The sequence below is a fragment of the Winkia sp. UMB3158 genome, from assembly GCF_030217145.1.
In the GTDB taxonomy this organism is placed as follows: domain Bacteria; phylum Actinomycetota; class Actinomycetes; order Actinomycetales; family Actinomycetaceae; genus Winkia; species Winkia anitrata.
Window position 1 is genome coordinate 1 of record NZ_JASONH010000002.1, and the last position, 370,136, is coordinate 370,136.

General features: G+C 57.7%; 323 protein-coding genes, 4 tRNA genes, 2 pseudogenes and 1 riboswitch. Of the genes and pseudogenes, 162 read left to right on the forward strand and 167 right to left on the reverse strand.

From position 1 onward, the window contains the following. Window positions 1–102 precede the first annotated feature (102 nt). From QP400_RS01900 to dnaA, 9 genes are all read right to left on the reverse strand, one after another. Window positions 103–175 (reverse strand) — tRNA-Ala (locus QP400_RS01900). A 28-nt stretch (window positions 176–203) separates the two neighbouring features. Continuing rightward, window positions 204–277: transfer RNA gene (locus tag QP400_RS01905), tRNA-Ile, on the reverse strand. Between the two features lie 165 nt (window positions 278–442). After that, the gene (locus QP400_RS01910) at window positions 443–838 is read right to left on the reverse strand and encodes a DUF3566 domain-containing protein (RefSeq protein ID WP_285445127.1); all 396 of its coding nucleotides are present in this window, start codon (window positions 836–838) and stop codon (window positions 443–445) included. Beyond that, window positions 835–3,471, reverse strand: a complete 2,637-nt coding sequence (gene gyrA / locus QP400_RS01915) for a DNA gyrase subunit A (protein WP_486389517.1) — start codon at window positions 3,469–3,471, stop codon at window positions 835–837. The genes QP400_RS01910 and gyrA overlap by 4 nt, the downstream gene beginning before the upstream one ends. 75 nt (window positions 3,472–3,546) lie before the next feature. Beyond that, window positions 3,547–5,574, reverse strand: coding sequence for a DNA topoisomerase (ATP-hydrolyzing) subunit B (gyrB, locus tag QP400_RS01920; protein WP_004807817.1), 2,028 nt, complete (start codon window positions 5,572–5,574; stop codon window positions 3,547–3,549). A gap of 195 nt (window positions 5,575–5,769) precedes the next feature. Further along, window positions 5,770–6,357 (reverse strand): DciA family protein, encoded by a 588-nt coding sequence (locus tag QP400_RS01925; RefSeq protein WP_160309210.1) that lies wholly within the window; start codon window positions 6,355–6,357, stop codon window positions 5,770–5,772. Beyond that, window positions 6,338–7,498 (reverse strand): DNA replication/repair protein RecF, encoded by a 1,161-nt coding sequence (gene recF / locus QP400_RS01930; protein WP_285462472.1) that lies wholly within the window; start codon window positions 7,496–7,498, stop codon window positions 6,338–6,340. Before recF ends, QP400_RS01925 begins: the two co-directional genes overlap by 20 nt. A gap of 8 nt (window positions 7,499–7,506) precedes the next feature. Then, window positions 7,507–8,637, reverse strand: coding sequence for a DNA polymerase III subunit beta (gene dnaN, locus QP400_RS01935; RefSeq protein ID WP_285462474.1), 1,131 nt, complete (start codon window positions 8,635–8,637; stop codon window positions 7,507–7,509). 572 nt (window positions 8,638–9,209) lie between these two features. After that, window positions 9,210–10,658, reverse strand: a complete 1,449-nt coding sequence (dnaA, locus tag QP400_RS01940) for a chromosomal replication initiator protein DnaA (RefSeq protein WP_285462534.1) — start codon at window positions 10,656–10,658, stop codon at window positions 9,210–9,212. 387 nt (window positions 10,659–11,045) lie between these two features. Between dnaA and rpmH the strand changes: the two genes are divergently transcribed. The 8 genes from rpmH (at window position 11,046) to QP400_RS01980 (ending at window position 16,733) form a co-directional block, all read left to right on the forward strand. Further along, on the forward strand, window positions 11,046–11,186 hold the full coding sequence (gene rpmH / locus QP400_RS01945; RefSeq protein ID WP_004807827.1) for a 50S ribosomal protein L34: 141 nt from the start codon (window positions 11,046–11,048) through the stop codon (window positions 11,184–11,186). 1 nt (window position 11,187) lies between these two features. Next, window positions 11,188–11,532, forward strand: a complete 345-nt coding sequence (gene rnpA / locus QP400_RS01950; protein WP_285445134.1) for a ribonuclease P protein component — start codon at window positions 11,188–11,190, stop codon at window positions 11,530–11,532. Further along, window positions 11,529–11,912 (forward strand): membrane protein insertion efficiency factor YidD, encoded by a 384-nt coding sequence (gene yidD, locus QP400_RS01955; protein ID WP_285445129.1) that lies wholly within the window; start codon window positions 11,529–11,531, stop codon window positions 11,910–11,912. Before rnpA ends, yidD begins: the two co-directional genes overlap by 4 nt. Window positions 11,913–11,920: 8 nt before the next feature. After that, window positions 11,921–13,327, forward strand: coding sequence for a membrane protein insertase YidC (yidC, locus tag QP400_RS01960; protein ID WP_285445130.1), 1,407 nt, complete (start codon window positions 11,921–11,923; stop codon window positions 13,325–13,327). Between the two features lie 11 nt (window positions 13,328–13,338). Beyond that, the gene (locus QP400_RS01965) at window positions 13,339–13,920 is read left to right on the forward strand and encodes a Jag family protein (protein ID WP_285445131.1); all 582 of its coding nucleotides are present in this window, start codon (window positions 13,339–13,341) and stop codon (window positions 13,918–13,920) included. Then, window positions 13,917–14,591, forward strand: coding sequence for a 16S rRNA (guanine(527)-N(7))-methyltransferase RsmG (gene rsmG, locus QP400_RS01970; protein WP_048706430.1), 675 nt, complete (start codon window positions 13,917–13,919; stop codon window positions 14,589–14,591). Before QP400_RS01965 ends, rsmG begins: the two co-directional genes overlap by 4 nt. Window positions 14,592–14,745: 154 nt before the next feature. Continuing rightward, window positions 14,746–15,651 carry a ParA family protein gene (locus QP400_RS01975; RefSeq protein ID WP_048706434.1) on the forward strand — a complete coding sequence of 302 codons (906 nt, stop codon included), beginning with the start codon at window positions 14,746–14,748 and terminating at the stop codon, window positions 15,649–15,651. Continuing rightward, window positions 15,648–16,733, forward strand: coding sequence for a ParB/RepB/Spo0J family partition protein (locus QP400_RS01980; RefSeq protein ID WP_048706438.1), 1,086 nt, complete (start codon window positions 15,648–15,650; stop codon window positions 16,731–16,733). The genes QP400_RS01975 and QP400_RS01980 overlap by 4 nt, the downstream gene beginning before the upstream one ends. 102 nt (window positions 16,734–16,835) lie before the next feature. Here the strand turns inward: QP400_RS01980 and QP400_RS01985 are convergent, their stop codons facing one another. Both QP400_RS01985 and QP400_RS01990 read right to left on the reverse strand, forming a co-directional pair. Continuing rightward, on the reverse strand, window positions 16,836–17,846 hold the full coding sequence (locus QP400_RS01985; protein ID WP_048706441.1) for a D-alanine--D-alanine ligase family protein: 1,011 nt from the start codon (window positions 17,844–17,846) through the stop codon (window positions 16,836–16,838). A 2-nt stretch (window positions 17,847–17,848) separates the two neighbouring features. Continuing rightward, entirely contained in the window at window positions 17,849–19,126 is a 1,278-nt protein-coding gene (locus QP400_RS01990) for an aminotransferase-like domain-containing protein (RefSeq protein ID WP_101485856.1), read from the reverse strand. A gap of 120 nt (window positions 19,127–19,246) precedes the next feature. On the opposite strand from QP400_RS01990, the gene QP400_RS01995 reads away from it, so the two are divergent. Beyond that, window positions 19,247–20,812 carry an ATP-binding cassette domain-containing protein gene (locus QP400_RS01995; RefSeq protein ID WP_285445035.1) on the forward strand — a complete coding sequence of 522 codons (1,566 nt, stop codon included), beginning with the start codon at window positions 19,247–19,249 and terminating at the stop codon, window positions 20,810–20,812. Beyond that, window positions 20,809–22,425, forward strand: coding sequence for an amino acid ABC transporter ATP-binding/permease protein (locus tag QP400_RS02000; protein WP_285445036.1), 1,617 nt, complete (start codon window positions 20,809–20,811; stop codon window positions 22,423–22,425). Before QP400_RS01995 ends, QP400_RS02000 begins: the two co-directional genes overlap by 4 nt. Before the next feature lie 44 nt (window positions 22,426–22,469). Here QP400_RS02000 and trxA (QP400_RS02005) read toward each other — a convergent pair whose 3' ends face one another. Genes trxA (QP400_RS02005) through QP400_RS02025 form a run of 5 tightly spaced genes read right to left on the reverse strand, consistent with a single transcriptional unit; the run spans window position 22,470 to window position 29,666 of the window. Further along, entirely contained in the window at window positions 22,470–22,790 is a 321-nt protein-coding gene (trxA, locus tag QP400_RS02005) for a thioredoxin (RefSeq protein WP_285445037.1), read from the reverse strand. Between the two features lie 9 nt (window positions 22,791–22,799). Then, window positions 22,800–23,729, reverse strand: a complete 930-nt coding sequence (gene trxB, locus QP400_RS02010) for a thioredoxin-disulfide reductase (RefSeq protein ID WP_285445038.1) — start codon at window positions 23,727–23,729, stop codon at window positions 22,800–22,802. A gap of 56 nt (window positions 23,730–23,785) precedes the next feature. Continuing rightward, window positions 23,786–27,124, reverse strand: coding sequence for a lipid II flippase MurJ (locus QP400_RS02015; protein ID WP_285462476.1), 3,339 nt, complete (start codon window positions 27,122–27,124; stop codon window positions 23,786–23,788). Next, on the reverse strand, window positions 27,121–29,157 hold the full coding sequence (locus QP400_RS02020; protein ID WP_101485854.1) for a DUF6049 family protein: 2,037 nt from the start codon (window positions 29,155–29,157) through the stop codon (window positions 27,121–27,123). The genes QP400_RS02015 and QP400_RS02020 overlap by 4 nt, the downstream gene beginning before the upstream one ends. 2 nt (window positions 29,158–29,159) lie before the next feature. Then, window positions 29,160–29,666: an NUDIX hydrolase gene (locus QP400_RS02025; RefSeq protein WP_101485853.1), complete on the reverse strand. Its 507-nt coding sequence runs from the start codon at window positions 29,664–29,666 to the stop codon at window positions 29,160–29,162. Between the two features lie 209 nt (window positions 29,667–29,875). On the opposite strand from QP400_RS02025, the gene QP400_RS02030 reads away from it, so the two are divergent. Next, window positions 29,876–30,535: a DedA family protein gene (locus QP400_RS02030; protein ID WP_004807864.1), complete on the forward strand. Its 660-nt coding sequence runs from the start codon at window positions 29,876–29,878 to the stop codon at window positions 30,533–30,535. Here the strand turns inward: QP400_RS02030 and QP400_RS02035 are convergent. The 4 genes from QP400_RS02035 to purB form a co-directional block, all read right to left on the reverse strand. After that, a complete protein-coding gene (locus QP400_RS02035; protein ID WP_004807866.1) occupies window positions 30,529–32,508 on the reverse strand; it encodes a DUF6541 family protein in 1,980 nt (659 codons plus the stop codon). The genes QP400_RS02030 and QP400_RS02035 overlap by 7 nt on opposite strands. A 30-nt stretch (window positions 32,509–32,538) precedes the next feature. Then, window positions 32,539–34,935, reverse strand: coding sequence for a heavy metal translocating P-type ATPase (locus QP400_RS02040; RefSeq protein ID WP_004807868.1), 2,397 nt, complete (start codon window positions 34,933–34,935; stop codon window positions 32,539–32,541). Between the two features lie 66 nt (window positions 34,936–35,001). Then, complete coding sequence (locus QP400_RS02045; protein WP_004807870.1) at window positions 35,002–35,232, reverse strand: heavy-metal-associated domain-containing protein; 231 nt, start codon at window positions 35,230–35,232, stop codon at window positions 35,002–35,004. Between the two features lie 17 nt (window positions 35,233–35,249). Beyond that, on the reverse strand, window positions 35,250–36,710 hold the full coding sequence (gene purB / locus QP400_RS02050) for an adenylosuccinate lyase (protein ID WP_004807871.1): 1,461 nt from the start codon (window positions 36,708–36,710) through the stop codon (window positions 35,250–35,252). Between the two features lie 17 nt (window positions 36,711–36,727). On the opposite strand from purB, the gene QP400_RS02055 reads away from it, so the two are divergent. Further along, a complete protein-coding gene (locus QP400_RS02055; RefSeq protein WP_004807873.1) occupies window positions 36,728–37,405 on the forward strand; it encodes a hypothetical protein in 678 nt (225 codons plus the stop codon). A gap of 427 nt (window positions 37,406–37,832) precedes the next feature. Here QP400_RS02055 and QP400_RS02060 read toward each other — a convergent pair whose 3' ends face one another. From QP400_RS02060 to hemE, 18 genes are all read right to left on the reverse strand, one after another. Beyond that, the gene (locus QP400_RS02060; protein ID WP_004807876.1) at window positions 37,833–38,036 is read right to left on the reverse strand and encodes a hypothetical protein; all 204 of its coding nucleotides are present in this window, start codon (window positions 38,034–38,036) and stop codon (window positions 37,833–37,835) included. 15 nt (window positions 38,037–38,051) lie between these two features. Beyond that, window positions 38,052–38,252, reverse strand: a complete 201-nt coding sequence (locus QP400_RS02065; RefSeq protein ID WP_051004237.1) for a hypothetical protein — start codon at window positions 38,250–38,252, stop codon at window positions 38,052–38,054. Window positions 38,253–38,425: 173 nt separating this feature from the next. Next, on the reverse strand, window positions 38,426–39,247 hold the full coding sequence (locus QP400_RS02070; protein ID WP_004807880.1) for a hypothetical protein: 822 nt from the start codon (window positions 39,245–39,247) through the stop codon (window positions 38,426–38,428). Next, the gene (locus tag QP400_RS02075; protein ID WP_004807882.1) at window positions 39,240–40,076 is read right to left on the reverse strand and encodes an ABC transporter ATP-binding protein; all 837 of its coding nucleotides are present in this window, start codon (window positions 40,074–40,076) and stop codon (window positions 39,240–39,242) included. Before QP400_RS02075 ends, QP400_RS02070 begins: the two co-directional genes overlap by 8 nt. Before the next feature lie 99 nt (window positions 40,077–40,175). Further along, a complete protein-coding gene (locus tag QP400_RS02080; RefSeq protein ID WP_101485852.1) occupies window positions 40,176–40,427 on the reverse strand; it encodes a PLDc N-terminal domain-containing protein in 252 nt (83 codons plus the stop codon). Then, the gene (locus tag QP400_RS02085; protein ID WP_004807886.1) at window positions 40,427–41,077 is read right to left on the reverse strand and encodes a DUF5808 domain-containing protein; all 651 of its coding nucleotides are present in this window, start codon (window positions 41,075–41,077) and stop codon (window positions 40,427–40,429) included. The genes QP400_RS02080 and QP400_RS02085 overlap by 1 nt, the downstream gene beginning before the upstream one ends. Continuing rightward, complete coding sequence (locus QP400_RS02090; RefSeq protein WP_004807888.1) at window positions 41,074–41,397, reverse strand: PadR family transcriptional regulator; 324 nt, start codon at window positions 41,395–41,397, stop codon at window positions 41,074–41,076. Before QP400_RS02090 ends, QP400_RS02085 begins: the two co-directional genes overlap by 4 nt. A gap of 162 nt (window positions 41,398–41,559) precedes the next feature. Beyond that, a complete protein-coding gene (gene hemL, locus QP400_RS02095; RefSeq protein ID WP_004807890.1) occupies window positions 41,560–42,954 on the reverse strand; it encodes a glutamate-1-semialdehyde 2,1-aminomutase in 1,395 nt (464 codons plus the stop codon). A 79-nt stretch (window positions 42,955–43,033) separates the two neighbouring features. Beyond that, window positions 43,034–43,351, reverse strand: coding sequence for a PspC domain-containing protein (locus QP400_RS02100; RefSeq protein WP_004807891.1), 318 nt, complete (start codon window positions 43,349–43,351; stop codon window positions 43,034–43,036). Between the two features lie 82 nt (window positions 43,352–43,433). Next, window positions 43,434–45,761: a sensor histidine kinase gene (locus QP400_RS02105; protein ID WP_004807893.1), complete on the reverse strand. Its 2,328-nt coding sequence runs from the start codon at window positions 45,759–45,761 to the stop codon at window positions 43,434–43,436. A 36-nt stretch (window positions 45,762–45,797) separates the two neighbouring features. Next, window positions 45,798–46,403 carry a response regulator transcription factor gene (locus QP400_RS02110; protein WP_004807895.1) on the reverse strand — a complete coding sequence of 202 codons (606 nt, stop codon included), beginning with the start codon at window positions 46,401–46,403 and terminating at the stop codon, window positions 45,798–45,800. Between the two features lie 58 nt (window positions 46,404–46,461). Further along, window positions 46,462–47,208 (reverse strand): class I SAM-dependent methyltransferase, encoded by a 747-nt coding sequence (locus QP400_RS02115; RefSeq protein ID WP_004807896.1) that lies wholly within the window; start codon window positions 47,206–47,208, stop codon window positions 46,462–46,464. Continuing rightward, window positions 47,205–48,182 carry a porphobilinogen synthase gene (gene hemB, locus QP400_RS02120; RefSeq protein ID WP_285462478.1) on the reverse strand — a complete coding sequence of 326 codons (978 nt, stop codon included), beginning with the start codon at window positions 48,180–48,182 and terminating at the stop codon, window positions 47,205–47,207. The genes QP400_RS02115 and hemB overlap by 4 nt, the downstream gene beginning before the upstream one ends. Further along, entirely contained in the window at window positions 48,183–48,602 is a 420-nt protein-coding gene (locus QP400_RS02125; protein ID WP_239181460.1) for a hypothetical protein, read from the reverse strand. It abuts the gene before it with no gap. Between the two features lie 244 nt (window positions 48,603–48,846). Next, window positions 48,847–49,533 (reverse strand): uroporphyrinogen-III synthase, encoded by a 687-nt coding sequence (locus QP400_RS02130; RefSeq protein ID WP_070424917.1) that lies wholly within the window; start codon window positions 49,531–49,533, stop codon window positions 48,847–48,849. 1 nt (window position 49,534) lies between these two features. Further along, window positions 49,535–50,584, reverse strand: a complete 1,050-nt coding sequence (gene hemC, locus QP400_RS02135; RefSeq protein ID WP_285462480.1) for a hydroxymethylbilane synthase — start codon at window positions 50,582–50,584, stop codon at window positions 49,535–49,537. Further along, the gene (locus tag QP400_RS02140) at window positions 50,581–51,993 is read right to left on the reverse strand and encodes a protoporphyrinogen/coproporphyrinogen oxidase (RefSeq protein ID WP_070424919.1); all 1,413 of its coding nucleotides are present in this window, start codon (window positions 51,991–51,993) and stop codon (window positions 50,581–50,583) included. Before QP400_RS02140 ends, hemC begins: the two co-directional genes overlap by 4 nt. Before the next feature lie 17 nt (window positions 51,994–52,010). Continuing rightward, window positions 52,011–53,039, reverse strand: coding sequence for a uroporphyrinogen decarboxylase (hemE, locus tag QP400_RS02145; RefSeq protein WP_048706687.1), 1,029 nt, complete (start codon window positions 53,037–53,039; stop codon window positions 52,011–52,013). 205 nt (window positions 53,040–53,244) lie between these two features. Between hemE and QP400_RS02150 the strand changes: the two genes are divergently transcribed. From QP400_RS02150 to QP400_RS02170, 5 genes are all read left to right on the forward strand, one after another. Then, window positions 53,245–54,567 (forward strand): glutamyl-tRNA reductase, encoded by a 1,323-nt coding sequence (locus QP400_RS02150; RefSeq protein ID WP_083285955.1) that lies wholly within the window; start codon window positions 53,245–53,247, stop codon window positions 54,565–54,567. Continuing rightward, window positions 54,564–55,625 (forward strand): ferrochelatase, encoded by a 1,062-nt coding sequence (locus QP400_RS02155; RefSeq protein ID WP_048706683.1) that lies wholly within the window; start codon window positions 54,564–54,566, stop codon window positions 55,623–55,625. The genes QP400_RS02150 and QP400_RS02155 overlap by 4 nt, the downstream gene beginning before the upstream one ends. A gap of 13 nt (window positions 55,626–55,638) precedes the next feature. Then, window positions 55,639–56,496, forward strand: a complete 858-nt coding sequence (gene hemQ, locus QP400_RS02160; RefSeq protein WP_048706682.1) for a hydrogen peroxide-dependent heme synthase — start codon at window positions 55,639–55,641, stop codon at window positions 56,494–56,496. 219 nt (window positions 56,497–56,715) lie between these two features. Further along, window positions 56,716–56,925, forward strand: a complete 210-nt coding sequence (locus QP400_RS02165) for a hypothetical protein (RefSeq protein WP_048706680.1) — start codon at window positions 56,716–56,718, stop codon at window positions 56,923–56,925. Next, complete coding sequence (locus QP400_RS02170; protein ID WP_048706678.1) at window positions 56,925–58,511, forward strand: alpha/beta hydrolase; 1,587 nt, start codon at window positions 56,925–56,927, stop codon at window positions 58,509–58,511. Before QP400_RS02165 ends, QP400_RS02170 begins: the two co-directional genes overlap by 1 nt. A gap of 4 nt (window positions 58,512–58,515) precedes the next feature. On the opposite strand, the gene QP400_RS02175 is transcribed toward QP400_RS02170, so the two are convergent. After that, on the reverse strand, window positions 58,516–59,691 hold the full coding sequence (locus QP400_RS02175) for a YwiC-like family protein (RefSeq protein ID WP_083285958.1): 1,176 nt from the start codon (window positions 59,689–59,691) through the stop codon (window positions 58,516–58,518). Between the two features lie 137 nt (window positions 59,692–59,828). Here QP400_RS02175 and QP400_RS02180 point away from each other — a divergent pair, with 137 nt between their 5' ends. The 3 genes from QP400_RS02180 to QP400_RS02190 all read left to right on the forward strand — a co-directional run bounded on the left by QP400_RS02180 (window position 59,829) and on the right by QP400_RS02190 (window position 60,976). Next, window positions 59,829–60,515, forward strand: a complete 687-nt coding sequence (locus tag QP400_RS02180; protein WP_048706675.1) for an AzlC family ABC transporter permease — start codon at window positions 59,829–59,831, stop codon at window positions 60,513–60,515. After that, on the forward strand, window positions 60,512–60,835 hold the full coding sequence (locus QP400_RS02185) for a branched-chain amino acid transporter permease (protein WP_048706674.1): 324 nt from the start codon (window positions 60,512–60,514) through the stop codon (window positions 60,833–60,835). Before QP400_RS02180 ends, QP400_RS02185 begins: the two co-directional genes overlap by 4 nt. Before the next feature lie 67 nt (window positions 60,836–60,902). Beyond that, window positions 60,903–60,976: transfer RNA gene (locus tag QP400_RS02190), tRNA-Pro, on the forward strand. Window positions 60,977–61,340: 364 nt separating this feature from the next. Here QP400_RS02190 and QP400_RS02195 read toward each other — a convergent pair. Beyond that, complete coding sequence (locus tag QP400_RS02195) at window positions 61,341–64,967, reverse strand: FIVAR domain-containing protein (RefSeq protein WP_070424924.1); 3,627 nt, start codon at window positions 64,965–64,967, stop codon at window positions 61,341–61,343. Between the two features lie 995 nt (window positions 64,968–65,962). On the opposite strand from QP400_RS02195, the gene QP400_RS02200 reads away from it, so the two are divergent. Then, window positions 65,963–67,228: a hypothetical protein gene (locus QP400_RS02200; protein WP_070424925.1), complete on the forward strand. Its 1,266-nt coding sequence runs from the start codon at window positions 65,963–65,965 to the stop codon at window positions 67,226–67,228. Between the two features lie 119 nt (window positions 67,229–67,347). On the opposite strand, the gene QP400_RS02205 is transcribed toward QP400_RS02200, so the two are convergent. Both QP400_RS02205 and QP400_RS02210 read right to left on the reverse strand, forming a co-directional pair. Then, window positions 67,348–68,268, reverse strand: a complete 921-nt coding sequence (locus QP400_RS02205) for a metallophosphoesterase (protein WP_070424926.1) — start codon at window positions 68,266–68,268, stop codon at window positions 67,348–67,350. After that, window positions 68,265–70,532: a transglycosylase domain-containing protein gene (locus tag QP400_RS02210; protein ID WP_070424927.1), complete on the reverse strand. Its 2,268-nt coding sequence runs from the start codon at window positions 70,530–70,532 to the stop codon at window positions 68,265–68,267. Before QP400_RS02210 ends, QP400_RS02205 begins: the two co-directional genes overlap by 4 nt. A gap of 184 nt (window positions 70,533–70,716) precedes the next feature. Between QP400_RS02210 and QP400_RS02215 the strand changes: the two genes are divergently transcribed. The 3 genes from QP400_RS02215 to QP400_RS02225 all read left to right on the forward strand — a co-directional run bounded on the left by QP400_RS02215 (window position 70,717) and on the right by QP400_RS02225 (window position 71,741). Further along, complete coding sequence (locus QP400_RS02215) at window positions 70,717–71,049, forward strand: WhiB family transcriptional regulator (RefSeq protein ID WP_048706668.1); 333 nt, start codon at window positions 70,717–70,719, stop codon at window positions 71,047–71,049. 72 nt (window positions 71,050–71,121) lie between these two features. Beyond that, window positions 71,122–71,280 (forward strand): Sp36 family protein, encoded by a 159-nt coding sequence (sp36, locus tag QP400_RS02220; protein WP_004807936.1) that lies wholly within the window; start codon window positions 71,122–71,124, stop codon window positions 71,278–71,280. Then, window positions 71,277–71,741 (forward strand): RidA family protein, encoded by a 465-nt coding sequence (locus tag QP400_RS02225; RefSeq protein WP_048706667.1) that lies wholly within the window; start codon window positions 71,277–71,279, stop codon window positions 71,739–71,741. Before sp36 ends, QP400_RS02225 begins: the two co-directional genes overlap by 4 nt. Window positions 71,742–71,853: 112 nt before the next feature. On the opposite strand, the gene QP400_RS02230 is transcribed toward QP400_RS02225, so the two are convergent. Further along, a complete protein-coding gene (locus QP400_RS02230; protein ID WP_004807942.1) occupies window positions 71,854–72,531 on the reverse strand; it encodes a Crp/Fnr family transcriptional regulator in 678 nt (225 codons plus the stop codon). Between the two features lie 111 nt (window positions 72,532–72,642). Here QP400_RS02230 and nth point away from each other — a divergent pair, with 111 nt between their 5' ends. Further along, entirely contained in the window at window positions 72,643–73,299 is a 657-nt protein-coding gene (gene nth / locus QP400_RS02235; protein WP_070424928.1) for an endonuclease III, read from the forward strand. Here the strand turns inward: nth and QP400_RS02240 are convergent. The 3 genes from QP400_RS02240 to QP400_RS02250 form a co-directional block, all read right to left on the reverse strand. Beyond that, window positions 73,241–74,179 (reverse strand): alpha/beta fold hydrolase, encoded by a 939-nt coding sequence (locus QP400_RS02240; RefSeq protein ID WP_239659968.1) that lies wholly within the window; start codon window positions 74,177–74,179, stop codon window positions 73,241–73,243. The two genes, nth and QP400_RS02240, sit on opposite strands and share 59 nt — an antisense overlap. Continuing rightward, a complete protein-coding gene (locus tag QP400_RS02245) occupies window positions 74,176–75,471 on the reverse strand; it encodes an MFS transporter (RefSeq protein ID WP_070424929.1) in 1,296 nt (431 codons plus the stop codon). The genes QP400_RS02240 and QP400_RS02245 overlap by 4 nt, the downstream gene beginning before the upstream one ends. A gap of 77 nt (window positions 75,472–75,548) precedes the next feature. Then, a complete protein-coding gene (locus QP400_RS02250; protein WP_048708174.1) occupies window positions 75,549–76,502 on the reverse strand; it encodes a hypothetical protein in 954 nt (317 codons plus the stop codon). A gap of 63 nt (window positions 76,503–76,565) precedes the next feature. On the opposite strand from QP400_RS02250, the gene QP400_RS02255 reads away from it, so the two are divergent. The 7 genes from QP400_RS02255 (at window position 76,566) to QP400_RS02285 (ending at window position 81,298) form a co-directional block, all read left to right on the forward strand. After that, window positions 76,566–77,414: a hypothetical protein gene (locus QP400_RS02255; RefSeq protein WP_004807952.1), complete on the forward strand. Its 849-nt coding sequence runs from the start codon at window positions 76,566–76,568 to the stop codon at window positions 77,412–77,414. A 100-nt stretch (window positions 77,415–77,514) separates the two neighbouring features. Then, complete coding sequence (locus QP400_RS02260) at window positions 77,515–78,264, forward strand: CpaE/TadZ family protein (protein WP_040315406.1); 750 nt, start codon at window positions 77,515–77,517, stop codon at window positions 78,262–78,264. Beyond that, a complete protein-coding gene (locus QP400_RS02265; RefSeq protein ID WP_004807956.1) occupies window positions 78,251–79,372 on the forward strand; it encodes a TadA family conjugal transfer-associated ATPase in 1,122 nt (373 codons plus the stop codon). The genes QP400_RS02260 and QP400_RS02265 overlap by 14 nt, the downstream gene beginning before the upstream one ends. After that, window positions 79,345–80,262: a type II secretion system F family protein gene (locus QP400_RS02270; RefSeq protein WP_004807957.1), complete on the forward strand. Its 918-nt coding sequence runs from the start codon at window positions 79,345–79,347 to the stop codon at window positions 80,260–80,262. The genes QP400_RS02265 and QP400_RS02270 overlap by 28 nt, the downstream gene beginning before the upstream one ends. Window positions 80,263–80,391: 129 nt before the next feature. Then, window positions 80,392–80,616: a DUF4244 domain-containing protein gene (locus QP400_RS02275; RefSeq protein WP_004807959.1), complete on the forward strand. Its 225-nt coding sequence runs from the start codon at window positions 80,392–80,394 to the stop codon at window positions 80,614–80,616. Continuing rightward, a complete protein-coding gene (locus tag QP400_RS02280) occupies window positions 80,613–80,945 on the forward strand; it encodes a hypothetical protein (protein WP_004807960.1) in 333 nt (110 codons plus the stop codon). Before QP400_RS02275 ends, QP400_RS02280 begins: the two co-directional genes overlap by 4 nt. Next, window positions 80,909–81,298 (forward strand): Rv3654c family TadE-like protein, encoded by a 390-nt coding sequence (locus QP400_RS02285; protein ID WP_004807962.1) that lies wholly within the window; start codon window positions 80,909–80,911, stop codon window positions 81,296–81,298. The genes QP400_RS02280 and QP400_RS02285 overlap by 37 nt, the downstream gene beginning before the upstream one ends. Here QP400_RS02285 and QP400_RS02290 read toward each other — a convergent pair. Next, window positions 81,266–83,728, reverse strand: coding sequence for a DEAD/DEAH box helicase (locus QP400_RS02290; RefSeq protein WP_004807965.1), 2,463 nt, complete (start codon window positions 83,726–83,728; stop codon window positions 81,266–81,268). The two genes, QP400_RS02285 and QP400_RS02290, sit on opposite strands and share 33 nt — an antisense overlap. A 55-nt stretch (window positions 83,729–83,783) precedes the next feature. Here QP400_RS02290 and QP400_RS02295 point away from each other — a divergent pair, with 55 nt between their 5' ends. The 7 genes from QP400_RS02295 to QP400_RS02320 all read left to right on the forward strand — a co-directional run bounded on the left by QP400_RS02295 (window position 83,784) and on the right by QP400_RS02320 (window position 93,530). Beyond that, a complete protein-coding gene (locus QP400_RS02295; RefSeq protein ID WP_048708170.1) occupies window positions 83,784–84,686 on the forward strand; it encodes a phosphatase PAP2 family protein in 903 nt (300 codons plus the stop codon). Between the two features lie 90 nt (window positions 84,687–84,776). After that, the gene (locus QP400_RS02300) at window positions 84,777–86,015 is read left to right on the forward strand and encodes an AI-2E family transporter (protein ID WP_285462482.1); all 1,239 of its coding nucleotides are present in this window, start codon (window positions 84,777–84,779) and stop codon (window positions 86,013–86,015) included. A gap of 393 nt (window positions 86,016–86,408) precedes the next feature. After that, entirely contained in the window at window positions 86,409–86,480 is a 72-nt protein-coding gene (locus QP400_RS10525; RefSeq protein WP_331270800.1) for a hypothetical protein, read from the forward strand. Between the two features lie 137 nt (window positions 86,481–86,617). Beyond that, window positions 86,618–88,186, forward strand: coding sequence for a class I SAM-dependent DNA methyltransferase (locus QP400_RS02305; protein WP_004807971.1), 1,569 nt, complete (start codon window positions 86,618–86,620; stop codon window positions 88,184–88,186). After that, window positions 88,174–89,391 carry a restriction endonuclease subunit S gene (locus QP400_RS02310; RefSeq protein WP_004807973.1) on the forward strand — a complete coding sequence of 406 codons (1,218 nt, stop codon included), beginning with the start codon at window positions 88,174–88,176 and terminating at the stop codon, window positions 89,389–89,391. Before QP400_RS02305 ends, QP400_RS02310 begins: the two co-directional genes overlap by 13 nt. Further along, on the forward strand, window positions 89,384–90,418 hold the full coding sequence (locus QP400_RS02315; protein WP_004807974.1) for a virulence RhuM family protein: 1,035 nt from the start codon (window positions 89,384–89,386) through the stop codon (window positions 90,416–90,418). The genes QP400_RS02310 and QP400_RS02315 overlap by 8 nt, the downstream gene beginning before the upstream one ends. Beyond that, window positions 90,405–93,530 (forward strand): type I restriction endonuclease subunit R, encoded by a 3,126-nt coding sequence (locus QP400_RS02320; RefSeq protein WP_004807976.1) that lies wholly within the window; start codon window positions 90,405–90,407, stop codon window positions 93,528–93,530. The genes QP400_RS02315 and QP400_RS02320 overlap by 14 nt, the downstream gene beginning before the upstream one ends. A 540-nt stretch (window positions 93,531–94,070) precedes the next feature. Here QP400_RS02320 and QP400_RS02325 read toward each other — a convergent pair. The 3 genes from QP400_RS02325 to rlmB form a co-directional block, all read right to left on the reverse strand. Then, a complete protein-coding gene (locus QP400_RS02325) occupies window positions 94,071–94,604 on the reverse strand; it encodes a hypothetical protein (protein WP_004807980.1) in 534 nt (177 codons plus the stop codon). Between the two features lie 334 nt (window positions 94,605–94,938). Beyond that, the gene (locus QP400_RS02330) at window positions 94,939–96,222 is read right to left on the reverse strand and encodes an adenylosuccinate synthase (RefSeq protein ID WP_004807982.1); all 1,284 of its coding nucleotides are present in this window, start codon (window positions 96,220–96,222) and stop codon (window positions 94,939–94,941) included. Between the two features lie 158 nt (window positions 96,223–96,380). Then, entirely contained in the window at window positions 96,381–97,367 is a 987-nt protein-coding gene (gene rlmB, locus QP400_RS02335; RefSeq protein ID WP_004807984.1) for a 23S rRNA (guanosine(2251)-2'-O)-methyltransferase RlmB, read from the reverse strand. A 62-nt stretch (window positions 97,368–97,429) separates the two neighbouring features. Between rlmB and QP400_RS02340 the strand changes: the two genes are divergently transcribed. After that, window positions 97,430–97,918, forward strand: coding sequence for a CYTH domain-containing protein (locus QP400_RS02340; protein WP_004807985.1), 489 nt, complete (start codon window positions 97,430–97,432; stop codon window positions 97,916–97,918). 3 nt (window positions 97,919–97,921) lie between these two features. On the opposite strand, the gene QP400_RS02345 is transcribed toward QP400_RS02340, so the two are convergent. The 8 genes from QP400_RS02345 to QP400_RS02380 form a co-directional block, all read right to left on the reverse strand. Then, entirely contained in the window at window positions 97,922–98,662 is a 741-nt protein-coding gene (locus QP400_RS02345) for a hypothetical protein (RefSeq protein WP_004807986.1), read from the reverse strand. Continuing rightward, complete coding sequence (locus tag QP400_RS02350) at window positions 98,659–99,348, reverse strand: ATP-binding cassette domain-containing protein (protein WP_004807989.1); 690 nt, start codon at window positions 99,346–99,348, stop codon at window positions 98,659–98,661. Before QP400_RS02350 ends, QP400_RS02345 begins: the two co-directional genes overlap by 4 nt. 389 nt (window positions 99,349–99,737) lie before the next feature. Then, window positions 99,738–100,571, reverse strand: a complete 834-nt coding sequence (locus tag QP400_RS02355; RefSeq protein WP_004807993.1) for a class II glutamine amidotransferase — start codon at window positions 100,569–100,571, stop codon at window positions 99,738–99,740. A gap of 23 nt (window positions 100,572–100,594) precedes the next feature. Continuing rightward, complete coding sequence (locus QP400_RS02360; RefSeq protein ID WP_048708163.1) at window positions 100,595–101,404, reverse strand: amino acid ABC transporter permease; 810 nt, start codon at window positions 101,402–101,404, stop codon at window positions 100,595–100,597. Beyond that, window positions 101,401–102,111, reverse strand: coding sequence for an amino acid ABC transporter permease (locus QP400_RS02365; RefSeq protein ID WP_004807997.1), 711 nt, complete (start codon window positions 102,109–102,111; stop codon window positions 101,401–101,403). The genes QP400_RS02360 and QP400_RS02365 overlap by 4 nt, the downstream gene beginning before the upstream one ends. 3 nt (window positions 102,112–102,114) lie before the next feature. Next, window positions 102,115–103,122 carry a glutamate ABC transporter substrate-binding protein gene (locus tag QP400_RS02370; RefSeq protein ID WP_048708160.1) on the reverse strand — a complete coding sequence of 336 codons (1,008 nt, stop codon included), beginning with the start codon at window positions 103,120–103,122 and terminating at the stop codon, window positions 102,115–102,117. A gap of 24 nt (window positions 103,123–103,146) precedes the next feature. Then, window positions 103,147–103,902 (reverse strand): amino acid ABC transporter ATP-binding protein, encoded by a 756-nt coding sequence (locus tag QP400_RS02375; RefSeq protein WP_004808002.1) that lies wholly within the window; start codon window positions 103,900–103,902, stop codon window positions 103,147–103,149. A 494-nt stretch (window positions 103,903–104,396) separates the two neighbouring features. Beyond that, on the reverse strand, window positions 104,397–104,663 hold the full coding sequence (locus QP400_RS02380) for a hypothetical protein (protein ID WP_004808005.1): 267 nt from the start codon (window positions 104,661–104,663) through the stop codon (window positions 104,397–104,399). 283 nt (window positions 104,664–104,946) lie between these two features. On the opposite strand from QP400_RS02380, the gene QP400_RS02385 reads away from it, so the two are divergent. The 3 genes from QP400_RS02385 (at window position 104,947) to QP400_RS02395 (ending at window position 109,386) form a co-directional block, all read left to right on the forward strand. Then, a complete protein-coding gene (locus QP400_RS02385; RefSeq protein ID WP_141740495.1) occupies window positions 104,947–105,249 on the forward strand; it encodes a hypothetical protein in 303 nt (100 codons plus the stop codon). 58 nt (window positions 105,250–105,307) lie between these two features. Continuing rightward, window positions 105,308–107,650, forward strand: a complete 2,343-nt coding sequence (locus QP400_RS02390) for a glycoside hydrolase family 31 protein (protein WP_004808010.1) — start codon at window positions 105,308–105,310, stop codon at window positions 107,648–107,650. Window positions 107,651–107,826: 176 nt separating this feature from the next. Next, window positions 107,827–109,386: a sodium-dependent transporter gene (locus QP400_RS02395; RefSeq protein WP_004808012.1), complete on the forward strand. Its 1,560-nt coding sequence runs from the start codon at window positions 107,827–107,829 to the stop codon at window positions 109,384–109,386. 160 nt (window positions 109,387–109,546) lie between these two features. On the opposite strand, the gene QP400_RS02405 is transcribed toward QP400_RS02395, so the two are convergent. Next, complete coding sequence (locus QP400_RS02405) at window positions 109,547–109,846, reverse strand: hypothetical protein (RefSeq protein WP_004808016.1); 300 nt, start codon at window positions 109,844–109,846, stop codon at window positions 109,547–109,549. Window positions 109,847–110,008: 162 nt separating this feature from the next. Here QP400_RS02405 and QP400_RS02410 point away from each other — a divergent pair, with 162 nt between their 5' ends. Then, window positions 110,009–110,224 (forward strand): hypothetical protein, encoded by a 216-nt coding sequence (locus tag QP400_RS02410; RefSeq protein ID WP_004808017.1) that lies wholly within the window; start codon window positions 110,009–110,011, stop codon window positions 110,222–110,224. On the opposite strand, the gene QP400_RS02415 is transcribed toward QP400_RS02410, so the two are convergent. The 9 genes and pseudogenes from QP400_RS02415 to QP400_RS02455 form a co-directional block, all read right to left on the reverse strand. After that, the gene (locus tag QP400_RS02415; protein ID WP_004808018.1) at window positions 110,225–112,042 is read right to left on the reverse strand and encodes a helicase HerA-like domain-containing protein; all 1,818 of its coding nucleotides are present in this window, start codon (window positions 112,040–112,042) and stop codon (window positions 110,225–110,227) included. 82 nt (window positions 112,043–112,124) lie between these two features. Then, the gene (locus QP400_RS02420) at window positions 112,125–112,664 is read right to left on the reverse strand and encodes a YagU family protein (RefSeq protein ID WP_004808020.1); all 540 of its coding nucleotides are present in this window, start codon (window positions 112,662–112,664) and stop codon (window positions 112,125–112,127) included. Window positions 112,665–112,791: 127 nt separating this feature from the next. After that, a complete protein-coding gene (locus QP400_RS02425) occupies window positions 112,792–114,012 on the reverse strand; it encodes an MFS transporter (RefSeq protein WP_070424931.1) in 1,221 nt (406 codons plus the stop codon). Next, on the reverse strand, window positions 114,003–115,025 hold the full coding sequence (locus tag QP400_RS02430) for a LacI family DNA-binding transcriptional regulator (RefSeq protein ID WP_070424932.1): 1,023 nt from the start codon (window positions 115,023–115,025) through the stop codon (window positions 114,003–114,005). The genes QP400_RS02425 and QP400_RS02430 overlap by 10 nt, the downstream gene beginning before the upstream one ends. A 20-nt stretch (window positions 115,026–115,045) precedes the next feature. Beyond that, on the reverse strand, window positions 115,046–116,710 hold the full coding sequence (locus QP400_RS02435; protein ID WP_053086217.1) for a glycoside hydrolase family 13 protein: 1,665 nt from the start codon (window positions 116,708–116,710) through the stop codon (window positions 115,046–115,048). 18 nt (window positions 116,711–116,728) lie between these two features. After that, complete coding sequence (locus tag QP400_RS02440; RefSeq protein WP_070424934.1) at window positions 116,729–117,574, reverse strand: carbohydrate ABC transporter permease; 846 nt, start codon at window positions 117,572–117,574, stop codon at window positions 116,729–116,731. Then, a complete protein-coding gene (locus QP400_RS02445; protein ID WP_070424935.1) occupies window positions 117,571–118,635 on the reverse strand; it encodes a carbohydrate ABC transporter permease in 1,065 nt (354 codons plus the stop codon). The genes QP400_RS02440 and QP400_RS02445 overlap by 4 nt, the downstream gene beginning before the upstream one ends. Window positions 118,636–118,646: 11 nt before the next feature. Further along, a pseudogene (locus QP400_RS02450) lies at window positions 118,647–119,942 on the reverse strand (ABC transporter substrate-binding protein). Window positions 119,943–120,078: 136 nt separating this feature from the next. Beyond that, the gene (locus QP400_RS02455; RefSeq protein WP_141740496.1) at window positions 120,079–120,987 is read right to left on the reverse strand and encodes an LppM family (lipo)protein; all 909 of its coding nucleotides are present in this window, start codon (window positions 120,985–120,987) and stop codon (window positions 120,079–120,081) included. Between the two features lie 210 nt (window positions 120,988–121,197). On the opposite strand from QP400_RS02455, the gene deoD reads away from it, so the two are divergent. From deoD to QP400_RS02480, 5 genes are all read left to right on the forward strand, one after another. Next, on the forward strand, window positions 121,198–121,917 hold the full coding sequence (deoD, locus tag QP400_RS02460; RefSeq protein ID WP_070424964.1) for a purine-nucleoside phosphorylase: 720 nt from the start codon (window positions 121,198–121,200) through the stop codon (window positions 121,915–121,917). After that, window positions 121,914–123,326 carry an MFS transporter gene (locus QP400_RS02465; protein WP_070424938.1) on the forward strand — a complete coding sequence of 471 codons (1,413 nt, stop codon included), beginning with the start codon at window positions 121,914–121,916 and terminating at the stop codon, window positions 123,324–123,326. The genes deoD and QP400_RS02465 overlap by 4 nt, the downstream gene beginning before the upstream one ends. Further along, entirely contained in the window at window positions 123,323–123,973 is a 651-nt protein-coding gene (gene deoC, locus QP400_RS02470; RefSeq protein ID WP_083285962.1) for a deoxyribose-phosphate aldolase, read from the forward strand. The genes QP400_RS02465 and deoC overlap by 4 nt, the downstream gene beginning before the upstream one ends. After that, window positions 123,973–125,613 carry a phospho-sugar mutase gene (locus QP400_RS02475; RefSeq protein WP_285462484.1) on the forward strand — a complete coding sequence of 547 codons (1,641 nt, stop codon included), beginning with the start codon at window positions 123,973–123,975 and terminating at the stop codon, window positions 125,611–125,613. Before deoC ends, QP400_RS02475 begins: the two co-directional genes overlap by 1 nt. Window positions 125,614–125,767: 154 nt before the next feature. After that, window positions 125,768–127,261, forward strand: a complete 1,494-nt coding sequence (locus tag QP400_RS02480) for a peptide MFS transporter (protein WP_070424940.1) — start codon at window positions 125,768–125,770, stop codon at window positions 127,259–127,261. Between the two features lie 103 nt (window positions 127,262–127,364). On the opposite strand, the gene QP400_RS02485 is transcribed toward QP400_RS02480, so the two are convergent. Then, a complete protein-coding gene (locus tag QP400_RS02485; RefSeq protein WP_053086216.1) occupies window positions 127,365–128,066 on the reverse strand; it encodes a MarR family winged helix-turn-helix transcriptional regulator in 702 nt (233 codons plus the stop codon). A gap of 248 nt (window positions 128,067–128,314) precedes the next feature. After that, window positions 128,315–129,784 carry a catalase gene (locus QP400_RS02490; RefSeq protein ID WP_239659979.1) on the reverse strand — a complete coding sequence of 490 codons (1,470 nt, stop codon included), beginning with the start codon at window positions 129,782–129,784 and terminating at the stop codon, window positions 128,315–128,317. Window positions 129,785–130,090: 306 nt separating this feature from the next. Between QP400_RS02490 and QP400_RS02495 the strand changes: the two genes are divergently transcribed. The 3 genes from QP400_RS02495 (at window position 130,091) to QP400_RS02505 (ending at window position 133,943) form a co-directional block, all read left to right on the forward strand. After that, complete coding sequence (locus QP400_RS02495) at window positions 130,091–131,944, forward strand: phosphoenolpyruvate carboxykinase (GTP) (protein WP_070424941.1); 1,854 nt, start codon at window positions 130,091–130,093, stop codon at window positions 131,942–131,944. Between the two features lie 235 nt (window positions 131,945–132,179). Next, window positions 132,180–132,896: a hypothetical protein gene (locus tag QP400_RS02500; protein ID WP_048708123.1), complete on the forward strand. Its 717-nt coding sequence runs from the start codon at window positions 132,180–132,182 to the stop codon at window positions 132,894–132,896. 60 nt (window positions 132,897–132,956) lie between these two features. After that, the gene (locus tag QP400_RS02505) at window positions 132,957–133,943 is read left to right on the forward strand and encodes a ribonuclease HI (RefSeq protein WP_004808059.1); all 987 of its coding nucleotides are present in this window, start codon (window positions 132,957–132,959) and stop codon (window positions 133,941–133,943) included. Here QP400_RS02505 and QP400_RS02510 read toward each other — a convergent pair. Together QP400_RS02510 and QP400_RS02515 are read right to left on the reverse strand one after the other, a co-directional pair. Continuing rightward, on the reverse strand, window positions 133,940–134,470 hold the full coding sequence (locus QP400_RS02510; protein WP_004808061.1) for a phosphoribosyltransferase: 531 nt from the start codon (window positions 134,468–134,470) through the stop codon (window positions 133,940–133,942). The genes QP400_RS02505 and QP400_RS02510 overlap by 4 nt on opposite strands. 45 nt (window positions 134,471–134,515) lie before the next feature. Continuing rightward, on the reverse strand, window positions 134,516–135,181 hold the full coding sequence (locus QP400_RS02515; protein ID WP_285462486.1) for a TetR/AcrR family transcriptional regulator: 666 nt from the start codon (window positions 135,179–135,181) through the stop codon (window positions 134,516–134,518). A gap of 206 nt (window positions 135,182–135,387) precedes the next feature. Between QP400_RS02515 and QP400_RS02520 the strand changes: the two genes are divergently transcribed. Beyond that, window positions 135,388–136,233 carry a hypothetical protein gene (locus tag QP400_RS02520; protein ID WP_004808064.1) on the forward strand — a complete coding sequence of 282 codons (846 nt, stop codon included), beginning with the start codon at window positions 135,388–135,390 and terminating at the stop codon, window positions 136,231–136,233. Here the strand turns inward: QP400_RS02520 and QP400_RS02525 are convergent. The 5 genes from QP400_RS02525 to QP400_RS02545 are packed head-to-tail and all read right to left on the reverse strand — an operon-like array spanning window position 136,214 to window position 143,247. Continuing rightward, window positions 136,214–136,729, reverse strand: coding sequence for a SprT-like domain-containing protein (locus QP400_RS02525; protein ID WP_004808066.1), 516 nt, complete (start codon window positions 136,727–136,729; stop codon window positions 136,214–136,216). The genes QP400_RS02520 and QP400_RS02525 overlap by 20 nt on opposite strands. After that, window positions 136,719–137,645 carry a DUF1963 domain-containing protein gene (locus QP400_RS02530; RefSeq protein ID WP_004808067.1) on the reverse strand — a complete coding sequence of 309 codons (927 nt, stop codon included), beginning with the start codon at window positions 137,643–137,645 and terminating at the stop codon, window positions 136,719–136,721. The genes QP400_RS02525 and QP400_RS02530 overlap by 11 nt, the downstream gene beginning before the upstream one ends. Window positions 137,646–137,693: 48 nt before the next feature. Then, entirely contained in the window at window positions 137,694–142,106 is a 4,413-nt protein-coding gene (hrpA, locus tag QP400_RS02535) for an ATP-dependent RNA helicase HrpA (RefSeq protein WP_285462488.1), read from the reverse strand. 15 nt (window positions 142,107–142,121) lie between these two features. Continuing rightward, window positions 142,122–142,451 carry an antibiotic biosynthesis monooxygenase family protein gene (locus tag QP400_RS02540; protein WP_048708112.1) on the reverse strand — a complete coding sequence of 110 codons (330 nt, stop codon included), beginning with the start codon at window positions 142,449–142,451 and terminating at the stop codon, window positions 142,122–142,124. Window positions 142,452–142,467: 16 nt separating this feature from the next. Beyond that, window positions 142,468–143,247 (reverse strand): alpha/beta hydrolase, encoded by a 780-nt coding sequence (locus QP400_RS02545; protein WP_040315471.1) that lies wholly within the window; start codon window positions 143,245–143,247, stop codon window positions 142,468–142,470. Window positions 143,248–143,481: 234 nt separating this feature from the next. Beyond that, a riboswitch (SAM riboswitch) is annotated at window positions 143,482–143,565 on the forward strand. Window positions 143,566–143,571: 6 nt separating this feature from the next. On the opposite strand from QP400_RS02545, the gene QP400_RS02550 reads away from it, so the two are divergent. The 3 genes from QP400_RS02550 to QP400_RS02560 all read left to right on the forward strand — a co-directional run bounded on the left by QP400_RS02550 (window position 143,572) and on the right by QP400_RS02560 (window position 148,624). Continuing rightward, a complete protein-coding gene (locus QP400_RS02550; RefSeq protein ID WP_070424943.1) occupies window positions 143,572–144,621 on the forward strand; it encodes a methylenetetrahydrofolate reductase in 1,050 nt (349 codons plus the stop codon). Window positions 144,622–144,718: 97 nt separating this feature from the next. Continuing rightward, on the forward strand, window positions 144,719–147,082 hold the full coding sequence (gene metE, locus QP400_RS02555; RefSeq protein ID WP_004808079.1) for a 5-methyltetrahydropteroyltriglutamate--homocysteine S-methyltransferase: 2,364 nt from the start codon (window positions 144,719–144,721) through the stop codon (window positions 147,080–147,082). A gap of 174 nt (window positions 147,083–147,256) precedes the next feature. Further along, a complete protein-coding gene (locus tag QP400_RS02560) occupies window positions 147,257–148,624 on the forward strand; it encodes a YibE/F family protein (protein WP_196793473.1) in 1,368 nt (455 codons plus the stop codon). On the opposite strand, the gene QP400_RS02565 is transcribed toward QP400_RS02560, so the two are convergent. Beyond that, entirely contained in the window at window positions 148,545–149,453 is a 909-nt protein-coding gene (locus QP400_RS02565) for a LysR substrate-binding domain-containing protein (protein ID WP_040315410.1), read from the reverse strand. The genes QP400_RS02560 and QP400_RS02565 overlap by 80 nt on opposite strands. Before the next feature lie 71 nt (window positions 149,454–149,524). On the opposite strand from QP400_RS02565, the gene QP400_RS02570 reads away from it, so the two are divergent. From QP400_RS02570 to QP400_RS02580, 3 genes are all read left to right on the forward strand, one after another. Beyond that, window positions 149,525–150,547 (forward strand): YeiH family protein, encoded by a 1,023-nt coding sequence (locus QP400_RS02570; protein WP_004808085.1) that lies wholly within the window; start codon window positions 149,525–149,527, stop codon window positions 150,545–150,547. Between the two features lie 220 nt (window positions 150,548–150,767). Further along, window positions 150,768–151,079 (forward strand): hypothetical protein, encoded by a 312-nt coding sequence (locus QP400_RS02575; RefSeq protein WP_004808086.1) that lies wholly within the window; start codon window positions 150,768–150,770, stop codon window positions 151,077–151,079. Between the two features lie 6 nt (window positions 151,080–151,085). Then, window positions 151,086–152,138, forward strand: a complete 1,053-nt coding sequence (locus QP400_RS02580; RefSeq protein WP_004808088.1) for a VIT1/CCC1 transporter family protein — start codon at window positions 151,086–151,088, stop codon at window positions 152,136–152,138. Window positions 152,139–152,222: 84 nt separating this feature from the next. Here the strand turns inward: QP400_RS02580 and QP400_RS02585 are convergent, their stop codons facing one another. Beyond that, window positions 152,223–152,978, reverse strand: a complete 756-nt coding sequence (locus QP400_RS02585) for a rhomboid family intramembrane serine protease (RefSeq protein ID WP_004808091.1) — start codon at window positions 152,976–152,978, stop codon at window positions 152,223–152,225. An 84-nt stretch (window positions 152,979–153,062) separates the two neighbouring features. Here QP400_RS02585 and QP400_RS02590 point away from each other — a divergent pair, with 84 nt between their 5' ends. After that, the gene (locus tag QP400_RS02590) at window positions 153,063–153,641 is read left to right on the forward strand and encodes a pyroglutamyl-peptidase I family protein (protein WP_004808093.1); all 579 of its coding nucleotides are present in this window, start codon (window positions 153,063–153,065) and stop codon (window positions 153,639–153,641) included. Between the two features lie 246 nt (window positions 153,642–153,887). On the opposite strand, the pseudogene QP400_RS02595 reads toward QP400_RS02590, so the two are convergent. Continuing rightward, a pseudogene (locus QP400_RS02595) lies at window positions 153,888–154,662 on the reverse strand (dihydrodipicolinate synthase family protein). 242 nt (window positions 154,663–154,904) lie between these two features. On the opposite strand from QP400_RS02595, the gene QP400_RS02600 reads away from it, so the two are divergent. Then, on the forward strand, window positions 154,905–155,510 hold the full coding sequence (locus tag QP400_RS02600) for a FadR/GntR family transcriptional regulator (protein ID WP_004808100.1): 606 nt from the start codon (window positions 154,905–154,907) through the stop codon (window positions 155,508–155,510). Between the two features lie 176 nt (window positions 155,511–155,686). Here QP400_RS02600 and QP400_RS02605 read toward each other — a convergent pair whose 3' ends face one another. The 7 genes from QP400_RS02605 to QP400_RS02635 all read right to left on the reverse strand — a co-directional run bounded on the left by QP400_RS02605 (window position 155,687) and on the right by QP400_RS02635 (window position 162,805). Next, entirely contained in the window at window positions 155,687–157,051 is a 1,365-nt protein-coding gene (locus tag QP400_RS02605; RefSeq protein WP_004808102.1) for an MFS transporter, read from the reverse strand. A 75-nt stretch (window positions 157,052–157,126) separates the two neighbouring features. Then, window positions 157,127–157,900 (reverse strand): glucosamine-6-phosphate deaminase, encoded by a 774-nt coding sequence (locus tag QP400_RS02610; protein ID WP_004808104.1) that lies wholly within the window; start codon window positions 157,898–157,900, stop codon window positions 157,127–157,129. A 9-nt stretch (window positions 157,901–157,909) separates the two neighbouring features. Next, entirely contained in the window at window positions 157,910–158,590 is a 681-nt protein-coding gene (locus QP400_RS02615; protein WP_004808106.1) for an N-acetylmannosamine-6-phosphate 2-epimerase, read from the reverse strand. After that, window positions 158,574–159,515, reverse strand: a complete 942-nt coding sequence (locus QP400_RS02620) for an ROK family protein (protein ID WP_004808108.1) — start codon at window positions 159,513–159,515, stop codon at window positions 158,574–158,576. Before QP400_RS02620 ends, QP400_RS02615 begins: the two co-directional genes overlap by 17 nt. Beyond that, window positions 159,508–160,428: a dihydrodipicolinate synthase family protein gene (locus QP400_RS02625; protein ID WP_004808109.1), complete on the reverse strand. Its 921-nt coding sequence runs from the start codon at window positions 160,426–160,428 to the stop codon at window positions 159,508–159,510. Before QP400_RS02625 ends, QP400_RS02620 begins: the two co-directional genes overlap by 8 nt. Further along, on the reverse strand, window positions 160,425–161,324 hold the full coding sequence (locus QP400_RS02630; protein WP_004808111.1) for a DUF4862 family protein: 900 nt from the start codon (window positions 161,322–161,324) through the stop codon (window positions 160,425–160,427). The genes QP400_RS02625 and QP400_RS02630 overlap by 4 nt, the downstream gene beginning before the upstream one ends. Beyond that, window positions 161,324–162,805, reverse strand: a complete 1,482-nt coding sequence (locus QP400_RS02635) for an MFS transporter (RefSeq protein ID WP_004808113.1) — start codon at window positions 162,803–162,805, stop codon at window positions 161,324–161,326. Before QP400_RS02635 ends, QP400_RS02630 begins: the two co-directional genes overlap by 1 nt. Window positions 162,806–163,133: 328 nt before the next feature. Here QP400_RS02635 and QP400_RS02640 point away from each other — a divergent pair, with 328 nt between their 5' ends. The 7 genes from QP400_RS02640 to QP400_RS02670 all read left to right on the forward strand — a co-directional run bounded on the left by QP400_RS02640 (window position 163,134) and on the right by QP400_RS02670 (window position 172,309). Then, window positions 163,134–165,482, forward strand: coding sequence for a sialidase family protein (locus tag QP400_RS02640; protein WP_004808115.1), 2,349 nt, complete (start codon window positions 163,134–163,136; stop codon window positions 165,480–165,482). 31 nt (window positions 165,483–165,513) lie between these two features. Continuing rightward, window positions 165,514–167,748 carry a sialidase family protein gene (locus QP400_RS02645; RefSeq protein WP_004808117.1) on the forward strand — a complete coding sequence of 745 codons (2,235 nt, stop codon included), beginning with the start codon at window positions 165,514–165,516 and terminating at the stop codon, window positions 167,746–167,748. A gap of 99 nt (window positions 167,749–167,847) precedes the next feature. Then, window positions 167,848–168,621: a FadR/GntR family transcriptional regulator gene (locus QP400_RS02650; protein WP_004808119.1), complete on the forward strand. Its 774-nt coding sequence runs from the start codon at window positions 167,848–167,850 to the stop codon at window positions 168,619–168,621. Window positions 168,622–168,666: 45 nt separating this feature from the next. Next, the gene (locus tag QP400_RS02655) at window positions 168,667–169,461 is read left to right on the forward strand and encodes a trimeric intracellular cation channel family protein (RefSeq protein ID WP_004808120.1); all 795 of its coding nucleotides are present in this window, start codon (window positions 168,667–168,669) and stop codon (window positions 169,459–169,461) included. Then, window positions 169,462–170,145, forward strand: a complete 684-nt coding sequence (locus tag QP400_RS02660) for an SOS response-associated peptidase (RefSeq protein WP_004808122.1) — start codon at window positions 169,462–169,464, stop codon at window positions 170,143–170,145. 123 nt (window positions 170,146–170,268) lie between these two features. Further along, a complete protein-coding gene (locus QP400_RS02665) occupies window positions 170,269–171,057 on the forward strand; it encodes an HNH endonuclease family protein (RefSeq protein ID WP_004808124.1) in 789 nt (262 codons plus the stop codon). A 49-nt stretch (window positions 171,058–171,106) separates the two neighbouring features. Beyond that, window positions 171,107–172,309, forward strand: a complete 1,203-nt coding sequence (locus tag QP400_RS02670) for an amidohydrolase (RefSeq protein ID WP_004808128.1) — start codon at window positions 171,107–171,109, stop codon at window positions 172,307–172,309. Between the two features lie 62 nt (window positions 172,310–172,371). Here the strand turns inward: QP400_RS02670 and QP400_RS02675 are convergent, their stop codons facing one another. Continuing rightward, window positions 172,372–173,208, reverse strand: coding sequence for an undecaprenyl-diphosphate phosphatase (locus tag QP400_RS02675; RefSeq protein WP_040315484.1), 837 nt, complete (start codon window positions 173,206–173,208; stop codon window positions 172,372–172,374). A gap of 239 nt (window positions 173,209–173,447) precedes the next feature. Here QP400_RS02675 and ald point away from each other — a divergent pair, with 239 nt between their 5' ends. The 3 genes from ald to QP400_RS02690 all read left to right on the forward strand — a co-directional run bounded on the left by ald (window position 173,448) and on the right by QP400_RS02690 (window position 179,923). Further along, on the forward strand, window positions 173,448–174,566 hold the full coding sequence (gene ald / locus QP400_RS02680) for an alanine dehydrogenase (protein WP_004808134.1): 1,119 nt from the start codon (window positions 173,448–173,450) through the stop codon (window positions 174,564–174,566). A 233-nt stretch (window positions 174,567–174,799) separates the two neighbouring features. Next, window positions 174,800–176,374 (forward strand): sodium/proline symporter PutP, encoded by a 1,575-nt coding sequence (gene putP, locus QP400_RS02685; RefSeq protein WP_004808136.1) that lies wholly within the window; start codon window positions 174,800–174,802, stop codon window positions 176,372–176,374. Between the two features lie 66 nt (window positions 176,375–176,440). Beyond that, window positions 176,441–179,923 (forward strand): bifunctional proline dehydrogenase/L-glutamate gamma-semialdehyde dehydrogenase, encoded by a 3,483-nt coding sequence (locus QP400_RS02690; RefSeq protein ID WP_004808138.1) that lies wholly within the window; start codon window positions 176,441–176,443, stop codon window positions 179,921–179,923. Between the two features lie 170 nt (window positions 179,924–180,093). Here the strand turns inward: QP400_RS02690 and QP400_RS02695 are convergent, their stop codons facing one another. The 8 genes from QP400_RS02695 to QP400_RS02730 are packed head-to-tail and all read right to left on the reverse strand — an operon-like array spanning window position 180,094 to window position 187,983. After that, window positions 180,094–180,876 (reverse strand): IclR family transcriptional regulator, encoded by a 783-nt coding sequence (locus tag QP400_RS02695; RefSeq protein WP_004808139.1) that lies wholly within the window; start codon window positions 180,874–180,876, stop codon window positions 180,094–180,096. Window positions 180,877–180,925: 49 nt separating this feature from the next. Next, complete coding sequence (locus QP400_RS02700; RefSeq protein WP_004808142.1) at window positions 180,926–181,222, reverse strand: ferredoxin family protein; 297 nt, start codon at window positions 181,220–181,222, stop codon at window positions 180,926–180,928. A gap of 2 nt (window positions 181,223–181,224) precedes the next feature. Further along, window positions 181,225–182,517, reverse strand: coding sequence for an FAD-dependent oxidoreductase (locus QP400_RS02705; RefSeq protein ID WP_004808144.1), 1,293 nt, complete (start codon window positions 182,515–182,517; stop codon window positions 181,225–181,227). 15 nt (window positions 182,518–182,532) lie between these two features. Further along, a complete protein-coding gene (locus tag QP400_RS02710) occupies window positions 182,533–183,408 on the reverse strand; it encodes an electron transfer flavoprotein subunit alpha/FixB family protein (RefSeq protein ID WP_004808145.1) in 876 nt (291 codons plus the stop codon). 12 nt (window positions 183,409–183,420) lie between these two features. Further along, entirely contained in the window at window positions 183,421–184,182 is a 762-nt protein-coding gene (locus QP400_RS02715; protein ID WP_004808147.1) for an electron transfer flavoprotein subunit beta/FixA family protein, read from the reverse strand. A gap of 15 nt (window positions 184,183–184,197) precedes the next feature. After that, window positions 184,198–185,355, reverse strand: a complete 1,158-nt coding sequence (locus QP400_RS02720) for a CaiB/BaiF CoA transferase family protein (protein WP_004808149.1) — start codon at window positions 185,353–185,355, stop codon at window positions 184,198–184,200. Then, window positions 185,352–186,821, reverse strand: a complete 1,470-nt coding sequence (locus QP400_RS02725) for a purine-cytosine permease family protein (RefSeq protein WP_070424945.1) — start codon at window positions 186,819–186,821, stop codon at window positions 185,352–185,354. Before QP400_RS02725 ends, QP400_RS02720 begins: the two co-directional genes overlap by 4 nt. Window positions 186,822–186,837: 16 nt before the next feature. Further along, entirely contained in the window at window positions 186,838–187,983 is a 1,146-nt protein-coding gene (locus QP400_RS02730; RefSeq protein WP_070424946.1) for an acyl-CoA dehydrogenase family protein, read from the reverse strand. A 579-nt stretch (window positions 187,984–188,562) separates the two neighbouring features. On the opposite strand from QP400_RS02730, the gene QP400_RS02735 reads away from it, so the two are divergent. The 3 genes from QP400_RS02735 to QP400_RS02745 all read left to right on the forward strand — a co-directional run bounded on the left by QP400_RS02735 (window position 188,563) and on the right by QP400_RS02745 (window position 190,259). Continuing rightward, window positions 188,563–189,321 (forward strand): hypothetical protein, encoded by a 759-nt coding sequence (locus QP400_RS02735; RefSeq protein ID WP_070424947.1) that lies wholly within the window; start codon window positions 188,563–188,565, stop codon window positions 189,319–189,321. Between the two features lie 3 nt (window positions 189,322–189,324). Further along, window positions 189,325–189,588, forward strand: coding sequence for a hypothetical protein (locus tag QP400_RS02740; protein ID WP_070424948.1), 264 nt, complete (start codon window positions 189,325–189,327; stop codon window positions 189,586–189,588). 359 nt (window positions 189,589–189,947) lie between these two features. Next, window positions 189,948–190,259, forward strand: a complete 312-nt coding sequence (locus QP400_RS02745) for a hypothetical protein (protein WP_070424949.1) — start codon at window positions 189,948–189,950, stop codon at window positions 190,257–190,259. A gap of 95 nt (window positions 190,260–190,354) precedes the next feature. On the opposite strand, the gene QP400_RS02750 is transcribed toward QP400_RS02745, so the two are convergent. Next, window positions 190,355–190,897 (reverse strand): type II toxin-antitoxin system PemK/MazF family toxin, encoded by a 543-nt coding sequence (locus QP400_RS02750; RefSeq protein ID WP_070424950.1) that lies wholly within the window; start codon window positions 190,895–190,897, stop codon window positions 190,355–190,357. 128 nt (window positions 190,898–191,025) lie between these two features. Between QP400_RS02750 and QP400_RS02755 the strand changes: the two genes are divergently transcribed. The 5 genes from QP400_RS02755 (at window position 191,026) to QP400_RS02775 (ending at window position 196,959) form a co-directional block, all read left to right on the forward strand. Beyond that, a complete protein-coding gene (locus QP400_RS02755; RefSeq protein ID WP_285462491.1) occupies window positions 191,026–191,805 on the forward strand; it encodes a DeoR/GlpR family DNA-binding transcription regulator in 780 nt (259 codons plus the stop codon). 281 nt (window positions 191,806–192,086) lie between these two features. Then, window positions 192,087–193,403 (forward strand): RbtT/DalT/CsbX family MFS transporter, encoded by a 1,317-nt coding sequence (locus tag QP400_RS02760; RefSeq protein WP_256172920.1) that lies wholly within the window; start codon window positions 192,087–192,089, stop codon window positions 193,401–193,403. 29 nt (window positions 193,404–193,432) lie between these two features. Beyond that, window positions 193,433–194,875 carry a mannitol dehydrogenase family protein gene (locus QP400_RS02765; RefSeq protein ID WP_070424952.1) on the forward strand — a complete coding sequence of 481 codons (1,443 nt, stop codon included), beginning with the start codon at window positions 193,433–193,435 and terminating at the stop codon, window positions 194,873–194,875. Window positions 194,876–194,999: 124 nt separating this feature from the next. Further along, window positions 195,000–195,971, forward strand: a complete 972-nt coding sequence (locus tag QP400_RS02770) for an amidohydrolase family protein (RefSeq protein ID WP_101485826.1) — start codon at window positions 195,000–195,002, stop codon at window positions 195,969–195,971. Between the two features lie 46 nt (window positions 195,972–196,017). Beyond that, entirely contained in the window at window positions 196,018–196,959 is a 942-nt protein-coding gene (locus QP400_RS02775; protein WP_070424954.1) for a 2-hydroxyacid dehydrogenase, read from the forward strand. Here QP400_RS02775 and fdhD read toward each other — a convergent pair whose 3' ends face one another. From fdhD to xylA, 6 genes are all read right to left on the reverse strand, one after another. Continuing rightward, entirely contained in the window at window positions 196,960–197,877 is a 918-nt protein-coding gene (gene fdhD / locus QP400_RS02780; protein ID WP_285462493.1) for a formate dehydrogenase accessory sulfurtransferase FdhD, read from the reverse strand. Next, on the reverse strand, window positions 197,877–200,174 hold the full coding sequence (locus QP400_RS02785; RefSeq protein ID WP_083285964.1) for an FdhF/YdeP family oxidoreductase: 2,298 nt from the start codon (window positions 200,172–200,174) through the stop codon (window positions 197,877–197,879). The genes fdhD and QP400_RS02785 overlap by 1 nt, the downstream gene beginning before the upstream one ends. Window positions 200,175–200,436: 262 nt before the next feature. Further along, window positions 200,437–201,885 (reverse strand): amidohydrolase family protein, encoded by a 1,449-nt coding sequence (locus tag QP400_RS02790; RefSeq protein ID WP_070424956.1) that lies wholly within the window; start codon window positions 201,883–201,885, stop codon window positions 200,437–200,439. A gap of 88 nt (window positions 201,886–201,973) precedes the next feature. Then, entirely contained in the window at window positions 201,974–203,167 is a 1,194-nt protein-coding gene (locus QP400_RS02795) for an ROK family transcriptional regulator (RefSeq protein WP_070424957.1), read from the reverse strand. 85 nt (window positions 203,168–203,252) lie between these two features. Continuing rightward, on the reverse strand, window positions 203,253–204,605 hold the full coding sequence (locus QP400_RS02800) for a sugar porter family MFS transporter (RefSeq protein WP_048708068.1): 1,353 nt from the start codon (window positions 204,603–204,605) through the stop codon (window positions 203,253–203,255). A gap of 78 nt (window positions 204,606–204,683) precedes the next feature. Beyond that, entirely contained in the window at window positions 204,684–206,030 is a 1,347-nt protein-coding gene (gene xylA / locus QP400_RS02805; RefSeq protein WP_048708065.1) for a xylose isomerase, read from the reverse strand. A 241-nt stretch (window positions 206,031–206,271) separates the two neighbouring features. Between xylA and xylB the strand changes: the two genes are divergently transcribed. Next, entirely contained in the window at window positions 206,272–207,678 is a 1,407-nt protein-coding gene (gene xylB / locus QP400_RS02810) for a xylulokinase (protein ID WP_004808187.1), read from the forward strand. 42 nt (window positions 207,679–207,720) lie between these two features. Here the strand turns inward: xylB and QP400_RS02815 are convergent, their stop codons facing one another. From QP400_RS02815 to QP400_RS02835, 5 genes are all read right to left on the reverse strand, one after another. Continuing rightward, window positions 207,721–207,981: a hypothetical protein gene (locus QP400_RS02815; protein WP_004808190.1), complete on the reverse strand. Its 261-nt coding sequence runs from the start codon at window positions 207,979–207,981 to the stop codon at window positions 207,721–207,723. A gap of 187 nt (window positions 207,982–208,168) precedes the next feature. Next, window positions 208,169–210,484, reverse strand: a complete 2,316-nt coding sequence (locus tag QP400_RS02820; protein WP_004808195.1) for a YhgE/Pip domain-containing protein — start codon at window positions 210,482–210,484, stop codon at window positions 208,169–208,171. Continuing rightward, window positions 210,474–211,079: a TetR/AcrR family transcriptional regulator gene (locus tag QP400_RS02825; protein WP_285444556.1), complete on the reverse strand. Its 606-nt coding sequence runs from the start codon at window positions 211,077–211,079 to the stop codon at window positions 210,474–210,476. Before QP400_RS02825 ends, QP400_RS02820 begins: the two co-directional genes overlap by 11 nt. 189 nt (window positions 211,080–211,268) lie before the next feature. Next, window positions 211,269–213,260 carry a thioester-forming surface-anchored protein gene (locus QP400_RS02830; RefSeq protein WP_167568212.1) on the reverse strand — a complete coding sequence of 664 codons (1,992 nt, stop codon included), beginning with the start codon at window positions 213,258–213,260 and terminating at the stop codon, window positions 211,269–211,271. Window positions 213,261–213,603: 343 nt separating this feature from the next. Then, on the reverse strand, window positions 213,604–213,981 hold the full coding sequence (locus tag QP400_RS02835) for a hypothetical protein (protein WP_004808203.1): 378 nt from the start codon (window positions 213,979–213,981) through the stop codon (window positions 213,604–213,606). On the opposite strand from QP400_RS02835, the gene QP400_RS02840 reads away from it, so the two are divergent. The 7 genes from QP400_RS02840 to QP400_RS02870 all read left to right on the forward strand — a co-directional run bounded on the left by QP400_RS02840 (window position 213,980) and on the right by QP400_RS02870 (window position 218,003). Beyond that, window positions 213,980–214,135, forward strand: a complete 156-nt coding sequence (locus tag QP400_RS02840; RefSeq protein ID WP_155855909.1) for a hypothetical protein — start codon at window positions 213,980–213,982, stop codon at window positions 214,133–214,135. The two genes, QP400_RS02835 and QP400_RS02840, sit on opposite strands and share 2 nt — an antisense overlap. Window positions 214,136–214,150: 15 nt before the next feature. Beyond that, complete coding sequence (locus QP400_RS02845) at window positions 214,151–214,948, forward strand: class I SAM-dependent methyltransferase (RefSeq protein ID WP_040315416.1); 798 nt, start codon at window positions 214,151–214,153, stop codon at window positions 214,946–214,948. After that, window positions 214,945–215,280, forward strand: a complete 336-nt coding sequence (locus QP400_RS02850) for a cupin domain-containing protein (RefSeq protein WP_004808206.1) — start codon at window positions 214,945–214,947, stop codon at window positions 215,278–215,280. Before QP400_RS02845 ends, QP400_RS02850 begins: the two co-directional genes overlap by 4 nt. 526 nt (window positions 215,281–215,806) lie before the next feature. After that, a complete protein-coding gene (locus QP400_RS02855) occupies window positions 215,807–216,067 on the forward strand; it encodes a hypothetical protein (RefSeq protein ID WP_004808208.1) in 261 nt (86 codons plus the stop codon). A gap of 80 nt (window positions 216,068–216,147) precedes the next feature. Continuing rightward, window positions 216,148–216,384: a hypothetical protein gene (locus QP400_RS02860; protein WP_004808212.1), complete on the forward strand. Its 237-nt coding sequence runs from the start codon at window positions 216,148–216,150 to the stop codon at window positions 216,382–216,384. A 167-nt stretch (window positions 216,385–216,551) separates the two neighbouring features. Then, the gene (locus QP400_RS02865) at window positions 216,552–216,989 is read left to right on the forward strand and encodes an immunoglobulin-like domain-containing protein (protein ID WP_176744636.1); all 438 of its coding nucleotides are present in this window, start codon (window positions 216,552–216,554) and stop codon (window positions 216,987–216,989) included. 408 nt (window positions 216,990–217,397) lie between these two features. Beyond that, the gene (locus tag QP400_RS02870) at window positions 217,398–218,003 is read left to right on the forward strand and encodes a DUF4232 domain-containing protein (protein WP_004808215.1); all 606 of its coding nucleotides are present in this window, start codon (window positions 217,398–217,400) and stop codon (window positions 218,001–218,003) included. 24 nt (window positions 218,004–218,027) lie between these two features. On the opposite strand, the gene QP400_RS02875 is transcribed toward QP400_RS02870, so the two are convergent. From QP400_RS02875 to QP400_RS02905, 7 genes are all read right to left on the reverse strand, one after another. After that, window positions 218,028–219,068: an NAD(P)-dependent alcohol dehydrogenase gene (locus tag QP400_RS02875; protein WP_004808218.1), complete on the reverse strand. Its 1,041-nt coding sequence runs from the start codon at window positions 219,066–219,068 to the stop codon at window positions 218,028–218,030. A 439-nt stretch (window positions 219,069–219,507) separates the two neighbouring features. Continuing rightward, window positions 219,508–222,147: a DEAD/DEAH box helicase gene (locus QP400_RS02880; protein WP_231723461.1), complete on the reverse strand. Its 2,640-nt coding sequence runs from the start codon at window positions 222,145–222,147 to the stop codon at window positions 219,508–219,510. Further along, on the reverse strand, window positions 222,140–223,189 hold the full coding sequence (locus QP400_RS02885) for a HamA C-terminal domain-containing protein (protein WP_285462496.1): 1,050 nt from the start codon (window positions 223,187–223,189) through the stop codon (window positions 222,140–222,142). Before QP400_RS02885 ends, QP400_RS02880 begins: the two co-directional genes overlap by 8 nt. Continuing rightward, on the reverse strand, window positions 223,092–225,734 hold the full coding sequence (locus tag QP400_RS02890; protein WP_285462498.1) for a DEAD/DEAH box helicase: 2,643 nt from the start codon (window positions 225,732–225,734) through the stop codon (window positions 223,092–223,094). Before QP400_RS02890 ends, QP400_RS02885 begins: the two co-directional genes overlap by 98 nt. A gap of 12 nt (window positions 225,735–225,746) precedes the next feature. After that, the gene (locus QP400_RS02895; protein WP_285462500.1) at window positions 225,747–227,399 is read right to left on the reverse strand and encodes a site-specific DNA-methyltransferase; all 1,653 of its coding nucleotides are present in this window, start codon (window positions 227,397–227,399) and stop codon (window positions 225,747–225,749) included. Then, window positions 227,399–227,629, reverse strand: coding sequence for a helix-turn-helix domain-containing protein (locus QP400_RS02900; protein WP_058237393.1), 231 nt, complete (start codon window positions 227,627–227,629; stop codon window positions 227,399–227,401). The genes QP400_RS02895 and QP400_RS02900 overlap by 1 nt, the downstream gene beginning before the upstream one ends. Next, entirely contained in the window at window positions 227,626–228,477 is an 852-nt protein-coding gene (locus QP400_RS02905; protein ID WP_486389516.1) for an NBR1-Ig-like domain-containing protein, read from the reverse strand. Before QP400_RS02905 ends, QP400_RS02900 begins: the two co-directional genes overlap by 4 nt. A 111-nt stretch (window positions 228,478–228,588) precedes the next feature. On the opposite strand from QP400_RS02905, the gene QP400_RS02910 reads away from it, so the two are divergent. The 7 genes from QP400_RS02910 to QP400_RS02940 all read left to right on the forward strand — a co-directional run bounded on the left by QP400_RS02910 (window position 228,589) and on the right by QP400_RS02940 (window position 234,295). Then, window positions 228,589–228,861, forward strand: coding sequence for a hypothetical protein (locus tag QP400_RS02910; protein ID WP_274734509.1), 273 nt, complete (start codon window positions 228,589–228,591; stop codon window positions 228,859–228,861). A gap of 351 nt (window positions 228,862–229,212) precedes the next feature. Next, complete coding sequence (locus tag QP400_RS02915; RefSeq protein ID WP_285462506.1) at window positions 229,213–229,902, forward strand: sigma factor-like helix-turn-helix DNA-binding protein; 690 nt, start codon at window positions 229,213–229,215, stop codon at window positions 229,900–229,902. Window positions 229,903–229,907: 5 nt separating this feature from the next. Next, window positions 229,908–230,144: a hypothetical protein gene (locus QP400_RS02920; RefSeq protein WP_058237396.1), complete on the forward strand. Its 237-nt coding sequence runs from the start codon at window positions 229,908–229,910 to the stop codon at window positions 230,142–230,144. Further along, on the forward strand, window positions 230,141–230,554 hold the full coding sequence (locus tag QP400_RS02925) for a hypothetical protein (RefSeq protein ID WP_058237397.1): 414 nt from the start codon (window positions 230,141–230,143) through the stop codon (window positions 230,552–230,554). Before QP400_RS02920 ends, QP400_RS02925 begins: the two co-directional genes overlap by 4 nt. Then, window positions 230,541–231,677: a DUF2800 domain-containing protein gene (locus QP400_RS02930; RefSeq protein WP_007000765.1), complete on the forward strand. Its 1,137-nt coding sequence runs from the start codon at window positions 230,541–230,543 to the stop codon at window positions 231,675–231,677. The genes QP400_RS02925 and QP400_RS02930 overlap by 14 nt, the downstream gene beginning before the upstream one ends. Window positions 231,678–231,692: 15 nt before the next feature. Next, window positions 231,693–232,250 carry a DUF2815 family protein gene (locus tag QP400_RS02935; RefSeq protein WP_486389515.1) on the forward strand — a complete coding sequence of 186 codons (558 nt, stop codon included), beginning with the start codon at window positions 231,693–231,695 and terminating at the stop codon, window positions 232,248–232,250. A gap of 77 nt (window positions 232,251–232,327) precedes the next feature. Continuing rightward, complete coding sequence (locus QP400_RS02940; protein WP_274734504.1) at window positions 232,328–234,295, forward strand: DNA polymerase; 1,968 nt, start codon at window positions 232,328–232,330, stop codon at window positions 234,293–234,295. Window positions 234,296–234,298: 3 nt separating this feature from the next. Here the strand turns inward: QP400_RS02940 and QP400_RS02945 are convergent, their stop codons facing one another. Further along, a complete protein-coding gene (locus QP400_RS02945) occupies window positions 234,299–234,481 on the reverse strand; it encodes a hypothetical protein (RefSeq protein WP_048708039.1) in 183 nt (60 codons plus the stop codon). A gap of 156 nt (window positions 234,482–234,637) precedes the next feature. Between QP400_RS02945 and QP400_RS02950 the strand changes: the two genes are divergently transcribed. The 8 genes from QP400_RS02950 (at window position 234,638) to QP400_RS02985 (ending at window position 241,660) form a co-directional block, all read left to right on the forward strand. Continuing rightward, window positions 234,638–235,411 (forward strand): phage antirepressor, encoded by a 774-nt coding sequence (locus QP400_RS02950; protein ID WP_048708034.1) that lies wholly within the window; start codon window positions 234,638–234,640, stop codon window positions 235,409–235,411. Further along, window positions 235,408–235,845: a DUF7768 domain-containing protein gene (locus tag QP400_RS02955; protein WP_048708031.1), complete on the forward strand. Its 438-nt coding sequence runs from the start codon at window positions 235,408–235,410 to the stop codon at window positions 235,843–235,845. Before QP400_RS02950 ends, QP400_RS02955 begins: the two co-directional genes overlap by 4 nt. Further along, window positions 235,842–238,103 (forward strand): phage/plasmid primase, P4 family, encoded by a 2,262-nt coding sequence (locus tag QP400_RS02960; protein ID WP_048708028.1) that lies wholly within the window; start codon window positions 235,842–235,844, stop codon window positions 238,101–238,103. Before QP400_RS02955 ends, QP400_RS02960 begins: the two co-directional genes overlap by 4 nt. Before the next feature lie 140 nt (window positions 238,104–238,243). Next, on the forward strand, window positions 238,244–238,522 hold the full coding sequence (locus QP400_RS02965; RefSeq protein ID WP_048708027.1) for a VRR-NUC domain-containing protein: 279 nt from the start codon (window positions 238,244–238,246) through the stop codon (window positions 238,520–238,522). Then, complete coding sequence (locus tag QP400_RS02970; RefSeq protein WP_285462510.1) at window positions 238,503–239,876, forward strand: SNF2-related protein; 1,374 nt, start codon at window positions 238,503–238,505, stop codon at window positions 239,874–239,876. The genes QP400_RS02965 and QP400_RS02970 overlap by 20 nt, the downstream gene beginning before the upstream one ends. Continuing rightward, window positions 239,867–240,325: an ArpU family phage packaging/lysis transcriptional regulator gene (locus QP400_RS02975; protein ID WP_285462512.1), complete on the forward strand. Its 459-nt coding sequence runs from the start codon at window positions 239,867–239,869 to the stop codon at window positions 240,323–240,325. The genes QP400_RS02970 and QP400_RS02975 overlap by 10 nt, the downstream gene beginning before the upstream one ends. 139 nt (window positions 240,326–240,464) lie before the next feature. After that, window positions 240,465–240,842 (forward strand): HNH endonuclease, encoded by a 378-nt coding sequence (locus tag QP400_RS02980; RefSeq protein ID WP_048708017.1) that lies wholly within the window; start codon window positions 240,465–240,467, stop codon window positions 240,840–240,842. A 245-nt stretch (window positions 240,843–241,087) separates the two neighbouring features. Further along, window positions 241,088–241,660 carry a P27 family phage terminase small subunit gene (locus tag QP400_RS02985; protein WP_048708014.1) on the forward strand — a complete coding sequence of 191 codons (573 nt, stop codon included), beginning with the start codon at window positions 241,088–241,090 and terminating at the stop codon, window positions 241,658–241,660. A 24-nt stretch (window positions 241,661–241,684) separates the two neighbouring features. Here QP400_RS02985 and QP400_RS02990 read toward each other — a convergent pair whose 3' ends face one another. Further along, complete coding sequence (locus tag QP400_RS02990) at window positions 241,685–241,894, reverse strand: hypothetical protein (RefSeq protein WP_227469290.1); 210 nt, start codon at window positions 241,892–241,894, stop codon at window positions 241,685–241,687. A 117-nt stretch (window positions 241,895–242,011) separates the two neighbouring features. On the opposite strand from QP400_RS02990, the gene metK reads away from it, so the two are divergent. From metK to QP400_RS03025, 7 genes are all read left to right on the forward strand, one after another. Beyond that, window positions 242,012–243,202 carry a methionine adenosyltransferase gene (metK, locus tag QP400_RS02995; RefSeq protein WP_048708007.1) on the forward strand — a complete coding sequence of 397 codons (1,191 nt, stop codon included), beginning with the start codon at window positions 242,012–242,014 and terminating at the stop codon, window positions 243,200–243,202. Next, window positions 243,174–244,430 (forward strand): site-specific DNA-methyltransferase, encoded by a 1,257-nt coding sequence (locus QP400_RS03000; RefSeq protein WP_048708005.1) that lies wholly within the window; start codon window positions 243,174–243,176, stop codon window positions 244,428–244,430. Before metK ends, QP400_RS03000 begins: the two co-directional genes overlap by 29 nt. Window positions 244,431–244,433: 3 nt before the next feature. Then, on the forward strand, window positions 244,434–245,954 hold the full coding sequence (locus tag QP400_RS03005; protein ID WP_048708004.1) for a DNA cytosine methyltransferase: 1,521 nt from the start codon (window positions 244,434–244,436) through the stop codon (window positions 245,952–245,954). An 88-nt stretch (window positions 245,955–246,042) separates the two neighbouring features. After that, the gene (locus tag QP400_RS03010; RefSeq protein WP_048708001.1) at window positions 246,043–246,258 is read left to right on the forward strand and encodes a hypothetical protein; all 216 of its coding nucleotides are present in this window, start codon (window positions 246,043–246,045) and stop codon (window positions 246,256–246,258) included. Then, complete coding sequence (locus QP400_RS03015; RefSeq protein WP_048707999.1) at window positions 246,252–246,701, forward strand: hypothetical protein; 450 nt, start codon at window positions 246,252–246,254, stop codon at window positions 246,699–246,701. The genes QP400_RS03010 and QP400_RS03015 overlap by 7 nt, the downstream gene beginning before the upstream one ends. Before the next feature lie 106 nt (window positions 246,702–246,807). Beyond that, window positions 246,808–247,092: an Nmad4 family putative nucleotide modification protein gene (locus QP400_RS03020; protein ID WP_048707996.1), complete on the forward strand. Its 285-nt coding sequence runs from the start codon at window positions 246,808–246,810 to the stop codon at window positions 247,090–247,092. A 75-nt stretch (window positions 247,093–247,167) separates the two neighbouring features. Beyond that, entirely contained in the window at window positions 247,168–248,772 is a 1,605-nt protein-coding gene (locus QP400_RS03025) for a terminase large subunit (RefSeq protein WP_048707993.1), read from the forward strand. 3 nt (window positions 248,773–248,775) lie between these two features. On the opposite strand, the gene QP400_RS03030 is transcribed toward QP400_RS03025, so the two are convergent. Beyond that, a complete protein-coding gene (locus QP400_RS03030; RefSeq protein WP_285462514.1) occupies window positions 248,776–249,450 on the reverse strand; it encodes a hypothetical protein in 675 nt (224 codons plus the stop codon). A 30-nt stretch (window positions 249,451–249,480) separates the two neighbouring features. Between QP400_RS03030 and QP400_RS03035 the strand changes: the two genes are divergently transcribed. From QP400_RS03035 to QP400_RS03065, 7 genes are read left to right on the forward strand one after another with little or no spacing between them, the layout of a single operon-like run. Then, window positions 249,481–250,794, forward strand: coding sequence for a phage portal protein (locus tag QP400_RS03035; RefSeq protein ID WP_048707984.1), 1,314 nt, complete (start codon window positions 249,481–249,483; stop codon window positions 250,792–250,794). Further along, window positions 250,791–251,675 carry a head maturation protease, ClpP-related gene (locus tag QP400_RS03040; protein WP_048707979.1) on the forward strand — a complete coding sequence of 295 codons (885 nt, stop codon included), beginning with the start codon at window positions 250,791–250,793 and terminating at the stop codon, window positions 251,673–251,675. Before QP400_RS03035 ends, QP400_RS03040 begins: the two co-directional genes overlap by 4 nt. A 25-nt stretch (window positions 251,676–251,700) precedes the next feature. Further along, window positions 251,701–252,921, forward strand: coding sequence for a phage major capsid protein (locus tag QP400_RS03045; protein WP_285462515.1), 1,221 nt, complete (start codon window positions 251,701–251,703; stop codon window positions 252,919–252,921). Between the two features lie 29 nt (window positions 252,922–252,950). Continuing rightward, complete coding sequence (locus QP400_RS03050; protein WP_048707971.1) at window positions 252,951–253,268, forward strand: head-tail connector protein; 318 nt, start codon at window positions 252,951–252,953, stop codon at window positions 253,266–253,268. A 15-nt stretch (window positions 253,269–253,283) separates the two neighbouring features. Beyond that, on the forward strand, window positions 253,284–253,616 hold the full coding sequence (locus QP400_RS03055) for a phage head completion protein (RefSeq protein WP_048707969.1): 333 nt from the start codon (window positions 253,284–253,286) through the stop codon (window positions 253,614–253,616). Continuing rightward, the gene (locus QP400_RS03060) at window positions 253,616–254,053 is read left to right on the forward strand and encodes an HK97-gp10 family putative phage morphogenesis protein (RefSeq protein WP_285462517.1); all 438 of its coding nucleotides are present in this window, start codon (window positions 253,616–253,618) and stop codon (window positions 254,051–254,053) included. Before QP400_RS03055 ends, QP400_RS03060 begins: the two co-directional genes overlap by 1 nt. Next, window positions 254,050–254,397: a hypothetical protein gene (locus QP400_RS03065; RefSeq protein WP_048707966.1), complete on the forward strand. Its 348-nt coding sequence runs from the start codon at window positions 254,050–254,052 to the stop codon at window positions 254,395–254,397. The genes QP400_RS03060 and QP400_RS03065 overlap by 4 nt, the downstream gene beginning before the upstream one ends. Here the strand turns inward: QP400_RS03065 and QP400_RS03070 are convergent. Together QP400_RS03070 and QP400_RS03075 are read right to left on the reverse strand one after the other, a co-directional pair. Further along, on the reverse strand, window positions 254,394–255,146 hold the full coding sequence (locus tag QP400_RS03070; RefSeq protein ID WP_053086214.1) for a GIY-YIG nuclease family protein: 753 nt from the start codon (window positions 255,144–255,146) through the stop codon (window positions 254,394–254,396). The two genes, QP400_RS03065 and QP400_RS03070, sit on opposite strands and share 4 nt — an antisense overlap. Before the next feature lie 161 nt (window positions 255,147–255,307). Further along, window positions 255,308–256,531 carry an MFS transporter gene (locus QP400_RS03075; RefSeq protein ID WP_048707963.1) on the reverse strand — a complete coding sequence of 408 codons (1,224 nt, stop codon included), beginning with the start codon at window positions 256,529–256,531 and terminating at the stop codon, window positions 255,308–255,310. Window positions 256,532–256,624: 93 nt separating this feature from the next. Between QP400_RS03075 and QP400_RS03080 the strand changes: the two genes are divergently transcribed. Then, window positions 256,625–257,326, forward strand: coding sequence for a TetR/AcrR family transcriptional regulator (locus QP400_RS03080; RefSeq protein ID WP_048707960.1), 702 nt, complete (start codon window positions 256,625–256,627; stop codon window positions 257,324–257,326). A gap of 312 nt (window positions 257,327–257,638) precedes the next feature. Here QP400_RS03080 and QP400_RS03085 read toward each other — a convergent pair whose 3' ends face one another. Next, window positions 257,639–258,151: a VanZ family protein gene (locus QP400_RS03085; RefSeq protein WP_048707958.1), complete on the reverse strand. Its 513-nt coding sequence runs from the start codon at window positions 258,149–258,151 to the stop codon at window positions 257,639–257,641. Between the two features lie 60 nt (window positions 258,152–258,211). Between QP400_RS03085 and QP400_RS03090 the strand changes: the two genes are divergently transcribed. The 3 genes from QP400_RS03090 (at window position 258,212) to QP400_RS03100 (ending at window position 259,455) form a co-directional block, all read left to right on the forward strand. Next, the gene (locus QP400_RS03090) at window positions 258,212–258,820 is read left to right on the forward strand and encodes a major tail protein (RefSeq protein WP_048707955.1); all 609 of its coding nucleotides are present in this window, start codon (window positions 258,212–258,214) and stop codon (window positions 258,818–258,820) included. Window positions 258,821–259,006: 186 nt separating this feature from the next. Next, complete coding sequence (locus QP400_RS10530; RefSeq protein WP_486389523.1) at window positions 259,007–259,261, forward strand: polysaccharide deacetylase family protein; 255 nt, start codon at window positions 259,007–259,009, stop codon at window positions 259,259–259,261. 68 nt (window positions 259,262–259,329) lie between these two features. After that, window positions 259,330–259,455, forward strand: coding sequence for a hypothetical protein (locus QP400_RS03100; protein WP_024058998.1), 126 nt, complete (start codon window positions 259,330–259,332; stop codon window positions 259,453–259,455). On the opposite strand, the gene QP400_RS03105 is transcribed toward QP400_RS03100, so the two are convergent. After that, complete coding sequence (locus tag QP400_RS03105; protein ID WP_048707946.1) at window positions 259,452–260,075, reverse strand: alpha/beta fold hydrolase; 624 nt, start codon at window positions 260,073–260,075, stop codon at window positions 259,452–259,454. The two genes, QP400_RS03100 and QP400_RS03105, sit on opposite strands and share 4 nt — an antisense overlap. After that, the gene (locus QP400_RS03110) at window positions 260,072–260,257 is read right to left on the reverse strand and encodes a hypothetical protein (protein WP_048707943.1); all 186 of its coding nucleotides are present in this window, start codon (window positions 260,255–260,257) and stop codon (window positions 260,072–260,074) included. Before QP400_RS03110 ends, QP400_RS03105 begins: the two co-directional genes overlap by 4 nt. A 77-nt stretch (window positions 260,258–260,334) precedes the next feature. Here QP400_RS03110 and QP400_RS03115 point away from each other — a divergent pair, with 77 nt between their 5' ends. From QP400_RS03115 to QP400_RS03185, 15 genes are all read left to right on the forward strand, one after another. Continuing rightward, window positions 260,335–263,013 (forward strand): phage tail protein, encoded by a 2,679-nt coding sequence (locus QP400_RS03115; protein ID WP_285462519.1) that lies wholly within the window; start codon window positions 260,335–260,337, stop codon window positions 263,011–263,013. After that, entirely contained in the window at window positions 263,013–263,705 is a 693-nt protein-coding gene (locus QP400_RS03120) for a hypothetical protein (protein WP_048707938.1), read from the forward strand. Before QP400_RS03115 ends, QP400_RS03120 begins: the two co-directional genes overlap by 1 nt. A 71-nt stretch (window positions 263,706–263,776) precedes the next feature. Then, window positions 263,777–266,458 (forward strand): phage tail spike protein, encoded by a 2,682-nt coding sequence (locus QP400_RS03125; RefSeq protein WP_070726511.1) that lies wholly within the window; start codon window positions 263,777–263,779, stop codon window positions 266,456–266,458. A gap of 16 nt (window positions 266,459–266,474) precedes the next feature. Beyond that, a complete protein-coding gene (locus QP400_RS03130) occupies window positions 266,475–266,897 on the forward strand; it encodes a DUF1617 family protein (RefSeq protein ID WP_070726513.1) in 423 nt (140 codons plus the stop codon). A 26-nt stretch (window positions 266,898–266,923) separates the two neighbouring features. Beyond that, window positions 266,924–267,115, forward strand: a complete 192-nt coding sequence (locus QP400_RS03135; RefSeq protein ID WP_227469296.1) for an acetyl-CoA carboxylase — start codon at window positions 266,924–266,926, stop codon at window positions 267,113–267,115. An 80-nt stretch (window positions 267,116–267,195) separates the two neighbouring features. After that, entirely contained in the window at window positions 267,196–267,657 is a 462-nt protein-coding gene (locus tag QP400_RS03140; protein ID WP_048707927.1) for a phage holin family protein, read from the forward strand. After that, window positions 267,654–268,469 carry an N-acetylmuramoyl-L-alanine amidase gene (locus QP400_RS03145; protein WP_048707924.1) on the forward strand — a complete coding sequence of 272 codons (816 nt, stop codon included), beginning with the start codon at window positions 267,654–267,656 and terminating at the stop codon, window positions 268,467–268,469. The genes QP400_RS03140 and QP400_RS03145 overlap by 4 nt, the downstream gene beginning before the upstream one ends. 512 nt (window positions 268,470–268,981) lie before the next feature. After that, complete coding sequence (locus QP400_RS03150) at window positions 268,982–269,191, forward strand: hypothetical protein (RefSeq protein WP_048707921.1); 210 nt, start codon at window positions 268,982–268,984, stop codon at window positions 269,189–269,191. A 46-nt stretch (window positions 269,192–269,237) separates the two neighbouring features. Beyond that, window positions 269,238–270,488 carry a recombinase family protein gene (locus tag QP400_RS03155; RefSeq protein WP_285462522.1) on the forward strand — a complete coding sequence of 417 codons (1,251 nt, stop codon included), beginning with the start codon at window positions 269,238–269,240 and terminating at the stop codon, window positions 270,486–270,488. Next, window positions 270,485–272,062, forward strand: a complete 1,578-nt coding sequence (locus QP400_RS03160; RefSeq protein WP_285462524.1) for a recombinase family protein — start codon at window positions 270,485–270,487, stop codon at window positions 272,060–272,062. Before QP400_RS03155 ends, QP400_RS03160 begins: the two co-directional genes overlap by 4 nt. A gap of 85 nt (window positions 272,063–272,147) precedes the next feature. Further along, window positions 272,148–273,935: an ABC transporter ATP-binding protein gene (locus QP400_RS03165; RefSeq protein ID WP_048707912.1), complete on the forward strand. Its 1,788-nt coding sequence runs from the start codon at window positions 272,148–272,150 to the stop codon at window positions 273,933–273,935. Then, window positions 273,932–275,680 (forward strand): ABC transporter ATP-binding protein, encoded by a 1,749-nt coding sequence (locus QP400_RS03170; RefSeq protein WP_048707911.1) that lies wholly within the window; start codon window positions 273,932–273,934, stop codon window positions 275,678–275,680. Before QP400_RS03165 ends, QP400_RS03170 begins: the two co-directional genes overlap by 4 nt. A 36-nt stretch (window positions 275,681–275,716) precedes the next feature. Next, complete coding sequence (locus QP400_RS03175) at window positions 275,717–276,313, forward strand: MptD family putative ECF transporter S component (protein WP_048707908.1); 597 nt, start codon at window positions 275,717–275,719, stop codon at window positions 276,311–276,313. Continuing rightward, window positions 276,252–276,992, forward strand: a complete 741-nt coding sequence (locus tag QP400_RS03180; RefSeq protein WP_239659977.1) for an energy-coupling factor transporter transmembrane component T family protein — start codon at window positions 276,252–276,254, stop codon at window positions 276,990–276,992. Before QP400_RS03175 ends, QP400_RS03180 begins: the two co-directional genes overlap by 62 nt. Beyond that, on the forward strand, window positions 276,989–278,380 hold the full coding sequence (locus QP400_RS03185; RefSeq protein ID WP_048707901.1) for an ABC transporter ATP-binding protein: 1,392 nt from the start codon (window positions 276,989–276,991) through the stop codon (window positions 278,378–278,380). Before QP400_RS03180 ends, QP400_RS03185 begins: the two co-directional genes overlap by 4 nt. 149 nt (window positions 278,381–278,529) lie before the next feature. On the opposite strand, the gene QP400_RS03190 is transcribed toward QP400_RS03185, so the two are convergent. Then, window positions 278,530–278,603: transfer RNA gene (locus QP400_RS03190), tRNA-Gly, on the reverse strand. A gap of 62 nt (window positions 278,604–278,665) precedes the next feature. On the opposite strand from QP400_RS03190, the gene QP400_RS03195 reads away from it, so the two are divergent. The 3 genes from QP400_RS03195 (at window position 278,666) to QP400_RS03205 (ending at window position 280,999) form a co-directional block, all read left to right on the forward strand. Beyond that, a complete protein-coding gene (locus QP400_RS03195) occupies window positions 278,666–279,160 on the forward strand; it encodes a (deoxy)nucleoside triphosphate pyrophosphohydrolase (protein WP_004808314.1) in 495 nt (164 codons plus the stop codon). Between the two features lie 40 nt (window positions 279,161–279,200). Continuing rightward, window positions 279,201–279,902 carry a TetR/AcrR family transcriptional regulator gene (locus tag QP400_RS03200; protein ID WP_004808317.1) on the forward strand — a complete coding sequence of 234 codons (702 nt, stop codon included), beginning with the start codon at window positions 279,201–279,203 and terminating at the stop codon, window positions 279,900–279,902. Between the two features lie 101 nt (window positions 279,903–280,003). Beyond that, window positions 280,004–280,999, forward strand: a complete 996-nt coding sequence (locus tag QP400_RS03205; protein ID WP_004808320.1) for a hypothetical protein — start codon at window positions 280,004–280,006, stop codon at window positions 280,997–280,999. A 118-nt stretch (window positions 281,000–281,117) separates the two neighbouring features. Here QP400_RS03205 and trxA (QP400_RS03210) read toward each other — a convergent pair whose 3' ends face one another. From trxA (QP400_RS03210) to QP400_RS03220, 3 genes are all read right to left on the reverse strand, one after another. Then, entirely contained in the window at window positions 281,118–281,483 is a 366-nt protein-coding gene (trxA, locus tag QP400_RS03210) for a thioredoxin (RefSeq protein WP_285462525.1), read from the reverse strand. 50 nt (window positions 281,484–281,533) lie between these two features. Continuing rightward, entirely contained in the window at window positions 281,534–283,207 is a 1,674-nt protein-coding gene (pgm, locus tag QP400_RS03215; protein ID WP_040315507.1) for a phosphoglucomutase (alpha-D-glucose-1,6-bisphosphate-dependent), read from the reverse strand. A gap of 129 nt (window positions 283,208–283,336) precedes the next feature. Beyond that, window positions 283,337–284,254 (reverse strand): DUF5926 family protein, encoded by a 918-nt coding sequence (locus tag QP400_RS03220; RefSeq protein ID WP_004808326.1) that lies wholly within the window; start codon window positions 284,252–284,254, stop codon window positions 283,337–283,339. A gap of 180 nt (window positions 284,255–284,434) precedes the next feature. On the opposite strand from QP400_RS03220, the gene QP400_RS03225 reads away from it, so the two are divergent. Beyond that, window positions 284,435–285,223, forward strand: a complete 789-nt coding sequence (locus QP400_RS03225) for a glycosyltransferase family 2 protein (protein WP_004808328.1) — start codon at window positions 284,435–284,437, stop codon at window positions 285,221–285,223. On the opposite strand, the gene QP400_RS03230 is transcribed toward QP400_RS03225, so the two are convergent. Next, complete coding sequence (locus QP400_RS03230; protein WP_048707894.1) at window positions 285,205–289,863, reverse strand: hypothetical protein; 4,659 nt, start codon at window positions 289,861–289,863, stop codon at window positions 285,205–285,207. The genes QP400_RS03225 and QP400_RS03230 overlap by 19 nt on opposite strands. A 54-nt stretch (window positions 289,864–289,917) precedes the next feature. Here QP400_RS03230 and pheA point away from each other — a divergent pair, with 54 nt between their 5' ends. From pheA to QP400_RS03250, 4 genes are read left to right on the forward strand one after another with little or no spacing between them, the layout of a single operon-like run. Continuing rightward, window positions 289,918–290,868 carry a prephenate dehydratase gene (gene pheA, locus QP400_RS03235; protein ID WP_004808332.1) on the forward strand — a complete coding sequence of 317 codons (951 nt, stop codon included), beginning with the start codon at window positions 289,918–289,920 and terminating at the stop codon, window positions 290,866–290,868. A 41-nt stretch (window positions 290,869–290,909) separates the two neighbouring features. Beyond that, window positions 290,910–292,400, forward strand: coding sequence for a MurT ligase domain-containing protein (locus QP400_RS03240; protein WP_004808334.1), 1,491 nt, complete (start codon window positions 290,910–290,912; stop codon window positions 292,398–292,400). Further along, a complete protein-coding gene (locus QP400_RS03245) occupies window positions 292,397–293,239 on the forward strand; it encodes a type 1 glutamine amidotransferase (RefSeq protein ID WP_004808336.1) in 843 nt (280 codons plus the stop codon). Before QP400_RS03240 ends, QP400_RS03245 begins: the two co-directional genes overlap by 4 nt. Window positions 293,240–293,263: 24 nt before the next feature. Continuing rightward, the gene (locus QP400_RS03250) at window positions 293,264–294,463 is read left to right on the forward strand and encodes a diacylglycerol/lipid kinase family protein (protein WP_004808337.1); all 1,200 of its coding nucleotides are present in this window, start codon (window positions 293,264–293,266) and stop codon (window positions 294,461–294,463) included. Between the two features lie 3 nt (window positions 294,464–294,466). Here QP400_RS03250 and QP400_RS03255 read toward each other — a convergent pair whose 3' ends face one another. Together QP400_RS03255 and QP400_RS03260 are read right to left on the reverse strand one after the other, a co-directional pair. Next, a complete protein-coding gene (locus tag QP400_RS03255) occupies window positions 294,467–294,886 on the reverse strand; it encodes a sterol carrier family protein (protein ID WP_004808339.1) in 420 nt (139 codons plus the stop codon). Next, on the reverse strand, window positions 294,870–296,594 hold the full coding sequence (locus tag QP400_RS03260) for a phosphoenolpyruvate--protein phosphotransferase (protein ID WP_004808341.1): 1,725 nt from the start codon (window positions 296,592–296,594) through the stop codon (window positions 294,870–294,872). Before QP400_RS03260 ends, QP400_RS03255 begins: the two co-directional genes overlap by 17 nt. A gap of 248 nt (window positions 296,595–296,842) precedes the next feature. Between QP400_RS03260 and QP400_RS03265 the strand changes: the two genes are divergently transcribed. Continuing rightward, window positions 296,843–297,100, forward strand: coding sequence for an HPr family phosphocarrier protein (locus QP400_RS03265; RefSeq protein WP_004808343.1), 258 nt, complete (start codon window positions 296,843–296,845; stop codon window positions 297,098–297,100). 92 nt (window positions 297,101–297,192) lie between these two features. After that, a complete protein-coding gene (locus QP400_RS03270; protein ID WP_004808346.1) occupies window positions 297,193–298,923 on the forward strand; it encodes an RNB domain-containing ribonuclease in 1,731 nt (576 codons plus the stop codon). A 60-nt stretch (window positions 298,924–298,983) separates the two neighbouring features. Here QP400_RS03270 and QP400_RS03275 read toward each other — a convergent pair whose 3' ends face one another. Then, a complete protein-coding gene (locus tag QP400_RS03275) occupies window positions 298,984–299,430 on the reverse strand; it encodes a Dps family protein (RefSeq protein ID WP_004808348.1) in 447 nt (148 codons plus the stop codon). Window positions 299,431–299,647: 217 nt separating this feature from the next. On the opposite strand from QP400_RS03275, the gene QP400_RS03280 reads away from it, so the two are divergent. The 3 genes from QP400_RS03280 to purM are packed head-to-tail and all read left to right on the forward strand — an operon-like array spanning window position 299,648 to window position 303,695. Next, window positions 299,648–301,003, forward strand: a complete 1,356-nt coding sequence (locus tag QP400_RS03280) for an alpha-amylase family glycosyl hydrolase (protein WP_004808350.1) — start codon at window positions 299,648–299,650, stop codon at window positions 301,001–301,003. After that, on the forward strand, window positions 301,000–302,571 hold the full coding sequence (purF, locus tag QP400_RS03285) for an amidophosphoribosyltransferase (RefSeq protein ID WP_004808351.1): 1,572 nt from the start codon (window positions 301,000–301,002) through the stop codon (window positions 302,569–302,571). Before QP400_RS03280 ends, purF begins: the two co-directional genes overlap by 4 nt. Before the next feature lie 17 nt (window positions 302,572–302,588). Next, the gene (gene purM, locus QP400_RS03290; RefSeq protein WP_004808353.1) at window positions 302,589–303,695 is read left to right on the forward strand and encodes a phosphoribosylformylglycinamidine cyclo-ligase; all 1,107 of its coding nucleotides are present in this window, start codon (window positions 302,589–302,591) and stop codon (window positions 303,693–303,695) included. Between the two features lie 121 nt (window positions 303,696–303,816). Here the strand turns inward: purM and QP400_RS03295 are convergent, their stop codons facing one another. The 5 genes from QP400_RS03295 to QP400_RS03315 form a co-directional block, all read right to left on the reverse strand. Beyond that, window positions 303,817–304,062 carry a DUF3073 domain-containing protein gene (locus tag QP400_RS03295; protein ID WP_004808355.1) on the reverse strand — a complete coding sequence of 82 codons (246 nt, stop codon included), beginning with the start codon at window positions 304,060–304,062 and terminating at the stop codon, window positions 303,817–303,819. Window positions 304,063–304,215: 153 nt separating this feature from the next. Next, window positions 304,216–304,533: a DUF3618 domain-containing protein gene (locus QP400_RS03300; protein WP_004808357.1), complete on the reverse strand. Its 318-nt coding sequence runs from the start codon at window positions 304,531–304,533 to the stop codon at window positions 304,216–304,218. Then, window positions 304,530–305,006: a phage holin family protein gene (locus QP400_RS03305; protein WP_004808358.1), complete on the reverse strand. Its 477-nt coding sequence runs from the start codon at window positions 305,004–305,006 to the stop codon at window positions 304,530–304,532. Before QP400_RS03305 ends, QP400_RS03300 begins: the two co-directional genes overlap by 4 nt. Window positions 305,007–305,115: 109 nt before the next feature. After that, entirely contained in the window at window positions 305,116–307,671 is a 2,556-nt protein-coding gene (locus QP400_RS03310) for an ABC transporter permease (protein WP_102201744.1), read from the reverse strand. Continuing rightward, window positions 307,671–308,750, reverse strand: coding sequence for an ABC transporter ATP-binding protein (locus QP400_RS03315; protein WP_004808361.1), 1,080 nt, complete (start codon window positions 308,748–308,750; stop codon window positions 307,671–307,673). Before QP400_RS03315 ends, QP400_RS03310 begins: the two co-directional genes overlap by 1 nt. Window positions 308,751–309,065: 315 nt before the next feature. Between QP400_RS03315 and QP400_RS03320 the strand changes: the two genes are divergently transcribed. The 3 genes from QP400_RS03320 to QP400_RS03330 are packed head-to-tail and all read left to right on the forward strand — an operon-like array spanning window position 309,066 to window position 312,177. Beyond that, on the forward strand, window positions 309,066–310,295 hold the full coding sequence (locus QP400_RS03320; RefSeq protein WP_004808363.1) for an esterase/lipase family protein: 1,230 nt from the start codon (window positions 309,066–309,068) through the stop codon (window positions 310,293–310,295). Then, on the forward strand, window positions 310,285–310,857 hold the full coding sequence (locus tag QP400_RS03325) for a hypothetical protein (RefSeq protein WP_004808365.1): 573 nt from the start codon (window positions 310,285–310,287) through the stop codon (window positions 310,855–310,857). Before QP400_RS03320 ends, QP400_RS03325 begins: the two co-directional genes overlap by 11 nt. Window positions 310,858–310,911: 54 nt before the next feature. Beyond that, entirely contained in the window at window positions 310,912–312,177 is a 1,266-nt protein-coding gene (locus QP400_RS03330) for an esterase/lipase family protein (protein ID WP_040315508.1), read from the forward strand. A gap of 15 nt (window positions 312,178–312,192) precedes the next feature. Here QP400_RS03330 and QP400_RS03335 read toward each other — a convergent pair whose 3' ends face one another. From QP400_RS03335 to QP400_RS03365, 7 genes are all read right to left on the reverse strand, one after another. Next, window positions 312,193–312,669 (reverse strand): glutathione peroxidase, encoded by a 477-nt coding sequence (locus tag QP400_RS03335; protein ID WP_004808369.1) that lies wholly within the window; start codon window positions 312,667–312,669, stop codon window positions 312,193–312,195. A gap of 348 nt (window positions 312,670–313,017) precedes the next feature. Then, on the reverse strand, window positions 313,018–313,311 hold the full coding sequence (locus tag QP400_RS03340; protein WP_004808371.1) for an Rv1322 family protein: 294 nt from the start codon (window positions 313,309–313,311) through the stop codon (window positions 313,018–313,020). Next, window positions 313,289–314,533 carry a glycoside hydrolase family 32 protein gene (locus QP400_RS03345; protein ID WP_004808373.1) on the reverse strand — a complete coding sequence of 415 codons (1,245 nt, stop codon included), beginning with the start codon at window positions 314,531–314,533 and terminating at the stop codon, window positions 313,289–313,291. The genes QP400_RS03340 and QP400_RS03345 overlap by 23 nt, the downstream gene beginning before the upstream one ends. Before the next feature lie 218 nt (window positions 314,534–314,751). Next, window positions 314,752–316,122: an ABC transporter substrate-binding protein gene (locus tag QP400_RS03350; protein ID WP_082149295.1), complete on the reverse strand. Its 1,371-nt coding sequence runs from the start codon at window positions 316,120–316,122 to the stop codon at window positions 314,752–314,754. Window positions 316,123–316,135: 13 nt separating this feature from the next. Continuing rightward, window positions 316,136–317,068 (reverse strand): carbohydrate ABC transporter permease, encoded by a 933-nt coding sequence (locus tag QP400_RS03355; RefSeq protein ID WP_285462528.1) that lies wholly within the window; start codon window positions 317,066–317,068, stop codon window positions 316,136–316,138. An 8-nt stretch (window positions 317,069–317,076) separates the two neighbouring features. Beyond that, window positions 317,077–317,985 (reverse strand): carbohydrate ABC transporter permease, encoded by a 909-nt coding sequence (locus QP400_RS03360; RefSeq protein WP_004808377.1) that lies wholly within the window; start codon window positions 317,983–317,985, stop codon window positions 317,077–317,079. A 10-nt stretch (window positions 317,986–317,995) separates the two neighbouring features. Beyond that, window positions 317,996–320,122, reverse strand: coding sequence for an alpha-galactosidase (locus QP400_RS03365; RefSeq protein WP_004808379.1), 2,127 nt, complete (start codon window positions 320,120–320,122; stop codon window positions 317,996–317,998). 111 nt (window positions 320,123–320,233) lie between these two features. On the opposite strand from QP400_RS03365, the gene QP400_RS03370 reads away from it, so the two are divergent. Then, complete coding sequence (locus tag QP400_RS03370) at window positions 320,234–321,367, forward strand: ROK family protein (RefSeq protein ID WP_004808381.1); 1,134 nt, start codon at window positions 320,234–320,236, stop codon at window positions 321,365–321,367. A 28-nt stretch (window positions 321,368–321,395) separates the two neighbouring features. Here the strand turns inward: QP400_RS03370 and QP400_RS03375 are convergent, their stop codons facing one another. The 5 genes from QP400_RS03375 to QP400_RS03395 form a co-directional block, all read right to left on the reverse strand. Beyond that, window positions 321,396–322,016 (reverse strand): sugar O-acetyltransferase, encoded by a 621-nt coding sequence (locus QP400_RS03375; protein WP_004808383.1) that lies wholly within the window; start codon window positions 322,014–322,016, stop codon window positions 321,396–321,398. A gap of 179 nt (window positions 322,017–322,195) precedes the next feature. Further along, window positions 322,196–323,443, reverse strand: a complete 1,248-nt coding sequence (locus QP400_RS03380; RefSeq protein WP_004808384.1) for a DUF308 domain-containing protein — start codon at window positions 323,441–323,443, stop codon at window positions 322,196–322,198. A 136-nt stretch (window positions 323,444–323,579) separates the two neighbouring features. Next, the gene (locus QP400_RS03385; RefSeq protein WP_004808386.1) at window positions 323,580–324,293 is read right to left on the reverse strand and encodes a DUF308 domain-containing protein; all 714 of its coding nucleotides are present in this window, start codon (window positions 324,291–324,293) and stop codon (window positions 323,580–323,582) included. 106 nt (window positions 324,294–324,399) lie between these two features. Further along, window positions 324,400–325,986 (reverse strand): amidohydrolase, encoded by a 1,587-nt coding sequence (locus QP400_RS03390; RefSeq protein WP_004808389.1) that lies wholly within the window; start codon window positions 325,984–325,986, stop codon window positions 324,400–324,402. 23 nt (window positions 325,987–326,009) lie between these two features. Continuing rightward, a complete protein-coding gene (locus QP400_RS03395) occupies window positions 326,010–327,374 on the reverse strand; it encodes an APC family permease (RefSeq protein WP_004808391.1) in 1,365 nt (454 codons plus the stop codon). Between the two features lie 178 nt (window positions 327,375–327,552). Here QP400_RS03395 and QP400_RS03400 point away from each other — a divergent pair, with 178 nt between their 5' ends. Continuing rightward, the gene (locus QP400_RS03400; protein ID WP_004808394.1) at window positions 327,553–327,795 is read left to right on the forward strand and encodes a hypothetical protein; all 243 of its coding nucleotides are present in this window, start codon (window positions 327,553–327,555) and stop codon (window positions 327,793–327,795) included. A 75-nt stretch (window positions 327,796–327,870) separates the two neighbouring features. On the opposite strand, the gene QP400_RS03405 is transcribed toward QP400_RS03400, so the two are convergent. From QP400_RS03405 to QP400_RS03435, 7 genes are all read right to left on the reverse strand, one after another. Then, complete coding sequence (locus tag QP400_RS03405; RefSeq protein WP_004808396.1) at window positions 327,871–328,965, reverse strand: cytochrome d ubiquinol oxidase subunit II; 1,095 nt, start codon at window positions 328,963–328,965, stop codon at window positions 327,871–327,873. Next, on the reverse strand, window positions 328,962–330,572 hold the full coding sequence (locus tag QP400_RS03410; RefSeq protein WP_004808398.1) for a cytochrome ubiquinol oxidase subunit I: 1,611 nt from the start codon (window positions 330,570–330,572) through the stop codon (window positions 328,962–328,964). Before QP400_RS03410 ends, QP400_RS03405 begins: the two co-directional genes overlap by 4 nt. A 2-nt stretch (window positions 330,573–330,574) precedes the next feature. Next, the gene (locus QP400_RS03415; RefSeq protein WP_285444889.1) at window positions 330,575–332,110 is read right to left on the reverse strand and encodes a DUF3152 domain-containing protein; all 1,536 of its coding nucleotides are present in this window, start codon (window positions 332,108–332,110) and stop codon (window positions 330,575–330,577) included. Window positions 332,111–332,367: 257 nt separating this feature from the next. After that, window positions 332,368–333,240: a carbohydrate ABC transporter permease gene (locus QP400_RS03420; RefSeq protein ID WP_285462530.1), complete on the reverse strand. Its 873-nt coding sequence runs from the start codon at window positions 333,238–333,240 to the stop codon at window positions 332,368–332,370. Beyond that, window positions 333,241–334,338: a carbohydrate ABC transporter permease gene (locus QP400_RS03425; protein ID WP_004808408.1), complete on the reverse strand. Its 1,098-nt coding sequence runs from the start codon at window positions 334,336–334,338 to the stop codon at window positions 333,241–333,243. It abuts the gene before it with no gap. Between the two features lie 54 nt (window positions 334,339–334,392). Further along, complete coding sequence (locus QP400_RS03430; RefSeq protein WP_004808410.1) at window positions 334,393–335,625, reverse strand: sugar ABC transporter substrate-binding protein; 1,233 nt, start codon at window positions 335,623–335,625, stop codon at window positions 334,393–334,395. Between the two features lie 5 nt (window positions 335,626–335,630). Further along, on the reverse strand, window positions 335,631–336,611 hold the full coding sequence (locus tag QP400_RS03435; RefSeq protein ID WP_004808412.1) for a substrate-binding domain-containing protein: 981 nt from the start codon (window positions 336,609–336,611) through the stop codon (window positions 335,631–335,633). 67 nt (window positions 336,612–336,678) lie between these two features. Between QP400_RS03435 and QP400_RS03440 the strand changes: the two genes are divergently transcribed. The 4 genes from QP400_RS03440 to QP400_RS03455 all read left to right on the forward strand — a co-directional run bounded on the left by QP400_RS03440 (window position 336,679) and on the right by QP400_RS03455 (window position 344,221). Beyond that, the gene (locus QP400_RS03440) at window positions 336,679–338,610 is read left to right on the forward strand and encodes a glycogen debranching N-terminal domain-containing protein (RefSeq protein ID WP_040315513.1); all 1,932 of its coding nucleotides are present in this window, start codon (window positions 336,679–336,681) and stop codon (window positions 338,608–338,610) included. A gap of 401 nt (window positions 338,611–339,011) precedes the next feature. Beyond that, the gene (locus QP400_RS03445; RefSeq protein ID WP_040315515.1) at window positions 339,012–341,723 is read left to right on the forward strand and encodes an LPXTG cell wall anchor domain-containing protein; all 2,712 of its coding nucleotides are present in this window, start codon (window positions 339,012–339,014) and stop codon (window positions 341,721–341,723) included. 48 nt (window positions 341,724–341,771) lie between these two features. Continuing rightward, entirely contained in the window at window positions 341,772–343,205 is a 1,434-nt protein-coding gene (locus QP400_RS03450; protein ID WP_004808418.1) for a SpaH/EbpB family LPXTG-anchored major pilin, read from the forward strand. Window positions 343,206–343,369: 164 nt separating this feature from the next. After that, a complete protein-coding gene (locus QP400_RS03455; RefSeq protein ID WP_004808420.1) occupies window positions 343,370–344,221 on the forward strand; it encodes a class C sortase in 852 nt (283 codons plus the stop codon). 40 nt (window positions 344,222–344,261) lie between these two features. Here QP400_RS03455 and QP400_RS03460 read toward each other — a convergent pair whose 3' ends face one another. Continuing rightward, the gene (locus QP400_RS03460) at window positions 344,262–344,396 is read right to left on the reverse strand and encodes a DUF8730 family Cys-rich protein (RefSeq protein ID WP_004808421.1); all 135 of its coding nucleotides are present in this window, start codon (window positions 344,394–344,396) and stop codon (window positions 344,262–344,264) included. Between the two features lie 198 nt (window positions 344,397–344,594). Here QP400_RS03460 and QP400_RS03465 point away from each other — a divergent pair, with 198 nt between their 5' ends. The 5 genes from QP400_RS03465 (at window position 344,595) to QP400_RS03485 (ending at window position 351,180) form a co-directional block, all read left to right on the forward strand. Then, complete coding sequence (locus tag QP400_RS03465) at window positions 344,595–346,649, forward strand: hypothetical protein (RefSeq protein WP_004808424.1); 2,055 nt, start codon at window positions 344,595–344,597, stop codon at window positions 346,647–346,649. 1,063 nt (window positions 346,650–347,712) lie between these two features. Further along, window positions 347,713–348,990: a Fic family protein gene (locus QP400_RS03470; RefSeq protein WP_004808427.1), complete on the forward strand. Its 1,278-nt coding sequence runs from the start codon at window positions 347,713–347,715 to the stop codon at window positions 348,988–348,990. A 146-nt stretch (window positions 348,991–349,136) separates the two neighbouring features. Next, entirely contained in the window at window positions 349,137–350,498 is a 1,362-nt protein-coding gene (locus QP400_RS03475) for an alpha/beta hydrolase-fold protein (RefSeq protein ID WP_004808429.1), read from the forward strand. 153 nt (window positions 350,499–350,651) lie between these two features. Further along, window positions 350,652–350,927, forward strand: a complete 276-nt coding sequence (locus QP400_RS03480; RefSeq protein ID WP_141740498.1) for a hypothetical protein — start codon at window positions 350,652–350,654, stop codon at window positions 350,925–350,927. Between the two features lie 52 nt (window positions 350,928–350,979). Beyond that, window positions 350,980–351,180, forward strand: coding sequence for a hypothetical protein (locus QP400_RS03485; RefSeq protein ID WP_040315538.1), 201 nt, complete (start codon window positions 350,980–350,982; stop codon window positions 351,178–351,180). A 31-nt stretch (window positions 351,181–351,211) separates the two neighbouring features. On the opposite strand, the gene brxL is transcribed toward QP400_RS03485, so the two are convergent. From brxL to QP400_RS03540, 11 genes are all read right to left on the reverse strand, one after another. Beyond that, complete coding sequence (brxL, locus tag QP400_RS03490) at window positions 351,212–353,392, reverse strand: BREX system Lon protease-like protein BrxL (RefSeq protein WP_004808432.1); 2,181 nt, start codon at window positions 353,390–353,392, stop codon at window positions 351,212–351,214. Further along, complete coding sequence (pglZ, locus tag QP400_RS03495; RefSeq protein WP_004808438.1) at window positions 353,389–355,926, reverse strand: BREX-1 system phosphatase PglZ type A; 2,538 nt, start codon at window positions 355,924–355,926, stop codon at window positions 353,389–353,391. The genes brxL and pglZ overlap by 4 nt, the downstream gene beginning before the upstream one ends. 2 nt (window positions 355,927–355,928) lie before the next feature. After that, entirely contained in the window at window positions 355,929–357,884 is a 1,956-nt protein-coding gene (gene pglX, locus QP400_RS03500) for a BREX-1 system adenine-specific DNA-methyltransferase PglX (protein ID WP_269208211.1), read from the reverse strand. Further along, window positions 357,776–359,551: a BREX-1 system adenine-specific DNA-methyltransferase PglX gene (gene pglX, locus QP400_RS03505; protein WP_004808445.1), complete on the reverse strand. Its 1,776-nt coding sequence runs from the start codon at window positions 359,549–359,551 to the stop codon at window positions 357,776–357,778. Before pglX (QP400_RS03505) ends, pglX (QP400_RS03500) begins: the two co-directional genes overlap by 109 nt. Further along, window positions 359,548–363,102, reverse strand: coding sequence for a BREX system P-loop protein BrxC (gene brxC / locus QP400_RS03510; RefSeq protein WP_004808447.1), 3,555 nt, complete (start codon window positions 363,100–363,102; stop codon window positions 359,548–359,550). Before brxC ends, pglX (QP400_RS03505) begins: the two co-directional genes overlap by 4 nt. Beyond that, entirely contained in the window at window positions 363,099–363,767 is a 669-nt protein-coding gene (locus tag QP400_RS03515) for a DUF1788 domain-containing protein (protein ID WP_004808450.1), read from the reverse strand. The genes brxC and QP400_RS03515 overlap by 4 nt, the downstream gene beginning before the upstream one ends. After that, the gene (locus QP400_RS03520) at window positions 363,767–364,405 is read right to left on the reverse strand and encodes a BrxA family protein (RefSeq protein ID WP_004808452.1); all 639 of its coding nucleotides are present in this window, start codon (window positions 364,403–364,405) and stop codon (window positions 363,767–363,769) included. Before QP400_RS03520 ends, QP400_RS03515 begins: the two co-directional genes overlap by 1 nt. Before the next feature lie 118 nt (window positions 364,406–364,523). Beyond that, a complete protein-coding gene (locus tag QP400_RS03525; protein ID WP_004808453.1) occupies window positions 364,524–365,474 on the reverse strand; it encodes a restriction endonuclease in 951 nt (316 codons plus the stop codon). Between the two features lie 32 nt (window positions 365,475–365,506). Continuing rightward, the gene (locus QP400_RS03530) at window positions 365,507–367,165 is read right to left on the reverse strand and encodes a BCCT family transporter (RefSeq protein ID WP_004808456.1); all 1,659 of its coding nucleotides are present in this window, start codon (window positions 367,163–367,165) and stop codon (window positions 365,507–365,509) included. 283 nt (window positions 367,166–367,448) lie between these two features. Then, window positions 367,449–368,093 carry an endonuclease III domain-containing protein gene (locus QP400_RS03535; RefSeq protein WP_004808458.1) on the reverse strand — a complete coding sequence of 215 codons (645 nt, stop codon included), beginning with the start codon at window positions 368,091–368,093 and terminating at the stop codon, window positions 367,449–367,451. Between the two features lie 117 nt (window positions 368,094–368,210). Further along, a partial coding sequence (locus tag QP400_RS03540; protein WP_285462533.1) for a Rib/alpha-like domain-containing protein occupies window positions 368,211–370,136 on the reverse strand: 1,926 nt, incomplete at its 5' end.

A 370,136-nucleotide genomic window follows, 5' to 3' on the forward strand; every position in this document is an offset into this window, starting at 1 on the left:
ACTCAATCGGCATTCAAAAAGGCCAAATCTAACCCCCGCGACACGCCGAGCCAGACACACATTTTGACCCTTAACCCACAACAGTAGCGACCAACATTTCTGTGGAGCTAGCGGGACTCGAACCCGCGACCCTCTGCTTGCAAAGCAGATGCGCTACCAGCTGCGCCATAGCCCCTTACAAGAAAAGCCGCTCACGCGGCCTGTGGGCTTAGCTGGACTCGAACCAGCGACCTCTTCCTTATCAGGGAAGCGCTCTAACCAACTGAGCTATAAGCCCGCCGTCGCAACTGCGACACCGTTAGACTATAAACCACTAAAGGCACCAAAGACAAACTGATTTCGCATTCAGTTGTGGGTATCACACAGCGCCGCCTACTTCGTGACGCCCACCACGCAAAAGACCCGCACAGTTACCTGAGCGGGTCCCTTGCTTTTTAGCAGCTTATTCGTCCATCAACGTCAGCTTCACGCCACCGACCAAAGTAGCCGCAATATTGTAAAGGAACGCAGAAATGGTAGCCAACGCGGTTAGCAATACCGCGTTACAAACTGCAAACACAGTAGTGAGGCCCAAAACGCGCGGCAACTTCATCATTTCAATCAAAGATCCCAAAGTATTCTCGGAATCTATCGACTCGACAAAATTGCGCACTGAGCTAAACACCTGCAACCCATTCAGCAATAGCCAAACAACTAGGGCGGCCAAAATCATGGCCACACCAAATGCCACCGACAGCAAAAATGTCAGTTTCATAATGGTCCACGGATCAATGCGCGATACGACCAGGTCTACCTGACGGGGCCCGTCGGAAGCTGGCTGTTCCACGTCGGTGCTCATTTGTTCTCCTCACCTTCGGATTCGTTTTCCGATTCTGCCAGGTTTTCGCCTGCTTCGCCCCGGGCAGGGCCGGTTTGTGCCGAATCAGTTTCTGTTTTGTTATCAGTTGCTTCGGCTTCGGCCTCGTGCTCTTCCTCGATAGTTTCGGAGTTGAGCGTCATACCGATCACGTAATCGCGCTTGTCAGGCCTAGAGAAGATCACGCCCTGCGTGTTACGGCCAGTGCGCGAAACCTCGTCAACTCTAGAGCGAACCACCTTGCCGCCGTGCATCATGACCATCACTTCGTCGCCTTCGCCAACAACTAGGGCGCCCACCAGGTCACCGCGTGCTTCAACAAGGTTTGCCACCTTAATACCAAGGCCGCCACGGCCCTGTACGCGATATTCGCTTAGCGAGGTGCGCTTGCCGTAGCCGCCCTCGGTGAGGACGAACAAGTCCGCGTCATCTTCCACGCGGCGCATAGCCAGCAGCTCATCGTCGTCGCGGAAGCGCATGCCGGTTACTCCCGAAGTGGCACGCCCAGTAGGACGCAGCGCCTCATCCGACGCGGTAAAGCGCAGCGACTGGCCCTTTCGCGACACCATAATCAGGTCGTCTTGCGCGTTTGCCAGCACTGCCGACACTAGTTGATCAGACACGCCCTCGGCGTCCTCGCGAAGATTGATCGCAATGATGCCGCCAGAACGATTCGAATCGTATTCGCTCAGCCGCGTCTTCTTCACGAGGCCACGCTTAGTGGCAAGCACCAGGTAGTCCGCCTGCTCATAATCCTTGATCTGCAGTACCTGCGAAATATGTTCGTCCGGCTGGAAGGCCAACAGGTTAGCAACGTGCTGCCCCTTGGCGTCGCGACCGCCCTCGGGCAATTCGTACCCCTTCACGCGGTAGACGCGTCCAAAGTTGGTGAAGAAGAGCAGCCAATCGTGCGTGGTTGTGGTGAAGAAGTGTTCCACCACGTCATCCGAACGCAGGTGAGCCCCGCGCACGCCCTTGCCGCCGCGCCGCTGAGACCGGTACTGGTCCATGCGCGTACGCTTGGCGTAACCCGAACGAGTAATGGTGACCACCACGTCCTCTTCAGGAATCAGGTCTTCCATGCTCATCTCGCCATTGAAGGGCAAGATCTGGGTACGACGCTCGTCGCCATACTTTTCGACAATCTGGCCCAATTCCTCGCCGACAATGGAACGCTGGCGTGCATCCGAAGCCAAAATGTCGCGGTAGTCATCACAGCGAGCCTTCAGTTCGCTGTGCTCGTCGATGATCTTCTGCCTTTCGAGGGCGGCCAGTCGCCGCAGCTGCAAGGCCAAGATCGCATCGGCCTGAATCTGATCGACATCTAGCAGGTCCATCAAACCTTCGCGAGCCTCATCGACAGTGGGCGAGCGGCGGATCAACGCAATCACTTCGTCCAACATGTCGAGGGCCTTCAGGTAGCCCTCCAAGATGTGCAGGCGTTCCAAAGCCTTGTTCAACCGGAACTGGGTGCGCCTGCGAATTACTTCGATCTGATGATCCACCCAGTGCTTGATGAAGCCGTCCAAAGACAGCGTGCGGGGCACGCCATCTACCAGAGCCAGCATGTTAGCCGGAAAAGAATCCTGCAGCTGAGTGCGCTTGTACAGGTTGTTCAGCACAACCTTCGCAACGGCGTCCCGCTTCAAAATGATGACCAGGCGCTGGCCCGACCTACCGGAAGTCTCGTCGCGAATGTCAGCAATGCCGTTGATCTGCCCATCCTTTACCAGCTGGGCGATCTTTTCTGCCAAGTTGTCCGGGTTTACCTGGTAGGGCAGTTCGGTAACCACCAGGCACTGCCGACCATGGATTTCCTCGACATTGACCACCGCGCGCTGCACGATGGAACCGCGCCCAGTACGGTACGCCTTCTCGATTCCCGAGCGGCCCAGAATCGTTGCCCCGGTGGGGAAGTCCGGACCCTTGATGCGCGCCATCAGGCCTTCCAGCAATTCCTCGCGAGAAACCTCCGGGTTCTGCAAGTACCACTGAATACCATCATTTAGTTCACGCAGATTGTGCGGCGGAATGCGGGTGGCCATGCCCACCGCAATGCCTTCAGAACCGTTAGCCAACAGGGCGGGGAAGCGCGACGGCAACACGACGGGCTCGCGGGAGCGACCATCGTAGTTGTCCATGAAGTCGACGGTGTCCTCGTCAATGTCGCGCACCATCTCCATGGCCATCGGAGCCATCTTGCACTCTGTGTAACGCGGTGCCGCCGGCCCCAAGTTGCCGGGGGAGCCGAAGTTACCCTGCCCGGCTACCAGCGGGTAGCGCATCGACCACGGCTGCACCAGGCGGGCCAAGGCGTCATACACTGCAGCGTCACCGTGCGGGTGGAAGTTACCCATGACGTCGCCAACGACGCGCATACACTTCGAAAAACCAGCATTAGGCCGGTAGCCGCCGTCATACATCGTGTACAAAATGCGACGGTGCACCGGCTTAAAACCATCGCGCACGTCAGGCAACGCACGCCCAACAATGACCGACATTGCATAGTCCAAATAGGACTTCTGCATTTCGTTTTCGAGGTCGACCTGCATCAGTCGGCCGCCGGCCTCGGTCTGGATCAACTCCGCTGAAGCAACATCGTCACCCGTAGACATGCCGAAAGCATCAGTGGCATCCTCCGGGGCATAGCGTTTTGGATCGTTCTTTTCGTCAGACACTTATTTTCCCCTTTAGATATCCAGGAAGCGTACGTCAGAAGCGTTGCGCTGAATGAAAGCACGACGGGACTCTACGTCCTCGCCCATGAGCATTGAGAAGACCTCGTCGGCACGAGCGGCCTCCTGCATCTCGACTTTCTTCAGGATTCGCCCTGCCGGGTCCATGGTGGTTTCCCATAGTTCTTGGTCACTCATCTCGCCTAGACCCTTGTAGCGCTGAATGCCGCCCTCCTTGGGAAGACGGTGGCCACCAGCCAGGCCAGCCCTAACCTTTTCGTCGCGTTCCTTGTCCGAATACACAAAATCGTGTGCAGCATTCGACCACTTGATGCGATACAGCGGCGGGGTAGCCAAGTACACGTGCCCCTGCTCGATCAGAGGACGCATGTAGCGGTACAGGAACGTGAGCAGCAGGGTAGTAATGTGCTGGCCGTCAACATCCGCATCTGCCATCAGCACGATCGTGTGGTAGCGCAACTTCTCGATGTCAAAATCTTCGCTAACCCCAGTGCCCAAGGCAGTGATCAAGCTTTGGATCGTCTCGGAAGACATGGCTCGATCCACACGCGCCTTTTCCACATTCAAAATCTTGCCGCGCAACGGCAAAATTGCCTGCGTTTCCGGGTTACGCCCCATCACCGCACTGCCGCCTGCCGAGTCGCCCTCGACTATGAAAATCTCTGAAATCGAGGCGTCCCTAGAGGAACAATCGCGCAACTTGCCCGGCATCGAGGCGCCCTCAAGCACACCCTTGCGACGAGTTGCCTCACGGGCCTTGCGGGCCGCCACCCGCGCGTTAGCCGCCGACTGGGCCTTATGCACAATCGCCTTTGCCTCCGACGGATGCTCATCGAGCCAATCGCCAAGACGCTGGTACATGTTCGAGTACACGAACGTGCGCGCAGCCGTATTACCCAACTTGGTCTTGGTCTGCCCCTCGAACTGCGGCTCAGTAAGCTTGATAGAGATGACCGCAGTGAGGCCTTCCCGCACGTCATCGCCAGTAAGATTCGAATCCTTTTCCTTCAGCAGCCCCTTGTCGCGGGCATACTTATTCAGGATCGTAGTAAGCGAAGTACGGAAGCCCTCTTCGTGAGTGCCACCCTCGGTCGTATTGATCGTGTTCGCAAAAGTATGGATCGACACGTTGTAGGCCGTAGTCCACTGCAGCGCAATCTCGACACTCATGCCCGCCTGCGCGTCTTCGGCCTCGAAATCGATAATCTGCGAATTGATCACGTCAGTCTTCTTACGCGTGTTCAAGAACTCCACGTAGTCTCGCAACCCATTCTGGTAGCAGTAGCTGACGCGCTTGACCTTCGGCTGTTCAGCATCGTCAACACCGTCGCCGTCAGCGTCCTGGCCCGCAATCTCGTCGCCCTCGACCGTTACGCCCTCGCGCAAATCAGTAAGGGTAATACGCAGCCCCTTGTTCAAGAACGCCATCTGCTGGAAACGCATGCGCAAAGTTTCGAAATCAAAACGCACCGTCTCGAAAATATCCGGATCGGGGTAGAAAGTTTGCGAAGTACCCGTCTGATCAGTAGGTTCGCCCTTCTCCAAGCTACCTACCGGGTGCCCGCCGTTAGCGAACTTCTGCCGCCACACAAAACCCTGCCTACGTACTTCCGTGTCCACGCGCTTAGACAGCGCGTTAACTACCGAAATACCCACGCCGTGCAGACCGCCAGAAACAGCGTACCCGCCGCCACCGAACTTGCCGCCAGCGTGCAAGATAGTCATTACTACTTCAACCGTGGGCCGCTTCTCGGTTGGGTGCATATCGACCGGAATACCACGGCCATTGTCATCAACCCGAATGCCCCCATCCTTCTGGATGGTTACTTCAATGTGGTCGCAGTAGCCAGCCAAAGCTTCGTCTACAGCGTTGTCCACCACTTCGTATACCAGGTGATGCAACCCGCGTTCGCCGGTTGAACCGATGTACATGCCCGGACGCTTTCGGACCGCTTCGAGTCCTTCAAGAACAGTAATATCCGAGGCGCCATATTCGCCCTGGTTGTGTTGTGGTTCGCTCACCTACAACCCCTCTTTTTCTTTAAAACAGCTAGGAAGTGCGTCAAATCCTTAAACTATTCTATCGCGCTTTTGCGCGGTTGCCGAACTTGATAGGGCCAGGGGTACAGAAGTGGCCCCTCAAACGCTTCTAGGGCCCATATTTGAAAGCAAGCGTGACTTTGCTTGGTTTCCCGCTAAGTAGGTCGGCAAAAAATACTACCCGTAAGTGTCGCGCGGGCCCCTTCCTTTCACTCGCAACCGGCCGTGCGTCCACTTCGGTGCTGCGGGCGCCAAAATCGTAACCTCGGTGATAAAGCCGGCACCGATTTTCTGGTCAATACGGTTAAGCAGGGTAGGGATCTGCATTCGCAGCGCATTAGCCCAGGGGGTAGAAGAAGCCCGAATCACCAGTTTCGGGGCCTGAATCGTTTCAATCTGAGCATGCTCAAGCAGTTTTGGCCCCAAAATCTCGGGCCACTTAGCCTCAATGGAAGCCGAGCGTAGCTGCTTGTTCCACCCGTTCTTGCGGGTAAGAAACGACGCAACAACAGAAACTTTCTTCGGATCGCGCCGCGACGGCCTCGGCCCGGTACCCCCACGCGCAATGCCCGGGGGAGCCTGCCACACCTGTTCAGAACTGGGCACTTCGAGGGCGGGTTCGTCCTCACTGCGTTCTTTCGGGGAACGCACATGCGCCAGTTGCTTCGCGCTTAGCCGCGCCTGCCCCTTCTCCCACGCATCCTGCTGCGCCTTCCGCAATGCAGCGCGAGCATACCGCAGCTTTTCATCCATCGCGTCGCTCAATCTGGGTTCCCTCATCCGAATCAAAAGTGACATCAAAATATGTCGCTTCTGCAATCTCGGGCAAGTCCTCGCCCACAGCTGCTGTCACAATCACCTGTTCAGAAGCTTGCATGACCTTTGCCAAAGAGGCCCGCCTGTGCGCATCGAGTTCCGCAAAAACATCGTCCAATATGAGTATTGGCTCAGTTCCATCGTCCTTGAGCAGCGCAAACGCCGCCAGCCGCAGTGCTAGTGCGGTAGACCATGTTTCCCCGTGCGAGGCGTACCCCTTGATCGGCATCTGCTCAAGCGCCAAGAAAATGTCGTCGCGGTGCGCCCCCACCAGGTTGACGCCTCGCTCCAATTCGCGTGGCCGCAACAGTGCTAGCGCCTGACCCATCTTTTCTTCCATTATTTCTGGATCCAACAAGTCCGCCTCGGCAAAAGCGATCTTGCCCGCCAACGAACTTTGGTAGGAAATGTTCAGATCGCGCGCGTCCTCGGCAATGGCCGCGTGGGCGCCCACCAATAACGGTGCCAAAGACTGCACCACTCGGGCCCGAGCGGCAATAATCTTGGCCGCTACCTGCGCCAAATGAGCGTCCCACACATCTAAAGTCGAAAGCGAAGCTGGGTTCTTCCCAGCGGTTCGCAACAGGGCAGAACGCTGCCGCAAAATCTTGTCATGCTCCGTGTACACGGGCGCCATCATGGGCTGTAGTTGCACCACCAAGTCATCCACAAACCGGCGTCTACCTGCAGGGTCACCGCGAACAATCTGCAGATCCTCGGGGGCAAATACCACCGTGCGCACAATACCCAACAGCTCTTTAGGCCTGATAGAACCCCTATTCAGCCGAGCCCTATTGGCCTTACCGCGCACAATTTCCACTTCCAGGAGCTTCTCGTGGCCATCTTCCACAGCGCGGGCCCGGATCACCCCTGCCGAGGGCGTCGGCTCACCCGCGCTGGCAATGCGAACCAGCGCCGTATCGGCTGCCACCCGGTGGGACGAAAACGTAGAAAGGTAGGCTACGGCCTCGACCAAGTTAGTTTTGCCCTGCCCATTCTTGCCCAAAAAGACGTTGATCCCACCGGAAAGGCGTGTAACAACATGCCGGTAGGATCGAAAATCGTCTAACGCAAGGTCGGTTAGGTGCACCCTGGTCCTTATATGCCGTAGCGAATAGGCATCAGCAGGTAGCGATAGGAAGTATCTTCACCGGCGCCCGGCTCTTCCTGTCCCGTTAGTACAGCAGGCTTGGACGGGTGATTGAAGGACATCTTCACGTACGGATCGTCAATGGCGTTTAGCCCATCCAACAGGTAGTGGGGGTTGAAAGCCGTAACGATCGGTTCGCCATCTAGGTGAAGCGGCACATCTTCACGAGCCTGTGCATCTTCGCCCTGACCTGCCTCTAGAGTGAGTTGGCCAGGTTCCAAAGTTAGTCGCACCGCAGTATTGCGTTCAGCCACAAGCGACACACGCTTGAGGGCGGATTGCAATTCAACCCGGTCGACTACAGCATGAATAGAAGTATTTTCGGGAAAGAGGCGGCGCACTTGCGGGTAGTCGCCATCAGTGAGCTGACTGGTCATGCGCCGGCCACCCTGCTCCATAGCCAAAATTGCAGCAGAACCGGATTCGGTAGATAGCGAGATCTTTACTTCACCGCCACCCGAGAGCGACTTGGTCATATCGGTCAGCATCTTCGACCGCACCAGAGCGCCTACCTGCAGCGAACCTTCGGAAGGATTCCACTTGATGTCGCGCTGGGCCAACCGGTAACGGTCAGTGGCAAGCATGGTCAAAGTGTCGCCATTAATTTCGCAGTTGATAGTGGTTAGCAACGGCAAAGTGTCGTCGCGCGATGCGGCAACTGCCACCTGAGAAACAGCCTGCGAAAAATCTGCCGAATCGATAGTACCGACAACCGGGGGGACCGCAGGCAGTGCTGGATAATCATCCAAAGGCATGGTGAGCAGCGAAAACTTTGAAGAACCACACTGGATGCGAACCTTCGGCCCATCCAGAACTACGTCCACAGGCTTAGCGGGCAAAGCCTTGCAGATGTCAGCAAGGAGCCTGCCGGAAACGAGTACCTCTCCGTCCTCGTCAACTTGCGCTTCGATAGTAGAGCGAGCAGAAGTTTCGTAGTCGAAGGAAGAAAGAACAACAATCGAACCCTCGGTAGTGAGGCGAACGCCAGCCAATACAGGAACCGCGGGTCGCTGCGGCAAAGTTCGGGCCGTCCAAGTTACGGCATCGGCCAGTACATCGCAGTCTACACGGAACTTCACGCCGCTTTCCCTTCTCTAGAAAACTTCGAGCAAATTGTAATTTGCCCGCGCGTCTACTTGACGCAAGCTACTCACACTTTAGTGCAGTGCAAGCGAGTCTGACAAAACATCTGCGTAGCCGCCAGTGAGCGGTAGCGACTATTGCAAGGAAACTTCGGGTTAACTGTCCGAGCGGACCAAAAATCGCCCCAAAACGTGAATCATTCGGAAGATTTTTCTACTTGCCGGGCCACCGTGATCGTCCGCGTCAGCCCTTTGGTATCGATCCACAGAAAAATCCCATTAACTTAGTTTCATAGTCGTCATAGGTACTGTGGATTTCGTGGAAAAACTACTCTTTCGTTGCTAACGCAGGGAAAACACTTGGGACAAAAAAGTGGAGAAGGCTGTGAGAAAACTGGGAGTGTTGTGGAATTCTTGTAATTCGCCCTCTGCTTCGTCCCCAGAATGAGCAAACTTGTGAACAGATAAGACTTGTAATTCCACAGTCATCCACAGACTTATCCACAGATGGGGATAAAATCCCGGAATAGTGCGTTAAAATTCGGTTCCGCACCCAATTAACCTGCCGGTTACCCGCGCGCCTTCTGCTTGATGCGGTTAGTTAGCTCCGTAACATGGTTAAAAGTCTGCGGTTTCTTCGCCATCTGCTCGGTTATCTTGCGCTGGGCGTGCATCACCGTGGTGTGGTCGCGTCCGCCAAATTCCTGGCCAATCTTTGGCAAAGATAAAGTAGTCAGCTCGCGGCACAGGTACATGGCGATCTGGCGAGCCTCCGACAGCGCGCGCGAACGATCGGCCGAGCACAGCTGATCCAAAGTGACTCCGAAATACTCTGCGGTCTGCACCTTTATCAGCGCCGGCGTGACCTCAGGATCCTCGGGATCAGAGACAATATCCTTCAACACCATCTCGGCCAGCGAGCGCGAAACCTTCGTGTCCGACAGTGAGGCAAAAGCGGTGACACGCAACAGCGCGCCCTCGAGTTCGCGAATATTCGTGGCGAACCTAGAGGCAATGTAAGAGAGAGTGTCGTCATCAACCTCTAGGCCTTCCGCCTGCGCTTTCTTTCGCAAAATAGCGATACGGGTTTCCAGATCCGGCGGCTGCACGTCCGTCATCAAGCCCATCTCGAAACGAGAACGCATGCGCTCTTCGAAGCCGCCCAGCTCCTTGGGGGCCACATCCGAAGTAATCACTACCTGCTTGTCCGCGTTGTAGAGCGTATTAAAAGTGTGGAAAAACTCTTCCACTGTCTGCTCTTTACCCTGCAAGAACTGGATGTCGTCAATCAGAAGGATGTCGATATCGCGGTAACGCCGCTGGAAATCTTCGGCTCTACCAGCGGAAATAGAGTTAATAAAGTCGTTGGTGAACTCTTCCGAGTTGACGTAAAGGACCTTGATAGCCGGATAAAGGTTCAGTGCGTAGTGCCCGATCGCGTGCAACAAGTGGGTTTTGCCCAGGCCGGAGCCGCCATAAATAAACAGCGGGTTGTAGGCGCGAGCGGGAGTTTCTGCGGCGGCATTCGCAGCGGCGTGCGCAAACCGGTTCGACGAACCAATAACGAAGGTCTCGAAGGTGTACTTGGCGTTTAGGTGGGTGTCGAAGTCGGCGTTGGGATTGGGGACAAGGCCCAATTTTGGCGGCTCCGAGGGATCCGGGGCCGGTTTTTGCCCACTATCCTGCGCGGAATCAGACTTTTCCACAGCAGGGGTAGGGGGCTGTGGGTTTTCCACCGGCTTCGAACCGATAGTTGTCTCTATAGGTTTAACTGAAATAGCGATGGAAAGAGGGCGCCCAAAAGCATGCGAAAGAGCCTCTTCGACGGTGCCCGCGAGCCCGCCCTCGATGACCCCTTTGGTGTACTCGTTAGGTACGGAAAGTAGAACTGTATCGGACAAAATGCCTAATGGTTCGGTCATATCCAAGAAGCCGACTTGTGCTTTGCCGAGCGTGGGATCATTGGCAAAAGACTCCACGATCTGCTTCCACGCCGTAACGAGGGCATCTTGGTCCATTACTTCTCCGTTCAGTTGAGACACGTAGATACGAGATTACCCTTAATAAATCATATTCCACAGGTTTTTCCACAGCTGGGGATAAACTACGTCGATGTAATACTCCGCTAATTACAAACGTGTGATTTCGAAGTGATCTGTGCAAACACCCCCACTTGTTATCCACACCTGGGGAAAACATTGTGGATAACTACATCGTTGTTGTTCACAACTACTCACAGCCTGTGTAAAAATGGGCTCCAGCAAGCAAAGTTCGCTAAATGCGTCACACCTGGCCATGGCTTGTTGAAATAGGTTCGCGGGGTACGTACCCTTGATGTTTGTTTGTGCCCTCTTTAGGGCCACCACGAGACTTGAGGGGAATCCCCCTAAACAACAGGAGAAGTTATGAGTACAAAGCGCACTTACCAGCCCAGCAACCGTCGCCGCTCTAACAAGCACGGCTTCCGCGCTCGCATGCGTACCCGTTCCGGCCGCGCAATCATCGCAAGGCGTCGCTCCAAGGGCCGCAAGTCCCTGAGTGCCTAAGGTGCTTCCCCGGGAGCACCGGATGGTAAATCCCGCGGATTTCACCACCGCAATAAAAGGGGTGCGCGGGGGATCCAAATACTTGGTGGTACACATGAGCGACCAGAGTGACAGTGGCACTCTGGTCGGCTTCATTGTGCCCAAAAAAGTGCTCCCACACGCCGTAGACCGCAACCTCGTACGCCGTAGGCTGCGGCACCTAATGGCAACTCGGCTAGAGCGAATTCAGGGAAGAAAAATAGCAATCCGGGTACTGCCTGGCGTGCGCGAAGCCAACTTTCAACAGCTAGGGCAGGCGCTAGATACCGCCCTCGGGAAAGCCGCCAAAAAGGCGGAGGCTAAATGAATCCCGCCAAAGCTGTACTAAAAGGCCTGATCAGGGGATACCAACGATGGATCTCGCCCCTATCAGGACCGCGCTGTAAGTATTACCCCACATGTTCGACCTACGCTCTTAGCGCGATAAACATACACGGGGCAATAAAAGGCAGCATACTAGCTGCGTGGCGCCTAGCGCGCTGCAACCCCTGGAGCAAAGGTGGACTCGACTACGTTCCTCTAAAAGGACAGTGGAAACCGGGCCCATCTGAACGGCTCACAGAACAAGAACTAACCGCCTACTGGCAGGCACTTGACGCCGGCCGAAGCGGTAAAGCAATGCACATCGTGGAAACAGCGCTGGCAAAACGGAAGGCAGAAGCCGGCGCTAGCCCGCAACACAGTTAGGACACCTAATGGGTTGGTACGACACAATTCTCTTCCCCATCAAGTGGTTAATCGCCTGGATCATGTATGGGGTTCACGAAGGTTTGACCTTCTTAGGCTTTAGTAACGGTGCGGGCCCCGCATGGGTTTTGGCAATCGTTGGCCTGACCATCATCATCCGAGGCGCCATCTGGCCGCTGTACCTAAAACAGATCAAGTCCTCGCGCTCCATGCAGGTGGTACAGCCCGAGATGATGAAGATCCGCGAAAAGTACAAAGGCCGCAAGGACCAGGTCTCGCAGCAGCAGATGAGCCAGGAAACCATGGCGCTGTACAAGAAATACGGCGTATCGCCCATGGCCTCCTGCTGGCCGATGCTGGTGCAGCTACCCATCTTCGCGGCACTGTTCCGCCTGCTGTGGGCACTGGGTGCAGTAGCTAACGGCACCTACGCAAAGCCCGCCATCGGGCCGATTGACGCCACGCTAGCAAACCAGATTCAGCACTCCACCTTCATTGGGGCACCGCTGTCCACGTCCATGGTCAACTCCAACGACTGGGGCACCAAGATTGTCGCCCTCGCGCTGATCATCTTCATGATGGTCACCCAGTTCCTGACCATGCGCCAGCTGACCATGAAGAACATGCCGGCCTCCGCACTGTCCGGGGACAACCCGATGGCACGCATGAACAAGTCCATGATGTACACGATGCCGCTGATCATGGCCTTCTCGGGCTGGGCACTACCCATCGGCGTGCTGATTTACTGGGGGACCACCAACCTGTTTACTACCTTCCAGCAGGCCTTCGTCCTCTGGCGCATGCCTACGCCCGGTTCGCCGGCACACGACCGCCTGATCGAGAAGAACAAGGGCAAATACGCCACCTACCGCAGCGAGCGCGAAGGTCAATACCAGAACCACCTTGCGGGCCTCGGTGTTACCGACGACGAAGTAAAGTCCGCCGCCACGAAGATTTCGAAGGCCGCCGCAAAGGGCGACGAGGACGCCGCTACCGCCCTCGAAGGCCACCCCAACGCGGATGCGCTTCGCAAGGGTGTGGAAGCTCGGGCGCAGATGCAGGAAGAACTGCGCCAGCGCCGCGTGAAGCTGCAGCTTGAAAACGAAAAGCCCAAGCCGCGCACCAAAGAAACCTTCATGGAAAAGGTCATGAAGAAGGCCGAGGAACAGAACCAGCTGGCCCAACAGGCGCAGCGTGTTTCCGGTACCCAGCGCGGCCAGCAGCGCTACCAGCCCTCTCGGAACATGTCGAAGGCCGAGCGCGCAGCTGAAGCAAAGCGTCGTCGCAACGCGGCAAAGAACACTACTGAGCCGGGTAAAGGTAAACTAAGCGACGAGGAAATCCAAAAGCGCCGTGTCGAAAGGCAGCGCGCTGCAAGGGCAAAACGTAAGAAGAAGAACCAGAAACGGAAGTAAGGGCCAAAAAAATGCCGAAGAGCCTAACTGACAACGGTCTGGTGACCGATGACAACGCCATCGAAGTAATTGGCGAGGACGAAGAGACAACTCCTGGCGCAGACGAGCGGCTGGAACAGCTCGAGGAAGAAGGCGACATTGCCGCCGACTATCTAGAAGAACTGCTCGACATTGCCGACCTCGGTGGCGACATCGACATTGACGTGGAGAATGACCGCGCCAGCGTCGAAATTATTGCCGAGGGCGAGGACCTGCGCGACCTGAAGCGCCTTGCCGGCAAGGATGGGCACGTGCTGGAATCGTTGCAGGAACTGACCAGACTCGCCGTACAGGCGCGTACGGGGCAGCGGTCCAGGCTGATGCTGGATGTGGCCGGCTACCGCGCAGACCGCAAGGCCGCGCTGCGGAAGATTACCGAGAAAGCCATTGCCGAGGTACGCGAAAGCGGCGATGACGTAGAGCTAAAGCCCATGAACCCGTTCGAGCGGAAGGTTTGCCACGACGTGGTTGCCGAGGCCGGACTAACCTCGGAATCCGAGGGTAGCGAGCCGAAGCGCTACGTGGTTGTGCTTGCCCCCGAAGGTGACGAATGAGCGGCGAACTGGAAGTTCCCTCGCAGGCTGTAAAGGATTACCTGGGGTATTCCTTCGGCCCGCTGGAGCACTTTTCCTTCATGCTGCGCGACGAGGGCGAACTGCGCGGACTAATTGGGCCGCGCGAGTTGCCCCGGTTGTGGACTAGGCACATCGTCAATTCTGCGCAGGTAGCGGAGTTCCTGCCCCCCGAGGATTTGGACACTGAGTCGCCCCTGAGGTTGGCTGACATCGGTTCGGGAGCTGGTTTTCCGGGTATCGTCTTGGCGGCTATGCGCCCGGACATCGACGTTACGTTGATCGAGCCGATGGAGCGCCGCATTGAATGGCTTGACGATGTAATCAACGAAATGGGTTTGGATAACGTCACGCTGATTCACGGGCGGGCCCAAGAAGCCATGCAGCGCAAGAGTGCCAAGAAATTCCACTTCGTTACCGCCAGGGCAGTGGCGAACATGAAGAAGCTTGCCCCGATGGTTTCTCCTTTGCTTTACGTGGAGGGCAAGCTGCTTGCCCTGAAGGGGCGCAAGGCAAAGGAAGAGGTCGAAGAAGCCAGGCATGTGCTTCGCAAGGCGAAGCTGATCAAGGTCAAGGTACACGAGATGCCTTCGCCTGCAGCGCCTGACGATCCAGAAGAGATCACGCGGGTTGTCGAGGCTTTGCGGATTTAGCTTGTGACCCTGCTTTGGGTCGAGGACGGGGAGTGTTTCACGTGAAACACTCCCTTTCTTTATGCCCTGATGTGGCGGGGTGGAGGAAATGCTGTGTGATGTTTCTATAGCTTGCAACCGTAAAACGATGCGTCATTAGCCAGAGCTGGCATCTATGATAGATAGGTACAAGATTAATGGAGGATTGCACGTGAGCCCACGCACCAAGTCTTTTGCAGACAAGCTGACAGCCAGGAACGAAAAGGCTCGCCAGCTAAAGAAGTTGAAGTTTAAAAAGCCTCAGGGTACGCGCATCATCGCAGTTGCTAACCAGAAGGGCGGCGTAGGTAAAACCACCTCCGTCGTGAACCTAGCAGCCGCGTTAGCCGACAATGGTCTAGAGGTGCTGGTTATCGACTCTGACCCCCAGGGGAATGCCTCCACGGCCCTGGGTGCACCCCACGGCATTGGTACCGCCGACACTTACACGGTACTGCTAGGTGAAACCAGCATTGAAGAGGCAGTAGTTACGAACCCCGAATTCCCATCGCTGAAGGTGGTTCCGGCAACGATCGATCTTGCCGGTGCGGAAATGGAACTGCCCGATGCCGAGCGCAGAGAATTCCTGCTACGGGATGCGCTGGAGGTGTACGTCGAAAAGTACCATCCACACTACGTATTTATTGACTGCCCGCCCTCGCTCGGACTACTTACCTTGAATGCCTGCGTAGCGGCAGAGGAAGTATTGATCCCTATGCAGGCGGAGTACTACGCCCTCGAAGGCCTATCCCAGCTACAGCGTTCTATCAACGGTATTAGTGAAGCGTTTAACGAGAAGCTTCACATTTCGACCATCTTGATGACGATGCTGGATCGCCGCACTCGTCTGGGTAAGGACGTGGAAAGGGAAGTGCGCGAGCACTTTGCTGATCAGGTGCTGCAGACTTCAATCCCAAGGAACGTTACGGTTTCGGAGGCGCCCAGCTATTCGCAGACAGTTATTAGCTACGACCGTAAGGGCATGGGGGCGTTGGCCTACAAGGAAGCCGCTTACGAACTTAACAAGAGGAGCTTCGAGTGAACGCACGTCGTGCAGGCGGGCTCGGCCGAGGGTTGGGTGCCCTAATCCCGTCGGAGCAGCGCGAACCTGCTACCAAAAAGGGGAAGCCTGTTGATATTTTCTTCCCAGATTCCGGAAGTCACCCAAGCGGTGGGTCGGCCTCGGATCTGCTGACACCTCGCAAGCGGGAAAAGAAAAGCGGGAAAAAGGCCCATGCTGCGCGCAAGGTAGAAACCAAGGTAACTGAGCCGCAGAAGAATGTTTCACGTGAAACAAATCTGGTGAAGGTACCGGGTGCTTCCTTTGGCGAGGTAGCTATTGCCGACATTATTCCGAATACGAAGCAGCCCAGGCAGAACTTCGATCAGCAGGAGCTTGAAGAGTTAGCGGCGTCCATCGGCGAGGTAGGAGTACTGCAACCGATCGTGGTGCGACCGTTGCACCAGCTTGGCCCCAAGGGGGAACACTACGAGCTGATCATGGGCGAGCGCCGGTGGCGGGCCTCGAAACAGGCGGGGAAAGTAACTATTCCGGCCATTGTGCGCAAGACCGAAGAGCAAGACCTGCTGCGCGATGCGTTGCTGGAAAACTTACACAGGTCTAATTTGAATCCGCTGGAAGAGGCTGCGGCCTACCAGCAGCTAATGGACGATTTCAAGTGCACGCAGTCCGAGCTGGCGGTGAGGATCAAGCGCTCCCGTCCGCAGATTGCAAACACTGTTCGATTGCTGAAGCTTCCGGCTCCCGTACAACGACGCGTTGCAGCCGGCGTACTGTCCGCCGGGCACGCTCGTGCCCTTCTGAGTCTTTCCGAACCGGAGGACATGGAGCGCTTCGCGACACGTATTGTGGCCGAAGGTTGGTCGGTGCGATCGACAGAGGAACAGATCGCGCTATTCCTCAGCTCGGAGCCAACGACCCCAAGCAGGAAGGTTGCCAGGAGCACGACTGCTATCAGTGCGGCGGAACAGTCCTTCCAAGATAACCTTGGCAACAAGCTGGATACCCGGGTTATCGTCAAGCCGGGTAAGAAAAAGGGAAAGATCGTCATCGAATATGCCGATGCGGAGGACTTCCAGCGCATTGCTGGATTGCTGAAGTAATCGCGCTAGATATGCGGTTGCTCTTCCGCAGCAATTGTTTCACGTGAAACAAAGTGGCGGCTACCTGATTGGTAGCCGCCACTCTTGGTTAACTATGCAGTTCTAATCTGCTACGTCGGTAACTTCGCGAGAGCCCTGCTGGTAGGCCCTATTAACTAGGTCCTGCAGAATCTGCTGGAAACTGGATCCCTCTGCTGCTTCTGCTGCCTGGGGGAAGAGGGAAGTGTCCGTCATGCCGGGTGCAACGTTAGCATCGATAAACCAGGGGGTGCCTTGTTCGTTCAGGATGACGTCGATGCGGCTCAGGTGGGACAGTTCCAATACGCGATGGCAGCCAAGTGCTAGATCGCGGACAGCTTCCAGCGCTTCCTGGTCCAGCTCTGCGGGAACAGTGAAGGCGGAGCGGCCGACCTCGTATCGAGCATCGTAATCGTACCGCCCCTCTTCTGGCATGATCTCGACAACTGGAAGAGCCACCGGGCCGTCCTCGGAATCGATTATCGAGACTGCCAGCTCCCGACCTGAAACGTATTGCTCTACCAGCACCTCTTCGTCGTAGGAGAAAGCTGAAATCATAGCGCGCGCTAGATCCGCCCGATCGTTCACGTAGGTTACCCCGAGGGCGGATCCGCCGGAAGCGGGCTTTACCATCATGGGCAGACCGAGCTTGTTTTCTAGCAGATCCAGGATCTGATCGGAGTCGAGCTGCCTAAAAACTTCCTGCGGCAGCGACACAGCCGGGGGAGTAGTAAGGCCGTTCTTGGCCACGACGGATTTGGCTACCGGTTTAGCCGAAGAGAGCTTGCAGGCCTGTGGGCCGGATCCAACAAAGGGGAAACCAGCTAGCTTCAGCAGCGCCTGCAGTGTTCCGTCCTCGCCGAAAGAGCCGTGTACCAGCGGAAATACTACATCGGGCTGCAACTTATTTAGGTTCTCTAAAAGGTGGGGACCAAATTCCACCAGGTGGGCGTCATAGCCGGCTCGAACTAGCCGATTGGTTACGCGGGTGCCCGACGCAAGGGAAACTTCCCGCTCTTGAGTGATTCCGCCGGCAACCACGGCGACGGACTTAGGGAGCTCCTGAGGCGTAGGAGCCTGTTCTTCATTAACCATTGTTAGTCCTCCTTAGCCTTTGGGCCACCGAACAACTTCAGTAGCTCCAGTTCGTGATCCATTACAACGGAAAGCCTCCGTACGCCCTCGCGAATTTGTTCGGGCTCGGGGTAGCAGTACGAAAGTCGAATATTGCGGCGCCCAGAGCCGTTGGCAAAGAACGCGGTGCCGGGAGTGTAAGCGACCAGTTCAGTCACGGCGCGAGGCAGCATGTCCTTGGTATCGATGCCCTCGGGCACAGTTAGCCAGGTGTAGAAACCGCCCTGCGGCTTTGTCCATGTGCAGTAAGGCAGGAATTCTTCGAGCGCCGAAAGCATTGCGTTGCAACGTTCCTCGTACATGGCTCGGAAGACCTTGACCTGGGAATACCAGTCGTAATCGCGCAGGTAGCCGCTGATTGCCATCTGCCCAACCATCGAAGGCGAGAGCACTGCCGATTCAGAGGCAAGAACCAGCTTCTGTCGGATAGCCGGAGGAGCAGTGGCCCAGCCAATTCGGAAGCCGGGGGCAAACATCTTCGAGAAGGAACCTAGATAGACCACCGAATCGGGATCGTAGGAATGTAGCGAAGGGATCGGGTCAGAATGGAACCCGAGCAGACCATATGGATTATCTTCCAAGATGAGCACGTGATGCTTGCGGCAAATCTCTGCTACCCGAGGGCGTCGCTCAGCTGAGAGGGTCACCCCGGCCGGGTTGTGATAATTCGGGACCGTATAAAACATCTTCGCAGGTGTGCCGGCCTTTTCTAGCTGCGTAAGGATTTCGTCCAGCGCCTCGGGGATAACACCGTCGTCATCGAGTGGGACGTGTCGCACGTCGGCTCTGTAGGCCTCGAATACACCTAGCGCACCAACGTAAGAGGGAGACTCGGCCACAATTACGTCGCCTGGATCAATAAAGATCTGAGTGACGTAGTCCAGGGCCTGTTGAGAGCCCGTAGTAATAACGATGTTGTCGGGGTTCGGGGCGTAACCGTCGTAAGTCATAACCTGGCTTATTTGTTCGCGCAGTTCCGGGTACCCTTGACCGCCGCCATACTGCATAGCCTGGGCGCCGTGCCTAGCAATTAGTTGCTTGGCCGATTCAGCCAGTCGGTCGAGCGGAAGATCCTTGATATTGGGCATTCCGCCGGCAAGGGAAACTACCTCGGGACGTGACACAACCGAAAATAGTGCCCTAATCTCGCTTTGGCGAAGATTGCGAGCCTTTTCGGAATAGATATCGTCCCATTGGTCCAGGTTAGACGCTTTAGAACCGTGCGCCTTCTTAGCGGTCACATGTGCCTCCTCTATTGGCAACTATGCAATCTATAGTGCCACTATTTTCTAAAAGTTTGCCATACAGAGGATCAACATTACCGAATGTTTATGTAGGGTTGGGTCGACTAGGCTTGTGTTGTGCGAACTTTGTCGAAACCACCTCTGCTACCTAATGTGCTAGCGGCAGTGTTAGTGCCGTTGCTGCTCACGGACGCTGTCCTGGGAGCTGCTCCTTACCTGCAGGCTGTCCTGTCAGGGCAGGCTGCACCAAGGCGGACTTTGCTGCTACCGCTAGTGCTTGTAGCCGTAGCCGCACTTTGCTCCTTGGCGTCTCGACTTGGGGGAGGCAAAGCAGCCGGGCGGCTCGAGGGCGACTTGCGATCGCGCATATTAAATAAGGTATATGCAGTCGGTCCGGTAGGAGCGCCCTCGGCAGGGCGGATTACTGCCATTGCTACCGGAATCGTAGAGCGGGTAGCCGGCGCCAAAACTAAAGTCTTGCCGGAACTGTTGGCCATGCTCTACTCCCCGTTCTGTGTAAGCGTCGTTTGGGCGCTATGGGGGATGTGGAAGTCAGCTCTGACGCTGAGCGCCACCTCGGGGCTGGCTTACGTTCTGGTTCGCTTTTTTCTGAAGAAGATTCGCAAGTCCTCGGTGGCGAATAGACGCGCCGAAGCCCGTCTCAGCGAATCATACCTGCAGTCGCTGCGAGCTCTTGGAGCGGCTTCCTATTTGAATGGGCAGGACTTCCTGACTGAGCGTGTTGAGGAATCAGCAGAAGTGCAAAGACGGCGAACCATGTCCCTCTTAGCAGTGAACCAGTCGGTGTTGTTCGTGATCCATATGGCCGCCTTTGCGGTTGCCTTCACCGCTTCTGCTCTTGTCTTGAGCGTAGAAGCACCCTACTCCGGGATGGCCGTGGCAGCGTGCGCCAGTTTGGTAATCGCGTTGCGTCCAGTAGACCGCGCAGGACTCTACTTTGTTTCGGCAATGGGAGGGCGGGGTGCCCAGAGGGCGCTGAGCGGATTTGAGCATTCGCTGAAGAGGCTAAAACCGGCCGCGTATGGGCAGCCCGACTCTCTGAATCTAGTTGACTTAATTGACGTCACGGCGGGATGTGAGCAGGACAAGCCGGTTTTACAGAATTTCTCCTTGAGCATTCGAAAAGGGGAGCATGTTGCTCTAGTTGGGGCAACCGGGGTAGGGAAAAGCACTGTAGCTGGAGTGTTGGAAGGTTTCGTTCCGGTGTCTTCCGGACAGGTGGCAGTTGACGGAGTTGACTTAGAAGCTCTGTATCCAGCCGCTTCCGTAGTGGCGTATGTGCCCCAAAATCCCTACTTGCTGGGCGACACAGTAAGGCAGTGCTTCGGCAGTAGAACGGACACCGCAATTTGGCAGGCGCTTGAAGACGCACAAATTGGAAGCTGGCTCCGTGCAAATGGAGGTTTAGATTTACCTCTTGTAGAAGGCGGAAAGAACCTCTCTGGCGGGCAGCGGGCCAGAATCGCCATCGCGATCGCGTTGGCGAGCGACAAGGAGCTGTTACTTCTGGATGAGCCCACCGCCTCAATCGACGAGCAGAGCCAGAAACTCATCTTGAAGATGCTGACAGAGCAGACAGGGAAAAGAACGATCTTACACATAGCACATCGCGCCGAAGCGATTGCGGCAGCGCAGCGAGTAGTAAGGGTTGAGGCACGATGAAACGATCCGTAACAAGACGACTGCTTCGAGAGGCGAAAGGAACTCGCCGCCCCCTGATTGTGTCGGCGCTAGCAAGAATCGTCGGTGCGTGCGCGCGGATGGCGATCTTCGCCCTCGGCTTCGCGCTAGTCGGCTGTGCCGTTGCCGGGAAAGCCCCACGCCTACAGCTGGGAGTCGCTCTGGTTATTGCCGGCCTTGTGAGGGCGGGGTGCTCCTACCTAGAGCATTACTCGGGGCACCTGGTTGCCTTCACCATGCTGGCCGGACTGCGGGTGCGGCTGTATACGGCTCTGGTGAAGAGGGCGCCGGCGAGCATTAGCGAAATGGACGTTGCAGACGTGCTGCCCGCGGCTGTGCGAGACATCGATCGGGTCGAGGCTTTCTATGCTCACACGATCGTGCCTCGGATAGCGGCGGTAGTGGTGCCGGTGCTTGCGGGAGCAGCGGTAACGCAGTTGACGGGGTTTACTGCCGGACTGATTTTGTGTGTCGGTCTATGGGCTAGCGCCTTTGCGCTTACGGCCCTAACCGAGGGCCAGATAGCTAGGGCTAAACAGGGTGAACTTGAGGTGCGAAGTAAGCTGTCTAGGGAGCTAACCCGCAGTCGCATCGCACTGGCAGAACTGCTGTCGAATCAGAAGCAGGATGAGGCGTTAACTAGAGTCGCCAACTATGGGGAGCAGATAGGCCGAGCACTCGAGAAGGCTGAGCGGTGGAAAGGTGTGCGCGGGGCGGTAGGGCTGTGCTGGGATGCGTTTCTTCTAATTACCGTGGCCGGCATGGTTGCTTCAATGCAGCAAAGCCTGCCGCAAACTTTGGCAGCCCTGGGAGTTGTGGTTGGTTCGCTAGCTAGCGCTACCGCGTTGCGCGAAGCTGGGGAAGGCCGAGTCGCTGCGAAGGAATCCGCACGCAGACTCTTTGCGATGATCGACAATGCTGGCGAGCAGCTCGACGGAGACGACTGGCAGGTCGGGGTAGCGCCGCAGATCGTGTTCGATCAGGTCTACTTCAAGTATCCGAAGACCGAACGCGGCCTGGAAGGATTGACGCTGACGCTGCACCCTGGGCAGTACACCTGCCTGTCCGGTCCTTCGGGGTCGGGGAAATCCACTATCGGCGCATTGCTGGCCCGCGCCTGGGATCCGGATAAGGGCGGAATCATAGTTGACGGGGTTTACCTAAACCGGATATCGCCGCAGGCGGTGCGCCAACGGATTTGCGTAATCAGTCAGGACGGCAGCCTGATTGATGGCACGGTCGCCGATAACCTGAAACTTGGCAAGGAGGTGCCAGGAGACGCACTCGAAAAAGTATTGAAGGTAGTTGCGCTGGAAGAAGACGTAGCCGCCCTCGGGGGACTGCAGGCCCACCTTCGCCCAAACCAGTTGTCTGGGGGGCAGAAGCAGAGACTGCTACTGGCACGAGGGCTCCTAATGAACGCGGACGCCTACGTGCTGGACGAAGTCACTTCACACCTGGACGAAGCCACCCTGCAGACAGTCAGAGCGAATCTGCGCGACGCATTGCAGCAAAAGACGGTGCTAGAAATAACGCATCGCGTGGATACTACGGTGCGTCACGTAGAACTCGAAGAAGGAGCACTCAAGGCATAAAGAAAGGGGCAGGCACACGGCCTGCCCCTACAGAAAAAGTATTGCTACTTAGTGACCTCATCGAGGGCCGCGAGCAGATCCTTCTTCGGACGCGAACCCACCAGGGTCCGCACCAAGTCCTCGTCCTTGAAAATTGCGAACGTAGGAATCGATACGACGCCATACTTAGCTGCGGTAGCCGGGTTCTTATCAATATCCAGCTTTGCAATAACCACGTCGTCGCGTTCGGTAGCAATTTCGTCCACAACCGGACCCATCTGCCGGCACGGTCCACACCAGGTGGCCCAGAAATCAACCAGCACGGGCTTGTCAGACTTGATTACTTTGTCGATGAAATCGTGATCGGTTACTTCAACAGTTGCCATATCTACTTCCTAAAGTTGCTCCAGATAGTGTTCTACGTCCAGGGCTGCCCTACAGCCAGAACCGGCAGCAGTTACCGCCTGCTGGTAACGGGGGTCAGCAACGTCGCCGCAAGCAAAAACGCCTGGAATGTTGGTGGCCTGCGAGGGCGAAGCAACATTAATGTAGCCCTCCTGACCTAGCTCCAATTGCCCCTCGACCAGTTCGGTGCGCGGGATCTGGCCAATCGCCACGAAGATGCCTGCAGCTTCCAGCTCAGAATCTTCGCCAGTTTCGCGGTTGTGCAGCGTCACGGAGGTGGCTCCCTGCTGGCCGTTCACCTGGGTCACCACGCTGTTCCACACGAAGTTAATCTTGTCGTTGGCCTTGGCCCGATCCTGCATGGCCTGGGAGGCGCGCAGCTGATCGCGGCGGTGAACGACGGTCACTGACGAACCGAACTTCGCCAGGAAGGTTGCCTCTTCCATGGCGGAGTCGCCGCCCCCCACAACGACGATCGGCTTGTCCTTGAAGAAGAACCCGTCACAAGTAGCGCAGTAGCTAACGCCGCGGCCAGAAAATTCCTCTTCGCCGGGCACGCCCAACTTGCGGTATTCAGAGCCGGTAGAAACGATGACGGTCTTAGCCAAGTATTCGCCCTCGTTGGTGACGACTTTCTTGACGTCGCCGCTCAGCACTAGCTCCTCGGCGTCCTCAAGACGAATGTCAGCGCCGAAGCGTTCCGCCTGGACACGCATCTGCTCCATCAGATCCGGCCCAAGGATGCCATCTTGGAAACCGGGGTAGTTTTCCACATCAGTGGTCTGCATGAGGGCGCCACCAGCGGTGACGGAACCAGCGATCATGACGGGGTTCAGCCCCGCGCGAGCCGTGTAAATGGCCGCCGTGTACCCGGCCGGGCCGGAGCCCACAATGATTACGTCGTGGACAGTTTCTGCCATGCGTACTCCTTATTTAGCGTGCGTCCTTGTAACAAGCTTGGTAGGGCGCAATATTCCTATTTGACTGTGATTTCGCTAATAACTGCGCGGTTTCGCCCCTCGCCGTCACGGGACAGCTCGGAAATCCAAAGCACAAGCGAGTCAGCTTCCACCGGTTTCTTTAGCTTCAACGTGGTGGTGGGTTGGGTGAATTCGCCAGTGGCCAGCGCCTCGCCCTCGTGCGGCTTGTCAGCCGAAGTAGAGCGCAGTTCGATGGTGCCTCCGGTAGCGGGAGTGGCCACGGTGACCTCGCTGACCTTCGCCTTGTCCTTCAGCAAGATCGAGACGCCGATGCCCGACTTAAAGCCGAACTTCGGATTCTGGTAGTAGCGCGACATCCATACGGACTGCGGGTCGCCGTCCACCATCTTGTCCTGATCTTCAGGGTGTTCATTTTGGTCGCCCTCGGGATCGAGGGACGCCACTGCGGCAATCTCGGGCTTCTTCGCAGCGGGCGCTGCGGGCTTCTTGGTGGCCCCACCTTCCTGGGATTGGGAGGCGGAAGTCTTAGGCGCGGCTTCCTTTGCCGAGGGCGAGGACAGCAGCGGCGGCACCACCAGGATGAGTCCGAGCAGGAGGGCGACGCCCGCGCCGGCAGCCGCACCAATCATGGTGCGACGGACGGGATTGATGAGCGGAGAATCGTCCTCTTCGTCACGACGCTGCACCTTCGGGGCCATTCGTGGCGGCACGGGCTTCGGAGCGGCGCCAAACATGGGCAGTTGCCGGGTACTAGTGTCCGAATTGGCGGGCTCTTGGCCCATCAGGATGGCTTCGAAGGAAGCGGTATTGGCCTCAATGTCCTTCTCGGCATCAGCGGCCGGCGGAATGATTGCGTTCTTGGTGCCAACCAGGGGAACGCCGCTCACCTTGCGCGGGGAGGCGTTCTGGGTGACATGGACGGTCTCCTCGCCCTCAGTTTCGCCGCCTTCGGCTTCCTGGTCTGCTGCCTTCGAGGGCGAAGCCTCGTTGGCAGCCTCTTCGGCACCCTCGTCCTGTTGCGGCTGCGCCTGGGAGGCGGTAACCGCCGAGCTTCCATTCTGCGCCCCAGCAGTGGCAGATTCCGAATCCTGCTTTTCCGGTGCGCTAGTTAGCGCCGTTGACCCGGCCTGCGCCTTAGTGTCGCCCTCGCCCGGCGGGGGCGGAGGGAAAGAACCTTCCTGGTCCTGCTCCTGCGAAGGCGAGGCGGGAGTCTGGCTCTGAGAGGCCTTTCCGAGCAGCGCCGACTTTAGTGAATCCCAGCGCTGTGGCGACAGTGACGCCATAGCTTCGGGGGCATTGGAAGCGGGGTGAGCGTCTTCCTGGTCCGCCGCTTCTTCTGCCTCGGACTCGCCGAGTTGGTCTTGTTCCTGTGCGGCAGATTCGCCGTGTTCCTCTTGTGCTTCGGCTTCGCCCTCGCCCGGCGGGGGCGGAGGGAAAGAAGCGGCCCCGGCAGCGGCAGCGGTACTACCCTGCTGTGCAGGAGCGGGCACCGGAGGTTCGTCCTGCGTCGCGGTGGCGGCAAGGGACGTTTGTGCTTCGGGCGCCTGTTCGGCTGTTGCTGCAGGCAGAAGAACAAAGTGGGCGTCTCGGCCCGAAATGATGGGTTCTTCGTGATCTTCGGTAGCCACGGCTTCCTCCGGCTTAGATGTCATGTCTTCTAGTTTCTCACTATTTTCGGCCTTCGCGCCATTAGCAGACCGACCCAGATGCAGCCGTGCAGCAAGGGGGCCAGAAATGATCTTGATTCCTTCGCTGCGCAGCAGGAACAGGCCAGCCAGGTAGATGCCTAGCATGACGAAGCCGACGATGGCGACGCGTGCCAGTGCTCCGGCAAAACGCGCGCTCGTGGACGAATCCGCGCTGCCCGACATGGCGCCCATGAAATGCAGGATTACCCAGCCGACCAGTACGGCCGGAGCAATAGCGCCCAGGTACTTGGCGTATTCGCGAATGACTGCGCCGGGGTTAGCTCCGGGTAGGCGCCGGTCTACCACGATGCAGCCGACGACGGCGGCGAAGATCCACCCGCAGAGTTCGCCGGCGGCCGCGCCCTGCACCCAGTGGGTTGGGTTCAGTAGGAAGTAGGAGCTGCCGGCAACAACCGCAACGACGATCGCCATGGGCGCCTGTACGAAGAAGGAAGTCTTGGTGTCTTCCTGGCTCAGTAGCAGTGACTGCGAGGTCGACCAGATTGCTAGGAAGGGAATGTTGAACGCCATGACGGCCACGACGCCCGCGTATCCGCTGATGGCGGCCGCATCGAAGCGGGGCATGATTACCTGCATTACCGGTACTGCTGCCAGTGCGAGGGCGGCGGCACAGAACACGGTAACGGAACCTATGCCGATGATGGTTTGGTTGTAAGTACGTCGTGCCCCGGCTAGGTCGCCTGTGGCCATCATCTGCGACATCTTCGTGAAGAGGGCTGTAATAAGCGAGACGACAACGAGCGCGATGGGGATCTGGTAGATCATGAACGCGGTGTTGTAGGCGGTGGTGGAGGCTACGAATTCGCCGGTCTTTGCGGCAACTCCGTTGCCTGCGGCGGCCACGTTGGAGACCACCAGGTAGGATCCCTGTCCGGCCATTAGTGCGGCGAAGGCCCAGAATGCGGTCTTGGAAACCTGGCCGAGCCCGTGGCCGCGGAAGCCCCAGACGGGGCGGAGCCTAAAGCCGGTGCGGTAGAGCGGTGGCAGCAAGATCAGTGCTTGCGCCACGATGCCTAGGGTGGTGATGCCGCCTAGCAGTGCGATTGCCTGAGAAGACCAGAGGGAGGGGTCTGTTGCCCAATCCTTGTCGCCCATGACCCACAAGAACACGCCCATGCCCGAGATGCCGACAACGTTGTTGACCACGGGCGACCACATGTATGGGCCGAATTTGCCCATCGCGTTTAGTAGCTGTCCCCAGAGGGCGTACATGCCGTAGAAGAAGACTTGCGGCAGGCACCAGAAGGCGAAGGCCACGGCGATCTTGTACCAGTCGTGGGCGAACTTGTAGGCGTACAGCTTTACCAGGAAGGGTGCGGCAGCAACGGCGACTACGGTGATCAGCGCCAAGCCGACGGTGAAGAAGGTGAGGAGCCGGTTGATGTACTCTTCGGCCTCGTCCCCGCCCTTGGAGAGGGCGCGCACGATCTGCGGTACCAGCACCGCTGACAGTACCGAGGAGGCAATCAGGTTGTAGACGGTGTTTGGTAGCGTGTTCGCAGCCTGGAAGGCGTCGTTAGCGCCCACTTCACCAATGATTGCTATCAGTAGGGCAGCGCGAATGAACCCGAGCACCCTGGATACGGCTGTTCCGGCAGCCATAATCCCGGTGGCGCGGGCAACGTTAATTTTTGCTAGGCCTACTTTTCGGCTCTTGCGACTCATGGAAGTTCCTCAACTGGCATCTTGCGCCCTCGACGGAATGTTCTGATAAGGCCAAACACGAAGACAGCCACAGCTATGGCTGCTGCACCCCAGATTGCCTTGTCTTCGAGGCCCGGGCGAACCCGGATGTGGAGCGGATTGGCTTGGGAAATGACTTGTCCGGTGTTTGTGGCAATGCCTACTCGCACCTGGATGTTGCCGTTACCTACGGCTTTTAGGGGAATGTTTGCGGTTGCCGCGGAACGGGCTGGCACCTGCACGTTTTGCGGTTCGCCTACCTGTAGGCGGGGGTCGGATGTGCGGGCGCGCGCCTGCACGTTCACGGGTATGGCGAGGCCGTTTGAGATGCGCACGGGGAGCATCGCTTCCGTAGAGATCAGGTTGATCGTGGAGGAAGGCTGAGCGGCGATGGCGCTGCGCAGGGCGCGCGAATCTGCGTCCAAATTTCTAAGCGCCTGGGCGCGGAGGTTTTGCGGCAGAGTGTTGCCTGCCGCCAGCAGTAGTTGCGATTGCAGCGCGTAGGTTATCCGCTCGGGATCCTTGCCCACCAGGGATAACAGGTCGGTCGTGGTAGAGACGTGGGAGATTGTCTTGGTGGCGGACAGGCCCTGGGAGGCGTTGCTGTCTACGGGCAGGAATTCGTCTGCTCGCGCCGATTCGGAAAGGGCTTCGTCTAGGGTGATCGGGTCGGTCCAGGCGGACGTGTAGAGGGCGCGTGCCCGCTTTACCTGCGCCGCGTTGGCATTGGCGGGTAGTTCCGCACTGATGATGCGCGGGTCGAAGGGCCGCTCGTGATCCATGATGGCAACGGCCGACAGTGCCAGCTGGGAAAGGTCGAATTCGGTGACGGAGCCGGAAGCGGAAGCGGACAGGATCCTAGAAAGTACCTGTGAATTCAGGATCGTGGGGTGATTGCCCTGGGCGTATAGGGTCGTGCGCGCCGAGGGCGTGTAAGAAAGGTTCGAGGTCGTTTCCGCCGCTTTTTGCGGGGCAATTATGGGCCAGTCTTCGGGCACTTCCTCTAGTTGAGAAATGGCGGGGGCCTGGCTGAAAGCGGCAAAGTTAGACGTTGTTTGCACGCCGCGTTTTGCCAGTGCGCGGGCGGTTTCCGTAGTGCGCTTATCCGCTATGAGTGAGAGCTCCCGGGTGGCTCCTGTAGGGCGGGCCTGCGGAAATCCCCAGGGAGTCAGTAGGATCTTGCCGCCCTTTTTCGTAATCGCTTTTAGGGCTGCCAGTGCGCTCGCGGAGGGAATGGGAGCCTTTGTAGGCTGGTCCAGCCCAACTGTTTTGCCGCGGACGATTGGAGAGCCGGAATCTATGACAGCAGGGTCAATTAAGTAAACTACTCCAGGGCGGGCCTCTTTGGCCAGGACCTGCAGTTTCTTAATCGAGGGCGTGTCCGCAACGGTGACGCCCGTGGACAAGTATTCGCCCTCGGCCTGTTCGGTTTTGGCCAGTCCGGAAGCTGGCCCAATGGCCGTTTTCCCTATGGAAGCAGAGCCGGTAGCAGCCCGCACCTCGTCGCGCAGCCCCCGCACTGGCACTTGCAGTAGTAACTTGGTGTGCTCAACCTGGAACGGCGCCCCTACCAATAGAATCGAGCGATCGGATGCCTGCCCCACCGTGGCCGTAATTCCTCTTGGCCCCCACTGTTCGGTAAGAGCGGGAATCGAGTCAGATTCGAAGGTGGCATCCACGCCGACTTTGCCGTGGGCTGGAACCGTGGGCACTGCCCCGGACCACACCGCGGTCCACTTCTGATTGTCTTCGGCCCCGTGCAACCAGTCGCACAGCTCGTTGGCGTCAAGGGTGGACGCGTTAGACACGTCGATGTTGGCATTCAACCCGGTTAGAGGCTTGGCGGTAGGATTATGCACTTCCAAGTGGGCTTTTACCTGCTTGGTTTGCGGGTTCAGGGTAGAAGTGAGGGCGGTGATGGTTACCGTCGGTGCGTCCTCGGCGTGGGCCAATGGCGGAAGTGAACATACGAACAAGGCCACGGCCAACGCACACAACAAGATTTGTTTGCGCATCACTACCTAACCTGTAAAAGTTCACGTGCCTTATGCGCGACTCGGCGCTCATTTGAATAGGCCAGCAGTGTAAGGGAAGTGTCCAGTGGAATCCAAGCCGCATCCAGTGCTTCGTGATCAGGATCGCCATCGACGGTTAGTTCCCCGCCCACTGCTTCCAGCAGGAAATGGTGAACTACCTTGTGGATCCTGTTGTGCGGCGAGGTGAAGGTGTAGTCGATTGAAGCTAGGTGAGCTAGTACCCGCCCGTCGATGCCGGTTTCTTCCCATACTTCGCGCTCGGCGGTCTGGGCGGCGGTTTCGGTGCCTTCGATATGCCCTTTGGGTAGGCACCATTCGATGCGGCGGAATCTGTTTTCGCGGGCAATTAGCGCCACATATGGGCGGTGGTTAACCACGTCAACCACAACTCCGCCGGCCGAAGTCTCTTCGACCAGGGGCAGCGCGCGACGGCGCCGCCGGCGCACCCGGGCGGTGCGCGAATAAGTTCGTGAGCTGTGGGCAGACATACTCACAATGGTATTGCCTACCGAGGAAATCAGTGGAAACAAATGGGCAAATGAGCAAAAATCACACTGGTTGATTTGCGGATTTTCCCGCTTTGGCGCCCTTTGCCGGGACTTCGCCCGTGGCGCAATTGGACACTAGGTGAGCAACATCGCCGGGTAGGCTGTGTCTCAGTTGAAGGCGGCCCCATAGGATAGCGCCCGGAGGAAAAATGCTACAAACTTTTACTACCGCTGCGGCGGGACTATCAACTGGCCTGATCGATTACTTACGCGATCCGGAGGAATTGCTGCTAGCCCTAGGGCCGTACGTGCTGATCGGAGTAGCAGTTATCGTCTTTATTGAATCGGGGTTATTGTTCCCGTTCCTGCCGGGTGATTCTTTGTTGTTTACCGCCGGGCTGTTGCATTCCCAGCTGGGCCTCAACTTCTGGCTACTCATCTCCGTAGTGATCGTGGCTGCTGTCGGTGGCGACCAGGCAGGCTATTGGATTGGCCGCGAATTTGGCCGAAAGCTATTCAAACCTAATGCGCGGGTGTTGAAGACCGAGTATTTGGAAGAGGCCGAAGCATTCTTTGACAAGTGGGGCGGCCCCGCGCTGACCCTGGGTCGTTTCGTACCCATTGTGCGCACTTTTATTCCCGTTACTGCGGGGATGGCGCGGATGCACTACCCGCACTTCTTCCGGTGGAACGTTATAGGTGGCATCGCTTGGGGCGGTGGCATGTGCATTTTGGGCGTGTGGCTGGGGCAGATCCCGGCGGTGCGCAACAACATCGAGATCATGGCCGTGCTGGTCGTACTGATTTCGGTGGTGCCGATTATTATCGGTTTCTTGCGTAAGAGGGCGCAGAAGAAGTCGGCTCAGTAGCAGGCGTCAATTCGGTATAACCGGGGTCCTTCGCCCGAGGGCGCCGACGCGGCTTTCCACACTAGGGTCATCCGATTTATGGGCACCCGGTCTAGGCGGGCGCCTTTCTTGGAGTGTTTTGCTCCGTGGGTGGCGCCTGAGGCGGTGCGGTCCGTGTCCCGGTAGTAGTACTTGATGTGCCGCTCGCGCAGGAACTTGCACGATTCGGCGTCCATCTTGCGAAGGTGCCGGAACAGTTCGAATTCTGTTTGGCCAATGGAGTAGGCCTGCCGGTAGTAGGAGTTCACGTTGGCCAGGGCGTACCCGTAGCCGAGCCCGGAGTCGGGGATAGAGATGATCACGTCGTCACGGGTGATCCTCTTTATTTGCGGGAACGAGGCCATTTCGGTGCGGGTTGCGAAGGTGCCCCAGCCGATCCGCATTGGATCGTAGGAAAGTGACACGAGTTCGGCGCGGTCTCCCGCCCTCGAGAAGGGGGTGAGGGCGACGCAGAAGATAGCTAGGCTCAGCATCATCTTGCTGGCGGCACCGCGATGGCCGGCCCAGGTGGCTATGGCGTAGATTCCGATAGCGGCGGTGGCTACTAGCGCTATGGAGAAGGCTACTTGCAAGCGTTCTGGTTGCATATACCAGGGCGAGGTGAGCCGGCGAAGAGGCCCGGTGCCCTGTGAACACAGGAAGTAGAAACCGCAGGTCAGGGCTGCAGAGACAACGATCCAGTGGTTGATTCGGTTTACTACGAGCCACGTGCAGCCGATCAGGGCAAGCGCAATAGTGACGGAATAGAGGGACGCGCCTCCGATCGCCCGGCGCATCGTTGGCCAGTCAGAGACAAGCGAGAGGAGAAGCTTGGTTGCGGGGGTTGCTTCGCGGTAGTAGCTGACCACCCGGAACATGGGGCCGACGAAGGCGGCAAGGCCGGCAATTAGGATTCCAGCAAGCCCTGCCCAGATCAACCTGTACTGGCCGGGCGAGAAAACGTTCTTGCGTCTGCGTAGAAGCGGAAGCGCCTTGCCAAAGATGAGCGGTAGCGCGAGCAGGATCAGCGAAAAGCCGCCGATGGGGTGCGAGATGAACACGCCCATGCATCCAAGCACCGCCATTACGCGGAATCCCCAGTGCGTGCCGCGGGTGGCTGCAATGTTGAGCGCGCCCAGTGCTCCCGGAATGGCGGTCATGGCGGCCAGGTAGGGGAGGGTGGAAAGCACGGTGGCCAATTGGGTTAGGCATAGTGATCCGGCCGCTAGTAGCGGTGTTAGGACGATCGTTAGTTGCTTGGCGGGCGTGTGCGCCGAATAGGTGAGTAGCGAGTGAGTTAGCCCGGTCAAGGTGATCACGCCCAGCGCTACCAGCGCCGCGGCGGATGCGGAAATAGCCAGACCCAATGGGGTTGACTTGGTTGTCGCTATCGTGACGAGGGCGTGGTACAGGGTCGGGTAGAAATTGACCTTGCCGTCTAGGCTGATTGGTTTCAATCCGCCCAGCGGGGAGGCGTTGCCGTGCAGTTCTATGACCTTCAGGGCGTTCAGGTGGAACATGCCGTCCCAGAACTGCGACGGGTCGGTGGGTCTGGCTAAGCCGCGGCTGAATTGGGAGAGCACGAGGCCCACCGCCAAAACACTTGTGATTGGCAGAGCGATTTTGGCCGGCTTGGGCAAGGCTTCACTGTCGCGTGCGTGAGCCGTAGGAATTGACCTTTTGCCGTATCTGCGCACCAGCTGCCTGGCAGTGAAGAGCACTAGGAGTTGGGCAAGGATCAAGCCCAGCGCGGTAAGCGTGCCCCAGCGTATATGCAACCAGCCGGCCACCATTGAGGCGGCGCCAACCATGCCGAAAGTAAGGGAGGGCGCAGCGGCGATGGCCTGTAAGCCGTGTACGCGGAAGACCCGGGCAAGGATGTAGCCGGGTGCAAGCGCAATGAAGAAGATGAGTAGGGCGAAGAAAGCCCACCCGGCATCCGGTGCATAACTCATGCGCCTATTGTAAATGCCGGGCGGGCCTGCTTACTTCGCGCTGCGCAGGCGAAGCGAGTTAGAAACGACGATCACAGAAGAGCACGCCATTGCCGCGCCAGCAATCATGGGATTCAGCAGGCCAAAGATGGCCAGTGGGATTGCCGCGACGTTGTAAGCGAAGGCCCAGAATAGGTTCTGCTTGATGATGCGCAGGGTGGCTCGCGAGATGCGGATCGATTGAGCGGCGGCCAGCAGGTCGGAGCGCACCAGCGTGATGTCCGAGGCCGCAATGGCAGCGTCGGTGCCCGAGCCCATGGCCATCCCTAGTCCCTGCGTGGACGCTTGGGCGAGGGCGGCAGCGTCGTTGACTCCGTCGCCTACCATTGCCACCGTGCGGCCGCGGCTCTGCAACTTTTCTACGTGTGCCTGCTTGTCCTGCGGCTGCACGCCGGCGATCACCGTGGCGATGCCGACTTGCTGCGCGGCGTGGGAGGCTGCGCGTTCGTTGTCGCCTGTCAGCAGGATCGGTTCTATGCCCAGGTCGCGGATTTGCTGCAGCGCCTCTTTGGAAGAGGGCCGCATTTCGTCGCGCAGCACTATGACCCCTACGGCCTGCGCGCCCGCAACTGCCTGGGCGGATACGGTGGTTGCCGTCTTGGCGGTGGGCTGGGTGGTCTCGCCGCCGCGCCTGGAAGTCAGAGTAGCGGTGTATCCGGCTTTTTCGACCGCTGCCAGCAGGTCTTCAGTTACCACTTCGGGGGCCGCTTCGATGTGAGCTGATTCGGTAGCCAGGTTTACCGTGGCGGTGGCGCCAGGTACTTTGTTGAGCTTTTTTTGCACCCTGTTCACACAGGCCGCGCAGGACATGCCCGACACGGCTAGTTCGATCTGGGACAGATCGTCGTCTTCGGCTTTAGCCACGGATGTGTGTTCTTCGAGGGCGTCCGCGCTCCCTTCGCGGGTGGCGACCATGATGGCGGTGGCCCCGGTGGCTTCGGCGGCTGTAAAGTCTGCCTGCAGCTGGGATGGTATGCGCGCTCCTAGCTCTTGCAGCCAGGAGGGCTTGCCCGCGGCGATGATTTGGCCGTCTACCTGGCTGATTACGCCATTGCCGGCAACGGAGGTGAATCCTTCTGCTCTTCCCAGATTGTTCGGCGCGGCGGCCACAATGGCGCGGGCTACGGGGTGTTCGGATCCGGCCTCGGCGGCGGCGCCCAAAGCTAGCACTTGGTGTGGGGCGGAACCTAGCACGTCCTCTACGTGCATTTTGCCGCGCGTGATGGTGCCGGTCTTGTCGAGCACCATCGTGTCGACGGTGCGCGTGGATTCTAGAATCTCGGGGCCCTTGATCACGATGCCGAGCTTTGCGGCCCGCCCCGAACCTACTAACAGGGCGGTGGGCGTGGCCAGCCCCAACGCGCATGGGCAGGCGATCACAAGTACTGACACTGCCGCGGTGAAGGCGGCGCCCACATTGCCGGTAACCAGTAGCCACCCGATCAGGGTCAGGGCGGAAATGCCGAGTACCGTGGGTACGAATACTGAGGAAATCTTGTCTGCCAGTCGCTGTACCGGGGCTTTGCCGGCCTGCGCCTGGGTGACTAGGCGGGCGATCTGGGACAGGGTGGTGTCCTCGCCGACGCGGGTTGCCTGCACGGTCAGGGCTCCGGAGGTGTTGATGGTTGCCCCGGTAACCGCGTCTCCCGGCTCCACATCAACCGGAACGGATTCGCCGGTCAAAAGGGATGCGTCAATGGCGCTTTGCCCATCTTGGACGATGCCGTCAGTGGCCACTTTTTCGCCTGGGCGCACCAGGAACAGGTCGCCCTCGGAAAGGGTGGAGGCGGGCACCTGCTTGGTAGTGCGTGCCCCTGAATCGGAAATAGAGATCAGGGTGGCTTCTTTGGCTCCCATCGTCAGGATGGAGCGCAGCGCGTCGCCCGCGTTGTGGCGCGCCCTCGCTTCTGCCCAGCGGCCACCTAGCAGAAATGTGGTGACCATGGTGGCTGCCTCAAAGTAAAGGTGCATGGCGCCGTGGGCGTTGCGGGGTAGCAACGTCATGTCCATCTTCATGCCAATGTGGCCTGCGCCCCCAAAGAAGAGGGCGAATAGCGACCAGCCGGTGGCGGCAATGACGCCTAGGGAAACTAGGGTGTCCATTGTGGAGGCGCCGTGGCGGGCAGCTCTGAATGCTGCCTTGTGGAAGGGCCAGGCACACCAGGTAACTACGGGGGCGGCGAGTGCGGTTACGACCCACTGCCAGCCCGGAAATTGCAGGGCCGGAACCATGGAAAGCGCCATTACGGGGATGGCGAATATCAGTGCTACGAAGAAGCGGCGCTTCATCATTGCGGCTCTGCTGGCCTGTCCGTCGGCGCCCTCGGCTGAGGGGCTACTAGAGGCCGACTTTGCGAGGGATTCTGGTATATTTTCGTGCAGAGACATGTGAACTCCTAAGACTCATGGCTCGGGTCCCGGCGGGCAGGCCGGGACCATTTTTGTTTGTGGGTCTTAGTGAATGTCGTCGATGCCTTCAAGCTCGTAGCCGGCTTCGTCGATGGCTTCGCGTAGGGAATCCTCGCTTAGTACCGCGTCGGAGGTGACGGTCACGATCGAGGTGCCTTCCGGATTCAGTTCTACGTCCACGGCGTTGACACCCTGGATCTTAGTAACCTCTTCCTGCACGTGCTTTACGCAGTGTTCGCAGGTCATTCCCTTAACTTTGAGTTTGGTTGTCTGCATTGACATTCCTTCCTAAGTTATTTGCAAATGTCTTCGGCTAACTCGCGGGCGTAACCGGTGTACGTAGACGGGCTTAGCTGCAGTAGCCGCGCTTCGACTTCCTGCGGCATTCCCAGTGTTTTGATGAATGCGCGCATTTCGGATTCTGTCACCTTGTGACCGCGAGTCAACTCTTTTAACCGCTCGTAGGGGTTTTCCATTCCCGATGCGCCGGAAATTGAGGCGGCTCTCATACTTTGCTGTATGGCTTCGCCCAGTACTTCCCAGTTGTTGTCGAGGTCGGCCGCCATAGTTTCTGCGGAAACGTCTAGTCCGGCTAGGCCTCGGCTTAGGTTGTCGAGGGCGAGCAGCGAGTGGCCGAGTGCTACGCCAATGTTGCGTTGGGTGGTGGAGTCGGTCAGGTCGCGCTGCATGCGCGAGGTGACCAGGGTGGCCCCGAGCGAATCTAGGAGGGCGGCGCTGATTTCCAGATTGGCTTCGGAGTTTTCGAAGCGGATCGGGTTTACCTTGTGCGGCATGGTGGAGGAGCCGGTGGAGCCCTGGGCGGCCAGGTTCTGGTGGAAGTAGCCCATGGAAATGTAGGTCCACACGTCGGTGGCCAGGTTGTGCAGGATGCGGCCGGCGCGGGCAACGTCGGCGAATAGTTCTGCGTCCCAGTCGTGGCTTTCAATCTGGGTGGTGATTGGGTTGTAGGTGAGCCCCAGGTGCTCGACGAAGCCCTTGGCTGCTGCCGGCCAGTCCACTTCGGGCACCGAAATGCGGTGTGCCGCCCAGGTGCCCGTGGCGCCGTTGATTTTGCCCAGGTATTCCTGTTTTTCAATGCGGCTTAGCTGGCGGGAAATGCGGTGAACGAACACGGCTAGTTCCTTGCCTAGGGTTACCGGGGTGGCCGGCTGGCCGTGAGTGTGTGCCAGCATGGGCACGTCCGCTGCCTGTAGAGCCATCTGCTTTAGCTGTTCCACCAGCTTTTGCGCGGCGGGCAACCACACCCGCTGGATGGCGGCGCGAATGGTCAGGGCGTAGGAAAGGTTGTTTACGTCCTCGGAAGTGCAGAAGATGTGCACAATTTCGTGCATCTTGTCCAAGCTGGTTTCGCCCAGGACCTGCGGTGCCTTGTCCAGGCGGTCCTTCAGTAGGTATTCGACGGCTTTTACGTCATGCTTGGTAACGTTTTCGGTTTCCTTTAGCTCGGCAACGGTGTCCGAGTCGAAGTCGGTGACAACCGCGCGCAGGTAGTCGCGTTCGGCCTCGGTAAGTTTGGGGGCGCCCGGCAAGAAACCGTTGTCGGTCAGGTAGATCAGCCATTCGACCTCTACGTGTACGCGCGCCCGGTTTAGGGCTGCTTCAGAGAGGAAATTTACGAGCGGAGCCGTCGCCTTGCGATAGCGTCCGTCTAGGGGGCCGAGCGCAATCTGTGGGGTAGCGGTGGACAGGTCTTTGCCTTCGGGAAGGTCGAAAGTAGGTTCAGAGGTGTTCATAGCAAAAACTTTACGCTATGGCGGTGCCAGAATGGATTATGGCCATTTTTAAGAAGGATCCGCGCGCGGTGCGCGAAAAGGCAATGAAGAAGCTGCGCAAGGAAGCTCCGGTACCGCTTGATAGGGCGCGGTATATTGCGGTTGCGTCCGGGCAAATCGCTCCTTACCTGCGCGTTTTGGCCGAGGCGGAACTGTGGGTGGCGCCCGAATTTACCGATTTTGACGAGGCCGATTCGCTGCGTTTCGTGCGCGCGTTTTGCACGCCGTTGCGGGCGCGGGCAGTGTTTGGGCCCGGCGAGTTTGTGCGGGTTGGGGTGCGCGACTTTCCTGCAGGGGTGGGGCTGCGCACTGACCCCAGCCTGGGTACCGAACTGACGGTAGAGCCTGACCAGTTAGAGGACGTGCGGGCGCTCGCGGCCGGGCAGTTTGTGCCTGCCGCGTTGAAGGCTGTTGCCGCTGACGAGGTTGTGGAGGAGCCCGAGTTGGGGGCGCAGGTTACTGAACAGTTGGTTGAGCGCGTTCAGGCTGCGGTGGGCGAAGGCGCGCTTGTGCAGGTGACCGGGTTGCGGCTTGCCGGCGAGGGCGGTCGTGCCTGGCCTGCGATTGTGGTTAGTGGCCCTACGGGTGAAGACTTTTCTGCGGTGGCCCGTGAGGGTTGGCGTGAGGGCGTGGCGGTTATAGCTGACGGTGCCTAACCCGGCTGCTTGTTTCCATATGCCGAGGGGGCATGGAAGGGGGCGTTGCTATCTATGAAGCAGTTTAAGTTGCTGTCTGCTTATGGGGTCAATAACCCGATTCGTCTCGCGCGCATCATGGTGTTTTTGTGGGTCACTGTCCGGCCCAATTCTCATATAGCTGTTTGTCTAGTAATGAAGACATCATCGTGAGGGGATGCAGAATGGTTGTAGTGAATAAACTTGTAAAATTATGACGTGGACAGGTCGTAATTGGTCGGCAGAGAGCCGCTAGGGTGTCCCAGTGGCCGCATCATGTGACTTTACCAGCTGAAAGTGCAGGTTATGGATCAGAGCACGTCAGCATGTGGCCTTCGTTTAGGGTTGGAGTCCTTTGCCGGTAGGAGGTACTTAACGTTCCACTGTAAAGACCTCAATAAGATTGACTCTATAAGGTTCCCATGAAGCAACCAGTTTTGAGGTTATGGCCAAGTAGGCACCACGGCCAAGGCAGCCACCCCAGGACGGTCATTGCGCAGATGGTGATCAGTCCAAGGGTAAAGTAACCTTCTTCTGGCTTACTCGATTCCTTCTTGGGTTTCGGCGGTTGGCCGGGGTGCGAAGAATCGTAATACTGGCTATTTTCTACCATTTAGCACCATCCAATCTATAAGAAACATCCGCTTACTACGCTATCTAAGCTGAACAGTTCCAGCATTAGCGAGACTGCTTGTTCACCTCCACTGGCTTCAACCACCTCGCTTGCAGCCGCGATTGCGGCGCCCTTAGACTTATTTGCGGCGCGAGCAGCCTTATATGCGGCTATTGCCTTACTAGCCAGGGCTTTTGCACCTCCAGCTACTTTCAATACCTTCTTTATTTTTAGGACTCTTGAAAAGACGAAGACGTTAGACGCAACAGCTTTTGATATTCCCCAGGCACATGCTCCAATGCTCTACTTTGGTGACAAATGATCGCTTCCAAGAAAAAGATTCTTCTGTTTCCATAGTTCGAATGTTTCCGGGTCCCGCACTTTTCCGGTCAGTCCAACTCTTTGCGACAGAACCGAACAGTCCCCATGCCGATTAGCAAGAGGGCGACTACTATGCCGCTCAGAAGTGGCCAGGTGAGTGCGGCGTGGGTGCTGTGTGAAGTTACCTTTCCCGCTAAATCAGGTATTCCGAGCAGCGTATGTTTCGCTCCCCAGGGCCAGAATCCGCCCAAAGTGAGCAGTAGGTATGCTGCAAATCCACTGCCGACGCCGGCTCCCATTCCGGTACCCCCAGACCTGGACCCGCCGCCCAGATTAGCCCCAAAAAACACGGCAGCCAGCAGAATGAATGCGAACACTGCCCAAACACAGCTCCCACCTAGCAGGGCAGATACACGCGTCTGCTTCCAGATCGCCCTAGTCAATAAAACGAAAACCCCGGTAGCAAATGCAAACAAAACCGCAGCGCCAAGCAACAAGCTCACGAGTGTCCCCAAACGCAACCCGGCTCTACCTACCCGCCGCGACAAGAAAAACGGCCAGTTACCCTGCCCGGCAGAAATGAAGGCTGCAGAGGCAAGAATTAGCACGAAACTAAAAACCTGCCCCAGATTCTTCATCCATTGCGCCCCCGCCTGCTGCCAGGAAGGATCTGGCAAAGGAAGACCAGCGGCCGCGCCCTTATTAGAAGATCCCACCAGCGCATCCAGAATTTGGGGCGCATATTTGGCTGTTAGGGGTGACAGTAGTGCCATGAAAATGCCCACGCCGCAAAGTAGCCACAAACTAGGTGAATGTACGAGCCTGCCGACCTCAACTCTGGTCATGGTAAAAAATCCGGTCAACTGGGTGGTTTTAGATTGTTCACTCATTGGTAGTCCCCGTGAAATATTCGTAGGCATTCTGGAGCGCTTCTTCGCCCGCGCCTATTTGCGCGGTGGGAAAATCTTGCTGCATCCGTTGCTTGAAGCGTTCGACCTGCTCGGCTGCAATACGCACGGAAAAAGTGCGTTCCCCTTTGGCCGCGGCCTCCTCAAGCAAATCCGCTAAACGCCCCTGCGCCCGCAGCTTTCCGTCATGCAAAATCCCCACGTGCGTGCACACGCCCTGCACGTCAGAGAGCTGATGCGACGAAAACAGCACAGTGGCCCGCCCCTTCAACTGCCGCAAAATTGCCAGCACGTCGGCCCGCCCCATCGGATCGAGGGCGCTTGCGGGCTCATCCAGGATCAACAATTTCGGGGCTCCCACCAGGGCAGCCGCAATGCCGAGCCGCTGCTTCATGCCGCGCGAAAAATTGCCGATCTTGCCGCGGGCGGCTCTTAACCCAACCAGGTCCAATAGGTCATTTGCTTGCTCTGCCGCTTGCTCGCGTTCCAGGCCAGCCAGCCCTGCCAGCATGATCAGCGCATCTTTCGGGCCTAGCCACGGGCTTAGTTGGGGCACATCCGGTAGATACGAAACGCCAGCTACGGGCCGTGCGGGGAGTCGCCCTCGGGAATGTCCCAATACTTCCACCTGCCCGGAACTGGCAGAGGCGAGCCCCAACAGTATGCGGATGGTGGTTGTTTTTCCCGCGCCATTTGCGCCGATAAAGCCATAACAAGCCCCCGTAGGTACGGCCAGATTGATGCCTTTGAGGATCTGCTTGTCTTTGTAGGACTTACTCAGTTCGGTAGTTTTTATGGCTAGCTCACTCACGACTGACCCCCATACAGGTGGTCAATTGTGGTGGAGACGTTTGCCTTCCGTTGGTCGTCGGCAGGTGCCTCCTTTGTCGAGGGCGCCACTGCAGCTAGTTCATTCCTTTCTTTTTTCGCGTTGATCCCTGTTATGTAGGTAGGCAAGGGCAAGAAAGATGATGGGGCCTAGGAGTTGCCCTAGCAATATAACGACTAGCCAAACTCCGCGCGGCAAGCCCTTTACTGGCTGTTGTGTGCGCGCCAGCACTACTAGCGCTGTGATCATGAGGGCGATTTGTACCAGCAATAGAACGCCGATGGTTACCTGTGTTGCCACGGGCAGTGCCTGCAGTTTTTCGATGCCGCTCATCAGCGTTCTCCTTCTTCTTTAGCTAGGGATAGTTGCACGCGTTTTAGTCCGTGTCGGACAACGGAAACTAAAATGCTTGTGCTCACTAGCGGATAGGCTGCAAGTGCTGCGAATACTGCGGGATTGCTCTTGCCTGTCCTGGAAGTAACGGCTGCCCGAAGTAGCAGAGCCGCAGTGGTTTGGATGCCTAGTGCGCGGGCGCTCGCGGCTACGTCTGCACCCTCGTCTTTTGCGCGAAGTGTCGCTGCTGCAGCTGCGATCGCTACGACCGCATGGGGGAGGGTGGCCCGTACCCCGCGGGTGAAACCGCGTGGCCTGCCGCGCCAGTCCCATCCAGAAGCAAGGTTTCGCCCTCTGGACAGGGTGGCGGCCGCAATGCAGGTAGCTGCGGCAGCCGCGACAGGAGCGGCAGAAAGTGCCTTCGCGACTTGTGGACAAATGTATTCCCGGAGGTCGCCCAGTGAATCGTCTGGCCTGATCAAGCCTAGTTTAACCGCTACCGCACCGACGTTCAGATCCCACCCTAGCCCCACGGGTTTGCGCACAAAGAGGGCGGGATTTTCGGGTTCGAAGGTCCGCAGAAATGCCTCATCGTTTAGGGCGGTGCTGAGTGGGATGCCGAAAATTTTTGTCTGCTTCTGAAGGCTCATTGGTGTCCTTTCATAATGAGGTCGATTGCGTGGGCCAGGTCTTGCCACTCGCTATATAGATGATTCAGGCGGTCGATTCCCTTTGCCGTCAGTGAATAGATTTTGCGTGGTGGGCCGGCCGGGGATGGTTCCCATTTGGTTTTCACTAGGCCGCTTTTGTGCATGCGGGTCAGGAGCGGGTAGAGCGTCCCTTCTGAGACTTCCAGTCCAGCTTGTTCCTTCAGTAGCGTGATAAGCGCGCCGCCGTAAGCTTGGTGGTTTCTTAACGTGCCCATTACGGCTAGTTCCACGATTCCTCGACGTAGTTGCGATTCAGCCATAGCCACTTCCTTGCAGTACCAGCTACCTTGTTTAACAAGGTAGCAGATTAGCGACTCCTTGTGAACCGTAATTTTGAAAGATTATTAAAAGCCGCCAGCCCCGAAGCTGCCTTTACCTCCGTGGAGGAAGCAGTCGGGACTGGCGGGAAGAAAGGGTCTGGCCTATTTAGCCTGCGCGGCGGCGCGGGCAGCGCCAGGGATCGCGTCGAAGATGACGTTCATGGCCTCTTCGTCATGCGCAGCGGAAAGGAACCAAGCCTCAAAGCACGAGGGCGGCAACGCTACCCCGGCATCGAGCATCGAATGGAAGAAGGCGGTGTAGCGCGCTTCGTCCTGCGACTTGGACTCGTCATAGTTGCGCACTCCGCCCGCAACGTTCTGGCCCATGAACAGGCTGAACAGGTTCCCTACAGAATTCAGGGTGTAGGGCACGCCCTCGGCTTCTAAGGAGTCCCGCAACGCCTGTTGCAGCTGGGCAGAAACCTTGTCCACATGGTCGTAAACTCCCTGGTCAGCAAGCTGCAAAGTCTTGAGCCCGGCAGCTGTGGCCAACGGGTTACCCGACAGCGTACCCGCCTGGTAGACGGGACCAAGCGGAGCCAAGTAATCCATCATTTCCGCCCTCGCGCCAAGTGCGGCCAGCGGCATGCCGCCGCCGACAACCTTGCCGAAGGTGAAGATGTCGGGGCTGTAGCTTGCTCCCTTCAACTGCTCTTCCACCCACTGCCCGCGCGCATCCGCGCCCTCAAGTGCAGCCTCGGGAAGAGTTGCGGGCAGAGCAGGCTTGTAACCGGCCTCCCAACCCCAGAATCCGGCACCAGAAACGCGGAAGCCGGTAAGGACCTCGTCCATGATCATCAGCGCGCCCGCGTCCGCAGTAACTTCGCGGATCACCTGATTGAAATCGGCAACTGGCGGCACGATGCCCATGTTTGCGGGCGAAGATTCAGTGATCACACAAGCGATCTTGTCCCCGTACTTCGCGAACGCCTCACGCAGAGCATCCGCATCGTTGTAGGGCAGCACAATGGTGTCGGCTGTGGTGCCTGCAGGAACGCCGGCACTACCCGGCAACCCCTGAGTGGCCACGCCGGACCCGGCTGCTGCTAGCAGCCCATCTGAATGTCCGTGGTAACAGCCTGCGAACTTTACGATCATGTCGCGGCCCGTGTATCCGCGGGCTAAGCGGATAGCGGTCATGGTGGCTTCGGTGCCTGTAGATACCATGCGTACCTTTTCGGCAGCGGGCACGCGCGCAGTAATGGCGTTAGCCAGTGCCGTTTCAGTGTCAGTGGGAGCGCCAAAGCTGAGGCCGTTCTTCGCTGCTTCGCGCACGGCCTCGATTACTTCGGGGTGGGCGTGTCCTAGTAGTGACGGTCCCCAGGTGCACACCAGGTCGACGTATTTGTTGCCCTCGTCGTCCCACACGTAGGGGCCCTGCGCTTTCCGGATGAAACGGGGTGTTCCGCCTACGGCACCGAAAGCGCGGACGGGCGAGTTTACCCCGCCGGGGATTGCTACTTGAGCTTTAGTAAATGCGTCTTTAGAAGTAGTCATGGCCTCATTGTCTCACTTACCCCCGCGCCCGCATGTTGCGCAGAGGTTTCCCACCGGAGGCAGGCCCGCTTTTCTGTTACTACCAGTTCCGTTTGGGAAGGGCTAAACCAGCCAGGTAGAGGATGAAACCGGTGCCCCATGATAAGCACAGAACCAGGAATCCTAGGCGTATTAGTCCTGAATCCACGCCGGTCTTTTCGGCTAGACCTCCACACACCCCTCCGGCCCACTTGTCTGTAGGGCTGCGCCAAAGGAAGGGCCGCTTGCTTTGACCTGGATTCTGCTGCTGGCCGTAGTAGGGGGCGCCGGAACCGGGAAAGCTCGGGCCGTTGTTGAAGCCCTGGCCCGCACCGCCTAGATTCGGATTTGGCTGATTATTGTCGAAGTTCTCGCTCATAATGCAATGGTGTCAGAACGGGAAGGAGACTGCTATCGGGGAAAGCCCTGATTTCCCCGGTTCTTTGCCTTTGCCTAGGTGCTCAGCTGTGTCCGCCAGCCTGCATTACGTTTCCGTTTACCACGACCGTGCCGGTATAAGAGCGCCCGGCCGGCAGCGCGCGCACCGTTACCGTGTCGTCCGGGCCGGCCTTACTGATCTGGTCGTTCGCGATCTTGATCAACTCGCTAAGATCGCTTCTCCCCGCCGAATCGTCCATTAGGCGAATATGTGCCCCACGCATGCGGGCGGCTCGCACGGTTCCCACCAGTGGCGTCACCATCAGTCCGGCTGCGCGAATAGAATCGCGCAGCTGATTTTCCACTACTCGCGCCTGGTCCTGCAGTAGTGTTGGGTCTTCGCCCTCGGCGAGCCTGGAAAGGAAGCTGCCCAATTCGGCGCGTACTGCTTCAAAGCGGCGGCGACGCAACTGGATGATCTCGAGGGCGTTTGTGCCGCGTTCCTTCAACAGGGCTTGGGTTTCTTCGTGTGCCTGAATGGAAATGAATACTCCGTCAATGGAGTACTTCGTCAGTAGGAAGAACATGGACATGCCGCCGGTGTGAACCAGCGCCCACAGTAGTGCGTGCGTGAAATAGCCCAGGTAGGCGTACGGGATGATGGTGCATATGCACCCTAGGGCGGCCAGAATGCAGGCCATCAGTTTGCGGTCGCGAATTACCAACCACATGGTGGGGACGATCATCACCGTGTAGGGGTATATGCCTGCCCCCGTGTGGTGGTAGGTAGAACCCGCCAACACGGTTAGCAGCGGAGCGCCCACGTAGCAGGGGACGAACAGGGAAAGCAGCCACTTTTTGGGGAATTGGGCAGGTGAAAGCGCAATGGCTAGAAGCGGGATGATAACGCACGTAGTGGCTAGTGCCTGCAAAAACGGGTTGGTGCTGGGCTTAGAGAAGAGGTAGCCGGCTACGGCCGCCACCACGGGGATTGGAAGTAGCAGGAGGCGGGTGGTGAAGGCTCGCAGCACCTTGGTGAAGGTGGGTGTAGAGCCTTCGAGTCGCAGGGTGCGGGCGGAACCGGAAGCAGCCATATTCCCGTAAGAAAGGAATAGGTGTACCGCGGTGCCTCTGCCATGTCCCGTCTCTATTTGTACTTTGCCGCCGATCCGCTCGATGCGCGAGACTATCGAGGTGAATATGCCCATCCCCGCTTTGGCGGGATCGAATCCGGGCCCGTTGTCCTGGATGGTGATTGAGAACTGGGAATTCCGCCACGGGTGGGCGCGCAAAATCAGCTGCCGCTTGGTGGCCCGCGTGTGCTTTTCTACGTTGCGCATTGCTTCGCGCACTGCCAGGATCAGATCGGCGCTGGCGGAACCGTCGAACATGTTGGGGCGGCGAAAAATTCGTCGCGTCAGTAAGGTCAATTGCCCAGTAAAGATGGTGGGCAGTAGGGAGGCGATGTGAAAGGTGAATCCGCGCGAAATAACTTCGTTTGAAAGGATCCAGAAAAGGTGGTTCGCGTCCAACCTTTCGGGCAGGTCCAAAATGGCCCGGGAGCTGTCACTTTCTACCGTTTCTTGGTCTGCCGGGGCAATTGAGTAGATCACCTCTAAAGCGCGCTTTGCGGCCTGCGCTACCTTTTCGCCCTCGCCCTTGATGCCGCGCCCGACGGTGACCGCAACCGCGATCACATAGTCGTGCACTAGGGCGTTGATGCGGGCGTTGGTGGCGGCTAGATCTTCGTGGTGCGCTACCTTGCCGCGGCGGGCCAGGGTGTCGTCTAGCTTCTTGGTGTGCAGTGCTATTCCCCGGACCACCACCCATTCGGCCAGAAGGTAGGGGCTAGAGATTAGGGCCGCGTAGATGACGAAGATCAGCGCTAGGCTGGCCGGGGTTGCGGTATACCGTTCCAGCACGCAGAAGGCCAGGAATGCTTGCGCCCCCACCAGTGGGAGCACCCACTTGCGAAGGGTAAGCATTGTGTACATCAAGCTCAGGGCGGCCCCGTGCAGGATAAAGGGGAGGGGATTAGAGGTCTGCCTCATCGAGAACAGGTCGTTCTCCGGGTTGATCCCGTAGATGAGGGCGACCACGCACGCGATACTGGTAGAGAATGCGGAGATGCGCGCGCTGGCATCCATTATCCTCTGCCAGACGGGGATCATTTTCGACTCTGGGTGCAGCTTATCGGTGATGATGACCGCGCACGCGGCCACCAGGCACACAAGCATGGGCACGTCGATGACGGTGACGAGCAGACGCGACATAGCCCGATCGGAGCCGTCAATCTGCCCGCCCACAAGCGGTACTGAAACTAGGGTGAAGTAGAGGCCGGAGATGCCAACAATCAGCAGTAACAGGCGTTTCAGGTGGGTTTCGCTGGCGTGTGCCTCAGGATTGATCATGGTGCTGCCAAGCCGTTGCTGGCACGACCGAATCTTCTACCGCGCGCAGGTATAGGTCGACTCGCGAGTCCGCATGCCTGCCTGCTGGTATTTGATGCGAATGTTGCGCACGTACGTGTTCCCTGTGTGTAGGGAGAGAGACAGTTTGGTGGCCACCTGCTGTGAGGTAAGTCCGCAGGCGTATTCGGCTAATACATCGCGTTCAGTTTCGGTAAGCACCGAGGTGATGAAGTGTTCGTCTGAGTCTATGGCGGCGGCCCAGTCTAGTCCCGCCACTTCGGAGCCGTTAGCAAGCGCTAGGAGTGCCTGTACTAGTTCGTCTTGAGAGTCAGATTTGCGCACTACGCCCACCGCCCCGGCCTGGCATGCGGTGCGCACCAGGTAGGGATCGTCGGCCGAGGTGTAGATGAGTACCTGGCAGCCTGCGGCGCGGGCGGCAACAACATTGTCGCTAGGTGTCGAATCGTCGTTCAACCTAAGGTTTAGCAGCACTATGTCTGGTTGCACGTCGTTGAGCAGGCTAGGAAGTGTGGGGTAGCCACCAAGAAAAACAATTTCTTCGACGCTGGTTAGCATCTGTTCTACGCCAAGCCGCATGAGTGGGTGATCTTCCACCAGAGCGACGGTGCACAGTTTCTTCACATTCCCCTCCCTTTCCTTCTGGAGCCGTATATTGCCTGGTCGGAGGGGAAGTGAGTAGTTACCGGCTGGTAACCCAAACGTCTGTCAGATAGGGCAGGGTGATGGTCGCTCCCGCCGAGTGTCCCATGTGTTGATAGACATACCAGAGTAAATTTTTCTGCATCTTAGCTCGGTAGTTTTCGCTGGCATTCAGATAGGAGGCGTGGGTGCGCCCGAGGGCGATCACGTCCTCTGCGTGGACGGTGCGGTTCCATTTGATCTGGGTGCGCGTGGGAGTGGTAAAGGGGGCAGCAAGTGGGGGTGGGTCGCCGCGGCGAACATCCCCTGACCTCATTATTCGAGTCAGTCGGTACACCCACGGCACGCTCACGTCTAACTGGTTGTACAAGATGGCTAGGCGCCCCTTTGGGCGCAGTAGCCGGTCAGCTTCTGCGCAGGCGCTCTGGTGGTCAAGCCAGTGCCAGGTTTGGGCAGCGACCACTAGGTCGGCGCTCTTTTCGGGTAGCCCAGTGTGGTGCGCGTCGGTGCAGTGCACGCTAAGTGCACCAGTCGTAAAGAATTCGTCCGGAGTGTCCTGGCGTAGTTGTTTGCACATTGGTTCGGAGGCTTCAACTGCGGCAACGTGCACGCCGTGTTTTAGCAGCAACCGTGTTAGCGATCCCGAACCAGCGCCCAGTTCCACCACCTGCTGGGGGTGGTGCTGCAATAGGGCGGCCAGGGCAGTCTCCGGGTAGGTGGGGCGGGCTGCCGTGTATCCCGGCAGCACCTTTGTGAAAGGATTCGCCCCAGCCTTAGACCAGCTCACTTGCCCCTGCGGGCGTATTCCAGCGCCCAGTAGGTGAGGATTATGTTTGCGCCGGCGCGGGCAATCGAGACGATGGATTCGTCGATGGCGCGTTCGCGATCGATCCACCCGTTGGCGGCTGCGGCCTCGACCATCGCGTATTCGCCGGAAACCTGGTAGGCGGCGACGGGCACGTCGACTGCGCCGGCAACGTCGGCCAGGACGTCTAGGTAGTGGGAGGCGGGCTTGACCATTACTATGTCGGCGCCCTCGGAAATGTCTAGCAGCGCTTCGCGCAACCCTTCAATGCGGTTTGCCGGATCCTGCTGGTAGGTCTTGCGGTCACCTTTCAGGTTGCAGCTGACGGCCTCGCGGAAGGGGCCGAAGAAGGCGGAGGCGTACTTGGCGGAGTAGGCCATGATCGACACGTCCTGGTAGCCGCCTTCGTCCAGCGCCTGGCGGATGACCTCTACCTGCCCGTCCATCATGCCCGAGGGCGAAACCATGTGCGCCCCGGCCCTGGCCTGCGACAGTGCCATTTTGGCGTACAGGTCCAAAGTGGGGTCGTTGTCTACCCTGCCGTCCTCGGTAAGAACGCCGCAGTGCCCGTGCGAGGTGAATTCGTCCAGGCAGGTGTCGGCGCATACTACGAGGGCGTCGCCTACCTCTTCCCGCACTGCGGCAATGCCGCGGTTCAGGATGCCTTCTGGATCCCACGCGATGGAGCCGGTTTCGTCCTTCTGTTCATCTGCGGGCACGCCGAAGAGGTCGATTCCGCCGACGCCCGCTTCAGCTAGCTGGGCGGCCAACTTTTTGATGGAGTCTGTAGTGTGCTGGTACTGGCCAGGCATGGCCTTTATTTCGACCGGCTCGGTGATGCCTTCGCGAACAAATACGGGCATCATCAGCTGTGCTGGGGCTACCCGGGTTTCGGCAACCATTGCCCGCATGGCGGGGGTAGTGCGCAGACGGCGAGGGCGAATGAACGGTGGCATTTAGACTCCTTCAGTATGTTTCCCTGCAATCCTAGCGCGCCTGCTCCCGGCAACTAGCGGCCTGCGTTTTTCATGGCCCAGGTGGGCTAGCGGCCCGCCGCCAAGATCTTGTCCGTAGTCGGAAAAGTACCGCTCTAGCAGCGCCTTTGCCGTACCCCAATATTCATCGGATAGGTCTAGGTGCGACGGTAGGGTGGCAATTTTGGTGTGCACGGTGGTCTTTTTCACGCCGAGGGTAAATAGTAGCTCTTCGAATTGGCTGTTTTCGAATACGGCGGCGCGGTTGGTAGGGGAGGCGTTGACTTGGTACTCGGCCTGCAGGGCGCGGATTATTTCGACGAAGGTTTCTCCTGCCCGCAGCGCGCTTGCCAATGCGCGGCCGTGGGAAAAAATGGTTTTGCGGGGATTGCTGGTGCGCACCGTGTGAGTGGGGATAACGAAGGGCAGCGGGCAGCGTTAGACCGCGTGCGAGATGGATGTTCTAACGTGATCGGAGTAGACAGGCCAAGCTCAAGTGGAGGTTCCTGGCCTTCCAAGTAGATTGCAGCAAGCCCTTTCTGCCCTGCGTAACAGGTAAGTGTTCCCAATGGGGAGGGGGTAGTCGGTAGAAAGGAATCGCATACGCATGTGAACAAGTTATCCCAGGCCACGGCTTTAATGAAAGTTAATGAAACTTCTTCGAGACTCTTTCAAGACTTTGCGCGAGCCCCTCGGCTGTGGGTTCAGTGGCAGAATCTAGCACTGTCAATCCCACATCAAGTGCACCTTTTCTAGATGGTGCCCCAATGGTTACCACTGGTGGGGCCGGAACCATCAGTTCGGCTAGGGCGGATGCTGCGCTCGCGGAGGTAATTGCCACCACGTCCGCACATCCATATTCGGTTGGCAATTCGCCTACGGGTACAGTGTCGTAAACCGCGGTGCGGGTGGGGGTTAGCCCAAGATTGGAAAGCCCCGTAGCCAACGTCGGTTTCGCCTTAGCAGAGCCGGGCAACCAGGCACTCTGGCCTGGGTGGGACAGCAGCATGAGCGAAGCCACTAGTCCTGCAGCACTGTGATTTGCCGGCTCCAAATCCGCAGTCAAGCCTTCGCGGTGAAGAGCCCGCGTTGTCGCCGGTCCTACCGAGGCGATGCGGGCGGAGGAATTGCGCACAAAGGCGCGCCCGTCCTCGCCAAGGAAATAGAGGGTGCGCGCAGAGGTGAAAAATATCCAGTCGAAGTCCCGTTCGGGCAGGCGGAAAGGAAGGCCGACCTGCTCGGTTAGCGGCGCTGCTGCCACTTCGCAGGGGGCTAAGCGGGCCAGGTCCCTGGCAAGGACGCGGTCGCTGCTCGCGGTGAGTACGGCAAACATGCTAGGCGGATACGTCCGCGTTCGGATCGTCGGGACCAGAGATTCCCGGTGCCCACAGCGCCTGCGCGTCATGGCTGGGGCTACGGTGGTCTTTGCTTGCCTGCAGGTCCGTAATCTGTGCGGCCCCCTTCTGCAATAGCTCTTCCGCCACGTCGAGGCCGGCCTGGCGAGCAACCTGGTCGCGTTCGGGAACCGTCTGCAAATTCGCGCAGAAATCGCGTACCGCAGTTAGCCTGCGGGTGCCATCTAACGAAATAACGGCACCAAACAGGCTCACCCGCCCGCTTTCCAGGTCTGCAGTATGAGCGTGCGCACCCACTGGCGCCGCGCACCCAGCCTGAAGCCCCTCCAGCACTGCGCGCTCAGCAAAAGCGGCACTACGGCAAGCCCGGTCGTCAACCATTCCTAGTGCCACAGCTAGTGGGGAGGATCCAGTCCATGGGGCGTCGGCAGCACGGCATTCCACCGCTAACACTCCCTGGCTAGGCGCGGGCGTCACCTGGCGCACCGAGAATTCTTCACTGACCGCGTCTAACCTGCCCAACCTGGCCAACCCGGCCTTAGCTAAGAGAACCCCGTCCAGATCGCCGCCCTGCAACTTCCGGCGAGCAAGACGCGTCCCCACGTTGCCGCGAATATCCACTACCTGCACATCCGGGCGTAAAGCCCGGACTTGAGCTGCCCGCCGCGGCGAACCCGTACCGACTCTTGCCCCCTGCGGCAGTTCATCCAGCCTGCCCGGCCCGCAGAATACGTCAGCGGCATCCGCCCTCTTCGGAACCGCCCCAATTGTCAGCCCCGGAACAGGAGCGGTAGGAAGGTCTTTGAAAGAATGCACTGCCAGATCGCATTCGCCCTCCAGTAGTGCAGTGCGTAGGGCAGCCGCAAACACACCTACTCCGCCAAGGCGGGCTAAAGACCCGGCCATCCGGTCCCCATCAGTACGGATAATGGTTAGTTCTACATCTAAACCAACCGCGCGCAACATTTGTGCAACTGCTTCAGACTGCGTGCGAGCCAGCTGCGAGCCACGCGTTCCTAACCGAATCATGCCTCACCTTTCAATGCGTCGGGAACAACAGCGGCCAGGCCGGTACCCGCCACCCAGGCGCCAACTACCTGCAGTGAGTCCAACCCGTCTACGGCCTTCTTGAGGGCTGCTGCGCGCTCGTGATGAGCCGGAGTGTGGGGAACAATCGCCTGCCCCCAGTGGATGACCTTGCCGCCCAACACCTCGGCAGGATTGAAGCCAAGCAGAATTGCGGCATCGGCCACTGCTTCATCAATACTGTGTGAACGCGGCTGTTCCCCACGGCGGCCGTAGCTGATACGCAAAATGTGGGTGTGTGCACCAACCTTTTCAGTCAGTTCGCTACCGGCCCACTGCCACTTGCAGCTGTAATGAGTTAGCGCCTTCGCCCAGGTGATTGGATCTTCGGTGGTGGGGGCGGCCACCAGCATGCCCGATCCGCGTGGGGCCTGATCCAGACGCTCATCGCGCACACACAAGGTGACTCCGCACATGTCGGCTCCGCGCGGCACCTGCCAGTCTGCAACGACTTCTGTCAGCGGCTCAATACCTGCCAGTAACGTTAAGGCGGGAGCGGAGTCTACGGCTACCACCAGCTGCCGGGCCAAGATGGTGCGCTCATCGCCCGCATCCACGGGCCCCTTGTCGCCCGCCTTGGTGGCTACCACGGTCACCTCATAGCCGCCCTCTGCTTGCGAGATGGCCGTGGCCCTAGTGTGGGTGGCCACCTGTGCGCCTGCCTGCTCGAGGTGAGCTAGTAACGCTTCGGGAAGGCGGAACATGCCGCCCTCGACAGAGAACACCGCCGGTTTGCCCGGCTTTTCCCCCCGCAGTTTGGCGGCGGCTTTCAATAGCGATCCTGTCTCTAGCAGTGCCTCGCGCAGGCCGGGAGCAACCGTGTCCACGGCTAACTGATTCAGCGGGGCTGAATGGATGCCGCCCGCAACCGGGGCTACCAGCTTCTCTAGTGCAGCTTCACCCATGCGAGTGGCTACCAGAATGTCCAACGTCTTCGCATCCGCGCCCACTTCGGCAGGCATGGTGAGGTCTAACTCCAACCGAGCCCGTTCCTCAGCCGTCAGAGCCTGCAAAGCCGGATCCTGGAGGTTCGCGGGAATACCCAACACCCCGTGGGCGATGCGCGTAGCCTGCCCCTGTCCGTCAGGGGTGAAAATCCAAGAAGATCCAGAAGGGGCGACCTCTCTTAGACCTAATTCCTGGCATAGCTCGTGCACCTCGGTGGCCCGAGCGGCAAAGGATTCGGCACCTAGGTCCACGCGAACGCCCTCGAAATCGGCGCCTACTAGTAGCCCCCCGCAGCTTCCGCGCTGTTCGAGTACCAGTGGGCGAATCCCCTGCTTGGTTAGTGCGTATGCCGCGCTGAGGCCGGCGATGCCGCCACCTAGCACTACTGCTTCAAAAGTTTCCACGTGCCCTCCTGTATTTCCTACAGTCTATGCACCCTTTGCACTAGGCGCGTGAGTACGTGCGGATCGGTCTGCCGGGGTACCCCGTGGCCCAGGTTCAAGATGTGTGCATCTGCCGCCTTGGCTGCATCCAGGATGGTGTCCACGTGCTCATCCAGCAACCGGGATCCACAGCTCAACATGGCGGGGTCGATATTTCCCTGCACCACTAGCGGAGAGGGGGAGCCGTGCTTGCGCAGGGTAGTGATGGCCTCGCCTAGATCAGTACGGTAGTCAACGCCCACGCAGGTGGCGCCCTCGGCGAAGTCAATCAGTAATGGGCCCGTGCCTACGCCAAAGTGGATGGTAGGGATGCGAAGAGCGCGCACGCCCTCTAGAACTTTGCGCGAATAAGGGGCGCAGTAGCGCAAATAGTCCGCTCGCGACAGGGAACCGGCCCACGAATCAAACAGCTGGAAAGCCTTGGCGCCCCCTGCGATCTGGGCCTTCGCGAACTGGAGCGAGAGCTCGGCGCACCAGTTGGCCAACATCCGCCAGGATTGGGGTGCCGAATGCATCAGGGCGCGGGCGGCCAGGTGGTCGCGCGAAGGGCCGCCCTCTACTAGGTAGGCCGCCAGCGTGAAGGGCGCACCCGCAAAGGCGAGGACGGGCACGTCCACCTTTCTTGCAGCAAGGCGGACCGCTTCCGTGATTACGGTGGCGTCGCCGGGGGCGTGGCTGACCAGCTCCCAAATGTCAGAAGCGTTGCGGTAGGGCTTGTCCATTACAGGGCCGACGCCGGGCTTGATGTCCACGGGCACTCCCGCCAACTTTAGCGGCACCATGATGTCCGAGAAGAAAACGGCCGCGTCTACGCCATGTCGACGTACCGGCTGGGCCGTGATCTCGGCTGCCAGTTCCGGGTCTAGACAGCTGTCCAACATGTTTTTTCCGGCGCGAAGTCGCCGATATTCCGGCAGTGACCTGCCAGCTTGCCGCATGAACCACACAGGGGTGCGCGCGGGACGCTTTCCCTCTAAGGCTTGCAAGAAGGGGGATGCGGCAGCCATGTTGCTCCTAATTTCGATACTTAATATGTTGTTAAATTACGGTACTGATGCTTCAGGAATACATTCTGCCCCAACTCTACCCGAAGCGGCATCTGTGCAGGTAAATGGGTATTTCGGGGTGTGATGCATCCCCCTCTTTGCGACTGGAAGGAAGGATGTGTCACAAAAACTTCTTTTTTCTGGTTCAATCTAACGCGTGGGTTTGATGAGTATATCGGTGCACCACAGCGTGCACGGGCTAGATCGAGTAGGCGAAGCGGCAGGTAACTGTGAGGGGCTGGCTCAAAGACTCACAGACCGTCCAGATGTGCGCGGTGCCATGATCCTTTCCACATGCAACCGCGTAGAGGTATACCTGGATGTGGACAACAGCGCGAACCCCGGCGCCGTGGCGCTCGCGGTAGTAACCGCCCTATTCCCAAACGACACGGTCGGCTCGGACGAATGCCCCGTCAACTCGCGCGCCCAGGTGCAGGTCGACAAGGGCGCCCTCACCCACATGTTTGAAGTTGCTTCTGGCCTGGATTCCATGGTCGTAGGGGAACGCGAGATCTCTGGGCAGCTGCGTCGAGCCCACGTTGTAGCCACCCGTGAACACACCACTTCTACCGATCTGGCAAGGGCCGTTGAGGCGTCCTTGCATACTTCGCGTAACGTCGCCCGCCTAACCGGGCTGGCAGGTACGGGCCGCTCGGTGGTGGCGGTCGCCCTCACCATGGTTCAAGACGTATGGCAGGCAGACCCTGGGGCCGTGCGTGCGCTAATCATTGGAACTGGCTCGTATGCGGGGGCCACCGTGGCTCAGTTGCGCGGTCGGCAGATAGAAAATATTTCCTGCTATTCATCTTCGGGGCGGGCTAAGCGGTTCGCCCAGGGGCATGACGTTACCCCGATCGCCGCAGAGCAGTTGGTGGACGCCCTCGCACAGGCCGATCTGGTCATTTCCTGCCGCGGGCTGGGGGCGCCTGTACTGGACGCAGAGCTGGTTGGGGCGGCCATGAAAAAGCGCCAGCGCCCACAGACCATCCTAGATATGGCGCTGACAGGCGACGTTGCCCAGGATGTGCGGGACATTGCACGCGTGAGCGTGGTGTCCTTGCACGATGTGCAAGAGCAGATCCCGTCTGCTGCCACCACTCACATTGAAAAGGCGCACGCACTGGTGGAGCAGGCTGTCAATGACACGTTCACCGAGATTGAGGCGCGGCGCATGGATCCGGTGGTGGTGGCCCTTCGGGAACATATTTGGCACATTTTGGATGAAGAAATTGCGCGCCTGCCCCACCGGGAACAGATGACGCGTGAAGATGCCGCTTCTGCCTTGCACCACTTTGCTTCCCGGCTAGCGCATGTGCCGTCGGTGAATGCTCGCCTGGCTGCGGCCCGCGGATCCGACTATGAATACGTGCGTGCCCTGCATGCCGTGATGGGTATCGACTTGGCGGAGGCCGCAATAGAAGCCGACGTGAAGCCAAAGAAAATGGCTAGCTACTGCCCGCTGGCCGATCTGAGGGAGGAAACTGCGTGAGCGCAGATGCGATAATGGTCTGCAGTTATGGTGGACCAAACGGGCCGCAAGACGTGTTGCCATTCCTGCGCAATGCCACTAAGGGGCGCGGCATCCCAGATGCCCGGCTGATCCAAGTGGGTGGACACTACAAACTTTTTGGTGGAGTAAGCCCTATAAACGCCCGTAATGAAGAGATTATGCGGGAGCTCCGGCAGGAACTGACCAGGCGGGGCATCGACGTGCCGGTGGTTATAGGCAACCGCAACTGGCATCCGTTCTTTACTGAAACTATGGCCGAGTTGGAGGCGCAAGGACGCTATCGCGTCCTTTGCCTTTTTACTTCCGCGTTTGCCTCCTATTCTGGCTGCCGGCAGTACCGCGAAGATTTGGCTGCCGCTCAGGCGGAACTGGGGGTTGAATTCGCACTGGACAAGGTGCGACCCTACTACACCACCGAGGGGTTTGTGGCGGCGAACGTGGATGCGATCGTAGCTGCTATGAATGAGCTGGAACAGGCCCATTTGACGCTAGTAACCCACTCCATTCCGGTTGCTATGAATCAGAACTCGGGACTGCCGGGCGATCCTTCTCAGCCCAGCTATTTGCGCCAGCACCAAGATTTGGGGGACGAGATATGCAGGCGGGTGACGGCTGCCATAGGCCGGCAGGTAGATGTGGATTTAGCCTTCTGTTCCCGTTCTGGCCCACCGATGGCAAAATGGTTAGAGCCAGATATTAATGACAGGCTGCAGCAGCTGGCAGACGAAGGGGTCAAGAACGTGGTCGTAGCGCCTATTGGGTTTATTACCGACCATATGGAGGTCGTCTACGACCTGGATACTGAAGCCAGGCAGACTGCTGCCGACTTGGGCCTAGGTTACCGCCGTGCCGCAACCGCGGGGACGCACCCGGCTTTTATTGGCGCCCTCGCCGACGTTATTTGTGAACGGTTAGCTCCAGAAAAAGTTGAGGGAGTCGATCCGATTGGGCCTAAGTGGCCTGCCCTGGCTCACCCCGAATCATGCAAACCAGTAGCGGGCTACCAGAAATTGCCCGCGTGTCTGGAAAGTAAATAAGGAAGGAATGCCAATGGCACACCCAGATTCCATTGCTCACCCGAATGCGGACAAGCCCTCTTATGAATATGATCCGCGCGATGCTGCGCACGTCGATCCTGATGAGGTCAACGCCCGCGACAATTACTCGTTGCAGTGCGTTTTCCGTACAGCTATTGCTCTGCCCCAAGGCGCGGTCGAGGCCTTGGCGAAGGGAATGGAAGAGGCTGTAAAAGAAACCGGCGTGGAAATCCGCGGATGGTATGACGTGGGCGGGTTTCGGGCGGATGCCGACCTGATGTTGTGGGCGCTTTCGGACAGTGCAGATAAACTACAGGCCGCCTACCATGCGTTGGTGCGTTCCGATCTGGGGCAGATGCTGGAGCCGGTTTGGTCCGCAATGTCAGCCCACAAACCGGCAGAATTCAATACCCGGCACTTGCCTGCCTGTTTCGGTGGTGTGGTGCCTCGCAAGTATGTGGCGGTTTACCCGTTTGTGCGTAGCTGGGATTGGTACTACCTGCCTAAGGCTCGCCGCAGTGCGATCCTGAAGGAGCACGGTATGAACGCTCGCGACTACTTGGATGTGAAGGTGTCTACGCTGGCGGCATTCGCTCTTGGTGACTACGAGTGGACTATCGCTCTGGAGCATGACGATCTGTCGCGCATTATGGGCGTATTGCGTATTCAGCGGGATGCGGAAGCGCGCCTGTTTGTGCGTGAAGATACGCCGTTCTTTACTGGCCCGCGTGTGGAATTGGTTGAGTGGGCTGCCCGTCAACCTCACTTTAGCGAGGGCGGTTGCGCTTGCGGTGAAGGTGGTTGTGGCTGCGGCGGTCACGGACATAAGCAAGATGTAGAGATCGAAGACAAGTGTCCCGAGGTTAAATAGCGAATTTTGTTCACTTCGGTTCGCCCCCCGCTGTGCGCGGCGCTGGGAGCGGCCGAAGTGAATCTATTTAAGAGCCCGCAAGCCTTGCCTGGATAGTCTCTGTCTGACTTAGAGCGGATGCTGTTTCCACAGGGATGATTGAGCCATTTGAGTGGCTACGGTGTGTGGACAAAACATCTTGGATTTTGGCTCCTCCTATCCTGCTGGCAGGAGGCAAACATGAAAACTGGTCTAGCGGGGCTGCAACTAGCTCTACTACAAGATGAATTGGAAGCAATACTTGGTGACTACACCCCTGATTTTGGAATATGGCAGGGCGCGGCTGCCGCTGCGGCCCGCAGCCAGGCTGAGGCGATCTGTGGTCAACTTGTAGCGTTGGTAGCCTGCGCGCGCGAACTGCACGGGCAAGTGGTAGCGCTGGGGGCGTAATGGACATTTGGACAACCGGCACTGCGCGGGTCGACACTAGCCAGCTGCGATCCGTTGTAACACTTCTACGGTTACTCCTTGGCAGGCTCCTGTTGGCTCAGGGGCTAACAGTTACCGCTGAGGCCCTGTTGCGAACCGAACAAACAGTCTTTGGCATGCGGGGCGCTTATTATGTAGGGCAGCTGCGCCATCTTCGCATTCAGACGGATCACGTAAGAACCCAGGTTGCAGATTTTGCCACCAGGATTCAGGTTGCGGCACAAAAATATGACAGGGCAGAACAGAAGAACCTAGCGCGGGCGCACAGGAATCCGCTGGGGCGGCTAGTGGTCGCAGCATTGCAGCTAGTTCCGCAACCCTTCGCCGGCCCGGTAACAGCCGGGGTTGCACTGTTGCCCATCTTTGGAGTAAGTAGGCCGGTAGGGGTCGAAGGGGAATTGGCGGCCAGGGGGATGAACCTAACCTCTATCTGGATGTTTCCAACAACTGCTTATTTGGGCAGCCTTAGAGGGAAGAGCCCGGCACAGAGTGCGGCAATGCCCGCCGCAGCATTGGCGGGGTTAGTATCAAACCCAGCTTTCGGGAAAAGAAGAATCAGGATTGTCGGCCCCGATGGGCAAATCCGATACGTGGGGGCAACATCTCCAGTCCGTCAGATAGCAGTTTCACGGGTAGACTCGGCAGGTGCCCTAATTGACACCTCTCGGTCGCCGGGCCTAGTGCTGGGGGCAGCCACGCTGCTGGCTGCCGCCAACCTAATTGAACTGGGTAGCAAGGGACAAACTATTAACCATCTATTCGGGAAAAAGCCTGCACCCCCGTCACCCACCTGTGCTGTAGAAGTAAACGGGGCCTTGCCGTCAGTTCCCACTGCCTTGACCGCATCCACTATGGCTGACCGGCTCAGTAAGATCAAGAATTGTGGGCCGGACTCACCTGGGGCGCATGTCGAGGTACTAAAGCATGTGAACAAGGTCGGAAAAGTTTCGTGGACTGTGAATATTCGAGGTATGGAAACCTTCGCCTCTGGCGGAAGGAACCCCCTGGGCATGCAAACTAACCTGCAAGCTGTGGCGGGAATGGAAACTGATCAGCAGCGCATTGTCGAGTCCGCGTTGGCTCAGGCTGGCGCTCGCGGCGAACCTGTTGAGTTGGTTGGCCATTCCCAGGGCAGTGCCGTTGCGACCTCGCTCGCTGCAGACCCTGTTTTTACTCGCAAATACAATGTCAAGTCAGTCCTGGCGGTAGCGGGGCCAACCAGGGCGGATACGGCCAGAAGGGCAGCGTCTAACGGGGTGGACGTGTTGTTTGTGCGCGATACTTCCGATGCGGTGCCAGGATTGGATGGACATTCAGTGGATCCGCAGCTGCCGTCGCTCGTGGCTGACACTACGGATGCTCCGGCCCGTAATCCGCATGGGATGGATAATTACCGCAATATTTTGGTTCAAGCTCAAAAACGGGGGGTGCCCTACTTGGAGCAGTGGACGCAAAGACGTAATAATGCCCTCGGGTTAGATAGTGATACCGAAACTAGGGCCTACGAGTTTTTTGCTGAAAGGATGCCGCCGCAGGTGGGTGGCTAGGCGGTTACCACACTAGGGAGGCACCAAGTAGGGCTAATAGTGCGGTCTCTACAGAAACCACTAGCATGACTCCAGTAGGCTTGGTCAACTTCTTTAGGATTAACGGAACGCAGGCCAGGCGAATGCCGTAGGCCAAACTGATAGCCAATGTGATTAGGTTAAAGCTGCCTAAGCCCCATCCGAGCGCTGCCCCAAGAACCAGTAGGCCGTGAATTACTGCTGCGGGCACGAAGTATTTCAGGGTCAGACCTTTGCGGCCGAGCGTGCGCAGGTAGGTGATGGTCGCAAATGATGCTGCGGCCATTGTTATCGCGCACACGCCCGCCCAACCCCAGCAGGCAGTAACCTGTGGGTCAGTAGCGCCCTGGCCGGGAATGGGGCCACTAGAATGCTGCAACCAGTCTGGCACCCATTCTGGGCGGGAAAATCCGGTGCCTACGTCATAGGCCACCAATGTCATTAGCGAGGAGGCGCAAACGGTGCACAGCCTGGTAAGAGGGGTGCGCCAATTATGGGTGAAGCATTGCCATGCTGCTGTGACGGCAAAAGGAAGGAAGACTACCGTCCATTCGGTCAGGTATGGGCTGACGATCAGGTTCACTACTGCAAGTACCGCGCTTATTGCTGAGTAAGTGCGTGCGGGTGCCCAGTAGCTGTGGTCTAGGTTGGAGCGCAGCCACAGGCCGATCGCGTTGAAGCACATGAATGACACGATCCACAGCGCCAATAGGGGAATGTGTTCCCAACTGGGCTGTGCTAGCAGCATGCCCACTACGAATGGGATTAGTGCGAGCGAGAAGGCGGCGTAATGGTCAGGCAGCCATCCCGTCGGTTTTAGTCGGCTTTCGCCCAGCTGGTCCTCGGGTAGTTGGCGGGTGCTATTAGTGCGTTTTGGGGTGGCCGGAATGGGGGTGGGTTTTTGTGCTTTGGCAGGCACGGACGTGGTGGGCTTGATTGCCCGCATCATGCCGGTGGTAGCAACCCCTAATCCCTCTTTTACTTGAGGGTTCATGTGCTCGTTGGTAATTTTGGGGATCTGTCCAGTGTACGGTGTGGAGGTTACTCCTCCGCCACTGCTCCCGTTTTCTTGAGAGGCTATTCCGCGGCTGGAGTGGCTGCCCAGCTCAGCTTGCCGTTCGCTAAGTGAACGTCTCTTTGGGGCTTGCGGATTGTCTGTCATTGTGTCCACTTTAGCGGAGCATCCATAAAGTGGGGTAACAAGAAGCTGGCAAAATAGTTCCAGTTATGTAACGATTTCCTGTTGCCGAATCATGGTTTTTGCTGCGCTAGTGCATTCGGCTCGTTTAGTGTTGGCTCATGAAGGGATCTGTTGTAGAGGCCAAGAAGGCTTTACGGGACACTTATGTGGTGGGGCTCGGGTATGTGCCACTGGGGTTTGCGTTTGGCGTGTTTGCGGTTACGCAGGGATTCCCGGTGTGGCTGTCTATTGTCTCCTCGATTGTGATTTATGCCGGTTCGATGGAGTTTACTGCAGTGGGGCTAATCCTTACGGGGGTGTCGCTACCGCAGATTGCTGTTACAACTTTCTTTGTGAACTTCAGGCACCTGTTTTATGGTCTTTCGTTTCCGTTACATAGGGTTCGTTCTTTGGCGGGAAGGCTTTATGGGGTGCATGCGCTCACCGATGAGGCGTACGCGTTGCTTGCGTCGCGTCCTGCAGGCACGCTCAGTGGCGTGCAGGTGGTTACTACGGAAGCACTCTGCCAGGCGTATTGGGTGATGGGTGTGGCGGCTGGCGCCCTGGTGGGTAACCTGCTTTCTTTCGATACTAATTTTTTGGGTTTTGCTCTGACGGCCCTGTTTGTGACGTTGGCGGTAGATGCGTACAAGCAAAACCGCCAGTGGGGGATCGGGATTGCTGCGTTTGGGTGCGCCATAGCTGGGGTCCTGTTTGCGCGGGAGCAGATGCTAGTGGTTGCGCTGGGCTTATTCACGGTGCTTATTTTGGCTAATGCGTGGTTTAGGTTGCGGAGGGCGAAGTGAATTATGGGTATGTGGCCGCGGCTCTGGCGGTAATTTTCGGGGTGACCTATTCTCTGCGCGGCGTACCTTTTGTGGCGTTGCGTAGGGTGCGTGATTCGGAGCTAATGCGCATTGTTGCGCAGACTATGCCGCTGGGGGTGATGGTAATTCTGGTGACTTTCACGGTTTCGGGTGTGAAGTTTGGGGTGTTGGCATCATGGTTGCCTGCTTTGGGAGGCATTGTTGCTACTGCTTTGGTGCATTGGCGGTGGGCGAATGCGTTGGTGTCGATTGTGGTTGGGGTTGGTGCTTTCTGGGTGTTAGGGCAGGTGCTGGCATAGTGTGGCGTGTTTGACTCCGGATTAATTTTCGGCTTTGGAGTTTTGTAGGATATGCTTTTGTGAGCCACGGGGTGTGGCGCAGCTTGGTAGCGCGCTTCGTTCGGGACGAAGAGGTCGCAGGTTCAAATCCTGTCACCCCGACGAGTAAGGTCAAAAGGGCAAGGACGAAAGTTCTTGCCCTTTTTGCGCCGAGCGAGGATGGGGTCGTAGGGAGCGTAGCGACCGAATACCCCGACCCGCTGGAGTAGGGCAAGAACGAAAGTTCTTGCCCTTTTTGCGTAGTGGGTGGCGGGGTTGGGGCTGGGGGTGTTTCTTGGCTCGCGGACCTTGGTCCACAACGCCTTGGTTGGCGACTTCGACCTGGTTTCGCGGTTCAACACCATGGTTCGCGAAAGCTCCGGAAGCCCGGGCCTGATGGCCTTGGTTGTTTGCTGAAGATAGCGAAAGGCCCGCGTGGCGTCCAAAGCGTCACGCGGGCCTTCCTTATCTAGTTATCTGTACCTAACTAGTTACCCTTCTTGCGACGGATCGCAAGGGTACCTGCACCAATAAGGGCACAAGACACGATCAGGAGCAAAGCTCCTGCGCTACCGGTTACAGGTAGGTTGCCAGTATTGGTCTTGACAGTACGGACAACACGCTGCGATTCGGATGCAGCAGCGCCACCCTTACCGGAATCATTCTTGCCGGTGTCATCCTTGCCGGCAGCAGCGCCACCCTGCTTGGATGCGGCAGCATCTTCGGCCTTCTTTAGGGCCTCACCCGCAGCCTTCAACGTGGCCAGGGCCTTGTCTACATCAGCCTGAGTGGCGTTCTTGTCAGCCAGTACGGCCTTCGCATCCTTCAGGGCATTCTGGTATGCCTTGGCGGCGTCCTGGGTGGCAGCGTTCTTCAGGACAGCCTGGAAATCGGCACCCTTCTGAAGATCTGCGGCAGCATCTGCTTCCTTCTCCAGCTTGGACGGATCGGTTGGGTAGTCCTTCACGATCTTATCTTCAGCAGCCTTCAGAGCAGCCAGGGCCTTGTCTACCTCAGCCTGGGTGGCCTTCGGGTTAGACAGAGTATCCTTTGCGTCCTTCAGAGCCTTCTTATAGGCAGCGACATCAGCGTTTTCAGCATCGCCATTCTTGGCAGCCAGAGCGTTGACGAACTGCGGGGATTCCTCAAAGGAGGTGGCGGCAGCGGCTTGCGCGGCCAGCTTGGAGGCGTCAGTTGCGAAGGGTGCTAGCGCGTCGCCAGCATCTGCCAGGGCGGCAGTCGCTTCATCTACCTCAGCCTGGGTGGCCTTGGTGTTGGCGAGTACCTCAAGTGCCTTTTCTAGAGCCTTGTCGTAGGCATCCTTAGCTTCCTTAGCCTGCTTGTTCTTTTCTGCGTCAGGCTTGCCATCCTTACCCATGTACGCGGCGGCGTCAGCGTTGGCGTAGGCGGGGGAAGCCTTGATGGCCTTTTCCAGGTTAGCGGTGCTTTCAAGCGCGCGGGTGTCGGTCGCGTACGGATCGACTAGATCGCGGGCAGCCTGCAGTGCAGCCTTCGCGGCTTCGACGTCCTTCTGAGCCGGGTGCTTGTCTGCCTTGGGATCAGCGAACTGCAGCAGCACGTCCGTTGCCTTCTTCAGGGAATCGTTGTATGCAGCTAGATCCTTGGCAGCCTGGGATTCAGGCCCTTCCTTGGCAGCCTTAGCTACAAGATTCTTGTAGGCAGGCAGATCCTTCGCGGCCAGAGTGTCATTCTGGGCCTTAACCAGGTCCGTCGGGTCGGAGGAAAGCGTGTGCAGATCTTTTTCTGCAGCCTTTAGAGCCTCCAGTGCCGCATCAACCTGCTTCTGGGATGCCTTCGGGTCTGCTAGAGCTTTCTTCGCTGCTGCTAGAGCCTTGTCGTAGGCATCAGCGAAACCCTTAGCGGCCTCTTTGTCTACACCTTCGGGTGCCTGGTAGTTAGGATCCTTAGCGTTCTTGTAGAACACGCTCGGCGAATCTGCATCACTGTCCAAGCTGGTAGTGACCTGTGCGGAGAGCTTCTGCTTGTCGGTCGGGTGCTTGTCTAGTGCAGCCTTGGCATCATCCAAGGCTTTCTTAGCGTTGTTCACCTGGGTTTGGGTTGCGTTCGGATCTTTCAGTAGATCTGCCGCAGCCTGCTTGGCCTGGTCATATGCCTCCTGTTCTTCAGGAGTGGCGTTTACGTAGATGGGCTCTGTGTTGTCAACTCCGCCCTTGGTGTTCACTGAGTCTTTTAGGGGCTCCAAGTCAGTGGCGTAGTTGTCTTCAATGTCCTTGCGAGCCTTATTCAGGGCTGCTAGAGCCTTGTCAACCTCGCCCTGAGTAGCAGTCGGGTTGTCTGCAACCTTCTTAGCTTCTTCTAGGGCTTTCTTGTACGCGGCGACATGTTCTGGTGCCTTGTTGTTCTTTTCAGTGTTGGGGGTGCCATCGGCGTTCACAAAGTTGTGCTCATCTGCGTTGACGTAACGAGGAGTCTTCTGGAATGCCTCGTCGTCAGCAACCTTAGCGGTTAGAGCTTCCTTGTTAGAAACAGTAACGGCCTTGATGTTGTTAAGGTTGTCTTCCAGAGTCTTGGGAAGAGCTTCCTTTTCGGCAACAGCCTTAATAGCAGCGGTTGCCTGTTCTGCGGCAGCTTCAGCCGCTTTCTTAGCCGCTTCTTTGTCCTTATCAAGGGCGCCCGGGGCCTTGTCAATCTCGGCTAGTTTCTTTGCCTTTTCGTCCTGGATTGCCTTCAAAGCATCCTTGATGTCAATCAGGTTTTCTTTAGCCTTGTCCAGCTTGGAACCGAGCTTTTTGTACTCGTCGACTGACTTTACCTCTTTAGAGTTGACAGCGGCTTCAACTTCCTTAATTACCGCATCTAGATTTGCGATAGACGGATCCGACTTATCAGCAACATGCTTCTCACGGTTGGCCTTCAGAGCCTCGAGCTGAGCCTTTAGTAGCTCCTTCGCGGTAACGTCGGTCTTCTGGTCAACATTGAACGCGTTGAACAACGGAACCGTATAGTGCTTCACGTTACGCTGTAGGCCTACAGTTTGACCATGGTCTGAATCGAAAACACCCGTGTCATTTTCGAAGTCAGGGGTGATCTGCACCTTGTAGTCGGTCACGCCCTTGTCCAGCAGAATCGGCTTCGAAGTAAATCTACCCACCGCGCCCGACTTGACGCCGGTCAGGTCGCCATTGTTGAACTGGGTTGCGTACTTGACCGTGGTGTCTGCCCCCTGGACGTACGGTATAGCTGTTCCAGCGGCAATTTCGTCGGCAGTTGCAGGTTTGTTGCCTAGTTTGGGTTCTCCGCTACCATCTCCAATAGTGGTTACCGTATAGCCCTTTTCATTATCAACTTTCGTTTCTTTAGGGTTGAAAGTTACATCGTAAAGAACTTTTTCCGCCCCATTGGCATTGGCAACTACGCGCACCCTGTAACCAGCTGGCTTGTTAGTCTGCGCTAAGGAACCCGTGGCAAAGTCAAGGACCAAATTAGTCCCATACTTAGGCGAGTATGCCTTGAATGAGCGTTCGATGCCGTTATACCCGGACACGAACTTATTGCCGTTGGCTCCTATTGCTTTTTCGCCGGAGATTCGCGAGAAATTGTCATATCCGCGGCCAAGCGCAAGCACGTAGGGGTGGGTACCTAATGCCTGCTCGTTTGTGAAGTATTGAACATTGCGGTACAGCTGAGTTTTCGGATCGCGAGATTCGTCAGAATTGTCGACCGCCGTACCTGCTGACGAGTTTAAATACAGGCCGTCCTCGCGCGCCTTCAGGACGGTGAATTTGCCGCCGTCAATGGCGTTCCAGCCGCCTAGTTCAGAAACTTCCTTGACAGCGCCGGGCTTCATGTCCAGCTTGTCGGCGGCGGCAGGCAAGGCATCCCCGGACAGGGGATTGTTCTTTATTTCCGAGGGGAGGTCCTGGAGCGCCTTGGCTAGGTCAGCCTCGGTGTCTTTTACCTCTTCCATCACTTGTTCAGGATTAGGGCTCTGCGGGGCGGCAGCCGGTCCGTCGGCTGCCGCAGCAAAAGCAGGCGTAGCTAGCAGCGATGAGGCTAGCGCGCCGGCAACTAGGGCAGTAAGCGCATGCTTAGATTTGCCGTAGCTGCCATTTGTGAGCAGTTTATTGTTCATTTTCCCTTCCGCATTCACTATTGTCGAACAATTCCGCAGTAATGTAGGGCAGAATTGGTCCTGATGCTACCAAGAAGAAATAGTTATGCCTATCTGTATTGTTGAGCATTTTCTGGTTTCGGTTAGCGTGACAGCTGCGTATGAAAAATAAAGAAAATTACCCCTGCATTTTCGCAATCTTGGCGCTATTAATCGGAAGCGATGGAAAAATAGTTAAATCTCACAGAGTGTTCCGATTTGTACATAAGGTATCCGACTAGGTGGGGCTATGGTGATCCAGCCGTCTGGGGAGTCTTGCGCAAGCGGCCGTGGTTATTGGTGAGGTCTACCGGGTTAGAGACGTAAGGCGGGCCAAGCGCCCCCGCGGCTTTGAGCCGCGTCCCTCATTCTTCAGCGTGCAGATCGATGCCAAGAAGGCTGAAATGTCTTACGTGTTAAATGCTAGGGGTTTGCTGTAGGCGATTTATGGCTGTTTGGGAGTTTGATTCAGGGCGGCCGCCGTACCGGTAGTTGTGAGGGTGGCAATTGGGTAAATGCAACCGGTTTGCACTGCATTGTCGCGGCACTGCCGCTAGTCCTGCAGGCCTTGCTGGCACCAGTTAATGCAATCTTAGGGTTGCCTAAGTTAGATGAGTAACAGTGCGGAAACTGGCTTAGTGTATATGCGCTAGTGTATCTGCCGCAATAGGCAGTTCCTCCTCCCCCTCCTTTTTTCGTTATAGCGCGACCGGCCTTAGCGCGCAAAAAATATGTGAGTGCATGAAAATGGCAAAATTGGCAAAACAAAGAAGTGAATAGAAACTATTACAGCCCATCGATTGGAAACAGCTTATTCCGCAAGAGTCTGATAAACGGTATTTTCGTATATGCCAATACGCGGCGCGCGCCCCATCTCAGCGCCGTCGCCCCAGATGTTTCGCCGTTCCCCACGGGCTGACTGCGCACCATGCGAACATGCCGGCCTGCACATAAGGGGCGTTACAGGAGAGGAAAATATGCGAATCAGACCGGTAATTATTGCCGCCCCACTACTGGCGGCTACCCTTTTTGCTGGAATCGTTGCCCCCGCGAATGCCGAGTCAGCGCCACCGGACCTGTCGCGCTATGCCTGCACCGTGTCAGTATCCGCCCCAGCGGCGGAATCACCCATCGATACTGCTAGTGCGGAAACTGCGGCACGCGAAGCGCTAACTAGCCAGAAGCTGGGCCAGGGTATTCCCACAAACGCGGCGGGCAAGGCGCGCGTGGCGTCCGCCCTCGAAAAGGACGCGCAGAAGCTTGTAGACGAAGCTACCGCAAAGGCGCAGTCCGAAGTGAAGGCGATCTATGCGGCAGCCAACGTGCCGGGCCTGAACGAGAGCGACCTGGATGGGCTAAAGAGCGCCCAGGACATAGACGCCTACGTGGCTACTGTCTGGGGCAAGTGGAACGAGTCGCAGAAGCAGCAGGTGCAAGCAAAAATCGCGGAAACGAAAAACCAGGAAGCTGCAGACGCTACCGAACTCGCCGGAATCTCGGGCATAGTCGGGAAAAACATTGCAGCCGCTACCAAGGTGCTGCAGGATCAGCCGGCCGATGCCCACGCAGCGCTTCGCGCCGACCTAGCCACCTTGAACTCCTTCCAAGAGAGCTGCGCTAAGAGAATAGTCGGCAAACTACTACCCTCCGACTACAACTACATCAACGCGCAGATGAAGCTAGGCAAGTACGCGCCGGCTATACACGCAGCCATTGAAGAGGCGCGTAAGCTAAACATTACCCAAATCAACGACCGGGTAGTGGCCCGCACCAGCGCTGCCCGCAACGAAGCGCTGACCCTGGCGCAGCCCGCCGAATTCAAGTCAAAGACCATCGCCGCCCTATTCTCGGACTGGTTCGCCGCCCCACACCCGGCCTACCTAAATCACGCTATGGCCTACATCCTGCCCCAGCTAGATGAGCTTGCTACGGCCTACGAAAAGGACCTGGCTGCCGAGGCTCAGCCTGACACTGCCGCTCCTGCCAAGGACGATGCCAAGCCCGAACAGGCAGAAAAGGACACCCAGGCTGCCCCTGTAGAAGTCCCCTCCGAAGACGAGGCTGCAGAAATGCTCGCAGATCAGGACGAGCCCGAAACTAAGATCGCCACGTCCGCCGCGGACACCAATACCGCCAATACTCTGGTAGCAACCGGCGCTACCGCTGGATTGCTGGCAGGGCTATCAGTAGCCGGACTCTCCACCGGCGCAGGTGTGCTTGCAACCCGCCGCAAGCGCGCCTAAAAGGTTTCGCCCTCGGCACCGCGGTGTCGAGGGCACACTCTTTCCCGCAGAGGGCCAGTAAAAACCACCAACTAAACCCCGCACCTGACCGCATAGTTAGCGAAGATCCCCGCCAAGGCCTAAGGGCCGGGCGTGATGTCGATAAAAGCTACCTCGGGCCGACACCAAAACCGCAGTGGCGCCGTTTTGGAGGTGCCGAGCCCCTTTGAGACGAACAGCTTGGCCGTGCGCCCGGCAAAGTGCCAATCGTGCAGGCCGGAAGCGTATTGCAAAGGAATATCCGAATTATTAACCAGCGCCCCCACAAACGGCAGTCGTACCTGCCCGCCGTGAGTGTGCCCGCAGATGATCAGGTCCGCTCCGGCCTTGGTGAAGGCGTCCAATACCCGCCTGTAAGGGGCGTGCGCCACCCCTACGCGCAGGGCCGCTTCCTTCCACGCCGAGGGCGGCTCCGGCAGTATGTCGCGGTCAATATGGGGATCGTCCACCCCCATTACCGACACTGTAACTTCCTCAGCGGCACGGTTCTGGGAAGGCAGAGAGCGCACCCGCAAGTCCGCCGCCCGGTTGCGCACGTCAGCCCAGCCCCCCTTGGTAAAGAATGCGGCCAACTCGTCGTGGGGTAGGTCGGGAACCTCGGGCCGCGTATCACTCGAAGAAGTGCCGAAGAAATACCGGAACGGATTCTTAAAATGCGGGCCAAAATAGTCGTTGGATCCAAACGTGAAAACGCCCGGCTTGGCCAGCAGCGGCCCAAATGCCGCCCGCAGGATGCCCATCGCGTGGGGGTCGGAAAAATTGTCGCCCGTATTGACGCACAGCGAATAGGGGATGTCAGCTGCGGAAGCGATGAAGTTGGCCTCCCAGCGTTGGGAGGGCCACAGGTGTGCATCGGCCACCTGCAATACGCGCAGCCGGGGCGTGCCCGGCCGGCCTTTTATGGTCGCGCTGGTGACGGTGGGGCAACGCCGTTCAACGCTGCCCCAAACCAGCCCGGCCAGGCAGGCGAGGCCGAAGCCCGCCGCCGCTTTGCGGATCAACGTTCCTCAATAATGGTCGTCTCGGTGACCGTGGTCGACGGCTCCTCTGACGGCTTGGGGGCGGGTTCTTCCTTCTTCGGCTCAGACTGCTGTGGGGCCTGCTCCGGCTGGCGCTGCTGCTGGGGGGTCTGTTCCACCCGCCGCTGCGGTACGCCCGTGCCAATATCGTTGTAATCGAAGCCGCGTGCTGGGATGCCCTCGTGGGCCACCCGCATGTAGTTCTGCCAGGTGTTCGCGGGCAGGGTCGAACCGTACATGATGTCGTAGTAGCGGCCGCCCACAACCACGTCTGCTAGCGGGGCAATACCCTGAGCGTGCCCAACCCAAACAGAGGTCGACACATCCGGGGTAGCACCCACGATCCACGCATCGGACGGGCCGGTGGTAGTACCGGTCTTGGCTATTGCCGGGCGGCCAATCGAGGCATATCCCATGGAACCGTAGGAGTTGTAGGTGCGCTCTAGGGTCCAAGTGGTCTGCTCGGCCGGGCCCTTCTCTAAAGCCTTCTTGCAAGACTTCTGTGGCACCTTCAGCTTCTTGCCCGCCGAAGTAGTAACCGCGCTAATAGCGAGCGGCTTGCAATATTCACCCTTGTTCACAAAAGTGGCGAACGCGTTGGCCATGTTCAACGGAGGTACCGATCCCGAACCCAGAATGTCGGAGGGGCGGAAGGTGGGGTCCGAACCGTCACCCGGCACTGCGTGTACTCGCTTCGCCACGTCCTTGATGTTGCACAGGTCCAGCCTGGAAGCCATCCCCGCGTAGGTCGTGTTCAGCGACCGCTGCGTGCCCTGCAGTACCGTGGTGGCCCTGGGGGAGGAGTTCTCGTTGTTGTGCACTTCCCACCCATCGGCTGCCGCGTCACAGTCGCCAATGTTCCAGTCCGAGGCCGAATAGCTGGTTCGCCCACCCACTACCGCGTATGGGGAGTAGCCGGCCTCATACCAGGCGGCAAGGGTCATGGGCTTGAAGGAAGAACCGGTCTGGTAGCCGGCGCCGCCGCCGTGCGCTTCGTCGGCAGCAAAGACCTGCTCGGTCGCGGAGGGATCCTTCTGGGTGTTAGTGCCAAAGTTGGTGTTCTGTGCCATGGCTAAGATTTCTCCTGTGCCCGGGCGGATCGAAGTGACGGCTATACGCGCGTCCGAGGGATCGTTTACAGGGATAGAATCGGTAGCAGCCTTAGCTGCAGCATCCTGCATGCGTTTATCCAAAGTGGTGCGGATGCGCAGGCCGCCACGCATTAGCAGGTTGCGTCGTTCGGCAATGTCCTTGCCGAAAGCATTGTTCTGGTAGATCTCGTGGACCACGTAGGCACAGAAGTGGGCCGCATTACCGGCAGCCCCGCAGCCCTGCGGGGTGTTGGACGGCTTCAGCATGTCCTTCACGTTCTGGGCTTTGGCCTTCTGGTACTGCTCGTTGTTGATGGCCTTGGTTTCCAGCATGGTAAAGAGCACCTGGTTGCGCCTATCCTGCGCCTTCTCGGGGTGCTGCAGTGGGTTGAACCCGATCGGGTTCTGGGTGATGCCGGCTAGCAGGGCGGCCTCGCCAATGGTTAAGTCCTTGCCGGCCTTAGAGAAGTAGTGGCGGGAAGCCGCCTCAGAACCGTAGACGTTCGGGCCGAACGGGGCAATGTTCAGGTAGCCTTCCAGAATCTTCTTCTTAGGCATCTTCTTTTCAAGCGTGATCGCATACTTAGCTTCGCGCAGCTTGCGCGAGACCGAGTGCTCTTCTGCCTTCGCCCTGGCAAGGGGGTCGTTCTTCTGCAGTGCCGTTTCGATCAGCGTGTTCTTCACGTACTGCTGGGTGAGGGTGGATGCGCCCTCGGTGTCGCCGCCTAAGAAGTTATTTACCAGGGCGCGCGACATGCCCATCACGTCAATACCGCCGTGGTCAAAGAAGCGCCTATCTTCGATCGCTACAGCCGCTTTCTGGATCCAGGGAGACATCTTCTCTAGTGGTACGACAATGCGGTCTTCAGCATAGAAGCGGGCCAGCTCGGTGCCATCGGAGGCCTCGATAATCGACTGCTGTGATGGCGGCAGTGCCTCAAATTCGCCCGGCATTTGCGAGAACGCCTTAGTGCCTTGCGTGGTTGCCATACCGGCCATACCGATGGCGGGAATGGAAAGCCCGGCCAGGAAGATCGCGCAGAGGGCGACCATTGCGGCCATAGAAACTAGCAAGTGACGGTACTGCTTCGTGGAAACCGGCCGTGCCCCAGTGGTGAGCGCAGCAAGCTTTGAAGAACCAGAAGATTTCGACATGCTATTAGCCTAAACAATCTGGCTGGCAAATGATAAGAGACTTACCCACTTTGGGGGCATTGTTACTAGCTCGTTAGCTAGTAGCCGAACAAAAAGTGCGTTGCCGCATGGACAAAACGAACAAATGTAGGTACCGTCACACTTAGGCAAAGAAGCCAACAAGGATGTAAGGATTTAAGCCGTAATGAATCTGAACGGAGATCAAACCTGGGCTGCCAAAGCCCTGTGCGCACAAGACGAACCAGACGCCCTGTTTGTTCAAGGTGCTGCTCAACGCCAGGTTAGGACCCGTTGTTACAACTGCGAAGTGCGGTTGGAATGCCTAGCAGACGCCCTGCAATCGGAAGCCAACTTTGGTGTGTGGGGTGGGCTCACAGAACGTGAACGCCGCGCAATGCTTCGGCAAATGTCAAACATCACCGACTGGGCTGACTGGTTGGCAAATTCACCATCACCACTGGCAGAAGAAATCCGGAGTCCGCGCATCCCCCACGTGTTGGCGCGTGTGCGCAGGTAGGGTTCAATTTTCCAAACGTCCGCGTATAAAAAGGGGCTAAAAATATGCGCCCCCTCCAGTTAGGATTAGGGCATGACTAAATGGGAATACGCAACGATTCCGTTGCTAACACACGCAACAAAGCAGATACTGGATCAGTGGGGCGCTGACGGGTGGGAACTCGTTGCCGTCATCCCCGGACCTACAGGTTCGGACAACCTAGTCGCATATTTGAAGAGGCCAGTTGAATGAGTGAAGCACTCTCTGCACGTCTGAAAGAACAAGGAATCGAACTGCCCAAAGTAGTTCCCCCGGTAGCCGCATACACGCCCGCTCGCAAGATTGGCGAAGGCAAAATCCGCACGTCGGGGCAGTTGCCAATGCGCGACGGCTCGCTAGTTGCCACCGGCCATGTCGGCGAGGGCGAAGTTGCCCTGGAAGATGCTCAGGAAGCCGCGCGCGCCTGCGCCCTGAACGCTCTGGCAGCAGCCGTTGCGATTGCCGGCAGCGAAGACGCGATCACTGGCGTCGAGGCCGTAACAGCATTCGTGTCTTCCAAGCCCGATTTTACCGACCAGGCACAGGTCGCCAACGGTGCGTCCCTGTTCTTCGGTGAACTATTCGACGAGCCGCACGTACGCTCGGCTGTTGGCGTAGCCGCCCTTCCCCTTGGCGCTCCCGTCGAGGTAGAGGTCGTCTTCACCACCAAGTAACACTTGCGGTAGAAAACGAACCCCCGGCCATTTGGCCGGGGGATTTTTCTGCCCACAAGCGGGAAAAACTAAGGTGCCCGAGCTAGGCTCGGGCACCTTACGTAGCTAAAACTTAGCGGGCGCGGCGTACTAGGCGTTCCAGGTCTAGCAGCATCACGGCTCGTCCTTCCAAGCGGATCCAGCCGCGGGAGCCGAACTCTGCCAAAGACTTATTTACCGTCTCGCGTGAAGCGCCCACCAGCTGCGCCAGTTCTTCCTGGGTCAGGTCGTGGGGGACGTGCACGCCCTCGTCGGTACGGGAACCGAAACGCTCTGCCAAATCGACCAGCGCCTTAGCGACGCGGCCCGGCACGTCCGAGAAGACCATGTCCGCGAGCGCCTCATTGGTGCGGCGTAGGCGGCCCGCCAGGTCACGCAGCATCAGCTTGGCCATCTGCGGATGCGAATCTATGAATGCCATCAGGTCGGTGTGTGCCAGCGACAGCAACCTGGTGGAGGAGATTGCGGTAGCCGTGCCAGAACGGGTGCCACGATCGAATAGGGTCAATTCGCCCAGGATCTCGCCAGGGCCCAAGATTGCCAGCAGGTTCTCGCGGCCATCGGAAGTGGTGTGGCCCAGCTTCACTTTGCCTTCGGTGACAATGTAGAGCTGGTCTGCGTCGTCGTTTTCTTCAAACAGTACCTCGCCGCGGCGAAGCGTAACTTCAGACATCTTCTGGTACAGCTCGCCCAGGGTGGCCTCGTCGAGTCCTTCGAATAGCGGTACCTGACGGATAATTGTTGCGTCCACGTTTCCTCCTCGCGCCGGGACTAGCGGCATGGTGGTATGTATAGCCTAGTTTAATCATTACCAGAAGCGTTTTATATCACAACGGTTAGTGTTGTGTGAAAAGAGGTACATGTGCCCCAAGATCTGGTCGCACACCATCGGGCAGTGCAGGTCTCGCGCGCCCTGGCACGAGCCTACCCTGATGCGGGCTGCGCGCTCGATTTTTCTAACGCCTTCGAGCTATTGGTGGCCACAGTGCTAAGTGCCCAAACTACTGACGTTCGAGTGAATCAGATCAGCCCACAGCTGTTTTCCACGTGGCCTACGCCAAAGGATTTGGCGGGCGCTGACCTGGAAGAGCTACAGCAAGTAGTGCGTCCTTTAGGGATGTTTCGCAGGAGGGCGAACTCGCTCTTAGGCCTTGCCGAAGGGCTAGTAAGGGACTTTGGTGGGCAGGTGCCCGGCACTCGAAAGGAACTGATGTCCTTGCCCGGGGTCGGACGGAAAACCGCAAACGTGGTGTTGGGAAATTGGTTCGGAAAACCCGAAATTACTGTGGACACCCATGTCGGCCGCCTCAGCCGCCGCCTAGGCTTCACTAGCGAAAAAGATCCGCTGAAAGTAGAGGGCGACCTGCGGGCATTACTGCCACACGCCGACTGGACGATGCTGTGTCATCGCCTTATTTTTCATGGCCGCCAGGTGTGCACTGCCCGTGCTCCCAAGTGCACTATTTGCCCGGTTGCAAGCTACTGCCCGTCGGCCAATCCAGTTCCTGCAGAAAGCTAAGCAGCGCGGCATTCACAGCTGCGGGGGCTTCCTCAGACAGGAAGTGGCCGGCACCGACAATCGCCCGCTGGGTCAAAGGCCCGGCAACATAGTGGGCATCCCGCGCAAAGGCCTGCCCGGGCATGATCGGATCCACTTGCCCTTGCAGGGACAGCACCGGCACGCTCACCCGATGGCGGAGCAGGTCACGTTGGGCTCCGATTAACTTCCGCGTCTGCCGCAGATAGGCAAGGGCAGCGGTGGCCGCAAAAGGATTCGTAAATAAGGATGCGTACCGGTCTGCCAAGTCATTTACCAGGTCACGATTTTCCGCAGCGGCCCAGGAGCGCATCAGGGCGTGCACTAGCGAGCCGCTTCGCAATGCTCGCTCAGGTAGCCACGGTAGCTGCAAGAACAGGTATTGGGCCGCACCTCCGGTAAAGGCTCGCCCTCGTAAAGAACGGGTGGCAAGAGGATGAGGAGCCCCTAAGGTGACGATAGCCGCTACCTGGCGGGGAGCAACCGCTGGGGCTGCCCACGCAAGCGTGCCGCCAATTCCTTGCCCTACCAGTATGGCTTTAGAAATGCCGAGCGACGTCAACACCCCGATGCAGTCCTTGGTCAAGGTGGCTACGTCATAACCGCTCGGCTGCCGGTCAGAACCGCCAAAGCCGCGCAAATCCATGGCCACCGCGTTGTATCCGGCTGCCGCAAGCGCCTCAAGTTGGGCGCGCATAGCCCACCAGTATTGGGGGAAGCCGTGCAGCAGCAATACCGCGTGCGAGGAGGAAGGGCCAGCCTGCACCACGTGGAAGCGGGCGCCGTTGGCGTTGATGTTGCGGTGTATCCACGGCCCCTCCGGGCGGATCAGCCCAGAGGGAAGGGAATCTTCAATCTTCACTTGGCGCGCGAGGCTCTTTTCCTATTTTCGAGGGCGTCCTCTACCCTTTCGCGGGTACGAGTGTCTTCGCGGCCCTTGCGGCGGGCACCGTGTGAGACGAAGCCGACAGCCAGCAGCACCGCACCGGCCATTGCCAGGGTGCCGTTAGCGCAGATGAGCGCGAAAGTAGATACGAAACGGGAGGCCAGGGAGCCGCCGGTAAGATCGCGGACGATGTTGTCGCTCCACACGGATACCAGAGGCGAGATTATGATGCCGGCAACGCCAAGACCGAAGAGTAAAATGCCTGCGATGAACGAACCTAGCGAGGACCAGCGGGCCAGCAATACGGCCAGGAACACGCCCACAACCCCTAGCAGCACCAGCAGGATGCGTCCTGCATTGGTGCCCAACGCGAAGTACTGAGCGCCCTCGGGCTGGGCTACGCCGGCAATGAATAAGGCCAGGGCGAGCGGAACCAGCAAAATGGTTCCTACCAGCACGCCGAAGTGTGCTAGCCCGCGAGACTTGGTGGATGGGCGGACGGTTGCGCCCTCGAACAGTTCTTCTTCGGAAGCCTCTGCGGAAGAGGACGAAGCCTGCGCCTCACGTTTGGCCCAGGTGGGCTCTTCCTGGTTGGCGGGTGAGCTCTGGGTGGGGGCCAACAGGGACTGGCGGCGAATCAGCGTGCTTTCGGCTTCGCGTTCGGGATCGCGCGGCCCCTCGGCGGGGAAACGGTCGGCGATGGAGGTGCGTTTCGTAGTGTCAGTTATAGGAGCGCTCGGAGTGGGGAAGGCCTCGGCCGCGTCGGCATCAGTCTGCGGGGCCTGGCGGCTTTCGCCCTTGGGGTGCACGGGAGCGAAAGCTGGAGCAGCCGGCCGGGTTTCGGCCACTACGGTGGCTTCTTCGTTGGCCTGCGCTAGCGGTTCGGCCTGTGCTTCGCCCTGGTCTGCTACTTCGGCTTCTTCAGTAGTTTCTTCGTCCGTGCCCTCTCCTGTTTCTGCTTCGCTAGGCGCTTCGAGGGCGGCCGCCGGCTCTTGGACGGGCTGGGCCGGTTCGGCCTGGTCAGCTTGTTCGGCTACTTGTTCGCCCTGCTCGGGGGCATCTTTTTTCGGCTTGGCCTGGGCCGCGGACACAAAATTGTAAGAGGTGGATCCGGAGCGCCCTGCGCCTACGGGTTCACCAACAATTGCCGCAGTTTTTTGGGCGCCCTGTACGGGCAGACCCTGCGTGCCGGTCTCTGGGGCAACGTCATCAGAAATCCGCCAGATCCGACGGCCTACAATATCTTTGGGGTCGGCGTTATCGCTCATAGAAGCCTCCTACGTACACAGTTGCTTCCAACGATAGCCGAGCGAAGAGGCAAGGCATTTTTCCCGCGCGGGCGGGGCTAAATTTCCATATCTCGAAGGTATGTTTCCAGATCCAGGTCGCGTTTGCTTGCTTCTTTGGAACAGGACCGCACGCGTGCCCAATGCGCGGCGTGCACCGTTGCTACTGCTGCAGCCCCGATCGCGGACAGGGGGACGGCGGTGAGGCCGAAAGCCGTGGCAGTGGGGAAGTTAGGACCTATCCCGTACCCGGTAATGACCTGCAAAAACGATACGCCGCAGGCGGGCAGCGTAATGAAGAAGGTGCCGCAAAAGAGCGGCCCAAAAGAAGAAAACATGCCCGAAAAAGTTAGGAGGAGCGAGAAGACCACCACTCCCATCAAGGTGATGAGTTCGCACGCCCAATTCAAATAAAGGAACATGTGGGTGGGCCCGCCCGTAACATCTACCCCGTGCGCACGGATAAGCAACAGTCCCCACAACCCGGCAGAAGCAATGGCGGAAAGGTAGAACGAGCGCACGCTATCGCGTCCTCTAGAAAAAGGTAGCGGGGCACGGAATGTCTGGTCGGAGGCAACAATGCGCAACAGGTCTTCGTCCGGGCGGGAGCTGGCCCGCCGCCTAGTGATTTCGCAGGCGAGGGCGGAGCCGAACAGCACGCCCGCCAGTGACGGCAAGAATGCCGCCCACCAGGTAGGAAGCAGAATGTCCACGCCCGGAAAATCCAGGGGGAACAGGGGGCTGGCAAGTGCCCCAAGACAGGCAATGGATCCGCCCAGGGTAAGACCAACCTGCGAGCGAGTGGTGGTGAAGGAAGCGCACCCAAGCAACGCCGTGATGCCCACGACAATGGAAACTAGCGCCAGGGGTTGCGCGAAGGGCTTGCCAACCGCAGCCGTAGCCAGCTGCTGGCCCGACCCAATAACGAGCAGCACAGTGCCCACCGGCCCCAACACGGCGCACAGCAAATTCAGCGCGCGTTCGCGCCTGGCATCGGGGAAGTTCTTGGGCATGGATCCATGATACAAGTCAAACCTTGGTAGAAATACCGCATTAGGGGTGCCTAGTATTTTCCTATGCAACCCGAAGATACGTCCGCGCAGATTAGTGCCGCCGTGCAGGTGCTAGCAGCTGAAGAAGGTGTTCAACAGGCAATTCGCGCAGCCGACGAGGCCGTGGCGAAGCTTCGATTTCACGAAGGGTTGCGGCACCGATGGCCCGAAGCGCGCACTGAAGCGGCCGTTCGTCTAGCCGGCTCTTCCGCCCTCTGCGAGGGGGCGCGGGTAAACGTAGACGAACTGCGGGCGGGCGCAGCAGGGGCCGAGGGCGGACTCGCAGCACCCATTACGGATGCCACCTGGGCGGTGGGAGTGGGGGCGCTCGCGGCGCAATTGCACCTGGTTGAACTGATGGCCCCGCTGAACGTGCGCGGGGGCCGTGCTCGCCGTGCGCCCGTGCATTTTCCCTCCCTGTTGGCAGGTTTGCACCGGGATGCGTGCGTGGGATTGGTGCAGATGGGGCTTATTGAGCAAAGCCAGGTGGGTGTGCCGGCTGGCTGGGACGGCAAACAGAAGGTAGAACGAGCCCTGGCGTTGGCTGCCGCTCCCGGGTCGGCGTGGGTGCGGGCGGCGTTGGTGCACGCGGAATTGGCGGATGCTTTTGCCGGCCCGTCCGGCATAGTGGCACGTGCCGCTGCCAGGTGGGTGATGGTGTCGGCGGGCGCTGAGCCGACGGGCATCGCCCTAGTAGATGAGCGGTGCGGCAGGGACGGACTTGGCTACAGGGCGCGTTTGCGCGACTATCGCCGAGCCACCCCGCAGGGCGTAACCAAATGGTTGGGGTGGATAATTCAGGCCGCTCAGGAAGGTGCCGAGCGTGCCAGCGACATGGCGGTTGAAGTGTTAGGGCATAAATTGGCTAAATAATGCCACTTTGAAACTTTCCACAGACTAGCGAGGGCAAGTTATCCACAGCCGATGCGGGTAGGTGGTGGTCAGTAGTTAGCGCAGTGGGCACCATGGGCCCATGACGAATAAGCGGGTGGCAATATGTGGGCGGGGCAATGCAAGGGCTCAGCAGGCGTCTTCTTTGGTGCAGCTGCTGGGGATTGACTGCGAACCGACCTCGCACGGTCCACTCTGCGAGGCCGCTGCGGTGGTGATCGACACGCAGGGGTTGCATCGCGGTGGGCCGGGAGTGCTGCCGGTGGGCGAGCACGGGCTTGACCTGCCGGGGGACGAGGCCGAGTTCCTAGCCGCCTTAGATAAGGTGTTGCATCCGGAGGCCGGCAGGCTGCTCGCTGTGTTTGGGCGTGCCGGCGGCGTGGGAGCATCCACGATGGCCATGGCTATCGCCCGCATTGCAGCCCGCCGGGGCAAGGTCGCCATCTTGGATTGCGCGGATCCGCCCTCCCTGTATCGGGAGCTTACCCATAACCAGGGCGCAGCCGAAACAACAGTTGCCGGGTTGGCGGCGTTGGCCGGCGGGGCGTCCTGGCAGGGAATTTTGGTGGCCCAGGCAGGTGCGGATTGGCGCGGGCACGCCCTCGCACTTGCCCGGAAGGTGGGGCGCGGCGGTCTGGTAGTAATCGACGCCGGAAGGGTAGGCGGCAGGTGCGAGGCGGAAATCCAGGGTATTTGCGACCAGATTGTGCCGGTTGGCTCTGGCCGGTGGCCGAAGGTACGCGGCGGCCAAAAATTTCGGGCCGGCCCGCTACTTGGGTGGCGAATCCACCGCCTAGTCAGCGGCCTTGTTAGGGGCGATGGTGCAAAGTAATTTACTGCGCAAGCTTGTAGCCTCAGGCCGGCCGCTGCCCGCCGCAGTGGCAGCTGTAAGCCAGGACGCGCCGGTGGCAGACGAACTGTTGGCACGGTACCGCCAGGCGCAGGCACTCCAGGGCGGACTGACGCCGGAACTGGAAGGCCTGCTTAGCCAGGAAGACGTGACCGACGTGCTGATCAACGGGCCCGAGTCCGTGTGGGTAGACAGGGGCAGGGGGTTGCAGCGGGCGCGCATGTACTTAGGGGACGGGGCGCAACTGCGGGAATTGGCGGTGCGCATGGCAGCCGCCTGCGGGCAACGCTTAGACGATGCGGCTCCGATCCTGGACGGGGTGTTACCGTCGGGCACGCGAGTGAATGCGCTCCTGCCGCCGCTAGCAGATCAGGTCACCATTTCCTTGCGCACTTTCCGCCGGCACTCCTTCAGCCTGGCCGAGCTAGTAGATTCTGGCACCGTCAACGCCGAATTGGCATCCATCCTGGCGCAGGCGGTGCAAGCGAAAGTATCAGGGCTTATCAGTGGCGGAACGGGCACGGGCAAAACCACCTTGCTGTCCGCCCTGCTAGGGCAGGTCAACCACAGTGAACGCATAGTGTGCATTGAAGAAGTGGGCGAGCTGCGCCCTCGCCACCCGCACGTAGTGCACCTAACCGAACGCAAGCCCAACGTCGAGGGCGTAGGCGGTATCAGCCTTTCCGCATTGCTGCGAGCCAGTTTGCGCATGCGGCCCGACCGGGTAGTAGTGGGCGAATGTCGTGGCGAGGAAGTGCGCGAAATGATGTCAGCCCTGAACACGGGCCACGAGGGCGGATGGGCCACCTTGCATGCGAACGGGGTGCGCGAAGTACCCGCCCGCCTATTGGCTTTGGGGGCAATGGCCTCGATGAGCGAGGCCGCAGTGGCTGCCCAGGCCGCTGCCGCATTTGGAGCAGTGATCCACCTAAGCCGTAATCGCGGTAGCCGCTGGGTGTCCGAAATAGGAGTGCCCCACTACGACGGCGGCAGGCTGCAGGTGCAGCGAGTGCTCTACGTGCCCACTCCCGGCGCAGAACTAATCAGGGAAGGGCAGCTGCCATGGCAAGAATCCGAAACCTATATGTAAAGCTAAAAGAACGGCTAAAACCTGCCCCGCTCGAAGCGGCAGGCATCGTGGCGGAACTGGCTGCGCGCCTGGCGGCGGGACAAGACCCAAAGCGGGCATGGGAGAACTGCGTTCCAGCCAAAGGCGCCCCACTCAGCTTGCAGGTAGTCCAAGAGGTCTCCCTGTCGGTCGGCGTGCCCCTGGTCGGGCTACTGGATCGGCTCGCGGAATCGCTGCGCGCGGACGAACAGGCGCAGGCGGAACGACGCATCTCGCTGGCCGGCCCGCGCTCGTCTGCCCGGCTACTCGCCTGTCTACCCCTACTGGGAATGGTGCTGGGGTGGGCCATCGGATCGCCACCGTGGAAAGTACTGTTCGGCTCCAAAGCCGGGCTAGTGCTGCTGGCATTCGGCATCCTGTTCGAGGGCGGCGGGCTCTACTGGATTCACAAACTACTGGCAAAAGCCCAGGAAAACGGTGTTGCCAGCGCCGGGGGACTGACAGTGCCACTCTGGTGCGACCTGGCCCGCGCCTGCATAAAAGTAGGCACCTCCGTGCCCGGGGCGTTGGTCGCCCTCGGCAAGGCGGGCAAGGTAGCCGACCTACAGATGGCCGGCAGGATGCTGGTATTGGGCGCCGACATGGAACAGGTGCGGGCTAACACCTCTGCCTCATGGCTGGTGCTGTGGGATGCCCTGGAACCGAGCTGGAATGAAGGGCTTTCGCCCGTTCGGCTACTGGCACGTGCCGCGCAGGCCGCCCGGGTAAGGGCGGCCCGCGACTCCAGGGAGGCGGCGGCCGTGCTCGGGGTGCGCCTGGTACTTCCCTTAGCCCTGTGCCTACTGCCCGCCTTCGTCTGCACCGGAGTGCTGCCAATAGTGCTTTCACAAGCCAAAATGCTGCTTACTTGAGTTTCCACAGGCACTCGCCGGCCGCTTATCCACAGCAGCCAAAAAAGTCGCTTGGGTGGGCAGGGCAGATTTGGAAATCTACAAACACGCCCCTAGGGCGAAACAATCCAACAACAAGAAGGAGTCCAAATGGGACAGCTAGCAAGATGGGCGGTAGCCGCACGTAACCGCCTCTACCAGGTAAGTACACAGTTGGCCTTGCCCAGCCAAAAAGAAGAGGGCATGACCACCGCCGAATACGCCATCGGCACCATTGCCGCGGCCGGGTTCGCCGGACTACTAATCGCAGTGCTCAAATCCGGGGCCATCAAATCCGCCCTCACCGCGATCATCCAACAGGCACTGTCCATATGAGTAACGGCAACGCCAGGGTGGGCGAACAGGGAATGGTGAGCGCAGAACTCGCCCTGGCGTTGCCCACAGTAGTAGCCACCGCGCTAATAGTGCTTGCCTTCGGGGTAGCCGGAGCTAGCCAAGTGCAAGCTTGCAACGTAGCCCGTTCAGTGGCGCGCGCTGTCAGCATCGAACAAGCCCGCCCAGATACGGCCGGAATGCAGGTACACGTCAGCCGGGGAAGTAACTCGGTGCGGGCAACCGCCACCAAAGCCCTTCCTGGGCCACTGCAAGGAATGGGGGTCATGGCAAAATGCGCGGCAGAAGCACCGGTAGAACCTACCTGGTAGAAACCGAACGCGGCTCCGGCACCGTGCTCTCGCTAGCCATCGTGGCAATCATCGCCCTGTGCCTAACTCTGGTAGGGGCAGCCACAGTGGCCGCCGTAGCAAAAACCAAAGCCCAAAATGCTGCAGACTTCGGCGCGCTCGCGGCTGCCGGAGCCGCCATCAATGGGCAGGACGGTTGCGTTGCGGCAGCAGATTTTGCTGCGCAAGCCGGGGCGCGGGTGTCCTCCTGTCACATGGTCGATCAGGGTGGGGTGCAAGATGCGGTAGTGCAAACCAAGTTGGGGGTGCGCGTTATGGGGGTGGCTGTGGAAGCAACCGGGCTAGCGCGCGCCGGCCCCGCTGATGCGGGCTAGGGCAGAAACTAACAAGGTCAGCACGCTAATTGCCCCCTGCTTATGCAGCGGATCGTTGTTGTTGCCGCATTTTGGCGACACGATGCAGCGGGGGCAGCCAGATTCGCACTCGCACCCGCTAACGCGTTCCAGGGTGGCCCCTAGCCAATTACCTGCCATCGAATAGGCGTAGGAGGCGAAGCCGGCACCACCGCGTTGGGCGTCGTAGACGAACACGGTTGGCTTGCCAGACTGTTCGTGACTTACCGTAGAAAGTCCGCCCAGATCCCACCGGTCGCAATTGGCTAGCAGTGGCAAGATGCCAATCGAGGCATGCTCGGCCCCATGCAGTGCCCCTCCCAGTACCTCGGGCGGCAAGGCAAGTTCGGCCATCCCGGCCGCGCTCAGTTGCCACCAAACCGCTTGGGTAGGAAGGATTCGTTCAGGCAGCGACAAGGGGTTTTCGGAAATGAACTGTAGCCCAGGAAGACGCAGCAGGTCATAGCTGATTATCTGCGAACCCACCTCTACGTCGCCCACGAAGAAGTCCACCAGGCCGCTAGGGTCCGCGACCTGCCTGGTTTCGTTCAAGATGCGCACCCTGTGCTGCTCCCAAGGGCGCGTGCGCAACTTGGCAGGTCCCGGCTCCACCAGTGCCACGTCCTCTTCGCGGCCAAGCACCCGGTAGACCCGGCCCTGGTGCACGTAAATTGCGCCCGGGTGGGCTACCGAATCGGCCCTGGCCTCGTCCACGTCACCAACAACCGAGCCAGTATTGGCATCTATCAGCTGCAACGGCTTACCGCCGCCGCGAATGTCCACCAGATCCCATGGGCGTTCAGGCCGGGTCACATTCCACACCCACGAGTCCTCGCGCTTGTGCAGCAGCCCTATAGCTGTCAGCTGGTCTACCAACTGCTGGCTAACCCCCAACTGATCCAAGTCGGCTGCGGTTAGCGGTGCCTCCGCTGCCGCACAGGACAGGTGCGGGCCCACCACATACGGGTTCAAAGTGGGGAAAATCGACTCCTCCACCCCGGCAAATATCTGCTGCGGATTGTCGCAAAAATACTGGTCCAGCGGGTTTTCGGCGGCAATCAGGATCCCGATCCCATCGGCACCCGCCCGGCCTGCCCGCCCCAACTGCTGCTGCAGTGAGGCGCGCGTGCCCGGCCAGCCAGTAGTGATCGTAGCGTCCAAGCCCGACACGTCGATCCCCAATTCGAGGGCGGAAGTCGTAGCCAAGGCGCGCATCTGCCTCTTGCACAGCGCCGCCTCCAGCGCGCGCCGCTCCTCAGGCAGGTAGCCGCCCCGATAGGCCGCAATCGCCCTCATCAACGCGGGATCGCGGGTCGAAAGATAATCGCTAGCAACTGCCGCTACCGTTTCAGCCGCACCCCGCGAACGCACAAAAGTGAGTGTCTGTTGGCCGGCCTGCGCCAGTTCAGCAGTAAGCTCGCCCGCCTCCACCACCGTGGACCGGCGGGGAAGCGCGTCCAAATCTACGTCCTCTTCACTGTCATCAGTGTGCACCTGCTTCGGCCGCCAGAGGAGGAAAGCCTTCCGCCCCGCAGGAGCCGTATCTTCGCAGATAGAATGCACTTTTTCTGGGGCAATACCTAAGAAATGGGCGGCCGCTTGGGCAGGATCCGCCATGGTCGCAGACAAAAACGCCACAGTTGGGTTAGCGCCAAAACGGCGCGCCAGCCGCACTAGCCTGCGAACCGTCCACGCCACATGGGCCCCCATGATCCCCCGGTAGGAATGCAGTTCATCAACCACAATCAGATTTAGGGAACGCAACACCCGCCGCCATCGCTGCGCCGAAGGCAACAGCACATGGTGGACATAGTCCGGGTTAGTGGCAATAACGTCCGCGTGCTCACGCACCCAACTCTTCACGTCGGCCTCGGTATCGCCGTCAGCAGGCCCCACCCTAATGGGCAGCCGCTCGGAAGGGGCAGAGATCAGCTCATTCAGGCCCGCCACCTGATCGGCAGCCAGCGCCTTCGTGGGGGTCATATAAATAGCGCAAGGGCGGGCATGAAACTGAGAAATCCTGGAACTGGTCTTCTGGTCAGCCGCCAGCACGGCAGACAGATGCGGCAACCACACCGAAAGGGACTTTCCCGACCCAGTCCCCGTAGCCACCACGGTGGTCTGTCCACGCCAAATAGCCTCCGCCGCCTTAACCTGATGCAGCCACGGGCGCGCAATCCCCCGCCCTCGGTAGGCGTCGATCAAAGAACGTGGGACCCACTCGGGCCAATCCGCGCGCACCTCCTCCTTCGGGGCTCGCCAAAAAGCCGCCAACAGCCGGTTGTCTATCTTCCCCAAAGAAGATAAACGCTGAAGAACGGCCCCATGCGTGGGAAAATTGGTGCTCGCCTGGGCCAGCAAGTCACAAATATTCTCTTCTGGCTTTGGCTCAAAGCGTACCCAATCTGACATACAAAACACCCTACGCTAAAACGGAAACTTGTTAACTCGCGCTAGCCTTTAACTCGTGGCGACAAGTAACCCTAATCCTTCAAAGAAAGAGCAGCGCACCACTGCTACGCGCGGTCATGGCCGGCGCTTTGCAGGAGTAGTTCTGTGTGCCGCTTCGGTGGCCTTCATGTGGTGGTTCTTCGTCGGTACTCGCATCGGACAACTGGTAGACGCCATTGCCATGGAAGCCATGAGCGAACTGGTGGACACCCTCGGCGGGTACGACAAGGCAGTATTGGGAACCGTGTCGGTCCCATCCATAGCCATCATCATGGTCCTGGCAGCAGCGGTCGCCCTATGCAGGCGCCGCTACATTCTTGGACTGCGCGCGGTCATAGTAGTGGCGGGCACGGTCTTGTCAGTGCAAGGGCTGAAGCACTACCTGCTGTACCGGCCATCTTTGGGAATCACAAACTTGTTGGGGAACTCTTTCCCCTCCGGGCACACGGCTGCTGCCGCTGCCGCCACGGTTGCCCTAATCATGGTGGTGCCGCACCGGTGGCGTTCCCCCATTGCTTGGGTGGGGGCTCTCTTCACTTCCGTCATGGGCTTGTCCACGCTGGTAAACGGGTGGCATCACGGCTCCGACGTGGTTGCTTCTGTGCTGGTTGCGGGGGCGTGGGCGCTTGCGCTGAGCCCGCTAGAGACCGGGCGGCGCACCTCGGGCGCGGGCGTGCAGTGGGGGTGGGTGCTCTCGTGGGCACTATTTGGCGCGGGAGTGGCAATCCTTGGCGCGGCCACCGTTGCCGTAGCCCTCTCTAGTGCCTTCCGCGGCGGGGTTGGTTCCTCGCTATTAATAGTCCATTTCACCAGGCAAGGCTCCCTTGTAGGGGGCGGACTCGCCCTCGGCATGATGGCGTTGATCTGCGGCGTTACCTTCCTTGTTATGGAAGAGGTCGACCGTTTGGCTTCCCGCTAATGCGCATTTGCCCGCAGAGTAGATGCGCGATGGCATGGAGGGGCGGCCAACCTAGAATGGGAACTAGGTAGTTCATAAGAAGGAAATGCGATGGCTCATTCCAGCGAACAGAAAGCTCGGGTAACAACCGAAGGAGCAGGACGGAACCTCTCAGCAGTGGCCTCTTTGTGGCGCGACGATCTGGGTAGGGTGACGGTGCGTGCACTGCAAGGCATGATCCTTATTGCCGCCATCTGGCTAGTCTCGAAGATTCTTATCCAGCTGAAACTGGTCACTCTGCCCCTGCTAATTGCGCTGATTATCGCTTCGGCTATGCATCCGATTATCCGTCTCCTGCGCCGGTACATGAACCGTATTGCGGCAGCGGCAATCACGCTAGTTGGTTCTATCGCCATACTTTCCGGGGCCATCTCTTTCATTGTCACGACCGTGGTAAATGAGATGAGTGGGCTTACCCGCAAGGCGCAGCAGGGCTTTTCCGAACTGGTTGACATCCTGTCTAGCTGGGGTATTCCGCTAGCCCACTCGCACCTATCGCAGTACGCGGATTCGCTGTGGAAGCTGGCGCAGACCTCTTCGGCTAGGGCTAGTGCAATCGAGGGCGTAACTATTGTCACCTCGATCATGACCGGGGCGTTGCTGATGATCGTATTCTTGTTCTTCTTCCTGTTGGACGGGGACAAGATGTGGGATTTCATCGTTGACTTTTTGCCTCTAAGTGCCCGCGTTCGCGTAAACGCTGCAGGTGAGGCTTCGATGCACGTGTTGGGGCGCTACATCCGTGGCACGGTGCTGATCGCGGCCTTCGCTGCCGTCGTTGACCTGATTGCCATGCTGATCATGCGAGTACCGTTGGCGTTTCCGCTGGCAGCCATGATTTTCCTTGGCGCGTTCGTGCCGATCGTAGGCGCTTTGACCACTGGTCTTGCGGCGGCATTGGTGGCGTTGGTGGCGGGTGGTCCCGCGGCATCACTGGTGCTGGTGTGCGTGGTGATCGTGGTCAACCAGATAGAGCACTACGTGTTGCAGCCGAAGGTCATGGGTTCTTCCCTTAGCCTGCACGGGATCGTCATCATTATCGCCTTGGGGATTGGTGCGCAGCAGGGCGGGGTAGCCGGAGCGTTGCTGGGCGTGCCCATTACGGCGGCCGTCTGGTCTTCCTTCAAGGTTTTCCGCGACATGGCGGGCGGGGACAATGCGGCTGCGGTCGGCGAGATCGTTGACGGGGTTGGCGCCAAAGTAGATTTGAACGAGGGCGCCACTTCCGCGGGTTCTAGCCCCGCTCACCTTGGGGCGGATGCCCCTGATAGCGGCAAGGCCGGCCGTTAGTAGGCCTTCCTACTGTTGGGGTGGCGGCCGCCAACCTTCCATTCATCGGAACCGGGCGGTAGTTGTTTTCTGTCCTGCCATCCGAATCACCTCCCTAGGAACGTCGTGTACCTAGTCCTTTTCGCCGAGTTTTTCCCTTGGTTCGCCAACGCAAACTGGTAGAATTTCCCGCAGTGAGCTCTACGCTGCGGGCTAGTAGGTTGGCTTTTTCTTGAGACTAGATATTTGCCCCGGTTTGACCAGAGGTGAAAGGAGGCGAGATGGCTCGCCACATCGATGACGAAACACTCGATGTCACCGTAGCGGGGCACGAAAAGAAAATCGATGACTGAGGAAACCGCAACCCTCCAGATCAGCTTTAAACCCCTATGGAAAACGCTGATTGACAAAGGAATGCGCAAACAAGACCTGCGCGACAAGACAAGGATCTCCGCATCAACCATCGCGAAAACTCGGTCGGAATGAAAATGTAACAACTACCGTGCTCGTTCGTATCTGCGAAGCACTGGAATGGGCGCTGCCAGACATCTATGAAGTGGAATCGGCTAGCGTACCCAACAAAGAGGAAGACAGGGCAGTAACCACGAAAAAAGGAGTGTCGAATGGCCGCTAAGAAGAATGTCAAGACTCTCGAACAAACTCTCTGGGAGGCAGCTGACAAATTACGCGGCAACCAGGAACCTTCCGAATACAAGCACGTTGTTCTCGGTCTGGTTTTCCTCAAATACGTCTCCGACAGGTTCGAAGAACGCCGACTAGCCCTTCAAGAAGAACTGGCCGATGATGGCATCAGTGCAGATCAGTTCGAAGATTTCCTTGAGGACCGCGACGAATACACCGGCCACAACGTGTTTTGGGTGCCCGAAGGGGCACGTTGGAGTGAGCTTCAAGCTCAGGCTAAACAGCCCGAGATTGGGCAGCTTATTGATCGGGCAATGCAGCTGATTGAGCGCGAAAATCCGTCGCTGCGCGGCGTATTGCCACGTAATTATGGCCGGGAGGGGTTGGATAAGAAACGGCTTGGCGAGCTGGTCGATTTGATCGGCACCATTGGTTTTAGCTCCGAAACCGATCATGGTTCGGACGATGTTCTCGGGTCCGTTTATGAGTACTTCCTCGGCCAGTTTGCCGGTAAAGAAACTGGTAAAGAAGGCGGCGCTTTCTATACTCCGCGAAGCGTGGTACAAACTCTCGTTGAGATGCTGCAACCCTACGAGGGACGCGTGCTGGATCCCTGCTGCGGCAGTGGGGGTATGTTCGTGCAATCGGCAAAATTTGTGGATGCTCATGGCGGTAACCGCAATCAGCTATCGATTTACGGTCAGGAGTTCACGAACACCACCTGGAAGCTAGCAAAAATGAATCTTGCGCTGCGAGGTATCGATGCTGACTTGGGTGCAAAATCAGCGGATTCTTTCACGGAAGATCTACACCCGGATCTACGCGCGGATTATATTATCGCTAACCCGCCGTTTAATATCTCCGACTACTGGGACGAATCCTTAGCCGATGACCCACGCTGGGTTTACGGGGTACCGCGCGAAGGAAACGCCAACTACGCCTGGATTCAGCATTTCCTCTACCACCTAGCCCCTAAGGGCACAGCAGGATTTGTCATGGCTAACGGCGCAATGTCCTCGTCAGACGGAACCGACCCAGACATTCGAAAGAAACTAGTCGAGGCAGGCCTTGTGGATTGTATCGTCGCACTGCCCGACAAACTATTCCTAAACACCTGCATTCCTGCCAGCTTGTGGTTCCTCTCCAAAGACCGCCACAGTAATGGTCACCGCGAGCGTAGAGGCGAGGTGCTGTTCATTGATGCTCGAGGCTTAGGCGAAATGGTCACTCGTGCCCGGCGCGAGCTAACCACCGAAGACATTGCAAAAATAGCCGGTATCTACAACACCTGGCGATCCAACACCGATTACCAGAAATATGCCGACGAACCAGGCTTCTGCAAGGCCGCAAACGTGGAAGAAATCGCCACCAACGACTACGTGCTCACACCTGGACGCTACGTAGGCATCACCGAGGCCGAACAAGATGATGAGCCTATCGACGAAAAGATCGAACGGTTAACTGAGGAACTGTTCGCGGAGTTTGAGCGTGGGCGTGAGTTAGAAGATGAGATTAAGCAAAGGCTGGGTGAAATTGAATGGCTGTCGTAGCTCTTGGTGAAGCAGCGATATTTAACCCACAAGTTAAATTAGCAAAAGGAGTGATAGCCCCTTATGTAGCTATGGAAACACTACAGCCATTCACTAGAGACGTATATAAAACAGAGAATAAAGAATACCGAGGCGGAACAAAGTTTCTTGACGGCGATATTCTAATGGCGCGCATCACGCCCTCCCTAGAAAATGGAAAAACTTCTATTTATCGAGGTGGAGAGGATAGTTCTAAAGCCGCGTTTGGGTCTACAGAATTTATAGTTATTCGAGGTGCCAAAGGGAAATCCCTAACTGATTTTTTGTATTACCTGCTAACCTCTACAGAAATAAGAGATGTCGCAATCGCAAGCATGACTGGCAGTTCTGGACGGCAGCGGGTACAGAATGATGTTTTAAAGAATTACCGGGTTAAACTGCCTACTTTAAAAGAACAGCAGGCCATTGCAGCCACGTTGGGCGCGCTTGACGACAAAATCGAGTCGAACCAGCGTGTAATAGGCATGATCGATGCGCTCGTCCTTGCAAAATTCTCAGAATTCTCTTCCAGAGCGCATGGAAAAGTTGGACGATTAGACTCATTCTTTGATGTGACTATCGGTCGGACCCCGCCGCGAAAAGAGACTGAGTGGTTTACGAAACCAGGCCCAGAATCGTTGAGGTGGGCTTCAATCAAAGATATGGGGGCAGCCACGACTTTCCTAATGGAGACGTCTGAGTCTTTGACTTCGAAAGCTATTTTGAGCCATAGGGTTCCCGTCGCTGACCCTGGGGATGTATTAGTGAGTTTCAAGCTCACTGTTGGCCGAGTAGCGATGTGTGGCGAATCGTTGTGTACAAACGAAGCTATCGCAACTGTTCATATCGAAGATCCATCACTACGTGAATACGCCTATGCATTCTTGAAATCGTTTAATTACGGATCTTTGGGAAGTACCTCATCTATAGCTACGGCAACTAACTCTAAGATGATCAAAGCCATCGAATTCTTTTGTCCGGAAGAAGCTTGTTTGAACGAGTTTCATAACCAGATGCGCCCATTGTTCGCAGTATCTAAGCAGCGAGAATATGAGACGCGTAGTTTGCGAAAGTTGCGCGACGCTCTCCTTCCTGAGCTGATGTCTGGGCGTATTCGTGTTCCGGAGGCGCGGCAGGCGGTCGAAGATGCCACGGACGTCGAACTTTCGGAGGTGAGCGGTGTCTAGGAAATTGGTCAAGCATAGCTCTGCCCAGTTTTTGGTCTTTACTTCTGGTGAGGCCAACAGTGTCGAGGTGCGTTATGAAGAAGGCACTATTTGGCTCACACAGGCGTTGATGGCGGAGCTTTTCGATGTGGATGTGCGAACCGTCAGCGAGCACTTATCCAACATCTACGAGTCTGGTGAGTTATCCGAAGGGGCAACTATCCGGAAATTCCGGATAGTTCGCCAGGAAGGTTCTCGGCAGGTCACGCGATCAATCCAGCACTACAATCTGGATGCGATTATCTCGGTTGGCTATCGGGTGAACTCGATACGCGCCACTCAGTTCCGCCAGTGGGCTACTGGTATCCTGCGCGATTTTACTTTGCGCGGCTACGTCATAGACCGTGAGCGCATGGAGGCCGGTAAGATTCTTGGCGAGGACTATTTTGAGAAGCTGCTGCAAGAAGTCCGTGAGATCAGGCTCTCGGAGAGGCGTTTCTATCAGAAGATCACTGACATCTATTCAACGGCTGTTGATTATGACCCGCAGGCACCAACCACCCGAACTTTCTTTGCTACTGTGCAGAATAAGCTGCATTACGCCGTCCATGGGCACACCGCAGCTGAACTCATCGTCGAGCGAGCGGATGCTAGTAAACCGCATATGGGTTTAACCTCGTGGAAAAACTCTCCTGACGGGAAGGTGCTTGCGGGTGATGTGACTGTAGGCAAGAACTATCTAACCAAGAGTGAGCTTGACGATTTAGGTCGGGTGGTTGAGGCATATTTGAATCTTGCTGAGTCACGAGCCGAGCGGCACATCCCTACGACTATGGAAGAATGGGCTCAGTTTCTTGACAAGGTGCTAACCCTTGACAGTCGCGAACTGTTAGATAATGCGGGAAAGATTTCAAAGAAGATTGCTGATGCGCGCGCGTTGGAGGAATTCTCTAAATTCCGGGTCGCACAAGACCTGGCCTATGAATCGGATTTCGATAGATTTGCTGTCCAGGCAGAACAGGTAAGTGAAGAACATGACCAGGTTTAACGAATCGACGGTCGAACAAGCCGCGCTGGATTGGCTGCGCGAGATTGGCTACCGCACCGGATACGGTCCAGTAGACACTGCGGTTGGTGAGGTGCGCGAACATCCCTTTGATGTGGTGTTGTGGGATCGGTTGAAGGCTGCTCTGTTGCGGCTAAACCCCGAAGCTTCCACGCAGTTGATTGCTGATGCGTTGGGGCGTGTTCAGCGTGCGGATTCTCAAGACACAGTGCTGGAGAACCAGCGACTACATGATCTGATGGTCAAGGGTGTGCCGGTGGAGACGAAAGCCTCTGACGGGCAGACCGTCACCCAGTTGTTGCGTCTGATTGATTTTAAGAATCCAGAAAACAACGACTGGTTGGCACTCAACCAGTTCACGATCATCGAGAATGGCCATAATCGCCGCCCGGACGTGTTGGTGTTCCTTAATGGGCTGCCGGTTGGCTTAATGGAGTTGAAGAATCCTGCTGACGAGCACGCCACCATGCGCCATGCCTGGAACCAAATCCAAACCTATCGTTCTCAGATTCCCTCGGTTTTTGTTCCGAACGTGGTGACCGTTATCTCGGATGGTACAGCGGCAGCGATGAGCTCGTTCACCGGCGGGTTTGAACATTATGCGCCGTGGAAGACCATTGACGGGCGCGACGTGATTACCAACCGCCCTGCCCTTGAGGTGTTGCTCAAGGGTGTGTTTGCCCCTGAACGGTTCCTCGACATCCTGCGCAATTTCGTGGTGTTTTCTGACGAACCCATAACAGATCAAGCAACAGGGCAGCGCAGGCGGGCCTTGATCAAGCGGGTGGCGAAGTATCACCAATATTGGGCGGTGAACGCGGCTGTTGAGTCGACGGTGCACGCTTCCGGGCCAGATGGCGACCGTCGTGGTGGCGTGGTGTGGCACACCCAAGGCTCAGGCAAGAGCTTTGAGATGGTATTTTTTGCCGCGAAGCTCATGCGTGACCCGCGTATGGCTAACCCGACGCTTGTGTTCATCACAGACCGTAATGATCTTGACGATCAGCTTTTCGGCGAGGTCTTTGCCCCAGCAAAGATCCTGCCTGAAACACCGGTGCAGGCAGAGGGACGAGATGATCTGCGCCGGCTGCTGACGCGAGTCTCTGGCGGCATCGTATTTACCACGCTGCACAAGTTCGCGCCCGGTGAGGACGGGGACGTTAACCCGGTACTCACTGACCGCCGGAACGTGGTGGTGGTAGCCGACGAGGCACACCGCTCCCAGTACGGTTTCGAAGAAACCCTGGACGCGAAAGGTCACCTCAAAGCTGGGCTGGCCAAGCATCTGCGCGATGCTTTACCCAACGCTACGTTCCTGGGTTTTACGGGCACGCCTATCGAGTCCAATGACCGTTCCACCCGAGCAGTATTCGGCGAATACGTTGACATCTATGACCTGACCCGTGCAGTCGAAGATGGCGCGACAGTCAAGATCTTCTATGAGTCCAGGCTCGCGAAGATCAGTATCGCAGATGATGCCCTCGAACAGGTTGACCAACTAGTCGATGAGGCTAGCGAAGGCGACACTACGGATTCGTCCGAGCGCGCCAAGACCAAATGGTCTCAGCTTGAAGCGCTCGTCGGCGCAAATTCCCGGCTAGATAAGGTGGCTGCCGATATCGTCGCGCATTGGGAAGAACGCCGCGCCGCGATGCGTGGTAAGGCAATGATTGTGACGATGAGCCGGCGGATCGCCGTCGAATTGTATGAGAAGATCACGGCGCTTCGCCCCGAATGGCACTCAGACGATCTGGACAAGGGCAAGATCAAAGTTGTGATGACTGGCTCGGCCACAGACCCGGCGAATTTCCAGCCGCATATTCATTCCAAGGATGATCGTAGAGATCTAAAGCTTCGCGCGAAGAATCCCGACGATGAGCTTGAGATCGTGATCGTGCGGGACATGTGGCTCACCGGTTTCGATGCCCCCTCGCTTCACACCATGTACGTAGATAAGCCCATGCAAGGCGCGGGCCTCATGCAGGCTATCGCAAGGGTGAACCGCAGATTCAAAGACAAGCCTGGCGGCCTTATCGTTGACTACATCGGGCTGTTCACTTCACTGCAAAAGGCTCTTGCCGTTTATTCACCATCGGACCGCGAACAAGCCGGCGTGCCAATTGATGAGCTCATCAACGTGATGCAAGAAAAGTATGACGTCATCAAAGGCATCTTGCACCCGATCACCTACGATTCATCGCCCGATCTTACGTCCGCTGAACGCTTAGCCCAGTACGCGACGGTGCTGGACTTTGTACTTTCCGACGAGGACGTGACTAAGCGTTATAACGACCAGGTGCTAGCTCTAGCCAAGGCTTACGCACTGGTGGCAGCCCGCCCAGAAGCAGAAGCCATCCACGATGACGTGCGTCTGTTTACCGACGTGCGCACCGCTGCGTTGAAAATCCTTAACCCCGATGCGGGTGGGGCGTGGATTGGCAAGGGCAACATTGACTCGGTACTAGCGCAGCTGGTCAACGAATCAGTTACTGCAGATCAGGTTGTCGACGTTTACCAGTTTGCAGGCATGGAGACCCCGGAACTGTCCCTGCTGTCGGATGAATTCTTGGATTCCATCGGCAAGAGCGGCAAGCCTAATCTGCAACTCGGCCTGTTGCGCCGCCTACTAAACGACCAGATCCACACCTTGCAGCGAACAAACCTGGTTCAGTCACGTAAATTCTCTGAAATGCTTACCGAAGCCGTCAAACGCTACACGAATCGCTCTTTGACAACTGCTGAAATTATCGCCGAGCTTGTAGCCCTCGCCAAAGAAATGCGGGAAAATCAGAAACGCGCAGCAGACCTTGGGTTGAGCGAGGCGGAAGTCGCCCTCTATGACGCGATCATCCAAAATGACTCGGCCATCATGGAAATGGGCGACGAAACCCTCAAAACCATTGCCCGTGAACTAGTGGCGACCATTCAACGCTCAGCCACCATCGACTGGACGTTGAAAGAAACCGTGCGGGCGCGAATGCGTTCACGCATCAAACGGCTCCTAGCTAAGCACAAATATCCGCCAGACAAACAAGAAGAAGCCGTCAAACTCATAATCGAACAAGCCGAACATCTTGCAGCAGAGGAGGGCTAGATGACTGACCGTAATTCGCTCTTTCGCCGCTTGAAGCAAAACTGCGTATATCACCGTCATTCGTGGAGGCAGTGCGGCTGCGGCCCCATGCAATTGCTCGGAGACTAAATCTGGACTTCTGGGAGGTGACTCAGGTATCCAGCATTCGTGGTATGCAGGTTCCTTTGGGCGAGGAACCGCCTCTCAAAAAGTGACCTCGACCTCTACGTTGAGCTCCCCAGTTACCTCTACAAGAAATACTGTGCTTCAACCTTTCGGGCATAACGGGCCCTCAAATCTTCTTTAACGGTTCAAGAACAGCTAAAGTTTGCGCGCGGATAGCGCGGCCGGTGCCGCCAGTGCTGGTTAGGTTGCTAGTTGTCTTTTGGTTTGGCCTGTTTTGCCAGAGCAAGTAGCTGTATGAATGCGTTTAGGGTTCCAAAAATGAATATTGGGTTTCCGAAGAAGGAAAAGACGGCAGACTTTCCTATGACAATCATGAAAAAGAAGGCGGAAAGAAGCGCCGCCACGGCAGATCCGATGGCGTAAAGCGCCCGCGTCTTAGTCGAAGCAGCTTGCCGCTGCGCCTGTGAGTCCTCCACCTACAGCTCCTCCAATCAGTCCGACTGCTCCGCCACTAACGGTGCCTACTAAAGGTAGAGTAACAGTACCAACTGCCGCGCCGCCAAGACCGCCGGTGGTTCCACCTGCTATTACTCCACCTCCGACTCCAGTAAGGCACTTACCTACTCCGAAGAAAGTGTAGGCTGACACGGCGCGAATTTCGATGCCAGACTTAACTCTTGCGTAACGAATGTTTATTTCGGAGCCGTTTTTGTCTGTGCCAGTCGTTGGTAGTTTTTCCGTTTTCCCATTTTGAGTAATTGTCAGTTTTTGGAGGTCTACAGCGACACCTGTTGCAGGCTTTAATAACAGAGTCGAATCGCTGGTTTTTGATAATATACCAGCCGATTCTTCATGTTGAATTGTGGGGCTGTCTGCAGCTAGCGCGCTAGTGTCCATAAAAGTAGGGGCAGCAAATCCCATTAGGCCAATAGATAAGATAAGTGTTGCTGCTGTAGATCGTATTTTCATTTAACGTTTCCTTTTGCGTTTGTGCGAGAATCTCCTATGATTTCGCAGACTTAATACACATATGGCTTATGTGTCGAAACCACGGTATAGAAGGAATCTTATGTATGCAAACCGAGGGGTTGGAACAGAGTTAAATACATTTAATGAATTAAAGAAAATCTCTAATACATACCGGCGGAACTGCATGTACGTTGGGAACACATTTAATGTTTATTAAAATGTGAAATGGGGAATAAATGTTGGCGCGGCGGTCCGCCCCAACAGAAGCTAAGCACCCGGCCGTGGCGCCTGCGCGGGCAATTCGGTCGGGTGCTGGCACTAGTTAGAGAGCGCCTTACAGCAGTGCGGTGCGTTCGATGCTGGCTTCGCGGCCAGCGCCCACGCCCACTACCGAGATGCGGCAGGCGGACAGTTCTTCGAGCCGACGCACGTAAGCCTGCGCGTTTACGGGCAGTTCTTCGAAGCGGCGGCAGCCAGTAATGTCTTCCTCCCAGCCGGGCAGTTCCTCGTAGATGGGTTTGGCGTGGTGGAAGCTGGTCTGATCGGCCGGCATTTCATCGACGCGCCTTCCGTCCACGTCGTAGGCCACGCAAACGGGAATCTGCTTGTAGCCGGTCAACACGTCCAGCTTGGTTAGCACAATGTCGGTGAGGCCGTTTACGCGGGCTGCGTAGCGTGCTACCACGGCGTCGTACCAGCCGCAGCGACGCGGCCGCCCGGTGGTAACCCCGAACTCGCCGCCAGCCTGCCGCAGGTCTTCGCCGGTCTGATCCAGCAGTTCGGTGGGGAAGGGGCCTTCACCCACGCGGGTTACGTAAGCCTTTGCAATGCCCACCACCCGGTCGATGCGGGTGGGACCCACGCCCGACCCGGTGCAAGCCCCGCCCGCGGTAGGCGAGGACGAAGTAACGAACGGGTAGGTGCCGTGGTCAATGTCCAACATGGTGGCCTGCCCGGCCTCGAAGAGGACATTCTTGCCCGCATCCAGCGCCTTGTTTACTTCCAGCGAGCAGTCGAACACCATCGGCCTCACCCGGTCCGCGTACTGCAGCAGCGAGTCGGCCACCTGGTCCACGTCCACCGGTTCCAGGCCGAACTCCTTTTCCATAGTGAAGTTCTTCTGCTCCAGCGCGCTCTTGACCTTCTGGCGCAGGATAGATTCGTCGAACAAGTCCTGGATGCGGATGCCAATGCGGTTCATCTTGTCCGCGTAGGTGGGGCCGATGCCGCGCCCGGTGGTGCCGATCAGGCGGTCACCCAGGCTGCGTTCGGACAGCTTGTCCATGATCTTGTTGTAAGAGGGGATGATGTGCGCGTTCGAGGAGATGCGCAGGCGCGAAGTATCAATGCCTTCGGCCTCCATCTGATCAATCTCCTGGAACAGCACGTCCAGGTCAATCACCACGCCGTTGCCAATCACCGGGGTGGCCTTCGGGTTGATAATGCCAGCCGGCAGCAGGTGCAGAGCATACTTCTTGCCGTCTACTACAACGGTGTGGCCAGCGTTGTTGCCGCCATTGAATTTGACGACGTAGTCAACATCCTGACCGATCAGGTCAGTTACTTTACCTTTACCTTCGTCGCCCCACTGGGCGCCCACCACAATAATCGCAGACATCGCGTACTTGTCCTATTTGGATCGACTGTCGGGCGGCCTTAGCCTTCCCGCGTAGAACAGGTGGTTCTACCTACAAGAGTTTAGGCTAGTTTTACTTTTCAGTCGACTTCGTGCCCACGGATTGTGTTCGGGCGCCCCTACTGTCGCCCTCGATGCGGCTACTTTGCTTGGCTGCGCGCCTGGGCAATGTCGTAGATGGCGATCCCGGTGGCCACGGCCGCATTCAGAGATTCGACAGCAGCGTGGATGGGGATGGAGGCGATCACGTCGCAGGTCTCGCGCACCAGCCGCGACAGCCCGGACCCTTCCGCCCCGGTTACCAGTACTATTGGTTCGTCTGCCACGGTCAAGTTGCGCGTCGTTTCACTGCCCCCCGCATCCAGGCCCACAATGAAGTAGCCGTGCTTCTTGCATTCTTTGAGGGCGTGCACCAGGTTGGCCTCGCGCGCTACAGGAATGCGACCGAGGGCGCCAGCGGACACCTTCCACACGGTTGCGTTTACCGAGGCCGAATTGCGCGTGGGGATGAGCACGCCGCTGGCCCCGAAGGCACCGCCGGAGCGCAGTACCGCCCCAAGATTGTGCGGGTCGGTAACATGATCGAGGGCGACGATCAGCCCCGGCTTATCCGAGTCGGCCGCCTTGGCAAACAGGTCTGACAGCGTAAAGTATTCGTATTCGGGCACCTCAATGGCGACCCCCTGGTGGACGGCACCATCGGTGGCATAGTCCAAGTCCTCGCGATCGACCTGCAAAATGGGCGCGCCCGCAGCTGTGGCCACCCGGAAGGCCTGGCCCATACGGTCGTCTTTGGCGGCCCCACCCGCGATGAACATGCGGGTGATCTTGATGCCCGCGGCCACGGCCTCGGCAACCGAGTTGCGGCCTATAACCAGCTCATGGCCCTCGGATACCTTAATGACGGCCTTGCGGGCTTTGGCTGCTGCCTGAGCCTGAGCGGCCTTCTCGCGCACCTCACGGTACTGCTTACGCTTGTACGCGGCGTGATAGGGGCGGTTTTCCGCCTTCGGGGTGGGGCCCTTCCCGGCGAGGGCGCGCCTATTCTTACCGCCTGAACCCTTAGTTGGTCCCTTCTTGGATACTCGCCGCTTCGAACCTGCTGGCCGTCCATCATGTTGACTCATGTAAGCATCTTAGCTGGCGATGCGACCAGATCAGCAAGCCACCAGCCGTTAGGGTGGTTTCCATGGGTGTTGAAGTTGAACGAAAGTTTCTAGTATCCGGTGCCGGCTGGCGCGACCTGGTGGCCAGATCCGCCCCGATCAGACAGGGGTATTTGCTGGCCGAGCCACAAAAGGTCGTGCGCGTGCGCCAATTTGGTCAGCGAGCCTTCCTGACCATAAAAGGAAAACAGACGGGACTGGCCCGACCCGAATTCGAATACGTAATCCCACCCACCGACGCCCCCGGCCTGCTGCGCATGTGCAGTGGGGTCGTAGAAAAGGTGCGCTATGACCTCTCCGTCCCGGCGGCGCTGTGGACGGTAGATGTATTCGAGGGCGCAAACGCCGGCCTCGTCGTCCTCGAAATTGAAGACGAACCAGGCCAGGACCGCGTCAGCGCCCTAACCCGCGCCGACCTGCCCGCCTGGGTGGGCGAAGAGGTCAGCGAGGACTTCGCCTACACGAACGCCGCCCTCTCCAAGAAGCCTTTCAGCACCTGGGAGAGGGCGTAGCCGCTACTTGACGGGCAAGTAATTGTTCCGCCTACGCTGCAACATGTAGGCGCCCGCGAAGAAGATGATCCCGGCGGCCAGGTTTGCGCCCATGACCGCAAGTATGACCTTTACCGAGGGGGTGACTCCCACGATGCAGGTGGGAATTATTCCTGAGTAAAAGTTGAACCCCTTCGCGCCGGGGGCTGCCCCCACGAGCCAGTGCGGCTGGTCGTACATGCCGCTCAGGGATAGCACTATCCCGGCCAAACCCGCAGCCGTGACCGCCGCGTAGCTAATCCACGCGGACACTACCAGGGCAAAACGCTTGCGAACCGATTTCAGCAGGTAGCTGATGAAGAGCATTAGTGACAGCCCCGTGAAAACCGAAATGCAGTAGTTGGGAATGGGCAGAAGATAGTGCGCCATATCCGGTTTGCTCTCGCGGAAAGTCGGAATGTAGCTGGCTAGGTAGCTGACAATCAGGTAGCCGGCAAGGATCGCCATGTTCTTTGCCGCTAGGGTGATCCGACTAGTGGGTGACAGCAATGCCAACCGGTCGTCACACACGCCGGTCAGTCGCAGCACCGAATGGATGGCGTACACCGCTAATGCCACCACCAAGATTAGGCAGCCAAGCTCGTATGCCATGGCCACGGCGATGTTGTCGATGGCTGGCGCCGCAATAGTCAGTAAATATTTGAGGGCGATCAGTGGCACCAGGATGCGCCCATGTTTGATAGCTAGGAGTTTCGTATCTGTCATTGTTGCACCAGCTTCTTGTAAGCAGCCTCCAGGTCGCCCTCGCCAAATTCGCGCAGGAAGTGGATGTCCCTGTGCGCAACTAGGCGGCCCGAGTCAATCAGCACTACTTCGTTAAAAATGTGCTGCACATTGTTGATTAGGTGGGTGCTAAAAAGCACCGGGGTGTTAGGCGCCTTAAGCTGTTGGATTAGCTGCAACAGCTGGTCGCGACCAATGGGGTCAACGCCTCCGAGTGGCTCGTCTAGGACGTAGAGTTGCGGTGAACGCGACATGATCAATGCCAGGTGTAGCCGCTCGTTCATGCCTTTAGATAGTTCGCCGACTTTTAGATCTGGCTTCACTTTGGAGCCGTCCAGGAATGCGTCGAATATGTCGGCGCGAAAATCCGGGTGCCGCGAGGCGAACAGCTGCTCGCACTGTTTTACCTTCAACCACCCATACAAGAATGGGGAGTCGGGCAGGTAGGCGATCTTGGCTCGGCCAGGCCCTTCTAGAGCGCCACCATGCTTTTCAATGTCGCCGACAATGGTGCGCAACAAGGTGGTTTTGCCCGCACCGTTAGGGCCGAAGAGGCCGACCACGCCAGCCGTGTCAGTGATTTTTAGGGAATCAAGATGCAGCGCCTCATAGCTACCGTATTTGACCGATAGCTCGTGGGCGTGCAGGACGTAATTGCCGCCATGCATTGGGGATCCAATCTTTCCGTGTGGGTGAGGTGTCTTTGCCCTCAGGAAAAATTGTTTCAGCGTGAGCAGGTAAAAGATATTGGGGTTTGCCCCGGTTGTTCCCCTATTTTGCCCCTGATGTTATGCCTGTGCCACCCTGAAAATGTGGCTGTACTGGCGCGAGGGCGCATGGTCTGGCCGAGGGCGTGTCGTCCTGTCCAAAGCACATCAGATGGTTCAAAGCACATTGAAATGCGTGCCATTGGGTGTGCTTTTGACCGGAGAATGTGCTTTCGGCGCGAAAGGGGGGCCGCCCTCGCAAGCGCGTGTTGGCCAAGGCCATAATGGCGAGGGCGAAGCCCCTTATTCGTTATCAGTCTGACTTAGCTGCCGGCTCTACGTCTCGGAGCCTACGCCCCGACACCTACGCGCACCTGCTGATTAGCCACAGTGTGGGCGGGGGGCGCTGTCGAGGCTTCCCCTATTGCGGGGGTGACGTCTATGGCGTCGCCGTTGCCGGCCCTAGCAAATAGCATCTGCCCGTTGCGCATCCACTGCTGTTGACCGGGGCGGCCTAGCGAGAATCCTTGGGATCCAGCAACAAATCCGTGCCCGGTCGCGCCACCGCGCACTTGGATGCGGTAGCGGTCGGGGATCTCCTTCAGCATGGCGGTGCCTTCCTTGAACCGGTTGTACACGTACACCCCCTGGGCGGTCATCACCATGGCGTTCAGCGATAGCCACTGCCCGTCAGAAACCTCGATGGCTTTGTCGGCGGCGGCCGCTATGGCTTCGGGCAGGTCCATGCTGCGGGCATAGTAGCGGACGGCGCAAAAGTAGGCTTCTGAATCGCAAATCCCTTTGGGCATGGGGCCGTCTACAGATGCCAACCATTTGCGCAGGCGGCCGGGGCGTGCAAATACGCCGTTGTGGCAAAAGGCCATGCCGTCGGCTACGAAGGGGTGGCTGGATTCGAAGCCTTTCCCCATGCCGGTGGACGCTTGCCGCAGGTGTAGCATGACGTTTTTGCCGGGCATTCGGCTGATGCGGGCGAATTCGTTACACATGAATGCCGGCTCCAGGCAGCGACGAACCGCGAATTTCCCAGGCGCACTGTCCATGGTGGCTTCGCCCCACCCGTGGCAGTGTTCGTGGGAAAGATCTACGAGTTCAGCCAAACCATTGCCCAGTATGTCAGCCGGGGATTTTGCCCGCGGGCCAACATATACCAGCATGCGGCACATGTTTCGTCCTTCCACGACAGTAGTTAGTTTCGGCGCTCCCGCCACCTATCTGCGACGCGAGTTAAAACAATGTTAATGGCGATGTAGATTAAAGCAATTAAGAAGTAGGTTTGTATGTAGCTGTTTGCCTGCGCTGAGAACAATTGTCCTTGATGCATCAGGTCAAAATATGAAACGACGTACCCGAGTGTGGAGTCTTTCAGCAGCGACACCAGCTGGGTGAGCAAGTTTGGGGCAACTAGTCGTATCGCCTGTGGGATTATGACGAGGGCGCTCACCTGTTTTGGCAGCATCCCTAAAGATAGTGCGGCCTCGCTTTGGCCCCGGGGGACAGCTCGCAGGCCGGCACGGAATACCTCGGCGGTGGTGGCCGAGCAGGAAATGATCATGGGGATGACCAGCAGCCAGAAGGTGGAAAAGCGTATGCCGTAGCGCGGCAGGGCCAGCATGAAGGCGTAGATGACCAGCAGTAGTGGCAGGGAGCGGAATACTTCCACCCAGGCTCCGCTCACTTTGGAAACGATTCGGTTTTTTGCTTCGCGTCCCAACGCCAGCGCCAACGCCAGTGGGAAGGTGAAGAGGGCGGCCACGCCTGTTGCCAGTAGCGTGCCCACCACGCCCCGGCCGAAGAATTTTAGGGTGGCCGGTTGGGTAAATGGTAGCCATTTTTCAGGAAGTAGCTGGTAGTTCCACCACAGCTGGTAGATGCCGCCGGCTGCGGCGGCTACGAACACGAGGACCGCCAAGACCGAGATGATCCATATGCGGCGGCGCCCCTTCGGGCCTGGGACGTCAAAGAGGACGCGGGTGGGGGTTTGGGTTTTGCTGCTCATAGTCCCGCCTGCTCTACCTCGAAGCGGTCAACTGCGGCGGCGCCCTCGTCAGTACGCTTTACCATGTGACGGGCATCGACGCGGCGCTGCAGGTATCCACCAATGGCGCCGGCCCCTAAAGCTATTACCAGGTAGCAGATACCAGAGATCAGGAATAGCAGCACGGCTTCGGCGTATTTGATGTTCAACTGTTGGGTGATGTTGGTTAGCTCGGGCACGCCCACGGCTGCCGCCAAGGAGGTGCCAATTAGGGCCCCGATGAACACGTTCACTAGGGGTTGGATCATCGCCGCGAATGCTTGCGGCAGCACGACGTGTGCCAGCTGCTGGAACATGTTCATGCCTAGTGACCTGGCGGCCTCGGATTGGCCCACGGAAACTGTGTTGATACCGGAACGGATTGTTTCGCACACGAACGCGGCCGAGGACATGATAATTGCGGTGACGGCAGATCCGAAAAAGCCTATCTGCAGGCCGGTGTCGGGCAGGCCGAAAGCGGTCAGGATAAGCAGCGTCAGCAGTGGAATATTCCGGAAGAATTCCACGTAGATTGTGCCGAAAGCGCGCAGGACGGGCACCGGACACACCCTAAAAATGGCGATCACGGTACCCACAACTAGCGCGCCAGCGTAGCCGAGCACGGCCAACACCAGGGTGCGGCCGAGCCCGGCTAGTAGCAGGCCGAAATTGTCAACGATCAGCTGCAACAGTTACTTCTTCTGTGCTGCCTCGCCGAAGTCGCCAATGGTGGGCGGCTTGGGGGCGTCGGTGGTCGAGAACGGGCCGACGGTCTTGTCCCACAGCTTCTTCCAAGTGCCGTCCTCTTCGATCTTCTTCAGGAAGCCGTTTACGAATTCGACCGCGTCCTTGTGCTCCTTGGGTAGGCCGATGCCGTAAGGATCCTGGGTGATCGGCTTGCCGACTACCTTAATGTTGCCGTCGGATTTTGCCACGGTGGACAGCAGCATGGCCTCGTCTTGCACGTACGCGTCTACCTGGCCCTGCTTCACGGCAGTCACGCAGGCTTCACTGTTTTCGAACAGGGTCTGCTTTGCGTCCGGGATCTTCGCTTCGACGACCTTCAACGCCGTGGAGCCGGACTGGACGGCAATCTTCTTACCCTTCAGGTCGTCAATGGACTTCACGTCATTGTTGTCGTCCTTCACCAGGACAGAGATGCCGGAGGAGTAGTAGGGGCCGGCGAAGTTTACCTTTTCGAGGCGCTCGGGGGTTACCGAGTAGGTTGCGATTACGGTGTCCACAGACCCGTCAATTAGGCGCGGTTCGCGGGTGTCGGGTGTCATCACGGTCATTGAGGAATGCTTTGCCACGTCGGCTTCACTGCCGCCCAAGATGTAGTGGGCTAGCAGGTCAGCAATGCCAGCGTCGAAGCCGGTCACGCGATTCGACGTCACGTCGGTGAGGGCGAAGATTGGCGAAGTGCCCACGCCGCCGTACGCTAGCTTGCCCTTTTCTTTGATGGCCTTGGCCCAGGGGCTCTTCTGGATTTCGGCGTCGTCGGCTACCGGGCCGGAGGCGACCAGTTTGTCGAAGTCGGCTACGCTGATGCGCTCGCCGGAGGCCTGCTTAGAGGCTGACTTGTCGGATCCGGAGCCGGAATTGTTTGCCCCTCCCTTGTCCGGTCCAGAGCATGCTGCCAGAGCGGAAACGCTGAGTGCTGCGGCGGCCGCAATGGCGCCTAGTTTACGAAGTTTCATGGGTGACTCCTATCCCTGCGGGGATTAGTGGTTCAGAATTTTTGACAGGAACGCCCTCGCGCGCTCTGTCTTCGGGTTTGTGAAGAATTCTTCCGGGGGTGCGTCCTCGACAATGTTGCCGTCGTCAATGAAGGCGACCCGGTCGGCTACTTGGCGGGCAAATCCCATTTCGTGGGTGACGATCAGCATGGTCATGCCGCCTTTTGCTAGTTCGTCGATGACGTCCAGGACCTCGTTGATCATTTCCGGGTCGAGGGCGGAGGTCGGTTCGTCGAACAGCATCATTTTGGGTGACATAGCTAAGCAGCGCGCTATTGCAACTCGCTGCTGCTGCCCTCCTGATAGTTGCGCAGGGAATGAATCTGCTTTGTCGCCGAGCCCGACGCGCTGCAATAGCTTTCGCGCGTTTTCGCGGGCGTCGGCAGGTTTTTCGTGGCGCACTTTGATGGGAGCAAGGGTGATGTTGTCCAGCGCCGTTTTGTGTTCGAACAGGTTGAAGGATTGGAAGACCATGCCAATTTCGGCGCGCAGTGCCGCCAATTCCTTACCTTCTTGGGGGAGCGGGCGACCGTCGATTTCAATTGAGCCGCTGCTGATGGTTTCCAGCCGATTGATACACCTACACAGCGTGGATTTGCCGGAGCCGGAGGCGCCAATTAGCGCTACGACCTCGCCCGGGTAAATATCCAGGTTGACTCCGCGCAGAGCTTCGAAACTGCCGAAGCGTTTGTGCACGTCGCGGATCCGCACGAGCGGCTGAGCAGATGTAGAGCTGTCCATATAAAGATGCAATCAAACTAGAGGCTATTTTGTTCCGGAGGGCCACATATTGAGTCATAAGTCACCGCCTAGCATGAGGGCGAGCATCCACGCGGGTGCCTGCCTGCGCCCTCTAGGCGGAGCGCGTACGCAACTGCGGGCCGACCATAAGGTCAATTGTATCTTTCGCAGGCAGCGCGTGCCCGAGAGTCGTCTTTCGGGGAGGGCGAGGCGGCGGTCTAGTTTCGTGAGTCTTGGTCGAATCCGCGAACCTTGGTCGACAACACCTGGTTTCGCGGCAGAACACCAAGGTTCGCGGGGGTTCCCCTGGTTTCGCGGCGTAACGGCAACACGCCCCGGTGGTTGCCGGGAGTTTTTGCGCAGCTATTTGCGCGTCGTGTCAGGAGGATAAATCTTCGATGCCGAACTCGGCAGCTACTTCTTCGAGCGAATAGGTGCGTACCCGCCCTGCGCGTATGTGTTCAGGTTCAGTGCATACAGTGAAAGTTCAGCGCTCATAGGGAGTCTATCTTTGGGGCCTGTCTTGGGAGAGACTTCCAGATCTTTGCTAGCTCATCAACCTTGGCTTGCACAGCCCGCTTATCAGAAGGATCAACCAGCATGACCTCATCCATAAAATCTATCGATTTCTTATCCCAATAATCAGCCTCGCGCTTAGTGGCAGCATTTGCGCTCCAGTGGATATAAGCCCCATCAATAAAGTTCGCGATCTCTTTCATCACGTCGTAGATCATCGGATTTATGTACTCTGACTCACCCATTGCAGCCTCCTTAGCTTTTGCCCCCACACTTTCCGGTCCCGTAAACGATTATGCCGCCTTTTGGCACGAAAAGCGTTTTGAAACATAGCTCTGAGGTGGAAGCGCGAATGGGCTTGGTGATGTTGTCTTGAGCGAAAATTGGCTCGCGATCCTTGGTCGACAACACCTTGGTTCGCGGCGGAACACCAAGCCTCGCGGGTTGGGTTTGGCGATGCGTGTCGAGGGCGGCCCCCGGATTTGCTGTTTCGGGCTGCACCCCCCCGCAATTGTTGTACATTCGCCAGTGAATTATTCCGAAGGAGGAATCGAGGACGCTATGGGGCAGTCGACAGTGAACAAAGTAGGAATCATTCTGTCAGTCATATTCTTGTTGATCGCAATTGGGACATTTTTCGGTGCCGCCAATAACGTTTACCTCGTGGGGGCGACAGGCGCGGCCGGTGCCGAAGCGGTGCACCACTTGCAACGCGGAATGTTCTTCCTGCTGTGGAGCTTCGGATCCTTCGCGCTCTGTACAATTTGCGCCTTTGCCGCGTTGGCCTTCCGCGGACGGTCTGCCGCTGTAGCTAGCCCAGCGTACAAGTAGCAACTAATTTCAGGGTGGGCCGCTGGCGTTTCGGCTCCCAATGCGAAAGCATTGACGCATGAATCTATTCCCGCCAGCTCCCGCCCGCCCCGACGCCGTAGTAGAAGGGGACACCTACCGGTTCACGGTGCTCACCTCGCGCCTGATACGCATGGAGTATTCCCCCACGGGTACTTTCGCTGACCAGGCCTCTTTCATGGCGATCAACCGGGATTTCCCGGTCCCCGATTTCCGTGTGGTTCGCTCCGGGAAGGGCCTTGAAATCCTCACCGAGGCTTTCCACCTGCGCTACAGTGGCGGCCCCTTCTCGCCCTCGTCCCTATCCATTTCCCTACTTGGGCACACGGGGACGGGGTGGAACACGGTCTGGCACTACGGGGATGCCCAACCGACCACCCAAGGTGACTTTCTGGCCAACCTGGGCGGTACCGCCCGCACCCTGGACGAGGCCGACGGCGCCGTAACCATAGAACCCGGCCTCATATCCCCACGCGGGTACGCGGTTATTGATGACAGTGCTACCCCGCTCGTGCAGGACTGGCCTACCGCCCGCGAAAAAGGCGCCTGCGACCTGTACTATTTCGGCTACGGGCACGCCTACCAAGAAGCCCTCGATGCCTTTTTCGCCCTGTCGGGTAAAACCCCGCTGATCCCCAGGTGGGCGCTAGGGAATTGGTGGTCGCGCTACCACCGTTACACGGACACGGAATATCTGGCCTTGATGGATCGGTTTGCCGCCGAAAAACTACCGTTTTCCGTGGCCGTGCTGGACATGGATTGGCACCTGACCGACCTGGACCCCAAATACGGTAACGGCTGGACCGGCTACACCTTCAACAAGGAACTTTTCCCGGACCCGGCCGCGTTCATGCGGGCATTGCACGGCCGCAACCTGCGCGTCAGCCTCAACGAACACCCAGCCGACGGCGTGCGCGCACACGAGGACGCCTACCCGGCTTTCGCGGCCGCCCTCGGCGTTGAAGATGGAGCGCCCATCCCCTTTGACGGCGCCTCTAAAGACTACCTGCAGGCCTACTTAGACCTGTTGCTACACCCCCTGGAAGAACAGGGCGTCGACTTTTGGTGGATGGACTGGCAGCAGGGCAAACATACCTCGATCGCTGGGCTGGACCCGCTATGGATGCTCAACCACCTGACCTTCACCGACAACGCTAGGTTGCGCGCCGACGGGAAGCTACGCCGCCCCCTGGCGTTTTCGCGCTATGCGGGCCCCGGGTCGCACCGCTACCCGGTGGGATTTTCGGGGGATACGGTGGTCAGTTGGGATTCGCTGGCATTCCAACCATATTTCACCGCCACGGCCGCCAACATTGGCTACTTTTTCTGGTCGCACGACATTGGTGGGCACATGTTTGGTGTCAAGGACAACGAACTGGAGACCCGCTGGGTGCAACTGGGCGTTTTCAGCCCCATCTTGCGCTTGCATTCGACTAATGACCCGTTCAATTCGAAAGAGCCGTGGCGTTACGGCCAGGTCGGTGAACGCATCCAAGGCAACTACCTGCGGCTGCGCCACAAGCTGATCCCCTACCTGTACACAGCCGCCTGGCAGGCCCACCTGCGCGGAGTGGCGTTGGTGCGCCCCCTCTACTACGAAGAGCCCGAGGTGATGGACGCCTACCACAGCCCGGGCGCCTTCTTCTTCGGGGCCGACATGCTGGTGGCCCCCATCACCGAGCCCGCCGACCCGCACACCCACCTTGCCAAGGCCAGCACCTACCTTCCGCGCGGCGAATGGGTGGACTTTTTCTTGGGCACCCATTACCTGGGGGGAGGCCGCCGCAGCTTCTGGCGCACCTTGGAACATGTACCGGCCCTGGTGCGCGCCGGCGCGCTGATCCCCCTCTCCGAGCACCTGTTCGAGGGCGACGTCCCCGCAGACCAAGCCCACGCGCCCCGCGAGCTCACCCTTGCCTTCGCGGTTCCGCAAAGCGAGCGAGGCAGTTACCGTTCGACCTACATCGAGGACGCCCCCGGCGGTGAGGATTCGCCCTCGCCAACGCCCGTCCGGGCACAGCTGGCTGCCACCTGGAAGCGGGAAGAAGGGGCCCTTGACCTGCACCTGCAAGGCGAGGGCGAGCACCTTCCCAAGCAGGTGCGGCTACAGCTTTTGGGGGCCCGCCTGAACGGGCAAGACGAATCGGTGCTAGACCTGGGCGAGGTCGACCTGGGCAGTTTGGATTGCCACCTTACTTTGCGCCTGGCTGAACCGGATTGGCGGGCCCGCACCTTCGAACTAATCGACCAAGCCGAGATCTCCTACCCCCTAAAGTCGGACCTGGGGAAGGCTGCTGATGCGGGCGACGACTTGGCGCTAGAGGCGATCGCGGGGCCGTCCTCGCTGGTAGGGGCGCTGCGAGAGGTGCTCCGAAACCGCTAGAAGACGCCCCAGTGAAGGGGGATCGCCATCGATTTTCTGCACCTGCGTATCGCGAGGGCGAAACCCCGCAACCAGAGGTAACGCCGCACAATGGTCAAAATGCGGACAAGCTGTTCAGAAAATGGACGCGGGTCTTAGGCTAATTTCACCCAATCTAACTCGAAAAGAAGGTAGACGTGGCTGAAACTAAGTCAAAATCTAATGCCCGCGGCGCATGGTCCGGGCAACTGGGTTTCATCCTAGCTGCGGTCGGGTCGGCAATCGGCCTCGGCAACATTTGGCGATTCCCAGGAGTAGCATACGAAAACGGCGGCGGAGCGTTCATCGTTCCCTACCTGTGCGCACTACTAGCCATCGGCCTACCTATCTTGCTACTTGACTACGCGATCGGCCATCGCTTCCACGGGACCCCGCCGCTAGCATTCCGCCGCATCAACAAAAAAGCCGAATTCATCGGCTGGTGGCACGTGGGCGTATGCTTCGTCATCATGACCTACTATGCCGTAATCCTGGCCTGGTCCTTCCGCTACATCTTCTTCGCCGTCACCAACGCGTGGGGCGATGACCCGCAGAAGTTCTTCTTCACGAAGTTCCTGGAAACTTCCAGCCAGACCGCCGTTATCGGCTCCCCTGTCTGGGGCGTAATGATCCCGCTGGCACTCATGTGGGTAGTGGTAGTTGGCATCATCGCTCTTGGCGTGCAAAAGGGCGTCGAGCGCGCTAACAAAATCTTTATCCCGCTGCTGGTAATAGTCTTCGCCGCCCTGGTCGTGCGCGCGCTGCTGCTGCCCGGCGCCATGGAAGGGCTAAACTCCTTCTTCACTCCTGACTGGTCCGCAATCGCCAAGCCGAAAGTGTGGATGGCCGCGTTCGCGCAGATCTTCTTCTCCATGTCGGCGGGCTTCGGCATCATGCTGACCTACGCCTCCTACCTGCGCCGCAAATCGAATCTGACGGGCACCGCCCTAGTGGCGGGATTCGCGAACTCCTCGTTCGAAATCCTGGCCGGAATTGGCGTGTTCTCCGCACTCGGTTTCATGGCATACCAGCAGGGCGTGCAAGTGTCTGATCTGGAAGGCCTGTCTGGCATTTCCCTGGCGTTCATCACCTTCCCGAAGATCATTTCAATGATGCCTGGAGGCGCCTTCTTCGGCATCCTTTTCTTCGTTTCGTTGACGTTGGCGGGCGTAACCTCGCTGCTGTCGCTGGTACAGGTCGTCTCCGGCGCCTTTGCCGACAAGTTCGGCTGGCCCGTAAAGCGCGCGGCAATCCTGCTTGGCTCCTTAGCCGGCGTGATCTCGCTGGTGCTGTACGGCACCACCTCGGGCATGGGCGCCGTGGACACGGTGGACGCGTTCATCAATTCGGTCGGCGTCGTCTTCGCAACCATCCTCATGGCCGTTGCCGTGTCATGGGTCTGGCCCAAGCTGAAGCCGCTGCGTGACCATCTGAACGTACTATCTACCGTGCACGTGGGACGCTGGTGGACCTGGATGATCAGGCTGTTCATACCGCTCTTCCTAGGGATCATGCTGGTGCTGTCCATAAAGGACTACCTGTGTGAAGGCTACGGAGAATACCCCACCTGGTACGTGGCCGCTTTCGGGTGGGGGTGCGTGGCACTGTGCGCAGTATTTGCCGTCGTGTTCCCTCTGGTGAAGTGGAGGGATGAAGAATCGCTTGAGGGCGAACACGACCTGAGTAACGTCGACTGGATTAAGGAGGCCCAGAAGTGACCGGGGCAGCAATTATCCTTATGTTGGTTACCATCCTGATCGTGTGGGGCGGCCTGATCGGCTCCGTAGTGGCACTCCACTACATGTCTACCCCCTACGAGCGGGCAGAAAAAGTGGTAGCCAATACACCCCCGCCGGGGACATTACCAAGACTGAATAGTTACAGTAGCTCTTCGCTTTCGGGCTCGCTTCGGACATTAGTTCCGGGGCGGGCCCGAAATTCTGCGCGCGCGGCACGCACTTCGCGAATGATTAGGCCAGCCATCAAAATGGCAATGCCGTTGTAGGAAGTGAAGAACATGATCGCGCAGTTCCATAGGCCCTGTACGAAGTAGTCTAGGGGGTTGGAGTAGGCGGTCATGTGCGATGACACGTAGGTACCGAACATGTCTGTTAAGATCCACCCGATCAGGATCACGATACCCAGTCGGATGAGCCACTTATCCAGGTTCTGTTGCACGCCTACCTCTTCTGTTAGCCAGTTATATGGCAAGTGTACAGGCGAAAAAACAAAATTGAATTGTTATAGTTCCCGTTCAGGGCCTAAACATTAGGAAAATATAATGTTTTTGGCTATTCTGTGCGGCAAAGAGTGCGCTAGTCTTGTGCGCGGAGGCCCCAATTGCAATTACTTCGCCGCATCGCACTGACCCTTCTGGCGGTCACTGTTGTCGCACTAGCCGGTTACGTAGCAACTGACGTGCTGGCTGACCCGGGGAGCTTTGCCTGTAAAGTAGGCGGGCTGGCCCGCCGCTGCGCCCAATTCACCGGTTTTGCCTCACTGGTGGCGTGCGGCCTTTGGATTATTGGGCTGGCAGCGCGCAGCCAGGAACGCTAACTACTTGCGCCGGCGGGTGCCGAAGATCGACCTAGTGATTTCGCGGCCCAACGTGCGTCCAGCCGAGCGCAGCACGTTCGTTAGTACCGATTCCATGTCTTTGCTGCGTTTGGCCCGGGCTTTTTCTGCTTCCTTTTGAGCCCGTTCAGCCTCTTTTTGGGCCTCCTTGTCAGCGGCCGCCTTTTTGGCTTGAGCTTCGGTTTCCGCCTTCGCCTTCTGGGCGCGCTCGGCTAGCTCTTCGGTGGCCGAGTGCGGGTCAACTGCGGTCGCGTACTTTTGGGCCAGTGCAGAGGTCGCTAGTTCTTTCACTTTTTCTGGGCTGGCCTGCCCCATAACCGAGGCGGGCGCCCATACCGAGAATGGGGCTACCGGGGTGGGCCTGCCCTTCGGGTCGAGGACGGTCACTACGGCCTCGCCGGTACCCAGATTTGTCAGCACCTCTGCCAGGTCCAGGCTGGTTTCTGGGAAAGTCTTTACGGTCTGCTTGAGCGCCTTCTGGTCTTGTGGGGTGGCCGCCCTCAGCCCGTGCTGGATGCGGGAGCCGAGCTGCGCTAGCACGTCTGCCGGAATATCGTTGGGGGACTGAGTGACGAAAACTACCGAGACTCCTTTCGAACGGATCAACCGCACCGTGTGCACCACCTGGCGCACGAATTCTTTGGTGGCATCGGTAAATAGCAGGTGAGCCTCATCGAAAACAAAGGTCAGGTGGGGTTTGTCGACGTCGCCCACTTCGGGCAAGGTCTGGAATAGTTGCGCCAGCAGCCACATGATGAGGGCGGAGATGAGCGCGGGACGGGTGGACATGTCCCCGACCTCAAGCAACGAGATGACGCCCCGTTCGCCCTGCTTAGCTAGCAGGTCGGCCGTGTCAAAGCTGGGCTCACCAAAGAACTTGTCACCACCTTGCGATTCCAACGCGCTGAGCGTGCGCAGGATGACCCCCGCCGTAGCAGGACCAACCCCGCCAATACTGGCCAGTTCGGCCTTTCCCTCTTTAGAGGTCAGGAACGCGATTACTGAGCGTAGGTCGCCCAGGTCTACCAGGTATAACCCGTTGGAGTCGGCCCAACTGAAGATGAGCTGGAGCGCCTGCTCCTGGGTGGTATTGAGCTGCAATGCGCGGGCCAATAGGAGCGGCCCAAAATCGGTGACGCGAGTTCGCACCAGCGCGCCCGGAACGGGAGCTTTCGCACCGGAAGGGGTAAGTAGTTGGACGGGGAAAGCATCCCCCTTCCAATCTTGTCCGTTGGCGCTAGTGCGCTGCGTTAGCTTGTCTGAGGCCTGCCCGGCCTCGGCCAGGCCGGTAAGATCGCCCTTCACGTCCACCAGCACGGCGGGGCAGCCGGCCCCAGAGAGCCCCTCGGCCAGCAGCTGCAACGTGCGTGTCTTGCCCGTGCCTGTAGCACCCGCAACAAGCAGGTGACGGTTCATGATCGAAAGCGGCAGCTTGGCAGTTACGCCGGGAGTGGGGGCCCCGCCCTCAAGAAGAGTGCCCAAAGTTATGGTCTGTAGGTCATCCGTAAACGAGTAGCCGGCCTTGATGTGCTGTGCCAGTTCCGAAGGTTCATGGGACCCTTCCGCTGGTGCCTCGGCGGTGTTCGAATCGGGTTGTGCAGGCGGTGGCGTCTGGGGCTGATCCGAATCTTCCCCGGCCGTCTGGGAAGGGTCTGCTTGAGCGGCGGCTGCGCGGGCTTCGGCGGCCTCAGCTTTGAGGCGAGCTGCTTCGGCTTTTGCTTCTGCGGCTTCGGCGCGGGCGGCGGCTAGTTGGGCTTGTAGCTCCTCGGGGCTTTCATTTGCACTCACACTGGAAAGCATAGTGGATAAAACGCAGTGGCTGCGGGCTAATATCGCCGCTAGCACCGACACGCGTGGTTGGGTGCTAGCGGCGAAAGGAAAGTCATGCAGCGTGTACTTCCGGACTCGGATCAGGTTCTCCGGTGATCCGGTTGCGCAGATCGCGACGGACAATCTCTATGGACCACAACCAGACAACGTGTCCGAAGAATTCCGAGAAGTGCTCTGCGAAAGGCTGATTCCAAGGCGCGGGAACAATGCCAAGGGCGGGCATTAGTAGAACGTGAAACAGTACGTAGACCACAATGCCGAAGGCTGCACCCTGCCACAGGGTGACCTTCGTGTTCACTTCTGCTAGCAGGCAGTAGAGTACCGCGAAGAAGATCGCGAACGAAAAGTGAATTAAAAACGAGTAGATGGGCAGCGCATTGCCGTTGTAAGTGACAGAAGTATGCGACGCTTCGGGGGACATGCCCAATAATTCCAGGGTGGATTGGGGCGGGTTAGTCGCATTGCGTTCTGGAGTTCGCGGAGGGAAGGGAACCTCCCAGCCGAATTTCACGATTGCCGAGAAGAAACCGCCAATGATGCCTACGAGGGCGGCAACTTTGTAGTTGCGTTGGGCGGGATTAGTGGTGATCATTAGTCCTCACTCTATTTTGGTGAGCAAGAGCGCAGTGAGTGACTTTCAAATGCGGCGAGCGCTCGTCGCATCCCGAGCGACAGCGCTGCAGTCCTTGCGGCTCGGCGAACTGCCGGGTCGCAGGTGATCATATCCTTTGTTTGGTTTGGGCGGCTAATACAAACGAGGACGCAATTACTGCCAGTCCGGCGAAGGGAAGAGCCCACAGGCTGACTCGGACGCCGAATATGTCGACGATTTTGCCGATTAGTGGGGGAGAGACAAGGAAGGCGACGCGCATGAGCCAAGCTAATACGGCAAGTCCGGTACCTGGACGCAGGCTGGGAATATCGTCTGCCGCGTTCATTGCGATCGGCACTATTGTTGCAGATCCGAAACCTGCCAGTGCCAGTCCGGTAACCGTGGTGAAAGCAGAGGGGAAAAGCATAGACGCGAACATTCCCACGGTGATTAGCACCCCGCCTAGGCTGATTACAGTGCGTGGCCCCCAACTGTCGATCAGGCGGTCGCCAACCATGCGGCCAATCAGTTGGGCAGCGAAAGCGGCCACGTAGGCGCTCCCTGCCAAAGCAGCGGAAATGCCTAGGAAATCGCGCATGTAGAGGGTGGCCCAGGCCTGGGCGTTGTCCTCTACCAGGGCGCCTGCGATTGCTAGGAAAATCAGTGCGGCCAAGGCCAGGATGGGGGATATGCGGATGGTATGTACTGCCGCTGCGTTGGCTTCCTTCTCCGCGTTATGCCCGTCCGGTCCGGGAAGGGTGTACCTGAACGCCACCTGTCCTAGCAGCGCGAATAGGCCGCCGGCTAGCAGCATGTGACACCCGATTGGCAGCCCCACGGCAATGGCGACGGATGCCAGTAGGCCGCCCGCGACAACGCCTCCAGACCAGGCGGCATGGAAGGAATTGATTATTGAGCGGCCGTACTGTTTTTGTACTCGCAACCCGTGCGCGTTCTGGCCCACGTCCACGTTGGCGTCGCAGAAGCCGCAAGCGAAGAAGCTGGCAGCGAAGGCTGCATACCCTATGTCGATGCCCAGCCATCCGGCCTCCCTGAATGATACTAGGAACCCGGCTAAAGCGAATAGGACCCCCAAAATGGCGGTTCCGGAGGCGGCGACCCGCGCCGAGCCCCATTTGCGAATTGCCCAGGCGGTAATGGCTCCGCCGCACATGCCGCCCAGGGGAAATAGGGCGACCGTTAGCCCGTAGGTGGAACCGCTCAGCTCGAACACGTCTTTTATGGCCGGGTAGCGGGGTACCATGCCCGCCATCAGCGCTCCATTGGTAAAGAAGAGGGCGGTTACTGCCGCCCTTGCTTGTCGTGTCTGTGCTGATACTAGTTGCATTCTGCTCCTGGGCCGAGTTTGGGCTTGGTCAGGGTTCCTCGATCTATCAAAAGAGGTGGGTACATTTTTGAGCGCACCGCCTTGTGCGGGGCCAGTGCGAGCCGAATAGTGTACGCCCCCATTTCCTTCCGAGGCCCGGAGACCTCGGTAAACATGGGGGGAATATAGGGGTGGAATCGGGCCTCCCCGCCCAGAGCGATTACTGAATAATCGACCCCTAAGGCAAGTCCGCGATCCTTTAGGATGGCTACCGCAACGGCTGCTATCTCCCCATTTTCGGCAAGTAGCAGCGTGGGCGCATCTTGCTGGCATAAGCAGTCGGCCACGTCCAGGGCGTAGCTCGGGTGAGTGGGGACGCACATTTCGCGCACGCTGATCCCGCTTTCCCTGCAGGCAGCAATGGCGGAAGTAGCAATGGTGCGGCCGGTACGAGGTACCGAACCGTCGGTGGCAACGTCGCGCGTGAGTAGGAGGGCGTTGCGGTGGCCGTATTTTGCCCCTTCGGCTACGGCCATTCTTCCCACCGCCGCGAAGTCAGATTCGACGTATGGCAACCCTCCGCAGCGTCCTGTCAGCCCTAGCATTACGCCCGGGAAATGCTCTTCCAACATGACCTGTTCGCGCCAGTCATCCGTGGACACGTCCATCAGAATCATTGTGTCTACTACGCGCGAGCGCAGGAATCGCCGGAAGGCTTCACTGTCCGAGCCGGTTAGGAACGGCAGTACCAGTGAGGCACCAACCTTCTGCACCTCCGAGTGCATCCCCGCCATATATTCGGTGGCAATGGAGTCCACCCCATACACTGCCGGAATTGTGTGCAGGCCGATCGTGTGCGCAGACCGCGACGCCAGCGCACTAGCCGTCGCATTGGGGACGTACCCTAACGCCTCGACTGTGGCTAGGACGCGCTCGCGGGTGGCTGCCGAGGTGGGGCGGCGTCCGGAAAGTACGTAGGAAACGGTAGAGGGCGACACCCCGGCCGCGCGAGCCACGTCCTGCCTGGTGACCATCGGTGTCGCCCTCTTTTCTGCTATTTCAGGTGTACCCAGATGGCGCTGTCGCGTTCTAGGTGTACCTTGCCGTCTTCGGCAGTGGCGCCCTTAGTGGCTACCACTGCTTCGCCCTCGATGTTGAGGGTGGCGTCTTCGCCCAGGTTCAGTGCCACTAGCACCTGCCCGTTGGTGAAGGCTAGCACGTCCTCGGGCGAGTCGCCCCACTGGAGGTCGCCCGTGCCCATGGAGAATGCCCTGCGCTGGGACAGAAGATGACGGTAGTGCGCCAGCGGCGAGGCCGAATTCTGCTCTTGCAGGTCGGCTGCCAGCTCTGCCCACAATTCTGGCTGCGGCAACCATGGGGTGCCGGTGCCGAAACCGTAGTTCTTGGCGTCGTGTACCCAAGGTAGCGGGATGCGGCAGCCGTCGCGGCCGGGAACGCGTTTACCGGTGCGGAACCAGGTGGGATCCTGGCGGGCGTCGTCATCCAGAGTGGTGTGCTCGGGCAGTCCCAGCTCTTCGCCCTGGTATATGTAGGCGCCGCCGGGAAGCCCCATCATGAACGTGGTGGCCGCTAGCGCGCGGCGGAGGCCTAGCTCGCGATCCGGCTGCGGATCCGAGGCGCCAATGCCCGACTCGGTGTCGTGGCCGACCTCGTAGCCCAGCCTGGTCGCGTGCCGGACTACGTCGTGATTAGACAGTACCCAGGTGACGGGTGCGCCTACCTTGCCAAATTCGGTGCGAGTGGTGTCGATTACCTGCCGAAGTTCTGCTGCCTGCCACGGGGCCTTCAGGTAGGCGAAGTTGAACGCCTGACTCATTTCGTCCTCGCGCACGTATTTGGCGGTGCGCGACAGGGGATCAACCCATGCTTCGGCTACCATCATGCGGTCGCGGCCGAATTCGTCCAATACTTTGCGCCACTCGCGGTAGATCTCGTGGACCCCATCCTGGTCGTAGTAGGGTTCCACGTTCTTGCCGCTGGTTTTTTCCGGGTCCCACCGGTCCGGGCCAATAGTGTCGTCGGGCAGGCCTTCGGCCTTTACGAGGCCGTGGGCCACGTCGACGCGGAAACCGTCGGTACCCTTTTCGCACCAGAACCGGAGGTAGTTCCTAAATAGTTCGTGTACCTGCGGGTTCTTCCAGTTGAAGTCCGGCTGTTCCGGATCGAACAGGTGCAGGTACCACCAGCCGCGGTCCTCTTCCTTGCCGGTGCGCAGGTCCACCTTGGACCAGGCGGGTCCGCCAAACATGGAACCCCAGTTGTTGGGAGCCCCGTCTTCGCTGTAACGGAAGATGTAGCGGTCGCGTTCGGGCGAGTTCGGCCCGGCAGCTAGTGCCTCCTTGAACCACTTATGGTCCGAGGACGAATGGTTCGGCACCACGTCGATGATCACCTTTATGCCCAGGGCGTGGGCGCGAGAGACCAACTTGTCGTAGTCGGCCAGGGTGCCATAGTCCGGGTTGATGTCGAAGTAGTCCGCAACGTCGTAGCCAGCATCTGCCTGCGGCGAGGGGTAAAACGGCGATACCCAGATCGCATCTACCCCCAGTTTGGCCAGGTAGTCTAGCTTCGAAATGATGCCAGGCAGATCCCCCAGGCCGTCTGCCCCCGAGTCCGCGAAGGATCGTGGGTAGACCTGGTAGATTACTGCGCTGCGCCACCACTGATCCATGTCCGGGCGCATAGTGGTATCGGTCAAGATTCCCCCTCCTAGGTTCTATTGTTTGACGCCACCGGCGGCTAGGCCGGCTACGATTCGGCGTTGGAATAGCAGTACAAGGATCACTAGCGGGATAGTGACTATCACGCCTGCCGCCATCTGTGATCCGAACGGGGTCTCAAAACCGCTGACCCCGCCAAATTTAGAGATAGCCACGGGGGCTGTTTGCATCTCGGGCTTGTTGATCATCGTAACGGCGATCAGGAATTCATTCCAGGTGTTGATGAATACGATGATCGCGGTGGTGAACACGCCTGGGGCGGCAATGGGCAGGATGACTCTGCGGAATGCCTGCCCGGGGGTGCACCCGTCTACCATTGCGGCCTGCTCTAGTTCGCGTGGCATCTGCTTGAAGAAGCTGGTCAGATTCCACACTGCCAGAGGCAAAGCGAAGGATAGGTCGGGCAGGATCATAGCCTGGTAGGTGTTGATCCATCCCCATGCGGTGAACAGTTTTAGCAGCGGCACAACGATTGCCACTAGTGGGAACATCGAGGTGGCGATCACAATTGTCAAGATGATTGATTTTCCAGGAAATTCCAGTCGCGCCAGGGCGTATGCGGTGACGGTCGCGATGATTAGGGCTAGCACGGTGGTTAGACCTGCCACTAGCACCGAGTTCAGCAGCGACCTGCCGAATTGGCGCGACGGGTCGAACACCTGCGTGTAGTTTTCCATGCTTAGCGTCTTCGGCCACAGGGTCGTGTCGAAGATGTCTTTAGTGGGGCGAAGCGACGAGACGATCATCCAGTAGAAGGGCGCCAGACAGAAGATGACTATGGTGGCGATCCCTATCCACGAGGACGTGTTGGACAGTCCCACTTTTAGCTTTGAGTCCTTCATCGGGTCTGCTCCTTCCCAGAAGCGTTGGCAACTCTGGTAACGCTGCTACCCTTTTGGGCCGCGCTAATTTCGGCTGGCCTGGTTGATGTGATTGACTTTTTCGACCTCTTGAAGAATTGCGATAGTCGCAGTTTGGAACCGGAGTTTGGTTCGTCTACCAGCTCTGCGCCCAGTACCTTGACGAAGGCGAAGGCGATCATGAATACGTAGATGAACAGCACAACTGCGTAGGCCGCTGCACTGCCGTAGCGCAGGTTTGAGGCGTCGTCTTGCACCAGCATCGACAGGGTTTCTACCGAAGCTTTGCGCGGACCGATCAGAATGTAGGGAAGGTCGAACATGCGCAGCGCGTCGAGCATGCGGAACAGTACCGCTACTACGAGGGCGGGTTTCACTAGCGGCAGCGTAATGGTCATGAACCTGCGCCAGGCACTCGCACCGTCAATCTTGGCGGCCTCGTAGACGTCGTCGGGGATGACCTGAAGACCCGCAAGTGTTAGCAGCCCGATGAAGGGTGCTGTCTTCCAGGTGTCAGCGATGATGATCGCAAACTTTGCCGGCCAGTCCGAAGTTGCCCACAGGATTTGCGTGTTGAACAGGGCGTTTGCGGCGCCGTGCGCGTCAAAGATCCACTTCCACAGCACTGCGGAAACAGCGGTAGGAATGGCCCAGGGGACCAAGATTGCGGCTCGCACTAGGCCGCGTCCCTTCATGGCCTTGTGCATGATCAAGGCCATTGCCACACCCAACACGGTTTCGATCGCTACCGTGACAGTGGCGAAGAAAGTGGTGTTCCAGAAAGCGTTCCAGAAGCGGGAGCCGGTGTCGCCGCGGAAGATGTTGACATAGTTTTCCAAGCCGACGAACGGTTCGCTGTCGCGGACGAAGCCCGTGGATGGGTCAATGCCGCGAAAGCCCCACAGGGATTGGTAGAGGGCGGAAATGGTGGGGAACAAGATGACGATGGCAATGACGATGATGGTGGGGGAAACCAGCCATCCGGCTAGTTTCGCCTGCGCCTTCCCCGAATCGGTCAATGCCAGTGATTTAGATTTTGCCATGGCAGTTTCCTTTACTTCCCCGAGGTCATTTTGGTTAGCTTCTTTGCCAACCCGTCCAGGGCCGGACCCGTTTCGGTTTCACCTTTCAGCACCGGGAATACGGCGTCCTGAATGGTGGTGGAAACATCCCCGTAGTTGTAAACCTGCGGGCGGGGCACTGCGCTCTCGATGGATTTCTTCAGTGACGGCAGGTAGGGGAATTGTTTGATCAGGCTCGGGTCGTCGTAGAGCGAGGTGTAGATAGGAGCCAAAGTGGTTTCGGTTAGGAGCCGCTTCTGGATGGGCTCCGAGGTGTACCACTTGATGAAGTCCAGGGCAGTGGCCCTGTTCTTGCAGTAGGAAGAGATAGCCGCGTTGTGCCCGCCTAGAGAGGAGGTGCCGCCCTCGGGCTTGTCTGCGGTAAAGCCAGGCATGGGGGCAACGCCCATCTTGTCGCCCAGTTTTTCCTTGCTGAGGGCGTATTGGTACGGCCAGTTGCGGTAGTACAGGACGCGCTCTGATTCAAAGGCGTTGCGGCCTTCTTATTCCTTGTAAGTTAGTGATTCTTTGGGGATGAAGCCGCTCTTGAAACCGTCGGCGATAACTTTTAGCCCCTTCTTCGCTTCGGGGGAGTTGACCTTGACTTTGCCGTCCTTGTCAACCGTCTGGCCGCCGAAGGCGTGAATGGCTTCGTCCGCATTTACGGTTAGGCCTTCGTATTTGGCGAATTGGCCGGCGTAGCAGCCAATGTCTTTGTGGCCCGGAAGAGCCCGGACTGCATTGCAGCCTTTCTTCATGTCATCCCAGGTCTTGGGGGCTTTGGTAATGCCCGCCTTTTGCAGAAGGTCTTTGCGGTAGAACAAGATGCCGCCATCGGAGCCGTGCGGCATAGCGAAGAGCTGACCGCGGTACATGCCGGTCTGCCACACCGGAGGAAGGATCTTTTCCTTAGGGAATTGGTTTTCGGGTAGCGGCAGAATCCATCGGTAGGCAGCAAATTCCGCCATCCACACGTTGTCTAGAGATAGTACACAGAACGAATCGGACTTGGTCTGCGCGTTTTGCACCATCGAATTGCGTTGCTGGTCCGCTTCGGAGGATAGTTCAATCATGGTCACGCGCTCTTTGGGGTGGGCCTTATTCCAGTCCTCGAGCATCGGTGCTAGTTTGCCGGAGTTGTCTTTGCCCTGCACGTATGTGATGGGGCCTCGGCCTTCGATCTTTCCTGATTTGATGTCTTCTTCACTTACCGTATTGCCGCCGCACGCTGTAAGTGCTAGTGCAGCGCAAGCGGCCAAAGCGCCAAGTGAGAGCGCTTTTGTCTTCATCTCCGCGTAACTCCTTTGTTAATCGGGACGGGGTGTCGTACGCCTTCTCGACGCGCGTCGACCATTCCAGTGTAGCCCTTTGGGTGCGGAGGTTGTAAAGCCTAAAAAGGGATCTCCTCTTAGTTTTCCTTTGCGGCTACTTTTTCTTGTTCTTCATTGCCGAGCTAGCGCGCTCCGCCGTCTTCTTCGCGAACTTACTGGTAGAAGTGAAGGCTTTTCTAGTTGCCTTAGCGGTCGTAGAGCCCGCCCTCTTCACGCCTCTCCCCATGGAACGGCCGACCTTTGTTGCGCCCTGCCTGCCTTTAGTGCCACTTTGGCGCAATAGTTCCTTCGCTTTGTCGAGGGCGGCGATGATCTTAGGTCTGGTAGGAATCCAAAATGCGCGCCACCGCTGCTGAATATTCTTAAAGGAATCGGGCCTGCCAAGTGCTCTTGAAGTGCCTAGAGCGGAAAGTAACACAAGCGCGGTTAGGGCCCAGATGACTACCTGCGACAGCGAAAAGCCGGCATTGTCGCGCCCTTCAACAGCGAAACCGGTATTAAGTACGCGCGGGTTAGTCCAGGTCACGGTGTTGCCGTCTGCCTTGGCCCCGTAGGAACCGGAAATGTCGGTGACCGGCCCGGGGAAGGTGATCGAGAACTTGAATTGCGCGCCCTCGACAATGCTGGAGTAAGAAGGGTCCCCCGGCAAGGACACGCGGTAGCGGCCGCTGTAGTGCTTGATGGTTACGAAAGGCGAACCAGAGTTAGCGATCGGCTGCGGCTTGGTGAAGTCGATGACGCAGTTGATCTCTTGTTTGGTGGATTTGTCTTCCACGCGCGTCTGCCCTTGTCCGCCCGCTTGCAGCAGCAGGTTCTTTAGCGAAGTGCACGTCAGCTGACTACCGGCCTCGACAGGCACTGCCAGCGTGGAGTGCATCGTGTATGTCTGATCCGGATAGATATGCAGTGAAGTATCCGCTTCGCACCCACTCAGAACAACGGCACAAAGGCACAGTAATAGCGCGAGTAGGCCGAAGCGACGACGGGCGGAAGCAGTTCTCATGCTCTAAGCGTTCCACATTTTCCGCGCCTGCGGGTAATGGAATTGGCGCGCACGGGTTCGCCTGCGCCCACTTTGTGTCGGCACCAGGCAGGCAAAGAAAAGTGGCTCTACCTGGGAAAGGTGTAAAGGCAGCCGAAAGTGTTTAGTCTTCTAAGCGGACCGAAAGCCTAAGTTTTGGGCGCAATAACTCCGATTCGGAAGTACATCGTTATGCAGCAGACCCCGCACATCAACCCCACAGGACCAATAGCGAACACGGTACTAATGCCAGGAGACCCCCTGCGCGCAAAATTTATTGCCGAAACCTATTTGCGTGACGTAGTCCAATTCAACTCGGTGCGCGGGATGCTGGGCTTTACCGGCACGTATGAGGGGACTCAGGTTTCCGTGATGGGCTCTGGCATGGGGATCCCCTCCATCAGCCTATATGCCCACGAACTGATTCACTTCTTTGGGGTGCGCAATGTTATCCGGGTAGGTTCTTGTGGCGCTTTACAGCCCGACCTGGACTTATACGATGTGGTGGTGGCGTCCTCAGCTTCGACTGATTCAAATTTCATCAACCAGTTCAACCTGCCGGGAACCTATGCTCCCACCGCTTCCTGGGATTTGCTCGAGGGCGTATACCAGGAGTCGCTGCGCCAAGACACCCCGATTCACGTAGGTAATATCTTGTCCTCGGACGTGTTCTACAACTTCGACCAAACCGTGAATGAGCGGTGGGCGAAGATGGGCGTACTCGCCGTGGAAATGGAATCTGCCGGCCTGTATTCGGTAGCCGCCGAGGCCGGAGCTAACGCCCTCGGTATATTTACCGTCTCGGACAACATAGTCACGGGCGCGCACACCAGTGCCCAGGAACGCCAGGAGGCCTTCACTAAGATGATCGAACTGACCCTGCCCGTAGCAGCCAAGGAGGCCCAGAAGTGACTGCCGCAGCTAAGAGCGCAAAACTAAAGAGGTCGCCCTCACCGGAGGCTGCGGTCCCGATCATGCTGTTCACGTTCGTGTTCAGCCTGATCATTGACAATGGCTTCAAGTTCATGACTTCCTCGATGGGGCAGGCGCTGCACCTGAGTCTGAACCAGGTGTCACTGCAAGCATCCTTGGCGGGCATTCTGATCGGCATCGGGGCGGTTGTCTACGCGGCGCTGTCAGACTTCGTGCCCGTCCGCACCCTGATGTTGGCGGGCATTACGTTGGCTATCGTAGGATCCCTCCTGGGCTTCTTAGGGCAGGCTTCGTGGCCGCTCGTGCTGCTAGGACGCATCGTCCAAACTGCGGGGCTGGCTGCGGCGGAAACACTGTACGTCATTTACGTGACGAAGCAGCTGAGTGAGGCCCAGCAGAAAACCTATCTTGGTTTTTCGACGGCTGCCTTCCAGGCATCCACCCTCTTCGGGGCGTTGGCCAGCGGTTTCATGGCCACCTACGTGTCCTGGACTGCCATGTTCGCAATCCCGCTGATCCTGGTGTTCGCCATTCCAATTATTTTGCGTACCGTCCCCGCGGACGAAGAACTACAAACCGGCAAGGTGGACTGGATCGGACTGGCGCTGATCGCCATCTTCGCCTCCTCGCTGATCATGTTCATGCAGGAATTTAAGATTGTCTGGCTGGCGCCAACCCTTTTAGGCATCGTCCTATTTGCCGTGCACGTAGCCAAGTCGCCCGCGGCGCTAGTGCACCCCCGCTTCTTCCGGAACGGGCGTTATATCTGGGCGCTGGTGTTTGTGTTCATCGTCTACTCGGTACAGCTCGGCTTCATCGTGTTGTTCCCCGCCGTTGCGCAGCAGGTACACGGTTACAAGGCTGCGGGTGCGTCCCTGCTGCTAGCGCCCGGTTATGTCGGCGCCATCTTGGTTGGAGTGGCTTCCGGTAAGATCGGCCAACTGCTGTCTACCCGCAAAGCAATCTACACTGCGGCCGCCTCTATTGTGATTGCGCTGCTGCTCATGGGCTTCTTCATGAAGGCTTCCCCGGCAGTGTTCGTCGTGGCCTCGCTGCTGTTCGCGTGCGGCTACGCCCTTATGTATGCCCCGCTACTGTCGTCTGCGCTAGCAAAGATTCCCGGCGAACAATCTGGCATTGCCGTTGGTTTCTATAACTTGACTGTGAACATTGCGATTCCGTTGGGCATTGCCTACAGCGCGAAGCTGGCCGACCTGCACCTGGAGCTTCCCGGGGTGCTCGGGGGCACGGGCGGATACGCGGCGGTCATGTTTATCCTGGCTGCGATAGCCCTGGTCGGTGCCATCATCTATGTGGTTGCCGATACAAACATGGCTCGAATTGAAAAGCGGAACCGGCAGCGCCGGACCCTACAGGAGGAAAAGTGAAACGTTCGGAATTAGCTCGCATGATCGATCACACCTTGCTGAAGCCTGAAGCAACCCCCGCGGACTTTGAGGCTCTAGGCAAGGAGGCCGCCCGGCTGGGCACCTATTCCGTGTGCGTTTCGCCCTCGGCTCTACCACTTTCTGTTCCCGAGGGCGTGCACGTGGCCACCGTCTGCGGCTTCCCCTCAGGGGCTGTAAAGCCGCAGATCAAGGCTGCAGAGGCGGCACAGGCTGTCAGCGATGGTGCCGAAGAAGTTGACATGGTGATCAACGTGGGCAACGCCAAGGCAGGTAATTACGCCCAGATCGAGGACGAAATTGCGCAGGTGCGCGCTGCTATCCCCGCCGCGGTGTTGAAAGTGATCATAGAATCAGCAGCCCTAACCGACGAGCAGATTGTGGCCGTCTGTGAGGCCGCTGTAGCCGCTGGCGCTGATTTCGTAAAAACTTCTACCGGATTCCACCCAGCCGGAGGTGCTAGCGAACACGCCGTGGCGCTGATGGCAAAGACTGTGGCCGGCAAGGCCGGGGTGAAAGCATCGGGCGGCATTCGCACGGCCGAAGCGGCACAGAAAATGGTGGCTGCAGGAGCCACCCGCCTAGGTCTATCGGCGTCGGCAAAAATCCTGCAGGAAATGGCGGACTAATGCAGCTACTAGCCAGGGCAAAACAGTGGGCACAGGCAGATCCCGACCCGGCCACCAAGGAAGAACTACTCCGGCTCATAGAGGCCGCCCAGGCTGGTGACAAAGATGCGAAAGGCCAGTTGAAGGACGCATTTTCTGGGCCTTTGCAATTTGGCACGGCGGGGCTGCGCGGCGCCCTCGGCCCCGGCGAGTCGCGCATGAACGAAGCGGTAGTGGTGCGCGCTACCGCGGGGCTGATGTCCTGGCTGAACAGCAAAGTTGCAACCCCCAGGGTGGTAATTGGGTGCGATGCGCGCTACGGCTCTGCCCAACTTGCCTCAGCAGCTGCCGAGGTCGTTAGCGCGGCCGGCGGCGAAGCGCTCAAGCTGGCCCCCGCACAACCCACTCCCATCACCGCCTTCGCCGTGCGGAAGTTGGGTGCCGACGCGGGAATCATGGTGACCGCCTCCCACAATCCTGCTCGCGACAACGGCTACAAGGTCTACCTTGGTGGCCGAATCGCCACCGGTCCAGCTCAGGGGGTGCAGATCATCTCGCCCGCCGACGCTCAGATCGCGGAGGCCATCGTTGCCGCCAAGCCTGCAAACCAAGTGCCGCGCTCGCGGCAGGGGATAGTGGCCGTGGACGTGGCCGAAGAATACCTACGAGCGGTGGTGGCTCCTTCCCCGCAGCAGGATTTAAAAATCGTGCTTACCCCCATGCACGGGGTGGGCGGCCCCCTGTGCCGAAAGGCGCTGCAGCGGGCTGGCTTCGCTGACGTAACCCTGGTGGCTGCGCAGGCGGATCCCGATCCTGACTTTCCGACCGTCGCCTTCCCCAATCCGGAAGAGGTCGGGGCGCTCGACCTGGCATTCGAAACCGCAACCCAGGTTGGCGCCGACCTAGTCATAGCGGTAGATCCGGATGCGGATCGCTGCGCCGTCGCAATACCCGCTGGCCAGGGGTTTAAACAACTATCAGGGGAGGAGACTGGAGCCCTGTTGGGAAACGCCGTTGCGGCGCAAGGAGGCAGCGGTACCCTGGCAACTTCGATCGTGTCTTCGCGCCTACTCGGAGAGATAGCGCGTGCTAACGGGCTGGACTTTGTGCAGACTCTGACCGGCTTCAAATGGATAGCTTGTACCCCAAACCTGCTCTACGGTTACGAAGAAGCCATCGGCCACTGCCCGGCACCTGCCCTAGTGCGCGACAAGGACGGAATTGCCGCAGCGGTAGCCATTGCCAAGCTCGCTGCCAAACAGAAAAAAGCGGGCAATACTTTGCAAGATGCGCTCGACGAGCTGGCCCGTCGCTTCGGCCTGTACCAAACCGCACCGCTGACCTTCCGCGTAGACTCGCTCCCAGAAATTGAGCGGGCAATGGAGCGCCTCCGCCAAAATCCGCCCACCGCCCTCGCCGGAGCAGCAATAAGTAAGATCGAGGATCTTTCGAACGGTACTGACACGCTGCCGCCCGCAAATGTCCTAGTTTTGCAAACTGAAGCAAACGACCGGGTAGTGATCCGCCCCTCGGGAACCGAACCTAAGCTCAAGTGCTACCTAGAAGTAGTGTTGCCCGCAGGTGACGAAGTGCCCTATTTAGCCGCAAAACAACGGCTAGAACGGGTCCGTGCCGAGGTTAGTGCCGCGTGCGGACTGTGACAATAAATAAAGGTAAATTGTGACTAATGCTAACTAAGCTTAAAGAAAGTTTTGCATAGAAATAGCCTCTTTCAACGGAATACAAAGTACAGATATGGCCAAAATGTGGGTATAGTAAGGCAAATCTGAAATTGTTCCCAATCGCGGAGGTAACATGGCGAACGTCGCCGAGTCACAGTGGAATCCCCCAGGCAAACGATTTTTCGGGCATCCCCTAGGGCTGATGCCACTATTTACCACCGAAGCATTTGAGCGGTTCAGCTACTACTCGATGCGAGCCATACTGCTCTACTACCTGGTAGACACGCTGGCGAACGGTGGGCTGGCCCTTGACGACGCGATCGGCCAGTCGCTGGCACAGATCTATTCAGCTTCGGTGTTCCTACTGTCCGTCCTGGGCGGTTGGTTCGCAGACCGCGTGTGGGGGCCGCGACGGTCCACCCTGTACGGCGGACTAGTCATTATCGGCGGCCACATCTGCCTGGCCATCCCAATTGCCACTATGTCCTATATAGGCATCATCCTGGTGGCCCTGGGCACCGGCTTGCTAAAGCCGAACATTTCGGCAATGGTCGGAAACCTGTACCGCGACGACGATCCTAAGCGTGAGGCCGGCTTCTCGATCTTCTACATGGGCATCAACATTGGCTCTTTTATCTCCTCGTTCATTGTTGCTGCCGCCCGCAACTGGGGTGGCTACCACGCAGGCTTCTCGGTGGCCGCAGTAGGCATGGGCATAGCCCTCGTCTTCTACATTCAGGGACGCAAGTACCTGAACCCCAGCGTCGATGACGTTCCCAACCCGCTATCGCAGAGTGAACGTTCCCGCATGTGGGTACTGGTAGTAGGCATTATTGCTGGCCTGGCCCTGGTACTGATCCTGGTACACCTGGTGACCGGCAAAGACTGGTTGGTCAATGCGATAGACTCGTTAACGCTGTTGGCTCTGGCCGCACCTATCTGCTACTTCGTAGTGATGTTCCGCTCCAAGAAGGTTACTGTCGAGGAGCGCTCGCGACTGTCCGCCTTCATCCCACTGTTCGTAGCTGCAATGCTGTTCTGGATGATCTTCGAACAGGCTGCGTCCTCGATGGCCGCATTCGCCAAAGACGACACCAACCTGGCAGTAGCCGGCATCACCATCAACCCCGAGTGGTACCAGTCCATCAACCCGATGTTCATCGTGCTGCTATCGCCCCTGTTCGCAGCCCTTTGGACCAGGGTAGGTAGCCGCGTCCCCACCGCCGTGAAATTCACGATCGGTTTGGCGCTCGCCTCCTTGTCCTTCATCTGGTTGGGTGCATGGGCCAGCGTCTATTCCGGCGGAAAATCGCCCTGGTGGGTACTCGCCTTCACCTACGTAATCCAGACGGTTGGCGAGCTGTGTCTGTCGCCTGTGGGGCTAGCAGCCACCACATTGCTGGCACCTAGGGCATTCAAGAGCCAGGCGATGGCACTGTGGTTCCTATCTTCGGCCTCGGGCCAGGCAATCACCGCCCAGGTACTGCAGCATACCGGCAATCTGTCGAACACCACCGTGTTCGTTGGCACCGGCATTGTTTCCTTGGTCTTCACCCTGATCCTGGCATGCCTGACTCCGTGGATTGGGCGCCACATCAACGCTGGGATGAACGAAAACGCGGAATAGTCGGTTCCGGTAACTGAAAATATTGGCCCTCGACAGGTAAAAGCTCCTGTCGAGGGCCAATATTTATGTCTACGTCCCGACCAAACGGGGGAGCCCACTTTGTTTAGTGCCAGTGTCGCATGCGGCAGTGGTGCTTCCGAAAGCCTGGGCGGCCGAAGCCTAGCGGCCCCTCATGTGGGCCATCAAAACCGCGAGTTCCCATGTGTGGGTGGCCGAAGCGGCCGTGGCCGCGCTCGAAATCGGTGCGAGCGCACCGCACACGCTTAGCGAACTTGGGGTCTAAATCTTCTATCTTCTGCGTAATCCGTTCCAGATAGGAAACTAGGTCAGCCAGTTCCTCTTCGGTCAGCACGTCGAAGATCTGTTCTTCGCAAGAAGGCTGCTCTTTTTGTTCCTGCCTAGCTTTTGCGCCCTCTTCTGTCAACGATATGTCCATTGCGCGCCGATCAGATTCTGAGGGGGTGCGTTTTAGCAGTCCTTTCGATTCCAGCTTCGAGATTAGCTCGGCGGCACCTTGTCTGGACATTCCTAGCAGGTAGGTGAGCTCCTTCTGAGTCATTGTCTCCTTCATTGCCAGAAGGGCCAAGACGCGGCCCTGACCGTGTCTTGGATCAGCCCAAGGAGCGCGTCCGCTGCCGCGCCCGCGGCGCTTGTGCATCTGCCACATAGAAATGTAGCGGAGCTTTGCAGCTACCTGACCGCGCAGATCTTCCTCGTCCGATCCGGGGAAGGGGGGCTGGTCGTTCCTGTCGCCGTTAACGTCAGGGCAGTGACGTTCTGGCGAGCTATTGTTTTTGTTTACCATGCGAACTCCTATAAATGGCAAGCACTTGACTATCAAGTACTTGCTATAAAACATACGGACTTAAATAGTAACTGTCAAGTGCTTGCCTTTTGGGTGGCCTCGAAAACCTGAATAGCCGCATCCCGGGCATGGTTCGCTGCCCTACAAATAATCGTCGTTTAGAAGGGATTTCCCCTGGGGTGCGGCTTCTGCCGCACCCCAGGGGCAAATGTGCACTGTATCTACCCGTCCAGTGCGCAGGGAAGGAACTAGGCGCGCAAGCCCTTCTCGATGGCGGCGCCCACTTCCTGGTCAATGTTCTTCCAGTACTTGATCACGTTAGTGAGGACGGGCTCCTTGCCCTGCCCTTCGTTCAGCATGCCGACTACAGTGTCTACCAAGTCAGCGCGCTCCTGGTCGGTGTAAATGTTACGCACCAAATCGTGAGCCTGGCTGAAGTCGTCGTCCTCGGAATGCAAGGTGGCGGCGCTGCGGACCAGTTCTCCATCGCTCTGCCAAGAGGCCTCGTCTACGCCTCCAGCCTGCCCCCAGTCGCGACCGTACGAATTGGGGGCGTATACCGGAGCATCCCCGGAGTCCTCGAATGCCATCTGCCCGTCGAAAGTGTAGGCGTTCGTGTCTACCACAGGGCGGTTTACTGGCAGCTGTGCGTAGTTAGTGCCAATGCGGTTACGTTGGGCGTCCGCGTAGGCGAATGCGCGTCCCAGCAGCATCTTGTCTGGGGATAGGCCCGTGCCCGGAACAATGTTCGAGGGCGCAAATGCTGCCTGCTCGATCTGGGTGAAGAAGTTGGTCGGGTTCTGGTTCAGCGTGAACTTGCCAACCGGGATTAGTGGGTAATCCTTCTTAGAAATAGTCTTCGTCAGATCGAAGGGATTGAAGCGGTAGGTCTTCGCCTCCTCGTAAGGCATGATCTGGAAGTCCACGCGCCACGATGGGTATTCGCCCCGGTCAATGGCCTCGAATAGGTCCTGCCTGTGGAAGTCGGGGTCGGATCCGGCCAACTTTTCGGCCTCGTCGTTGGTCAAGTTCTGCACGCCCTGCTCGGTGTGGAAGTGCCAGCGCACCCAGAACAGTTCGCCCTCGGAATTGATCAGCGAGTAGGTGTGGGAAGAGTAGCCGTTCATGTGCCGGTAGGACTTCGGAATGCCGCGTGGCCCCATAAGGTAGGACACCTGATGGGCGCTCTCGGGGGACAGGGACCAGAAATCCCACTGCATGTTGTTGTCGCGCAAGCCCCTGTCGGGCAGGCGCTTTTGTGATCGGATGAAGTGAGGGAACTTCAGTGGGTCGCGCATGAAGAATGTAGGCGTATTGTTTCCCACCATGTCGAAGTTACCCTCTTGCGTGTAGAATTTAAGCGAGAATCCGCGCACGTCACGCCACGTATCTGGCGATCCCATTTCGCCAGCTACAGTAGAGAAGCGAGCAAGCATCGGAGTTTTCTTACCCTTTTGTAGAAAATCTGCGTGAGTGTACTTCGAAATGTCCTCGGTTACCTCGAAAACGCCAAACGCCCCTGACCCTTTAGCGTGAGGGCGCCGCTCCGGAACGTTCTCGCGGTTGAAGTGAGCTAGCGACTCCACCAGGTGAACGTCGTGCAACACGATTGGACCGTCCGGGCCCACGGTCAGCGAGTGCTCCTCGGACACTACTGGGGCACCAAAGTCCCCTGTAGGGTTCTTTTCTGGGTTCTTGGGCATGGCAACTCCGTTCATTTAGTGGAATATTTTTGCTACTAAAATTTCGCCTTTAGCGACAATTTTAAACTATCCAGAATGTTCCTGTGATGCAGAACAATGCCGTGGAACACATTGTGGCCTGCACCTTTGCAAACGCTGGTCGCGAACTCTCCCTTCCCTGCGCAATGAGGTTTATGCAAGGGCGTTGGCAAGTTTTTGATGCGTTAGAAAAATCAGGGACTTCTGTCCGGTGCAAAAGTTATTTTCGTCTGCAAAGATAGAACATGTCATCGGGCGTTGAGGCTGACGCCCCTTTCAAGGCTCAGGAGGCTGAACAAAGTTATGACCGTTACCGCAAAGGACATCCAGGCCGCTGCTCCGGCTAATGCACCCGAAGAAGTAGTGCAGTGGGTTGCAAAGATTGCCGAAATCACCACACCGGAATCTGTCGAGTTCTCTGACGGTTCCCAGGAAGAATGGGATCGCCTAACCTCGATGATGGTGAAGACCGGGATGCTCACCAAGCTCAATGAGGAAAAGCGCCCGAACTGTTTCCTCGCTCGTTCGCTGCCCTCCGACGTGGCTCGCGTCGAGTCGCGCACCTTTATCTGCTCCGAAAAGGAAGAGGACGCTGGCCCCACCAACCACTGGGCAGATCCGAAGGAAATGAAGGAAACCCTGATTGGTGAAAAGGGTGTCTTCCGTGGGGCTATGAAGGGCCGCACCATGTACGTGGTTCCCTTCTCGATGGGCCCGCTCGGCGGCCCAATCTCTCAGCTTGGCATCGAAATTACTGACTCGCCTTACGTAGTCTGCTCGATGCGCATCATGACCCGCATGGGCGCCAAGGCGCTGGATCTGATTGCCGAAGGCAAGCCGTGGGTTCCCGCAGTTCACTCCGTTGGTGCTCCTCTGGAAGAGGGCCAGGAAGACACTGCTTGGCCATGTAATGACGAGAAGTACATTACTCACTTCCCCGAAGCCAACGAGATTTGGTCCTACGGTTCCGGTTACGGCGGAAACGCACTGCTGGGCAAGAAGTGCTTCGCTCTGCGTATTGCGTCGACCATGGGCCGCCGAGACGGCTGGATGGCAGAGCACATGCTGGTTCTGCGCCTGACTGAAGAGGCAACTGGCAACCAGTACCACGTCACCGCCGCGTTCCCGTCGGCATGTGGCAAGACCAACCTGGCAATGCTGCAGCCCACCATCGAGGGCTACAAGGTAGAAACCGTTGGCGACGACATCGCGTGGATGCGTCCGGGCCCGGATGGCCGCCTGTACGCCATCAACCCCGAGGCCGGCTTCTTCGGTGTTGCCCCCGGTACTTCTTACAAGACCAACCCGATGGCAATGGACACCGCTCGCGCCAACTCGATCTTCACCAACGTCGCACTGACCGACGATGGCGATGTCTGGTGGGAGGGCATTGACACTGAACTGCCCGATCACCTGATCGACTGGCAGGGCAACGACTACACGCCCGAGGACGCAAAGGCTGGCAAGAAGGCCGCACACCCGAACTCCCGTTTCACCGTGCCTGCTTCGCAGTGCCCGATCATTTGCCCCGACTGGGAAGCACCTCAGGGTGTCCCAATCGACGCAATCCTGTTCGGCGGCCGCCGCGCTACCAACGTGCCGCTAGTTGCAGAGCAGTACACCCCGGCACACGGCGTCTTCATTGGCGCAAACGTGTCCTCTGAGGTCACCGCTGCGGCAACTGACGTCAAGGCTGGTTCGCTGCGTCACGACCCGTTCGCAATGCTTCCGTTCTGTGGCTACAATATGGCCGACTACTGGGGCCACTGGCTCGAGATGCAGCAGAAGCTGGGCGACAAGTTCCCGAAGGTGTACCAGGTCAACTGGTTCCGCAAGGACGAAGACGGCAACTTCATTTGGCCAGGATACGGCGACAACTCTCGCGTCCTGGACTGGATCGTCCGCCGCGCTTCCGGCCAGGTAGATGCCATCGAGGGCGTCACCGGCCTGTACCCGAAGTTCGAGGACTTCAACCTCGAGGGCACTGGCCTTGGCAAGGAAGAATGGGACAAGATGTACACCATCGATCCGGAAGCATGGGAAGCCGAGGCTGAAGATACTGCAAAGTACTTCGAGCAGTTTGGCGACAAGGTTCCGCAGCCCCTCCTCGATGAGCTGCAGGCACTGCGCGATCGCATCGCCGCCGCTAAGAAGTAGCCAGCTAGTCTCCTCCAGATAGCTAGAAGAGGGGCCGGTAGGGAAACCTACCGGCCCCTTTCTATGCCCGCTCAGGCCCCGGTAAGGAGCGCCTACTAGGAGCAATAATCGCCCGGCTGGGGCGGCGTGCTCGCCCTCGGGAAAAATAGACAAGAATTTTGCTTGAAAAGTAGAGCCATAGGGAACATGCACCTTTCAACATGCGAAAACTGTGCGTAAAGGCAACAATAAGAGCGTGAGTAATGCATTCGGTACGTCCCCCTTGGCGCAGCTGTTGCCAGTAACGGCGCCAACGGTTATGTTCCGAGAAGAGCACATGTCAAAAGGGGTGGCGCCGCTCTTTGAAATTACTCGTATTGGCAAGTACATGTCGGTGGGGCTGGCTCTGCGCAAGGCAGGCAAGCTGAATGTGCTCACCACAAGAAACAAGATGATTGGGCACCTGCTGGACCTATCCACCAGGGGTCAACTATTGGATCTTGCCTGGTCCAATTTTGAATCGTTGCGCATTAGCCCAGACGGCACCCCTGAACTGCGAATCCGTGTGATTGGGCAGAAGGAAGAACGCTACCTGCGCATAGACAATGGGACGAACCTTATTTCGGCGCTGCTGTGGCGCTTCCCGGTAAAGCACGTGCGCGATCTACTACCAAAGGTAGACATGGGCGATGGGGGTATTGTGGTAGTGCCGCAGGCAGAATCGATTGCCGTAGTCTCGGAGCAGACGGCTCACATCCAACTGGCAAAGATCCTGCAACCGTACGCAGTCAATGCCCGCCCAGCATCTACCTCAACCCCGGTGCCGCTGCGGCTAACCAACAGCGGGTGGGTAGAATACTTGCCGCCGGCCGGGTCTAAGGCTCACGAGTACGCGCAAACTATTATGGAAGTACAAGAACTGCGGAACAAGCGCGGTTACGTGGATGCCTCCTACCGAGTGCACCTGCGGTAGCTGGGCCTTCTGCGATCCGGCGCCCCGCCTGCCCTAACTTCAGAAAGGTGTTTATAGCTAATGAGCCAGCCAGCCTCTAGAGCGTCTAACAGGCTGACCCGACTAATAGCTGTACATTCGGTACAAACCTCTGTGGGCCCCGCCGAGCTGGTCATTACCGTCACTACAAAAGATGGTGCCGTCGAGGCGCGCATAGACGAGCCCGTCTCGCTGCAAGACGAACTGCCCATGATGGTGCTTCGCCGCTTTTCCGAGGTCGTAGCTTGGAAACAACCGGCAGCCGTGCGGATTTCGGCGTGCCGGGTGGCAGACGAGATCAGATCTTACGAAGATTCGTTCCCAATAATTACCCTGGTCGACGGCACCGATCCGATTGCCCGCAAACTGGGGGCTGAGGTGCGCGCGCGGGCCGCTGAGTGGGCCGGAGATAATGCGGCCCATCTGCGGGAGTTGGCGAAAGCGCAGGCTACCCGCAAAAAATTCGAGGACGCCCTCGTGAAACCGCTAGTAGTAGTGGCAACGGACGGTTCGGTAGGAAGAGGAAACCCGCAGGGAGCCTGGGCGTGGATTGATTCGCTTGGGGGAGGCAACGGTGACCTGTATACGGGCGACATCGTTGAGTGCGAGCTGTGGGCAATCATCCGGGCGATCCGCTCGCATCCGAACACTAGGATGCGGATCATTACCGACTCGCAGGTGTCCGTGGATCTGGTGGAAGCGCGACTCTCGCCGCAAGCCAGGCGCGAACGGGAGCAGGGCAAGGACCCGGTGGACATGCCAGAGATCAGCCGGGATGCTTCCGCGCTGGCAGATAAGGCTGCCCGGGCAATCGAAAAACACGTGGGCGTAGTGTCTTTGGAATGGGTGCGCTCGCACGCGGCAAAGCCCCAAAATTTGGCCGAATATATGAATGAGGGCGCCGATACCGCTGCCGTGTTAGTACGGCGACGGCTCAGCGACCCTCAGCTTGCTAATAGGGAGGACGTGCGGGCTCGCGTGCGCACTGTTGCCAGTGCGACGATCGCGAACTACAGGCGTTCCCTCTAGGCCCCAACCTTGTTGGGGTCAGTGACTGGCGGCAAGGTGGACCAGGGGAAATTGATCCACTTATCGGTTTTCTTCAGCACGTAATCTGGCTTGACGATCGAGCGAGACTTCTCGTAGATGACCGCGCTGCGAACCTCAGAGACTTCAACTACTTCTTCGTCGGCAGAAACAACGCCATGCTTGGACACCAGGTCGACAACTAGCTGCAGGGTTTTACCCGAATCTGCTACGTCGTCAACTACCAGCACCTTCTTGCCACGCAGTGCTGAAGTGTCCATGAGCGGGGGAAGAACCACCGGCTCGGGAAGGGTTTCAGCAATGTCAGTGTAGAACTCTACGTTCAGGGTGCCGATCGACTTGGTGCCGAGGGCGTAGGACAGGGCGCCTGCGGGGAGCAAGCCGCCACGGGCTACTGCCACTACCAGGTCGGGCATCCATCCCGATTCGTAGATGTGTTCGGCAAGCGTGCGCATGCCGTCGCCAAAGGCTTGCCAGGTTAGAACTTCGCGGTCGTTTTCCTTCTCCATGTCAATAGCCTAGTGCAAAAATTTTGCGACGCCTAAGCGGATTGCCTACTTGTCAGTGATCATTAGCTCGAAAATGGTGGACAGCGTCGTTGGCGTCTCGCCTACTGTTTCGCCGTAGTGGTCGGTGTAACCCTCCGGGTAGACGTCAAAGACCGTGTAGGCGGTGCGAGCTAGCAGTGCCAGATCCTTCAGGGAACCGGTGCACTTGATGTTCACGGCGTCCATGATGCGCTGGAAGTACTCTTCAATTTCGTGCTGCCATTCGAACTCGGCATACTGCAGAATTTCGTAGCAGTGCTGGTCGCGGGAGGCGTATAGGCGCATTTCCTGGGCGATTATTGCCCTATGGTTGCCGGTAATGGCATCCAGGAACGGAGTTAGGGCAGTTTCCGCACGCTTGGGCGCGGGGGCGTCCATGTCGATACCTTCGAGGACAGTCTGCAGTTCCTCCCACACCTCTACGGTGTGAACGCGCAGGTGCTGGTAGTACCAGCCGATAAGAGTGGATACGAAGTCCGACTTATCTACGAAATTGTAGTAGAAAGCGCCCCGGGTAAAACCGGCAGCTTCCGAAATAGTTCCCACGGTCATGGCGGGGATACCAGTCTTGATTACAAGCTGCAGGCCGCCTTCCAGGAGTGCCTGGCGGGTAGCTTCGCGCTTTGAGTGCTCCCATCCAGTGGGGGCCGCTAGATCAACAGACATAGACATTTTTGCCCTTTAGTTACGTATAGTAGTTTCGGTGTGTGCATGCAATACGCGTACATACGAGTATGACTTTATCGAGGTGGAGCAGCTTCAAGAAGTCCTATTTGTAGGTTTGCCACATGCGGTTATAGCGGATAACTATTGTGCGGCATGCTCGCCACCTCTTCTGATAAGCATATATATTAACGATTTCTAATGAAAGTGGCGACGTGTCCCAAAAGCAGGCAATATACAGGCGCAGGCGCATAGTTGCTGCCCTATTTGTTGTATTTATAGTTGTCTTGGTCATATACGCGCTCGCGGCTATACGTGAAGCCAATCGCCCCGAGTCGGTAGCGCCTGTTTCTGCGGCAGCAACGCCAAAGTTGGATTATTCCGGATTTGAAGCGGGAAATATTATTTCCGACGAAGATTTTGGGAACTGGCTTTCCATGGATGAACGCTCAATCGCACGTTTTATTGAGTCAGCGGGGCAGAGGTGCACGCCCGGAGGAAAAATAGAGTGTCTAAAGTCTGCACGATTTTCCTTAGAAGGCCAGGGATGGACGGAGTATTGTCGGCCCGTTGAGGGCGGCAAGAACCTTCCGGCGGCCACGATCATTGCTCGAGTCGCCGAGGCGTGCCGCCTGAACCCGCAGGTAATACTCGTTACTCTGCAAAAAGAACAGGGCCTTATTACGGCTTCGGAGAAGAATCTGAAACCTACCTCTTATGATTCGGCAATGGGATTCGCGTGCCCGGATGGGGCAAAATGCGACCCGCGCTTTAAAGGGTTTTCGAAACAGATCTACTGGGCGGCCAGCCAGTTCAATCGGTATCGGGCTAATCCGGCCGAATATGCCTTCCAAAGCGGACGCGAACAAGACATTCCGTTTTCAGTGAATAAAAAGTGCGGGGCCGCTCCGGTGTATCTGCGAAATTCTGCCACTGCCGCCCTCTACAATTACACGCCGTACCAGCCGAACGACAACGCGTTAGCGCACAACTATTCAGATAAGTGTGCCCAGGCGGGCAACGCCAATTTTTACGCCTATTTCAAGTATTGGTTTTCCTGAGGGTGCGCATCTGCTTTAGGTAGTTTCTCCCCAACTGTTCCGGGGGCACTTTTTCGCCGTGAAAATACCAGCTCAAGATGGCGTCCCCGCAAAATTGGCGGGAGCATTTGCCGCAGCTTAGCACCCGCGTGGGACGGCGGTAGCGAGGGCTTTCGTGGCCGGCAGGGCAGCGGCCAATCCATGGCGCGGGAGCAGTGGGCAAAGAGGCGGGTAGGCTAGCGCGTGGGGAGGCTCCCAACTGGGCGGCGATCTTTTTCCATTTGGGGCCGTGGCCTGCGCTGGCACCCGCCAGTGCGTGGGCTACTTCGTGCAGGATGACGTTGCGGACCGCCTCCTTGGGGTAGAGCGGTAACAGTACCCGCGACAGGGTGATCGTCTTCTTGGCGTGGTGGCAGGCTCCGGCGCGCCTGTGGGCGTGGTCTGCTTTTACTTGCCAGTCCAACCCGCGCTGGGCCAGGATCTGCCGAGTGAGCGCAATGGCCGCATCAATTTCCATTGGGGCGCGCCCACCACCAAGAGGCGTCTGCGAAGGAGGCTGTATCTGTTGCGGTGATTGCCCCTGCAGCTAGCCTGTCGTTACCCAGCAGATCTACTACCGAAGTGTCAGTGCGCAGTTGATCCCCGCCGAAGGCGAAGAGGACGTGTTCTCCGCGTGCGGTCGGTTCATCCTTGCACCAGTCGGCTCGCCCACCCAATCGGGGAGCGGTGTTTAGGGGGAAGGCGTTCAGCACGTCCTCGTAAATTCCGTATTGGCGCAGGTCGGTAAGGGAAGTTAGGGGAGTGTCGGGGAATACCTTGTTGAAGTGGAGAATATACAGTTCGTCGAATCCTGCTTCGGACGGAGAAATGTATTCGTAACCGGCTTCGGCGCGAACCTTGACCTCTCCGTCAGCTGCGAAAGCCGCATGCTTTAGCTCGGCCTGGTAGACCTCGCGAGTGCGCTCTTGCGCGTTCATTCCAATAGAAACGGGCTTGATAGCCAGGCGTATCAGCGGGGCTTGTCCCCTACCATATTCAGCGTCCGTGCCAACGAAGATCTGCAACAGGCCGCGATCAGGCAGCCACGGCAACACCTTGGGGAGCTCTTCCAAGTCAAGCTGCAACAGCAAGGCTAGCGGCCCCTCTTGCCCCTGGGGTACGCCGCGCGCATCCAGCAGCGGGATGCCGCCCAACTTATTGCCGGCTAACGTTGGTTTTCCCGAGGTCGGCCGCAAATAAATTGCAGCGGTCTTCGTTTCTTCACGCACCGCGTGAGCTACCTGCTGCAGGCGCGGATCGCCGCTGTAAGGAGGCGGCACTTTGCGCGCGGGGATTAGCTTCGGCTGCTCGGGCTGGGGGATCTGTTCGGGCACGTCAGATTCGGGCGCACTACCGCCCCGAAAGAACTCTAATATTCGCTGAAACAATCCCACGACTGAAAGATTACGTGAGCAAGCGGCTCAACGCCAAGATTGCGCGGTTCAATAGAGCAATTCGCGGATTCTCTTCGGACTCACCTTCACCGCGGTTCCGAGCGTCTGCGCGTACACCTGCACCGCAAGCTCCTGCACCATCCACTGCGCGCGCTCGAGTCGGGCCCACCGGGCGCCATCCCACGGAAGCGAGGATGCGGCCTCGATGGCGTCTTCGACCTCGAAAGAAACCTGCTGCAACTGCCAAGCAGCCCGCTGGTCGGCACCCGGTCGGGCTACCCGCCTGTGAGCGGCAGCCAGGTAACGGTCCAAATGCGGCAGGGCGAAAGTGGGGGTGCGGGCGATGAATCCGGGGAATATCAGCTGGTTTTGCTGGGCCTTCACCTCGGTTAGCACATCGAGCATGGACAGCTGGTTGGCGCTGCGTATCGCCTTGTCCAGCCGCCCGTTGGCTGCCAGGGCGCGGGCCACCTGCCCCATGATCTGGTACACGCGGTCTTCTAACTTGTCGCGCATCCAGGTGCCTACCTGCTCGAATGTGTCCTTGGTGCGCGGCAGGCCGCCCGGCATTTCGGAGAAGGAGCCCGCCTGCGGTGCCTCGTCCAGCAGTGCTGCTACCGCCGCCCACTGCGCATCCGCCACCATCTCCTCGGTAGAGAGGTAGGGAGACTGGGCTAGGGCTGCCGCTTCGCTGCCACGCCACCTGGTGGTAATGCGCTTGGTAGGCAAGCTCAGCTGCTGCACGTAAAGTCGAATGAGGCCAAGGCGATGCTCGCGTTCCCGGATGGAATTTTCTGCGAGCAAACGCAGCGCTACCTGCCCCTTAGCGGTGTTGCCCACCCCGGTGCCGGGGGTGTCAGCCAGGTCTTCGCGCACGGGAGCATAGGGGTCGACCAGCGAGGGGTAGGCGCGCACAGTCATACTTGCTCCCGTGGTGACCACCGAATCGGGGAGGGCGTGCTGACTTGGCCAGGAGGAAAGCCCTTCCTCTTCTTTGATGCTGGGCCCCTTTACCACCTTGGGAGCAGGCAGCTTGGGCTTCTTCTTGCCCTTCTTCTTTGCGCGCGGGTCGACCATCCCGGCCTCGGCCATCGCCCGGGCCACCGCCCCGGAGACCGCTGAGCGCACCGCCGCGGACGCTTTCGTATCCAGCGTGCGCTGCAGATAGACCAGCTCCCTAGAGGTTGCTAGCTGCTGCCCATTTTGCGTGACAACGAAGCGCATGCGTAGGTGGTCGGGCAGGGATTCGATCGCCATGTCAATGTCTGTGGCCGGCACGTCTACAGCCTTTACTGCACGCAGCCCGGCGCGTAGGGCCACGGCCAGGTCGCCCTCGCCAGCTTTGATGCGGGTTTCTTGCGGCTGGGTCTTTGCGTCTTTTTGCGGCTGGGTCTTTGCGTCTTTTTGTGGCTGGGGCTTCGGCTTGGGCTCGATGCCTGCCCACGACGCCAGCCTGGCCATGGATTGGTCGAGGGCGGCCGCCTGCTTCTGCGCGAAGGTCGAGGCCGCTTCTTTGGAAGTCTTGCCGTCAGAACGAATCCACTTTGCCACCGCAGCGCCCACGTCCGGGGCGGGCACTAGTTCGCGGCGTACCGCCTTGGGCAGCGAGCGCACAATGCCGGTGCACAGCTGATCTAAGAAGCCGGGGACTAGCCACTGAAATTCTTGTTCCTCAAGGCGGGGCAGTACCTCTAGGGGAACCGTCAGGGTTACCCCATCGGCCGGGTCACCCGGAGCAAACACGTAGGTGAGTGGCAAGGCAATGTCGCCCAGCTGCCACCTGTCGGGGAAGGCATTCTTGTCGAGGGCGGGGGCATCCTCGGTCTCGTCGGCCTGCCCGCCACGCGGCAACACGTCTGCCATGCCGTAGGTTAGGTAGTCGCTCTGGCGCCGGCGCGCCCCCTTCCACCACCTGTCGAAGCTGACCTGGTCGGTAACGTCTAGGGGGAGTCGATCTTCAAAGAAGGAAACAAGGGCGTCGTCGCTGGCCACTAGGCCCACTTCGCGGCGGCGGCGTTCCACCTCGTAGGCGCGGTCTAAGACCCTGGCGTTGGCGCGCACGAAACGGTGCCGGCTGTTCCACTCGCCCTCTACAAGGGCTTTGCGAATAAACATTTCCCGCGCCAGTGCCAGCATCTGTTGTGCCTTGGCAGGGTCTGTAGTCTGTCTTGCGGCTGTTGCTAAACGTACCTTTCGGTCGGCAACAATGGTCATGCCGTAAAGCGTTACTTTTTCCGTAACTACCGCGCTACCAGCAGATTTAGACCATACAGGGTCCCCAAAGCTACATTGGGAAAGGTGGGTGGCCACGGGCTCGATCCATTCGGGGCGGATGGCCGCGGCAGTGCGCGCGAACAACCGGGAAGTTTCCACCAACTCGGCTGCCATAACCCACTCTGGGTGGCTGCCGCGAAGGCCGGAACCAGGCCACAGTACGAACTTTGTGCCGCGGGCGCCTTCGTACACCTTGTGGGGAGCCACCCACATGCCCAAGTTGGACAGTAGGCCGGTAAGGATGGATTGGTGAATCGAGTCCGCGTCAGTAGTGGTGGGGCCTGCCGTCAGCTCGACGCACGCCTTTGCTACCGCATCGTTTAACTCGGGGCTGGCGGGGGTAGCGCCGGCGGTGTACGCGGCAAGATCTGCCGGGTCGGGCATGGCCAGCTTGTGGACCTTCAGGTGAATATCGCGAGCCATCTGTCGTAGCTGGGTAACCACGTCCTGCCACTCGCGAATGCGCAGGAAGTGCAGGTACTCCTTGCGAGCGCTACGGCGGAAAGCTGAATTAGATAATTCGCGCGACAGGGTGCGCACATACCGCCACATGTTCAGGTAGGTGATGAAGTCACTCTTGCGATCCGCCAGACGGCGGTGCTTTGCATCCGAGGCTTCTTGCGCATCGGCGGGGCGCTCGCGGATGTCTTGCATGGAAAGAGCCGCAATGATGACCAGCACCTCTGAGGCGCAGCCGCGTTGTTCAGCTTCCAGTAGCATCCGCCCCAGGCGCGGATCTATAGGCAGCCTAGACAGGCGCCGACCAATGTTGGTTAGCGTGCCCTCGCGAGTAAAGGCCCCAACTTCGTAGAGCAGCTGGGTGCCGTCGCGCACTGCCTTGCGCTCGGGTGGGTCGATGAACGGAAAATCCTCGACTTTGCCCAGTCCAAGCGAGGCCATCTGCAAGATCACCGCCGCTAGGGAGGTGCGCAAAATTTCGGGTTCGGTGAACTCGGGGCGGGCGTTGAAGTCCTCCTCGGAATACAGCCTTATGGCTACCCCCGGCGCCAGTCGTCCGCATCGTCCAGAACGCTGGTTGGCGCTAGCTTGCGAGACGGGTTCGATGGGCAGGCGCTGCACCTTGGTGCGACTTGAATACCTGGAAATGCGCGCGAGGCCCGGGTCTATCACGTAGCGGATGCCCGGCACGGTAAGGGAGGTCTCGGCGACGTTCGTGGCCAACACGATTCGGCGGCGCGAGTGGGGGGCGAAAATTTTGCGCTGTTCGGCGGCCGACAGGCGAGAAAATAGCGGTAGCACTTCGACCGCGCAGCCGGCGGATAAATGCCTCAGGTGATCTTCCAGTGCCTCCTGCGTTTCGCGAATATCGCGTTCACCTGGCAGGAACACCAAGATGTCGCGCGGGCCCGAGTCGCCCGGTTCGTCCAGCAGCTCGTCTACTGCCTCTATAATGCCTGTCACCTGGTCGATCGGCTCGGCCTCTACGTGAATATCGCCGCCGTCTTCGACTAGGTTTTCAATTTCCAGAGGGCGGTAGCGCACCTCCACGGGGAAGGTGCGGCCCGATACGTCCAGGACGGGGGCGGGCTTGTCAGTGCCGAAGGCCTCGGCAAAACGCTCCGAGTCGATCGTGGCCGAGGTGATGATGACCTTCAGATCCGGGCGGGCAGGCAGGAGCCGAGCCAAATACCCCAGAATGAAGTCGATATTGAGGGAGCGCTCGTGTGCTTCGTCGACGATGATCGTGTCGTAGCGGCGAAGCATCGGGTCAGTTTGAATTTCCGCCAGCAAAATGCCGTCGGTCATCAATTTGATCAAGGTCTTATCTGACACTTTGTCAGTAAAACGGACTTGGAAACCGACTGTTTCCCCAAGCGGGGTGCCTAGTTCGTCGCTAATGCGCTCAGCCACCGTGCGGGCAGCGAGCCGCCGTGGCTGGGTGTGGCCAATCATTCCGGTAATGCCGCGCCCCAGCTCCAAGCAGATCTTGGGCAGCTGCGTTGTCTTGCCCGAACCGGTCTGCCCGGACAGTATGACAACCTGGTTTTCCGATATGGCCTTGGCAATATCGTCCCGCCTGCTACTTACAGGCAGCTGGGCGGGGTAAGTAATTGTTGGGACTGAGGCCCGGCGGGCCGAAAGCAACTGATCCGAAAACGGTTTGAAACCACGTGCGGGCCTGCGCCCTCGCCGTTCTTTATGAGGCTTTGCTTTCTTCTGAGTCACCGAACAATCCTAACGTCAGTTGCCCTCCTGGCAGTGAGCCACCTGGTAGTGGCGCACCACTGGGGTCTTGGCCACCTTGCGGGCGGGCCCGCCCTCTTCATCTGCCTTGTGCCCGTGCGAAGCGCTGAAGTGGTGGGAGTGAATCCACGCCTCGTAGGACTTCTCGTTGGCCCACCGGGTCACTACCAGCCATCGGTCATCAGCCGGATCTGTGGGTTGCAACAGATCGAAGCCCTCGAAACCTTCCAGGTCCCCCATACGTGAACCGTTCGCCTTGAAGCGGGCGGCGACGGCCTGTGCGTCCTCGGGATGAATACTGATTTCGTTCGTTACCACAATGCTCATGGCACGAGCTTAGCGCCTACTTTGCGGGCGCGTGCAGGCGAAGCCAGTCAAGACACTTGGCGCGCAGGGCAGCCGCCCCCGACTCGGGTGCCGAAGGTCCAGCTCCGAAATTTGCTTCGCGCATCACTTCCAGCCGCGAGCCGTCAGGCAACAAGGCCGCCAGCTGAGTTGTAGATTCTACCATGCCCTCGTCCTGATCAGTCCCGTCGTGAATGAGCAGCACCGGGCAAGTCACCTCGGTGGCCAGCTTTTGCGTGTCCACAATGGTCAGATCCGCCAGGGTTTGCTTAGAAATCAGGTAGTGGTCGCGTTCGCCCTCGGAACCGGGGATGATCGTGTGGCCAACAATCTCTAGTTGGTCAAGCTGATCCGAAGAGAAGACGGCGCTCCAATCCATCAGCGTCGACCCCGAAATTGGGCCAGTTAGGATCATGGTTGCTGCCGGCAGTGGGACGGCCCGAAGCGAGGCGGTAGCCCCGTACCCGTGAGCATGCACAATAACCTGCTTCACCCCGTTATCCAGGAGCCAGCTACAGACGGACTGAATATCCTCGGCGCTGTTGTCGCTAGTTAGCACATCATCGTCGGATTGGCCGCATCCAGAAAGATCAAAAGCCATGGTTTGGTATCCGGCTCCGCGGTAAGCAGCGCTCAGGAAATCAAACCAGCCGGCTGAATGGCGGTCGCCCAAAAATGAGTGCACGAGCACCACACAAATGTCGCAAGAGTCTACTGGCGCAACCCAATCGCCTGCCAGCTTCTTCCCACGTGGGGTCATAATCTGCACTTCGCTCACGGGCATAACGGTAGCAAGGCAACCTTAAAGGTTGAAGAAAAAATCCTAGGATTCGTATTGCCGAGAGCGGATTCGCCGCATTCTCGGCCCGAATACCTAAAGGTGACCGCCATGTGGACACTTTTACAGGAGTGTAGAAGAGCTAATTATCCAGCAAAAACACCGTCTGAGGTGCGAAGGGTTCTAAATTTCGGTTGCGCACGCCGCCGCGGGCGCTCTAAGCTACGAGTCAAATAGCCATCCAGAGCGGCCGAGAGATCTGGCTTGTTGACGCCGCAGCAACCCTTTAGCGGGTGCTAATGCCAGTTTCGATGGGAGAGACTAATGACCACGGCCCACCTCTACAAGGGTTACAAACCAGGCCAGCAAGTAGCGCATCCGACCGTTTCTTTCGAACTGTTCCCCCCGCGCTCAGCCTCGAAACTTTCCTCCATTTGGGCCGGAGTGGACCGCCTTATTGCAGCCGCCCCCGACTACGTTTCGGTAACTTACGGGGCTTCCGGTGCCAAAGTGGACACCCGCGACACTTCCGTGCGAGTACTGACTCGCGTCCTCGACCGCCACCCCGGTCTACCAGCGGTATCGCACTTGACCTGCGTGGGAGCCACCCGCGGCCAACTAGCAATGACCATCCGCCTGCTTTTGCGCGCGGGCATCCGCGATTTCTTGGCGCTGCGCGGGGACCCGCCAGCAGGGCAGAGCGAATTTGAAGTAGTACCGGGAGGGCTGGCTTCAGCAGCCGAACTGGTTGCCCTGATTCGCGAAATTGCGGCGGACACGCTCCCAGACGGCGTGGGCGCGGGACCAAACGGGGCCGGCGCCGACAGTGCTCCCAACCCGAAAAACTACGTGTCGATTGCCGTTGCGGCATACCCCGCCTCCTCTGGCGAATACCGGCGCAACGACATTGCCGCCCTGCTGGAAAAGGAACTAGCCGGCGCCGACTATGCCATCACCCAGGTTTTCTACGACCCGGACGAATACGCCTCGCTGGTACGCGAGCTGACCATTGCCGGTGGCCGCCTGCCGATCGTGCCCGGCATTATTCCGCTGACAGACCTGAAGCGCCTGAACGCCCTCGAAAAGATTGCGGGCGTTACTGTTCCCGAAGAAGTATCGCGCACCCTGCAAATCACGGATGCGCGCGAACGCGTAGCCAAATCCCTTCGCGCTACCTTGAACCTAATAGACGGGGTCTTGGCCGCTGGTGCGCCCGGAGTGCACCTGTATACCTTCAACAGGCCACGCCCCGCCCTCGACGTTGTCGAATATGTGCGGGCCTCAGGCTACCGCAACGGCCGAATGCCCAAGCGCGGTGAGATCGACACCGAGCTTGTTGACCTAGCACTGCATCGGCTAACGCCCAGCAACTAAAACACCGCGCGTCCCCCTGCAGCGGTGAACTACACCCAAAATCGCGACAAACCTACGTTAAATCGACAAAATTATCTGAAAAATTCTAAGGATTACCATGACTGAACAGCACTTCCCCTCCGCCTCCATCCTTGGTTACCCCCGCATCGGGGTACACCGCGAACTGAAGCGCGTGCTAGAAGATTTTTGGTCCGGCAAGACTAGTGGCGTGCAGCTGGTGGCAACTGCCAATCAGCTGCGATGTTCGCGCACTGAACGCCTCCATTCTCTGGGGCTAACCGAGGCCGGTTCCATTCCAGAAGACTTCTCTTACTACGACCAGGTGCTCGACATTATTGCGGCAACCGGTGCGGTACCGACCCGCTTTAGCGAGGAACGCAAGGCATTGGCGGCGGCAGGCCCGGACCTGTGGCATGCCTCCGACAGTTCCACGACCGCCGCGTTGGAAGCACTATTTACCATTGCTCGCGGTGAGGGCGCCCGCCCAGCCTTAGAGATGACTAAGTGGTTCGACTCGAACTACCACTACCTGGTTCCTGAAATCGGGCCGGAAACCAAATTCGAGTGGCTCGGCTCTACCCGTTCCCGCGCCGCCGCGCTGCTAGGAGAGGGTGTCCGCCCGGTTCTGGTAGGCCCCGTCACCTTCCTGCTGCTATCCAAGCCGTCGGAAGAAGCCGGCGAGGACTACGACATTCTGGCTCGCCTGCCCGAGGTACTTTCTGTCTACGAAGCACTGATCGACGACCTGGTTTCCGCCGGTGCCTCCTGGGTGCAATTTGACGAGCCGGCGCTGACCTCGGACCGCTGGGCATACTCGCGCGAACGCATCATTGCCGCCCTGACTGAATCCTACGAGCGACTGTCCGTTCGCGGAGCAAGCCTGCTGGTGGCGCTCACTTACGGGCATGCCTTCGATGCGGTAGAAGCGCTCGCGGCCACCAAGGTGCAGGCTGTGGCAATTGACCTGGTCAAGGGCAAGACCCCGGATGCGCAGACGCTAGCCGCATGGAACAAAGCTTGGGCGGGGAGGACGATTGCTGCCGGCATCGTGTCTGGCCGGAACGTGTGGCGCACAAACCTGCGTGCCGCCCTCGGCCAGCTGCGCGAATTGAAGGAAAACCTGGGGCAGGTACACCTGGCGGTGACTACTTCGACCTCGCTGCAGCACGTTCCGATCGATGTTGAAAAGGAAACGAAACTGGACCCGCAGGTGGCCTCCTGGTTGGCGTTTGCGGACCAGAAGGTAGAAGAAGTAGTTGCCCTGGCCAAGGGGCTTGAAGAGGGCGACGAAGCCATCGAGGCCGAACTTGCCGCCTCGGATGCGGCCGTTGAGTCGCGCCAGTCCCACCCGGGGGTGCGGCGGGCCGAAGTGCGCGAGCGTACCGCTGCCGTCACCGCTGCGGACCGCGAACGTGCACCCTACGCTGAACGTGCCGCCCAGCAGGCTGAACGACTGCACCTGCCGGTGCTGCCTACCACCACTATCGGTTCCTTCCCCCAGACGGTAGAGATCCGCAAAGCAAGGGCTGCCCACCGCCGCGGCGAACTGTCTGCAGCCGACTACGAGCAGGCAATGAAGGCCGAGATCGAACACGTAGTGCGCGTGCAGGAACGCATTGGGCTGGACGTGCTGGTGCACGGCGAGGCCGAACGCAACGACATGGTGCAGTACTTCGCGGAAAACCTAGAAGGCTTTGCCACCACCGTGAACGGCTGGGTACAGTCCTACGGTTCCCGGTGCACCAGGCCGTCGATCCTGTGGGGCGACGTGGTGCGTCCTGCGCCGATCACCGTAAAGTGGTCCTCCTACGCCCAGTCGCTTACCGACAAGCCGCTGAAGGGCATGCTGACCGGCCCGGTTACGATCATGGCCTGGTCGTTTGTGCGTGACGACGAGGCTCCCGGTGAGGTCGCAGACCAGATCGGCCTAGCACTGCGTGACGAAATTGCTGACCTGGAAGAAGCCGGCATCCCCGTGGTGCAGGTGGACGAACCTGCAATCCGCGAATTGCTGCCGCTGCGCAAGGAGAACGAAGAGGAATACCTCCAGTGGTCGGTAGGCGCATTCCGCCTGGCCACCGGCGGTGCCCAATCCAAGACTCAGGTGCACACCCACCTGTGCTACTCGGATTTCAAGACCGTCATCGACGCGGTAGACCGGCTGGACGCGGATGTCACCTCCATCGAGGCATCGCGTTCACGCATGGAAATCCTGCCCGCCATCCGCGAGCGCGGCTTCGAACGCGGCCTCGGCCCCGGCGTGTGGGACATTCACAGCCCGCGCGTACCGCAGGTTGAGGAAATAGTGCGACTGCTTCAGGCAGCCGTGTCCGGCCTCGGTATCGAAAAGCTGTGGGGGAACCCCGACTGTGGGCTGAAGACTCGAGCTTACACGGAAACCATTCCTTCTCTTGAAAACCTGGTAGCAGCCGCAAAGCAGGTGCGTCAGCGCCACCAGTAGGTTGTTGTGGTAGCAAGCGGGCGGTGTCCTTCCCTGAGGATGCCGCCCGCTTATTTGATTCTTCCGCGATCAGGAAGGCTCGCGGGCCGAATCTCTGCCACCAAGACTGGCTATCGGTATCGCCCTCACTTTTGGCGATGTCGAGGACGGGCGGCGTGGACGTAACATAGCGCCATGACTCATTCGCATAGGGCTGAGGGCGCCCCTGTAATATCCCACAAATATGCTTCTCATCTGCACGCTCACGCACATATGTCGGCCGCTCGAGCGAACGCTTCGACCTCGCCGGTGGCAAAATGGATGCTGCTCACCATACTGGGCGTAATTGCGATTGCGACCCTGGTGGGCTTGGTGGTGCTGTGGCCGAATGGGGCGCAAACCCAGGCGCTGCGGCAGGTACAGAAGAATTATCTGCTGGCGCCCACAGCCACCCTCGAAACGGTGCAAGTTGCCGGCCTGGATGGCAGTTGTGCAGAATCTTCCGTACGGCCCGAGGGCGAAGCTTCGGCCACTCCTTCAGCTTCTGCCGGGGAGAACGCGCCAGATTCGGTGGCCACCTCCCCGGCGGCAAAATGCCAACTGGCCCGCATAACAGTTTTGACTGGCCAGGATAAGGGGAAAACCAATCAGCTGCGTCTGGCTGGGCCAGCTGCCAGCGCCGGTATTAGCCCCGGTGACAGTCTGTCGGTAATGCGACTCGATACCCCGGCTGGCCCGCAGTATTCCTTCATGGGCGTGTACCGCACCCACATGATTGGCGTCTTCGCAGCCCTATTCGCCCTCGTAGTCCTGGCAGTGGCGCGCTGGAAGGGGCTATTCGCCCTGATAGGGCTGGCGATCGCAGGTGCCGTCCTCCTGCTGTTCATGCTGCCATCGTTGGTGTGTGGCAATCCTGGAGTGTGGGTGGGCCTCGTCGCCGGGGCTGCCATCATGTTCGTCGTCGTGTTTATAGCGCACGGTTTCTCGTTACGCACATGCGCGGCGTTGGCGGGAACGCTCGGAGCGCTCGCCATTTCCACGGGCCTTGGCGCTATTGCGGTTTACGCCGGTCGGCTGTCCGGGTTCACCGACGAAACGGAACTGGGACTGGCTGCGCGCGTGCCCGGGCTGGATTTTCGGCAATTGGCGGTGGCCGCCCTCGTATTGGCCGGGGTGGGCGTGCTGAACGACGTGACTATCACCCAGGCCTCTGCCGTGTGGGAGCTACGCGCGGCGGCACCGCACTATTCGCGATGGGCGCTGTATCGGGCGGGCATGCGCATTGGCCGCGACCATATTGCCTCTACTATTTACACGATCGTGTTTGCCTATGCGGGGGCGGCGCTTTCCACCCTGCTGCTGCTGGTTATGTTCTACAACCAGTCGCTGGCCTCGCTGCTTGCCTCAGAGGACATTGGCGCCGAGGCGTTGCGGACGCTCGCGTCGGTGACAGGGCTGGTCATAGCGGTACCTCTTACTACGGCTATTGCTGCGGCGGCGGTAAAGAGGGCCGACTTGCCTGCACAAAGTGCGCTGCCGGGCCGACCGGGGCATTCCCGCTAGCCCAGATTGCGCGCAGCGGGCGCCGCAGCCGGTGGGCGTGTGCCACTGCGACTTCCACGATCGTGCCCTGTGCGAGGGCGGGCGCGGCGCTGCGTTTAGAGATTACGGACGGCCCTGCCCCGGCAGTGACTGATCCGATCACCGCCGCGTTTGAGGAAGCCACCATGGCGGGGGCGGTGATTGGGAAATCGGCCAGGGCAAGTTCAAGCACTTGGCGGGTGCCTGATCCTTGTTCGCGCACAACTAGTGGGGTACCCGCCAGCTGTTTTAGCGATACGGGTGAGCGGCGGTGAGCCCACGGGTGAGCGGCAGGGCAGATCAGTATTAGCTGGTCGTGCCCTATTAGTTGAGTGTGTAGCCCGGGGCGGACCGTGGCGGATTCGATTAGTCCCAGGCGGGTGTCACCGGCCAGGATGCGATCCATGATGGTGGTGGAATTGGCAACCTCCATGTGGACGCTCACCTGCGGGTATGCGGCTTGGAAGCGGGCGAGCCAGGCGGGTGCGTAGCTTTCGGCAATAGTTTGGGAAGCCAGCACCCCTAGCTTGTTGTGTACGGCGTGGTCTAGCGATGCCATAGCTGCTTCGAATTCGCCGGCGGCGGCCAAAAGAGGGCGTGCCCAGCCGGCTACCAGGGTGCCGGTCGAGGTCAGTTTGGACCCGGAAGAGGAGCGCACCAGCAGAGGGCGGCCAATCTGGCGTTCCAAGCGGGCTAGAGCACGCGAAGCGTTGGGTTGGGCCAGTTGCAGGGAGGTGGCGGCTTTTGAAAGGCTCCCCAGCTGTTCAACTCGCACTAGCAGGTCCAAGAGCTGCAGGTTCGGCATAGGCATATCAAAACTATATGGCAGTGGTGTAAAAATGAGTATTCCATCCCCGCCCCCGGTGACCGATAGTTAGGGTTGTGAATGCTGTTGCTACAAAAACAAAAGAAATAATTAAGAAGAAAAAACGTTATCGCGTCCGCGAATTCCTGCCCGGCCTAGCGTTTACCGGTGGAATCACCCTAGCGTCCATGGCGATAAATAAGGTCGTTCCTCTAGCTAGCGCACTGCTCATAGCCATTGCCCTCGGCGTGATCGTGGCGAATACCAGGCCGGTGCCCGAACGCTTCGGTCCCGGCATAGCGCTGTCGGCAAAGCGCCTGCTGCGCCTGGGAATCGTGCTGTTGGGCCTGCAAATCTCGCTAGCCACCCTGGCCGCCCTCGGCTGGAAGCGCCTGCTTTTGGTAGTCGTGATCGTGACGGTCGGGGTCACCTCGACCATGCTGATCGGCCGCGCAATGGGAATGCCGATGCCGCTCGTGGGCGTCATCGCGTGCGGCTTTTCTATTTGTGGCGCCGCGGCCGTGGCCGGCTCGAAGGATGTGGTGCGCTCCTCGAAGGATCAAACCGCTACCGCGCTCGCCCTCGTAGTCGTATATGGCACTATCTGCATTCCCGTGCTGCCTGTACTGGCGGGGCTGTTCGGCCTCGATCCCGTGACGGCAGGCATCTGGGCGGGCGGATCCATCCATGAAGTAGCGCAGGTGGTGGCTGCCGGCGCCGCGATGGGGGAGAAGGCCCTGGCCACCGCCGTTGCGGTGAAGTTGGCGCGCGTGATCTGCCTGGCCGGTGTCGTCGCCGTCCTCGGCGTCCTGTTCCGGAAGAACGGGCAGGGTTCGGACAAAGCTGCACCACTAGTGCCCCTGTTTGTGGTCGGCTTCCTGGCCATGGTGATCCTAGGGTCCGTGATCAGCCTGCCAGCCAGTGTCCTAGCCGGCGCGAAAGTGGTGCAGACTGCCGCGCTCACAATGGCGATGGCCGGGCTTGGCCTAGGCATCCGCGTTCCCGAACTGATCAAAGTGGGCCCCAAACCCGTCCTCTTAGGGCTGATCGCAACCGTGGTCGTATCTACGGTGTCACTGGGCGGATCCCTTATTATCTAACCTAAATTTTGCCCGAGGGCGAGCCACTTCCGGCGCCCTCGGTCTTCGATCCAGCTTGTATGTCTTCCGCGGGCTGAATCACACTTTACTAGCCTAATTTGGGCGGAAAACGCCCTCTCCTGCGGCAAAAGTGTTTCGCGGGTTACCTAGAAGTAAAGTTCGCCCTCCCTAGTTTTCCTTGCACCCGGTAAGGTTGTTTTTGGCTGACATAGGAGGAAAGATGAAGAAGTTTACTTTGGGACTGCTTGGCTTGGGCGCCGGTGTCTACTTTGCTCGCCGCGAGATGCGAAATAATCCGTCCGGGCCGGTTGCTCGTGGCGTACACGCCGTAGCGGACAACCCGAAGGTGCGCGAAGTGTCCGAACAGGCCTCCCGGAAGATCAACCAGGTCGTGTCTGAGCAGGGGCAGAAGGTGACCGACAAGGTTGCCGATCACATCAAGGACCGCCTGTTTACCCCTCCGGCCCAGCAGGGCGGGCAGGCCCCCCAGTACGTTGACGTCGAGGTCGAAGAAGTTTCCGAGCAGAAGTAAGCGGACGTGGAATCACCTACTAATGCTGAGATAAAGAAGTGGCGGCGGCATCTTGCCAGCGAAAGGCAGGAGGCCGCCACCTATTCTTATTTGGCGGGAAAACGCTCCGGAGTCGAGCGGGAAGTGCTGTTGAAGCTGGCTAAAGCTGAGCAGCGACACGAACAGTACTGGTTGGACAAACTGGGCTTGCACGCCTACCCGGCGCCTATTCCGCCGTTGCGCACGCGCATCATGGCGGCCTTGGCGCGCACGTTCGGATCCGTGTTTGTGCTAGCCCTGGCCCAGTCTGCCGAAGAAAGGCAGGCAGCCAGCGAGCCGGAGACGCCCGCGCAGATTAGTGCGGACGAACGCGTCCATTCCGAGGTAGTGCGGGCCCTGGCGGGCCGCTCTCGCATGCGCATGGCGGGTACCTTCCGTGCCGCGGTGTTCGGGATGAACGACGGGCTGGTGTCGAATCTTGCCCTGCTGCTGGGGGTTGCCGCCGCCGGGGTCAGTGGTTCCACAATTTTGATCACCGGCCTTTCGGGGCTGTTAGCCGGCGCGCTGTCAATGGGTGCTGGCGAGTACGTGTCCGTGCGCTCGCAGCGCGAGCTGCTGGAGGCGTCCAACCCGTCTCCCGCCACGGCTGAGGCGGTACCGGAGCTGGATTTGGAAAGTAACGAGCTCGCCCTCGTCTTCCGCGCCCGCGGTATGGAACCTGACCAGGCCGAAGAGCGGGCCCGCAAGATGGTGACGCAGATTGAGGCTGCTCGGCTGGCGGAAGAAACTCAGACTGATGGGTTCGAAGAGGTCGGGGATGGGTGGAAGGCTGCCCTGTCTTCCTTCCTATTCTTCTCGGCCGGAGCCATTGTCCCAATCATTCCATTCCTGCTGCCGGTTTCGCGCGGGTCAGCTATGGCGGCGGCTGTGTGCCTGGTAGGGGTCGCGCTGCTTATCACTGGCGGTTTAGTTGGTTTGCTATCGGGGGCAAGGCCGGCACCGCGAGCACTGCGGCAGCTGGCAATTGGTCTGGGAGCGGCAGCCGTGACGTTCGTTATTGGTGCGCTCACGGGCAGCTAAGCGCGGTACGTATAGCAAAGGCGGTGCGGATCCCTAAGTGGGGTCGCACCGCCCTATTTATTGGCGTCCGCTACCGCCGGCACGCTAGTGGCGCGGCGGGAAAATCTGGGGTTGGTTCTGAGCAGCCTTGAGCTGACGCGCCTCGTTGCCCTCGATAATGATGGCGGCCAGGACCCCGCCTACGGCCCCTAGCAGGTGGCCCTGCCAAGATACGTCGGCGCGGGGGATCAGGCTGAACAGCATTGAGGATCCGTAGAAGATCCCGACGGCGACCGCGACGCCGATGCGGCCCGCCCTCTGGCTGGAGTTCTTTTCCACAATGGCGGCTGTGATCAGGTAGCCGAAGTAGGCGAACACGACACCGGAAGCACCCACGGTCACGGAATTTTGTGGCGAAAGTAGCCACACGCCGAGGCCTCCAACAACGGTGCCGGCCAGGGATACCCACAGGTAGCGGGCCTGACCTTCCTTGGAAATAAGGGTTCCTAGGATTAGGAACGGCCAGGTGTTATTCATTATGTGGGGGAAGTTTAGGTGTTCGAACGAGTAGGTGAAAATGTTCCACAGCGAGGACATGCGGCCGGCATGAATCCCCAGTAAGGCGGTCAAATCGATTCGCGTGACGGACTCAAAAATATATATGCCCCACATGAACGCGAGTAGTACCAGGACGGGCACGGCGGCCTGTTTCAGGGACCGATTCTGTTGGTAGGCCGGCCCAGAAAGTGCCTGATCGACCGGTTGCACGTTGAAGCGTGCCGTGTTGAACGGGTCGATTGGGGCTTTTTGTTTGGGGTCCCAGTTTGCCGGGCCCGAGTTATCCCAGTTAGATATGCGCATGTTTAAACCATAGCGGCAAATCGCTAAAATCAGGGTGATAGATAGCTACAAGCTAAAGCGGCGGCGCTTGGAAATGAGGATGAAATGACTCGGATCATGTTGGCTGGCTTTGATGCCAAAGCCGATGGGAATATTACGCAGAAGTTGGTGGAGGCCCTGGATGGGCGCCACGAGGTAGTGCCGCTCATTCTGCCGCAGGAGGCACAGGGCGCGCGAGCCCTACTGAAAGAGGTAGCTGACAACACTGCGCCCGACATCATTGTGACTTTGGGGTTCGTTGGCGCTGAGCAGCCGATTGCCGTAGAGCGCTTGGGCGTAAACCTGCTTGACGTTGCGCAGGGGGATGACCAGTACGCGAGCGCCGAGTTGCTTGACGCGGACGGGCCGACCGCCCGGTTGGCAACACTGCCATGGCGCGATATCGTGCACCAGCTTTCTGGTGAAGGGTATGCAGTGCGGGCATCGTTGAGCGCGGAGGCCGAATTCCAGAACGCGGCGCTTTATGCGGCCCTCGAATACACTCACGACCACGAGGGCACCATTGGTGGCATGATTCGATTCCCAAGCGTTGGCGAGGACGAGTTTGAGGGGCAGCTGCGGGCGCTCGAGATTGCCTTGTACGAGGCCGATCGCGTCATTTGGGCAGCCAACCACCCCGAGTGATAGCTTCTGCGGCGGGCTTTAGGGCGGTTATGCGCACCCCTCAGGCTGAGTCCCGACTTTATTTCTCCCTTATCGAGCCGGTCGCATACTTGCACCCGGGATGCTGCTCGCCGACTTGCGCGAAGCGTTCAAGCCCGACCTTTCCCGTGAGAGGAAGGCCGGGCCTGTAGCCGATATGTCGGAAAGCCGAAACAGTTAGCGGGACCTGCGCCGATTTTGGTGCCGCCAATGTCTAAGGCGGCTACCCTAGTCATCCAGGAGTCCTGTCTGGACCAGAATTTGGCGCACTAACTGCAAGTTCTTTCCTTCAAGCGCATTGACCGGGTCCGGCATCGTGTTGGAGGTGAACACTCCGAGCAACTTCATGGCTGTCTTGAATGCCCTAACCCCGGCGCCGAAGCCGGATACTCCTTCGACGACGCTAGTGATGCGCATGAGTTCTGCTAAGCGTTCCTGTTCTGCCCGGACCGTTTGCCAGTCACCTTGTTGGTATGCCTGTCATTGGCGGACGTAACCATGCGGGGCAATGTTGCCTAAGCCGGGAACCGAACCGTCTGGCCCGGACATGTATACCCCGTCGACTACTACTTCATGGCCGGTAAACAGTGCGAGTGGGTGCCCCGCCTTGTCGTTGTCAGCAACCAGGAAGCGGAATGCTACGTCATCGCCCGAAGAGTCTTTTACGCCTGCGATTACCCCTTCCTTACCGAGCTTGATTAGAAAGTCCCCAGGAAGTTTTACGTGTACGCAAACGGGGATGTCGTAGGCGAAAATGGGCAGATCGATAGCCTGGTGGATTAGCCTGAAATGCCGTTCAATCTCGCTTTGCCGCCGAGGGCGTAGAACGGTGCGGTAGCTACTATTGCGTCGTAGCCGAGTTCCTTTGCCATTTTTGCGTGTGCATTACTCCCGCGTCGATCATCCTGTCTATTGATTTCTTGAAGCTCTTAGTATCAAGCTGGCCGGATTCTGTAAGGGGAGTAACTACCGGTGGGATGACACCGCTGAACTTGGTCATTATTGGTTCCTTCTAACGCGAGGACCCGTAGCAGGGGAAATCTTGGGGTGCCGCCTGAGGGTTTCTGAGCTACCGGCCTGGGATGTTGCACGGCTATCGAACACCGCTGTTCGATAGGTAGGTTGTCTGACAAATTGGTAGAGTGAACTTGCCTTCACCGCTGGGCTGGTGACGCGCGAAGAAGAAAGAGAATGATATTCCTATGAAAAAGCACGCCTGAGGTTCTGTCCTCGCTGCCCCCATCGTTGACCGGGCACGAACAAACGAAACTTGAGCAACGTTTTGCTTCGCGCACCGATTCGGCGATTGACGCAGTTCAGCAGTACATCATTTCTCAAGAATTAGGGCCCGGAGACCCGTTGCCCACAGAGGCGGAGTTGTGCAAGTTACTGGGTATGTCGCGCTCCTCGGTGGGTAAGGATTCGCTGTCGACGTTAGACGAGGTCGTAACTTTGCGTAAGTACCTTGACTTGGGGGTGGGCCAAGAGCTGATTCACGTCAATCAGACGCAAAACGCTGTAACCGGGCATTTGCGCCAGCTAGTGGCAAAGATGGTAAAGAAATCGGCGGCAGGAAAGGCATATATCAGGGAAGATATCGCTTTCCATAGGGGGCTCATCGCCTGCCTGGATAACAAGCTGCTAGACGAAACGATGAGTGCCATGTGGATGATCCACATGGCGGTCGTCCCCTCGCTGCCGGCAGATCTAGACGGGTTGGTAGCCACTGCAAGGGCCCATGGGGCGATGCTAGAAGCCATCGAGAAGGGGGACGTGCAGGCGTACAATCGCGCTGTCGAAGACCACTACCAGCCGCTGCGCTCCCGTATGAGTATTGCGGAAAAGAAGTAGAAACCTCCGGGCTTGTTTTTTGGGGGGTCGCAAGGCGGCCCACTATTTGGCTACGGGGGTCGGTTAGGCTCGCGAAACTTCCCCTGGTTTCGCGTCGGCGGTTGCTGCCTAGCTTTACCAAGGCTTAGACGCGCCGGCCGTCCCTGCCGAGGTCGACGCCCTCTAGGTGCTGAATGTCAGTCCAGCGCCACGCCTGCTGTTTCGCGGGCGCGGGTGAACAGGAATCCGCCAACGAACAGCAAGATGCCAAAGAGAAGGAAGGGGATGAAAACGATCTGCGGGGTTAGCTTGCTGGATCCGATCATCCATCCGACCAAGTAGGGGCCCATAATTTTAGCGGTGGCACCAATGCCATAAGTCATTCCCACGCCCGTGGAACGTGCGGCGGCGGGGAATTGCTCTGCCCCGAAAGCGTTCAGGAACCCGAAGGAGCCGTCCCCGAAGGTCATGGCAAGGAGGATGCCGCCGAAGAAAATCAGTCCGGCAGCATGAGTGCTCACCATTCCGGAATCTGCGGCTTTCGCAGAGAAGGCAGCGATCAGGCAGCCGGTTCCGCCTAGCCATCCCCAGATCAGCAGGGTGCGTCGCCGCCCAATCCGATCCGACATCCACGCTCCCAACAATCGGCCAGCCAGGTCCACTGCGGATACGCCCATGAACATGTACACGACGGTGCCGGTGTCGAAATTGAAGGATTCACCAAGTAAAGTCTGCCCCCATGACTGGATGGTGAAGCAGCCGAGCAGGAAGCAAAAAGAGGCGGCGGCGATGATGACCAGCTCGCGCGGGTATTTGCGCACGATAAGCGCGTAGGAAGTCTTTTCTTTAGCCGGGGGTACTTCGACTGTTCCGACTTGCTTATGGGGAATCTGCATTGCCCATGCGTACGCGTCACGGGCGGCGTCGTACTTCCCTCGCGTGGCCAGGAAGCGAGGCGACTCGGGTACGGAGTATCCCCACAGCAAAATCACGATGGGGGTGCAGCCGAGGGCAATGAGCCCCTTCCAGCCGAAAGGCTCGGCGAACAGCTTTGTTGCCAGTGACCCCAAGAATAGTCCCAGCGGGATGAATACCGATGTTAGTCCTGCAAGGAGGCCGCGTTGGCGGGCGGGGACGAATTCTTGCACGAACGGTAAGGAGGTGATGTTGAGCCCGCCCACGCCGACGCACACGCCCACGCGGTAGAGGCTCAGCAGGTGCCACTGTCCGGGTTGAATCGTCAGGGTTGCTGCCGTGAAAGCGACCATTACTACGATGCACCACATGAATGCGTGGCGACGACCAAAGTGGTCGGCCATGCGTCCCCACACCAGTGACCCGAGGACGGTGCCCACCCCCGAAGATGCAGCAATAATACCCGCCTGTAGCCCGGTGAGGTCCCACCCGGGCGTCCGCATGAGCAAGGCGATAACGAAGCCGATCAAAAAGAGGTCGAAAAATTCGCAAATGTTACCCGCGATAGTTAGGCCAATCAGCGATTTCTGGTTGCGCGTAAGTGGGCGAGTGTCTATCTGCTCGGCTGCGGTTGGCTTTTGTGTCACTCTCCAATAATGTCCCCCACCTTGCATTACTTGCACGGTGGGGGACCAAATGCGCGAAACTTCACCGCGCGGTGGCTACTTTGCGTCCTCCCGCCAGGCTTGTTTGTATTCGGCTTTATTTTCGAGCTTGGCCGCAGCATTGTTGTTTAGGAACAACACCACATTGGGGTGCTTTTGCAGGATTGAGGCGGGGCAGTTTTCGCTTACTTCGCCCTCGACCAGGGCGTGCACGGCCTCAGCTTTAGCAGGACCGGTGGCCAGCAGCACGATCACGCGGGCGTCCATAATGGTGCCGAGCCCCTGGGTCACGCAGTGGGTAGGCACGGAGCCCGGTTCGTCGCCGAAGAAGCGGGCGTTGTCAGCGCGGGTCTGTTCGGTAAGGGCGCCAGAGTGGGTGCGTGAGGTGAAGGGTTCGCCGGGCTCGTTGAAGCCAATGTGACCGTTGGCCCCTAGCCCGAGGATCTGCAGGTCAATGCCACCCGCGTCAGCGATGTCCTTTTCGTATGCGGCTGCAGCCTGCTCGGGGTCGCCCCCATTTGCTAGGGGAGTGTGCAAAGCGTCCTCGCTTAGACCAGTTTTGTCGTCGCCAACTAGTTCGTAGCGGAGCACGTTGCGATAGCGCTGCGGGTCCTCGGAACCAATTTCGACGTATTCGTCGAGGGCGAATGCCTGCGCGTCCGAAAGGTCAAATTCGCCGCGATTATAAGCAGCACGAAGACGCAGGTACAACGGGAGCGGGGTGGAACCGGTGGCCACGCCTAGGTTTCCGCCCTTTGGGAAATTATTAATGATGAACTGCGCGGCTGCGTCGCACGCGTCCAGTGTGGTGTTGAAAATGCCTATGCGCATCGTTGCTCCTTATTCTGCGTCTTTTATAGCCTGGCTAAACCAGCTGGTGATAGTCGTTGGATGTGTAATTGCTGTTCCCACGACGGCTGCCCAAGCACCTTTTTTCATTACAGCACCTGCCTGAGCCGGAGTGTGAACGCGTCCTTCGCAAATGATGGGGATATCCGGAAACTCCGCAACCATTTGGGTGAGAAGCCCCAAATCTGGCCCATCTGTCTTGATACGTTCACCAGTGTATCCCGCTAGTGTGGTGGACAGCATGTCGGTTTCGGATTCTGCCGCTTGGCGGGCGTCTTCAATAGATCCACAATCAGCCATTACGAGTATTCCTTCGTCATGCAGAGCGGAAACAGTTTGCGCGTAAGTGCGCCCGTCGGGTCGAGGGCGTCTGGTCGCGTCAAGTGCGACTATGTCGGCACCAGCCATGGAACATGCGCGGGCGTGTCGAAGTGTTGGAGTGATGAATACACCTTCATGGCCTTCTTTCCAGATTCCCAATACCGGAATTTCTACCCGGTCTTTTATGGCTGAAATATCTGCTAAACCTTGGCAGCGTATTCCGACAGCTCCGCCCTGCTCGGCAGCGCGTGCTATTTGCGCCATGGTTTCAGGGCTCCGCATAGGTTCGCCCGGGTAGGCTTGGACGCTAACAATAAGTCCTCCGTGAAGAGATTCAATTACCCTGTTCATAGTTTTCTTCCAATTTCGAAGCGGCCCAGCATGATGCTCCCAGCAGTGGAGCGGCTGAACCGAGTTTTCCTTTCAGTAGGGGAGTGTTGCGCATAGGTGGAAGGACACACTCGGAGTAACCGGTTTTTACCTGCGCCAGCCATTTGCTTCCACTTCTAGTTACCGAGCCGGACAGGATTATTGCGTGGGGATCAAAACAGTTACACAATCCACCCAGAACCTGTCCGAGTGCGTGTGCTGTTTCTTCCAGTATCTCTTGCGCGTATTCCTCACCCTGTGCCGCGCGAGTGGATATCTCTTTCCCACTCGACACCGGTGATAGCGCAGGGGGAAGTTCTTTGTTGTAAAAACTAACCTGGCCGCTTCCGGAAGCGACTGTTTCGATGTGGCTAAACCCGCCGCAAGAGCATTCCAGTCCGTCGGCTAGAGGGTGAACTATATGGCCAATGTGGCCGGATGCAAAGTGCGCTCCTTGTAGTAAATGTCCATCTTGTATAAACGCTCCGCCCATACCTGTACCAACAGCTACTGACAGGATAGTTCTGTAGTTTTTCCCAACGCCCCAGTTGGCTTCACCAAGCGCGTGCGCATGTACATCATTTAGGAGGAAGGTGGGGAGGGCATACTCGTTCTGAAAATAGTTTTTCAGGTCCGTCCCCGTCCAATTCTTTATTAGATCGGTTGCAGATGTAATAGCTCCGCTGTCTGTATCTACGATCCCCGCGGTAGAAATCCCGATTGCTTCCGCTTGTCCAATTTCCAGGATCTTGCGGAGCTGTTGGGCGGCAGCGGCGCAAACAGCGCCGCTGCCGTCCCTAGCCGGAGTAGAAAGATCAGCTATTTGAGTGATGTCCCCACTTTCGGTGCAAATAAGACCGGCGCCAATCTTTGTGCCGCCTATGTCTATTGCGGCTACCCTAGTCACTTAGGACCCCAGTTTTTACTAGCACGTTCCGGATGCGCTCCACATTTTCACCTTCAAGGGCTGCAACCGGCTCAGGCATCATGTTTGAATCGTACACGCCGAGTAATTTCAAGGCTGTCTTGAAAGCTCCGACTCCCGCTCCAAAACCAGAAACTTCCTGTACCACTGAAGTGATGCGCATGAGTGCCGAAAGATGGTTCTGGGTGGTGCGAACGCTTTCCCAGTCGCCAGCTTGATAAGCCTGCCACTGGTTTACATAGCTAACTGGATCTACGTTAGCGAGACCTGGCACTGACCCATCTGCTCCCGCCATGTAGGCGCCGTCGACAACTACCTCTTGACCGGTAAATAGCGCGAGTGGGTGACCGGCTTCCTTATTGTCGTCAACAAGGAAGCGGAATGCCACATCGTCTCCTGAGGAATCCTTGACGCCAGCGATTACGCCGTCTTTTCCAAGTCTGATTAGCAAGTCGCCCGGAAGCTTGACGTGCACACAAACTGGAATATCGTAGGCGAAAATAGGTAGGGAGGTAGCCTCGTGAATCTTGCGGAAGTGTCGCTCGATCTCTGTGATGCCGCCTAGTGCGTAGAAAGGCGCCGTAGCGACTATCGCATCGTAACCAAGTTTTTCTGCAACCTTTGCGTGTTCAATGACGCGTAGTGTTTCGGTGTCGATACATCCGGCTAGAAGCGGAACCCTGTCGCCAACTATCTCCTTAGCTGCTCGGAGGATTTCTTCGCGACGTGCATCGGTCGAGAAAGCTACCTCACCGGACGATCCCAGGATGAAAAGTCCATTTACCCCCGCTTCAATCATTCTGTCTATAGAACGTTTGAAACTGTTTTTATCCAGTTCACCCGCCGAGGTAAGGGGGGTTACTACCGGTGGTATGACGCCTTTGAACTTGTTCACTTTTCAATTCCTTTAGCTGAGTCGTAGATATTTCTAAGCATTTGCACACGTTCTGGCAGAGAGGCCTTTTCAGGAACGCAGATTTTAGCTCCTATGTATTTGGCGGAAGAAGCGGCTTCTGCACAACGCTGGATCTCCTCACCGGTTAGTAACGAGGTGGGTTCGTAGGTGGAACTAGGTAAGTGTCCATCTATCCATTCGTAGCCATACTGTGTAGCATCCGGGCCTGCTCCCGAGAAGATGACTCCAGCTAGGACTCCCGCTTTGGCGCATTGTTGGATATGCTCGAAAGCTGTTTCCGCAGTCCTGCCCTCTACCACTGATCGTCCCCAATTTATGTGGATTCCAACGCCGAGTTGTCGCGCAATGTTTATTTCCTCCTCGATCGCTAGAAAGCCTTTTTCTGGCTTTTGCGAGGAGATGAATTTGTCGCAATGTTCGATTACGATCTCTGCGCCACCCCAGTCCCACTTAAGGAGCTGCTCCAGTGAGGTGCTGAAGGCGTCAGTGTCAGCCAATTTGGTAGGCGCGGAATGTAGTTGGATTACGCTAATTGAATTCCTGCCGGTTGCTGTATTAAGTTCAGCAACGGATCTGCGAATTCCCTCGCAGAAATCTAGGGCAGCTTCTCTCCCTGATTTCTCAGCAGAGGCGAGGCCAAAGTGAGGCTCCTTCCACACGTTCTGCATGGTGCCGGGGATTGCCGTGATTGTGTTAGTTGTCCAATGTTCCGGTAGGACTTTGGCGAAGGCTGTCGCATTATCCTTGATAACTCCCGGATAGGGAATCTCAATTCCATCGATCCAGTCTTGCTGCCCCAAGATTTGGTAGTAATCGTTGTGCTTTCTTTCGTCGGGCAATGATGCGTAGGCCCCGACAATGAAAGACTTAGACATTATTTGCCTCCCTTTATGACTTCGTCGTCACCGTCTTCAATGCGTACTGCTTCGGGTGCCACGGCTTTCTGAAGAAGTCGAGGAACGTTTGCGCCGATTGAAACCATTACTACTGCTGCGAAGCCAGCAGAGAGAATTGCGAGTGCCATGCCAAGAGAAACCTTTGCGGCGACAGCGGCGCCTAGTACTGGACCGACTGCTCCGCCGAGAGCACCTACGTTATAGCAGAAGCCTAGGCCGGCTGCGCGCTTGTCAACCGGGAAGTAACTCGATACCCACTTGGGCAGTAGTCCGGAGATGCCTTGCCCGAACATCTGTTGGAAGAACAAGAGTGCTGCTACCAGGAGTACGTATTTACCGTTCTGCATGAACAGCGGGAAAACGATGATCTGGGAGAGTAGGAGTGACAAAGCGTACCAACGGCGCATGCCAAAATGATCGCCAGCGAAACCAGCAATAATGTAACCGCAGGCATTGCCGAGTCCTGCGAACGATACGACGTTTGCTACTAACTGCTGATCCATTCCCACGCCTTGGAGGTAGGTGGGAAGGAGGCCTTGAATTGGCCAGGTGTACATGAAAGAGGCAAAGATCGTCAGCATGATTGCCACGCCTGTTACCCAGCGGTTCTTGTTGAACTGAACTATGAAGTAGATGAAAATTACTGCACAGAGTGCGCCGAGGATAGTAGTGACAGCTATGCCAGAGGTGATGGACGTGAAGATCAGTAGAAGAGCAGCAGATGCTACGACTACTGCTAGGTAGTTCAGCATCTTCTTGTTACCGCCGAATAGGACTGCGAGCATGTCGTTGTTGTCGACGTGTCCCTTAGATTTCGCATCTTTCCAATCGGCTGCTTCTGGAAGCGACCGGCGCATGTAAATGGCTATGCCGATCGGAACCACGCCGGTGAGGAATAAGGCTCTCCAGCCCCAGCCGGGATGTAAAGAATCAACCCAAGTTGCAAAATACTTATCTACTTGGGCGGCAGCAATAACGCCGAATGCGTAGCCTGACAGAAGGAACCCGGATGCCTTATTACGCATATGCACTGGCCAGGACTCAATTACGTAGGTGGCGGAGGATGAATACTCGCCAGCCATTGCAAACCCGATTACGAGACGGAGGATAAATAGAATCCAGTAATTAGGAGCGAGAGCGCACGCAATTGATCCGAAGGCAAACATGAAGATTGACAGAACCATTGCAGGTTTACGACCATAGCGGTCCCCGACAGCGCCCAAGACAAGGCCGCCAATCCAGCGACTGATGAACGCTGCAGAAATTAGTGAAGCGCCTTGAACCAATGTGAGGTCGAAGGTTTTGATGATTGCGGGAAGTGCAAAGGATATTAGTACGAAATCGTAACCGTCTAGCAGCACTCCCAGCCATGCGGCAAAGAACGCTTTCCAGTCTTCCTTGTCTAAGTATTCCCACCAGTGTTTCTTGCGCGCGGCCTGCGCGCCTGCTGTATTACTCATTAGGGATTTACTCCTTATATTCGTCTTTGAACAGGTGAATCCAATAGATCAGTTGTCTTACAAGTTAGTTATAGCAGTAGCAGTTAGTCTTCGCAAGGGGCTGCGGCGAATCCTCTCTTGTGTGGCATATGCACAGTTAGAGCCACTGTTTTTGGGGACGCTTGCCATGAGCTGAAGTGTAGGCTAGCATGTCGAACATAATGTCAGACAACTGATAGCTACAGGGTGGTAGTGAGAGATGAATATGGTTACCGCATCGAGGCGAGATAGATCGTGGAGAGCGCTGTTAGGATGTTTTCTAGCGATGGTATTGGCCTGCGGAGGCGCGATGTGCATAGCTGATGCGGGTGCGGCAGATGTGTCATCGACTCCTCTAGTGGAAGTTACTAACCCATACAGTCAAAATGCGCAGGGGCCTGGACTGGATCTAGTGCAGTACGCTCCAAAGGTTAGTTCGTTGCATTCGGGGACTATTGCAATCACATTTAAAACGACCCAAAAATCTCCCTCTGCCGCGCTGTTCAGTGCTTCCTCTACAAAGGATCCTTCTACGAATCTGACCTTGTCGGTGCGGAATGGACATCTGTACTGGGAAGTAAGAGATCAAAAGCTGGCGCCTGAAAGTTGGCTTGCAAAGGCAGATGCGGAAGATGCTGGCCCTGTGAGTGATGGATCGGAACACGCGGCTGTTGTTACTGTTTCGGATGACAACACTCGTATTTATCTGGATGGGCAACAGGTGTTCAGCACCGCTGCTAGAGCGTTTTTCTCGTCATTGAACCAGATCGATTCTCTAAGACTTGGAGCCAACTATGACAACTCTGGAAGACAGTGGGGATTCGAAGGAACTATTAGTAATGCGAGCATTTACAGTTCTCCATTGTCTGCCCAGCAAATCCGAGCGACCACTAAGTACCCCCATCCAGTTTTTTCAGTAGATAAGAGTGCGTCGATCCCAGACGCAGTGCGGAATGCTGCTGAGGAGCAAAAAGTAACTCTGGTTTACCGGGTGCAAAACGACGGAGCGGTAAATAAAGAAGCGCGATTGCGGCGAGGACACACCGATGTACAGATACTTAGCTTCGGGCCTTCTATAGCCTTCAGGCAAGGTGGCCAAAAGCTCGAGATACCGCTGAACAAACACCTTAGGTCTGGTGACTCCATTGTGGTAGCTATTGATGGCGATGAGGCGAATTTTTACCTTAATGGGTCATCCCTGACTGCCCGGAAGATGCCCTCACATTCCCTGTCGTCTATAGATAACTACCTGAGTGAAGGGGCCGAGCTGAGAGTGTACGCAGGGAGGTTAAACACGGCACAAATTCAATCGCTTTCCTCATATGAGAATCCGGGAGAAATGGCGCTATTTGATCTTGGGTATGAGGGGGCTGCTAACTACAGGATTCCTGCGATCATTTGCACTGAGAATGGAACTTTAATTGCCAGTGCGGACCAACGGGTGCCCAACGCATACGACAGCCCAAATGACATTAACTTAGTTGTACGTAGGTCTTTGGATAACGGAAAGACCTGGGAACCCCTGCAGAAGCTGGTCGACCTGCCTGGAGAGGGTAGGAAAGCAGCGTCGGTAATTGACTCCTCCTTAGTGCAGGATCAGAAGAGTGGAAGAATCACCTTGCTTGTAGATCTGTACCCCGGAGGGGTTGGACAGCCTAATAATGTCCCTGGGACTGGTATGGCAGAAGATGGCTCTCTGCTACTGAAAGACGGTGAAAACCGTGCTTTCAAGTACAAATCAGGAAAGGTGCTGGACTCTGAGGGGAGAGAGACAGATTATTCCGTGGACAGTCAAGGTAACGTCCGCAAAGGCGGTCGTGAGCTGAATTCTATATACGATCCAGCTGAAAAATCTAAAGCCGTTCCCGATGGCCTATTCATGGCACCAACCTCCTATCTTGTTGAAATGCATTCCGATGATGATGGAGTTACCTGGAGTTCTCCTAGGCATATTAACCATCAAGTTAAAGCAGAATGGATGAAGTTTATTGGGACTAGTCCGGGATCTGCCATGCAGATCAAGGGTGGTAAATATGATGGGCGCTTAATTGTCCCAATCTATTATTCAAATTCTGTCGCAACGGTTTATTCCAGCGCAGTCGTCTACTCCGATGATGGAGGAACAACCTGGAGTAGATCTAAGTCTCCAAACGATGGAAGACAGTTTAGAGGGGGAACTATTGATTCAAAGACTGTGCGCGATGGGAGCGCGTCCCTGCATGAGTCTGCCGTTGTTCAGAGTGACGAGAACGAACTGACTATGTATATGCGGAATCTTAATCCGGGACGAAAGGTTGCTGTTTCTCGCTCTCGAGATGGAGGGGCTACCTGGAGTGGGGTGGAGTTCAAGGACGATACTCCGGATATATTCAGCCTGCCCGCAGCTCGGAGTATGTCCGGTGGCTACAAAAACGTACTGTTCGCAAACGCTTCGGCAGCGCAACCATATAGGGGTAAAGGGGTGCTCAGATTCTCTAACGATGGTGGATCAACGTGGCAATCTTCCAGAACCTTCCAAGCAGGACACTATGTATATCAATCCATGACGACACTGCCTAACGGCAATATTGGACTTCTCTGGGAACGTGAATGGCAAGGAATCTACTATTCAGAAATTCCTGCCGAATGGATAACTAAATATCCAGTAAGAAATTTTTAGAAGTAGTTTGTACTTGAAGGGTGAGTAGAAAATGAATACGAATGGACAAAGCTGGACAACTAATTTTCGTGCGAATATCGATGGCAGAATCGCACATGTGACGGGCAATGAGTGCGGTTGGGAACTTTCGATAGCTAACGGTAGCCTGCTGTTACTGGGTAGTAATAGCAATGCCAAGATTCGGCTCGACATGGAGGATACTTTCAAAGTTTCCGATAACCAGTGGCATGCATTGGGCATCTCTTCCACAGCAGAGGGCTCGAAGATCTATTTGGATGGGTGCCAATGCTTTTCTGCGACTGCTGACCTTAGGCCTATTGCTTGCGGGGAAACAAGCAGTTTTGATTGGGCGCCTACTACCGGTGTGGAACTAGCTGACGAGGCAGCTTTTGACAGGGCACTTACGCCTATGGAGTTTCTTGCGAAATCCGTAGCCCCGGAACCGTTAATTGAGTTTGCCGCATCCCATTTGTCCGATTACGACGCCACCCAGGTAGGACAGTTACGCTCGGGGTCGATTTTCCTTAGGTACCGAGTACGAGGCCCCGGCCAGCACGGTACGCTGCTCGCAGCTGCTGCAGGTGGGCAGGAAAAATTGAATATTGCTCTGACTGAACGCGGAGTTGAATACCGTGTGCTCGGAAAGGGCAATGTTTGGCGCCGCTTCGTTGCAGAGGGCCGTTGGGACCAGGGACATTGGCACGATGTTGTGCTTAGAGTTGGCCATGGCGCAGTCCAAATCTACGTCGACGGGTATATGGAAGCCCATCTTCCGGGGCAGGCGTTCTTCGGCAGCATTGAGAGCTGTGACGAGGTTGTTATTGGACAGGACATATACGGATCGAGGTTGTTCGGAGAGGTTCGTAACGCAGCGATATATTCGTCGGTGCTGAATGATTCGCAAATCAAGAAGCTATCGGCTGTGCAGCCTCTAGACACGCAATGCCTGTTCGATTACGGCTTTCAGGATTCGATAAGCTATCGCATTCCATCGCTTCTCACGACAAAGTCTGGGGTAGTAATTGCAGGGGCTGATCAGCGCGAAACGATAGCTAACGACTCTCCGAATTCAATCAACTTTGTTATCCGCCGCTCATTCGATGGCGGAAAGACTTGGGGAGATTTGCAGCCCGTGTTGAGCTATCCGGGGCATGGGGCCAATGGCGCCTCTGTAATCGATTCCTGTGTAGTTCAGGATCAGAACACTGGACGCATAATAGTGCTGATAGATCACTTCCCTGGGGGCATGGGCCAGCCCAATGCTCAAGCTGAGATCGGCATAGATACAAACGGGAATTATCTCCTTTTTGACGGTGAAGGAAATGGGTACACGTGGAACGCCGATGGAACAGTGTTGGGTGAAGATGGGGAACTTGCGCCGTATTCAGTTTCCGAGGATGGAACGGTAACTGTGTTGCAGGATGGAAAAGAGTCCTGCGGCGGCAACGTGTTTCTGAAAGATGGCGACGATCCTGCACAGACACTTCTCACGGCGCGCACCTCTTTCTTGCAAATGATCTACTCGGATGACGACGGAGAGACCTGGTCTAGACCGGTAAATCTGAACCACCAGGTCAAGAAGGACTGGATGGCATTCTTAGGGACTGCCCCAGGAAATGGTATTCAGCTTGCCAACTCAGATTATGCGGGGAGACTGGTTATGCCCGTTTACTACAACGGCGAAAGTAGGACCAATTTCTCCGCCACTGTGGTTTATTCCGACGATGGAGGTAAGTCGTGGAAATTGGCGAAGTCGCCCAATGACGGACGCATATTCGATGGAAGGGAAATCGACTCTCGGACTCTTGATACCGAATCTGCAGCTACTCATGAAGCGACTGTGATAGAGCGACAAGACGGGACTGTTCTTATGCTTATGCGCAACCAGCATCCCAGTGGCAAAGTAGCGGCTGTAGAAAGCGCAGATGGCGGAGAGACCTGGGGTGAGGTCTACTTTGTCGACCAGATTCCCGAGATCTTCTGCCAGCCGAATGCCGTTGCGTGGCCTACAGATAAGCATCGCGAGAGGGTGGTGTTCGCAAACGCTTCGCAGTTGAGGCCATATCGAGGTCGGGGTGTCCTGCGCAGGTCTGACGATGGTGGACGTACCTGGGATGTTGCCCGGACATTTAATCCAGCCCACTACGTGTACCAATGCATGGCGGTCATGCCTGACGGAGAACTTGGACTTCTTTGGGAACGAGAAATGCAGGGACTTTACTTTACGAAAATTCCACATGCCTGGTTCGATGCTGTAAGAGCATAAGTGGGGAGAATGTGGCACGGATCTGTTATCTTATGACTGCGGATACGTGCCACATCCGTAATAATTTGGGCGGGGAACTTCGCTGGTAGGAAAGTTGTAATGAAAAAAACATCAGATATCTTGTCATCACTTCCGCCTACCCTCACAGGCTACGAACAAACGAAGCTCGAGCAGAGGTTTACCTCCCGAACGGATTCCACGATCGAATCGGTAGAGCAGTACATAATTTCGGAACGCTTGAAGCCAGGTGACCCACTACCTACTGAAGCTGAACTATGTAAGCTCCTGGGAGTGTCGCGATCCTCGGTTCGAGAAGCGATGAAGCAACTCCAGGCGTTGGACATCGTGGCAACGAAGCAGGGCAAGGGCGCGTTTGTCTCGAACATGTCATTGTCTCCACTGGTCAATACTCTGGTCTTACGTTCGTCTATGGGGAATGGCTCATTGGGAACTCTCGATGAGGTGGTTTCCATGCGAAAGTATCTAGATATTGGTGTAGGCCACGATCTGGTAGAGAAGCGAGACCAGACGGATCTGAAAAAGATCAAAGAGCTGCGGGACCTGGTTAAACTGATGATTTCTAAGTCAACGACCGGTCGCTCCTATATCCAGGAAGACATTGCTTTTCACAGGGGACTAATTTCGATCCTTCAGAATCAGCTCTTAGACGAGATGATGAGTGCCATGTGGCTAATCCATATGGCTGTGGTTCCGTCATTGCCTGCCGACGCCGCGGGGCTTATAGCCACTGCAAAAGCTCATGGTGCCATGCTCCAAGCCATAGAGGACGGGGACATTGGTGCTTACTATCGCGCGGTGGAGGATCACTACCAACCATTGCGTTATCGAATGAGCGCTGCAGGACGTCACTAACTGCCGCCCTCGAAAAATGGCGGACTTACCAACTAAGCTGGGAGCGTGCTGGACAATTTCAATTCGATTCTGCCTGACCTGTTCCGTGTTATCGACCTAATTGGTGTGTTTGTCAACGGAATTATTGGCGGGCAGTTGGCGCGGCGCCGCAACTTCGATGCGGTGGGTTTTTTCGTGCTCGCCGTCATGAGCGGTCTAGGCGGAGGCATCGTTCGCGACATTATGTTGCCCGCTGGGCCTCCGGTCGCGCTCACTGATCCGTATTACCTGATTTGCGCCCTCGGCGGGGCGTTCGTGGCGATTCTGCTGCGTCTTTCGGGACGCTGGGCCACCCGCATGGTTTTCCTTGGGGACGGCCTGGTGCTTGGATGCTGGGCGGCCACGGGTACTCTCAAAACACTCAGCCAAGGGTTCAATATTCCCCCAGCCATTCTGCTTGGCCTTGTCACGGCAGTGGGCGGCGGCATGATCCGAGATGTCGCCTCCGGCATGGTTCCCCGCGTCTTCGGTGGCAACACGCTGTATGCGACTCCGGCGCTCGCGGCTTCGCTCATCATGGTCATCTTCTACAAGTTCCACATGCCGGTGTTCGGAATGCTTGTAGCGATCATCTTTGGCGGTTTGGGCACGGTCATCTCGGGGTGGCGGCGGTGGACGCTGCCAACTGGCGACTGGACGGTCACCATGACTTCTAAACAGTTGCGAGCACTGCTAGCGCGTAAGGGAGTAAAGCCGGAAATAAAGCCGTTTATCCTGGGTGGCAACCGCAAACTCAGGCCGTTCCGGGAACGTAAGAAGAACGCCGGTTCCACCGCTCAGATTACGGGCGAAGATCAGTAAATGTGCGGCCGGTACGGGATGTGGCGTTCCACCCAGGACGTGGCGGCGCTCTTTGGAGTAGACATGATTATCGAGGGCGTCCCCGACCCATCCTGGAACATTGCTCCGACGCACACTGTGAGTGCGGTGATGGAACGGTTTGCCGAGGGCGGCGAATTGGTGCGTGAATTGCGGCGGCTTCGGTGGGGGCTGATCCCCTCCTGGGTGAAAAGGCCGGATAAGCCCCTGTTGATCAACGCTAGAGCGGAGACGGTGACTGGTAAGCCGTCGTTCCGGACTGCAGCGTCTAAGCGTCGCGTGCTGCTCCCCGCCAATGGGTATTTCGAGTGGCAGCAAAGCGAGGGTGGCAAACAGCCCTACTTTCTTTCTGCTGGCGAGGGCGACCCGCTGGTAGCGTTTGCGGGCATCGCGGACACTTGGCGCGGCCCTGCCGGTTGGGTAGGGTCGGCGGCCATTTGCACCCGAAGTGCGCCAGACGCCCTCGGGCATATTCATGAGCGCACCCCGGTGATCGTGCCGGAAGATTTGTGGGGGCAGTGGCTGAACCCGGCGTTGACTGACCGGGAGCAGGTTGATGAGCTGCTCGGCCGCATCCCTCCTCCGGTGTTGCAGCCGCGCAAGGTGGGAAGCGAAGTCGGCTCCGTGCGCAATAACTATCCCAGCTTGGTAGAAGCCGCATCGTAATGGCAAAACGAGGGCGAAGATAGCTGTCCACAGCTGCGCCCAGTTTCGTTTAGACCGCCACACTATCCACAGGTGCTCTTTCGTGCGTCCCATTTGTCGGGGGTAGGTGCAAGAGTTGTTTCCATGAGGCGAAAGTTTGGCATCGGCGATGCGGTGGCGTGGGCCCTCGCTGCCATTGTCCTGGTGTGGGCAGTGGCCCCCATGGGCATAGATTTGGGTGGCTTTGGTAAGGCGGGGGTCGCTGGCACTAACAGGCCCGGGTCTATTTTGGACGCATTCAAATCTAATCAGAAGGTGCTGCAGGAAATCCCAAACACTACGTTTGCGCAGACAGTAAAGAATCTGCCCGTACGCCAGGGGAGGCCAGCAGAACGCTATAACCGCCGTAAGTTTGGGCAGCGGTGGGCAGACGAGGACAGGAATGGCTGCGACACTCGCAACGACATTTTGGCCCGGGATATGCGCCAGGTTACTTATAAGCCGGGCACCCGAAATTGCGTAGTTCTTTCCGGGGTGTTGCAGGATCCTTATACGGGTAAGGTAATCAACTTTGTGCGGGGCAATCGTACTTCCGAGGCGGTGCAGATTGATCACGTGGTTGCTCTAGCCGATGCGTGGGCTTCGGGTGCTGACAAGTGGGATGGGCCGCGCCGGCAGAAGTTCGCTAACGACCCGCTGAACTTGCTGGCAGTGGACGGCCCAGCTAACCAAGCGAAGAGCGCGTATGCGGCGGACAGGTGGCTTCCCCCCGATGCGGATTACCGTTGCGCCTACGTGGCCCGGCAAGTGCGCATAAAACAGGTGTGGGGGCTGACGGTTACAGCCGACGAACAGCGCACTATGGCACTTACTGCTTCTGAGTGCCCATCCCAACAATTGCCTGCCGGGCCTACTCTGGCGCTGGCTCACTGAGCCGGGCCCGCATATGTGCCGTATAAATAGGTAGAAGAAGGGGGGAATAATGAGCAACATCGCGAAGATCGTAGCCAACTTGAAGGACTGGCAAGAGGGCTTGTACAAGGAATTGCACGCCCATCCCGAACTATCTATGCAAGAGGAGTGGACTAGGGAGCGGATCACACAGGAGCTGACCGACCTGGGGGTAGAGCCGAAGCGCATCGGCGGGGGAGTCGTTGCCGTCCTCGAAAATGGGGAAGGCAGCACCATCCTTTCCAGGGCAGACTTCGATGCGCTTCCCCTAAAAGAGGAGACGGGATTGGATTTTGCCTCTACTGGCACCCAGAAGGATGCCGATGGCAATGACACTCCGGTTATGCACGGGTGCGGGCACGACATGCACACTGCCTGTCTGCTGGGCGCAGTAAAGGTCCTGCTGGCACAAAAAGACCTGTGGCAAGGCACTTTCATTGCGCTCTTCCAGCCGGGTGAAGAAACGGCCCAAGGCGCGAAATCCATGGTAGCGGACGGGCTGGTCGAACAGGTTCCCAAACCCGAAGTTTGCCTTGCCCAACACGTGGTGAGCATCCAAGAGGGTACCGTCAATGCCGTCTGCGGTCCGACGTTTTCTGGCGCAACTAGCCTGAAAATTACCGTCTACGGCAAGGGCTCCCACGGGTCTATGCCCCACCTGTCTATTGACCCCATCGTGATGGCCGCCGCGATCGTGCTGCGGCTTCAAACTATTGTGTCGCGGGAAATTTCGCCCTCGGATTTTGCCGTAGTTACGGTAGGGTCCATTGTGGCCGGAGCCTCCGCGAACACCATTCCCGATTCGGCAACCTTGCAACTGAATGTGCGCACCTACAAAGAATCGGTGCAAAAGAAGGTTACCGAATCCATTGAGCGCATTGTGAAGGCGGAATGCGCGGCCTCTGGCAGCGATCGCGAACCAGAATTTGAATACTTCAACCGCTACCCCCTAACCGCCAACCCAGAAGAACAATTCGACCGCATCACCGGGGCGTTCAAAGACTACTTTGGCGACCGGTATGCAGACGGGGAAAAGGTCACGGCCTCCGAGGACTTCACCTACATTCCCAAGGCCTTTGACGTGCCTTACTTCTACTGGACCTTTGGGGGCTTCCCCGATCCGGAGTCGGCGCCCGGCAACCACTCACCACAGTTTGCTCCCACCATGAGCCCCTCCTTGCAGGTGGGCACCGAGGCGCAGGTGGTAGCGGCCCTCGAATATTTGGGCAAGTAAACAACAATCCCGCGCCTAGTGCAGTTACGCCGGGCGCGGGATTAGTGTTTTGAGTTATTCGGCTATACCCCGGCGATCACTCCGGAAACCAGGCCGAGGGCGATCAGGATGCCAAGGGCCACGCGGTAGATCACGAACCAGTTGAAGTTATTCGACGAAACGAACTTCAGCAGCCACGCAATCGACAGGTAGGCGACGATGCCGGACACTACGGTGCCGATAATGGTGGCTCCCCAGCCGACTCCGCCAGCCGCACCAATCTGATCAAACTTGGTTACAGCCTGCAGGCCGCCGGCGGCGATCAGGGTGGGAATGCCCAGGAAGAAGCTCATGCGCGTGGCCGTCACCCTGTCGATCTTCAGGAACATGGCCCCGGCAATGGTTGCGCCGGAACGCGATACGCCGGGGATCAGGGCGATCGACTGGAATAGGCCAAGCAGGAGGCCATCCTTCCAAGTAATAGAGTCTTCGCCACGATCGAAGCGTACCCGGTCGGCCACATACATTGCTACCGACCACAAAACTAGCCCGGCGGCCACAAACCACATGGAGCGCAGCGGCCCCTCGATCAAGTCTTTCAGCAGCAGCCCCACAACGGCGGTTACTGCCACACCCACAATGATTGCCCACCCTAGGTGGTAGTCGGCTTTGCGCTTGTGCTTATTGGCCAGACCAGCGAACCAGGCGCGCGCGATGCGCACAATGTCCGACCAGAAGTAGACAATAGAGGCGAGCATGGCGCCGACCTGGATGATAGCCGTGTAAGCGGTGACGGTAGGAGCATTTACTGGGTGACCGAGTAGGTTTTCAACAATGGTCAGATGGCCCGTGGAGGAAACGGGGAGGAACTCGGTTACGCCCTCGACGATCCCCAAAATGATGGACTCCCACCAAGAAATCACGGCTACTCCTAGGGTAGAAAAATGCGAACGCAGACCAGTCTAGGTGACAAATACGCAAAGCTGCATAAGACACGAGCGCTCGCGGCTGCGAAACAGGCCACGCCCTCAAAAAAGTTGTGCCAAATATGGGAACCGAAGCAGAAAATACTCTCAACCACTGAAGAATGTGATGTAAACAACTATTCTTGTTTGTTGGAACAACGCTGTTTTCTGTCTAAGGAAGGTGAAGGAGCCTTATGCGTATTGGTGTCCCTACAGAAGTTAAAAACAATGAATACCGCGTGTCTGTGACGCCTGCCGGTGCTGCCGCCCTGATTCAGGACGGACACGAAGTGCTAATCCAGAAGGGGGCCGGTGAAGGATCCGCCTATCCCGATTCGCTCTATGAAGAGGTTGGCGCAAAGATTATTGACGACGCCGACCAGGTGTGGGCCAGCGCCGACATGGTCATGAAGGTCAAGGAGCCGATCGAAGAGGAATACCACCGCCTGCGCGATGGGCTGATCCTGTTCACCTACCTGCACCTTGCTGCTGACAAGGCGTGTACCGACGCCATTATTAAGGCGGGTACCACCGCTATTGCGTACGAAACTGTGCGCACCGATGCTGGCACTCTGCCGCTGCTCGTGCCCATGTCCGAGGTCGCAGGCCGCCTGGCTGCCCAGGTTGGCGCGCACTATCTAGAGAAGCCGCACGGCGGACCGGGCGTGCTGATGGGCTCCGTGGCAGGTGTGCGCAACGCCAACGTAGTAGTTGTTGGCTGCGGGCAGGCAGGCCGTAACGCTGCCGAGATCGCTATCGGCATGGGTGCGAACGTAACCGTGCTGGACAATGATCTAGAGAAGCTGCGGTGGGCAAACTGGCAGTGGGGCAACCGGGCCCGCACTACCTACTCCACCCCGCTCTCTGTCGAAGAGGCCGTGGCGGACGCCGACCTGGTCATTGGTTCCGTACTTATCCCGGGTGCTAAGGCGCCGAAGCTGGTAACCGATGCGATGGTAGCCAAGATGCGGCCGGGTTCCGTACTGGTCGACATCGCGATTGATCAGGGCGGCTGCTTCGAGGGGTCGCACCCCACTACCCACGATGATCCGATCTTCACGGTGCACGACGCCACCTACTACTGCGTGGCGAACATGCCCGGGTGTGTGCCTCACACCTCCACTACCGCGCTGGCCAACGCTACGCTACCGTACGCTCGCGCTATCGCAAAGAAGGGGTGGAAGCAGGCGCTGAAGGACGATGCAACCCTGCGTCGCGGCCTGAACGCCCACGCTGGCAAGATCTCCTACCCAGGCGTAGCCGAAGCTTTCGACCTCGAATGCGTAGATCCCGAAGAGCTGCTCGAAAACTAGTGCCGGAAGTGGTGCCCGGACGGTTGCAGCCGACTATGTAAAGCCACTTGCCTTAACTAGCGGGCTCTAAGAACCTGCATGGCCCCGCATCTAATCGGATGCGGGGCCATGTCATGCCTGTGTACATCCTAGACAGTAATGCGTGGGTTTCAAAAAAGTAATCTACCATTGTCCGCAAGTAAAAATCTGAGTAAAGTATATTGCAGTATGGGGCACCTGAATGGGGGAATGCAATGACGCAAACGTCCGGGCAAGCAATCGCCATGATTATTTACTTCGTGGCCATGATCATCATTGGGATCTGGGCATACACACGAACGCAGAATTTAGACGACTACATGTTAGGTGGGCGGGGGCTGGGCCCGGCAGTTGCCGCCCTCAGCGCAGGCGCATCCGACATGTCTGGGTGGCTACTAATGGGGCTACCCGGGGCGCTGTATCTTTCCGGCATTGTCGAGGGGTGGATCGCCGTTGGCCTGGTAGTGGGGGCATGGGTGAACTGGAAAATTACTGCCCCGCGGTTACGTTCCTACACGCAGGTGGCGAACAATTCTATTACGCTACCGTCCTTCCTGGGCAATCGGCTCCACGATCGCTCGAACGCGCTTCGCATCGCCGCCGGCCTAATAATTTTCGTATTCTTCACCTTCTACGTGTCCTCTGGCATGGTCGCCGGGGGCACCTTCTTCGAATCCGCCTTCGGGATGGACTACCACCTGGGCATGGTCCTTGTTGCCGCAGTGGTTGTGCTGTACACGCTGGTCGGCGGCTTCCTGGCGGTGTCGTGGACAGACCTGGTGCAGGGGATAATGATGTTGATGGCGCTGGTGGCGGTGCCCATCGTGGGAGTCGTTGCCCTTGGAGGGCCGGCAGCCGTTGCCGAGGGCGTGCGCACGGCCAATCCGGACTTCCTCTCGCCCTTCGGGGGCGCTAGCTTCGTGGGCGTCATATCTGCGCTGGCGTGGGGGCTCGGCTACTTTGGGCAGCCACACATTGTAGTTCGCTTTATGGCGCTCCGTTCGCCGCAAGAGGCAAAGCAAGCTCGCCGCATTGGGATCGGGTGGATGTTCCTGTCCGTACTGGGGGCGTCCGGCACCGCCATTATCGGCATTGCTGCCCACCAGCGCGGCAGGGTCCAGATCGGGCAAAATGATGCCGAATCCGTATTCATTCTTATGGGGCAGAATCTTTTCCCCGTGCTGGTTGCCGGGTTTATGTTGGCCGCGATCTTGGCGGCAATCATGTCCACAGTGTCCTCGCAGCTGCTGGTCACGTCCTCGGCAATTGTCGAGGACATCTATAACGGCCTTACTAAACGCAAGCTAACCCCGATGGGCGGGGTGAATCTGGGCCGAATCGCAGTGCTAGCAGTCTCCTTGCTGGCAGCGGGGCTTGCCTGGATGCGCACGGACTCGATTTTGAACCTGGTTTCCTTCGCCTGGGCCGGCTTCGGGGCAGCCTTCGGGCCGATCGTGATTTTGGCACTGTATTGGCGAAAACTGACAACGGCGGGCGCGCTCGCGGGCATGGTTACCGGCGCTGTCACCGTCGGGGTGTGGGGGACTTTCAAGTGGGGTGGCCTGTACGAAATTATCCCCGGCTTCGCCCTCTGTATGGCGGTTGCCTGGGCGGTGTCGAAGGCGACTTACAAGCCAAATAGCCAGATAGATGAAGAGTTCGCGCTGGCTGAAAGACTTGCCACCGTATCGGAGCAGGAATTGGCGGAATATTTTGGTGACCGCACCTTCGCCGGCCCCACAATTAGCTACCAGAACACAGAAGGTAATAACCAGCCAAAGATAGACTAAACAGGTAGGCTAATAGAGCTTCGTAAATGGCAAGGATGCCAGCAGTTGCAACGGGAAAGGTCAAAGATGTCCAACGTAGAGGTTGACTACGCCGAAATTGGGGAACTCGCGAAAAAGCGAGCAAAATCCTGGCTCGAACGGTCCAAGAAATACCCGGTTGATCGGGCAGGGCAGCTCCTTAGTGAAGTGCTGCGCGACCCGAAGGGGCTGGACTTCACAGTCGGGTTCGTAGACAACGTGATCAGGCCCGAGGACGAGAAGATCGCCGCCCAGCAGATTCGCGTCTTGGCGGACCAGGATCCACAGTTCTTGCCGGCTTACCTGAAGGGGCCACTGGCGGTGGGCGGCAAGCTCGCTCCGCTAGTTCCCGAGGTGGCAGTTCCCACGGCCCGCAAAGTATTTGAGGCTTTGGTAGGGGACCTGGTCCTAGATGCTAAAGGTACTGGGCTGACAAAGTCGATTGCTCGCCTGAAGGCGCGCGGCGCCCGGTTGAACATGAATCTGCTAGGCGAGGCCGTCCTTGGCGACAAGGAAGCTGAAAAGCGGTTGCGCGACACCATGGGGCTGCTGGAACGCGAGGACGTGGATTACGTATCCATGAAGGTGTCCGCCGTAATCGGCCCGCACAACCCGTGGGCCTACCAACAGGCCGTAGACTACGCGGTTGAAGCTCTGATGCCGCTATACCGCAAGGCAAACAGCTATTCCCCAAAGAAGTTCATCAACTTGGACATGGAAGAATACCACGACCTGCACCTGACCATCGACGTGTTCAAGAAGATCCTTGACCGCGAGGAATTCAAGGACTTGAAGGCTGGGATCGTGCTGCAGGCATACCTGCCGGATTCGCTTCCTGCCATGCAGGATCTGCAGGCTTGGGCGGCACAGCGCGTCCAGAATGGTGGCTCACCAATTAAGGTGCGAGTCGTAAAGGGTGCCAACCTTTCCATGGAGCGCGTGGAAGCAACCGTGCATGGGTGGGACATGGTGACCCAACCGAACAAAGAAACGACAGACGCGAACTACATCCGCGTCCTCGATTGGGCGCTGCGCCCCGAACACACGAAGAACGTGACTATCGGCGTGGCCGGCATGAACCTGTTTACTGTGGGATTTGCCTACGAGCTGGCCAAGAAGCGCGGCATCTTACACACCGACGGGATCGAATTCGAAATGCTGGCGGGCATGGCAACCCAGCAGGCAGCTGCCGTAACCGAGGACGTCGGCCACCTGCTCTTCTACGTGCCCATCGTCAACCCGGAGGAATACGATGTGGCGATCGCCTACCTGGTGCGCAGGCTAGAAGAGAACTCGCTGCCGTCCAACTTCATGTCTTCCATTTTCGAACTGGACCAAAACGAGGCCCTGCTGCAGCGCGAACAAGACCGCTTCAGCGCCGCCCTCTCCCATGCTTTTGACGACCCGGTAGGCCCTGCCCGCAAACAGAATCGCCTAGAAGAGGGCGAAGCCGAGATCAAGGCGATCGTCACCGACGAAGCGGGCAACTGGCAATTCCAGAACACGCCAGATTCAGACCCGTCCCTGCCAGCCAACCTGCAGTGGGCGCGCCAGATCGCCGACTCCATGAAAGATAGCGAAAAGGGATGCCTGGTCATCGAGGAAGCAGCAGTAACCTCTGAAGACCAGCTGCAGAAGATCGTCGAAGAAGCGGCCCGCGGCGGCAAGGAATGGGCAGCCCGTCCGCTACAAGAACGCGTGGACATCCTGCACCAGGTTGGCGTGCTGCTGTCTAAACGCCGCGGCGAACTGATCGAGGTAGCCGGCTCCGAGGCAGGCAAAACCATTGACCAGGGCGACGTGGAAGTTTCTGAGGCCGCCGACTTTGCCCACTACTACGCAGAGCAGGCCAACACGCTGCATTCCCTGCCCGGCGCGAAGTTCACCCCCGCGAAGGTTATTGCGGTAACCCCGCCCTGGAACTTCCCCATGGCAATCCCCACCGGCGGCGTATTGGCCGCCCTCGCTTCCGGGGCCGGCGTTGTCTTCAAGCCCGCCCGCGAAGCCCGCCGCACGGGAGCCATGCTGGCGCAGGCAATGTGGGACGCGGGCGTTCCTCGCGACGTGCTGAAACTAGTGGACCTATCCGAGGGCGAGCTGGGCCGCGCCCTCATCGAAAACCCACTGGTAGAACGCGTAATCCTGACCGGTTCTATCGACACCGCCAGGCTGTTCAAGTCCTGGCGTCCCGGCCTGCAGGTGCTAGCCGAAACCTCCGGCAAGGACTCCATTATTGTTACCCCGCACGCCGACCTGGACCTGGCGGTGCGCGACGTAGTCAACTCCGCCTTCGGGCATGCCGGACAGAAATGTTCCGCATGCTCGACCGTGATCCTGGTCGGGTCGGTCGGGCGCTCGCGGCGCTTCCACGACCAGCTAGTCGACGCGGTCGAGTCTCTGAAGGTGGGCTACCCCTGGCAGCTAGACACGCAGATGGGGCCGCTGGTTTCTCCCGCATCGGGCAAGCTGCTGCGCGGCCTCACCACGTTGGGACAGGGCGAACACTGGGCCGTTACCCCGCGTCAGCTAGACGAGTCGGGCAAATTGTGGAGCCCGGGCGTGCGCGCCAACGTGCAACCGGGCAGCGAATACCACCTGACCGAATACTTCGGGCCGATCCTGGGGGTCATGCGGGCCGACACCCTGGAGCAGGCGGTCAAACTGCAAAACGCCACCGAATTTGGCCTGACGGCAGGCATCCACAGCCTGGATGCTGACGAAATTAACTACTGGCTAGACCATGTGCGCGCCGGCAACGTGTATGTAAACAGGGGAATTACCGGAGCGATTGTGCGCCGCCAGCCCTTCGGCGGGTGGAAGCGCTCTGCCGTTGGGGCTGGCACTAAAGCAGGTGGGCCGTCCTACCTGTTCGGCCTCGGCAATTGGGAACGCACAGACGTTGACGCCTCCCAGATCACTGGACGTTCGCTCTCTAACCCGGCTTTGGCGGACGCCTACCAAAGTGCTACCACTTTGGACCAGGGCGGACAGTACGTGCAGGCCCTGGCAGTTTCCGCGCAAGAGTGGGGCGAAAAGGAATTTGGTGTCGGCCACGACCCATCTGCCCTTGGGGTGGAACGCAACGTGCTGCGCTACGAGGCCGTGCCCGTCCTAGTACGCCTTGCCCAGGGCGAGAAGCCTTGGCAGCTACTTGGCGTGGTCGCGGCCGGACTGGCGGCAGGCTCACAGGTGAGCGTATCGGCTGCAGAGCTTCCTGCGCAGGTGCGCGAATTCTTACGCCGCCAGCATGTTCCCTTCGTCCTCGAAAGCAAGGAGGCTTTCCTTGAGGGCGTTCCCGGTTGGGCGAAGGAAGCCGGGTACGACGCTCGACTGCGGATGCTAGGCGGAGACCCGACGCAGGTGGCTGCTACCCTACCCAAGGAATTGGTGGCCGACGTGGCAATCTGGTCGCAACCGGTTACGGTTAGCGGTCGCGTGGAACTACTTCCGTTCGTCCACGAGCAAGCCGTGTCGTTTACCAACCACCGCTTCGGTAATCCCACGCCGCTGGGGGATCGGGTAGAAATCTAATTTGAGTGGTTGCAGAGGCCGCGCAGTCACAAGTTGGGTGCGCGGCCTCTTTATGCAATGGCCAAAGCGCATCGGGCTGTCGAAAGCACAGTGGATTGCTGAAAGCTCACCGAAATGCGAACTGTTCAGTGTGCCCTGGGCAAACTGGTGTGCTCTCGGTGCGGGGATAGTTATGCTCCGTGGAAGTGAGCCTGGTGCTCAGCGCCGGCACGGTAGCCAATGGCGGCAGCGGCCTGCTTGAGTTTGCTAATCAGCGGCAGCAACCTGTCTTCAGGTAGATCGGTCGAATGGTAGGTCATTGCTAGCGACCCGATGGGATAGCCAGAATTGTCTAGCACGGCAACGGCTACCGTAGACCACCCGGGAGTAATGTTCTCTACTTCCTGGGCCCATCCGCGGGCACGGGTTTGCGCCAGGATTTCCTGCAACTCAACCACAGTTTTTGGGCCGGAACCAGTGCGGTCGGCCAAATACCGGTTAGAAGGGTAGAGGGCGGATACCTGCTTGTCGCTCAGCTGCGCCAGCATGGCCTGCCCGGACGCGGTCAGTTCGGCAGGCAGGCGCACCCCGACGTCGGTAACTAGCGACAGGCCCATTGAGCCGCGCTGTTCTACCACGTAGATGACGTCTTTGCCGCTAAGAACAGCGAAGTGCGCGCTTTGATGAACCTGATCGACGATGTGCTCAACCACGGTTAGGGCTATTCGCCGCAGTGGTTCCTGCCGCTGGTACGCCCAGGCCAGTTCGTAGGCGCGCACGCCTAGTGAAAACCGGCCGGTCTCCTGGTCATGGGACACGTAGCCGAACTCGACCAACGTGCCCAGTATGCGGTAGGTGGTGGACCGCGACATGGATAGCTCGCGAGCCAAAGACGCAGCGGTCAGTGGCTTGATGTGTCCCGCTAGCGAATTCAGGATGCGCAACACATTAGCAGCAGAGTTACTTGTTGCCACGGCCTCCCCCTTCCAACATTTAGCGTGTATCTACTATTGCAGTTTTCCGCTAACCTTCGCGGAAAGAGATGCCCATTGCGCCCTCGGGGTAGACCCAGTGCAACACTTCCCGCGGGGCAACTGCCAGGCAGGTACCGCACTCAAGGCAGGCGGCGTATTCCACGTCGACGCTGCCGTCTTCATTTGCTGTGTACACGTGGGCTGGGCAAACACGCTCTAACACTTTGCCGAAACCAGTGCGTTTGGCCGCTTCCTGATTGACCTCAATGTGGGAGTTGCCCTCGTCTACCTCGTAGGAGTTCTTGGCTAGTCGTTCGGTAACTGTGCCTAGTTTTAGTGCTGCCATTTTTATAGGGACCTCACTGCTTCGAAAGCGATTTTTGCTAGGCGGAGTGCGCCTATTTTCGACTTCTTGAATGCGCCCAGGGCGGTGGGCAAGAGCTTCTTGCGCGGGGACAGGTCTAGGTTGTAGATGCCGTGCAGTACGTTCGAGACCAGTTCGCCCATGTCGCCGTACATTTCAGGGTTTTCAAGGAACTTTGGGGCCTTCGAGTAGGTGGCCATGTCCTTGCCCACGAACGACTCGTCTACCAGGCGCGTGTATTCTTCCAGCTGCTCCTGGCTGAAGTTGCCGGCAGCAAGGGCCTTGTCGATGGCCTGTGCTGCTGCTTTGCCAGATCCGGCCGCCAGATCCATGCCGCGTACGGTGAAGCCCGTGTTTAGCGTGAAACCGGCTGCGTCCCCAACGATCACGAGGCCGTCGCGCACTAGGTCGTGCTGCATCTTCTGCCCGCCCTCGGCAATCAGGTGGCAGCCGTATTCAATCAGCTCGCCGCCCTCAAGGTACTGGCTTACGGCCGGGTGGGTCAGGAAGTGGTCGTGAATCTCAGAGGACGACTTACCCTTCTTTACCAGGTCGTCCAGGCGCAGCACCACGCCGATAGACACCGAGTCAGTGTTCGTGTAGAAGAACCCGCCCCCGGCGACGCCCTGAGTGCAGTCGCCAACCATGGCGTAGGCGAGGCCGTCGCCGTCGCGCACCCCAAAGCGTTTGGACACTTCGGCCTCGCCAAGTTTGATCACGGACTTTACGCCCACGGCCAGGTTCTCGGTGGGCTCCTTTTCCCGGATGCCCGCTTTCTGGGCCAAGAACGAGTTGACCCCGTCGGCCGCAACAACCACGTGGGCGTGCAGCTCTTCACCGCCAGCGCTAATGCCAACAATCTTGTCGCCCTCGCGCAGCAGCTCTTCAACCTTGATGCCGGGCATGATCACCACGCCGGCCTCTTCACACTTCTCGGCCAGCCACGGGTCGAACTTTGCGCGCAGCACAGTGACGGCGGTCGAATCCTCACCCAGGCGACCGTCCCAGTAGTCGACGTTCGTGGCGGCAGTGGGGGTCATGAACGACAAGATGTTGCGGGCAATCTTGCGTTCGTATGGCGCCTGCTCAAGAAAATCAGGGAAAATATCCTGCATAATCTTGCAGTAGAACACGCCCCCGGACAGGTTCTTTGTGCCCGGTTCGGTGCCGCGTTCTACAAGCAGTACTTCGTGTCCCTGCTGTGCCAGCAGGTAGGCACAAGTCATGCCAGCGATGCCAGCCCCAACAACGATTACTTCAAAATCTACGTCGTTCATGACCCCGTCTTCCATTTACTTAGAGAGTGCTTCGGTCAGTGCGGGCAGCACCTCGTACAGGTCGCCAACAATGCCGTAATCTGCCAGTTTGAAGATCGGCGCGTTCTCGTCAGAGTTGATCGCGACGACCGTCTTCGAATCCTGCATGCCAGCGGTGTGCTGTAGCTGCCCGGAAATGCCCAGGGCGAAGTAGAAGTCGGGTGCCACCTTGGCGCCCGAAACGCCTACGTACAGGTCGCGATCGAACCAGTCGGCGCCCTCGGCTAGAGGACGCGAGCAGGCTACTTCCGCGCCTACCGCCGCAGCCAGGTCGCGTGCCAGCTGCAGATCTTCTTCCTTCTTGAAGCCGCGCCCACAGGCAACAATCTTGCCTGCCGCGCCCAGATTTACCTGGGTGCCAGCGCCGGTTTCTTCAGCCACTACCTTGGCGGGGGACAGCTCGGCTTCCGCCGCTTCTGCCTGGGCCCCGCTTCCGGCTACGTCCTTGCCGCCGTCCAGCAGGAGCACCAGCTTCTGCGAGGTCGGAAGGGTTTCCTCGGTGATGCCACCGAAGCGTGCCACGGTCACCGAGTCTGCGGAAACCTCCTTGACGCCACGGAAGATCGGGGCGTCGAGGGCGGCCGCAACGGCGCCTGCAAGCACGCGATCGGTGGGAGCGTCAGAGGCGAAGACCAGGCCGGGATCGCCAGCGGCAATCAGCTTCGCCACGGAGGCCGCTGCTGCTTCGGCGGGGACGCCCTCGCCCAAATCGACGCTGACTACCTTGGCGGCATCCGAGAAGGGACCAGCCGGGGTGCCAACCGCTACGACAGTCACGTCGCCAGTCTTGCCCGCAGCCTCCAAAACGGCTGCCACCTGCGGATTAGTTGCAATTACAAAAGTGTTGCTCATGATTAGTCCTAACTACTTCAGGCCGGCTGCGCGCAGGGCATCAGCAAGCTCGCTGGCGGCGTTCTCGCCCTCGAACAGCTTGTGGGCGCGATCCTGGTTGGAGGCACCGGAACGGGCAGATACTTCGGCAACAACATCGGTTGCCTTCACATCGGAGGCGGCAAGAACCTCAGAAGGCTTCTTGCCAGCAGCCAAGATGTCGCGCATGCCCGGGGTCTTCGCCTCTACGGCATTGGCAGCAATAGAGACCACGATGTTGCCTTCGACCTCGACAGTGCGGGTGCCCCCGGGAACTTCCTGGACCAGCTTCCAGCCCGCGGTAGTCTTCTCTGCCGAGCGGACTTCGAGGAAGCACTGCCACCCCAAGTAGCCGGCGACCAGGGCAGGAACCAGGCCTGCGCCCTCGTCGATAGAGGCCGAACCGGTGACCAGGGCAGTTGCGCCCTCGACGCGGCCGGTAAGGTCTGCCAGAGCAGAAGCAATCTTGGTGGAAGTCCACTCGGCGGTCTCGTCGTCCGAAACCAACAGGGCCCGGTCAAGTCCGCGCGCCAGAGCGGTCTTTACCGCGTTGCCTGCGCTGGCCTTCTTGGAGCCGACGGTGATGCCAACCAGTTCGCCGCCCTCGGCGTCTGCCATGGTGCGGGCAACGGTCATAGCAACCGGATCGTATTCGCTTACTGCCTCTTTGGCGCGCGACCAGTCGACGGCGCCATCTGCGCTTACAGAAGCGTCCTGCGGGTTCGGCGCAAACTTGTATGCAACAACTACGCTCATGTTTTCCTCTCCTTGCTACTTCCAGCTCTCAAGCACGTCCGCGGCGGTAGATTCGCCGAGGGCGGGGCTGGGGGCGGTGGTGAATTCGGTATCGGGCTCTTCAGTTTCAAAACGCACGGGGTAGCGCACGTACTGGGTGGAGCCAATGATCGGGTGGTCGAAGCTGCCCAGGGTGTTGCGGTAGCGCACCTGCTCCGACTCCAGGGCCTGCGTCAAGTTCCAGATCGGGGCTGCGGGAATGCCGCCCTTTTCTGTAGCCTGCAAAGCCTCATCGGTGGTCAGGGTCCTGGTCCAGGAGGAGACTAGCTCGGTCAGTTCCTCCAGCTTGTCCGACCTGTTCTGGTCGCCCAGGTAATCCGGGTTCTCGGCCAGGTCCTCGTGGCCCATGACGGTGGCCAGGCGGCCCCACAGGGTGTCGTTAGCAACGGCAATAGCAACCATGCCGTCCTTGGTGGGGTAGGTGTCGAACGGTACCGACACGGGGTGGCGGTTGCCGATGCGGCCAGGTAGCTTGCCGGTTGCGGCCTGCATCGAAGCGGCGGTGACCTGCAAGGCAAGCATTGAATCGAACATAGACACGTCGATGTGCTTGCCCTGGTCGGTGCGGGTGCGGTCGAACAGTGCCGCGCACACCGACCAGCCCATGAACATTCCGGCTACCACGTCGCCTAGAGATTCGCCGACGCGGGTCGGCGCGCCGCCCTCTTGCCCGGTGGCATCCATGATGCCGGTCATGGCCTGCACGATCAGGTCATAGGCAGGGCGCTTGGCGAACGGGCCATCCTGGCCGAACCCGGACAGGGAAGCGTAAATCAGCTTCGGGTTTACCCCTTTGAGGGTGTCCCAGTCGATGCCCAGACGGGAAGTTACGCCAGGCCGGTAATTTTCGATCAGAACGTCGGCTTCACGCACCAGATCCATGAAGGCAGCCTTGTCGCCTTCGTCCTTCAAGTTCATGGTGACCGACCGTTTGTTGCGGTTCAAGATCGCAAAGTACACCGATTCCTTGTCCTTGAACGGGCCAAGGCCGCGCGCATCGTCGCCACGAGGCGATTCGATCTTCACCGCATCTGCACCCAGATCTGCTAGCTGGGCCGCACAGTACGGGCCGGCTAGAACGCGGGACAGATCCAACACTTTGACGCCGTCGAGGACGCCCTTAGTTTCGCTCATTTCACTGGTTCCTTTTCGTCGTCATAGAAGTAGATGGTGTGCTCTGGCACGCTCACTGCGGTGCGCCCCCAAGCCCAGTAGATGATCGCGGGGACGATCAGGCCGATGATCCACGAAATGTCAGCTCCGCCTAGCACCTTTGTCATCGGGCCGGTGTAGAAGTCGGAGTTTAGGAACGGGATCTGTGCCAGGATGCCCACAATGTAGGCGGTCAGGGCAGGAACGTTGTATTTGCCGTAGCGACCGTTCGGATCGTAGAGGGCGGGAATGTCGACTCGTTCCTTCGAGATGAGGTAGTAGTCGATCAGGTTGATCGCAGTCCACGGGGTGAATGCCAACAGCAAAGTCAGGATGAAAGACTTGAAGGAGGCTAGGAAATCCGCGGACGCTACCAGGGCGAAGATTACCGAGGCGGCTATGAACGCGACGATGATGCCCGTGCGGACCTTCTGGTTGAATCCCTTCTGCTTGTCCGAGCTGAATGAGGACATGGTGGTCATGATGGTCATGCACCCGCCGTAGGCATTCAGCGTGTTCACGGTCAGCTTCCCAATGGTGATCACCAGGTAAATGATGATCGCGATGAAGCCGCCGCCACCTAGGGTTCCTAAGAAGCCCACCTGGTTGGTGATGAAGCCCTGCCCTTTAGGGGTGGGCAGGGAGGCCAGTAGCACGCCGAAGATCATTGAGATCTGGGCGCCACACACCAGCCCGCCCAGGGTCCACCAGAACACTGAGGACGAGGACGTTTCGAAGGGAAGGTAGCGGGAGTAGTCGGCCACGTAAGGACCGAAGGTCAGTTGCCAGCCGGCGCCGAGGGCGATGCACAGCAGGAAGGATACGAAGTGGAAGTGGTTGCCGTGGAAGGCAGCGAACACGTCATACTTGGTGAACATGCGAATCCCCAGGTAGGCGAGCATAATCAGGCCCGCCCAGGAGGCCAAGTTTCCGAGCTTGTGAATGTACTTGTATCCGAGCACCGCGATGACTGCGGTAATGACACCGAAGACGATGATGCCGAAGGTGGGTTGTTCGATTCCCATGCCGAACATGCGGTTGATGGCCTGCCCGGACAGTACTGTGCCGGTGCCGGCGAAGCCGATGTACATGAGCACGGTTAGTACTAGCGGCAGTACCGCTCCGTACACGCCGAACTGGGCGCGCGAGGAGATCATTTGGGGTAAGCCCAACTTCGGTCCTTGCGCCGAGTGGAGGGCGGTTACGGCGCCGGCTAAGAGGTTGCCGATCAGCATGCCAATGATTGCCCAGATTGGGTCTGCCCCAACCAGGACGCCAAGCGTGCCGTTGACGATTGCGGTTATTTGGAGGTTAGCCCCAAGCCACAAGGTGAACTGGCTGGATGCCTTGCCGTGGCGTTCAGAGCGGGGGACGGGCTCGATAGTGCGAGACTCCATCGAGGAATTCTCGGACTTCTGCGCCGTCGAGGTGCTTTCTTTAGTAGCCATGTTTGGTCCTGGAAGATTAGTAGTTCTTCAGCAGCTGGCGAGCGATGACGATGCGCTGAATCTGGTTGGTGCCTTCGTAAATCTGGGTTACCTTGGCGTCGCGCATCATGCGCTCTACCGGGGACTCCTTCGAATAGCCGAGTCCGCCCAGCAGCTGGACGGCGTCGGTGGTCACCGCCATGGCAGTGTCGGAGGCGAAGCACTTGGCGCTGGCGCCGAAGAAGGTCAGGTCATCAGCCTTAGTGCCAGAACGGTCAGCAGCCGCGTAGGTGAGCTGGCGGGCGGCCTCGGTCTTCATTGCCATGTCGGCAAGCATGAACTGGATGCCCTGCAGCTTTGCTAGGGGAGCACCGAACTGTTCACGCTTGGTAACGTATTCGGCTGCCTGGTCGATGGCGCCCTGCGCGATGCCGACCGACTGGGCGGCAATCGAAATGCGGGTGTGATCCAAAGTGCCTAAAGCGAGCGAGAGGCCGTGGCCGCGCTTGCCCAACATGCGGGAGGCGGGGATGCGCACGTCCTTCAGCACCATTTCGCGGGTTACAGAACCGCGGATGCCCATCTTGTGTTCGGGCGCACCCAGGGAAATGCCTTCGTCGTCAGCGTGCAGCATGAACGCGGTGATGCGGTGGCGCTTGTCGTCAGGATCAGTAACTGCGAACAGAACAATGTACTTGGCAATACCCGCGGAAGTCACCCAAGCCTTGGTGCCGTTGATTACGTATTCGTCGCCCTCTTCCTTGGCCATGCAAGTCATAGCGCCTGGATCAGAACCGGCATTCCACTCGCTGAGCGCGTAGCCGAACATTGCCTCACCCGCAGCAACCGGGGGCAGGTAGGTCTTGCGCTGCTCTTCCGTGCCGTACAGCATTAGCGGGATCATGCCCAGCTTGTTGGAGCTTAGGATTGTCGAGGCCGAAGCGTTCACGCGGGCGATTTCTTCCATGACGATTGCCATGGAGACCGAGTCGATTCCGTCTCCGCCGTACTCTTCGGGGATGCCGGGGGCAGCAAAGCCTGCCTCTAGGAGTGCGTCGTAGGATTCCTGATCGAATTCGCCCTTCTCGTCTGCCTTGGCGGCCAGGGGCTCAAGCTTGGTCTTCGCGAAGTCGCGAACGAAATCGCGTAGTAGTTCCTGCTCGGAATTTAGTTGGTATGACACCGTAATCTCCAATCTGCGTTGATTGCGCTGTGAGTTCTGGATTACGGCAAAAATCTATTGGAGGGGCGGCGGGTGCTTTCCGGGATACGCCTCTCTGTAGTGTCAAATATGGGATGCAATGCCCCCATATGGGGACTGCGGAGAATTTATGGGTGTTTAGTCCCAAGAAATAGAGACCGCGCTCACGTTTGGTCGCTAAGCTCTAGGCTTTCATTTTCCCCACGAAGCGGCACGCTCTTGCGCTTTCACGCAAGCGCCTGTCCAATGCGCGTCTGGGAAGGTAGTGTGCGCTCCCGCCCTTGCGCTTCGCGTAAATGCCCGTCCGCGCCCAGAGCGCACACTACCTTCCCAAGCTCTTGCAAATGGTACTGGGGCGTCCCACTCGCGCATTAAAAGACTGTAATCATGCGGGAAAACTTGTTTCCTGCGGATGCGAGCCTTTGCCTGAGCGGGTATCGTGCCTTACGCAATGGAGCAAGAGGAGGTGAAGTAATGAAAAGCAGTGTTTTTGTACTCAGAGGAGTAGTCATAGCAGCTCTCCTTTCTTTGGCTATGGCGCTGGGGATTGTTCCGTAGGCTATGGCAGATGGGGAAATCTCAGACTCCGCAGGAACGGCAGTTGGACAAGTCGATGCTGAACCGGGTACTTACTCGGCGCGGGGCCTTGTGGCAAGTAAGTCAGGTGTAGCTGAGGAGAGGTTTGCAGGGAAGATTGATCGCAATCTAGACACAACTGGGGTGTCTGATTCTATTTCCTTGGACACGGTTGACGGTCCTCAGCAGGTTGCTGTGTCAGGGGTGGACCCCGCCGGTAATGTCCGGCTTTATGTAGATGAGGGGCAAAAAATGTCGCTTTCGCCAGCCAACGGCGGCCAGAGTTCGGTGCGAGACGGCGTGGCTACCACCACTTCGCCAAATGGGGAAACTACAAGTGTTTCATTGCTTAGCGAGGATATGTCAGCCCAGGTGGTTACCATTTTAAAAGACGAGTCCGCATCCTACGCTGATTTTGATCTTGATTTGCCTGAAGGATACGCAGTATCTGAGAGCAATAACGGAGCTCTAAACATTACTGACGCAAATGGTCAGGCTGTCGGATATGTTAAGCAGCCTTGGGCGTTAGATGCTGATGGCAATGAAGTAAAAACGCATTATGAGCTTCGCGCAGACGGTAGTATTCGGCAGATTGTTGATACAAAGAATGCAAAGTACCCTCTAACGCTGGATCCAGATGCTGGGTGGTGGGCTGCGACGGCGGCAAAGTGCGCCGTTGACATTGCGCCTCTAGTAGCTACTGGTGGGGCTGCTGTAGCCAGTAGGGTTCCTAAACTCGTATAGTTTTTGAACAAACTCAGGAAAACCAAGAAGATAGCTGCGGCTATCGACAAGATCGGTGGAATGGAGAAAGCAGTAAAGGCCACCGTCAAAGAGGGCATAGCTCAGCTGAAAGCTAAGTTACCTAATGGTGTGAGCAAGCATCTCCCGCAAGTTTCAAAAAACCCCGCAGGTGTAAAGTTCTTAAAAACTGCTTGGCCTCTAATAGCTGAAGGATTTTGGAATCTCCTAGGGTTTGGTAGCTGTTTAGATCTTCTTAAGGCCGAATAAATATGGATTTAATTCAAAAAATTACCGTACTTATTTGCGCATCATTAGCATTGTTCTGCGTGGGCTACATGCTCGTAATGGGTAGGAAGCTTACAAGGGCAAGTAGGTTTAACTGTTTGTGTCTCATGGTGCTGGCAGTGATCCATCCGCTGAAATGGAGACATCCGGTACTCGTGGTAGTTGGTTCGGTAGGCGTAATGATCTTTTGGTGGTTTGCCCGTTCCCATAAGTACCTCAGTCGTGGAAAGGAGCAGGCATCCTCAAGAAAAGGTTCTCGCTAAAACCGCCTGGCCGTTCTTAGCTGATGCTATCTGGGAGTTACTAGGTTTCGGAGGATGCAAGCAGCTCGTAACAGGTAAATGAATATGAATCGTGAATTACTTTTTTATTTAATAGTGGGCGGAGCGATTGGATTTGGAGCGCTTTACTACACGGTGAAACGATATCGAAAATTAGGACCGCGGGATAGGTTGAGCTGTATATGCCTGATAGCGCTTGGTTTCTCTGTTATGATGCGGGGTTATGTTGGCATCAAGGCGGGGCTGTTTTACATAGCTATTATTATAGTGTGGTTAGGTTGCCAGATTTACCTAAGAAAAAAAGAAGATGGGCAGATGCGAGCTAAAGCTAATGCATCTGGTGCAGGCGGCAAGGAAAACAAGTCGGATTAGTTTCACTGAAATCAGTGCCTGGAAATAGTGTGCAGACCACAAGTTCGTAATGGCGGTGTTGTGCTCCCGGTGCGAACATGGTTTTACGCCTGGCGCTATCCTTGGATTTTCTGAATCTGGGCTACAACTTGGCTGTAGGTGTGCTTGTTTAGGCGTCCGCCCTCGCGCCGAACAGCATCCTGTGGCACGGAGAGCAGCCGGTCTAAGCGCACCTCGGACGGGCGGCGCTTAGAATCCCAATTGCCAGTGCCAATGTCCATCCAGTAGCGGCCCCACCTAGCCTCCTGGGCGGCGTCGCGATCGTGATCTTTGCTGGTCAGCTGCGCGCAGATTACCTCCGCGCCCGAATACGCCAGCACGAGCACCGGCCGGTCCTTGCCGCGGGAGCCGTCCTCTTCGTAGGGAACCCACGTCCACACGACCTCGCCCGGATCGGCATCCCCGTCGCGGGCGGGAGCATAGTCAAATTTAGGAAGTGGCGCCCCTTTACGCAGGTAGCGGGCCTTTGCTCCCGAGGGCGCGCCTTGCGTAGACCCGCCGTTTGCGTCCCCGCTTTTACCCTGACTGCCGCCTTTGTTCAGAGCCCTTAGTAGTAGGCGGGTAGCCTTGCGGACCATCCCCCATGGAATATTTGCCATTGTTCCCCCTGTGCTTGCCGTGCGCTTTTACTGCTTATCCTAAAATTTGCCCTCGAGCGCTTCCCATAAGCTCCCGGCGCTTTTCCTCAAAAGTATCGCGTTCACGGGTGTCGGGGTAGTTTTGGGGCATGGGTTCTATTGCGCGCAATCAGCAGGTGTCGGCAGAGCGGCGGACACAAATGCTGAAGTTGTTGCAGCACGAGGGCGCTAAGGCGGTCGCCGACCTAGTCGACCGTTTTGGCGTTTCTGGGCAGACGATCCGCCGCGACCTGCGAGTGCTTGAGGAAAAAGGGCAAGTATTGCGCCAGTACGGCACGGTTCGAGCAGTAGAGACCGGCAGTTTTGAGCGCGCATGGGCGGACCGCCAGGAAACCTTTGTTGCCGAGAAGAGGGCGATTGCGAAAGAGGCCGCCTCCAGGGTGGGGCAGGCGCGCGTAGTGTTTGTAGACGAAGGCTACCTCCCCTCGCTTATTCCCGAGCATTTCCCCAGCTTGCAGGGCATGACAGTGGTGACTACTTCGTTGTACACAGCCAAGCAGATGGCGGCTCTACCTGGACTTACAGCGATTGTTGCGGGTGGGCGCGTGCGCCCAATCACCGGCGGCGTGGTAGATCACTGGGCGTTGCAAACCCTGGGGCAGATGACCTTCGATCTGGCCTACATGGGCACCAACGGGATTTCGGATGCGGGCGTGCTTTCCACCCCAGACCCGGCGGTGGCAGCAGTAAAGAGGGCGGCGCTAAGTCGCGCTAAGAGGGCAATTTTAGTGGCCGACCATTCGAAGTTTGGTCACTGCCTGTTTGCGTCGTTTGCGAATACGTCCGACGTTGAAGTGGTCGTTACAGGCAAACAGCTGCGGGCGGCCACGGCGAAACGGCTTCCAGGCGCGCCTGTGGTGCGCGTGTAGGGCGTAATCGCCCACTCTCTGCCAACAGTGGTGAACACACAACGATCACGAAATGGACACGAAATGAACGTGCCCGACCTCGACAATGTTAAAAGTGCCAGCTTGTAAACCAGATACTTGTAAACCAGATAGCTGCAGGTACGTAGTGTGCGAGGAGAAAAGATTAGCGTAAAGCGTTCATCTTTCTAATATAAACGACCGCGAACTAACTACTTAAGTCCCACAACTGTTCAGGACTTAGATCCCGACCAAGCCTTAGTGTTTTGGTGAATTCATAAGACATGGCTCTACGCCACGTTCTGAACGATTGGGAGACAAAGATGTCCTTAGACAAGCTGCCGCAGTTGGCACACAAAATACACTTTCCCGCCGCAATGACCCTCGGCATCTTGGGCGTCGTCCTATTCGTCATCGGCGATGGAATTGAAGCCGTTTGGATCACGGACTATTTCCACACGGAATTGGACTTCACAGTAAGCCAGGCCTCGCTGGTTTACACCTGCTACGGCATAGTGGTCGCCCTTGCCGCGTTCCTGTCTGGGGCATTGTGTGACGCAATCAGCTGCCGGAAGGTAATGCTGATTGGACTTGTTTCGTTCCTGCTGTTCGACTTCCTTTTCATCACCGTAGCTATCCCTTCCAAATCCTTGCCTTTGCTGATGGTCATCTACGGCATGCGCGGCTTCGGATACCCAATGTTGGCCTACGGTTTTCTAACCTGGATGATGATGGTGACCGTGCCAGAGCGCCAATCGTCGGCCTCCGGCTGGTTCTGGTTCGCCTTCTCGCTAGGCATGCAGACGATCGGATCGTACCTGTCCTCACTATTCGTGCCGTCCCTGGGTGGGATCGCCACGTTGTGGATCGGCCTGGTCCTAGCCGCGTTGGGCGGGTGGGTCACGATGTACTTCCTACGCAGCCAGCCATCCTCGCGTGCCACCAAAGACATTTCCGTACCCGAATCGCTACTGCGAGGCCTGTCGATCACGTGGCGTCGTCCAAAAGTGGGAGCTATGGGGATTGTCAAGATTATCAACCTTGCTGGACAATACGGAATGCAGGCCTTCTACCTGGTGTATGTGCAGCGCGTACACCACATGGCCCCGGGCAAGGCAATCCTAGAATTCACCATCTTCGGGATAGTCGCCATCGCCGGTGACGTGCTGTGGGGCATTGCAGGTGACAAGTTGGGGTGGCACCGAACCCTGCAGTGGGTGGCTACGCCTCTGTCGGCTGCCTCGTTGGTATACCTCTACATGATCCCGAATATTGCCGGCCCGAACTTCTGGCTGATCGCCCTTGGTATGGCCGCCATTGGCATTGGCCTGTCTGCCCACGTGCCCACCACGCCGCTGATCATGGCGCATGCGGGAAGCGAGAAGGCATCCTCACTGGCAATATTGAACTTGGGGGCCGGCTTGGGCGCCTTCGTTGGTCCCGCAGTGGTTACCCTGTTAGTGGACAGCGCGGGATACGGAGCCGTGGCATACGCGCTCGCTGGCCTGTATGTAATTTCCTTCCTACTGCTGCTGGGACTCAAGCTTCCGACAGGCGAAATGTCTAGGCAGAAAAATTCAGAAACCGTCCTCTCAGACTAGTCCAACTAGCCCTAAGCAAAGGAGCAAAAATGAAATTGGCTGATTCTACTTTGGCCCCGACCTACGATCGGAGCGAGCTAACTGCTGGCATCGTCCACTTTGGGGTGGGCAATTTCCACCGTTCCCACCAGGCGATGTTCCTTGACCGCCTACTGCGCGAGGGCAAGGCGAAGGACTGGGCGATTTGCGGTGTGGGCGTCATGGAAGGCGACAAGAAGATGCGCGATGCCCTGGCCGGTCAGGACTACCTGTACACGCTGGTGCTGAAGAATCCGGACGGGACAAAGGATCCTGCCGTGATCGGCTCGATCATTGATTACCTGTTTGCGCCCGATGACCCGGCTGCAGTAGTGGACCGCATGGCCAGCGCCGACACGAAGATTGTGTCGCTGACCGTTACCGAGGGCGGCTACAACATCGACGACGAGACGGGTAAGTTCCGCACCGATGCCAAGGGGGCCGTCCACGACGCCGAACATCCGGAGGAGCCGCAGACCACTTTCGGCTTCATTGTGGCTGCGCTACGCCGCCGCAAGGAGGCGGGATTGGCCCCGTTCACGGTCATGTCCTGCGACAACTTGCCTGGTAACGGCAATATTGCTCGCACTGCCGTGGTAGAGCAGGCGCGTCTTGCCGATCCTGAATTTGCTGAATGGATCGACCAGAATGTGTCTTTCCCGAACTGTATGGTCGATCGCATTACCCCGGTTACTACGGATGCGGATCGGCAGATGGTGAAGGATGAATTGGATCTGGATGACGCGTGGCCGGTAGTGGCGGAGCCTTTCGTGCAGTGGGTGCTTGAGGACAAGTTCCCGCTCGGCCGTCCTGCCTATGAAGAGGTCGGCGCCCAGCTTGTGGAGGACGTAGTCCCGTACGAGCTGATGAAGTTGCGGCTGCTGAATGCTGCCCACCAGTCGCTGGCGCACTGGGGCCGGCTGCTTGGCCTTACTTATGGTCACGATTCTGCCCGCGACGAGGACATTGCCGAAGTTACTCGCCGCTACCTGGAGCAGGAGGCACGTCCGACGCTGCGTCCGGTTCCGGGGATTGATTTGGATGCCTACATTGATGAGCTCTTTGAACGGTTCGGCAACGAGGCAATCGCGGACACGTTGGCGCGCCTGGCCCAGGATGCTTCCGATCGCATGCCGAAGTTCGTCCTCCCTTCGGTTCGCCAGAACCTGAAGGATGGCGGCCAGACCAAGATTGGTGCGGCCATGTGCGCAGCGTGGGCATTGGGGTGCGAAGGTAAGGCCGAGGACGGCACCGAGGTAGTCATTGACGACCAGCATGGCAAAGAGCTGGCAGAGGCGGCCAAGAAGCAGGCCGCGGGCGATGACACGGCGTTCATTGAGGACCAGTTCGTCTTTGGGGAGCTAGCCCAAAATGAGCAGTTCAAGGCCGAATTTGTGCAGGCCCTGCACGACTTGCGCGAGAAGGGAGCGCGCGAGGTAATGCGGGCGCTGTAACTAGGCGCGCAAGGGGAGGGCGGAGCTATTCCGCCCTCCTCCTTCATTTAACCCGACTATTTGGCCGATGCTGGGCGGGCGGCAGGAATTGCTAGGCGTTAGTGTGGGAAGGCAAGGAGGAGACATGGACACAGTTAGCCTGGCCGGCAAAGTTATCGACACGCACGCACACGTCTATCCCGCGAAATACCTGGATTTTCTTGAACAGATTGGGGTGGATCCGGACTCTACCGCAATTGCCCGCGACATGAATGCTTCGAATGAGGACGAAGAGGTGGCGGCGAGGCTGCGCATGATGGATGAGGCCGGGGTAGATGTGCAGGTCCTTTCTGCTACTCCGCAATTGCCGCAGGTGGATCAGGCTGATTTGGCGGCGCAGGCTGCGCGCAAGGTCAACGACATTTATGCCGAAATAATCAAGAAATACCCGGATCGGTTCCTGGCTTACGGTGCTATTCCATTTTTGCACCCGGGGCAGGCTGTTTCCGAGATCGGCTATTGCCTGGACGAATTGGGTTTCGTTGGCATTGCGATCAATTCGCTGCTGCCGGACCCGCAGGCGGCCATAACCGATGACAGGTTCGCCCCCATTTTTGCCGAATTGGATCGGCGCCATGCGCCTCTATATATTCACCCCACGGGGATGTCAGCTCATTGCGCTCCTATGGCAACCCAGGGCTTGGCGTGGGTGAACGGCGCTCCTGTCGAGGACGCCATCGCCACCTTGCATCTGCTGAAGGCCGACTACGTGCGCAAATACCCGAACATCCGCTTCCACATTGCGCACTTGGGAGGCGACCTGCCGTTCTTGGCGCAGCGGCTGCAGGATAACTTCGAGGATTGGGGCTCTTTCCCCGCTTCGCCCGCCGAGAGTTTGCGCAAGATCTGGTTTGATGCGGCGAACTTTTTTGCGCCCTCGTTGGAATTGGCAGCCCAAGTCTACGACCCACACAAACTGTTGGCCGGATCGGATTACCCCTACTTCCAGGGCAAGAAGTACACGCGCGCGTTTAGCTATATCAAGTCTGCCGGACTAGCCGAGCAGTTGCGCGAGCAGATTCTCAGCCAAAATGCGCGCGAGTTGTATAAGCGCTAGTCTTTTCCCCACTGCCACGATCGGGTAAGGGCGATACGGTGGGGGTATGGCAAAAATTGTTGTTACCGCACCGCAGCTGCCCGCCGGGCTAGATCCGCTTTCTGACCACCAGGTAGTTGGTGGCGACCATTTCATGGATCGGAATGAGCTTGCCGAACAGATTGTCGACGCGGATGCCCTGTTCTCGTCGCTATCTGATCCGCTTGATGCGCAGATGCTGCAGGGTGCAAAAAACCTGAAGGTGATCGGCCAGTGTGCAGCTGGCTTCAACAACATTGACGTTGCGGCTGCGAAGCAGGCTGGCATCACCGTAACCACCACGCCGGGGGTGCTGCACGAGGCCACTGCCGACTTGGCGTTTACACTATTGCTGCAGGTCACTCGCCGCACCGGCGAGGCCGAGCGCCTAGTTCGCGCTGGAAAGTCCTGGCGCTACGACCACACCTTCATGCTCGGCATGGGTTTGCAAGGGGCCACCTTGGGCATTGTGGGGTTAGGCCAGATCGGCGAGGCGATGGCGCGCCGCGGGGCCGCCTTCGGCATGGACATCCTGTACAGTGCGCATTCGGACAAGGACACTTCCCGGATTGGTGGGAATGTGCGCCGGGTAGACAATGCCGAGCTGATTGCTTCTTCGGACGTGGTGTCCTTGCACTGCCCGCTCACTGACGAAACCCGCCACCTGATTGATGCGGACGCATTGCAGTCAATGAAGGACACCGCATACCTGGTGAATACCGCTCGTGGAGCTTGTGTTGACGAAAAGGCGCTGGTAAAAGCCTTGCAAGAAGGCCAGATTGCGGGTGCTGGTCTAGACGTGTACGAGGGCGAACCCCAGATTAGCCCCGAATTGTTGGGCATGGAAAACGTGGTGCTGCTACCGCACATTGGTTCGGCTACCAGGCAGACGCGCGAGCAGATGAGCGCCCTGACGGCACGCAATATTCTGGCAGTGTTGGCGGGCGAACAGGCGGAAACGGCGCTGTAGTCAGATAGTGACGCCGGCTGGCATAAGCTGGCCGGCGTAAAGGTTGAATCGATCGCCGCGCACAAATCCAGCCAGCGCAATACCTGCCTCGTGGGCAAGATTTACCGCCAGGGAGGTAGCTGAAGAGATCGCTACCACTGCGGGAATTCCGGCCATCATGGCCTTCTGCACTAACTCGAAGGAGGCCCTGGAGGACAAGCCCAAGATCAGGTCCCGCCCAGGTAGCAGCCCCTGCTGTAGTGCCCACCCAATAACCTTGTCGGCGGCGTTGTGGCGGCCTACGTCCTCGCGCACGCACAGTAGTTCACCGCTCATGGTGAACAGGCCAGCCCCGTGCGTAGCGCCAGTGGCTTTGAACGTGGGCTGCGAGTCGGCCAGCCGGTCGGGTAGCGAGATAACGACGCGCGGATCGAGGCGGATGGGATCAATGTCCACCCCGCACTTGTCCATAACCCGATCTATCGACGAGGTGCCGCAAATGCCGCAGGCTGAACTGGTCATGGTAAGCCTGGAGGCGCCCTCGGGCAGTTCAACTCCGGGCGCTAAGGTCACGTTCATGACGTTGTAGTTGGCCTCGGTGTGGTCGCCAATGCCGCCAATAGAATCCAGCAGGAATCGCTCCCGGTTTGCGGGGTCACCCGCCAGGCCCATCATCCCCACCGGACCGGCAGATCGCGGGCGCGCAGAATCGCAAGAGCGGATCGAAGCAATGTCCTGCGCGGTGTGGATGACGCCCTCGGAATAGAGGAAGCCGTGAATCAGCTCGTAGTCGGCCCCGGGCGTGCGCATGGTGGTGGTGAAGGGCTTGCCCCCAATGCGGATCTCGAGGGGCTCTTCCACCGCCAGGGTGTCTTCTGTACGAAAATCGCCCTGGCCTTCTACGCGCACCAGCCGGGCACGCGTAGTCACCTTACCCACTATTCCTTTTCGCCGCCTTCGCCGGAGTTCTTTGCGGGCTTCATGTACACCAGCACGGACTTCATGACCGGCGTCTGGGACACCTTGCATTCATTGTCGAGGGCGATCAGCACGTTTGCCTCGGGCATGTACGCGGCGGCGCACTGACGCGGAGTGTTGTAGGGGACCAGGCGGAAGTTGGGAGCGTACCGGGTGGTGCCGTCCCAATCCGAGTACAGATCCACCACGTCGCCGGGCTGGAAGCCCAGTTCCTTGATGTCTTCTTCGTTGATCAGTACCACGCGGCGGCCCTTCTTGATGCCACGGTAGCGGTCAGAGAGCGCATAGATGGTGGTGTTGTACTGGTCGTGCGAGCGCAGGGTCTGCAGCAGCACGTGCCCCGGCGGGCATTCGAGCGGCTCAATGTTGTTGATGGTCAGGTGCGCCTTGCCGTCCTTGGTGGTGAACTTGCGTTCACGCGGCCCATTGGGCAGGATCAGCCCGTTCGGTTCGGTGAGGCGCTGCTCGAAGTTTTCGAAACCGGGGATCGTATTTTCGATGCGGCGACGGATTTCCTTAGTGGAGCGGCCCATCTGCCGCCAGCAGTTTTCCCCGCCGATGCGGTGGCCGATCTCGCCTAGGATGTAGGTTTCGGACAGCAGGTGATCCAATGCGCGCCGCTTGCCGTAGGAAGCGGTCACGTACCCCATCGAGTCTTCGGTGGTCACGCACTGCTGTTCGTTGCCGTAGTAGAAGGCATCCGAACGGGTCAGCGTTGGCAGAATGATCGAAGTTTTGCCCGGGTAAATGTGCGAGCGGTTCAGCTTGGTGGACACGTGCACGGTCATTTCTAGTTCCGGGAAGTGCTTTTCCAGCACCGCGGTGTCTGATGCCGCGCGCAAGAAGTTACCGCCCATCTGCATGAAGAACTTGCAGCGGCCGTCGCGAATAGCCTTGCCGGTTTCGACAACGTTCCAGCCGTGTTCGCGCGGGATGGGGAATTGGAATTCCTTTTCGAGGGCGGCGCACAGGCTTTCCGGCGGCTCTTCCCACACGCCCATGGTACGGTCGCCCTGCACGTTGGAGTGGCCGCGAACGGGGCAGGTGCCGGCGCCGGGCTTGCCAATGTTGCCGGTAAGTAGCAGCATGTTGACGATTTCCTGCAGGGTTTCTACAGAGTTCTTGTGCTGGGTTGCCCCGAGCGCCCAGCAGACGATGACGCCATTGGCCTTTTCGACCAGGTCGGCTACGCGCTGGATGGATTCGTCGGGCAGTCCGGTGGCCTTGCGAACCATGTCGGGGTCCACGTTCTTCAGGTGCTCGATTACTTCTTCCTGGCCGGTGGTGTACTTGTCCAGGAATTCGTGGTCGAGGGCGTCGCGCTTGATGAGCTCCTGGTTTACGGCTTGGAAGAACGCCAGGTCGCCATCTAGGCGGATTTGGTAGAACTCGTCGGCGATCGGGGTGCCGGTGCCGATCAGCCCATTGACGGTCTGCGGGTCGCGGAACTTGCGCAGGCCAGCTTCGGGCAGCGGGTTAATAACTACGATCTTGCCGCCATTTTCCTTGCAAGCCGCGAAGGAGCCGAGCTGGCGGGGATGGTTAGTGCCCGGGTTCTGCCCCAGGGTGATCACCAGGTCGGCGTTGGCGAAGTCTTCCAGGGTGACAGACCCTTTGCCGAGCCCCAGGGTGGGGATCAGGGCCTTGCCGGAAGCTTCGTGACACATGTTAGAGCAGTCAGGCAGGTTGTTCGTGCCCAGCCGCTTTGCCAACACCTGGAACATGTACGCGGTTTCGTTGCAGGTTCGACCCGAGGTGTAGAACGCACACTCGTTCGGATCAAGCTTCTTCAGCTGGTCCCCAATCGCGTCGAAGGCTGCCTCCCAAGTAATGGGCTCGTAGTGATCAGAGCCGGGACGTTTAATAACGGGAGCGGTTAGGCGGCCTTCGTGGCTCAGTTCGTAGTCGGTGCGATCGCGCAGTTCCGCGAATGGATGCTCTGCAAAGAAATCAGGGGTACAGCGGCGGGCAGTGGATTCTTCAGCAACAGCCTTAGCGCCATTTTCACAAAAGTCAACGAACCCGCCCTTGCCAGCACTGGGGTTCGGCCACGCGCATCCCGGGCACTTCACGCCATTGTGGCGGTTCAGGTCCAACAGGTTCAGGACGCCAAATTCGCGCACACCAAAGTACATGCCGCGGGTAGCGCCTTCGATGCCCACTGCGGATTTGTGCGGTTTCTTAATTTTCGGGTCGTCGACGACGTCAGCGCGGGCGTCGGCGTCCGCCATGATCAAGTTGTTTTCTTCCAGAGCCATGCCTATAGGATAAGTGTCATTTAGTTTAAATGCACCCCTTAATCCTATGGCTTTGAAGACAGTAAGTTTCTAGCGAACACCAGCACCGGTGTCGCGCTGCGCTCGCCCGCAAAAAGGGCAGCAAAAAGCCGTTATTCACCCGTGTCCACCCAGGTGGGCAATACCTAGCGGGCGGTAATACTAAATGCGGGGCCGCCCTCGGCAAGGGGGCGTCGAGGGCGAGCTGGCCCAACATTTACGCAAAAATCTTTACAGATATTACCTAGAAGTTCGCCTGCAGGTTGCGAAGCGTTCGGTCGAGGCGCGGGCGATCCCAGTAGGCTCCCGCCCGCATTACGGCCTGCACGTCCTGGAGCGCGCAATCCTCCTCGGTCCAATCCGCCAGCGGATCGGAGCCCAACAGCACCATATTTGCCCCGTAGCCTTCCGCGATCTTGCCCATCGAGTCGGCCCGATCCAGGAAGTCGGCGGGGTAACAGGTGGCCTGCCGTAGGATTTCTAGCGGCTTCACTCCGGCAGAGCGCAACAACTTGAACTCGTCGAACAAGCCCAAACCGGCAATAATCCCGGTTGCCCCTACCGCGTCAGTGCCCGCGATCATGGGCACGCCCTCGGCGGCAATAATCCCGGCCAGGCGCTTCTGGCACTCCCAGTTCATTGCCAGCGCGTCCTTAATCTTGGGCCCCAAGTTGTCGAACTTCTTGCCCGACTTGTCCCACTTCTTCAGGCGCCACTGGGGCAGGTAGGTGCGCCGCGGGTCGCGGGCGTGTACCGGATCAGTGGCGAAATTCTGGGTGTGTAGGCGGATTAGGGTGGCGCACTGCCAGGTGCCGCGCTGCTTCAGGTAGGCGGCGAGCTGCCCGGCGCGCTCGTCGCTGAAAGACTGGTAGGCCAAGAGCATGGCCTTGGCCCCATTCTCGCTGGTGATAGTGCGCGGATTGGTGATGATCGGGTCCATCAGCCGCACTGCAATTTCGTCTCTAAAGGGGAATTTGAACGTGGGTAGATCTGGGATGTCCTTCGGGGAATTGGTGTTTCGAACCTTCTCTTCTTCGGTGGAAGCTGGCGCCAGCATGACCGCGCCCGGGCCAATGTGTTCGATGCATTTCATGCCTAGGTCGGCGGCCTCGCGCGGATCAACGTGTTCGGGCAGATGTCCCGCCACGGGAATGCCAATCTTGTTGGCCTCATCCATCAGGGCGCGGAAAACGCTGGCCGAAACCATGCCTACCTTGATGAAGTCGGCGCCGCGCTTAGCCTGGGCGCGCACTGCTTTGCGGGCCGCGTCGGGATTGCCTGCGCTTATAGGAGTCAGTAGTGGCCCGGAAATCGCCAGCACCTCGGGGGCGCCCAACGAAGTGGGCAGAGTGCCCTCTTTACGCTGATCCAGCACTTTGTTGCTGCCCGACATGTGGCGGTATCCGGTAACGCCCGCAGCCAGCATGAGGGCGTTGGGGGTGGCTACCTGGTCTGGCATGTTTAGTGCGTGACAGTGCATGTCGTTGTAGCCGGGGAGGGCGAATAGGCCGGTTGCGTCAACCATGGTGGCGCCCTCGGCATCGGCGGGATGGTTGCTGACCTTTACGATCTTGCCGTCTTTTACCAGCACGTCCTGGCCAGCCTGGGCCTTGCCGGCACGCGGATCTACTACCGTGACGTTCTGCAGAAGTACATGTCCCAGTGCTGCCGGGGCGGGCACAAACCTTGTCATCACAACTCCCTACGAAAGCGTATTTTCTGCCCTCCATTATGGTCGCGTTGGTAGCGCTTTTCTTCCGCTAGAGAATGCGGGAGTGGTGCTACCAGGCCTCAGGGTTACGCACGAAGGCTTCCAGCCCGGCGAGTGCGGCGCCGCGGGCCGCAGTGAATCTGCCGTATTTTGAAGGGCGCACTGAAATACTGGCCCAGCGCGAAGAGAGGACGCGGTGGCGCAGTTCTGCCAGGAACATGTTGCTGATTTGGTCGTGGAGCGCGGCCAGGTGGCCTCCCAAGATCACCAGGTCTAAATCCAGCAGATTCAGCACGTTCGCCACCGCTATCCCGAGGGCGCGCGCACACTCGCACAGGGCGTGTTCGGCTTTAGTGTCCCCCTGCTCGGCTGCAGTAAGTAGTTGGTCAATTGAGGCGTCCTCTTTCAATCCCGCCCGGCGGGCCATCGCTTCGAGGCCCGCGTACTGTTCCAAGCATCCGTTGGAACCGCAGCGGCAAGCCGGCCCTGCCGAGTCGACACAGGTGTGCCCTATTTCCCCGGCCCATCCATGCTGGCCGCCAAAAATTTTTCCCCCGCGCACAATTGCGGCGCCAATGCCGACCTTGGCGGACAGGTATAAGAAGGTGGCATCCGGGTTTAGTCTTCCGGGTGCCGAGTAAATATAGGTGTAGGCGGAGGCGTCGGCCTCGTTCGCCAAGACTAGGTTGGCTGGGCTAATGCCGGCGGCTGAATCCGTGGGGCCATCCTCCACAAAATCGCTGGGGGTCACGTTTTCCCATCCCAGGTTGGGGGAAGTGACAACTGTTTTGCGGTCTAGGCTAACCAATCCGGGAACAGCCAGCCAGATGGACACGACCTGCATGCCTGCAGGGGGAAGGAAATCTCTAAGCAGGGTGAACGCCCTCGCTATGACCTGCTTGGGGGAGGCGGTGCGGGAAGTAAAGGAATCACACACTTTGAACAGCTCTGCCCCGGCCAAATCCAGCACTACCACTGCCAGGTAATTCAGATTCACCTCTACGCCCACCGAACAGCGGACGCCGGCGCGGGCAACCAATGGTGCAGCCGGCCTGCCCACGGTGTTGCGGACGGGCGCCAGTTCGCTAACAATTCCCAGATCCACCAGTTCATCGACCAACCTCGAAACGGTTGGACGAGCAAGACCTACCTGCTTGGCCAGGGTGGCCCTAGAGAGGGCCTCCCCAGAAGAAAGGATGTTTTGCAGCAGCAAGCGAAGGTTTTCCTGCCGCAAGGATTGGGAATTCTTCCCGACCGTCATCATTGCCGCCCTTTCTACTCACGCTGCAAACCCAAAGTGGGCCACCATCAATGGTAAATCCTTAGGTGGTGGCCTACTTCGGGATAGATTATGCGACTTTTGCCGCGTTTGCGCGAAGAGATTCCTCAATCTCTTCAAGGGAGCGGTTGCGAGTCTCGAACACCATCTTCTGGGTGAAGATAATGGCCAGCACGCAGGCTGCCGCGTATCCGAAGAACAGGTAGCCGGTCCCGAAGAAGCTAAGTAGGAACGGGAAGGTCAGAGACACGATCGAGTTCGCCGCCCAGTTAATCACCGCGCCGAAGGAATTGCCTAGGCCGCGGATATTCAGCGGGAACATTTCGCCAATCATGACCCACATGACCGGTCCCCAAGTGGCCGAGAAGAAAGCGATGTAAATGGTCAGTGCTATGGCACACAGGTAGGCGGCCAGCTGGCTACGACCCGAGAAGTGCATGCCGACGCTCATGGTGATTAGCGATACTGCCATCCCGATCGCGCCGCCAACTAGCATCGATTTGCGGTTTACCTTGTCCATCAGCCAAATGCCCAGCACGGTCACGATCACGTTGAAGATGCCAATCCCGATGTGGGCGAGCAGTGCGGCGTTCACGCCAAAGCCAACGTCGGTGAAGATCGTGGGAGCGTAGTACAGCACGGTGTTGCAGCCCATGATCTGCTGGAATATTGCCAGCCCGAGGGCGGCGATTAGTGCCGGGCGGGCAGTCTTTCCGAATAGTTCGCTCCACCCGCCCTGCTGAATAGCGGCTTGCTGGTCAATTTCGGCAATCTTAGCTTCAATTTCGCCCTCGTGCCCGCGGTACATGGAATCGAGGACGCGGTGGGCGGCCCCACGCTTACCAATCTTGATCAGATAGCGGGGCGATTCGGGAAGCACTAGTGCACCGAAGAACAGAATTGCTGCAGGAAGCGCCGCCAGGCCCAGCATCCACCGCCACCCGGTGTAGAAGCCGGCGAAGGCGTAGTTGGTTATGTAGGCCAGCAAGATCCCGGTCATAACCATCAGTTGGAAGAGGCCGGTGATGAAGCCACGCTTGGACACCGGCGACATTTCGGACAGGTAAGTGGGAACTAGAGCCGAAGCAGTCCCCACGCCTAGGCCCAAGATCAGCCTGGAAATTATAAGGACAGCGACCGAGTGGGCTAGCCCTGAACCGATCGCACCTACAAAGAAGATTACAGAGGCAAGAAGTACCAGGCGGCGTCGCCCATACTTGTCAGAGAGCGGTCCTATAGCCGCAGCCCCAATAACAGCTCCCAGCAGTACTGCGCTGACAACCCATCCCTGCCCCCAAGACGCCAGATGCAACTGGTCTTGAATAAACAAAATGGCTCCGCTGATGACACCAGTGTCATAGCCAAAGAGCAGACCTCCTAAAGACCCAAAAAGGTACACGAAGGTCATAGAGATTTTACGCATTAGAAACCGCCAATGGTCAGGCCGCGCTCGCGGCCACAGTAAGTTGTGTGGCCGGGCCCGTAGGCCCGGCCGTTGCGCCTATGCTTCAGCTAGCGCTTTGACAATGTAGTTGTTGATAGTTGCCTTAATGGCTTCTAGGTTGCCCGGTTCGTTCGCGGAAATGAGCTCCGACTGCTTCTTGTCGAGGGCGTATTCCTCTAGCTCTGCCAGGGATGCCTTGCCGGCTTCCACCTGGGCGCCAATTCCCGAATCGAAGCTGCCGTAGCGTTCCTTGAGGAGGTCTTCGATTACGCTATCTTCATGCAGCTTGGCAGCTACCAGCAGGCCGGCAGCAAAGGAGTCCATGCCTACGACGTGGGCGGCGAAGAGGTCGCGTTCGGTGTAGGAGGAGCGGCGAGGCTTGGCATCGAAGTTGAGGCCGCCCTTGGCGCCAATTCCGCCCTCGGCCAGGATTTCCCACATCACGGACGTGGTTTCGTACAGGTCGGAAGGGAATTCGTCCAGGTCCCAACCCAGTAGCTTGTCACCCTGGTTTGCGTCCAGCGAGCCGAGCAATCCGGCAGAGCGTGCCACTCGGATCTCGTGCTGGTAGGAGTGCCCCGCCAGGTTGGCGTGGTTGCCCTCTAGGTTCAGCTTGAAATCCTTGTCCAGATCGTAAGTCTTCAGGAAGGCGATCGTGGTTGCCGCGTCGAAGTCGTACTGGTGGGTGGTCGGCTCCTTCGGCTTTGGCTCGATCAGGAACTGGGCGTCCAAGCCGATTTCCTTCGCGTAGTCTACGGCTGCGTGGAAGAAGGCGGCCATATGGTCCTGCTCGCGCTTCAGGTCGGTGTTCCACAGGGTCTCGTAGCCTTCGCGTCCGCCCCAGAACACGTAGTTTTCTGCGCCCAGGCGCTTCGCGATCTCTAGGGAGTGCTTCAGCTGCCCACCAGCGTAAGCATAGATGTCTGCGAAGGGCGAAGTGGCTGCCCCTGCCTGGAAACGGGGGTTGGTGAACAGGTTGCACGTGTTCCACAGCAGTTTGATGCCGGTTTCTTTCTGTCGCGCCTCGATGCGGTCAACAACCTTGTCCAGATTCTTGTTGGTTTCGCGAAGCGTGCCGCCCTCGGGGGCAATGTCGCGGTCGTGGAAGCAGAAGAACTCTGCGCCTAGCTTCTGGTAGAACTCGAACGAGTAATCTACTTTGGCGAGCGCCAGTTCCATCGGGTCAGAATATTTATCGTAGGGGCGCTGCGCAGTGCCGTCGCCGAAGGGATCGACTAGCCGTTGGTTGAACGTGTGCCAGTAGGCAATCGCGAAGCGGCACCATTCGGACATCTTCTTTCCGGCTACAACTTTGTCGGGCTGGTAGTAGTGGAAGCCGAGGCCCTGCTTCGGGTCAGCGGTGCCTACGTAAGGGATCTTTTCGAAATTCCAAAGGTCAGACATTTGTACCTCCTCGTACTTAGCCGGAGGGCTTGCCTCACGACTTTGTAATGATGCGTTACAAAAGGAACGTTAGCGGCGGGGCGCAGCCTTGGCAAGGGGTAAAGCCCAAGATCAGAGACGTATGTAAAATGCCCACTATTAGGCTATTGCGGTAGCAAAGTCTTATTTGTAGCCTATAGTTATTACATAAAACAAAGTCGACGACGACGGCGCCAAAGTTGACGCAACAGCGGGAGTCAAGATGTACGTAGCAGGAATCGATTCTTCTACTCAATCCACCAAAGTGCTTGTGCTCGATACCGACAGCGGGCAGGTAGTCCGTCAGGGGCGTGCTTCGCATCCAGGCGGAACCGAAGTGGACCCGGGGGAATGGTTTACCGCCCTCCAGGCCGCCGTGACGGATGCGGGTGGGCTGGAAGATGTAGCCGCGCTGGCAGTTGGGGGACAGCAGCACGGCATGGTGTTGCTTGATGCGGACGGTCAGGTGATTCGTCCCGCCCAGCTATGGAATGATACGAAGGCGGCGCCGGCCGCAGCAGCATTGGTCGAGGAAAAGGGGCGCGAATTTTGGGCCGAGGCCGTAGGCTCTGTTCCCGTCGCTTCCCTTACGGTGTCGAAGCTGCGGTGGATTGCAGACAATGAGCCGCAGAACGTAGGGCGCATCGCTGCGATCTGCCTGCCACACGACTGGCTGACCTGGAAGATCATGGGCAGTGGCCGCCTAGAAGATCTGGTGACGGACCGCTCGGATGCCTCTGGCACAGGGTATGTGGACTGTGATGATGCCAGCTATAGGTATGACATTTTGGCGCACGCGCTGCGCATTAGCGAGGCCGAAGCCCGCCAGATAATTCTGCCCCGCATCGCCGGCCCCGCCGAGGTTGTCGGAGAAGCAAGTGCAGAGTTTGGTGGCGGCAAGGTAGCGCCCGGCTGCGGTGACAACGCGGGGGCAACATTGGGGCTAAATCTTGCCCACGGGGAGGCCTCGGTTTCTCTGGGCACCTCCGGGGTGGTGGCCGCTAGGTCTGACCATCCCGTGCGCGACGCGGTTGGTGGGGTTACCGGGTTCATGGATGCTTCTGGGCAGTGGCTGCCGCTAGCTTGCACGCTGAACGGTTCGCTAGTGCAGGACTATTTCTGCCGGATCCTCGGGACGGACTATAAGGAACTGGATGCGCTGGCCCAGGCGGGCGAACCCGGTTGCGGCGGCATGGTCATGATTCCCTACTTTGTGGGTGAGCGCACCCCGAACCTCCCCGATGCCACAGGGCGCATTTTGAACCTGCGTCCGGAAGCGATGACGCGGGAAAATTTTGCGCGTCTCGCCTTCGAATCTTTGGCCTGCCACATGAGGGCGACGCTCGAGGCGGTGCGTGCCGGAGGAATTGAAATTTCTTCTGCGATGGTAGTTGGGGGCGGCGCAAAATCTAGTGTGCTGCTGCAGATCCTGGCTGACATCATGCAGATCCCACTTTCGCTACCAGCCCCGGGCGAGTACGTAGCAAAAGGGGCTGCCCGGCAGGCCGCACTGGCCGCGGGTGCTGAGCTAGGCCCCAAGTGGGATCCGCAAGTAATAAAGCAGGTAAGCCCGGGCCAGGCGCCGCCCTCGTGGGAAATTTTCCGCAAAGCTATGGGCGATCTTCTCTAAAGTAGCGGCGGGAAGCTAGCGCATACCCCCGGCAGACATGCGCTAGCTTTTGGTGGCGCTGTGCTTGTCGGCTTCTGCCTCTAAGTGTTTCCAAAGCGGAGCCAGCCCGCGAAAGACTGCAAACTCCAAGCTCACGCCAAGGAGGCCGGCAATTGCCGCGGCAAGCAGCGGTGCCACCACTAGGCGCAAGATTGCTGCAGCTATAAGTATTTCAACTACAAAGGATACGGCCAGGCCGGTCCATTCGTGTGAATAGAGTTTCTTTGTACCAGCTTCGATAGCGCCGCCAACGATGAGCAGCAATATAAATAGAAAAACACATACGAGGTAGCTAGCCCACAGGGGGCTTACGAGCGCCCCGTCTTCCCCCCAGCACCCAGCGGGTCACGTATACGGCCGCCAATAGGGGTAGGGGGAAGAGCAGGGGGATACTGAGCACTCCAAGAATGCCGCGCGTACGTTCTAAAAGCATAATGCGCATGGGCTTACCTTAGCGGTGGCCCATCACCTGTTCCATGGTGGGCTTGTAGCCGCGGCGGCGGAAGTAGGCGGCCACCAGCACGACGATTACGGAGATCGCAATGTAGGTGCCCAGTACAGCTCCCGTCGGTCCCATAGGAATGGGCCCGCCGCCGATTGCAGCGCGCAGCGCATCTACCGTGTAGGTGATGGGTAGCCAACCATGAATAACCTGGAACAGTTTCGGGGCAGTTTGCACCGGGTAGATGCCCCCTGCCGCGCCGAGCTGCAACACGATCAGTAGCAGTGCGATGAAGCGCCCCGACGGGCCGAGGGCGGCAATCAGCGCCTGGTTGATCACCACGAACGTAAACGAGGCGAGGACGCACAGCCCAACTGTGGCGGCGCGATTGGCCGGTTCAAGGCCAACTATGAAGTGCATTCCTGCAAGCATCAGCAATGCTTGCGCTACAGAAATGGCCAAGGTGGCGCCTAAAGAGCCAACCCCTACGCCCAACGCGGAAACATTCTTATTGCGCATCAATGTCTTGTTGAGCGGGCTCATCATTAGATAGAAGGCGATCGCTCCCACCCACATTGCCAAAGGCATGAAGTAGGGGGCCACGCCAAAGCCGAACGGCCCCACATCGTTAGTCTTGGTCGTACTCAGAGTTACCGGCCCGGCAGTATTTTCTGCGCTAGTGCGGGCCTGCGCCTCCGTGTAAGTTGGCACTTTCTTGGCGCCCTTTGCCAGCGAATCCTTCAGCTGCGTGTTCCCCTGCGCGAGGGCGGAGGTCCCGTCTTCCAGCTGGGTTGCGCCATTTCCTGCCTGGGTGAGGCCGGAGCTGAGCTTGTTTGCGCCCGCGGCGGCGCGGTTAGCGCCCTCGGCTAGCTGTGGGGTTTTGGCCGACAGTTGGCTTGCACCACTGGCAACCTGATTAGTGCCGTTTGCCAGCGTGTTTGCCCCGGTTGCCGCACTGCCGATGGCGGTGGTTGCCTCGGAAAGTGAATTGGTGAAGCGAGAAGTGCCCGATGCTGCCTTGCTGGCGCCCGTTGAAAGTTGTGCTCCACCTTCTGCCAACTTGGAATTGGCAGCCGCGATCTTCTGGGCTCCTGCTGAAGCTTGGTCCGCCCCGGCTGCGAGCGCGGTAAGACCAGTGGTGTCGTCTCCCACGAGGGCAGTTGCGCCCTCATTTAACTTCTGCGCACCCGCGGAAAGCTGGGCAGCCCCGTCAAGGAGTGGGCCGATCTTTTCTACCAGCATCGATTTAGGGATGAGGATTGGGGCTTCGTCGAGCTTGGCCCCCATAGTCTGCAGGCCCGCGTTCAATTCGGCTGCCCCTGCCTGCAAGGACGCTGCCCCTGCCTGCAGAGCAACAGCCCCATCACTCGCCTTGTGCGAGCCTTCAGCCAGCTTCTTCATATTCTGAGCCAAGGACTGATTGGCCTCATTTAGTTGGCTGATTTTCTGCGACAAAAGAGCAGACTTATCGGCCAACTCTTTAGTCCCCTTATTCAGCTGACTGCCGGCAGCGTCGATCTGGCCGGTCTTGCCAGCAAGCTTATTCAGACCAGCGGCAAGCGCGCCTGCCCCCTTGGCAGACTTAGAGGCGCCGTCAGATAGTTTGCCGGCGCCCTCGTCCAGGGTTCCTGCCCCACTTGCAAGCGCCCGGTTACCAGCGGCTAGTGTGCCCGCCCCGTTTTGTAGTTTGCCGAGGGCGAGCGTTAGTTTTCCAGCCCCGTCTTTAGCTTTCATGGCGCCGTCAGATAGTTTGCCGGCGCCCTCGGAAGCCTTACCTAGGCTCTGATGCAGGTTGGTGAAGGACAGGTTGACTTTCTCTAGGTACCCGGATGTGACCTTGTGGGCCAGCTTGTCCTTGATCTGGTCGGCTACGGCCATGCCGAACTTGCCCACGATGTAGTTTTGCGAGTCGTTGGAAGTGAAAGTGATAGTGGTGGGCTTCAGGTTTTTCGGGTCGGCCTGCGCCGCGGCAACGTTGGCAGATAGCTCTTTGGGGATCGTCAAAATTGCGTACACGTCGCCTTTTTCGAGCTTCTTGGAGGCATCCTGGGCCGAGTATTCTTTCCACCCCAGGTTCTGCTCGTTGTCAGATTCCAACAGTTCCCGCGTCAGGTCGGCACCCACGTGCAATGTGCCCGAGGTGCCTTGGGCGGGCTGGTCCTGGTTGACCACTGCGGCAGGGATCGTGTTCAGTTTGTCGATTGGATCCTTATACGACCCCGTCAGAATCGACGAATAGATTAGCGGAATGCATGCGAGCCCCAATATGACGACAATGGTAAATACTTTGCGTCGGCGGGGGCTCAGTTTATTTTCAGTTGCCATTTTCGACCTCTTTCAGCTGACCTGCCAGGAGCAGGGAGGTTGATATTTGCTTTACATAGGTTTCTTGCGCCGCGGCAGGGGAGGGTTCGGTTAGCAGCCATTCTTGTACCTGCCAGATTGTGCCCGCAGCCAGGAACTGGCAATACTTCCAGGTGTCAATACCTTCGAGCGCTTTGATGCTAGTGCCAACAGGCGACACGGTGTAGAGGCGGTCCGCGATGTAGTCAACCAAGGTGTTCAGCAAGTGTTGGGCAGCCGAAGAATTGAACACCGTAATGCAGTAGGTAGCGTCGTTGCAAAGGTAGGAGAGGAGCGCCCTAATCACCTCTTCCGTCGCGTTCTGTTTCAGCTCATCTTCGCTAGAAATAGTTGCGAAGATGGTTTCTAGGCGTCGAAGCGCAGAGGCGCCGACCAAATCAGTGATTGTTTGGAAGTGCTGGTAAAAGGTGGGGCGGGTGAGGCCGGCCTTGCCGACCAATTCCGTTACGGAAATTTTGTCCGGATTTATGCCTTCTTCTAGCAGCGTGTCGATTGTGTCCAGTAACGCAGCACAGGATTTTTCAGTGCGTGGATCGTTGTTCGTCTTAGTAGCCACGTGTAGATACTTTACAAGTGTAAAGGAGGTTGTGCAAGCATTATTTTACAGGTGTTAAGCAACTCTGGCTGTGATCCTCAACGAGAGGTGCGAGCTAATTACCTGTAATTACAGCACTTTGTTGCATTGCGGTAGATAGCAAGAGCCTCGCAGCAATTTCGCTGCGAGGCTCTTGCTTCTATAAGGGGTTTAGAGGTTGCGGCGTCGTAGAAGCGCCAGACCGGTTCCTAGCATTGCTGCGCTAGCCAGAGCTAACACACCGCCGGCCGCACCAGTCCTAGCCAAAGGACTTTCGACCGCAGCCAGGTTCTTCACACGGGGCGAAGAAACGGGCTTTTTCGATACCCGAGGTGAAGCAGGTGGTGTGTTTGGTGTTTCTGGTGGTGTGTTTGGTGTTTCTGGTGGTGTGTTTGGTGTTTCTGGTGGTGTGTTTGGCGTCTCCGGCTCGTCGATCATGGTCACCTTTTTCTGTTTTGCGGTGGCGCTACTGTTGCGTGTTTGCAGTGTTACGGTTCCGTCGGCCTCAACAGAGAAGGTGACTGGGCGAGCAATCTTGTATCCCGTGGGAGCTTTTACTTCAATCAGCGTGTACGTTCCTGGGGTAAGCCCGAAGGAACGGGGAGTTAAACCGGTTTCCCATTCTTCGATTTGCGCGCCGCTGGGAGATTTCCCCTCTACAAGGCGCAGGGTCGCGCCTTGTAGTTCTGTTTCTACTCCGAGTGTTTTCTTTGAAATTGTGATTTCAGGGTGTGCTGGTGTGGTTGGCGGCGGTGTCCTGTCAGTAGGAGGCTTTGGTGGTGTAGTCGGTGGTTTCACCTTGTCGAGCATGGTGATGGTGTTGGTGTTGTTGGTGGTGTAGGTGCCGTTTTGGGTTTTGGTTTTGATGGTGCCGGTTGTGTCGATTTGGAAGGTGATGTGTTCGGCGATTTCGTATCCGGCTGGGGCGGTGGTTTCGACCATGGTGTAGGTTCCGGGGGTTACCTGGATGGTTTTGGTGGTTTTACCGCTGGTCCATTCGGTGATGGTTTTGCCGGTGGGGTTTTCTCCTTCTACGACTTTGAGTTTGGCGCCTTCTAGTTCACTGGTTCCGTTTACTGCTTTTTTCGACAAGTGCACGGTGTGTGTTTTGTGCTTGTCGAGCATGGTGATGGTGTTGGTGTTGTTGGTGGTGTAGGTGCCGTTTTGGGTTTTGGTTTTGATGGTGCCGGTTGTGTCGATTTGGAAGGTGATGTGTTCGGCGATTTCGTATCCGGCTGGGGCGGTGGTTTCGACCATGGTGTAGGTTCCGGGGGTTACCTGGATGGTTTTGGTGGTTTTACCGCTGGTCCATTCGGTGATGGTTTTGCCGGTGGGGTTTTCTCCTTCTACGACTTTGAGTTTGGCGCCTTCTAGTTCACTGGTTCCGTTTACTGCTTTTTTCGACAAGTGCACGGTAGTGGGACGGACGATGACCCGCCCGCTAACCAAAGATTGGTACTTTGACTTCTTGAGAATACCAGTTGGCACTGCCTTATAGAGATTCACTCTAACATCAACATTTTGCGGAATTACCTCGTCGATAGGGCGTTCTAGCAGGTCCTGCACCATCTTCTGAGCAGTATTTTGCTCTAGTCGAGGATAAGTGGTGTACTTGTCGCCTTCAGTGTAGTGGTAAACCAGATTTTGAATAATGTTATAAAATCCAATTCCGTTAGGGTTGATGGCGCGTAGACCAGAGGCACCCTCAATATCTGTGGGGTCTGCAACATAAATGTAGATGAGCTTCCTGAGGGCGTCATCTAACTGCGCAGAATCGATGCGATTGGACCTTGTTCCTCCTCTGTTGTGTAGCCATTCTGTATAAATGTCATTAGCGCTTGCGTTATCCGTGCGATGGTACTCGCCGCTATGAGAATTGTGGCTATACGAGGGGACCTTCTTTTGCCTATTAATGCAGAATGCGAAGGAATCAGCCTCATCGCCACTGGGTGTCATAGGCTTCAGTCTCGAAGCTTTGTCGTGAGCGTAGTAGATTCCGTTATCTGAAACGCCCACGGAATTGTTCGGGTAAGCAGCCAGTGCGGACAGGGGTAAGCTAAAAATAATAAGCGTTGCGGCCAATAAGATGAGCATAAAATGCTTGCCAGTTCGCAACAGAGGAAACGAGATAGCGTGATTGTCTTCACGCAGAGACGTAAGCATTAGAGCGGAATTCCTTTGTCGTACTTTCTTGTTACGAAGGAATGTTAACTATTCAACCTATGTGTTCTATATGAGGTTCCGCTATGACGCAGTATGTGCGTGAGCGCATGAAAAAAATAAGGTTGAAGACTCAGAAAATACGCAAACATTCGGTGGTGTCTGATTCGCTGTAATGATTAATACAGATTCGCCAGGCGCATTAGATAGTAAGGGGTTATCCAGGTAACCTGTCTTTCTAGCAACTTTCGGTTGCCCTCCCCGCGGGGAGGACAACCGGCACAAAGTGTTCAGTGAGTAACTGCCAAAGATCTCAATGGAGCGAGCCAGTGGAAAGGCCTACTATCTAGTTAGCTGGCTGCTCGGCGAGTAGAGCGGGAGCGACTGCCCCAACTTGGGGAAAGCCGTTGTCATGCAGAACCGTAATCAGGCTCTGGAAGGCGTCGTTGTCGGTTTCCGGGTCGAAGGTTTGGGCCTGATAGATCACTGCGTAGTTGGGCTCGGAGTAGGTGACCCAGAACAGTTTGTGGCCCGCGGCGGCCTCGGCTTCGTAAATGAAGTTCTGAATGATCAGCCTTCTTGCGGAAACCATAGAGAATTCTGGGTCGATAGTTGCGACGGAAAAATCGGGATCTGCCGGTATTTGTTCGGCCGCGTTGGCGGCTGGCACCCCGGCGAGCAGTGCGGCAGTCATAGGGATTGCTGCAAAGAAAAGTTTTTTCATGATTGCACCTAACGTAGGTTACGGGCCCACCTTAGGACTTGTAGATGAGGTGGCAATTAAAATGCGTCTAAACGGTAATGTGATCTACTACAAGAAGTGGGGGAACGTTTCTGGCATGCACAAACTAAAGCCGGCTGAGGTTAGGCGAACCTAAGTGTAGAATTGTGGTGTGGAAAGCTCACTACCGCAATCGGATCGTCCCGTAGAAACCGCAGCAGGACATTGGGTGTTAGCAAGGGCAGGAAAACGGGTTCTTCGCCCGGGAGGCTTGAAGCTCACTAAAGCGATGCTGGCTGCAGCGAAATTGCCGGGGGCTCGCGTGGTTGAGTTCGCCCCCGGACTTGGCCGTACCGCGCAGCTAATAGTTGCTGAATCTATTGCTTCATACGTGGGCGTGGACCGAGACGTCAATGCGGTGAGCCGAGTACAACGGATCGTGAGCGGCGCTAACGGTAAGGTGGTGTGCGCTAACGCGGCCGAGACAGGGCTGCCGGATGACAGTGCAGACGTGGTCGTTGGGGAAGCCATGCTAACAATGCAAGGGCGGAAGTCTAAGCAGAAGATTGTGGCCGAGGCAAAGCGCGTTCTTTCAGTGGGAGGGCGGTATGCTATCCATGAGTTGGCGCTGGTTCCAGATGGCATAGAGGCAAGTAAGGCAGATGAATTGCGCAAAACTTTGGCCCGCGTCATCCGAGTGAACGCGCGCCCTCTTACTGCCGCGGAATGGAAAGAACTGCTAACAGGGGCAGGATTTAGAGTTACTGAGGTTGCCACCGCGCCTATGGCCCTGCTGGATCCCAAGAGGGTAGTGGCCGACGAGGGTCTGCTGGGCACGTTGCGCATTGTCCGAAACCTGATGCGGGATAAGGACTTGCGTGCTCGCGTGCTCCAGATGCGCAGGACTTTCACAGAGTATAAAAAGAATCTGGCAGGCATCACCGTCGTTGCTACTTTGGAGGAGAAATGATTAATCCTGATGGGCTGTCCGACATTGAAAACATGGCGGAGCTGGTAGAGGTCAATGACGGAGCTACCGTATCTCGCACTATTTTGAAGGGTGAAGGGGTCAATGTTGTCCTCTTTTCCTTTGACGAGGGCGAAGAGCTATCCGAACATACCGCTGCGATGCCGGTGCTGGTCCAGGCGCTCGAGGGCGAGTTGTTGATCGCTGCAGATGGTCGTGACGTTGTGCTGCGGCCGGGCGGGCTGGTTCACTTCACAACGCGTCTGCCCCACGCTGTGAAGGCATTGAAACCGTCGAAGATGGTGCTGTACATGATGGCTGGGCCAGCAAAATAGTTGGCAGCGCCTCTAGCAGCATGTCGCAGAGGTGTAGAGACCGCGCCTCAGCGGGACGAAAAAGTCTAGCTGTGGCAGGCTAATAATATTTTTGTGCTCCTAGTATTTGGGGCGCTCCTTCTAGCGTGGAACTTGCGTTTTTTGAGAGAAGGTGGATGGCTGTTCTGCCCACGCCTTGTTTGTATCTCGCAGAGTTATGCGGTAGTAGCTTCTTATTTTGTGGAATCGGTTAATTATTGCCATTTTCTGTGAACGTTATGGGAGAATCTGGTTTAGACGTGTACGCAGTCATGCATAGGTCAATGTTGCCGTATGGGCGCTAAGTTGGAATATTGTTTTTCAGCACCTTAGCGCATTCAGTGATGAATGCAATATAAAAACATCAATAATCACTAACGTATTATTTTTTGCCGGGTTCGCATTTTTAATAGGCTCATTTGCCTCTAGCTAGAAACATTCACGTGCCTTAATGTGAGTGCGAATTTTTGCCTGCATAGTAGGGTGACACGAACCGTGAGGGAATGCGATGGCAATAAATCGTAAATCAAGACCGCTGTGGGCTGTCGCAGCTTTAAGCTTGGCTGTTTCCGGCCAAGCTCTAGTTGCAAATGCCGCGAATAAGCCTGTCGATTTCAGATATAGGCTGCCAAGTCGGGCGCAAAGCGCCCTATTTGTTGCTTTTGATCCGAAGAATCCGGAAGGATTCATGACGTTAGAGCAGAATCGTACATATAAGATTCCTGCTGGTTGGGTTCTGTCAGACAGGATCAACATGCAGCCGCAATGAACTATGAGTTGCACTGGTAGCGCGGAAATAAATGGAGCTATTACCCGCTCGGTTGTGGGCGAAGGGCTAAGGCCTACGAGGTGCTCGGCATCGATAAGTACGAGCCCAGGGGGAATAGTAGTACCTACCCAAGTGCCTGGCAGATGCACCAGTTCAATCGTGTTATTTTTGACCTGAAAGGCGGTACGTGGACGGATCCCCGCAAATCCGATGTGGACTTTAATGATCCCAACCGTTACGCGCTGTTCACTGCCCCGTTCCGCACGGTGTACAAGCCCTCTGCTCCGGTGCGCGAAGACTACACTTTTGTTGGTTAGATCGGAACCTCCAAGCTGGATCCGGAAGCCAATAAGGCTAATAAGCCAAAGGAATTTGATAGGGATAATCCTTATCCGTTCACCGAGGTTGATCCGGACATTAACGTTGGGTATATATCCGGGGCGAGATCGTCAAGTTGTCCGCTGAGTGGGCTAAGCTGCCTACTTTGACAGTAGAGGATAAGGCCATCAGGCAAGGGGGGGATTTCGATCCGGCCAGCATGGTTGCAACCGCGACCGATGATCTCGGCAACTCCCTGAGTGATAAGGCCAAGGTAGAAGGTACCTATGACGTCAATACGCCTGGCGAGTACGAACTGACGTTTACTGTTACCGATAAGTACGGTGGCAAGACTGTAGAGAAGGCCAAACTGGTCGTCAAGCATCCCGCCCCCACTCTTGAGGTGAAGAAAAATACTCTTGCTTACGGGGAAAACTTTGATCCGGCCTCGCTAGTGGTCGGCTCTACTGGTGCCAACTGGGAGGGCATCCTCCCGAATGTCGAGGACGTAGCCAAGATTAACGTGAATAAGTCGGGCGAATACAGGGTTCGTTACACCGTGACTAACCCCGATGGGAAAAGGTGGAAAAGACTGCCACGCTAACCGTGAAGCTGAAGCCTGCTGAGGAAGAAAAGCCGAATCCTGCTGAAGAGGAAAAGCCCGCTTCTGCTGCTACGTGAGAACGACAGCAAGTCTGCTGTAGCTCAAAAGGAGCAGCAACCCCAGAAGGATCAGCTGTCTGAGGGCTGTAGGGTAGTCACTACCAAGGCCGCACCTGCCCTGTCCAACAACGGGTACCGCAGCACTCTTGACAGGTATTGTCGCAGCGCTGCTGATGGCTGGCGGCGTCCTCCTAACTCTGGGTGGGAAGAGGCGCTAGGAGTAAGTAAATTACTCTGAGTTTGGGGTCCACCAAAGGTGACCCAAACCTTTTAAACCAGGTTGGCAAGATACATAGCTATTGCTTTCTTGCCAATGCACACCCAAGCTTCGCCCTCTAGGCTTACTGGTATGAAGACACAGCAAAAAGGTGCCGCTGGCGTGTGCGTACTACTAGCTCTGGTAGGGCTTGCCGGGTGCGCGGGTTCAGCTAACCGCTCCGCTGGGGTAAGTAATGCCAGTACTGCTTCGCCAAAGGAACAGAGCAGCCAGAGTCAATCGGCCCGCCCTCTAGAGAAGGAAGCAACGCCGCAGGGCAAACCGAAGCGTTGCCGCTCTAAGGGGCTGAAATTGGAAGTTGTCCAGCCCGAGGGGGGCGCGGGTGCAGGGTCACAGTATTACCAGCTGAAACTAACCAACATTTCGAAGGAGAGCTGCAATATTTACGGTTTCCCCGGAGTCTCCTTTACTGATGCAGGCGGGGATCAGATCGGCGAACCGGCTAAGCGTCAGGGCGACGCTAAAGAGCTCATAACCCTGCAGTCCGGGGAGCATGCTACCAGCAATCTTCAGATTGCTAACGCGCAGAACTTTGAGGGATGTAACCCGCAAAAGAGTGTGGCGCTTAAGGTCTACCCTCCCGAGGAGCGGAATGCGCTAAGCACTGATTTTGAGGTTGCGGTGTGTTCTTCCGAGGTCGTAAACGCGTCGGTCGCTCCGGTAGCCAAGGCGGAATAGGCCCTGGCTACCAGAAAGGTGAACCTATTCCTTGTTTACCACTACGACGGACTTTAACGAGGTAGGATCGCCCGTCGAAGTTAGGGCCTCTTCGGCCTCTTCAAGGGTGAACTCGGCAGTTACTAGCTCGTCCAAATTTACGAAGGGCTGACTTGCGGCGGCGATCGACTTAGGCCAGGTGTGTACGTAGCGGAACAGGCCGGTCACGATCAATTCGCGCACGGAAATTCGGGCAACGTCAAGGGGCACAATGTTTGAGCCCATGCCTACGAACACGCAGGTGCCTGCGGGGGCTAACGCGTAGAGGCCGGACTGGATGGCGTCGGTTACTCCGGTGCATTCAATGAAAACGTCAGCTTCGATGCCGTCCGTTGTGAATCCGTCCTCGGTGGGGTCGACGACTTTGGTCGCGCCGTGTTTTAGGATCATTTCCCGCCTGGTGGGGTTGGGCTCGGAAACGATGATTTCCGATGCTCCGAAGCTCTTGGCCGCCAATGCGGTCAGGGTACCGATCGGGCCCGCACCGGTGATGTAAACGCGGGAACCCAAAGTGGTGTGGGCTTCCATGTTTGCCCACAAGCCGACGTTGAAGGGTTCAAGAAGTGCGGCCGCGTTGTTGCTCATCTGGGTTGGGACGGTGAAGGCAAAATCTGCTGGCGCTAACACGTAGTCACAGAATGTGCCGTCGACCGGGGGAGTAGCGTAAAACTGCATTTGTGGGCACAGGTTTAGATGACCGGTCTTGCAGTAGCGGCATTTCCGGCAGGGCACTTGCGGGTCGATTGAGACGCGTTCGCCGACGCGGTTTTCATCCTCCGGGCTTCCGGCTGCAACCACTACGCCGGATGCTTCGTGGCCTAGGATTAGCGGCTCTTCTACCTGGAAGCCGGCGCATTCACCGGTTTTGTAGTAGTGCACGTCGGAACCACACACGCCCACCGAAAGTACTTTGATCAGTAATTGCCCGGCCGAGGGCGTAGGAACGGGCCGTTCCTCCATCTGCATTTTCTGCTGCCCAAGCAGCACGTTCGCTCGCATTGTCTTAGGAATGTCATAGGTAGCCATTTTGATTTCCTCCTACATCGACGCGGCATCGTAGCCGGGCGAACTAACCTGCAGCCCGCCATTCACAAGTGTAGGAAATGTGTTGATGCGTTTGGGTGAAATCAACAAGGGAGCTAATAGTTGTGCCGGTTGCTTTTTGAGGTGGCTGTTTCGCCCTACTGCCCCTACGACCCTTTTGCGTTCGGGATAACAACGACCGAAAGCAAGCTTCCTTCGTGGTTGCCCTCTCTTGGATACTTAGACGTCGAAAATGATAAAAGCCGCTTGAACCCTTGAACCCCTGTTGAGCAGGGGTTTTGTCGTTTCTGGGGTTGTTCGTTGGCTCGCTGGAGGTCCGGTGATCTGGTGCTCGTCGCCATGACGTCCGCGCGGCAGGGGCACGTTTCTGGTTGAGGGGGTCTGCGGGAATGCTTGCGTTAGCGGGTATCAGACGAGGGTGTTAGAACAAGAAATCTGGCATCGAGAAGGCTTCTGGCACGTTGTATCTGATTTCGTTGGCTTCTTTGCGGACGTTGATGTTCGAGCTTTCGAGGAGAATCGGGTTCAGGTGGGGTTTTCCTTCGTGAAGGAAGATTGCATTGGAGACGTTGATTCGAATGTAAGTGGCGCTCTCGCGGGTGAATCCGAGTCGTTGGAGAAGGATGGTTTCCTGTTTCGTTGTGCCGTACTCGACGTATTCGTACCAGTCGTTGTCGAACTGCTCTTTTCCGTGGACCTTCTTGTATTCGTTGGAGAATTTAAGAAAGTAATTCGATAGCTCAAAAAGGATTACTTGCTCAATAGCTTCAAGCGTGTCACTAAAAACAAGGTTTCGGTGTTCTTTCGAATCTAGGTAGCGATTCGGTTGCCGATTGATCCACACAATTCCAGTTTTCCGGTGATGCTCGATTGCACGATTCATGATGGAACGCAAACCGTGTCCCTCCATCCACTGCAACAGGAGGACGGTGTACCAGGACAGCATAGCGAGCTGGTCACTTCCCTTGGTTGTTCTCCCTAACGTCTCGGGATTGTAAATTCGCCATTTGAAGATTGAGGCAAGCCGCTGAAGAAACGCGAGGGTCTCGTCGTAACTGAACTTTCCGTTTGGAGAAAGTTGTGGATACTGGAGTCCAGCTTGGATTGCGTGCGTCAGCGCTTCTGCCTGGTCAACGGAGACATTGATATCGTCATCTTGTTGGCCTTCGCGTCGCGAGAAAGTAGCAATAATGCTGTTGGTAGCCTGTTCGTCAAGATAGTCAGAGAATTCTTCACGCACCAGGCTTTGACGTCCGGTAGTGATGTCGCGCAAGAGCATGAGACCGAATTTGCGTTTCATATCATAACGCTCATAGCTCTCATTCCCTTTGGAGAATTCGATGCGACCTTCCTGTAGATCCTTGACGACACCTTGCTTCATTTTCTTGCTGATAATTTGTGAGTCAGTTTGCACGGATAGCTTCTGTGCAGGAACGTTCGCTTGTAGGAGTTCCTTGGCCTTTTGCTCGGATGCAAGTTGGTTGCCCACGATGATGAATACGTTGCCGTAGAGGTTGAACTCGATACGCCCGACTCGGCCGATCAGGTTCTTGAAGTCGACTGCTGTCATTCCTGCTCTGCCGATTTTGTTGGTTGTGATGACGAGGTTGTCGGCGGGAAGGTTGACTCCTTCGAGGAGCGTGCTGGTGCAGAATAGTGTCGAGATTTTGCCTTCGCGGAACAGGCCTTCGATGCGTTCGCGGATCGCTGGCGGGAGGTAGCCGATGTGGTAGCTGACGCCTCTACGGATGAGACCGCTGAGGTAGTAGTCCTCGTGGACGTCGCGTTCGATGTCTTTTGCGAGAGCGTCCAAGTCTTTATCGTTGAGGTCTGCCAAACCCTGGGCATAGTCACGCGCCGCTTGCACTGCGTGATGTCGGGCAGAATGAAACACGATGGTTTGCCCACGATGATCTGAACCTCGTGATGATTCACTAACAAATCGGGTTACGCCCTGTGCGGTAGCGTCCTGAGCTTGAAGTGAGGCTAGGTGCGTGAATTCTTGGGTGTGGTCGTTGTAGCTGGAAATGGTGTTCTCGTGCAGGTTGACGAGGTATTTGAATTGCGCGACTGGCGAATACTGGGTTGCGACCGCGTTGGTTTCATTTTCGTCAGAGTTTGGATCAACCAGCCTTAGGAATACCTCTGGGTTGGGAATGTTGGGTGAAGCGAAGATGAAGTGTGGTGGTCTGTGGCGGTGTTGAAGGATTGTCACGGTTTGGTAGTAGAACGGGGCGCGGCTGTTCTTGCCTGAGAGTTTGTGTGATTCGTCGAAAAAGACGTACTCGAATTCGATTGCAGGTTTGCCGATCAGAAGGTAAAGCAAGCGTTCTGGGGTGAGCACGAAGATGAAGTTGTGATCGCCTTCGAGCACGATGTCACCAGCGGCACTGACGATTCGATAGTTGTGCCGTTCAAGGTCTTCGCCGAGGTCAGCGATCAGTTTCGAGCGGGTCTCGTTGATCAGCGCTTTTGACGGCACGATGATCGCAAAGTTGGCTGTCACCCCGGATTTGATCTGGTTGGTGATGAAGGTGCGCATGATGAAGGACTTGCCCAGTGACGTTGGGGCCGAGAAGGAAAACTTGCCGTCGTTCAGGCGGTCGTAGATCTTCTTTTGCGGCGCGAAAAACTTCATCGACTTATCACCGGGCACGGTGAGGTATTCGGCTTGGTAGGCGTTGAATGCGGCGTCGAGGATGCCCGCATCGGAAGTCACACCCAACTGCTTCAGGCCTGGGTAGTTACCTAGCGTGGTGAAGATTGCAGGAACGTATGCTTTCGTTCGCGCGTCTTGTGGGTAGAGAATGTGGCACAGGAGCGCGATTTCTTGCGCCCACACCCTGTGTCGGTCACGATTGGTGGGGTGGATTGATTTCGACAGCAGGTCTGCGAATCGCAGGGCGGCTTCAAGATCCACGTCGTATGGGTGACGATCCGCCAGCCCCAATCGATGTAAGCCGTAGTTGTAGAGCAGGTTGGCGTACAGCTGTTTGAGGAATTCGTTGGAGTCGATGTCAGAAAATACGAGCTCGCCGACTGTTAATTTCTTGTCAGACATGGCTACCACCTGGCCCACCCACGAGCCCATCCATAATTGCGTCCGCGTCAACGTCTACTTCGTTGAGAGGCACAACGTAAATGTAGAACGAGTAGTTATCGAGGTTTCGGGTGTTGATCTCGTTGGCGATGATTTGGGCGTGCGCGGCGATATCTCCCTGCATTTTCTGATCGAGCGCAGCCCGATATTGCTGGTTGCCATAGTTCTTCGGATCGAGACCGATGTCGTAGCCCAGGAACATCGAATAAGCGGTATCAAACTCGGGTGCTCCACCCGGCTTCGGGATTAGCAGATCTTTGACGTAGTTTGCTGTTGCTGGGTCGAGGGTCTTGGTGAACACAGTTTGCTCGGCGAGCTGAACCTCGTCTGAGCGATTCTGTTCTATATCTACAACGCGGTCGAATGCTGCAGTGATGGCATCCCCAATGTTGCCGACCACGCTGGAGGTTCCAAACACGATGCTGCTGGTGGTTCGCTGACCGTCTGGTGTGAGTAGGTGGATGGCGTCACAGCGGCTGTGGATCTGGCCTCGGGCCTGGTTGAGCTCGATCTTGCTCATCACTTTGGGTGCTTCGAGGATTTGTTCGAGCAGGACGTAGAGCAAGATTTCACCTAACCCCATGCCGTCTTGTTGTGAACGCATCCGGTTTACCGCGTCGAGAGCAACTTCTTCGAGATCGTCTCGCTGTTTGTAGCCTTCGTATTCGGCGCGGGAGAAGACGTAGCGTCCAACGTTGCGTTTGAGGAACTTGACGAGGGCCGTGTGGTCGAAGCGGTTGTTTTGGATAGACAGATGGAACAGGCGTAACTGTTCGTCGTTTCGAAGACCTAACGTGTTCGAATGGGCCACTTCGGTGAACGTGGACGCGAATGTGTCGCCGCGCAGCGTTGGCGTAATCGTTGCCTGTGCCATCTCGTCTTCTCCCAAGAGGTGTCCTTCCCGCCTACAGCTTTTCGAGGATACGCACGAGCTCCGACAAAGTGATCGCCCCGTCAGGCGGAGTGACGCCATCTTCGAAGACCATGTAGTAGCGGTAGTCATTGCCAGACATGTTCGCCCACGCCCGGCCGAGCCTGATCTTGCGGTTAGAATCGTCGTTCTTCAAATGCTCGCCCTTGGACTCGATAACCACGATGGTGCCGCTAGCGGTCATCACGACGAAATCTGGGTAGTGGTTGAACGGACCGTTGAGGCAAAAGCCCTTGCGTTCAATGATCCGGTGCCACCAGCGAACGTTGTCCATTCCAGAGAAGCGACCAGCGAGTTCGAGCTCAAATCCGTTCATCTTGTCTTCGGCCTCATACAGGGAGCCACCAATGAGGGAGGAGGCATGAATGGGCTGGATCGCTTTCGGAAACGCGTATAACGCTTGAACATCAACGCGGCGGGTCTCGATATCCTCATAGAATCTCTTGACTTTGTGCGCTTCCAAAAGACCATCGATTTTTTGCTTGACCTTGCTTGCTACCGCATGCGGATGCTCTTGAAATGTCAGCAGCTGCTCGGTGCCAAACGCTTCAACCATCCGCACAATGTATGCGCGCAAGTCAGAGTCAGTGATCGAATTGATCGGTTTGATCCGATCGTAGATGGCGATTGCCGTGTTGCGTTTTTGTCCTTCGACGCTCAGTTTCGAGAAGTGTTCGCGCATGAATTTCTGATCGGTACTCGACATCCGGAAGGCTTTAGGAACCTCGGAGTCCTTTCGCACGTCGATCTTGTACATCTGCTCATCGGCCGTCGACAGGTCAATGTCGATGTCTTTCGTCTTTAAGTCAAAGTCACCGGCTAGTGCCTCGTGCTTGAGCTCGTTGTATCCCTCATGAGCGGTCGGGAACAATGCTGATCCGGGTTCTTGGATGACGAATTGGGGAAGGCGAAGGATTTCGATCTCGTCATCAAATTCGTGGTTGACGAAGCTCGTGTCCACAGCATCCTCCAAATCTGAAGGTACGAAGCCCTCACCCATCTGTGCAGCTTCTTCGACCTCCTGCTCATAGTCCGCACCCTGCTGAGCCGCCTGCTCAATCATCGAAGCAACCGTCGGATCCGCCGAAGGCTCTGGTGAACTAGCGGATTCTTCTCGCGCATCCAGATCAGCTGCAACCTGTTCTTCGTCAAACTCCAAGAACTCTTCAACGTCCATACCTTCCCCTGCGACTGGGGACGTTGGGGCAGGTTTGCTTGGCTGGTCCGTGCCAGTGAAGTCGAAAGCTACTTGATCGGCTGCACGGAAGTCACGCTTGGAGAATCCGGCACTGTTGAGCCCCGCAACGATCTGATTGAGCGTGGTCCCGAAATCGTTCGAGGAGGTCAACACGTAACTCATGTTCAACAACGTGTTCGGCTGCTTCCTGGCGTGGGGTTGGCGCAGAACACGGCCAAGGATCTGCTCAACATCGACCTGACTGGTCTTGTTCGCCAACGACGCCAAAATATAGGCGAAGGGGCAATCCCAGCCCTCCTTCAACGCGTTCACGGTGATGATGAACCTGATCGGGCACTCCTTGCTGAGCAGGTCAACGCCTTTAAGCTCGTTTACGTCGGCGGTCTTGATCGCGATCTGCTCTGCAGGAATACCCGCCTTGACGAGCTTGTCACGCAGCCGCTCAAACGAGGTAGCGTCCTCGCTCGTCTTCGGCTGAGCCTGAAACAACACGATTGGGCGAATATAAGCGCCACCACTTTCATACTGCTGTGTAGCAGCGATTTCTAGTGAACGACGCAGGTCGATCGCGTCTGTGACAACATCCTTTTGTGACGCCCGGTTGTATGCGATGACCGGAAGTTTGACCATGCTCTCGTTCTTAAGTGAGAGCGCATCCACATACGAGATCACGTTTGCTTGCCGCTTCGGGGTTGCGGTTAGATCAAGAATGAATGCAGGGTTGAAATTCGTGAGCATCTCCTGGCTCAACGTGCTCGTCGCGTGATGCGACTCATCCACGATAACGACGGGATTCAACTGGTTAATCACCTGGAACAGTGCAGTTTCATCCGCGTTCTCGATCGGCTGCTCCGGGGCACCAAACGCGGTCGCGAACGAGGCGAGATTCCCATTAGCTTGGTATGCCTTGCGTCCGTCCTTTGTTCGTGAGCGGAACGAATCATACGAGAGCACCATCACTGACAGCTGCTCAGCCACGGTCGACGGGCTGAAATTCTGCCCTGCCAGCAGCTCTTCTTTCGAATACACCTCAACTCGGCCACCAAAATCAGCGTTCAACTTCTGCCGATACGGATGGGCCGGATTCTTCAACGCCGCCAAGGTTTGCGTCAAAATCGAATCCGACGGCACCAGCCACACCACAGCCTGTTTCCGCGTCGGCGGCAAAGCCTCAAATATCGGCTTCACCGACGCACAAGCCAAGAACGTCTTCCCACCGCCAGTTGGAACCTTGTAACACACGTGCGGAACACCATCGATCACATTCTGGTAGCCCGGCATCTGCGGGGTGCCAACCTCAATCTGGCGAGACTCCCAAAACATCTTAAAAGCATCGTTCAGCGTAGGCTGCTCGTTGAGCTGGGTGAGGTAATCCTCTAGATCGGCGATCACCCGGTTTTGATACTTCTTCAACTCCATAACCAACACTCCTTAGAGACGGGTGATATCCCGAGGGATCTTCTTGAACGTGATATTCAGAGAGCGCAGCTCCTCATCCGACAACAAACACGTGTCGGCATAAATCACATACGAACTAGCCGCACACTCAGGAGGGATCGAAGCCAGATAGTCACGATCCAAAACCGTTGCCCGATCCGGCTCATATACGAAAAACAACGATGCATCCTCATGCCGTCCTAAGAAATACGGATGGGCACTGGGCGGATTCGAGAACGGCTGCCCCGTCTCGGTGAACCACACATACTCACGAACCCGCTCAAGAGGAACATCAGGATTCAAATCACCCTCAACAAGAAGCGGCGCGCCAAGCTCATAAAAGGAGAAGTCACCTCCCGTACCTCCTGTCCTATTCTTGCCAGAGCCGTACCCCTCGATGGCTCGCTTTACGCGTTCAGCTGTGACTTCGTTTGCGTAGTCTCCAAGTTCGACCAGAATAAACTTTCGGCTTCCATTGTCTGCTTGATTTGTGGCAAGCACTGCATGGGCGGTTGTTCCCGATCCAGCAAAGGAATCCAAGACTATGGAATCTTTGTTTGTTGCCTGTTCGAGGCAAAGCTGAATCAGCTCAATTGGCTTAGGTGTGTCAAAATCACGCCGCCCAAATATCTTTTTGACCTGAAGTGTGCCGGTCTCTGCCGAAAACTCGGAACCCATCCAAACAGATTTAGGCTTGGCGCGTCTCACTCCACCAAGATCTAGATAATCCTTTTGGAAAACGTCGAACTCGTCACGACCGCGAACCTTCTTTACCGTCAACTCGCCGATTCGTTCTCGGGCAGTTTCCCGACCCCAGCGCCATCGCCCGTCGGTTCCATCGGACAAGCGTGGATAAATTTCGATTTCTTCTTTTGACTGCGAGTTACCCAATTTGAGTTCACCAGTTTTGCGGTTATATGAAAACGGGTAGTACATGTTGGGTCGATCTTCGCGTTTTGCCCCTGCGCCGCGTTTCCTGAGACCTAGTTCACGATACCTTCCATGTTCATCTTCATGCCGGTAATCCTTGACGTACTCCTCGGGCAATGGAACGCCACGAGTGATGAAATCGACTCCACGATAGAAGAGGAGATGTTCATGGGCGGTAGCGACATACTTAGCGTCGCTACGACCCTTCCAGTTGTTCACCACGGCTATATCGGCAACAAAGCATGCGAGACCAAAGATCTCGTCGCAGATGAGGCGGAGGTTGGCTGCTTCATTGTCATCGACCGAGATGAAGATGGCTCCGGTTGGTGCGAGCAGGCGTTGGAGCAGGCGAAGCCTTGGATACATCATGCATAGCCATTTGTCATGGCGGGAGAGGTCTTCGCCTTCTTTGCCGACGACTTCGCCAAGCCATTTCTTGATTCGTGGGTCGTTGACGGCGTCGTTGTAGATCCAGCCTTCGTTGCCTGTGTTATAGGGAGGATCGATATAAATGCAGTCAACCTTGCCTTCGTACTTTGGTAGTAGAGCTTTGAGGGCTTCGAGGTTGTCACCATGAATAATCATGTTCTGTGAGCCGTTGTCCCCATCGTGTTGGCCGTGCTCGTCATATGAGTATTGGCGGTCGAGGACGCGGTAGGGAACGTCGAGGTGGTGGGTGATCACCTTGTCTTTGCCGACCCAGTTCAGTTCTGGCATTAGCGTTCCTCCTTAGGCTCGTGAGGGTTGTTGGGATGTGGTTCTTCTGCGGCTTGACCGGTGCGGACCCATTCGTCGATTTCTGAGAGTTTGAACTTCCAGACCCTGCCGACTTTATAGGCAGGGAGATTATGGGTTGTTATCCATTTCGTGATGGTTTCCCGGCGCACCCCGAGGTGAGTTTGCGCTTCTTTCATGGTGACCCAGTTTTCTAATTCAGCTTCGCTCATCGTTCCTGCCTTATCGCTTGAAGATCCGGGTTAATAACTGTGACATCGACATTGAAGGTCGCGCTTTCACGAGGGAAGCAGTTCTCGCCTTCCTGGTTGCGCATTTCCCAGTGGCTTGAGGCTGCTCCTTCGTAGCCTTGCGCCCGAAACGTGCAAGAAATCTTGATGAACCTCGCTGTCGCTGGTGGGCTGTCAGGAATGGCAATCTGTGTGGTGCCGACGGGTCGTAGTCGCGAGTCTGTCGGATTCGTACAGACGAGTGTCCGACTGGTCCAGTCGATGCTGCCAACGTTGCGCAGTGTCCATGTGTGAGTGAACTCGACCCAAAACCCTGGCTTGTGTTTTTGCAGTGCGGGCGGTTCCGTGACGTCGACGCGATCTCCTTGATAGAGCGGCTGCGGCACGGGGTTTATTTCTTCTGGTTCCTGGTCTTCAAGGCGAAGTCGGTAGCAGTGTTCAAGGACATCGCAATGGTTTGGATCGTGGATGATCGCGTCGAACCAATCTGTGAGTGCCCAAATGAATGCTTCTGGTTCGATAGTGAGGGTTGAGGGCAGTCCGGTGTCTTTGCCGACTTCTTGGCAGCGGTCGTCCAATGTGGCCCGTGTGCTTGGGAGGGGCGTCAGGTGGGTAAGAAGGAAATCATGCAACGATTTCTTGCTCACCTGTGTAGGAAATGATTCGTATTGCGGTTCGGAGATCGGTTTCGCTCCGGTAAAGATCTTTCGCGCGTACTCGTCGTCTAACCGCTCTGCACTGCCAGCGTGTTGGAATACGGCTTGGACAAATTTTGCCTGGTTAGTGATGGGACTCTTCCGCTTGTAAACAGCGCGACAAAACTCGGGCAAACCCATGTGCGTCACGCTCCTCTATGCCGAGTCCCAAACTAGTCCCAGAAGTCCCAGTTTTTGCTTCTCTCAACGATCTGAAGTCCCAAAACCACAGCGTTTGATGAGTATGTGAGCAAAACACGAGCCGACGAGACGAACAACTTCTATCTCATTATCGCACGCCGACTCGCGCTAACGCTCATGAACACGCATCAAGTGATGGTGGGTGTCGTAGCAAGAGCGAAGGAGGTGAAGCACATGGGGAGGAACCGTAAGCAGACGTCCGCGAAGGTGGCGTCCAAGGCGTCGAAGATTCTGACCAATGGCCGTTATGGCAAGGACTCGAAGTCTGTTGCCGCTTCGGCGTTGGCGCAGACTAAGCCGCTCAAGCGCGGCAAGTAGCCGTACACAGCCCACTCGGTTTCGACACAGTGCGGGCCGGGTGGGTGGGGACGGTAGCGCTGGTGGCCACCGGTACTGACGTTCTCCAAGCCTGAGCGTGATTGTTCGGGAGCTCATCTGGCGGATGAGCAAGCCCTATGGCGGGTGCAGGCCGTGGGGTTAGACAAACAAATCACTAGTGAGACCTGCTCTGGGAGCGCTCGGCGGGCCACCTCACCCAACCCTTCTTCACTGAGGGGTATGTGGGGTGGCTCGCCTTTGTCGTCTTCCAAGTAGTTCTCACCAGTGATCTGAGCCAAACAGATCAGGTCTCCAAATCACCGGGATTCCCGGAGAAATGGAGATCCTTCGATGAAGGTCACCTTCAGGCACGAAGCAGATAACAACAAGAACGAGTCCATCACTGACACTTTCGACATTGACCCTGGCGAGTTCGCTCTCATGATCGCAACCGACCGCCAGCAACGCGCCGCCGCTACTGGTGTTCCGCTCGACCAGGTTAAGCCCTGCACACCGCAGAAGATTCTGGACGAGTTGTGGAACGCAGAAGAAGCGGCCACGCATAAGGCGGTTCGCGCCGATCGCGGCAAGGGTAAGAAGAAATGTACGTGTGGGGCTGGGTGCGGTCCTCGACGTGGATGCCGCGTCCCGAACAACGCACCGTTTTCGTATGAGCAGATGCTCGAGATCGATCTTGACCCTGCTTCACCGGGTATCAGCGCTGAAGACCAGGTCATTGAACGTGAAGACAACGCCCAGCACGTCCTTGAGCTCAAGGTCATGTGTGGCGTCATCGCTGCTTTGGATCCTCAGCATCGTGAGGTGATGACGCGTCTGCTTGCAACCGACAAGCTCAATCAGGCACAGGTGGCGCGCGATATGGGGTTGACCCGTGCTCGGGTATCGCAGCTGGTGGCAGAGGTAAAACCGCTGATCCGGCAGGCGGTTGAGGAGGCCCGATTTAACACTTTCGGTGGTGTCGGCAGTGGGGTGAAGGGAGAAGCCAACCGGGCTGCTCCCACAAATGAGGAAGAAAGGTAAGCCCGATGGCTCGACATAGTCTCAAGCTTCATATTGCCCGGCATATCCCTGACGACCCCGGAATCGTCGCCACCAAGAATGTGACGCTGCGTGAACGGCTCATGCGCCTACTGCTTGGTACCCCACGCAAAGTCATGATTCTCGTTCCCGGTGACTCGGTCAAGCAGATCGACATCACCGAAAACAGCGACGATGACCTCATGGCCCTGGCTGATGCTCTCAAGGCGGGTGAATCCAAATGATGATGCCGGAAATTAACGCCTTCATTCGTGATGGAAATCAGACGATGCGGTCGCTCGCCGATTTGCTTGCGCGGGCTCAGCAGATCGTTGAGGAGAGCTTCGAAGACCACGCAGGAATGCCTGGTGAACGCCCGGAGCTTGCCTTGCAGATCAAGGAACCCTTCGAAACCATCCCAGCCACGCACGCCCAGCCAGAACTACTTGCGGACGAGCCAGAGGTTGAACCTGAACCGACGGTGACGTTGGAAGAAGTACGTGCTTTTCTTTCCGAGCTCTCAACGCAAGGTCACACGGCAAAGGTTCGTGAGCTGATCGTCGAGGCTGGTGCGGACAAGCTCTCAGCGGTGGATCCGGCGAAGTTCGGCTGGCTGCTGGATCGAGCGAAGGAGATTGCTGATGGCACCGTCTGATCACGCACTCCTCTCAGCTTCTGGTGCTCACCGGTGGCTCAACTGCACCCCCTCCGCCCGCCTCGAATCCGATGAGCCAGAATCCACGTCTGCGGCTGCCGAGCAAGGCACCGCAGCACACGCCCTCGCCGAGCACAAACTCCGCCGCGCTTTGAAGCAGCGCTCGAAGCGGCCAGTCTCGACCTGGATTGATGACGAGATGGAAACCTTGACAGACGACTACGTCGCCTACGTCCAAGAACACATCTCGCTGGCTCGGGAGACCTGTGGGGATCCACAGGTGCTCATCGAGCAGCGCCTGGATTTCAGCCATGTGGTTCCGGGAGGTTTTGGCACCGGGGATTGCGTGATCATCGCCGAACCTACCTTGCAGATTATTGATCTGAAGTACGGGCAAGGTGTGTTGGTTGAGGCTGAGCGTAATCCCCAGTTGATGCTCTACGCTCTCGGAGCCCTTCACACTTTCGGCGACCTGTACGACATCGAGCGCGTAGCGGTGACGATCTACCAGCCACGTCGGGGCAACGTCGACACCTGGGAAATCTCCGTCACTGAACTCGAGCACTGGGCCGAAGCGGAAGTGAAACCGAAGGCTGAGCTGGCAGCAGCTGGCGAGGGTGAGTTTTGTCCGGGCTCGTGGTGTCAGTTCTGCAAGATTGCACCCACGTGTCGGGCGCGAGCTGAAGCCAATCTTGCGCTGGCCAGGTTGGAGTTCGCCCCGCCAGCAGAACTGTCCGACAGCGAGATTGCCGACGTGCTGGCCCGGATTCCGCAGCTCAAAACCTGGGCGGCGGATGTCGAAGCATACGCGCTCTCCCAAGCGGTGAACCAGGGCAAGCGCTGGACTGGTTTCAAGCTCGTCGCCGGCCGGTCGATCCGCAAATACACCTCCGAAACCGATGTCGCTGCAGCGGCTGAGGCGGCTGGCTATAGGGACATCTATGACCGCAAGCTCATCACCCTCACAGCGATGGAACGCCTCATGGGTAAACCCGCCTTCAACGAGATCCTCGGTGATCTCGTGATCAAACCTGCAGGCAAACCCACGTTGGTGCCTGCATCCGATAAACGGCCAGCGCTTGACCTGGTGAGTGCGGCCACCGATTTTCAACCAAACAAGTAACTAGTAGAAAGAAGAATGATTATGTCAACGACTAACACAACTCGTATTGTGACCGGCGAAGTACGCCTATCCTACGCACACGTGTGGGAGCCGAACTCCATCCAGGGAGGCAAGCCCAAGTACTCCGTCTCCCTGATCATCCCGAAGTCCGATACCGCCACGATCACTGCGATCGAGCGCGCGGTGGATGCGGCGATCGAGGCCGGGACGGCCAAGTTTGGTGGAAAGCGCCCCAACAAGGCCGCCCTCAAGTTGCCGCTGCGTGATGGGGATATTGAGCGTGACGACGAAGCCTACAAGGGTGCCTACTTCCTCAACGCGAACTCCCTGACCGCTCCCCAAATCGTCGATCAGAGCGTCGCCCCGATCCTGGACCGCGCCGAAGTGTACTCGGGCTGCTATGCCCGTGTCAGCCTCAGTTTCTATGCGTTTAACACGAATGGCAACCGAGGCATCGCCTGCGGACTCGGCAATATCCAAAAGACCCGTGACGGCGAGAGCCTTGGCGGTGGACGAGTTTCCGCTGAGACCGACTTCGGTGCCTTCGCCGCTGATGACGACTTCCTGAACTAACCATCCCCACACGTGGAGGGAATCAGCACATCTTGTTGGTTCCCTCCACTTTTCTTCTATGTGAAAGGAACCCCGTCATGCGAACACTCTTCTGCGATATCGAGACTTTCAGTCCAGTTCAGCTCGCCAAGGCGGGCGTTTACCCGTATGCCGAGCACCCAGACTTCGAGCTACTCCTGTTCGGCTATTCGATTGACGGCGGCCCAGTCGAAATAGTGGATCTTGCCAGCGGCGAGACCCTGCCCGATGAGGTTCTAGCGGCTTTAGTGGATTCGGGTGTGGTCAAGTGGGCGCATAACGCCGCCTTCGAGCGAGTCTGCTTGTCCGCTTGGCTACGCACTCATCATCCCGAGCTTCTCGCTGATGGGTTTCTTGGCCCAAGGCAGTGGCGCTGCACCATGATCTGGTCGGCCTACCTTGGTCTCCCGATGAGCCTCGATGCAGTAGCCACAGTTTTGAAGCTTGACGTCCAAAAAGATTCTGCGGGGCGCAAGCTGATCAAGCAGTTCTGCACACCCGCCACACCCTCAGTCCTGAACGGCGGCAAACACAGGAACCCACCATCAGCTGACCCGACCGGCTGGGCACGGTTTATCGACTACAACCGGCGCGACGTCGAAGTCGAACAAGCCATCCACGACAGACTGGCGTCTTTTCCGATGCCCGATGCCGAATGGGACACCTACGCCCTCGACCAACGCATTAATGATGCCGGGATTCTTCTCGACCACACGCTCGTCGATAATGCCGTTGCCGTGGACGAGCACCACCGCAACGCGACACTCGCTCGGGCACAGACATTGACTGGGTTGAAGAATCCGAACTCGCCGATCCAGCTCAAACAATGGCTGAGCGAGCACGGCTGCGAACTCGAATCGCTGACCAAAGCCGACGTCGATGCAGCCCTCGATACTGCGACCGGTGAGGTGAAAGAAGTCCTCGAACTTCGCGGCGATCTAGCGAAATCAAGCGTCAAGAAATACCAGGCCATGCAAAACGTCGCAGGATCCGATGGCCGTACACGTGGGCTCATCCAGTTCTACGGCGCAGGACGTACCGGACGTTTCGCCGGACGCCTCGTCCAAGTCCAGAACCTCCCCAGGAATTATTTGCCTGATCTTGACCAAGCCCGATCGCTCGTCAGAACAGGCAGCCTCGATGCCCTTGAGCTTCTGTACGAGTCCGTGCCCGACACCCTCAGCCAACTCATCCGTACCGCGTTTATCCCTTCACCTGGGCACAGGTTCATCGTTGCTGATTTCTCTGCAATTGAAGCACGTGTCATCGCATGGCTCGCAGGAGAAACCACCACCCTTCAAGCCTTCCGTGAAGGTAAAGACCTCTACTGCGAAACCGCGAGCCGTATGTTCGGAGTGCCAGTCGAAAAACACGGCGTTAATGGTGAGCTTCGGCAGAAAGGAAAATTAGCAGTTTTGGCTTGTGGTTTTGGCGGCTCAACGGGCGCTTTGGAGCGCATGGGAGCACTCACCATGGGTTTAGCCAAGCATGAGCTCAAACCGATCGTGGACGCCTGGCGGCAAGCTAACCCACACGTCGTGCAGCTCTGGGCAGACGTCGAAGAAGCCGCTATCGCTGCAATCACGTTGCGCCAGCCGATCCGGCTGCGGAATCTGCGATTTACCGTCGAGTCCGGGATTCTCTTCATCGAACTCCCCTCAGACAGACGACTTGCGTATGTGCAGCCGCGTCTTGGGGAGAACCGTTGGGGCGGCACATCCATCACCTACACCGGCACCACCACCGCCAGAAAATGGGGACATCTCGAAACCTACGGAGGGAAGTTGGTTGAGAATATCGTGCAGGCGATCGCTCGTGATCTGCTCGTGGTTGGCATGCACGCAGTCGCCGAGGCAGGGCACCAGATTGTGATGCATGTTCACGACGAAATCGTTATCGACGAACCCACAGATTCGGGCTTCACCGTTGCTGACGCGTGCGAGCTCATGACGACACCGCCCGACTGGGCAGCAGGGCTCCCACTCGACGCCGACGGCTACGAATGCGATTACTACCGCAAGGACTAACTCCTACTCGTCGCCGAGCAGCAGCTTCGGGTCGGTTTCCATGAACTCTCGAAGATACGCGGCGATCTGCTGATTCGCAGCAGAGGGCGCTGGATCGTTGTCAAGATCGTGTAAGTATTCCAAGAACGCAAAGAGACGCATGCGCATTGCCATCGCCCACACCGTGGCTTTATCAATCTCACCCATATCTCCATGATCGCTCGTGTAGCACTGTTTGTCTGCGGGGTATACCCTGCATGGATTTAACACTTTTAGGTTCGTCGGCAGTGGGGTGAGGCCCTTAACTCCTTGTGCCGCCCGGCACGACTTTTTCTCGACGGGGTCTCGGGAAGGAACCCCGCCATGGGAAACCAGATTCAAACATTCACCAACGACGTGTTCGGCACCATCCGCACCATCACCAATGATGGCCAGACGCTGTTTTGTGGGAAGGACGTCGCCACTGCGCTCGGCTACGTTAACGCCAGCAAGGCAGTACGCGATCATGCTCGCGCCGATGGGGGTCTAAAACGTTACCCCATCGTCGATGCCATGGGACGCGAACAAGAAGCCACCTTCATTACCGAAGGTGACCTCTATCGCCTCATCATCTCTTCAAAGCTCCCGGCAGCACAGAAGTTCGAAGCCTGGGTGTTCGATGAAGTGCTACCGACGATTCGCCGCCACGGCATGTACGCATACGACGAACTACTCGCTGACGATGAATTCCTGGAGCATGCCATCGCCACTCTGCGGGCCGAACGGGCCAAGCGCCTGGCAGCAGAGCAAGCCCTGCTCGAAGCGGAACCGAAAGTCTCGTACTACGACGTTGTGTTGCAATCGGATTCGTTGTTGACGACGACTGCGATTGCGAAGGACTACGGACTTTCCGCGAAGAAGCTCAACCGGATCCTGCGTGATGCTCGCGTGCAGTTCCATCAGTCGGGCCGGTGGTTCCTGTACGCGAAGTACGCCGAGCAGGGATACACCCAGTCCAAGACCCACGAATACGGCGAAGGCCAGACCCGCACCCACATGTACTGGACCCAGAAGGGACGTCTGTTCATCTACGACCTGCTCAAGAACCAGCTCGGCATTCTCCCGGTGATTGAGCGTGAAAGTCAGGTGCAAGCATGACTGTCGCGACTCTTGATATTGGGTTTTCGAAGAAGAACACCGAAGGCTATCTGGACCTGACGAGCTACCACGCGCTCAAGAAGCTCCAGCGCGAACTATTCGGTTACCGACCCTTGGTTTATATCTGCTCGCCCTACTCAGGTGACACCGAGGCGAACGTTGAGCTCGCCCGTCAATTCTGTGGGTTTGCAGTAAGCGCGGGCAAGATCCCGTTCGCTCCGCATCTGCACTATCCCCAGTTCATGGACGACGCCGATCCCGATCAGCGTGAGTTGGCGATGTTTTTCAACAGGGTGTTGCTCGCCAAGTGCGAAGCGCTGTGGGCATATGTCGGACGCGTGAGCCCTGGTATGCGCTTAGAGATCGGGTGGGCGCGCGACCTCGAGTTGCCGATTAAGTATTTCGATTCTGATTTCAAGGAGGTCACGCCATGACCACGTCCTTCACTCTGTTTGCTGCCACGGTTACAGGTGTGCAGAACAATAACCACTACCCGAACCAGCACATCGTCGCTGACGCGGCCTCGCTGAGCGCGGTCGCGGGTTTTGATCACGTGGCTGCCACGTATGTGAATGATCGCCGCTCAACTGCAGCCTTCATCTCCTCGGATTGCGTGGTGATGGATATCGACAACGATCACACCGACACCGAGTCCGAGTGGGTCACCCCGGAGAAGCTCGCCGAGTTGATGGCTGGTGTGGAGTTCATGACCGCCACGTCTCGTAATCACCAGAAACCGAAGGGCGTGGTGTCGGCCAGGCCGCGTTTCCACGTCTACTTCCCAATACATGAAATACGCGACGCAGACGACTATGCGGGGCTCAAGCACCGCCTCGCATCACGGTTCTCCTTCTTCGACCGTAATGCTTTGGATGCAGGACGTTTCATCTACGGGGCGTCGAACGCGGTAGTGACGGTGCATGAAGGTGATCAGCTCCTCGATGCATGGCTTGATGCGGCTGACGAGATCGACGTGTTCGCCGCCTTCGATCAAAGCACTTTGGTCATTGGTGAGGGCTCACGTAACGCTACACTCTCACGCTTCGCAGGCAGGGTCCTCATCCGCTACGGCGATACAGACCAGGCGCGTGACTTGTTCGACCGCAAAGCCAACCTCTGCGAGCCACCGCTCAGCGAGGGCGAATTACAGACGATTTGGAATAGCGCGTGCAGGTTTGCTTCGAAGGTTGCTGCTGATCCAGGCTATCTGCCGCCTGAGGCGTATGAGGCGTTGGCGGGTTTGCGTCCGGATGATTTTTCCGATGTAGGTCAGGCAGACACATTGGCTGGCGAGTATGCGAACAAGATCCGCTACTCACTGGCTACCAAGTGGCTCGTCTACGACCATGGCGTGTGGGATGAGAACGACTTATCCGCACAGGGCGTGGTTCAGGAATTGACTTCCCGCCAGCTGGAAGAAGCCGACCGTCTGATCGCATCGACGTGGGAGACCATGACGGCAACCGGCGCAGATCTCGTGATGGCCTCCGCCTCGTCGAAAGCCCGCGGCATCGCGAAGCTCACGCCTGTGCAAGCGACCGCGTTTCGAGCGTGGGATGAGGCAAAGAACTACCACAAGTTTGTTCTATCTCGGCGTTTGTCACGCAATATCACGGCCACGTTGAAAGAAGCCGGGCCAATCTTGCAGGTACGTATCCGTGACCTTGACGTCGACCCCTACCAGCTCAACACCCCGTCAGGTACCTGGGATCTACGCGACGGCACAAGCCACGAGCACAACCCAGCCGATCTGCTGACCAAGCAGACCGCTGTCAGCCCCAGCGAGGAGGGCGCACAGATCTGGGCCGACGCGCTCGACGTCTTCTTCCAAGGAGATCCTGAGTTGATTGGTTACGTGCAGCGCATTGTCGGCCTGGCGGCTATCGGTCAGGTTTTCGTCGAAGCGCTCGTCATCGCTTACGGGGACGGCCGCAACGGCAAGTCAACGTTTTGGAACACTATCGCCCGAGTGTTGGGGACGTATTCGGGCACGATTTCAGCCGACGCGCTCACTGTCGGGGTGCGCCGCAACGTCAAACCCGAACTCGCCGAAGCCAGAGGCAAACGGCTCTTGATCGCGGCTGAAACCGAGGAAGGCATGCGCCTATCAACCTCGAACGTCAAACAGCTGGCTTCGACCGATCAGATCTCGGCAGAGAAAAAGTTCAAGGATCCCTTCGCCTTCACACCCTCCCACACGCTCGTGCTCTACACGAATCACCTGCCGCGTGTGGGAGCCATGGACGCAGGCATCTGGCGCAGGCTCATCGTCATCCCGTTCAACGCCACCATCGAAGGCGACACGGATGTGAAGAACTACGCCGACCACCTGTTCGAAAAAGCGGGCGGAGCAATCCTTTCCTGGATCATGGAGGGAGCGCGCCTCATTCACAGTGAGGGATACAAGCTCACTCCGCCGCCTCAGGTGGTTCAAGCCTCGCAAGCATATAAGGAGGATAACGACTGGTTCTCGCAGTTCCTTGAGGACTCGTGCGACGTCGAGGACGGATTATCGGAGAGGGCTGGTGACCTCTATCAGACGTATCGGGCGTGGGCGCAAAACACCTCAGGATGGGCGCGCCCGATGGTCGACTTCAACGCCGCATGCGAACAAGCAGGATTCGAGCGCAAGAAAACCAAGTCCGGTATCCGCGTCTACGGGCTGGCCCTGACCAGCGAATTCAACAGCTGAAAGTTATGAGGGTGCAGACCGGTGCAACCCGTTTTCCTACCTTACGCATGTGAAATTACATGGTGTTTTTCTCTATGTAAAAGGTTAGGAAATACCCTGCACCACTCTGCACCCCTTGAGAAACCATTCAAGGAGTGACCATGAACGAACGAACCATAGAACACCAACTGAAGAAAGCCATTGAAGCCTCTGGCGGCTTGTGCTGGAAGCTTGTCTGCCCTGGAACCACGGGTGTACCTGACCGGATATGCCTGATGAGAAACCGCGTAGTTTTCGTTGAGCTCAAAGCACCAGGTAAACAACCCAGGCCAATCCAGGTGCGCCGGATGAACCAACTCCGCCAGCAAGGTTTCACCGCTTTGGTCGTTGATTCGGTTGACGGGATCAAGGAGGTGCTTGATGCACTATCAGCCGCATAACTACCAGCGGCAGGCGACCCAGTTCATCATCGACCACCACGAGGCCGCAATCTTCCTTGGGATGGGTTTGGGCAAATCGGTGATCACGTTGACGGCGATCTGGCAGCTCATGCTCGACTACTTCACCATCCACCGAGTCCTAGTCATCGCACCACTGCGGGTAGCCCGCGATACCTGGCCCGCCGAAATAGCGAAGTGGGATCACCTTGACGGGCTCACCGTCGCGGTCGCTGTTGGCACCAAACAAGACCGGCTGAACGCTCTCGCGGCGTCTGCGATGGTAACCATCATCAACCGTGAAAACATGCCATGGCTCGTGGGTCAGTACGGCGATGGCTGGCCGTTCGACATGGTCATCATCGACGAACTCTCCAGCTTCAAGAACCATCGTGCGAAGCGGTTCACGGCGCTGGTGAAAATGCGACCATACGTTAAACGCTGGGTTGGCCTGACCGGAACGCCAGCGTCGAACGGGCTGATGGATGTGTGGGCTGGGTTCCGTCTTCTCGACGGTGGCGAGCGTTTGGGTCGTTTCATTACTCGTTATCGTGAGCGGTGGTTTGTGCCCGATAAGCGTAATGGGATGCAGATCTTCACCTATAAGCCCCGCGTGGGTGCTGAGGATGAGATCTATGCGGCGATTGGTGACATGACGTTGTCGATGAGAACCACCGACCACCTGCAGCTACCAAAACTGACGGTGACGACAATGCCTGTGGTGCTGTATCCGAAAGAACGACGCGTGTATGAGCAGTTGAAATCTGATCTTGTCCTCGACCTCGGTGAGGCGACAATCGACGCTGCGAATGCTGCTGCATTGTCGGGCAAGTTGCTGCAGTTGGCGTCGGGCGCGATCTACACCGGTGATGGTCAGTGGACGGCGGTTCACGAGCGGAAGCTCGACGTCCTCGAAGACCTCATCGAGGCTGCCAACGGCAGCCCGTTATTGGTGGCCTATTGGTTTACCCATGACCGCGAACGCATCGTCTCCCGCTTCCCGCAGGCTCGCGAACTGAAAACGAGCGCGGATATCGAGGCATGGAACCAGGGCGAGATAACCCTCGGGCTGATTCACCCCGCGTCGGCCGGCCACGGGCTGAACCTCCAGAGCGGTGGGCATCTGCTGGTGTGGTTTTCACTCACCTGGAGTCTCGAGCTCTATCAACAGACCAACGCACGGCTTTATCGGCAAGGACAATCCGAACCTGTGACGATCACGCATCTTGTTGCGGAAGGGACGCTCGATGAAACCGTTCTCAAAGCTCTTGATGCGAAAGACGCTACTCAGGCTGCGTTGATTGACGCGGTCACAGCAGAAATTACAACCACTGAAAGGACAAGCTCATGCATGTGATGACCAAATACCTCGACACAAGGAAAGCCGCGATCGCAGCCCTGCAGGATTATGCGGTGATGGAACAGATCATCGAGAGTACCGACGAGCAGATCAAGACGGCTTACGCTGGCGCGGCAAGCCCAGCATCCCCACGCATGGACGGCACACCACCTTCTGGCGATCTCCGCGCTTCGGAGAATCGGATCGTGGCGAGCATTGAGCGAATCGACGCCTACAAGGCTCGCTACCTACAGGCCCGCCAGTACATGGACTGGTTCTTGCCTGCGTGGGAAGTCATCGCTGAAGACGACCGCTTCATCCTCGAAGGCTTCTTCCTCAGCGAGGGGACACAAGATGAGAAGGTATCGATGATCGCCGACCATTTCTACGTCGAGCGTGACACGGTCTATCGGCGCAAGAACCGGGCCCTCGACAGGTTCGCCACCGCCTTATATGGACAGCTCTAGCGTTAGCCGGTATCCGAAACATGCGATAGAAAACCGCATATCGGTGTGAGAACATGTAAGTGGTTGAAAACTAGGAGAAGCCCCAAGAACCCACACGGGAACTTGGGGCTTCACCACATCCAGGGGGAAGGAGCCAGCGATGCCAGTCAAACCCGCCTCCCCGTGCTCCCACCCTGGCTGCCCCGAGCTCACCCACGAACGCTACTGCGACGCCCACGCGAAGGCAGAAGACGCCCGGTATCGGAAGTATCAACGGGATCCGAAGATCAACCGCCGCTACGGCTCACGGTGGCGCAAGATCCGCGCCACCTACGTCGCCGCCCACCCGCTCTGCGAAGACTGCCTAGAGGCTGGGCGATACACGCCGGTGCAAGAAGTCCACCACGTTCTCCCGCTTGAACACGGCGGCACCCACAACTTCAACAACCTCCGAAGCCTGTGCAAGCCCTGCCACTCCAGGCGGACAGCCTTGGATGACGACAGGTGGAGGCAACAACCTCGGGTCTACACCTACTGACGAGCCCACACGTTGCCCGTTGGCGCAACGATCATCTGGAACCTCAAAGATGCCTACCCGCCTGGCGTTTGCCGAACACGAGCCACCGTCGAAAGCCTGACGAGGGGTAGGGCCGTCGAATCTCTACGACTCGTTCACGGGTCAGCGGGCGGGGCCAACCGTACACAAAAAGACCGAATCAAACACGGTATTAACCCGCAAGCCCTCCATCACCGGGCTAACCGCCTGGAAGGAGGCAAGATTTCATGGCGAAAGACGGCACCAACCGCGGCGGCCGCCGCGTCAGAGCAGGCGCGAAACCCGACCCACTCAACGAGAAACTCGCCAAGGGTCTGCCTGCTACTCGCCTGGAAGATCCGCTAGCGAGCCCTTTCGATTTTGAGGGTGCAGATGTTGGCGCGGGCGCGGTGCTTGCTGGTGAGGTGATGCCGGAGCCGTCTGAGTATCTGTCGGAGGTTCAACGCGATGGCAAACCTTTAGGTGCTGATTTGGTGTATCGGGAGACGTGGCGCTGGCTTGATGAGCGTGGCTGCACGAGGTTTGTTTCTAAGCGTCTGATTGAGGCCTATGCGCAGGCGTTCGCGCGTTATGTGCAGTGTGAGCAGGCGATTTCCAAGTTTGGTTTGCTCGGCAAGCACCCGACCACGGGGGCTGCTATCGCTTCCCCGTTCGTTGCGATGAGCCAGTCTTTTGGTAAGCAGGCAAATGTGTATTGGTATGAGATTTTTGAGATTGTGCGGGCTAACTGCACTAGTGACTATTCGGGGGCGGCTCCGGGTGATGAGGTTATGGAGCAGTTGTTGAAAGCACGCTTGTAGATGCGTCCTAGTTGTTTACCGGGGTTACTTGGAGCCTTTTGTCGCGCTGAAAGCTGCCCCTAGCGCGATTCCAACTCCTGTGCCGATAGCTACCCCCAAGGCGATATCGTCCATAATGAAGCTAAAGATAATGCCGGTCATCATCCCGGCAATCATTCCATAGGCCACGGCTTTACCATCGCCACCAGAAGGCTCCTGCTCCTGCGGATTAGGTTTACTCGTTTCGTCTTTCACGTATTCCAGTATCACACACGATTCGGGTTCGCTTGTCTATATTCGCTCCCCACTCTTGGTTTGTCATGGTGGGGAGTTTTTTGTTTCTTTTTATTTTTCTACTGAAAGGGCATTCCTATGACTATGGTTCGCAGCGCTGAAGCAGTGTGTATCGGTCACCCCGATAAACTGTGCGATTTAATTGCTGATCAGATTCTGGACGAAATTCTCTACGCCGATCGCAACGCCCGTGTCGCGGTAGAGGTCATGGCTACTGGGCGACGGATTATTGTCACTGGTGAAATCAACGCTAATGCTCGTGTTGACTTGCGTGATTGCGTACGAACTGCACTTATTGCAGCTGGCTATAAGCCGTGGAGATTTTTGGTGTACGTGTGGGTGAGGCGTCAATCTAACGATATTAACGACGGGGTGAGCACATCTTTAGAGGCTCGCCATGGCGATGAGTCTGCTTATTGTCTTCAGGGTGCTGGTGATCAAGGCACGGTCTACGGTTATGCCTGCACTGATACACCACAGCGTTTACCGTTGCCTCTTGTTTTAGCCCACGAGATTTGTAAGCGGCTAGATCAGGCACGCAAGCAAAGAACCATCACTGGGATCTTCTCGGATGGTAAAGCACAAGTTTCGGTGCGCTACGACGAGGTAGGCAAACCGCTATCTATCGAAACCGTTGTGGTTTCCGTCCAGCACGATAAATTCAAGGATTTCGAGGTGTTGCGCCGTGAAATAACTTCGCTGATTGTTGGCCCAGCATGTCAGCCATATCTACCGGTAGATGCGGACACTGTTGTGTTGATCAACCCGTCCGGGCGGTTCGTGGAGGGCGGCCCTAAAGCTGACACCGGACTCACTGGCCGAAAACTTATGGTTGATACCTATGGCGGGCTGGCCGGACATGGTGGTGGAGCTTTCTGTGGTAAAGATGCTTCTAAGGTTGACCGGTCGGGTGCATATATGGCGCGCCTGATCGCGAAAACGATAGTGGATGCGGATCTTGCATCCCGGTGCCAGGTGGCGATTAGTTACGCGATTGGCAAAGCCGACCCGGTTGCTTTCAGTGTGGACACGCTCGGCACCGGCCAATACACCGACCAGATCCTCACGGCTGCAGCTCAAGATGTGTTCAATCTTCGGCCAGCAGCAATCATCGACCAGTTTGGGCTGCGAGCACCCGGCTATGTGCGCTATTCGACGTATGGGCATTTCGGGGATTACACACGCAAGTGGGAAGACACCTGGACTACTAGCCGCGAGCTTGTCAAGGCGGTGAAAAACCATGCGCATCAAGCAAATAGCGCTAACTGATCTCACCCCAGCTGACTACAACCCCCGCAAAGACCTACAACCTGGGGACACGGACTACGACAAACTAAAACGCTCGCTAAGTGAGTTTGGGTATGTGGAGCCAGTCATCTGGAACAAAACCACCGGAAATGTTGTGGGTGGGCATCAGCGTCTGAAAGTACTAGCTGATCTGGGTTATAAAACGGTGGATTGCGTGGTCGTCGAAGTCGACGAAACACGCGAAAAAGCGCTCAATGTTGCTCTAAACAAGATCAGTGGCGATTGGGATGATTCCAAACTCGCCCTGCTCATAGCCGACCTGGATGCTTCCGATTTCGAGGTTGAACTCACTGGTTTCGACGAAGCCGAAATACAACAGTTGATAGGTTCTCTTGATAGCGACAGTATCGAGGACGATAACTTCGACCTGAACGCCGCCCTAGAAGCGGCAGCCTTTGTTGAAAAAGGCGATATCTGGAGGGTTGGTAGGCATCGCCTAATGTGCGCGGATGCCACGAACCCAAGCGACGTCGAAACCTTGATGGATGGCAAACAGGCTAATCTGGTGGTCACAGACCCGCCTTACAACGTGGACTTCAAATCGAACAGCGGCCTGAAAATCGCAGGCGACAAACAAGACGCAGGCACCTTCTACCAGTTCCTGCTGGCTGCATTCACCAACATGGCGGCATCCCTTGCTAAGGGCGGGTCAGCCTATGTTTTCCATGCCGACACCGAAGGCCTCAACTTCCGTAAAGCGTTTCTTGATGCTGGCTTCTACCTGTCGGGCTGTTGTATTTGGGTTAAAGACTCCCTAGTGCTTGGTCGTTCCCCATATCAGTGGCAGCACGAACCGGTGCTGTATGGGTGGAAGAAAGACGGCTCTCACGCTTGGTATGCCGACCGCAAACAAACCACGGTGTGGAATTTCGCCAAGCCCCGCAAAAACAGTGACCATCCGACCTCGAAGCCGCTGGATTTGCTGGCCTATCCGATTCGTAACTCCACGCAAACCAACGCGATCGTGCTCGATACGTTTGCTGGCTCTGGTTCCACGCTAATGGCTGCAGAAGCCACAGACCGCACTTGCTATTGCATGGAGCTGGATGAGAAATACGCTTCCGTGATTCTGCGCCGCTATGCCGAAGCAACCGGAGACGCGGCAGGGATCACGTGTGAGCGTGGTGGCAAGCAGTATGCCTACCTGGATCTGGTGAAAGAGGTCGACCGTCCCAAGCAGAAAGGCTAACTCGTGAGACAAACTTTAAGGCTTGGCTCGCTTTTTGATGGCTCGGGTGGTTTCCCACTCGCGGCAACAAAGGTTGGTATCGAACCTGTGTGGGCAAGCGAGATTGAGCCTTTCCCGATCCTGGTCACCACCACGCGCCTTCCGCAAATGCAACACCTAGGCAACATCTGCAACATTGACGGCAGTCAGCTAGAGCCGGTGGATGTGGTCACGTTTGGCTCTCCTTGCCAAGACCTGTCGGTAGCAGGTAAAAGGGCAGGTTTAGCTGGCGAACGCTCGGGTCTATTCCACCAAGCTGTCAGAGTCATCAAGGAAATGAGAAAGGCAAGTCATGGTCTATATCCAAGATTCGCTGTTTGGGAAAACGTGCCCGGAGCCTTCTCAAGCAATAAAGGGGCAGACTTCCACAGCGTCCTGCAAAACCTCATCTCGGTTGTCGACGAAACGGCAGCGGCTGACCTACCTCGAGTACAAAAATGGCAAAAAGCCGGAGCGATCGTGGCAGACAAATGGAGTATTGCGTGGCGAGTATTGGACGCGCAATTTTTCGGAGTACCCCAACGACGCAAAAGAATCTACCTTATCTGCGATTTTGCAAGCGGGCGTGCCGGACACATACTCTTTGAGCCCACGCGCCTGCACGGGGATCTTGCGCCGGGCTGCAGTGAAAAGCAAAACCCTCCCACCAATCCTCGAGCAGGCACTCACGAGGCAAGCAAATCTTTAGATGTGTTCGCCTTGCGGATGCGGGCAGGTAAACCTGGTGGTGGTAAAGGCCCGCTCGTGCAAACAAATCTTTCCGGCACGCTCGGATGCAGTAACGACCAGAGTATTATTGAGCCGCTACTATTTGACCACCATCCTCATGATGCCAGAGTGGGCGGACCATGCCAGATAGCACCAACCGTGACCGCTCGTTACGGCAATGGCGGAGGCAATACTCCCATCATCGCTACCGCCTACGGTTTCAATGCGTTACATGAGGGACGCGGCGCGGCAGTGGGCAGGTACGGTTATTCAACTGAGGTATCCAAGACGCTCGATACGTCTGGGATAACTCCGACCTGTAACCAAGGCGGCATCGCCATCGTCGAACCCGACGTTGTGAGTGCCTCGAAGGCAGACTTCTTCTGCCGAGGCAACGTCAATATTGCTGGTGCTCTGTTGGCTTCGGACTCAACTGAGCCGCCCCTGGTCACTGACCCTGGCATGCCCGAATACCGCGTGAGACGCTTAACCCCAACCGAATGCGCCCGCCTACAAGGATTCCCTGATGATTGGACACAGGATTTAGCAATCAGCGATCCTACAGATTCACAGTTGGATTACTGGTGGCAGATCTGGGCCAGCTGGGCCAAGGTGCAAGGATTGAAAAAACCTAAAACCCGCAACCAAGTACGCTCTTGGCTCACCAATCCAGCGTCCGACCGGGCACTCTACAAGCTGTGGGGAAACGGGATAGCTTTGCCGTGCGCCAAACTCGTGCTTTCCCAGATAGTCGCCGAGACCACTAAAACTCCTTGATTTTAAGGCGAAAATGACTGGATAAGTACGCGTTCCTATGGCTGTATGTACATGACCAAACAACCAGCAAGAAAGAGAGGGTTTGGTGATGATGGGACAGCTATACGCCGATCTAGAAGAAATCGAAAACCTCGGAGTCGACCTGACCGATATTGGTGCGGTGTGGGATGCAGCCGAAGACCACGGCTACAAGCACGTAGAAATGATTGTCTCCAACTTCCCACACGACTTCATGCGCCTCATCCGCACATGGCTGGACGTTCAAAGCATCGAGTTTGATGGTGAGGAGGATGAGCAATGGTGAACACCAAAAAGGCTGAAAACTACGGGCTCGTAGTCACCCTGCCCGCCACGCTTGATGAGACTGAGCTGGCAAGGCTGCATGGACTTATTGCAGCCAAGAAAGACTTGATCGCTAAAGCGCTCGGCGCGAGCCGGCTCGACATCACCACCAGTAGTGAGGGGCTGAGTTTCCCGTGGTGGGATGAGCTGCCCGAGTTTGAGAAGATCACTGCCTACACCGAGTTCTTAACGAAGCTGATCGCGTACGCTAAACGGATCCGCCGCACCGTAACCCGCAGTACAAGACAGGTAAGTAATGAGAAGTATGAACTGCGCTCCCTGCTTTACCGCATCGGACTTTCTGGTAAAGAACATAAGGAAGTACGCAAGATTTTACTTGCACCATTAAGCGGTGATTCTGCGTGGAAAACCCCGCCACTAATAAACACTAACCAAGAGATGTAAACCACTATTTATTAGGCAAAATAGGTGGCAAAATGACTGGATAAGTAGCGAAGTCTATGGCTGTATATACATACCAAAACGGTACGCGAAGAAAGGAAATACAGCGATGGAAACGACAACGATGGAACGCCTGCAAATGGCCACCGATAGCTACGGTGCGGTGGTGCGCTACGGCAACCTAGTGATCGCCACCAGCTACAGTTGGCACAAGGGCGGGGTTTATGGCAACGACGCCTGCATCTACCACCTGACCGAAACCCCCTCCGAGAACCCCTGGCAGGGTAAGTCCTTCATCGAATGCGGCCTCGAACTGATCAAGCAAGCCGACCAGATTTTCCCTGACGACGGTCACGCGCTCGCCTGGGCGTTAGCTAATCTGCCCGAAGCCTAGCCCCACAAGGCTTGAGGGCGCCTGTTATCGCTGGTAGTAACTGATTTTTTAACCAATAGAAGGTAACTGATTCGTATGCGTGAGCTAGCTGATTATCACCCGACCCGGTTCATGGCTGAAAGCTCGCGCTATGACAAGCGCCGAGCTGATTTTGCGGTCGCGTTTATCGAAGCTTTAAAGCATACGAAAGGCCGGTGGGCAGGAAAACCTTTTAAGTTGATTGATTGGCAAGAACAAATCATTCGCGACCTTTTCGGGGTGGTCAAACCTGACGGGTTTCGCCAATTCACTACGGCTTACGTGGAGATCCCGAAGAAACAGGGCAAGAGTGAACTTGCCGCCGCCGTCGCACTCTTACTGTGTTGCGGCGATGGCGAGGAACGCGCTGAAGTTTATGGGTGTGCTGCCGATCGGCAACAAGCATCCATCGTGTTCGAAGTGGCAGCCGACATGGTGAGAATGTGTCCCCCACTAGCCAAGCGGGTAAAGATCCTTAGAAGCCAAAAACGTATCATCTACTCCCCCACCAATTCCTTCTACCAGGTACTATCGGCCGAGGCTTATTCCAAACACGGATTCAATATTTCCGGAGTGGTATTCGATGAGCTACACACCCAACCCAACCGGGCGCTCTTCGACGTGATGACCAAAGGCAGTGGGGATGCTCGCACCCAGCCACTGTACTTCCTGATCACAACCGCCGGCACCGACACCCACAGCATCTGCTACGAACAACACCAAAAAGCCCAAGACATCCTGGATGGCAAAAAGATCGACCCCACTTTCTATCCAGTCATATATGGGGCAGCGCAAGATGATGATTGGACCGATGAAGCCGTGTGGCATAAAGCCAACCCATCCTTGGACGTGACGGTGCCAATCCAGAAAGTTAGGGACGCTTGTAATAGTGCCAGGCAGAATCCGGCTGAAGAAAACACCTTCAGACAGTTGCGTTTGAACCAGTGGGTCAAACAGTCTGTGCGATGGATGCCCATGCACGTGTGGAATCAAAACAATACCCCAGTCAATCTAGACGACCTCGAGGGACGACCCTGTTATGGAGGGCTGGATCTTGCCTCTACCACCGATATCACTGCTTTCGTTCTCGTATTCCCACCCACGGATGACGATGACAAATACACGGTTGCACCCTGGTTTTGGATACCCGAAGACAACCTCAAACTCAGAGTTTCTAGGGATCACGTCCCCTACGACCTATGGCATCAGCAAGGCCACCTACTCACAACTGAGGGCAACGTGGTGCACTACGGGTATATCGAGAAGTTCATTGAGGATCTTGGCACCCGGTTTAATATCCGAGAAATCGCTTTCGACCGGTGGGGAGCGGTCCAAATGAGCCAAAACCTTGAGGATGCTGGTTTCACGGTAGTGCCATTTGGGCAAGGCTTCAAAGACATGTCCCCACCATCCAAGGAACTGATGAAGCTGGCGTTGGAAGGCAAGCTCGCGCACGGCGGGCACCCGGTGCTGGCCTGGATGGTCGATAACATTCACGTACGCACCGACCCAGCTGGCAACATCAAGCCAGATAAGCAAAAATCCACGGAAAAAATCGACGGGGTGGTCGCCACCATCATGGCCTTGGATCGGGCTATCAGGTGTGGCAACGCACTTAGTGGTGGTTCGGTTTACGACTCGCGGGGACTACTTGTGCTCTAATACTTACAAAAGTGGTCGGTCAGTCTTGATACTTTGAACTCGAATTTCTCCGTTACCGTCACGTCGAAGTAGAAGAAACTCGGAGGAATCTGCAAGTTGAACAATGTGGGATTCAAGCAGCTCTCGCAAAAATAGGCACAAAGCTCTAAGTGCTTCGAAGTTCTCTTCAGGAGAAGTCTCATTCTTTTTGAATGGATTAGGTGCATGGAGGATCGCGCTGACAAGACCAAAACTGCGTCCGACTTCGGATTCCTGGAGTCCAACTTCCGGTCGTACGCCTTGCCCCACAGTTCCATCATGGGTAACATATCCGAACGAACATGGCCAATAGTTTGGATTAAGCTCCTTCAAACGTTTTCGCATCTCTCCGAAGTCTTTTGCGCTTTCCATCTTTTTCTGTGCCTTGTCGAAAAGCCTTTTGCTAGCGGCAAAGGAAGCTGTAACTACGAGCTCCAAAACGAGACGTAGGTGAGCAGCTGCGTGAATTAGATTAGCGAAATCGACGCGACTTCCTGTCAGCTCGACTTCTGCATGGTCGAGATCCCAAAATATTCGGTCATAAATCCACCGGTACAGGACTGGGGTACCCGTTTCTATGTTCTCAAAGCCATCGATTCGTTCCGACTGCATTGAGCCTGGTTCGTTTATGCGTTCTTTCGGTGATCTACGTTTATTCACATAACAAATTATCCATGCAAGGAGTGCTCCATGGGGATACGCAACTGGCTACGCGGTAGACCCCGCGAGACCGAAAACCATACGATTGGCTCGTCTTACTCGTTCTTGTTCGGACCTACGTCTTCTGGTCGTCCGGTAACAGAACGCAGCGCGATGCAGATGACCGCTGTGCATTCATGCGTGCGTATCCTGGCTGAGGCTATCGCGGGTTTGCCACTGCATGTTTACCGGCATACGGAAGGTGGCGGTAAAGAAAAAGCTACCGATCATGGTTTGTATCGGCTTCTTCATGATGAGCCGAACCCCGAGATGACGTCGTTTGTTTTCCGCGAAACTTTGATGACGCATCTGCTTTTGTGGGGTAACGCGTTCGCCCAGGTTGTACGCAACGGCCTAGGTGAAATCATAGGGCTCTATCCGTTGCAGCCAAACCGCATGAGCGTAGGCAGAGACTTGGACACTAAGGCTTTGTATTACGAGTACCAGACCTCCTGGGATGAGCCGGCAGGCGAATACAAAACCATCCGGCTGACCCCAGCCGATGTTTTGCATATCCCAGGTCTCGGCTTCGACGGTTTAGTGGGTTATTCACCGATTGCGATGGCCCGCAATGCTATCGGCCTGGCACAAGCCACCGAAGATTACGGGGCGTCGTTTTTTGCTAATGGTGCTGCTCCTGGTGGGGTGTTGGAGCATCCTGGCACGATTAAGGATCCTTCTCGGGTGCGTGAGTCTTGGCAGGCTACCTTTGGTGGTGCGAAGAACGGCAATAAGGTCGCTGTTTTAGAAGAGGGCATGAAGTACACGCCTATTAGCGTGTCTCCGGAGCAGGCACAGTTTCTTGAAACACGGAAGTTTCAGCTCAACGAGATTGCCCGGATTTTCCGTATTCCGCCGCACATGATCGGCGATCTGGAAAAGAGTTCCTTTTCTAATATTGAGCAGCAGTCTCTGGAGTTTGTGAAGTACACGCTTGATCCGTGGGTGATCCGCTGGGAACAAGCAATCACGAAAACTCTCTTGAACCCGCGTGAAAAGCAGCAGTTGTTTGTGAAGTTCAATGTTGAGGGGCTGCTGCGCGGGGATTACCAGTCGCGTATGGAGGGCTACGCGGTAGCCAGGCAGAACGGGTGGATGAGCGCCAACGACATCCGCGAGCTAGAGAATCTCGACCGCATCGATGAGGCCGATGGCGGGGATCTCTACCTGGTCAACGGCAACATGCTGCCACTCGATATGGCAGGCGCTTATGCCGCCACCAAACAAGCCGACGCTGTCGCAGCTAACGATGAGCAGCTGGAAGAACAACCTGAAAAGAACCAAATTTTGAGGAGGAGAATGTGAAGCGTTTTTGGAACTGGATACCACCAGAAACAACCAACCCGGACACCCAAGAGGATGTTCGGGTTTTGCGTATCAACGGGGCTATCGCCGAAGAATCCTGGCTCGACGATGACGTAACACCCGCCATCTTCGCATCTGAACTAAATGCCGGATCAGGACCGGTCACTGTTTGGCTCAACAGTCCCGGTGGCGATGTCGTGGCGGCAGCCAGGATTTACAACATGCTTCTGGACTACCCAGGAACCGTGACAGTCAATATTGATGGCATCGCAGCATCCGCAGCGAGCGTGATCGCCATGGCAGCAAGTCATGTGGCGATGTCGCCGGTGTCGATGTTGATGATCCACAACCCAGCAACGTTGGCGATGGGCGATAAAACCGAACTCTCGCGTGCCCTCGACATGCTTGAGAGTGTCAAGGACTCGATTATCAATGCTTACCAGCTCAAGACTGGGTTGAGCAGGGCGAAGTTGTCGAAGTTGATGGATGCCGAGACCTGGATGGACGCAACTGCAGCCATCGAACTTGGGTTCGCCGACGAGCTGCTGACTGGTAAACGAGCACCAACCCCAGACAAAGAGGACGAAGAATCTGAAGAGCCGGGTGAAGACGAGCCGGATGAGGACGATTCCGGCGGGGATGACGAGCAAGGCCCTGCCCGTAAGAAGCCGCCGTTGCCGCCCAAAAACAAGGGTGGTGTGGTGTTTTCCAGAAAGGCCGCGGAACAGCGCCTCGTCGCGCAGTTAGCTGGCCAGCGAAAAGATAGTGCTCCGCCTGGCTCACTGCCATCTCCTGATACCCGTTGTTCTTTGCAGCCCGCTGTCTCTTGTGGTCGGCGGGTTGTTGATTTATACGCCCAACTAACTGATCAACCCCACTAAACCCTTAAGAGAGGAACTTTTTATCATGACTACTGTTACTGATCTTTATGCTCGCCGTGCCGAAACCTGGAATAAGGCGAAGGCTTTTCTGGATGAGCGCCGTAACTTTGAGACCGGCTGCCTGAGCGCTGAGGACGATGCGGCTTACGCGAAGATGGAGGCTGAGATCGAGGCGCTTTCTAACGAGATCGCTCGATCCGAGCGGGCCGAACGCACAGAAGCCAACCTCGCGCAGGCGACTCGGGCACCCATCACAGCAACACCAGGTGCTGGATCAGACGAGAATGTGGGCAAGGCGAAGCCTGCCCGTGCTACAGCTTCCTACAAGCGGGCGTTTTGGGATGCGATGCGGCTTAACACCTCCCCCATGGAAGTAAGGAATGCGCTAAGTGAGGGGGTGGATTCTGAGGGCGGATACCTAGTGCCTGACGAGTTCGAACGCACCCTAGTGCAGTCTTTAGCCGACCAAAACATCATGCGAAGCCTCGCCAAGGTTATTCAGACCACTAGCGGGGACCGAAAGATCCCTGTCGTGTCTACCCATGGCACCGCTACCTGGCTGGATGAAGGCAAACCATATAGCGAATCCGATGAAGCCTTCACCCAAATCTCTCTGTCGGCGTTCAAGCTGGGTACCTTCCTGAAAATCAGCGAAGAACTGCTCAACGATGCAGCGTTTAACGTTGAACAATACTTAGCGAGCGAGTTTGCTCGCCGTATTGGAGCTGCTGAAGAAGAAGCGTTCCTGGTTGGCGATGGTAAAGGTAAACCCACCGCTATCTTCAACCCAACCGGCGGAGCCGAGATTGGCGTGACCAGCGCCAAGCCTACCGACATTAGCGCTGATGAACTCATCGATCTGCACTATAGTTTGCGTGCCCCCTACCGGGCGCGCGCGGTGTGGCTGATGAACGATGCAACAGTAAAGACCGTACGCAAGCTCAAGGACGGTAACGGGCAGTACCTGTGGCAACCAGCCCTGACTGCTGGAACCCCGGACATGATCCTTGGCCGACCCGTTCACACTTCCGTGTTTGTGCCTGAGCTTAAAGCTGGGGCGCGCACAGTAGCGTTCGGTGACCTCGGCTTCTATTGGATTGCTGACCGGCAAGGCCGCTCCTTCAAACGCCTCAACGAGCTATTTGCAACCACCGGGCAGATCGGGTTCCTCGCCTCCCAACGCCTAGACGGCAAGCTAGTCTTGCCCGAAGCGATCAAGGTTCTTACCCAAAAGACCGCGGGGTAAACCATAAAAATAGTTAGGAGGTGGCAGCCATGAAAACAGACGAACTCATGGCTTTAGTCAAGCAGAATCTACTGGTCGACCATAGCGAGGATGATTCTTTGATTGCCTCGTTTGTTTTGGCTGCCATCTCCTATGCCACCGCTTACCAACATCTGCCCGAGGGCTACTACCAAACGGAGCCCATGTCGCAGGCAACCCGGCAAGGCATTATCATGCTCGCCACCCATTTCTACGAATCCAGAGATGGAGCAACCGCCGGGTTTTGGGCAGACAAAACCGATGCTGCCCGCGCCGTGTGGAACGCAGTCAACACCCTGCTTCGTCTGGATCGGGACTGGAAAATCTAAAGAAGGACGCGCCTTGTGGCAACGCTAGGCAAAATGAGCGAGCACATCGACCTAATACAACCTGTAGTGGTTAAGGACGCTGCCGGGTTCGCCACTACTGGTGATGAGGTTATTGCTTCGGTGCGCGCATATATGGAAGTGCGGCACGCTTCACCGGCTTGGGTCAACCGCGCCGCCTACACCAAAGCAGACCTGTTATTTAGGATCCGAGCAATACCCGGCATAAATATAACCGAGGCGATGGAAATCAGCTCCGCACGTGGCAGGTACGTTATTGATGCGGTCGAATACCTCGGCCGCTATGTCGAGATTTTGGCTCACCGCACCGAAGCAGAAGGAGCACCCTGATGGCTCGCGTACAAATCCGGCTTCCCAACGATTTCATTGACGCACTCGACTCAGCCAGCAGCCTCATTGATAACTCCGCTGAGCAAGTACTTAAAGCCGGGGCTAATACTGTGGAGCCGCGTATGCGCTCTAACCTTTCTGCAGCAATCGGCAGCTCAACGAAACAGCCCTCCCGCTCTACCGGTCAGCTCGCCAAAGCGTTAGGAACCGCGCCAGTAAAAGTCAATAGCCGCGGAGACTACAACGTCAAAGTTGGTTTCGCCGAGAACCGAGACGATGGTAGAGCTAACGCACTAATCGCTAACGTTCTTGAACACGGGCGCTCCAACCAGCCCGCTAGACCCTTCCTAGCCCCTACGCGTTCACAAACCAGGCGAGCCGCAATCACCGCAATGAAACAAACCCTAGCCGCGCGAATCCAGCAGGTGAAACCATGAGCGGGCTTTTAGAAAACATAAGCCACATCGCTAAACAACTTGGGCTCGCCTATGCAGTCAGCTGCTACACCGATTCCCCAGCCCCAGACACGTATCTAGTATTCACCCCGTTAACAGATTCTTTCGAGATCTTCGCCGACAACACCCCAGGCGTCGAAATAGAAGAAGCTCGAATCAGCCTGTTCACGAAAACCAACTACTTAGCTCTAAGAGACCAGATCACGAAAGCTCTAATTAGCGCTCGCCTGGTTATTACAGGCAGGCGCTATATCGGATACGAGGACGATACCGGCTACCACCACTATTCAATCGACATCGCGAATTATTCACCGACTACTTTCTAGGAGTTGTTGCTTTCCTCCCAGACTCCATAATTTTGTCCCTCATCATTGACCCAGCGCGCTCTACCATTGGCGGAGGTACCTAACACTATGGCCGCTGCTGCAGAAGGAGAAGCAAAAGCAATATCCCGGGTAACCACGCCCCGCTTATTTTCTAGACGGATTGAACCGTCACTAACTAGCTTTTGGTGACGACTAGCTATAGTCGCATACGAGTTAACCGTTGCCTGACTTCTGGCTTTACTGGTTTCCCAATTCGCAACCACTATTAATCCCTTGAGGAGGAAAAACTCGCCATCAATCAGCTGCATCGAGGCGTCTATCTGATCTTTTTGTCTGCGCAGATGGAAAACAGGCGAAGAAACTATCTGAGCGGTAGCTGCTTGCACAGTATTTTCTAGGGAACGCAAAACATTGACTCCCAGGATCGGCAAAATCAGCTTCACATTATCTAAGAACGACTCGGCTGATGCTCGTTGCGCTTCAGAAAGCTTCCTAACCCGAGGAGTTTGTCTGTTATCAGGCATAGAACAACGCTCAGCATTCTTAGCGATTTCAACCAGACGGGCTTCTAAATAACCCCAATGCCCCTCGTTAAAAGACCGCTGCAAGCTAGCAATAATAACGACCTTTTCCCACTGCGGCTTCTTTTTGTCATGATCACGCAGGCGCTCTACAAAGTTTTCTGTCTTGCCTATATAGCACCAAGTGTTCTCAATAGCTTCAGGGTCATTACCAAGAAGAATATACACACCATTACAAGCGATTGAGCTGAATGACCCCGTGTTTGCATGGGGTTTTTGAGACGTTTGAGTTTGTTTGAACCTCGTAGCGACTAGACATCATAGTTCTGCTGAAGTCAACACCGCTTTAGCAGGAATTTTTATGGTTTTTGCTTCTAATCATAAAGAGATTATTTGCGGAACTCGGGATGGTAAAAACTCAGCAAAATTGCCGCAGCTATCAGGACTGCGCAACATGTCATTGGTAGCCACGGAGAGAGTCCGTAAAGTGCGGTAGAGGCTATCGGTGCCACTACATAGGCAGCACCATTGTTAGCATTAATCAACCCGGCCAGCCCACCTTGTTCTTCGGGCTTCATTTGCAAAGTAGGCGCCGTGTTGTAGCCAGGCATCGCCAGGCCTAGACCAAAGCCTGTCAAGATGCTGGCCACGATGAACAGTCCAAGATTTAGTGGATAAACCAAGAGTAGTAACCCGAGAAGAACGATTATTAATCCTCTTCTAAAGAGTTTTTTAGCACCCCAGTTTAACCTTGGAGCCACCAAGGCCTGCGCCAGTATCATCACCACACCCATTATTGACATGCACAAAGCGGTGAGCCCTGCTGTTGCGCCGGCCGCTAGCTTCAAAACATCCTGCAGTAAAAAGCCGAAAAGTGTAGCCACGGTAGAAAAAGCGGTAAACATTAGGAAACCGCAAGCCAGGAACACGAATACTCTTGAATCAAAATAGGAAACTTTTGCCGGTTGAGCGACTTTTTCTTCGCTACCTGTGGGTTTGAATGTTAGCAGCAAAACGGCAACGCCTAAAAGCATGACCAGAGGCATCACCAGCAAGGGCATCATGAAACCTCCTATAGCTGCAAGGCTGCCGCCCAATAAGGCTCCAAGAATAGACGAGAATCCTTGTGCAGCACCCAAGACTCCCAGACCCTTTACCCGTTGCGTCTCATTGTAGGTATGAGTCACAACGTAGGTTTGCGCGGCTGGGGAAACTGATGCGATGGCACCGCCGTACAGCACTCCCCTAGTTATGACTACTCCTATGATCAACGCTATGCCGGTGAGCAGACCCTTAAATCCTAGCCACACCACCATAGCGAATCCGCTTAGAGCCAGGATTCCGGCAAGCATGCCAATAAGCAAGATACGCCGAGATCCCCATCGCAATGAGACCCGTCCCCACCTGGTGGAGGTAAGAGAAAACATTATGGCAGCTAACGAAATGGTGGCGCCAATGTGCCATTCCTTCAGCCCGATTTCGCGCGATAGCGGAGCCAGAATTGGATTAAGAATCATCTGCCCCATATATGCCAGTAACACCGTCAAAAACAAGGGAAACAGTCCCGCTATTTTTGATTCGACTTTCTCGTTTCGTTCATTAGTGGCGCACATTAAAACATCCTTTCCAAAGTGAGCTACCAATCAAGCTGAGACAATACTAGAACAATGTTCTAGTATTGTCGAGGTTGAGGGTATGCTGTTTTCGTGGGGAATAAAGACAAGCGGGTAAACACGGGTAGACGCGCCTGGCTGACGCAGGAAAAGATCATGTACACCGCAATGGAACTGACCCGAGAGTGCGGTCTAGAAAAATGGTCGATTCGTGACCTTGCGCAGCGTCTGGGAGTAGTTCCCTCTGTCATCTACCACCATTACCAAAACCGTGACGCCATTACCGCTTCTGTAATAGGCGAGATCACTAGCACCATCGAACTACCGGACGAGCAGCTGGAATGGAAAGATTGGTTCATCTCCCTAGCAAAAAATGTCAGGCCTGTCTTTCTTGAATTCCCCGGAGTCACCGACAAACTGATGTATGGACATATGAACGCCGCGTTGATACCAATCTTGGAGGTGGCTTACGAAAAACTACGGGATGCTGGTTTTAGCAAGTACATTCACATCGCATACTCAATTATCATCAACACGATGCTATGGAGCATTACTGCTCGCAACTTGCGCAGCCCAACCAAGCAGGAACAGCGCCACGACCTAGGCCAAATGATTACCCAACTTCAGCCCCTAGCTGTCTGCTCCACAACGCTGGCTGACATCATCCAGGGCTACTTAATTCCGCTAGCCAACCCGAAAAACGAAGACCGCATGAGTCAGGAATACTTTGAAATCATCATAGAAGTCGTACTCGCCGGTTTAGAGATAGCAATCTTGCCTCGCGAAAACGCCTAACGAACCCGTGAACAAGAGAAATCATCAATACTCATAAAATATTTCCCAAAATCGCAAGGCATCCAGCTAAGAGCAAAGCCTTTCAGCCTCTCCCTCTATTTCCTGCGATTTTCCAATAAATACAAGAAGATCCACTATATCCAGAGCTTCCCAAACAACTGGTACGACTACATCAAATACTGCACTACCAATGAACTAGCTATCGCCCTTCACAGTACACAGGCTTCTCCCAGGAATCCGCTATATCGGATACGAGGCGGATACCGGTTTTCACCACTATTCCATCGATGTTTCGAGTTTTAGAGCCTGTCCTTAAGAGTTTGCAATGATCAGGAAAGTCAAAAATCCGATGAACAAGATCTCCAGGACTAACCCGATGACGTTAATGACTTTTTCGCTCTTTTCAGGCCAGAATCTGGCTAGCAGAGCAAAAACTACTAAGCCAGTAGCGGCTCCAGCAGTGTTCATTATGACATCGGTGATATCGCTGACCCCAATAGCGAAAACGTACTGAACGACCTCGAATGCCACGCTTGCTAAAAACGGTGGGAGCAATTGAATTAACCATGAGCGCCGTTTCAACAACATCCTCATGTACAAGCCAAACGGGATGAAAATAAGGAAGTTGACCACGATCTCATCAAAGAAGTTCGACCCGTAAAGATTCGCAGAATCTGTAAATGGGATCAGATTTAAGTAGCGCGCATGCCGCACGCTCAGTATGTCGTCAACGCTGGTGGCGAATTTGAACAGCACCATCCACAACAACAAGAGCAGATAAATCCCGAACACCGCATAGGTCAAGCGTCGCGTTTTCTCTCTCATGCCCCAATTCTATCTCTCGATGACATCTAACGAAAATTACTACCCAAAAGGAGAAACATCATGGCAACTATTGGTTTAGACAAGCTCTACTACGCGAGCATTAGCGAAGATCCCACTAGCGGTGAGGAAACTTATGCCGTTCCTAAACCGCTGGCTAAAGCAATATCTGCAGAATTGTCTGTGGAGGTGGCTGAGGCAATTTTGTATGCCGATGACGGGGCATCCGAGATTGTCAAGGAATTCAAATCTGGAACGCTCACTCTTGGGGTTGATGATCTCGGGGCTGAGGCTGCAGCTGCCTTAACTGGTGCGAGACTGGACGCGAACGGGGTACTTATCAGTACTTCTGAGGATGGTGGCGCACCCGTGGCTATTGGTTTTAGAGCTGCACGCTCTAACGGGAAGTACCAGTATTTTTGGCTTTACCGCGTCAAATTTGCTCTGCCGGGAACCACGCTGGCGACCAAAGCTGATTCGATCACGTTCTCTACCCCGAGTATTGAGGGAACGATTCTGCGGCGTAACAAACCAGACGCTACCGGTAAGCACCCGTGGAAAGCCGAAGTCACCGAAGGAGCCACCGGCGTGAAAGCTGAGACGATCTCCAGCTGGTACAGGCAGGTGTATGAGCCTGCCGCTACAACCAGCATTAAACCGACAAACAACTAGAAATGCAGGTAAGCCATGACAGCGAAAACCCAAACCAGCCCGGCCAGCACCTCTTTAAAAAGCGCGACAATCACTATCGCAGGTCAAGAATACGAGCTTGTCCTCACTACCCGTGCGACCCGCCTTATAGCTCAACGTTACGGAGGGCTAGAACATTTAGGTCAAGCCCTGGAAACTAGCGAAGATATGGATAAGTCACTCGGTGACGTAATCTGGCTCATCGCCCTGCTCGCTAACCAGTCCGTACAAATACACAACCTCACCCATCCGGACGATAAGCGCCCAGAGCTGACCGCAGAAGCAGTGGAGTTACTAACTGTGCCTGCAGATTTAGCTGACTACCGAGAGGCTATCGCCCAGGCACTCCAACGCGGCACCCGGCGAGCAATCATGACCGAGACCCCAGACCCAAAAGGGCAAACCAAGAAAAAGGACACTTAATAGATAGTGACGAGGCAATCTTTACCCGCCTGACCTATATCGGGCTCGCCCACCTGGGACTGACCCGCATGCAAATCGAGCTGACCATATTCGGTGAACTATTGGACCTGGTGGATTGCTGGCGTATCGAAACCGGCAGAGCCCAGCCGAAACGCATCTGGTTTATCGACGATATTATTCCTGCTGGGGTTTAGCGATCTAAATGTTTCGTGAGATAACAGGCGAATAGCTGAGGATGGGCGGCGTGCCACTGGTGCCCTGCACCTTGGATCACTTCTAGGTGAGCTGTGGGGATAAGGCCGGCGATTTTGCGGGCTGCAGGCAGGTTTGCTTTATCTTTGCTGCCGCAAACCACAGTTACGGGCATAGATAAAGCTGGAAGCTGCGAAGTAAGGTCTAAATCTTTCAAACTATCGAGCACGCCCACCAGCTCAGGTTTGCTAAGCTGCGGCGGACAGACCCATTTTGTTGGTAGAACTCGCATTAGTGTCTTTTGCAGATTCATCAACAGTTTTGGGGGTTTAGCTTGCGGAGCTGAAACAAACAGTGAGGACACCTTGCCCGGATGGGTGAGCGCGATATTTAAAGCAATCACTGCGCCCAACGATACCCCGACCAGGTGCACTGGTTCGGTCAGCGAGTTAGCAATCTGGGCGCATACGTCTTCAAGCAACCAAGAAGCCAGCGGCGGTTTCGTTGTCAAAACGTCTAGAGATATGCACTCGGTTTGTGGCAGCTGTTTTATTACTGGGTTCCAAACATCACGGGTTTCACCCAACCCGTGCAAGAACACTACCTTTTGCGCATCGCTCATTTACGCAGCGCGAAAAAACCTGCAACCAGGCTAGTTATCAGAAAACCAGCAGCATTTCCGATAGCGGTGACCGGTGAAATCACGTGCGTGAACCCGAAAATAGCAAAACAGATAGCTGCAAATAATAGCCCAACGGCTACCAGCATTAACCAGTTACGCACTCGCGCATTGTTCTTTGCCATATATGCCCTTTCGCTTTTACGTGTTCGTTCACTGATTATCCCATAACTGTCGTTACCGGAAAGAAAGGTAAACACTCATGGCTGATTCGTCTTTTGGTTTGAAGATTGGACTTGAGGGTGAGCGGGAGTTTAAGCGCGCGATCACGGATATTAATCGTGAGATGCGGGTTTTGGGATCCGAGATGAAGTTGGTGGCTTCTCAGTTCGATAGGAACGATAAGTCCGCTTCAGCGCTTACGGCTCGTAACCAGGTTTTAGGCAAAGAGATTGAGGCTCAAAAGTCGAAGATTGAGACCCTGCGCGCCGCACTCGAAAACTCCGCCACGAGCTTTGGTGAGAACGATAGCCGGACGAAGAATTGGCAGATCCAGCTCAACAACGCAGGCGCTGAACTCAACCGGCTTGAAGGCGAACTCAAATCGAATAATGATGCCCTGTCGGATTTCGGGGACGAGGCTGACGGTGCCGGTGACGATGCCAAGGGCGCGGCAAAGGACGCAGGACGTCTTGAGGGCGCGGTGGATGATCTCGGGGACGAGATGGACACCACCAGCTCCAAGACCCGCATTTTCGGCGACGTGTTGAAAGCCAACCTCGCCTCCGAAGCCATCATTGCCGGGGTCAAGGGTATCGGGCATGCGATCGCCAGTATTGGGCGCGGCATGGCCGGAGCCTTGAAGGAAGGCGTGGAATACAACGCCCGCATGGAGCAATACACCACCTCGTTTACCACGATGCTGGGTGATCAAGCCAAGGCTCAGAAACTGGTCAATGACCTGAAGGTTGAGGCGGCGAAGACTCCGTTTGGTATGGAGGACCTCGCGGGCAACATGCAGACCCTCCTGAGCTTCGGAATGAGCCTTGAGGATGCGAAAAAGCACCTGAACGAAATCGGCGATATCTCCCAAGGTGATGCGGTGAAGATGGAATCGCTAACGCTCGCCTTCGCCCAAATGTCTTCGACTGGCAAGCTCACGGGTCAGGACTTGCTGCAGATGATCAACGCCGGATTCAACCCGCTCGAAGAGATCTCCCGCAAGACCGGCAAGTCCATCGGTGAACTGAAAGAGGATATGGCCAAGGGTGCTATTTCGGCTGACATGGTCGCTGACGCATTCGCCAGTGCTACTGCTGAAGGCGGGCGTTTCTACGGGGCCATGGACGCCCAATCCAAGACCTTCTCCGGGCAGCTTGCCACGATGCAGGACGGGGTGGAAAATCTCAAGGGGTTGTTGGCTGGTGGTCTGTCGGAGGCGTTGGCGGGTTCGGTGTTGCCGATGGTCAACGGGTGGATCGACGAACTAACCGCAGCGTTCGAAGAAGGCGGAACACCCGCACTCATCGACACCCTCGGCCAAGTCTTACAGGAAGCCCTCGCATTTATTGCTGAGCAGCTACCGATGGTGGTCGAGACCGGCATGTCCATCCTCACCGCCCTGTTAGAGGGCATCATCGAAGTCCTCCCACAAGTGGCCGAGACAGCGGTGACGCTGATTATCGCGCTGGTCGAGGCAATCATCGAAGCACTGCCGTCCTTGTTGGAGGCGGCGATTCAGATCATCGCAACCCTCGTCTCTGGCATCGGCGAAGCACTACCGGAACTGGTTCCTGCGGCGGTGGAAATGCTCGTCGCCCTCGTCCAAGGGCTCGTCGATAACCTACCGCTTTTGTTGGATGCGGCGTTGCAGCTCATCACCGGACTCGCCGAAGGCCTCATCGTAGCCATCCCCGTCATCATCGAAGCGCTCCCGCAGATCATCACCGGCATAGTGACCTTCCTTGTGGGTGCGATCCCGCAGCTCATCGAAGCAGGAATCCAGCTGCTGACCGCGTTGATTGGGGCGTTGCCACAGATCATCACAGCAATCGTCGCAGCACTCCCGCAGATTATTACTGCGATCGTCAGCGGCGTGGTGGGTGCGATCCCGCAGCTCATCGACGCAGGCATTCAACTGCTGACGGCGTTGATTGGGGCGTTGCCACAGATCATTACAACGATTGTGGCCGCGTTGCCGCAGATTATCGCAAGTATTGTGTCGGCGATTGGTGGGGCTATCCCGCAACTCGTCCAAGCAGGCATCCAACTCTTGACGGCACTCGTGCGGGCGTTACCCCAGATCATTTCCACGATCGTCGCAGCAATCCCGCAGATCATTACCGGCATCGTCTCGGCCGTTGGCCAGGGCATGTGGCAGATGGCGGAGGCGGGCAAAAACCTCGTCTACGGCCTGTGGAACGGAATCCAATCCCTGGCGGGGTGGTTGTGGAATTCGGTCTCGAACTGGGCAAGCGGGATTTGGGACTCCATCACTGGCTTCTTCGGCATCCACTCACCGTCTCGCAAGATGGCCTGGGCAGGACGGATGCTCGTCGAAGGCCTCGCAGGCTCCATCAAAATCGATGGCAACAAGGCTGTCACTGCTGCCACTGGTTTGGCTAGGGACACGATGGACGCCTTCAGCGAGCTTGAAGACGGACTTCATGTACCGATCGACGCAGTGGCAGACCTGCAGGTACCTGCCGTTGACCTCACCCCACAACCCATAGCTATCAATCGCGATACGAGTGGCGGTGCTGATAGTGAGCGTGTGGATGTCGCGAGCATCGTCGATGCCACAGCAAAGCGCATCCTGTCTTCGCTGGAAATTAGCGTGACGTTGTCGGATGGGACGCTGGTCGGCAAACTCGCACCCGCTCTCGACAAACAACTTGCTCGTCTTGATCGGCGGCAGACCGTGATGGCAGGAGGCTACTAATGTATGGGTTCACCTTGAACGACACGGTGACCTCTACGTCGCTTGGTCTGCGCTTGACCGCCCCGGTTGCGATACCCGCCGCCGTCCGTGCGGTGAACGATATCGAGATCGAAGGCCGCGCCGGAACCCTGACCAGGTTTATAGGCTGGGAGGACACCGAACTCGAGCTTGAACTCGCGGTGCCTATCCGTGACGGGCTCCACCAATACCGGAAAGCCGCCCATGAGCTGACGGGCGCTTCGACGATTGCGTTGACTGCCGAGCCTGGTGTTTACCGCAAGGTTAAGCACTGCAAAGTGAGCGAACTGCGCCGGGAGCTGTCGGGGTGGGGGTTCTTCACCGCACGCCTGACCTGCCAGCCCTTCACTTACCTGACCGAGGGTTTGAAGCCGTTAATAATGTCGGAGTCGGGGACGATCACCAACCCTGGCCTACTTGATGCGGATCCGATCATCACTGTTACAGGCACGGGCATGCTCTCGTTGACGGTGAACAAAACGGTACATCAGGTGAATTCGCCAGCAGGCTCCGTCACGCTCGACAGCGCGCGTCTCGTCGCACACGCCCACGGGAAAGTCCAGACCGATGCGCTCAGTGAAGCCTTCCCAGTTTTGAAGCCTGGGGTCAATCGGATCACGCTCGGCGCTGGTATCTCGAAGATCGTGATCACGCCGAACTGGCGCAACCCCTAACACCCAACTCACGCAAGTTCCGATGGTCATCCCTTCGTGGGGTGGCCACTGTTGTCTTTGGAAGGCCTCTCATGATTACGGTTCACGACCGCACCGCCACGACATTCACCACCACCGGGCTAGGAGTCTTGGATCGGGAGATCATCAACCCGATCGTGACTGAAGAACTAGGTGGCGAATTCTCCTTGACCTTCACCTACCCAGCAGATGGACCTGCAGCCACGCACCTCGTACTTGAGAACATTGTGGCAGCGCCCGTGCCAGGGTTGGAGCAACGTCAGGGTTTCCGGATTAGCGAGGTCGTCACCACGATCGAAGGTTTGCTGGAAGTAACGGCGTTTCATGTCTTCTATGATCTGGCGGCGAACCTCATCGCCGACACCTACGTGGTCAACAAAACCGCGAAAGGCGCACTCACTCAAATCCTTGGCGCGGCAAACACTAAGCACGGGTTTACTGCTACCTCGTCGGATACGGTGACTAGGTCTTCGGCGCGGTTGGTGCGCATGCCCATCGCCCAAGCTCTGATGGATGCGGGCGAGGACAACACGTTCGCTGCGCGTTGGGGCGGTGAGATCACCCGGGACAACTGGCACATTCACCACGGGCCCATGCGTGGAGCCAACCACGGGGTGGTCATCCGTGACCGCAAGAACCTCACTGGCTTCGAATCGGCTATCGATTTTTCGACGGTGGTGACACGGATTCTCCCGGTCGGCTACGACGGCCTACTCTTGCCTGAACTCTATGTGGATTCGCCGAAGTTGGGCGATTATGTGGTGCCGCGTATCCGCGTCATCCGCTACGGACAAGTCAAAGCCATTACTGATAAAGACAACCCGCGTGAAGGCGAGCTTCCGCTCGACCAAGCACACGGCGAACTACGCCGTCTAGCGGCGGCAGAATTCAGCGCCAAGCATGTGGATGAGCCGTCCGCTTCGTACAAGATCCGCTTCACTGACCTTTCACAAACCCGTGAATACGCTGATCTCGCACGGCTGGAAACCGTCGAAATTGGTGACACGGTGACCGTCCGCCACACCGATCTTGGGATTGCGCTCACGGCGCGGGTAGTGGCCTACGAGTACAACCCGCTCACGCTCCAGTACATCTCGGTCGAACTTGGAACCGTAGCTCGGAAGTTCACGTCTGTCACCCGGCAAGTCAAAACCGCCATCAGCACGGCGGTGGCTGCGTCGGATGCGGCAGGGTTCGCGTTGGCTAGTGCGGATGGGAAGAACACCAACCACTACGGCAGTGCCCAACCCGAGAAGGCGCAGCTCGGCGACACATGGTTCAAGCAGAACGGCGAAACCACCGAAATCTGGATATACCGGCTCACCGACACCGGGCAGCCTGGCTGGGTGGCACTCGCTACTGACCTGAACCATGCCCAGATCAGCGCGGAACTCGACGCCGCCCGCGCAGAGGTCGACCACGCCCTCGCCGCTGCACACGACGCACAAACCGCCGCCGATGCTGTCGCCACTCAGATGGCTTCGGCGCAGGTGGAGATCGACCAGGCCAAGACCACAGCCGCTGGCGCTACCCAGTTAGCGCAGGATGCCCACGACGTTGCGATGACTTCGGATGGGCGGCTCACGGTTGCCGTTGTTGACCCGAGCGTAGCGGACGCGGCTGGCCGACCGGAGGGCGCGCTATGGCAAGTGCGTGTAGACGGCGTGATCGCCCGCCAATACATCCTCACCAACAACCAATGGGAACAGACACCGGTGGGTGCTGCGATGATCGGGTCGAAAGCGATCAGCCAAGCACACATTGCAGACGCCGCCATCGGCACCGCACACATCGCGGACGCCGCGATCACCGACGCGAAAATCGGGTCGCTCTCGGCCTCGAAGATCACCTCCGGGTATTTAGCTGCTGGGCGGATTGCCGCCGGATCGATCACGTCCGACAAGTTGACGATCGCCAACGGATACATCACCAATGCGATGATCAAGGACGCAGCGGTCACGTCGGCGAAGATCGCTGCGCTGGATGCTGGGAAGATCACCACTGGGACGTTGTCGGCGGCTCGGATTGGGGCGCGCTCGATTTCGGCTGACAAGCTCGCGACCAACGCGATCCAAGTGGGCTTGGCCGGATGGAACCAGTCGATCCGTATTTCGCCGACGCAGATCGCGTGGTATAACGGCTCCACCTTGGAAGGGACAATCTCCAGTTCCGGGATGAAATTCTGGTACGGCTCCCGCTACATCGGGGAGATGGCACGCCGTGCCCACAAGGACAAGCCCGACGTGCAAGGCGTCGTCAACCAGGTCGCCTATCAAGGCGACTATGTGGCCTGGACATACCAGACGGTTTCCGGCGGTGGCTACTTCACCTGCCTCACCCTGGATCCGAAGGGACGCTTCTACGGCGAGGCCGGCATTCATCTCGGTGCTGACTTGCGCACCAACGGCTACAAGTTCTACACCACCGGCTCACGCTACGTGACCTTGCAAGACTGCACGCTCACCGGGAAAGGCACCTACGCCGGGTGGGCGTCGAGCAATGGGCTGGCGAAGGTCGTGTTTCACACCTACGACCTGATGGTCGTAACCAACGGGTCGTATTACAACATGACCCGTCTCTTTGATCGCACCAAGGATTTGATGTCGAGGATGAACGCAATCCTCAGCCTGCTCAATCAAGGGTGGATCACATCCATCTCCGGAACCGGCTCGAACATCACGTGGCGGTACTTCTCCAACACAGGCCTGTCGGCCATGTCCACCAACCTCGCATAAGTAAAAGGAAACCCTCATGAAGATCATGCTCGCCAACCACCATTTGCAACCCATCGCCGACCTACCCACCAATATGCCGTTGAAGGCGGCGCAGTCCCGTGCTCGCTCGAAACTCCTCACGCTAGTGAAGGAAGCGATTGCACGGTTCGGGGAAGACGAATACGACCTCGTCACCCAATTCGCAACACTCGACGAGAACGGCCGCCCGATATTCGCCGACGATGGCACGTTCGTCCTCGCCGACCCCGACAAAGCCAGTGAATTCCTCGAAGCCCGCCAGAATCTGCTGACCTCGGTTGCGGAAGTGTCGGGTCCCACCTACGACGGCCACGACAAGGACGTGAAAGCACTTCTTGACGGCTATGAGGGTGAACTGTCTGGCGTGGCGGCGGAAGCCTACGACGTTCTCTACGACGCCATCACCAAGGGTGGCCAATGAAGGCCAAGGAAGAAAAGGACACAGAAATGACCGACGTTTCAGATGATGAGTCAACGTCTAGCGAAGAAGTACAGCTACCCATCGTCCCGATCGAATCCGATGCCACGCCCGCACCACCAGCAGAGGCCATCGAAGCCCAAGAACTCCCAGTGCCACAGGTCGCGTCGATTGATCTGACAGAGCCGATTCTCGAAGTTCTCACTGACCCGACCATGTAGCCCAGTGCTACACCAATTTTTGATGCCTTCACCCCAGATGGGTGTGGGCAATTTTTATGCCCACGAAAGGAATCATTCTCATGTCTCTACACGCCATCTGGCACGCCATCCAAACCGGCATCGCTGGTATTGGTGCGTGGCTCGCCGCTTATCTTGGAGGGCTCGACGGCCTCGTCTATGCGCTGATCGTCTTCGCTATCGCCGACTACATCACCGGGGTGCTGGCCGCCATCAACGAGCGCCGCCTCAGCTCATCCGTCGGTTTTAGGGGTATCAGCCGCAAAATCCTCATCTTCACCCTCGTCGGCCTCGCCCACCTCATCGACGTCCATATTCTCGGAGCACCCGGCGTGCTACGTGCGGCGGTCATCTTCTTCTACCTATCCAACGAAGGCATCTCCCTGGTCGAAAACGCCACCCGCCTCGGCCTACCCGTCCCACCCCAAATGCGTGGGGCGCTCGATGCGATCGCCAACCGCGCCGAAACAAGACCCTCACTGACCGAAACAACCACTGAAAATACAAAGGAGAACCAGTCATGAAGAATTGGCTCGCGCTCGAGGCCGACATCGACCTCATCATGAACACACACTACACACCCGGCCGCAACGGCAGGCGCATCGATAAGGTCATCATCCACCACAACGCCGGAAACCTCACCATTAGGGGCTGCTACGACGTGTGGCAAACCCGTCCAGCTTCCGCCCACTACCAAGTCCAAACCGACGGCACAATCGGCCAGCTCGTATGGGATCGCGACACCGCCTGGCATGCAGGCAACTTTGCCGCCAACACCACCAGTATCGGCATCGAGCATGCGGACGTGAGCTCCAGCCCGTGGGCTGTGTCGGAGGCGTGCCTCGATAACGGAGCACACCTCGTCGCCGCGATCTGCAAGTTCTACGGCCTTGGCCGACCCCAGTGGGGCAAGAACGTCTTCGGGCACAAAAACTTCTCTGCCACGGCTTGCCCGGCATCGTTGGCTGGTTCCCAGCATGCCGCCTACATGTCCCGCGCACAGTCTTGGTATGACCAGATGAGCGGTAGCGCACCAGCACCCGCTCCTGCAGCACCGAACATCGACGCCCTCGCCGACGCGGTGATTCGCGGCGAGTACGGGAACGGGGAGGAGCGTAAGCTCCGCCTCGGAGCCAACTACGCCGCTGTTCAGGCTCGCGTGAACGAGAAGCTCTCTGGCAACGCACCTGCCGCGAAGCCAGCAGGGCCCAACATTGACGCGCTTGCCGACGCCGTGATCCGTGGCGACTATGGCAATGGTGAGGAACGTAAGCGCCGCTTGGGCAACCTCTACGCCGCTGTTCAGGCGCGCGTGAATGCCAAGCTCGGCTACTAACCCCACGTTGCTCCGGCGAAACTTAGCCCCGCTGCTACCCGTCATGGGTGGTGGCGGGGCTTTTCGTCGTTTCATGGACGGATTTAACAATCGGGGGTTTGTCGGCAGTGGGGTGAAGGGAGTGACCCCACTGTGAATGATCTTGATGAACAACGTATCCGCAACCTGCGCACGGCGGGCTGGGGGTATAAAGCGATTGCCGAGTTTTGCGCCCTGACTCGTGACCAGGTCCGCTCGTACTGCACAACCCGAAACCTTGACGCCGCTCCGGTGATGGTCGAGCGCGTGTGTCAGTGGTGTGCCAGCCCTATACAGGGAGGGGCTCGGGCTCGGTTTTGCTCGCCCGCCTGCAGGCATAAAGCGTGGCGGCATCGACAGAAAACCGAGCCTGTGCGCGAGCAGACCTGTACGCACTGCGGACGCCGCTTCGCGATCGTGGACAAACCAGGTCAAAAGTTTTGCTGTCACGCCTGCTATGTGCGTGCTCGCTTTGGCACCAGGGGCGGACGACCATGAACGCTCTCACGGCTCGGGTTGATCAGATGACACAGCCTGACGTGTTCGCCCGAGAACTCGCCTTCATCACGGACTCTCACACGTTGAGCGTGCTGGCGGGGCGGGGCGTGCTCACACCCGCAGAGTATCAGCGTGCTCACCGGTTGTTATGGAAGGCGTGGACGCCGATCTATCAACCACAGATTGTGGGCGAAACGACTGGATAAACACCGCCTTTAGAGCGTGTATAGACCTAACACGAAAGGAGAAAACGTGGCACACATCAGTGTGGTGACACCAGTTCGGCCGCCGACCCCGAAACTGGTCAACGTGGCGGCATACGCGAGGGTCTCAACCAACGCCGTCGAGCAGTTAGCATCCCTATCGGCGCAGGTTTCGTATTATTCGCGCCTGATCCAGTCCACGCCCGGATGGGCCTATGCGGGCGTGTTCACCGATGAGGGTATTACTGGCACGTCAACGAAATCCCGGCAAGGCCTGGCCGACCTGATGGACACAGCCAGGAGTGGGGTTGTCGATATTGTGTTGTGTAAATCGATCTCACGCCTGGCCCGCAACACTGTCGACCTGCTCGCTACGGTCCGTGAGCTGAAAGACCTGGGCGTGGCCGTGCGATTCGAACGCGAACAGATCGACACCCTTAGCGCTGACGGGGAACTGCTGTTAACCTTGCTGGCCTCGTTCGCCCAAGAAGAATCACGCTCACTATCCCAGAACGTCAAATGGGCGATCCGCAACCGGTACAAGAACGGTGGAACAAACTCCTTCGTTGTCTATGGATACCAATGGGCAGACTGCCAGTTCACCATCGTCGAAGAAGAAGCCAAGATCGTGCGCCTACTGTTTGCCAATTATCTCGATGGGATCAGCCCGGAGAAAACCGCGACGATGCTCAATGCTGAAGGTAAACGCTCTCGGGGAGGGGGACGGTTCTACGGATCCGTGTTTCGTCGCATGCTCGAAAATGAGCGGTACAAGGGCTGCCAAATGCTACAGAAAATGTACCGCCCCACAATCCAAGCACCCACACGCTCCTTCAACGACGGGGAGCTGCCGCGATACTGGGTCGAGCAAGCCCTCCCAGCGATCATTGATGAGGCGATGTTTGACGCGGTGCAAGCAGAAATCGCGCACAGGCGTGAGGCGGGCCCGGCTGCCACCCCGTCAAAGAACACGGGCGTATTCACCGGGCGGATCTGCTGCGGCGCGTGTGGGAAGAACTATCAACGCAAAACCCGCACCTACAAGTCTGGAACCTCATACAAGTTCTGGCGCTGCTGGAGTGCCTGCACCGGGAACGGCAATCCCTGTAGGGGGCACAACCTGCGCGAAACACTCCTCGAACACGCCTGCGCAGACATGCTCGGCACCCAAAGTTTCGACCCCGTCCAGGTTGGCGAGCAGATCGTGATGATCGAGGCCTTCGAGCATCAGCTCACCTTCCACCTCGCGGATGGAACCATGACACCAGTGGGGTTAACCAGTGAGGGGAGGCTGGCATGAACCGCACCGTCACCGCGATACCCGCAACAAAGAAACTTGGGAATCTCACAGCCTCATCTGGCGCACCGGCACGCAGGCGGGTCGCCGCCTACGCTCGCGTCTCTACCGAGATGGAAGAACAAACCTCCTCCTACGAGGCTCAGATTGACTACTACACCACCTATATTCGCTCACGTAATGATTGGCAGTTCGCGGGCATGTACTGCGATAAAGGTATTTCTGGCACCTCTATGAAACGTCGCGAAGGTTTCCAAACCATGATCGATGACGCCCTGGCAGGTAAAATCGATCTGATCCTCACCAAGAGTGTGTCCCGGTTTGCTCGCAACACCGTCGACTCGCTCACTACCGTGCGCAAGCTCAAGGATGCAGGTGTCGAGGTCTATTTTCAGAAGGAAAATATTTACACCTTCGACGCCAAAGGCGAGCTATTGATCACGATCATGTCGAGCTTGGCGCAAGAAGAATCCCGCTCGATCTCCGAGAACGTGACCTGGGGGCACAGGAAACGTTTTGCCGATGGGAAAGTCATGGTTCCCTACAAATCCCTACTCGGATACAAGAAAGGCGCGGATGGCAGCCTCGTCATTGACGAGACGCAGGCTCCGGCCGTGCGGTTGATCTACCAGCTTTTCCTTGACGGGATGGCGATCAGTGAGATTAAAACCGAGCTCGCTGCCCGCAAGATTCTCACCCCGCGCGGGAAAGAAGTGTGGTCAACCTCGACAGTGCGCTCCATCCTGTCCAACGAAAAATACAAGGGCGACGCCCTTCTTCAAAAGACGTTCACCACCGATTTCCTTACTAAGAAGATGAAGGTCAACGAGGGTGAAGTGCCCCAATACTACGTAACAGGCAATCACGAGCCAATTATCGAACCGCGCATCTGGGATCAGGTGCAATACGAACTCGCCACCAGGCATGGCAACATATCGTCAGCGAAAGTCGGCTTGTTCTCCACCAGGCTGAAATGTTCTCAGTGTGGGGCGTGGTATGGGCGTAAGACGTGGGCGTCGAACACGAAATACAAATACACAGTATGGCAATGCAACCACAAATACACAGACGAACATCCCTGCAGCAGCGCGACGGTGAAAGACGAGCAGATCAAGGATTCTTTCGTCCAAGCGCTCAATCAACTGATCGCCTGCCGTCCGCAGCAAAGCCAGCTACCGCAGGTGCTTGGCGACATGTTCGATACGAGCAGGTTGGAAGAACAGGCCGCCGCCTGCCAGGCGAAAATCGTGGAGCTGACCGAGCAAATCGAGGCGCTGATTGCGGAAAACCAGCAACGCGCGCTCGACCAGGACGCCTACCAAAACAAGTACACCGAACTCGATACTGCCTACCGTAAGACACTCGCACGTAAAACAAGCCTCGAAGCCGACATCACAGCAAAGACAGCCAAACATGCGGCCGTGACTACAGCCCTCGACGATCTCACGGGCGAACCTGTGAGCGAGTTCCGCCCCTCACAGTGGAGCGCTCTCATCGACCACGCCATCGTAGACGAGGACGGGATCCGGTTCGTGTTCCGCACCGGTGAACAGGTGAGGATTGCCCTGAAAGGGTGATGCTCATATCAGTTGACGTGCACGGTTAGGTACACCTCCCAGAAATAAAGTAAGGTTACCCTTATCTAATAAGGATGGTGTTTGCGTGGACGATATTGTAATGGATCAGGTTGTTGAAGGCGAGTATGGGTCGGCGAAGGAAAAATCTGTCGCTGGCCAGAACGCGATCCGTCAGCTATCGCAGCCAGTGAAAGGCAAACTGTTTGTCGCGCAGGTCTTAGCGTTCGCCTCTGGTGTGTTGGCTATCGCACCCTATGTGGCTTTGGTGGAGCTGGGAGCTGCGCTGATGCAAGACCGGGTGGACCCGGCGCGGGTGAACTGGATCGTGATGCTCCTCGTCAGCGCATACATGGCCCGGTTGACCTTATATTTTGTTGCATTGGGCGTGACGCATTTTATTGACCTGTCGTTGCGTAATCAAATGCGCCGCCAGATTGCCGCCCGCATGTCGACTGCTCCGCTGTCGTGGTTTACCCGCGAGGGTGAGGGAAAGATCCGCAAGACCATTCAGGATGATACGGCCACGGTGCACACAGTGATTGCGCACGGGCCGATTGAGAAACTGAACGCGATCGTATCCCCGCTCGCCTTGTTGGCCTATGCGTTCGTGGTGGATTGGCGGCTCGCTCTGCTGTCGATTGCGACGATTCCGATTTATGTGGGCATGTATGGCATGTCGATGCGTGGGATGAATGAGAAGACCGCGCAAATGGACACCAAGCTCGCTCAGGTTTCGGCAACGATGGCCGAGTTCGTTGCCGGTATCTCAGTGGTGAAAGCGTTCGGCAAGGTCGGCCAAGCACATAAAGCCTATTTAGATGCAGCTAACGAGTTTTCTAAGTTCTACCGGGCGTGGTGTATGCCGCTGGTGTCGATGTCGGTCGCCTCATTTTCGTGGGTGTCGATCCCGGTGTTGTTGATCGTGAACCTTGGCGGTGGCGCGTTGATGATGAACGCCGGTTGGGTGAGCATCTACGAGGTGATAACGACCACGTTGATCGCCTTGGTGTTGCCGGGAGCGTTGATGGCAATCGCAACCATCGCCTGGTCGTACCAGCTCGCAGGGTCTGCGGCAGTGAGGTTGGTGAACGTCATGGAGCTACCGGCGTTGAGTCAGCCCGATGCGCCGCAGACGCCAAAGGGTCATGATATTGAGATTCGGGGTGTGTCGTATGCCTATGACGAGACCCAAGCGTTAGACGAGGTGAGCCTGAGAATTCCGGCGGGGACGGTGACTGCGCTGGTTGGGCCTTCGGGTACGGGAAAGTCGACGTTGGCGAGTTTGATTGCCCGCTTCGATGACCCGGACGCTGGCACGATCACTATTGGCGGGGTTGATCTAAAGAGCATTTCCCAGGATGTGTTGTATTCGACGGTCGCATTCGTCCTGCAAGATGCACAGCTTATTCGCGACACCATCCACAACAACATTGCCCTAGGCGCGCCAGACGCAACCTTGGATCAGGTGCGGCAGGCGGCGCGGGCGGCGCAGATCGACGAGTTCATCATGAGCCTGCCAGATGGTTACGACACTGTGTTGGGTGAGGATACCCACGTTTCGGGCGGGCAGGCAGCCCGTATCGCGATCGCCCGGGCGCTCATGGTTGATGCCCCAGTGTTGGTGTTGGACGAGGCGACGGCGATGGCGGACCCGGAATCGGAATCGAAAATCCAACAAGCTCTCTCGACTCTTGCCAAAGGCAGAACCGTGATTGTGATCGCCCACCGACTGGCCTCGATCAGAGGGGCAGACCAAATCGTCGTCATGGAACGCGGGCGCATTGCTGTGGTCGGTAAACACGACGAGCTGGTGGGTAATGCGCACTATCAGGCACTTCTTGCCCAAGGTGCATGCGAGGAGATGACACGATGAATCAACTATTGCTGCCACGCTTTAAGCGTTTGATGGAACCCGCCTCGTGGCGAGACCTCTCGGTCGGTCAAGCGTGGGGTGCGGTCTCAGGACTGTGTCACGGCTTTGCCCTGCTGACTCTGCTTCCCGCAGCAAGTGCCCTAGCGACCGGAATGCCGGTGTGGGGGTTATCGTTTTGGGGATGGCTCATCGCCTTGGCGGTAATCGCGGTGCTGGGCGTGGGCACGGAGTTTTATGGCATGCGCACCGGCTATATCGGGGCCCTCGGGTTCATTCACGACGTACACCAAGCGGTCGGCAACAAGGTAGCCCGCCTACCGTTGGGAGTGTTCGATTCGGGTAGTTCTGGACGGCTGTCGCGCATGGTCACCCAGGAAATGATGAACTTGGGTGAGTCGGCGGCACATTTCATTTTTTCCCTCGTCCAAAAACTCTCAGCCGTGCTGGTGATCACTGTGGGCACGTGGTTCTGGGATTGGCGGCTGGGACTGACCTTGACGATCGCCTTCCCGATCATGCTCGCCTTCCTTCATATCTCCCGTGTGCTTCTCGATAAGGGCAAGCAGGTTTCCGAACCAGCAGAATCGGAGCTGGCGGCTCGCATGGTCGAATTCGCCACCTGCCAAGGCGCGCTGCGCTCCTGCCATGTCGCCGATGACTACCCGGCCCTTGATCGGGCATTCAAACAGGCTGACCGCAAAAGCCGCAAAGCATTGTGGATCGAAACATTAGCGAACCTGATAAACGGAGTGTTCGTCCAAGCCCTTGTCGTGGTAATGATTTGGCTGACCGCCCAACTCGCCCTCGGCGGGCAGATGAATGCGTTGAACGCTGTGGTCACCATCGGCATGTGCCTGCGGTTCACCACCATGCTCCAAGACATCGGTGGCTGCATGACCGGGCTGGAAGAACGCCGCCAGCAGATGAATCACGTCGACAAGGTCATGGACGCTCCCGAACTGTCCGAACCCGATGTCTCCACCCCGGTGAGCGCTCCTGGTGATGTTCGTTTCGAGGACGTCGCCTTCGGCTACGATCCGGACACCCCGGTTCTCCGTGATATTTCCTTCCATGTCCCGCAAGGCGGCATGTGTGCCCTGGTTGGCCCTTCCGGCTGCGGAAAAACCACAATCGCGAGGTTGGTTGCACGTTTCTGGGATGTGCAGTCCGGCAGCGTACGCGTTGGCGGGGTTGATGTGCGCGAGCAGACCACCGAAGATTTGATGCGCCAGATATCCCTGGTCTTCCAAGACGTCTATTTATTCAATGACACGCTCGAGGCCAACATTCGCCTTGGCAACCCTAAAGCTACCGATGAAGAAATCAGGTGGGCCGCTGACCTGTCGGGCGTGACGGAAATCGTCAACCGCCTCCCAGACGGCTGGAATTCATTGGCGGGTTCTGGCGGGCGTGCACTGTCAGGTGGGGAACGCCAACGAGTGTCCATCGCTCGCGCCTTGGTGAAGAAAGCTCCGATTGTGCTGTTCGATGAGGCCACCAGCGCGTTGGACGCGGAAAATGAAGCCAACATTGTTGCGGCGATGAATGAGCTACGCAAACACTCCACACTTATTGTCATCGCCCACAAACTGGAAACCATTCGGTCAGCTGACCAAATCATTGTGCTCTCCCACGGTGGGCGTATCGCCCAGCGCGGGTGCCACGACGAGCTGGTCAACCAGCCAGGTCAATACCGCGATTTCTGGCAAGAACGCATCAACGCCGCCGGATGGCAACTCGTCTAAAACACAGCACTGTTCACAATCATGAAAGGAAAAACTATGTCCACACCCACATCCTCGCGCCTCAACGCGCGCGACTTCATCAATATCGGCGTCTTCACCGCTTTGATGTTTGTCATCGTGTTTGCATTCGGAATGCTCGGGTTCATCCCCGCCGCCATGTATGCCGGTTTCTTACTCTCCATTCTCGTCAACGGCACCGTGTTCGCGCTGTTTACTGCCCGCACTCCGAAGATGGGGGCATTGACCATCATGCTGATCCTCATCGAAGCCCTCTTCTTCGTAACGGGTCATTGGGTGGGAGGAATCGCGATCGCCGCTGTGTTCGGCCTGCTCGCTGACTTGGTGATCACCAAGGGGCCGAAGAACGTGAAAGTTCGTGTCCCGCTGGCATATGCACTGTTTATCCTGCCAATCTATGTTTCCCCGTGGATGCCGCTATTTATGAACCAAGACGCATATATGTCGCAGATCGCCGAACAAATGGGTGCCGAGTATGCCGCGAAGATGGCGCAGGTTGTCACGATTCCGATTCTGTTGGGCTTCTTCGTCGTGATGCTCATCGTTGGCTGGCTTGCTGGTCTGTTGGGAACCCGAGTGGCGCGCAAACACTTTGAACGGGCCGGTCTTGTCTAAACTTCCCGACCCGCGCACGATTATCGTAGCGCTCGTCATCGTCTCCACCACGATCTACAGTGCCTACTCGCCGTGGTTCGTGTGTGCTCTGGGCGGATTCGCCGCCGTGATGCTGGCGAGCGCTACGATCAACCCCAACACGCTCGTGCGCCCGAGCTGGGTGGCCGTCTACCTGGCCACGTTTGCGGCTCTCGGCACACTCGTCTTCGTGATACCACTGGTGTGGAAGTCAACGGCCAGCGCGTTCCTCGTGCTGTTTTTGCAGTGGATGTGGCGATTCAGTGTCAGCGCAGGAATGGGAGCCTACGCGATCGGCGTGATCCGACCTGCCACCTTGCAAAAAGCACTCGCCAGCTCACGGATCCCGACTTGTTTCACGATCCCGATCTCAGTCGCGTTACGTGTGCTGCCCGTGATCGGCCACGAGGTTAAAGCGATCTCAGATGCCATGAAACTACGCGGCATGTCCGCGCTTTCCCTGCGTTCGGCCCAGTACTTCACAATCCCGCTGCTATCGACCGTGGTACGCAGCGGAGACGAACTGGCATCGGCCGCCCTTGTACGCGGACTGGGCGGAACCGCAAAGCCCACCTCAGTCACGGTCGTGAAATTCCGTGTGATCGACGCGGTCATTCTGCTCATCGTTATCAGCTTCGCGATATGGAGAATCACCCTATGACAACAGCCCAAGCAACTGGGGTCACCTTCACCTATCGGGGAGCAGACCACCCCTCAATCAATGACGCAACCATCACCATCACACCTGGAACCGTCACCTTGCTGTGTGGCGCGTCAGGGTCGGGGAAAACCACCGCGCTACGGCTGTTTAACGGGCTCATCCCGCACTTCCACGACGGCGACCTCACCGGAACCGTCACAGTCGACGACATTGACGTGGCACGAGCAGACCTATCAGAGCTTGCCCACCACTGTTCGACAGTGTTTCAAAACCCGCGCACCCAGTTCTACACCACCCACGTGCGCCAAGAACTCGCCTTCGGCCCAGAAAACCTCGGCCGCGACCCTCAAGAGATTTGTGTGCGCATTGACGAGGTTGCAGCCGAGTTAGGTATCGCTGACCTGCTGGAATCCCGCGTCACACAACTGTCGGGTGGGCAGATGCAACGCGTGGCCTGCGCCGTCGCCATGTGCAACAACACGTCGCTGATCGTGTTCGACGAACCGACCGCGAACTTGTCCGCTGACGTTATCGACCAACTCGCCACACTCATCGCCATGCTCAAAACCGATGGACACACCATCATCATTGCTGAACACCGGCTAAGTTTCCTTTCCGAGATTGCTGACCGTGTCTACTGCTTCGACAAAGGCAACATCGCCCTCACCGCAACCGGCGAGGAGTTTTATGCCATGCCAGATGAGGAGCGTAAACAGCTTGGGCTGCGATCCCTAGTGACTGTGCCTATGCCACAACTTCCGGAACCGGCAGGAGATGGGCTTGAGATTGACAACCTCACCTTCGCCTACCGCCACGGAAACCCGGTTCTCAACATCGGCCATCTGCTCTTCCCGGCAGGGAAAATCACCGCACTGTTAGGCCCGTGCGGGTCAGGAAAATCAACACTGGCACGCATCATCTGCGGACTCGAAAAAGCCAAAGGTGCATCCATCACACTCAATGGGCAAAAATTCGCCAGCCGGGACGCATACCTTGTCATGCAAGACCCCACCCGGCAGCTATTCTCAGACACAGTCATTGACGAAGTTACGCTCGGGGCAACCAGAGTCGAAAAACAACACATCGACGCCCACGCGATCCTTAAAGAACTCGACCTCACCGACCACGAGTCCGATCATCCGCAAGCGCTGTCTGGTGGGCAACGCCAACGCCTTGTCATCGCCACAGCACTTGCTGCGAACAAGAAGGTCTACATTTTCGACGAGCCGACATCAGGTGTGGGCTACAAGCACCTCGTCGCGATCTCACAAGTGATGCGCAAACTCGCTGACACTGGTGCCGTCGTCATCGTCATCACCCACGACGCTGAACTCGTTACCGAAGCCGCCAACCATAGCGTCCGCCTCGACCAAATCAACGCCTGCTAACGCAAACGCTCACTCAGTCGAAAGAGAGGAAAGCGTTTCTGCAGGTCAGAGCAAACGCGCTACACACTCGCTAACGGAAGGGAATTTCTTGACCCCCTTGGGGCATACTCGCTAACGCAAAAGGGTACTTATCATTTTCGACGTCTAAGTGGAGCGGGTGACGGGAATCGAACCCGCCTTTACAGCTTGGGAAGCTGTCGTTCTACCGATGAACTACACCCGCATTACTTAGCGTCGAGTTGTAGCATAGCAAAACAGAACCGTGCACGCCAAAACCGAAACAAAATGGACACAAACAACACGCCCCTTGCCGTCACCCCTCGCACAGTCGTCGCAGCAGTGATCATAAACGACGCCAACACGCCAGAAAAGATCCTCGCTGCCGCCCGCTCCTACCCAGAAGACCTTGCAGGCCAATATGAATTCCCTGGCGGCAAAATTGAACTGGGCGAAACGCCCACAGCCGCCCTCGAAAGAGAATTGCAAGAAGAATTGCAAATAACAGTGCGCGTAGGCCCAGAACTACTGCCCCGCCAACAAGAAGGGCAGGGCGCTACCGGCTTCTGGCCAATCCTTGCCGACATGCGCATGCGAGTATTCTTCGCCGTGCTGGACCCGGCAGGGCAGACGCCGCACACAACCGGCTCGCACAGCATTCTTAAGTGGGTAACCGAAGGTGAATCGCACGTATTGCCCTGGCTAGCCCCAGACCAACCTATTGTGCAAGCCGCATGGCATTACATAAAAGCGTGGGCAAAGTTGCCAAAGAAATTTTTCTGAACAGGGTGTCATCTACGTATAAAACTGGCAGAATGTAAGAGTGCCCAAAATTATCGGATCGACGCTGGCGGAACATCGCCAGCGCACACGCAATCGCCTTTTCGAGGCTCTGTCTGAATTGCTGTCAGAACGTGCCTTCGAATCTTTAACTATGGCCGAAATCGCCAAGACTGCCGGCGTTGGGCGCACAGCTGTGTACAACCACTTCCCAGACAAGGAAGCGCTACTCCTAGCTTTTATTGCCCACGAAACCGAACAGTATTCGCAAAAACTGGAAGCCTCGCTGACTCACATTGTGGATCCGGTGCACGGCCTGCGCGTCTATATTCGCAGTCAGCTTGAGCTGGGGGCCGCCTATTCGCTGGCGCCCGGCAGGGACTTGCGCAAAGTGGTCTCCGAAGAAACTGAAGAAAAACTGCACCACCATGGTGACAAGGTGGCGGCAATTCTTGAACGGCTTCTGAAAGAGCTAATGGAATCCAAGCAGATTCCGGAACAGGACACCACAATCCTGGTTTCGCTGATCAACGCCACGCTTGCGGGACGAACCCTCCCCAAGGAGCCAATGGCCCGCGAGTATCTGATTCTGTCCGTACAGTCATTCATCTTGCGTGCGGTAGGGGTGGCAGCCGAGGTCATCAACGTGCCTGGAATGGCAGTGTTCGAACAACTGCGTCGTTCAGGCTCACTAGAACATGCGGTGGACGAATTCGGGGCAAGTGCTTGCCCGGTACACCACTAGGGCCTCGGCGCTAACGCCCACGGTAATAACTAGGGCGACTTTCCTGCTAGATGCAGCACTTACGCTAGCTTTCATACAGGATTGCCTGTACCCTCCATACTGTGGGTGACGTAGAACCAACAAAGGGAAACCGGCCAGAACAAGTCGGTTATACCTCACGTGCCCAAAATAATTCTTCGGCAAAACCTTCTACAGGTGGCGCATCGCGGCTGGGAAATGATGGATTATTTGCCACCGTTACCCGCACAAAAAACGGCATCGTAGCAGGTGGCGCCTCAGCCATTAGTGGCGCCCTGGCAAAGAATGAGCCCGCTAAAGCCGAAGTGAAACCGGCCAAAGAAAAATCCGTCAAAGCGCCCAAGGCGACCGCCATAACGGCAGTAGTTTTGCTGGTTGCCGGCCTCGGGATCGGCGGGGCTGCCCTGGCGGTAATCGACTCGCATCGCACCCCCACTCGGTCAGTTCCCATGACGGCTCCTACCACCTCTACGACTAGCCAGCCCACTTCTTCGCCGTCCGCAAGCGTAAAGACCAAAAAGTACCGGCAAAAGAGCACGCCTTCCCCCGAGCCCTCGCCCTCGCGATCAGCCGAACCGCAGGTAACGGAAAAGACGTATAAAGAAGAAACCTGGATCCCGGATGGGCAGGCCCCGCAAGTAAGCCAGACTGAGGAGCACAAGCCCAGCAGCCCCAGTACCAAGACAACCGAGGCAACCACAGAAGAAGAACCCACTCCGGATGCCAGCCCCATCCCTAAAGACGCGCTACATTCCATGCCCGGCTTTGCCACCGGGAACGGCAACATCTCCTGTCAAATTAATGCCAACAGGGTAGCTTGCCTGGTTTATGAACACCAAGAATTCGGTGGGGAAGAAGGCCGGCCCCTGCGCGGAGTGATGGATTCTTCCGGGCAGATTCAAGGCGTTACCAGCGTAGAAAGTGGAACCCGCGATCCCGAATATCAGACGCTAGAGGACGGGCAGAGCGCCGCCAGCGGCAAGCTCGCTTGCACTAGCTTGGGCGAATCCGTCCAGTGCTGGAACGCCCAGACCGGTAGCGGATTCAAAATTGGGCCGGCTGGCATAGCCAAGCTCTAGCCAATCACTCCCCAGAACGCCACCTTCGCCCTGAACGGAAAACATCCTTATACAAGACGCCCGCCTGGGCTCACCAGTCACAAGACCGGGTCCAGGCGGGCGGAAAGTATTGCTGAGGCTAACCCTGCTCTTCGGCAGCCTCCGCCTCGGCGCGAACCTTGTCCATGTCCAGGTCGCGTACCTGCTGAATAATCGCTTCCAGCTCGGAAGCGGACATGACGCCCGCAGTGCGGAATACGCCCACACCGTCACGGAATGCCATGACGGTTGGGATGGACTGTACCTGTGCCATCCCGGCCAGTTCCTGCTGCGCATCGGTGTCTACCTTGCCGAACACAATATCCGGGTGCTTCTCGGATACCTTGTCGTAGATCGGCGAGAACTGCCGGCACGGGCCACACCAGGTAGCCCAGAAATCGATGAACACAATGCCTTTTTCGACAATCTGTGGGAAGTTTTCAATGGTCAGTTCTTGGGTTGCCATGACTCTCCTTAAAAGTTAGAGGGCACTGGAAGGCTAAAGGCCCAGCCAGTTTACTTTAGCGCCGCGGCGACTACTTCCTGGGCGGCTGCTTGAACCTGCTTCAGGTGATCGTCCCCTAGGAACGATTCAGCATAAACCTTGTACACGTCCTCGGTGCCGGAAGGCCGCGCAGCGAACCACGCGTTCCTTGTAGTTACCTTCAGTCCGCCAATGGGAGCGTCGTTGCCTGGAGCCTTCACCAATTTGGCGGTGATGGGCTCGCCAGCAAGCTCGTCAGCTGCCACATCCTGAGGCGAAAGCGCCTTCAGCTTGGCCTTCTGTTCCTTGGTAGCCGCAGCATCAACGCGCGCGTAGGAAGGCTTCCCGAAGCGCTCTACCTGTTCCTTGTGAAGCTGCGAGGGCGTCTTCCCAGTAACAGCCAAAATTTCGGATGCCAGCAGCGCCATGATGATGCCGTCCTTGTCAGTGGACCACACCTCGCCGTTGCGGCGCAGGAATGAGGCTCCCGCGGACTCTTCGCCGCCAAAGCCAATGCTGCCATCTAGCAGGCCGGGCACGAAGTACTTGAAGCCTACTGGTACCTCGATCAGGTTGCGCCCCAAGTTGGCGGCCACCTGGTCGATCAACCTGGAGGAAACCAAGGTTTTGCCAACCGCGCAGTCGGCAGACCACTGCGGCCGATGCGTGTAAAGGTATTCGATCGCTACGGCCAGGTAGTGGTTCGGATTCATGAGCCCATCAGCGGTGACAATGCCGTGGCGGTCGGAATCTGCGTCGTTGCCGGTCGCAATGTCGTATGGGGTGTGCCCATCCTTGTCGGGAGTCATCGCGTTTAGCAGCGATGCCATTGCCGAGGGCGAAGAGCAGTCCATGCGGATCTTGCCGTCCCAGTCCAGGGTCATGAAAGACCAGGTGGGATCGACGGTGGGGTTTACTACGGTCAGGTCTAGCGCATACTTCTCGGCAATAGCGGCCCAGTAGTCTACGGAAGCGCCGCCGAGCGGGTCAGCGCCGATGCGGATGCCAGCGTCGCGAATGGCGTCCATGTCAATGATCGAAGCTAGATCGTCTACGTACGAACCCAGGTAGTCGTAGCGTTCCACGTGCGCATCGGAAAGGACTTCGTCTGCCGGAATGCGGGGAATGGATTGCCAGTCGGCTAGCAGTTCGTTAGCGCGGTCCGCGATGGGACCGGTCGCGTCGGTGTCTGCCGGGCCGCCAGTAGGCGGGTTGTACTTGAAGCCTCCGTCGCGGGGCGGGTTGTGCGAGGGCGTAACCACGATGCCGTCAGCCAGCCCGTTCCCGTCGGTACGCACCCCGTGCCTGCTATTTGCTCCGTTGGCATGCAGGATCGCGTGCGAGACGGCGGGGGTGGGAGTGTAAGAATCGCGGGAGTCGATGCGGACGGTGACTCCTGCCGCAACAAGTACTTGCAGGGCGGTGCGCCAGGCCGGTTCGGACAGGGCGTGCGTGTCGCGGCCAATGAAAAGAGGGCCGTTGATGCCGTGTTCCTTGCGGTATTCGACAATTGCCGCGGTGGTGGCAACAATGTGGGCTTCGTTGAAAGCTCCATCAAGAGAGGAGCCGCGGTGCCCCGAGGTGCCGAATACGACTTGCTGATCTGGGTTATTAGGATCAGGCACTATGTCGTAGTAGGCGGAGAGGACTTCGTCGACGTTGATGAGGTCTGCGGGTGTTGCTTTAGTTCCAGCTCTTTCGTGCATACTCCTATTGTGCACGCCAAACCTGGCAAAAGCCTGCGATATTTCGGCCTATTTCATTAGACGGACTAGATTCTCAGAAAATGGAGGCGGACCCGTAGGTCCGCCTCCACGTTGCGTTTTTGCTGTTTATTAGCGCAGCGATACCTGCCGCGAGACGATACCAGCCTTGGCACGCCTTTCGGCGTCGGTCAGGTTGGAGGCATCCTTCAGAGCCGCGTCTAGTCCCTTGCGAAGCGCATCTAGCGGTTCGGCTAGGTCTGCACTCAGGTGGTCGATTTCGACCTCGTCGGAAAGCTGGAATACGGGAGCGACTAGACCGCAGGCGCGGAAGGCCCCAATGAATTCGCTGCCTTCGCCAACGTTCAGCTTGCCTGCCGCGCGCAGCCGGGCGAGGGCGTTCAGCACGTCCTCTTCCTCTTCAGACAGCACCCACCGCAGGAACGGGTGGGTCATGTCGGCCCAGTAGGCGCCGCGGTTGCCCGCAACTTCGCCCATCTGCACGATAGAATCGGCGGATTCTTCAATGGCGTGCTGCACCTCGGGGGTGCGTTCGGTGGCGTCGTCTAGCCAGAACTCGAAATCGTTGTGCAGGGTGAAGGTGCCCATCTCGGCGGGATCAAGCAGATCGGTCAGAGCCGGCGCCTCGGTGCGCGGGTCCAAGCCTTCAATGGTTGATCCAGGCTGTGCCTGCAGTGCCCGGTCAATGACCAAGGCCAGGTCGTGGGCGGCATCCCCACTGCGGTTGCGGGTATTCAGGGCCACCTTGATGGTGCCGTCGTCGTGAATCAGTGCCTGCGCGTTGCGGGGAAGCATGGTGCAAAGGATGATCGGAGTGTCCTTAGCAGTCACCTGCAAGGTGGCTGCGGGCAGGATCTCGCGCATGGCAACCAGCTCGATCTCGCGAGCAAAACCAGCGAAGGGGCGTTCGTTGAATTCTACGGTGAAGGCCTCTTGCTTCGGGGCCTTCTTCTCATTTTCGGCAACGAGGGCGTCGATTTGGGCCCGGCGGGCCGCGTACTTAGCCTTGCGGCGTGACTTTTTACTCATGGTAAATAGGGTACCTGGCGCAGTCTATTTTCCCTATCTTTGCCCCGGCTGCGATGTGGTTTCTTTGCAATTTTTATGTAAAATTACTACGTAGATTTTATGCCGTGTGGGACACCTCCCGGTACTGGTCTACACTTGGTAACGCCCATTCGCGCAGACAATAAAAGGCCAGGAGATCGAGTGTCTGACACACAAACTCGCAAGGTTGCGGTTGTAATCCCAGCTAAAGATGAACAGGACCGGATAGCCGGTACCGTGCGGGCTTGCAAAGCTATTCCTGGGGTCGACCTGATTGTTGTGGTCGATGACGGTTCTTCCGACGACACGCAGCAGGTGGCCCGTCATGCTGGCGCAGCTACGGTGCGACACACGGTGAACCGTGGCAAGGCTTCGGCCATGGAGACGGGCGCCAACATTGTGGCGATGCACGATGCCGAGGGCGCGGAGCCGCACCTACTTCTTTTTATTGACGCTGATCTGGGCGAATCTGCTGCCGAAACTACGCCTCTTGTCGAGGCCGTAAATCAGGGCCGCTGCGACATGGCGATCGCGGTTCTTCCCCCTCAGCCTGGCGCTGGTGGGCGGGGATTTGTTACCGGCCTGGCCCGCAACTCGATCGAATGTGCGGTGGGGTGGCGTCCCACCCAGCCGCTGTCGGGGCAGCGTTGTATTACTCGGGAGGCCTTTGATGCTGCCCAACCGCTCTCTAGCGGGTGGGCGGTAGAAACCGCGCTGACTATTTCGGTTTTGGGGGCCGGCTACACCGCACTGGAAGTGCCCTGCAACATCTCTCATCGCCCTACTGGCAACGATTTGCGCGGGCAGCTGCACCGGCTAGGCCAGTACCGGGACGTAAAGGTAGCCACTGTGCGGCTGCGCCTGGAAGGGTACTACTTGAAGCCGGAAAATTATGCTGCATCGCAGCGCATGCAGCGCGATTTCCAGCCCTATCAGGTGCGTTCCAGGTAGTCGTTTCGCACTAGCGCATCCAAGATGGTGTCCGCTGCTGCCGGGATTGCCATGATTGCCGCCACCCCTGGCAGAACGATTCCCGAATCATTTAGAGCGAAGGCCATCGCCTGCGTGGTTAGGAGTGCCCACGCGCAGGGGTGAACCCACTTGGGCAGTGCACGTAGGCGCATCCGCGTTCCGGTGTTAGGAATGGCGCAGCCAGCGAGTTTCGCGATCTTCACGGCTGCTTTGTCTACCATCCACGTAATCTGTTGTGGCAGGTGCGCCTTTCTTCCGCGCAACCGCGGGTAGGTGTAGCACAGCCATACTGCCACCGCGACGAGGGCGGCCACTACCACCCAGCGCAGGGTAGAGACGCTCAGTAGGCGCAAATTGGTTTGCAGCTTTCCAACAATGATGGGCAGCATGTCCCCATCTAGGGTGGATTGTACGAACCGGCCCAGGTGGGTGCGGGAGGAGGCCGGACGCATCCAATCCAGTAGGGCAACTAGGCCGGCTCCGCCAACCATTGCCAGTGCAATGGGAACTACCCACCGCCAGCGCAATCGGTACCCGCCGATCAGGATTACCAGCACTGCAATGCCGGGAATAAATGCTAGTATTCCGCCAAAATCGGCGCCCACTGAGGGGGCCGCGTCAACGTATAAGAAGAGGGCGCATACGCCTAGTACGGCCACGGTCTTTACCCACTGCTTGCAAAATTGGCTGCCTACCCACCCGGCAAGGAGGATGGTGCCCACGCTAAGTAGCGAGAAGGTCTCGTTTCCGACCCCGTAATAGCGCGCTGCCGCCAGAGAGTTGAAGCCGAACGGGGAATCGATCAATGCGCGCGTGCCAGTAATTACGTCTAGTGCGATCGCGAACGCGGTAGCCCCTGCAATGACCAGGGCGGGAGCGCCTGCCTGCCGCCACGGCCCGGCAAGAGTGGCCGCCGCCAAGAGCGCTGCCAGGGCTAGACTGCCTCCGTTCAGGGCTGCGTGCGTGTCCTGGAAGTGCCACCAGCAGAAGGCAGAGAGCGCCAAGGTGGCCAAGGGAATGGACGCGACGGTCAAACAACTAAACCGCAACAGGGCGCGCCAGAACCTGGCGATGTGGAAGCCTGCGCCAACCCCTAGCGCGAGCACGGCCAACACCAGGATGATCGTTACCGTGCAGGTCACCAGCATCCCGTAGAAGTTAGCGCGCGCGTCGCGCATTGCGAAAGCCCTATCGGCCTGGTCGGTTAGGAAGGCGTGGCGCACATTCATGGACTCATCGCCCAGGGCAATCTGGTTGGTGATGGCAGACCCGGCGCCGGGCATGTCAAAGCCCAACCAGTCGCCCACTGTTGCCGCCACATCTGGCAGCTGCACGATGCCGCGCTGCCGTACCGAGGACGAGCGGGCTAGCCCACCCTGCTTGGCCGGGCTCACGCCGGGACCAGCCAAGACGGCAGTTTGCATGTACGAGCGCACTCCGAAATCTGCCGATGAAACAACTATGAGGCGTGCATCCTTTGGGATGGCTTTTACTACGGCTTCGAGACGGGCCAGCTGCCGCTCGCCTTGCTTCTCTACCAGTTTTGCCCGCTGCGCATCGGTCGAGGCTTCTTGGTCGGTTTTGATCGAGAACGCTGTTTCGGGAACTTCGGCTGCGTCCTCGACATCTGGCTTAGACCCAACGCTTACTTCGGGATTGTCTAGGGAGCGCAACTCGGGACGTACCTGCACCTCGGTGGGTTCTTCACCAGTTTCTTCTTTCGCGTTACGGATGGCTCGGCGGGTCGCTGCCGCTGCGCGATCAGGGTTTTGCACCGTACTGATAGCGTTAGCGTCCACCACTGTCAGGTCGTATGTGCCCAGGTCCTTCGCAACGGTTGCTGCCAGCTCTTGGCTGTTTGCTGGCGCTTTTACCAGGGTTCCTTGCGGGATGCCCTTGGCGTTGGCGAGGGCGACTCCCGCCCCGTTGCCGATGGCGCGGGCGCGCAGGTTGTGCGCAGTAACGGCCTCGCCCAAGGCGCCCAGCGTGGGTTTGTTGGTCATCTGGGCCATGGCTTTCGAATAGTAGCCCCACCGCCGCAGAGCAGGCCTGGAGGAGGCAGCGTCGGCCTCGGGCAGCTGCTGCAGCGAACTACAAATCTCGTACCCGCCCAGGGAATTGCGCCACGCCCTCTGGCCGGCATTCAAAGTCAGCCAGGAATCGATGGGACAGGAGGGGCCAGACAGGGCTAACGGCACCAGGTTGGCGGAGCTGCCGGATGCCGCCCGCTCGTACAAGCTGGGGGCTGTGCGGGCAGTGACCTTTTCCCACCGGATCCCCTCGGTAAACACGGCTACGACCGGTGCGCGGCCTGCCTTCGGGATTTGGTGAGTGTTGGCATCTGAGGGGCTCGCAGTGATAGCCGCCAGCGTAGCCCCCAAAAGGGCCGTGCAGACCAGGGCCAGCCCCAGGCGCCGAGGCCACCTGCGGGTTGCGGGCAGGCGAATAAAACTGGTTTTTCTTGCTGGCAAAGTGAGAGCCATCCTGAACAGCCCCCCGCAGATAAGTACCCCTACTAGCAGTAGCCCGATGGTCAGAATCAGCATTCCCGAGTCGTTGCTCAGCGAGGCAATGACCAGCAGTATCGTGGCCGAAAGAAGGACATTGCGGTGGTAGGCAGACACGCGCGTGCTGAACCGCGGCGAATACAGCACCACTGCAATGCAGCCGATAGCTATCACAAAAAGGCAAGCCGCAACTAGGGTCCCTGCCGATCCTGCTACGGTAAGCCACGCAGCGTGGGCTTTGCGCTGCACAATTGGCCAGGCTCCGCCCTCGATAACGGTGGCAACGAAGCGACCCAGGTGAGTGCGCGCCTGAGGGGCCTGCAAATAGTCAATGACCGCAAAGAGGGCGGTACCCGCGAAGGCGGCCACCACCGCAAGCAGCAGGTGGCGTAGGCGCACCTTCTTCCCCCGCAGCCAGGTGGACAGCAGCACGGTAACGAACAGGATTGCGGGTGGGCCACCGAAGTCGGCGCCCATGGTAGGAAAGCCGTCTATAACAGCCAGCGCCAGCCCCAGGACGGCGGCAAAAAGCGCGCTTCCGCTCCACGCTGCCAGGATCACGAAACAGACGGCCATCAGCGTGAACTCGGTGTTGCCGGAACCGTAGAAGCGGTTGCCCGCAATGGTGGTGGTGCCCGTTGCAGAATCTAGCTGCAAGGGAGCGCGACTAGCGATCACCCACGCGAAGACCACCAGGGTAATGGCCGCCAATACTACGGGCGCGTTAAGCGGCCTGGCCACGGACTGGGGGATATGAGGGCGAAGCCACCGCGCCACCCCGTGCGCAAGTGCTACTAGCACTGCCGCCACCACTACTAGGCAAGTAAGGGAGATGACCACTGCGCTCGCGGTGGAATTGGTATCGAAACGCCAGGTAGGAAGCAGGTTGGCAAGCAGTGAAGCAACCGGGATGGCAGCTGTTAGCTGGGCGAGGACGGTGGGCACTTTCTCTATTGCCCGGCCTTTGGACCGCCTGAAATACCTGGCCAATCCGATCAAGATGGTTACCCCGGCTAGCGTGAACCACAGGATGAAGAATGCCGGCTGGGTGACCCTAGCCGTGTCAGTTTTTACAGATCGATCCAGCAGGCTGGCGATGCGATCTGGGAAGTCTATTTTGCCGCTGCGTCCGGCGGTCCACACGGTAGCCCCCGGAGAATTCTCGGCGGGGGTGGCCCCTATGGATTGCAGAATCGTCTGCGTTAGGTCTGCTGTTTGTACCAGCCCGTCGCGGCGCAGCGAACCCGACTTTGCTAGCCCGGGGGCAAACGCGTCCGCCTGCATCGCCAGCAGTTGCAGGTGGGGTACTTGGTTGCCCTCGGCCAAAGAAGCAATAATCACCTGGGTGCCTTCGGGCAGGGCCTTCACGATCTGCGAGAGCTGGCGCACCTTCGCCCTCACCTGGACGCGATCGCTTGCCTTCTGATCCAACTGCGGGTAACCCCCTTGCGGGGTGGGATTTAGCTGGCCAGTAACCTGCGGCGGATTGGCCGGATCAACCGCGCCGGTATCCACCACGGTCACATGGTTTTCCCGCGCGGCAGTGGACACCGTGTCCGCTAAATTGCCCGTGTTCCGCAACACCGGCCGAGCTAGCTTTCCGTCCTTGTCGGCCAGCGCCAATGCCGCGCCCGGGCCAACTGCAACCGCCGATTTGCGATCCTGTGCCAGGGCCGCCTGCAAGTACCCGAGGCCCACCTGCCCGGCCGGTATCACGTCCGCAGTGAGCTGCTTCCATCCCTGTACCTGTTGGTCCCGTACTTGCGGGAACGCGCATTTGCCGCTACGCCTAGAGATGGTTGCCCGCTGCCCGGCGCCAAGCGACAGCCACCCGTCGGCCGGGCAAGACACGGCGGCGGTTGAACGCGTTACCAAATTCGCCACCACGCCCTCTTCGGCAAATTTTGCGAACGGACGCGAGGCAGGGTCGGAAAAATCTACGTCCTGCCAGCGCAGCCCGGAGGTGCCAAGCACAACCAGGTGCCCGTGCTGGCGCAGTAGGGGGGAAGGCTCTGCAACGGCCTGCCCCGGAAGCAATACCGCGAGCAAGCCAAGCACCAAAGCCACGATGGCTGTCTTGACCTTGGTTTCTACAGGCGGGCAAGAAATCATGGTTCAACTTTAGTCGAGTATCTTTTTAAAACACTGATAGGAAAGGCGGCAACCATGGCAGCAAAGCAGCAATCAAACGCTCAAAGATGGGCATTCCTAGGCCCCTTCGGCACATTTTGTGAGCAGGCGCTCAGCCAGGTGCTGCCAGAAGATGCCGAAGCGCTGCCCTGCACGGGCGAAAAAGCGGCGCTGGACGCGGTCCGCAACGGCGATGCGGTCCGCGCTGTTGTCCCCATCGAAAATTCTGTAGAGGGCGGGGTAAACGCCACTATTGATTCGCTCGGGCACGGTTCCCCACTAGTCATCGTGGGAGAGGTCTACGTGCCTGTCGGCTTCACCCTGTGCGTGCGCAAGGGAACTGCCCGCGAAGAGATCAAGCGCGTAGGTACCCACCCTCATGCGTGGGCGCAATGTCGCAACTGGCTTACCGAAAATTTGCCGGGCGTACGGCACGTGCCAGCCACCTCTACCGCTGCGGGCGCAAAGCTGCTTGCCGAGGGCGAAGCCAGCTACGACGCCGCCCTCTGCAGTGCCATTTCGGCCACCCGCTACCAGCTGGAAGTTGTGGAGGAAAACGTGGCGGACAATCGTGGTGGACGCACCCGCTTCGTAGTGGTGGCAAAGCCGGGTGTGCCTGGGCAGGCAACCGGGGCGGATAAGACGACGCTGCAGATCACGCTCCGTTCTAACGAGGCCGGCGCACTGCTGTCCATGCTGCAGCAGGTGAAGGCCCGCGGAGTGAATCTATCGCGTATTGAGTCCCGCCCGGTGGCAGCGCACCCGGGCACCTACTCATTCTCGGTAGACCTGGAAGGGCACGTGCGCGAAGAGCGCGTACAGGCGGTCTTGAACGGCCTGCACAGGCATTGTCAGAAGGTCCGGTTCATCGGCTCCTACCCGCGTGCAGACCACCAGGAAACCCAGGTAGAGATTGGTTCTAGGGACCAGGACTTTGTAGCTGCTCGGGCCTGGGTTGACTCGGTATTGCGGGGCGAAGGAATCTAGCGAACTGCGTCCGGGCGCCCTCGGCACATACAATCGGATCTATGAACCAGTTTCCAGGGGACAAGGTATCCGCAGCAGTAAAGAAGGTAGGTGGGGCAGCCAAGGATTTGGGCTCGTCCCTATCTGTCCTGCCCCGAGCAGCAAAGTCGGGCAGCTCCATCCGCACTTTGCTGGCAATAGCCGCGGGGCAGGGCGCTTCTTGGGCCTCCCGCACCCTAGGGCGGGGCAGCGGTGGCATGATCGGTGGCACGGTCGCCGAAAAGCTTAGCCCCGAGCTGTTGCAAAAGCTGGCTGCCCCGATGCGGTCGGTGATCATCACGGGCACCAACGGCAAATCCACTACCACCCGCATGATCGCCGAGGCGTGTGCAGCGGGAGGCCTTACCGTAGCCACCAATCGCGGCGGCGACAATATGTCCGAGGGCGTGCTCTCCGCCCTCATGGAAGAGCCTACGGCGGACGTGGCCGTACTAGAGGTAGACGAGATGCACGTGCGCAAGGTGGCTGCCGCCGTAAACCCTGACGTGCTTGTGTTTCTAAATCTTTCTCGCGACCAGCTGGATCGCGTAGGCGAGATTGCCACTATTGAGCGGCGGCTGCGTGCCACCGTCGTGGAACACCCACAGACCACGGTCGTAGCAAACGTGGATGACCCGCTGATGACCTCTGCCGCCTGGGACAGCCACAAACCCGTGTGGGTAGCTGCCGGCAAAGGCTGGTCGGGTGATTCCCTGACCGCCCCTCGCACGGGCGGGGCAATCCTGTACACCGACAAACAGGCGGCAGCCTCCGGTACCGACACGGGCGTGTACTGGCATTCCGTACCTCTAGACGAACTCCAACTAGCGGGCGGGAAAACCACAGCCGGCCCCGACGAAGCGGGCCAGGCAGTGTCCGGCTTAGACGCTAAAAACCCCACCGACTTCTACCGCCCAGAACCTACCTGGACCTGGAGCGCCGACTCCTACCAGCCAGGCGCCACCATGAAAGCAAACACTCCTGCCGGGGCCGTCTCAGTCACCGTCAACCTGCCCGGGCGAGCCAACCGCGGCAACGCCTCCCAGGCGCTCGCGGCGGCGGTCGCCCTCGGCGTAGATCCCAAGCAGGGGGCTGCCGGGATCGCGAAGGTGAGCGCCGTGGCAGGCCGCTACGCAAGCTTGGATGTGAATGGCAAGTCGGTGCGGCTGCTGCTGGCAAAGAACCCGGCTGGGTGGCAGGAGTCGCTCACCATGCTGGACCCGCAGGCCGCCCTGGTCGTAGGCGTAAACGGGCAGCGGGCAGACGGCACTGACCTGTCCTGGCTGTGGGACGTGGACTTTGACAAGTTGGCGGGCGCGCGCGTGTGGGCTACTGGCGAAAGAGGCGCAGACCTGCAGGTACGGCTGCGCTATGCCGGAGTGGACGCGCAGTATGCGGATACTCCGCTGCAGGGGCTGGACAAGATTCCTGGCGGGCGCGTGGATATGCTGCTCAACTACACTTCTTTCCGCGATACACGCGCCGAACTAATCAGGAAGGGGCTGATGAAATGAGCGAGGCATTACGTATTGGCGTACTCATGCCCGAGGTGCTGGGAACCTACGGGGATTCCGGTAACGCCGTGGTGCTGGCCCAGAGGGCGAACTGGCGGGGTATCCCTGCCGAGGTCGTCCACGTGGGCGTATCCGAAGCCATCCCCTCCGAACTAGACATTTACACCTTGGGCGGGGGCGAAGACATTGCCCAGACTATTGCCTCTAGGCATCTAGCTGGCGACAACGGGTTGAAGCGAGCCATCGAGGCGGGCAAGCCGGTTCTGGCCGTGTGCGCGGCGTTGCAGGTGCTGGGCAACTGGTACTCCGACGCCAAGGGCAATCGCACTGCAGGGGCTGGGCTGCTGGATGTGGTGACCATGCCGCAGGGAGCCCGCGCAATTGGCGAACTGGCTACTTCGCCAGCTATTTCTGGCCTGGACCAGGAACTGTTGGGATTTGAAAACCATGGTGGTGCCACCATGTTGGGCCCGGATGTGAGCCCGCTCGGGTACGTGCACGCCGGTATCGGCAACGGGCTGCCCGGGATCGCTCCGCGTATTGACGACGGCATCTCTTCGGACGCGGGAGCGCAGGCTGGCGCCCAGCTAGACACTGCCATTCCAGACGGATACCGCGCCCACATCGATGGCAGAGCGGTAGAGGGCGCCGTTTCCGGTTCGGTGGTAGCCACCTACATGCATGGGCCGGTGCTGGCTCGCAACCCGCAGCTGGCTGACTATCTGCTCGCGGGCGCAGTGGGCGCCCTTGCTCCCCTCCAGGTCGAGGGTGTAGAGCGGCTGCGGCAGGAGCGGATAGCGGCGGGCAAAGCGCAGCAGCAAGAGCGAGCCTCCCGGTAGCGGCCGGTCGGATATTATTCAATCATGTCTGTAGTAGCGCTGATCGTAGCCATTTTGGCGCTGGTGGTGGCTGGTCTCGCCCTGTTTGTGGCGTCGGCTGCGCATACTCGCGCCACGCAGCTGGAGACGCGGCTTAGTGCCGCCTCCCGTGACTCTTCGAAGGCTAAGGACGGCACGCCCTCGAAGAAGCCTTGGGTGATCGTCAACCCGGCCCGAGTGGACGATATTGCCGGCTTTGAAGAGACGGTTGGCGAATGCGCTTTTGAGGCCGGTTGGGAAAAGCCGCACTTTGTGCAGACACAGCTGGACGTGTCTGCGGCAGTGCAGGCGCGCGAAGCGGTCGAGGGCGGCGCTGGCGTAGTGCTGGTAGCAGGCGGCGATGGCACGGTACGGGCGGTGGCAGCCGGGCTGGCGCACACGGGCGTGCCCATGGCTATTTTGCCTGCTGGGACGGGCAATTTGATGGCGCGTAACATGGAGGTCCCCCTAGATTCGCTGCAGGAGGCCGCTTCTATTGCCTTTACTGGGCGCACCCACAACGTAGACCTGGGGTGGCTGCGTACTGAACACCATCCCACTGCGGTTACCGAACCGGTGAAGAACCCGGATGTGCCCAGGCATGATTCTGATGTGCCCACTGCCGAGGGCGAAGTGCTGGCTACCTTCATAGAAGACGGTCCGCGGCCGCGCAAGGATGAATACGCGTTCCTGGTTATGGCTGGGGTGGGCTTTGACGCGGACGTAATGGCCACTACCAAATCCGAACTGAAGCAGAAGATCGGGTGGTTCGCCTACGTCTTGTCCGGGTTGCGGCACGCTGCGAAACCCACCATGGACGTGGAACTGAAGTTGGGCAAACACGGTCTTACCAAGAAGGTCTCCGCCACCACGGTGCTCTTCGCTAACTGCGGGGTGCTGACCGCCAACGTGGTGTTGTTGCCCGATGCCCGCCCTGATGATGGGTGGCTTGATGTTGCCCGCCTGGATGCTCGCATGGGGCCGATTGGCTGGCTGGAACTGGGGTGGCGCCTGCTGTTGCAGGGGCTGGGAATCAGGCCCAAGATGGCCTCTTTCACCTCGGATCTGGACGCGCGCCGGGCTCGCCAGGCCGAATTGCGCGTCCAGCGCCCTCGCTACGTAGAAGTAGACGGGGATGCCATTGGGATGGCCACCCAAGTGTGGGTGCGCACCGATCGGGCAGCGGTAAAGATTCGCGCCCTGTAACGGCTAGGCTAGCCGCGGCAGGTGCAGGGGAAGCCGCGAAGACAGATCAGTGTGAATGCCAGAAGCGGTAACCCGCCCGGCAGCAACTGCCTCCCCAAACTGGTAGATGCCGGTAGCCATGGCTAGCCAGGTCGTTTCGTCGCATTCAACAACTGCCGGGGGAGTGCCGCGCCGGTGCAGCGTTCCCGCGATCGCCTGCACTGCCGCTGCGGGCGGCACGCGAACTTCAACGGACCTGCCGGGATACAGCTCGGCGAACTCTTCTAGCGACCAGCGCACCGCAGCCCGCCGTTGTTTCCGGTCCATCGTCTTGGTGGCCTGCCTAAGGGAGTCAAAATTGCCCCCTTCTCGTGCAGCAGTCGTAATCTGCCACCACTGCCGCAGGGCAGCCAGTCCGTCCTCGTCGCTAATTCTGCGTCGCACTCAATGCCTCGTTAAAAATCTTTAGTGCCCGTTCGCGTGCGTCCACCGCGCTGAAAGCGCCAGTGTAGGGGCCGTACATGTCTCCCGGGTCGTTGCCAATGACGGCGATTGCCGCCCTCTTACAGGTGTCCAAGTTTAGCTGCGAAATGTAGGAACCTACCGTCTTTATTGCCGAGGGCGCCATGGATAGCCCGTGCACGCCCATGCCCGTAAGGACCGAGGCGAGGACGGGATCCGCTGCTGCTTCCCCACAGACGCACGCCTGTTTGCCATGTCGGGCGGCTGCTCGGGCAACGTGCGCGATCAGGGTCAAGATTGCGGGCTGCCAGGCGTCCAGGTAGCTGGCCAGGTAGGGGTTGGTGCGGTCGGCGGCCATCAGGTACTGCGTCAGGTCGTTGGTACCCAGGGAAGTGAAGTCTACAATCTGGTAGAGCGGGTCGGCTAGGAATGCCAGTGCGGGCACCTCGATCATGATGCCAGGGCTCATTCCGCGTTCGCGCACCAGGTCGGCGAACATCTGTGCCTCGTCCAGCGTGGACACCATCGGGGCCATGACTCGCAGTGGTTCCTTGCGGCCGGCGGAAACTTCGGCAAGCGCATCTAGCTGGTGCAGCAGCACTTCTTTCTTACGCAAAATAGTGCGCAGCCCGCGCACCCCTAACGCCGGATTTTCCTCGGGCTGAGTGCCCGCCCACACCACCGGCTTATCCGAGCCGGCATCCAGGGTGCGGGCAATGAATCGCTTGTCGGGGAACACGTCGATGACCGACTTGTAGGCGCGAATTTGGGCATCCAGATTGGGTTCGTTGCGGGTTCCCAGGAAGGTGAGCTCTGTGCGCAGCAGGCCCACTCCGTCGGCACCCATCTTGCGGGCCTGTAACGCCTGCATCCGGTCTTGCACGTTCCCGTACAGGTAGATGCGGATTCCATCCTTGGTGCAGGCTGGTCCTTCCCAGTTATCTTCAGCCTGGTGGCGGGCCTCGTCGAGGGCGATGATCGACCTGGCATGGCCCGCATCAGGATTGATGGTGATGTGCCCGTTAGCGCCATCTACCAGGGCAAGTTCGCCATCCTCGACGTTGTCTATACCCTTGGCAGAAATGATGCAGGGAATCCCCAGCTGGCGGGAAACAATAACGAAGTGCGAAGTGGGACCGCCGCCGCGACACACCAGCGCCTTGACGTATTTCGGGTCCAGCGCGCCCGCATCGGCCGGGGCCAGATCGTCGCAAAAGAGGATCGTGGGCTTATCAAGTTCCGGCAGCGCGCCCTCGGGCATACCGTGAATCTCGGCAACCACGCGGTCGCGCACGTCAATCAGATCGGTGACGCGTTCGGCTAGCGTGTCCCCGGCAGCCACGAATTTGCGGGCAATATCTGCGATCGTCTGGGTGGCGGCAGAATCCGCCGGAGTGCCGGCCTGAATCAGTTTTGTAGTGGCGCTGCGCCAGGCAGGATCAGTAGCCATTGCAGCGGCCACGCGCAACAGGTCCGAGGACGATCCCACCGATTTTTCCGCCCTCGAAAGGAGGCGGGCAGTAACGTTGTCAGCGGCCTCAACGAATCGTTCGACTTCGTGGTCGCGCAATTCTTTAGGAACCGTCTGTGAGTCCAGCGAAATGGGTTGCGGACGCACCACCCACCGTACGGGCGCGAAAGCTGCTCCCGTAACAACGGGGATGCCTCGAGCATTAATGCGAGCATCCATGTGTCCTCCTTGGCCGGCAGATAACCCCATAATGCCGCGTTAAACGCTCCTGTAGTGGAAGTATCGCTGTGAGAGCGGCCACCTGTGGGGATAAAATGGGCCCCGGAACGCAAAAAGCAAGGAATCGCGGCGAAAGTCCTAAAAAGTGTTACTTTGGCCGCGACTTAGGCACAAAGTTTCTCACTCAGTGCTTACTGTGTACCCTGTTGGAGACGCCAGAAAATCTAACGTACAGATAAGGAGATAGCTTGTTCAGCAAGACCGTGAAAGTAGGTTCTTCCGTTGGTCTACACGCCCGCCCGGCAGCCAAGGTTGCCCAGGCCGCGGCTGACTTCGCCGAGCCTGTAACGATCCGTTCTGAAAAGGGCGAACCCGTAGACGCCTCTTCCGTAATGATGCTAATGACCTTGGCAGCAGGTCAGGGCGACACTCTGATTGTCGAATCTGAAAACGAAGCTGCTGTGCGGGCCGTTTCTTACGTGCTGGGCAAAGACCTAGACATCTAAGTATTCCCCAAAAATTGCCTTAGTCGGGACGGCCGGAAATAACCGGTTTGTCCTGACGCGCGCATCGGTCCCGTACGTGAGACCCTGATTACATGACGCGTAGGAGGCAGATCTACCCTGTAGCCCCGGACGTATTGGTCCCGGTGCTCGACTTAATCCGCAAGAACAACCAAGTGCCCACCGCATTCCCACAGGGGGCAACCCAGGAAGCACAACAAAGTGCCGAACGCTGGCAGCAGTGGGAGCGCCAGTTGCACCCGCAAGTTAGTGTCGCGGCAGCTGGGGGTGGCGCACAGGCAGAAAAGCCCTGGCAGGTAGTGCCCTTGCAAGTTGGCGACGGTAGTGCGATCCCTGCCGACTATCCGCCCACGTACCCGCGTCTAGATGGCACGGCTATCCCCCTGGTCACCATCGACCCACCCGAATCTAAAGACCTGGACCAGGCCATCGCTATCGCCAAAGTTTCTGATCTGCCCGAAGAGGCATTGGCCGGCCAGCACGAGGTTCCCGAACACGTGACCCAGTTGCGGCACCAGGACGCTCCCGCGAAGGCCAAATATCTGCTTGCCTATTCGATCGCAGCGCTGTCCTGCTTCGTGGAGCCCGGCTCGGAACTGGACGCCGAGGTGCATGCGCGCGGCAACACGCTGTATTTCCCAGACGGTTCTGTTCCCCTGCACCCGCGTGAGCTGTCCGCAGGAGCCGCATCCTTGCTACCCGGGCAGGTGACGCCCTCGTTCCTGTGGCGCATTGCCCTGGACGAAGAGGGGCAGGTTGTCTCTTGGCGGGTCGATCTGGCGGCCGTAATTTCGCGTGCGCAACTGGACTACCAGCAGGTGCAAGACGCGGTGGACGGGAAGGGGAAGTTGCCGCCGGCGGCTGATCCTGCCCTGCCCGCTCTGCTGCAGGAATTGGGATTGCTGCGCATTGAGCGCGAACAGGATCGGGGCGGAGTATCGCTGCCGCTGCCCGAACAAGAGGTAGAAAAACTTAGAGGCGGATACCAGCTGCGCTTCCGGGCCTCGCTCCCCGTCGAAAACTGGAATGCCCACATGTCCCTGCTTACAGGGATGTGTGCTGCAGCCGGGATGCGGCGCCTGGGGGTAGGGGTGGTGTGCACACTGCCGCCCGCAAAGAACGAGGACGTAGCCCGCCTTCGCCGCGCCGCCAGGGCGCTGGGGGTTTCCTGGCCGCTGGAAATGTCATACCCGCAGCTAGTGCCCACTTTGGACGAGGCCAATCCAGCGCACAACGCTTTCATGGATCGGGCTGCATCGCTGTTCCGAGGCTCCGGCTACCTGGTGTACGGGCCGGCAATTGGCGGGCGCGATCCGATAGGCGAACTGTTCCCGGTACAGGACCGGCGCGTGGTCCATTCGGCCATTGCTGCCGAATATGCGCACTCGACCGCCCCGCTGCGGCGCCTAGTCGACCGCTTCTCGCTAGAACTGGCGTGGGCTGACACGCGGCGGCAGGATGCCGGCGGGGGAGCAGCAGAAGAATTCATTCCAGGTTGGGTACTGGACGCATTGCCGCAGCTTCCCTCGGAAATGGGGAAGGCACGCCAGGCCGGGGCAAAGAACGAAAAGGAAGTCATTGCCGCCATGGAGGCCCTCACCCTTTCCGGGCACGAGGGCGAAACATACAGCGGGGTAATCCTAGACGCTAAAGAACACAGCGGACACATCATGCTTTCAGATCCCGCGATCATGGCCCCCGTCGAGGGCGAAGACCTGCCCGTTGGGGAACGGGTTGAAGTGGATCTTACCAAGGCTGACCTGGAAAAACGGCAGGTTGCTTTCGCTCTCGCACGGGCGGCATGAAGGTAATAAAAAGAGGCCCACCCCAAAGGGTGAGCCTCTTTTAGTCTTGTAGTCGCAGTACTACTTGGTGGCTGCGCGCAGGAACCAAGCCTGCTGTTCGAGTCCGGAAACGACACCAATCAGTAGGTCGCCAGTGATGGGGTCTGCTTCGTCGGCCTCGGATAGGTTCTGGCGAATCTTGTCGCATACGGTCTGTACGCGCTCGGCCATTACCTCGTAAGTCTTGTCTACGGGCAGGTCGCCAGCCTCTAGCTCGTCTAGAGTCGAGGTCTTAGCAACGGTGGATTCGCGTCCATCCGGGTTGCCGCCAATAGTGGCTAGGCGTTCTGCAACTTCGTCAGCGTTGTTGCGGACCAGGTCGACGACCTCGTCAAGCGCCAGGTGCAGTGCGCGGAAACGCGGGCCTTTGATGTTCCAGTGTGCCTGCTTTGCCTGCAGTTCCAACGAAATCAGATCAACCAGAGTCTGCTGCAGGGTGTCGCCTACGATTCCTTCAACCTTGACCATGTGCTTTCCTTTCCGGCCGCATTACGCGAGCCTAAATTCTTGTTCGTAGGCGTCGCCATTATTTCTAGCGCGCCCCAAACATACATACTTACCCTAACACCTAATCTGGAATTAGTCCAGAAAATGCCTACAATCGGCACAGTGCTGCCAATACGTAAAACGTGTGTGGGAGCGGGGAAACGCAGAAAAACTGGTGTGGATGCGGCAGAATTGAACCATGGCTGAATTTAGCGAGCACGCAATCTGCTGGCAACTCTACCCGCTAGGAGCACTGGGGGCGCCCAAACTAAATCCCGAAATAGAGGTGCCAGAAAAAGGCCCTTTCCGGCCCGTGCGCACGCTCGCGGATTTGGGGACGTGGGTAGATCATGCTCGCCGGTTGGGGGCAAACGCCATTTTGTTGGGGCCCATTTTCCAGTCCTACTCGCACGGATACGACACCATCGACTACTTCCGCATCGATTCACGCCTAGGCACAATGGAGGACTTTTCTGCTTTTATCGAGTACGCTCACCGGCAAGGGATGGCGGTATTAGCTGACGGGGTGTTCAACCACGTTTCGCCCTACTGCCCGCAAATGCGCGACGTGGTGCAGCGGGGCCCGCAATCGCCATACGCAGACTTTTTCCGGGCAGAGTTTACCGACTGGCATCCCGGGCGACTGCCCGCCTACGACACTTTTGAAGGCCATGCCGGCTTGGCCGCCCTCAACCACGGAAACACCCAGGTGCGCGCCTTGATCGGCAAAGTAATGGACTACTGGAGTGGACGGGGACTAGACGGGTGGCGCCTAGACGCCGCATACGCGGTAGACCCACAACTGTGGGCGCAGATCCTGCCGCCGCTCCGTCGGAAGTATCCGCATCTGTGGGTGTTCGGCGAGGTAATCCACGGCGACTATCCGCAGCTGGTCGCGCAGGCGGGGTGGGATTCACTAACCCAGTATGAATTGTGGAAGTCCATCTGGTCTTCGCTAAGCGACCACAACTTTTATGAATTGCAGTGGAACCTAACTCGTCACCTGGAATTTTGTGAACATTTTTGGCCGCAAACCTTCCTTTCAAACCACGACGTGACCAGAATCGCCTCCCGGCTAACTCCTGGGCAGGTGGGGCAGGCAGCAGCAATACTGCTGACTCTGCCAGGGGTGCCATCGATCTATTACGGCGACGAACTGGGGTACCAGGGCGTAAAAGAGGAACGGGCAGGCGGGGATGACGCGATCCGGCCGAGTCTGCCTGCCACGGCCGGCGTTACTACTGATCGGCAAAAGAAATTTTGGCACTACTATGCCTCCCTCATAGCACTGCGTCGTCGCCACCCGTGGCTGGCGCACGCAAAAATCGAAGTGACTCATATTGAAAACGAAGTAATCTCCTACCGGGCCAGCGCCGCGGATGGGAGCGGTGAATTGCTGGTTGTGTGCAACAACTCAGAGGAAACAATTGGGGCCGGGCATCCCGCACTCGCGGAAATCGGGCATCCAGAGTTGGCTGATTCTTTCCAAAATGGGGAAATTTCTTCAGGAACATTTGGTGTCTTCGCGCCAAAACATGAAAGAATGGGCGCGTGATACGCGGCGACGGCAATCTGAGCCATTCTTTGGATCCCCACGATGACCCTGCACCACAAGATCAGTGCGGCGTATTCGGAGTTTGGGCTCCAGAAGAGGACGTTTCTAGGTTAACTTATTTCGGCATCTACGCCCTGCAGCACCGCGGCCAGCAATCGGCCGGTATCGCCACCTCGAATGGCGAAAAGATCCTGGTGTACAAGGATTTGGGGCTAGTCAGCCAGGTATTTAACGACCAGGCTCTAGAAGGGCTGAAGGGGCATGCGGCCATTGGGCACGCGCGTTACGCCACCACTGGGGCGGACGTGTGGGAAAACGCTCAGCCTACGCTTGGCCCCTCTGGCACGGGCACGCTCGCCCTGGCCCATAACGGCAACCTGACGAACACGAAGCAGCTACGCGAGATCGTAATGAACAAGCTGGGATCGCGTGGAGAGGTAGCTCGGGGTGCTTCTACAGACACCGCGCTTATCAACGCGCTGTTAGGCTCAGGTGACAAACTTTCGCAGATCGGGTGGGAATTGCCCGAGGGCGGCATAGAGGGGGCGCGCATCAAGGGCGCAAACGACACCTTTGTAGGCGAGGCGCCAGCGCCGCTGATTGAATCTGCACTCCGCGTCCTGCCTCATCTGAAGGGTGCCTTCTCGCTCGTGTTCATGGACGAGCAACACCTGTACGCCGCCCGTGACCCGCACGGGGTGCGTCCGTTTGTGCTGGGCCGGCTACCGCATGGGTGGGCCCTGGCATCGGAAACCGCCGCCCTCGACATTGTGGGCGCTACCGTGGTTCGCGAAATAGAGCCCGGCGAATTGATCTCGATCGACCACTCGGGGGTGCGGTCCTACCGTTTTGCGAAGTCCACTCCGAACGTGTGCGCCTTCGAATACGTGTACCTGGCCCGTCCTGACACTCGCATCGGAGGTCGGTCCATCATCCAGTCCCGCCGCGAAATGGGGGCGGCACTAGCCAAGGAACACCCGGTAGAGGCCGACTTGGTTATGGCAACCCCGGACTCGGGCACGCCCGCTGCCATTGGGTATGCCGAAGAAAGCGGTATCCCGTTCCAGCAAGGCCTGGTCAAGAACGCGTATGTGGGCCGCACATTCATTCAGCCCACCCAGATCATGCGTCAGCGCGGCATTCGGCTGAAACTGAATCCGATCCGCGAAATTATTGAGGGCAAGCGCTTGATCGTGGTAGATGACTCGATTGTGCGCGGCAATACGCAGCGGCAGGTCGTGTCCATGTTGCGCGAGGCCGGCGCTGCCGAAGTGCACGTGCGCATCTCTTCCCCGCCCGTGCTGTGGCCCTGTTTCTTCGGCATCGACTTTGCTACTCGCGCCGAACTGATTGCCGCATCTATGAATACTGATCAGATTTGCGAGTCTATTCAGGCCGATTCGCTTGGTTACCTGAGTATTGACGGCATGGTCAAGGCTTCCGGGCAGGATCCTTCCACCCTGTGCATGGCCTGCTTCAATGGGGACTACCCAATTTCCATCCCCGCGGGCACCCCTGTCCCCGGCGGTAAGGGCGCGGTTACCAGCCAGCAGGTCTGGGCCGAATAATCTAAGAAAGGGCACTCATGTCTGAAGAAATCACCTACGCTTCTGCGGGAGTTGACACCGCTGCTGGCGACCAGGCCGTAGAACTGATGAAGGAGGCCGTTTCGCGCACCTTCACCCCGCAGGTGGTTGGCGGTATCGGCGGTTTCGCCGGTATGGTCGACGCTTCTGCCCTGGCAGGTATGAAGAAGCCGTACCTGACCACGTCTACTGACGGGGTAGGCACGAAGATCGCTATTGCGCAGGCCCTGGATATTCACGACACGATCGGCCAGGACCTGGTCGGCATGGTGGTAGACGATATTGCGGTAGTGGGGGCACGCCCTCTTCTGATGACTGACTACATTGCTTGCGGGCATGTGCAGCCGCAGCGCATCGCAGACATTGTGCGTGGGGTAGCCGAGGCATGTGCCGCCGTTGACACTCCGTTGCTGGGTGGGGAAACCGCCGAGCATCCTGGGATGATGGGTGCCGACGATTACGACATTGCTGGGGCTGCGACGGGTGTTGTCGAGGCCGACCAGATGCTTGGTGCCGACCGTGTTCGCGAATCGGACGTGCTGGTTGGGCTTGCCGCTTCCGGGCTGCACTCGAACGGGTACTCGCTAGTCAGGCGCGTGCTCGAGGTTTCTAAGGCCGATCTGCACGCGCAGGTGGCACAATTCGGGCGCACGTTAGGCGAGGAATTGTTAGAACCCACTCGCCTCTACTCGCGCCTCTGCCTGCAGATTAAGGACGAGGTCGGCGTCGAAGGCCTGCACGCTCTGTCCCACGTGACCGGCGGTGGTCTGGCAGCAAATCTGGCCCGCGTCCTGCCGCTAGAGTTGGGAGCCGTTGTAGACCGCGGTTCTTGGAAGGTGCCTGCAGTTTTTGACTGGGTGCGCACTCAGGGCAATGTTTCCTGGGACGATCTAGAAATGACATTGAACTTGGGCATCGGCATGGTTGCTGTGTGCGCTCCAGACAGCGTGGATGCCGTGCGCGAATGCGCCCGCCAGGCGGGCTGCGAGTCTGCAATTCTGGGTCAGGTTGAATCCGATCCTACCGCTACCGGACGCGTCATCTCTGAAGCGAAAGGCGTAAAGGGCGGCAAGGTAGTGCTAACTGGTAGCTACGCCCTCGCCTGATTGGCAACGTATGCGGCTGCCATTGGCCGATGCTTCTAGCAGGCGACGCGGAATGTGGAACTTTAGGGCTTAAACGTTTTGGTGGCCCGACCTAACAGGTCGGGCCACCAAAAAATACTAATCAGCGGTGTGCCGATGCCCAGTCTTCCCAGTCATCAGCGTCGTCGTCAGCATACATATCTGCGTACTTATCGGCGTATTTTGCGTACGGATCATCCTCGTACGACCCTTGGTCGTCCGTATCAATGGTCTCGCCACGTTGAGCCGCAAGTTCGCGCTGCAATGCCGCGTAATCTGTATCAGTGCTGAAATACTTCAGCTTACGTGCAACCTTACGCTGTTTCGCCTTCTGACGGCCGCGCCCCATGGGGTCGACCCCCTCTATTCTTCTCGTCGGGAAGGCACAAACGTGCGTCCCGGATGTTCAACTTAAATGTTTCGTGTCTATAGGGTACAACTTCGTTGCACCCTTACGCTAACCATATGCTTGTGGCGAACCCATGTTCGCGTAAAGAAATGGTTAGTTTCGCTTGGCAAAATAGGCAATTCCCAAAGCGGTAATTAGGGCTCCAGCTGCACCGGCAATTGTGCCGATAGCCTTCGTGTCGCCAGCCTGAGCAGCCTCGAAAAGTGATTGTGCTTTCACTTTTGCTTCCTGGCCCTTGACTTTGGCGCTCTCTTTGAACTCCTGGCTCTTTACCTTGGCAGTGTCCTTAAATTCCTGGACCTTCACCTTGGGGTCGAGCTGGGCTGCCAGCTGATCCACAGTGTCCTGCATATCCTGGCGAGCACGCCGCAGTTCTTCTTCGATCTGTTCGGGGGTGCGATTGTCGCTCACTTGCCTAGTCCCTTCTGTGCTCCGGTCTTAGCCGCGTCGATAGATTGTTTGAAACCCTTTTGTGGATCCGGCTTGTCCTTGGTGCCCTTCTTCAGTTGAGAGAGGCCGACCAGCGCCAGAATAAGAATAATAACTAGCAGCACACCGGCCACGATCAGGCAAGATGCCCACATAGGCAGTGCTACGCCAATGCCGTATATGGCTGCCCACAGCAAAATGCCGAGCATGTAAAGGGCTAGTACGCCTGCAACTGCTAGCAGTGCGCCACCGGTGCCGCACTTCTTGGCCATGACAGTGGCCTTGGCTTTAGCCAGGTCGATTTCGCCTTGCACAAGAGTGTGCACCTGGTCAGATAGCTTCGAAAATAGTTCCCCCAACGAAGATCCGGACTGAGTGCGGATAGGTTTAGCTGTGTTGGTTGGGGCGGCGGTGCTGCCTGCATTCGCCTTTGGGTCTACGGAAGGACTAGTCACATTGGCCTCCTAGGCTTACTGTACGTACTGGCATCATTTTGCCACTATTTAAGAAAGTTATCGCCTTTTGCATGTTTTTTGTGAGCTTATGGCCTGGGAAGGTACCCCCCTATTCTTCGGTGATTGCGTCCAGGATGGGCTTGCGAGAAGCGCTGGCGGCAGGGATTATTGCCGCGATGATGCCAACCAGGATAGAGCCGACGGCCAGGATCGCGATGGTTGGCCACGGAATAGAAATGGTGTTGATCCCAGAAGAACCCAAATACTTCAGCAGCGCCCACCCCAGGTAGCAACCGGTAATGATGCCGGTGAGTGCGCCGAAGATGGTGATCAGCACCGACTCGATGGTGATGGTTCCGGCAATACCTAGCCGGGACATGCCCACCGCCCTCATCAGGCCAATCTCGCGGGTGCGTTCCGAAACGGAAAGCGACAGGGTGTTGATGATTCCCAAGATCGCGATGACGATGGACAGGCCAAGCAGGCCATACAAGATGCCCATGGTCTGGTTAATTCCAGCTTCGGTGGCCGAATCCAGTTCGGCAGGAGTCATGACCTCGAAAGTGTAAGTCTTCTTCAGAATGTCCTGCACGTCCTTCTGGATACGCTCAACTTGTTTGTGATCCTTCGGATCGTTCACCCGCAAGAACGCGTTGCCGGAAACGGTTTGGGAAAGACCAATGTTGTCGGCCTCGGCAGGGCTGACCAGTCCGGTAGTGCGAAGAACTGCGGAATCGTAGCGGGCAACCACCGTCAATTCGCGCGGCGTGCCGCTACTGCCAATCACGTGGACCTTGGTGCCCACCTTCATGTCCTTGTCGGCGCTATCCGAGAGCGCAATCTTGCCTTCGCCCAGGTTGGCGATCTTGCCGGCGGTGACTGCCAGATTCAAGTCTTTAGCCATGGCATCTGCGTCGAATCTACCGAGCAACAAGGGGGAAGCATCCTGCGCAGTTTGCTTTGGCCCATAGCCGGCAGCAACGCCCATCTGGAGCGAATCGTTTAGCGACTTGACGCCCTCGACCTGCAGAATCTTATCCTTCACAGGCTTGGTCAGGGCAGTGGGTTTTACGCCCTCGATAGTGCGCACTATCAGCGACGCCTTCAGTTCATTTTTCATCTGATCCGCGGTCGAATCGCGCACCGAGGACGCCAACGTGGACCCGGCCGAAACCAGGGCCATGCCAATCAGTAGTGCACCGGCAGTGGAAGCGATGCGGCGCGGAGATCGCAGCACATTGCGCAGGCCAAGGCGTCCGTGTGGCCGGAAGATTCGCAGCGGCCAAGCCAGCAGCCACGCGATCGGCCTAGCAAGAATAGGCAGCAACGCGATGATTCCAAACAGCAGGGCTGCTGCCCCAACGCCCAGCATGATGCCGGGCTGGCTGAAAGTGACCTTGCCGGTGGCAGCCGTCCAGGTCAGGAACAAACCGGCGGCGGTAAGAATGACGCCAACAATAGTGCGCAAAGTGAGGGGCTTTTCGTTTGCGCCCTCGGCGGTGCGCATTGCCTCGATAGGCGCAATGGAAGCCGCATGCCGAGCAGGCAATAGTGCACCCAGAACGGTGACGACGGTGCCGATGGCCATCGAGAGCAAGATGATGCCCAGCGACATGGCTCCTCCGACCTTGAGAGGCAGCCCGGCGGCGGAGATTAGTGCTCCCATAGCTGCCAGCAAGCCGGCGCCCAAAGCAACACCAATGATGGAGCCAATCAGGCCGATTACTACCGACTCGAGCGCTACGGAAAGGAAGATCTGGCCCGACGAAACCCCGACCGCCCTCATCAGGGCAAATTCCTTGGTACGGGCCTTCACCGACATCTGGAAAGTATTGCCAATGATGAAGGTGCCAACAAACAGGGCAAGAAGGACGAACACGAGCAGGAAGGTATTGACGAAACCGAGGACCTGGTCGATGGTCTTGTTGTCCTCGTCTGCCAGCTTCGAGGCCGTCATCGCCTCGGTGCCGCGGTCCAGAACCTTATTGATGTTGTGGACTACCGCCGTAGTGCTGGCGCCCTTATTTTTGCTGACCGACAGGTACATGGATTTGCCGGAAGCACCCAGTAGTGATCTGGCTTGCTCGGGATTCATGTAGACGATCTGGTAGGCCTGAATATCTATGGGCAGCTTGTAAAAACCGCTGACGGTGAAGTCTAAGGGAGTGCCCTCGACGACAAACTTCACCTTGTCGCCGATCTTGACTCCTAGCTTTTTCGCGTCCTTGTGGGGGATAGCTACCTGATTCTTAGCCGGGGCCTTCCCACTTACCAGTTTGGGGCCACCGGGGCCGGGCTCTACCACCTGGGCGGTGGCCGTACCGGCAGTCCGTAGCGGAGTGCCGTCCTGCTTCATGAGCACCGCAATGGAAACGTAGTAGGGGCGCACCTCGGATACGCCCTGCACTTTTTGCACCTTTTCCTGCAGGTCAAGGGGGACTTGATCGCGCATGGTCAGCGGGGAGGAGGAGCTAGAGATCTTCGGTCCAACCACGTAGATGTCCGCCGTACGCGAGGAAGCGGTAAGCGACTTGAAGTTGGAATCGAGCACCTGCCGCAGGGATAGGGTGCCCGAGAGGAAGGCGATGCCCAGGGCAACCGCCAACATGGTTAGTAGAAAGCGGCCAAAGTGGGCCTTAATTCCGCGCAGAGTTACTTTCAGCATCACTTATTCTTCCGGCGAGCGCGCGGGGGAAATACCAGAGGGATCTCTCCGGAGGGCGGGGTCGGTTCCGGGGGAGCGTCAAACCCGCGCGAAGACACATGTGAGCCATGACGGACAGGAGCGGTAGGTACCTGCTGCGGCTCCTCGGGCTGAACCTGAGCATCTTCTTTTTCCACCAGGGCAGGAGTGGCCGGACTAGAACCGGCAGATTCGCGGCTAGGCGGTGTTGAATCGGCGGGGGCAGCCTGCCGACCAGGCTCGCTCTTTGCAGAGGAATCGGCCTTCGCCTCGGCGGAATTGAGCTCGCGCAAAGCGTCTAATACCGAATCGGGGTTCGGGTCATCGAGCTGGGCAACCACCTTGCCGTCCACCAGGAATAGCACCCGGTCTGCGTAGGCGGCCGCATCGGGTTCGTGCGTCACCATTACTACCGTCTGTCCGAAGGAGTCGACGGCCCCGCGCAGGCGATCTAGTACTTGCCGGGTCGAGGTCGAATCTAGGTTTCCGGTGGGTTCGTCGGCAAAGACCACCGCAGGTTCCCCAACCAGGGCGCGGGCACAAGCCACCCTTTGCTGCTGACCACCGGACAGTTCGGCGGGCCGGTGCGCCAGGCGTTCGCGGAGCCCCATCTGATCGACTACCGTGTTGAAACGTTCCGGATCGAGCTTGCGGTGGGCCACGTCTGCCGGCAGCGTGATGTTCTCTTCGGCGCTGAGCGTGGGAATTAGGTTGAAGGACTGGAAGATGAAGCCGATGCGGTCGCGGCGTAGCTTCGTGAGTCGGGATTGGCTCATGCTAGTGACCTCGATGTTGTCAAGCATGATCTTCCCGCCGGTGGTGCGGTCTAGGCCAGCCAAGCAGTGCATAAGAGTGGATTTACCAGAACCGGACGGGCCCATGATGGCCGTAAACCGCCCCCGTTCGATCTGCACATCAACGTGGTCTAAGGCCGTCACCTTGTTGGAACCTCGACCGTAGACCTTGGTCAGATCGCTGGCTTCGATCACCGCGTCCTGAACAGGTTGGAGTGGTCGCAAAATAGGGTTTGAAAAAGAAGGCTCACTGGTGGTTTTTCCCATAGAACGAACCTATCAAGGATGCCTAAAGGCTGCCCTTTCAAAGCGCTAGCAGCGAACACGCCAATTAGTGCCGCTAGCGGTGGCGAAGTCTGAAGGTAGAGGCCGGACGTGCAGCCTAAGGCTCGGCCCAGCCTTGGCAGATACTAAATAATGCAGGAGTGACTGGTTGGGAGGGGGTGCACTTTTTGCTCTGGCAGTGAGAAAGTGTGCGTACTTGGCAGATAATTTGCACATTTTTGCCAACAGTTTCCGGGTGGGGTGGCCTGTGCTAGCTTCGAAAAATAGCCAATGTTCTCAATGACGAGGAGTAGCGCAATGAAGCGCAGGTTTGCAATATCAAAAGCTTTGCTGGCGGCGGCAGCTGCCGGCGCTGTAGGGCTGGCGGGAATGGCGCCGGCTTTAGCTGCAGAATTGCCCTCGAAAAAGGCGGTGGACGCCGACGCTTGTGCGCAGTTCGTGCAGCGGCCACAGATTCTAAAATCGGACACCCGCCCAGACGGCACCCCAATCCCGGAGCAGGATCCTCAGGGAGCAACCCCCGTGGTGTTCGTGCACGGTTGGGTCTCTAAGATTGCTCACGACGAAGGGCGGGAAGGCTACTTTTCGCATTACGTAGCCTCGCGAGCCAACGGCCATGCGGGCACTCTACTGGCGAAGGGCGATATTCACTCTTCGATGATCGGGCTGGTACAGCAGGTTCCGGGCGCGCAGCCTTACACTTTCGACTACTCGCAGGTGGGTTCGCACTGGGTGACAGATCCGCAAATTGGCGCCAAGCTGGCTAATGGGCTTTCGTGCCTGGCAAAGCAGTACGGCAAGCCGGCGGTAGTGGTCACACACTCGATGGGTGGGCTGGCGATTCGTGAGGCGCTCGGCAAAATGGATCCGACAGCCGCCCAAGAAGCGGTGAGCGACGTGGTTGCTATTGCCCCACCCAACAAGGGTTCCGATATTGCGGGCACCTTGAATGAAACTATCGAGGGCGCCAGCGACGCGCCGCTGATTGGTTTGCCCGTGCGCTTGGCTGATCGAATCCTGAAGGGGTGCGCAGCCAAGATGGACGAAAAGAATGAAGGCTGTATTGGCGTGCCAGTGGTGGATGCATTCCGCGGTTGGGGTGGGCAGGCGCTGCGCCCAGACTCACCTGAACTGGCAGCATTGCCGCAGATCCCGCAGGGTATTCACGTGACTAACTTAGCCGGTGACATCCAGATTGGTGGGCTGTCGCTGTTCGGCAAAACTACGAAGCCGGTGGTGTCACTGGGGGACACGCTGGTAACTACAGAATCTGCTACGGCGGGTGCGGACGAAGCACAGGTGCAGACTTGCCGCTACGCCTTTGTTTCCACCTGGGGAGCCAAGGAGGACTTTGATCGGCTGAAGCTGCTGTCAAAGGGCGATTCGGTTGAACGACCCGCAACAATTTTCGACACCCCTTGCGCCCATGAGGCTTTGCTGCGCGAAGTCAACACGAACGAGGCGGTAGTGAAGGTGGTGCGCGAGCGCGCTGCCCAGCAGGTACAGGAGGCAGCTGGTGAGCAGTAGAACCCGCAACCTAATCCTGGCCGGCATTGGGGTGGTACTGGCGGTGGTAGTGATTGGCCTGGCCGCGAGCTTGTGGACGTACAAGGAAGCGACTCCGAAGGCAGCATCGGACACCATCCCAAGTGCCACTGTTCCGCAAAAGCAGGCGGGCCAGAAGGATCCGGCCGCGGAAGCGAAAGTGAAGACGCCAACGCCTACGCCTACTCCCACCAAGGAAGCGCCTGCCAAGGTGGAACGTTCTAAGGAAGAGGTCGAAGAGGCCGTAAAGACGGTTACCGACGCTCCGAAGGACCCGGATCAGGCGGTGTCGGCGAACACCAAGGAGTTCTATGGGGTGGACCTTTCGGAGGTCTTCCCGAAGGGCACCAAGGTGGACGTGGACAAGAGCACCTGGACTGATGTGGACGAGACGACGGCGATGGTGCTTACAACAATCACCCGCCCCGGCCAGCAGGCAGAGAAGTACACTGCGGTACTTGGCAAGTCCAACGGAAAGTGGACGTTGCTTGGCACTCTGCCTTTTGAAGAGGGCGACGCCGGCGCTGACACGCAAAGCGAGTAGGCCGGCCCGAAAACCCCGGGCATTTTTCCAGCCCGGTAATTGAAAGAAAGGACAATGGTGTTCAAACATTTCAGAAAGGTATCTGCGGTGGCGGCTGTGAGCGCGCTGGCTGCAGCGGGGATGGCGGGGACAGCCCTTGCCACTCCCCAGACGCAGGAGGAGCCGGACGTAAATGCGTGTTCGGCGTTCTTGGATCATCCCCCGATTTTGGATTCCGACCATACGGATTCTGACCAGCCGATTGTGCGCGATGGCGTGGGGAAGATCCCCGTGGTGTTGGTGCATGGGTGGACTGCTCGGGGCCATCATGCCGACGAGGGCGGCAGCCAGTTCTCGTTGAAGATCGACCGGGAGGCCAACGGTATTGGCGGGGAATTGCTGGCGAAGAGCGAGATCAAGTCTTCGTTCATCGGCAAACTGCAGCAGGACCCGAACGTGGAAGTGTTCATGTTCAACTACGAACCGGTGTCCACGCACTGGGTGACTGACCCGCAGATTGGCGACAGGTTGGCCAAGGGGCTTGAATGCGTGACTGATACTTTCGGCAAGAAGGCCGTGGTAGTGGGCCATTCGATGGGTGGCTTGGCGCTCCGCGAAGCAATGGCGAAGGTAGACCAGGACGGCAAGCCGATTTCTGCTCGGGTCGGCCAGGCGATCACCTTTGGCACTCCTAACACGGGCGTGCCGCTCGCATCGGTAGCTTTCGATGCGGTCGATGGAGCGATGCTGGTTCCGGGGCTGAACATTCCCGTTGGACTTACAAAACTGCTGCTGAAGCAGTGTTCGGCGATGGCAGATAAGACCGGACAGTTCTGTTTCGGCATTGGTGGTCCGCCCGACGCCGCCTACAGTCAGGGCGCGCTGGCGATGCGTGACGATTCAGTCGAGATCAAGAATCTTCCTGCCTGGCCCGAGGGCGTGCCGTACACGGCATACGCGGGCGACGTGCAGGTTGGCGGCTTCACCCTGTTTGGGAAAACCTCGAAGCGACTGATCGAGATGGGCGACTACGCGGTGCCGGTTGCTTCTGCAACGGATAACGCAGACGAGGTCGCAACCTCCAAGTGCGAGTATGGCATCGTTTCGAAGGCTTCCGTGAAAGAGGCCGGGCTTCGACTGCGGTCGGTGTTCACGGGAGATTCGGAGCGTCGGCCTACCGGGATGATTCTTCCCTACGTGCAGGGACACGAGTTCGCCTCACCCTGCTACCACAACAATTTGATGGCCGAGGTTGGTCTAACGAACAAAGCGTTGGCCAAGATTGACCAGGCTGCAACGCAGTTGGCTGCCGAAACTTCTCAGCCAGCGCAGGAAGAATAGCGAGTTGCCCCTGCCCTAAGCCTTGAGCGCCTCTTGGATTGCGTCCTCGAAGGAACAGGGCTTAGTGGTGGGGGCATAGCGATGGATTACCTGGCCGTCGCGTCCCACTAGGAATTTGGTGAAGTTCCATTTGATGGCGGCGAACATACCGCCCGTTTCGGTTTTCAGGTGTTCGAACAGCGGGTCGGTGTTGCGCCCGTTCACATCGATCTTTGCGAGCACGGGGAAGGAAACCCCGTAGTTTAGTTTGCAGAATTCCTGGATCTCGTCATTGGAACCGGGATCCTGATTGGCGAATTGGTTGCAGGGGAATCCCAGCACCACTAGCCCCTGGTCGGCATATTTTTCGTGTAGCTTCTGCAATTCTTCGAGCTGCGGAGTGAAACCACATTTAGAGGCAGTATTTACTATGAGCAACACTTTTCCCTGGTGCTGGGAAAGGTCATAGTTGCTGCCGTCGGCGGCTTTTACAGTGAAATCAAAAACTGACATTGTCCCATCTCCACTCGTTACGCTTTGCTACGCCCTTCACCCTAATACGCAAAGATTAGAAACAACTGGACGCCCGGGTGCATTAAGGAAGTGGGGGTGGGGTTTTTAAATGAGTTGAGCCCCGCCAGGGACCATGGCTCTAGAGTCCGGGGCAAAGCTCAACTAGTTGTTGCGCATAATATTCGCGCTGTACATGCGGGACTCTAGCTTCCTTCCCGCTTCCGTGCAGGTGTAGCGGAAGTGAGATCCACGCAGATTAAAAAATTATCAGAAAAGTCGCACAAAAGGAAAAATGTGGCCTGATGAGCCTCAGAAATTGGGTTTTGCTGGCCTGTTGTAATTGGGGTTTTAGCGGCCTACCGTGCCGGCGTTCCAACAGTAGGGGTGCCAGTGGCGACGGGCGTCGACGCCTTGGTCCAGCCCGAAGGAGCCCTGGATTATCCAGGCGACTACGTGGGGGCTGCCGACCTCGATGACGTGGGTGCAGCCGGGGCAGATGTATTCCTTCTCTGCCGCGGGTAGGCGTTGCACCCGATAGGTGTTGCCGCCACGCACCTGGGTGGTTGGGGTGGAGGCTAGGCGGCGTATCTGTAGAGGGCGCGCTTCTTGCGCCCACTTGTTAGTTCGCCTCTTGCGTCCCATCTGCTAACTTCCAAAAATTTGCCGTTGCATCCTGCAGCTCAAGGCTGATCCCGTTCGTGGGGTCGAAGCGTTCCGTGTGGGGGAACCTGCCTACCTTTGCCGGGTAGAACTCTACCAAGGATCCGTCTACTAGCAGCCGGTCGCCCGGTTCTACGTCTAGGTCGCGTCGCTTAGCCAGGGTGATCTTGCCGGCGGAGGTGAACTCTGCCTCCCACGCATGTACGCCCGCTAGCTCGTCTTGTGCTACCTCTTCCTGGCGCAGCTCGGTGAGCTTTTCGAAGGGAGCCAGGTAGGGGAAGGCGCCGTCGGGGCCTTCGGCTAGGGTGACGATGCGCGGGAAGGTTAGTGCGCCAGCCAGGCCGTCTTTAGCGACCTCTCCTAGAGGGCGAACCTTAGATTCGGGAGCCCACGCCATCATGGTGGGCACCCCGTCTAGGAGTGCAATTTTTGGCGAGAAGAAGTCTGGGCCGGAATCGGCTCTGCCAGCCTTGGTGGCCTGGAAGTGGGGTACTTCGCCGTCGAAATTGATGGTGCCCAAAGCCCAGCCGACGGAATCTTTGAAGGTGTCGCGCTGGCGCATGGAAATGAAGAATACCCATCGCTGCCCGAATCGGACTAGCTGCGGGAATTCCCAGTTGGGGGCTTCCAAGGCGCCGGGGGCGTCCGCAGCGCTGTAGAACACGCCCAGTTCGCGCCAGGAATCCAAATCGTTGGCATCGTAAATGACTACGCCTCCGCGTTCGCCAACCTGCCCACCTTGAATGGCGTAGCGGAAACCGTCGTGTACGAATACGCAGGGGGCGCCCAGCTTGGCGGCTTCAGCCTGCCGGTTTTCTACCTGCACAGGGGATTTGTCTGTGAATACCTTGGTGTCCGGGGTGCCGGTTGCGATGATGGGCTGGCAGATTCCGTTCGAGACGCCGCTTACGCCCGCGTAGACCAGTTTTACCGTGTCGCCCTCGGCAAGGGCGGTGCCGCCCCAGCAGCCGTTGTCATCGATGCCGTCTAGTTCGGGGCGCAGCGCTTCTGGCTCGTTGTGCCAGTGCAGCATGTCCCTAGAGGTGGCGTGTCCCCAGTGCACCTGTTCACGAATGGTGGAGTTGGGGTTGTGTTGAAAAAAGACGTGAGTAACGCCAGAAGCGCGGAATAATCCGGCGGGGTTAGACAACCAACCTTTTTCGGGACGGACGTGCAAAACGGGACGATGGGCGCTGAAATTCACCCTTTATGCGTAGCACATTTGTATGAGCTGAGCGAGCCAGAAGCCCACTTTAGGGCTGTTTTACGCCCCTTTTCACAAGCGCGCCCACGCCGCATCTGTTGCGGATCGCCCCGAGCCGCTGCCTGATTGTCCCAATTTGCTGCCCGCGCCAAAAGAAATGCCCCGCCTTGCGCTGGCCGAAAAATTCGGGGCAAAGCGGGGCTTCTTGTTGGTAGCGCCTACTTGAAGAGGGCGTTTACCTGCTTGTTTGCGCCCATCAACGATTCTAGGGGCTTGCTGCCGCCAACCACGGCGTCCATGGCTGGCTGCATGATCGTCTGAATCTGGTCCCACCTGGCGGTGACGGGCGAGGGGACCGTCCGGCCGTCCTCTTTCATATATGAAGAGTAGGCGGTGGCCGTATAGCCCATATCCGATACTGTACTGATTGCTTTCTTGGTGGATTCCTTCAGCGACGGGAAGACGACGCCCTGTGCGGCAACCAGGTTCTGACACTTGGGTGTGCCCATGAACCGGACCCACTTCCAGGCTTCTTCGGGGTGTTTCGTGCCCGCGAAGATGGAGTCGCCCACGCCGTTCATTACCGAGGCTCTGTATCCGGCCGGTCCGTATGGGCCGGGTGCTACGTCTACGCCCCATTTTTCCATCTTGGGTTTGATGTTGGCGTTCTGCCAGGCCCCCTCGATCAGGGTGGCGTACTTACCTGCGGCTAGCGATTCCACGGTCCCAACGCCCGAGGTAGCGGCTGGGAGGGAGGGCATGTATCCCTTCTTGATTAGTCCCTTCCACCAGGCGATAGTTTCCGTCAGTTTGGGGGAATCGTAGTTCCACTTGGTGATCCATTTGCCGGCCTCGTCCTTGTCGGCGTTGTAGCGCCACCCATTAGACAGGGCGTAGGTGGACCACTGCACCTGCCCGTAGCCGGCACCTGACTCGTTGTAGCCCATACCGTAGATCTCTACGTGCTTCGGGTCGAAACCTTTTTCGTCTCCGCGCACCCCGTTTTTGTCAATGCTCATGTGGGCGATGAACTTTTCGAAGGTACCCCCGTCCTTGGGATTCCAGCTGAGCTTCCACAGGTCTTCCGGGGTGTAGCCGGCCTGCTTTAGGTAGGTCTTGTTGTAAAACATGGCTTCGGTGTCCCAGTCCTTCGGTAGCCCGTAAAGGCCCTTGCCTTCCTTGCCTTGGAACAGCCCTGCCAGCCCGTCCTGGTATGCCGACATGTCTACGTGGTCGCGTTTGGCATATTTGGAGATATCCAGTATTTGCCCTAGTTGCTGGTACTTTGGCATCTGCTGGGTGTGGTTGATGAAGACGTCTGGGGCCGTCTCGGCCACCATGGACGCGGTGATCTGCGTCCAGTAGTCGTCCCATCCGTACTGGTTGATGCGAACGTCGATGTGGGGGTTTTCTTTTTCGAACGCCTTCTCGCATGCGGTGTATCCGGGTAGCTGGGCGCTGTCCCACAACCAGTAGTTGATGGTGGTCTTGCCTGCTTCTCCGACCTCGCCGGTGCTACACCCTGCTAGTAGCAGGGCGCTTATAGATCCAAGGGCGAGGGCGAGCATCCCTTTGCGTTTGTTTCTCACTTTTCCGCTCCTTCTACTTCAGGCCAGAGAAGCCGATGGAATTGACGATTCGCTTGCCCAGGATGGCAAAGAGGATCATGATGGGCACGGCCGCCAGCAGGGTGGCTGCCATGAGCGCAGACCAGTCGGGGGCTCCTTGCGGGGTTTGCGACCGGAAGATGCCGAGCGCCACGGTTAGCACGCGCACCTTTTCGTTTTGGCCTACTAGCAGTGGCCACAGGTAGTCGTTCCACTGGGTGATGAAAGTCAGCACGAACAGGGTGGTTATGGGTGCCTTTGCCATGGGAATAATGACCCGGAAGAAGGTGCCGATGCGCGAGGCCCCGTCTAGGAGGGCGGCCTCTTCAATTTCGCGCGGAATTCCAAGGAAGAATTGGCGCAGGAAGAAGATGGCGAAGGGAGTCATCAGCAGGGTGGGCAGCACGATCCCGGCGTAGGTGTTCAGCAGGCCCAGTTCCTTGATGAGGACGAAGTTGGGGATTGCCGTGAAGAATGACGGAATCATGAGCGCGGATAGGAAGAAGGTGAACACGATGTTTCGGCCCGGCCACTTCAGCCTTGAGAAGGCGTAGGCGGCCATTGCCGAGAAGAGTGTTTGCCCAACTGCTACGACGGTGGAGACCACGGCGGAGTTGCGCATGTAAATCCAGAAGTTGATTTGGGCGCCGGCGCCGCCTTGTGCCAGGTTTTCGTCTAGCGAGGTTAGGCCCAGTACTCGGCGGTAGGCGTCCAGAGTGGGGTTGTCTGGAATCAGGTTGTTTAGCGATCCGGTGATCTCGGAGTTTGGGGTTAGCGAGGTGCGTAGCATCCACAGGAACGGCAGGATGGTGATTGCCAGGATGATGATCAGGAATGCCCAGGCCAGGTAGTGGCCGATGCCGCGGCGAACCTTTGTGCCCTTGTTTTTCTTTGCGCCAATGTGTGCGGGCGCTGTTGCGGTTGTCATTTTTGCCCTCACAGTTCGTCGGATTCGCTGGCTCGCATGAGCTTCATCTGGATGAGTGCCACGGCTAGCAGCAGCACAAATAGGGCTACCGCTAGGGCGGATGCGTATCCGAAGTCCAGCTGTCCGAATGCTAGGTCGTAGATGTAGAAGTACAGCACGCGCGTGGCGTTGACCGGCCCGCCCTTGGTGGTGACCGAGATGGTGTCGAAGATCTGGAAGGAGCCAATCATGGTCACCACTAGCACCATTGCCATGACCGGGCGCAGTAGTGGCAGGGTGATCGAGAAGAATTTGCGGGTCTCGCTAGCCCCGTCCAGGGAGGCAGCTTCGTAAACTTGTGGGTTGATGGTTTGTAGTCCCGCAAACACTAGCAGGGCGGTGTATCCCATGTGGCGCCACACGTTGATGGCGGCGACGGTGGGGATGGCCCATTTTTCGTCGCCGAAGAAGGCGACCGGGTCTATGCCTACCCATTGCAGCAGCGAGTTCACGATGCCGATGTTGAAATCCATCATGAAATACCACAGCAGGGCTACGATCACGTTAGCTACGAAGTAGGGCAGCAGTGCCATACCGCGAATTACCGTGGACTTGGTCAGTTTGTGCAGCAGTACGGCCAATAGCACGGCAATGATTGTCTGGAATCCGATATTCAAGATCACGTAGTAGAAGGTGACCCAGAGGGCGTTCCAGAACAGTGGGTCAGAGAACATGCGGGCGTAGTTGGCGGTACCTACGAACTTTGGGGGAGTCAGCACGTGGTACTCGGTGAACGACCAGTACAGTCCTCGAATGGCTGGGACCAGGTAGAAGGCGATTAGGCCTATAGAGGCCGGCCCCAGGAACAGGAGGACGGTGCCCCACAGTCCTTTATTTGATTTGCGCCGCAATTTGGCGGGCGCTTTGGTTGATGACATGGCTTGCTTCCTAGTTCTTCTTTGAAACTTGCAAAAGCAGCGCGGATTCGGGAATCAGCGTTGGGATGGGAAGGCCGACTTGGCATAGCACGGCTCCAGGAATGGCTACGGCTTCGCCCTCGGGTGGCCACCATGCGGGGGCGCTCCGAAGGTCGAACACGGTTTGGGTGGGTCCTAGCAGGCGAACTTCGTATTCGCCCTCGGGGGCAAGTCCCGGCAAGGTGAGGGGCGCAAAGGGCGCACTTGCCGAGGTCGAAGTGCAGCTGAGCTCGAAGATGGCCTGCCCGTTCCCCACCACTCCGCGGCAGCTCAGTGCCGCATCGGGGTAGTCTGCGCGCACGGTTTTGCCGGAATGCAGCAGTCCCCGATGTTCCTTGTACACCTTGATCCAGGCGGCTAGCCGCTCCTTCTCGGTGGGCGTGGCCTTGCGCAGGTCCCATTCGATGCCCATGTGCTGGAAGAGGGCGGTAATCGCGCGGTAGTCGATCGAGTGCGCTCGCCCAGTAGTGTGCGAGGTGGTGGAGGCTACGTGCGATCCGATTACCTCGGGCGGCAACAGTAATAGTTCACCCCTGTGAATGCCCTGCCGCTCCAGCGGATCAATGCAGTCCGACCCCCATACGCGCTGGCAGTGCGCCATGATGCCCAGGTCGATTCGCCCGCCCCCGGAAGAACAGGACTCGATCTCTAGGTGCGGGAACTGCGCGCGCAGCTTATCTAGCAGGGCATACAGGGCGAGGGCGTGATCGCGGTAGGCAGGCCGACCGGTAAGGCGGGAGCCGCCCTCTAGAATGTCGCGGTTGTAATCCCACTTGATGTACGAAATTTGGTATTCGCTAAGCAGGCTCGCAATGGCGTTGTAAAGGTAGTCGAAGCATTCTTTAATGCCCAGATTCAGCACCTGCTGGTGGCGTCCTTCCATGGGGGAGCGCTCGCGGGTGGGGGCCAGGATCCACTCGGGGTGGGCGCGGGCCAGGTCAGAGTCGGGGTTTACCATTTCGGGTTCGAACCACAGGCCAAATTGCATGCCTTTGCTGGTGACGGCATCGACGATGGGGGAAAGCCCCTGCGGCCAGGCTTCGTCGCTGACGTGCCAATCGCCCAGGCCTTTAGTGTCGTCGCGCCGGGAGCCGAACCATCCGTCGTCCAGGACAAATCGCTCCACGCCGATGGCTGCCGCTTCGTCTACCAGGTCTAGGAGGGGCTGCAAGGTGTGGTCAAAGTAGACTGCTTCCCACGCGTTCAGGGTGACGGGCCGGGGGGTGTCGGGGTGTGCCGGGAGGGCGCGCACGTAGCCGTGGTAGCGGGCGGCGGCGTCGTTGAGGCCTGCTCCCCAGGAGGCCAGCATGGTGGGGCTGGTGTAGCTTTCGCCGCTTTGCAGTACTACTTCGCCGGGGTACAAGTATTCGCCGCCGGCCAGATACGTGATCCCCGAATTCGTCTTTTCTGCCCACGTTTGGGTTGAGCCGGAGTAGGCCACGTGGAGAAGGTGGGCACTTCCATCAGTCCAGGTAGGACCCGGAGTGCAGGTGCCGTGCAGGGTGGAGCCTGCAAAGTCGCGACTGACCATGTTCTGCCTGGTGTGGGTACCGATGGTGAACTCGTGGGTTTGCAGGTTGCGTTCGCGCAGGTGCCGGGATGCCAGGTCCAGGACGCGACTCTCGCGTGCCGGGGTAGGTAGAGCCAGGGCCAGGCGGGTTAGTTCGTACGGATCCTGTCCAGTGTTGGTCAGGGTGGCGTTGGCCTGTACGAGACCAGATGGGGTTACTTGTAGATGTAGGCGCAGTTCGAGGCCGGCGTCGGCGGCCTCGTAGGACAGCTCTGCACTGGCGTCTTCCACCTTTGTGGCGGTCAGCGAGAACTGGGGGGCGAAGTCTTTGCCCTGCCTGGACCCGATTAGCCCAAGTGTCCCTAACCAGCCATTCGATTGTTGCGGAATCAAATTAAGTGTGGCTGGTAAGTCGGTGGCGCTAGGGGCCAGGCCGGGGGTGAAAAACTTTGCGGCAAGGGGGGTGGAGTCAGATGCGACTGGTAGCTGCTTGCCCCAATAAATTGGAGTAGCCGTGTGAACAGGTGTTACATCTAAAACTAATGAGGTTCCACCCCGGGATAGGGTGATGATATGCGGCTGCGCCATGAGGTACCTTTCGACTCTGAAAAGTGATACTTCGACTCTACTTTGTTTTGCGGTAAAATAAAAGCCAATGCGGGATAAACCTAGTCAGCATGAGGGGAATGGGGGACGACGATGGGGTCAACTGCCCTGCAGCTCGCATACGAGATTGTGCGTTCAGCGCCGGTGGGTAGGCGCAGTCTTGCCGCCACGCTGGAATTGTCGCCGGCGTCAGCCACCAGGCTGGTGAAGGAACTTCTTGGAGCCGGAATAGTAGAAGAGGGCGAAGAAACCCAGCCCACGCTGGGGCGGCCGGTGGTTGCTGTACAGCCATCTTCAAAATTGTTGCTGGCCGGCATTACGTTCCACACCAGTGGTGCCACTGCCGTGCTCATGGACGCGCGCGGACAGGTGCGTGAATCGTTAGAGGCTGAACTGTCAGACCATTCGGTTGCGGCAGTGGCAGCCCTAGGCAAAGAGCTGTTGCGCGAATTGGCTGCGGAGGCCGATCGCCCGATAACCGCTACAGGAGTTTCTCTAGGCGGAGCAATAAGCCCTGCCGGGTACGTGACGCGGGCACCGTTTTATGGATGGCGGCAGGTGGATCTTGGTGCGCAGTGGGGGCGGAAGAAACCTACGGTATTTGTGAACGACGCGGATGCTTTCGCCCTCGGAGAGCTCTGGTACGGAGTGGGGCGGCAGTATTCCGACTTTGCCATAGTGACCACCGGAATGGGGGTCGGTCACGCGGTGGTAAGGGAGCGGAAACTCCTTGACAGCCCGTATTCCGGGATCGGACTTATTGGACATGTGCCGGTTGCCGGCCCCGAGGTGGTGTGCAAACTAGGCCATCGTGGATGTGCCAGCGCCGTCTTGTCGATGCCCGCCCTCGCGCATGACATGCACGCGGTTGGGGTACCCGTCGCAGACATTGCAGACGCCGACCAATTTGCTTCCAGTTTGCGGCAAATAGTGCAAGAGGGCGACCCTGCTGGGATAGCCGTGCTTGAAAACTACGCGCAAGCTCTGTGCCGCACCATCGTTATAGTTGGCAACGTGTCGATGGTCTCCCAGGTAGTAGTGGGAGGCGAACTGGCCCAACTGGCAGGGTGGCAGGAACTGGCCGTGAAAGAAAAGCTGGCCCAAATGCACGATCCGGATGAACCTGGCCTGACTCTGCACGTGCGCGATGGGGCCTTCGTTGATTGGGCTAGGGGCGCTGCAGCCGTAGCCTTCCGCACCTGGATTCGGCATCGCCTGGAAAAGTAAAGGCGGCTATCCCGAGGGCGAACCCTAGTTACAGATCCTTCGGCGGCTTGTAGGTGAACTCCTTGTCCGCATCGGTAATGTGGCGCAAAATTTTGGCAGGGACACCGCCCACTACCACCCTGGCAGGCACGTTCGCCGTAACCACCGAACCGGCAGCAACCACTGCGCCCTGGCCAATGGTTACGCCCGGCAGCACTGTCACGTTAGCGCCAAGCCACACCTTGTCCTCAAGAGTGATCTTGCTGGAAAACTGGGCGTAAGTAGCCCGCAATTCCGGGTCGATCGGGTGGCCCGCCGTAGACAACGTGCAGTTCGGACCAATCAGCACCTGGTTGCCAATTTGAATCTCACTATCATCCACCAGGGTCGTCCCAAAATTCATGTACACGTCATTGCCCACGCTGGTGTTAGAACCATAAGCCACATGCAATGGCGGTTCTACGCACACGTCCTTACCCACATGCGCGAACAACCGCTGCAGCAACCGAGTCCTGCCAGCACTATCCCTGGCCGAAGTGCGGTTGTACTTGTCAGCCAACTCCTTGCCGTGAATGCGCTCCTCTTCAAGCACCTCCAAACCTGGACCAAAATCAAGGTAGAGCTCATTTTCGCGCATGCGTCGACGCACTTCGCGCTCCCGGGGATCCATATTGTCTCCATGCCAACGAGGGATCAGACCATCCCATGGTATGCGGGCCCAGGCTTCGTGTCTGCGATACGGCAAACATGTACCCCTCAGGTGCCGGCAACTTGCTGTAAAGACGCTGCGACCTCCGCACATTGCCTGCGGAGGTCGCTACCGGTTGCCGTAGTCCGCAACGCTAAAGGCTATTTCTGCACTTTGATGAAGACGGGGTCTTCATCGTAGGAAGGCCGCATGGTTATTACGCCCTTGGCGCCCTTGGGCACCTCAATAACCTCATTGAATGTTGCAGTACCGCCCTCGTAGAGCTCTCCGGAGCCGTTTCTCGTGGAGTCGTACACAATGACGTGGCTAGTGCGGTTGTAGCTCTTCCCGTCCTCGGCAACGAAAGTCACTCGCAGCAGGCTGGGTATACCGGCCTCATCGGGGTGCTGCGGGTCAGCTGATCCCTTATATTTCGCGGTGACATTCGCAATGGCGTATTCGTTACCGTCTGCTGGTGGCTCGTTGAATCTGTTCGCAGCGAGGACTTCTTTATCTGCGTTTCGCTTGAAGGAATTTATCTTGATAACCCACTCTGTGGTTTCGACGTCCTGGCCAAGCTTGTACGGGTTGGCCCTAGTGCCCACGCTCTTAGAAGCCGATTTCTTGTCCTGGTCAGCATCGTCCTTACCGTCCTCTTTCGAGGGCACAGCATCGTCAGAAGAATCCTCGTCAGCTTTTTGGGAGGGATCGGCTTTTTCAGAGTAATGCGTGTCATTGTGAGGGCGGTAAGAGATCGACGCCAAGCCCGCGTCCATCAGTGCCTTCCCGGTTGTGAATATGGCGGTAAGACCAAGAATGCCCGTTAGGACAAGAGCGCCAATGACGGTCTTGCGTTCCTTATTCTTCACGATGAATCCGGCGACCACCAGGGCCAACGCGATCAGGATGCAGAGCCAGGCAGCGATAATAGTGGGCTTGAAGAATGCCAGGATGATACCGATTACGGCAACTGCGATGCCGGCGATGCCGACATAGTTTAGGTCTTTCTTACCAGTCTGAGTTGTGCCTTGTCTCTGGTACGGGTTGTAGTTGGCGCCCGTGTAAGGCCCCATTCCGCCCTGCGAACCTTGGGGACCCTGTTGCTGCTGGCCCTGGTTGCCCTGCGTAAACTGCTGGTTATGGTCCGGCTGCGGCCGGCTATTGTGAGGCTGACTTACCGGAGCTTGGAATGCGGGGGAAGTCTGGTCAGCGGATGTGCCGCTCCGCGACCAGGGAGTATTGCCTTCGGGCCTGCCCGACTGGGGCCGGGAATTGCCTGACTGGGCCTGCGGCTTGCCCGGCTTAGTTTCAGGTTTTTCTGGTTGGGATCCTGCCGCACCAGGATTTGTGCGTGCGGATTTATCCTGGTCCTTATTAGGGCCAGAGGGTGGTGTAAATGGGCTCGACATTGGCCTGTGCTTTCTTCTCTGATTTAAACATTTTGGGGTGTATTAATTCGCAATTTACTGTGAGGTGGATAACGCCACAACAAATAAGGAACCTGTAGTATCCGGAACGATTGTGCAGGTGGGCTATGGGTGTGCCCTAAAAGCTGCCGTCATCGTCCTGGTCCTCGTCTCCACCCTCGTCGTATTCCTTGACGTCACCGTCCGAGCCGTCGGTGTACTCCTTGATGTGAGTCTTGCCGTTGGGGTAGTGGGTGTATTCCTTGTGTGTGCCGTTGATGTTCTGGGTGTAGGTCCAGTTCATCTTGTCGGGGTCGAACATTTTGAATGCCGCGATAGAGGTCATCGCGATCGTGGCAATTATCAGCAAGAGTGTTGCAACAGCGGCGCCGATCGCGGTCTTCCGCTCCTTGCCCTTGACGATAAATCCGGCAACAGTCAAGATCAACGCTACAAGGACGCACAGCCAGGCGATGGGCAGGGTGGGCTTGAAGAATGCCAGGATTATGCCGATTACCGCAACCGCGATGCCGGCAATGCCAATGTTGTTGCGTTCTTTCTTTACTTCTGGCTGCCGATTTTGCTGGCCAGGGTAGATCGGCCCTCCTTGCTGCGGGGCTTGGTAGTAGCCCGATTGTGGCTGCCCGTATCCCTGGGGTGAGCTCTGGTAGTAGCCCTGCCCCTGGTTGGAGTATCCCTGCTGGCCATACCCTTGGGGCGCGTTTTGCGGGTAGCCCTGCCCCTGGCTACCTGGATTTTGGAAGGGGCTGGAACCCTGCTGCTGGTTGCCAGTGCCGCCGCTATTGTTCTTGTCCGCATTGGCGTCTGGTGAGGACTGGAATGGGCTAGACATTTGCTTGTCTTCCTTCTGCTAAATAATTATTTAGACATGTATCACCTAAAATGTACTGTGAAATAGGTAACGCCTTAACAGATAAGGGGCCTGTTGGCCTGGCATGTTAGCCATGGTGTACCTGCACGCCATCTAGGTAGGTAGCCACGATCTGTACCTCGGCAAGCTCTTTCGCGGGTAGCTGCAGCGGATCTGCGGCAAAGACCGTCAGGTCGGCCAACGCCCCCGGTTCTATAACCCCGCCACTCGCGCCAGTAGAGGCCGCCACTTCACGCGTGTAGCACTGCAACGCCTGCAAGTTGGTGAGCGCCTGATCTGGGCTGATCGGCCTGCTATTCGGGTCCTTGGTGTGCTGGCGCGAGATGGCATCCGCCATGATCTCGCGGGGGTCAGAACCCGCAATAGGCCAGTCCGAACCCAGCGCTAAATGGTCGGCGGCCTTGTAGACGTCCTTTAGTCGGAACGCCAGCTTCGCCCTCTCCGGTCCTAGCCTGCGTGACCACGCGTCGGCCCCATCCGGATCTAGGAAATGAGTGCAATGGGTGGGCTGCATGGATGCGGAAATGCCGGACTCAGCAAGGGCGCGAACGCCCTCGTCGGTAATTTCCTCGATGTGCTCGATTCGGTGGACCACCTTAGTTCGCCCCAGGGAACGGATCGCGTCGATGACGAACTCGATGCCGCGATCGCCAATGGCATGGGTAGAGGTCGGCACCCCGGCCGCGTCGAAAGTGCGCAGTAACTGCACGTAATCGTGCGGGTTGGCCCAAGAGGAGCTGGTGCCTTCCCCTTTCGTGTCGGGCTCAGCCAGCCAGCCGGAGCCATTGTCGATCGTGCCGTCGATCATCATCTTGGCTCCGCGCACCTGATAGCGCCGGCCCGCCTTGCCTTGTAGATCGAGCACCTGCTGGACTCGCTCGGCGGGGTGCCCCGCCAAAATCCAGGGGGCGATGCGCAAGCGGATAGGTAAGTCCCCCTGGGCTTCGATCGCCTCTAGCACGTCTAGGGACTCCGGGTCGTCGAAATCCAACATCTCGCCGCCAGTAAGGCCGCTCGCCGCCATCTGCTGGAAAGTCTCTAAAGTGTCCTTCACCTTCTGCTGCAAGGTGAGTGGCGGGGCCGCTTCCTTTAGACGGTCGATGGCGGATGCTTCCCGCAAGAATCCGGTTGGTTTTCCATCCTGATCCACAATGATCTGTCCTGGCCCAGCCAGCTCTTCAGCGCCGCGAATATTTGCCGCCTCTAACGCCTTGGCATTGGCCACGGCGGCGTGCCCATCGAAGAGCATCACGAAGACGGGATTGTCTGGGAAGGCGTCAGTAAAAGCGGCACCCGAGGGCGCGCCCTCGCCAAAAGCAGACTGCTCAAGCCCCCAGGCAAATACCCATTCGCCCTCCGCTACTTCGCCTGCCGCTTCGAAGAGGAGACTGGCAGCTTCGGCGCTATCCTTCGCCTTCCCCAAGTAGGTGCCGCGCGCGATGTGCTGACCCCAGATGGGGTGAATGTGCGCGTCGGTCAGGCCGGGAGTGATGGTGGCATCCTGGTAGTCGACGCGGTGGTCGGCCTGCCAGGAATCGGCCTCGGCAAGCGAGCCCACCTTTTCGATGTGCCCGGCAGTAATCCCTAACGCCTGGGGTGTATCCGGAGCATCCGACATGGTGTGAATGGTGTTTGCGGTGATGATTAGGTCCATTGTTTTTCCGTTCCGTTAGGTGATTACGCGTCGATGTTTAGGGGTGGGGGAGTCTTGGTGAATCCCCGGGTTTGGAAGGCCAAAATGCCCAGGCCAAGGACGACCCAGATGGCCCCGACCAGGTAGCTGAACCATTCCAGCGAGCTCCACAGGTAGGCGATAAAAGCGAAGCCTGCCAGTGGGGCCAAAAGAAAAGAAAAGAGGGCGCGCAGGCCCCGCTTTTTCTGGTCGATCCAAAAGTATTTGAAGGCGGCCAGATTCACGGCCGCGAAAGCCACCAGGGCGCCAAAGTTGATCATGTAAACCGACTGGTCAAGCGTCAACACGAGGGCGAGCAGGGACAGGGCGGACACTAGCAGCGCCGCCACGTAAGGGGTCTTGAAGCGGGGGTGAAGGCGGGACAGGAATGAGGGCAGAACGCCGTCACGCCCCATCGTGTACAGCACGCGGGATACAGACATCTGCGCGGCGGTGCCGCACAGGGTGGTGCCAAAAACGTAGATGGCCAGGAAGACCGTTGCCAGGATTGGCCCGCCGATCTTTTGCATCATTTCAGTTCCTGCAGCATCCAGGTTCGTTAGCTCCCGCCAGTTCGGGTACAGCTGCGAGCCGGCCCACGCGACTGTGAAGAACAAGATCCCGATGATCAGGGTAGAGAGCATGATGGCACGCGGGATGTTTTGGCGCGGCTTCTTTGTTTCTTCGGCCAGGTTGGATACCCCGTCAAAGCCTAAGAAGGCGAAAGAGAGGACTGCGGCGGCGGCCATTACGGTTCCCAGGGAGCCGGCCTCGGGCGTAATCGGAGCGATGAGCGATTCGGCGCTCAGATGCTGCGCGTGGGTAAAAGCTAGGACTGCGAAGACGACTACGATGGCGGTGCCCGCGACGGCAAGCGCAATGTTTAGTTTTCCCACCCAGGTAACCCCCACGATGGACAAGATGCCGACCAGGATGATTGATGTCAGGGTGAAGATCCACGGTGGGATCGAAGTGAAAAGGGTGTTCAGGTACAGCCCGGTCAGTAGGAAATTGACCATGGGCAAGAAGATGTATCCGAGCAGCATGGTCCACCCGATGAAGAAGCCCACGTACGGGCCGAATGACAGGCGCGAATACACGTATGCGGAACCGGATTTGGGAACAGCCCAGGCCATGCGTGCGTAAGAGTGAGCGGTCAGCAACATTGCTGCCAAAGCGATTATGTAGGCGGCGGGCAAGTGGCCGTCGCTAAGTTTTACCCCTGTGCCGTAGATCGTGAATACTGCCAGCAGCCCCATTGATGCCAGCCCGTAGGCGATCACAGAAGGAAGGCCGAGCACACGATTCATTGCCTGTGCTTCGGCCGGAATGATTCTAGTTTGGCGTTCTGGTCCTCCACGTATTTCCATACGTACCCCCTTGTACGTTGTTGTGGTCCGCAACATAACACAGAGGTGGGACTTAAGTCTCTACGTATTTCATTACTTGGGAAACCGTTTACTTTTTATTGGTGAGTGCGTGGGGTTGCCTTCCGCATGAAACAGCTGCTTGGCTGCTATGTGAGGGGGTCAAAGTTAGACTCGAGGAGTGAAAAACGCGATCATTTTTACCGTCGGATTCTTTGCGCTCGACTTCGTGCTCTACTGGGTGGTCATGTCGATTGCCATGGGGCAGGGCATGTTCGCCTTGAAAGCTAGAGTGCTGATTGCGGCACTCATGGCGGCTACCGCAACCACCGCGGTCTGCGTGTGGAAATTTGGCAAGGGCAAGGACCTGCCCCGCGGGCCGCAAGAGAAGCAATCCCAAAGCCCATACGAGGAACGCCGCTAAATAGAAAGGCCGCCTGACCGGGCGGGGCGTCGAGGATCCGGCCAGGCCATTAGGGGCGCAACGGCCGCCCTCGGCCTATTCGAAGGGCGTGGCTATGGCCGTAAAATCAACGCGCGAACCCAAAGTGCGGTGCGAGAACCAGGTAAGTGCGCCAGCCAACGGAATGCCGAGGGCGGCGGCCCCCACCAGCACTGCCAACGCAGGCCCCGAAGAAGCGGCCTGATTGATCGAAAGATCGTAAGCCTTGTTCACTGTAGAAGGCAGCAGCACCGGGTAGGCGGCAACGTACACCCACGCCGTAACCAGGGCGAGCGGTGCCGTAGCAAGGGAAACGTGCAGGGCCAGGATGCGGCCTCGGAAGACGAACTGCAACGCCAATGCCCCGGCTAGAAGAATGATAAGCACCCACCCGAGGGCGGAGCAGCCGTAGGCAAGCTGGCCCCACACAGCCCAGGCGAGCAGGGGGAGGCCGGCGAAGGGAGCAAGCAGGCTGCGCAGGGCGAAGGCGCGCTCTTGCGGTTCGCATTCAAACGTGATGCGCTGCAGCGCCCACACCGCACCCACGTACGCCAAGTACACTATTAGGGCGACGGCCCCCAGCAGCGAAAATAGGTTTATCGCGGCCCAGGGCGAGCCGGTGACCGAGTGGACGTAAGCGGCCAAATCCGGGTTTGCGGGGCCGTTCGGATCGACCATGGAAGGGTCGGCTATGGCGCCGGCGCGCGGGTTGATGACCTCCACCGGAAGGCCGCGCAACTGGGAGGCAAAAATGATTGCGAAGCAGAAAACGATCACCAGTGAGCAGGCGGTGTGCACCCAATCCAGTAGGGAGCCGATCCGCGCCGATACCTGGCCTCGCCACTCGATGGTGACCACGCGCAGTACCAGGGCGAAAATCAGCAGCAAAAAGTAGGTTTGCAGGCCCGACAGCAGCGAGGAATACCATTCGGGAAACGCGGCAAACAGAGCTGAGACGAAGCTGATCAGCCAGACCTCGTGGCCACCCCAATGCGGTGAAATAGTGCGCACAAGCAGGGCACGTTCGTCCCCATTCTTGCCTACCAGTCCGAGCACGATGCCCGTACCTAAATCCAGGCCAACCAACGCCAGGGTAGTCGCCATTAGGGCGCAAGCAAGGAAATACCAGATGAACTGCAAGGTGGTGATCATTCGAAGGACAACTCCCTAGCTTGGCCCTGACACTTTCTGGGTTTGGGCAGGCCGGCCCGCACCTTCTTGGCCACGAGCGCGCCCCACACCAGGGCAAGCACCAAGTACAACAGGGTCGAAAGAATAAGAGAAACCAGTAGCTGGGTACCCGATACTCCCACCTGCGACAGGCCCTGATTGGTGAGCAGATAAAGGTCTGTCTTACCACCCTCGAAATTCGGGTGAACGATCCACGGTTGGCGGCCCACTTCCGTGTACACCCAACCCGCGACCGCGGCCAGCGACGGCAGTGGCAAGAGGACGAGCCCCCACCAGCGTCCCCGTTTCGGCACTCGGCCACCACGGGTGGCAATCAGGGCACCCACTGCCAGGGCGGGCACGAGCAGCTGCAGAAGCACCATGATGCGGAACGACCAGAAGGTCAGCATGAAGGGCGGATGGTAGGACTCGGTGCGGCCACGTTCCGCCCCCGCCTTGCTGAAGTAGTCCTGGTAGGATTTTTCAACCTCGGACACCGCCAGGACTTTACCATCGAAACTGCCGGTGGCCAGGAACGAAAGACCTCCCGGAATAGAACCGTAGGTCTTGATGTTGCTGCAATCAGAGCCGAAGGCGAACAGCGCTAAGGGGGCGCCGCCCTCGACGGGCTTGCAGTAGGCTTCACCGGCGGCTAGCTTCATGGGTTGCTCGGTGGCCATCTGGATGCCCTGCAGGTGGCCCGTCAGAAGGGTCAGTACCGAGGAGGCAATGATCGCCCAAGAAGCGAATCGCACTAGGGGACGCCAGGTTTTAGAAGCGCTAGCTGCGGCCTGAGTGCGAGCATCCTGCTCGGGGGAGGGGTGGGCAGTGGCGTGCGTGGCGCGGGCGTTGCTGAGGCGGCGGGCCTTGATCATCCACCACCAGGAGATGCCGCCAATGAGGGCGGCCGCAACGATCCAGGAGGAAACGCACACGTGCAAGATGGCGGTCCACAGGGTCCAGTTCGTGATAATCGCGAAGAATCCCGCCCAGCCGTGCAATGCGGCGCGGCCGGTGGTGGCGTCAAAGACGGCTCCGACGGGGTGTTGCATCCAAGAGTTCGCGCCAATAATGAAGCAGGCGGAAAGGTGGGCGGCGATGGTGACGCCCCAGATCGTGGCCGTGTGGAGGCGGGGAGAGAGGGCGCCGTAGCCGAAGATCCACAGGCCTAGTAGGACGGACTCGGCAAAGAATGCGAAGAAGGACTCCAGCGCGAGCGGGGTTCCGAACACGTCGCCGACGAAGCGGGAATACTCCGACCAGTTCATGCCGAACTGGAACTCTTGGACCAGGCCAGTAGCAACGCCCACCGCGAATGTGACGAAGAAGATCGGTCCAAAAAAGCGCACGGCAGACCACCAGTAGCGTTGCTTAGTGCGCAACCACATTGTCTGGGCAATCGCCAGGAAGAGCGACAGCCCGATCGAAATAGGCACGATCACGTAGTGGTAGATGGTGGTGATCGTGAACTGCCAACGCGCCAACGTCAGAGGGTCCAGGCCTCCCTTGTCAGGGGCAATCCCGTCCCCCGCGCTTTGCAGCAGCCCCTGCGGTATGGTGACACCCTGCGCTAACAGGTCAAATACCATTATTACTGGCCTTTCTTGGCGTCGGGGTTGACCCAGCCGTTAGGCTTGCACCCATTCAGTTCGTAGGTCTGCGACTGCATCACGTTCGCTACCTCGCCCGATTTCTTACAATCAACCTGCTTCTTTCCAGTAGCTAGACCGACGAAGTAGTTCAGCAGGTAGGCACGGTATTCGTCCTGGCCGCCACCGGCCTGATCCCAGGGTTTAGCCGAAGTGAACCAGCGATCCGAATTCAGCAGCACCCTGTTGCCAACCAGGCACGAGGCGAAACCGTCATCAACAGTGCCAGCGCACTCCTTCTTAATTGTGTTGGGGCTGACCAGGCGCAACGACACTTGCGGTTGGTAGTCAGTGCGCACAAAGCGCATGCCCTGGGCGGGCCAGGAACGGTTGTCGTTCAACGTCGAGTGCACCGAGTTGGCAAAGACATTCGGGTCTATGGGCATGCCCTGCTCGTAGGACAGGTCGTAGGCAATTTGCTGGCCGTCGCCCTCGGGTGCCGCCTTCTGGCCGGGTATAGCGATCATTCGTCCGGTCGACGCGGGCGGAGTGTAGGTGCCCTTCAGCCCGGAAGGCACCTCGGTGGTGCGCACGGTTGGGATCGGGGTGGGCTCAGGCGAGGGCGAGGGCGAGGGCGAGGGCGAGGGCGTTTCTGAAGCGGAAGCTGACGTGGTCTTATCCGAAGGCAGCACCTGCGCCTCCGTGTTCGGCTTCGCCAGCTTGAAGAACCCAAAGACAACGCCCGCGATCAGTGCTAGTAGACAAACAACGATTGAAGCACCCAGCCACCAGCGGGATTCCTGCCGCTTCAATTCTGCAGACGAGCCAGCATCGCCAGCCACCTTCTCGGCCGGCTTTTCAACTGGCGTGCTGGAAGAAGCCGCAGCAGTCGCTGCCACGGCGGGTGGCGCAGCCTTCGCCCCAGTATCATCCTGATCCTGCTTCGCGGCTGCCGGTGCGCTAGCAACTGCCGGGCTAGACCCGGCGCGAGAGGCCCGCGAAGGGGCGGGGTCGCCCTCGGAAGAAGTAGCCGGGCTGGAATTAGAACGCTTGGTAGAAATAATCGGCGTTGCACCCGTGATCGGCTTAATGGCGGGCATGTGCGTCAGAGTAGTGGTTGGCGAAGTGGCATCGTAGGCGTCGTCATGGTCGCGCATTGATAGGCGGGGATTGCGGATGCGGGCTTTCTGCGCCGGAGATAGATCCTTAACCCGCGGGTCGGCTGTGCCATACCAGTGAGGGCGAGAAGCCGCTCTACTGGCCTGGGTGGGGCGCAGGGTAGGGCGCGACAAAGAAGCAGCCCTGGACCGCAAGGATCGGCGCGGCTGTAGTGAATCAGTAGCCTCGGACTTCTCGGCTTGCTCGCTTAGGGGCGCGGAGGAATTTCGGGAAGCTCCCGGCTGCTGGCCGGCGCGGTGATGCAGGTGCGGGTGCGCCGCTCGCCTACGCCTAGAGGAACGCGAAGGGAACTCGCGGTGAGCGGACTGCTGCGCGTCATTAGCACGCCCGACACCATCACGGGGTGAATCTTCATTCATTCTTCAAGGCTCCAAGGGACCTACGGGAAATAGTGCAGACGTGGCTGCCAGTCGCCGTCAGAAACCACGCTGCAATCAGCGACAAATGAAGCCGCGATCACCAAAATGCTACAACATCGCATGCTAAACCGGGTCGAACCAGCAAAAATGTGATACGCGAATGCGTCTAAAACGTGCTGCGAGTAGTTCGTTTTTCCAAGTCCAGCCAGAATAGGGCACAAGACGTTCGCGAGCGGCCGCTCGCGCAACGAGCCTGCCTATTCTTTGACTGCGCCAGCGGTGGAGTTCATGATCTGCTTTTGGAAGGTGAAGAACAAGATTGCGACAGGGATGGTCATGAGCAGCGCGGCAGACAGTTTCAGCGGGTATTGCGAGCCCTGCGATAGTTGCCCGGAGGCCAGCTGCGCGACCCCTTTGGTCAGGGTTGTCAGTCGCGAATCTTGGGTAGAGACGATGAAGTGATTCAGTTCGTTCCACGATCCTTGGAAGGACAGGATGATGATGGTGACTACGGCGGGCCGTGCCATCGGCATCACGATAGACCAGAAGGTTCGCAGTGTCCCGGCTCCGTCGATGCGGGCTTGCTCCTCAATCGATTTGGGAATTGAGGCGAAGAATCCGGTCATAATGAATACGCCCGTCGCGTCTGCCAAAAGGGGCGGGATCATGCCCGCGAAGGAATCGTAGATGCCCAGCTGTTTGATTACCAGGAACTTCGGGATTAGTAGTACGACGGCGGGAACGGACATGACGGCAACCAGGATTGAATACATGAGCGTCCGCCCTCGGAAGGGAATGCGTGCTAGGGCATACCCGGCCATGCAATCAAATAGGACTCTACCTGCAGTTACTAGAAGGGTAACTATGAGGGAGTTGCGGATCCATAACGGAAAATCCGAGTGGACGAAGAGGCGCTCATACGCTGCCGTGGTCCACTGCTGCGGTAGTGCTAGCGGGTTAGCGGCGGCATCAGGTTCGGTCTTGAATGAGGTAAAAATCTGGATCAAAAACGGCGAAATGTACACTATCGCAAGCGCGATCACTACCAGGTAGAAGGGCAGGTGGCGTGCTTTCAGGCCTGCAAACCCGCCCACCGTCTTAGCGTTTGGCTTGACAATACCGGTGCTCATTTACTTACCTTCTTTCGCGCTTGTGGCGTTGGCGAGGGCGACTTGCTGCCTTCGCGCTTTCCGTTTGCGTGGGCGAACCTCGTCTTTGTCCCGGAGCATTAATCGCTGTAGCAGCGTGAAGGCTACGATGATGAAGAACAGGATGAACGCGATTGCGGCCCCTTGTCCCCACTGTTGGTTGTTGAACGCGGAGTTGAAGGATAGGTAGGCGGGGGTGAGGGTGGTTTTTGCGGGCCCTCCTTGGGTGCCCGTATAAATCTGGTCGAAGACTTGCCAGCACCCGATTAAACCTAGTGTGAGCACGGTGAACACGGTGGGTTTTAGCATCGGCACGGTTATGTACCGGAAGCGTTGGAGGGCTCCGGCTCCGTCCATCATTCCGGCTTCTTCGGTCTCGTTGCCGATGGCCTGTAGCGCGGCAATGAACAGGAGCATGAAGGTGCCCGAGGTGGTGAACACGGCCATCAGAATGAACGCGGTCATTGCGACGGAGGGGCCCGAAAGCCAGTCCCACAAACTTATGCCTAGCAGGTTGTGGTCGGCTAGGGCGCTTACCTTATTTACCCCGAGGCCGGATAGCGCAAGGTGGACGATGCCGCGTGGATCTTGGAACCAGTTTGGCCCGTGTATTCCTAGCCAGCTCAGTACTTTGTTGACTGGGCCGGTGTAGGAGAAAACGAATAACCACAGTACGGTGATGGCTACCGAGGAGGTCACGGAGGGGAAGTAGAAGGCGGTGCGGAAGAAGCTTTTTGCTTTCAAGATTCGCTGGTTCACAAAGACGGCCAGTATTAGTGACACGATGGTTTGTAGCGGCACTACCAGCAGTACGTAGTAGACGTTGTTGCGGAGCGCGGTGCCAAAGTCGCGGGTGGGCAGTCCGCCGTCGGTAAGGATTGAGGCGTAGTTGTTTGCGCCTACGAAGGAAACGTTGCTGCTGAAGGGTGAACCTCGCCCTCCCCAGTCGGAAACGGATACCCATGCTGCCATTAGTACTGGGACGAATAAGAACAATCCCAGAATCAAAATGACGGGGCTCAAGAATAGCCAGCCGGCCAGATTTTGGCCCGTCGTGCGGCTGGAGTGCTTCGTTGCCATCATTGCCTCTCTAAGCCTGTAGAGGTGGGGGCTCCGACGCCCCCACCCGCAGCGTTACTTTAGGACTGCTGCCATGTCCTTTTGGGTCTGTTCGAGTGTTGTTTCAATGTCGAAGTTGGGTAACTGTTCCAGCTTGGAGTTCAGCTCGTCCAACACGTCGGTGGCTCCCTTGGCGGTTGGCACGTTCTGCGCGTAGTCGGCTCCGTCCAGGAAGGCGGCTAGTGCCGGGTTGGCCTTCTTCCACGCTTCGGCGGCGGACTTCACGGAAGGCATTACTCCGAAGTCTTTCGCGAAGGTGTTTTGTTGTTCTGCCTCGGTCAGGTATTCGGCCAACTTCTTAGCGTCCGCCTTGTCCTTCGAATCTGCTGCCAGGCCCCAGCAGTTGGTGAACTGAAGGGTGGCCTTACCGGCCGGGCCGGCAGGTAGTTCGACTACCTTGTATTTCAGATCCGGATAATCGTTCTTGAGGGCGCCCTCGACCCAGTTTCCTTCAACTACCATGGCTGCCTGGCCCTTGCCGAAGGCTTCGCCGCCCCAACCAGAGCCGAGCTGGTTAGATAGTTTCAAAGAGCCCTCTTTAGCCAGGTCAGACAGGTATTGTAACGCCTTCTTATTGCCTTGTGCGGAAGCGATTGCCTTGCCGTCCTTTTCGAGGCCACCACCCGCCTGGGCCAGAAAGGCACCCATGCGCTGGTACTCGGGGCTCATAGTAAGGCCGGGCCGGTCGCCCTTGGTTAGTTTGGCGGCAACAGTCTTTAGCTGGTCCCAATCCTTCGGGTAGTCAGCGTCGGTCAAACCGGCTTTCTCCCATTCGGCAGTATTGATAATTAGTGCCAAAGTCGAAAAATCTTTGGGGGCGCAGTAGAACTTGCCGTCGTGGGTGAAAGCGTCGCGCAGGCTGGGGTAGAAGTCGTCTTTGTTCTTCAAATCGTCGCCGTAGGCTTGCAGGTACCCGGATTCGGCGTAGCCCTGGAACTGGTCAGCGCTGGTATAAAACAGGTCTGGTGGGTTGCCGCCTGCAAAGCCTTGGGCCAACTGTTGAACTAGGTCGGAGGCGACGTCAACCTTGGTGTCGACCCCATTCTTGTCCGCCCACTTGGCGATGGTGTCTTTGACGGATTTGGCTTCGGCGTCTCCGGAGGCCGCAATTAGAACGGACAGTTTGCCGTCACCTTTGCTGTCGCTGCCGGAGGCGTTATCGTCATCGAAACCGGATCCGCACGCGCTCAGCGTTAGCGCAGAGGTAGCGAGCAGCGCCATAGCTGCCGTGATCTTTTTCTTCCCCATTGCTGTTACCTTTCTATTGAGGTTCTTATGACAGGACTGGCTTTGACCAGTGTTCCTGTAGGTTTTATGTTCTTTTCTAGGGAGCTAAGAGCTAGTTGGAAGCAGGTGCGGGCTATGTCCTCGATGGGCTGACGCACCGAATTCATTTCCATTGCGGCAGCGACGGGGGTGTCGTCGAAGCCGAAGATGTTCCCCCTTGCAAAAGCGCCCGAGGTGACCGCGCCTAGTGCTAGCGAATCTGATGCGCACACGACCGCTGTGGCCCCCGCTTCGGCCAGTTCGAGGGCGGCTCTGCGGCCTGCGTCTGTTGAATCCGGGTAGCGGCGTTGTAAGTCGGGATCAATTAGATCGCCTAACGCCTCCTTGTAGCCTAGGTAGCGGTCATGGCCGACGCCCACTTCTGGGTTCCAGCCGATCCACCCGATGCGGTCGTGGTGGGCGTTTCGGAGGGAGGTGACAGCTGCTGCCGTGCCTGCTTTACCGTCTACGTCTACCCAGGCGTATGGGCTGGCGGGGGCTGCCCAGGGGCGGCCAAAGCTGGCACCTGGAAGGCCCGCAGTAGCGAGTGCTGTGGGGCGCGGGTCGCCCTCGGAAGAGGCACTTAGTATGGCCCCGTCGATCGCGCCGGTCTGGTGCAGATGTTGTAGCTGCGCAATTTCGTCCTCGTCCGAGTTGGCGGCGAATACCACCACAGAGAATCCTGCTGCCTGGGCCGTTGCGACCAGTTCGTGCAGGAAGCGGTCCAGGATGTTGCCGTTGATGCCGTCAAAAGTGGGGTGCAGGCGGTAGCCGAAGGCGCCGGCTCGATTGTTGCGCAGTTGGCGTGCCGCCCGCGAGGGGGCATAACCTTGGCGGTCCAATTCGGCGCGGATGCGCGCAAGAGTGTCGGCCTGCAGGCGTTCGGGGTGGTGGATGGCGTTTGAAATGGTTTGCCTGGACACGTTTAGGTCCATGGCCAGGGAAAGCAGTGTCGGTTTGTGTGCCATTGCCGCCCCTTTCTTGCACTTGATTTGAACGTTCAAATAATGTCTACTAGCATAAATACGATCGTGAATGAAAGTCAACCCCGATGGAGTGAAAATGGCTGGTCAGCCCTTCTTGCACAACCTGGTGCCAACCCTGCGCGTGCCTAATCAGGTGTGGGCCGACACCGCCGGAAACCTTGACGGGGGAGCCCAAGGCATCTACTGCTACGACACGCGCCTGATCTCCCGGCTAAGCCTGAGGCTCACCCTCGAAGGGGAAGAAGTCGCCGTCGAACCTCTGACCCAACTGGACTTAGAAAGTGGGCACACCCGCTTCGTGAACGCGCTGCGAATCGAGGGCGACACCGCTGATCCGAAGATCTTGCTAGTGCGCGACCGCGTCGTCGATATCGAAGGCGTGCGCGAACAGATGGCCGTCCAGAACGCGTCCTCGAAGGCCTTCGTCCTCACCTTGGAGCTGCAGGTTAGTCCCGACTTGAGCTCCATGGAAAAGATCAAGTCCGGCAAACCGGCTAGGGCCGTTTATGCCAAGGGTGGCAAGTGGGATGACGGGAGCGCCTTCGCTACTTGGTGGGCTCCGGAAGCTAAACTCGTCGAGAGCGAGACCTCTTTCACCTGTTGCTGGTGCCTCAACCTGAAGCCCAATTCTGAAGAAGCCTGTGCCTGGTCGCTGCAAATGCGTGACGAATCCGGCCAATTCGCCGCGAGTAGGCATGCGGGAATAACCGCGCAGGCACAGCGTAGGAAGGAACCGCAAGAGGCGGCTGGTCCCCGCGCGGCCCAGGAGAAGGTAGACCTTTGGACGGCGGTGGCTGCCCGAGACTTAGACTCGCTGCTAATGGGTGAGCGCTCCCGCCCCGAAAACTCGTTCTACGCGGCAGGAGCCCCGTGGTTCTTCACCCTGTTTGGCCGCGACTCCATCATCACCGCCTGGCTGCTGCGCCACGAATGCCCGCAGGTCGGACTGGGAACGGTGCGCGCGCTGGCGGCGCGGCAGGGGCAGGCCGATCGCCCGCAGACTGGCGAACAGCCCGGCAAAATCCTGCACGAGGTGAGGCGCGACGGCCTCGAAACCTTTGATGCGGGCGGCCGGATTTCTCTGCCGCCTACCTACTTCGGCACGATCGACGCGACGCCCCTGTGGGTGCGCCTGTTCGTCGCCCTCTGGAGGGGTGGTATGGAGGGCGAATTGAGTCCTCTGCTGCAGCGTCTACAGGCTGCGCTGGAGTGGATATGTACTGATGGGGATGCCGACGGGGACCTGTTTTTGGAATATGTAGACAAGTCTGGGAGAGGGCTGGCCAACCAGGGGTGGAAAGATTCGGGTGATTCGATCCGGTGGGCCGACGGGCAGTTCGCGAAGGCGCCTATCGCTCTGTGCGAGGCGCAGGGGTACGCGTATGCGGCGCTTGTCGAGGGCGGCAAATTGCTAGGAGAACAGGGAGTGGATAGCGAAAAGTACGCTGAGCGTGCTGAGCAAATTCGAGAAAAATTCACCTCCACTTTTTGGGTTGGCCAGGGCGCAGACTCCTACCCGGCCATTGCCCTGGACGCGCACAAGCAAACGGTCACTGGCGCTGCCTCGAACATGGGGCACTTGCTGGGAACTGGGATTTTGCGTGCCGATCAGGCGCGAGCGGTGGCTGAACGACTGTGCCAAGAAGACCTTCTGAGCCCTTACGGAATCCGCACCTTGAGCACAAGCTGCGGCGCATTCCACCCCCTCTCCTACCACTGCGGGAGTGTGTGGGCGCACGACAACGGCATGATTATCGACGGGATGCTGACGGAGGGACTCGACGAGCACGCCCGCACAATCGCCAGTCGGATTTCCCGCGCTGCCGAACGTTTCCAATTCCGCATGCCCGAGCTATTTGGGGTCCTGCCCGGCGGCGGCCCGTTTATCCCGCCAGTGCCGTATCCAGCTTCGTGCCGTCCGCAGGCCTGGGCCGCGGCGACCGCATTCGTTAGCGCCCGAGCCCTGCGAACACGCAATTAAAGACCGCCGCCTCTGCCGCGCCCTCGATCTCGGTGCAATCTTGCCGCTGATCTCTCTCATTATTTGGACTATCCCGAAAATGGGGGCTGTGTGTAGGCGCACATTTCTAGCTTTTGGAAAGTGAAAGTCACTGCCAATCGTGCGTTTGTGTATTAGTTTGCCGCTGTTTGTCTGCCCAAAAAAGGGTGTTGGTTAAGACTGTTCCTGTGAAGCTCCTTAGAGCCCCTGCAATTCTGTATGGAAAGTTTGTTGAAATTTGGCCATCTGGTTTGATTTTGTCTGTTTTTGTGCCGTGTTAGGTTACTTCTCGCTGTCTTGCGGCTGGTAAACCACAGCGCCAGGGCGTGACAGCTGCCGAAATATTGGTCGGTGAGTTGTGTTGGCGGATAGAAAGTAAAGCCTTGGGTAGAAAGAACAGCTATGCGACTGCTGCGGGTGCTGCAATAGCTGGCATTGGGCTGGTCACCTCTGTGATGCTCGCCGGCCCCGCTTTTGCGGATGGTCCCACCGTTGCGGATGGTTCCGTTGTAGATGCTAAGCCCACAGAGATGCGGGCGGCCGTCAACCAGGACGAGCCGGGCGGTCCAGGATTTTCCAATCCCCAACCTGACAGTCAGGATACGCGCGAGGGCAAAGATGTAGCCCATGGGGAAAAAGATCAGCCAGCCCCGCAACCAGACGCCCAGCCCGTCGATCCCGCCGCGCAGCCGGCTTCTGAATCGGAAGCGGCTGAAGCTGCAGGTGCCGCTCACCTTCGTACGGATGAACGAAACCCTGCAAATACCGAAGATGACCGAGATGCCGGACGGGGAAGGGCTGGATACTATGCCTTGTCGTCGGCAACCAGTAACTTCTGCGATCCGGGAGATTCATACTGGATCGAAAGTGGAAGCGGCTCTGTCGAGGCTTTTACCTTGCGTAACGACCGGATTACGGGCGGTCCGATCTGGATGGGCTCTGCGACTTGGCACAAGAAGCGCAATACGACAGGCACTGGTAGTGGGTATGACGCCCTTGCTGTGGATCGAAAGCACGGGCGGATTTTCTTCGCGGACCATGCGACTGTGATGTCGGCGGCGTCGGGAAATAAGAGTTATGTGACCATCGTTCAGGCAACTATCGCGCCGAACACTCTGATTCAGACTGAACGAATCAAAGTGGTGGGTGCTGGCATGCCGTTTAAGGGTGGCACCATGGATAACCAAGGCCGTTACTACGTGTTTGCGGGTGACGTGACTACTAGTCGCAGTGCGCAGTACAGCGATATCAAGGTTATGGCGTATGACACGGTTACTCGAAGAGTGCTGACGCTTGGACAATTCTCGGCGGGCCCGTTCCCAGCGGCCAGGACCAACGTGGATCTGCTTTTCGACAACAGCAACCAGCTGTATGTGATGGTGGCTGCCACCGAGGGCACTAGGAATATACCTGATCCTAATGGTGCCGCGAAGATCGATATTTATCGGGTTGATTTCAACGCCGCTTCGCGGCAGGCTCAGGGTAGTGCAGCGGAGCTTTTACCGCAGAAGGCGGAGAAAGTTAGTACCAGCGCTGGCATGAGCTTGGTGCCTGCTTGGACTACTAATGGCGTTGCGAACGCTGGCCCGCTTTCTGCCAAACTTGTCCATTCTGCGATGCTGAGCAGGGGCCCGGAGGGCGTGCCTTTCGGCGGCGGTATGGGGCGCTGGGCTATTACCGGCTTTTTGGCCGGCCAGGACGGCAACTTCTACGTGTCCGCCAACCATGAAGGCAATGTTGAGCATCGTGCCGGTAGGCCACGGTATAACGGCATTTTTAAGGTCGATTTTGAAAGAAACGTCCTGGTCAAGGTACTTGAACAGCAGAAGAGCGTGAATCTGGATAGATACAACTTCAGGTTTGGGTCGCCAATTACTGACATGGAAGGCTGTGTGGCCGCGGTGCCGACGATTCGGGCAGCGAAGGACGTGGTCTCGCGCGCTGGAGATGACCAGTTCAGGATTTCTGTGAAAAAGAAGAATGGCGGCCAGCAGGCTTCTGCCATAACTAGTGGGAGGGCTCGTAACCGGGCGGCAGTGACCGATTCCTTGCTGCGTTTTGCTGGGTCGACCTATCTTGTGGAAGAAGAGATGGCCACGACGTCGTCTCTGAAGTTGTCAGCCTACCAGAAGTCTGTTACATGCACCGATAGTAAGAACCGCAGTGTGCGCACCACGGTCGTGGCCGATACCAAGGAGCGTTATGCCGTGGAGCTCTCTGCCGGGAGCTTTAGGGACGTCTCCTGCACCGTGCGGAACGAACTGCGCACTGGCTCTATCACCGCGGTGAAGCATGACCACGATTCTTACGCGAAGGCGGGTGCTCGCGATGAGGCGTCGATGCCACCTGAGGCGCGCCTTGCGGGGGTTGGGTTGCAGCTGTGTAGGGATGTGAACAACAACGGCACGTGCGAGCCGAACGAGCAGCGCATCGGTGGCGTGCAGTCCACTGATAGGCAAGGCGAAGCATCGTGGCAGAACTTGCCGGTCGGCGACTATGTGATTGTCGAACCGCATGCCCCAAATGGGTATCAGCGCTTCGCTGGGCTCCCAGTCCGTGTTAGCGGAGGCACGCAAAGTCCGATCCGCGTGCTGGTACCAAATTCGCGTGTTAAAGGCAAGATCACGTGGACGAAGGTGGACGCGAGTAACGGCAAACCCCTGGGCGGCTCCATTTGGCAGATTAACGGCAACGATAACTCGCCGGCGACCTCGCCTAAACACCGCGTGATCAGGCATACCACTATTGCTGACTGTAATGCGGCAAACTCTAGTGCCTGTAAAGGTCCTGACAAGGACCCGCGCGCCGGCCACTTCGCTCTGCAAGACATGGGGTGGGGCACCTACTTCCTGCGCGAAATTAAGGCGCCTACTGGGTACAAGCTTAGCAGGCAGGTACACAGAGCGGACCTGTATGCCAATCAGGGAAGGGCGAACATCGCCCTCGGCAATATCAAAAATGAGAAACAAGACGTCCCACCTCTGCCGCTTACCGGCGGGGTTGGTAGCGACATGTTCTACCTGGCAGGAGGAATTGTCGCGGCGCTATCACTTGGACTGGCCGGATGGCTGTTCCGGAAGCGCAAGTTCAGCTGAGCCACAAGGCCGGCACTACTGAAAGTTCCATATCGGAAAGGATTTTTGATGGAACAGCTAAAGAAGCAGGGGATCTTCGTGGTCCTCGCTGCGCTCCTGGCGGCAGTGCTGGGTGCGCTGACCGTTCTGGTTGCGCCGCACGCCGTTGCAGCAGAGGGCAACCCGGACTTGAACCGCACCGGTTCGATTACCGTGCACAAGTACGCCAAGACCGACTGGCAGGGCAAAAAGAACGACGGCACTGAGCAGACCGCTCCGGCAAATGCCCGCGCCCTGGCCGGCATCGAATTCAAGGTGCAGAAGGTTGAAGGCCTGGACCTAACGAAGCCGGAATCCTGGGATGTCGTGTCCAGGCTGGCTCCGAAGGGCGATAAGGCCACTGCTAACGGCAAGGACTACAACCTGGCTGCTGCTTCTAGCAAGGTAACCGCCGCGGATGGCGTCGCTAAGTTTGAAAGGCTCGCTGCTGGCGTCTACTACGTGACTGAAGGCGCTGACAACGGCCACAATAACGTGACCGAAAAGGCCAAGCCTTTCTTTGTCTCCATCCCGTTCCCGAATACTGCGCAGTGGCTGTACGACGTGCACGCCTACCCGAAGAACGAGGTAATCCAGCCGGCAACTAAGACCCTGGACGACACCGGTTTCAAGAAGGTTGGCCAGAACATGGTCTGGAACATCTCTTACGACATCCCCGCAGTCAGCGATGGGAAGGAATACACCAAGGCTGGCGTTACCGATAAGCTGGCCAGCTACCTAAAGTTCGTTTCCGCTGAAGTCAAGGTTGGCGACACCAAGCTGAATGCAGGTGACTACACCGCGAATAACGACAACGGTTTCGTAACCGTCGAGCTTACCCAGTCCGGTCTTGCAAAGCTAAAGGGCAAAGCAGGCAAGAAGCTTAACTTCGCCCTGACCACCACGCTTTCTGCTCTGCCCGCCGACGGCAAGGTGGAAAACACCGGCGCGAACTTCTTCATCAACGACATGGTGAAGCCGGGCAAGGACACCCCTCCGACCATTACTCCTTCCGATAAGGCCGTCGTTGGTAACTACCGCCTGAAGAAGCAGGACAAGGACACCCACAAGATCCTGGAAGGCGCCGAATTCAAGGTCTACGAAAAGGACACGAACACTGAAATTGCTGCTGCTAAGTATGTTGGCAACGGCGTCTATGAGTTCGAAGGCCTGTACCTGAAGAAGATTGGCCAGAACGAAGATTCCACCGGCGTGACCAAGCAGTTCACCCTAAAGGAAACCAAGGCTCCGGCCGGCTACGTGCTGCCCACTGACGGCAAGACCATCACCGTTACCGCTGGTAAGACCACTACCGATGACCTGGTATACGACAACACCAAGCAGACTGGCCCGTCCCTGCCGCTGACTGGTGCTGCCGGCCAGCTGCTGCTGACCATTGGTGGCGCAGCTGTGCTAGCGGTTGCAGGTGGCCTGTACCTGTTCAAATCGCGTAAGCGCGCCTAGTTTTTAGGCAATTTCGAGGGCGGCGGCTTAGCTGTCGCCCTCGATCTTTATGTTGCGCGGGGGACTGTAGGGTGCACTCTCACCGCGCCCGCACCCCTGACCCCGCCCTTCGCGCTCGGCACCCCCGCCCTCGCCCGTTACGGCAACATATATAAGGAGTAGCTATGGTGAAGCGTCTGCTGTTACCTGTTCTGATTAGCGCTTTGGTGTTGGTTGGCGTGGGGCTGTTGCTGTATCCGTCGACGGCGGCGTGGATTAGCCAGTACAACCAGTCGAAGATCGTGGGCGAGTATGCGCACCGCCTGCAGTCTGTGCGGCCGGATAGGGTGGCGCAGTTAGAGGCAGGTCGGGAATATAACAAGGCTTTGGCGTCGGGGGCGGAGCTAAAGTCGGGCGCGCGCATCGCCTCTGGGACGGGGAGCGCGAAGGGCAGCTGGCGCTACGAAGACATTTTGCGGGCGGATGAAAATGGGACGATGGGGCGCATCAAGATCGACAAGATCGATGTGGACATGCCGATCTACCATGGCACCACCGAGGCGAGCCTACTGAAGGGGGCCGGCCACCTTGAGGGCACGTCTTTGCCGGTGGGTGGGCCGTCGACCAGGACGGTTATTACGGCGCATCGCGGGCTGGCGTCTGCGCGGCTGTTTACGGATTTGAATCAGATCAGCAAGGGCGACACGTTCACTTTGGAAGTCTTCGGTGAGGTGCTGACCTACCGGGTGTTTGAGACGCAGGTGGTGGCGCCCTCGGAAACGCGCGCTATTGAAGCCATGGAGGGAAAGGACCTTGCCACGTTGGTGACTTGCACTCCGCTGGGGATCAATTCGCACCGGATCCTGGTTACCGGCGAGCGCGTCATCCCTACCCCCGCCCGCGACAAAGCCAATGCGGGTAAGGCCTCCCAGTTGCCGCGTTTTCCCTGGTGGGCAGTCATTGCAGCGGGGACTTTGGGGGCCGTGGCCACCTTCCTTACCAGGGAAGTGAGGGCGGCCAGGCGCGACGCCTGCTAAGCGTTAGGCCTTCGCAGCCGGGTACCCTGGCGGTCGGGCGCTAGTCCTTAGTGGTGGAATGGTTGCCATCGCACCACTGGTCGGCGGGCACAGATGCCTTCACTTCGTCGATGTGTTTGCCACAGCCTTCCCAAGTAATTTTGCCGCAGATCTTGCACGTAACCGGCTTACACATGAGCGTTCCTTTCAGGGAGGTCTTCGACTTCACTCTAGTTGGTGGCGTGCTCTTCTGCGCAGCGGCGATGTAGCCAAAGCCGGTACTTGAGACTCTAGCGGGCAGAACTCTAGCTTTCCCATTTGGGTATGTTGACGCTCTGGCCTGCACAACTATAAGGTAAGGGTCGCCTAAGTTAACTTGAAGAAAGGTGATTCGATGCTGAAAACCTCAGGCCGCATCGGCCTGCTCAAGCGGGCGCTGGCCGCCCTCGTGGCAGGTTTCGTTATGTTGGCGTTATTCCCCGCCGCCGCAAGCGCCGCTGATGAAAACACATTTGAAAATGTGAAGGCAAATTCCTCTGTACAGAATTTCTCTCTAGATATGGGCGGGACCCTAAAAGTTTGGGCCGCCACCCTAGAGAAGAACACTACGAGCAAAACAGTGAAGGTTGCCCTGTACGGCCAGCTGGGATTCCCTTATTCCTCAACTGATTTGGGAGTTGAGGAATTTGACGGGAAACTCCTACTGCCCGACGACAACAGCCTCAAGTACAACCAAGCTATCTCCGCCAGCCTGGAATGGGCTCCAGAGGACACCAACGGCAAGTATGACAAGACCCTGTTCCGCCTGGGCAGCCCGATCTGGGTCAAGGGCGATTCCGTTGTGCTGAACTTAAAAGGCCAGCAGCCCATTACCGTAAAGATTGATTCTGCCCCGAAGAAGCTTGACACCAAGGAACTTGAAGGCGCCCTAGCCGAACACGACCGCGACTACCAGGCTGCGACCTCGGCCGGTATCAAGATCAAGGAAGGCACCGACGCCGCCTACAAGCAGACCAAGGCTGCAGCAGAGTTCCTGGTTGGGCAGGCCAAGGCGGGTACTGCGGGGATTAGCCAAGATGACCTGGCGAAGATGCGCGACGAAGTGAATAAGGCGTTCAAAAAGATCGAACCGGCTCCCTTCAACCGCGAACCGCTGCAGCGCCTAATTGCTGAGGCCGACAAGAAGCTGGCTGAAAACGGCAAGGACAGCAAGCGCTACACGAAGGCCAGCTACGACGCGCTCACTTCCGCCCTTGCCGAGGCAGCAAACCTGGTTGACGCTAAGGACCTAACTTCGATTCTTGCCCCGGGTGAGGCGGGCCCGCTGAATACTCACGCTGATTTCGACCGTGCCGCTAAGGCGCTAACAGCGGCAATTGCCGGGTTGGTGAAGGAAGAATACAAGGCCCCGGATCTGGTCGAGTTGCAGAAGGCGTTCGACGAGGCCGTGGCGAAGACTCCCGCCAAGGGCAACGGGTGGACGGTGGCATCGCGCACCCCGTTCTTGGACGCGATCAAGAAGGTGCAAAATTCCCTGCCCACCGGTTTCCCGTACGCCAGCCAGGCTGACGTGGACGCGCTGACCAAGCAGCTGAAGGATACCCAGGCGAAGTTGGTCGAAGAAAAGCTGGATCCCGCGAAAAAGGTGACTGTAAAGTTCACCTACGTGCATCCGAGCGAAAATGGGCCCACTGATCTGCTCACCGAACCGTTCAAGGACGAGGCAGGGGTGCCTGTCAGCGCCGAATTAAAGGTGGTAGAGGGCCAGGAGGTTCGCATTGGACTTTCGGACCCGTTGATCAAGAAGTTTGACGGCTACAAGCCGGCCGTATTCAGTTTGAACAGTGAGGACGGATCTCGGCCACTAGCACGCGTGCTGCGGGACCGCGACGGTCGCCACTACCTGGTGTTTAAGGCCGAAGCTAAGAATGAGGCGAAGGTGGCTTCGCTGCAAATCCAGTACGTGAAGGGCACCCCTGATGCTGAACCGGAAGTAAAGCCGGAAGACCCGAAGGTAGATCCGAAGGTAGATCCGAAGAGCGAGGGCGAAACTAAGCAGGAGTCCAAGCCGGACAAGACCGATGCGGGTACCCAAACGGGGGACGTGCCCAGACAGGAGCCGGCAGGCGTGGGCGAGCAGACCGGCCCTGGCGCCGGTGAAGCCGCAAAGGAAGGCAAGGGTAAAAAGCTTGCTGGTACTGAGAAGCCAGCCGCTGATTGCTGTGGTGGTCACAAGGCCGGCAAGGCGCAGGTTGGGAAGGAGAAGGCGCCTAAGCAGGTAAAGGTTGCAAAGACCATTGTGAGCGAACGCCAGGTTACTCTGAGCGACAATGGCAAGGCCCCTCTGGCACACACCGGTACTGCTGGCATCAGCCTAGCTGGCGCATCTGTTGTGGCTCTTACGCTGGGTGCTGGCCTGGTTGTAAGGCGTCGAGCCCAGCGCGGCTAAACGCATCTAGTAGGCATTGCGCCTATTGGAAACCGAGTGGCCGGGAGTGCTCACTTGTATGCAAGCAGGTGAGAGTCCCGGCCACTGGTTCGCCCGCCCTCGGCCGGGGGAGAGGCTGACCTAAAAATTGGGTGTGGACCTGTACCAAAAGGCCCGGCGCCAGACCCCGCGCGCTAGTAAACTGAGGGGAGTATTTTTCACCCACGCGGGGTGCGGGCGAACGAGGGGGTTTGAGTGGTGGCCTGTAAGGCGTGTCCAGCCTGGTCATTCCAGCCCGGAAGAAGAGGTGTGGACGGGTAAAACTACAGCCCCAATCGTAGACTGGCGAGCACCGCGCCGCCCTCCTTTAATCTCGCTTTTGAGGGGGCGTAAGGACGCTCGCGCGGTGGAATTTTCCGCCAGAAGGGGCCGGCCGTAGCCATTGTGGGCATGCGGGCGGCCCCATACAGTTTGAAGCTGAGAATGGGGGCGCCGAGATCGAGGTGAACACTGACCGCATCTGCGGTTTGCAGCTCAGCTAGTGCGGAAGGCTGCTTTGAAAAGCTAGCCGCTGCGGCGGCACTAGCCTAGCGCGACTGGTCCACTAGATCCTATGCTTGAGGGAATAAGCAGCGTTGTAACGTAACGCTTTGGAAGCAGAAGCGGGTAGGGGTCTAGTGAAAACCGATCGACTGGGGCTAACTCGCAAAGACAAGTTGTCAGTTGATGCGGCGAAGCTCTAGGCCGGGGCAAGGCGGGTGCAGTGTTTCGCGCCGAGGGCACATTATTGCGTCCAGGGCACATCAAACGGTACGCATTTTGATGTGCCCTCGACCATTTGATGTGCTGTCGATTTGGCCTGCGGGGTATTGGCTGCAGGCGCGCCCTACCGGCATGCGTAGATAAGTTTTATCTTCACCCCGATCTGCCGGGAAGGCGAAGATGAAACTTATCTTCACGCAACCCCCCCCTCGAGAGGTGAAGATAAATATTATCCTTGCGCGTTTCGCGGCTGGTGCATAAGATAATTTTTATCTTCACGGGGGCTGGTAGCCCTTGCGCGCAGCAAAATAAGGGGGCTAAATTGGGGCGATTCGAAGAGCGGTTTTGGGAGTCGAACCCGAACGCGCATTCCAAACACGGCCGCTCGTCCGGCCCCTACCGAGCCTATATCCCACAAAAGCTGTGCGAAGGCGTCCCGATTGCTGCAGATGTTGCTAAGCGCGCCGGCCGGCTGGAACGTCGCATCAATGCTGCTTTCCCAACGAAGATCGCCAGCGGCCTCGAGAGTATAGCTAGGTTGCTAGTTAGGCGGGAGGCAGTAGCCTCTTCGAAAATCGAGGGGTTGCAGACCTCAGCGAAGAAACTAGCGCAGGCGGAACTAGCCCTGAACCTGGGGGAGGCCGGGGAAGGTAGTGGTACGGCGTACGACGTTGTTCGAAATATTAAGGCACATGAAGACGCGGTAAATTCCTTGGCTGCTTCCGAGGAAACGACTTTAGCGGACTTGGAGCGTATCCAGCAGACAATTGTCGATCGCAAAGAGATATGTGGTTTAAGGCAGACACAAAACTGGCTAGGAGGCGACAAATACCATCCGCTGGATGCGGAATATGTGCCCCCGCCGCCGGAATATGTTCAACCACTGTTAGAAGATTTGACTGAATACATCGATGGCGCCACCCATGGTGCGCTCATTCAGGCCGCGCTCGTTCATGCTCAGTTCGAGAGTATTCACCCCTTCGCTGACGGCAATGGACGGCTTGGGCGCATACTGATCCATGTAGTACTTGCGCGCAGGGGGCTGTTGCTTGGGCCGTTGCCTATTTCGGTGGTTTTACAAACCCAGTCCGAAGCTTACGCGAAAGGACTCATGTCTTTTCGTGAGGGCGAACACGCGGGCGGTCAGGGGGTAAACACCTGGCTGCGGGCGTTTCTAGATGCCGTAGAGATCGCTATAGACAACACTAAGTCGTTACAAAGGGAACTGGACGAACTGGTTAAAGGGTGGAAACAGCAGTACTTAGACTATTACGCTGCGGAGCATAAGAACTCGCCGAGGGCGGATTCAGCCCCTATCCGCCTTTTGGATAGTTTGCCTCAGATGCCAATTTTTACTGTCGAATTGGTACAGGAAAGGCTCGATCTCAGTAGGCAAAGTGCCCGTAAGGCTTGTTCTGAGTTGGAGCAAGCTGGGATTATCGGTCCTACGTCTGCTTCCGCGCGCTCGCGGGGATGGTGGCATCAGGGCCTTTTCGAACTGATTACCCACAGCGAACGCAAGCTAGCCTCGTCCCGGTGGGACACTCGGTTGTCCCCACCCGAACTGCCGGTCCCACACCTGCCTGGAAGACAAAAGTAGCCCCCGGCTTAAACACCAAGCAGGCCCTGCCAGCATCTTGTGTTTTGCAGCCCTCAGTTCCAGCGAGCGCAAGCCTTACAATTGCAGGGGCTTTAGCATGTCGTTAGGGTGGACCCAAGCCGGCCACCTTGCGAAGGAGCACACCCATGGCACGTCTACGCTCAATCCACACGGTAAAAAAGATCGCCACCCTAGGGGCGGCATCGCTCATGAGCCTTTCCCTTTCCGCCGGTTTCGCATCCGTAGCGCTCGCGGCCGAGGGCGGGGCCGCCGAGGGCCAGTCCGGCCAGTCTTCCCCGGCTGCTCAGACGGAGGTGGCCAAGTTGGGGCCTACGGTGACTAAGACGGACCGTGGCCCTACCGGTTACGAGGTGACGTTCCGGTACAAGGCGCCCGAGGGCGTCAAGTCGGTGCAGTTGTACGGCGAGTGGACGTTTTCTCAGCCTGGTTCCATCAAAACATTAGGTGGCGGCGACGGGCGAATCCCGGCGCTGTGGAAGAAGGGGGACGTGCCTGCTGCACCGTGGAAGATCCTGGAAATGAACAAGGTGGCAGGCGGCATATGGGAACTGAAAGTGCCCTTACCTTCGGGAACGTTTAGTTACGCTTTTGGGCACGGCTGCTCGCAGTTGGATGCGGACGCGAACACGTGTAAGCGCCACCCCGATCCGGCCAATCTGAACGTCAGTGCTGACCTGCCCAGTTTCTCTAGGCAGAACATGTCGCAGGTTTACGTGCCGCAAAACCCAAAGTACCCAACCTATAACAATGCCTACCAGCGTCCGCGCCCCGCGGAGCAGATGGGCAGGTTCGTCCACGCCAGCTATAAGACCTCTTATTCAATGTCGCCGGCGGGGTCCCACCCGCTGTCGATCTACCTGCCCAAGGGCTACGATCCTAACCGCGCCAAGCCTTACCCCGTCCTCTACTTGAGCCATGGGGTGGGCGGTAATGACACTGACTGGTTCACGCAGGGGGCCGCCCCCTACATTTTGGAAAATGCGATTGCAGATGGTAAGGCAGAGCCCACTATTCTTGTGGCCACCAACTTTAACCATCTGGGCGCCGACTCGCTGATCGTCTCTAGCGCTTACGCGAAGGATATGGTCGAAAACGTCATCCCGTACGTGCAGGCGAATTTCAATGCTTCCGACGATCCGAGCCTGCGCGCATTTGGCGGCCTCTCGCTGGGCGGGGCGCGTGGCATTGAGCTGCTCACGAAGCATCCGGGGGTCTTTGATTATTACGGCCTGTGGAGTGCGGGCACGCTCACCACCGATTTTGCCGAGGCTGACCGCCGCGCTATTGGCCAGCTCAAAGGCGCTATCCACACTGGGGCTGGACTGCAAGATTATTTGGTTTCGATTGGGAAGAATTCGCTGTTGCGCGCTGATTCTTTCCGCCGGGCGGGGGCGCGTGTGGTCGAGTTTGACCAGCCGGGTATTCACTCGTGGGATATTTGGCGCGCCGAACTGAACGACTACCTGCGCAGGGTCGCATTCAAATAGGCCGAGGGCGGGCCGCTGTTCTTGACGGCCGCTAGTGTAGATTAGATTTCCACTGCTATAGAGGTCGATGTTTATCCGACGGTTGCTGACTGGAGGAAGAATCGAAAGTCGCAGCGCTTGGATAACCCGGATGGCAGCACAGAATTAGATCCATTGTTCATTACTAGCCCGTGGCTTTTCGCGTTGGTTGACGGCAGTGCTGAACCAAAGGATGCTAACCCTTCGACCTTCTTCCAGGGGATAGTTGAACGGGCTGAGCTGTGCACAAACACGCTGACGAATCAGAAGTGGTGGAAGTGTCTAGTCGACTGTGGGCTGGATTTGAATGTTGCACTCCCTTATGACATTAAGCCTGCCCCTACGCCTGGAAGTGTCATAGAAGGAAACGTGTATTTGATGGGTTCATCCGGGTATTGGCAGAACAGGTAGATTTATGCAGGGGACGCCACGTATTACAGAGGGCAGGACTAGCATGGGTGGTATGAAGTTCGGTATGCGTACGCCATCTTTGACCCGTTCTATTAAGGCGCGCACGACTGGACGTGCGAAGAGGGCGTTGAAACGGGCCATTATCCCCGGGTACGGCCGGAAGGGGATGGGGTTCCTGAAGAGCCCAAAGCGGTCAATCAAGAATTCGACCTACAGGCGCACCACATTCAGCCTCTGGGACATGTTCAAGTAGGTCTGCCTCGGAGTGGGCAAAGGCCTGAAACCTAGTTCTCACGCTCCTGCCTGCTGGCGGTGAAGGTGAATGCTTTGGTCCGGCGGTAGTGGGTTACGCGTCGGCGCGGGTCGAAGGCGCCATCCGACGTCCACGGCTGGTAGATGTCCAGCCCGCGCCCCAAGTCGATGCTCCACCCGGTGTCGGTGGTTATTTTGCGGTCGTGGCCAGCCTTGCCAATCTCGAAGCTGAAATTCAGCCCGTATTTAGCGAAATTGTTCTGCAGCTGTTCCAGCATGTCCCGCTGATTATCGACCCACTCCAAATGCTCCCTGTCGCAGCCAGTAAGTAGCTTGACATCGACAGTCTCTCCACGGGGTTTGACCGCCAAAATAGTTGCTAGAACTTCGTATAGGTTTTCTACCTGGTAGGGCATGCGAACGTACGGGTCAACAATTTCCACCTTCGCGGCTCCCACTAGGTAGTCCACTAGCAGCCGCTGCAAACTGACCCCCAGCTTATTCTCGGGCACCTCAAGCCGGCGCTCCCTAGGGCCCGCAGCCGCCTGTTTGCCACTACCGCCGTTCCCGGCACTGCCGGCGCAACTTGCTGGGCCAGCGCCTTCAACCTTAGCCGGCCCGGTCGCGGCCACCTTTGCCGATTCAGCCGCAGCCGGCTTTGCTCGCTCGCCGCTAGCTGCCTCGCCGCTCGCCGCCTCGGCCAGCCCGTCCTGCGCGTCGCGGCCAAATAGCTCCGGGTAGTCTAGCTCTTCCTGGGTGACCACCTCGCGCGGATTCCCGCCCGAGGCCGGCGCATACGAGAAGTGCAGCCCTGACTCGCGCATGGTCGCATCCAGGCGCAGGATCTGTTCTTTTACGCGCCTGCGCCCTTCGATCGCGTACCGCAGCAGGTCCTCAACCTCGTGCTCGCTCGCCTGCCCGCTGGGGTGCACCAGTTTCATCAGCCCCGAGAAGGTCTTGCGCACCGCGTCCCGGTCGCGCGTAGACATTTCCCTGTCCAAATCAAAATATTGCGCAAAACGCCCCGAATAGTCTTCGGCCCTAAACGCCCGCAGAGCTTCGGCCAAGTAGTCGACCACAAACCCGTAACCGCGGTTGAACAGTTCGGGCCGGATCACGTCCACTTCCCAGCCGGGAATGTAGTAGTGGATGCGATCCATATAGGCGGTGTCGTGGTAGGCCTCCGGGAGAGACTCAAACAGGTCCGAGTTGGCCAACATGGCGGGCACGGTGTTCGACGTGTTGCCTACGAACACCATGGACGCTTCCGCGGTCACCGGCGAATCCCCTCGTGAGAACGACTTGTTCGCCAGGTAGTTCTTCATCGTGTCCACCAGGTTTTGCTTTACCTTTTTCTTGCCGGCGAACTCGTCGAAGGCCACCACGTCCCAAAAACCGACCAGCCCAATCTGCCTGGTGGTGTTGTTGATGAATAGTTTCGCCAGCGTCACCTCGCCACCCGAAACTAGCATGCCGTGCGGGGAAAGCTCCGAATAGATGTGCGATTTGCCCGTACCTTTTGGCCCTAACTCGACCAGGTTGTAGTTGCGCTCAACGTAGGGGATTAGCCTGGTAAGCTGCAACAGTTTTGCGCGCCGGCTGAGCTTTTCCGGGTTGAACCCGATCGAGGCGATTAGCAGGTCGATCCACTCTGCAGTGTCAAACTGCTCCCGCGCGGCCACATACCCATCCCGGTCAAAGAACGGCAGCTGGATCGCATTCAGGTTGGTTACCGTCCACGGCCCCTCTTTAGGTTTGCCCCCAACCGCTACGTCTGCCGTGTAGGTTATGTCGGCCATGCACCAGACGCCGCCGGTAAGTAGCCGGTCGTTGCCCTGCACGGTCTGGTCAGATACTAGCGCGTCGCGTACCCCCAGGTTCTCGAAGGCGGCCACATACCTGTCTTTGCGTTCGTCCAGGCTCACAGAGACCTTGTCGATTATCCGGTATCCGCGCTGCTCGCGAATGCGCGACTTGATCAGTTCCGATTCGCCGCGGTTCACGTAGTGTTTCGCTAGGATCTTGCGCACCGATTCCACGCCCGCAGCGATCTCGGCCTCATTGGTGCTTGCGCAGTACTGGGCGAGCAGAAACTCCAGCACGTAGGTGGGCACAACCGCGTTGCCTTTGACCTGTTGCACCAGGTCTTTGCGCACTATGTAGCCGGGAAAGTATTCGGCTGCCTTTGCTTCTAGCTGGTTGCGTTCGCTCATATGTCGAATCCTCCAAAGGCATTAAATCCACTGCGCAACAAGCGCACCTTGTGTTCGGCCACCGCCGCTACCTGGTTTCCGTTTACCAGCTTATGCGCTCTGATGTAAACGTCTTGGTTGTTGTGTGCGTTCGCCTCGGCCGTTAGGGCCAACTGCACGTTTCGGTTGCGTTGCTCTTGGCTTTGCGAGGGCGAATTCACCTCTACAGTCACCAGGTCAGATAGCAGCGCCCCGTCTTGGGCGTACAGGCCAATCTGGGCGGTAAAGGGCGCGGTCTTTCCACCTACCGGGTCCTTTTGCACCAGGCGAGCGGAGATAGCCGGGGTGGTGATCGCAGTTTGCGAGTAGTGCAGTTCGATCCGCGCGTCTTCTGTCTTATTCTGCCGGCCCACGGTCACCGTGATAACTGGGATCGTGATTTCTTGCAGGGAAGCACCCCCGTGCACGAACTGGCGTCCCTTCCCACTCACGCGGTGTCGGCGCAGCCCTCTCGGTACGGCCACGTCCAAGCCGCCCGCCAAGCCGATTTGCTCCGCGGTGAAGGCCGTCCAGTTGTCGTCGGTCTGCAGGTTCTTGCCGAGGGCGTAGCGCCTTTTCATCTTGCCCACCATCTGCTTGCCGGCGGGCACCTGCCCCTGCAGCACAGTGTCGTTGTCTTCGAGCGCCCGCTCCTGGTACAGGAAGCCGTGGTCGGCAGTAATAATGATGCGGGCAGTGTTGGCGTAGTTTGCCCACTGCGTGCAGAGCCGGCAAAGCGCCTCCAGGGTGCGCTGGCAGGCCCCGGGCGTGTCCATTTCGGAACTGCCCGAATCCCCAATGGCATCAATTTCGTTGTGGTAGATGTACACCACGTCCCGCTCGCGCACATAGTCGCGAATCTGGTCCCGGTTCATTGACCTGGCATCCTCGAAGGTGAGCGCCCCGGCCCGCCCCGCAAAAGCGTCAGCCAGGATCTGGTCGCGTCGCTCAGTGCCCTCGGCCGAGGCGCCGTCTAGGCGCACCTCCGACTTTTCGGTAAATTCCAGTTGCCCGTGCGGTAGCAGCGCCGCCATTCCCAACTTGGTAACTGAGGGCAGCAGGGTGTACCAGGGTTCGGTTTGGGCCGTGAATCGGCCCTGCCGGTTCAGTTTTTCTTCTAGTTCTTTGCCCACTTCGAAGCGCAGCGCGTCCGAAATGATCACGATGGTGCGCCTGCCCGAGCGAGCATTGAGCGCCACAAACCGATCCTGCCTGGACGGGGCTGACTCGCTTCCCCGAGCCGGGATCTTCCACCCGCCCAGCTGCCGGATTGCCCCGTCCCATTCGTGGGCTAGCGGCTGCTGGTAGTCGTAGATGTAAGCGGTCTCTACCTGCTGTTTCAGCACTGCTATGGGGCTGTCCCCGCCGGTGCCGGCAGCAAAGTACAGGAACTGCCGGTAGGCCTGGTCGATCTTCCACCACCTATCCGTGTACTGGAAGAACCCGTCTGCCGCGTCGGCGAACAGGGGCTTGCCCATAGTGCGGATCAGCGTCAAGCATTCGGCCCCGCTCAGCAGAGCTTTCCAGGTATTTCGCGAGCGCTCATACCAGATGGTGTTTTGCCTTTCGGCGGCAACCTTGCGGACCGCTTCCGCATTGGTGGAGCCAGCAACCAGCTCGTCTGCCAGCTGGCGCACCAGCAGCTCGTCTACCCCCGGAACCGTCTTGTTTTGCAGGAGCTCACCTGCCGGCCGGGCCGACAGCTGTTGTAACGAACTGAGCTTTTCGGCCGCGTACGCCGCCCACGCCTGGACCGCCTGCTGGTTGGGCAGGGCGTTAAACCAGCTCCTAAAGTCCGCGCGCGCGTTCGCGTTTGCACTTTCGGGCCAGTTGTTTTGTTCTTGCAGGAACAGCCACAGCACCAGGGCGGGCAGGTCCTTCTGGCCGTCGTAGTTCCAGATTTTGGCGGCCCCATCCCAGAAGAAGTCGTCGAGGCCGTATTTGAGCAGCGGGAATTTTCCTTCGGCCGGTTCTTCGCCGGCGGGTGGGGCTGCGCTGGATGCCAGCTCGGCGAATAGGTGCGAGAACGAGTGGTCGGCAGTGCCCAACAGGGTGGAGGTCATCATTGCCAGCAGGGTCTTTGAATCGACGCTGTCGCGCAGGCGCGAGCGCAGCTTGGTTACGCGGTCGCGCGAGTTGAAGAAGCCCGCGTGAGCGCGCATGGTGGCCACCAGTTCGTCCGCGGTCAGCCCCAGCTCGGTTGCCTGTAGCGTGATGGAGTCGGCGCGGAACGTGGCGTACCCCAGCCGGATGTCTGCTAGCCAGTCGTCTTCTACCGGGGGTAGTTCGCCTTTCCGGTACAGCACAAACTTCTCTTTTGGATGGTCGGCTAGGACGCGGATTTTGACCGAGAATTCGTTGCCGTCCACTACGATGATGGGCACGCCCAGTAGGGTTTCCATCTGCTCGATGATTTCGGCGTATTCGCCGGCCAGGTCTAGCCAGGACACGATGCGCGAGTAGATGAGTTTGTCCCGCAGGGCGCCTGCTAGTTGGTCTAGGTTTGTTCCACTCATTGCTACTCCTGCCAGAATTGGGTTCCAGCTTTTTTGCGCTTTTTGTACCAGTCGCTAAAGCCTTTTTGAGGGCGCAGAGCGCTCTTTTTCAGCTGTTCCCTGTTGCCGCTGATTCCGTAGGCAACCTTGTTGTAGTTGACTCGCACCCCGTCATCCAGGTCGATGCTGACCTTTCGGATGGAGAGGGGGTAGAGCGAGTCGTCAATGTAGGCGGTTACGTCTGCCAGGGCGGTTTCCACCCATTTGAGGCGTTTCCTGAGGGCGGCCTGCTGCGACCTGGCAGCGGAGTCCAGCTGGGCCTGCAGGTCTTTTACCTCGGTGGTGAGCGCATTGCGGTAGGGGACCGCATACTTGGCGAGCACCTGGCCCGCGGTGGCGGCGGTGTACCTGTGCTGGTAGATAAGCGCCTTGAAATAGCCCTTTGGGGATTGGAACATCCAGTAGATCGGCCGGTTGGAATACATCGCCTCGTGGGTTTTGAGGAACTCCTTGTCCAGGTACTTAAATAGCCCCTCCCGGTAGTTAGTGGGGAGGGTGGGCGCGGTGAATTCACTCTTCTTGCCCGAGCTCTTCACGTTCAAACACTGCACCAGGAAGGCCAGGTTCTCTTCCAAGTTCTCCTCCCCATATATCGCCTTGATGGCTTCCTGCACGCGCAGCAGCGCGTCGTCGGCGAAATAGCCGTCGGTGAAGGGAATGATCCCATCGTCATCCGGAATAAGCGTCGGCTCTGGCACCTGGGCCAGGTAATCCTGCAGGCTTGCCCCCTGGTCAGCCAGGATCAGTCCCGGCTTGTCCAGCGAGTAGCGGCCAAACCACAGCCCGATGATGTACGAGATTAGCTCCTGCGCCGCTCGCTGGAAGAACAACCACCTATATTCCTCCTCCGAGCGCGTCTGCCCCTTTTCAGGCGCAAAAGCAAAATAAGGATTCTGGAGTAGGGAGACTTGGTTCAGAGAAAGCGATTCTTCGGGTCTCTCAATTCCTACGACATTCGCCCAATGATTATTGTTTTGTAACTCGAGTAATCTTGCGTAATTAGTGTTTTCGATAGCTCTCTGGAAGTCTATCTCGAAGGTTCTCGATAGATCCTGATGGATATGCGATAGATTCGCAGAAAATGAATTGGCTGTTTCGGTTTCCATCAAATCAGATTTGAACAGGGATATTAGCTCATCGATAATCTTGGTATTAGGTATTGATTCCTTTGGGATTGGCACTTTCGATACGTGTCCGACGCTGAAGTGTAGCCCGGAAGAAAAAGCAGTTAGCAATTCGGAAGCTACACCTGAATTAAGGAATGAAATCAACGTTAGTTGCTCTTCCCTGTCAGGGAAAATAGATGGGCCTGCGGCGTCGAAAACATAACCTTCAGGATATGCTCTGAAGGCTATTGTTCCGGAAGATACATCGCTCCAGGAAATGCATGGTTTGAAGTAGAACTCTGTATTTTGTGGACGGGACCTTTGTTCTCCGGCTTCGTCAACAAAGTTTATAATTTCTTCGCCGTCATTTTCCCAGTTAACTACGTAGTCCTGGTTGCCGTACCATTTGCGGAATGATCCGCCCTTGTTGTGGGGGAACCATTTCTTTCCCGAGTCTATGGCGTCCTGCTTGTCTTTGGCGTGCAGGTAGGAGTTGGCCTGGCCTACCTCCCACCACAGGCGAAGGAACCTGTCGTTGTCCGCGGTTGCCAGTCCCTGCCTGGGGGAAGCTATCTCTCCTAGTGGGGTGCCATTGCGGAACGCGTCCAGGAGTGCGTCGGGGAGCCAATACACAATCGGCGAGCCAGGAATTGCCTCGAGGTCATCTACTCTTTTTTGGTATACGCGATCGCGGTTTTTTCCTTTTAGCGCATCGAAAAATCTTCCGGTACGCATTTCGTCCGAGGGAGTTTCAGCACGATCTGCAAGATGGATGAATTGTATTTCTGTTCTTTCAGAGGGAGGCGTGTTGATACACGTAAAAACGCAAAAATCCATAGCGACACCACATATGCCTCTGCCGAGCATTTAAAAGTGGAAATCGTGTTCTCGTTAAGCAATTGTTTTCTTGAATTTTCAAACGAACTCAAGAACATCCAGTTATTTAGCGTAAGCATTCCCCAAGCGCCAGCGTCTTGAACTAGAGTTCGGCCTCTGGTCATAAAACACGTAATGAGATCTGCCTTGTGTGCAGTGTACTTTTTACCGAGAAATTTCTTCAATAACGGAGAATGATGTTTGCTCCCTAGGTACGGGGGATTAGCTACCACGGCGGTGTACTGGCTGTTATGCAGGGCTTTAACTATTGTTGCGGCTGCTGCTAGCTCGTCAGGGTCGGTGCCCATAAGTGCTGGATCGGCAACGTTGGTCAGCTGTTGCAGTACTTCGTACGCTCCGGCGGGGGGTTGAATTAGGGAGCCGAAGGTGGAGGCCTCGCCCAGCTGGTCGATCAGCTTGTTTAGCTCCTTTAGGGAAGGCAGCTGCTCGGCGCTGCCGGCTAGCTGGTCGCAAATGCGCTGGTATTGCTCGGGGGAGATGGGCGGGATCGCCACCGAGCGGATATGCACAATGTTTGGGCTGGCCACCCCGGAGCGTTCCAAGTAGCGTCTGTCGTGCTCCTGTGCCTTCATGGCCAAGGCGAAAGAAGCCAACTGTACCGCGCGGCGGTCAATCTCGATACCCGTCAGGTTGTGGGTGAAAATCAAATTGGCGATCTTGGAGGAAGAATAGCCGGCCTCGACGTACATCTGCCACAGCAGGTCGAACGTGTACGTCAGCATGTGCGCAGAACCGCAAGCAGGATCAACAATTCGGAACTCGGTAGGATCCCCAATGGCCAACCCGGCATCTTCTTGCCCCTGGGCGGAGGGGACCAAATACTCCATCTGCTCGCGCAAAGGGGAAGAGGGGTGGGCGCGCAGCCACTGCTTGCCCACCGTGTTCTCAACCAAATACCGCACGATCCAGTGTGGGGTAAACAGCTGGGTGACAGGGGCTAGCTCCTTAGCGGTAATCTTCTTCTTTGAGTCGTTAATTTCGGCCTTTACCTGCGAAATGTAGTACTGGTACAACCAGCCAATAACTTCCACATCCTTGCAGGCATCCTGGTCCATCGCCTGCACAATATCCAAGCGCACGGAAGTAGCTGACAAAAGATCGCCAGGGGCCAAATAGTTCACCCAACTATTCGCATGCGGGAATACCGCGGGCATGGCCTTAGACCACAGCTGGAAGTAAGCAGTCAGTAAGGTGACGTAAGCCTGCCGGTCTTTACCGGCCAGCAGCAGGTCTGTTACCTGCGACTGCACCTGCGGATCAATCTTGTAGTCGAAGCTGCCCTGCCTGGCCTGCACCAGACATTCTGGCTGGTTGGATCCTGGCGGGGGAGTCACCACCTGGTAGGTGCCCGAATAGGCGTGCGCATCCATGAACCGGGCGGCAGTCAGCCGGTTGAACCACGAATAGGCGGCCCGCTCTACCACCCCATCTTGGCCAAACCCGGTGATCGCATTTGTCAGCGAGGTGCGCACATGCGCGTCCGTGTCTGGGCTGGCAAGCAGGCTAGACAGGCGCACAGCCACCTGGTCGGTCAAACTAGTCCGGGCAGAAGTAGCCAAAGATTCTAAGGACAAAACACTCACAGCGTCACAACCCCACCATCGTCAATAAAATCTGCCAACTGGACCCGCAGCTGGCCCAAATACTCATCCAGTTCCTGGGTAGAACTGATCGTAGCCAGCGAAGAAGAACCAAGGAAAGAAGAAATGCTCTTCGCCCTGGGCTGCTTCGGCTGTGCCGGCTGCCGGGCAGGCTCCGCAGCAGGGGACGCAGCCGCGTCGCCCTGGGCAGCAGCTGCAGGGGCAGGCACGGGACTTACGCGCATCAGCTCGTTGACCCAACTAGTCTTAGCCGCATTCAACTTCAGCTGCAAACTAGACAGCTGGGCCGAATTAGCAGAGCTGGCAACCAACTTCTCAAACTCAGCAATAGCATTACCTACCCGCTCGCGCGAGGCCTCACTAGCCTGCTGCCACTGCTGGGAGGCCTGCACGCCCTCGACCGCATGGGCCAATTCGGCCTCGATCAGCCGGTGCTGTTCTTCCGCAAGGGCCCGCTGGGCGCGCTCCAAGTCCTCGGTGGCCGCCTTCAGCTTCGGCACCAGGTTGTACAAGTTGGGGCTTTCAAGCAGAGCCTGAATTTGGCCCGGCAGCTGCGCATCTGCCCCAGGCAGATCGTAATTCTCTGGAGAGAGGGCCAACTGCCTAGCCTTTTCGGCCAGCGGAAGATGCTTCCTGAAGAACTCGCCGACCGGCTCAACGAAATCCTCTTTCACATCCAACAATTCTTCTAGGCTGGCCATGTTCTGCCCGTCCATGAAGAAGTCGACGTTATGGGTAACAGAGAAGGGCTCGAAAGCCCCAATCACCTGATCTGCCTGGGCGGCAAAAGCAAAATCGCTTTCGGCTACCTGCCGCATCTCCTCAATCACCTTGTAGGCGTACTTAGTAACCTCTTTGGGAGCCTCCGCCGCCTGCTGCATCTGCGGCCACGCGTTAGTCAGATCGTTGGCAACCGTTAACAGACGGGCAACTTGGGAGCGGTCGTAGGTCTTCTTCTGCTCCACCAGCAGCGACTTATGCTCGCTGCGCGTTGCCAGCAGCTGCGCCAACTGCGTGCGCGGCACCGGCGCCTGATTGTGGGACACCTCCAACTTGTTATCGCGCACGCCCCTAGCAATAATCGCCAAGGTTACCGCCGCCGGCCACCCGCACGGGGCACCGTGATAGTGCTCCACAGCGTCCGAAACATAAGTAGATTTGCCCTCGCGCTGCCTGGTGGTGTTAATCCACTGGGCTACCTCGTTAGCTAAGCTAGACAGCGTAGCCACCTCGGGGCTGGTAAAAATGCCGCCCTCGTCATCTTGCAAGGCGAGCCCAATATTCGACTCCGTCCAAGACAGGAAAGGCTTCACCTCGCCAATCCGGTTGTAGACCGTGGCCACCACCCGACCCAACGCAGTCCTAACCGCATCCTTCGCATTACCCCTAGAAGAAGGCGAGACCTCTAACCCATTTACGAAGAAACGAGCGTTCCTGATCGAATCGGCAATATCCTTTTGCAGCGAAGCGTTGCGTTCGGCATTATTCGCCTTGTGCTCGACAATAAACCTAGAAGCGCTGCCCTGGGCAGAAGTCGAATTGCGGCGCAAATAATCATTAGTCTTATGCCAAGTCTCGATCTCGGTGTAATGATCAACCTGCAGGTCTAATAGGACGAACAAGTCCTTCTGCGAGCCCACAGACCGCTGCGCCACAATGCCCTCATCCACACCCGCGTTCGGAGTGTAATAGCGGATAGCAATCTGCTGCTCACCACCGACCTGCGTATCGTCAACGAACATGCCAACGTTCAAGTCCATCTTCGAATCCGGGTAACGGTACTTCGTAGCGTCGCTGCCAAGCGCAGACACGATCGCGCTCTTCACGTAATCCCACACCTGGGAATTAGAGACCGGCATACTATCGATCTCGCGCTTAATATCCTGCTCCTCATTCGTCAGATACTCGTAGGTGCCATTGGGCATGCGCTGGACCAGCACCTGCCTCTCAAGCTGCTTGAGCGCCTCCTCAATGTCGGCCTCAAGCTGAGCTACGTCCTCGTCTAAATCGCGGCGAAGCAGTACGCGCAAATTCTTCGGATCCTTCGGGAAATTCTGCACATACCGCACCAACAACAACGTCTTGAGCACCCGAATCGCCAACGGGTTACTGTCCCGAAACTGCGCCACCGCCCGCTGCACGTTCAGCTTGATGTCCGAATTCAGCGACTGGTCCATGCCATCGTAGAACTGGTCAAAGGAGGCCAGCACCCCCACCTGCTTGTTCTGGATGTCCTTCGCAATCTGCTGGGCAACACCCAACAGCGAACGAGCCCCCACCGAAGAATGCCGGCCCGTGAACGCGCCCGCAGAAGACAGGCCAATCATAGTTTGGGTAAACATGTCGAACTGATAGTTCACAAACGGGTAAGTGTCAACAAACGAGGCGGCAGTGGGGTAGTTGCGATACGTCTTCTCCCAATTCGGGAAGCTAAAAGCAGACTCAAACTCGGCCTGGTGGGCATCGTAAACCTGACGCAGAGCAGCGGAGGCCTGGTCCGTTTTAGTGAGCAGACGCTTCGAAACAACCTCCTCGACCTCCTGAGTAGACAGGTTAACCTGCGTGTCGAAACGGCCCTGAATCTTCGAAAAATCATCCCCGCGCCTGTCAGCTAGCTCGCCAAGGACCGAAGACAGCTGCTCCTGCGAAGTGACAAACACCGACGAGCGCCCCTGACACTTCGAGAACAACTCCTCGGTAACCGTCTGCAGCGAGAGCATCAGCTTCGTGTCCGTGCCAATGTACTGGCCGACCTCGTCAATAAAGAAATTCAACCGGTAAGTGGGACCCTGCCGGTCGATCCAATCACGCACCTCTTCGGCAAACCCCTCAGCAGACAAAGCCAAATTGTCGCGATAAGTCTTAATCGGGTTAGTAATAGGGGAGCCAATCTGCGCGAGCGCAGCCTCGGCATCCCCATTCGCAAACAGGGCCGCCTTACGGGCATCCTCCCACCGCTTCCCACCCGACACCTGGGTGAAAGCCTCCTTGAACTGGGCCAGCTTGTGCAGCGAATCCAAATCCCGCTCCAGGCGGGCCACCGCCAAATCGCGGTCGTAATAGCCGCAGGCGCGGTAGAACTCGCGATAAAACACCCCCAGCAGCGCCAGGTTCTTCGAAGACTGCGCCTTATCATCCTTCGCATCAATATTGAACAGCAGGGACGTGGCCGGGATCGCCGCCGCCTTCTTCAGCGAAGCCTGCAAGAAGGCATCCTGGGAGGCTTTCTGCAAAAACTGTTCGGCCACAAAATCCCGGCTCACAGACGAAGACCCCTGCACATCCCCCAACAAGAACGACGTCATCTTGAGCAGGTGCGACTTACCAGAACCAAAAAATCCCGAAATCCACACGCCATTCGACTTAGGGTGGGGGCTAGTGTACTGCTCCAAAATACGGGAAAGACCATTCTTGATCTCGGCAGTGAACACGTACTCTTCGACCTCGAGCCGCACGTGCTCGTCCTCGCTAGCCTTAATTACCCCGTCAATAGTGCGGTTAATGTCCTTCGCATACATTTCAGCTAGCTTCATGATTCATCCTTGATAGTTTCCAATGCGTACTGCTGGTCCAAAAGATCAAAAGCGCGGTAATAGTTGTCTTCACTAACCTGGTCAAACAAGACTAGGGCCGAACCCACCGTAGGCGACTGACGGTAAGAGCCAGGGAAAGTAAGCACCACGGGCACATCCCCCGTGAGCGGCTGCAAACAATTGAGTAGCCGGTGAGCGCGCATGATGGGGAACAGGTGGTGCACGCCAGAAAGGATCACCACCCGCGAATCGGGGGCCGCCTGGATTCTTTCGGCGATAGCCGGGGCAAGCACCCGCTCAGCATCCAAGATTTGCGCCAGCCCATCGGCAAAATCCTGCCTGTCCATGCCGGCCTCCTGAGCCAAAATCTGATCCCAGTAGCCGCAGTCGCGCCATATCTGAATAGCCAACTGGTAGACGTCAATGTGCAAGGTTGGCACCGACTCGTTCAGGTGCGAAAGCATCTGCCGCAGACTCTGGTCGAAGGAACGATCCCACTCGATGCGATAACGCAACACGTAGTAGGGGACCTCGTTACCAAGACCCTCCCTATTCAAAAACCGCTTAGAGGTCATCACCCTCAGAGCAATATCTAACGTTTCTTGTAGCGAAGGCGGATACTGTTGGGAGCGCCTAAAAGATGCCGTATGAGACTGCTTTGACATCACGCACCTACCTGATCATCGGGAAGTAATTCAAACTGTTGCGGGGGCACCGGAAACGCCTCACGCATAGGCCAACCCCACCTGCTTTTGGCGGCCACGATTATTTGCGCAACCTGGGTGGGGATAAAAACCTCTTGCGGAACGTTGTGCCTGTCCAAAAAACCCGCCTTGCGCGCCTGCGTGAACACAAACTGGCGAACTTTATTTATTGACTTATCGCTGCGGCCCTGCAAATGGGGGTGCCAGAGCGCCTTCTGCTTCCAAAACTCCAAAAAATCCTGGTCGGTAGTGGCGCTCGCCTGGATTAGTGCATGATCGCGCAACACTTCGCGAGCAAAATCGGCCGTTAGCCGGGAGCGCAAGCAAAGAGACAGCCACATTAGGAATTCGGCCCCCTGCAGGCCAGACGCCAAATACTGCCAGGCCGGTCTGCCTAGCGGGGCCAGGCGGGAGGCAGTAAGAGAAGCCATTGCGCGGCGGTGGTTTCCGCCCTCGATACGCACCAGATTTTCGGCAAAAAGTCGCTTACTAACCTGGGTTTGCGGGAGGCCTTCAAGGAATAGCTCGGCGGCTTCACGGTAGCCGGCAAGCATGAGCGTGCCCGAAGTGAAACCGAGCTCGTAGCCTGAATCGGACATCGCCCTCCCTTGCGAGACACACCTGCTGAACACCAGTGTTCTAAGTTTAGCGGTCGCCCCCGGCAAATGGCGCCAGGGTACAGTATAGATACGGGACACAAAATGGCTGGCGGTTTGCCTACTCCTCGGCAAAGAAATCCTGATCCACCCGGTACAGGGTGACGGTCTGGGATTTTTCCACGCCCACCCCATAAGCGAGCATCAGGGACGTGAGCTGGATACCGTCAATCAGGACAATGTTTGAGCGCATATACTTGGCCGCTTCCAGGGCCGCCTTGGTGAACGTAGAAGACGTAATAAAAACCCCGCGGTCAGCCGCCTTGCTAGCCATAACGCCGGCGAACTCATGGATAGGACCGCGGCCAACCGGATTGGTCTGGGCATACCGCTTAGCTTGAACGTAAACGTTTTGCAGCCCAAGCGGATCCTGGCGAATAACCCCATCGACGCCCCCATCGCCACTTTTGCCCAAATGCTCCTTAGTGCCACTATGGCCGCCGTAGCCCATGGCCCACAGCAGCTCGATCACGGCTTTCTCAAAAAACTCCGGAGAAGAATCAAAAAGCATCTGCCGCAGTTCCGTTTCGACCTCGGCGTTAACATCCCTAACTAGCTGGTCGATCCGAATCTGAGGATCCTCATCTACCTGATCCGCGCTAATCTGCTGGGCACTGGGCAAGGTGTGCCCACGCCGCTGCGCAATCTCACTTTGATACTGCTGCCACATAGGCCACTCGCACATATCAGCTTCGCTGTACTCTGCGAGCTGCCTGTTAGCAACCACCTTGCCGTCCTCGGTAATCACATAAACGCCCTTAGACGGCCTAGAAAGAAGGCCCGCCTTCACAAAAGACGAACAAGCCCACGATGCCCGATTTCGGTATATCGGTTGCCCCGTAGGGATCAACTTTCGTCTCTGCTCATCAGTGAGTCCAAGATAATCCGCAGCCGCTTCCCTAATATCGCGAACCTTCCGGGCAGCACCGTCACTCATCACGGCAAGTACAGCGGGCCGAAAGCCATCAATCGTAGGAATACCTTCCTCGCAGGTGGGAACGGACTGGGCCATCTTGTCTCCTTCTGAAGCTAAACATTTTCAGTCTATAGGGCGGGACTGTCAGAAACCTCCCGCATCTCGTCCTTGCCCTCTTCTTTGCCCTCTTCCTCATCCTCGCGCTGTTGCTTCCGTTCGGAAAGGCGGTACTTGATATCGCGGATTAGGCTGGGGCGCTGCCCCGAAAAGTAGTTGTAGAACCTTTCGGGTTGGCGTGAAACGTAGGCGACGCCGCTTCCCAACCCAATGAACAGGAACAGGTTGGGGAAGCCGCCCAGGTTGGACGCCATCTTGATCCCGTCAATGCCGCCGAAACTAATCACGATCCAGGTGACGGCCCCCACGGTGGCCCCCCAAACCACCTTCAAGAGGTGCTTGCTCGCAGGAGTCTTCCTATAGGTAGGCATGCAAATGTCCGCCACCGCCGTCGTGTTCGAATCCGAGGCCGTCACGAACGAAATAAACACGATGAACAGGTAGACGGGGATGACGATGACGGCTAGGGGCATCTGCTCGAAAATGCCGTAAACCACCGATTCGGGGCCCATGTCCTGCATGGCCTCCCACAAGTTCACCCCATTTTTGTCAAAGTAGATTGCCGAGGACGAAAAGATCGCCATCCACACCGACGAGAATAGGGACGGCAAAATAAAGTTCGCCACGATCAACCGGCGGAACGTGAACCCCTTCGCAATAGAGGCCAGGAAAGTGGCCGTAATTGGTGTCCACGCCAACCAGTTACACCAGTAGAAGATCGGCCACGTCTTATTCCAATCCTCACCGTGAGCAGTCCCCATCGCTAGCGACATCTTCGGGAAATCTGCGAAGAAAGCGCCCAAGGATTCGGTGCCCATCGAGAAAATGTAGGCGGTCGGCCCAAAAATCAGCACAAAAGCAAAAATGACCAGGTACACCTTCATGTTCAGCTCCGACAGCTTACGGATACCCCTCATCACGCCCGACACCGACGAAATGACGAAACACAACACAATCGCAAAAATTATGATCGCCCACGACACCGGACCCGACTCGATCCCAAACTGGTTCTCAATACCGCCCGCAATCGACAGGGCACCCGTACCCAAAGACGCAGCCATGCCTAAACCCAATGCAGTCAGGCACACCGCATCGATCACGCCCGAAAAGCGCAGCACGCCCTCGCCAAAAATCGGCACCAAACCCGACGAAAGCGAATGCGGCAGACGCATGTTGTGGAAGGCAAACGCGAAGCTGACCGTCGCCACCGTGTACAGGGCGTAGGGGGACCACGTCCATTCCAGGAACATCGCCTTCATCGCAAACAGCATCGCCGCCGGAGAATTTTCGGCCCCACCTGCCTGGGCGGGAGGCTGGTGGAGGTGGTAGAGCGGTTCCGCGCACGCCCAAAATAAAATACCCGCCGCAATGGTAGTGCAAAGCGTAATCCACACCAGCGAACGGAACTTCATTACCGGGCGGGCAAGATCCCCACCCACTTTCTTCGACCCAAGCGGCGAAAACGCCAAATACACGATCAGAATGACCGCAATAAACGTGTTCCAGTTAAACAGCCACCCAAAATTGTCCAGAATGAACGAAGTCGTAAAATCGAGGCCGCGCAGCAAAATGTCGGCTCCCACCAGCGAAACCGCCAGCATCGTCACAAGCGCCAGCCAGGGCACAGCAAACACACCAACTCGGAAAGAACGCTTCGATTCCGAACGCATAAAAATCACTTCCTGTAGACAAGGCCGAGAGCAGGCGGTGCTAACGGCCGGTAGCTTCGACAGATGTCGAGGCCGAGCCTCCATAAGAGCGGGTGTGCTAAGACCTCACAAAGCAGATTCAAAACAGTCATGCAGCATGGGGAGCGCTACCAAATTGCGCGCCCACAACCCCAAACAACCTTGAAGGAGGGAACGAGCCAGTCATATCACACTGATATTAGAGACCCGTGAGAAGGGGGTGGTGCGGCGGGCAGCGGGGCGGCTAGGCATCTGGGTGGTCTGTCTAGGGGGTCGGAAAATTTCCCTTCACCAGTAAGGGATAGGCGTCGGCCCATCCGCCCACTTTGCGCGCGATCTTGCCCGCATCGACAACCAGGCCGTGGAAGAGGGCGAGCTCCCGGACCGTAAAGTTGGCCTCACCAACCTTAGGGTCTAACGCCCGCTTAGCCGTCTCATAAGACTTGAACTGGCCCATACCGGCAGCAGCTAGCAGCCGACGAGCATACAGGTCGTAAATAAACACCCCACGCCTGTAGGCGTAGAGCAAAATATCGTCCGCAGTCTCGGCACCCACCCCGCGCAAATCGAGCAGTTCCGCGCGCAAAGCGGCAGTGGGAAGGTGGACGGCGTCCTGGTCGCGGCGCAGGAACCAGTCGCTCACCGTTTGCAAATACTTCGACTTGGTGTTGTAGTAGCCGGCCGGTCGGATGAGCTCAGCCAGCTCCTCGGCCGGCAGCTGAACGACCTTTCGGGCGTCCAGTAGGTCTGCTTCCCGCAAATTATCGAGCGCCCTGCGCACATTCGCCCACGCAGTATTCTGCGTCAAAATCGCTCCCGCGATGATCTCAAACCGGGACTGCGCAGGCCACCACGTGCCCGCCCGCACCTGGGCTGCAAGCAGATCGAACAAGTCGCGAAAAGTTGGCACTACGCCCTCCAAAGGTTGATGCCCCAAGCCTAGCGCCCGCCCGGGTAGGGGCCTAAAAAGAGGGCGAGGGCGGGAAAGAATCCACGCCCTCGCCTATGTGGCAATTAGCCTAGTGTGCTAGTCGTTGTTCTTCCTGCGACGGAATGCAACGCCAGCGGCGCCAACAGCCGCCAGGATGATACCTAGCAAAGAAGCGGTACCTGCAACGGTACCCGTGTGCGACAAAGTAGTCGGAGCCTGCTTCTTAGCACCCTCATCCTGCACTGCCTTGGTGACAGTCTTGGTCACCTTGTGCCCCTTGCCACCGGCGACCTGCTTGCCCTGATCCGCCGGGGTGGCTGGTTTACCGGTATCTGCCGGAGCTGGCTTGTCCTGGTCTGCCGGAGCTGGCTTGTCCTGGTCTGCCGGAGCTGGCTTGTCCTGGTCTGCCGGAGCTGGCTTGTCCTGGTCAGGGTTGGTGGTATCACCAGTGTCGGGTACCGTGTGGTCACTATCCTGGGTGGTCGGCGGCTGCGGCTTAGAGTCGTCAGCAGCTGGGCCTTCCTCCTTCTCAACACGCACTAGGTAAGGTACCTTCTTCGTGGTGCCATCCGGGTAGGTGATCTCCACAGTGCCCTGGATGGTTTCACCGCCATTAGCACTGTCCGGAACCTTCACCGTCACAGTCCCATCAGGGGTAACCGTAACGTAGTCGGGGCCGGATTCTTTTGTGAAGGTGGTTCCCTGTGGCAACGGCTGATCGCCAGGCTGCAGCTTCAGATCAACAGACGCGCCCGGGGTGCCGGTAGCCGTCGGGTAAGAAGGCTGAGTCGGGACCGGGGTGACCGTGATCTTGAAGGGGACTTCGATCGGGTTGTCGGTGCCGGGGATGGTCACCTTGACCTTGCCAGTAACGTCACCGGGTTGGTGTCCTTCAGGAACATTGTAGGTGATCTTGCCAGTCTTCGGGTCGATGGTCAGACCGTCGGGGGTCTTTCCGTCGATGGTGAAGGTGGTTCCGGTCGGGAACTTGTAACCGTCCGGGGTAGTGATCGGGGTTTCGATGCTCTTTCCGGTTTCAACCTTTCCGTCCGGGTAGGACAGTTTCGGAGTTGCCGGGGCAACGGTGATCTTGAAGGGGACCGGGGTGGGCTTGTCACGTCCAGGGACGTTGACTAGCACGTTGCCGGTGACCTCCTTGTGCGGGCTGTCCTTAGGAGCCGTGTAAGAGATTTCGCCGGTCTTCGGGTTGATAGTCACGCCCTCGGGAGCATTTTTGGGCAGCTCGAAGGTGGTGCCATCGAGAGGCTTATACCCGTCTACACCATTCGGTGTCACCTTGGCGGTTTCGCCTGCGTTGATGGGAGTGTCCTCATAGGCTAACTTCGGCTCTGCCGGGGCGACGATGATCTTGAAGGGGACCGGGGTGGGCTTGTCACGTCCAGGGACGTTGACTAGCACGTTGCCGGTGACCTCCTTGTGCGGGCTGTCCTTAGGAGCCGTGTAGGTGATCTTGCCAGTCTTCGGGTCGATGGTTAGCCCGTCGGGGGTCTTTCCGTCGATTGTGAAGGTGGTTCCGGTCGGGAACTTGTAGCCGTCAGCTGGAGTCGGAATGACCTCGGTGGACTCGCCTGCAGGAACCTTCTTGTCCTCATAAGAAGCCTTCGGTTCTACCGGTGTGACGGTGATCTTGAAGGGGACCGGGGTGGGCTTGTCGTGGCCAGGCAGGGTGACTAGAACTTCGCCCTTCACATCGCCAGCAGGCTGATCCTTAGGTGCGTTGTAGGTGATCTTGCCGGTCTCGTCTACGGTTACCCCCTTAGGAGCATCCTTCACCTCGAACTTGCTGCCCTTCGGGAAGGTGTAACCATCCGGAGTGGTGATCGGAGTTTCGACACTCTTGCCGGCCTCTACCTTCTTATCCGGGTAGGACATTTCGGGAACAGCCGGGATGACCGTGATCTTGTAAGGGACCGCAGTCGGCTTATCGTGCCCGGGTAGGGTCACTAGGATCTTCCCGGTGACTTCGCCCGGAGTCTTATCCTTCGGCGCGTTGTAGGTGAT

Bases quoted from the DNA above. Each gene is read 5' to 3' on its own strand.
- QP400_RS01910 (WP_285445127.1), bottom strand. From the start codon at position 838: ATGAGCACCGACGTGGAACAGCCAGCTTCCGACGGGCCCCGTCAGGTA.
- gyrA (WP_486389517.1), bottom strand. From the start codon at position 3,471: ATGTCTACGGGTGACGATGTTGCTTCAGCGGAGTTGATCCAGACCGAG.
- dnaA (WP_285462534.1), bottom strand. From the start codon at position 10,658: ATGGACCAAGATGCCCTCGTTACGGCGTGGAAGCAGATCGTGGAGTCT.
- rpmH (WP_004807827.1), top strand. From the start codon at position 11,046: ATGAGTACAAAGCGCACTTACCAGCCCAGCAACCGTCGCCGCTCTAAC.
- yidD (WP_285445129.1), top strand. From the start codon at position 11,529: ATGAATCCCGCCAAAGCTGTACTAAAAGGCCTGATCAGGGGATACCAA.
- yidC (WP_285445130.1), top strand. From the start codon at position 11,921: ATGGGTTGGTACGACACAATTCTCTTCCCCATCAAGTGGTTAATCGCC.
- QP400_RS01965 (WP_285445131.1), top strand. From the start codon at position 13,339: ATGCCGAAGAGCCTAACTGACAACGGTCTGGTGACCGATGACAACGCC.
- rsmG (WP_048706430.1), top strand. From the start codon at position 13,917: ATGAGCGGCGAACTGGAAGTTCCCTCGCAGGCTGTAAAGGATTACCTG.
- QP400_RS01975 (WP_048706434.1), top strand. From the start codon at position 14,746: ATGATAGATAGGTACAAGATTAATGGAGGATTGCACGTGAGCCCACGC.
- QP400_RS01985 (WP_048706441.1), bottom strand. From the start codon at position 17,846: ATGGTTAATGAAGAACAGGCTCCTACGCCTCAGGAGCTCCCTAAGTCC.
- QP400_RS02000 (WP_285445036.1), top strand. From the start codon at position 20,809: ATGAAACGATCCGTAACAAGACGACTGCTTCGAGAGGCGAAAGGAACT.
- trxA (WP_285445037.1), bottom strand. From the start codon at position 22,790: ATGGCAACTGTTGAAGTAACCGATCACGATTTCATCGACAAAGTAATC.
- trxB (WP_285445038.1), bottom strand. From the start codon at position 23,729: ATGGCAGAAACTGTCCACGACGTAATCATTGTGGGCTCCGGCCCGGCC.
- QP400_RS02015 (WP_285462476.1), bottom strand. From the start codon at position 27,124: ATGAGTCGCAAGAGCCGAAAAGTAGGCCTAGCAAAAATTAACGTTGCC.
- QP400_RS02020 (WP_101485854.1), bottom strand. From the start codon at position 29,157: ATGCGCAAACAAATCTTGTTGTGTGCGTTGGCCGTGGCCTTGTTCGTA.
- QP400_RS02025 (WP_101485853.1), bottom strand. From the start codon at position 29,666: ATGTCTGCCCACAGCTCACGAACTTATTCGCGCACCGCCCGGGTGCGC.
- QP400_RS02030 (WP_004807864.1), top strand. From the start codon at position 29,876: ATGCTACAAACTTTTACTACCGCTGCGGCGGGACTATCAACTGGCCTG.
- QP400_RS02035 (WP_004807866.1), bottom strand. From the start codon at position 32,508: ATGAGTTATGCACCGGATGCCGGGTGGGCTTTCTTCGCCCTACTCATC.
- QP400_RS02040 (WP_004807868.1), bottom strand. From the start codon at position 34,935: ATGTCTCTGCACGAAAATATACCAGAATCCCTCGCAAAGTCGGCCTCT.
- QP400_RS02045 (WP_004807870.1), bottom strand. From the start codon at position 35,232: ATGCAGACAACCAAACTCAAAGTTAAGGGAATGACCTGCGAACACTGC.
- purB (WP_004807871.1), bottom strand. From the start codon at position 36,710: ATGAACACCTCTGAACCTACTTTCGACCTTCCCGAAGGCAAAGACCTG.
- QP400_RS02055 (WP_004807873.1), top strand. From the start codon at position 36,728: ATGGCGGTGCCAGAATGGATTATGGCCATTTTTAAGAAGGATCCGCGC.
- QP400_RS02060 (WP_004807876.1), bottom strand. From the start codon at position 38,036: ATGGTAGAAAATAGCCAGTATTACGATTCTTCGCACCCCGGCCAACCG.
- QP400_RS02070 (WP_004807880.1), bottom strand. From the start codon at position 39,247: ATGAGTGAACAATCTAAAACCACCCAGTTGACCGGATTTTTTACCATG.
- QP400_RS02080 (WP_101485852.1), bottom strand. From the start codon at position 40,427: ATGAGCGGCATCGAAAAACTGCAGGCACTGCCCGTGGCAACACAGGTA.
- QP400_RS02085 (WP_004807886.1), bottom strand. From the start codon at position 41,077: ATGAGCCTTCAGAAGCAGACAAAAATTTTCGGCATCCCACTCAGCACC.
- QP400_RS02090 (WP_004807888.1), bottom strand. From the start codon at position 41,397: ATGGCTGAATCGCAACTACGTCGAGGAATCGTGGAACTAGCCGTAATG.
- hemL (WP_004807890.1), bottom strand. From the start codon at position 42,954: ATGACTACTTCTAAAGACGCATTTACTAAAGCTCAAGTAGCAATCCCC.
- QP400_RS02100 (WP_004807891.1), bottom strand. From the start codon at position 43,351: ATGAGCGAGAACTTCGACAATAATCAGCCAAATCCGAATCTAGGCGGT.
- QP400_RS02105 (WP_004807893.1), bottom strand. From the start codon at position 45,761: ATGATCAATCCTGAGGCACACGCCAGCGAAACCCACCTGAAACGCCTG.
- hemB (WP_285462478.1), bottom strand. From the start codon at position 48,182: ATGCCACCGTTCATTCGCCCTCGCCGTCTGCGCACTACCCCCGCCATG.
- QP400_RS02130 (WP_070424917.1), bottom strand. From the start codon at position 49,533: ATGTTTGCCGTACTCACCGCGAGCAGCGACCGCGTCCTTGCCAGGGAC.
- hemC (WP_285462480.1), bottom strand. From the start codon at position 50,584: ATGATTCGGTTAGGAACGCGTGGCTCGCAGCTGGCTCGCACGCAGTCT.
- hemE (WP_048706687.1), bottom strand. From the start codon at position 53,039: ATGGCTGCCGCATCCCCCTTCTTGCAAGCCTTAGAGGGAAAGCGTCCC.
- QP400_RS02150 (WP_083285955.1), top strand. From the start codon at position 53,245: ATGAGTATATCGGTGCACCACAGCGTGCACGGGCTAGATCGAGTAGGC.
- hemQ (WP_048706682.1), top strand. From the start codon at position 55,639: ATGGCACACCCAGATTCCATTGCTCACCCGAATGCGGACAAGCCCTCT.
- QP400_RS02165 (WP_048706680.1), top strand. From the start codon at position 56,716: ATGAAAACTGGTCTAGCGGGGCTGCAACTAGCTCTACTACAAGATGAA.
- QP400_RS02170 (WP_048706678.1), top strand. From the start codon at position 56,925: ATGGACATTTGGACAACCGGCACTGCGCGGGTCGACACTAGCCAGCTG.
- QP400_RS02175 (WP_083285958.1), bottom strand. From the start codon at position 59,691: ATGACAGACAATCCGCAAGCCCCAAAGAGACGTTCACTTAGCGAACGG.
- QP400_RS02180 (WP_048706675.1), top strand. From the start codon at position 59,829: ATGAAGGGATCTGTTGTAGAGGCCAAGAAGGCTTTACGGGACACTTAT.
- QP400_RS02195 (WP_070424924.1), bottom strand. From the start codon at position 64,967: ATGAACAATAAACTGCTCACAAATGGCAGCTACGGCAAATCTAAGCAT.
- QP400_RS02200 (WP_070424925.1), top strand. From the start codon at position 65,963: ATGCGAATCAGACCGGTAATTATTGCCGCCCCACTACTGGCGGCTACC.
- QP400_RS02210 (WP_070424927.1), bottom strand. From the start codon at position 70,532: ATGTCGAAATCTTCTGGTTCTTCAAAGCTTGCTGCGCTCACCACTGGG.
- QP400_RS02215 (WP_048706668.1), top strand. From the start codon at position 70,717: ATGAATCTGAACGGAGATCAAACCTGGGCTGCCAAAGCCCTGTGCGCA.
- sp36 (WP_004807936.1), top strand. From the start codon at position 71,122: ATGACTAAATGGGAATACGCAACGATTCCGTTGCTAACACACGCAACA.
- QP400_RS02225 (WP_048706667.1), top strand. From the start codon at position 71,277: ATGAGTGAAGCACTCTCTGCACGTCTGAAAGAACAAGGAATCGAACTG.
- QP400_RS02245 (WP_070424929.1), bottom strand. From the start codon at position 75,471: ATGAGCGATAACGCCGACCCCAAAGATATTGTAGGCCGTCGGATCTGG.
- QP400_RS02250 (WP_048708174.1), bottom strand. From the start codon at position 76,502: ATGCCCAAGAACTTCCCCGATGCCAGGCGCGAACGCGCGCTGAATTTG.
- QP400_RS02255 (WP_004807952.1), top strand. From the start codon at position 76,566: ATGCAACCCGAAGATACGTCCGCGCAGATTAGTGCCGCCGTGCAGGTG.
- QP400_RS02260 (WP_040315406.1), top strand. From the start codon at position 77,515: ATGACGAATAAGCGGGTGGCAATATGTGGGCGGGGCAATGCAAGGGCT.
- QP400_RS02265 (WP_004807956.1), top strand. From the start codon at position 78,251: ATGGTGCAAAGTAATTTACTGCGCAAGCTTGTAGCCTCAGGCCGGCCG.
- QP400_RS02270 (WP_004807957.1), top strand. From the start codon at position 79,345: ATGGCAAGAATCCGAAACCTATATGTAAAGCTAAAAGAACGGCTAAAA.
- QP400_RS02275 (WP_004807959.1), top strand. From the start codon at position 80,392: ATGGGACAGCTAGCAAGATGGGCGGTAGCCGCACGTAACCGCCTCTAC.
- QP400_RS02280 (WP_004807960.1), top strand. From the start codon at position 80,613: ATGAGTAACGGCAACGCCAGGGTGGGCGAACAGGGAATGGTGAGCGCA.
- QP400_RS02285 (WP_004807962.1), top strand. From the start codon at position 80,909: ATGCGCGGCAGAAGCACCGGTAGAACCTACCTGGTAGAAACCGAACGC.
- QP400_RS02290 (WP_004807965.1), bottom strand. From the start codon at position 83,728: ATGTCAGATTGGGTACGCTTTGAGCCAAAGCCAGAAGAGAATATTTGT.
- QP400_RS02300 (WP_285462482.1), top strand. From the start codon at position 84,777: ATGGCTCATTCCAGCGAACAGAAAGCTCGGGTAACAACCGAAGGAGCA.
- QP400_RS02305 (WP_004807971.1), top strand. From the start codon at position 86,618: ATGGCCGCTAAGAAGAATGTCAAGACTCTCGAACAAACTCTCTGGGAG.
- QP400_RS02310 (WP_004807973.1), top strand. From the start codon at position 88,174: ATGGCTGTCGTAGCTCTTGGTGAAGCAGCGATATTTAACCCACAAGTT.
- QP400_RS02320 (WP_004807976.1), top strand. From the start codon at position 90,405: ATGACCAGGTTTAACGAATCGACGGTCGAACAAGCCGCGCTGGATTGG.
- QP400_RS02325 (WP_004807980.1), bottom strand. From the start codon at position 94,604: ATGAAAATACGATCTACAGCAGCAACACTTATCTTATCTATTGGCCTA.
- QP400_RS02330 (WP_004807982.1), bottom strand. From the start codon at position 96,222: ATGTCTGCGATTATTGTGGTGGGCGCCCAGTGGGGCGACGAAGGTAAA.
- rlmB (WP_004807984.1), bottom strand. From the start codon at position 97,367: ATGAGTCAACATGATGGACGGCCAGCAGGTTCGAAGCGGCGAGTATCC.
- QP400_RS02340 (WP_004807985.1), top strand. From the start codon at position 97,430: ATGGGTGTTGAAGTTGAACGAAAGTTTCTAGTATCCGGTGCCGGCTGG.
- QP400_RS02345 (WP_004807986.1), bottom strand. From the start codon at position 98,662: ATGACAGATACGAAACTCCTAGCTATCAAACATGGGCGCATCCTGGTG.
- QP400_RS02350 (WP_004807989.1), bottom strand. From the start codon at position 99,348: ATGCATGGCGGCAATTACGTCCTGCACGCCCACGAGCTATCGGTCAAA.
- QP400_RS02355 (WP_004807993.1), bottom strand. From the start codon at position 100,571: ATGTGCCGCATGCTGGTATATGTTGGCCCGCGGGCAAAATCCCCGGCT.
- QP400_RS02360 (WP_048708163.1), bottom strand. From the start codon at position 101,404: ATGAGCAGCAAAACCCAAACCCCCACCCGCGTCCTCTTTGACGTCCCA.
- QP400_RS02370 (WP_048708160.1), bottom strand. From the start codon at position 103,122: ATGAAACTTCGTAAACTAGGCGCCATTGCGGCCGCCGCAGCACTCAGC.
- QP400_RS02375 (WP_004808002.1), bottom strand. From the start codon at position 103,902: ATGGACAGCTCTACATCTGCTCAGCCGCTCGTGCGGATCCGCGACGTG.
- QP400_RS02380 (WP_004808005.1), bottom strand. From the start codon at position 104,663: ATGGGTGAGTCAGAGTACATAAATCCGATGATCTACGACGTGATGAAA.
- QP400_RS02390 (WP_004808010.1), top strand. From the start codon at position 105,308: ATGAATCTATTCCCGCCAGCTCCCGCCCGCCCCGACGCCGTAGTAGAA.
- QP400_RS02415 (WP_004808018.1), bottom strand. From the start codon at position 112,042: ATGCTTTCCAGTGTGAGTGCAAATGAAAGCCCCGAGGAGCTACAAGCC.
- QP400_RS02420 (WP_004808020.1), bottom strand. From the start codon at position 112,664: ATGATCACCACTAATCCCGCCCAACGCAACTACAAAGTTGCCGCCCTC.
- QP400_RS02425 (WP_070424931.1), bottom strand. From the start codon at position 114,012: ATGCAACTAGTATCAGCACAGACACGACAAGCAAGGGCGGCAGTAACC.
- QP400_RS02430 (WP_070424932.1), bottom strand. From the start codon at position 115,025: ATGGTCACCAGGCAGGACGTGGCTCGCGCGGCCGGGGTGTCGCCCTCT.
- QP400_RS02440 (WP_070424934.1), bottom strand. From the start codon at position 117,574: ATGAAGGACTCAAAGCTAAAAGTGGGACTGTCCAACACGTCCTCGTGG.
- QP400_RS02445 (WP_070424935.1), bottom strand. From the start codon at position 118,635: ATGGCAAAATCTAAATCACTGGCATTGACCGATTCGGGGAAGGCGCAG.
- QP400_RS02455 (WP_141740496.1), bottom strand. From the start codon at position 120,987: ATGAGAACTGCTTCCGCCCGTCGTCGCTTCGGCCTACTCGCGCTATTA.
- deoD (WP_070424964.1), top strand. From the start codon at position 121,198: ATGCAGCAGACCCCGCACATCAACCCCACAGGACCAATAGCGAACACG.
- QP400_RS02475 (WP_285462484.1), top strand. From the start codon at position 123,973: ATGCAGCTACTAGCCAGGGCAAAACAGTGGGCACAGGCAGATCCCGAC.
- QP400_RS02480 (WP_070424940.1), top strand. From the start codon at position 125,768: ATGGCGAACGTCGCCGAGTCACAGTGGAATCCCCCAGGCAAACGATTT.
- QP400_RS02485 (WP_053086216.1), bottom strand. From the start codon at position 128,066: ATGGTAAACAAAAACAATAGCTCGCCAGAACGTCACTGCCCTGACGTT.
- QP400_RS02490 (WP_239659979.1), bottom strand. From the start codon at position 129,784: ATGAACGGAGTTGCCATGCCCAAGAACCCAGAAAAGAACCCTACAGGG.
- QP400_RS02495 (WP_070424941.1), top strand. From the start codon at position 130,091: ATGACCGTTACCGCAAAGGACATCCAGGCCGCTGCTCCGGCTAATGCA.
- QP400_RS02505 (WP_004808059.1), top strand. From the start codon at position 132,957: ATGAGCCAGCCAGCCTCTAGAGCGTCTAACAGGCTGACCCGACTAATA.
- QP400_RS02510 (WP_004808061.1), bottom strand. From the start codon at position 134,470: ATGGAGAAGGAAAACGACCGCGAAGTTCTAACCTGGCAAGCCTTTGGC.
- QP400_RS02515 (WP_285462486.1), bottom strand. From the start codon at position 135,181: ATGTCTATGTCTGTTGATCTAGCGGCCCCCACTGGATGGGAGCACTCA.
- QP400_RS02525 (WP_004808066.1), bottom strand. From the start codon at position 136,729: ATGGAAATTGATGCGGCCATTGCGCTCACTCGGCAGATCCTGGCCCAG.
- QP400_RS02540 (WP_048708112.1), bottom strand. From the start codon at position 142,451: ATGAGCATTGTGGTAACGAACGAAATCAGTATTCATCCCGAGGACGCA.
- QP400_RS02550 (WP_070424943.1), top strand. From the start codon at position 143,572: ATGACCACGGCCCACCTCTACAAGGGTTACAAACCAGGCCAGCAAGTA.
- metE (WP_004808079.1), top strand. From the start codon at position 144,719: ATGACTGAACAGCACTTCCCCTCCGCCTCCATCCTTGGTTACCCCCGC.
- QP400_RS02560 (WP_196793473.1), top strand. From the start codon at position 147,257: ATGACTCATTCGCATAGGGCTGAGGGCGCCCCTGTAATATCCCACAAA.
- QP400_RS02565 (WP_040315410.1), bottom strand. From the start codon at position 149,453: ATGCCTATGCCGAACCTGCAGCTCTTGGACCTGCTAGTGCGAGTTGAA.
- QP400_RS02575 (WP_004808086.1), top strand. From the start codon at position 150,768: ATGAAGAAGTTTACTTTGGGACTGCTTGGCTTGGGCGCCGGTGTCTAC.
- QP400_RS02585 (WP_004808091.1), bottom strand. From the start codon at position 152,978: ATGCGCATATCTAACTGGGATAACTCGGGCCCGGCAAACTGGGACCCC.
- QP400_RS02590 (WP_004808093.1), top strand. From the start codon at position 153,063: ATGACTCGGATCATGTTGGCTGGCTTTGATGCCAAAGCCGATGGGAAT.
- QP400_RS02610 (WP_004808104.1), bottom strand. From the start codon at position 157,900: ATGCGCATAGGCATTTTCAACACCACACTGGACGCGTGCGACGCAGCC.
- QP400_RS02615 (WP_004808106.1), bottom strand. From the start codon at position 158,590: ATGAACAGGGTAATTGAATCTCTTCACGGAGGACTTATTGTTAGCGTC.
- QP400_RS02630 (WP_004808111.1), bottom strand. From the start codon at position 161,324: ATGTCTAAGTCTTTCATTGTCGGGGCCTACGCATCATTGCCCGACGAA.
- QP400_RS02635 (WP_004808113.1), bottom strand. From the start codon at position 162,805: ATGAGTAATACAGCAGGCGCGCAGGCCGCGCGCAAGAAACACTGGTGG.
- QP400_RS02640 (WP_004808115.1), top strand. From the start codon at position 163,134: ATGTGCATAGCTGATGCGGGTGCGGCAGATGTGTCATCGACTCCTCTA.
- QP400_RS02645 (WP_004808117.1), top strand. From the start codon at position 165,514: ATGAATACGAATGGACAAAGCTGGACAACTAATTTTCGTGCGAATATC.
- QP400_RS02650 (WP_004808119.1), top strand. From the start codon at position 167,848: ATGAAAAAAACATCAGATATCTTGTCATCACTTCCGCCTACCCTCACA.
- QP400_RS02660 (WP_004808122.1), top strand. From the start codon at position 169,462: ATGTGCGGCCGGTACGGGATGTGGCGTTCCACCCAGGACGTGGCGGCG.
- QP400_RS02665 (WP_004808124.1), top strand. From the start codon at position 170,269: ATGAGGCGAAAGTTTGGCATCGGCGATGCGGTGGCGTGGGCCCTCGCT.
- QP400_RS02670 (WP_004808128.1), top strand. From the start codon at position 171,107: ATGAGCAACATCGCGAAGATCGTAGCCAACTTGAAGGACTGGCAAGAG.
- ald (WP_004808134.1), top strand. From the start codon at position 173,448: ATGCGTATTGGTGTCCCTACAGAAGTTAAAAACAATGAATACCGCGTG.
- putP (WP_004808136.1), top strand. From the start codon at position 174,800: ATGACGCAAACGTCCGGGCAAGCAATCGCCATGATTATTTACTTCGTG.
- QP400_RS02690 (WP_004808138.1), top strand. From the start codon at position 176,441: ATGTCCAACGTAGAGGTTGACTACGCCGAAATTGGGGAACTCGCGAAA.
- QP400_RS02700 (WP_004808142.1), bottom strand. From the start codon at position 181,222: ATGGCAGCACTAAAACTAGGCACAGTTACCGAACGACTAGCCAAGAAC.
- QP400_RS02705 (WP_004808144.1), bottom strand. From the start codon at position 182,517: ATGAACGACGTAGATTTTGAAGTAATCGTTGTTGGGGCTGGCATCGCT.
- QP400_RS02710 (WP_004808145.1), bottom strand. From the start codon at position 183,408: ATGAGCAACACTTTTGTAATTGCAACTAATCCGCAGGTGGCAGCCGTT.
- QP400_RS02715 (WP_004808147.1), bottom strand. From the start codon at position 184,182: ATGAGCGTAGTTGTTGCATACAAGTTTGCGCCGAACCCGCAGGACGCT.
- QP400_RS02720 (WP_004808149.1), bottom strand. From the start codon at position 185,355: ATGAGCGAAACTAAGGGCGTCCTCGACGGCGTCAAAGTGTTGGATCTG.
- QP400_RS02725 (WP_070424945.1), bottom strand. From the start codon at position 186,821: ATGGCTACTAAAGAAAGCACCTCGACGGCGCAGAAGTCCGAGAATTCC.
- QP400_RS02735 (WP_070424947.1), top strand. From the start codon at position 188,563: ATGGCAGATGGGGAAATCTCAGACTCCGCAGGAACGGCAGTTGGACAA.
- QP400_RS02745 (WP_070424949.1), top strand. From the start codon at position 189,948: ATGAATATGAATCGTGAATTACTTTTTTATTTAATAGTGGGCGGAGCG.
- QP400_RS02750 (WP_070424950.1), bottom strand. From the start codon at position 190,897: ATGGCAAATATTCCATGGGGGATGGTCCGCAAGGCTACCCGCCTACTA.
- QP400_RS02755 (WP_285462491.1), top strand. From the start codon at position 191,026: ATGGGTTCTATTGCGCGCAATCAGCAGGTGTCGGCAGAGCGGCGGACA.
- QP400_RS02760 (WP_256172920.1), top strand. From the start codon at position 192,087: ATGGCTCTACGCCACGTTCTGAACGATTGGGAGACAAAGATGTCCTTA.
- QP400_RS02765 (WP_070424952.1), top strand. From the start codon at position 193,433: ATGAAATTGGCTGATTCTACTTTGGCCCCGACCTACGATCGGAGCGAG.
- QP400_RS02770 (WP_101485826.1), top strand. From the start codon at position 195,000: ATGGACACAGTTAGCCTGGCCGGCAAAGTTATCGACACGCACGCACAC.
- QP400_RS02775 (WP_070424954.1), top strand. From the start codon at position 196,018: ATGGCAAAAATTGTTGTTACCGCACCGCAGCTGCCCGCCGGGCTAGAT.
- QP400_RS02785 (WP_083285964.1), bottom strand. From the start codon at position 200,174: ATGGCTCTGGAAGAAAACAACTTGATCATGGCGGACGCCGACGCCCGC.
- QP400_RS02790 (WP_070424956.1), bottom strand. From the start codon at position 201,885: ATGACAAGGTTTGTGCCCGCCCCGGCAGCACTGGGACATGTACTTCTG.
- QP400_RS02795 (WP_070424957.1), bottom strand. From the start codon at position 203,167: ATGATGACGGTCGGGAAGAATTCCCAATCCTTGCGGCAGGAAAACCTT.
- QP400_RS02800 (WP_048708068.1), bottom strand. From the start codon at position 204,605: ATGCGTAAAATCTCTATGACCTTCGTGTACCTTTTTGGGTCTTTAGGA.
- xylA (WP_048708065.1), bottom strand. From the start codon at position 206,030: ATGTCTGACCTTTGGAATTTCGAAAAGATCCCTTACGTAGGCACCGCT.
- xylB (WP_004808187.1), top strand. From the start codon at position 206,272: ATGTACGTAGCAGGAATCGATTCTTCTACTCAATCCACCAAAGTGCTT.
- QP400_RS02820 (WP_004808195.1), bottom strand. From the start codon at position 210,484: ATGGCAACTGAAAATAAACTGAGCCCCCGCCGACGCAAAGTATTTACC.
- QP400_RS02830 (WP_167568212.1), bottom strand. From the start codon at position 213,260: ATGCTTACGTCTCTGCGTGAAGACAATCACGCTATCTCGTTTCCTCTG.
- QP400_RS02840 (WP_155855909.1), top strand. From the start codon at position 213,980: ATGATTGCACCTAACGTAGGTTACGGGCCCACCTTAGGACTTGTAGAT.
- QP400_RS02835 (WP_004808203.1), bottom strand. From the start codon at position 213,981: ATGAAAAAACTTTTCTTTGCAGCAATCCCTATGACTGCCGCACTGCTC.
- QP400_RS02850 (WP_004808206.1), top strand. From the start codon at position 214,945: ATGATTAATCCTGATGGGCTGTCCGACATTGAAAACATGGCGGAGCTG.
- QP400_RS02855 (WP_004808208.1), top strand. From the start codon at position 215,807: ATGGCAATAAATCGTAAATCAAGACCGCTGTGGGCTGTCGCAGCTTTA.
- QP400_RS02870 (WP_004808215.1), top strand. From the start codon at position 217,398: ATGAAGACACAGCAAAAAGGTGCCGCTGGCGTGTGCGTACTACTAGCT.
- QP400_RS02875 (WP_004808218.1), bottom strand. From the start codon at position 219,068: ATGGCTACCTATGACATTCCTAAGACAATGCGAGCGAACGTGCTGCTT.
- QP400_RS02880 (WP_231723461.1), bottom strand. From the start codon at position 222,147: ATGTCTGACAAGAAATTAACAGTCGGCGAGCTCGTATTTTCTGACATC.
- QP400_RS02885 (WP_285462496.1), bottom strand. From the start codon at position 223,189: ATGACTACCGCTACTACATGGTCTTCGAAGATGGCGTCACTCCGCCTG.
- QP400_RS02890 (WP_285462498.1), bottom strand. From the start codon at position 225,734: ATGGAGTTGAAGAAGTATCAAAACCGGGTGATCGCCGATCTAGAGGAT.
- QP400_RS02895 (WP_285462500.1), bottom strand. From the start codon at position 227,399: ATGCCAGAACTGAACTGGGTCGGCAAAGACAAGGTGATCACCCACCAC.
- QP400_RS02900 (WP_058237393.1), bottom strand. From the start codon at position 227,629: ATGAGCGAAGCTGAATTAGAAAACTGGGTCACCATGAAAGAAGCGCAA.
- QP400_RS02915 (WP_285462506.1), top strand. From the start codon at position 229,213: ATGAAGGTCACCTTCAGGCACGAAGCAGATAACAACAAGAACGAGTCC.
- QP400_RS02920 (WP_058237396.1), top strand. From the start codon at position 229,908: ATGGCTCGACATAGTCTCAAGCTTCATATTGCCCGGCATATCCCTGAC.
- QP400_RS02925 (WP_058237397.1), top strand. From the start codon at position 230,141: ATGATGATGCCGGAAATTAACGCCTTCATTCGTGATGGAAATCAGACG.
- QP400_RS02930 (WP_007000765.1), top strand. From the start codon at position 230,541: ATGGCACCGTCTGATCACGCACTCCTCTCAGCTTCTGGTGCTCACCGG.
- QP400_RS02935 (WP_486389515.1), top strand. From the start codon at position 231,693: ATGATTATGTCAACGACTAACACAACTCGTATTGTGACCGGCGAAGTA.
- QP400_RS02940 (WP_274734504.1), top strand. From the start codon at position 232,328: ATGCGAACACTCTTCTGCGATATCGAGACTTTCAGTCCAGTTCAGCTC.
- QP400_RS02945 (WP_048708039.1), bottom strand. From the start codon at position 234,481: ATGGGTGAGATTGATAAAGCCACGGTGTGGGCGATGGCAATGCGCATG.
- QP400_RS02950 (WP_048708034.1), top strand. From the start codon at position 234,638: ATGGGAAACCAGATTCAAACATTCACCAACGACGTGTTCGGCACCATC.
- QP400_RS02955 (WP_048708031.1), top strand. From the start codon at position 235,408: ATGACTGTCGCGACTCTTGATATTGGGTTTTCGAAGAAGAACACCGAA.
- QP400_RS02960 (WP_048708028.1), top strand. From the start codon at position 235,842: ATGACCACGTCCTTCACTCTGTTTGCTGCCACGGTTACAGGTGTGCAG.
- QP400_RS02965 (WP_048708027.1), top strand. From the start codon at position 238,244: ATGAACGAACGAACCATAGAACACCAACTGAAGAAAGCCATTGAAGCC.
- QP400_RS02970 (WP_285462510.1), top strand. From the start codon at position 238,503: ATGCACTATCAGCCGCATAACTACCAGCGGCAGGCGACCCAGTTCATC.
- QP400_RS02975 (WP_285462512.1), top strand. From the start codon at position 239,867: ATGCATGTGATGACCAAATACCTCGACACAAGGAAAGCCGCGATCGCA.
- QP400_RS02980 (WP_048708017.1), top strand. From the start codon at position 240,465: ATGCCAGTCAAACCCGCCTCCCCGTGCTCCCACCCTGGCTGCCCCGAG.
- QP400_RS02985 (WP_048708014.1), top strand. From the start codon at position 241,088: ATGGCGAAAGACGGCACCAACCGCGGCGGCCGCCGCGTCAGAGCAGGC.
- metK (WP_048708007.1), top strand. From the start codon at position 242,012: ATGACTATGGTTCGCAGCGCTGAAGCAGTGTGTATCGGTCACCCCGAT.
- QP400_RS03000 (WP_048708005.1), top strand. From the start codon at position 243,174: ATGCGCATCAAGCAAATAGCGCTAACTGATCTCACCCCAGCTGACTAC.
- QP400_RS03010 (WP_048708001.1), top strand. From the start codon at position 246,043: ATGATGGGACAGCTATACGCCGATCTAGAAGAAATCGAAAACCTCGGA.
- QP400_RS03015 (WP_048707999.1), top strand. From the start codon at position 246,252: ATGGTGAACACCAAAAAGGCTGAAAACTACGGGCTCGTAGTCACCCTG.
- QP400_RS03020 (WP_048707996.1), top strand. From the start codon at position 246,808: ATGGAAACGACAACGATGGAACGCCTGCAAATGGCCACCGATAGCTAC.
- QP400_RS03025 (WP_048707993.1), top strand. From the start codon at position 247,168: ATGCGTGAGCTAGCTGATTATCACCCGACCCGGTTCATGGCTGAAAGC.
- QP400_RS03035 (WP_048707984.1), top strand. From the start codon at position 249,481: ATGGGGATACGCAACTGGCTACGCGGTAGACCCCGCGAGACCGAAAAC.
- QP400_RS03045 (WP_285462515.1), top strand. From the start codon at position 251,701: ATGACTACTGTTACTGATCTTTATGCTCGCCGTGCCGAAACCTGGAAT.
- QP400_RS03050 (WP_048707971.1), top strand. From the start codon at position 252,951: ATGAAAACAGACGAACTCATGGCTTTAGTCAAGCAGAATCTACTGGTC.
- QP400_RS03060 (WP_285462517.1), top strand. From the start codon at position 253,616: ATGGCTCGCGTACAAATCCGGCTTCCCAACGATTTCATTGACGCACTC.
- QP400_RS03065 (WP_048707966.1), top strand. From the start codon at position 254,050: ATGAGCGGGCTTTTAGAAAACATAAGCCACATCGCTAAACAACTTGGG.
- QP400_RS03075 (WP_048707963.1), bottom strand. From the start codon at position 256,531: ATGTGCGCCACTAATGAACGAAACGAGAAAGTCGAATCAAAAATAGCG.
- QP400_RS03085 (WP_048707958.1), bottom strand. From the start codon at position 258,151: ATGAGAGAGAAAACGCGACGCTTGACCTATGCGGTGTTCGGGATTTAT.
- QP400_RS03090 (WP_048707955.1), top strand. From the start codon at position 258,212: ATGGCAACTATTGGTTTAGACAAGCTCTACTACGCGAGCATTAGCGAA.
- QP400_RS10530 (WP_486389523.1), top strand. From the start codon at position 259,007: ATGGATAAGTCACTCGGTGACGTAATCTGGCTCATCGCCCTGCTCGCT.
- QP400_RS03100 (WP_024058998.1), top strand. From the start codon at position 259,330: ATGCAAATCGAGCTGACCATATTCGGTGAACTATTGGACCTGGTGGAT.
- QP400_RS03105 (WP_048707946.1), bottom strand. From the start codon at position 260,075: ATGAGCGATGCGCAAAAGGTAGTGTTCTTGCACGGGTTGGGTGAAACC.
- QP400_RS03110 (WP_048707943.1), bottom strand. From the start codon at position 260,257: ATGGCAAAGAACAATGCGCGAGTGCGTAACTGGTTAATGCTGGTAGCC.
- QP400_RS03115 (WP_285462519.1), top strand. From the start codon at position 260,335: ATGGCTGATTCGTCTTTTGGTTTGAAGATTGGACTTGAGGGTGAGCGG.
- QP400_RS03120 (WP_048707938.1), top strand. From the start codon at position 263,013: ATGTATGGGTTCACCTTGAACGACACGGTGACCTCTACGTCGCTTGGT.
- QP400_RS03125 (WP_070726511.1), top strand. From the start codon at position 263,777: ATGATTACGGTTCACGACCGCACCGCCACGACATTCACCACCACCGGG.
- QP400_RS03130 (WP_070726513.1), top strand. From the start codon at position 266,475: ATGAAGATCATGCTCGCCAACCACCATTTGCAACCCATCGCCGACCTA.
- QP400_RS03135 (WP_227469296.1), top strand. From the start codon at position 266,924: ATGACCGACGTTTCAGATGATGAGTCAACGTCTAGCGAAGAAGTACAG.
- QP400_RS03140 (WP_048707927.1), top strand. From the start codon at position 267,196: ATGTCTCTACACGCCATCTGGCACGCCATCCAAACCGGCATCGCTGGT.
- QP400_RS03145 (WP_048707924.1), top strand. From the start codon at position 267,654: ATGAAGAATTGGCTCGCGCTCGAGGCCGACATCGACCTCATCATGAAC.
- QP400_RS03150 (WP_048707921.1), top strand. From the start codon at position 268,982: ATGAACGCTCTCACGGCTCGGGTTGATCAGATGACACAGCCTGACGTG.
- QP400_RS03160 (WP_285462524.1), top strand. From the start codon at position 270,485: ATGAACCGCACCGTCACCGCGATACCCGCAACAAAGAAACTTGGGAAT.
- QP400_RS03170 (WP_048707911.1), top strand. From the start codon at position 273,932: ATGAATCAACTATTGCTGCCACGCTTTAAGCGTTTGATGGAACCCGCC.
- QP400_RS03175 (WP_048707908.1), top strand. From the start codon at position 275,717: ATGTCCACACCCACATCCTCGCGCCTCAACGCGCGCGACTTCATCAAT.
- QP400_RS03185 (WP_048707901.1), top strand. From the start codon at position 276,989: ATGACAACAGCCCAAGCAACTGGGGTCACCTTCACCTATCGGGGAGCA.
- QP400_RS03195 (WP_004808314.1), top strand. From the start codon at position 278,666: ATGGACACAAACAACACGCCCCTTGCCGTCACCCCTCGCACAGTCGTC.
- trxA (WP_285462525.1), bottom strand. From the start codon at position 281,483: ATGGCAACCCAAGAACTGACCATTGAAAACTTCCCACAGATTGTCGAA.
- pgm (WP_040315507.1), bottom strand. From the start codon at position 283,207: ATGCACGAAAGAGCTGGAACTAAAGCAACACCCGCAGACCTCATCAAC.
- QP400_RS03220 (WP_004808326.1), bottom strand. From the start codon at position 284,254: ATGAGTAAAAAGTCACGCCGCAAGGCTAAGTACGCGGCCCGCCGGGCC.
- QP400_RS03230 (WP_048707894.1), bottom strand. From the start codon at position 289,863: ATGATTTCTTGCCCGCCTGTAGAAACCAAGGTCAAGACAGCCATCGTG.
- pheA (WP_004808332.1), top strand. From the start codon at position 289,918: ATGGCAGCAAAGCAGCAATCAAACGCTCAAAGATGGGCATTCCTAGGC.
- QP400_RS03240 (WP_004808334.1), top strand. From the start codon at position 290,910: ATGAACCAGTTTCCAGGGGACAAGGTATCCGCAGCAGTAAAGAAGGTA.
- QP400_RS03245 (WP_004808336.1), top strand. From the start codon at position 292,397: ATGAGCGAGGCATTACGTATTGGCGTACTCATGCCCGAGGTGCTGGGA.
- QP400_RS03250 (WP_004808337.1), top strand. From the start codon at position 293,264: ATGTCTGTAGTAGCGCTGATCGTAGCCATTTTGGCGCTGGTGGTGGCT.
- QP400_RS03260 (WP_004808341.1), bottom strand. From the start codon at position 296,594: ATGGATGCTCGCATTAATGCTCGAGGCATCCCCGTTGTTACGGGAGCA.
- QP400_RS03270 (WP_004808346.1), top strand. From the start codon at position 297,193: ATGACGCGTAGGAGGCAGATCTACCCTGTAGCCCCGGACGTATTGGTC.
- QP400_RS03275 (WP_004808348.1), bottom strand. From the start codon at position 299,430: ATGGTCAAGGTTGAAGGAATCGTAGGCGACACCCTGCAGCAGACTCTG.
- QP400_RS03280 (WP_004808350.1), top strand. From the start codon at position 299,648: ATGGCTGAATTTAGCGAGCACGCAATCTGCTGGCAACTCTACCCGCTA.
- purM (WP_004808353.1), top strand. From the start codon at position 302,589: ATGTCTGAAGAAATCACCTACGCTTCTGCGGGAGTTGACACCGCTGCT.
- QP400_RS03295 (WP_004808355.1), bottom strand. From the start codon at position 304,062: ATGGGGCGCGGCCGTCAGAAGGCGAAACAGCGTAAGGTTGCACGTAAG.
- QP400_RS03310 (WP_102201744.1), bottom strand. From the start codon at position 307,671: ATGCTGAAAGTAACTCTGCGCGGAATTAAGGCCCACTTTGGCCGCTTT.
- QP400_RS03315 (WP_004808361.1), bottom strand. From the start codon at position 308,750: ATGGGAAAAACCACCAGTGAGCCTTCTTTTTCAAACCCTATTTTGCGA.
- QP400_RS03320 (WP_004808363.1), top strand. From the start codon at position 309,066: ATGAAGCGCAGGTTTGCAATATCAAAAGCTTTGCTGGCGGCGGCAGCT.
- QP400_RS03330 (WP_040315508.1), top strand. From the start codon at position 310,912: ATGGTGTTCAAACATTTCAGAAAGGTATCTGCGGTGGCGGCTGTGAGC.
- QP400_RS03335 (WP_004808369.1), bottom strand. From the start codon at position 312,669: ATGTCAGTTTTTGATTTCACTGTAAAAGCCGCCGACGGCAGCAACTAT.
- QP400_RS03340 (WP_004808371.1), bottom strand. From the start codon at position 313,311: ATGGGACGCAAGAGGCGAACTAACAAGTGGGCGCAAGAAGCGCGCCCT.
- QP400_RS03355 (WP_285462528.1), bottom strand. From the start codon at position 317,068: ATGACAACCGCAACAGCGCCCGCACACATTGGCGCAAAGAAAAACAAG.
- QP400_RS03360 (WP_004808377.1), bottom strand. From the start codon at position 317,985: ATGTCATCAACCAAAGCGCCCGCCAAATTGCGGCGCAAATCAAATAAA.
- QP400_RS03365 (WP_004808379.1), bottom strand. From the start codon at position 320,122: ATGGCGCAGCCGCATATCATCACCCTATCCCGGGGTGGAACCTCATTA.
- QP400_RS03370 (WP_004808381.1), top strand. From the start codon at position 320,234: ATGGGGTCAACTGCCCTGCAGCTCGCATACGAGATTGTGCGTTCAGCG.
- QP400_RS03375 (WP_004808383.1), bottom strand. From the start codon at position 322,016: ATGGATCCCCGGGAGCGCGAAGTGCGTCGACGCATGCGCGAAAATGAG.
- QP400_RS03380 (WP_004808384.1), bottom strand. From the start codon at position 323,443: ATGTCGAGCCCATTTACACCACCCTCTGGCCCTAATAAGGACCAGGAT.
- QP400_RS03385 (WP_004808386.1), bottom strand. From the start codon at position 324,293: ATGTCTAGCCCATTCCAGTCCTCACCAGACGCCAATGCGGACAAGAAC.
- QP400_RS03390 (WP_004808389.1), bottom strand. From the start codon at position 325,986: ATGGACCTAATCATCACCGCAAACACCATTCACACCATGTCGGATGCT.
- QP400_RS03395 (WP_004808391.1), bottom strand. From the start codon at position 327,374: ATGGAAATACGTGGAGGACCAGAACGCCAAACTAGAATCATTCCGGCC.
- QP400_RS03405 (WP_004808396.1), bottom strand. From the start codon at position 328,965: ATGATCACCACCTTGCAGTTCATCTGGTATTTCCTTGCTTGCGCCCTA.
- QP400_RS03410 (WP_004808398.1), bottom strand. From the start codon at position 330,572: ATGGTATTTGACCTGTTAGCGCAGGGTGTCACCATACCGCAGGGGCTG.
- QP400_RS03415 (WP_285444889.1), bottom strand. From the start codon at position 332,110: ATGAATGAAGATTCACCCCGTGATGGTGTCGGGCGTGCTAATGACGCG.
- QP400_RS03420 (WP_285462530.1), bottom strand. From the start codon at position 333,240: ATGAGCACCGGTATTGTCAAGCCAAACGCTAAGACGGTGGGCGGGTTT.
- QP400_RS03425 (WP_004808408.1), bottom strand. From the start codon at position 334,338: ATGGCAACGAAGCACTCCAGCCGCACGACGGGCCAAAATCTGGCCGGC.
- QP400_RS03430 (WP_004808410.1), bottom strand. From the start codon at position 335,625: ATGGGGAAGAAAAAGATCACGGCAGCTATGGCGCTGCTCGCTACCTCT.
- QP400_RS03435 (WP_004808412.1), bottom strand. From the start codon at position 336,611: ATGGCACACAAACCGACACTGCTTTCCCTGGCCATGGACCTAAACGTG.
- QP400_RS03440 (WP_040315513.1), top strand. From the start codon at position 336,679: ATGAAAGTCAACCCCGATGGAGTGAAAATGGCTGGTCAGCCCTTCTTG.
- QP400_RS03450 (WP_004808418.1), top strand. From the start codon at position 341,772: ATGGAACAGCTAAAGAAGCAGGGGATCTTCGTGGTCCTCGCTGCGCTC.
- QP400_RS03455 (WP_004808420.1), top strand. From the start codon at position 343,370: ATGGTGAAGCGTCTGCTGTTACCTGTTCTGATTAGCGCTTTGGTGTTG.
- QP400_RS03460 (WP_004808421.1), bottom strand. From the start codon at position 344,396: ATGTGTAAGCCGGTTACGTGCAAGATCTGCGGCAAAATTACTTGGGAA.
- QP400_RS03465 (WP_004808424.1), top strand. From the start codon at position 344,595: ATGCTGAAAACCTCAGGCCGCATCGGCCTGCTCAAGCGGGCGCTGGCC.
- QP400_RS03475 (WP_004808429.1), top strand. From the start codon at position 349,137: ATGGCACGTCTACGCTCAATCCACACGGTAAAAAAGATCGCCACCCTA.
- QP400_RS03485 (WP_040315538.1), top strand. From the start codon at position 350,980: ATGAAGTTCGGTATGCGTACGCCATCTTTGACCCGTTCTATTAAGGCG.
- brxL (WP_004808432.1), bottom strand. From the start codon at position 353,392: ATGAGCGAACGCAACCAGCTAGAAGCAAAGGCAGCCGAATACTTTCCC.
- pglZ (WP_004808438.1), bottom strand. From the start codon at position 355,926: ATGAGTGGAACAAACCTAGACCAACTAGCAGGCGCCCTGCGGGACAAA.
- brxC (WP_004808447.1), bottom strand. From the start codon at position 363,102: ATGAAGCTAGCTGAAATGTATGCGAAGGACATTAACCGCACTATTGAC.
- QP400_RS03515 (WP_004808450.1), bottom strand. From the start codon at position 363,767: ATGTCAAAGCAGTCTCATACGGCATCTTTTAGGCGCTCCCAACAGTAT.
- QP400_RS03520 (WP_004808452.1), bottom strand. From the start codon at position 364,405: ATGTCCGATTCAGGCTACGAGCTCGGTTTCACTTCGGGCACGCTCATG.
- QP400_RS03525 (WP_004808453.1), bottom strand. From the start codon at position 365,474: ATGGCCCAGTCCGTTCCCACCTGCGAGGAAGGTATTCCTACGATTGAT.
- QP400_RS03530 (WP_004808456.1), bottom strand. From the start codon at position 367,165: ATGCGTTCGGAATCGAAGCGTTCTTTCCGAGTTGGTGTGTTTGCTGTG.